The sequence below is a fragment of the Rhodoglobus vestalii genome, assembly GCF_006788895.1.
Lineage (GTDB): Bacteria > Actinomycetota > Actinomycetes > Actinomycetales > Microbacteriaceae > Rhodoglobus > Rhodoglobus vestalii.
The window spans coordinates 1897576-2353947 of record NZ_VFRA01000001.1 but is presented as its reverse complement, the minus strand read 5'-3'; the positions used below and the strand labels follow the sequence as shown (position 1 = coordinate 2353947).

The following is a 456372-nucleotide window of genomic DNA, read 5'->3' as shown; positions in this document are numbered from 1 at the left end:
TTCGCGGATGCCCGCACTCATCAGAGTAGACAGGGGGTAATAGATCATCGGCTTGTCGTAGATGGGCATGAGCTGCTTGGAGATGCCCTTGGTGATGGGCCAGAGGCGCGTTCCGCTGCCGCCAGCCAAAATGATTCCGCGCATCAGTTGCGTTCCTTTCGGTTCGCCTCGTAATACTCCGTGACCGCAGCGTACGACGGCAGCGAGCCATCGGCGAGACGCTCGGCAAGAGTGGGCGCAATTTTGTCTTTAGGTGAAAGCACAAGGTTGCCAAGTTCCGGCGGAAATTCGAGACCGATTTCCGGGTCGAGCACGTTGATGTCGTGCTCAGCGCCAGGCTTATAGACGTCGCTCACCAGATAGGTGAGGGTGGCATCGTCTGTGAGCGCAATGAACGCATGACCGAGACCCTCAGCAACATACACGGCACGACGATCAACGGTGTCAAGGATGACCGAGTCCCACTGACCAAACGTCGGCGAACCCGCACGGATGTCGACCACGAAGTCGATGCCCGCACCGTGCGTAACAGTCACATATTTGCCCTGCCCGGGAGGAACATCCGCATAATGGATGCCCCGCACAACGCCGCGCTGCGAGACCGACGTGTTGGCCTGCCGAAGGTCAAGCGGGTGGCCGATAACCTCTTCGAGCTTGTCGAAGCGGTACCACTCCAAGAAAACGCCTCGATCATCAGCGAATTGTTTGGGGGTGATTTCGTAGGAATCAGGCACCGAGAGTTCACGTATCTGCACACCCGGAATCCTACCCGGCGAGCCGTGGAAGTCAGTCGACGGGCTGCACCACATCGCGCACAGCGTCGAGCGGGCCACGGCTATACCGCCGATAGTTGCCCGCCAGACACGCGCGCGATACAGCGGGAATGCGGCGAAGACGCCCCTCAGGCAGCGAACTGCGCATGAGTTCATGATCGAGCTTTGCGAGTGCGCGCTGCACTTTCTCGTCGCTCACTCGGGAACCGAGCCGCTGGAGTCGGTCGAGAAGCACGCTCATGTTGGCTTCAAGTCGAGCATTGCGGGCCCGCCGCGGTTCGACCATGCGGCGAAATTTGCCCGCAACACTCAACTTGGTGGCCCCGATTTGGTTAGCGCCGTGCTGGCGGTAGTCAATCGTGGGGTGATCAATGAAATCGGTCGAGGCAACCGCGGCCGCAATCAGCCCCAACCATTCGTCGTGCACCCAGCCTGCGGGAAACGGGGCCGCATACTCCACGAGCGACCGGCGAAACACAGTGCAGGCACCGGTAACCAGATTGCGTCGCAACAACACCGAAAAAGCATCACCGGCGTGGATGCTCGCAACCTCCGCCGCACTCACACCGAGTGCCTCAGCAAGCGTGTGACCCAGCGGCCGCCCGTGCGCGTCGACGAGCCGCGCATCACTGTGGATGAGCGAAACCTCTGGCCGCGCAGCAAACTCTGACGCGAACAGCGCAAGCCTCCCCGCATGCCACACATCATCCTGATCGCTCAACGCAATGAGGTCACCAGTGCACGCCCGAATCGCTTGCTCAAAGTTCTTGGTCACACCCAGTGGCGGAATGTTTTCGAGAATCGTGAGTTCAACCGCGGGATAGCGGGCCACGACCTCCCGAACGCGGGCGATCGTGTCATCGCTGGAGGCATCATCCGACACCACAAGCTGCTGCGGCGCTGGCACCTGCTCAAGAATGCTGACGAGTTGTTCGTCAATAAAGGTGGCGCCATTGTGCGTGCACAGGGCGACCGAGATGCTGGGGGTCGACTCAGGCGCGTTCATTGCCCCAGCCTACGGCGGCGAGGGTGCGGCATTGCGCAACGCCAAGCCAACTATCATTGTTGAGTTATGCCAGCCGATTCCACCTCCGGGGTGCTCCCCCGCATCGCAGTGCTGCTCGCGACCCATAACGGCCGCCGCTGGCTTCCCGAACAGCTCGATAGTGTACTCGCGCAGTCCGGTGTTGAAGTTGAGGTGTTCGCGCGCGATGATGCCTCGACAGATGGCACCGCCGAGTGGCTTGCCGAACAGGCCGCGACCGAACCCCGGCTGACCATCATCCCCAGCGACGGTGCATCCGGCAGTGCTGCAGCAAACTTTTACCGACTGGTGCAGCTTGCACCGGCTGACCACGAGTTCTATGCGTTTTGTGATCAGGATGACATTTGGGTTCCCACCAAACTTGCGTCTCATGTGCGATTGAGTGCCGCGCTCGAGGTTGACGGTGTCTCCTCAAATGTGACGTCGTTCACTCCCGACGGCGAGCAGAGCCTCGTGAAAAAGGACTTCCCACAGCGCCGCTTCGATTACCTACTGGAGAGCCCTGGACCCGGCTCCACCTTCCTGATGTCGAATCGACTCATTGCGCTGGCTCGCGACTACCTCAACTCCCCCACCACCACCACCACCACGCCACCGCAGTACCACGACTGGCTACTGTATGTGTTGGCGCGGGCACACGGCTGGAGGTGGCACATCGACGGTGTACCTACCGTCGAGTACCGCCAGCATGACGCCAACGTTATGGGCGCCAATGTTGGTGCTCGTTCCGCGATTTCACGACTGTCGCTGGTTCGCGAACAGTGGCATCGGGGTCAAGCACGACTGCTGACCCGAATCGCCCTCAGTGTTGCCGACGAGGAACATCGACCGGAGCTGCTCCGGATGCAAGACCTCGTCGATCAGCGAAACCTGCGTGCCCGATTTGCTCTTGCTCGTCGCGCATCACAACTCAGGCGACGCCCAAGAGATCAGTGGATAATTGCGCTACTGATTGGCGCTGGTATGTGGTGAATGAACAACCTGTGGTGAATGGACAATCTGTCGTGAACGGACAAGGCAACTCTATGAAGATTCTCGTCGTCGGCGGCAGTGGCTTTATCGGCACTCGACTGCTCGAAACCCTCCACGAGCAGGGTCACCAATTCACCAACTTTGACCGCCAGCTTTCGCCGCGCTTTCCGGATCAGACCGTGAGGGGGGATGTGCGCTCCGCTGACGAGCTCACTGCCGCAAGCGTCGGCCACGACGCCATCATCAACCTCGCGGCCGAACACCGCGACGATGTTTCTCCCCTCAGCCTCTACACCGAGGTCAACGTTGGGGGTGCCCACGCCATCGTCGCTGCAGCCGAAGCTAACGGTATCCAGCGCATCGTGTTCACGAGCACAGTTGCTCTCTACGGACTCGACAAGAACAACGCCGCCGAAGACTCGGTGCCCGAACCCTTTAACGAATATGGCCGCTCGAAGCTCGCCGCCGAAGGTGTTTTCAGTGAGTGGGCGAACGCGGATGTGGCACGCTCGCTAGCCATCGTTCGTCCCTCAGTCGTGTTCGGCGAGGGCAATCGCGGCAATGTGTACAACTTGGCCAAGCAGGTTTCTTCTGGTCGTTTCATCATGGTCGGCAAGGGCGATAATAAGAAGTCGATGGCGTATGTGGGCAACATTGTTGGCTACATTGCGAGCCGACTTGATGCCCCCGTCGGAATCGAGATCCGCAACTTCGCCGACAAGCCCGACCTCTCAACGAAAGATCTCATCTCGATTCTGCGAGACGAAATGAATGTGCACGCGGCGAGCAACCTGCGTCTACCTCTGGGGTTGGGGATAGTCGCGGGCCACATTTTTGATGCTGCAGCTAAAATCACCCGACGGACGTTTCCGATCAGTGCCGTTCGCATCCGCAAGTTTGCTGCCGACACTACGGTGAACACTGACCGTCTTCGCGACTCCGGCTACACCGCCACTTACAGCTTGAACGAGGCTCTCAAGCGCACACTCGCCTCGGAGTTTCCCGCCAGCAGCGCACCAACTTCCGCCGCAGCGCCCACCAACGACAGGAACCCCTCATGAAGATTCTCGTGACCGGCGGTGCCGGATTCATCGGCTCAAATTTCGTTCGACGCACGCTAGAAGATGCTTACCCCGGTGTGGCCGGGGCGGATGTTGTGGTGCTTGATGCGCTTACCTATTCCGGCAACCTGGAAAATTTGGCGCCCGTGGCTGACTCACCCCGCTACACCTTCGTTGAGGGCGATATTCGTGACGCTGCGTTGCTGGATGAACTGCTCGACGATATCGATGCGATCGTGCACTTCGCTGCCGAATCGCATGTCGACCGGTCGGTGCGCGACGCCAGCGCCTTCGTCGAGACCAATGTGCTCGGCACGCAGCGACTGCTCGACGCCGCGCTGCGCGCAAAAACACCGCGGTTTGTCCATGTCTCCACCGATGAGGTCTACGGGTCGATCGCGGAGGGCTCATGGGATGAGCTGCGGCCCCTAGAGCCCAACTCGCCCTACTCCGCATCGAAGGCGGGCAGCGATCTGCTGGCCCGCAGCTACTTCCGCACCCACGGGCTCAACGTCTCGATCACGCGCTGCTCCAACAACTACGGTCCCTACCACTTTCCCGAAAAGCTCATCCCGCTGTTCGTGACCAACCTGATCGATGGCAAGCACGTTCCGCTGTATGGCGACGGCAACAATGTGCGCGACTGGCTGCACGTTGACGATCACTGCCGCGGCATCGCCCTTGTGCTCTCCGGTGGTCGTGCGGGTGAGATCTACAACATTGGTGGCGGCACCGAGCTCACCAACAAAGAACTCACCCAAATGCTCCTCAATCACACCGGCACCGACTGGTCGTCGGTCGACCGCGTCGAAGACCGTTTGGGCCACGACCTGCGCTACAGCGTCGACATCTCCAAGATCAGCGCTGAGCTTGGCTATGCACCGCAGGTTCCCTTCGAGGCGGGACTTGCCGAAGTTGTGCAGTGGTACCGCGATAACCGCCAGTGGTGGGAGCCGCTCAAAGCCAAGGCCGCGCTGTGACCCGAATTGCCGTTGTCGGGGCCGGCGGAATGCTCGGCACCGACCTCATGCAGGCGCTCAGCAACCGCGATGCCACCGCACTGACGCGCACCGAACTCGACATCACCAATCGCGAAGCTGCACTCGACGTTCTCAGCGGCTATGACGTCATCATCAACACCTCCGCCTACACGCGAGTGGATGACGCAGAAACCGACGAAGAGAACGCCCACCTTGTCAACGCGGTTGGCCCCCACAACCTTGCGCTGGCTGCGGCACGGCACGGGTCGCGCCTCGTGCAGCTGTCGACAGATTATGTATTTGACGGAACGGCCACAGAACCGTACGCGGAAGACGCTGCCCGGCATCCAGTGTCGGCCTATGGCCGCACGAAGGCTGCCGGCGAGTTGCTCGCACTTGAGCACAACCCGGGCCGAACCACAATTGTGCGCACCGCCTGGTTGTATGGCCAGCACGGGTCAAGCTTTCCCCGCACCATGCTGAAACTCGCTGCGGACCGCGAAACTCTCGAAGTCGTCAACGACCAGCGTGGACAACCCACCTGGACGGGCGACCTTGCGGCGCAACTCGTCGCGCTCGTCGACTCAGCAATCCCGTCCGGCATCTTTCACGGCACCAACTCGGGGCGTGCAACCTGGTTCGATCTAGCCCAAGCAGTTTTTGTTTGCGCCGGGCTCGACCCTGATAGGGTCAAACCGACCGACAGCTCAGCTTTTCAGCGGCCTGCACCACGACCAAATTTCTCGGTGCTTGGTCATCAAGCGTGGCTTGATGCGGGAATCGAACCCATGCGGGACTGGAAGCAGGCGCTGCACGCCGCCTTTGATTCAGGAGCATTGACTGCAGCATGACCACACTGCGCGTCATCATCGATGAGATGCTCTCACCGACTCGCGGCAGCGTCGCCCGGTACTCAGAAGAGCTAACCCGGGGCCTCATTGCGAGCGCACCACGCAACTGCTTTGTGGAAGGCTTCGTATCGGCATCTGCCGAGGCCGAGTACGCTCTCATTCACGAACGGCTCCCCGATCTGGCCGCACTTCACAAGAGTGCTCTCAGCCGTCGAGAACTGCGCGCATCGTGGCACCACGGGTTCACCAAGGTTCCCGGCAGCGGGATGCTGCACGCCCCCAGCCTGCTTGCCCCGCTTCGCCGCCACGATCGACTCAACCGCGGGGATCAGATCGTGGTCACCGTGCACGACACTGTCGCGTGGACGCGGCCGGAATCGCTCGGCAACCGGCAGGCAGCGTGGAGCCGTGCCATGCTCAACCGCGCGGAAAAATTTGCGGACGCAATCGTTGTGCCGAGCCACACCGTCGCTGAACAGCTCGACGATGTCGCCAACTTTGGTGAGCGTGTGCGGGTGATCAGCGGCGCCGCCAGCACAAGCCTGCGCGTTCCCGATAACGTCGATGAACGCGCCTCGGAACTTGAGTTGCCCCAGCGATTCCTGCTCGCAATTGGCGGGCTAGAGACACATCGCGCGATTGACCACCTCATCCGTGCTCTTCGCGAACTTGACGACGATGTGACGCTGCTGCTGGTTGGGCCAGAACCCGAGGACGATACCGTTGCCGCGTTCGTCGCGGCGGAAGGCCTAACCCCCGAACGTGTTCGCTGCCTGGGAACCCTCAGCGACGAGGATCTTTCGGTGGCCTTCGACCGCGCTGCCGCGTTCGTTTACCCCAACCTTGATGTTGGTTTCGGGATGCCGGTGCTTGAGGCCCTCTCGTTTGGAACCCCCGTTGTGCACTCCGACGCACCCGCACTGCTCGAGCTCGCGGTCGATGCCGGGGTTGTCGTGGAGCGCGAGCCCGCCGAGGGATACAGCGAAGCACTTGCCGACGGAATTTCTCGCGTACTGAATGACGCCGAATTCGCCGAGCGGCTGCTCTATTCCGGACAGGACCGTGCTCGCGCCTTCAACTGGCGCATGTCGGCCGAGAAGGTGTGGCAGCTACACGCTGACCTTTAGTCGCGCCCAAACATCTGCACCGCACCCTGACAACTCGGCGGTGCAGGCTATTCGGCACCGTCGTCGACAACGGTCGGAACTAACGCGGCAGCAACCAGCTCTCGCACGTACTCAAAGTCTGGGTCTTCGGGCACGACATCGTTTGCCGGAATGAGTTCGAGCGAACCAATGGGCAGTGCCCGAGTCTTCGACGCGAGATTCACGAAGTACGGCAGGCTCCCCTGTGGAATGTCGGTCGTGACAACTTTCGAGCCGGCGGCAGCGATGGCCTGAACCTTGGTGAGCACGTTCGACGGGGTGAACTGCTCGATAACGGCCTGTTGAAGTTTGCGTTGACGCTCCATGCGATCGTAGTCGGTGGTGTCGTGTCGTGAGCGGGCATACCACAGCGCATGGTAGCCATCCATGACCTGCACGCCCGGCTGGATCCATTCGGCAACAATCGTAAATTCGGCATCCGCATGAATCGGCACCGCCTCTTCCACATTAATCGTGACACCACCGAGGGAGTCAACCAGGTCCGAGAATCCCTGCATCTCGATGAGGGCGTAATACTGGATGCCGAGGCCGGTTATTCCCTCAACAGCGTCCCGCATCGCTTCGATTCCCGGAGAGCTGCCACTATCAGCAGCGTCAGGATACAGCTCGGGGGTAACGAGTTCTGCCTCGGTGTAAATCGAGTTGAGGAGGCACACGTCGACGTCACAACCGTAGGCACCGTAGCCTTCAGGATACTTGTCGGCGAGGGGCGACCCGGCTACGAAGGGGGCGAGCTCCAGGTTGCGCGGTAGGCCAATGAGCACCGCCTCCCCCGTTTCTGCGTCAATACTGGCGACAGTGATGCTGTCGGGGCGGAGACCATCGCGGTCGGCTCCGGCATCCCCGCCGAGGAGCAGGATGTTGTAGCGGCCGTTGATGGGTTCTTTAGTGGGAGCGGAAATGAAGACATCGCTGAGGAACGAGTTTGCGGTCGTCGCGACGTAAGCGCCGTAGCCCGCAGTGCCGGCAACGACGACGAGAACAACCGCGCTGAATGCTGCGACTACGGTACGACCGGCCGGGGTCGCACGCCCGAGGTTGGCAAGCTGCCAAGCATTCACTGTGAGCACGAGCCATACCACGGCGTAGAACGCCAAAATGAGCGCAATCGCCCACAGCCCGAGCGTGCTGCTGCCAACGGTCAGGAGAACCATTGGTGCCGCAAAACTCAGCACGATAAGGACGACGACGATCAGGATGAACACAAAACTTGCCACAACACCGAAACGGCCGAGCTTGCGGTTTCCGGCAAGAAGTTGCGCCGAGCCGGGAATGAGCACGTTGAGGCCCAGCAGCCACCAGGCGCGTTTGGTCATCGTCTGCGGTGACCGATCGGCCGGCTGACGGAGAGAACTTGCAGCGCTCACAGGCTCGCATTCAGTGCGGCGTTTTTGTCCTCAACGAGCGCTTCGAGCTGCGCGGCGTAGTCGGCAAGTTTCTGAGTAAGTTCGGCGTCGGCCCATCCGAGAATTCGGGCGGCCAAAATTCCTGCATTGCGCGCGCCACCAATCGACACCGTCGCCACCGGAATTCCGGCGGGCATCTGCACAATCGACAGCAGCGAATCCAGGCCGTCGAGGCGTGACAGCGGAACGGGAACTCCGATCACGGGAAGCGTGGTGACCGATGCCAGCATCCCGGGAAGATGAGCTGCCCCACCGGCACCAGCGATGATGACTCGGATGCCGCGGCCCGCAGCCTCCTTGCCGAACGCGATCATCTTCTCCGCACTGCGGTGCGCAGACACCACGGTGACCTCGTGGGCGATCCCGAAATCTTTGAGGGCCGCGGATGCCTCGACCATGACATTCCAGTCAGAGTCTGATCCCATCACTACGGCTACTTGCGGTTGAGTCACGGAACCCATGGTAGGTGTCAATCCTTCAGAATTGCGGCTGCGGCACGCGCGCGGTACACCACGTCGTCGAGATCGTCACCGCTGACAGTGACGTGGCCGACCTTGCGTCCGGGACGCGGCGCTTTGCCATATTCGTGAAATTTGGCGGTAGGTTGGTTGGCGAACGCGATCGGGTAGCGGTCGGCAATGGTTCCGGATGTCGGCCCCCCGAGAACATTGATCATGACCGTCCACGGCGAGCGCGCAGCGGTCGCACCGAGGGGCAGATCAAGCACAGCACGGAGGTGCTGTTCGAATTGGCTGGTGACGGCGCCATCCATTGTCCAGTGTCCGCTGTTGTGGGGGCGCATCGCGAGTTCGTTGATGAGCAGGCGCCCGTCGGAAGTTTCGAAGAGCTCGACGGCGAGCACGCCCGTTACCCCAAATTTTTCGGCGACACTTCGCGCTATCTCGGCTGCGGCATCCGACCGTCCGGCGGTGAGAGCGGGTGCGGGCGCGACCACTTCGGCACACACACCATCCTGTTGAATCGATTCCACGAGCGGCCACAGGGAAATTTCGCCACTCGGGCTACGGGCAGCCAATTGCGCAAGTTCACGCGTGAAGGAGACAAGCTCTTCGGCTAAGAGCGGGTCACCCGCCTCGAACCAGTCAGCCACGTCGCGTGAGGATGACACCAATCGGACACCCTTGCCGTCATAACCACCGCGAGGAGTTTTAACGATCACCCGGCCACCGTTGTCCATCAAAAACGTGTCAAGCTCAGCAGGTGTTGTCACACTCGCCCAGATCGGAACCGGCAGCCCAAGTCGGCTCAGCTCCTGGCGCATCACAATCTTGTCTTGCGCAATTGCCAACGGCGCGGGCCCGGGATGCACGGAGACCCCAGCCTCGATGAGTTGAGCCAGCACATCCTGAGGCACGTGCTCGTGGTCGAAGGTGATCACATCAACGTCGCGAGCGAACGCCAACACAGTGTCGGCATCCCGGTAGTCACCCACCGCTGTGGCAGCCAGCTGGGCTGACATACCGTCGCTCTCGGCGAGCACGCGAAGCTCGATCCCGAGTTCGATTGCGCGCGGGATCATCATTCTGGCCAGCTGGCCCCCGCCAATTACGCCCACGATCGGTGGCACTAGTGACTCCTGCACTGTCGAAGATGATGCCCAGCTTCGGGCCGAACTTTGCGGGTTAGACTTCCAACCGCCCTGCCCATTCTTGTCTACTGCGGAGATCACATGCGAAAGCTGCTCGGCCAATTCTTACGTTTCGGCGTAGTGGGCCTCGGCGGGCTTGTGATCGACATTGCCGTATTCAACCTATTGCGGCTCACAATTCTCTCACCCGACGTTGTTCATGAAGGCCCGATTCTTGCCAAAGTGATCTCCACCACGCTGGCCATTGGTGCCAACTGGATCGGCAATCGTCGCTGGACTTTTGCCACCGCAGGCCGTACCGGCGCCACCCGAGAGGGAGTTGAGTTCGCACTTGTGAGCATCGCGGGGATGGCAATTGGCGTGCTGTGCCTGTGGGTGTCTCACTATGTGCTCGGTTTCACCTCGCTGCTCGCCGACAACATCGCCACCAACGTTGTGGGTCTCGCACTCGGCGCCCTGTTCCGTTTCGCCCTCTACCGCTGGTGGGTTTTTAGCCCCAGCCGGGGAGTGCTTGCAGCCGAAAATGCGGCGGCGGATGCCGTTCTAGGGGCGACCGAGCGCGCGATAGGTCCAGCCGGCCTCACGCCACTGCACCGGATCCAAACAGTTTCTCCCGTCGAGGATCGCACGCACCGCAACGACTGAACCAAACTCGTCGGGGTCAATATCCCGATACTCTCGCCACTCGGTGAGCACCAGCACAACATCGGCATCGCGAGCCGCTTCTTTGGCGGTGGCAACGTAGTCGAGTCCGGGGCGCACCCGTCGCGACGTTTCAATAGCCTGCGGATCGGTAGCTCGAACCCGCCCGCCTAATTCGGCGAGGCGCGCCGCAACGTCAAGTGCGGGCGAATCTCTCACATCGTCAGAGTCTGGCTTGAATGCGAGCCCCAACACCGCAATCCGCGCACCCTCAATGGTTCCGCCGAGCACTTCGCGACACAGGTCAACCATGCGCTCGCGGCGACGCAGGTTGATCGCATCGACCTCACCTAAGAAGTTCAGCGCGTCTCCCGCGCCAAGCTCCGAGGCGCGCGCCATGAATCCACGGATATCTTTGGGCAGACAGCCACCGCCGAAACCGAGACCGGCATTCAAAAACTTGCGGCCAATGCGCTGATCGTAACCGATGGCATCCGCGAGCTGAGTCACATCAGCACCGGTGACCTCCGCCACCTCAGCCATTGCATTAATGAACGAAATCTTGGTGGCCAAGAACGCATTCGCGGCGACCTTGACGAGCTCAGCGGTTGCGAAATCGGTGACCACCCGGGGAATGTCCTGGGCGAGAACGGAGGCATAAACCTCATCAAGTACCGCAACAGCATGGTCATCACCCGGGCGCACCCCATACACCAGACGATCAGGGCTGATGGTGTCTTTCACCGCATAGCCTTCCCGCAAAAACTCGGGATTCCACACCACATGCGCACCGACAGCCTCAATACGTGCGGCAAGTCGCTGGGCCGTTCCCACAGGAACCGTGGACTTTCCCACCACGACATCTCCCGCGGTGAGGTGCGGGATGATGGCATCAAAAGCCGACTCCACCGCACGCAAATCTACTGCGTTTGAGTTCTCCTGCTGGGGGGTGCCCACCGCGATGAAATGAACAACTGCACCGCGAACACGGCTCAGGTCGGTCGTGAATGCGAGCGCACCCGTGGCAAGCGTTTCACCCAGAAGTTCGGGCAGCCCAGGCTCATAAAACGGCGCTTGGGCAGATGCCAGCAGGTCCACTTTCGCCTGATCAATGTCGACGCCGACAACGTCGTGGCCAAGTTTTGCAAGAGAGGAGGCATGAACAGCACCGAGGTAGCCGCATCCAACAACGGAAATCTTCACGCTCGGCACCCTATCCGATGCCCCACGCGGTGGTCTCGTCTGAGGCCCGCGATTCGTCGCGTTGCCTCCTCATCGAAACCACATTCTGATTATTTTCCATGAGGTCGTGCAACGCTGCCTGAGTGATCGTGACCGAGGGAATGTCGCGCAGAACGACCGGATAATCATGGCCAGCGTTAACGACAAGATCACCGCTGCCGAACATGCGCTGCACCCAGTTTTGACGCACCGTGACGTCATAGCCGCGGCTATGCAACAGTTCCTGTCTGACACGAACGAAGACCCCGCTCGAGAGCACAATTCGACGTGTGGTGATGGTGTAGTTTCTGGCGAGCCACCCAAAGAACGGCAAAAACCACGCCACGACGATCAGCAGAATACCCGCCGTAAGAACGGCAAGGTTCTGCCAGTCTTCGGGAAAGCTGCCAAAGAAATAGCCGAGAGCTCCGGCCGCGGCAAGCAGCACGATGCCGGGAAAAATCAGCGCGCGGGCGTGCGAACGAACGCGCGCGACTATCGCCTCGCGTTGAACGCTCACCGTCTCATTTCGCATGACTCATTCATACCGCAGGTGGGTGACGTCCCCGGCCGCGACGTGCTGGAGGCTGCCGTTCGCGTCATCCTTCACGACCAGCTGGCCATGATCATCGACAGTTTCGGCGGTACCAAAGATACGGGCACCCCCGGGAAGCTCAACTCTCACACGACGACCGATCGTTCCACATTCGGTGCGTACGGCATCCGCTATTCCACTGTGCACAGCGTCGAACTCGCCCTCACAATACTGCTCGAACAGGCTCCTCAGTTCTCTCAAATAACTGCTCAGCGCGAGATCGACGCCCGGTTCTGCATCTTCCAACAGCAGGGACGTCGAAACGGATGTTGGCAGCTCATCGCGCTCGATAGTGAGGTTCAGCCCCGCACCAACAACCACCCCCGAACCATCCGCCACCAGTTCGGAGAGCAGCCCTGACACCTTCATCCCCTCGATCTGAACATCATTGGGCCACTTAAGGGTGACTGTGCGATCGTTCACCAAGCCGCGCACGGCCCGCGCCATTGCCAGGCCACCGATGAGCGGCATCCACGACAACGATTCGATGGATGCCTGCGTCGGCGCCAGCAACACCGAGACGGCGAGCGTTTTTCCGGGGGGTGCGATCCACTCTCGGCCCAGTCGGCCGCGACCGGCTGTCTGATTCGTGGTCACCAGCGCAGACAGGTGCTGCGCGTCGCCTCTGGCCGCCCGCGCCAGCAGCTCATGATTGGTCGAGCCAACCGCATCGACGTAATCAAGCAGCGGCACGACAGCGGAACTCAGTGGCAGGTGCATCACTTCAGCGTAGAGGGCGGGGCCCCGTCTCTAGTGTTTCCTCAATGAAACCGACCACAAACTTGTGGGTTCCGCCAACCACACAAGCGGGCGATGGGTGGGTAAAGTGACACAGTGACCGAAGACAATACGACTCCAGACATGTTCACGACCGCCGGCCGGATTGCCGATCTCAAGAACCGCTATCACGAAGCCGTGACCGCCAGCGGTGATGCGGCAATCGAGAAGCAGCACGCTAAGGGCAAAATGACCGCCCGAGAGCGCATCGAACAGTTGCTCGATCACGGATCGTTCGTTGAACTGGATGAGTTTGTTCGCCACCGCACCCACGCCTTTGGCATGGAGAAAAAGCGCCCCTATGGTGATGCCGTCGTCACCGGTGTTGGCACGATCCACGGTCGCCAAGTTGCGGTCTACGCCCAAGACTTCACCATCTTTGGTGGCTCACTCGGCGAGGTCGCCGGCGAGAAGATCATCAAGGTCATGGACCACGCGATGAAGACGGGTGTTCCGATCATCGGAATGCTTGACTCCGGCGGGGCTCGCATTCAGGAGGGCGTTGTGGCTCTCGGCAAGTACGGCGAAATCTTCCGTCGCAACACCCAGGCTTCTGGCGTTATCCCTCAGATCTCAATCATTATGGGTCCGGCCGCCGGTGGAGCCGTCTACTCCCCCGCGCTAACCGACTTCGTCATCATGGTCGACAAAACCAGCCAGATGTTTGTGACCGGCCCCGACGTCATCAAAACCGTCACGGGTGAAGATGTTGGCATGGAGGAGCTGGGGGGCGCGCTCACCCACAACAAGGTTTCCGGTGTCGCGCACTACCTTGCCAGCGACGAAGCGGATGCCCTCGACTACGCCCGCACGCTGGTCGGGTTTCTGCCCGACAATAACCTCTCGGATCCGCCACTCTACGAGAGCGAAGTCGAGTTGGAAATCACGGACGAGGATCGCAAACTCAACACGATCATCCCCGACAGCCCCAATCAGCCCTACGACGTAAAGACGATCATCGAGCACATCGTCGACAACGGTGATTTCTTGGAGACGCAGCCACTGTTCGCCCCCAACATCGTTGTCGGTTTTGGTCGCGTTGAGGGCCGCTCAGTGGGCATCATCGCCAACCAGCCGCAGGCAATGGCCGGAACCCTCAATATCGAGGCCGGTGAGAAAGCGGCGCGGTTTGTGCGGTTCTGTGACGCGTTTAGCATCCCAATTCTGACGCTTGTGGATGTTCCCGGCTACCTCCCCGGCACCGACCAAGAGTGGACCGGTGTTATTCGCCGCGGCGCCAAACTCCTTTATGCCTATGCCGAAGCGACAGTGCCATTGGTGACCGTCATCACCCGCAAGGCCTATGGCGGCGCGTACATCGTGATGGGCTCTAAGCAGTTGGGGGCAGACCTCAACTATGCGTGGCCAACCGCTGAGATCGCAGTGATGGGGGGCCAGGGCGCTGTCAACATTCTGTACCGCGGCGAGATCAAGGCTGCAGAAGCTGCGGGTGAGGATGTCGCAGCAGTGCGCACCCGCCTCGCCAACGAATACACCTACAACGTCGCTAGCCCATTCCTGGCCGCTGAACGTGGCGAGCTCGACGGGGTCATAGAACCTGCGGCGACTCGCGTGCAGGTCGTCAAGGCGCTGCGTGCGCTCCGCACCAAAAGAGCGAGTGTGCCGCCCAAGAAGCACGGAAATATCCCCCTGTGATCGACCCCGATACCGGCGAAAGTCTTCCCGACATCCGAATCGTCTCGACGAACGTTACGCCGGAGGAAGCCGCGGCAGCGACCGCAGTCGTGCGTACAGCGCTTGCCGAGTCTGGAGAGCTAGCCGGGGCGGGCGAACTGGCGCCGGAGTCGACGTGGGCACGCACCCAGCGGCCCATTCGCGCGCCACTATCTCCCGGCCCCGGTGAGTGGAACGCGAGCGCACGGCACTAAGGTTTGTTTCGCTCGAGACTCCGCCGACTGCGAGACCGTACCCCATTTGAATACTCTGGAATCCGTTCAATTCCCAGCAAATTCAGTGTTTTCCGCACTATTAGCTGATTATTGTCCCCCGAGAGTCCCCCAAAGAACCGACTTTGCAGTCCCAATTCTTGGTGCAGAATGTTAAGTGCTAGGTGTCTCTCCACAGGAGTTACACCGCCAAAGATTGGCCAACTAGGGTAAGCGGGCCAATTCTTTGGGGGCGGGTCAGGACGGTATTCGGGTTATCGTCCTGACCCGGGTTCTAGCGAAGGGCCGGAGAAGTGCTTCTGATAGCCACTCCGGTTCTTCTGCCATTAACCCACTCGAGGCTGCCATTAACCCACTCGAGGCTGGCATTACTCCCGCTCGAGGCTGGACTGCAGGGTGCTGACGCGCGGGATCTCCAGCCAGATATCCACCACGTCATCCTCAAGCGAGTCTTGCCCGAGGGCGGTCGACTCACCGTCACCAGCGCTGTGAAGACCAACCACGGTGATAGCTACATCCGAGCCCTCGGGCACGGTGCGAGCAATTATCTTGTCAGCACTGGTGGATTCGATTGCGAGCGCGAGCCTCGTGAGCACTCTGTCGAGATCAGCATCAGACAGATCGTCGATTCCTCCCTCGTCGAGAAGCGTCACGGTTGCCCCACGCCGTCGCGCATTCATGACCTGATCACGCACGGCATCGTTGAGCAGCTTGCGACCACGGATTTCGTCACGAATCGCGCCCTCAAGGTGGAGACACTCCCGGCGTTCCTCCTCCGAAAGGTCGCCGCTTGTTGCCTGGATGCGCTGAAGCATTGTCAACGCCATCGCGCCGGTCTGTTCGAGTCGGAACTGTCGCTCATGCACATGAGCGTCCTGAGCCGCTTGCCAGTCGGTGGCTTCCTGCTCGGCAAGAACGAAGCGCCGTGCATCCTTAGTCGCCTTGGCGAGGCCGCTACTCAGAACGTGCGAGACCGCAACCCACGACGCACTGCCGACGATGCCGAGGCTGAAGAGACCGGCGGGGCCCACTGGCCCGAGGCTGAACGTGTGGGCGACAAGAAATCCGATCCCCAGCCACGCAAACGTGTGGCGTCCTCGCGTGGAGGTAATCGTGAGCAGTGTGCCACTGGCTGCGACGTACCACGTGGCATACCCCGTTCCACCCTCACGACCAAAATCGAGTTCGTTGGCAACGAGGAGAGTAATTGCCACGACGGTGGCAAAATTGAAAGTTGCCATCCAGACGGGCATCCGCAGGGGACCCCACGGCAAGAGGCTAATGATCGTCGCAATAAGGTAGAGCGATGTTGCGATATAAATGGGGATCGGGCGGGCGGCCACCTCAATCGTATAGTTTGCCAAAACCACGTGGTAGGCGGAGAAGAGGGCCGCCAGACCGACTATCAGGTAACGGGGTACTCCGATCTTCACGAGGTGCGCCCGTCGCCGTCATCGTCGCTTGGTGCTCCGTACTTCTCATCACCCAGGGGCCACTGAATGCACACGAGGGTGCCCGTTCCCGGCGCAGACCTGATCATGGTGCGGCCACCGGCGTTGGCAACGCGCTCCACGATCGAGACCCGCACCCCAAAACGCTCGTCAGGGATGCGGTCCAAATCGAATCCTCGACCCGTGTCGATGACCTGAACCTCGATGCCGTTTCCTTCCAGCCCGCGAACGGTCACGTGGCGCTCGACATCTGACCCACCGGCGTGTTGAAGACTGTTCACCATCGCTTGCACGGCAGCTGAGTGGACAGCCTCCGCCGCGATCGCTGGAAACGACCGTGCACCGACGCTGCGCACCGAACAAGTGAAGTTCGAGTCAAGCATCTCCGCGGAGGTCACCACCCGCCCGGCGAGTTCCGTGGCCTGCACGGTGGAACGGTCATCCGGAGACGTCGATGCTGCTTCCTTCAGATGACCAATCGCGTTTCCAGCCATGACAGCGCTCAGGCGTTCCGCCTCGGGGGTGTAGGAACGCGCGGCAGAGATCAGGGTCGTGAGCACGCTGTCGTGAAGGATCGAATCAACCTGAACGCGCTCCACTTCTGTCGCGTGCTGCCGCACTGCGTTGCCATACCGTCCCAGCGCGGTCGCTTGAGCGTTATCGACGGTGGAGGCGGCTTGGCGCAGCATTGTCACGATGATCATGATTGCGCTGCCCAAGATGAGGGCGTAGAAAGATTCCAAAATAGCCAATTCCACCGTTGCCCCTCCGCCCTCGGGAAGACTTCGCACGATGCCGTACACAATCGGGGCGGCAAAAAGATAAATACCCGCGAGAACCGGCCTAAAAGCGATCGTCGCCATTGCAGTGCCGACGGTGATGAGGTAATCGAGCCAGTGAATTCCGTTGAAGACTTCCACTCCAGGAAGCACCGTGAAGGGCCAACTGACGAGCGCCAAAAAATAGATCACCGCGAAAGTGCCATGGGCTTCGCGCACCCAACGATTCGCGAATGACGCAACAACCACGACGATCAATAGGCCGAAGAGCGACGGCACCGTGACAATCAACCACCAGGGCTGCGCTTCATCCAGTTGCGACAAGAGCCACGGGATGGTTTGAACGCCAAAGACAACGCCAATCACCGCGACCGAACGCGAAATGACCCGTTCAACCTGTTTGCGGCTGATCGGGTTTCGCGGCTGCTTCACCGCCGGCGCTTGGCGCGCCACCTCGAGCCTAGCGACCATCAACGCCTTCCGAGTCGAGTCCCGGCAAGATTCCGTCTTCGACGGCACGACGCAAGAGGTCCACCTTCGTCGGCGCTGGCCGGCCAACCTCGACATACTTTACGCGGATGCGGTCAAGATATTCGCGCGCAGTCGAGTAACCAATTCCTAGCTGCTGTGCCGCAAGCTTGAGCGGCAAGCCGGAGGCATAAAGGTGAAGAATTTCGCGTTCGCGACGCCCCAATTGTGCCTTTGCGAAATCGCGATCAGCATCGATCGCGGTCGCCCATTCAAGGTTATTGAGCACCTCGCCGCGCGCAACGGTCGCCGCAGCCGCGAGCACCGTTTTGGTGGCGGATGACTTGGGGATGACCCCTGCTGCCCCGGCCGCGAGAGCCTCGCGAACGCTTGCGACACGATCGGCAATACTGTGCACGAGCACCGCTGATCCGGTGGCCTGAACGTTTTTGACGTTGTCAGTGACGGTGGAGCCATCACCGAGCGAAAGGTCGAGCACAACGACATCTACTTCGCGCCCGTTAAGCCCTTCAACGAGTTCCTTAACGGTCGCCGCGGCCATCACAAAATCGTAGCCCTCATCGATAAAGGCGGCTTTGAGCCCAAGCCGAACCGATTCGTGGTCATCAACGACAGCAACAGTGACTTTGCTCTGCGCGCTCCCACTGGTTAAAGCCGTCCCGGATGGTTCTGTCTCGGCCATGTGGCGTCCTCCTGAGTTTCTGTCCCCCATCGTAGTCACGTTGGTTCCCACTCACGCTCACCTCACGGCCAACACGCGTAGTCAATCTCGAGTAAACGTTCCCACTGCTTCAACGTGATGCGTGTGCGGGAACAGATCGAATGCCCGCACTGCGCGGAGGGTGTATCCCTTTTCGGCGAAGAATGCCACATCGCGGGCGAATGCCACCGGGTCACAGGCCACATAAACCACGTGAGCCGGTGCGGCCGATGCCAGCAATTCGACCACTTCGCGGCCGGCACCAGAACGGGGAGGGTCAAGCACAACGGTGGCGCGTTCAAGTCGAGCACGTTCCGTTGCGCTCGCACCGGTCACCAATTGACGAAGCCACCGATCAACGCGGCCCGTCTCCGCGCGGGCACCCAACCATTCCGAGAGGTTCTGGGCGGCGTGATCAGTAGCCGAAGACTCTGCTTCAACCGTCGTAATTTTGGTTGCCGGACCAAACTTGTCGCCCACAGCTGCGGCGAATAGACCAACGCCACCATAAAGATCCAGATTGGATGCCGCGGGGTCAAACAATTCTGGATCGATCGCGTCTTGCACGGCCGCGGTCAGCACTTCGGCGGCGCCGTGGTGCACTTGCCAGAACCCGGAGTCGAGTAGCGAGAATTCGCGCTCCCCCACCAACTCGGTGATGACCTGCGGCTTTTGTTTACCCATAATCAGCCGCACGCCGCCTGAGCTGGGATTGAGAACGTCAACGCGTTCGAACCCCGCAAAGTTTTGGTCGAGGGGGGCCGCCGCCGAAAGCTCGGGGGTTGCCAGTGGCAGGTCGCGAACCGAGATCACTCGGTGTGAGCGGGCCGCGAATGGGCCCAGGTTTCCTGCGTCGTTGACGTGGAGGCTGACCCGGGTGCGCCATCCGAGTCCATTCCGTTCGTCATCACCGGGAACAACTTCGACGACCGGAGCGTGGGTGACTTTCGCCATGCGCTCGAGCGATTCGCGCAAGATCTGGGCTTTGAGAGTGCGCTGGTGACTGAGCTCAATGTGACCGAATTCGGCACCACCGGCCCGGTTGTCCGGATCGCGGTCGATGCTCGCCGCCGACCACACGTGGTCTTTGCGGTGCTTACTGGCGGTGACCACTTTCACCGTTTCTGCGCGCCAGAACGATTTCTTCTTGTCGTCGGTAATGCGCACGAGCACGCGCTCACCGGGGATTGCGTCAGAAACAAAAACGACACGACCATCGTGACGCGCAACACTGACACCCCCGTGCGCAATGTTGGTAACGTCTACTTCGATCATTTGGCCTAGCCATTCACCCATCCCTTGAGCATAGGATCCTTGTGCGCCTTTATCTTGCCTCCACCTCTCCCGCACGGCTTGCGACCCTGCGTGCGGCCGGTGTTGAGCCGATCCTTCTGGTGTCGGGTGTCGATGAAGAAGCGGTGGCGGCGGCAGCTCCTGGGCCCCTCAACGGCCCCGCCCTTGTTGAGTTATTGGCCCGCGCTAAGGCCGAAGCCGTGACCGATTCGCGCATCAACGGGCATCCCATCGATGGGTTCATTCTTGGGGGCGATTCTGCTTTCGAATTGGATGGCCAATTGTTTGGAAAACCTCATGAGCCAGAAATTGCTACCCAGCGCTGGGCCGCACAGCGGGGCCGCACTGGGGTGTTGCATTCGGGTCATTGGCTTATCGATCACCGCGGCGGTGAAGTCCGTGGGGCGACCGGGGCAGTGTCGAGCGCGAGTGTCACCTTTGCTTCCAACATCAGCGATGCCGAGATCGATGCCTATGTCGCAACGGGTGAACCTCTGAAGGTCGCTGGTGCTTTCACAATTGATAGCTTGGGTGCGGCCTTCATCACACGTATTGAGGGTGATCCACACGCCGTTGTGGGGCTCTCGGTCTCTTTACTGCGTCAACTGCTGCGCGAATTCGATGCCGAGTGGACTGATCTCTGGAATATCGAGCACCCCGGACTGTAGGCATCCACAGTGCTTGGCGCCTATTTTTGTATGCGATATCTCAAGGCTTCGGCCCTTACCCCCTTAGGCTAGGTAACTATGGCTCGAATTACGAAGGTGCTCATCGCCAACCGCGGAGAGATCGCCGTTCGCGTTATCCGCGCCGCTAAAGACAGCGGCATTGCCTCGGTCGCGGTGTATGCAGACCAGGATCGGGATGCCCGGCACGTCAAGCTTGCCGATGAGGCGTACGCCCTCGACGGTACAACCAGCGCCGAAACCTACCTCGTCATCGACAAGATCCTGTCGATTGCTCGCCGTTCGGGTGCTGATGCGATCCACCCGGGATATGGCTTCTTAGCGGAGAACGCAGAATTCGCTCGCGCTGTTATTGACGCGGGCATCATCTGGATCGGTCCATCTCCCGAGGCGATCGAGAAGCTCGGCGATAAGGTTTCTGCCCGCCACATTGCAGAAAAGGTGGGTGCGCCACTGGCTCCTGGAACCCTGAACCCGGTGAGTGGCGCCGCGGAGGTGCTCGACTTTGTTGACCTGCACGGTCTCCCCGTTGCCATCAAAGCGGCATTCGGTGGTGGCGGGCGCGGTCTCAAGGTTGCGCGTACGCGTGAAGAGATCCCCGAACTATTTGATTCTGCAACGCGCGAGGCTGTTGCCGCATTCGGTCGCGGTGAGTGCTTCGTCGAGAAGTACCTCGATCAGCCCCGTCACGTCGAAACGCAGTGTCTTGCGGATGCGCACGGCAACGTTGTTGTGATTTCTACCCGCGACTGTTCGCTGCAGCGTCGCCACCAGAAGCTTGTTGAGGAGGCACCGGCGCCGTTCCTCAGCGATGAGCAGAACAAGGCCCTGTATGAGTCTTCTAAGGCAATCCTGCGCGAAGTCGGCTACCTCGGTGCCGGAACCTGCGAGTTCTTGGTTGCCAAAGACGGCACAGTTTCGTTCCTTGAGGTAAACACGCGCCTGCAGGTTGAACACCCCGTCTCTGAAGAGGTCACCGGTATCGACCTGGTTCGTGAACAGTTCCGCATCGCCGAGGGTGGTGTTCTCGATTACGACGACCCCGCCCCCCGCGGTCACTCTTTTGAGTTCCGCATCAATGGTGAGGATGCCGGACTCAATTTCATGCCCTCCCCCGGCCCGGTGCACGTGTTGCGCATGCCCGGCGGCCCCGGCGTGCGTGTCGACAGCGGTGTCACTACCGGCGATGAGATCAGCGGCGCATTCGACTCGCTTCTGGCGAAGCTCATCGTCACTGGCTCTAGCCGTGAGGATGCCCTTGAGCGTTCACGCCGTGCACTCGACGAGTTTGAGGTTGCCGGCCTTCCCACTGTGCTGCCGTTCCACCGCAAGATCGTTCGCGATCCTGCATTTACGAGTAACCCATTCACGATTTACACCCGCTGGATCGAGACCGAATTCGACAACGACATCGAGCCGTGGACGGGTTCGCTCGCCGATCCGGCCCCTGCCCCGCGACACAACGTTGTAGTGGAGGTTGCGGGTAAGCGCGTCGAAGTGAACCTGCCTTCAAAGCTGACCCCCAGCGCCACAACCGGGGCTATCCTCACCGCCGCCCCCAAGCGTCGCGCGGCCTCCGCCGTGAACACCATCACCGGTGACTCAGTGAAGGCCCCGATGCAGGCGACGGTCGTGAAGGTTGCTGTTGCCGAGGGCGACAAGGTCATCAAAGGAGACCTCATCCTTGTGCTCGAGGCGATGAAGATGGAGCAACCGCTGGTGGCCCACAAAGACGGCGTTGTGGCGTCAGTGAACGCGCGAGTCGGCTTGACGGTGGCGTCAGGCCATCTGCTCATGAACATCGCCGACTAGCTACGGCTACGGCTACGGCTACGGCTACGGCTACGGCTACGGCTACGGCTACGGCTACGGCTACGGCTACGGCTACGGCTACGGAGTGGACCCTAGGAGATTTGAACTCCTGACCTCCTCGATGCGAACGAGGCGCGCTACCAACTGCGCCAAGGGCCCGTGCTGCAGTGACAACGATATCATTCGCCGATCGCCGATCAGAACGTGCCAATGTCGCCCGCCGCATCCCACTTTCGCTAGGGCAGGTGCCCCTGTTTTCGCGCGATTGCTACCGCTGCATAGCGCGAAGATGCGTCGAGTTTTTTCATTGCGCTACTGAGATAGCCCTTGACGGTTTGCTCGGTGAGGTAGAGCAGCGCCGCCGTACGCGCGTTGGTGTAGCCGAGCGCGACGTACGAGAGCACGTCTATCTCTCGCGGAGATAGCAGAACGGCCGCCGCGTTCAGCTGAGTATCATTTGACTCATCTCCTAAAACGTCGGCAAGGCTCCGCCCAATGCTTCGAAGCTTCAGCCGGACGTCGCGGTCAGAGACGTCGGCGGCGAGCTGGCGGATCTGCGCAAATTGTTCCCGCAGGTGCTCCTCAGCTGTGGGAGACAACCTTCCGCCCTGGTGCGACTGTAAGGCCACCAACCGACGTGTCACCTCATCGCGGATAGCAAGCTCTCTGCCCAGTGCGTCTGCGATTGCGACGGCAGGGCGGGCGGCGACAGTGTCTGGCATGAGAAGTGAGTGCGAACCCGCATAGATTAACCCCCGCAGCGTTCCCGAGGCAACAATCGGAATGGCGAGAAGTGACACCACTCCTTCACCGAGAACGGGGGCATCATAATCGTGCGTGATTTGCGGAGAGTGCTCGTAGTCGCGAGTAAAACGCGGGCTTTTCTGAGCCATTGCAAGCCCGCCGAGGCCTCGCTCTTTTCGCACTTGTAACCCATCAAGTCGGCCGGTTCGAGCGCCGCTAAACGCATTGATGGTCAGCTCGGTTCCTGAAATGAGGCCCCCAAACGACAAGCTAAATCCCGTGCTTGCTGCGACCTCTTGAGTGGCTTTCTGGATCAGATCGACGTCACTCGGTTCAGCTGTCTGCGTCATTGCGGATTCCCAACTTTCGGGGGTATTACGTGCCTTAAGCCCCTACGTAGCCTGAGATTAGCACGGGATTTTCACCCCACAAGTGAAATTCCACATCAAGCATTTCAAAGGAGAAATTGATGTCAGATGCCCATTCGCCAGCGCGAACGCCTCCACGGGAACCTATACCTCGCGCGCCCCACCAGAGCGGATCCTTCGCCGAGATTCAGGCCCACGCGACCTCCGCTCCCGACGAATTCTGGTTGCACCAAGCAGAACGCATCGACTGGTTCACCCCACCAACGTGTGCCACTCCGGTGCAAGCAACCGAACCCGGGACCGATCGGGGCTCTTGGTTCGCCGACGGAACGCTCAACATGAGCGTCAACACGCTCGACCGCCATGTGGCCGCCGGACGAGGAGACCAACCAGCGCTCATCTCCGATTCAGCGATGACTGGAGAACAGAGTGTATTGAGCTACGCACAGCTCCTCGAACGCGTCCGCAATTTTGCCGGAGGCCTACACGAACTGGGCGTTGGTGTGGGAGACCGCGTCTTGATCTACCTGCCCATGATCCCCGAAGCGGTTGTGGCCATGCTCGCATGCGCTCGAATCGGGGCCATTCACTCTGTCGTGTTCGGCGGCTTTGCCGCAAGCGAATTAGCGGTGCGGATCAACGACGCCACGCCCTCAGTGATCGTCACCGCAACCGGTGGTCTCGAGCCATCCCGTGCAGTGGAGTACCTCCCAATCCTGCACCAAGCGATCGCTCTGAGTACCGGAAGCGTTCGAAATGTTGTGGTCAAAGACCGGCCTCAACTCGACGGCGACATAACCGAATACGCTAATGGCGCCACAGCCGGAGGCTCGGTCGACGTGACGTGGCGTGATTGGGAGCAGCTCGAGTCTGCCGCACTGCCCGCCGATGCTGTTGAGATGCGCGCCCAAGATCCGCTCTACATTCTCTACACATCAGGCACCACGGGGAGCCCCAAAGGGGTGGTTCGGGACACCGGCGGCTACGCCGTGGCTCTTGAATGGGCCATGAGTCATATCTACGGAATCGACAACCAAGACACCATCTTTACCGCTTCGGATGTTGGCTGGGTCGTTGGCCATTCCTTCATCGTATATGGTCCGTTAATTGCGGGCGCGGCGACAGTTTTGTACGAAGGTAAGCCCGTCGGCACGCCCGATGCTGGCACGTTCTGGCGGCTCATTGAGGATTACAAGGTCGACGTGCTCTACACCGCACCGACGGCGCTGCGCGCTATCCGCCGAGAAGATCCCACGCTCGAAGAACTCGGCAAATACGACACCTCCAGCTTGAAGGCCGTGTACCTCGCTGGCGAGCGACTCGACACTGAGACGTGGCACTGGGCCAACAATGGCATCCACGTTCCCATCATCGATCACTGGTGGCAGACAGAGACCGGATGGCCGATCTGCGCGAACCCTCGTGGTGTGCAGCAACTGCCCTCGAAAGCGGGATCGACCGGCGTGCCGATGCCCGGCTTCCTTCCCCGCATTCTCGACCGCGAGGGCAATGACGTTACTCAGCCAGGCACCGAGGGAAACATCGCAATTCAGTTGCCGCTTCCTCCGGGCACCCTTATCGGCCTGTGGGGCAGCACCGAACGATTCGTGAGCTCATATCTCGCCGAGTTCCCCGGATACTACGCAACGGGTGATGCCGGCTATTTCGACGACGACGGCTACCTCTTCGTGATGGGGCGCACCGACGATGTCATCAACGTGGCCGGGCACCGCCTCTCAACAGGATCACTTGAGGAAGTTCTCTCCCAACATCCTGACGTCGCCGAGTGCGCCGTTCTCGGTCTGCACGACGAGCTAAAGGGCCAACGCGCGGCCGGCTTCATCACCATGAAACACGGTCACACACGGTCAGAAAGCGATCTCGCCATAGAGCTTGTGGCGCTTGTACGCGAGGTCATTGGCCCAGTGGCCGCGTTCCGCGACGTGATGGTTGTCGAGAGGTTGCCAAAGACGCGTTCCGGAAAGATCCTTCGTAAAACCATTCGCCAAATCTTTGACGGCGAGGAAGTGCGTATTCCTCCGACGATTGAAGACATCACGGTACTTGATCCCCTCTTTGTCGCTGCAGGCCGCACCCCCGTTCGCTAGTTTCAAACGATCCACCCCATCTATCAATTTTTGAGGCAAGGAGGCCCCAGATGTCTGATGAAAGCTCCCCCAACAGGGATACAACCGCCCCACCCGCCGATCCTGAAAGCGCGCCACGGGCGCCTGCCGGGCTCGACTACCGCGAAGAAGAGAAAGACCCTGCTTTTGTGGAACTCAAACGGCGACACCGCTCGTTTGTATTCCCGCTCACGATTGTCTTTCTGCTCTGGTATTTCGGCTACGTGATTCTGGCCGCCTATGCGCATGACTTCATGGCAACCCCCGTCTTCGGTGTTATCAATATCGGGCTACTGCTCGGCTTTGGCCAGTTCGTGAGTACTTTCGTGATCACGATGACCTATGTCTCGTTTGCCAACCGCAAACTGGATCCTCTTGCCGCCCAGATCAGAACAGATCTTGAATCGAAGGAGTCCGTCGCATGATCGCCCTCAGCCTGAGCACACTTGCCGCCGCCGCAGACGCGGAGTCCCAGAGCAATCCGGTTCTCAACATTTCGATCTTTCTCGCATTTGTGGCCATCACGCTGTTCATCGTGATCCGTGCCAGCCGCAACAACGCGACGGCCGCGGATTACTATGCCGGAGGTCGCTCGTTCACGGGCCCACAAAACGGGTTCGCGATCACCGGTGACTACCTGTCGGCAGCATCCTTCCTCGGGATCGTTGGAGCAATTGCGATCAACGGGTACGACGGATTCTTGTACTCCATCGGCTTCCTCGTCGCCTGGCTCGTCGCCCTGCTTTTGGTTGCAGAGTTGATGCGCAACACCGGCAAGTTCACGATGGCGGATGTTTTGTCATTCCGTCTGAAGCAACGCCCGGTCAGGATGGCGGCCGCGGCAACAACGCTCGCAGTCTGCTTCTTCTATCTGCTTGCGCAGATGGCCGGAGCCGGTGGCCTGGTCTCGCTGCTCCTCGGTATCAACGACAAGCTCGGTCAATCAGTTGTGGTTGCGGTCGTCGGCGGTCTCATGATCCTGTATGTGCTGATCGGCGGCATGAAGGGCACCACCTGGGTGCAGATTGTGAAAGCGTTCCTGCTGGTGGGGGCCGCGATCGCAATGACCATCTGGGTGCTCATTCTCAATGGATTCGATCTCTCACGTGTGCTGCAGAGTGCCGTGGACAATTCCGTGGCTACACCTGCTGTGGCGATCCTTGCACCCGGGCTCCAATATGGTTCCAATCCGCTCGACTTCATCTCACTATCGATTGCACTCGTGCTCGGTACCGCTGGTTTGCCTCACGTCTTGATGCGCTTCTATACGGTGCCAACGGCAAAAGAGGCACGACGTTCAGTGGTGTGGGCGATCTGGCTCATCGGTGGCTTCTACCTGCTCACGCTCGTGCTCGGCTACGGTGCTGCAGCCCTTGTGGGTTCCGACACCATCCAAAATGCACCGGGCGGCGTGAACTCTGCGGCTCCTTTGCTGGCACTTGAGCTCGGAGGTCCATTGCTCTTGGGCTTCGTCTCGGCGATCGCTTTCGCTACGATCCTCGCGGTCGTTGCCGGGCTCACGATCACAGCGGCGGCATCCTTCGCTCACGACATTTACTCGAACGTGATCAAGAAGGGCAAGGGAGACCCCGACGCTGAGGTCAAGATCGCTCGACGCACCGTCGTGGTGATCGGTGTGCTTGCAGTACTGGGAGGCATCGGTGTTCAAGGCCAAAACATCGCCTTCCTTGTGGCACTCGCATTCGCCGTTGCGGCAAGCGCGAACCTACCCACGATTCTCTACTCCCTGTACTGGAAGCGGTTCAACACCCGAGGTGCCGTGTGGAGCATGGTCGGCGGTCTGGCTGCAGCGGTTCTGCTCATCGTCTTCTCGCCAGTGATGAGCGGCACGCCAACGTCGATGTTGGGCGCGGATGTCAACTTCGCGATTTTCCCCCTGAAGAACCCCGGCATTGTCTCCATTCCGCTCGGGTTCGCACTCGGCTGGCTGGGAACGGTCACCTCTCAGCGGCAGGAGGATCCTGAACTCGCAGCCGAGATGGATGTGCGCTCGCTGACCGGGCACGGTGCGGAGACCGCAACAGAGCACTAGAACGACGGCGAGGCGTGCGGCTTGGACTCACCACCAACCCGCACGCCTCATCGCCGTGCGATCTCGAAAGCTTGCGCAAACATCCGCGCTCGACCTCTAGGAGAGGGTGTCTGCTGACTCTCTGGGTGGTTGCGTTAGCTAGCTGTAGTTCCCTGTGAGGTTGTGGACGCGGTCTGATGGTGTTTGGCCGCCGATGCCGGTGTGGGGTCTGTGGTGATTGTAGCTGTGGAGCCAGGCTGGGTAGGTTGCCGCGCGTGCTTCGTCGCTGAGGTAGGTGTGGGCGTAGGCCCATTCCTCGGCGAGGGTGCGGTTGAAGCGTTCGACTTTCCCGTTGGTTTGCGGGCGGTAGGGGCGGGTGAATTTGTGGTTGATTGCGGGGCCGAGGGCTGTGGTGAAGGCGGCTGACCGGTAGCAGGAACCGTTGTCGGTCATCACGGCGGTCACGGTGATGCCGGCATCGACGAAGAACTGGTTCGCGCGGCGCCAGAACCCGGACGCGGTTTCCTTCTTCTCATCGTCGAGGATCTCTGAATATGCCAGTCGGGAGTGGTCGTCGACGGCGTGATGCAGGAACGAGTATCCGCGGCCGCCTTTCTGGTTGTTGTGGTTGCCGATGGTGCGGCCTAACTTTCGGTGGCCGCCCCCGTTAGGGATACGTCCTTGTTTCTTGATATCAACGTGCACCAGCTCGCCCGGTATCGCTTTCTCATAGCGCACGGGTTTTGATCGTCGGACGAGGAGTCCCGTGCTTTGGTCGAGCCAGGCGAGTTTTGGCATCCGATAGCGGGCTAGTACCCGCTCGACTGTGGAGCGATTGAGGTGCAGGTGGTAACTGATCCGATGTGGTCCCCACCGACGGGTGAATCGCAACGCGATGATGCGTCGCTCAAGGCGGCGCGAGGTGCGCGCCGGTGAACGATTCGGTCGTGAGGAGCGGTCAGTCAGGGGTTGACAAGCGCGAAAACGTGCAGCCCATTTCGATGCTGTTGATGGTGAACATTGGAATCGTTCTGCGGCACGACGAGCGGACCAGCCGCCTTCCACGATCAGACGAGCAAGACGAAGCCGCCCCTCCGGGGCGAACGGGGCGTTAGCGTGAGTCATGAAGACCTTCGGTTGGGGATGTGAGGGTGGTACCCACATCCTGCCGGAGGTCTTCGCTAACTCGCGCGATCACAACGTCCCGGGGAACTACAGCTAGCGCGACGGCGACGAGCGAGCGCGGCATCCAAGTCTGGTGCACCGCCCTCGATATTGACTATGCCCATGCCAGCAAAACGGTTGGGGATCGATGCCGCAGCGGGCGCCGATACCGGTGCCGTTGGCACACGCCCAGCTTCGCGCGCGCGTTCCGTTTCGCGGGTTGCCGCGGCCATTGCAGCGGTGTTCGCACGAAGGGCCTGTTCGGCCGATTCTGCGGCGGCACGCAGCTCACTGTCGATCTCGGCAGCGCGACGTGCGGCGGCCACCGCTGCTGCCGGTGCGTTGCTGCGCGTCAGGTACATGGGTTTGGGCACGGGCACCGGAGTCCAGCTGACCTGCGCGGTCGGCTCCTCAACGAGTGCTTCAGATGAAAGCACAATTCGGCGACGCGGCGCAGCCGTTTGCGCGGTCAGAGCGATGTCTTCGCGTCGAGCACGTGAACGTTCAGCGAGGCGAGAGAGCATCGCGCTTGCGCTGATTCCGGCGATAGCAGCGGTGGCGAGCACAAGCCAGGTGCCCGAAACGAGGGCGGCACCGGCCGTGACAATGAGCGAAAGCTGCACACCGACAACAACGATGCTCGCCAGGAGCACAAGCGCGGTGAATGCGCGCGTTCGGCGAAGGCGTCGCGCCGACAGCGCGAGCATCTGTTGCCGAGTGGGTGGGGTTACCGCTCGCCCCACAGCGACCGGCCCTTGCAGCGCACGAGCTTTTGCAAGCTCAGCCGCTCTGCGCGCCACCGTCTCTGCGCGCACCTCATCGGGAAGCTCTGAAGTCTGCGCGAGCACACGAATCGTCTGCTGCAGGCGAACCGCATTTCGCTCGGTCGCGAGATATTCGCGTTTCTTCAACCAGTTAGGAACCAAGTACACCAACCACAACCCCGCCGCGAGCGCGATCATCACGCCGCCGCCGATGCTGGTCAATTCCATGCCTACACGGTACGAGCATCCACGCAACACAGACCGTCGGCACGCGGGAGTGGACACGAAAGTTCCTGAGAATTGTCCTCCAGCGGGTAGGGCTGCTGGCGGGACGGGACTGCTGGCGGGCGCGGATTCCGCTAGCGGCGCGGAGGGATCAGCGGAGTAGCCGCCAAGGTGCGATCCGCAGTCGGAACCAGAGCATCGCCTTCAGGGGCGGCACCCGCCTGCCAGCGGCGCAGGACCCCCTGCGGAACTTCTTCCACAGTGAGCGCAAAACAGAAGTGGTCACGCCAGTCGCTATCGATATGGATAAAACGACGCCTCAAGCCCTCATAACGAAAGCCGAGCTTCTCCACCACGCGCAAACTGGGCGCATTTTCGGGTCGAATGCAGATTTCCATGCGGTGCAATCCGAGCTGAAAGAAACAGTGGTCGGTAGCGAGAGCCACCGCGGTAGGCGTTATCCCCCTGCCGGCGAAACGCTCCGACACCCAGTAACCGATCGTTGCCGAAGCAAGGGAACCGTAGGTGATCGATGACACATTGAGTTGCCCCGCAACTTCATCCTCGTGCTCAATCACGAAGGGCAGCCCCGAGCCAGCTCGAGACTGCTGAAGGAGCCCGCGGATGCTCGACTTCACGTCAAAGCTGAAAGGCCCGACGGGGCTCGTGGCCTCCCACTGGCGCAGCCACCGCCTGTTATCGCGCAGCTCGTTCTCCAATACGCGCGCATCTCGAACCCGGATCGGGCGAATGCTGATGTTTCCGTCGCGGAGCGTCGGAATGCCATACGCCATCCGCTACTCCAGCGTTGAACTGAACTGCTTGAGCCAGGGGCGCAGGTCGGGGCCCAAATCTTCACGATCAACAGCAAGCTGCACAATCGCCTTAATGTAGTCGAGACGGTCACCAGTGTCATAGCGGCGACCACGGAACACAACCCCATAGACACCACCGGCAACATTTTTTTCGGCCATCTCGAGCAGGGCATCCGTCAACTGGATTTCGCCACCCTTACCAGGATCGGTGCGTTCAAGAATGCCGAAAATTTCGGGACGCAAAACGTAACGGCCAATAATGGCCAGATTGGATGGTGCAGTGCCCTGGGCGGGCTTCTCAACCAGACCCGTAATGCGCACCACATCATCGTCCACAGTGGCCTCAACCGTAGCGATTCCATACATGTGACTCTGAGCTGGATCGACCTCCATCAGGGCAATGACAGTCGCATTGCGCGCCGCCTGCTCCTCAAGCATGCGCGAAAGCAACACATCCCGGGCATCAATGAGATCGTCACCAAGCAGCACCGCGAATGGCTGATCGCCCACATGCATGCGGGCCCGCAACACCGCATGGCCAAGACCCCGCGGGTCACCCTGGCGCACATAGTGCATGTCGGCGAGGTCGTTAGAGAACTCAACCTTGGAGAGACGATCAGTGTCACCCTTCAGTTCAAGAGTTGCCTCAAGTTCGGTCATCCGATCGAAGTGATTCTCGAGCGCATTCTTGTTGCGGCCCGTCACCATCAGCACATCGGTGAGACCCGCAGCAACGGCCTCCTCCACGACATACTGAATTGCAGGCTTATCGACCACCGGCAACATCTCTTTCGGCATAGCCTTTGTTGCCGGCAAAAATCGGGTGCCCAGACCTGCAGCGGGAATGACCGCTTTAGTAATCTTCGATGCCATAGGTACAGGGTAGTGGGCGAGCCTCGTAGAATGAGAACATGACCGACGACGTCAGTCACGACAAACGTGCACTCCGGGCCGAATTACGCGAACGCCGCCGCATCTGCACCGCCAAAGAACGGAACGATTCTGAAGTGGGGATCACCGCAAACCTCATCGAACTTGCCACACGAACCGGCTCAACCTCAGTGGCGGCCTACCTCTCCACAACAGACGAACCCCAAACCCGTGGATTCCTCCACTGGGCCTCAGAACACAACATCACCGTGCTACTGCCCATTTCGCGCGCCGACGGCCTGCTCGACTGGGCACCCTATGACGGCGAAGAAGAAAACAGCGACCTAATCGGTATGCCAGCACCCACCAGTGAGGTTCTTGGCCCGATCGCTATCAACGATGTCGACCTGATTATTGTGCCCGCGGCATCCGTGGATCGCAGCGGAATGCGCATGGGCTGGGGGCGCGGATATTTCGATAAAACACTGGGTTCGATGGAAGCGAAACCACCCGTCTACGCCGTAATTTTTGACAACGAATACGTGGATGTCGTTCCCACCGAAGTTCATGACCAACCAGTCAATGGAATAGTCACCCCCACGGGAATTGTGACCATCACCGAGCACAACTAAGGATCTAGTGCCTACCTACTCTTACCGCTGCACCGAATGCTCCAACGCTTTCGACATTCAGCAGTCATTCACTGATGACTCATTGACCGTCTGCCCCGCCTGCCAGGGCAAACTTCGCAAAATGTTTTCCGCAATCGGTGTCACCTTCAACGGCTCAGGCTTCTATCGCAACGACTCGCGGGCTACCAAGAGTTCAAGCGACTCCGGCTCAAGCGGGTCCGGCTCGTCGTCAGGCTCTTCCTCTGGTGACTCATCGAAGAGCACATCATCAGGCGCTGGATCATCAGGCTCAAGCTCGTCAGGCTCAAGCTCGTCAGGCTCATCTTCTTCGTCGACCTCGTCGACTTCCTCTGCCTCTCCCTCTGCCACAAAACCGTCATAGTTGACTAAACCCTCACCCCGGGTGGTCGAGTCCGAAGCCGGGCCCACCGAGGCCGAGTTGCTCCTTCAGACCAGAGACCTGCTCGCCCAAAAAACCTAACCCCAGTGCGGTGGTTTGTCGCCCTTGAGCCGCTCGTCGTTCTCATTGGCGGGATGCCGCAAGGGTTCAGCGCGAGGATGAGGATCTGACCCCTCAGGCGGTGCTGTCGTAACGCGGCGGCGCTTCTTACCCTTCGCAGGTTGCGCGTCGTCCCTCTCGTCGTGCTCATCGCCGGGGTTCTCATCGTCGGGGTTCTCGTCGTGCTGCTCGCTCGAACGGGAGTTGTCGGTGCCGCCCACGTGTTACTGCTCGGGACGTGTGGCGGGGATGATCGAGACGGGCTCAGTGGTGGGAGCAGGCTCAGCTCCGAGCATCCGCGCCAGCTTGTCCGCCACCTGATCGGGGTCGCCGAACAGCTCAAAGGCATGCACCCGCAGATAATGCCAGCCCAGTCGACGCAACAACTCGGGCCGCAAACGCAACGATTCGCGCAGGCTCGCGCCGTGCACCATCGCATCGGTTTCAATCGTTCCGCAGCGACCGCCTAGCGAAGCAACCAATCCCAGCTTGGCGCGGTGACCGAGGGCGACACGCAACCCGCGCCGCTCGAGACGACGTGCAAGATCAACCAGCATCGGGTCACTATCGTCGGGCACCGGCGCCTCAGAATAACGAGCATCGACTTCGTCGAGTACCTCAGCGAGGGCAACGGCACCGTGCTTCATGCGACCGTCGTCGAGATCTTCAGACCGGAACGAGGTCACGATCTCAAGCGAACGGCGAGCACGCGTCATCGCGACCGCGAGAAGGCGCTCTCCCCCGGGCTCGCCGAGTGAACCGAAGTCAGAGAGCACGCGACCGTGGGGTGTGCGGCCATATCCGATCGAGAAAATGACCCGGTCGCGGCTTTGGGCCACAGCCTGATCGATCGTGGTGACCGTAAACGGTTCGGCACGATCGCCGATGATGACATCGAGGAGTTCGGGGCGACGACGGCTGACAGCATCCAGGACCGACTGCATCACACGCACCGAGTGCAACGGGCTCGCCGTAATCACCATCAGCGACTCTTGTGGGCGCTTAGTGGCATGATCGACAACGAGTTCAACGACACGAGAGACTTCGGCGTCGGGGCTCTCTACCGCTCCCGAGTCGGGGTCGGGCATCCCGACACCATCGGCAACATAGCTCACCGCGAGGCTGCCGTGGCCGAGAAAACTTCCGGCCCAGGGCAGCGACTCGATTTGCCCGCCGTAGAAGCGACGATTCACCAGTTCAGCGAGTTCTTCGCCCCCCGGACGGTAGCTTCGAGTCAGCGTGAGCGTCGGGAGCAGCCCACTCAGTCGAGCGAAGGCCGAATCTTCGACCAGAGCTTCACGCACCTCATTGTCGATGGGTGGTGGGGCATCGGCGGTAGCATCGCGAACCGCAATCTCAAACGGAGTAGGCGACTGGATTACGGGGTCACCAATAGCAACAACCTGCTTCGAGCGGCGGATCGCTCCCGCCGCTTCAGCCACCGTCATCGCTCCGGCGTCAACGAGAAACACCGTATCGAACGGCATCGTGTCGACAACAGAGTCGATCTCATAGGGCGAGGCAAGCCAGACGGGCGCAATGGTGCGCGAGAGGTGGGGTGCCGACGTTTGAACATCGAAGGAGGTGAGCCGATCCTTGGAGAGGGCACGCTTGAGCGCACTCGCTTCGTCGGGCCAGTCAACAAGCCCAACCTTCCAGTTCTCGGCGATTTGCCACGACAATTGTTTCGCATTCGCCGATGCGTGTGCTTCGTCAACAAGGCGGAAATCTGCTTCGAGGCGATCCACCACCGAGGTGTTGGCGTTGAGCAGTGCACGATCCATCTCGAGCATGGAGTCAAGCGCCGATTTCCACCACGACAGTTCGAGCTCGGCGGCAACCTGATCTTCGGGCACGTGCCGCTTGGCCAGATCCTCAATCAGAGGATTGAGTTTGAGGTCACGCATACTGCCCATCAGGGCGGTGCGCTCTTGCAGATTGTTGAGTACGTCGGATTCGGCGGCGAGCGCTGAAATTTTATCGATCAGGAACGGGATCGGCAGACTCGTCAGCGCGACATGCGAATCGGCAATGCCGAGCGGAATATCGAGGGCTGCAAGATCTTCGGACACCTGCTGGTAGGAACGTTGCACTTCGCCGATGCCAACAGGCACAGCGGGGCTTGCCCCTTCGGCGACAAACCGGTGCCACAGAACGCGTTGCTTCTGGATGCGAATGAGCGCAGTGTGCATGTCGGTGACGCGAACGCCGGGGCGCACATATTCGAGCGCAAGCTTCTTGAGGCGGCGACGGTTAGCGCTCGTCATCTCGGGGAAATCACGACGCGGTGCTGTCGCGGCAATGAGTTCAGTGATCGCACGGTCGAAAACGGTAGGCACGAAGCGGTCGAGTGTCTCTCGCAGATCAACCAGCAGTCGCAGGTAGACCCCCAGCTCTTCGATGCTCTGGAACGGTCGCATGCGGGTGTTTGATACCAGCCGGTTGGCGACGCCGAGCAGGTCAGAAAGCTGAAGATTCACGCGCTTGGCAACGTCGTGTGCCTTGAGTGCCTCGTCACCATTGGCGAACTGGGCGCCATACCAGGGCGAGTCGCCGGGGCCATATTTGAATTCGCCGAGCTTTGCTGCGGCGATGATCACGTCGGTGGCGGAGCTGCGATCGTTCGCCAGTTTCTCTACCGCTTCTCGTGACAGGCGTGCGGTGGTTGACGGCGGGTGGGGAAGAAGCGCCAGTCGGCTCAGCTCTGAGACGCAGTCGAGAACGGAGACTCCAAGAACGCCATCCGTTATAGACATTGACCCGCGATAGTCGAGCATGATTTTGCGCAGGCGCAGCAGCGCATCATCCACGTCTTCAATCTGAGGTTGTGAGGCCTTTTCGCTGCGCGAGATGGAACGGATGATGTCGCGACGCAGCGTGCGCGGTGCCACGGCGAGACCCGGTAGCCCAATGTCATCGAAGCGGTCAGCGATTGAGTGGAGCGAGGCGCGACGGGGGGTTACGACCAGCACGCGCTTGTTTTGCGCAACGAGTGCACCGACAGCGTTGACGATTGTTTGCGTTCCGCCCGTGCCGGGAAGGGTGCGAACCACCAGCGAGTTGCCCGCTTCGATCTGAGCGATCACGTTCTCTTGCTCAGCGTCGGCGTCGAGCAGCAAACGGTCAGTCTGCGGTGAGCGTTCATCAGCCGACAGGGCAGGAACCGGCGCGTAACCCTCCGTGATGGTCCACGCCGCGGAGGTGTTGCCGGCCAGTGCATCGAGAATCGGATGCTGCAACTCAGCGGCATCGTCGGCAAGGCCCGGCGCAACATCAGCAAATGATGACACCACTAGTCGGGGGCTGACCGCGAAATCGGTGAGGTGCGAGGTGAGGCCGCGCAAACGGTCGATTACCGGATTCGGTTTGAAGGTGCCATCGGCATCCGTGAGAGCGACGAATGATTCAGCGTCGAGGCGCAAATGGAACTGCTCATCCAGCGCACGAGCAAATTCTGGGTTGAGGTAGGCGGTGCTCCGCAACTTCAACTCAAAGTCACGACCGTGCCGGCGGATGGCGAGGGGCCGCAGCAACACTGGGGCACAGTACTCAACGTGGTCGTGGTTCCAGCGGGCAATGCCAATGCCCAAGTGCACGGAATCAATTCCGCGAGCCGTCGAGAGTTCAAGACCCTTCGCTGCAACAGCACCGGCCGCGACCTTGGCCGAGCGCAAAGCAACATCGTCACGGATCAAACTCGACAGCAGTGTGCGCTTACCGGTGATGAACTGGGCCAAACCGCCCGGATGCGTCGTAGACAGCTCAACGCGCGTGCGGGGCGAATCGACGAAGTGTACGAGCGGCGACTGGCCACCCAGCTCTGACAATTGCGAACGCCAGAGCGTCCACGTGGGCTCTGCAACATTTCCGGCCATGATGTTCGGCTCACCAAAACTCAGCGTATGAGGCGCTGTTACCTGAATGTGGGGATGTGAGTGCTCGTTTTCGGCGTCGTCGACATTCTCGTCAACCGAACCTGGGTCGACCGAGAAGTCATCTGAAACTTTATCTGCACGCCACACACCGCCACCTTAAGCGTCTAACAGCAATAAATGGTGCAACAACCGCGAGTTTCGCGAGACTCAGTCGCCGGCAACACCCCCAGTTCCCGCCCGCTACGGCAGAAGCCGGAACTCGTGTGTGTCACCAGCTGCGAGCACCACTATGTCTTGGGGGGTCCTTACTGTGATGGGGGCCGCCTCGCAAGGCTCGAGAGCGAGCCGCAGGTGCTCCGCGGTCACTTCGACCCGGATGGGCTGGTCTCGGTATACAAGCGTGAAGTGCACGCGGGGCAATTCCGGCGGAAGCACGGGATTGAACCACAGCGCGTCACCGCGAAACTCCAGACCGGTGTAACAGCGGACAACTAGGTCGACCGACCCGGCGAGGGCACCAAGGTGTATTCCCTCTCTCGTGGTGCCGCCCTGAATGTCTGCGAGATCACTGTCGAGTGCCTGAGTGAGAAACTCCCATGAGCGCGACCTGTCCCGCCTCGCCTCCACCCACGAGTGCACGACGTTGCTGAGCGTCGACCCGTGCGTCGATCTCGCGCCGTAGAACTCCACTGTGCTGAGGACCGTCTCAGGCGACAAGCCATAGCCCATGTCCGCCAGGAGTTCGCGCAACTCTTCGGCAGAGAAGAGGTATAACAGCATAAGAACGTCGGCCTGTTTCGACAACCGGTAGTTGTTGGTGCTGTCACCTTCCGAGTGGAGGATGAGATCCATCCGCCCGATGCGCCCGTACTTGGCTCGATACCCTGCCCAGTCAAACTCGGGGAGCTGCTCGTAGCCCTCAAACTGGCTGATCACCCCATCTTTATGGAACGGAACACGCAACCGTCGGCTGATGTGCGCCCAGTTTTCGAGCTCATCAGGGGTGACATGGATGCGTTCCCAAACCGAATGGCTGGCGCGTCCACGTACACGACCCAGCCCATCGATGGTGCGCTTCAGCACCCACGCAGTCATCACGTTCGTATACGCGTTGTTCCGCAGGCCCGGCCGGTCGGCACCAGGGTTTGCGTCATGAAACTCATCCGGGCCCATCACGCCGTCGATGTCATAGCGATCGGAATCGCCGTCGAAACGCGCGAGGCTGGCGAAGAAGCGAGAGACCTCGACGAGCAGCTCGATGCCCTGGTCCAACAGGTAAGCTTCGTCGGCGGTCGTCTCGAAGTACTCCCACACGCCGTAAGCGACGGCGAGCCCGACGTGCCGCTGGTAGCGGGAGTTGTCGGGGATCCAGCGCTCGCTGCGCTTATTGTAGAGTTGAACGGGCGTCTCTTCGCGACCGTCGACGCCGCTCTGCCACGGGAACATCGCCCCGTCGTGTCCGGCCTCGCGCGCGGCTGCCTTGGCTTCCGGCAGTCTACGATAACGGTAGCCGAGGAGCGCCCGGCTGAGGTCGGGGCGACGCATCGTCAGCATGGGGTAGACGAAGATCTCGTCCCAGAAAACATGTCCGCGATAGCCCTCGCCGTGCAGTCCCCGCGCCGGAACGCCAGCGTCGAGATCGGCGTTGGCCGCCGCCACAGTTTGCAGCACATGAAATGTATTCAGGTTGAGCGCGAGCGACTGGCGTGCTGGACCGTCGATCTCAACCGCAAAATCGCGCCACAGGCCCCGCCATGCGCGTTCATGAGCCTCCTCCAGCACGGAAATGTCGGGAAGTCTGCGAATCCAACTGGTCACGGCATACGAAGGTGACGCGATGGCGCGATCTCGAGAACTGCTGACCACGGCCACCTTCTCGACCGTGACCGGGCGTCCCTGGTGCACCTCCAGATCGAACTCCTGCGCCACATATCCTTGCTGCGCCATCAGGTCGCGGGTACTGGACACCAGATCATGCGCTGCGAATACCCGCGTACGTGCGGCCATCGCAATGTGCACGCGTGATTGCGAGGTCACGCATTCGAGCAGGGTCGTCTCGTCGTCGATCGCCGAAACCGCCACGGGGACGAGGTGCGTATCCGCCAGCAGGGTGTACTCGTCGACATTCCGGTTCGCCACCGCACCGTTAATCGCCGAACGCACCGTGACCGTGCCCGACCAGTTCTCGGACACGAACGTCGTCTTCAGACAAGCGACGTGGTGATCTGCCTGCGAAATGAAGCGGCGTGATGTGACGAGCGTGCTGCGGCCCCCCGTGTCACGAATCCGGAGAACCCGAGTGAGGATGCCCACCTTCAGGTCAAGTTCTTGGCTGAAGTCCACGACCTCAGTATTCGACGGGTGGAACCAATCAGCGCCATCGATGCGGAACGAGAGCGGTAGCCAGTTGGGAGCGTTCACGAGATGCTCATCCTCGACCACGCCATCAGCGAGCGGGGTGCGCACGCGGTTGTAGATGCCGGCGAGATACGTCCCGGGATAGTGGACCTCGTCGGCGGTTGCCTCAGGCGAGGCCCCACGAGTGGCCCAGTAGCCGTTGCCCACCGTGCAGAGCGTTTCCCGTTGCCCCTCGGTTGCGGCGTCGAAGGAGTCGTAGCGCAGCACCCACTGGTCGTTCCCCTGATCGCGATGCTCCGACTCATGTGGGCGCCGCCGCGGTGCCCACATGGGGTCGAACCCGTCGAGCGTGCGGACGACGACATCCGCCCCGGCGGCACGCAGCTGGTCCCCGTGCCCGGTTCGTGCCACCCCGACTACCAGACCGAACCCGCCGCGGACAGCAGCTTTGACGCCCGCTTCGGCATCCTCGAGAACAACGGTGCGCTGAGGAGATGCCCCCAAAAGCCGGGCCGCCTCAAGAAACATCGCCGGATCGGGCTTGCCCAGCAGGCCCGCTTCAATTGCGGTTATGCCATCGACCCTCACTGAGAAGTATGAGTCCAGCCCAGCCGCGTCAAGGATGCGTTCGGCGTTGCGGCTTGACGTGACCAGCGCGACCGGAACAGCCCCGACGAGTAGGCGCTCCAGCAACGCCACCGCGTCAGGAAAAGCGGCGACGCCCTCCCGGTCGAGTAGCGCGTCGAAGGCGGCCTGCTTCTGCTCCGATACCGACGCCACCGTCGTCCCGCCATCCGAACTCTCCTCCGGAAGGGTGATGCCGCGGGAGAGCAAGAAACTGCGCACACCGTCTTCGCGGGGGCGACCGTCGACATACCGGCGATAATCAACGTCGGGGTCGAAAGGACGCGTCTCGGTCTCTGGGAACTGCGCAAGTGTGTCGTCGAACACGACTCGCCAAGCCTTGGCATGAAGCGATGCGGTGTCGGTGACGACGCCATCCATGTCAAAGATGACCGCGTCGTACGCCGGTCGGTCACCACCGCTCACACGAGCACCACAGCGTTCTTGCGGCGACCGGACCACCCACGGCAGGACTCCTGCAGGCGCTGCGCCACCGGCACCTGACTCAGGCCACTTGTTGACGTCGAGGACTCCCTCAGGACGTCCTCAGCAACGAGTGAATACCGTGGGGTTGGTTTCCGGCTCCCACCGGCGGCCATCGTCGTATGCATCACGCCAGACTATCGGTGCGCTCACGGCGGCCTCCGGAGGCTTCGCTGCCTGCGTCGGCATCCAGCGATGGGCGGTAGAGTTAATTGTGGTGAGTTGGGAAGTCTGGTCGACATTCTTTCCCTCGACCGATCTAGGGCGTGTCTCCTAATGCCTTAGCCCAGATGATTATGGCCCGGAGGACAACCCCGCCGCGGTAGGTGAGGGCGAGTTTGTCGTAGCGGGTGGCGATGCCACGCCACTGCTTGAAGACCTCGAAACACCGCTCAATGACGTTGCGGCGTTTGTAGGACACCTTGTCAAAAGTGGGAGGGCGACCTCCGGCTTGGCCACGTCGTTTCCGATTGGCGACCTGGTTCGATCGTTCCGGGATCACGGCATGAATGCCACGATCCCGGAGCATTTTCCGATTAGCTTTGGACGAATACGCTTTGTCACCCATCGCTCGATCCGGCGTCGTGCGAGGCCGACCCCCGCCGAGCCGAGGCACTCGCAGGCTCCCCAAGACTTCGGGGAACATCGGTGAGTCACCGCCCTGCCCCGGTCCCAGCAGAATCACCAAGGGACTGCTGAAGGTTTGGTTGATTCTTTGACCTGCCCCATGTTTCAGTTACCTGTTGAGGTGTGGAGTTTCAGGCGGAGATTGATTGGTTTTCGTATGTTAGATCGTACTCGATTGGGGTTCGATAGCCGAGGCCGGAGTGGCGTCGCTGTCGGTTGTAGAAGATCTCGATGTAGTCGAACATTGCGTTCGCGAGCTCGAGCCGGGTTTTCCATTTCTTCCGGTTGAGCATCTCAATCTGCATCGACGACCAGAAGGATTCCATCATCGCGTTGTCGAGTCCATCCCCGACAGAACCGAAGGATGGCATCATGCCGGACGAGCGAATCTTGTTGGTGAAGGCCCAAGAGGTGAACTGGGTGCCGTGATCGGCGTGAACAACACTGCCAGGCTCTGGCCTGCGATTCTTGATCGCCATATCCAGGGCGTTCACCACCAGGTTGGCATCTTGGACAGTATCGATTGACCAGCCGACGATCCTTCGGCTGAACGAGTCCAGCACGCAACAGCAGAAAACCTTCCCCTCTCGCGTGGGATGTTCCGTGATGTCCGTGACCCACAGCTCGTTGGGCGACAGGCGGTGGAACTTGCGATTCACCAGGTCATCGGCCGTGACAATCCCATGCAGTCGTTTCACGCGCGCCGGGCCCGGGAGTCCGTAGATTCCGGCCAAACTCATCAACACCGCGACCAGTCGCTCACTAACCTTGACTCCCATCCCCAGGGTGAGTTCAGCGTGAACGCGACGGGAGCCGTAGGTTCCACGGGAGGCAACGTGGACTTCACGGATCAGGCCGGTGAGCCACTTCCGGCGCATCTGCGTGGGTGAGAGCGGCCGGTTCCGGTAACGGTAGTAGCCGGGGCTGCTGACCCCGAGGACACGACAGCACACCTTCGGAGGTAGCCCGGCGTCGACCAACCTGTCGATCACCGGGTGAACCCTTTTGGGTGAGGCTCATCCTCCGCCAAGAAATGCGATGCTTTCGTCAAAATCTCGACCTCCAACTCCAGCTGACGGATGCGTTTGCGCGCTCGTCTCAGCTCGGCGCTCTCCGACGTCGTGACACCAGGCAGATCACCACGATCTACTTGATCTTGTCGGATCCAGTTATGCAGGCACGACTGGCTCACACCCAGCGCAGCAGCGGTCGTCGCGATTGGTTTCCCGGCACGCATCAACGCGACAGCGCGGGCGCGGAACTCGGCAGGATACGGTCTTGGCATGCTTCACAGCCTTCCAGCAAGGCCCAAAAATCCAAAAGTTACAAGGTAACCAAACTGTGGGGCAGGTCACTTGGACTGCATCGTTTTGCGATGCGGGAGGATGGTAATCATGCCGAAGAATTACACGGATGAGTTCAAGCGCGATGTCGTCGCGGTTGCGAAGCAGGGCGCGGCAACGCAGCGGCAGATCGCGAAGGACTTCGGTGTGTCGAAGTCTGCGTTGTCGACGTGGATGCGCGCGGCCGAGTTGCAGGAGCGTGGCCTCGTCGGACCATCGACCGGAGCCGGAGCTGCTGGTGATGTGGTGGCGTTGCGGGAGGCGCTCAAACGTATCCGCCTGCTCGAGCAGGAAGCCGAGGTGATGCGGCGCGCTGTGGCGTATCTGTCTCAGGCGCAGCTCCCAAAATGATGTTCCCGCTGGTCCGTGACCTTGCCGCGCTGGATGCCCCGATACGGGTTCCCATCACGGTGGCCTGCCGGGTGCTGGGCTTCTCCCCGCAAGCGTTCTATAAATGGGTCAAGAACCCCGTCTCCGCCCGGGACTGGGACGATGCTCATCTTATTAACGCCGCGTTCGATGCGCACGCCGATGACCCGACGTTCGGGTATCGGTTCATCGCTGACGAACTCGCCGAATTGGGCTTCACCGCCAGCGAACGCCGCGTCTGGCGGCTCTGTTCCCAGCAGCGACTATGGAGCGTGTTCGCGAAGAAGAAGGGCCGCAACCGGAAACCAGGCCCACCCGTGCACGACGATCGGGTGCAGCGGGTCTTCACCGCGTCGAGGCCAAATCAGCTGTGGCTCACCGACATCACGGAACACAAAACGAGTCAGGGAAAGCTTTATCTTTGCGCAATCAAAGATGTGTTCTCGAATCGCATCGTTGGCTATTCCATCGATACGAGGATGAAAGCTCGGCTGGCCGTTGACGCGCTCACCATGGCCGTCACCCACCGGGAGCACCCCACGGCAGTGATTGTTCACTCCGACCGAGGATCCCAAGCCAATTTCGGTCACGGAAATTCGTGCGCGCACTCGCCCAGAACGGGCTGCTGGGCTCGATGGGGAAAGTCGCGGCATGCGGTGACAATGCAGCCATGGAATCCTTCTTCGCGTTGCTGCAAAAAAATGTCCTGAATCAACGCTCGTGGGTCACCCGCGACGAGCTCCGACTCGAGATCATCAACTGGATCGAGGGCACCTACCACCGGCGAAGGAGACAACGCCGACTTGGGAGGCTGACACCGATCGAATACGAGACCATAATGAAAAAGACCGTCACACTGGCGGCCTAAGGAACCGAGTCAACCAAAGCTTCAGCAGTCCCCACCATCACTCACAGCGGAGCAATCTTTCGCGTGCTCGCTGGCGCCTTTCGGACGGTGCCCGGTCTAAGGCTCGATCGTTTGCAGCGCCGAGCAGAATACGGTCACGAGCGCACCAGGCCAAAGGACGTGAACGATCGTCCCGAAGTTTCGGGGTGATCGCTGGCCGCTGGCTGCTTCCAGGCGGCCCGCGTCAGAGTCTCTGGTCGAAGTAGTAATGACGCGGTGACGCACAGCATTGCGTCCTGTTCCACTGCCCACGATGAGCGACTGCGAGACAGGTGACCGTCCCGTAGGGGGTTCGGCTAACGGGCACGAAGCTCGGTACCGCGCGCAACGGTGAGTCGGCTCGAAGAGCGTTCGTTCACCGTCTGGCTAAAGGGCGGTGTAGTTGCAGCGCCTCCTGCACCCCGCCTAAATGCCACCAAACGGCCGCTTCTTGTCTCGCATAGGTACTTGTCGAATTCTGCCAAGGACTGCTCGCTCTGGCATTGTTAACGCCAACCGAAAATAGGGCCACTTTCGCCAACTGAAAACAGGGCCACGGTTGTGTGTTTCTACTATGCCGTAGTTGACGGCAGCTGGTGGTTCTTCATCCGATAACTGGCACCCTTGAGACTGATGACATCGGCATGATGAACAATCCGATCGATCATCGCTGATGCCACTGTCGGGCCACCGAAAACATCACCCCACCGGCTAAAAGTCAGATTGCTCGTCAAGATCAGCGACGCCTGTTCATACCGGCTTGAGACGAGTTGAAAGAACAGATTCGCAGCGTCCTGATCGAACGGGATATACCCCACTTCGTCAACGATCAGTGCGCTGTAGCGACGCAGTCGCTTGAGCTCTGCGTCGAGTTTCCCGCGGGAGTGAGCTTCTTGGAGGCGGTTGACCCAACCGACTGCGGTATCAAATAGGACCCGGTGTCCGGCCTGTGCGGCCTTGACGCCCAGACTGATCGCGAGGTGCGTTTTCCCCGTCCCTGGCGGCCCCAACAGGACCACGTTCTTGCCCTCGGTGAGGAAAACCCCGGAACCCAAATGCGCGATCAGGTTCCGGTCGGCGGACGGCTGATGGTCGAAATTGAAGTCCTCCAACGTCTTGAATCCTGGGAACCGTGCAGCCTTGATCCGCAGCGCTGACCCCGACGCTTCCCGCTCCGAGACCTCCCGCGAGAGGACCGCGGCGAGGTATTCCTCGTGGGACCAGCCCGCGTCGCGGGCCTGGTCGCCGAGGCGCCGGAACGCGTCGCTGATCCGCGGCGCCCGGAGCGCCCGGGAGTAGTACTCGATCTGCGAGGCGGTCTCCGACCCACCAACCACTACGCCGCTCATGAGGCGACCGCCACGATGGCCGCTGCGTCGGGTGTGAGGCCGAAAAGGGTGTCGTAATGATCCAGCGACGCGGTCTCCACGACCGTTAACACGGGCATCTTCCGGCCTTGGCTCCGGTGCTGATTCCGCAGCTCACCAGCCCGAGCAACATGAGCGGGATCGATGATGTTTAGCTGCCGCGCCCACTGCCTCGGGTGCGAGCTCACGAGGAGCCCGTCGTGGTGGATATTGACCGTGTCCAAGCCCGCAGTGACGTGGACGAGACGCCCGATCAGGGCCGGGTCGACGGAGTAATCGTTGCTGAAGGCACGGACCATGTAATCCCTTGGTAGGCGCACGATGTTGCGAAACAGCACCTCGGGAGCCACTGGCGGCAGTGCCCGCATCGCTGCCCTGTCGGTGGTGACCAGATCGATCGGGCGGCCTCGGCGGGCACGGGAAAACCGGCTGTTCGCGATCGGTAACCAGTCGGCCATCTGGGCGTTGAAATCCGTTGGAGACGCGAATGTGCGACCGGGCATGAACCTGCCCCGAAAGAACCTGTTCATGCGTTCGACCATGCCCTTGGGCTCCGGGTCGCGGGGCTTCAAAAGTTTGATCTCGCACCCGAGCGTACCGGCGAACGCGGCGGCGGCCTCGGTTAGTTTCCCGCGCCCGATCCCGGACTCGTTGTCCCAGAGCAGCCGCGAGGGAACGGCCTGTGCTTCCTCGAGCAGAGACCACATGCCGCCGAGCAGATCTGATGTCATCCGTGTCGGCAGCATGCGGCTTTGGATGAATCCGGACGCCGCTGACGTCATCACGAGCACGGGTGGCCGGTCAACCTGGTCGTGGCCGAGGGGGATGTCGTCGTGGGGGAACCAGAGGTCGCATTGCATCTGGAAGCCCGGCGGGTGCACGAGCCGGTCAACAGGGTCCGGGACCCGGTAGTCGGGCCGGATCTCAGCGATCTTCGACCGGAACAGCGACTCCGATCCTGACCAGCCGACGCGTTCCGCGATGGCTGCCGCTGGCATAGTTGGCGTGGCCGCCAACAGTGCCCGTGCGGCATGCGCGTACTCGTCGAAACTCGACCCGCTGCCTGCTCGCTGATAGGTCGGGGCCCGGTCCGGGGCCAAGGCCCGGTCGACCGTTCCTCGAGACACGCTGAGTCGTCGTGCTATCTCCCGCTTCGAGATTTTCTCTGTCGAATGCAGGTGGCGAATCTCCGCCCAATCGTCCAATTTGATCACCCTTCATACTGCTGGGTGGTCCTGTTTTCAGTCGGCGTTTTTGGCCCTGTTTTCAGTCGGCGTTTTTGGCCCTGTTTTCAGTCGGCGTTAACAGGCATGCGCTGCACCGTGTGGACGAGCATTCTTTGGCTCCATATCGACGACCAGGTGGCCTTGTGTCGCAGGAGCGGAATGGGTCACGCACGGATTTTCTGTAGACTAAGGGTTATGTTCCTAACTTCCAGTGCGTCCAACGTCGGCTTTCTGCCGACGTCTTGGGTTATGACGCACCCGGGAACTAACGGCTACCTCTCCAGCTGGGGTGCCATTCTTGCGGGTTCCTCTCCCGCGGTCATCGACATTTAACGTCGATCCGAGGTCATCAGGCGCTTAGCGCCGGTGAGCACAGCCCTGCTCGGTTCGACGTACTTCTATGTCGAATTGACTCAAAGGTGGACTGATGCTCATCGGGTGCATCGCACTCATCGCTGCTGCGACCGTGGCAGCTATGGTGCTTGGCCGAACTCTCGGCCGCAATATTGGTTTTGTTCTCGCGCTTCCGCTCTTAGCGGCCGGTGGTCTGCTCGTTGTGGCGTCCGCAGCGGGCCCCAGGGCTGAGGTGTGGCCGTGGATGTCAAGCATCGGTGTCAGCTTCGCGCTGCGACTGGATGGTCTGGGCTTGCTGTTTGGTCTGCTCGTGACCGTAATTGGTGCGGGTGTGCTGTTTTACTCGGCACGCTACCTGGGCCGTGGCGCCCATACCGGCTTCTACGTCTTGATGAGCGTGTTCGCGTTGGCCATGCTTGTGCTCGTCCTGGCGGACGACGTCGTTTTACTGTTTGTGGCGTGGGAGGCGACGACGCTCTGCTCGTTCTTCCTCATCGCCCGCTCCGGGGCGCATGCGCGTGAGCCGGCGATCCGTACCCTCATGGTTACCGCGTTAGGTGGCTTGAGCCTGCTTGGAGCAGCAGCGGCGATGACTGTCGCAGCCGGCACCACCCGTATCAGTGAGATTCTGGAGGCGTCGTTCTGGACGGAGAATTCTTCGGTCACGACCTGGATTGTGGTGCTGCTGGTCGGTGCTGCATTTACAAAATCCGCGCAGTTCCCCTTCCACGCCTGGCTTCCCGACTCGATGGTGGCGATCACCCCCGTAAGTGCTTACCTGCACGCGGCCGCCATGGTCAAAGCGGGCATCTACTTGCTGCTGTTGTTCTCGCCCGTTTTGAACGACAACGCACTTTGGTCGATCTTGCTGATTTACAGCGGCGCCGTCACGGCGCTCCTCGGTGGTATCGCCGCCTTACGACGCACCGACCTAAAGGAGCTGTTGGCGTATTCCACGATCAGTCAGCTGGGCCTGCTGGTTCTGCTGATCGGTGTGGGCACACCGGAGGCCTTGACCGCGGCTGTCGTGCACACCGTGGCCCATGCCCTGTTCAAAGCAGCCCTATTCATGGTGGTGGGGATCCTCGATCACCAGGCAGGCACGCGAAACATCAGGGAGCTCGCGCGGCTGAACGTGCGGATGCCCGTGACCCTCACGATCGCGGCCCTCGCTGCACTATCGATGGCGGGCGTACCGCTGCTGCTGGGCTTCGTGAGTAAAGAGAGCATGTTCGTCGCGCTTCTGTCAGCCCCTGGACCCGAGTGGCTGGCTCCGGTGATCACGAGCGTCGCGGCGCTGACTGCTGTGCTGACCTTTGCCTACGCCGGCCGGTTCGTCATCGGCGCCGCTGGTGGCCGGGCCGGACGGCTGGTCGGTGAAGCCCCGGCGCTCTTCTGGGCGGCACCAGCCGTGTGGGCTGCGGCCGGGCTGACGCTCGGCCTCGTACCGGCACTTCTGGATCCGCTCGTCGGCGCGGCCAGCTCGAACGCGCTCGGAGCGGCGATCACGCCCGAACTGGAGTTATGGCACGGACTGACACCGGCACTCTTCATCTCCATCCTGGTACTGAGCACCGGTACCGCTTTGGTCCTCCTGCGCGCGAAAGTCGACCCGGTCATGTCGCGTGTGCGCTTCCCGTTCCATGCACTCAGCGTCGTCGACAGCATACGGGCCTCGATCATCGGCTTCGGCGCGTCAGTGGCTCGGCTCAGCGCATCCAGCGCCCCCCGACATCACCTGCTAATTCCCGTCCTGTCGCTTCTGGTGATCGCGGGGGTGGGGGTGATTTTCCTCGGAGAGCTGCCGCCGATCGTGGGTGATCCCACCCACCCGCTGGACTGGGTCCTGGTGTCCCTGATCCTCGTCGGAACGGCAGCGACCGTTTTGGCCCGCACCCGGGTGGCTGCCGTCGTCGTCGTGGGCGTGATCGGGTTTGCGATGACGCTGTGGTTCTTCTGGCTCGGTGCCGCCGATGTGGCGCTGACGCAGCTGCTCGTGGAGATCCTCACCATCTGCGTTCTGGTCCTGGTTCTGCGCCGGCTGCCGCGACGATTCCGCCGCGACAGCGTGCGTCGACGGATATCGTCCCTGACGGTCGCCATCGCGGCCGGCGTGGCCACGACCTTGGGAGTGATCGCCTTCACCGGGCGCCGCGAACTGTCCACTGCCGCCGACTACTACCTCCGCAACGCCGAAAACGAAACCGGAGGCGCCAACATTGTCAACACGATTCTGGTCGACTTCCGCGCGCTCGACACGCTGGGCGAGCTGACCGTTCTCGGCGTCGCCGGCGTCGCCGTCGCCGCGCTCCTCTCGGCACGACGCACCATCACCCCGGCCGTTGACGACACAGCAATAGACGAAGACTCCCCACTGGCGAATGCCCGGCACAACTCGGTCTTTGCCCAGTCGCTGACACGATGGGCCGGACCGCTGACAATTCTCCTGTCGCTGCTTCTGCTGTTGCGCGGTCATCAGGATCCCGGCGGTGGCTTCATCGCAGCGCTGGTGGGCGGCGCAGGGTTTGCTCTGGTCTACCTCGCCGCGCCCACCGACGATGCCGCGCGAATCCGCTGGCCCTACATCCTGCTCATCGGCGCCGGCATCGTCGTGGCCACCCTCAGCGGACTGCTCGGCTTCGTCGACGGATCCTTCCTTCGCCCCTTGCACGCCGATGTACTGGGCATGCACCTCACCACCGCGCTGCTCTTCGATGTGGGCGTGTACCTCGCCGTGATCGGTGTCGTCCTGGCCTCCCTGAACCTGCTCGGCCTGGACCGCCGCAGCCGCACAACCCGCACCAGCGGGCCCGCCACCTCCACGACACCCATCCGCACGAAAGAAGGGACCCTCCGATGACTTTGGCCATTTCTGCCGGGTTGCTTGTTTGCGGCGCCGTTTACCTCCTACTCCGCCGCGAACTGCTCCGGGTGATCCTCGGCTTCATCCTCCTCGGGCACGCCGTCAACCTCATCCTGATGGCGTCCGGAGGATCCGCCGGCCGCACCGCGCCCTTCGGCACCTTCAACGACACCTCCGGTGTCGCCGACCCCCTCCCGCAAGCATTCGTGCTCACGGCGATCGTGATCGCTTTCTCCATCACGATCTTCCTCCTCAGCCTCGCCATCACCGGGAAGCACGACGACGACACCGTCGACGAAGACACCACTGACGACGAAACTGTCGACAACGGTGACTCTGACGTGGGTGGCCTCCCACGCACGAGCCTGGTCGGGACCGTCACAGACGAGGAGCGTCTCGCATGACCGCGATGCTGCTTCCCATGTTCGCCGCCGCCCCAATCCTGGTCGCCGGTCTGCTCTTGACCGTGGGCCGGCGCCCGCGACTTCAGGCCGGACTCCTCCTGACCGTGTCGACTGCCTCCATGGTCGCCGGCCTCACATTGATCGGCATCGTCAACACCACCGGTGTGGTGGCGCACGGTGTCGGCGCCTGGCCGTTCGGCATCGCCATCCCCTTGGCAGCCGACATGTTCACGGCGCTGATGCTCACCGCGACGGGACTGCTCACCGCGGTGTGCTCGCTGTTTGCCATCACCTCGGGAACAGCGGACGGCCGCTTCTTCTCACCGCTCGTCCTGGTGCTTCTGGCCGGAGTCAACGGTGCCCTGCTGACGGTCGATCTTTTCAACCTTTTCGTCTTTATTGAAGTGATGCTTCTTCCCTCCTACGCACTTCTCGTGCTTGCCGCCCCCGGCAAGGGACGCCTGCGCCAGGTCACAGGGGCGCGCCTTTACGTGACGGTGAACCTTCTTACCTCCACGGTCTTCCTCGCCGGAGTTGCCTTCATCTATGGAACGGCCGGGACGGTGAACCTCGCCGAGCTCGCCGGTGCCGCACACGAATCTGACGCGGTCGCCCTCGCCGCCGGTATCTGCCTGTTCGCTCTCGCGATTAAGGCGGCGGTCGTACCCGTCCACGGCTGGCTGGCACGCACCTACCCCTCCGCATCGCCCGCCGTGACCGCCCTGTTCTCCGGTCTGCACACCAAGGTCGCCATCTACGCCATCTACCGCATCTACGCGCAGCTCTTTGAGGGCGACGACAGATTCCTCGGCATCGGCATCGCGGTCTTCACCCTCACCATGATTGTCGGTGTCTTCGCCGCCGTCGGCGAGACCACGACACGATCCATCCTCGCATTCCACATGGTCAGCCAAATCGGCTACATCCTGATCGGTATCGCCCTCTTTACCGGCGCCGGATTGGCCGCGGGAATCTTCTATCTGATTCACCACATGATCGTGAAAGCAGCGCTTTTCCTCTCCACCGGCGCTATCGAGGTCCGGTACGGCACGGGTGCGCTGAGCAGGCTCGGCGGGATGGGCCGCCGTGAACCACTCATCGCGGTGGTATTCCTCATCGCCGCATTCTCGATGGCCGGCCTGCCCCCCTTCTCCGGGTTCGTCGCGAAACTGTCCCTGGTCTTGGCGGCCGTGGACGCGGGCCAGATCGTCGTCGTTATCGCGATGCTCGCGGTCAGCCTGGTCACACTGCTGTCTATGCTGAAGATCTGGTCGGGTGTCTTCTGGGGTCACCTTCCCGACGATCATGAGCACGCGTCGCCGCGGGACCATCCTGCATCCGACGGCACCGTCACCGTCCAAGCACCACTACAGGCACGAGTCGGACTTGCCCTCACCGCCCCCGCCATCATCCTCGCCGCGCTCACCATCCTGCTCGGCATCGGCGGAGACGTCCTCCTGCAGTTGGCCGACACCGCAGCGGCAGGCCTGCTGGATACGAGCGCCTACACGGACGCGGTGATCGGCCGATGACCTGGGCAAGCTGGCCCTGGCGTCTCCTGAGCTTCTGCGCCTGGTTCGCCAAAGAACTCGTCGTCGCGAACGGAGCAGTCATCCACGACAACCTCACACCAGGACAACGCTCCACCACGGGCATCGCCCGCTTCCCCACACGCTGCAGCACCGACACGGAAATCACCCTCCTCGCGGCACTGATTACGCTGACCCCCGGCACCCTCACACTCGGCACCACCATCAGCGACGGGATGAACAACGACGAGGCCGATCCAGGAACGCGCGTGCTGTTCGTGCACGGCATGTACCAAGTACACGCCGACGAACTCCGCGACGTACTCGACGACATGGAAACACGACTGCTGAACGCACTACGACGAAAGGGCATCACCGAATGATGATCGGAATCGACATAGGAATCGGCATCATCGTCATCGCCTGCTTCGCCGCAACCTACCGAATACTCGTCGGCCCCACCGAAGCCGACCGAGCAATCGGCGGTGACCTGCTCCTCTTCGGAATGATCGGGCTCCTCGCCCTCTTCGGCGTGCGCATCCAAAGCACAGCGACGTTCGACATCGTCCTCATCGCTTCGCTCGTCGGCTTCCTCAGCGCCCTCTCACTGGCCCGCATCCTCACGAGAGGAAAACGATGAACGCCCTAAGTTTCATCGGCAACATCGTAATCGTCCTAGGCGCACTCATCTTCGCCACCGCAGCACTAGGCATCGTGCGATTCCCCGACGCTTACACCCGCATATCCGCCGTCGGCACGGCCGGCGGCCTCGGCACCGTATTCGTCATCGTCGGCGCACTCCTCCTACAACCCAGCCTCACCGACACCGTGAAAGTGGTGCTCATCATCATCCTGCAACTGGCCACCTCGTCCATCGGCAGCATAGCCATCGCACGATCCGCCTACCTCACCCGAACCAAGCTCAGCCACGTCCGCTTCGACGACCTCGCACCCCCGGAATGACACCCATGGTTATGAACTCGACCACCCTACGCAGATGGCTCCGATGGTCACTCGAGGGACGATACCAATGGGGCTACTCCTCCTCCAGCACCGGACGATACGGAAACCAATCCCTGTACGTCCACATCTATCCGCCCGACACCCCCCGGAAACTCCGACGCTGCGCCCACCTCGCCCGCATCTGGCTGCCGATCTCAGCCGTCAGCACCCTCGGAACAGCCTCGATCGTCGTCACCCTGATCGAAGTCTCCCTCCTCACCGCCAGCATCGGCCCCGCCGTCCTCCTCCTCCTGGCATGGATCGCGCTGGTACAGGTAGCCGCACCCATCAATAGCCGGCTCGCAACCTCGTCAGCCTGGAAGTCCCTGATCAGCCCGAACCTCGACGACGAAATCACTTTCGACCAACTACACACCACCGTCTACCGACTTCAGGAGGCTGAACGGCAGGTAGAGAGAGGCGAAATCTCCCAGCGCGAATACCATCGACGATGGTCCAAAGCCTTCGCAGGGCTCTGAATGCAAGCGAGTCGCGCCTGACCGCCAATTATCCGGGATACCTCGGCGGTCCCTCTACAGTCAGACAACTAGGGCGTGTCTCCTAATGCTGCCGGGCCTGTCTGACAGACTTAATCCATGTCTCGTGCTGCCGTGTTGTCTGACAGTGAGTGGGCTCGCCTTGAGCCGTTGATGCCGTCCTCGAAGAATTGCCCGGGTCGTCCGTTCCAAGACCACCGCCGCATTCTGGAAGGCATCATTTATCGGTATCGGGCGGGGATTCCCTGGCGGGATTTGCCGGAATCTTTTGGTCCGTGGCAGACCGTCTGGAAACGTCACCGGCGTTTCAGTGGCGACGGTACGTGGGACGCCATTATGACCCGGCTGCTTTCGCAGGCTGACGCTGCTGGGTTGATTGATTGGGAGGTGTCCGTGGACTCCACGGTCAACCGCGCCCACCAGCACGGCACCAATCTTCCGCGCACCACAGGGGGAACTTCAGAACTACACGAATCTGCTCACTGAGCCTGCTGACCACGCAATTGGCCGGTCACGCGGCGGATTGACGACGAAGATTCACGCGTTGTGTGACGCGAATCTTCGACCGTTGGTGATTCTGCTGGGACCGGGGCAGGGCGGTGACTCACCGATGTTCCCCGAAGTCTTGGGGAGCCTGCGAGTGCCTCGGCTCGGCGGGGGTCGGCCTCGCACGACGCCGGATCGAGCGATGGGTGACAAAGCGTATTCGTCCAAAGCTAATCGGAAAATGCTCCGGGATCGTGGCATTCATGCCGTGATCCCGGAACGATCGGACCAAGTCGCCAATCGGAAACGACGTGGCCAAGCCGGAGGTCGCCCTCCCACTTTTGACAAGGTGTCCTACAAACGCCGCAACGTCATTGAGCGGTGTTTCGAGGTCTTCAAGCAGTGGCGTGGCATCGCCACCCGCTACGACAAACTCGCCCTCACCTACCGCGGCGGGGTTGTCCTCCGGGCCATAATCATCTGGGCTAAGGCATTAGGAGACACGCCCTAGGAGCCCATCAATGACCCAGCCCGCGCCGAAACCGCCACGACTCCGCAGAGTAGTAGGGCTGTTTCCTGCCCCGGGGAGCTACGCCGAGGCCCTTCGAATCGGCTCGGTTCTGCGCAAGGAGACCGTTGGCGGTGCACTTCTTGTCGCGATGGCCGCGGTCGGGTTGGTATGGGCGAACTCACCCTGGTCGGAAACCTACTTCGCGTTGCGCGACTTCCGAATCGGCTACGAGCCGTGGCATCTGAACCTGAGCCTAGGTGCGTGGGCTGCGGATGGATTGCTGGCGATCGTCTTCTTCCTCGTCGGCCTCGAACTCAAGCGCGAGCTTGTTGCCGGTGATCTTCGCCGCTTCAGCACTGCGATCGTCCCCATCGCCGCCGCTGTCGGTGGTTTAGCTGTTCCGGCGCTGATCTATCTGGCGATCGTCTCGCAGAACCCGGAGTTGAGGAACGGATGGGCGATCCCGACCGCAACCGACATCGCGTTCGCGGTGGCCGTGCTCGCGCTGATCGGTTCACACCTGCCCTCCTCACTGCGCATCTTTCTGCTTACGCTCGCGGTCGTCGATGACCTCCTCGCGATCGGCATCATCGCGATGTTCTACACGGACGCCATCGACCCTGTGCCACTTGCTTTCGCGTTGCTGACGATTGGCATCTACGGTCTCATCGCCCAGCGTTACCGAGGCTTCTTCGGGATTAAACCCGGGGCGGCCTGGCTGATCCTGCTGCCGATCGGGGCGGTCGCGTGGGGGTTTATGCACGCCTCGGGCATTCACGCGACAATCGCCGGTGTGCTGCTCGCCTTCACAGTTCCAGTTCTGCACCGCGATCGCGGGTCGAGTGCCGGGCCGGGTCTCGCTGAGCAGTTTGAGCACCGCTTCCGGCCGCTCTCTGCGGGCTTCGCCGTACCGGTGTTCGCTTTCTTCTCCGCCGGCGTCGCAATCGGCGGTATCGATGGGTTCGTCGGCGCGCTCACCGACCCGCTGACGATCGCGATCATCGCCGCTCTAGTGCTCGGCAAACCGATCGGCATTACAGCGGCAACGTGGTTGGTTACCCGGATCGCGCATGTGCGCCTCGATCCTTCCCTGAAATGGGTTGACCTTGCGGGGGTTGGACTCCTGGCCGGCATCGGCTTCACCGTGTCGCTGCTCATTGCGGAGCTTTCCTTTGTTCCAGAGAGCCCCGCACATGACCACGCCAAAGTCGCGGTCCTTACCGCTTCGGTACTCGCGGCAGCACTCGCCGCGGTAGTGCTCACCGCCAGAAACCGACAGTACCGCAAGATCAGCGAACGCGACTCCGTCGATGCGGACGGCGACGGAGTGCCCGACATCTACCAAAACCGCGAACAAACGAAGAACTGAGCGCCCTAGCCTCGTGGCCCGAAGATGCGCTCGAGCGCACGCTGGGTGATCGCGGGCGGGCGGTGCTAGCGCGAGTACACGCACGCGGGTAGCGCAGGCAGAGCGTCAGCTCATGCTCGAAATGCTGACGCTCTCGCCCGCTACTAGTCAAAGAACTCGGCCGACCGTGCGCCGACGAGCCCGTCTAACCAATTGGGTTATGCCTGACTAGGTCTTGTCGAGTACGGCGAAGTTCACTGCGCCATTCTCGCCGACCTGTGCATCGAGAGTCTTGTCGCTGAGGGCGATCGCTGCGTTCTCTTCAAGAAAAACGCGAGCGCCTTCGGCCTCAATTACGGAGTCGCCAGCCTCTGGCTCTGCAACAACGGCAACGGTGAGGTTGGGGGCACCAGGCTCTCCGTTGATGCGGAGACCCGACGCTTCAGTGTTGGGATCTTGATCAACAATCGTCTTAACGACCGTGGTGGCTGTTTCGGTGAGGGTGAGCATATGTTCGTCCTTCCAAGTTCAGCGAATTGAACACCCCACGATTCCGTACTCAGCGGCTCGCATCAACCGTTAGCGGGGATTGTGAGACAACTCTCATGCGCAGTGGAGCCAGCAGTCAGGGTGCGTATTCGTGCCATTGCCCAACTACCACACGGTAGAATTGTGAGGGGAGTGCCGGGAAGTCTAGTCGGCGATTGCGTCGGTGACCCCCACTGACGAAACTCAATGTCTGGAATTCAGTGACAATATCCACTAAGGAACCGGGCTCCCGTAAGCGACTTCGCCGGTGGGTCGTCATGGAGACCACCAGCGGCGTCCTGCTCATGCTTGCCGCAGTGCTCGCTCTCATCTGGGCAAACTCGCCCTGGCGTGAAGGTTATGCAGCTCTCGCTGAAACAGTCGTAGGCCCTGAGGCCCTGCACCTCGATCTTCCGCTGGCCACGTGGGCTGCTGACGGCCTACTGGCGATCTTCTTCTTCGTCGTAGGTGTTGAACTCAAGCACGAACTGGTTGCCGGCAGCCTGCGCAAGCCACGCGGAGCCGCCGTTCCCGTTTTCGCTGCGATCGGCGGGATGCTCTTCCCCGCGCTACTCTTCGTGATCATTGTGCTCACACTTGGCGACTCGTCAGCATTGCACGGGTGGGCAATTCCGGTGGCAACCGACATCGCATTTGCTCTGGCAGTCCTCGCGATCTTCGGCCGCGGACTGCCACGCGCACTACGCACCTTCCTCCTCACCATGGCCGTCGTCGACGACCTTCTTGCGACCATCATCGCCCTTTTCAATACCGACAGCATTGATCTGATGTCACTTCTCTTCTCACTCATCGCGATTGCCCTGTTTGGTGTTGTTGTTCGCTCACGCAAGCCCTACTGGTGGCTCCTGATTCCCCTAGCGCTGGTCGCCTGGGCCTTCATGCATGACTCGGGAGTGCACGCCACTATCGCGGGTGTGATGCTCGGATTCACGGTTCCGGCCAAACTCGTTCACGGAGAAAAAGAGGTTCGCACCCACGTCTTCGACGATGCAGTTCGCCCCACCTCCTCTGGCATCGCGCTGCCGATCTTTGCGTTCCTCGCCGCAGGCGTCTCGCTGGGCGGCGACGACAACATCGGAGCTGTTCTGGTTCAGCCCGTCGTGCCAGCGATCGTCGTCGGTTTGGTACTCGGAAAGATCATCGGCGTGCTCGGCACGACCGCTCTGATCACCAAGGTGACCAAGTTCCGTCTCGCTGACGCAATCGGAATTCGTGACCTTTTGCCCATTGGTTTCCTCACCGGGATAGGCTTCACCGTCTCCCTCCTCATCTCAGAGCTCTCGTTCCCCGACAGTGTGCATACCACCGGGGCCAAGATCGGCATCCTCATCGGCACCGCCCTCGCAGCGATCCTCGCGGCGATCAGCCTCCGCTGGGATTCACGCCGGGCCCGCAACGCGGACATGAACCAAGACGGCATCCCCGATAAAGACACGGCACTGATCGACGACGAAAACTAGAAGTGGTTCGGGGGGGGGCAACCCCGCCGAACCCGCGAAACCCACCGAACCCGCGAGAGGACACCCTGTGTCAGACCCACTGAGCCAACACACCGACTACGGCCAACTGCCGCTGGGCGACTCTGACGTGCTCGATGATCCAATCGCACAGTTCCGGCTGTGGCTGGCAAACGCCAGCGACGCTTCCGTCTACGAGCCCAACGCAATGGTGCTATCCACAGTGGATGTCGACGGCTCCCCCAGCAGCCGCACCGTACTGTTACGCGCCATCGATGAGACCGGATTCGAGTTCTTCACGAACTACAGCTCAATCAAAGGTCGGGCGCTGATCGCGAACCCCGCGGCGGCGCTGGTGTTCCCCTGGTATTCAATCCACCGGCAAGTGCTCGTGCGGGGTAGCGCTCAGCCCGTTGCCGCAGCCCTGTCTGACCAGTACTTCGCCACGCGACCGCGAGGCAGTCAGATCGCGGCGCACGCCAGCGAACAATCGCAGCCCATCGCATCCCGGGCTCTGCTCGAACAGCGCGTAACTGAACTTGAGCACGAGTTCGACGGACGTGACGTGCCGCGCCCAGATGACTGGGGCGGCTTCGTTGTTGAGCCACACACAATTGAGTTTTGGCAGGGCCGCAGCTCACGCCTGCACGACCGGGTGCGGTTTATGCGCGCGGCGTCAGGTGAATGGGAGCGGATGCGGCTGCAGCCGTAGCATCACACCACACTCCGTACACTCGCGCGAAACGCCGTAGCCGCACGCCAAAAGAGGAACACAACCGCGATAACAGTTGTGCCCCTCCCGAGGTTGTGGGCTCTACTCAGCCGGTACGGTTCCCCGCGCCTGCATTGCATAGCCCGACTCACCGTGGACGGCGAGATCGATACCGGCGATTTCTTCGTCAGAAGTAACGCGGAATCCGATGGTCTTCTGAATGGCGGTTCCGATTAACCACGACATCGCGAAAGAGAAGGTTGCTACCGCGAGAACACTGATCGTCTGAACTGCCAACTGGCCCGCATCTCCACCGACGAACAGGCCGGTGCCGGTCGCGAAGAAGCCGAGGTAGAGCGTACCGATGATGCCAGCGACGAGGTGGAGGCCCACAACATCGAGCGAGTCATCGAAGCCCAGGTTGAACTTGAGCTCGATTGCCAGAGCACACACAGCACCGGCGATCAGACCGAGCAGCAGAGCCCACCCTGGCGTCAGGTTTGCACATGCTGGGGTGATGGCAACGAGTCCAGCAACAACACCCGACACGGCGCCCACTGCAGTGGCTTTTCCGGTGCGAAGCTTCTCAACGATGATCCAACCGAGGATTGCTGCGGCAGGTGCGGCGAGAGTGTTGAACACGATCAGGCCGGCCTCATCGGGGTCGCTCGCGGCTCCAGCGTTGAAACCAAACCAGCCGAACCAGAGCAGTGCTGCACCGATCAAAACCAGCGGAACGTTGTGTGGCTGGGTAATGTTCTTGTTGAAGCCAACCCGCTTGCCAAGAACCAGCGCGAGACCGAGAGCAGCCGCACCCGCGTTAATGTGAACTGCGGTACCACCGGCGTAGTCAATCACTTCGGGAAGTCCACCTAAGATCTCACCAAGATTCTGGATCCATCCACCGCCCCAGACCCAGGCGGCGACCGGAAAGTATACGAGCGTTGCCCAGATGCCGGTGAAGATCATCCAGGGTCCGAAGCGAGCGCGATCTGCGATTGCACCCGAGATTAGTGCTGTAGTGATGATCGCGAAGGTTCCGCCGAAGGCAACAACCAAAAGGTCGGAGCCTGCAACGCCCTCCTGACCGAAGTTACTGAACGGGTTGCCGGAGAATGACCAGACTGAACCGTCGATCGAGCTCATGTTCGCGCCAATGAGGATCCAGAGAACGGCAACAAGGCCGAGCGCTCCGAAGCTCATCATCATCATGCTGACCACTGACTTCTCTTTGACGAGTCCACCGTAAAAGAACGCCAAACCGGGGGTCATAAGCAGAACCATTGCGGTGCTCATGAGTACCCAAACCACTGTGTCCATCTCGACCTCTTTCGCTTTGTGCGCCTGGTGCACACCTAGTGCTGTGGCGGATTTCAGTGAGTGCCGGATTATTCCACTCCCACCAACCCGCACGACACAGCATCCCGTCTCAGCGTTTCGTGAGGCGCACAGTTATGTTTCGGGCGCGTAAAACGTGCCCTACGGGTGTTACCAGTAGGTTTCGGGCAGCCACAGGTATGCGGTTAATCACCTGTCTGGTGCCCGTAGAGTTGGCGCATGGACGAAACCACGCCCGCGGCAGAAACCGAACCAGCGACGCCATCCACACCGCCGTCGGCGGTAAAGAACCGCATCCGCCAGCTCACGACACCATGGTGGCGACTGCTGTGGCTCATCGGCGGAGTCGTTTGGGCTGTGGCATTAAACGTGATCTACGTCACCACCGGTGCCACCCAAGAGTGGCTGGGCATCGCCTCGGTCATCCCTATTGCTGCACTGCTCGTCGATCTCCTGCGCGTTGAGCGCCTCGAACGGGCCGCAGAGCAAAAACGTAAAGCCAAGCTGAAGCTTTAGCGGGACTACTTTCTTGTTTATCTGGGTAGGGTGTCAGCATGCGCCATGATTTGGCCAACAGGGATGACATTGAGACACTCGTGAGAGAGTTCTACACGGAGGCATTTTCTGATCCACTAATCGGGCCCATCTTCACCCAGGTCGCCAAGATGGACCTCGACCATCATTTGCCGATCATGTGCGACTTTTGGGAAACCGTTCTCTTCAATGCGAATCTCTACCATCGCAACGCGCTCCAGATCCACTATGCGCTTCACAAGCGTCACCCTCTCACTCGCGATCACTTTGACCGTTGGCTGGCGCTGTGGATCGCAACGATTGATTCACATTTCATCGGCGAAACGGCAGATCTAGCCAAAAGACAAGCAACCCGGATGGCGGGCTCCATCCACCGCCGAATGCAGGGTCGATCCGGTAGTGATTTTGAGACGGTGCGACACCGCAGCGCAAGTGGAGAGTAGCAGCAGCGGCCGGTCGGCCAGAAACGTACACCGCTCGCAGTAGGCAGGTGTCTCCCCTGAGCTGATTCCGTTGCCGCGTCAGAGCGCGATACTTGATGGTATGGATACCCCGATCATCCGAGTCACGGATGTACACAAGTCTTACGGCCGAGGCCCGAACCGATTCGATGCACTCAAGGGGGTGAGTTTCGACATCTTTGAGGGCGAAAGCATCGCCATCATCGGCAAGAGCGGGTCGGGCAAATCAACCCTGATGCACATTCTCGCGCTCCTTGATGCCCCAACATCGGGAAACGTTGAGCTTGAAGGCGTGGACACAAGCACGCTGAAGGGCACGAACCTCAACCGCGCACGCAACAAGACTTTCGGGTTCGTATTCCAACAGTTCTTCCTCACCGCAAACGCATCCGTTCTCGAAAACGTGATGTTGCCGATGAAAATTGCGGGAATCCGGCGCAGCGAGCGCAAGCAGCGAGCCCTTGCCGCTCTTGAGGAACTCGAAATGGCCGACAAGGCGTCAAGTAAGGCCCTCAACCTGTCTGGTGGTCAAAAGCAGCGCTCTGTGATCGCGCGCGCGCTGGTCAACAACCCACGCATCATCTTCGCTGATGAGCCCACCGGAAATCTCGACACCACCACCGGCGCAGTCGTCGAAGACATCCTGTTCGATCTCAACCGCGATAACGGCATCACTTTGATCGTGGTCACTCACGACGAGGAGCTGGCAGCACGATGCGACCGACGTCTCTACATTCGCGACGGCCTGCTCGTGAACGACACCACGGAGGTGGCCGCATGAAAACCCTCGACCTGATTGGTTCTGCGGCGTCGAACACGTTCCGTTCGAAGACCCGCACCATTCTGACGATTCTCGCGATCTTCGTTGGTGCGTTCACTCTCACCATCACCAACGGCCTCGGTACGGGCATCAATCGGTACATCGATGACACCGTCACCTCGATTGGCGCAGAAGATGTGATGACGGTTTCGGTGACCCAGGACGCAAATGCGGGGTTCGGCGATGCCACTGGGCCGGCCGAATATGACCCTGATGCGGTGGTCAGCGGAGGCTTCAGCCGTCCAGGTTCCACTGTCGTGGCCCTCACTCCCGACGATTTGGATGCGCTCGCCACCATCGCGGGTGTGCTCGATGTTGAGGCGACAAAGTCGATTTCCCCGGACTGGATTCAGTACGGCAACGGAACGCAGTACCTGAGCTCTGTCGGCGCACTCGTAGCCGGCCAGACCGTGCAGCTTGCCGCTGGTGGAGCGCCGGCCGCAGATTCGGATGCCCTCGAACTGAATGTGCCCAGCTCTTATGTGGAGTCGCTCGGGTTCGCTGACGCAGATGCCGCTGTGGGGGAGACCCTCACGATCGCGATCACGGATGCTGAACGCACCCAACACTTTGTTGACGCCACGATCGTGGGTGTTGCCGAGGAGAGCATTGCTGCACCCGGTGCTGGCGGACTTGTTGTGAATACTGCGCTGACCGATGAGCTTTATCAGACCCAGAACGTTGGGATCCCGGCTGATCAGCAGGAGCGTTACGCCCAGGCGAGCATCCGCTTCGACCCGGCAGCAACGGATGCCGAGATCACTGCGCTCAAGGATCGGCTCACGGATGCCGGATTCACAGGCACGACTGTGGCCGACCAGCTCGGCACGTTCAAAACAATCATCGACGCAATCGTGCTCGTGTTAAATGCGTTCGCCATAATCGCCCTGCTGGCTGCAAGCTTCGGAATTGTGAACACCCTGTTCATGTCTGTGCAGGAACGCACCCGCGAAATCGGTCTCATGAAAGCCATGGGTATGGGCAGCGGCAAAGTGTTCGGCCTGTTCAGCCTCGAAGCTGTATTCATCGGCTTCTTGGGCAGCGCGATCGGTGTCGGAATCGGAATGATCGTGGGCACCGCGATCAGTTCGCTACTCTCGGGCGCAATCCTGGCCGACCTACCGGGCCTCACGCTGATCGCCTTCGACCCGATCTCGGTCGCCGTGATCATCCTCGTCGTCATGGCAATCGCCTTCCTAGCCGGCACCCTACCCGCCGCACGCGCTGCCCGCGCCGACCCTGTGGAATCTCTGCGGTACGAGTAAGAGCGGAGGATTCTGGAGCTATTATGCTCTCGTTCGAAAACTTCCGGAAGCCTATCGGTCACGACTTCGAGCCCGCACCGACAGGGTTGACGTTGACTATCGGGAGCGTCGGGCGACAGCGCGCTCAACTGTCTTCCCCACCTCCACAAGCAGGAATATGGCTGCCGATAAACCAAGCACAATGCCCCACTCGCGCAGACCGATCGGGGTGGAATGAAACCAGGTGTTCATTATTGGCGTGTAGACGAATAGCAGCTGGAGCAGGAGCAGGGCGCCCACGGAGATCCACACCATTCGGTTGCCGGTGAGCACGGTGAAACGCAGACTCGTGGAGCGCAGAAACCTGGCATTGAACAGGTAGGCGAGCTGACCAAGAGCGAGCATCGTGACCGCGCTGGTTTGTGCCTGTGCGAAGCTAGCGGAGTTGGCGAGCTCGAAGAAGTAGACCGCGATCGTGGCTCCACTGATGAGAGTGGAGACCAGGACGACACGAGCGAGGAGGTCGCGTGGAAGTATAGACCTCCCGGGTTGGCGCGGCGGGCGGTCCATGATCCCACCCTCTGCCGGTTCGTACGCGAGCGCGAGCGCGAGCGTGACCGCCGTGATGAGATTTATCCAGAGGATCTGGGTGGGCTGAAGCGGTGGGGTGAAGCCAAAGAGGACCGCGATCAAAATGACGAGTGCCTGCGCGAAGCTCGTGGGTAGCAAAAACACGATCGACTTTTGCAGATTGTCGTAGATTCGCCTGCCTTCCTTGACTGCGCGCTCGATGCTCGCAAAGTTATCGTCAGCAAGCACAATCGCCGCTGCCTCCTTGCTCGCCTCCGTACCCTTAATTCCCATCGCCACCCCCACGTCGGCCCTGGTGAGAGCAGGGGCGTCATTCACTCCATCGCCGGTCATAGCGACAACCTCGGCGTGTGCCTGTAACGCCGTCACAATTCGGAGCTTGTGTTCTGGGCTTGTGCGGGCGTACACGTCGATATCGCGGACGACGCTGGCAAGCTGGTCCTGACTCATCGACTCAAGTTCGGCACCGACGGCGACGCGGGCATCCGTGTCCGTAATGATGCCCATCTCCTGCGCGATCGCACGGGCGGTCCCGGCGTGGTCGCCCGTGATCATCTTCACCCTGATGCCGGCGTTATGACACGCCGCGATCGCCGCGACCGCCTCCGGCCGGGGTGGGTCGACAATGCCCACGATGCCCAAGAAAGTGAGTCCGTTAAGATCCTCCGGCTGAAGGGTGCGCTGATCGGCCTGGGGTACGCCGCGCGCAGCGGCAAGGACACGCAACCCCTCCGCGCTGAGGCTGTCCACTTGTTGCTCCCACCATCCGGTGTCGAGTGGCACTGTGGAGCCGTCTGCGGTGAGTTGGGTTGTGCAGAGTTCCAATAGTCGATCAGGGGCTCCCTTGACCAGGATCACATCGGCGCCTGTCGGTGTGCTGCCGAGGGTCGCCATGAACTTGTTCACCGAATCGAACGGCACCGTCGCGAGACGATCGTAGTCGTGCGCCTCGAAGCCTGCCTTCGAAGCGAGGGTACGGAGGGACCCCTCGGTTGGCTCCCCGACAATGTGCCAGTGTCCGTCTTTTTCCGTGAGTGAGGCGTCGTTGCACACCGCCATCACCTCGACAAGTCCGTGCAGCGCCTGATCCGCGCTGAGATTGACTGGTACGTCGTTGACGGTGATGTCACCTGTCGGTGCGTATCCGATGCCGCTGACCTGAGCTTGTGCGTCGGCGGTGACGACGGTACGGGCGGTCATCTCGTTGCGGGTGAGCGTCCCCGTCTTGTCAGTGCAGATGGTGGTGACAGAGCCGAGCGTCTCCACCGCAGTAAGTTTTCGCGTGATGGCGTTACGTTTGGCCATTCGCTGAACACCGATCGCAAGCGTGATCGTGACAAGCGCGGGCAGCCCCTCTGGGATCGCCGCCACCGCGAAACTGATCACTGCAGAAAACAGTTCATTGCCGGACTGGCCGTGCAGGATCCACCCGACAAGGGCCATCATTCCGGCAACGCCAAGGATGATGAGAGAGATTCTCTTGCCGAATGCGTTGAGCTTTCTGGTCAGCGGGGTATCGAGGGTCTCCACCTCGCCAATCATGGTCTGGATGCGGCCGAGTTCCGTTGCTATCCCTGTTGCGGTAACCACTCCGACGCCCAGTCCTGCGGCGACAAGAGTTCCGGAGTAGAGCATGCACTGCCGGTCACCGATCCCGGCGTCGTGCGCGACCGGTTCCGGGTGTTTATCAGAGGGCACTGATTCTCCGGTGAGCGAAGACTCCTCCACCCGCAGCATTGTCGCGTTGAGCAACCGCAGGTCGGCCGGTACGCGGTCACCAGACTTAACCCGCACCACGTCGCCAGGAACGAGACTCTGCGCATCGGTGTCAGTCCACACGCCATCGCGCAGAACCCGGGCTCGCAGAGAGAGCATGGTGCGAAGGCCCTGCATTGCCTTCTCTGCCCTCCCTTCCTGCAAAAATCCGATGAGGGCGTTGATGACGGCGACGGCAAGAATCACCCCCGCGTCGAGCCAGTCACCAAAAACGGCCTTGACTGCCGCCGCCGCGAGCAGTATGTAGATCAGTATGTCGGCGAAGTGGGTGAGAAACCGCAGTAGTGGATGCTTCTTCTTCGGCTCCGGCAGCCGGTTGAGTCCAACTATTGACAGACGCTCAGTGGCCTCACTGCCACTGAGTCCGTCAGGGCCTCCACCGATCACGTCGAGCACTGCGTCGCAACTCAACGCATGGGGTTCCACAACCTGAAAGGTTGATGCTACCCGCGCACCCTGCGGAAGGTCGTGCCCGATGTTAGGTGCTGCGCTCATATCGTGTCATCCCAATTTCTTGCTGCGTGCACAAACGGTGGCCCTGCCCCCGGTTCGTGGACACGGGTCAAGCGGCGAGCCAACCTCCCGCCCGCTCTGATGAGTATCGCATCTCAAATTCCACAGGACTGATATGCCCGTGCGGTGCCGTTATGTTCGCGGACGAGAACGGCACGATATGCAGCCCCACGAACATCCACTCGCAGCTGACCCCAACCGTATAGCGAAACACGGCCACCCAATTATTTGATGTATGTCGAATAGGTGCCGTATCGGGGCCATGCCCACAGCTCTTCCGGCACTGGATGGTGTGTCGCCCATCTGCTGCGCGCCACTGTCATCAACGCCGGACTTTCCCCTGGATGATGCGGTACGTCTCGCCGTGCGCTCGAAGGGGTTGGCTGATCCTGCCCGCCTCCGGCTCGAATGGATTACCACTGATAGTAGTCGACGGTGTCACCGTTGCTACCGGTGCCACAGCATCCACTCAGCGCCTCGAGCTTGGGCTCACCCAGAAGACGGCCGAGAGTTGCTGCGGCAGAACTCGATGTTGCTGAGACAACGATGAAGTTCCTCACAGATCCCCCAGGTTCCTCTTTCTTCACCGGTAAGGGGGCGTCGCGAAGACCTCCTCTCCCCCTGCATTGCTAATAGCCCACGAGCCGATCGGTGAGGCAAAGCTTGCAGCGCTGACCGCGGGTGCTCACCGGCAACTAGGGCATTTCACAACCTCGAACAGTATCGTTAGCGCATGACTTCACTTGCGGGATTATCCATTCTTGTCGTCGGTGCATCGGGCGGCCTTGGCTCCGCGATCGCCCGAATTTTAGCCGAAGAAGGCGCGCTACTGACGCTCCACGGGCGATCAGAGGAGAAAGTGCGCGCCCTCGATTTGCCGGGCACTTTCGTCAATTCCGACCTGCGTGATGCCGGCTCCGACAGTGAACTCGTCAACGCCGCACTCGACGCTCATGGACAACTCGACGGTGTCATCAACGCGGCCGGTGTGGTTGCCTTTGGGCCTGTGGCTGATGTGAACGACGAGACCATGGGCACGCTCTTCGCAGTGAACACGTTCGGCCCGATGCGCCTGCTACGTGCAGCGCGACCCGCCCTGCTCGAATCGGCGGCCGCGAAGCGTGACCCATTCTTTCTCACCCTCACCGGCATCGTCAGCGAGTCCCCCACAGCGAACATGGCCGCCTACTCCGCGTCCAAAGCGGCCCTCGCCGCGTTCGGGCAGGCCGCAGGCCGCGAATTACGCCGCGACGGCATCCGATTCGTTGACGCCCGACCGGGCCACACCGAGACCGGACTCGCCACCAGGCCGGTCGCCGGCACCGCCCCAAACATGCCCACCGGCTTCAACCCCGCCGAGGTGGCCCGCCGCATCGTCGATGGCATCATCAACGGTGAACGCGACCTGCCGAGTGGGGCTTTCTCACCGCAGCCAGCAGCCTAAACTGCTGCGCAGCTCGATCTGCCACGCAACTCACCAGACAGTGCGGGTGCGCTCCTGGTCAACAACTGCCTCGCGATCGCTCAGCCGGCGCAGGCCGGCAAGCGGTTGAGCCATACGATGGTTGTCACGGATTCGGGGCTCCACGCGGTCAAGAAAAGCCCAATACCCTGCCGTGAACGGGCAAGCATCCTCACCGAGCCGCTTCTTCGGGTTGAACGTGCACGAGCCACAAAAGTCGCTCATCTTCGAAATATAGGCGCCACCTGAAACATACGGTTTCGTGGCGACCAGTCCGCCGTCGGCGTGCTGGGACATTCCGACGACGTTAGCGGGCATCACCCACGGTGTGCCATCAACAAACGCATTCGTGAACCAGTCGGTCAACTCGTCGGGCCGGTATCCGCGCTGCAGCGCCCAATTGCCGAGCACCATCAGTCGCTGGATGTGGTGGGCCCAGCCGGTTCGTCCCACCTCGGTGAGCACATGGCTGAGACAGCGCGCCCGCACCGCGCTGCCATCCAGCTCGAGAAACTCGCGGGGTAGTGGTTCGCGGGCGTCAAGGTAGTTGCTGCGCCGCACGTAGTCCTCGCCGAGGTGCCAGTACAGATGCCAGACCCAGTCCCGCCAGCCCATGATCTGCCGCACGACGGCTTCGACGCTCGGCAGCGGGGCGTCACCGCGTTCAAACGCGGCCACGACAGCATCGATAACCTCCTGCGGGTGCAGCAAACCAAGGTTCATGGGCACACTCAAGCGGGAGTGACTCATCTCGCTATCGCCGAGCAGAGAGGCATCCTCGAATGGTCCGAAGTCGCACAGGCGTGTCTCCACAAAGTCGTCGAGCGCAGCAAGAGCCTCGGCGCGGGTTGCTGCGAAACGGCGCGGGCCGTCTTGGCCGAGGAAGTGGGCACGACCGTCGGCTTCCATGGCATCCAGGTCACGACGCACCTTTGCGTCAATTTCGTCCTCCACCGGGCAATACACGTCCGGCAGGCCCAGGCTTGCCGCATTCTTTGGTGGTGGCTGACGGTTATCGTGATCGAAGTTGAAGCGTCCACCCTCCGGCTCCGGCCCGTGCATGAGGGTGCCGGTCGCAGTCCGGCGCGCACGGTAGTAGTGGTCCATCAGGAGTCGTTTCGCCCCGCGTCCCTCCGCCCAGGCCTGAAAATCGGCCTCGGCGGTGACAAACCCCCGGCTGGGTAACACGACCGCACCGAGTTCCTCGACGAGCCAGCGTGACCCCCACGAGGTTGGGTTGATCACCTCAAGCTTGCGTCCGGTGAGCACGTCCCGGTAGTGCTGTGCAGACAGAAACTCGGCCCGATCACCGAGCTCGGCCGCCCGGTGCCGAAGGGCGCTGAGGATGAGGTGCGCCTTCGCCCGGTGGTACGGGCGACGGGTCAGCCCCGCCTCTGCCTCGACGAGAATAATCGGCCCGCCATCGTCGAAGTGCGGTCCGAGCTGGTCGGCGAACAGAAAGCGCGGCAGCGACATGAGCCACAGTCTAGCGAGGCGGATGCTGCGGCCCCGATTAATGTAGGCGTGCGGGAGGATCGATCGCCGTTGCCGGTCTTCGGGTGGAACGTTTGTGGCAAAGGCCAAACCCGCAGCAAACACAACACTGTTCACGTGCTCACCGTGCCACTAATCGCAGTGCGGGTGGGCGTCCGCAACGGTAACTTTCGGGCCTGCGTTTGCGCCAAAACAGCCGAACAGTTCGGCGGCGGCACGGGTGCCGCCGCCGAACCATGTAGCCGGGGTGGTGGACCAGCAAAGAATCCACACCTTCGAGATGTTCTCTTGGCGGGTCGAATGGCTAGGTCAGTAGATATTCTTCCTGACCAACAGGCCACTTGGCATGAAGTCGGGAGCCAGAAAATCAACCCCAGACGCGGAAGGGGTGATCAGGATGCGGGGATCAGAACCGTATCGATCACATGGATTACGCCATTCGACGTGGCGATATCCGCTTGGGTGACCGTCGCATCGTTGACCTTGACACCGGATGAGGTATCAAAAGTCACGTCGGTTCCTTGTACGGTTGTCGCACTGGGGGTACCCGGAAGGTCGGCTGCGTGCACAGACCCGGACACCACGTGGTACGTCAGAATCGCTGTGAGCTTGGGGATATCAGCTAGTAGCGACTCCACTGTTCCTTCAGGGAGCTTCGCGAACGCTGCGTCGGTCGGCGCAAACACGGTGAATGGTCCAGGACCGCTCAATGTGTCCACAAGCCCGGCGGCCTTAACTGCGGCGACGAGCGTAGTGAAGTCACCAGCACTGACGGCTGTTTCGACAATATTAGGCATAATAATCTCTTCCTTATCAACTGTTGGAATTTCCGTCCGCGAGGTTATGCACGTTGCCTGATGTGACCTCCAGGTTTCGAGGCTAAGCCTGGCCCGGTAGCAGCCCGAGTGCCGCGACGGCGGCGCGCTCATCGAGCAGCTCTGCCACTGATCCATCGATGCGTGACCGGGAGAATGCGTTGATCGGCAGATCGGGAACAACCTGCCAGTTTCCACCCGACGAGGTGACGGGAAACGAGCACACCAGCCCAGCCGGAACGCCGTACGAGCCGTGGGAGACGATCCCGGCCGAGGTCCAGTCGCCCGCCTTGGTGCCCCGCATCCAGTCGCGCATGTGATCGATGGCGGCGTTCGCTGCGGAGGCCGCCGACGAGGAACCGCGTGCGTCGATGATCGCCGCCCCGCGCCCGGCCACGGTGGGAATAAACTCCCTCTCGACCCATCCCTGCTCCACCTTGACGGGATCGCCAGTGATCAGCGCCTGGCTCAGATCCGGATACTGCGTAGCCGAGTGGTTGCCCCAGATCGTCATACGTGCGAGGGAGGAGACGGGTGCTCCGGTATGACGGGCAAGCTGTGAGAGAGCGCGGTTGTGGTCGAGGCGGGTCATCGCGTTGAACCGGGCAGCAGGCACATCCGGAGCATGTGCTGCCGCGATCATGGCGTTGGTGTTGGCGGGATTGCCCACCACGAGCACACGAATGTCGGCCGCGGCAGTGTCATTGATCGCACGACCCTGCGGCCCGAAGATGCCGCCGTTGGCGGCCAGCAGGTCGCCCCGCTCCATACCTGCCGTGCGGGGGCGGGAGCCAACCAGCAGTGCCACGCTGGTTCCGTCGAAGGCGCGCGTTGGGTCATCCGAAATATCGACGGATTTCAGCTGCGGGAAGGCGCAATCGTCCAGTTCCATGGCGATGCCCTCGGCGGCACGCATCGCCTGCGGCACTTCAAGCAGGCGCAACTCTATCGGTACGTCCGGCCCGAACATCGCACCGGATGCGATGCGGAAGAGGAGTGCGTAGCCGATCTGTCCGGCTGCGCCGGTTACCGTAATTTTCACACTATGACAGTACCCCGTAGTGCCGTTCCGGCATGATCTCATCCGCTCAGAAGCGCATTCTGGTGGTTTACAGCGCGAAGCGATAAGAGCGCTGGAACCTGGCGTGCCGGCACAACAGGGCGGTGTCAACCCGCAGTCTGCGAGCGGTGGATGCCGCGTGCAGCTTGGCACAGTAACGACAAGGTTCCGTTTCCGCGCTCACAACCTCACTGGGAACTACACCTAGCCCGCGATGAACAATTGCCAGAGGATCGCCAGATAGATCACCATGAAGATCGCCGGAGTAACGAACTTCACGATCGTCGTCCACCACGCGGTCTGAATAATCTGCTGAACGACTCTGGACGGGTTCTCGATCTGGCGCAGATCGGCCACGACTGCCTGCGCTTCGCTGGCGGACGTGTACTGAGCGATGGAACCGAGGATTCCCGAGGCAAGCAAGATTCCCGTCGCCGCGATCCGCACAGCAATCGGGCCGCCGTCACCGCCCCCAAGGGCAAGAGCGGTGATGACCACAGTGAGCAGGAAGGTTGGCGCAAATTGCGCAACCATGATGTGCAGGCGCGCTCCAGACCAGAGGCCGAGCAGATCTTTTTCATTCACACTTCCGACTATACAGAGGCTAAAGCTGTCGATCCGGGCTCCCGAACGCAGCGGAGAACACAGTTCCCCTGGAGGTGTGTGGTTCGAGGACATCTCCCACACTTCGGAGGTGGACGGTGCCCTTCATCCTTTAGACCCTCACAATGACCATGCTGATGCGCTGGTTCGCGCACCCGAGTCGGTGAGGAACCTCACGATCCCGTCGGCCACGTGTGGGTTTTCAGCGGCGGCTGCTTCTTCGCGGCAGCGAGCGCCGAACTGGGCTCGCGCAAAGGTCCGCTACCCAGCGCGGTTGCACAACTCGTGCGCGACTGGCACGAGTTCGTCCGGGGAGCGATCGAGCGCGGTGATCGTGTCCCGCTCGCTAGGCCGTGCGTGAGGCTACGCGCCCGAGTTTCGCTCGGTCGCACCGCGGCGCGCGTTGGATCAGGTGACGGCGGGAGTAGGGTCGCCGCGTGCCCTGCCTACGCTCTCGCGTCATTCTCTTTCTAGCCTTCGCATTCACGATCATGGCTGATCCTGTGTCTTCCGTCGCCTACGCGGTCGAAGCGGCGCTCCGGGCGCTGGATGGTCGGCTCGACCTGCTTGTCGCGACGATGGCGCTAGTGATGTCGATCATCGCGCTCGTTGTTCTGAACTACCGGGCGCTTATCGCCCGGTATCCCGAGGGCGGTGGAGCATCGGCTGCCGTCGGCGAAGCTTTCGGCGACGGCTGGTCGTTTCTGCCAGTCGGCTCGCTCGTGGTCGACTTCGTACTGACCATCGCGATCAGCGTCTCGGCAGCCGCGTCGGCCATCATCGCCTACTTTCCCGTGCTTGCGCCGTGGCGCTTGCTCATTGCCCTCGCGCTTGTGGCCGTTGTTGGCGGGTTGTCCCTGTTCGGAAATCTCGGGCGAATCCTGTTCGCGCTGATGACGGTGAGCTTCGTCGCGGTAGCAGCATCGGTGCTCCTGTTCAGTGTTGTTGCCGCGCCGCTCGACTCGGCAGTCCTCGCCGATTCGGCAGCTGCCGATCCGAACGCGCTTGCGGGCGCTGTCGCCGTCATACTCGCGTTCCCCGTCGCGATGGCACTCGCAACCGGTGTCGAGGCTCCCTCAACTGCGATTGCCCAGCTCGGCGGCCTCGATTCTGATGGTCGCCGCCGGTTCGGGCAACTCACACTGTGGCTCACTTTTGGCATCGTTGGCGTACTCACGCTCACCTTCGCGGTGCAAGCAACACGTCTTGGAGTCAGCATCCCCGACGAAGGGTCGACTCTCATCGCCGACTTTGCCAGACACGTCGCCCCAGCCCCGCTCTTTGGGCTATTTCAGTTGATGACCGCGCTGCTACTCCTCGCCGCAGCAAGTTCGTCTTTTCAGGCGGGCCCTGGCCTGCTGAAAGCGCTCGCAGTTCATCCCTCGGGCACGAATGCCGTGGGTATTCTGCCCGCGGCATTTGGCAGTGTGAATCGGCGCCACACCCCATACTGGGGTCTCCTACTCTTCACCGCCCTCTCGATGGTCGTCCTCGCCGCCACCGGCGCTGACGACCAGCGGCTCGTGCTGTTTTACGCGGTCGCTGTATTTTTGAGCTTTCTGTCGGGCTTGCTAGCGATGGCTCGGTTCACGCATGTGGCCCGTCAGCGCAAACGTTTCGTGCTCAATGTCGTTGGTGCAGCAATTGTGGCGTTCACGCTAATCGTCAACCTTTCCCGCGGATGGCCCCTCGTGAGCCTCGTCGCTGCCGCACTCATCGCGGCCATCCTGTGGGCGATGTGGGTTCGCGCCGGGCGCCCAGAAGGCATCCGATCGATCGAATCGCTTCGCAAACAGGATGAGGACGGTCGCGATACGTTGGCCCCATGACGGTGCCGAGGGGTTCGCATGGGCCTCTGGTTCACCAGAGCTCATCCCTCAAACATCGCACAAACGTGTCACCACCGAGACCCCCAGAAGTGCCACCGATGTCCTGAGACATCACAAAATTCGGGGCAGCGCTTGCGCAAGCTCCGCTGTAGTTAGCCGCGCATCACCTCGACCATTTGAACGGCGTTGGCGGCAAGGTCCCCACGGTGCAGAGCACCACCAACAAGTGCAGCGGTATCTCTACCATAAAAGTCGAGCATCTCCGGCAGTCGCTCAATGGTCATTCCTCCCGCAGGAGATATCCACATCGGTGCAAGAGTACCGAGCGGACGCCGTGCCGCTTTGGCGATACTGCGACACTCATCCTTGGTGAACGCAAAACGGCCCGAGAAGTTCGGGAAGATCGAGATATCGGCACCAGCAAGCCGCATGAGAGTTCCGTACACAACCGAGTGGGCGATCCCTTCATTCTGTGAGACTACGAGTGAGCCCAACATTGACGGGTGACCCATCATCGGTAGTGCGATCGAGTCGTCTTCGGCGATTGTCCGCATGATGTCAAAGCCAGAGATTCCCGGGAGAACCATCAGCGCACCGGCACCGAGACTCTTAGCCTCGCGGGCGGCATCCTGAATCTGGTCAGCAGGCAGGTTCAGGCTCGGTGCGTAAACACAGCGATTCCCTGTCTTCTCATTCGCCTCGCGAACAGCTGCGGAGACAACTTCGACTCGTTCACGCCACATGGACCAGGGCTGGTTTGCCAGTGAGTGGTCATCTTTGATGGTGTCGAAGCCGGCTGTCGCCAAGATCGATGCCATACGCGCGAAGTCCGCAGATGACGACCCCATTGGCTTGAGCGCTGTTCCCACCAGTGCGCGTTTAGGCACATCGAAGAGTTCACGAAGTCCTGCGACACCGAATCTCGGCCCCGAGAATTTCTTGGTGAGCACATCAGGAATAGAAACGTCGATCAGCCGTACTCCGCGAAGCATAGAGACGTTCCCCCAGAGCACGTTCAAGAGTTGGGGAAGTTCGCCGCCCGCGTTTCGGTGGTCGTACGAGATGGTTACACTCGTCGCACCATCGACCTGCTCGCCGATGCTGTCGATCTGCCCGACGACCTCTCGTTGAATCCACGCTTCAGCAAGTTCCGCCGGAAACTCAATCGACTGCTCGACGCTAATTGCCTCCGCGATTTCACGGGCGTCGTTTCCGTAGATCAGGTAATCGACAACAATTCGATCCGTCATGGCTAGAGCCCTTCCGCTTTGGCACTGCTGTGGACATTTACTGTTCGAACCTGAGTCAGTTCGTCATCATTAATTCCCAGTGAGCGACCCACGAGACTTTCAGCGGTCTCAACGAGCGAACGCGCATCCAAACCAAGTTCCGCCATGAGGTACTTCTGCGAGGCACCGTGCGCATAGGTATCGCGAACCCCAATCCGCCTCAGCGGGACCCCTACAGCATGTTCCGCCATCAGTTCAGCGACAGCACTGCCCAGTCCACCAACAGTGATGTGGTTCTCCATCGTAATCACGCCATGGCGAGCGCGGGCGATAGCGCTGATCACACGCGGGTCATCAAACGGCTTCAGGGTGGAGATGTGAAGGTGGGTAATCGAAAGCCCGCGCTCTTGCATCATCGGCACGGCACGCAGCGCCTCTTCGGTCATGATTCCTGACGTGATCAGTGTCAGATCTTCCCCCGTGGAGAGAATTCGAGCGGTGTTGAGCTGAAAAGGCTCGCTTTCCGGAAAGATTCGACTAACTTCGCCCCTGAGCATACGAACATAAACTGGTCCGTCAATTGCGTGAGCTACATCCAAGACGCTTTGAGCCTCTGTGGCGTCGCCAACCTCCAGCACAGTCATGTTGGGAATTGCGCGCATGATGGCAATGTCCTCGATGGCCTGGTGCGTCACTCCACCCGGCGTCATGATGCCCGGCAAGAACGCGATTAGTCGAACCTTGAGCGAGGGATAAGCCACCGACATCTGCAGCTGATCAAGGGGCCGACGGTAGAGGAATACGGCAAAGGTGTGCAGCCAAGGCTCGAAACCCTCGCGCGCAAGACCTGCGGCGTAGCCGAGCATGTTCTGCTCAGCCATCCCCATGGAGAAGAAACGCTCGGGGTACGTGTCGCGCCATTTTCCCACCTCGCACGAGTTGGTGAGGTCGGCAGAGAGCACGAGCACCTCGGGCTTGTCTGCAGCCCAATCAATGAAGTTCTGCTGGTGGGGGCGTGCAACAATGTCGTAGCTCATCGGCTCATCTCCTCGAGAGCAGCCTGGTAACGGGCTTGCTCCTCTTCTCCTGTGAATCGTAAGTAGTGCAAAACGGGGCGGCGCTCCTCCAAGATAGGAAGGCCCCGGACCGGGTCCGTGTAACACAAGATCATGGTCGGCTTATCGTTTTCATCGGCACCGGCCTCGAGTATTGCTTCGATCGAGTGTCCATCAACGGAATGGACGTTCCAGCCAAAGGCCGCGATGCGTTCGGCGAGGGGCTCAATGCCCATCACCGTGTCCATGGGGCCATCGCACTGGCCTCCATTGACGTCGACAATGACCCGAAGCTTGCTGAGTTTGTAGAATGAGGCAGCGTTCAGCGCCTCCCAGGTTTGGCCTTCTTGAAACTCTCCGTCACTCATGAATACCCAGGTTCTGCCCGTCTCGTTCTTGAGCCGGCGAGCTAACGCGATTCCTCCAGCTTGAGAGATTGCTTGGGCAAGTGAACCGGTCGTGGTCTCAAAGCCAGGAGAGTGTTCCGCGCCAATCATCTCGACGGTGCCGCCATCACGGTTGAAGTCGTCTAGAGCGTTCTCGTCAAGCCGACCCGTCTCAATCAGAGCCGCGTAGATGACGAGTGCATAGTGGGCAGGGCTTGAGACCAGTCGGTCTGCCGACGGGCTGGTTGGGCCGTGGAAGTCGGCACCAGAGCGTCGGTTGATTCCGTTGGGTCCCGGAGTCCCCGGGAAAGCTGGCGGGATGAGCGGAGCCGGAAGGGGAGCAAGGTCAACCATGCCCCCGTAGAGGCAGCCCAACAGTTCGGCGGCCGAGCACGCTTGGCTCATGTAGCCACCGTTGTTGGTGAGGGTGTGTTCCAACACCCTTCGACGAATTCCCGCTGCGATTCGCTCTATTTCTGTCGTATCGACTGTGCTGGTATGACTCATATGCACGTTCCTCCTCGTTGGAATGCGCTGAAACCAGCCTCGCTACGCTGCTGGATCGGCTACAGTGAACAATAGTACGTCAATGGCACAAATGTACAGTAAAGGATTAAACACATGACTGACTCCGACTTCAACGCCGCACTAATCGATCAGGTGATCGCAATGGGAGCAGACATCGTCCGCCGCAAGCTGACTCTTGCAAGCGCTGGAAATATCTCCTTTCGGGACCCCGAGAACCCGACCCGGTTCTTCGTCACCGCGGCAGCATCCTGGCTCGACGCACTGACCGAAGAGGACCTGAGCCACATCGACATGCACGGAACCGTGCTGAGCGGGTCAGCCCAACCATCAAGCGAATGGCGCGTGCACGCTGAGGCGTACCTGACACGAACAGACGTAGATGCAGTGGTTCATGCGCACCCGCAGTACTCAGTGCTGCTCGACGCGTTGGGCCATCGCGTCAGGCTGATAACACTCGACCATGTCTCGTATGTGAAGTCAGTCGGAATGACACCCTTCGCGCCCAACGCCTCGACAAGTCTGGCGTCAGGGGTTGCTTCGCAGCTTCACGACCACGACTGCGTAATCATGTCCCATCATGGCTGCGTAGTCGTGGGCGATACGCTTACGATGGCTTACCGGCGTATTCTCAACCTGGAAGAAGCCGCAGAGAACACCTACCGCGCGCTAGCGCTCGGCGACGCCACTACGGCATTCCCTGCGGACCAAGTGCTGTCTGTTCATTCCTAGTAGTGACGCGCTGGGCAACAAATACTAGGAAGAGGTGAGCGATGCTTGGACGCGTTGCTGCCCTGCACTATCTCCATGGCATGAACCACCAAGAGATCGCCGATCTTCTCGGGTTGTCCCGTGTGCAAGTAACGCGCGCGCTTGCCAAGGCGCGGCGCGAAGGCATCGTCGAGATTCGAATCCACAGTGACGAGCCAATCTTCCCCGACCTCCAAGTAGCACTCGCGTCGCGGTACGGAATCGCGAGCACATGGATCGCACCTAGTTTTCCTGAACCCAACGAGACCCTCGCGTCCGTTGGCACTTTAGGGGCTGCCTGCCTGCAGTCGGCCCTGAGGCCGGGGGCAACGGTTGCCGTAGGGCTTTCAACAACCCTCGCATCGATCGCACCCCACTTTGGCCCCGACCAACTTGATGTGACTATTGTTCCCGCAATCGGAAGCCGCCCAGGAGCCCGTCGCTCAGTGAGTCCCCATGAAGTCGCCCGGCAGTTGGCGGATGCCGCCGGAGCGCGTGCATATCATCTCCCGGCACCTTATCTTGCCTCCTCGAAGCTCTCAGCAGCTATGATTCGGTCGGAACCCGATGTCGCTTCAGCTCTCGAGCTAGCGCGACATGCGGACATCGGGCTATTCGGCCTCGGTGGCGTCACGCACGGTAGTGGAACAGTGGTGGACACCACCATGTCTGACGAGAAGGTCTCGCAACTCATAGCTCGCGGTGCGGTTGGAGACATCTCGGGGTCATTTTTCGATCTCGGCGGACGCTTCGTCACTGGCCCGGTGGACGACCGGATGATTGGGCTCACCTACGCTGAGATACTCGCCCTGCCTGTGCGCATCGGTGTGGCCTTCGGCCGCGACAAAGTGCAGGTAATCAAAGCCGCCCTGACCGGAGGCATCATCACGGCCCTCGTCACTGACTACGAAACAGCGAACGCTCTGACGACCTGAATCCCCGGGGGTCTCGTTCCTCTCAAGCATTGGGCGAACGTTACTCACGGGTGATTCGAGTTCAGTAAACCGACGTCAGGCCCGCCCCCGATCATCAGCCGACGCTTGACGTTGACCCGGCGACCACATTTATGCGTTTCTTTGAGAAGGTGAAGCTGAAGAGAAGCGCCACTACAAGCACAACCCCTTTGCCGAGATCCTGGGCGTAGTACGGAAGCCCGATCATCGTGAACCCCGTGGTCATCACGCCGATGAGCACAGCCCCCAGAGCCGTGCCCCACGCGTTCGGTCGACCAAGACCAAGAACCGAAACGCTGACAAGCGCGACAGCGATTGCATCGAGCAGCAGGGAGCCGCCCGCCGAGACGTCGCCCTGACCAATGCGGGCGGCAAGCAGCAGTCCGGCAAGTGAGGCGAGAAGGCTGCATCCAACGTACGCGGCAGTCCGATACAGTTTCACCCGGATACCTGCGAGTCGAGTGGCTTCCGAGTTTGCTCCGATCGCATAGAGAACCCGCCCCCACTTGGTCTTCTCCAGAATGAACCAGAGCACGACCGTGATGACGGCGAAGATAATGACCGGCACCGGCACTGGGCCAACAGTTCCTCGGTCAAGAGCAAGGAAGTCGTCGGTGAAACGCCCCGCGGCTGTCGAACCATCCGCCAGTGACATGTTCGACGAAATTGACTTTCCGTCCACGATCAGCAGCTTGAGTCCGACGACGACGAACATCGTGGCGAGGGTTGCCAGCAGGTCGGGGATCTTGGCAACCAAGATGAGCAGCGCGTTCAGCAGGCCGATCGCGAGGCCGCCAAGCATGACAACCAGAATTGCTACGCCTCCAACTTGGTTGCCGACGACCATCGTCCAAGCCGCGACAGACACGGCAAACCCAGCAGCCGACCCGACCGACAGGTCAATCCCAGTGACGGTGAGAGTGAGCATAACGCCCAGCCCCGCGAGCCCGATCGGAGCGACAAGTCGCAGAACTCCGAAGATCGAATCCGGGGCGAGAAAGTTGGGGTTGATCAGCGTGAAGAAGCCGACCAGAGCGATGGTCACCGCAATGAATCCCCATCGTACGACGATAGCCGACAGCCGTTCTCGCAACGGTCGGGGCGAAAGTCCGGGACCAACGCCACCCCTGTCACGGCTGGCGTTGGCCGGCTCGGTTCCTGTGCTTGTGGTGGTCATGTGATTGTCTCCTGCGTTCCGATATCGCCCAAGAAGGCGTTGATGACGGCGTCTTCGTCCGTCTCATCTATGTATGCGTCGAGTTCGACCGATCCTTGCACCAGCACCACCACGCGATCAGCAACATCGAGTATCTCGTCGACGTCACCCGCGAACACGATCACGCCTCGCCCGGATCCGGTCATTGACCGCAGCTTGTCGCCGATGTCGCGCCGAGCGCCGATATCGACCCCACGGAATGGCTCATCGAGAACGACGAGTTTGGGTTGGCCAGACAACCACCGGCCCACAACGACTTTCTGTTGGTTGCCGCCGGAGAGATCGTCAATGGATGCGTCTGCTCCCGTCGTCACGACTCCAAGGTCATCAATGACCCCGCGGGCACTTTCCAGTTCAGAGCGTCTATGGAGAATTCCGCCACGAGAGAGCCGCTTGAGGAACGGCAACGATACGTTTTGCGCGATCGACCAACCCGGCAGGATACCCTGCTGCTGGCGATCCTCGGGAACCAAGACAACTCCCGCCCTAATCGCATCCGAGGGGCGCCGCGGTGCATAATTCGCTCCCTCGAGCTCGATGCGGCCTGCCAACGGCGCACGGAGACCGGTAAGTGTCTCCGCGAGCTCTGTCTTGCCAGCACCAATCAAACCGAGCACGCCGAGGATCTCCCCTGAACGCACAACGAGGTCGAGTGGTGTCCCCTCGTCAAAGAGCTGCAACCCCGAGATTGAGAGAAGGTCAGCCTTCCCCCTCGACACATCGGTGCGCTCTCGCTTGAGGTCGGCTCGACGACCCAGCATGTCAAACAAAATGGTCGGCCACTCGAACGGTCGTGACATCGTGCTCTGCACAACACCGTCACGAAGGACAGTAACGCGATCGGCGAGAGCATCGATCTCACCGAATCGATGAGACACATAGACAATCGCCAGACCGGTGCCCTTCAGATCGCGGAGCACAGCGAACAACCGCTCAGACTCCGACGCTGTAAGGGCTGACGTCGGCTCGTCGAGGATCAGCATCCGTGGACGGCCCCGCAATGCGCGAGCGAGAACGAGCATCTGCGCATCCGAGATATTCAACCGCCCCGCATCAAGTTGAAGGAAACGATCAGACCAATCAACACCAAGCTTGTGAAACGCTTTCCGAGCCTCCAACAGCATGCGACGGGAATTAAGGATCGGACTTTTCGAGGCGTGAGCGAGGTCATCGAGCAGCACATTTTCGGCGATGCTGAGCCCAGGTACGACGCCGTCCGCCACTTTCTGGTGGACGGTGGAGATACCAAGGGCTTTTGCCTTTGCGGGTGAGCCGAGGCTCACAATCTGCCCATCGATGAGGATCGAGCCCCGATACTGAGGGTTCGAGCCGCTGAGCGCCTTGATGAGCGTCGACTTTCCCGCCCCGTTGGCCCCAAGCAGGGCGGTGATCCGCCCTGCTTGGAACTCGAGGTTGACGTCACGAAGCACCGTGTTCGATCCGTAGGCGACCGATAGGCCAGTCACCGTGACAACAGGTGCGCCCGCCACTAGCCCTCCAGATTCGGCATCGCCCGCCGGAGCGAACACGTTACTCAAGAGATTGCCGGCAGCCAGGCGGCGGTCATGACATCCCGCATAAGCAACTTGGGCTCGGCGGCCAGCAAATCATCCACGTTAGTGATCCCACCTGACCTGAGGGCTTCCTGAGTGATGAGTACCGACGGGAACTCAATCGACATTTCCGAGTTGAGACCGGCGAGGGTCATAGCGGCGGTCCGGACCACGGCAGCACCGACAGCCGACGGGTCAGATGCAGCAGTAGCGATCCAGGGGCTTCCTTCGCCCAGCATGACCTGCATGTCGGCATTCGAGATGTCGATACCGTAGACCTTGATCTGATCCTCCTTGCCTGCCTGAAGCACAGCGGCCACAGCGCCCTTAGTGATCTCGTCGTACGGCGCGAAGATGGCCTCCACATCAGGATTCTGGGCGATCGCCGCGGCAACGAGAGGGATGTTGTCATTGGCCGTCGAGTCGCTGACCTTTCCAGTTGAGAATACGACGTCCCAGTCGTACTCCTCGACGAAGGACTTCCAGACCTCGGCTCGACGGTCGAGCGGAGCGAACCCAGTCGCAGACACGTAACCAACCTTGGCGCCAGCCCCAATGTCTTCCGCCATGAGGTCAAGCACGTTGGAGGCCAACTCTTCGTCAGACTGCGACGTGACGACGACTCCCTCGGCGTCGGTCAACGCGAGGTCGTAGACGACGACAGTGATTCCGGCGGCGACAGCCTCCGAGACGAGAGGCTGCATGGTGTCGGCGAGTCCGTGGCTCACAATGATGGCCGCAGGCTCGCTGTCGATCGCGCGCTGCATGTCACTAGCCATCTGTGCATTGTCGTTGCGTGCATCCGAAATAGTGAGTTCGATGTTGGCGATCTCGGCCTGAGCCTCTGCGCCTGCGCCCCACGCCTGGAAGTAGTCGCCAGCGCCGCTCTGTCGAACGAGAGCAACCTTTACCGGGTCGCCATCGAACGGAGCGGGCCGAGGACCGGTAGCGGTAGCGCCCGGCTCGGGCACTGCGCCAGAAGAACCGGCTGTGCCGGAACTCTGCGCGCAACCTCCAAGCGCGATCGCAGCGCTCAGCGCGAACGCGAGAGCGGCAACACGCATGGTTCGAGAAGATGTAGCCATTTTTTCCTCCAAATAGTCGTCATTGACATGAGCTGTGTGTGCGGGTCCCACTGGGACCCATCGTGGCGAAGCGCTCGAACCCCGTCGCGAAGTTTTTTCAGATATGTGCGACCGGGCCCGTCGACGGGTCCAGAAGAAGCGAGCGGCCTTCGTCAAAGACCGCAACGGATGCGGCCGCACATTCATCGGCTGGAAGCAACTCAAGGTCGGCCGCTCGGGCCACTCCGATCACCCGCCGGATCATCTCCGCCCCCGCGAAACCCCAGGCCTCGCGTTCGACCTGATCCAAGAACTCGGGCGAAGCGGTGTCCTGCCACGCCGCACGGAACGCTTCCCGGCTAGTGTCGACGGCCGAGGCCCGCATAACAGCGAGATCGGTCTGGCCCGCGGCGTCGGCTGCCATCGCCGCGATCCGCATGTTCGCCCAAAAGAGCCCAAGGTCCATACCGATAGGGCCGACAAAGCTGAACTCAGGGTCGAAGACTTTGACGTCTAGGTCATGGCCAACGTTCGGGAGGCGTACCATCACCGAACCAGTGTGGAGATCGCCGTGGAGAAGTCCCTGGGGGGATTCCGTGAATACTTTGGAAACCCTCTCGACAGCTGCTGCGACCGCGCTATCGTTCCAGAGCTGACGAACACGGCCCTCAAGTGCGGGTACCCAATGGTTGTTCGCGACATCGCGGTACGGCTCGCCGAGCACGTACTGGAGAGTGAGGGCGCAGAGGTCAGGATTGCTTGACTCCCGAGTCAACTCCTCGAAAGCACTGCGCCCCAAGGATGTTTCACTGGTACTGAAAGTCAGCTCTCCGATGAACCTGCCAACGACAGAACCGATAGCAGCACAATCGATCTCACTCGTGGCCTCGCCGGCCAGTCGAGCAGTTACTTGGTCGACTAGCCCATCGCGAAGAACCGTCAGCTCGGAGAGATCCTCCATGACCATCACGTACTCGTCGAGGTCCAGGTGAGCGATTGCTGGCACAGTATCGGGGGCCAGCCGGGCGAGCTGCGCATACGCACGAGCCTCGGCGCCGATGCGCGACGGATCCATCGGGGCGCCTTCCCCGATCACATTGATGAATGGCGGCGCCTGCTTGATAGCGAGACTACCCAGCGGCCCCTCGGCAATGAACACCCTATTCATGTTGCCCGCGGTCACTTCACGCACCGTGATGTGATCCGCTTCGTCAGCAAGGGTCGCACTCAAGTGCGCGAACTCCAGATACGCAACGACTCCGTCGCGATCGGTCAGCAGTCCACTGCTCATTTCGTGCCTCCAAAGTAGTCAGCAAGCTGCGCGGGTTCGAACGCTCCACGATCCGTAACAATGCGCGATACGAAACGTGACGGTGTCACATCAAAGGCTGGATACCATGCCTGAGTGACGAGCGGTGACGCCGTGCGGTGTCCGAGTGTGTTCAGGACCTCTTCGGGATCGCGTTCCTCGATCACCACATCCGCCGCAGTCGGAGCTCCGGAATCTGGAGACTGGACGAGCGCGTGGTAGGGGACCCCGAAGGCATTCGCCGCGAGAGCAACACCCAACGTCCCGACCTTATTGATCACGCATCCGTCCATGGTGACTCGGTCAGCCGCGGTAATTGCCGCGTCGATCGGCCCGAGTGTGGACCCGGGGGCCAAAGCCGCCGCCACCATTCCATCACTAATCAGTGTCACCGACTCACCCATCTCGGCAAGCGTGTGGGCGGTAAGACGCGCTCCCTGAAGGAACGGACGCGTCTCTGTCGCCACCCACTCCCACTGACGGTTGAGTCGACGACCGGCACGGACGAGCTCTACCAGGTAGGTGTCCATCCAGCAGTGGGTGAGGATACGTGCGCCATCGGGGACTAGCGCGGCAGCGTGCGTTGCGAGTGCACGACTCCGATTGCGATACCGATCCACGGCTGCTCGCGACGCATCCACGATCATGGTGCGATAATCGTCAGCGTTCGTCGCGTTCTCAGCGTCCGCGAGAATTTGCGCGACCGCTTCCGCCGGGTGGTTGTTCGTCGGGCGAGCAGTCGCGAGCATGATTCCAGCTTCAGCTAGCGCTTCGCGAGTTCGTGCGAGATCGAGCCCGACCGCCTGCGTCGCCGCCAGCTGCATCCCTAGCGCCGCAGCGTAGTAGGGCCCGGAACTCTGAGTCACCATGTCGCGAATCGCGCCAGCGACGGCTGCGGCGGTGCGCGCCTCAACCCATTCAATGCGCTCCGGAAAAATCCGGCGATCCAGGATCCGAACGACACCGTCAATAAACCTCACGGAGTCTTCCAGAGTGGTGATAGGCATACCCATCTCAGTTTCCGTCTGCAGACTCGTCATCGCGACTTCCTTGTCTTCTATTCTTCAGTCGTCTGACAACTGACGACTTTCTTGGGTCGAGAGTACAGTCACAAATATGTTCATGTCAATGGTCAGGTCACAGGGCCATCAGGATCGAGTCGCGGAATGCACCGGAGCCGCGAATGATGCATAGTATCTGAATGACTATCCCTCGCGACGTGCGTCCGCTGCCCCTCGTAGTCGCCGAGGACCTGCGCAATCGAATCCTTGCTGGTGAGTGGTCACCGGGCGAACAACTCCCCTCTGAGTCGGCGCTTGCCGAATCCGCGCGGGTCAGCCGTCCGACGATTCGGGCCGCGATCAAGTCGCTGGTGTCGATCGGCCTCGTTCGAGTGCGGCACGGTTCTGGAACATTCGTAACCGCGCGACCCTCGCATATCGTGTCGGGGCTGCAGGAACTGCGATCGACCTCGGAGACCATCGCATCATCTCGCGGCGCCTCAGAAGTACGCTACCGCCTTCGTGAGCGGCGAGCAGCCACTGAGGACGAGGCGATGCTATTCGAATCGAACCCACCATTCGAAGTGATCGCGCTTGAGCGCTGCTTCGTGGCAGGTGACGAACCGGTCGCCTTCGAGTGGGCTCTCCTGAATGCCGCAATCCTTCCGCCTGATCTTGATCCGACGACCCTTCCCAGCTCCATCTTCTCGGTATTTGCCTCGCTCGATCTGCTCCCGGAGCAGGCCGTGGCGAACGTGCACGCGAGCGCTGAAGTTGTCGACTGGGCTGGCCTGGCAAAACCCGATGCACTATATCTGTGCCTCACACAGCAGTCCTACCTCGCGGACGGCAAGGTCATCACGTGGTCGAAGACCCTATTCGCCGAAAAGGACTTCGAGTTCACGATCGTACGCACGAGATCGCCGTACTAACGACGTCACCTTAGAGTCTCAACGCCGGGGAAGTGCTTTCACAATCTCGGTGTCGAGATTCATCACCGAGCATTCAGCGCAGCCGGCTGGATGCTGCCGGCATTTCGTACTCCTGCCTTGATGGCAAGACCAGGAGCCGAGCCAAAGTCATCGAGCGGTTCAAGAACGTCATGGTGTACCGGCTTGTGGCCAAAGATACCATCGAGGAAAAGGTGCTGCTCTCAACGCGGTCAAAGCCAAGCTCTTTGACAGCGTGACGACGGATGGCGCGGCCATCGGCGCGAAATTCACCGCCGCAGACATTCGCGAGTTGTTGCAGTAAAACCATGCGGAGCCCCTTGACGGATGCGCTCGCCTGTCTGCCGGGCAGGACAACCACCCGGGGTTTGCCCGGGGTGCGAGCCCCAGAACTTCTACCGGGCACTGTTGCTAGGACTGCACCTTCGACCGCTCCTCTTACTGGCGCGGTCGGTGCTGGCGCGGTCGGTGCGGCCGGAAGCTCGTTGCTCCCGAACGAGTCGATGGCGACCGAGCTGGCGTCGGTGGGACTGACAGGGCGGTCATCCGCGACCACTATTATGGGAAGGTGCTCCTTCGACTGGTTCTGATATCGCGACCGGTGTTGTGGGTGAATACGGTCGGCACGACGGCGATCGCCATGTGGCTCGCGGGCGATCTATGGCGGTGGGACGTCGTTCCCCTGTTGTTGTGGGCCACGCTGCCGTTCAACCTCCTGATCTACGGTGTCAATGACATCTTCGATCAGGAGACCGACGCGTTGAATTCGCGGAAGGGTGGCCTCGAAGGTGCCCGGATCGCCGCCCCCGAGTCCCGACGCATCCTCGCCGCTGTCGTGCTGACAAATGTGCCCTTCGTTGTCTACTTCCTCATCGCACTGCCGCTGGACGCAGTTGCCTGGATCCTCGCCTACATCGTTATCTTCGTGCAATACTCGGCACCGCCCCTGCGCTTCAAGGCAAGGTCCTACCTAGACGCGTTGAGCAACGCAGCCTACGCATTCCCGCTCGTGTTCGTGCCCCTCTCCTTCGGGGAGCCTCCGGTCTGGGCTGCCGCGGTCGGGCTGATGGCTTGGAGCGTGGCCAAGCACACCTTCGACGCCGTGCAGGACATCGACGAGGACAAAGCCGCCGGCATCATCACCACGGCAGTGCGCCTGGGGCCGCACCGGGCCGCAGTGTGGAGCGCCGTCTGGTGGGCGGTTTCAACCGTCTGCTTCGCGATCGTCAACATCCCGGTTGCCGTGGTGAACGCGCTGATCGCCGGCTGGCTGCTGCTGCGCCTGCGCCGGGATCCAACCCCGAACGGTGCCCGCCGTCTCTACCGGTATTCGATCGCCTTCCCCTATGCGGCCGGTTCGGTTGCCGGCGTCCAGATCGTGGCTGCGCTGATGCTCGGAGGCTATCCGTGACCGCAATAACACCGCGGCGTATCGTCGTGCTCGGGGCCGGCATCGGCGGGCTCACCGCTGCCGCACTGCTGGCTAAGGCCGGGCACGATGTCACGGTGCTCGAAGGCAACGACTGGGTCGGCGGCAAAAGTCGGCGGATTGAGGTCGGCGGCCAGCGAATCGATACTGGCCCCTCCCTTGTCACGTTCCCGGCGGTGTGGGATGAACTCATGCGCCGCTACAACGCGCTTGGCGCAAGCGGTGCGCCGAGCGGCGCGATCGATGCCGGGGGCGACCCGCCGGCGGGCCAGCTGCAGCTGCGGCGCCTGCCCGAGGTGGGGCGCTACTTCTACGGCGGCCAGGCTGTCACACTGCCGGTCGAGGAGGGGCACCCTTGGCGGGCGGCGTGGGAACGCTTCGATCGTGAGCACGGTGGCCTCGGACCACAGATCACTTCGCTGCTCACCGCCGATCCGATCGACCCGAAGACGCTTCCCGCGGTGGGCGTCCTCGCACGCCGGTACGGCACCCGACTCACGACCAAGCGTTTCCTTGACGCCCTGACCTGGATGCCGGAGGGATTACGCGAGGTGATCGCCATCCACACACTGAACGCGGGGGTGCCGCCCACCCGCAGCCTCTCGCTCTACGCGAGCATGCCCGCGGTGATGGCCAGGGATGGCGTGTGGGTTCCCGAGGGTGGGGTCTACGAGCTCCCGCTTGCCCTCCACCGGCTCGCCCTCCAGGCCGGTGCGCGGGTTCACACCGGCGAGAGTGTCGTGTCGGTTCAGCGATCGCGGGTGCGCACGGTCGCGGCCGAGTACCGGGCTGACCTGGTGGTGAGCGCCCTCGACCCGGGGGTGCTCACCGGGCTCTTGGGCGGCGGGCCGTCCCGGGCGCGAGATCTCACCTGCTCGGGCGTCGCCATCTACGGCGTGCTTGAGAGGCTTCTGCCGGACGCCACGGCGACACACTCCGTGGTGCTGCCGGACGACCCGGCCGCCCTGCACCGCAGCCTCGCGGCGGGGCTCGTACCCCAGCAGACGATGGCCTTCGTGAACTACTACCGTCCGGGCGAGATCTACCCAAACGAGAAGGCTACCGTTGCGTTGCTACTGACCACGCCCGCCGATGGTCGCCGCTACGGCCTCGACGACCCCTTCGTACGACGGGAGGTCGAGCGCATCAGCGAAGTGATGGGACTCGATCGGCCCATCACCCAGATGCTCGGTGAGTACGAGATTCTCGATCCTGAGTACTTCTCCGGCTGGGGTGCTATGGGCGGGGCGCTCTACGGCGCGACCCGTCCGCTCTGGCAGAGCGGCCCGTTCCATGCGCCCGCCTACCGCGATCCTCGACGCCGGTGGCTCTGGCGTGTCGGAGCATCGGTGCACCCCGGTGGCGGAATCCCCGCGGTGCTCGGCGGGGCAATGACCTCCAGCGCCAAGCTGCTTCGAACCCTGCACGGCTGATTCCGCCCCCTGCAGTGCACCATCCCCGCTGTGCGGACTGCACGCCATGCGTCCGTGATTCTCTTTAGCCCACTCCCGAGAACGAATTGAGTATGTGGCCCCACCAAGGCCCGGCAACGAAAAGAGCCCCATTTGTCGGCGGGGCTACAGGGTCGCAGCGGGCCTCGGCGTCGGTGGGGGCGGTTCGACTTTCGGTGTCGCCTCCCATGCCCGCTGCGGGGTGACATAGGCCACCAGCTGACCCAGAACACCGCGTCGGGACGGGTTCAGTGCAGCCCCGTTATCGCTGAGAAGACGCTGCGGAACATCGTGCGCGGTGATGCCTTTCGTCACGACGGCGATCGCGCCTGCCGAGGTTTCCCCCCACGCAACATGGGAGGCGATAGCGAGGCGGGAGTGGTCATCGATGAGTTGGAAGATCACACATTTGCGCCCACCGGTCAGAACATATTCAGTGCCATCGAGCTGCCAGCATGCATTCGGCGCTGGATAAACAAACCGGCGGTAGGAGGCTCGCGGTTTCTTCCTCGGCTCCAACCGGGCAACCCCCGCGTCGCGGAAGATCCGTGCCAACGACGAGACCGCCGGCACTGGCTCCATCCGCAGAAAGCGCATCTTTTCGTGAACGCTGATCGGGCCATGATCCAAACCCGACTGCTCGAGAGCGGCACGAACGCCGACCGCTTGCGCCTTCACCTCATCCGAGATCCGGTTCGGGCTCGCCATCGGCCGACGGGTGCGAGGCTCAAGAGCTGCAGCCTGGCCCTCCAACCGTGCTCGTTTCCGGATCGCATAAAACGTCTTCCGCGCGATCTCATGCTCAAGACAGAACGTCATCACCGACCCCCGCGGCGCATCATCAGGCCACCGGGCGATTGCAAGACGGACACGAGGATCAACAGGCTCAACAGGGCTCATCCCTCAAACATCGATCAGAAGTGTCACCACCAAGACCACCAGAACTGTCACCGGTCTATTGGGGCAGAACTGTTACCTATGTCCTGAGACATAACATCAGGCCGATGCTGCTCAATTGTGGGCAAACACGATTCAAAATTCGCGAGTTTGCGGGAAGATAGCGCCGCTGACCAGAAATTTCACAAAGTGCCCCTGGAGAGATTCGAACTCCCAACCTGCTCTTAGGTATCATCACTTTTGGGAGGGTCTCAGCGGGACGCTCAAGGACAGAGAAAACCCCGGAACTACGCGGGTCCTGGTGGGTGTCGGTCTCCCGCGTGCCCTTCATGTCCCGGCACGTACGGTCCATGCCCCCGAGTAAACGTAGGGTAAACGTGGGGCAAGCCAATCAAACGCCAATACAAAACCTGCAATGGCTCAGGACAGCAAAAAGTCCGGCCCCATTATAGAAGCCGGGCTTACCGGTCGGGTAGATAGTGCAGGTTAGCGAGCTGGACCCCCTCGCGAGTTGTTGCGAGCCGATGCGCGTTGAGCAGCGTACATCAGACGGTCTCCGGCGGTGAGGGCCCGGGTTCTTCGGGTCACCCCACCGACAGAGCTGCGGCCAGCCGGGTAAACATCCTGAGTGGGCAGACGGCGGCAGACAGAAGATTGATACCGGGGGGAATTCGGCTTCTTGCGCCGTCGGCTCGCTCATCAAGACGCCCAATGCGCGGCGTTCTACCCGAGGTGTCACGGAGCCTGCTCCGCGCCGCGTTGCGGCCGTGCGGTGCGACGGGTCAGCACCAAAGTGCCCACCACGCCCACCAGGCAGAGCACCAGCGCCCCAGCAGCCATCACAGCAGCAAATTGGTCGTCGAGACGCTGCTAGGGCCTCACGGGCCCCCTGAGCGCCGACGGTGAGGTTGGGTTCGGCCGCAAGAATCGTGCCACAGACCATGCCAGCAGCCAAAACGGCGGGCCACAACGACTTCGTCACTGTGAAGCCTCCTCAGCGCGACACGGACAGCGACAGCAATAATGTTATCGACAAAGGTGTCTCCTCAGAGCCCAAGCCGCAGCCGCAGCCCAGTGATCAACCAGCTCAGGAAGACGGCCATAGTCAGAGCCGAGTTCACCGGTCGGGTGTAGACGCAACGTCCACTCGCAGGCATCAGCCGTCTGGCGGATGAGGTCCAGTGTCCGCTGCCCAAGACCGAAACCACGCTGGGTGGGCGGGACATTGATCAGATGCACAAAGGGGACATCGTCGGGATCGCGACTGATGTGAACCTGAACACCAGCGGCGCGACGGTCGATGAGTTCGATGAGCTCACGGATATCGCGAGAGGTGACTTGGGCCATGCCAGCCCTATGCGAGCAGGTCAACCTCGGCTGGGGTCAGTCGCTGACTGTCTCGTCTTCGGGCCGGTCCCAGAACGCCCGAACTTCGATACCCGCAGCTTTCGCCTTCGCAACACAACTCCACGTACCAACGCTTTTATGGTCGCGGGCAGGGAACGCCAAGCACACCACGGCACCGGCATCGACCATGCGCTGATTGCGTCGATGGCCTGCTGTGCGATCAAAAGTCCCGTTGGCCTTCGAACCCCAGTCGGTGACAACATGTTGTTCTTCGACCAGACGGCCAGGAAAATCTCGGGCCACAGCCCCCGCGATACTGTCCGCACCGCGAGCAGCACCATGGACAATTATCAGAACCTCACCCGGATGTTCGCGGGCAACCGCGCTGATAGCTCCGGCAACAACAGCCCGCGCAAGAAACTCGCGACTGCCGGTGATGAGCACCCGAACCGTCATCGAGCGTGCACCAACCGGTGGACACGATTGAAAATAATTTGCTTGATGTCAAACTCCGGCAACGAAGCGTCAACGATGAGAAAACGTTGAGGCTCACGGGCAGCGATGTTCAAAAACTCCTGACGGAGCTCAACCCGAAACTCATGGGCTTCACCCTCGATGCGGTCGGGTTTGCCATCGGCCGCAGCGCGCGCCGCAGCGAGTTCAGGTTCCAAATCGAGGAGCACGGTCAGGTCGGGGATGAGGTCTCCGGCAGCCCACAGGCTAAGACCGCGAATCAATTCGGGGTCAAGCGCACGACCAGCACCCTGGTACGCCACCGAAGAATCGAAGTAGCGATCCTGAACAACATGGGTGCCAGTGGCCAGCGCCGGCTCCACCAGAGTCGAGATGTGCTGCGCACGGTCGGCAGCGAACAGCAAAGCTTCAGCCCGAGGTTCCAAAAACCCTTTCGAGCCCAGGACGATCGCACGAATCTCCGCGCCGACGTCGGTGCCGCCGGGCTCGCGGGTGCGAAGTACCTCACCGCCGAGCTCCAACAGATATCCAGCGATGTGGGAAGCCTGAGTGGTTTTGCCCGCACCGTCACCACCTTCGAGGGTGATGAAGAGTCCACGCGACATCAGCGCACCCCCGCGATTGCAATGTGCAGCGCTTCGGCCTCAGCATGAAGCTCAGCCACCGTACCGTCATTGTCGATGACGACATCGAAGTCGCTGCGGCTGATGGAGTTCTCGACAGCATGTTGGCTATTGGTGTCCTCAGCCAACCCCGGTCGAGCAACCCACACCAGTGTGCCGCCAGCCTCCGTGATGACATCCGCCTCGTTGGGGTAACGGACGCCGGAGAGCACGACCGGACGGCCAGCATCACGATGAGCCTTGATGACTCGGGCGGCGATGTCAGCCCAGACGTTGGCGTCAACGACGTCGCGAACACCCGTCCCGACGTTCTGGAGGGTTGAACGCACCTCGGAATGGTTCTTGGCGTCGGTAAAACCCCGACGGGCAACGACATCGTTGTAGCGTTCGAGCTTCCCGAAGAAACCTCGGACACCCGGAGCACGTCCGACGATGGGGTTGATGATGGCGGTGAGTTCGGCAATAGCAGTGGACATGTTTACCTTGGTGAACCCGCTGTTGTCGACGAGTCGGTCCGCTGCGGTGTCTTTGCCGCTGCCGGGCTTGCCGCCGAAACCGATGAGTGCTGGAAGTGTAGTCATGGCTGCTCTATGCAATTGGATCTGAGCCGGGTGTGAAACCTGTTTGGGCATGATGGTCAGAACCAGTTTTCTTCATTCGAGGTGAAGGTAATGAGACTGTTGCGGCGTCTCACAAGCTGGATGAGACGCGGGCCGGAGATCCCACCTTCGTCATCGATTGCGCTCAGGATTTGTCCTGCCGGTGATGACGGTCGGGGCCTGATTCTGTGCGGTCCGCGAAGCAGCGTCCGGATGATGATCGGCGCGACAAATGGGGTGAGGATTTCGCTCTGGCAGAGCCTTGCCAGTGAGGCGGTGAAACGGTTATTGGGGATGGGTGGAACACCCTGATCGTGGAAGGCAATTCTGGCCAAATCGATGTCCATAAAATGGGGCTGGCCGGAGGTCGTGAGAACCCCTGCGGCAGCCTCAATCCATTGGTCGATTACGGAGCCGGAGACAAGGCGATTTTCGGGGTCACCTGAAGCTGGGTTTGGGTGCACAAAATCTCTGTGCGCGGCATCGGGGTACGGATTTGGGCTGTACCGGGTTGCTTTTTCTGTACCAGATTGGGTTTGGTACAGAAGTTCCCAGTGTTTATATAGGATTTTGGGCCCAAAACGGGTCTGTACTCGTGTACCAGGTTTGCACAGTACCCCTATAGAGAGAAAACCTATTGATATATATGGATACCTAGGCCCCTATATATACATACCCTCTGCCTCGTAGTGTATATATCTCTCTTAAGTACAAAGGTACAAGTAGTAGTAGAGGGCCCCCTTCCCAGCAAACAACTGGGCACTTCTGTACCAAACCCAATCTGGTACAAGGAAAGTAGTCGAGTACAGATTTTCGGCAACTTCCGCGTAAATCCGCTGATTTTTATTTGACCTTCGCTTTTTGGCCCAAATTGGTGCTCATCACCAAAAAAGTCAATCGCGCGATTTTTGCTCTCCGGAGCTCTCGAACGTCGATCGGAGGTAACCGAAATCTTCCCCAAACGGTCGACACCGATGCAAGATCTTCCCCAAAAAGGTCGACCGATCGACGAAATCTTCCCCAAAAACACCTCCGAGAGGTCAGTTCCTGCCCCCGAACGGACCGTTCTGGTACAGATATTCGACCCCGAATGCCGAAACCGGGGTACAAGATTTGGTGCTCAGGGCGGCATTTTGGGGGCAGGAATCAGGTGAATTCGGTGCCTGAATGCCCCCACCACAACCCGTCCACACCCTGTCACAGGGGAGCACTTTTCGGCTCTCCTCAACCCCATTTTCCGCACGTCTTTCACTCATCGAAACCACCCTGTTTTCAGACGTCGAAACGGCCTCTGACAGACGCCTTTGCGGCATCACCCACAGGCCACATTTCGCCCTGCGGCAGCATGAATTTCTGGTAGCGGAAACCCGTCCCCGGAGGTGCTGTGCGGGCTGAGTTTGAGCTTGATTGTGTGACGCTCGCAGACCTGCTGTGAGGTCGTTTAGGCGGTGGGTGTCAGCCTCTTATTCTGCGGTGTTTAGCCGGGGTGGTGGGCGAGTAGCGGTGTGGTGAAGCTGCGTGCGAGTTCCCATTCTTGGGGTGGAAGGCCTTGCCCTAGGGGTGTGCTTTCGATCTGGCGCAGTTCGTCTTTGGGGATGAATCTGAGCTCCAACCCCTCTTGTCCGTCGGTGGCATTTTCGCATCCCCACATGTCTTCGCAGCCGTCACAGTTACCACAGGTTTCGATGCGGTTGCGGTAAAACTCGTCAAGGTATTGGTCGATGTTGTTCCGCCCGTTTCCATCAAACATCAGTTCGCAGTCGTCGGGGTCTTCGACCCAGGCATGCGCAATTCTTTCTGCGCCGGAGGTGTCGATGAGGACGCTGATGGTGTCGACGTCAAGGGTATCGGCGAGGGCGACTGCGAGGGCGACACATTGCCCGCCGGTCAGTGCTTCTCGGGCGTGATGGTCGAGGATTCCGGGGGTCAGATTGACTGTGTGACCGCCGGCGAGCTCGACGGGGACACAGTTCAGGGTGGTGTCTGATTCGGCCCGCCGGTGGGCGGCGAACCTCCCAGGGTTGGTGCTGATGCCGCCAAGATGTTTCTCACGCAATGTCTCCATACCCCAGAGGTGTGCGGGGGCGGGTTAGAAGAGTGTGAGGTCGGCGGCGACCGGTACTGCGGGTGGAAGCAGGGCGTTGGGGCGCGTTTGTCGTAGACGTCCGCGGCAGGTGCCGGTCATGTGCCCGCTGTGGGCGTGCAGGGGTCAGTGGGATCCGGTTTCGTCTATCGGTAGGCGGATGCAGCCATCGGTGTCAGCTGCTGAAATCGGTGAACCACTCATAGACGACGCTCTGGATCTGTGGTCGTTCTAGAACTTCGTCTCCCCACTGGCGGATAACCTGGTCGGCAATCCAGTCTCCGTCTCCGAGATCACGGAGCGCGAGCAGGCGACGTTTCCCTTCAACGACAGCAACGGCGATGTCCGGGTTGGCGATGCCACGTTCGAAGACGCCTCTGACCTCTGCACCATCCATCGCAACCATAAGTCGGAAGAGGTCCGAAACGTCCTTCGGCTTGAACCGCTCGGGGTTCCGGGTCAGCTCTGTCGGGTCGATGCGGTCGAAGATCTTGTACACCTTCGCGCAGACTAGCGCGGCAACTCCTGCGACGTAGCCCTCGCCGTTCGGCGTACTGTCGAGCGAGTCGATCTCCATCCACTGGCGGTCGATAAGGCTCAGCTCGGTGCCGGTCGTCTTCGAGACGGAGCGCTTCCCGTGCGGGCCGACTTCGGCGCTGCGGCGGCCGCTTCCTGCGACGGATGCTGGGGCGATCAGGTCGATCGTGAGCCGCTGGCGCAGGTCGAGGTCGCGCTCGGATTTGAGGCCCCAAACACCGGGCCTGCTGTTGCTTGCCGGCTCAAGGCCGGCCGAGTCCATGATGTCGCTGAGCAGCGGCAGGTCTAGGAGGAACTCCGGCGTGACGCCGAGGTCCGCATCGTTCGTCGAGTCCATCGACGGGAGGTCCACGATCGTCTTCGTCTGCTCGAAGACGGCGTGCGCGCCCAGTACGGTGAGGGCTTTGGACTGCTTCTTGAGCAGACCGATCACTTTCAGTAGCAGCTTCCGAGATTCCAAAATCTCGGGGCCGAGCGTCATGTACGAGTTCGTCGCGACCAGTGAGATCTCCGGCGGTGTGGGCCCGGGAGTCGAGCTCATTGCTGGCGTCTTCTCGTGCTGGTTCGATCCGACAGTCCACTTCGGCTCGGCCATCATGCAACCGCCCCGGCCATCCAGCGCGATGCGACAGCGTCGGCAAGGTCGGCCATTCGGCCGGGTCCTGCATAAGAGTCGATGAGGGCCTGTCCGGGGCTGACGAAGGCGATGCCGTCCTCGTCGACAATTCCGGATGCCGCCACCCGGTCGAAACTCATCAGAGTCACCCGCGGCCCCGCAGTCGCCTGGGGGCGAAGCTCAGCGGCCTGGAGTGCTTGTGGCACCGAGTCGACGTAGATCAACGGCCACGCGGCACCGTCACGTGTGCGGGTCAGACTCGTCGCGGTGATGCCCGAGACCGCGTACCGCACCCCGGAGGAGGCCAAGGCCGCGACGATGTTCTGCCACGGCCTGTCGTAGACGACCGACTGCCTCTCGTTCGGGCGGTCGAAGATCCGGGACGCGATCCCAGCCTGTGCGCCAAGCTTTCCGATGTCCCGAACTCTTTCGGTCTCGTCGATGAAGCGGGCCTTCTTCCAGCGTTCGAGCCAGCCGTTGACCCGAGCGTCGTCTAAGCGCGCGTCGATGGTCTCACCCAGCGCGATACGGGCAGCAGCGACCGCGGCGTTGTCTCCGAGGGACGTCAGATCACCGGTCTGACGGTATCCCGCTGAGTCGAGCAGTCGACTCATGATCGACCACGTCGGTTCCAGAGAGCCTCGCTCAATGCGACTGATCGTTGATGCGGCAACACCTGCCAGATTCGCGAGGTCGACCTGCGATAGACCGCCGATGAGGCGCATCGAACGAACGAGCTCTTTGGCTTCCACAACGACTCCAATCTGTGCGTATACGCAATTCTACTATGTTCATGCGCGGCATCGGTGGCAATCAGGCAACGGCACTGTTGCAGATGACTGACGTCGCTGTGCTCGTCACCGTGCTCGTCACCGTGCTCGTCACCGTGCTCGTCGGGATGGGCCTGTTGGAGAAGACCCGGAGTGAAGCGGAGGGGCAGCAACCGCCGTCTCGCGCGCTCACAACCCACACAAGCGCCGTGAGCGCTCGTTTTGAGGGACCAAGCAGTCGATAGAGAATGTGACGCATCCATCGCCTTAACGGGGCACTGAAGGCTTTAGGCGGCGAGGTGGAGGCTCGATCTGTCGTCGAACCCGCCTCGACTTGTCGGGACGTGGGCAGTAATAAATTCCGGTCCGCCGCGTGCTCGCGGGCGGGTGTCTTCGTTCGAGTGCTAAAACCAGTGTTCGTCTTTGGCCACGAAGGTAATGAGGGTGTTGCGGCGCTTCACAAGCTGGATGAGGCGGGCCCGGAGATGAAGCCCCGTCGTCCACCGCCGCGAGAATCTGACCGGCCGGTGACTGAGGTCTGGGCTTGATCCGATGGGCTCCGCGAAGCAGTGTCCGAACGATGATTGGCGCGACGAACGGGGTGCGGATTCCCTGCTCGCAGAGCCCCGGCAGGGGAGGCCGAAAACTGGGTACTGGGGATGTCCGGAACACCATCTTGGCGGAACGCAATTCCTGCCAGATAAATGTCCATAAAAATGGGCCTGTCCGGAGGCCTTGAGAACCCCTGCGGCAGCCTCAATCCATTGGTCGATTATGGCGCCGGGAGCGGTGTCGGGAACGGGGCAATTTCGGGATCGCCTGATGAGGGAATTGGGCGCACGAAAAACCTGTGCGTGGCATCGGGGTACGGATTTGGGCTGTACCAGGTTGCTTTTTCTGTACCAGATTGGGTTTGGTACAGAAGTTCCCAGTGTTTATATAGGATTTTGGGCCCAAAACGGGTCTGTACTCGTGTACCAGGTTTGTACAGTACCCCTATAGAGAGAAAACCTATTGATATATATGGATACCTAGGCCCCTATATATACATACCCTCTGCCTCGTAGTGTATATATCTCTCTTAAGTACAAAGGTACAAGTAGTAGTAGAGGGCCCCCTTCCCAGCAATCAACTGGTCACTTCTGTACCAAACCCAATCTGGTACAAGGAAAGTAGTCTGGTACAGATTTTGGGCAACTCCGCGGAAATCCGCTGATTTTTATTTGACCTGTGATTTTTGGCTCAAATTGGTGCTCATCGCCAAAAACACATTCTGACGATTTTTTGCTCTCCGGAGCTCTCGAACGTCGATCGGAAGTGACCGAAATCTTCCCCAAACGGTCGACGCCGATGCAAGATCTTCCCCAAAAGGTTCGACTGATCGTCGAAATCTTCCCCAAATCGGTCCCGAGAGGGCAGTTTCTGACCCCGAATGGCACCTTCTGGTACAGATTTTCGTCCACAAGGGCGGCAACCGGGGTACAAAAATGCGGGCCAAAAACGTTAGATCGCCCCCGGATGCGGAACAATTATGATGCCCAGAACGCCCCCACCAACACCGACCCACACCCGATCAATAGGGCACACTTTCCGGCCTGATCAACCCTCTGCCCCAGCCCCCTTTTTCCCACCCCGAAACCACCCGGATTCCAGCGTCCGAAACGGCTTCGTCAAGAGCCCTTTTCGCTGTCGTCATACGGCGTCGCCGAGAGCCCTTTTCGCTGTCCCCCAACGGCTTGATTTTCACAATGGCAGGGTGAATTTTGCCATCATTTCGGCTTCGTCCAGAGTCCTTTTCGCCATCTCCAAACGGCTTGATGTTCACCCAATTGCAGGGGTCGGCAACCGGTGTGAAGCTTCGCATCCAGGCGGTTCGCCGAGCTGACCGACCACCCGTGCACGCGAACGGTGCCGTGGAGTCTGCGCTGGCTCAGGTGAGGAACCTGATGGAGCCGCGGATGTACTCGTACAAGAACCGCGCCCGCACCAACCGGGTGTTGGAGCTGGTGCGCCTGTCGATGCCCTGCGCCGATGACTGCGCCGCCTACACCGCAGCCATCAGGCCACCTACAGCGAGAGTACCGCGAGGTCTACGACAAGAGCGGGCTCGACCCGTTTGAGGGCAAGTACAGCCTTTGGTCAACGGCGACACAGAAGACGATGGCGGCGACGCGCGGCGCGTCAAGCGATGCTTACGGCGCGGATGGCAGAGGAGGCTGCCGTACCTAGCTCTTAGCCGTGATACGGGCAGCCGTGCTCGCTGACACGTCGCATGCAGGAACCTTTGCCGTTGGTGCGCGGTTTCCCGCAGCGGCCAGCAGCGGACGTTGCCCCACCGGCGATGGGTGTGCCCGCGGGCACGGGGCGGGTAACGCCTGCCGATCGAATACCGGCGCCGTAGCGCTCCGCGCGCCGCAGTGCCTCTTCGACTATGAGGGTGACCTCTTCTCGGTCTTCGCTCAGCGTCATGTTTCCTTCGCCGAATAGTGAGAAGGCCAGATCCACGAGTTCGTTGGCGTCGGTGATTCCAAGGTCGAGAATCAGGCGGCTTGTGTCGGTGTGGTCCTTCGACCGCGAGGCAGCGATCTTCATTGCGAGGAGCACTCGTTTTGACGCGATCGTCACCTTGTGTCCGCGTAGTTCAACGACAGTCGGTTCACCGTCGTCCTTGGGTGAGAACGACATGTAAGAGAGAAATGATGAGTTGACCCAGTGCGGGTCGAGTCCGTACTCGTCGGCCATCGCGGCTGCTTCAGCGAAGACCTCCGTCTGCGGCGTGAAGATCCCGTCGATGTCGGGAGTTAGTTGCTCGCGACCAAGGTGCAGCGCCATGGCGCGCCACCGACGATATACGCCTCAACCTCGACGCCCCGTGCAGCTTGACGATCCAGCAGCTCTCCGAGCAACTCCCGGATGTCCTCGACCGTGAGCGATCGATAGCTGTCGTCAAAATCGTCACTCAAGCGTTCACCCAATCACGCGGACGCGTGAGGATGTTTCGCTCTAGGAACTCAGATGGCGTTTGGCTGCGAATGAGGCTTTTGTACTGTTCCGACTCGAACCCGTCCCCACCCCAAAGCCACAGTTCCGTCAGCGGTGCGAGTTCTGTCCAACCTGGGGCTTCGAGCTGGCAAATGTTGGCTGCGTAGAGGAAGGCGGCCGCGAGCACTGCGTCGTAGTTCGCATCTCCGGTAGTTTCAGGCTCTGCAAACTCATCGGCGGGGATGTTCTTGCCCTTACTTTCAATCAGCCGCGCAATGGCCTCCGTCAGCTGACGGATCGCTAGGTCACTATTTCCAGCGGAAAGGGCGTCGCGCACGAGCGCAGCGGCCTGCGGAGCTGTTATGAGTTGCGGCGAAGCTGTCATGGCCTCAATCGTACCCAGCGTGGTGTTCATAAATGCTTTATGCGCGGCAGACAACAGAATCCGGCGGGTGCTCCGCGCACTCAACATCGTGGCGACCGCGCTGCCGATCCTGAAAGCTTGAGGGCGGCGTCGGTTTTGCAGGATGGCATCACGGGGGCGCGCCGTGGGCAACTGGGAAGGATTCCTTCCCAGTTGCCGGGGAGTGGGTGGCCTCTTCTCGCCGACACCATAGGGTGCTCCACAGAGCCGGGGCGGCGAGTTCAGAGGACACGAACGCGATGAAGCACAGATCGAGTTGATCTGATCCGCAGCCGGCCGCGGACGTCAGAAATTCGAAGTAATCCGGGTCGATCGGAGTTTCACCGTATTGGACATCGTGAACACTGAGTGTGTGTTACTTGTGCCTCCAAGCGTCCCGCTCGATCTGAGTCCTTCCCAACGCCCCGAGTCCCGTGCTGGTTCGTCCCGGGACCGCCGCCAGATTTGTTCACAGATCGCTAAGTTCGTCGGCGAGAGCATCCTTGACCAAATCCTCGATCGCTTCCGGCGTCAAATTCTGGGCTTCGAGCCCCATTGTCCAAACGACTTCCGAAACAAGTGAGCGCGCACGGATTTCCGCCGCCGCAAACTCCTTCTCCTCAGATGGTGCTTTGACAACCACTGTCACGGACCGCTTGCCGAGAGCGATAAGGGCTCTCTCGCGGGTTGCAAGCTTGATAGTCTCTCGCTCATCGTTGAGTTCAAGCGTTGAGACTGCGCGAACGCCGACCCCAGCATCCACCAGCCGGTGCAAACTGACCCGCATAGAGCGGGTATGGACTCTTCTATTGCACCCCGCATCTACCGTCAAGACGATAACGCCATGATCTACGCTGGCGACTGCCTGGCGGTGCTTCGTCTGCTTCCCGACAACTCGGTTGATTCTGTGGTCACTGATCCACCGTATGGGTTGGCGGATTTGTCTGCGGGGAAGGTTGGCGAAGCTCTGACTCGGTGGGTGTCTGGTGAGCCGGAGTTCATCCCCGCTGATGGGCGCGGGTTTATGGGTGCTGACTGGGACAGATTTGTTCCGCCGCCAGCTCTGTGGTCGGAATGCCTTCGGGTGTTGAAACCGGGCGGATATTTGGTGTCGTTTGCCGGTACTCGCACTCAGGATCTGATGGGTGTGTCTATCCGTCTGGCGGGGTTCCGGATAAAAGATGGTTTGCAGTGGGTGCGCTCGGATGTGTTCCCGAAGACGAAGCAGTCTTTGAAACCCGGGTATGAACCTATTTTGTTGGCTCAGAAACCTCCGGTGGGCACGATTGCACAGAATGTTGAACTCTGGGGTACCAGCAATTTGGATGTTGAGGGTTGTCGTACCGATTTCGTGTCGGATGCTGACCGTGCTGAGTCGTGGGGAAAGAACCAGCATGGTAAGTACGGCACTCTGCATGGCGGAAACGCTGTGTATGGCGACTTCCCGGCCGGTGGTGTCCGTAAGGATTACGCCCCTCCTGGACGGTGGCCAACGAACATCATGTTTGATTCGGGTGCGGCTGCAGAGTTGGATGCTGCGAACCCGGTGTCCCGTTCCCGGAAGGGTAAAGCCCGTTCTGGTCTGGCTGGTCCAGGTCAGGGGGTGACCTCTGGTGGAACTGGGTATGACGGTGAGGGTGGCCCGTCTCGGTTCTTCCCACGTTTGGGCGACGATGTCGAGTTCGAGGATAGGTTGCGTTTCCACTATGCGGGCCGCGCAACGGTCAAGGAACGTCCTGTCGCCGCCGATGGTACGAAGCACAACACAGTGAAGCCATTGTCGGTCATGGAATGGTTGATCAAGCTTGTCACTCCGGCGGGCGGCACTGTGCTGGACCCGTTTGCGGGCTCGGGTACGACTGCTGAGGCTGCGGTGAAGCTGGGTTTCAAGGTCATTGCTGTGGAGGGTAACGAAGCGTATCTGGAACTCATTGACATCCGCCTGGACTGGGTTGAACTCGCCGCACATGTCTAGTTCAACATCACCTAATTCGTGGGGCGGCGGATGCCGCATTCTCGGGCCAGGAGGACGTCGACTGGACCGAGGAGCTCAGCAGTCAACGACATAGCCTAACGTCGCTGTCGCTGTGCGTTATCGACTTTTTGCCAGATAATGACCAGCGTGACCGACATTACTTGCACGGCATCAGAGCGGCAGGCTCACACCGAGTATTAGCCAATTGCTGACTCGAAATTATGCCACCAGATGATAGCTATAGATTCCAATATGGCATATCATGGCACTTATGACTATCAGAAAGGGGTTCCCGTGGTTCAGCGTGGTTCATCCCAGCGGAAGCGAATCCTGAGAGACTTCGGCGCTAACATCCGGCGGTGGCGCAAGGTCAATGGCCTGAGCGCGGTGCAGGTTGCCGAGCGGGCATTCATTACCCGCCAAACGCTTCGGAACATCGAGAATGGCACCGGCACCGCACGTATGGACTCGCTGTTTGCTGTGCTCGCGGTATTGGGGGTTGAGGGCATCATCGTGGATGCGGCAGACCCGTACAACAACAACGCCGGTCGAAGTCGAATCGACGACATTCTCAACGCCGGGGGCACCATATGAAACTGATAGACATCATCGAAGTCGCGATCGGTGGTGGCGACTCGCCGACAATGGTCGGCACCCTTCGTCCATCCTTTCAAGGCGGCCGTTCGCTTGCCAGTTCCTCATTCGAATACACCCCGCGCTACCTACAGTCGCGCAGCGCCGCGCCTTTGTCGCCGGACCTCCCCCTGGTAACAGGCCGCATCTTCACACCAGCAAATAAGACGCTGTTTGGGGTCTTCTCCGACGCCTCCCCAGACGAATGGGGCCAGAAGGTCATAGGGGCCAACCGGGCCATCCTGCGAAAGAAGAACCCCGAGCTCCCCCGAGAGATGGGTGAATTCGACTACCTGATGGGCGTATCCGATGCCACCAGAATGGGCGATGTTCGGCTTCGGTTCCCGAATGGTCGGTGGCAATCTTCCTACGATGGTGTTGCCAACATCCACAATCTGGACAGAATTGTCAGGGTTGCTGCACGTTACGAGAATGACGAGGCGACCGACGAAGAAGTTGCATACCTGAACGACATCGCCACAAGTCCTGGGGGTGCCCGACCCAAGGCCAACGTCATGACGAAGAGGGGGCGCCTGGCCATCGCGAAGCTTCCTCACTCGAAAGATGGTGACCTCGATGTCGAAGCGTGGGAGACGGTCGCGCTGACGATCGCGAAATCCGTGAACATTCAAACTCCGGAGTTTCAGCTCGTTCAGACGCCTGGCGGAAAGTCTGTGTTGGTGCTTGAACGTTTTGACCGTATCGGGTCGGACGACCGGCGCGGTTTCATTTCAGCTGCAACGGCGCTTGGCATTGGCGCTAACGACCTCGGTGCCCGCACATATGAGGACTTCGCTGATGCAATCGGCCGCCTGTCGACAAATCCGGGCGCTGACCTGCGCGAGATGTTTTCGCGAATAGCTCTGACTGTCCTGATGAACAACGTTGATGACCACTGGCGCAACCATGGCTTCCTTCGTGACAAAAAAGGCTGGCGTTTGGCACCAGCATTCGACATCAACCCCAGCCCACACCGCGGATCCATCAACTCGCGGGCCATCAACGCTGACGACGACCCGCGCAAACGAGACATCAGAAATCTGCTGAACAGCTCGCAGACATATGGACTGTCGTCTGAGGAGGCCGCCGAGTCCGTTCTCTCGGTCGCAACCGCTCTTGAGAGGTGGCGTGATGTAGCCACCTCATTGAGATTGCCCGCATCTCAGATCGCTTTGATCGGCGGGGCATTCGACCAAGAGCAGCTAGACATCGCGAAGGCCGTCCGCGTCACAATCCCGCGCACCACAATTCCGCTGTCTCAGCCTCAACCTGGGGCAATTTGGGTGAAGGCCCACAACCGGGGCGGCGCCACCATTGCAGAGCATTGGCGTAAGCCTCCGAGCAAGTAAATGTGATGTTGACCGATTCTCCGAATTAGTCCCACGTCGCTGTGCGCTGGTCATGCCTTCGACTGAAACCACCACGGTCTTAAACGAGAAAAACCCGCGGATATCACCGCCATCATCTAGACAAAGATGTGTCGCAACAGAATGTGCGTTCGACCTAGCTTGATTATGCAGCCATGTGTCCACCTGCGGAAAGCCGCAGGAGAATCCGGTGATGTCGTGCGCTTCACCAAGGTTTTCGACACGGTTCCACGGTTTCGTCAAGCCCGCATGAAGCGGTTGAACGCGGCGACAGCTTCGTCGTCGTCAAAACTTTCGATGAAACCCGCGGGGATGCCGACGACGTTGCTGTGAAACACTCGCTCAGACGCAGCCACACTCTGACGGAAGTAATGTGTCATCTCGTCGTCCGGTATTTGTGTCCGGTACGCGTCTGCTCGGTAGTGGTTTTTCCATGGATCTTGCAGGTGAGCGAGGTTGCGGAATTGGCTTGCAGACCAATCCCTATATTTTGACCACACTTCACCAAGAAACGTCTCGACGTCGAGTGGAAGACGTTCATCAGCTCTGGAAGCAAAGTCAAGTGTCGTCTGTGTGGCAATTATTTGCTGCCCGGGGAACACCTGCCAAGCACGGTGAACAACGGGCCCGTGAGCGTGTGCCTCCACAGGTTCGTCAAATAGCCGCTCGTTTGCAGATGCAAGATAGTTGGCCTGAGCCAAATAGAGAAGCTTCTGGAGCTTCATCGGCGTAACGTCTGGCTCATCACGGAGCGCATCCTGTTGAACGAAGAAATCCGCTACTTGGACGACGTTCAGATGGTGGCTGAACGCGATGTCATCGGAATTTTGCAATTAGATCGCGTCCTTTCCAGTTCGCGTGAGAAACAGTTTGTCTCTTCAGAGGTGCTGACAGTTTGGGGCCAATGGGAACAAAGTTGGCTGAATACCTGAAGTCAACTCGCCCCTAAGCCTCTGACAGAGGCTTAGGGGCGCAAAAATTGTTCTCCAACATTATGTATGCGGCGAAACCGCTTTGGTCGGGTGCCTCAGTCTTACGATTCCGGTGTGATGCGCATTCCCTCGTTTCCATGAGCGGCAAGCTGGCGGGATTTTCGACCGGTTGGCCTTCACGGGTTCAGGTGTGGGCGAGAAGAGGCCACCTATTCCCAGCGAACTGGCAAGGAATCCTTACGAGTTGCCCAAGGCGCGCCCCCGTGATGCCTTCCTGCGAAATCGGCGCCGCAGTGAAGCTTTTATGGTCGGCAGCGCCGTAAGCATCGCTCGATGCGCCGCGCGTCGCCGTTGACCTAATTGGCTGTACTTGTTCTCAAACGGGTCGAGACGCGGTTCTCACAGTTAGGTCATAAAGGAACGTCGGTGGTTTATGAGATAGTTTGCTAAGTCATAATCAACTCCGATATGTTTATGAGGTAGCGAATGATGCGTGAGCCAGCGGGCCGCCCCGGCGGAGGCCAGTTCTCCGCCCGGCGGAACAGTGAGGCAGAAGTGGTCCTGGACGAATCATGGCCCGCGCTTGGGTACGAGAGCCAGACATGGACGGGAATCCCCCAGGCTTTTCTCGGGCCCGAAGCTGAGATGTGGATGGCCAGGCCGCAGGAATACAACTCCGCCGTACCTCCACACATCGCGTCGCTTACGCCTGGTCTCGACCCCGAGACGGTGCAGAAGTCCAACGCTGCCACCATCGAACTGAGCCGGTTCGATGCGGGCCTCGGCGATCGGATGGCGAACTTCGGCCCCGTGCTTCTGCGTTCGGAAGCCGCCTCGTCCTCACAGATCGAGAACCTCACCGCGTCCGCACGGCAGATCCTGACCGCCGAGCTCGGCGCGACAACCAACCGTAACGCTATGCTGATCGCCGCGAACACCACGGCACTGCGAGCGGCAATTGCTCTCGCTGACGAGCCAACCGGCGAGAGTATGCTCCACATGCACGCCGCCCTGATGGAGCACCAGCCACAGCACACGCCCGGCCAGTGGCGAACAGAACCCGTGTGGATCGGCACCAACGCCCGCACCCCTATTGGCGCCACCTTCATCGCGCCACACGAAGACCGCATCCCCGCGCTCATCGCCGACCTCGCCGAGTTCGGCGCCCGCCATGACGTCCCAGCGCTGACGCAGGTCGCGATAGCTCATGCACAGTTCGAGACCATTCACCCGTTCAGTGACGGCAACGGACGCACCGGGCGGGCCTATGCCCAGGCTCTGCTTCGCAAACGCGGAGTCACCCGCAACGTCGCAGTGCCCGTATCTGCGGGCCTGCTAGCTCACGTAGGCGAATACCACGATGCACTCACTGCCTACAGAGATGGCGACCCGAACCCCATCGTCAACCAGTTCGCCGATGCCTCATTCGTCGCCATCGCAAATTCGAGGCGCATGCTCGACGAGATAGACATGGTCACGGCCGACTGGCGCACGGCGATCAAAGTCAGAAGCGACAGCAAAGTCTGGGCCCTGCTGGACGTCATCCAGCGCCGTCCCGTGATCAATGCGACGACCGCGGCCGCCGAGCTCGGAATCCAACAGCCAAACGTGTACCCATTGCTGCACACACTCACCGAACAGGGCATTTTGAAGTCGAAGAACGAGCACCACGCTGGCCAGTTCTGGCGAAGCGACGAGATCCTCAAAACGCTTGACACCTTCGCGGAACGCGCCGGACGCAGGACCTGGTCGTAGCGCTGGGGAGCAACCATCGTTCCGTCAACTCACCCAAGGCGGTCCCAGTGCACCAAATACTGTGCATCAGGTCTCGGCCCTGACTTTCTTGGGTAGCGCGCACGCTCCCGGCTTTAGCCGTGGGGTGCGGAAATTTTCTCGTGATAGACAGCCCCAATGACTGCAGATCCTTCAAATGTTCCCGCTCCAGCAGACTGAGGTAGCGGGAATCGATGACCTGCTCGACCCTGGCCAGAGCAACTCGTTCACCCTGCACCCACGCGGTTCTCGGATTCTTCACGTTAGCCAGCATCTCGGCCGGACGGTAAAGCACGATACGGCCATCGGGGTAGATGCGCCCCTTGGAGAACACCCGAATACCTTTGTCCCAGTCCAGCGCCTGATGCGCCTCGATCCCGAGCCGGCCCGCGGCCTCACGCCGGGATACACCCTCGCGTCGCAACCGGAGGAACTCCTGCCGCTTCGCATCCGAATACGCCGCCATGAAGATCCCGGCCTTATGGGCCCAGACGTAGCAACTCACCCGATTCAAGCCGAGCTCCCGCGCGACCGCCGAGACGTTACCCACTTCCGCTAATCGTTTGAAGAATTCCGCCTTCTCCGCCGCCGTGTATTTACGCTGCGTGCTGCGCGGCGTGGACAACCCCGCCTGCTTCATCCACTGATAGCCGCGATCGGGATGCGCGCCAACTGCTACCGCAGCCGCCCGAACAGAGCCGCCACGATCAATCAAAGTCATGAACTCGAGCCGCTGCTGCTCCGTGTACTTCTTTGCAGGCATATCCGCTCCTCGTCGCTAGTGTTGCGACGATCGCTGGGATTCAAGGCGTGGGATGCTCCGTAATATCGGTGACCCAAAGTTCGTTCAAGTGAGGCGATGGAACTTCCGGTTGACGAGATCATCGTCCGTAGCCACGCCCTTCAGACGTTTCACACGCGTAGGACCGGGAAGACCGCCGATTCCCGCTTTCGTCATCAGCACCGAGACCAGGCGGCTTGAGCATTGGATATCCATGCCGATCGTGAGTTCGGCATGGATACGCCGGTATCCGTAGGTGCCACGGGAGGCGATATGGATCTCCCGGATCAGACCGGTGAGCCAGAGTCTGCGGAGCTGCGTTGAGCTGGTCGGGCGTTTTCGATACCGGTAGTAGCCCTGTCTGGATACTCCGAGAAGTCGGCAGCAAACCTGAACTGGTGCCCCGGCGTCGACAAGTCGATCGATCACCGGGTGCGCCCTTTTGGGTCGACGCCTTCCTCCTCTTCGAGCCATTTCGAGGCTCGTTTCAGAATCTCGAGTTCTTGTTCGAGTTGCCGAATCCGCTGTCGTGCCGCACGAAGTTCAGCAGCTTCCTGGGTGCTATCGCCGGGCCTGCGTCCGTGATCGATGTCGTCTTGACGCAGCCAGGAATGCAGTGTGACCTCGTGGATGCCGAGATCAGTGGCGGTCTGTTTGACCTGCCGACCTTCGCGGACAAGCGCGATCGCGCGCTGACGGAACTCTGGTGGGTACGGGCGGGGCATAGACGTGAGCCTTTCATGAAGGCCATCGGCTAGCTACCCCGAGTGGAAACCAAACCATAGGTCAGGTCAACCGCTGAAAGGCGCGACTCCCGACCACATCAGCAGGCTCTGCCTCAAACGCCTCGCCCAGCGCACCCAGATGCTCGCGGCGGAGATCGTCGATATCGATGCCCAGCTCGGGGATCTCACCCGGCTGAGCAACCCTGCACTACTTTCCGCCCACGGAGTCGGGCCGGTCGTTGGGGCACCCTGTTGGCGACCCTGGGTGACAATCCAGATCGGATCGGCACCAAAGCGCAGTTCGCTGCGCTCTTCGGCGTTGCCCCCGTCCCGGCGTCCTCTGGAGTGCGCCACCGACATCGTCTCTCCCGCGGTGGCGACCGCCACGCCAATGCCGCGCTGCACCGCATCGTCCTCAGCCGGCGCCGCCACAAAGACCCCCGCACAATGGCCTACTTCGATAAACGCCGCACTGAGGGTCTCTCCGATCGCGACATCGTCCGCTGCCTCAAACGACACGTCGCGAACGAGATCTTCGCCCTGCTCACCAACCCAGAGATCAGCACTCCTCAGGGACCACTGCTGCGCCAGCGGCGGCAAACGCTGCAGCTGGCCATGACCGAAGTCGCCCACCAGCTCGGCGTCCCCTACCAGCGCCTGCGGCGCCTGGAACTTGGCGAACGCTCCGATGCGGAACTCCAAAACACCTACGAAACCTGGCTCGACAACCTCGCGCAAGACAAGTCCAATACAAACCAAAAAGCTGCCTGACAACGATAGGAGCATCGACTCAGCGGGACGTGACCACCGGCAGCGATCAGAATTCGTGTCCAAGTCCTTCGGTCCATGCCAAGCGAGATCACCGCATCTGCCAGAAAATCACCGGCTTGCATGCCCGCCCAGAACAATTGCAGTAAATCAGGTCGAACACGAAGAGAATAGGTCGCCACAGCACACCATCCCTCAGGTGTTGCAACCACCGCAAGAACCCAAGGAACCCTCTGCGGGAACGTCTATGGTCCGCCCAGGAGATCCTTGATCTGCAGGTCATCGTTTCGGTTGGAACCGATGATCCGTCCGTCGCGGAGCGGTGATTGGATGGTGAGCACCATCAGGCTGCTGGCAATAAGACCCACCCCAACCCATCCCAGGGTAGGTAGTTGTTCTCCGACGATCACGACGGCGAGTAATGCTGCAACGATGGGCTCGACAAGACTGAGGATGATAGCTGTGCTGGCGCGCACCCGAGCGAGGCCCATGCCGAAGAGAACGTAGCCTGCAAACATCGGGACGACGGCCATGTATATCCCGACGGATGCATTAGACCACGAGGCTAGAAGAGGGGCCCCCGAGGCCAACACGATGGGCATGAGTAATACCCCGGCAACGCCGAAAATGGAGCCCATCGCGGGACGAGTTGGCACGCCAGCCGAGATGACGCGGTGAGCGGCCCATGAATACAGGGCGTAGGTGAACCCAGCGAGCAGGCCAAGACCGATACCCAGCTGAGCGTCGAAGTCTCCGGTTGCTGCGGGGGTCACGAACTCGCTAATGGAGAGCACGGTCGCGCCGCCAATTCCGAGGACGGCTCCGGCCGCCCATCGGCGAGTAAAGCGATACTGGTCGGCTACACGCTCAATGATGGACGCAAAGACTGGTGCGGAGCCGATGGAGACGACCGTTCCCACTGCAACGCCAGCGAGGCTCATGGATGAGTAGAAAGCCAGCGGGTAGACCGTCACGGCGATCGCGCCCAGGGCCAGAATCCTCCACTGTTCTCGCAGACTGTGGCAGTTGACTCGGATTGATCGAAGTGCGATCAGGGCCTGCAACAGTCCTCCGAATCCCATCGCCGCCGCGCCAATAGCGATCGGACTGACTTCGGGGGCAAATGTTGCGGCCGTCCCAGTCGTTCCCCAGAGGATTGACGCAGCCAAGATCAACAGGACGCCCCCGCGGTAACGGTTTGACTGCCTCACAAGGAGCCGATCAGATCTAGAGCGAGCCGTTTGGCGTGCGCAAGTTTGCGTCCATCGCCGGCGAGACCGGCCAATGCCATAGAGCCTTCCAAAAGAAACGACAGATGCGAAGTCAGAGCGTCAACCCGGTCACTATCGACAAGTTCAGACACATGCGAGCGAAGAATGACTTCGACTTCATCCTTGTGACGACGAACAAGTGCGCGCCCAGCATGCCCTGCGGGGAGCTCGGCGGCTGCGTTGAGAAGGCCGCAGCCGCGGAACCCGTTCTCATACGCCAGTTCCGCATGGCCTAGATACGCCTCGAAAACAGCACCAATAAGCCCCTTACTGTCCGTCGCTGATTTCGCGCGGTCGGCGTAGAGCTCCAACCACTCTTCGTGTCGAGCCTGAAGATATGCCTCGACGAGTTCCGCTTTGGAATCAAAGTTGTTGTAAAGACTCATTTTGGCGACACCGGCGTCCGCGGTAAGGGTGTCGATGCCGGTCGCAGCGATTCCGCCCGCGTAGAACCGGCGAGCCGCCGCGTCCAAAAGGCGCTCACGCGCAGAGCCTCGCCGTCGACGTGGCTCTGAATTAGCAATCACCATGCTGCTCCTAAATAGGTTGATCTACCTAAATAAGGTTACCTGATGCTGGGACGAAACCCGCGCGAGACGGTACCCGCAAACGAGACGGCGTACGAACACTTCCGTACCGTGACTGAGGCCTGAGCCGCCGACTGGATTGTGATGTCGCGTATAGCCCGCCCGCGAGGAATTGTCGCTCAGGTACGTCAAATGCAACATTTTGCGGATTCGGCCCGACGGGTTCTGGCGGGCCGCCTATCGTGGGCAAATCGGAGCCGACTCAACGTGCTCCTCTTGAATACACCTGTTCAGATAGATATCGACATCGGGATCCTCGAACCAGGTACCAGCGCGTACAGCATTAGTTATGTGGCTGGGTGGAGGGCGGCCGAAATCTTCCAGGAACTATCATCGAAGAAACCACACCGTGTTGCACTTCGAACTAGAACCCGGGGTGAAATTTCTAAAAATAACGGAACGGTAACTAGACAGCGTTATCTTTCCGTTATACATTCAGAGAGCAGAAGTTGTTTGCTGCAGCAGCGACTGCGGAATGTGATTGCAGGACACTCTTGGTGCAAGGGAGAGGGTCGGTTTCATGTCTTTGAAACCGACCCTCAAACTATCTAACGGGAACCCCCGCGATACCCGTCCGGTCCCGCAAAACTCCAAGTCGACCGGTGGATTCAGGCTAAGTTGAGAGTGCACCGTGACCGCGACAATAGGAGTAGACCGTGACCGCACTCGACCCAGATCTCGAAGAGGTCCACGTTCGCGAGCATCCGTTGCCCGGCGTCGCCCGCTTGTTCGAGTTGGCACTCTCCGGCGGCACAGTGCTCCAGATCTTCACCGAGTCGGATTCGAGCGACAGCCACCTCGCCGTTCTCCCTCCCGACGCCGACACACCCGTCGTGAACCTGCGGCTGAGCAACGCCGAGGCGGTCACCCTCTCGTCCCTCATCTCCGGCGTGAAGTTCGTGATCAGGGCCGCCGACGAAGCGGGGGCGGCGGATGCCGCAAGTCCGTCAACCGTGAAGCTCCGGCCGGCGTCCCCCGCGGTGGGAAAAAGGCTCCACGAGATCGAGGTGCCCGAGCCCGACCAGGCCCAGGTGCTCGCGGTGATTCGCGACGACACTGAGGAGCTCCTCGATGGGGATGTCGAGCGACGATGCCAGGTCGGGGACCGGCTGGTCGTCGTCGGGCGGCCCGACGCGCTGGCGCGCCTCGTCCGATACCTCCACGGATGATGGCGGCCGGGCTGGACACATTCGCCACCATGGCGGCTGTCCTCACCGTCGCGGCCATCATGGCGTTCCTGGCGCACCGCGCGCGGCAACCGCTCATCGTGGCTTTCATTGTGGTGGGAGTCATTGTCGGCCCGTCTCTCTTAGGCTGGGTTGGAGGCGGCGACACCCTCGAGTTGCTGGCGGAGATCGGCATCGCGATCCTGCTCTTCCTCGTGGGGCTCAAGCTCGACATCCACCTGGTCAAGTCGATCGGTCCGGTCGCACTGGTCACCGGACTCGGCCAGGTTCTGTTCACCTCGCTCGTCGGCTTCGGTATCGCGCTTCTCTTCGGAATGCCAGTGGTCATGGCCGTCTACGTGGCTGTGGCACTGACCTTCTCGTCGACGATCATCATCGTGAAGTTGTTGTCGGACAAGGGAGAACTCGACGAACTCCACGGCAGGATCGCCCTGGGCTTTCTGATCGTGCAGGACATCGTCGTGATCTTGGTGATGATCGCCCTCTCCAGCTTCGGCGGTGAGCGCGACGGTTCCCTCTGGGAACAGATCGTGGGCGTGCTGCTCGCGGCAGTCGGGGTCATCGGTGGTCTCGCCGTCGCGATGCGCTGGGTACTCCCCCGCCTCCTCAAGCTCGTCGCGAGTTCGCAGGAGCTGCTGATCGTGTGTTGCGTTGCCTGGGCCGTCGCAGTGGCTGCGCTCACGGATTATTTGGGTTTCTCGGTGGAGGTGGGCGCGTTCCTCGCTGGCTTCGCGATCGCGTCGACACGATTCCGGGAGTCGATCGCGTCGTCTCTGTCGGGCCTGCGGGATTTCCTGCTCCTGTTCTTCTTCATCGGGCTCGGCGCGCAACTCGACTTCTCCTCGATCGGCACCCAGGTGCCAGCAGCCATCGTTTTCTCCGCGTTCATCCTCATCGGCAACCCACTCATCGTTCTCGTGATCATGGGCGTGATGGGGTATCCGAAGCGCGTCTCATTCCTGGCCGGTCTGGCCGTCGCGCAAATCAGCGAGTTCTCTCTGATTCTCGTTGCCCTTGGCCGCGACCTCGGCCACGTCGACAACGACACCGTCGGGCTCGTGACACTCGTCGGGATGATCACGATCGCCGCATCCACCTACATGATCCTGTACTCGAAACAGCTGTTCGCCGTGCTCGAGCCGGTCCTCGGCATCTTCGAGCGGCGCCGCACGATCGACGATGCGCTCCCTGAGCCGAAGAGTTACGACGTCATCGTCTTCGGCCATGGACGGTTCGGGAGGCGCCTGATCGAGGAGTTCGCAAGGGCGGGCTACTCGGTGCTGGTGGTCGACTGGGACCCCTACGCCAAGATCCGCCTGGAGGATGCGACGCTGGCGGATCGCGTGTCGCTCGCCTACGGGGACGCGAGCAACGGCGAGTTTCCCGGAACCCTGCCGCTACGGTCCGCAAAGTGGATCGTCAGCACCATCCCGAACGTCGAGGTCAACAAGGTTCTCGCCACATCGCTCCGTCATCATGGCGCGACCGCCCCCGTCGCGGTGACGGCACACACCGAGGCGGAAGCACGCGAGTTCGGCAGGGAGATCGACGAGAACGTCATCAATCTCGTTCTCGAGCCGTTCGATGACGCTGCCGACGACGCCATCGCCGCGCTCAAAGCGCTGTGAACCTCGTCAGGACAGGATGTCCTTCGTGGCGAGGCGGGGCTGTAGGCGAGCGCACCGAAGACCGCGATGTACGCGGCATGCACGAACGCGTTGGCGCAGAACTCACCGAACGGGCAGCTGCGGGGCGAACATAGACGGCAGCGCCCCTGACACCGTCCGCCGCCAAGCTCCGCGTACTCGAATCTAGGTGTCTCGAGAATCTAATGATTTTCAAGACACTCGAACTGGACGAGTTCCACAGAGTGCGTTCCTTATATATAGGAGGCACTCGACTGTCTCGATAAGTCGTCTCGTAGTCCCGAGTGTCTTGCCGCCTCATTTTGGGGTTTCTGAGGCACAATTGCGTCATGGCACTTCTCGGCTACACCAGAATCAGCACAGTCCATCAAGATGACCAGCTGCAACGCGACGCACTACTCAAAGCAGGGGTGGCCGCGGAACGAATCTTCTCGGACGTGATCTCTGGTTCCAAAGATGCACGCACCCGGCCCGGGATGATGAAGCTGCTTGAGTTCGTGCGCCCGGATGACACCATTGTGGTTTGGCGCATCGACCGGCTCGGTCGCTCTCTTCTGGATGTCATCGCCACCGTTGCCGACTTCCGCACGCGTGGGATCCAGGTCCAGTCGATCTCTGACGGGATCGACCCGTCAACGACCAGCGGCCGGCTCCTGCTGAACATGCTCAGTACCCTGGCCGAGTATGAACGCGAACTCATCGTCGAACGTGTCAACGCGGGCATCGCGGCCGCCCGCACCTCCGGCGCCATCTTCGGCCGGCCACCCTCGGACCCGCAGCTGATCGCACAGAAGCTCCAAGTTGTGCAGGCTGCTCGAGCCGGCGGCAAGAGTGCGGCCGCGGCAGCGCAGCTTGTCGGATGGAGCCGAGCCACCTTCTACCGGCACCAGGCCGGGCTCTCCCCCAGCGAATAGCGCACACGACTACTGCGCGACAGTGTGTTTCGTGGTTAGGGCTCGTGAGCAGAATGCAGCTTCGTGCAGTCCACTCCTGATCGGCCAATAGTCAAGACCCCTCTGCACGACTCAGATACTCTCGCATGACGTGGTCCAGTCAGCTTCTGAAAACGACACCCGCGATGCCTCAAAGAGTCGTATTCACATAGAATCTCGCCTATGATTGTTCGTGAAGCGAAGGGATGAAGTCATGAGTAACGCAGTGTATGACCAACGAGACCCTGCAGTGAAGCTTGACCGCGCCATCACCATGCACGGGTTCGATCGAGCGGAATTTTACGAGTTTGCACTTCGAGCAGTCGAAGATACTCAGCCAACCGCTTTCCCCAGCCACCTCGCCGAGATTATCGCGGCCTCCGGAGGCCCCAGCACTGACGAAATACGCGAGCTGGAGAAAGACGTTGCCAGCGGTTCACTTGTCCGGCGTCGACTTACCTCGCGGGCCCGCATCTATCAACTCACCGCTACGGATGCCGAGATCGGGGACCGGCTTGGCATCAGTGCTTCCGCGGTCCGGCACCGTTACCGCAAGGACCTCCTGGTCGCTCACCACGTTGGCCACAACCGGCTCCTGCCCCTCTGGCAGTTCGATGGCGCGGTAGTGATACCAGCCGTCAAAGCCGTCGCTCAAGCGATTCCAAGCACGGCGTCACCGCTGGCCGTCCATAACTTCATAACCAACCCACACCCGAACCTTGTGATCGGCGGCGAAACCGTTTCGCCGCGCGACTGGCTCTTCGCTGGCGGCGAGCCCCAGAGGGTCATCGAACAGCTCGAGCTCCTCGGAACGCTGTGAGCAGCAACCCCGCCCCACCCACACACCTCACAACACGACCCGAGGACCTCCTCACCCGAACGACACCCCTCTGGCGACTCTTTAAAGCGTCGGGCCCTTTCCCTCAGACCTGGAACGGGCTTCGCCACTTCGGACCGTTACCTGCGCTCCGATTCGAGCCCCACATTCCCCCAGCGCATGACCAACCAGCCGGGGTGATCTATGCCGCCGAGGATTCTCTCACCCCGTTCGCCGAGGCCTACCAGGACTCTCGGACGATCGACCCCGACGAGAACGGTGCATCACTTGTTCTCTGGCAGCCCACGAGACCTCTGCGCTTACTAGACCTCACCGGTGGTTGGTGGTTCACCAACGGCGCCACGCTCGCTGTCGCACACGGGCCAAAGACCACCACCCAGCAGTGGGCGCGTGCGATCTACCAGCAGCACGATGTTGGCAACACAAACCCGCTCAACCTCGACGGTGTGTTCTACAATTCGGCCACGACCGGCAAGAAAGCCATCGCTCTCTTCGAAAGCGCAGCGGACTCGTTCCCACCGGCCCCCGACCTCCACGTTCGCCTCGTCGATTTAGGCGCACAAATATTCATCGAGGCCGCAGCCAAACACCTCGGCCTAGAAGTTGACTAACACCGGCGGCGGCCACGACCAACGTTGAACCGTCTCGGATCAACCATCGACAACGACACCTGCTCAGGGCAAGGATCCGCACGCAACCCCACGCCCCGTCGTACCGGAAGTCATACACGTACGGCCGCTACGTCAGGCTGGGGCGTACCCCAGCTAGGCAGCCTTTTAATATTTCGGAAGTTACCTTTGCGGAATGCCTGACCGCAAGCGCAAGGATCACCGGGTAGCATTTCACCGTGCTCCCCGAGATGGCGAGTGGGCGTCCTCTGTCAGTGTCACGGCGACCACCCAGCCCTGTTGCGCGATGTTTTACGGTCCCTCGCGGTATGTGTCCACCGTGTCCTGTTCGGACAACAGCACAGAGTTAGTCGTTGCACACGACACCAGAGAGCTGTTAGCTCAACGGCGTAGCCGCTCAGGCTCCGTCGAGCGCATCCCCCGCCACTCGTAGGATGGCCGGTTCAGCTTCCGAGCCTCAGGATGATTCTCCGGCAGACCGTGATCCTTGCCCTCTTTCATCAGCTGGATCTGCTTTATTTCCCAACGCTCGTATTCGCTACGAATGAAGTCGAGCCCGTTGTATTCTTTGCAGCCGTGGAGCGGCGTCCCGCGAGAACATTTTTCTCCCACACCAGCATGATGACGTTCGTCGATTGTCCAGACGGCGACCATCGCTCGGTTACGCGTCTTGTATGCCCGGGTGACTTCTTCGCGAAGCTCAAGGACGGCCTCTGCGTGAATGGCCGCGAGTGTCGCCTCCGAGGCATGAGCGAGGTCGCCCCCACTAGCCTTGGCGAGTTCGTCGCGTTCCCCTCTCACCCTGGTCAATCTCGCGTCGATCTGCTCGACCTCGCGGTTTGCGCTCGACAACTTGCCAGCCTGCACGGAAATGAACTCTGCGGTGATCCTTTGGTGATCCGCGAGCAGGTTTTTGATTACGAACTGGTGGCCGCGGCAGAGCGGACACCGATGGTCGGAATTAGATATTCCCAACGCGACCGGAGTGATCCAACAGCATTCGCAATTGATGGTCGTCATGGACATCCTTTCGGGTGGACTTCCTGAAACCGTGCAAGATCAAGGTACCCGCAGCCCCCAACATGTCGATGGACTACCCCGGCGCGTTACCCAGAAACATGTTTGACAAACTGCGGGCAAATCAAGGCGCGAGTTTCGAAAGTTACCGGATAGATTTCGTCGCTAGAATCGAACGGATCCCTCGGGCAGTGGTGGTCGGTCTCGTTGCCTCTTGCTGGACGCGGTCGAATTCCCTAGCTCACCTTAAGCGGAACCTCCGGTGATGCTACGGCCGCAAGCCGATCCCGCTACGGACGCCCGCATAGAAGCCGCGTCAGAAGAGCGCCTCGCTCGAGCGGTCGGCCAAGCGTGCCGCTTCTGATCGTTCAGAAACGCCAGCCCAGTTCCATCGCTCTACTCTTCTTCCATATCGAACAGCTGCGCTCCGTCGTCATCGAGCTGAAAATCGGAAAGTTCGAACCCGCACATGTCAGCCAGCTCGAGTTCTATGTCGCTCTCGTCGACGATCGCTCCCGTCGAGAAGTGCACTCCCCGACCGTTGGCATCCTCATCTGCGGTAGTGGCAACAAACGCACCGTCCGTTACTCCCTCGGACGAACAGGATCCCCCTCGCAGTGTCGACCTACACCTACGAGTCGCTGTCAGGGAAGAAAAAGCGCACTCCCCACCGTGGACCAGCTTGCTATCGCCCTCGACTGGCAAGTCGACAAAGGAACCTGACCTGCATTCGATTGGCCAACAGCCTGTTGGCTAATCGAAACTCTCAGGCGCAAAGATTAGGAGCGGTCCGCGGGCGAACCTCCGACTCTGGTCCGGAGTCAGTGGGCTGTCTCAGAACCGAAGGGCGGCTTCAGAGGGTCGGCGCTGGCACCTCTGCACCGCCGAGGTCTTCCTTCTACGCATGGTCATTTTCACTGGCCACGCTCCTCACCTACACAAAGCCGATTCCGTCTGCTCGCGGTCGCTTTGGTCGGAAGGCCGCTCAGCGGACCCCTTCCCGACCTGGTGGGTCGACCGAACGGGGCGTGATCCGTTAGAGCGACGAGGTGCCCACAAATCTTCGTGATCTTCCAGTGCCTTGCGGCGACGATATTGCATGAACACTAGAACTCTCCCGAGCGCTCGCTCGCGAGCGACCCTGGGGGTTGTGTCGTCGGAAAGGATGCTAAGAAGCACCTCGTCCACCTGACATTGGTGAGCGCGATTGAGCAACTCGGCAAGAGCAGATCTGTGTGCGTCGAATCCGTCGGCAACGATTGCTTCCGCCAACGCGGTGCCTGTTAAAGTGTCCATGACCTGAAACTACGGATTGTGGCCTATTAGCGCTAGCGATGCTTTCTGGCGATAGTAAACAGATAAACTGTTGTTTATGTCGACTGTGAACGAAATCACCCTGAGGCAATTGGCCACCCTTGTGGCGGTTGTCAACGAAGGCACCTACTCTCGAGCCGCTACGCGTGTCGGGTTCACTCAATCTGCCGTGAGCCAGCAGATCGCAGCTCTCGAGAAGTCCCTTAATCTACCGGTCTTCGACCGGCCCAGCGGACCGAAGCCGGTCAAACTCACCCCGGCCGGCCATCTTCTGCTCGACTATGCGCGCGCCACGCTCGAACACGCCACAGACATGGATGAGCAACTCGACCGGCTTCGTCGGGGTATCACAGGCCACCTGGTCATCGGGGCGTTTCAGTCGGTGTCATCGAGACTGCTGCCAAACATCCTCACTCAAATGCACCATGAATCGCCCGACGTGGACCTGCAAGTCACAGAGACCGACAACCAGGAGCGACTAGTCCGTTACGTCATTGACGACAAGATGGACTTCGCCTTCACCATCGACCACCGGCCTGACCCACGCGTCATCATCGACGTTCTTGGTCACGACCCTTACGTCGTAATAGCTCCCACAAGCGATGCGCCCGGCACGGCCGTGTCGCTGAAGGACCTCAGCTCCAAGCGCCTCATCGGTCACCCCCACGACAATACGTGCCAACTAATGCTCGACGAATGCATGAACGCCGCCAGGCTCCGACCCGAATACGCCTACCGGCTAAGTGACAACGCCGCCCTCCAAAGCCTAGTGGGATCCGGAATGGGGTGGGCTGTCATGCCTGCCTTGGCGGTCGACACCAGCGACCCCCGGATTGCCGTTGTGATGATCGATCCTCCAATCGCTCCACGGACGATGCAACTCATCCGGCGGGCAGACCACACACTGCCCCCAGCGGCCGACACCTTCGCGCGCATCACTCATGCCACAGCAGCGGCCGTGCTGGCCGAGGAGACTGAAACCGCAGTCGCATGACTCGGAAATTCGCGCGAAACACCCAACACTCAACCCTGACGGACGCAACGCGGGCTGATGCGGAACCGCAGCGCGGAGTGGTCAAGCTTCGAACGTCGCTCGACCAGTCGAGCCGGCGACGACCACCGCAGTGACCGACGATGCCTAAGGTGTAGCCCACCATGCCCCGTTACTTTCTTTGTAGCCGTTTGAGAGTCATTCTTGGAGGGTGTTGGCCTGCGAGGCCCGGCATGGTTGTTGCCCCCAGTCGTTCATGATCCGGGGGGGTGTTGTCACCGGGTCGGGTTGGCAGCGAGTGACCGCTGATAGGGGCTGGACCCGGCATTTTGTCGAGGCCGTTCGTAACGTGGATGTCGAGACTCGCCGCCGTGGTTTTCAGGCTGACTTGATCGGACGGAGGACACAGTGTGAATCGAAAACTATGAACAGGTCGACGTCTTCATCGGTGTCGATGTCGGCAAAGGTGAGCATCATGCGGTCGCTTTAGACCGCGCCAGAAAACAGCTTTATGACAAGGCTCTGCCCAACGATGAGGGCAAGCTGCGTGAGGTCATCGGGAAACTCAAACAGCATGGCCGAGTGCTTTTCGTCGTGGATCAACCCGCGACGATCGGGGCTCTGCAGATCGCCGTCGCAGAGGCCGAAGGAGTGCTGATCGGCTACCTGCCAGGGTTAGCGATGCGCCGCATCGCGGACCTGCATGCCGGAGAAGCAAAGGCTGACGCCCGGGATGCGGCAATCATTGCTCAGGCTGCCCGGACTTTGCCGCACCCCTTGCGGTCAATCCAGCTCGCTGATGAACAGGTGGCCAAGCTCTCCATGCTCTGCGGCTTCGACGATGATCTTGTGGGTCAAACTACCGCCACCAGCAACCGGATTCGTGGCCTCCTCACCCAGATCCACCCCGCATTAGAGAGGGTTCTGGGGCCGCACCTAGATCACCCCGCAGTGCTGGATCTCCTGCAGAAATACTCAACACCCGCCGCGATGAAAGCAGCTGGAACCACCCGACTGGGCAACCGACTCATCAAACTCGCACCCCGCATGGGGCGCCGCCTCGCCGAGCAAATCACCCGGGCTTTGACCGCGCAGACCGTCGTTGTGGTCGGCACGAACGCCGCATCAATGGTGCTGCCGCGCCTGCATAACAACTGGCCGCTCTGCGCCGCCAGCGGGCAAAGATCACAGTTGAGGTCGAGCGCCTCGCCTCTTACGCCGGGCTCGCACACGTCACCAGACGTTCTGGATCCTCGATCCGCGGCGAGCATCCCTCTCGCCGCGGGAACAAGATTCTGAAACGGGCACTATTCCTATCCGCGTTCGCCGACCTCCGCGACCCTGTCTCACGGGCCTACTACGACCGCAAGATCGCGCAAGGCAAACGCCACAACCAAGTCCTCATCGCTCTCGCACGGCGACGCTGCGAGGTCCTTTACGCGATGCTCCGCGACGGCACCCTCTACCAAACCGAGCACCAGCTCGCCGCTTGACAAACCTGTGAGTCTTAGATTGGCTGGTCCGGGACTGGCTGGCAGAGTTGGTGTTGGTCGCTCCGCCGTGGTCGTGACTCATGACAAAACTGGCCCCTCGCGGGTGCCTTGCCTATGAACTGTCCGGTCGCGGTGGGTGACCGACACCGGCCCGGCCCGCCTCAGTGGCTTAATAAGAAGCATGCCCGACCCGTACGGATCGTGGCTCATCACAGGTATGCCCCGAAGTGATTCCTACCGGATCGGCGCCGGTCGTCAGCGACCGGATCATCGCCCATCTCAAGGAAAGGAACCGGAACGCTATGAGTACGATCGTCTCGCAAACGCATTCGTTCGTTATCGGCGTGGACACTCACGCCAGAACCCACACCTACGCTGTCCTCACGGCGGCAGGTCAGCACCTCGGGACCGAAACGTTCCCGAATACCGCGGCTGGTCGCTCCCGCGCCATCGCCTGGGCCGGGCGCCGCACCGGCGGTGTTGCCGATGCGCTCTGGGTGATCGAGGGAGCCGGCAGCTACGGCGCCCAGTTGGCCGGCAACGTAGCGGACACCGGCTCTCGTGTCGTCGAGGCCGCCCGCATGGGCCGGCGCGGCATTGGAAAGTCCGACCCCCTCGACGCACGTCGGATCGCCGCCGCTGTGCTGTCTTTGCCGGTCAATCAACTCCGCACCCCACGTCAGGATGAGGGCGTGCGGGAAGCAGCGCAGATCCTCCTGACTGCACGCGACGGACTCGCCGGGGAGCGCACCCGCGCGGTGAACGCGCTTACCGCCCTGCTACGCATCATCAACCTCGGCATCGACGCCCGACGTCCCCTCGGAGCACGCAAGATCGCCGAGGTCGCGCGCTTGCACACCCGAGAAGAAGCCCTCGCCGCCACCACCGCGCGCACAGAAGCAATGCGTCAGGCCAAACGCATCCTCGTCTTAGACACCGAGCTCGGCCAGAACATGACGCGTATTAGCGACCTCGTCGCAGCGAGCCCTGCGGCCGAGCTGCCTGACAAGACCGGTATCGGCCCCGTCACCGCAGCCAGAACACTCGTCGCGTGGTCCCACCCTGGTCGAGTCAAGAGCGAAGCCGCTTTCGCCGCGATCGCAGGCGTGAATCCTATTCCCGCATCATCAGGCAACACCACACGGCATCGACTGAACCGTGGCGGAGACCGCCAACTCAACCGTGCGTCGAACATCATCGCGATGGTCCGAATGGTCCACGACCCGGGAACACACGACTATGTCGAACGTCGACGCTCTGAAGGCAAGACCGACCGCGAGATCCGCCGCATCCTCAAACGCTACCTCGCCCGCAGTATCTACCGACACCTCAACACGAAATCAAACACAAAACTGGGGGTTGACGAGATATAGAAGCTTCATAGAAGCATCCCGGGTTTGTAGATGTTGTGCTTGACGGTCATGCGCTGCGCGAGAATGCGGGCCTCCTTCTCTGCGGCCTCAATCGAGCTGTATTCCATCCATCTCGTTCCGCCGTTCCAAGGTTGGCCCTGGTGCAATCCGGATCGTAAGCAGCGGTAATGGGGTGTTCTGAGCTAATACAACTACTACGAAACACGTGAGACGTTAGCGTGAAGTTTCTGCCTGACCTTAAAATCCTCCATTTTCGATGCTGCACGTTGAATCAGTGAACTGCTTTACTCATTCCTTGCGGATTGTAACGGCTCGCCAATGTAAGCGCTGTGGATCGTCTCTCGGTGAGGATCTGCCCGATGCCAGCGGCCGTGATGGCACCAAATCCGAGTATTTGAAGACCTGTAATGGGTGATCCGTAAGCGATAAGGTCGACCACTACCGCAGCTGCTGGATAGATGAACGCGAGGACGCCGATGGTGGCGGTACCGAGGCGTGGATAGGCGGCATAGATGATGAGATACATCAAGGCTGTGTTGACCAGTCCGAGCACGAGCAGGTGAATCCATCCTGAGCTCGTGACCTGATGTGGGCTTAGGACCAAGGCTGGCGAGGTGACGATTGCTCCGGCGATGAGTTGGATCGTGATGATTACTAGTGGGCTTGGCGCTGCTTGGCGTCGCGCTTGTTGATGCCGTACCACGATGATTGATGCCGCATACAAAGTGGCGGCGACGAGAGTGAGGGAGACTCCGATCAGGAGACTGTGGACGTTTTCCCCATTGGCTGCCCACGGCTTAGCTACGAGCACGATCCCGAGGAAACCCAGCCCAAACCACGCCAAGGTGCGTCGATTGAATTTTTCGCGGAGGAATAGAGCCCCCAAGGCGATCAGAATGAAGGGTTCAATGTGAAAGATGACCGTGGAGACACCGATCGACAGGTAGTCGTAAGCGGTGAAGATGAGGATCCAATTTAGTACCAAAAGTGCGCCGCTTCCGGCTATGGCCAAGCCAACACGTGAAGTCACTGCGTGGAGCAGTTCTTTTCGGGTGCTAGACCGGACGGAGATCACAGCCAGTAATCCGGTGGCGCCGATAACGCAACGCCAGAACACAACTACGGCAGGCGGCGCGCCCGATTCGACTACAAAATAGCCGATAGTCCCGGACATAATCATGCCCGCGGTCAGAAGGGTCACTGCGAGGTACACGCCTCGAGTGTGTGTATTGCTTGGAGCCATACATCCATTCTTGTGTTCACGAGGCTTTAGGGAAAGCAAAAGATCTGAAACAGTATCTGTAAGCTGTGCTTTATGTTTGATCGCGATCTTTTACGATCCCTCCGAGCCGTCGTCGAGCTCAAAACGATGACCGCGGCGGCTGAGCATTTGCGCCTTACGCCTTCGGCGGTCTCACAGCAGCTCTCGAGGTTTCAACGCCAGATCGGGGTTGAGCTGCTGGTGCGGCGTGGGCGGTACCTGCACCCTACAGAGGCAGCGAGGGTCTTAGTGCAGGCTGCGATTGAAATGGAAGCCGTCGATGCGTGTGCTCGAGCGCGTTTGGAAGAGCTCCAAAGCACTCCAGCGGGTCGGGTGACTATAGGAGCATTCCCAAGCGCATGTCGCGGTTTGGTTGGACCGATTGCCGCTAGAATCGCCGCACGTTATCCCAAGATCTCCCTTGTAGTGCGCGAAGCGTATCCCGAAGAGGGTGTTGAGAAAGCACTTAACGGCGATGTAGATATTGCCGTAATTCATGAGTGGGAGCAGGTACCCCTCGCTATTCCTGCTGCCCTGTCAACGTACGTGCTGGGAACCGACGATGTTGATCTCATAGTTCCCAGTGGCCATCCCGCTACTAAGCGCGAAAAGGTCACAGTGGCCGATTTGCCTGAAGAACGTTGGATAACTGATACCACTGACATATACGCGCGGTGGCTCCAACAATCTCTCGACGCTGCTCGCATCCCATATCAATTGGTTGGGCTGGTCAACGAACACGAATCACAGATTAGTCTCACCGCCCATGGTCTTGGTCTGAGCCTTGTCCCACGTCTGGGACGATCACCGTTACCTTATGGCGTGGCGGCAGTTACCCTCAGCGAACAAACACCCCGCCGTCGTCTGATGCGCACGGAGCGGAAAGACAGTATCGATCGCCCTGCTCTGAGGATCGTACGACAGATACTCGACGAACAAGCCCGAACCATTCTGGAGGAACTAAAACGCTGACTGGTCACCTGGCTTGGTTCCCACAACCACTTAGCAGTGTCTAACGAGCTATGCCAAATAATTCCCTCGGCATCTAGGTCCACAACTAACGGGTTTTCGCAGTAAGAGTCAGGTCCTGATCGACACCAGGCTTCTCAGTACGCATCTTTGTAGTAGCAGTATAAAAAAACATAGGGGTCTACTCCGCTCAACCGGGCACACCAACTCTGCCAGCCAGTCCTGGACCAGCCACCCCAAGACTGGGTCTGCTGTCGGTTTGGTCCGACACTTCTAGAACTAAGACCGGGAGAAGTTTGCCGTAAGTGTTTTTCCGTGTCGCCCAAGTTTCGCCGGGCTCTGCTGAGTATGTAGACATGGCGCCTTCGTCGAGTTGAACATCAACGTAGACCGAGCCAGCAGGGAGACTTTGACATTTCGCAAATGGGCTGACATATCAAGAGCCTCCTACGCATAGGAACGTCAGAGGTCCGACTCTCCGCCGCAACGGATATCACGCCGGCTGCTTAAGAGCGCCCAACCACGCGCCCCATCCTCGCAAAACCGCTCATGATGCCCTTGCGCATCTTGGCCGCGACAACTCTCCTCACCGTCGGCAGGACCTGCACCGGATGGGTGTGAGTGTGCCACTCCCATCCGCGGGATGCCTCGCACGCCTGGACCAGCCACGGATGAAGACTGCCCTGGGCGTATTCCTCATTCATGTAATAGTTCACGTTGTGGACCGCGTCGGAGTACTTCGCGTCGCTCCACATCTCAGCAACATCTTCCCCGACAACAAACTCCCCATCAATGACCTTGACTTCAGCGTTGGAAATGTAGTGGAGGACAAAAAAGTTGTATGCACCAATCCTTTCGGTACGCGATGCCTGCTTATCGCAATACTCGAAAAGCCGGGCCATGGCCAAGTTTGGGCCGTACTCGGCAAGGACTTCAGCTTCGGACATTGGGGTGAAGCCGTAGCTAGGGGTCAAGGTGGGCATTGGAATCCGTTTCCGGCCGCCTATTTGACGACCACTGTGATCCCTATGCGCGGCAGAATCAATCGGCTGTGTGGGTGCGCTGCATGCAGGGCTGTTGTCAGTTCTCAAGCTAGATGAGACTTCTTGCGTAGTTGAGACAGTCACCGAGATCCGCAGGGAACCGCGGGTTTCACACGCCGTGAGGCACCAACGGTCTCAAGATCGTCGAGAATCCAGTCTCAAGTAACTTGAGAACTGACAGCTGTGCGCGGCATCGGATCGAGGCGGTCTTCACACGCTTGAATTGCCGCGCACAGGTTAAGAGGCGCGGAAAGTCTCGGCGTCGAATGCTGAACGGAGATACACGTATGTCGCTTGAAACCTTACCCATCGAAGGTAATCCCATAGTTCGTATTGGCAAGAGCAGGTCAGAACTGGTTTGGCCCAACGGTTCCCGGCGCAGATTCCACACCCCGGAGATCGAGCAAGCGCAGATGGAACTCAACCGCGTCACGCGTCTCCCGAAGCTTGGCTCAACAGCCTCGCCACAGCAGAAGCAGAATCGCGCCGACAGTGTGTTCGAATCCCGAATGCAGCTCGGCCAAGCAGTGCGTGCATTTATTCGTTCAAGCCGCGAAACCTGAATGCGCTGGCCCTGCAGATAAAGGCAACTGGTCCCTACGCAATCCCTCCGCGAGGAAACTGACGCAGACCGGGAGAGCCGATGTTTGCGTTGCGAGCGCCGCCGTGTGAACTCGGCTCCACCGGTCACAAGTTATGGATGTCACATCCCCCTCGCTTCGGCCCCTGAGATGTTTGTCACCTGCCGGTGCAGCAGGCCCCAACATCCTGATCGCTCATGTCCCTCCAAATGTCCGGGGTCAAGACAACGGACAGTGTCCGCATGTCCATTGTGGTGACACCTGCTGATGGCCACCGACTGACACTAGATGCCCCTCCGGGCCTGCGACAGAATGTCCGTCCGCCAACGTCCGTCACCTACTCGTGATATTCGACCGCTGGATGAACCGTCGGCGATAGCCGGACCTCAACCATGCTCTCGGGGCCGCCCCATGCAAGACCCCGGCGGCGACAGCCGACGGTTGCCCTCGCGGCGGTAGCCGGACACGTGGATATTAGCTGCGCGGGTGTCGGAGCCCATATTAAGAGCTCGGCGCTTCGCGCCTCGCGTGACTTCGTCATGTCTCCCTTTATGCATCGTGATGTCTGCTTGGTTGCTGCGCAACTGTTTCGCAGAGCGGGCCGTCGCGCAACGAGATGTCACCATGGACCGTTGAGGTTCATGGGGGCGTCGTGGTTGTGCGACAGGTTGCGACTTGCATTGGGCTCTCTTCGTTCGCCCGCTTCGCGGCGGTGTGTGGTTCTGTGTGGGGCGTGATGTCTGCTGGGTGCTCGCTGCGCTCGCGACGCTTCGCGTCTGCCACGGTGTGAGGTCCGTTCCGCTTCGGTATGTTCCACTCCACCGGTCTGTGTTCATTTAAGTGGACGGCTGTCTATTTTTGTGGACTCCCCCTGTTCCGTTGCGCAACGGTGCGGAGCCTCTTTGTCGACGTCTAGTTCTGGGTGGGGTTTCCCTGCCGGGGGCAGCCTTCGGCATCGGTGGGGTTGTGTGGGCTACGCAACGAATCGTGGTCGGCACGTTGACGTTTCGTTGACCAGGTAAGGGTGACGTCATGTAGTTCATGTGGGGTTACCAGACCGGTCAGGCAGATGACGGAATGGGTGACGCTGGAGGTAAGCGGTTGAGGTAACCAGACCGGTCAAACCAACACGGGGGCAACACCCAACCACCGGGCGAACAACGTGAGCGCACGCAGTGCCAGTTCCGTAGCGGAGTCGACGAGTGAGCGCAGCGAACCGGAGCGACAACGGAACGAACCGCGCGGAGCGTGGTTCTATGCGGGTACAGCGCGCAACGGTGTCCCGCAGTTTATTGACCAATATGGGCGAAGCCTTGGTTATACGGAGGGAGATCGGAGCGGCGGCGGGTGACGGCTTGGGGGTTTTGCGGGGCTGGGAAATGACCTTCATGGCTCATTTTGCGGCGTATTCCGAGCCCTTTGGGGGAGAAAAATCCGTCGGACTTGGGACGCCTGTGTGTAGGCATTAATGTTCAGGACTGTGTCTGTAATTGCCGACGAAATCAAGCACCCAGAATGCTGCGCATTCGTCGGCAGCTCAACGGCTTTGTGAAGGCAGTGGGCGCGTCAGTTGCGCAAACTGAAATATCCTAGGCGTTTGCTGTGGAATCAGCATTATGTGTCGCACCAAAGCGCGGCTCCGCGTTGTTTCTGAGGACGCTTTTGGTAATCACAAGCTCACCAAGTAGGAAAATGTTTTACAGTTCTTCTGCGGCGAAGCGGGACGCGAGTTTGATGCCCCAGTCGCAGTACCCACTGCGACTGAGTCCGACCTGTTTGAGTGCATGGGCGGTTGAGAAACCAGATTTTTTGAGTGCTCGGACAGCCAGAACTTGTCCGAATCTGAACTGTCGATGCGCCTCCATAGAAGCTCGCCGAGCTTCATTCTTCGTCGCAAGTCGAAGTCGCTCCTTATGGGGGGTCTGCTGCAGGAGTAGGTGACATCTTGACCTGACCTACAGCAGGTCGAGCACTGGTCCTATCGATATTTCCGCGGGGTTGTAGCGGCGCCAATCAAGGCTCATGTCCACAGATACCGTCTCGCCTGCGGGGTTTGTGGCCACGAAGCCGAAGAATGTTGCGTCCCGTTTTCTCGTGCTGATTGTGAATCCATCAGCACGAAGTTTCGTAATAACTGCATCAGCCGCGGAATCGAATCCAGCCGCATTATCGAATGTGCTGAACCAATCGGCGTCGTCGGTTAGGCGAGTTGAGATGCCGTGTTCGATGAGAGCACCTGAGCCTGCCAACGCGAATCCAAAATCACGGGCGGCGTTCAGCCCCGCTTTTGTTACTGCGCGCTGTATGTCGGTTAGCGCCACGAATGACCTTTGAGCTGCACGAACGTCGATTCCCAAGTTTCGATGCAACGCTGCGGGAGGACGAGGCTGTCCCAAATGTCGAGCAACAGGTCCGCGTCAAGCCAAGTCTCCTGATCTTCTCGGGTACCGATTCGAATAACAGCCTGATACATCCGCTGGAGATCAGAATGATCGGTCAAATCAACGTACTGCTCGGGCCCCCAATAGAGAGCGCGAGGAAGCTCGATGATGCCACCGGTCGGGCCACGGAGTGCGTCCAGGCACGACGGGGTGGCATAGGAAACCGAGTTCGCGTATGTCTGCTTCACCGCCATGAGTCCGATCCCTCCCACTGCCATGCTACTTCCATGCGCGGCAGCGGACCCCAGCCAACGGCATTGGGCGGGATGTTGACCAGCCCAGCTCCCAGCCGCGAGCGAGATGAACGGTCCGCCAACCGTGCAGACCATCACACTATTCGACTCAACGGTGATGGCATCCCAGGATTTCCTGGACGTCGATCCGGAATTTGTCAAGTCAAGTGAGACATCTGGTTTCTAGACTGTTTCTGTGATGGCGGTCGTCGCTGGTGTCTCCTTCGCGGGCTCGTTGATCCAGATCTCTGTGCTGATCTGTGGTGGCTGGGGGCGGCGATTGAAGCGCTCCGGATGCTCGATCCACGCACGGTTCAGCGTCGCTTGGCGGTCCTCGTCGATATCGGCATAGGTGCCTTGGTGAACGGACGCGGGTGTGTGCCAGCCGATCCCGGAGTGATGGTGCACGTGGTTGTAATCGGTGAAGAATGCGTCGCAGAATGTTTGCGCTTGGGCAAGGGAATCGAAGTGGTGTGGGAAGTCGGGCACGTACTTCAGTGTCTTGAACTGGGCTTCGGAGAACGGGTTGTCGTTGGAGACCCGCGGCCTGGAGTGTGATCGGGTGATGCCGAGATCAGTCAGGAGCATCGCGACGGTCTTGGAGGTCATCGAGGTGCCCCAGTCGGCGTGGATCGTGTGCGGGCGTGACCCGTTGCGGGCTACGGCCTCGTCGATGAACTCGGCCGCGACGACGGAGTCCTCAAAGGAGCGCACCATCCATCCCGGTGAGTACCTCGAGAAGATATCGATCAGTGCATACAGGTGGTACCAGACGCCTTTGACCGGGCCGCGTAGCTTCGTGATATCCCACGACCACACTTCCGAGGGTCCAGTCGCGAGCAGTTCCGGGATCTTCTTCGCCGGATGCGACGCGAGTCGGCGACGTTCCCGGACCTGGCCTGCGGTCCGGGCGATGCGATACATCGACGACATTGAACAGTAGTACCGGTCCTCGTCCAGCTCCCGCGCCCAGATCTGACAGATCGACAGATCCGCATAGGCGGGCCGGTTGATCACCGCCAGCACTCGCTCTCGCTCGTCCACGGTGAGCGTCGAGGGCGGTTTCGTCCGCTGCGCCTGAGGTACCGGATCAGCCTTCTTCGTCGGAGGGTTCACCCGCCGGTAATGCGTGGCCCGGGACCTGCCGGTGAGCACGCACGCGGCAACGACCGTCAAAGACAGAGCGACCAGCTCGGTGAACGCGGTGTCCATGATCGTCTCGACGCTCATCGGCTCGGTCCTGTCTCGGGCGGACTCTGGGGACTGCGCTCGGAGAGCAGCTCCAAGAGCCCGTGTACTTTTCCCATCACGTCCAACGCGGCCTGGGTCTGCGCCAGCTGCTGTGTCAACCGCTGATTCTCAGCCTCCAACTTCACCGCCTGGACCGCTGTTCCGGGGTCCTTCGAGCGGGACTTGCGCTCACGCTTATATGTCGTCCCGGCCGCCTCGGCGTCCCGAGCCTTGGCCCACTCCGCGACGAGGGTCTGGTAGATCCCCTCGCGGCGCAACACCGCGGACTTCTGCCCGTGCGGGGCCGCCTCGTACTCCGCGAGCACCCTGGCCCGATACTCCGCCGGATACGTCCGACGCACCGGCCGAGCGGCCGGATCCGTGACCGAGTCCTCGGTCGTCGGGGGTCGTGATTCTTCCATGATGGTGATCCGTTCCCCGCCCTCTCAAAGGCTCACCCCACAACCGCGGGGTGTCTCACACCAGCCTGACAGAGAGGGGATCAGCCGGTCGACTGGGTATCACGGGGTTCCTCGTTAACTAGTTTGAGGGCCAGTTTCAGAGGAATGAAACCGACACTCTCCCTTGCACCAAGAGTGTCCTGCAATCACATTCTGCAGTAGCTGTCACAGCAAACAGCTTCTGCCCCATGAATGTATAACGGAAAGATAACGCTGTCTAGTTACCGTTCCGTTATTTTTGGAAATTTTCCAGAAAAGGTTATCTATCCGGCGGTTATGGCCACACAACTAGCGTGACGAGTCGACGAGCTTGAGCCCGACGACACGTCCGATGAGCCCCATGATGAGCAGGACTTTTACCCAAGACACGGATTCGGTGCCGAACACCATTGTGTAGGTCAAGGTGAGCGCAGCACCGATGCCGACCCATACCGCGTAGGAGGTGCCGACGGGCAGTTCGCGCATCATAAAGGCAAGCCCACTCATGCTCGCCATGAGAGCGACGCCAAACACTACGGTCGGCCAGAGCTTCGAGAAGCCCTCGGACTTGCCGAGCGCAGTTGCCCAGACGACTTCGAACACTCCAGAAAAAATCAGAATTAGCCAGTACACAACAGTCTCCTTGGCCAGTCTTGTCGCGTACCCGGTACTGATCCGTCGTCGGGAGCCGTCGGTGCAGCTACATCACCGCGGCATCAAAGCCGCTGCCACTTGGCAGGGCTGCTCTGTGCGACCTGCGTGCGGAAGCCTCACGCGAGCCGGGCACCTGCAAAGATCTACACAACCTGAGGGTTCGCGCGATACTCGTTCTGGGGCGCGCCCGCCGCTGGGTATCCCCGGTCGGCATTGCCCTGATCGCCGTGGTCGGTGTCGTCGCTAATCGGGCCGTCGAACACTCGATGAAGTTCTTCGCGTAGCTGGCGCCCCCGCAAATCTCAGATCCGGTGCGCTTTGGTTGCGCGCGCGCCGATGTACCGCGCGATGACGGTGAGCACCATCACGATCACGAGCAACGACAAGGCTCCACCCCACGCACGCTCAATGCCGGGATCGAAGGGCTGCCCCGCACCGCTGTAGATCTGCAACGGCACCGCGCCGATTGCGACGTTGAAGAACGCCCAGACTATGTTCACGTTGCCGAATGCGGTCAAAATCAGCGGGGCAGTCTCGCCCGTTCCGCGCGCTATGCCGAGCATCACGCTTGTCGTCAGGCCGGGCGCCGCAGCAGGCAGTACGACCTTCGTCGTGGTCTGCCACTTGCGCGCACCGAGGGCGAAGGCCCCTCGACGCAATTCCTGCGACACCGTCTTCAGCACTTCCTCTGATGAGCGCACAATGATCGGAAGCATCACGATTGCGATGGCAACAGCGCCCGTGAACCCCCCAAAGCCGATGACCTGTCCGCTGCCGAGGATGAGGATGGCGTAAACGGCGAGTCCGACAAACACCGACGGGATGCCGGTCATGACGTCGGTGAAGAAGCGGATGATGGTGGCAAAAAAACCCTTTCCATAATCGACAAGGTAGACCGCGGCGGCCAGGCCGATCGGCACCGCCATGCCGATCGCCATGAGCATCATGATGCCGGTGCCAACGAAACCGGCAGCATAGCCGCCCCCCTCGCGTGCCGGCGGGGGCTCACGCTCGGTAAAGAATTCGAGCGAGATCGCTCCCGCTCCCTCACGCACGACCTCGGCGACAATCAATACAAGCGGGATAGCCGCGATAATCATCACCGCTCCGAGCAGGTATTTGGTGAAGACATCGCGGCGGGCCCGGCCAGCCGCGTTCGCCCCACGCACCATAATGCTCACGTGACCGGTCGGCGTGGTCTTTCCCGCCTGCTCCGTGGACTTCTTGTCGATTAGGTCGGTCATAGTGCGTCTCCCGCCGAAGCTGAGCGTGCGAACCGCCAGACGATGAGGCGGGCGATGACATTCACGATCATGGTCACAATAAAGAGCACGACGCCGATGCCCATGAGCGCGGTCAAGGTCTCCGGCGAGGCGTCCTGGAAAGTCGAGGCGATGTGCGATGCCAGCGAGTCACCGGGAAAGAACAGGCGGGTGTCCCACTGTTGGGAGCCGCCCACAAGCATGAGCACCGCGATCGTCTCACCGAGAGCACGTCCCAATCCCAGCATCGTGCCGCCGACGATCCCGCCGAAGCTTCGAGGGATGACAACCCTGCTCAATACCTCGTTCCTTGTGGCTCCCAGCCCGTAGGCCGCCGCGACCTCGTCGGGAGGTGTTGTTGCCATGACCTCGCGCACGATCGCGGTAATGATCGGCAGAATCATGATGCCGAGCACGAACCCAGCGTGGAAGTAGTTGGCGTTGGGCACCGAACCGCCGAAGTAGGGGATCACCTCGCCAAGCGTCGCGTTCACCCATTTGGTGACGGGGTGCAGCACATTGGGCACAAACCAGAGCAGCCCCCAGAGGCCGAAGATGATCGACGGCACGGCTGCCAGGATTTCGACGGAGTACGAGAGCACAGTGCGTGCACGCTTCGGCGCGTAGAAGTTGATGTATAGCGAGACGCCGATGGCGAGTGGAAGTGCCATCACCACCGCGATCACAGCCGTGTAGAGCGTTCCGAAGATGAAAGGCCAGGCGCCGTAAGTGCCGGTGAATTCGGTGCGACTGTATCCCGCCTCCCAATCCTGCCCGAAGAGGAACTCGAAAAAGCCGGTGTACTCGAACACCGGCCACGCGTCGATCAGTGTGCGAATTACCATTGCAGCAAGAACTATCAGCACGCTGCTCCCGGCGAGAACGAGCAGCGCGGAGAATGCGCGATCCGAGTACCGCCCGAGTCCGCGGCTGCGCAGCGCGCTGGCGGGAGTTGGCTTGTCGGTGAGAGTCATGCCGTCCTTCGTAATTTCGGCCGGAGGGCGAGAGAACAGTGGCGGAACCTCGCGGGGTTCCGCCACTGTCAGGCGGAGCTAGTTTTTGCTGTTGATTCGGTCGATCGCCGCCTGCACCTTAGGCTTGAGACCTTCGCCCAGAGGGGCGTAGCCCAGGTCAGTGGCGAGAGCGTTTGCCTCGTCGCTTTGGGTTGCCCAAGTCCAGTAGCTCTTCAGTAGAGCCTCCTGGTTCTCGTCGTAGCCGCACTCCCAGGCGAAGATCCAGTTCGAGCCCGCGATCGGGTAACCGCCGCCGCCAATTCCGAGGATGTTGTACTGGAAGCTCTCCGGAATTTCAAGAACATCGAGCGCCTCGGTGGTTGCCTCAAGCGTTGCCTCCACGGCGTTGCCATCAGCGTTAACAACGGCCGCGGTCGGCAGGTCGTTGATGAGCGCGTAAGCCTGGTTGATGTAACCAAGACCACCGTCGTTCTGCTGTATACCCGCCGTGACGCCCTCATTGCCCTTGCCGCCGATGGTGCCGGAAGGCCACTGAGCCTCTGTGCCGTTGCCCAGTTCCCAGTTGTCAGCTGCATCATCGAGATAGACGGTGAATACCGACGTCGTGCCGGATCCGTCTGAGCGGTGGACCGGGATGATTTCGAGGTCTGGCAGGTCGAAGTCGGGGTTCAGGGCGGCGATGGCCGGGTCGTTGTAGTTCGTGATCTCGCGCTGGAAGATGGCCGCGATGGTCTCGGCCTCAAGAACTAGGCCATCGAACTGGTCATCGCCAAATGCGATCGTCACCGCGCCAAAGAGCACGGGGAACTGGATAGCGTCACAGCCGCGGATCTCGCTTGCCTCGGCAAGCGTCTCGTCGTCTAGAAACTTCTCTGAAGAACCGAAGTCGACTGTCTCAAGCAGGAACTGCTCGATGCCGCCGCCGGAGCCGATGGACTGGTAGTTGATCTGGACGCCGGGCTGAACGTCGCCGCTGTAAGCGAATGCATACTCCTGAAAAACGGGGTCCGGGAAGCTGGCCCCGGCACCCTCAAGATTTCCCGCGAGGGATTCGGTAGGCTCCTCTGCACCGGGCTCGGCGTCGGTGGCGCACGCGGAGACGGTCATCACGAGTGCCGCGGCGAGCGCGACACCCATCATGCTCTTGCTGCGAATAGTCATTCGGATTTTCCTTACCTCAGGCTTAGTGGAAGTGAAGCGAGCTGTTCGCTTCGGAACCAGACTGCGGAGCGCGAGTAAACACCTGCTTGCGCTCAGGTGAACGGCGGGTGGACCGTCAGTCAACGATTGGTTACCCGAACCGGCCGGAGATGTAATCTTCGGTCCGCGGGTCTGAGGCATTCGAGAAGATCATGTCGGTGCGGTCGAACTCGACGAGCGCGCCGGTGCGTTCGCCTTTGTCATCGTCGATATCGACGGTCAGGAAGGCGGTCGAGTCTGACACGCGAGCGGCCTGCTGCATGTTGTGAGTGACGATGACGATCGTGTAGTCGTTCTTCATTTCGCGCATGAGGTCTTCGATTCGAAGAGTCGCGATGGGGTCGAGGGCGGAGCACGGTTCATCCATCAGGATCACTTCCGGGTCGACCGCGATGGCCCGCGCGATGCAGAGGCGCTGCTGCTGGCCACCCGAGAGCGAGAAGCCGCTCTCTTTGAGCTTATCTTTGACCTCGTCCCAGAGAAAGGATTTCCTCAGGGATTCTTCCACCAAGTCATCCATGCTGCCCTTGTAACCGTTCAAGCGCGGGCCGAACGCGACGTTGTCGTAAATCGATTTCGGAAACGGGTTCGGCTTCTGGAAAACCATGCCGATGCGTCGGCGAACCTCGACCGGGTCGACATCAGGGGCGTAAATGTCTTCACCGTTGTAGAGAAACTTGCCCTCGACTTTAGCATTGGGGATCAGGTCGTTCATGCGGTTGAAGGCTCGCAGCAGCGTGGACTTGCCGCATCCACTCGGTCCGATCAGAGCGGTGATCTCGCGACGCGGGATCACCATGTTCACGCCCTTCACCGCGGTGAACGAGCCATACTTGACGGTCGCTTCCTGAAGCTCGAAGACGGTACCGAACATCGCGCGCGGAGAGCGGCCGGCACCTATCTCGACGCGCACGTTGGCTAGGGTGCTCACGGGCGTCTCGACGACCGCAGCTCTGTCTGGCTGCATGATTCCTCCGGAGAAGCGGATGGCGCGGAGAGGGTTTCCAAACCGCATCCCTCTAGTCTGGCTGCCCAAGGTGAACGGCTCGTTAACGACGGTCTACTAATCGGTAAAGGATGGACGGATTTCATTCAACCTCCGTTCACCTTCAGATTCTAATCTGGTATCTGGCACAGATCGCAGGGAGTCCCGATGAAGCATTTGGCGCGCGACGGCGTGGCATGGCCGACCGCGATAGCATCCCGTTGGCCGCCGCGCGTGTCCACCTGCGAGTCGCCAGGCGGCCTCACGTTTGATTCTGCTGACGAATTTCTGGGGCGAGGAATCGAACTCGTCTGCCATGCCACGCCCGCGGAAGCCCTGATCGCCCTCACGAGCGAAAGCCCCAACGTCGTGCTCGTGCCAACCGACATAGTTGGCATGGACCCAATTGCGTTCGTGCGTGCCACCCGCTCATGGGCGGATGTTCCGATCATCATCGGCATGGCCGCCGGACCCAGCGCGGTCGAGACTGGCACGCGGGCGCTCGCCCTGGGCGCAAGCAGGCTCCTCGACCTTCCGTTGAATGCGGGAGCGCTGGCCGCCTCTGTCAAACACCTTGGACTACCCGCGCTCGAGTCCGCCGCAATTCTTCACGTGGGCGACCTGAGCCTCAACCCGCAGTCGCACCAAGCCGCCCGGGGAGGGCGCGTGATCGAACTCTCGCCTCGCGAATTTCTACTACTCAGCTACTTGATGCGGGAATCTCCCCGAGTCGTGAGCGCCGACGAGCTGGCCGAGTACTTAGGGCTTCCCGCAGTATCCGACCCGAAAAGCATCCGCGTGATGGTCGGGCGCATCCGCCGCAAGCTTGAGGACTCGAGCGGCGACTCGCTGCCGCTCGCCACCATTCGGGGATTTGGCTATCGAATTCTAGGCACCTGAGCCTCGGTGCCAGTGATTGCTCGCTCCTGCATCCGTCGAGCAGGCGCGCGTCGTCGGGAGCTTCAGCTCAACGCGGCGCGCGCAGCGGTGTTGTCGCCCGCGAGTTCAGCGACGACCGAGTGTCCTGCTCGTATCCGGTCGCGAGCAGTGTGTTGGCGTCCGAGTGTCCTGACCTCGCCACGGCAACGTACTTTCCCGCGAAGGCGGCGCGGCCTTAGCTCTGCTCATGCCCGACGGGTCGCAGTAACGACCTTTGTGGTTCGCCAGGAGCTTCCGAGTTATGGCACGAACGGCCCCGGAGCTGCACAAACTTCGACTCCCATATCTCTGTGCAAAGTCGCGGAAGTACAAGACTGGCCCAAAGGGCGACCAGTAGGTCTGCGTCAAGCCAAGCTTCTTGGTTCTCCTGTATACCGATGCGCACAACCGCTTGATACATGCGTTGCAGATCGGAATGGTCCGCTAAGTCAACGAGCCGCTCGGGACCTGTTAACGCCGGTCCAAAATAGGGCCAATAGTGCCGGGCGGCAGAACTGGCCCTATTTTCGACCGGCGTTAACAGGACCTCAATAGAGTGAGCGCGGGAGCTCGATAACACCACTGGCTGGGCCTCGAAGTGCTTCCAGGCGCGAGGGGGTGGCATAGAAAACTGTGTTCGCATACGTTTGCTTCGCCGTCATGACCCGAATTCCCTTCCGTCGCTGTTGCAACTCAACAATCTTGGCAGCCAGCTCAGGTGTTGCCGCTGACATCAGTATTCCTGATCCTCGTTGACGAAACCGTGATTAAGGATGGACGCTATCGATAGCCACTGACTGCCTGTCGAGCTTCAAGCCGCGACCTCACTCCACGCGTCCAGCAGGGTCCACTGCACTAACCAACTCACAGCAGACTCTCCAGGCTAAAAACCCGCTCCCCTGCGTCTGGCAGGGCGGACGCCCAACACCGAGCAACCATAACAGCCGCCCCGATTCTGGGGCGTCCCCGGCCTCGGCCGCTACCTGTTGATGATGTAATTTGCGAACGCGCAAGGCATGATGCCAAGATTCCAAGCACATTCCGTTTGCGAGCGGTTGCCAGCCACCATCTCAAACACATTGTGGAAACCTTCGTCCTCGAACGCAATAGCGACCAAGACACCACATTGGGCAAGTCGGGGCTGTACGCCAGCACAGAAGCCATCAATCATCTGGGCCGGCTGGTCCGCAGCTCCCGGCCAAGCCGACTCGAAAGCATCGGCAAGCTGCGTGAGTTGCGCATCCGAATAATCCTGGGCCGTGGTCTTCGTGGTCTTCGTCATTGTTGGTCCTGTCTGTGATGCTTACCGGTAGCGAAAACCTCGCTACCGTTGTCACGCACAGCCCCTATGCGACAGGAAAATGACCGGTGGGAATTATCTGTTTCGCATACGCAGTCACCAGCTAAACGCTGAATGTGCACGCGAGCTAAGGCCGCGCTCGCAGCACTCCTGCCAACGGTATGAAGCCGAGGCAATGTGCGACTTCGAAGGCAACGGCAAGAAGACAAACCAGCCCGCATCAAGAGATCGCCCCGTGTTGCAGCGGACAACATTCGGAGGGCGCATCGTTGGCGGCGAGCGAGCAGCCTGTATCAAACTTTTACGAAAACGCCGCGCTCCAGCACCGTTGTTTGGGGCATTGGTGACGATACATACCTAGATCAGGGTGTGTTCGGGTTCTCAGGGGAGGGCGCGTCACTGCGTCCCAGCTCGCGCAAGTCCAGAACGCCGACTGCTATCAGTGAACTCAGCCATTGCCCCAGCCCAACTGGCCACCGCGCGCGACGGTCGCACGATCGGCATCTCCGACCAGACTCTCGCTGGCACGTGACAACGCTGCACACCGGGCGGCCATACCTGCCGGTGTGCGATCACCGCGCGGCGGAAGTGGCGCGTCGCCGGAGAGGGTTTGGAGCAGCTCCGCATAACCGTGGAAGGCATGGATACGGTCATCTCCGAGGGCGGTGCCCCGGACGATGATCCAGAGTGGATCGCTCGGATGGGGTTTGTCGTATGACTCCGGACGGCCACCGTCTCGGGACTTCGATTGTTCAACCATGGCTCGACTCTGCGCGGCTGATTCTGGGGTGTTTGCGGCCGAAGACGGAAGGGGAGCCACAGCCTCATCCGCGGGTAGGCGACCAACCGGCAAGTCCGCATCGCAGAGCTGGCGCACCAACGCCTTCCACCCTCTAGAGATGCCGTCGCCGCCATGCAAGGCTGCCCCATACGCGGCGATAAGCACAGTGCCTCGCGGGTCCATGACGTGCTCACGATCGCTCCATTCGTTGTCATGTTCCACGCGTTCACAGTGCGCGACAGGGCTTATCCCAGCAGATCCCACCCGGTCCATAACTTGTCGCATAGAGGGTGCAAGCGGCCCTCCACCTTTCGAGGTCGCCCCGGAACGTCCCGCTCGGGCCGGTGCCGCGCATGTAAAGGTGCAGAAGGAGTACATCATGACCACCATCACCGAAGCAGCCACAACAGCGGCACTGCCTGCCCCCGTGTTTTTGAACGAAGAAGGTGCGGCCGCGCGGCTGGTCCTTCGCCCTAAGACTCTCAGGAATTGGCGCGCAGCCGGTATTGACGGTCCCCCGTACCTGAAGCTTGGGTCGGCCGTGCGTTACAACATCCAGGCGTTGGATGCCTGGGCTATGTCGAAGGCGGTCTGATGTGGGACGGCCACCATTGGACATCGGCTCTCACGGCACCATCTCCGTTGCGGGCAGACCAGGCGCATGGACCGCCCGCACGCGGTTCCGCGACAACGACGGGAAAACCAGACCCGTCGAACGCGGTGGTGCGACGAAGGGGCTAGCAAGAGCAGCACTTACAACAGCGCTCAGTGAGCGTGCCACCAGCACCCGCGACGGTGACCTCACCGGTGACAGCACCATCACCGAACTGCTCGACATTTGGTGGGAGGCAAAGCTCACCGAATCGAGCCTCAGTAACGGCACCCGAGTGAACTACACCGACATCATGTCCCGCATCATCAATCCCGGCCTTGGTGCACTACGGCTCAGGGAGGCAACCACCGGCCGAATCGACCACTGGCTCGTCGGAGAGCGCCGCACCCGCCCGGTCCAATCAGAGCTTGCACGCACCATCCTGTCGCAATCGTTTGCGCTCGCTGCCCGCCGTGATGCAGTCATGGGCAACCCGGTCAGCGCCGTCTCGAAAGCGAAGGTCAAAACACCGACCCCGCGGGCGTTGACCGACGAAGAACTGGTGCGATTCCGTGCGGCCGTACGTTCACCCCGAAAGAGGGGCAACGCCTATCTTCCCGCAGTATTCGACGTGCAGCTCGCGCTCGCGCTCAGAATTGGCGAAGTGCTGGCTCTCACCGCCGGCGACTTGGACCTGGATAATCCTGACGGCGCGCGCGTGCACATCAGGGCTACCGTCGACAACTCATCGACGCCCATTGTGCGGCAGACTCATACAAAAGACGGACCCGAGGGGCATCGTACCCTCTTGGCGCCAAACTGGGTTGTGAGCATTCTTCGCGAACGAGCGGCACTGGCGGGAGCGAACAGTTTGCTATTCGCATCCTCGCGCGGCGGGCTCATCAACCAGCGCCACGTCCAGCAGGCGTGGCTGCGACTCAGGGATGCAGCCGACCTGTCGTGGGTGACGCCTCACAGTTTGCGGCGCACCGCCTTGACCCGTATCGCCACGTCACTCGGCGTCGACGCGGCGACCGCCTACGCCAATCACAGCTCAACCGCCATCACAGAGAAGCACTATGTTGAAGCCCAACAGCACCTATCACCCGACGTCAACTCGGCGCTAGAAAGTCTGGCTCCGGTGCCACATCTGGCATTGGTCGAGAAGGCGAGTTGACAGAGTAAACGTTGAGTAAGTGAGGGGCCGGGCGAAAGTCCTGTCCCTTTTGCTACGCCAAGCCTACGGTAAAGTGGCCCTGACCAGCATTTTTATGTGCCCCTGGAGGGATTCGAACCCCCAACCTGCTCCTTAGGACGGAGTTGCTCTTCCGTTGAGCTACAGAGGCTGACGGTTCGAGTGTAGCTGAGTCGCCGACTACTGGCCGGGTGGGTAAAGGAAGGCGTCGACGTCGGCGGCCGCAAGAATGCGCTGACCGTATACGCGGTTCACGTAGTTGTATTCTTCGACCAAAACGCTGCCATCGGCGTTAACCGTCTTCACGTAAGCAATATGGTTCTCCCAACCGAACCAGGCCACAGAACCCACGACCGGTGTTGCGCTGACGGTCCAGCCGTGCGCATCCCACGCGGCTTTCCACTGGGAAGCATTTCCACCGTTCGGGGTGAGGTCAGCCCATGCCCACCGGAACGGAGCTGAGACCGACCCGACATCGCGGTTCAAACGCCACGCAACAAAGTCGGTGCACTGGCGAAGATAGTAGTTGAGAGGTGACAGTGAGTAGCCACCGGTTGCCCACGGGTAGTCATCGCCGAGTTCGCGAGCACCCGATGCCGCATACACGGCGTTCTCCGAAGCGATCGCCGATTGCTGCCGGATAACTTCCAGATCTTCGGGCGAAGTCGCCTCAAATTGATCGCGCTCAAGCTCAGGAAGTGCGAGGTCGGCGCTGACCGTAACGGACTGCGCGCTCACCGTTGACGAATCTGCGACAGCCACGGGCTGAGCGGTGGCTCCGCCCGCGACAAGAAGCTCGCCTTGCCCATGAGCGGGCAATCCAGCAACCGCAAAAAGTCCGCCAATGATTGCCATGGACGCCAGAGCCTTTACAGGATTGCGACGGGCGCGCCTCGTCGAACCGATAGGGCGACGCCGATCGACTGGGCTATCCGCAGGTTGCGAGAAAGCGGGTGGGACCGTTGCACCGCCTAGGGTCGTTGCACCTGCTGACTGCCGAGCTGCACGTGCTTCGCGACGCGAGGCGAAGACAGGAACACCGGCGGAAGCGTCGGTCGCAGGTACACCAAAGACTTCGTTGTTATCTGGTGACAAACGGGACAAACGAAAACCTCACAGTGCAGAACATTCGAGACACATAGGGGGCACATCTCGAATATCGGGAATAATCACAACAGCATAACAGCTATGCGGCTGGAGCCAAATATTCTTCCCAATCTGGGAGTGCTCTTTCAATTCCCCGCACGAGCCACGCGCTAGTGTGAGGCGGGCGTGGCTTCGTCAGCAAGCGCCAGTTCATCTCCGCAGGAGTGCGATTACCCTTCAGGTTGTTGCATCGCAAACAGCAGGCCACTAGGTTTTCCCAGGTGTCTTCGCCGCCACGCGAACGAGGCAACACGTGGTCGATAGTGGTGGCTGATCCCCCGCAATAACCGCACCGATTTGCATCGCGCCGCAGCACCCCCCGGCGAGAGACCGGCAGTCGACGTGTCGACGGGATGCGCACGTAATTTCGCAGGATGATGACCGACGGGCGATCCCAGGATCCGTTAGTCCCATAGACAGGATTCTCCGAATCGGCGGCGATAATCGTCGCTTTCTGATTCAGCACGAGCACAATCGCTCGCTTGAAAGACACGACTGCGAGCGGCTCATAGCCGGCGTTCAGTACCAGTGTGCGCATTATCATCCTCTCGAAAGAGCCTGCACGGCTTGCAGGCAATCGACTTCCTTGAGGCTCTGCGAATGGGAGGCAGAAAACATAAACGCACCGTCGTAAGACGATGCCTAGTGATTCTGCGCGCGAAAACTGCCACGCACAGGACTGCTGTGTCGTATGTAGAAGCGAGCACGCGCATCCACGGTTTGGATGCTGCACCTACCTAACATTCGATTCTCCGGTTCATTCGGGAACTCCAAGGGGTATAGGCTAACCCAATTTTTCAGGCTTTCCGCACGCAGGCGCGCCGCATCGAATGACGAGACGGTAACGGCTCGGTGAACACCAAAATCAGAAACTTAGATGCTGGGCTTCTCTACAAAGATGTGCACAGCCACTTCGTTGGGAAGCTCGAGACCCTCACCGAATCCCTCAACGGTGACCGCAACATAGGAGTCCGCCGCGGAGAAGGTGGCCGTCTTACCGGGTACGACCCCCGCATTAAACAACTGTTGCAACAACTCTGGCTCGAACTGCACAGGCTCACCCAGACGACGGATGCGACCCGAAACGGGCACCAAACTCTCCGAAACCAGCTCCACAATGTTCACCATCCCGGCACTGAACGAGGCTGCGGCAACGCCACCCAACTCTTCCAAACCGGGAATCGGATTGCCGTAGGGCGACTCGGTGGGGTGATCGAGCATCTCGATGAGCTTGCGCTCAACCTGCTCACTCATCACGTGCTCCCACCGGCAGGCCTCATCGTGCACGAGAGCCCAATCGAGCCCAATCACATCGGCAAGCAAGCGCTCAGCAAGCCGGTGCTTTCGCATCACCTGCGTGGCACGGCGGCGACCCTCCTCGGTGAACTCAAGGTGGCGGTCGCCTTCGACGACGACAAGGCCGTCACGTTCCATGCGGCCGATAGTTTGCGAAACGGTTGGCCCAGAGTGGCCGAGGCGTTCGGAGATGCGTGCCCGCAGCGGAACAATATTCTCTTCCTCAAGGTCAAGGATCGTGCGCAGGTACATCTCGGTGGTGTCAACGAGATCGGTCATGCGACAAGACTAGCCCCAACCGGCCAATAGAATCGGACGCATGCCGAGCTTGACAATTCCCACCGACCTCCTTCCAGCCGACGGACGATTCGGATGCGGCCCATCCAAAGTGCGCCCCGAACAGATCGAATACTTGGCGTCTGCAGCGCACACGATCCTGGGCACCTCACACCGTCAAGCGCCCGTTCGTGACCTTGTTGGTCGCGTACGTTCGGGCCTGGGCGAGCTGTTTCAGATTCCTGACGGCTACGAAGTGATCATGGGCAATGGTGGTTCCACCGCATTCTGGGATGCTGCGGCATTCGCCCTCATCGAACGTCGCAGTGCCCACCTCGCCTTTGGCGAGTTCGGTTCTAAGTTCGCGAAAGCCGCCGCAGCGCCCCACCTCACACCCCCTCACGTTGTGACTGCCCCGGGCGGGTCGCGGGCCGAACTCGACGAGCTCCACGGTGCCGACGTGTTTGCCTACCCACAGAATGAGACCTCAACAGGTGTGATGGCTTCTGTGCGACGGGCCGACGGCGACAACGTGCTCACAGTGGTTGACGCGACAAGTGCGGCGGGTGGCATCCAATTCAATGCCAGTCAGGCGGATGTCTACTACTTCGCACCGCAGAAAAACTTTGCCTCGGATGGTGGGCTGTGGATTGCCCTCTTCTCCCCTGCCGCAATCGAGCGTGTCGAGCGCATCGCCGCCTCGGGCCGCTACATCCCCGAATTCTTGTCCCTCAAGAATGCGATCGACAACTCGCGTCTCAACCAGACGCTCAACACTCCAGCACTCAGCACCCTGCTGCTGCTCGAAAACCAGATCGACTGGATCAATGGCAACGGTGGACTCGCTTGGGCGGATGCCCGCACCCGCGAATCCTCGTCAGTGCTGTACGACTGGGCGAACTCCCACAGCCTCGCGACCCCTTTTGTCGCCAACCCAGACCACCGCTCGCAGGTTGTCGTCACCATCGACTTCGATGACTCAATCGACGCGGGAGCCATCGACAAGGCACTGCGCGCAAATGGAATTCTCGACACGAACCCCTACCGCAAACTCGGTCGCAACCAGTTGCGCGTCGCCACTTTCGTCGCAATCGAACCGGGTGACGTACGCAAGTTGGTCTCGTGCTTCGACTACATCATCGCCAATAGCCGCTAGCCTGAGACCGTGCGCATCTGGCTCAAGGACTCCGAACGGCGGCCCGACCCTGAAGTGGTCGAGACCGACGACCGCAAGGCGATGCTCGTGGGCATCGTGTTGTGGGTGCTCGCCCTAGCCGTTTTGCTGCTTTTTATCGAGCCGCTGAACGCTGCCGGCAACCTGTGGTGGCTGTGGACAGCTGTTGCAGGGCTCGCGCTTGGGCTCGTCGGCCTGATGTACACCCATGTCAGGCACGGAAAGCGGTCGGACTAGTCGTCTTCCTCTGAATCGTCATCGTCATCGTCATCGTCGTCTAGCTCGTCATCGTCATCGTCATCATCGTCTAGCTCGTCATCGTCATCGTCATTTAGCTCGTCGTCGTCATCGTCATCTTCTGACTCCGCGTCATCTAGCCCGTCGTCATCGTCGTCTGGCTCATCGAGGTCGTCAACGTTTACGCCGTCGTGGTCGCCCCCACGGAAGATCCCAGAGTCATAATCATCGTCGTCGTCATCGTCATCATGATCGAGGTCGTCGTCGTCATCGTCTTGGCCTGCGGCTTCGTCTGCAGCGGCCTTCTCGACATCCGCTGCTTCAGTTGCCGCCTGAGCAGCTTTGTAGTCCGCCAGTCGTTCAGACCACGGAACCCAGTCGGGCGACAGCAGTGCGCCCTCGGCGGGCATCAGTTCTGCTTCGAGAACCGTCGGCTCGGCACCCTCTACATGGGCGATGCTGACGGTCCAGTTCCAGCCCGGGTAGCCGCGCATCGCCGAGGCGAAGATCACCGAGACGGTGCCGTCACTTTCGACCTGTTCACCAGCAAGCGCACCAATCGACGCCGTATCCGTGATTTCGAGGAGTGCACCCCGTGCGAGCGCGTCGTACCGGCTACTAAGCATCTAGTTCGTCCGCTACCTTTCGCAGCATCGAGGCAATCTTGGCGGCGTGAGCCTTGTCGGGGTAGCGCCCCCGCTTCAGGCCGGAACCAATACCATCCATGAGCTTGACGAGATCTTCAATAATCACGGCCATGTCATCGGCGGGCTTGCGATTGAGTTTGCTCATGCTCGTGGGAGCTTCCATGACGCGCACCGAGAGTGCTTGCGCACCCTTCTTGCCGTCGGCGATACCGAATTCGAGACGGGTACCCGCCTTCACCCCTGTCGTGCCAGCCGGCAGCGCAGAGGCATGCAAGAAGACCTCTTGGCCTTCATCACTCATGATGAAGCCAAAACCCTTCTCGTCATCGTAAAACTTAACCTTGCCGGTAGGCATGGGCATGCTCCTTTGTAATCGTGACTCAAGCTTAGAACGTTTGCGAGCGCGTATCCTTGTGACTGTGACAAATCATTCAACTGAACGCGACCTTCGCATCGAGCGTGTGCTCGCTTACCTCGTCGCCATCTCGATCGCACTCGCCGTACTGAGCTTTGTCGCCGTCGTTGTTGCCACGGCAGCAGGTCAACAAGATTTTGACACCGGTGCGTGGCCCGCAGTGCTCACTATGCCCTACTTTGCTCTGCCGTTGGGTGTTGCGTTCATCATCATCCTTCTGGTGTTCAATGGGCGCCGCCGCCAACGCGAATATAGGAACGGCCACAATTAGCGACGCTGCTCTTCTGCTCGCCGCTCAACTGCGCGCACTAGACGATAGTCAACTTCTCGAGTTGTTGCGCTCGCGCGTTGTGCGCAGCAATTCTGTCAGCGATTTCTTTGACCTCGCGGATGCTCTGCAGCAGACCGCCTCCCTTGAGCGGGTTCTTCGCACTCTTGACCGTCCCACGCTGGCAACTGTGGCTGTTGTTTGCGAGTCGGCGTCGATCACAGCACATGACCTCGCGGGAGTACTGGGCCGGTTCGGCACCGATCCGGTGGCAGTGCAGCAGCGGCTCGATCGACTGGTCGATCACGCCCTGCTCATTGTGCGCGATTCTCTCTACAGTTCCCCGGATGGCGTCATCGATCATCTCAGCCGCTGGCCCGCCGATGGCTTTCCTTCGACCGGCGAACTTCTGCAGACCGCTCCCCCCTCGACCCTCACCTCGGTTGAGCCCACCGAGCGTGCCTCTCTCGACCGCATCGCCGCCGAGAATGCATTCGCAACAACCAACGAAGTCACTGAACTTCTCAACCAGTTGCGCACGACCCCGGTTCGTGACCTCGCCAAGGGCGGGGTCTCGTTACCCGACTCGAAACGTCTCGCCGTAGCGATGGCCGTGCCGCTCGACAAGGTCGCCAGCCTCGTGGACATTGCTGAGCGTGCCGGTCTTGTTGCCGCAACGAATGCCCAATGGATGCCCACCGTCAACGCCACCGAGTGGATGTCGCGCTCCGCAGACCAACGCTGGCTGCACCTCGCCGAGGCTTGGCATCAGGGAGTGCCCGACGACATCCGCACTATCTTGGCTGACCGCACCCAGAGCTTCTGGGGCGATGGCGTCGAAGATTACGTGCGCTGGTTGTTTCCGGCGGGCGTCGACTGGATGCTCGAAAAGTTGCGCCGCTACAGCCGGGATGCACAGTTGCTCGGCGTGACCGCCGAAAGGCTCCCCAGTACCGCCGGGGTGGCACTGCTCACCCGCACCCCCGCCGAAGCCGCTGAGGCGATGGCTGACCTGTTTCCGCAGGAGGTGCACCGAGTGTATGTGCAGCCCGACCTCACGGTGATCTCGCCCGGGCCGTTGGCGGCGCAACTGGATGCTCGCCTGCGCACCATTGCCGATGTTGAAACTCGCGCTCTGGCATCCACCTATCGCATTTCGCGGTCGAGCCTGCACCATGCAATGACGCTCGGTGAAACGCTGGAGGGGATGCGCCAATTTCTGGCAGAGATTTCGCTGACGGGTGTTCCCCAGCCGGTGGAGTACCTGTTGGTGGAAGCGGCGTCGCGTCATGGCCTTGTGCGGGTCGGCGCCCACGGGGCCGCCGGAAGCTATGTCACCTCACCCGACTCTTTGTTGCTTCAGTCAATCTCAGTTGACCCCAACTTTGGCCCATTCGGGTTGCGTCAAGAGCCCGATCGTCTCGTCTCCCGCTTCGGTGTCGAGCAACTGTTTTGGGCCCTGAGCGACGCCCGGTACCCTGTTGCTGCCGAAGATGCCGACGGCACCATTTTGTCCCTGCGTCGTGACCAGATCAGCGATCCCGATGCTACTGAGCCGCAGGATGCCCAGCCGGAGCAGTTGCTAGCGAAGCTTCGTGCAGGCCAGGGCGGCAATACCGGTGATGAGGATCAGGCGTGGCTATCTCGGCAGATCGAGGTCGCCATCCGCAACAAGTTGCTGCTGACAGTCACCGTGACGATGCCCGATGGTCGTGAGGTGGTGTACACCCTCGAGCCGTCGAGCGTGGCCGCGGGGCGGATGCGCGCACTCGACCGGGGGGCAGATATCGAGCGCACCTTGCCGCTGTCAAGCATCATCGCGGTGGAAGCGACCACCGAACGCTAAGCATCCGGGCGTAGGCTAGCTCGGATGAACACTGCACCCGATGGACCTCTGATCGTGCAGTCTGACCGCACGGTTCTGCTTGAGGTCGCGCATCCCCTCGCAGAAGACGCACGTCACGATTTGGCGGTGTTTGCCGAGCTGGAACGCGCCCCAGAACACATCCACACCTACCGCATCACCCGGTTGGGGCTGTGGAATGCTCGGGCTGCCGGTCATGATGCCGACGCAATGTTGGAGACGCTCAAGAAGTATTCGAAGTTTCCCATTCCCCAGAGTGTGAGCGTGGATGTTGCTGAGACTGTTGGCCGCTATGGTCGCCTCGTCATCAACCGTGACGATGATGGCGCGCTCATTCTCACCGCCACCGATCCCGCTGTTCTGCGGGAGATTACTCGTGGCAAGAAGGTGGCGGGTCTGCTGTTCGAGCGCCGCGGTGACCATACGTTTGTGGTGCAGCCGTGGGCGCGCGGTCAGCTCAAACAAGAACTCTTGAAGTTGGGGTGGCCCGCGGAAGACAACGCTGGCTACACGCCAGGGACTCGGCACGAGATGGATTTGGATGCTCAGGGTTGGGGTTTGCGGGAGTACCAGCAGCACGCCATCGACAACTTTTTCCATCACGGCTCCGGTGTTGTTGTGTTGCCCTGTGGTGCGGGCAAAACTCTCGTCGGTCTCGGTGCGATGGCCCAGAGCAAGACCACAACGTTGATTTTGGTGACAAATACGGTGTCGGCGCGTCAGTGGCGTTCCGAGATTCTGAAGCGCACGACCCTCACCGAGGAGGAGGTGGGCGAGTATTCAGGGCAGACGAAGGAGATTCGGCCGGTCACTATTGCGACATACCAAATTCTGACCGCCAAGCGCAAGGGTGAGTACGCGCACCTGTCGCTGTTGGATGCTCTCGACTGGGGTCTTGTTATTTATGACGAGGTCCACTTACTGCCTGCCCCCGTCTTTAAGCTCACCGCAGATCTGCAAGCACGCCGCCGTCTCGGCCTCACCGCCACCCTCGTCCGCGAGGATGGTCGCGAGGGTGACGTGTTTTCGCTCATCGGCCCCAAACGTTTTGATGCCCCGTGGAAAGAGATTGAGGCACAGGGTTTCATCTCCCCCGCAAGCTGCTTCGAGGTGCGCGTTGATCTGCCGGAGAACCAGCGGCTTGAGTATGCGGCATCGGCTGACGATGAACGTTTCCGGCTTGCTGCTACTGCCCCAGCCAAGACCAAGGTTGTGCGCGCACTCGTGCAGAAGCATGCCGGTGAGCGCATACTCGTGATCGGGCAGTACCTCGACCAGATTGATGATCTCGCCGAGCAACTAAATGCCCCAAAGTTGACCGGCGCAACGCCCGTTGTGGAACGTGAGCGGCTGTATCAAGAGTTCCGCGAGGGCATAACGAAGGTGCTGGTGGTCTCAAAGGTCGCCAACTTCTCGGTCGACCTGCCCGAGGCGACCGTCGCCATCCAAGTCAGTGGCTCATTTGGTTCGAGGCAAGAAGAAGCCCAACGCCTAGGCCGTCTGCTGCGCCCCAAAGAGAGCGGCCTGCCCGCCAACTTTTACACGCTTGTGGCGCGTGACACTGTCGACCAGGATTTTGCCCAAAACCGTCAGCGGTTCCTCGCCGAGCAGGGCTACAGCTACACCATTCTGGATGCCGACGACCTGACGTAGGTTGAATTCTCGCGCGTTGTAGCAACCATTTTCGATTCTCGGAATAGAGGGCTGGCCACGCGTGCTCGAGCGCCGCGCGTGTTGGCGCGTCGTGGCCAAAACAGCCTGCGTTGGTTTTTCTGTTGTCCAACTGGGCAGCGTTTGTGGTGTTGGCGTTGGCCTGCCGTGGCTGTGGCCTCAATAGCGTTTACCCAGACCAACCACCCGACACTTTCCACATCTAAGGACCTCCACATGAATGCTGCAACCACCAACCGCCGCTTTACCGCCCGCCGCATCATCCTTCCCCTCGCCGCTCTGCTTGCCGCAGCTGCGGTCGCCGTCGGATCCGGCGCTAGCTTCGTTTCCAGCTCCGTCAACACCGCGAGCTCCTACACGACCGGCACTCTGACCCAATCCAACAGTAAGGCCAACACCGCCATCTTCACCCTCGGCAACCTCAAGCCCGGCGACTCCCTCTCCGGCACGGTCACCATCACCAACAGCGGATCCCTCCCCGCATCGTTCAGGCTCACAGAGACCGGCACCAACGGGTTTGTCAACCCGGACAACCTGACCCTCAAGATCGCTCCCTCCACCGCTCCCACGACCCCGATCTGGTCCGGAACTTTCGGAGCCCTGACCGCTGCAGGCCCCCTCGCCCTGGCTGGAGACTGGGCCGCCGGCGAAGCCCGCACCTACGTCTTCACGGCCACCCTCGCCCAGTCGGCTAACAACACCGAACAGGGCAAGAACGCCAGCGCCAGCTACCAGTGGGACGCCATCCAGACCGCCGCTGTCGCCTACAACCAGTAACCACCAGAGCCCAATGTGCCGGGTCGCCGCAAGGTGGCCCGGCACACTGCTCTTCCTCGATCAGCCGACACCGCAGCCCGTCCTCGAAAGGAACACGCCATGATCGTGACATCCCGCCGCATGGCGCAGCGCCTCACCCGCCTGAGCATCAATCTCGTCGCACTCGCGGCCCTCCTTCTGGCCGCCGGGCTCCTCGTTCCTGGTCTCATGGGCTACGAGCGCTACGTCATCACTGGCGGGTCGATGTCAGGAAGTATCGAGCTCGGCTCGCTCGTGTTCGAGCAAGAGGTACCTGTGAGCTCGCTTGAGGTCGGTGACGTGATCACCTACCTGCCGCCGGCCGACACCGGTCTCACCAACCTCGTCACGCACAGGATCCACTCCATCGAGAGCAGTGAGAGCGGACTGCTCTTCCAGACCAAGGGCGACGCCAACGGCTCCGCCGACCCTTGGACGTTCCTCCTCGACGCGCCCACCCAGCCAAAGGTCGAAGCGGCGGTCCCCGTCGTCGGCCACTTGTTCATCGCCTTGGCGAATCCCCCACAGCGGATGCTCATCATCGGCGTCCCGGCCGCCATCGTCGCCTTCTTGAGTCTGCTTGAGCTCATTCGGGTGCTGCGCACCAACCGGCTCATCAAGCCCGTCACCGACGAGGAAGTCGACCTGGACGGGGCACAAATCCCACGATGGGATGCAGCCGGCGACGAGGCGGAGGAGATCGCCGAAGAATCGGCCACGCACATCCACACCGACCGCCACCTAATCGGAGCATCCGCGCACTAACTGGCGCCGGACCCGGCACTGCCCGCTAGCTAGGTAAGAGGAGCTTCATGAACATCTTCGGCAGCGCCAGTCGGCGCTACCCTCCTGCTCGTCTGGTCGTGTTGCCGCTCGCGGTCCTGATCGCCGCGGCGGCCCTCACTGCCGGCTCCGGGATGGACTTCAGATCCAGCTCGGAAGTCACGACCCAATCGGCGACTTCCGGTGCCCTATCCTCCTCAAATGGCAGGGCCAATTCGGCGATATTCAGCCTCGGCAACCTCAAGCCCGGCGACTCGCTGACCGGATCCGCGGTCATCGCCAATAGCGGATGGCTTGCCGAGAGGGGCACGAACGGCTTAGTGAAGAAGGACAACCTGTCCCTCACTATCGCCGTAGCGACAGCCCCGACAACACCGATCTGGGCCGGCACCTTCGGCGAACTCACTCGGGAGGGCCCTCTGTCGCTGAGGGGCGACGGGACCCCCAGGGAGTACATTTTCACGGTCACCCTTGCCTCCTCAGCCGACAACACCGAGCAGGGCAGCACCGCCAGCGCCAGTTACCAGTGGTTTGGCGCGGACAGCACCGCAGGCCGGAACCAAGCCCCGGCTCGTTGATACACGAGGTTAGGCGGCAACAGCCCGTTCACACATTTGTGGTGATCCTGTGGCCATTCTGTGGCTGGGGCGTTATGCGCCCCCCGATAGCTTCTTACTAGTTGCCATTCTCATCCCCCCGACCGAAGACCGAGTAGGAGCTTGCCCGACATGAAGCGTATCGCCGCACTCCTGGCCATCGTGAGCATCACTGCCACGGTTGCCGCGGTGGGCACGCCGGAATTCTCGTCGGCCTCATTCACATCTTCGACCAAGAACACTGTCTCTACAGTCAGCGCCGCCGCCGACTGGACCCCACCGGTCGTATCAATGATCCAGCCGGCGTCTCCCGTTCGCGACACCGTCCTCGTCACCGCCAACGCCTCGGATTCCGATACGGCCATTGCCAGTGTCACACTCCAGTACCTGCCCGTCGGCGGCTCCAGCTGGGTCACCCTCTGCAGCGCTACCGTTAGCCCTTACTCGTGCTCGTGGGACACCAAGCTCGTCGCCGACGGGTCCTATGACCTGCGCGCGACCGCGACGGATGCCGCCGGCTACTCCACGACGTCCGCCACCGCGCGGACGACGGTCGCGAACTCGGTGCTCGTCGTGCTCACCAACCCGGGCGAGTTCGCCCGTGGCAGCGTGCCGCTCACGACCTCTCTCTACAATGGGGGTACCTCGACCTACACCGTGCGTGTCCAGTACTCTCTCGCCGGGGCCAACGTCTGGAAAGACATCTGCACGAACCTCGCATCTCCCTACACCTGCTCGTGGGTCACCACCGGGTACGCAAACGACTACTACGACCTGCGTTCGGTCGCCGTCTCCGGAAGTTCCACATACGTCTCGGCCACGGTCGCCGACGTCCTCGTCGACAACCTCACTCCGACCGTGACGATGACCGACCCAGGCACTCCGCTAAGTGGCACGAGAACCTTCGCGGCCACGGCCACCGACGCGCACTCCGGCATCGCCCGGGTCGAGATCCAGTACCTGCGGGTCGGGTCCAGCACCTACAGCACCCTCTGCACGGTGACCGCCTTGCCGTACTCGTGCCGAGCCGACACGACGGCACTGCCCGACGGCACCTACAGCTTCCGCGCCATCGCTGACGACACCGCGGGCAACCGCACGACCTCTGCCGTCATCTCCAACAGGGTGCTCGACAACACCGTCTCGTCGGTGTCGATGGAGGACCCGGGCGCGTTCATCACGGGAACTGCCACGCTCAACGCCTCCGCCAGCTCCTCCGCTGGAGTCACCTCGGTGCGCATCCAACGCGCCCCGACTGGCACCCCGACGTGGGCTGATGTCTGCACCGACACCACCTCCCCCTACTCCTGCGTCTGGAACAGCGCGACGGTCGCCGACGGCCTCTACGACTTCCAAGCCATCCTCGTCGACGGCTCCGGCAAGGTGACAACGTCGGCAATCGTGACCGCCCGCCGCGTCGACAACACGCCGCTGCGCGGCACCGACATACAGGCCGCAAACGGCGCGGCCACGGTCGGCAAGATGGAGCCGGGCGACAAGATCACCTTCACCTACAGCGACCTCGTGAACCTCACCTCGATTACCCCCGCCTGGACCGGTGCGGCCCTGCCCGTCACGATCCGGGCACAGGACGGGAACGTCGTGGGACTCAGCAATACCGACGACACCCTCTCGGTCGAGCGAGCCGGCAGCACGATCAACCTGGGCACGGTGAACCTCAAGGGTGACTACGTCAAGAGCGGCAAGACGGTCACATTCGCCTCCGCGATGACGGCGGCAACCATAACGGTGAACGGGGTGCAGGTGACGGCGGTGACCGTGACCTTCGGAACCGCCACCGGCGGCGCAGCCCGCACCAGCAGCACACTCGCCAGCATGGTCTGGACGCCGTCTGCAGCCGTTCGTGACCTCTACGGCAATGCGAACTCCGCCGCACCCGTCACCGAGACAGGCGCATTGGACAGGGAGTTCTGATGCGCATGACCCTCTCGAAATGGGCAGCAGCTGCCGCCGCTGTGCTCGCTGTACTCCAGGGCGGATCGTCCTTGAGCTTCATCGCCAACGAGAACTATTTCGGCGCCGTCCTCGCCGGCATGTGCGCCCTTGGCCTTCTCTCCGCGATCAAGCTCTGGTTCCACAATTGTTTCGAATCACGGCTGATCGTCATCCTGCTCGCGTCGCTCACCTTGCTCAGTCAGTTTCTGGACCTCACCATCGGCCTGCCGGGCGCAGGACCCGGACCCGTGACAATCGAGGGAATCGCACAATCAGGGTTGGCCTTGGCCGTTATCGCGCTCGTCATGCTGAGCCGCACGCCGCCGGTGAGGCCAGCGGTTTCCCAGCTATAATCGACAAAATGGGGCACACAATTCTGCTCGTCGAAGACGACGACGGTATCGCGATTCCACTCCTCCGCACCCTTGAGCGCGAAGGTTACGGTGTCGAGTGGCTGGCCGAAGGACTCCCGGCCATCGCTCGGGCGGCCTCCGGACAGATTGACCTTGTCGTGCTAGACCTCGGCTTGCCCGACATTGACGGGCTCGAAGTTTGTCGGCGAATGCGTGCCGACGGCGTCAGCAGCTCAATCCTGATCCTCACCGCTCGCGGTGGCGAACTGGATCGTGTCGTTGGGCTCGACGTCGGAGCCGATGACTACTTGGCAAAGCCATTTGCCCTCGCGGAACTGCTCGCGAGAACGAGGGCGCTTTTGCGGCGCGGCGCGCCGCGCCCACAAACTGACGCCGCGGAAGAATCGCGGGAGGCCCCTGCGTCCACGCTACGTATCGACGCGGATGCCCGCCGGGTCTGGGAAGCCCAGCGCGAGCTCCAGCTCACCAGCAAGGAATTCGACATTCTCGCCCTCTTGTCTCAGAATCGCGGCGCGGTTGTCACGAGGGAGCGTCTGATGGACGAAGTCTGGGATGAGAACTGGTTCGGCTCGACCAAGACTCTCGACGTGACAATTGGGCGCCTGCGGCAAAAACTAGAGGACAGTGCATCCGCCACTAGGGTCGTGACCGTCCGCGGCGTCGGCTTCCGGCTCGAGGACAACCCTACAGATGCGTGAACGCCTCATCGCTGCCTTCATCGCGCTCACGATCACGGTGGTGGGCCTGTACGGCATCCCACGGGCCTACATTGTTGCCGAGCAGGTGCAGGTGAACGAAGAACGTAAGGTCGAGCGTTCCCTTGCCTTGGTCGCCATTCTGATCGCCGAACGGCAGGGGGAAGCCGCACCAGTCACTGAGGAGCTCCTCACCCGGCTGCTCAACGAGGGCGAGCGGTACACCTATCGGTCTGGTGGTCGTGAGGTGGCCGCGGGACCCGCGTTGACCGGCAACAGTTACGACATCTCGATGAGTCTTCCTGTGGACGGCGGCGGGGAGCTGACGCTTGAACGCTCCGGCGAGCTCATCAGAATCAGGGTGTCCGATGCCGTCATGCCTGTCGTGCTGATTGGACTGGGGTTGATTCTCCTCTCCGCAGGCGCCGCGTTTCTGCTTGCTCAGGGCATGTCGCGTCCGTTCCGAGAGCTTGCCGTGGTCGCGGAACGTCTCGGCACTGGACGCTTCGACGTTACTGTCCCGCACTACAAGGTGCTAGAGGCGGAGGAAATCGCGTTCGCGTTGCGCTCGAGTTCCGCTGCACTGCAGGAGTTGATCCGCCGCGAACAGGAGTTTGCGGCCAACGCCTCGCACCAGTTGCGCACCCCCATCACGGCGCTCCGACTGGAGCTGGAGGACCTAGCGCTCTGGCCAGAGACGCCTGCCCCGGTGACCGCCGAACTCAACCGCGCCCTCAAGGAGCTCGACCGACTCACTACGGCCATCAGTGAACTCCTCGAACTGGCGCGGGGCAAGCGACTGTCGTCAGTAACGGAGATCAACATCGCGGCACTCGCCCGTGATGCCGTCGAGCGGTGGAGCGTCCAAGCAAAGTCGAACGGGCGCCCATTGCAGGTCGCGCCCGGCCCGCTGTCCCTCCCAGCCAAGGTGCCGCCGGGGCCGGTATCCCAGATCCTCGACGTCCTGATCGAGAACGCCCTCAAGTACGGGGTGGGCACCATCATCGTCACGGCAGCCGATTCTGAGACGCACCTGCACCTCTCCGTCTCCGATCAAGGAGTGCGGCCGAAAGACAACTCCATCTTCGGGCGAACCGTTCGAGACTCGACCGCCGCCGGGGAGGGCATCGGACTCGCCGTCGCGTCCGAATTGGCCGAAGCGATTGGTGGCCACCTCGCGTTGGGCAGCTCCCTAGAAACGGCCTTCAACCTCCTGCTGCCTCGGTCGGATGAGCCGGGCGCGGAAATTTCACCCGCCGAAGCGTGAGACCGGGCGCCGCTCAACCTCAATCTCCCGACCGGCGCAGGCTGTGGGTCGTTTTCTGAGGTGAGGGGTTTCGGCGTGCTGGGGTGTTTGAGTGGCGAGGCTCGCTGCTCGACCTAGTTCCACTGGCGTTTCGATTGTGCCGGTCGCGGTCGTGCCCGCCAGCGGCCAGCCCTGTCGTCTCAAAGTCGACTACCGCGAAGCCAGGTCCAGCCATGTGAGTCCCCCATCACTCCAGTGCCGCCCTATCGAGGGGGCTGCGTGGAGCAGTGTGCGCTTCTCTACGCTCTTGCGCGGCTTTTCAGCTGCGCGTCGCGAATCAGCCCAACGCCGGCACACACAACTAACAAGGCAATACTGAGCGCCATCAACGACATGGCGCCGAAGCCGACGCCCAGAGGCCACATCGGAGTCATCCCGTCAACGCTTCCCCCAGGGCGCCGTTCGAGTGCGCACCGTTTGCGATGAGCACCGTTGCAACAAATGACAGCGCCCCAACGCCGAACGCGACCAGTGTTCCCACCATTCGACGTTTCATCACGCGTCTCCCCTCCATCCGAAATACCGATACATCCACTCTATGCTTAAAATTAACAAATACTCAACGAAAGATTGAGAGAGCAACTCGCCGACACTCCCAAGCCCATCAGCCAACGTTCAGGAAACATGCAGATACTAGATGGATGGCTGACGGACCGAAAATTCTTATTGTCGACGACGAACCCAACATTCGCGACCTTCTCACCACGAGCCTGCGCTTCGCAGGATTCGCGGTGCGAGCCGTGGGAAGCGGGGCACAAACGATCTCGGCGGTGCTCGAAGAAGAACCCGACCTCATCATCCTCGATGTCATGCTGCCAGACATGAACGGGTTCGGGGTGACCAAACGCCTGCGGGCATCCGGCTACACCTCCCCCATCCTCTTCCTCACGGCTAAAGATGACACAGAAGACAAGATCATGGGTCTCACCGTTGGTGGTGACGACTACGTCACGAAGCCGTTCAGCCTTGACGAAATTGTTGCCCGCATTAAGGCGATTCTTCGCCGCACAATGGCGGATGACGAAGAAACCATCATTCGCGCTGGCGAGCTCACCATGGATCAAGACACCCACGAGGTGAGCATCGGCAGTGAGCAAATCGAGCTGAGCCCCACCGAGTTCAAGCTTCTGCGCTACCTCATGTTGAATCCCAACCGCGTGCTCTCGAAAGCTCAGATCCTCGACCACGTCTGGGAGTACGACTTCAACGGCGATGCTGGCATTGTTGAGAGCTACATCTCCTACCTTCGTCGCAAGCTCGACATCCACACCGAGGAGCCACTCATTCAGACGAAGCGTGGCTTCGGTTACATGCTGAAGGCAGCAAAGGTCTAACCTGGCAGTGAAGTTGGGGCAACCCTCACCAGCGTTTGCGTTGGCAGCAACTGGTCTCTGATTCCCAGCCACGCACGGTACCGTTCAGTAATGCAGGAGAACATTCCCGACGCGTGGAGCCGCATCTCGCTTCGCACAAAAGTAACCGGGGTGACGGTGCTTTTGCTCACCCTGGGGCTCCTCGTTGCCGGCGTCGGAACCGCCGCAGTTCTGCGCGACTACCTGCTGCAGCAGACCGATGAGAAGATCACGGCTGCAGCCGACGGGCTCGATGGCCGAATCCAATATTCCGGAACTGCCCGCGACCCCCAGTGCAGCGTTTCACGGCTGCCCAACGACCTTTATTTTGCGGTTCTTAATCATGACGGCAGCATGCGCTGCAACAGCCGCGAAGAGGATGCCGCACGCCCGGTTCTTGACGGCATCACGATCGGCGTCGCCAACCAACAGACCAACCCTTTCACCCTTCCCAGTACCTCTATTGGCGGCCAGTGGCGAGTGATCGCGTACCCCGCCATCAGCACCATCGGCCCTGACTTCGTGACGATTGTCATTGCGGTCGACCTCATCGATTCCAACGCCATCGTTGCCCGCTATGCCGCCATCTTCCTCTTCTTCGGTCTTACCGTCGTGATTGTCGGCGGGGCCCTCACCCGACTGCTCGTGACCTCCACCTTCGTTCCCCTGCGCGAAGTTGAAGCAACAGCCGCCCGCTTTGCCGACGGCGACTTCGACCAGCGACTCTCCGGCGCAACGCCCAATACCGAAGTGGGGCGCCTCAACCGTTCCCTCAACTCCATGCTTGGCCGAATCGATCGCGCGTTCGCCGATCGCGCGCGCACGATCGACCAGATGCGCCGCTTTGTTGGTGACGCCAGCCACGAACTGCGCACGCCCCTTGTTACCGTTCGCGGCTACGCCGAGCTGTACCGCATGGGTGCTATCACTAAGCCGGATGATGTGGCCCAGGCCATGGAGCGCATTGAAAAGGAAGCCATCCGAATGGGTGGTCTCGTTGAAGACCTGCTCGAGCTGGCACGTATTGACGAAACTAAACCGCTGCAACTCACCGAAGTCGACCTACTGCCACTGGCACACGATGCTGCGATGGATGCCCTCGCCTCCGCCGGTCGTACCGTGAACGTTATCAACACGCACCCCACCATCGATTCGCACCCTACGCTCCAACCAGAACACAGCACTGACACAATGGCGATTGACCTCCCGGAGAGTTCACGTCCCGACCCGGGAACCCCGTCCCGCGGCGTTGCTGCGTTGGCGACCGGATCGATCGCGGCTGCAAGTGCTCGCCTTTCACGTCTGGCGTCACGCAAGAAGACCAGTGCTGCTGCCAAGGCCGCAGCACGGATTACCCAGGTCGAGGAACCGCCCCCGGTGGATCTCCACGCCGTGGTGTTGGCCGAAGAAAATAAGATTCGCCAGGTGCTCACCAATCTTGTGACGAATGCGTTGCGTTTTGCCTCGCCTGACACCCCGGTCGAGATCGGTGTGGGGGTCGACCGCGAGCGCAAAGTTGCCGTGCTCTCAGTCATCGACCACGGCGAGGGAATCCCCGAACAAATTCGCGACAAAGCCTTTGAACGGTTCTGGCGCGCGGATAGCTCACGCAACCGCGACACCGGTGGCAGTGGTCTTGGGCTCGCAATCGTCGCGGCTATCGTGCATGCCCACAGGGGCACCGTTCAGGCCCTTGAGACACCCGGAGGCGGCGCAACGTTCCGCGTAGAACTTCCTCTCCTCCCCAGCAAGCCAGACGCGCCTGAGGGCACCACAGAGGATTAAAACCGCGGCCACGCAGCTGTCGCGGCCTAACGTCGAGACATGACTCGATACCAAGTTGATAGCGACGCCGTTCTCAGTGCAACCGGAGCGGTACAAAATTCGATTAGCCGCATTCAGGCAGAAGTTGCGGGGTTGCACGGGCAACTCACCAACCTTCAGGGCTCCTGGACCGGTCAAGCAGCGACGGCGTTTTCTACAGTCGTGACCGACTGGAAAGCAACCCAGCAGCGGGTCGAAGAGAACCTTGCCGCCATCAACCACGCCCTCACACAGGCGGGCCAGCAATATGCCGAAATCGAGGCAGCCAACGCGCGCCTCTTCGCTCGCTAGACCGCTCCCCGCTTAACGCCAGAATGGGCGTCTCCCGAAGGAGACGCCCATTCTGTGTACTGTGCTGGACCTGTGTACAGCGGCGGAACTTAGAAGTCCATGCCGCCTGACGGGTCACCCATTGGAGCCGTGTTCTTCTCAGGCTTGTCAGCAACAACAGCCTCGGTTGTGAGGAAGAGTCCAGCGATCGACGATGCGTTGAGCAGCGCCGAGCGGGTTACCTTAACCGGGTCGTTGATACCAGCAGCGAGCATGTCGACGTATTCGCCGGTTGCTGCGTTGAGGCCGTGGCCAACCGGAAGGTTGCGAACCTTGTCAGCAACAACACCAGGCTCGAGACCTGCGTTGAGGGCGATCTGCTTGAGCGGTGCATCGATAGCAACACGAACGATGTTCGCTCCGGTTGCTTCGTCGCCCACCAAGTCAATCATTGCCTGACTCTCGAAGGCGATCTTGCCAGCCTGAATCAGGGCAACGCCACCACCGGCGACGATTCCCTCTTCAACAGCAGCCTTTGCGTTGCGAACTGCGTCCTCAATGCGGTGCTTGCGCTCCTTGAGTTCAACCTCAGTTGCCGCACCTGCTTTGATGACTGCAACACCACCGGCGAGCTTCGCGAGACGCTCTTGGAGCTTCTCACGGTCGTAGTCGCTGTCAGTGTTGTCGATCTCGGCACGGATCTGCTTGACGCGACCGGCGATCGCCTCCTCTTCACCAGCACCTTCGATGATCGTGGTCTCGTCCTTGGTGATGACAACCTTGCGGGCGCGACCAAGAAGTTCGAGAGTTGCGTTCTCAAGCTTCAGGCCGACCTCTTCTGAGATAACCTGTCCACCGGTGAGGATCGCGATGTCTGCGAGTTGAGCCTTGCGACGGTCGCCGAAGCCAGGAGCCTTGACGGCTACCGACTTGAAGATGCCGCGGATCTTGTTCACAACGAGAGTTGCGAGCGCTTCACCGTCAACGTCTTCAGCAATGATGAGTAGCTGCTTGCCACTCTGGATTACCTTGTCGACGATGGGCAGAAGATCCTTGATGTTGGAGATCTTGCCGTTGACGATCAGAACGTAGGGGTCTTCGAAGACTGCTTCTTGACGTTCCTGGTCGGTCACGAAGTATGCCGACAGGAATCCCTTGTCGAAGCGCATACCTTCGGTGAGTTCAAGCTCGGTGCCGAACGTGTTCGACTCCTCAACGGTGACAACACCTTCCTTGCCGACCTTGTCGATCGCCTCAGCGATCAGTGCACCGATCTCAGAGTCACCAGCAGAAATGGATGCGGTAGCCGCGATCTCTTCCTTGGTCTCGATTTCTTTGGCGCTCGCAACGAGTGCCTCAATTACCGAGGTGGTGGCTTTTTCGATGCCGCGCTTGAGGCTGATGGGGTCTGCACCCGCAGCTACGTTTCGGAGGCCCTCGCGAACGAGTGCCTGCGCGAGAACAACAGAAGTCGTCGTACCGTCTCCGGCTACGTCATCCGTCTTCTTTGCTACCTCTTTAACGAGCTCAGCACCGATCTTCTCGAACGGGTCATCAAGCTCGATCTCCTTGGCGATGGATACACCGTCGTTCGTGATGGTGGGAGCGCCCCACTTCTTCTCAAGAACTACGTTGCGACCGCGTGGGCCAAGCGTGACCTTTACGGCGTCGGCGAGAATGTTCAGGCCGCGCTCAAGGCCGCGACGGGCCTCTTCGTTGAAAGCAATGATCTTTGCCATGTGTGTTTCTCGTCCCTCCCGGACGTCGTACAAGCGAATAAATTGGCACTCGATCTATGAGAGTGCCAAGGTCAAAATTAGCACTCGACAGGGGCGAGTGCAAGACAGCACGGCGCACTCGACACGGGTGAGTGCACGACAGCACGGTTGCGGTTTGGTTGCTTATTCGCTGCTGGGGTTGTAGTCGCTTCCGAGCACGATGGTTATTGGTGCGGCGGGGAATATGTCGGGTTCGATGAAGCGGATTTCTCCGAGGCCGAGTGCGCTGACGAGGCCGGAGGCTACGTCTTCGTCTGCGGGGTTGCTGTAGTAGATGTAGGTTTCTTCGATGTCGCGGGCGGAGGCGTTTGTTGCGCTGCCTACGGGCCAGCCTTCGGTGGCTAGTTTGTCGAGTACGACGGTTTGTAGTCCGCTTTCGGCGGTGCCGTTGAATACGTCGATGGTGAGCGCTCGCGCGGGGTCGATTGTTGTGGGGTCGGTGAGGGGGGCGACTGTTTCTTCTGGTTCGGGGGTGATGATGGGTTCTTCGGGTGTTGCGAAGAGGGGAATGCCGAGGTCGTCTCCGAGGTATTGGCTGAGGGCAAAGAGTCCGCCGAGCACGAGTGCTCCGGTGGCGAGTAGTGCCCAGGCGAGGCCGATCCAGCCGCGTCCGCGTCGTTTGGGTCCGCGGTGGGCGCCGACGCGTTCGATGTCGTCCGGTGTTTCGTCGAATCTGTCTTTGGGGTAACTCACCATTGCTTAGTTTGTCGATTCTTCGTTGTGGTGGGCGGCTCTGGGTGGTGTGCGGTTGCGTGTTCGGTTGTTTCGGTTGCGGCGTAGCCGGGCTACCAGCATGGGGTCGTGTTTGATTGCGGCTGGTGCGTCGATTATCGCGTTGAGCATTTGATAGTAGCGTGCGCTTGAGATGTGGAACTGGGTGCTGATGGCGTCTTCTTTGGCGCCAACGTGTCTTGTCCATTCTCTTTCGAAGTTGAGGATTTGGATTGAGCGTTCGGATAGGTCGGTCGTGGTGTGTGGTGCAGATTCGGTTTCAGACACGACGGGACCTCCAATATGCACGTAATTCTAGGGCGTGCTTGCTTTGTGGTTGCCTAGCGACTCGGCTCGGGGTCCGGCTGACGGTCGTTTAGGTTAGGATAGCCTTAGTATTTTTTGTTTTGGATTGGTTTTCATGCGCACACGACTTTTGGCCACTGCTGTGGTGCTGTCTTGTGTTGCGCTTGTGGCCAGTGGATGTTCGGCTCCTGCCATCTCTGAGAATCCGGCTGTCACGGTCACAGCCGATCTCGGCTCTCCTTTAGCGCAGTTGGCGCTTCTTGATGATGCGAAGGATTACAGCGGCCTTGTGCGGGCTGCGCTGCCGTCATCCGGCATTTCTGCCCCGGAGGATGCCCCGGATCAGGTGTTGCCGGTGACGGTGATGTCCCGTGATCTCAGTGGTGATGTGCCGGTGACGGTGTCGTCGACTGACCGGGTGATCGCGATGGATATTTCGGGGTCGATTGCGGCGACGGTTGCGGGTTTGGGGTTATTGGATTCTCTTGTTGCGCGCGATATTTCAACAACTTTCGATGAGGCCGCGGGGTTGCCGCTGATTACGTCTAATGCTCACACAGTGAACAGTGAAGCTATTTTGGCGCTTCGGCCTGATCTGATTGTGACTGATGGGTCGATTGGTCCGATTGATGTGGTGCTGCAGTTGCGGGATGCGGGTATCCCGGTGGTGTTTGTTGATACGGATCCGTCGGTTGCTGGGGTTGCTGAGTTGGCACGCCAGACCGCCGACGCGTTGGGTGTTTCGGCTGCTGGCGTTGGACTTGCAGCGCAGTTGAGTTCTGAGATCGAGGCCAAGGTCGCGGAGATCGCACGTATTGTTCCGAGCGGCGATCGTCTGCGCATGATGTTCCTCTACCTGCGCGGCACGTCGGGTGTTTATTATCTGTTCGGTCAGGAGTCTGGCTCTGATGTGTTGATCGGTGCGCTGGGTGGTGTGGATGTTGCTGCCGAGATCGGTCTTGAGGGTATGCGGCCGATGACGGATGAGGCTATGGTGGCGGCGAACCCTGATCTCATTTTGGTGATGACGGGCGGGCTGGCGAGTGTGGGTGGCGTGAGTGGGCTGCTTGAGGCGCGGCCGGCGGTCGCTCTCACTGAGGCGGGGATGAATCAGCGTGTTGTTGAGATGGATGATGGCGAGATTTTGAGTTTCGGCCCGCGCACGGTCACGGTGCTTGATGCACTGGCCCGCGCAATCTATGCGCCCGGTTCTGGTTCGTAACCGGAGACTGTACGCGAGGACTACTTTTTATGCGGCCCAAGCTTGCTGCCCCGCGACCGGGTGACGAAGTACACGACCCCCGCGCCGATCGTCAGGGCGCTGACAGCGACAACCACGTAGGCGTTTCGCTCGAGGTCAGAGTTGGCTGCTTGGGGTGCTGGCATGCAGTCGCTGGTGGCGCTGAAGGTCACCGTGATGGGGTCGAGTTCTTCGCCCGCCGGGTAGGTGCCGAAGGCGGTGGAGCCCTGCTCGGTGAGGACCGCGGGGGCGAATTCGAGTGTTGCGGTGCCGGCGGCAACGGTGAGGCCCGAGGTGTCGATGTCGGCGAACTCAACCCCGACCTCGTCGACCGGTGTTCCTTCTTGTGTTGTGCCGAAGACGTCGAAGACGAGGTGGGCGGTGGCGGTGGCGTCGAAGACGATCTCTAGTCCGGTGAGGGTGGTGTCGAGAATGCCATCGTGGCCGGTGAAGCGCAGGCTTCCGTCAAAAGCGATGGTGCCGCGGCCCGAGTCGAGTTGGCCGGTTCCCTCGCTCCAACCAAAGTTGGGCGTTTTGTAGCTTGCACCGTCGCTCACCTCCCATTCACCATTTGCGATTGTGCCGCTGATGTACGACCGAAGTGACTCTTTGACACCCCACGTGATCTCGGCATCCGAGACTGGGCAGACGGAGCCTTCGGCGAGGGTTAGGTTAGCGGCACGAGAGGTAGCGTCTGCGGCATCCGGCTCTGCGGCATTGCCGACGAGCGGGGTGAGTGCGATGGCGAGGGCGGTGACGATGAGTGCGGCGGGGCCGAGCACGCACACGCTGAGTCTGCGCATTATTGGCCTGCGCGGTACATGGACTGGTGCATGATGGTGGCTTCTTCGTAGGCGTCCCCGAATGATTCGAATCCGAATTTCAGGTAGAGGGGAACAATGTAGTCCTGCGCGTGCAACAACATGCTTTCGGCCCCGAAGTCGAGAACGATGCGTTTCATGATGATCTGGGCGAGGCCTTCGCCGCGGCGATCTTCGCGAACGACGACGCGGCCAATGACGCGGTGGCCGTCAAGGTATTCGGCGGTTTCGTTGCAGAGAACGCGGATGTAGGCGGCAACTCCGTGCTCGTCGGCGATCCAGTAGTGGCCGGTGGCGTCTTCTTGGTCGCGGTTATCGAGTTCTTCTTCATCAACTTTTTGCTCAACAAAAAATATGTCTGTGCGCAGTTTCATGATCGAGTAGAGCTCGGTTGTTGTTAATTCGCCCCAAGACTTGGCGATCACGGAATCATTCGGCACAACCACGAGTTTAATGTATTGGGCAGCGAAAGCTGACGATTTAAGGAGACCTCAATGACTTACAAGGTGAATAAGACTGAAGAGCAGTGGCGCGAGGAGCTCGGGCTCAGGTATTCGGTTCTGCGCGAGGCGGGCACCGATCGCCCCTGGTCTGGCGCTCTTCTTGACGAGAAGCGTGAGGGCACGTACCGCTGTGGCGGGTGCAGCACTGAACTTTTTAAGAGCGGAACCAAGTTTGATTCTGGTTCAGGATGGCCAAGCTTCTATGAAGCCATCGACCCGGATGCTGTTGAGCTTCGCAAAGATGGCTCGCTGGGCATGATGCGCACCGAGGTTGTGTGTGCAACCTGTGGTTCGCACCTGGGTCACCTCTTCGATGATGCCCCTCAGACCCCCACTGGCGATCGTTTCTGCCTGAACTCCACCTCGCTGGAGTTCGACGAAGCCAACTAGTTCGACCGCAGTTTCTTGGGCGACCGCACTGTCTTGGTCGGTCGTTGGCTCGACAGTGAGGCGATCGCTACGGCGATGAGGGTGAGCACCACACCGATTACGGTCGTGGGTGCCACCCCATCGTTGTCTGTGGGCAAGAAAATTTCGAGCGCGAGCGCACCTATTAGCTGTCCAGCGATTGAGCCGAGGGCGAAGAACAGAACCCCGGTGATGGGCACGAGCACGGCGGCAACGGCGATGAAGATCACACCGATCGCTCCCCCAAGGTAGAGGGTGGGGTCGGTCGGGAACTGGTGTTGCCACCCTCCGACAAAGCCGTAGGCGACCGCTGCGATGGCTAGCACCGTGGTGCCCGCCACAAAGTTGACGTACGTTGCGGTCAGAGGCGAGCGGGTCACTTGACGCACATGACCGTTGATGGCTTGCTGCCATCCGATACCGAATCCTGCCGCTAGTGGCAAGAATACGAGCAAGAATGGGCCGTCGAGTCGTAGGTCGGCGAGCCCTGAGAACAGCACTGCTCCGACAGCCAACACGGATGCCGCGACGCGCAGCGGCGTGACGGGTCGCTTCTGCAGACTGCCGATGCCTACCCGGTCAATCACCGCCGAGCTGATGGTTTGGCTCGTGACGACTGCCACGGTGAAGAGGGCGACGCCGAGGGCGGTCGCGGCGAGCCCCTGGGTGAGCACGAAGAACGCTCCGAACGCGCCGCCGGTGAGGTACCACCAGGGCAGCCGTTTTGCGGTAACTTCGGTGCGGAGGGTGCGCAACCCGGCACGCGCTGTGGGTACGAACGGCACGATGAGGGTGAGGATGACGAGGCCCGATCCGAACGAAATGAGCGCTGCGAGGGTGGAGTCTTCAAGCTCGACCGCAAGCTCCCCATTGATGCGACTTTGAGTTGACACAAGAGCGCCGGCAACGACTGCAGCGAAGATCCCACCCAGTGCACGACGGCGACTTCGAGGGTTGGTTGGGAGCGTAGGCGTAGTCATGTCTAAAATAGGACGTTGGTCCACGCCTCCTTAGCTCAGCTGGCTAGAGCACCGCTCTTGTAAAGCGGGGGTCGTCGGTTCGAATCCGACAGGAGGCCCAGCAAAAATGTCGAGGGCAGTCGGGGTTGTTTCAAACCTAGCTGCCCTCGACATTGCTGTTTGACGGCTGTGCGATTCGTGTGCGCGAATCCTGGCGTGATGTCGAGTGCCGCAGCGATCACAAGATCCGAATATTTTCCCCACCGTGCTCTTCTGCACGCTGTTACACTCAGCGAAAGGAGAGACCTTGGTGCAACATCGCGATGTTCCTGCTTCTCGCACGGCACGGCACGACGCCAACGCTAGCGTCACCGCCCGCGCTCTCTCGGTGTTCGCCGCATTCGAAAATTCTGTCGGCCCACTCTCGGTTGGCCGCATCGCCTCGCGGTCGGGGTTACCACGTTCCACCGCCTACCGTCTCGTGCACGAACTCGAGGAGTGGGGCGGCCTCGACAAAACCATCGACGGCAAATATCAGATTGGAATGCGAATCTGGGAACTCGGTCAGATGGCCGGTCGCCGGCTTCGCGACCGCGCGCATCCGTTCTTGCAAGACCTATTCGACCTCACCCACGAGAACGTGCACCTTGCCGTGCGCGAAGGCACCCAGACCCTCTATGTCGATAAGATCTATGGCTCACGAAAGCTCCCCATGATTTCTCGGGTCGGCGGTCGGCTACCACTGCACAGCACAGCCGTCGGTAGGGTAATGCTGGCGGCACAACCGGAGTGGTTCATCGATGCCTACCTCGAGCGCGAACTCGAGACGCCAACGTCGAAGACCGTGACTGACCCGGCGCAGCTTCGCGAGGCGATTGATGAGGTCCACCGAACCGGACTCTCCATCACAATCGAACAGATGCGCGTCGGCGCCTGCTCTATCGCAATGCCCGTGATGGTAGACGGTGCGGCAATCGCCGCGGCCGGCATAGTTCTCGAATCCAGCAAGATCAGCGAAAGGCGTCGGCTAATCCCGTTACTGCGGGGCACTGTCGACCGCATCGAGGCGGCGATGGGCGCCCGATACGGTGGTGGGGCAAACAGCCGAAGCTTTCGCTGACGGTCACACAGCAGCAGGGCGAACTACCTAAAAACGGCTCGCTGGTCAAACGCTGCGAGTAGCCGGTGCCCCCGTCGTGATAAACATCTCCCCCCGATTCCCACTCAGCGGGACAATCCGAGAACTCGCTCGTATTGATGGCGCACGATGAGGTCATACACGTTCAAGGAGGAACGCCCATGAATGCACCTGGTTGCCCGGTCGATCATCACGGATTCGAACCCTTCGACATGAAGGACCCGTTTCCGGCATACGCCGAGCTGCGACGGGATGAGCCCGTCATGTTCGATGAGCGAATCGGTTACTACGTCGTTTCGCGCTACGACGATGTGAAAGCGACCTTCGACGACTGGCAGTCCTTCTCCTCCGAAAACGCGCAGGCCCCCGTTCGCGCCATGGGAGCTCCAGCAAAAAAGGTCATGGATGATGGGGATTTCACCACATATTCGGGACTCTCCGCCCGCATCCCCCCGGAGCACACTCGCATCCGCGGAGTAGCGACGAAAGCGTTCACCCCGCGCCGCTACAAAGTTCTCGAACCGCTCATTCGGCAGAACGTCATCCTGCAGATTGAGGCAATGCTCGCGAAGGGCGAACCAGGTGACATCCTTCACGACATCGCCTACGATCTGCCAACCATCACCATTCTGACACTGCTCGGCGTGGATACCGCCATGATCCCGCAGGTCAAAGAGTGGTCGAACAGCCGGGCAGCAATGACGTGGGGCGACCTCTCCGATGACGAGCAGGTTCCTCACGCCCACAACCTGGTCGCATACTGGAAATTTTGCCAGCAGCGCGTCGCCGACTCCAAAGAAAACCCTGGTGACGACCTCGTCAACGACCTCGTCACGTTGCAAGCTGCGGGCGAATCGATCTCGGATCATGAGATCGCATCCTTTCTGTACAGCCTCCTGTTCGCGGGTCACGAAACCACCACGACGCTCATCTCGAATGCCATCCGCGTACTGCTGTCGCATCCTCTCGCGTATCAGTCGCTCATCGATGAACCCGACAAGATCCCTGCGGCCATCGACGAGGTTCTCCGCTTCAGCGGCAGTATCGTGGCGTGGCGCCGCAAAGCGACGCGTGACACCGAAATCGCGGGAGTCCCCATCCCCCAAGGTTCAGGGGTGCTGCTTCTTATGGGATCAGCAAACCGCGACGACCACGTGTTCCCCGCTCCAGACAGCTTTGACATCGGGCGCGACAACGCTCGAAGCCACCTTTCGTTCGGCTATGGCATCCACTTCTGTCTCGGAAATCTGCTTGCCAAGCTCCAGGCAAAAGTCGCCCTCGAGGAGATCACCCGTAGGCTCCCCACCTTGCGCATGACACCGGGAGCCGACATCGATTTCGGCAAGAATCTGTCGTTCCGGGTGCCGACTTCGGTACCCGTCGAGTGGGCCGCGTAAGCGCGCTAGCTGGGGAGAATAATGTCAACTTATACCTTTTCTTTCGATAGCTCAGAAGCTCCGGAGCACGACCGTCTCGGCGGAAAGTGCACGAGCCTCGTGATCATGACCAGCGCAGGGATGCCGGTTCCCCCCGGGTTTGCGGTCACCACCGCCGCATTCGACGCGGTGATGAACCAGACCACGCTGCGCGACCACATTCTCAAACACCTGCAGAATCTCGATCCGAACGATGTGGCGGATGTCGATAACCGTGCCGCACACATTCGGGAACTGATCATGACGCAAGAGGTGCCAGCGGATGTGCGGGACGCGACCACTGCCGCTTTCCGCGCTTTGATGGCGTATTGCGGCGGCGAGGACACGCCCGTCGCTGTTCGTTCGAGCGCTACGGCTGAAGACCTTCCAGACGCGAGCTTCGCCGGGCAGCAGGACACGTACCTCTGGGTGATCGGTGAGAGAGACGTTCTCCAGAAGATTCGTGAATGCTGGGCAAGCCTCTACACCGCTCGCGCGATCACGTACCGGATGGCCAACAACATCTCTGACGAAGGACTCTCAATGGCGGTGGCGGTGCAAAAAATGGTCAACGCACGCACCTCCGGTGTTGCAATGACCATCGACCCCACCAATGGCGACCGTTCAAAAATTGTCGTTGACTCAAGCTGGGGCCTCGGCGAGATGGTCGTGTCTGGAGAGGTAACGCCCGACAACTTCGTGATCGACAAAATCATGCTGCACGTCGTTAATCGCATCATCAGCGACAAGCACGAGGAACTCGTGCCATCGGGTCGCGGCACAGTCATTCGCAAAGAGGTCGACGCTGACCGTCGTTACTCCCCCAGCCTGTCAGACCCCGAATTAATTTCGGTCGCCCGGCTCGCCAAAGCCGCCGAAAAACACTACGGCAACGTGCAGGACATCGAGTGGGCAATCGACGCCGACCTGCCACCAGAAAACAACGTTCTGCTACTGCAGAGCCGACCCGAAACAGTGTGGTCACAAAAGAAGCGAGAAATGAAAGTCACATCAGCCGGCTCGGGAATCGAAGCGATCACGCGATCGCTGATGGCCCAAATCGGCGACCGCGCAAAGATTTAACCTTCGCGCGTCACCCACCAACCCGCACTACGGAACCCCTATCCACCCGGCACTACAAAACAACACGTCACCCGACAACACCACTCTCAGCGAGGAGAAAGGCATCACAATGTTCTTCACAAAGGCACAGAAATGACCGCGGCGACCCAGCGTAAGAGTTTCGTTTCGCCGTACGACCTCCCCGCCCCTCAGGGCGCCGAGGGATGGCAAGACCTCTACCCCTACAATCTGGTATTCCAAGAGAACCTGAAAGACGTCGAGAACGGCAAGTTTTGGTTCTGCGACTCCCAGCACTGGCCGAACGTGTTCAAACCGTTCGAGACCATCGGCGTGGAATTCGCCGTGCGGTGCCTCGGTGCCTACAACACACGTCACTATCTTATTCCGCCGGCGAACGGCATCGAATTCCGAATCCACAACGGCTTTTGTTATATGAGCCCGGTCGCGGTGGCGCCCGAACTCATCGCCGACAGGGTTCCTCACTTCATGGAGCGTGCCGGTTTCTACTTTGAGAACTGGGACTCACTGCTCGAGAACTGGAAGAAGAAGGTGCTCGGCACGATCGAGGAAATGGATGCCATCAATTTCGAGGCACTGCCCGAGATGGTCGACATCGAGGTCATCACCAGCGGCGCCGGCATCGACCCGACCGCGAAAATGATGGCCGACTACGATCGACTCATCCAGTTGGCCTACAAGAACTGGGAGCACCACTTCGAGTTCCTCAACCTCGGATACGTCGCCTACCTCGATTTCTTCGGATTCTGCAAGGAGTCGTTCCCCGGCATTCCTGACCTCGCAATAGCGAAGATGGTCACGGGCGTCGACTCAGTGCTGTTCCGCCCGGATGACGAACTCAAGGATCTGGCCGTTCTCGCAGTGAAGCTCAACCTCATCGCCGTATTCGACAAGGGCGACGATGCTGCGACGACACTCGCAGAGCTGGCTGAATCCAGCGACGGCGTAACCTGGATCGCCGCGTGGGAGGCAGCGAAGGAACCGTGGTTCAATTACACCTCCGGCAATGGTTTCTACGGCTCGGACGTGTACTGGCGTGACAACCTCAATTTGCCGATGGGCTACGTACAGGACTACATCGTGCGTGCCGCCAAGGGCGAGGAGCTCCACCGCCCGAAGGACGCACTGATCATAGAGCGTGACCGCATCGCCGGCGAGTATGCAGAAATTCTTTCCGGTGAGGCACTGGACACGTTCAACGGCAAACTTGGCCTTGCCCGCACTGTGTACCCGTACGTCGAGGACCACAACTTCTACATCGAGCACTGGACCATGGGAGTTTTCTGGCGCAAGGTGCGCCAGCTCTCCCGACTGCTGCACGACTACGGCTTCTGGGCCAACCCCGACGACATGCTGTACTTGACGCGAGACGAAGTTCGCCCGGTGCTGTTCGACCTGGCAACCGGATGGGGCGTTGGCGCCGACTGTATCGGCCCGAGCTACTGGCCCGCCGAGATCGAGCGTCGCAAGGGAATCGTGGATGCGCTCAAGACCGCGCGTCCCGAGCCCGCATTCAACGAGCCTCCAACCGAGATCAACGAGCCGTTCACGATCATGCTCTGGGGCATCACCACGGAGCAGGTGCAGCAATGGCTCGGAGCTGAAGACGGCGATCCCAATGTGCTCAAGGGCATGGCGGCATCCGCTGGCATAGTGGAAGGCAAGGCTCGCGTGATCATGGGCCCCGAGGAGCTCGACCAGCTGGAGCAAGGAGAGATCCTTGTTGCGCCGGTCACGGCCCCGAGCTGGGGACCAGTGTTCGGAAAGATCAGTGCGACGGTGACGGACATCGGCGGAATGATGAGCCACGCAGCCATCGTCTGCCGAGAATACGGCCTCCCCGCCGTGACCGGCACCGGCAAGGCATCCACCCTGATCAAGACAGGCATGACCCTTCGAGTCGATGGCTCAAACGGCACAGTCGAAATCATCGGCTAGCCGCCGCTTCAGCAAATAAAGGATAGAAAACGTGTCGTCACACTCCCGCTCACCCATCAATCACCTGGGTCGTGATGTCTCGGGGAACATCCCCGCGTCATCCAGCGTCACCGGACTGATCGAGCTGGGCGAGCGGGACGTGGCGATCTGGAACCTCGCCTCGCAGTTTCTGACCACCCGCGACAACGACGCCCACACGCTGTACGCCTACGGGATCGCTCGGGCGCTGCTTTCGCAGACTCCGACCGCGGACGAAAACATCGTATTGCCGGCAATCCTGCTGCACGACACCGGATGGTCAACGGTCGACGAGAAGGAAAACCTGGAGGCGATCGCCCCCGACCGTGACGGAAGCCGCGAACACCTCGTCGTCAAGCATGAAAAAGAGGGTGCACGGATTGCGCGGGATGTTCTCGAGCGGGTGGGGGTCCCAGACTCAGACATCGAGCAGATCGTGGCGATCATCGACGGACACGATACGCGGCGCACGGCAATGAACATCAACGACGCCCTCGTCAAAGACTCCGACAAGGTCTGGCGCGTCACTCCACACGGGCGCCGAGTGGTGATGGACTGGTTTGGGCTCGATGCCGAGCAGGCCCTTCGCCTGTGCGCCGCCCGCGCCTACGACGAACTCTTCACCGACGAAGCAAAGTCACTGTCAGCAGCCCTTATCGCGCTCGCCTGCATCGACTCAACCGAACAACTGAGCAACACCTACACGCGAGAGGACGCAGAGCAATGAGTGAAGCATCCGCATTCGACGGCAAGGTCGTCATTGTCACCGGCGCCGCCGGCGGTCTCGGGCGTGCATTCGCGCAGGGATTCGCGGCGGAGGGCGCCTCACTCGTTGTTGCAGACATCGACCTCGCCGGTGTCACCGAAACCGCTGCGATACTCACTGCCGCGGGCGCCACCGCGATTGCGGTGCGGATCGACGTGACCAACCGGCAGTCGACGGATGAACTCGCGCAGACTGCGCTTGCTGAATTTGGTCGCATCGACGTGCTCGTCAATAATGCTGCGATTTACGCAACCCTGTCGCGGACACCGTTCACCGACATCGAGTCCGAGGAGTGGGATCGTGTGATGGACGTCAATGTCAAAGGAACATGGTTGTGCTCCGCCTCCGTCTCCCCGGTCATGGCCCAGCCCGGCGGCCGGATCATCAACATCGCGTCGGCCACCGTCTTCAGCGGCTCGCCTCTTTGGATGCACTACGTGGCGTCGAAGGCCGCCGTCATCGGAATGACCCGTGTGATGGCGCGCGAGGTCGGCGGTCAAGGGATCACCGTCAACGCGATTGCCCCAGGATTCACCCTCACCGAAGCGAGCCTCGGGCTCATCGACGATGCCGAGACCTACGGCGTTGACCGAGGCGCCATCAAACGCGCCAGCCAGCCCGACGACATCGTCGGAACGGCCCTCTTTTTGGCAGGCTCCCAGTCCGGATACGTCACGGGGCAGACGATCGTCGTCGACGGTGGCAAGCAGTTCATTTGACCACCGACCATGCTGATAGCCAACGCTTTCGATTTCACCAGTCACAACGCAAGGAGACACCACATGCCTGAAATCACCTACTTTTCCCCCGATGGAACCCAGACCACGCTCGACGCCCGTGACGGTGACTCGGTAATGGAAACCGCCGTCAAGAATGGTGTGAAGGGGATCGTCGCCGAGTGCGGCGGGGCCTGCGCCTGCGCGACCTGCCATGTCTATGTCGACGAGGCGTTCACTGACGCCGTCGGAGAACCAGGAGACCTCGAGGATGACATGCTCGACGGTACAGCCGCAGAGCGACTGCCGAATTCGCGATTATCCTGCCAGCTCAAGATGAACCCCGCACTCAATGGACTGACCGTGCGCATAGCCCCGAAGCAGATCTGACCATGGATGGCCGGATTCTGATCATCGGTGCAGGCCAGGCCGGAATGCAGATCGCCGTCACTCTTCGCGACGAAGGGTTCGCCGGCGAAGTGACCATCGTCGGTGACGAGGCCTACGGCCCCTACCAACGTCCACCGCTGTCGAAGGCGTATCTGGCAGGGAATTCCGACGTGGAGTCCCTCGAATTACGTGCCGAGCACTTCTACACCGACCAGGCCATCGAGATGGTGACGGGCGAGACCATCGTGGATGTACGTCTGGGTGAACCAGGAAGCAGCGATGCGGGCATTGCGACCGCGGCCTCCGGTCGCACCTTTGAGTTCGACAGGCTGGCCATCACTCCGGGCTCAACCCCACGCCGACTACCCATCGAAGGTGCAGATCTCGGCGGTGTGCTCTATTTGCGCAGCCTCGCGGATGCTGATGCACTCAAGAAACGATGGACTGCGGCAGAGAACCTGGTGGTGATCGGTGGCGGATTCATTGGACTTGAGGTCGCGGCCGCCGCACGCACGGCCGGCAAAACGGTCACCGTCATTGAGGTAGCCGACCGCCTCATGGCTAGGGCAGTTTCATCCACAACCAGTGAGTTTTATCACGGTGCACATGAGCGCCGCGGCACCAGAGTTGTGCTCGAGGCGCAACTGGCACGAATCGTCGGCGATGCCGGACAAGTCACCGGCGTGGAGCTGGCGGGAGCCGGGGCTGCCAAGGGAGAATTCATCCCCGCCGACATCGTCATGGTCGGCATCGGAGTCATCGCCCGCGGCGAGCTAGCTGACAAGCTCGGTCTCGACAACATCAACGGTGCCATAGTCGTCAACGAATATGCGGAAACCAGCGACCCGCGCATTGTTGCCGCCGGTGATGCTGTGCTGTTGCCGCATCCGCTCGGCCACGACGGGCAGGTTCGCCTCGAATCAGTGCAGAACGCCGTCGACCAAGCAAAAGTCGCGGCGAAAACCCTCATCGGCATCCGCGAGGTTCACCGAGCGGTGCCCTGGTTCTGGTCGGATCAGGGCGATTTGAAGCTTCAGATCGCCGGCCTCTCGACAGGCTTCGACCAGATCGTTGAGCGCGGGAGCCAAGAGTCAGAAAAGTTCTCCGTTCTCTACTACCGCGACGGGCGACTCTTAGCGATCGACGCCGTCAATGATCCGATCGACTACATCGCGGTGCGACGGGCCTTAGACACGGGAGCCGAGATCCCTGCCGAACTGGCGGCCGACTCATCCGTTGCCCTCAAGACGCTCATCACGAGCCGGGAAGCGTAAATGACCATGGAATACACGCACACCCTCAACTCCATTTCCACGCTCGCGAACGGGGCAAGCCCGCGCGGCGACTGGGACAACGTGGACGCCGTCTGGGTTGCGGTTCGGCCATATCTTCGAACCCGCGCCAACGACATCCACCTGCCGCTGTCGTTCGGATTCGCAGAATTGTTGCTCGACCATCATTCGGAAGCCGACTCGCTCGTCACCCGGCTCGCCATTCTGCTCCACGACACCGGCTGGGCGCGGGTCGACGAGGAACGGATTCTGACAGAAGGCTTTCGGAGCGAAAACTTCATGACCAGCGATGTTCGCGTGCTGCACGAGATTGAGGGGTGCAACATTGCCCGCGAGGTGCTGCCGCCGCTCGGATATAGCGACACGATCGTCGAAGCCGTGTGCACAATCATTGACGGCCACGATACCAACCCTCAGCACGACGGCATCGAAGATGCGATCGTGCGCGATGCCGACCGACTCTGGCGATTCCAACCCACCGGGATGGCCTTCTCGGCGCTCTGGTTCGACAAAACACCCCAGGAGATTCGGCTTCGACTCGAAGACACGATCTACCCACAACTGGTCACCGACGAAGCCCGCGCGATCGCTGAGGTCGAATTGGCACGCACGATCGAGTTGCTCAAGCTCGACGTCATCCAATAGGGAGCTCCATGACTACGCTCGAGGAATATCATTCCGACAACTTCATCGATGGCGGGTGGGTCGCATCGAACTCGACCGACCACATTGACGTCACCGATCCCACATCCGAGGAGATCTGGGGCCAGGTTCCTTCTTCCAATCTCGTCGATATTGATGCGGCGGTCGGGGCTGCATCGCGAGCGTTTCATGGGTCGGGATGGAGCGATATCGGTGCCGCAGGGCGCGCGGTGTACATGGTCAGACTTGCCGACGAGTTGGAAACGCGCGCCGACCGAATGGCCGCCATCATCACAAGCGAGAACGGTACGGCGATTACCGAAACTCTGCTCGCAGCGGGGCATGCCGCCCGAATGCTGCGGTACTACGCCGGTCTTGCTTCTCTCGTCGATCAGGATGATGAACGACCCTTCCCCGGCAACGACGCGCTGTATACCCAGGTGTTGCGTCAACCGCGCGGTGTCGCCGCGCTCATCGCACCGTGGAACTTCCCCGTCGCCCTCGTGATGGTGAAACTCGCACCCGCACTCATCGCGGGATGCACGGTAGTAATCAAACCGGCATCCGAAACCCCCCTCGACCTGCGGGTGCTCATGGAAGCCGCGACCGCTGCGGGCATTCCCCCGGGTGTTATCAACCTCGTCACGTGCGGCAACGATGTTGCCGGCGCACTCGTGGAGCATCCACTCGTCGCGAAGGTTGCCTTCACCGGGTCGACCGAGGTCGGTCGGATGCTCGCCGAAAAGTGCGGACGGCTACTGCGTCCGGTCACGCTGGAACTCGGTGGCAAGTCAGCCAGCATCGTGATGGAGGATGCCAACCTCGACTACTTCGCATCGATGGTCAACCGCACCTGCCTGCGCAACACCGGTCAAACCTGCTACAACAGCACACGCATCCTCGCCCCGCGTTCGATCTACGACGAGGTGGTGGATGCCGTTGTCGGTATCGTTGAGGCGACGCCGATTGGAGACCCTTTTGATCCGGCGACCGTCTACGGCCCCTCGGCATCTGCGAAGCAACGCGACAGGGTCGAGAGCTACATCAAGATCGGCATCGAGGAAGGCGCCCGCGTCGCGGTCGGTGGTGGTGGTCGGCCCGACCACCTCGATCGTGGATATTTCGTGCGGCCGACTGTCTTCGCGGGAGTGTCGAATGAGATGCGCATTGCCCGCGAGGAGATCTTCGGCCCCGTGCTGGTGGTGATTCCCTTCGACGACGCCAATGATGCCATTCGTATCTCGAACGATTCACCGTTCGGGCTTGGCGGGTCGATCTTCACGGAGGATGTCGATGCCGCAGCCGCGATGGCAGCGCGCCTCGAAACGGGGTCGGTCGGCATCAACTTCTACGGGTCGAACCAAGCTGCCCCGTTTGGCGGGTGGAAGGATTCTGGAATCGGCATGGAGTACGGCCCAGAGGCCATCAACGCTTACAGTCGAATGAAATCGATCCATCGCCAGCGCTGATCACCCCTGGCGTTGACGGAAGGGGGCGAGAACCGGTATGGCAGGAACTGACCCAGAATCCCGGTCTGTGGCGGGCCGACTCCTCACTGTGCTCGAAACCTTCGACACCCGGCATCGGCGTCAGTCCCTCGCGGCTATCGCTCGGCGTTCTGAGCTGCCTCTGACGACTGTGCACCGTCTGGTGCACGAACTTGCGCGCCGCGATGCGCTGGTTCGCGGTTTTGACGGCGCGTACGAGATCGGCAGCAAACTGTGGAGACTCGGCATACTGGCATCCGTTCACTCCGATCTTCGCGAGGTCGCACTGCCCTATATGGAAGACATCTACCAGCTGGGAAACGATGCGGTACAGATCGCCGTGCTCGATGGGTTGCGTTGCCTCGTGGTCGATCGCATCGCCGGCTCCGCAACAATGTCGGTACTCAGTAAGCCCGGTGCGCGCCTTCCGCTACACGCGACCGGCGTCGGTAAGGTCCTGCTCGCCTTCGGGAGCGAGGAGCTTCAGGATGCGGTGCTTGACAACCTCGACCGCTTCACGGAACACACAATCACCGACGCCGGTGAACTCAGGAAGCAGCTCCGAACTATCAAGGCACAGGGATTCGCAAAGACGCAGGAAGAACTCGCTTCCGGCGCGACATCGATCGCGGTTCCCATCAGGGCCGGTACCGGCAAGGGAACCGTGATTGCGGCCCTCGGACTGGTTCTGCCTAGCGGAAGCCCGACGATCGCCCGCATGATTCCCGTGATGCAGGTCACAGCGGCCGCACTGTCAGCGAAGCTTGCCGACAGTGCCTAAACGTTGGGGCGAGCGCAGCTCCTTTGCCGTGGATATGCCGTGGCCATTAAACTTTACTTCCGCTGAGCGGAATGTGCTTTGCCGCACATGGGGCGCGTCCAGTTAGCTGATTGAGTGGCAGTTTTGCCTGCTGCGAGCACGTGAATTCAAGGGAGAATTATGCCAAAGGTCGTTCAAGGAACGCCGCGCACCTCGATCGAAATTGTCGATGGGCTTGCCGCGCTGGGATCGGCAACGGTTCACGAGGCCCAAGGACGCATCGGTCTGCTTAACCGGCGGCTTCGTCCGATTTTCCCCGCCATGATCGCGGGCAACGCGCTCACCTGCGAAGTAGCTCCCGGCGATAACTGGATGATCCATGTGGCCGTGGAACAAGCCAAACCCGGCGACATTCTTGTTGTGACCCCGACAAGCCCCTGTGACGACGGGTACCTCGGTGACTTACTCGCCGAGAGCCTGATGGCGCACCGTGTGCGCGGCCTCATCATCGACGCGGGGGTACGCGATGTCACGACTCTCACCGAGATGGGCTTCCCTGTCTGGTCGAAATCGATCAGTTCGCAGGGGACTGTAAAAGAGACCATCGCCAACGTTCAAACCCCCATCCTGATGGCGGACCAGCTCGTGCGCCCAGGTGACGTCATCGTCGCCGACATCGACGGCGTGTGCCTTGTGCGCCGCGAAGATGCCGCCACCGTACTCGTCGAAGCACGAAAGCGCGAAGCGAACGAAGCGGGCAAGCGCACAATTCTTAAGACCGGCGAACTGGGGCTCGACCTTTATTCGATGCGGGAAAAGCTCGCAGCTAAGGGTCTCGAGTACGTCGACTACGCAGGCGAATAAAGATGCTGGAGAACAAGCTGCAGTCAGGTGGCTCGTCATCCCCCGCGTCCCAGACAGCGATCCCCTGCTTCGTCATGCGCGGCGGAACGTCGAAAGGTCTCTACTTTCTGGCGACCGACCTTCCGGCGGACCGTACCGTGCGGGACCAAGTGCTGCTGGCGGCGATGGGCTCGCCAGACCCGCGGGAAATCGATGGCATGGGAGGCGGGCATCCACTCACCTCTAAAGTTGCCGTGGTGAGTAGCTCCGACCGACCCGGTATCGATGTCGAGTACCTATTTTTGCAAGTGTGGCCGGATCGGGCTGAGGTCAGCGACCAACAGAATTGCGGCAACATTCTGGCTGGCGTTGGCCCATTTGCGATCGAGCGTGGTCTGGTGCCGCCCAGTGAAGGCATCACTCCGGTTGCGATCTACATGGTGAACACCGACTCGAAGGCGACAGCACTCGTTGAAACGCCAGGAGGGGTTGTCAACTACGCCGGCGATGCGCGAATCGACGGAGTTCCGGGCACCCATGCACCCATCGCCATCAATTTCGAGGACGTCGCTGGTTCGAGCTGTGGTGCACTGCTGCCCACTGGTCGGGTGGTCGACGAAGTCAACGGCGTCGAGGTCACCTGCATCGACAATGGGATGCCGGTGGTCTGTCTCAATGCATCTGACTTTGGCATCACGGGGTACGAGTCTCCCGCCGAGATCGAGGCGAACACCGAGCTTCGAGCGCGCGTGGAGAGCATCCGCATCGCAGTGGGCCCGATGATGAATCTTGGCGACGTGACAAACAAGACGGTGCCAAAGATGAGTTTGCTGGCCACCGCGCAGAATGGCGGACTGGTCGCCACTCGCACGTTCATCCCGCACCGCGTGCACGAGTCGATCGGCGTTCTCGGCGCTGTCTCCGTGGCGACAGCCTGCATGCTCGAGGGTAGTGTCGCCGCTCAAATCGCGGGAATCGGTGCTGTGGGTTCGAGCCTTGAGGTGGAAGTAGAGCATCCCACCGGATCCTTCACTGTGCAGATGGAACTCGGTAACTCGGGGTCAACCCCGGTCGTGACAAAATCTGCTCTGCTTCGCACCGCCCGCCTATTGATGGCTGGCGACGTCTTTGTGCCACGATCCGCTTGGGAGAGCCAATGATCATCGATATTCACGGTCACTACACGACCGCTCCGGAATTACACAACCAGTGGCGCATCGACCAGCTTGCGGCTTTCGAAGCTGGCCAGCCTACCCCCGCGTATCCGCACATCCCGGATGACATCATCCGAGAGAGCATCGTGGCCAACCAGCTTCGCCTCATTACCGAGCGCGGCTCCGACCTCACGATCTTCTCGCCGCGTGCCTCGGCGATGGGACACCATGAGGGCGACGAGCGCATCAGCCGTGAATGGACGATTGCCTGCAACAACCTCATTAAACGCGTTGTTGACCTGTTTCCCGAGACCTTCATTGGTGTCGCTCAGTTGCCCCAGTCTCCGGGTGCCGACCTCACCGAAACCATCGCAGAACTTGACCGAGCGATTCTCGAACTCGGCTTCATCGGGGTCAATCTCAACCCCGATCCCAGCGGAGGTCTCTGGCAGACCGTGCCACTGACCGACAAGTACTGGTATCCGCTGTACGAGCGGATGGTGGAACTCGACGTTCCCGCAATGATCCACGTTTCGGCCTCGTGCAATCCGAACTTTCACGCCACCGGAGCGCACTACATGAACGCCGACACGACCGCGTTCATGCAGCTGCTGCAAGGAGACCTGTTCGCCGACTTCCCCACGCTTCGTCTCATCATCCCTCATGGAGGCGGCGCGGTTCCGTACCACTGGGGGCGCTATCGCGGACTTGCCGACATGCTCAAGCAGCCGAGCCTAGATACCCACCTGATGGAGAACGTGTTTTTCGATACATGCGTGTACCACCAGCCGGGTATCGACCTGCTCGTTGACGTCATCGACACGAAGAACGTGCTTTTTGGCTCGGAAATGATCGGTGCCGTGCGAGGAATCGATCCACAAACGGGGCAGTACTTCGACGACACCCGGCGGTACATCGATGCGGCAAAGATCACCCCAGCCGATCGTGAGGCTATTTTCGAGGGCAATGCGCGTCGCGTCTTTCCGCTCCTGCACTCGGCATTGGAGGCTCGCGGGCTATGACACCTACCGGATTTGTGAAAGATGCCGACTGGCTCGACTGGGACTCCAACCCCAGCGTGCCGCGCTTTACAGTCCCCGCCGGTGCCGTGGATGCTCACTGCCACGTTTTCGGGCCGGGAGACATCTTTCCGTTCGCGCCAGAACGCAAATACACCCCGTGTGATGCCAGTTGGCAGCAACTCTTCGCGCTGCGGGACATGCTCAGATTTGAGAAGAACGTGGTCGTGCAGGCAACCTGTCACGGGGCCGACAATTCTGCGATGCTCGACGTTCTCGCCCGATCGGACGACAGAGCACGGGGGGTGGCGACGGTGAACCCGGATGTCACACCGGCCGAGCTGGCACGCATGCACGAGCTCGGTGTGCGGGGTGTGCGGTTCAATTATGTAAAGCGACTGGTCGACCCGAAACCGGATGAGTACTACCGCACAATTATCGACAAGATCCGCCCCCTGGGCTGGCATGTCGTGCTCTATTTCGAACCGTCAGATCTTGCCGAGAAATGGCAATTCTTCTCCTCCCTCGGCGTTCCGATCGTCGTTGACCACATGGGGCGCCCCGATGTGTCACGGCCGCTCGACAATTCAGAGTTCGGTCTGTTTCTGCGATTCATGCGCGAGAACGAACAGGTGTGGACCAAGGTCAGCTGCCCCGACCGGCTCAGCATCTCCGGCGCACCGCTCTACGCCGATGTCATTCCTTTCGCAAAAACAATCGTCGAAGAGTTCCCCGACCGTGTGCTCTGGGGAACCGACTGGCCACATCCGAATATGAAGAAGGAGATGCCAGACGACGGCATCCTCGTCGACTATGTGCCATCCATCGCAACCACTGCTGCGCTGCAATCACAACTTCTCGTTCAGAACCCCAACCAGCTGTATTGGAGTAACTAATGAAACCAAACTACGAACAGTTCACGGACATCCCGGGAACCACCATTTTCACGATCGAGTTGGCGCACGTGGGTTTCGAACTGAATCAGTTCTGCATGAGCCTGCGATCAGCCCCGAATCGCGATCGGTTTCGGGCCGATGAGCGCGCCTACCTTGACGAGTGGAAAATGACCGAGGAACAAAAGAGTGCGGTGCTCAATCGTGACTTTCAACGGATGCTCGATGCCGGTGGCAACGTCTATTTTCTGTCGAAGATTTTCGCCTGCGACGGGCTCTCCTATGTGCAAGCGGTGAGCACGATGACCGATATGGATGTGCCGGAATACCAGGCGATGATGCTGGCCGGTGGTCGAAACATCGATGGCTGGCGCTCAAAGAAGGAACGGGGAGAAAAGTAATGGCACGGATAACCGCAGGAATCTCCACCAGTCACGTGCCCGCTGTTGGGGTTGCGGTCGACATGGGGCGCACCGAAGAGGACTACTGGAAGCCGATGTTCGCCGGCTACGACTTCTCGAAGAAGTGGATGGCCGAGAACACCCCGGATGTCGCGATCATCGTCTACAACGATCACGCATCCTATTTCGGCATGGAGATCATGCCAACTTTTGCCATGGGCCTCGCAAACTCGTTCGAAATCTGTGACGAAGGATACGGTCCCCGGCCGATTCCGCCGGTCATGGGGGCACCCGAGCTGGCAACCCATGTCGCCGGATCGCTGATCACCGATGACTTCGACTTAACGATTCTCAACGTGCTCGAGGTCGACCACGGACTCACCGTGCCGCTCTCGCTGATGTTCGGCGCACCCGACAAGTGGCCCACACGAGTGATTCCCCTTGCCGTTAACGTGGTGATGAACCCGCAGCCGTCCGGGGCGCGCTGCTTCGCGCTCGGTAAGGCTATTCGCCGCGCCGTGCAGCAGTTCGATGGCGACCTAGACGTGCAGGTTTGGGGAACCGGAGGCATGAGTCACCAGATTCAGGGCGCACGCGCCGGTCTCATCAACGAGCCGTGGGACCGCAAGTTCATGGATGACCTCATCAACGATCCCGAAGTTTTGCAGTACAAGCCGCACCTCGAGTACATGATCGAGGCCGGTTCCGAAGGCGTTGAGCTCATCATGTGGCTCATCATGCGGGGCGCGCTTGGCCCTGAAGTGGATGAGGTGTATCGCTTCTATCACGTACCAGCTTCCAATACGGCGGTTGGCCACCTTATCCTCACACCGAAGGGTTCAGAATGACTGTCAACATTGCTGTCGTAGGCCTCGGCGCTTTCGGCCAGAAACACCTCGACGCACTCGCTCTCATCGATGATGCGAACATTGCCTATGTTGGGCACAGTCGGATGGCGGTCGCCGAGGAGTTCGCAGAAAAGTATGGGGCGAAAGCAGCTTTCACCGACTACGCCGAACTGCTGGCGCAACCAGACCTCGACGGGGTGATTTTGGCCACTCCCACGCAAATGCATCACGATCAAACCATTCAGGCGCTCCGGGCCGGAATCAACGTGGAGGTTGAAATTCCGATGGCCGACAACCTGGCCGGTGTACAGGAGATCGTTGACGTGCAGCGGGAGACCGGGCTGATTGCGATGGCCGGCCATACCCGCCGGTTCAACCCGTCCCACCAATACATCCACAACAGGGTTGTTGCCGGTGAGTTCGCCCTCCAGCAGTTGGATGTTCAGACCTACTTCTTCCGACGCAGCAACATGAATGCTCTCGGCCAGACCAGGTCGTGGACGGATCATCTGCTGTGGCATCACGCCGCACACACGGTCGATCTCTTTCAGTACCAGACTGGCGAGAAGATCGTAAAAGCCAATGCCGTGCAGGGCCCCAAAAATCGAGAACTCGGCATTGCTATGGATATGTCCATCCAGCTTCAGACGGAAACCGGGAAGATTTGCACTCTCTCACTCTCGTTTAATAACGACGGACCGCTGGGTACCTTCTTCCGGTATATCGGAGACACGGCAACGTATATCGCGCGCTACGACGATCTCTTCACCGGGAAGGATGAAGGCATCGATCTCTCGAACGTCGCGGTTTCCATGAACGGAATCGAGCTTCAGGATCGTGAGTTTGTCGCGGCCATCAGCGAGAACCGAGAACCGAACTCGAGTGTGGCTTCCGTGCTGCCTTGCTACGTGGTGCTCGACGCACTCCAGCAACAACTCGACTACTGACAGAAGCTGGCGGCCGGGCTCACGTCCGTCGGCTCACTTTTCGGGGGTGCTGAATGGCACTTTCACACTGTGGATGACACGGTTATAGGTGAGCTCGATCGCCGGCACAATGGTGCTCAGGTAGCCGCTCTCGTTGAGCATCTCATTCACGTCGATCATTTCGATCTGCCGACGCTTGACGTGTTTGACCGTGCCGCTGAGGTAACGCTGGGCCGTTTCGGCGCTCATCGCATCGAACTCGCGCTGCACCTCTTCGTACGCCCATTCCTGAAGCCCGAGACTCTCGGCAGCCCACAGATAGTCGATCGTCACTGCCGCGATTCCTTTGGCGAGAACGCTCCGGATGAGCTTGCGTGCTGCAGCCTCGCCGGCGACATCAGAGACAAACTCGAGGTTCAGGGCGAACGGCTCCAAAAGGTCGACGAATCTGCGCGCGGCGGTGCCGGATACGCCCATCGGAACCTTCGCGCCGAGTCCAGGTACGGGGCGCATGATGGCAACATCGGCAAAGGCCCCAGAGGCAAACAGCGCGGCGAGTTTCTTCTTGAGTGCCGGAGTACCGGTGTTGAGATCCGCATAAATAACGCCCTCCTTCAGCATTGGGGCGACCTGCTCTGCCACTCTGAACGCTACCGTCGAAGAATTCAGCGATAGCACTATGTCGGCACCTGCGACTGCTTCGTTGACGGACGCCGTGAGCGGTACCGTCGGGTTAGCCGGAGTGGCTGGGTCGAATCCAATGACCACGAGGCCAGCATCCTGAAGACCGCCAGCGATGAGTGACCCAGCTTCCCCGTGACCGATCACAGCAACTTTCAGTGTTGGGCTCATAGGTCCATGTTCGCAGAGGAATCAGCGCCAGTCATCCGCCTCATAATCCCACCCAACATAGCCCTCGGAGAGATAGGCATTTGCGGCGGCTGATTCTGTGACAGACCGCAGCTCGCCGAGCTGACGCTTCTTGTCGAACTCGCTCGCATCCGGTGCCACATGAAGCATGGTCGTCATCCAGTAGGAGAAGTGTTGGGCCTTCCAGATGCGCTTCATCGCGTTCTCTGGGTAAGCATCCATCAACGATTCCGAACCGGAGCGGAAATACTCGCGCAGCGCCTCATTGAGCCACAGCACATCGCTGAACGCGAGATTCATGCCCTTCGCCCCTGTCGGTGGCACCGTGTGGGCAGCATCGCCCATAAGAAACACATGGCCATTGCGTAGCTCTTTGGCGACGAAACTTCGAAAACGCAGCACGTCTTTGCGGAAGATCGGTCCCCGAGTGAGCTCGACGCCAGCGATGCCGGCCTGCAGCTTTCTCCAGATCTCTTCATCGCTGACTGAGGCGGCATCAAGCTCGGGATCGCACTGAAAGTACATGCGCTGAACGTCACGGTCGCGCGTACTGATCAGCACGAAGCCGTCTTCTGAGCGACTGTAAATCAATTCGTCGAAGCTGGGTGGCGCTTTTACTAGAACTCCGTACCAGGCGAATGGATACTCGCGAAAGTAGGAGCTGTTGCGATCTTTGTTCACAAACGACCTGGCAACACTGGACGAGCCGTCGGCGCCCACGACGATATCGGCCGCAATCTCGAAGCCCTCACCGACTGCGTTGGTACCGACGATTCGAGGCTGCGAGGACTCTGCATCGAGGATAGCGGTCGCCGTGTGCGAGAACAGCGGGGTTACGCCGTCTCGAATGCGGGCGGCGATCAGGTCTTTGAGAACTTCGTGCTGAGGGTAAAGGTAAGCCGATTTGCCGGTGTGCTTCTGAAAATCGAAGCGATGCGCGGTTCCATCGAAATGAAATTCGATTCCGTCGTGCTTCATGCCCTCGCTATAGATGCGGTCAGAGACCCCCGACTGCGACAAGACTTCGGCGGCGGGTGATTCGACGATGCCCGCCTTGACGGTGCCTTCGATCTCTTCACGGCTCTTCGTGTCGATCACGACGGAGTCGATGCCAGCCTTGTGAAGCAGATGGGCGAGTAGGAGTCCTGCGGGGCCTGCTCCCAGAATGCCGACTTGCGTGCGAATGTGTTGGGTCATCATTGAACCGTTTCTGGAGGAGTGGATGCGCCTGAAGCCTGGCTTCATCGTATGGATCAACGATGCTGTGCGCGGGCGGTTCAATCAAGCCAAAACTTCCATAGGATGGAAGCCACCGTGGCCACCAACAGCGCATGCTGGTGACCTCGTCCATGTTCTGAATAACGGAGAGTCAGATGAGCCCTGCACGTGCACAAACCGGTGCCCCCACCGCCCTTCTGGAACGAGCGATGAAACTGCTGGGATGTTTCGGTCCTACTCGCCAGGCACTGTCGCTGACCGAACTGGCCGCGATGTCAGAGCTTCCGATCTCGACCTGTCACCGAATCGCCAACACGCTCGTTGACGGCGGGTTTCTCATGCGCGGTGCCGATCGCAAGTACCGTGTTGGCACGAGACTGTGGACGATAGCGCAGCACGCCCCCTTGAGCGAGCGGCTGCGGGAGAGCGCACTGCCGACCCTCGCCAGATTGTATGAAGAGACCGGTGAGAACATCACCTTGGCGGTCTTCGACCGGGGTCAAGCGCTCTATGTCGACCGTCTTGTTGGCGAGCGAAGTGTGCCAACGATTATCCGGGTGGGCGGCCACCTGCCGTTACACACCACCGGCGTTGGCAAAGTCTTACTCGCTTATCAATCACAGTCGGTGATCGATCGTTACCTGTCGGCACAGCTGATTCGGCCGACGCCGCATTCCGTCACTGCACCCGACCTGCTCCGCACAGAACTCGCGCTTGTCAAAGAGCGAGGCTACGCGATCACCCGTGAGGAAATGACTGCGGGAAGCGGCTCCATCGCGGTGCCAATCATCCGAAATGGCACGTGTGTCGCGGCCATCGGGGTGGTCGTGCATCTGGCACGGCTGGATGCGACCCGACTCGTTGCCACCCTCAGGGCGGCCTCGCGGTCTATCTCAGACGAGCTCGCACGGTAGCCGCATAGCTGACAGCGCTGCACAGTTTTCCCATGTTGTGTCTGCGATTGATCGTGGATCCAAACGAAGACAGTCGGGGTTTGGGCGAACCCTAGGTGCTCTCGATGTTGCTGGTTGATGGGCTGCTACGTCGGGTCGACCATCACCTTAAGGGCGGTGCGCTCATCCATGGAGATGTAGCCCTCAGGGGTTTGTTCGAGTTTCACGGTCTGGTCGAAGACGAGACCCGGGTTCACCGTTCCGTCGAGCACCGCGGGCAGCAACTTTTCGATGTAGGCGCGAACCGGGGCCACCCCACCGGTGAGGGTGACGTTCTTGCCGAACAGGCTGCGGCGCCCAACGGGTGCATCTTCATACTGAGGAACACCGACACGGCTAATCACGCCACCGGCACGGACAACACCGAGTGCCTGCTCGTAGGCGGGCATGAAGCCCACCGCTTCGAGAACGGCGTGGCTTCCAGCGCCACCGGTAAGTTCTCGCACCTTCTCGATGCCCTCTTCGCCACGCTCAGCCACGACATCCGTCGCACCAAACGCGCGACCCAAATCGGTGCGCGCTGTGTGGCGACCCATGAGGATGATGCGCTCAGCACCCATCTGCTTGGCCGACAGCACCGCGAGCAGTCCGACGGCACCATCGCCAATCACGGTGACTGTTTGGCCAGCAGTGATTCGCGCCTGATGGGCGGCGTGCCATCCGGTTCCATACACGTCAGAGAGTGACAGCAGCCCAGCATACTGCGACTCATCAACAGTACCGGGAACCTTCACTAGCGTGCCGTCAGCGTAGGGCACTCGCACCGCTTCTGCTTGGCCGCCAGTGACACCACCCCCACCCCAGAAACCGCCGTGAATGCACGACGTCTGCAACCCTTCGACGCAGAAAACGCACGTGCCATCCGAGAACGAGAACGGAGCAATCACAAAGTCGCCGACCGTGAGACTAGTGACGTCGTTGCCGATTTCTTCGACGGTTCCGATGAACTCGTGCCCGATCGGGCGTCCATCCGCATCCGCCTTCATTGAATGGAACGGGTGCAGATCGCTGCCACACACGCATGCACGGGTGATGCGCACAATCGCGTCTGTGCCCTCGACCAGTGTCGGGTCCGGTGCAGTGATCACGCGGACATCGCCGGCACCATAAATGTAAGTAGCTCGCATGGTTTTATTTAGCGCCTGAAAACGTTCAACGAAACCTACGAAGCAGGGGTCGGGGTCGGCGTGGGCGTTGGGGTCGAGCTCTCGGTGAAGTCATCTCCCGCAGCCTGGATAACAAACGCCTGGAAAGCAGCAAGATCATTGACCCCGCCCTCGTACTTGATCCCGTTGACCAGAACCGTGGGGGTCCCGGTAACCTGAGCGATTTCAGAGTTGGGGATCGGGCCCGACAGTGCGCGTGCCGTTGAGTTGCTCACCCACGACCTGAAGGTCTCCTCCTGAATGCACTCGCTGATGGCGGGCACGTTCTCAACTCCGGCAGTGTCAAGCAGCGTGATGAAATCGTCGTTACTCAGACCGCTGGTGTTCTCCTCAGGCTGTACGCCTTCTGACAGCAGCAGGGAGTGAAAGCTGTAGAAGTCGTTCGGCGACAAGTCAGCGACACAGGCAACGGCGTTCACCGCACGCGAGGAGTAACGCTGCCCCTGCGAGAGGCGGTCGAGAATCGTGATGGGGTGCACTTCGAGCGTTGCCGCACCGTTGTCGACAAGGCCCTCAATGTATTCAGCATTCGTCTGCTCGAATACACCACAGATGGGGCAGAGATAGTCGACATAGATTTGGATGTCGAGCACGCCAGATTCCTCATCCGGAACGCTCGGGATGGGGTCAGCATCCGCTTCGATAGCGTCGGTGGGTGTCGCGATGAAGCCCTGGCTCAGTTGAACACCGTCACTGGCGAAGTTCTGAGGGCCGGGGCCTGCTGGTTGGTTCGAGTTGACCAGCACGAGTGCAATGACGGCGACGATCGCAACGAGTGCGAGGCCCACACCACCCTGAAGGAACAGCTTGGTGCGGCGGTCTTTCTTCTTCTGCACATCGCGCTGAACGCGCGCCTTTTCACGCGCCGCTTCTCGTCGCTCATTCTTGCTGAGTTGGCTGCCGCCGGAGTTGCCGTTGCTCAATCGAACCTCTTTTGCCGTGTATGTCGCTGTGTCGGGCACCAGAAATGACGGCGCACCCGTCGAATTCTAGGAGTACTCTCTGGGAATTGCCCAACCGAATCCTGCTCTAGATGCTTCTGAAGGTGATGCCAGTCGGTCATGTGACTGCCAAAAGAGTGCCATAATGACGCAATGCGGTTTCGATCGCAGTCCATTCACTACGGATCGTCCGGCACGTACCTGCCGGTGAAGGAGAAAATACAACAATGGCGTCTGTAACTTTTGACAATGCAACCCGCCTCTACCCGGGATCAACGATCCCCGCTGTAGACAAGCTGAATCTTCACGTTGAAGACGGCGAATTCCTCGTACTTGTCGGCCCTTCAGGTTGCGGTAAGTCAACAAGCCTTCGCATGCTCGCCGGCCTCGAAGAGGTCAACGATGGCAGCATCCTCATCGGAGACCGCGACGTCACTGATGTTCCTCCGAAAGACCGCGACATTGCGATGGTCTTCCAGAACTACGCTCTCTACCCCCACATGTCGGTTGCCGAGAACATGGGCTTCGCGCTCAAAATCGCCGGTGTCAACAAGGAAGAGCGGGCAGCTCGCGTGCTCGAGGCGGCAAAGCTGCTCGACCTCGAGCCTTACCTCGCCCGCAAACCCAAAGCTCTTTCGGGTGGTCAGCGTCAACGTGTTGCCATGGGTCGCGCGATTGTTCGCCAGCCTCAGGTGTTCCTCATGGACGAGCCGCTCTCGAACTTGGACGCCAAGCTTCGTGTTCAGACGCGTACGCAGATTGCTAGCCTTCAGCGTCGACTCGGGGTCACTACGGTCTACGTGACTCACGACCAGACCGAAGCCCTCACCATGGGTGACCGCATCGCAGTTCTCAAGGATGGCCTCCTCCAGCAGGTTGGTACCCCTCGTGACCTGTACGAGGCACCTCAGAACATCTTCGTTGCTGGCTTCATCGGCAGCCCTGCCATGAACCTGTTCAGCGCCGACATTGTCGATGGTGGGTTGCAGTTCGGCGATGCTGTCGTGAACGTCGACCGTGAGACGCTCGGCGAGACTACCGCGAAGACGGTAACCATCGGCATCCGCCCCGAAGACGTCATCGTCTCGACCTCGGGCAGCGGCCTCCCGGTTGACGTTGACCTTGTTGAAGAACTCGGTGCTGACGGCTACCTCTATGGTCACGCCGATATCAACGGCGAGCGTGTCGACATTGTTGCTCGTGTCGATGGCCGTTCACACCCGAACGCTGGCGAGAAGGTATTCCTCACGCCTGAGCCCAACCACGTGCACGTCTTCGACACCGAGTCAGGTCTCCGCCTGACCAAGAAGCGTGTCACCACGAGCTAACTCCCGCTTTACGATCGAGCCCGTCGACATCGAACAGTGTTCGAATACGTCGACGGGCTCGTTTCAGCTTAAGGAAACGCCAATGACTGGTTCTGTCAACATCACCGCTGCCACCGTCGATCCGGCACTGCTGGATCTTCCCTGGGCGCTGCCACTCGAGCTGTGGCCCGACGACGCGATTGCGACTCTCCCCAAGGGCATCTCCCGTCATCTGGTGCGCTTTGCGAACCTCAGTGGCTATGTGGTGGCGATCAAGGAGACCTCAAGCGAGCTCGCCAAGCGAGAGTACGACATGTTACGCACCCTGCAGAAACTTGATGTGCCGTGTGTCGACCCACTCGCAATCGTCACTAACCGTTCCTCGGCAGACGGTGAAGAGCTCAAGTCGGTTCTCGTGACCCGGCACCTGCGGTTCTCGCTGCCGTACCGCGCTGTTTACTCGCAGAGTCTGCGCCCAGAAACAGCTCGTCGACTGGTCGACGCCCTCGCGGTGCTGCTCGTGCGTCTGCACATCGTTGGGTTCTTCTGGGGCGATGTCTCGCTGTCGAATACCCTTTTCCGACGCGACGCCGGTGCGTTTGCCGCCTATCTGGTGGATGCCGAAACCGGTCAACTGTACGACCGTCTCTCCAATGGTCAGCGCGAGAATGATCTCGAAATCGGCCGCGTAAACATTGCGGGCGAGTTGCTCGACCTGCAGGCCGGTGGTCGACTCGAAGAAGACATCGATCCCGTCGAAATCAGCAACGGAATTGTGGCCAGGTACCGCACATTATGGCAAGAACTTACCGGGTCTGAACGCTTCGATCACTCTGAGCGGTGGCGCATCAACCAGCGTGTCGAACGCCTCAACGCTCTCGGGTTCGATATTGAAGAACTTGCCATCACCACCGAAGATTCGGGCACGCGGGTACGCATCCAACCCAAAGTGGTGGATGCCGGACACCACTCCCGACGTCTACTTCGCCTCACCGGGCTTGACGCCCAAGAGAACCAGGCGCGGCGACTGCTCAACGACATGGACTCGTACCGTGCGGCATTCGACAAGCAGGACATGGACGAAGAGATGCTTGCCCACGAATGGGCAGCTCGCGTCTTTGAGCCCGTGATCCGCGCGATTCCCAAAGAACTGCGCGGAAAGCTTGAACCTGCGGAGATCTTTCACCAATTGCTTGACCACCGTCGCCAATTAGCGCAGGACTCCGGTCGCGACATCCCCCTCGCCGAAGCAGTCGGCAGCTACGTCGAAAATGTACTGCAGTTTCGCCGCGACGAAGCCACCATGATTAACCCGCCAACGGACGCATTCACCGCACCGATTACGCTTCCCACCGCCGGAATCGATAGTGATGAGAACAGTGATGAGAACAGTGATGACGACGAAGAAGACTGGCGCCTGAAGGTTTAGTTTCTCTACGACAGCAACTTGCTCTACGACAGTAACTGCTCGAGGCCTCGACCCTTCACGTGCTCGAACACCAGGTTAGTTTCGGTGTGGGAGACCGCCGGGTGACTGGCCAAATAGGTGAGCATGAAGTCGCGGAGCTCTGCCGCGCTTCGGGCCGCAACGTGGAGTAGGTAGTCGTCTCCGCCGCCGGTGTGGAAGAACGCCAACACACCGGGCCAATTGGGTGCAGCACTGCGGAAGGCATCCACCTCTTCGCGCACGTGCTTGACGAGCTTGATGGAGATCAGAGCCTGAACGCTCATCCCGAGCTTGGCGACATCGATATCGGCATGAAATCCGCGCAGGTGGCCGTCGTCATGCAATCGACGGAGTCGCTGCGACACGGTGGATTCGGCGACCCCCGCACGGGCCGCAAGAGCGGAGCCAGAAATGCGAGCATTGGCCGCCAAACTTGCCAGGATCACACGATCAATTGAGTCGATTGCTGGGGTCTTGTGCTCGGTCACGGAGTCCTCCTTGACCGCAGTTTATGCGGAAATCCCAATAATTTGTGAAGATGCTGCACCAGGAGTTGATTTGCGGCGAAGTTTCTGCTGATATCAAGACATGCTGCCTCACAATATCCGACTGGAAACCCTTGCTGTTCACGCAGGAATGGAGGGCGTACTGGAATCTGGCCAGCACGTTCCCTCCATCGATCTCTCGACCACCAACCCATTACCCAGCATTGAAGTCGGCGGGGACTCCTACGAGAATCTCGCCACCGGTAACCCCATCATCGAAGGGCACTCCGCGGTCTACCAGCGTCTGTGGCAGCCGGGAGTGGCTCGTTTCGAAGACGGACTCGCCGCACTAGAAGGTGCGGAAGCTGCCGTGGCCTACGCCAGCGGCATGGCCGCAATGGCGGCGGTACTCATCTCCATCGCATCCGCGGGTCGTCCGCACGTTGTGGGTGTTCGCCCGCTCTACGGCGGAACGGACCACGTGCTCGACAACGGTTTACTTGGCACCACCGTGACGTGGGCCGATGCTGACTCCGTGGCGGATGCCATTCAATCCGACACAGGACTTGTCGTCATTGAGTCCCCCGCCAACCCCACACTCGAACTCGTCGACATCAGAAAAATTGTTTCCGCGGCAGGTGATGTGCCGGTTCTGGTCGACAACACCTTCGCCACCCCAGTGCTGCAGCGCCCCATCGAATTCGGTGCCACAATGGTGCTGCACAGTGCCACCAAGTACCTCGGCGGTCACGGTGATGTTATGGGCGGTGTTATCGCCACCAGTGAAGCGCACGCAAAGACTCTGCGCAACATTCGTGCCCTGACCGGAGGCGTGCTGCACCCCTTCGCCGCCTACCTGCTTCACCGCGGACTGCGTACCCTGCCATTGCGGGTGCGGGGGCAGCAGGAAACTGCGGGAGAGCTTGCGCGGCGCCTTGATGGGCATCCGGCTCTCGCCCGCGTGCTTTATCCCGGACTCCCCGGTCAAGACCCTGCTGGTCTGATCGGCACCCAGTCCGCAGGCGCCGGTTCGCTTATTGCTTTGGATCTGGCGGGCGGCTACGAGGCTGCAGCAAAGTTCACTGAGTCTGTGAAACTGATCACGCACGCGGTGTCTCTGGGCGGAATCGACACCCTCGTGCAGCATCCAGCATCACTCACGCACCGCCCCGTTGCCTCAGAGGCAAAGCCGGGTGCTGGCGTTGTGCGTATTTCGGTTGGTCTTGAGCACGTCGACGACCTCATGAACGACATTACTGCTGCGCTCGACGAAGTGAGCAACGGCTAGGAGACCAACCGGTAGGTGACCAGCGGGCAGGTGCGTGGTTCTGCGCTACTTCTTTTTGCGCGCCGCTGAGCGTAACCGTGAGATTTCGTAGAGCGTGACGCTCGCTGCGATTCCCGCGTTGAGCGACTCAGTTGAGGCGCTAATCGGGATCGAGACGATAGCATCGCAGTTCTCGGTGACCAGTCGCGAGAGCCCCTTACCTTCACTACCAACGACGATCAGCACCGGCTCTTTCGCCAGCGGCAACGACGGCAGTGATACATCGCCGTCGCCATCAAGGCCGAGCACGAACACACCCCGCTTCTTGTATTCCTTGATCATCTGAGTGAGGTTGTTGGCCATTGCTACCGGTGTGCGCGCAGCCGCGCCCGCAGAAGTCTTCCACGCGGATGCCGTCATGCCCACCGAGCGACGCTGCGGAACGATGACTCCCTGGCCACCAAACGCGGCGACCGATCGCACGATGGCGCCGAGGTTGCGCGGGTCCGTAATGCCGTCTAGGGCAACGAGCAGGGGAACTTGGCCGCGCGCCTCAACCTTGTCGAGCAGCTCCATGGGGTGCGCGTACTCATACGGCGGCACCTTGAGGGCGACGCCCTGGTGCACAGAGTCAAAACCGGCAAGGCGGTCGAGTTCTGGACGCATGACCTCAAGCACCGCAATGTTTCGAGCGTTGGCGAGCTTCAGGATTTCCTTAACGCGATCATCGAATTCGATGCGCGCCGCCATATAAAGGGTGTGAGCGGGAATCTTGGCGCGCAGCGCTTCGAGCACAGAGTTGCGGCCGGTGACCATCTCAGACTCATCAGCAGACTTTGCGACCCGCGACTGGGTGGGACGGGTGGAACGCTGTGGTCCGTCGGTGGCCTTTCCGCCGCTGCGGCGACCGCCGGCAGCTTCGTAGCGGTCCGCAGCGGCTTTGCGCTTGCCTGCGGGGTGGTAGGGACGATCCTCAGCTTTGGGGGTGGGCTTGCGACCTTCGAGAGCTTGACGTCCCTGGCCTCCCGAGCCAACCTGGGGGCCTTTGCGGCCCTTGCGTACCGCCCCTGCGCGGGGTTTATTAGCGGGATTTTTCACGAGTGTTGCTCCTGTCGGAAGCGCCGTTTATTCACGGCAAGCTCCAATGCGATCCGGTCGGGTCATCTTCTACAGTGATGCCCGCCGCTGATAGTTCATCACGGATTCGGTCCGCCACAGCAAAGTCCTTTGCTGAGCGGGCTGTGTTGCGATCTTCGATGAGCTTCTCAACCAGTGCAGAAAGTGCAGCAACCGCTGGTTCTGAGGGCTCAGAGTCCCACCTCGAATCGAGTGGGTTGATACCCAAAACTTGTGCCATCGCGACGACTTGCGATCGCGCGGTGGCGACTGCCGCGAGATCCCCATCATCAAGGGCGGCATTGCCTGCACGAATTGTATCGTGAACTACGGCGAGCGCCTGCGGGACCGCAAGGTCGTCATCCATCGCTTCACCAAATGCTTCGGGAACCTCGTTGGTGTTGTCAACATCGAAGCGGGTGTCGCGCAGTCGACGTGCGGCCCGCTCAATGAACACCTCAAGGCGTTCGAATGCCGCCTCCGCCTCGTCGAGCGAACCATCGGTGTAGTCAATAGTGGAACGGTAGTGGGCAGCCCCCAGCAGGTAGCGCACCACGATCGGCCTGGCCGCATCGAGCAGATCGCGCGCGAAGACAGAGTTGCCGAGCGACTTCGACATCTTCTGGCCATTCACATTGACCATGCCGTTGTGTACCCAGTGCTGAGCAAACTCGTCACCGAGAGCACGCGACTGTGCCAGTTCATTTTCGTGGTGCGGGAACCGCAAATCGAGGCCACCGCCGTGGATGTCAAACGCACCACCCAAATAGCGGCGAGACATTGCCGAGCACTCGATGTGCCAGCCGGGACGACCGTTACCCCACGGGGAAGCCCACGACGCTGACTCGGGCTCGGTCGGCTTGCTCCCCTTCCACAGAGCGAAGTCGCGGGGATCGCGCTTGGCGCGGGGGTCAGTATCTGGCGCGGCGACCATGTCGTCACGCTTCTGGTTGGTGAGCTCACCATATGCAGGCCACGACCGGGTGTCGAAGTAGACGTCACCCGATTCATCCGCTGCCGCGTAGGCATGACCGCGCTCGATGAGTTTCGCAATCAGGTCGCGCATCTCAGAAATGTTGGCGGTGGCGCGTGGCTCGTAGGTGGGGGGCAGGATGCCGAGCGCGGTGTAGCCAGCGGTGAACTCGAGTTCACTGCGGTAGGCCAGTGCCCACCACTGTTCGGTGGAACCCGCCGCTCGGGCATCCACTGCCTGGTTCAAAATTTTGTCGTCGATGTCGGTGACATTGCGGATCAAAGTAACTTCGAGCCCGCGGTAGGTCAGCCAACGACGCCAGATGTCGTAGACAAGAGCGGAACGTAGGTGCCCGATGTGCGGCGCGGCCTGCACGGTGGGCCCGCAGACGTACATTCCCACTTTGCCAGGTTCACGGGGTTCGAGGTCGACGAGGCGGGCACTCCGAGTGTCATACAGGCGAATAGTCACGGACAAAGTTTAGCGACCTGCGCATGAACATTTCGTGGAAACTGAGGCGCACGAGTGTGTATGCGACAGTAGAATGAGTGCAAATCAGCAGTGACGCAGACGAGAGGGATGGACCCATACCCAGTCCACGCAATCAAGCCATGCTTGTGAAAGCCGCGACCCTCTATTATCTCGAGGGCAAATCACAGGCTGAGGTCGCCGAAGAAATTGGCGTCTCTCGCTCCAATGTATCCCGCGTTCTTGCTGACGCACGCAAGAACGGCATCGTCGATATTCGCATCAACGATCCCTTCGGTCGTGCACGGGACCTCGAGTCTCAGCTCGTGGCTCGCTACGGGCTGCGGGAATGCCGCGTGGCCCCCAGCACCGGCTCAGACAATCAGCTGTCACGGGTTGGTGCGCTTGGCGCCCAGTGGCTGCTCGACAATCTTCCGCGAGAAGGCGGCGTTGCTCTGTCGTGGGGGTCGAGCGTTCAGGCGGTAGTTGATGAGATTCCGGATGATGCCTCGCACGAGAACATCGAAGTACTTCCGCTTGTTGGCGGGCTTTCCATCGTCGATTCGGCCCGTGATGGCAATGTGCTCGTGCGATTGCTCGCAACCAAGCTCGGTGCGCAGCACCGGCGCCTCTACGCCCCCGCGGTAGTCGAGTCGCGTGAATCGCGTGAAGCATTTCTGGGTGAGTCATCGATCACGGGGGTACTTGACGCGTCTCGGCGCGCCAAGATCGCGATTGTCGGGGTCGGAAACGTGGGCAGGGGCGCCTCGGGCGCCATCATCGAGTCGATGAAACTGAGTCGCTCAGAGCAAGCGGAGTTCACAGCATCCGGAGCCGTTGGTGACTGCTGCACACGCTTCTTTGATCGCAACGGAAAAACGGTCGAATCCACCGTCAACGATCGAGTGATCGCGATCGACCTTGAAGAGCTTGGCAAAATTCCCACCGTGGTGGGAATTGCTGCTGGCGCACACAAAATGGAGGGAACCCACGCGGCCCTCACAGGCGGACTATTCGACGTGCTCGTAGTCGACTCCGACCTTGCGCTCTCATTGCTTAACTAGTCCTGGTACCGAGGCGAGCAGCGACGTCGCGTGCGCGCGTTACCGGCGAGTGGATGCCAGGAGCGCCGTGAATATTGAGGCGAGTTCCTCTGGAGTTGCTGCGGAACTCAACGACTCATGCCAATTATCAAGCTGGAATACCGAGATGAGTTGAGTGAGCATCTCCGTCTGGGCGTGCGGCTCGGTAACCAGAATGAGAACAGCGACCCTGGCGTGCACAAGAGAGCCGGTTCCCCCCATTTCGCCAAACGCGACAGGGTGTGCAAGTGTCGCGATGCCGAGCCCGGATTCGATTACGTGCTCGACGTCTGCGTGGGGAATTGCGACCGGGATGATCGTCGGCAGGCCAGTGGGGAATGCACGTTCACGCTCTAGCAGCGCAGCCTCAAAACTGGGGTGTACCGCGCCCACTGCGAGCGCTTGAGCCGCAAACGCCGACAGCACCTCAGCACTCGTTGACGCCTCAAGTCCGACGAAACTGAGGTCGGCGCGCGGGACGACGGTGTTTGCTTCCTGAATGGGAACCGCCATGATCGTTCATCCTCATCGGTACCCGTTACGGGTGATAGTAAAAAACAAAACTCTTCTACACATTTGTACACCAAAGGTGCATAATTGTGACACAAACATTGCTAGGCGAATACATAGGAGTATCCAAAATGGCCTCACAGCGCATCCTCGTGATCTGCGGCACCGGAGTAGCAACATCGACTGTGGTCGTAACAAAAATTCGCGAGTTTTGTGCCTCCAAAGGCCTCGACGCAACGATCACACAGGGCAAAGTAGCCGACACTCTGCGCGGCAACCTCAACGCAGACTTTATCGTGGCCACCACCCAAGTGCCCGATTCCGTCGGCATCCCCGTCATTGCCGGCCTCCCCTTCCTCACGGGAATGGGCCTCGACAAGGTATACGCCGAAATCGAAAAACAGTTCGAATAAACCAGTAAACAACCGCGATTCACTGAGAGAATTGGACGTTCACCGTTGAACATCATCGAAGACATTCTGACAAATATCACTAGCTACCTCACAGCTCTCGGAGCCGCCGTCACCCTGCCGATCCTCATCACGATTTTCGGCATGATTCTTGGTCAAAAGTTCAGTCAAGCGCTCCGTGCCGGAGTGCTGATCGGTATTGGCTTCATCGGAATCAACCTCGTGATCGGTCTCATGGCCTCCACCGTCGGGCCCGCCGCTCAAGCTCTCGCCGTCAACCTCGGCGTGAATCTCACTATTCTGGATGTCGGGTGGCCAGCGAGCGCGGCAATTGCGTTCGGCTCCACCATCGGGGCGGTGATCATCCCCGTTGGCATTCTCGTGAACATGTTGCTGCTCTGGTCGGGACTCACCCGAACATTCAACATTGACCTCTGGAACTTCTGGCACTTTGCACTCGTCGGAGCACTGGTTGGTGCTGTCACCGAAAACTTCTGGATCGGTATCGGCGCAGCCGCCGTGCACATGGTGATCGTGTTGGCTCTTGCCGACCTCTCCGCACCGTTGATTCAGAAGTACTTCAACTTCCCCGACATCTCGTTCCCCCACGGTACAAGCGCCCCGTACATCCTGTTCGCGATACCTTTCAACTGGGTCTTCGACCGCATCCCCGGTTTCCGCAACCTGAAGGCCGACCCGCAGTCCATCGAGAAACGCTTCGGAGTATTTGGTGAATCGATGATTCTCGGACTCGTGCTGGGTATCATCATCGGCCTCGCCGGCTTCGGTTTCGACGACCCGCGCGGTGACTCCATCGCGATCTTGGTTCTCGCTATCAGCCTCGCGGCCGTGCTGCTGCTGCTGCCGCGCATGGTTTCGATCCTTATGGAAGGCCTTATTCCGATCTCGGATTCAGCCCGTGAGTTCGTGCAGAAGCGCTTCCCCGGCCGCAAGTTCTACATCGGTCTCGACACCGCAATCGCCGTCGGACAGCCTGCAGTGCTTGCTACGTCGCTCGTATTGGTTCCGGTGACCGTTCTGATCGCAATCGCGCTTGCTCCGGTCGGCAACCAGGTGCTGCCACTCGTGGACCTCGCAACTCTGCCGTTCATCGTGGCCATGATGGTTCCGATCTTCCGCGGAAACATCGTGCGCTCCGTCATCGGTGGGGCAATCGTGATCGGCCTCGGCCTGTTCATTGCCACCGCAACGGCACCGCAGTTCACCGCAATCGCCGAAGCATCTGGTTTCACCGACACACAGGGCTCACAGCTCATCTCCTCGCTTGTTGATGGCGCCAACCCGCTCACTGGCTTGTTCTTCGGAGTTGCCAACCTTGGCGGTTGGACCATTGGCGTACTCGCCGTAATGGCTCTCGGCTTCGCCTTCTGGGTGAGTCGCATCGAAAAGAAGCGCGACATTGTGCGGACGCAGGCGGAGAATGGTGCCGCAGTGGAGACCTCTACCGAAGCCGCCCCCGCTGACGTCGCTGAAGTGCAAGCCGTCACCGAAATTGCTGCAGCCGAACGTGCCGCCAACGAAGGAACAACCAAGGCATGACTGCCTGACGTTTAAACCAGAAGCCCCTCTCCCTCTGAATGGAGTGGGGCTTCTGCGGTTTCGCGTTAACGCCCCGCAGTGTGCGCGGTGTTAACGCGATCAGGGGCCGCACGATTCGGACTATTCGACTGTTGCGAGAAGCTCCACGAGTTCATCAAGCACAGCGTCTGCACCCTCGTCGTCTGACGCGAGCGTCACTGATTCGCCCTGGGAGACACCCAAGGAGATGACGGAGAGGATGCTGGCCGCATTGACAGCCTTCTCACCCTTGGCAACCGTGATCGTTAAGCCACTCTTGGCAACCGCCTGCGTGAACAGTGCGGCGGGGCGAGCGTGAAGCCCCGAGGAAGAAACAATTGTTGCTGTGCGTTCTGGCATGGTGTACCTGTTTCGAAACGTGGTGGACAGCGCCCGAGCAGAGCGCGGCTGGCGGAAGAACCCGCAAGCGGGTTGCGGCTCTAAAGCAAACGCTCCGGAGTCGCGACAAGGTTCGTGATGGTCGCAAGCATGCGTGCGGCATCCGCACCATCAGCAACACGATGATCGACGGTTAGGCCGATCGTGCAACTCAACCGCACGCCGAAGGTCCCGTCATCGAACACGCGCATGCGTGGCTTGACGGCACCAGACGACAAAGCGGTTGACTGCGGTGGCGTGAGTAGCGCATTGAATGATTCCACTCCGAATCCTCCCAAGTTCGAGAATACGCTTGTTCCGCCGCCGAGGCGTGCGGGTGGCAGTGTGCCGTTTCGCGTCTCCTCCACAATTGTCGCAATTTCCGCGACGAGGTCAGCCAGTGAGCCCTCGTGCGAGTTGGTCAACACCGGAGCAATGAGCCCCGACGGTGAGTCAATCGCCAACGCGATTCCGATGTGCTCATTGGCGACGACTGAGTCATCCGCCCACGTGCCGTTCAGCGCACCGTTCTCTGCCAGAGCGATCGCCTGGGCCCGCACGAAGAGCGCGGTCCAACTTGCTCCGCCGAGCGTGGTTTTGCGCACGGCAGCCAGAGCTGACAGATCAAGGTCAACGTAGGCAGTGAATTGCGGTATGAGAGCGGATGCCGACATCACCTTGGCAACTTGCTTGCGGGTGCGCAAACGGCGAGCTTCGACCGGGTCCCCCGTCTTGGCTGTGGCCGCTGTGGCAGTTGCAGGGATCGAAGCTGCGGCAGCCTCGGGAGCAGCTTGGGCTGGAACTACGGGCGCTGCAGTAGCGGCGGCCGGAGCCGCAGCGGGTGCGGCTGCGGCGGGTGCGTCCGCCTGTCCCGCTACCGCTGCTTCAACATCCGCGACCCGCACGGTGTTGTCGGGGCCGGTGGGGGTGACCGTGGCGAGGTCAATATTGTGCTGTTCGGCGACAACCCGAGCGGCAGGAACCGCGGGAATCCAGCCGGTCTCGATCGGCGCCGGTGCCGCAATGGGTGCAGCCTCAGCGGCAGGAGCAACCGTTGGCGCTTCCTCGGCAGGCTCATCGAAGAGTCCTCCGAGCAGGTCGTCGGCATCAGTCGTGATGTAGGCGATGGCCTCACCAACGGGGTAGACATCGTCCGGTTGGGCAATGATGCGAGCCAGAACACCGTCGAAGGGCGACTCCACCTCCATGTCGACCTTGTCGGTCGCGACCTCGCAGACTGGCTCGCCTGAGCGAACAGGGTCGCCCACTTGCTTGAGCCAGGCAACCATGGTGCCCTCTTCCATAGTCATGGACATTTTGGGCATTATCAGAGGCAGCTCGGCCATGTCACCACTCCCGAACGAGATCGGTAGCGGCCTTCACAATATCCTCAACCTGAGGGACCGATGCGCGCTCAAGCTTGGGCGCGTACGGGATCGGGATGTCGAGTCCGGCCAGTCGCTTGATTGGCGCACGGAGGTAGCCGAAGGCATCCGATTCAGAGATGATTGCCGAGACTTCAGACATAAAGCCGAGCGTGCGCACCGCCTCCTGTACGAGCAGAACGCGACCCGTCTCCTTAACTGTGCGAAGGATCGTGTCAGTGTCGAGGGGCTTGAGCGTGCGCGGATCAACAACGGTTGCTTCGATGCCATCAGCGGCGAGAATCTCGGCAGCCTCGAGTGCGCGGCTCACTTCAATGCCGGTAGCAATTATCGTGAGATCTTTGCCCTCGCGGGGCACTGCGGCAACTCCCAGAGGGGTGCGAACATCTCCGAGACGAACCTCACCCGTGGTCTTGTAGAGCAACTTGTGTTCGATCACTATGACCGGGTTGGGGTCATCGATGGCCGATAACAGCAGTCCCTTGGCGTCATCCGCCGTTGCCGGCATCACGACCTTGAGACCGGGGATGTGCACAAACCAGGCTTCGAGGCTCTGCGAGTGCTGCGCGGCAGCGCCCGTGCCCGAACCACCAGGAGCGCGAACAACCAGCGGTACGTTCATTGCGCCGCCGAACATGAAATGAATCTTCGCGGCCTGGTTGGCGATCTGGTCCATCGCCTGGGCGGTGAAGTCAGAGAACTGGATTTCGACAATCGGACGCATACCGGTAATCGCGGCCCCTACACCAGCGCCCACGATGCCGAGCTCGCTAATGGTGGTGTCGCGGATACGCTCGGGGCCGATTTCGTTGATTAGCTCGCCGGTGACACCGAAGGCCCCACCGTAGGTTCCCACGTCTTCGCCCATGATGAATACGGCAGGGTCAGCGGCCATTGCGATACGCAGAGCATCTCGAATCGCTTCGGAGTAGGTCATTACTGCGGTTTCTACCGCAGAGGTCTGAGGTGCAGTCGTCTGTGTAGTCATCATTGTTACCTTGCGTAGACGGCGGAAAGGAGGTCGTCGGCGGTGGCATCCGGCGCGGCATTAGCGCGTTGAACGGCGCTACGCAGCTCGGTGCGCACATTCTCTCGAATGGCATCGATGTCGGCCTGGGTCAGGCCACCGGCGGCGATTGCTTGAGCTTCAAACAGCAGAATCGGGTCCTTGGCGCGCCACTCATCGATCTCGTCGCGCGTGCGGTACAGATTCTTGTCTGACTTCGAGTGACCGCGCCAGCGGTACGTCTTGGCCTCGATGAAGGTTGGGCCGCCACCGTTGCGGGCGCGGTCGACTGCCTCTTGCGTAGCGTCGTACACCGCCTGAACATCGTTGCCATCGACTGTGACACCAGGGATGCCGTACCCGCGTGCGCGGTCAGAGAGCTTCTCGAGGTTAAAGGCCTTCTCTGACGACATCGACATGCCGTAGAGGTTGTTTTCGCACAGGAATACCACGGGAAGCTGCCACATGGCTGCGAGCACAACGCCCTCGTGCCAGGCACCCTCACCCAGGGCGCCGTCACCGTGGAAGCTCACCGCAACCTGCTTGGTGCCGCGCATCTTTGCAGACAATGCTGCGCCGGTGGCGATGGGAACACCACCGGCCACGATGGCGTTAGCACCAAGGTTTCCGGTTTCGGTATCCGCAATGTGCATGGAGCCGCCGCGTCCGCGGCAGTAACCGGTCTCCTTGGCAAGAAGCTCGGCCATCATGCGCTCCATTTCAGCGCCCTTGGCGATGCAGTGGCCGTGGCCACGATGCGTCGAGGTGATGTAGTCATCTCTATTGAGCGCAAGACACGCACCGGTCGGCACAGCTTCTTGACCGATCGAGAGGTGCATGGTGCCGTGCATAAGGCCGCGACCATAGAGATCTTCCACAGCTTCTTCGAAGCGGCGAATCTTCCACATCGTGGCGAGACTGGATGCCGCGAGTTCGCGGTTTGCTGCAATTGGCGTCGTGATAGTACTCACCTTTTCTTAGACTGAGAGCAGAGCAGAAAGTGCAGGAACCTGCAACTGACCGTCTGCCAACAGAGCGTCCTGCAGTTTGCGCAAGATCACAATGGTTTTGGTTTCATCGAGTTGAACGTCGTCATAAGTGACAGCAGTGCCTTTCGCTACATCGCGGATGAGCGTGCCCGCCGATGCCAAACCGATGGGCAGTTCGCGACCCGCCTTCGCTTCGGCCGCCGGAACGGCGTCGCCATACACGTGCTCGCCACCAATGCCATCGATTTTCTCGCCGGCTTTGAGGTCTCTCTTGGCCATCGTTGAGACATCTGCATTCCAAGCGATCGGCGCCAGCGATGACTGGCGGTCAATCATCACCTCACCAATCGAAAGTACTGCCTCAACGCTGGCCAGGTGGTACGGGCGATAGAACGCAAAGTAAGGGCCCTCGCCGAGCTTCAGGTAGCTGAGTTCCTCGTGCACAACGGGGTCGGTTGCCTTAGCTACGACGAACACTCCGGGAGCGACCGGACCAGTGGCATAGTCAACAACACCACTGCGCTCGAGAATTCCGCCATCAGCAATGGGCTTGAAGATATCTTGCAGCGTCGGAACTGTTGCCGCAGGCCCGTGCATCGAACGCTTCGTGAGCTGGAGGTCAGCCGCATTTGCGAGCGCTGCCATCTCGATCATCGTTTTGGTTCCGTCGACGAAGCTGCACAGCATCCGCGGGTTCATGCCCTTGGCTTTCGCTTCTGCTTCCAGGGAGCTGGGAGTGGCGGTTTCGTTGAGGGGATTGTTTTTGCCTTTGCCAGCGAGCACCACGTCGAGGCCGATGTCTTCGACGTACTCGACGAGCTTGAGGCACTCTACGGGCTCGTCGCCCCGGCACACGGTGTAGATGTTTCCGGTCTGAGCCGCGATGCGAGAAAGGAGAAGCCCGACGGTCACGTCTGCTTCAACCGTCATGAGAGCGACATCTTTGCCGCCGAGCAGCGATGCGAGGGCGACTTTAGCGGCGATTTCAGGAACGCCAGAGCACTCGATAACCATATCGATGGGTAGCCGGGGAAGGGTGAGCGCATCGTTGACGACAACATGTCCACCGGCTTCGATCGTGGCTGCCAGCGTTTCGAGGTCTGTCGACTGGTCGACGTCGGTGATGCCCGCATTCGCTAGGGCACTGACCGCACGGTCAATTGCGATGTCAGCAACAGCAGTAATGTCTACGCCCTTTTGGCGGGCAATCTGGGCGATGAAGCCTGAGCCCATCTGGCCTGCACCGACGAGGCCGATGCGCACTGGGCGCCCGACTTCGCGCTGACGCGCGAGCAGTTTGTTCGTGTAACCCATGACAACCCCTTGTGAAACCTTTGATTTGCACTTATGTGCACTTCTCGATCAAGTATGTGTATTTAGTATGCCTCGCCAGGAACGCCGATGCAATGTCGGGTGCGAACGCACCCCGGACTCTCAGTTCGCTATTTGCGCGCCGCTGCTGCCGCGTTGTTCTTGTAGGTGACCCAGTACTGCTTGGTGGCGTAGTCGACCGCTTCAGTCATCTTCTTCTCGCTCGTGCGCAGCACGGCAGTGTCAAGATCGCCAAGCAACTCAGGGCGGGGCTTGAAGTACGCAAGTACAGTTCCACCCACCATGGCTTCGGCAGCCACGATCTTGGTAGTCGATGAGTCAACAACCATCAGCACGATTGCGCCCCGCAGGAAGCCTTTGCCGCGACCGGAGACTAAGAAGTGGTCCTTGGCCCCAATGAAACTGGTGCCGAGGCGTTTGGTCGCGCGAGAGTAGGTGCGCTGTTGGAGCAGGCTGAATAGCACGCTCAAGACGAGCGCTGCCATCAGCAGTAGTGCAAAGCCGGTATCCATTGTCATTTACCTTCGATCAGCTCGATAGTGACGCCAGCCGCGGGGAGGCCTAGGGTGCCTGCCGCGTGAATGGCGCCGGGAAGAATCTTTTGACTATCTTCTGGATCGCTGTACACCACGAAGTGGCCCAGCGTGCGGAGGTTATGGGAAGCAATTTCGCCGACCTCCGTAATGATGACCTCAGAGTCCCCCACCCGCAGCAAGTCTCCCGGTTGGGGATCACGCTGCGGGTGGTGGTGCGCGACAGTGTGAACAACACTGACCTCAGCCAGTTCGGCGGGGCAGGGCTCTCCGAAGAAGATCACCACTCCCCCGTCAAACATTTCGGTGGCGTCCGTTCCGATGGACGTGACCTCGCTGCGGTAGTAGGTAGTCATTTTGTCTCGCTTTTCTCTGCGGTTATGTGCGGTGAATAACGGTGGTTAGACCAGTGCGAAGCTTGCGCCCCACGCGATCAACACTGCCAGTGGCGATGTGATCAGGCGAGAGAAGAGCACAGCGGGTACACCCACTGCAACCGTCTCAGGCTTCGCCTCTCCCAAGGCAAGACCCACGGGCACGAAGTCACAGCCAACCTGACCGTTGATGGCGTATAGCGTCGGCAGTGCATACTGCACCGGCAGTGCGCCAGCAGCGATCTGTGTACCCATGAGTACACCGACGACCTGAGCGATAGCTGCTCCCGGGCCGAGGATGGGCGACAGGAACGGCAGCCCCGTGATGACTCCCAGCAGGATCAATCCGACAGGGTTTGAGGCCAATGGCGTCACACCCTGCGCGATGAGATCCGAGAGCCCCGTGTAGGTCACGAAACCGATCAGAAGACTCACGTACGCCATGAATGGCAGGATCGTCTGCAACACAAGCTGAACGGTCTGGCGACCGGACGACAGCAGAGTGTTGATGATGTTTCCCACGACCGAACCGAATCGGGTGGCCATATTCGAGAAGAATCCGACGAAACCACCACCGCTGACCGACTCTGACGTGAAGTGCTGCACGGTGCTCGCGCCGAAGGCTCCCTTGGGGGCGGCATTGCCGATCGCCGCGCTGGAGGCCGATGCCGCTTCAGCTGCATAACTTGCGTAGGCAGGGTCGCCGTCAGCAAGCGCAACATCGCCGGTTCCCACTGCCGAAACGAAGACGTCGTCGGTGATGTACTGCGCCAGAGGGCCTGATGGCTCCCCGGGGAAGACATCGACGGTCATCATGCGCTTCTTGGGGTAGACGCCAATGCGGGCGGTTCCACCACAGTTGATCACGACAGCGACAACGCGCTCTTCGGGAATGCTGTTGGTGAATCCATCGACGGCTTCTGCGCCGGTCAATTCTGCAATTCGTGCGGCGACCGGGTGGATTCCGCCGCCCGTCACCGAGAGAATAACGTTCTTCTCTGCGGTGGGCTCAAGCAGCAAGCCCCTGCCCCATCCGCCGCTGCCGGGCTTCACAAATACGTTGTTGTAGGTGTTCTCGCTCATGATCACACCGCCCCTTCACTAGAAGCTGAGGATCTGGTTTGCTTGCCGGCCTTCGATGCCATGACGCGCTCGGTTGCGCGAGCAAAGTCACGGTCATATTCGTCGAATACCTCGGTGAGACCCTGACGACGGATCAGCAGCTTGGTGATCCACTCCGTCACGATTCCGCGAATGAAGATCACGATGATGCCGGTGCCGAAGTACAGCAGGGCTAGCAGCGGGTACTTCTCGGGAGCATAGGCAAGCACTCCGGCGGAGACTCCCGCCCAGACGAAGATCTCTCCCGCGTTCGCGTGCGGGAAGAATGCGGTGACCGGGTGCACGAATGACACAGCCGAGTCGTAAAACGCTGGCTTCTGCCGCTCGGGTAGGAAGACACCAAAGGAGTACGCCATCGGGTTCGTCAGTACGATGACCGCGATGATCGGCATGATCGTGTAGCGGGTGATCGCCCAGCGAGCGGACCACTGCACAGCGCGAGTCATGCGGTCTTCACCAATCCAGGTGATGAGCGCATACATGAACGTCAGCAGCACGATCAGTGTCGGGAGAATACCCGTCACCAGCCCGACTAGTGCTTCTCCCGAAGCGTTGAACAGACCGATAAAGTTCGTCGCACCCCACGTGAGGGCTTGAATGATCGGATTATCACTGGCCGGCACGGGCGGCTCATCAGCCGCCCAAATTATTGCGTCTAGAACAGATTGCATCTCACACCTTTCTCCAGCCGCAACTTCGTTGTCGGCGCCTGTAGGGCCGATGGCTGTGACGAGAGATGTGTCTCCATCGACCCTATAACTACATTTGCACATTTGTGAGCATTGGGCTCACAGTGGTGTAATAACAGGTATAGCAGTCGAGAGGGAAAAATCCAAAGAATCACCAAAAATGTTTATTGCTCAGGGCTCGCGCGATGCTCGAAAAGGGGCGTCGCTATCAGCGGGTGGGAGAGCGCAGTATCGCTCGCATGCGGGGCTAGTCTTTGCGGTGTGAGGCTTCTGCAGGGGTGCGGGCGTGAACAAGGGCGGTAGCAATTGCTGCCATTCCTTCGCCGCGGCCGGTGAAACCTAGAGCGTCAGAAGTCGTGCCCGCAATGCTCACCGAAGCACCCAGAATTCCGCTGAGAAGCTCCTCTGCCTCAACGCGTCGACGCGAGACCATCGGGTGGTTGCCGATGAGTTGCACGGAGACATTGCCGACCTCAAACCCAGCGTCTCGAATCAGGTAGAGGGTCTCATTGAGAAAGACATCGCCATGCGCGTCTTTAAACCTGGGATCATTCGTTCCGAAGACACTGCCAAGGTCACCAAGCTTCGCGGCCGAAAGCATCGCATCACAAATCGCGTGGGCAACAACGTCGCCATCGCTGTGACCTCGAAGTCCAATCTCATCTGGCCAGTGCAATCCGGCCAACCAGAGTTGCTTCGTGTCGTCATAGGCGTGCACATCTGTGCCAGTGCCCACCCGGATGCCAGAAGCAGCAGACTCGGTAAACAAGTGTTCTGCGCGGCGCAGCTCCCACGCCGTGGTGATCTTGAACGCGAGATGATCTCCGGCAATGATTGACACCGGATAACCCGCGGCCGCCACCAGAGCGGAGTCGTCGGTAAACTCTGCGTTCGCGGCTTCGTGTGCGACGACCAAGTGCTCTCGGGGAAACCCCTGCGGAGTTTGCACGGCCATCAGCACCGAACGGTCAACAGTTTCGACAACTCTGCCGGCATCATCGGTGCGTTTGATGGTGTCTGCCACTGGCAGTCCCGGCACTACGCCTGAGTTGGTACTGCGCACTTCGGCAGCCACTGAATCGAAAACGACGCTCGGTGTGAGCGGCCGTGCCGCATCGTGCACGAGGACGACCTCGACGGTGGGCTCAAGAAATTTGAGAGCGGCCGCAACCGACTTCTGGCGGGTGGAGCCACCGACGATAATCGTCGGCTCCTGATCCCGACCACCGGGAACCGCCAGCGCCAGCTGCCGGGCAATGGGAACGAACGACTGCGGCACCGCGATGATCACTTGGGCGGGTTCGGCCATGCCGAATACCGACTCGAGCGCACGACTGAGAGTCGGGCGCCCGGCAAGATGCACAAAAGCTTTGGGTTCGTTGCGGCCGAGGCGGGTTCCGTTTCCGGCGCCGAGGACAATAACGGCGACACGGGGATCTGTCTGTGAGCTCATATGGGGCGGGTATCTCCAAATCGATGGGCGAGGAAATACTCCTCCACCAAAAAGATGTAGCGAATCACCCTACCGCTGCTTACCAGACAAAACAGCGAGCAAAACGGGTTTAGGAGGCGAGAACCTCATCGAGCACGAGAGAAGCCTTCTCTTCGTCCGTTTTCTCAGCCAGAGCAAGCTCCGAAATCAAAATCTGACGGGCCTTAGCCAGCATCCGCTTTTCTCCAGCAGAGAGCCCGCGGTCTTGGTCTCGACGCCACAGGTCACGAACCACCTCGGACACCTTAATCACATCACCCGATGCCAGCTTCTCAAGGTTGGCCTTGTAACGACGCGACCAGTTAGTGGGCTCTTCGGTAAAGGGTGCGCGCAGCACCTCGAAAACCTGGTCAAGACCCTCGCGACCAATAACGTCGCGCACGCCGACGAGATCGACGTTATCTGCGGGTACTTCGATCGTCAGATCGCCCTGGGTGACGTTGAGCTTGAGATAAACTTTCTCTTCGCCCTTAATGGTGCGCTTCTTCACCTCGGTGATCGTTGCAGCACCGTGATGGGGATAAACGACTGTCTCGCCGACCTCAAACAACATGGATAGTGGTCCTCTCGAAGAAAGCCCAGTTTATCACAGTTGGAACATGGTAAGGGTGGCCTAACTAATCCCTTCAGCGCGGCTATCGATAGTATGGATTTGTGACAGTACTCACTCGCGCAGCACGCGCCGCAGCATCCGCCCTCCTCGCCGGCGCTCTCATTGTGGGCACCGCAGGCTGTTCCTTCATCACGCCAACGGCGACGCTCAATCAGTATGATCCGAGCGACGGAATCAGCACATCGGTCGGCGAGCTTAAGATTCGCAACGCTCTCGCGATCAGTAATGACGACAACAGCGCCGTGAGCCTAATGATCACCATCCTCAACACCAGCACGTCGAGCGGCAGCCTTCGCCTGCAGTACGAATCCGCAGATGGCGAACGAGTGGACATCTCCGAGCCACTCTCGGCAGACGAGATTAAGAGCTTCGGCACCGAAGTCGACGGCGAGAAAATTGTCATTAGCGATGCAGGCCTTGTTGCGGGCCAGCTGTTCCCCATCTACTTTCAGTACGGCAACGAGAGCGGTAAAGAACTGCTCATTCCGGTCATTTCAGGCGACGACGAGATCTATGCCGATCTTGCTCCCGCCAGCGCACTCGACGAGTAAGTAACCCCCACCAGCAGCGCACGCGCGGGGCTAGTCCTCGAAGCGGTAGCCGAGGCCACGCACGGTCACCAGCATGGCCGGCTGCGATGGTACCTTTTCAATCTTTGACCGAATACGTTTGATATGAACATCGAGCGTTTTGGTGTCTCCGAAGTAGTCAGCGCCCCAGACCCGGTCGATGAGCTGCCCGCGGGTCAGCACGCGCCCACAATTGCGCAGCAGCAGTTCAAGTAGTTCGAACTCCTTGAGTGGCATCGCCACCGTGTCGCCGTCGACCGTGACCGTGTGTCGTTCGACATCCATTCGCACGCCGCTGGCCTCCAGCACAGAATCCCCAACGTCAACGTCCTCGATTCGCCGACGAAGCACCGAGCGGATTCGTGCCAACAGTTCACGAGTGGAATACGGCTTGGTCACATAGTCGTCCGCACCCAGCTCAAGACCGACCACAATATCTACTTCGCTATCTTTTGCCGTGAGCATGATGATGGGCACGCTAGAGCGCGTGCGAATCTCGCGGCACACTTCGGTGCCAGGGAGGCCGGGCAACATGAGGTCGAGCAACAGAAGATCGGCACCGTTGCGGTCAAACTCGGCGAGACCGGCGAGACCATCTTCGGCAATGGTCGTCTCGTAACCTTCACGCTCCAACAGGTACGCGAGGGGCTCGCTCAGCGATGATTCATCTTCGACAATCAGAATGCGGGTCATTTCTTATCTCCGGTTGGCTGAGCTACAGCATGGTCGATTTCGGGCAATCGGATCGTGAAGGTCGAGCCGTGGCCGAGTTGCGACCACACACGGATGTCTCCTCCGTGGTTCTGCACGACGTGCTTGGCGATGCTGAGACCTAGTCCGCTACCGCCGGTGTGTCTGCTGCGCGCGGGGTCACTGCGGTAGAAGCGTTCAAACACCCGATCGACTTCATCTTCGGGAATACCCACCCCTTGATCGGTAACTGAAATCTCGACGGCGCCCGCTCGTTGCCGAACTCCAATACCGATCCGAGTGTTCTCGGGTGAATACTGCACGGCGTTAGAGATCAGGTTATCAACCGCCAAGACAAGCAGTGTCTCGTCACCAAAGACCTCGACGTTGCTGACTCCCCCACTCACGAGAGTGACCCTGCTGAGATCGGCCGCCACGCGATTCTGGTCGATCGCAACCGAGACGACGTGGTCAACGTCTACAAGTTCGGCCTGGGCGAGCCCGTCAGCTGACTGCAGCCGCGAGAGTTCAATGATCTCCTGGGTGATGCGGGCGAGCCGTTGGGACTCCTTGGTGAGCCGCTTAGCGAAACGAGTGACCTGCTCGGGCTCGTCAGAGGCACTCACGAGCGCTTCGGCGAGCAATCCCACAGCACCAATGGGTGTTTTGAGTTCATGACTGATGTTCGCGACGAAGTCTCGCCGCACACTCTCGAGCCGATATGACTCGGTGCGATCTTCTGCCAGCAACAGCACATATCGTGAGCCAAGGCGCGCGACACGAACGAAAAGATAAATATTGGCATCGCCAAATGGCCCACGCGACAGATGTACTTCTTGCGCGATCGGCTCTCCAGTGCGACGCACTTGGTCAACAAACTCGACGAGTTCCGGATGAACGAGCGCGTGGTTCCACACCAGTCCATACGTGAGCGCGGCATGCGATGCCTTCATGATGTTGTTCGAAGGATCGAGCACAATTCCCGCGGATTCCAGCGCATCAATGACCTGATCGACGCCATCCGGGACTGCTGAGGACACCACGTGTGCCGCGCGCTGACCGCGCCGCGCCGCCGCATAAATGATGAGGGACATACCACCACCGAGAATTATGCCAAAGGCGAGGGCGGCTGGTACGAGCCACGCAGAGTCCATAGCGACTAGATTAGTTACATCTGAAGCGTTCGCTTGCCGCGAGTTCGCGACGAGTGCTCACTTCAGATAAAGTTCAGGCCGCCAACACCTGCTGTTAACCTAACGCGGGCAGGATGGCCTCAGCCGTGCGGGCTTCGTCATGCCCGTATCGAAGGGACGTAAATAGCGTGCGCGAAGTATTTCAACAGGAACTACGCGAGGTGCAAGACCGCCTCGTAGAAATTGCCAGCCTTGTGGCGGTCTCAATTGAGAACGCAACACAAGCATTTAATGAGTCAGACGTGTCGCTCGCCGAAATGGTGATCGCCGACGACGATGAGATTGATGTCGCGGCGGCCGAACTCGATGAGCTTGCAATTAACATTCTCGCCCGTCAGCAGCCGGTGGCTCGAGACCTGCGAATTGTGGTGAGCGCTCTGCGCATCAGCGCCTCGCTCGAGCGCATGGGCGACATGGCCGAGCACATCGCTCAGCTCGCCCGCTACCGGTTCCCCGACAAAGTGGTACCCAAATCATTGCGCGGCACCTTCGCTGAGCTTGGTGCTCTCGACGTGGCCGTTGCCAAGAAACTCGTCGAACTACTCAAGCATGAAGACGTGCGCATTGCCGAAGAGATTCGCAATGATGACGACAAGATCGATGCACTGCACCTAAGCGTGTTCGACAAGGTGCTTGGCGAGACGTGGAAGGGTGCCGCGGTGAACACCGTGGATGCCACTCTGGCGTCGCGCTACCACGAGCGTTTCGCCGACCACGCGGTCTCCATTGCCAAAAAGGTGCAGTATTTGGCGACCGGTGACTGGGTGCCAACCGACGACTAAGTTCTGCCTCAGCAACGCGCAGAAGCCCCGGTGAGAGCGAATCTCCCCGGGGCTTCTGCCGCGCGTGCGGTCGGGCCGCTACTTCTTGCCCTGTGAGGCCACCGCGGCGGCTCCCGCGGCTGCTGCCTCCGGGTCGAGGTAGTGGGCAGGCTTGATCGGCATGAAGGTGTCGTCGAGCTCATAGACCAACGGAATTCCGGTCGGGATGTTAAGGCTCGCGATGTCATCATCGGAGATGCCATCAAGGTGCTTCACAAGCGCGCGCAGCGAGTTGCCGTGGGCGGTGACGAGCACAGTCTTGCCGACAGCGAGATCCTGAGTGATGTCAGACTCCCAATAGGGCAGCATGCGGTCGATGACGAGCTTGAGGCTCTCGGTGCGGGGAATCTCACCGTCAATACCGACGTAGCGTCGGTCATGAACCTGGCTGTACTCGGCATCATCAGCGAGCGCCGGTGGCGGCACATCAAAGCTGCGACGCCAGGTCATGAATTTCTCTTCGCCGAACTCTCCGAGCGTCTGAGCTTTGTCTTTGCCCTGGAGCTCCCCATAGTGTCGCTCGTTGAGGCGCCAGGAGCGTTTCACTGGCAGCCAGTCGAGGTCGGCCACCTGAAGAGCAATATTTGCCGTGTGGATGGCGCGCTTCAGCAGGGAGGTGTATTGAACGTCGGGCTGTTTCTCGAATGCGGCGATCAGTGCGCCGGCGCGTGCTGCTTCGGCGCGGCCTTGATCGGTGAGCCCAACATCCACCCATCCGGTGAAAAGGTTCTTCTGGTTCCAGTCAGAGTTGCCGTGGCGCAACAAAATAAGAGTGTAAGTCATACCCCAAGCGTACCGAGATCGAACGAGAGTCGGGCGGATGCTGACGCTAGCGCTTGACGGCACCGAGGCGGGGCAGGCGGGGCACGTTGGCTGCGGCTCCGGCGTCTGAGGGAACGATGACTTCTTGCGAAGCGGAGACTTCACCGACGTCGGAGGCAACGGCCAGCGTTTCTGCGGCATCCACCCCGCGTTTGATCGTTGCTAGGGCGATGGGGCCGAGCTCGAAGTGGCGGGCCGCCGCGGAAACAGAGCCGATCACCTTGTCCTCGAGGGTGACTTCTGCGCCCGCGGAGGGCAGTGCACCTTCGGAGCCGTCGAGGTGCAGCATGACGAGTCGGCGCGGGGGGCGCCCGAGGTTGTGCACTTTGGCGACGGTCTCTTGGCCGCGGTAGCAACCCTTGGTGAGGTGGACTGCTGAGCGCATCCAATCGAGTTCGTGCGGAATGGTGCGGTCGTCGACATCGCTGCTGAAGCGGGGGCGCCAGGCGGCGATGCGGAGGGCTTCAAGGGCGAGCGAGCCGGAGGCGGCAAGGTGGCTGAGATCGGCGTCGGGTGCGACCAGTGATTCGCGGTAGTTCCAGGTCGCCCCGGGGTGATGTTCGGTTCGCGAGTACTGATAGCCACCGCGGGTGACGGTGGCCCACGAATCGTTCCAGACCAACGGAACCCCGTTCGACTCTGTCGCCGGAATGGCGAGGTCGCCAAAACTGCCGATGGTGAGAAAGTCTGCGCTGCGATCGGCGATTTCGACGCGAAGCATGAAACGCATGCGGTCGAGCCATTTGGTGAGAGTCTCGCGTTGGGAATCATCGACGAGAAGCCAGGTGGTTTCGGAATCGTCGATAACGCGCATTGCGTGCTCGATGCGCCCGTTCGGGGTCAGCAGCAGTGTCTCTGAACTCTCGCCGGCGGCCAGCGACTTGAGTGCTTGCGAGGTAAGCGAATCGAGCCAGGTGAGTCGATCGGGGCCACTGATCGTGATCACCGCCCGGTCGGCCAGTTCGACAACAGACTCTCCGGCGGCGAGGGCACGCTGTTCGCCGAAGGGGTTGCCGTAGTGCTCGGGTGGGTCACCCACCGCGCCGGGCCGGGAAGTAAAAGTACTATTCGACACGAGCAAGCCGCCCTGACACGTGGTTGCGAAGATCTTGGCCGAGAGCGGCAATATCCCACGCCCGCAGCAGATGAGCATCCACGAGTCCGCACATCCGCGTTGCTGCGGTGTACTCCTTGGCACTCTCGGTGCGCAGAGTTTCAACCTGCTCGGCCCCAGTGAATGGTCGGGCAGCAACCGCGGGCAGTATGCCGGGGCCCGGGTCGCAGGTGTCTAACTCCATCACAGTTTGGCGCGGTTAGCGCTGGCCGCGAAACAGGTTGTAGACGACCACGAGTGAGACGTAGCCAATTGACAGCGTCGCAAGACCGAGAAGGCCAATAAAGAAGAGCTCAAGTGCGAGAAGCATGTGTCAATCCTACCTCGGTGCGGGGTAACCGCGCTAAACGATTGCGAAAAGGGCTGTCGCTGCAGCGACCAGAGCAAGCGACCCCACGATGCTGGCTGTCGCCCGTGCCACAAAGCGCTCTTTGCGCTGAATAGCGATTTGGATAACAAACGTGAGCACGATGGCGCCAGCAAGGGTGATCGCCAGCCAGGTGACGCGCATCTCAGGGGCTGCGGTTACGCCAATAATTAGCGCGCCGGTCAGGCTCAATAGCCACACCGGAACTACGCTCCATTTTAGCCACGTCATACCCCCATCGTATCTAGATTGGCGGGTGAAGCGCCCGTTCATGAGCCCTGCGATCGGCGGGTAGAATACTTTTCACGCAAGTGGGGAGACCATATGGCACACATCTTGATGCTTAGCTCTGCGCCCGACGCTGAGCCACTCCCCGCACTGAGTTTGCTCAGCCACACAATCGAAGTGGTCGTCGCTGCGTCGGCAACCCTCGTTGCAGCCCCCACCACGGACCTGATAATCGTGGATGCCACCACCAACCTCGCCGCGGCCAAGGGGCTCTGCTCAGTGCTGAATTCCAGCGGCCTGTCATGCCCGCTATTCGTTGTCGTCACCGATGGCGGCCTTGCGGCAGTCAACCACCAATGGCACATTGACGACTTCCTCGTTGCTGGCGCCGGACCAGCCGAAGTGGATGCCCGCATCCGCCTGGCGTTAGCGCGTCGTGAGGGCGAAAGTTCGACATCCAAGATTCGGGCATCCGGAATCGTTATTGATGAAGCAAGCTACTCAGCCAAAGCTCGTGATCGTTCGCTTGATCTCACGTTCAAAGAATTTGAACTGCTGCGCTTTCTCGCTTCGCACCCCTCGCACGTATTCACCCGGGAGCAGTTGCTGAGTGAAGTGTGGGGTTACGACTACTTTGGTGGCACCCGAACCGTTGACGTGCACGTGCGTCGCTTGCGCGCAAAGCTTGGCGATCTGGAATCGCTGATTGGCACCGTGCGCAACGTCGGATACTGCTTCAACATTGCCGAAGAACCCGAACAGCCGGCAGTCGCAAAGGAATCGTCCGGCGTCGCCGCCGAGGGTCACGCCGCAGCCAGCGAAGACCGCTCCGTGGCCGTTTAGCACCACTCGGTCTGGCGGCGTGCCTCTCGGTATAGAGCCAAATTTGGCCCGCTGGTCGCTGAGTTCGCCAGTTGTTCACCGCTGGGTGGCAGGATGATCTAATGGATAACGACAGTGCGCTTGCCGACCCTAGCTCTGCTACGGACTCGCTCGACGAGTACGACATCGACGAATCGTCGAGCGTTGATGACGGCACCCTCGTTTATGATCGCTACCTCGATCGCGAGCTGAGCTGGCTCGCGTTCAACCAGCGAGTGCTTGAACTAGCCGAAGACACATCGCTGCCCTTGCTTGAGCGCGCAAACTTCTTGGCAATTTTTGCCAGCAATCTCGATGAGTTTTTCATGGTGCGCGTGGCGGGGCTTAAGCGCCGCATCGATACGGGACTTGCTGTGCCCACCAATACGGGTCGCGCTCCCATCGACGTGCTCGAAGAGTTGAGCACCGCCGCCCACGCTCTGCAGGAACGTCACGCCGCGGAGTTCACCAACAGTGTGAAGCCGGCACTCGACGCTGAGGGCATCCATATTGAAACCTGGGCTGATCTCGGGCCCGCCGACCGCGAGCGCGTTCACGAGATCTTCTCAAGCCAAATTTTTCCGGTGCTGATGCCGCTGGCCGTCGACCCCGCGCATCCATTCCCGTACATCTCAGGGCTCTCACTCAACCTCTCGATTCGGGTACGCAACCCCAAAACGCAGAAGGAAGAGTTTGCGCGACTGAAGGTGCCCAGCGTGCTGCCCCGCTTCATTCAGTTGCCGGATGACGGCAGCGACCAGTTGCGCTACATTCCGCTCGAAGATTTGATCTCCAACCACCTCGACGCGCTGTTTCCGGGCATGGAGATTTTGGCGCACCACGAATTTCGGGTCACTCGCAACGAAGATGTCAATGTTGACGAAGATGAGTCGGAGAACCTCATTAAGTCGTTGGAGAAGCAGATTCTGAACCGACGCTTTGGCCCGCCCATCCGCCTCGAAATCACCGACGATATGGATGAGGTGACGCGTGGGCTTCTGGTGCGCGAGCTGAAGATCAGCGAGCAGGAGGTCTACCGCTTACCTGCCCCGCTGAACCTGAGCGGGCTCTTCCAGCTGACCCGCATCGACCGTCCGGCGCTGAAGTACCCGCGCCACGTGCCGACCACCAGCGAGAGTCTGATGCCGAACGAGGGCAACGAGCGTGCCGATATTTTTCGCGCCATTGCCCACAAAGATGTGTTACTGCACCACCCTTATGAGTCGTTCTCGACGAGCGTTCAGTCCTTCCTTGAGCAGGCTGCGGCCGACCCCCACGTCCTGGCCATCAAACAGACTCTCTACCGCACCAGCGGTGACAGCCCCATTGTCGAAGCGCTAATCGATGCTGCCGAAGCAGGCAAGGCGGTGCTGGCTCTGGTAGAGATCAAGGCCCGCTTTGATGAGACGGCGAATATCTCGTGGGCGCGCAAGTTGGAGAAAGCCGGAGTGCACGTGGTTTATGGGCTCGTCGGGCTCAAGACGCACTGCAAACTCGCACTCGTGGTGCGCGAGGAAGAGGGCGTACTGCGCCATTACGCCCACATCGGCACGGGAAACTACAACCCGAAAACCAGTCGGCTCTATGAAGATCTGGGGCTACTGACCGCCAACGATCAGGTCGGCAAAGATCTCACCCGCCTGTTCAACGAGCTGTCGGGGTATGCCATCGAGAAAAAATTCAAACGCCTCCTGGTGGCTCCGCGCCACTTGCGCAAGGGTCTCATCAAGCACATCAATGCCGAAGCCTCGAACGCTCGTGCTGGGCTGCCGTCGGGCATCCGCATCAAACTGAATTCAATCGTGGATGAGGCGATCATCGATGCACTGTACCGGGCAAGCAATGCGGGGGTTCCGGTCGACCTCGTGGTGCGCGGGATCTGCTCGCTGCGGGCCGGCGTGCCAGGGCTCAGCGAGAACATTCGCGTGCGTTCGGTGTTGGGCCGCTACCTCGAACACTCGCGCGTATTCTCATTTCACAACGATGGCGACCCGCAGGTGTTCATCGGCAGCTCAGACATGATGCACCGCAACCTCGATCGCCGTGTTGAAGCTCTCGTGCGCATCGTTGAGCCGGATCACATTGCCGAACTTGAGCACATGTTCGATCTCGCCGTTGATGAAAATACGGCATCGTGGTGGCTGGATGCTGAGGGCGTGTGGGTACGCCACGGCCATTCAGAAGACGGCGAACCGCTCAACGACCTACAGAATGTTCTTATGAAGCGAATTTCACAGCGCAAACGAGGCGGAGCTCGCCGGTGAGCGCCCCAGGCTCAGCCAGCGCACCGGTCCTTGCCGCCGGCATTGTGTGCTGGCGAGTAGTCGATGGCAAACCGAGAGTGCTGCTGGTGCATCGCACCGCACACAAAGATGTGTCGCTGCCTAAGGGCAAGCAGGATCCGGGCGAAACGCTGCCCGAGACTGCCGTTCGCGAGATTGGGGAAGAGACGGGGCTGCGCGTCGACCTTGGTGCCCCCCTCGGGCACGTTCACTACACTCTGGCCAACGGTCGCAATAAGTTCGTGCACTACTGGTCAGCTGAAGTAAACGACCACGACCTTGAGCGCGCAAAGTTCACCCCCACCGACGAGATCTCGTCGCTAGAGTGGCTATCGCTCTCGAAAGCCCGCAAGAAGGTCAGCTACTCGCATGATGTGGATGTACTCGATCGTTTTGCTGAGCGCTACGAGGCCGGTAATGCCCGCACCTTCGCGATGATCGCAGTTCGCCATGGGAAAGCCGTTCCGGGTGAAACGTGGGACGGGCCCGATGCCACGCGCCCGCTCATGCACCGCGGAACAGATCAGGCCGCAATCATCGCCGGTGGCATCGCCGCGTTTGCGCCCACACGCATCCAGAGCAGCACCGCCGCACGCTGTCTGGCCACAATCGCACCTCTAGCCGAGCGCACCGCACTTGAGGTCAAGTCGACCGCCGACCTCAGCCAAGATGCCTACTCGAGCACTGGCGCGGCGATCAACGCCCTCGTCGACAAGCGACTCAAAAAGCAGCAGTCGACGGTGATGTGCAGTCATGGTCCTGTGCTTCCGCAAATTATCAGCGCGCTGGCCGATGCCTCCCACACGACGCCAACCTCGAAACTGCGCGAAGCAGCAATGCTGCGTACTGGCGACTTTTCGGTGCTTCACTTTGCTCGCAACACCAAGAAGCTTCGACTGGTGGCGGTGGAGACTCACCGCCCCTGACGCTGCACCGTAAATCTTCTTTCAATTCACGAGAGAATGTCCTGCACGCCAGTTTTTTGAAAGGACACCAGTGAAGCTTCCCCGCCTTGGCACCGTCAGCATCATCGCGCTCACCACGGCGCTCACACTTTCCGCGTGTGTGCCCGCACCGGTCGGCGACGGCACGGGGTTGTCGGGAACGATCATTGGCGCGGGGGCGTCTTCTCAGCAGGCGGCACAAGAGGCCTGGGTGCGCGGTTTTCAACTCGCCAACGTGCAAGCGACCATTGAGTACGACCCCATCGGCTCCGGCGGTGGCCGCGACACCTTTATTGGCGGCGGTGCAGTATTCGCTGCCTCCGACCGCGCGTTCAGTGTCGAGGAGATCGCCGAAGAAGACTTCGTTTCGTGTGTTCCCGGCACCGGCATCCTCGAAATCCCCGCCTACATTTCCCCGATCGCAATCATCTTCAACGTTGAGGGCGTCGACGCGCTCAACCTTGACGCTGCCACCATCGCTGGCATATTCACCCGCGAGATTGACCAGTGGGATGACGCAGCCATCGCCGATCAGAATCCGACCGTTGACCTTCCCGATCAACGCATCACCGCAGTGCATCGCGCCGATGACTCCGGAACCACCGCCAACTTCACCGGCTACCTTTCCGACACAGCCCCCCAGGTGTGGGACGCAGGAGCCATCGAAAAATGGCCCCTGGAGTTTGGTGGAGAAGCGGCCCTACAAACATCCGGTGTCGTTGACGCAGTCACCAACGGGACCGGCACGATCGGGTACGCCGACGCGTCCCGCGCGGGACAGCTCGGAACCGTTTCTGTGAAAGTTGGCGACGAGTATGTGCCGTACTCCCCCGAAGCAGCAGCGGCCATCGTCGACGTCTCCCCCTTCGGCGAAGGCCGAGGCCCCACCGACTTTGCGGTAGAAATTGATCGCGATTCGACGGAAGCTGGTGTCTACCCGGTCGTACTCATCAGCTACCTCATCGCCTGCAATGAGTATGTCTCCAAGGATCGAGTGGATGTCATCAGGGGCTACCTGGAGTACGTCATCAGCCCGGAGGGTCAGCAGGCTGCAGCCGCGAGCGCTGGTTCCGCACCCATCTCGCCGAGACTCTTCGATCAAGCCAGCGCTGCCGTCGCCGCAATCCGCTAGCTACGGGGCACTACCTCCTCACGTTGTTTCGCCGTTTACCTTCTGTTTACCTATGGCAGCAATGGTGGTTACCTGCGCTGCCTAACTTGTGTTGCGGGGTCGCACCGGCCCCTCAACCTGTAATCAACATTCCGAAGGGAAAACTGTGAACTTTAAGCGTCTTGGCACCATCGGTGCCATTGCTATCGCAGGCACCATCCTCCTCTCCTCCTGCGCAACTGCTGCAGACAGCGGGGACAGCGGAGAAGAAACCGCGTCAGATCTTACCGGCACCCTCGTTGGTGCTGGGGCATCGTCGCAGCAGGCAGCGCAAGAGGCGTGGGTTGCCGGCTTCCAGACCGCAAACGAGAATGTGACCGTGGAGTACGACCCCATCGGCTCCGGTGGTGGACGCGACACCTTCATCGGTGGCGGAAGCCAGTTCGCCGGCTCCGACCGCGCATTCAGTGTTGAGGAAATCGCCGAAGACAACTTCGCTTCGTGCGTTCCCGGCACCGGCATCCTTGAGATTCCTGCCTACATCTCGCCGATCGCGATTATCTTCAACCTTGACGGCATTGACTCGATCAATCTCGACGCGACAACGATCGCTGGCATCTTTACCGGTGAAATCACCAACTGGAACGACGACGCCATCGTCTCGCAGAATGACGGCGTAGAGCTGCCCGACCTCGGCATCACCGCCGTTCACCGCGCGGATGACTCGGGAACGACCGCAAACTTCACCGACTACCTGTCGGCCGCGGCCCCTGATGCTTGGACCGTCGGACAGATCGAAACCTGGCCCACCGAGTTCGGTGGTGAGGCTGCGCCACAGACCTCAGGTGTGGTTGACGCCGTTACCAACGGAACCGGAACCATCGGATACGCCGACGCATCGCGCGCCGGTGACCTCGGAACCGTTGCTGTCAAGGTCGGCGACGAGTACGTGCCGTATTCTCCCGAGGCAGCAGCAGCAATCGTTGACGCATCGCCCTTCGCCGAAGGTCGCAGCGAAACCGACCTCGCCGTCGACATCGACCGCGCAACGGCCGAGTCGGGTGTCTACCCCGTAGTTCTCATCAGCTACCTCATCGCGTGCAACGAATATGCATCAAGCGAGGGCGTTGATCTGGTCAAGGGCTACCTGAGCTACATCATCAGCGACGAAGGCCAGAGCGCCGCAGCGGACTCCGCGGGTTCAGCTCCGATCTCCTCGTCACTGTTCGAGAAGGCTCAGCCTCTCGTAGACGCAATCAAGTAGCACCCCAAGTCTGCTTCGACCCCGTTGCTACTGGCGGCGGGGTCGGGCAGACTTTCCTCTGGGCCTCGCGCAACTCGCCAGCCCGAGAATCGCACCGCAAGACCATCACAAAACCAAGCACGACGCACTAAATCAAGCCAGGGATAAGGGATACTCGACACATGACCTCGACCGCGGCCCCCCGTATCCGCGCGAAGCAGCGCCCAGGAGACCGCGTTTTTTCAGGCACATCCCTCACCGCCGGTGCGCTTATCCTCGCGATCCTTGCCGCTGTTGCCGCTTTCCTCGTCATTCAGGGAATCCCGGGCATCACTGCCGATCCCGAAGAAACCACCCTCCTTGAGAACACCAACTTCTGGGCGTATGTTGGCCCGCTGGTCTTTGGAACCCTCTGGTCTTCCGCACTCGCTCTCCTGATGGCGGTTCCCATTGCCATCGGAATCGCACTTTTCATCTCCCACTACGCACCCCGACCACTAGCTGCCACCCTCGGGTACATCATTGACCTGCTCGCCGCCGTACCATCCGTCGTATTCGGGCTCTGGGGCGCCAACGTTCTCGCCGTCGGAGTTCAGCCGTTCTACGCCTGGCTCGCCGAAAACTTCAGCTGGATCCCCCTCTTCGCCGGCCCCGCTTCGGGAACCGGCCGCACCATCCTCACCGCGTCTATCGTGCTCGCCGTGATGGTGCTACCGATTATCACCGCCATCTGCCGCGAAGTCTTCCTCCAGACTCCTGTGCTGCACGAAGAAGCCGCGCTCGCTCTCGGCGCCACCCGCTGGGAAATGATTCGAATTGCCGTTCTGCCCTTCGGTCGCGCCGGCATCGTCTCTGGTGCCATGCTCGGTCTCGGCCGTGCCCTGGGCGAGACCATGGCCGTCGCCATGGTGCTCTCCGCATCCAATGTGATCACCTTCGACATCATTAGCTCGACTAACCCGTCAACGATCGCGGCAAACATCGCGCTGAGCTTTCCTGAGGCCTACGGGCTCAACGTCAACGTGCTCATCGCGACCGGCCTCATCCTCTTTGCCATCACCCTGATCGTCAACACAATCGCGCGCTACATCGTCAACCGCCGCAAGGAATTCTCGGGAGCGAACTGATGACCACCACGACGCCAGCGCGCCCCATCGAGAACGCCTACTCAGCAGGTCAGCTGCCCCGCTGGGCACCCCTGGTGATGCTGCTCAGCAGCCTCACCACCGTTGCCATCATCTTCCTGTTCATCCAGGCCGGTCAGGCTGCTGGTGAATTCAATATTGTTGCCTCCGTACTCTTCGGAGTCGTGCTCTATGCGATAGTGCTCACTACCGTGTCCCGACTCGTTGAAGGCCACCGTCGCGCCACGGACCGGCTTGTGACCACACTCGTGACCCTCGCTTTCGTCATCGCGCTACTGCCGCTCATCTCACTGATTTTCACCGTTGTCACTAACGGCGCAGCCCGCTTCGATCTCGATTTCTTTACGCTGTCACTACGCAACGTCGTCGGAAGCGGTGGAGGCGCAGCCCACGCCATTATCGGCACCCTGCAGATGACCTTTGCCGCAAGCCTCATCTCCGTGCCGATCGGCCTGATGGCTTCGATCTACCTTGTTGAGTACGGCCGTGGTCGCCTCGCCCAAGCCATCACCTTCTTCGTGGATGTGATGACCGGAATCCCCTCGATTGTCGCCGGTCTCTTCGCCTACTCCCTCATCGTGCTGTTCTTCGGCCCCGGCGTACGCGTCGGAATCGCCGGAGCCATCGCCCTTTCCGTGCTCATGATCCCCGTGGTTGTGCGTTCGAGCGAAGAAATGCTGCGACTTGTTCCCAACGAACTGCGTGAGGCCGCGTTTGCACTCGGTGTGCCCAAATGGCTAACGATTCTGAAAGTTGTGCTGCCGACATCCATCGCCGGAATCACGACAGGGGTGATGCTCTCGATCGCCCGTGTGATTGGTGAGACGGCACCGCTGCTGGTGGCTGCAGGTTTCACCAACAACTTCAACTACTCGCTCTTTAGCGACCGCATGCAGAGCCTGCCGGTGTTCGTCTACAGCTCATACATTTCGCAGGGCACTGACGCCCAGGCCTACCTTGATCGGGCGTGGGCCGGAGCGCTCACCCTCATCCTGATCGTGATGGCCCTTAACCTACTGGCACGCATCATCGCCAAAATCTTCGCCCCCAAGACCGGTCGATAACCGAAGGAAACCCTAATTCGTGTCAAAGCGCATCGAAGTCAATGATCTCAACGTCTACTACGGTAAATTTCGCGCTGTAGAAGGCGTCTCGCTCACGATGGAGCCCCGCACGGTTACCGCCTTGATCGGCCCCTCCGGTTGCGGCAAGTCCACCTTCCTGCGCACACTAAATCGTATGCACGAGGTTATTCCCGGCGCCTACGTTGAAGGAGAAGTGCTGATCGACGGCAACAACCTCTATGCACCCGGAGTTGACCCGGTGAGTGTGCGTCGCCAGGTGGGCATGGTGTTCCAGCGACCCAACCCGTTCCCCACAATGTCAATTCGCGACAACGTGCTTGCCGGTGTGAAGCTCAACAACACCCGGATCAGCAAGAGTGACGCCGATGACCTCGCCGAAGCCTCACTCATGGGCGCAAATCTCTGGCAAGAAGTCAAGGAGCGGCTCGACAAGCCCGGATCGTCACTTTCTGGTGGACAGCAGCAACGGCTCTGCATCGCGCGCGCTATCGCTGTGAAGCCTGACGTTGTGCTCATGGATGAGCCATGCTCCGCCCTCGACCCCATCTCCACCCTGGCCATTGAAGACCTCATTGAGGAACTCAAGCAGGACTACACGATCGTGATCGTGACCCACAACATGCAACAGGCATCACGCGTCTCCGACCGCACTGGTTTCTTTAACATTGCGGGCACAGGAGCCCCGGGCAAGCTCATTGAGTACGACGACACCACCACAATCTTCTCGAACCCGAGCATCCAAGCAACCGAAGACTACGTCTCGGGCAAGTTCGGGTAGGTAGTGAAACTAGAACAGGGTGTCGCCTATGTAGCTACCTTTCTCGCATCCCGGCGGAACCGCGAACACGGCTGAACCAACCGGAGTAGTCCATGTGTTCACAAGATCAAGCGAATCAAGGGCTCTCTGCACTGGAACAAACTGTAGATCGACATCGGCTTGAAATGTTGCAAACAGCAGACCTGAGTTGGAGACGCTCGGGTCACCACTGAGGACAGCGTCATCGTAGTTGTAGCCGCGGCGATACATTTTTGTTCCACTGGCCCCTTCCCGAGAACGTCGCACATGAGCGAACGCGGGGATAACCGCGAAACCCAGACGATCTTTTGCCTCCAAATCGGGAACATCGGTTTCCACGGTTCCCGTCAGAGGCGCACCGGTATCGAGGGTTCGACCGATTGTCTCTTCGCGCCCCAGCCGGTCAATCTTGTCCCAGCCGTCAAGATCCATCGCAATCCGACGCAACACAAAGCTCGTGCCCCCCAATAACCAGGCAGGAACGTCGGTGCTCCACACCGTCTGATCAAACTCCGCCGTCCCTGGCTTCGGGTTGGAAGAACCATCAAACTGGCCAAAGAGGTTTCGCATAGTGGTTGCAGGATTCTCGGCACCCGCCGCACGACGAAACCCACTCTGCGTCCAGCGCGGCACGGTGAAACTCCGCGCATCTTTCAGCAGCATACGGGCGGCATGCGCGACAGTCAGCGGATCGTTCGCCCCGATCTGAAGGAGAAGGTCACCGCCACAGTAGGCAGAGTCGAGCTTGTCGATACCAAATGCTGGGAGGGGACGCAGCCAACCGGGCATGTCTTTCCCCGCTCGCTCCACAATTCGCGACCCGAACCCGAACGTCACCGTGAGCTGCGCCGGGATGATCGCAAGCTCCGGCTCAGAGTCAGCTAACGCGGGGTGACCGGCAGTAAGTCGTGCCGCATCATCCGTAAGCACGCGCATAAGCCGACGAAGTGCGCCGACGTCAACCTCCGGCCGTAGGTCGAGCGAAATAAACAGCCCATGTGCCTGCGCAGGAGTCGCAATGCCCGCCTGATGTTCGCCGTAGAACGGCACAGCGTCATCGAAGGCCGGTTGCGGGGTGAAGGCGGCGTCAATTGCTCCAGCATCAGGGGTACCTGGTGGTGCTACGGCTGGCGGTGCACCGGTGATTGACGCAATACCCGCCGCTCCGGCAGCGCCGACGCCCGCCGCGGCGGCACCTCCCCAGAGGAGGTGACGCCGCGTGAGCCCGCCGGATTTATCTGGCTCGTGTGGTTCAGACACTTATTCCACCATCCCCATGTCCATGTCGCCGCCCTCATAGTTTTCGTTTGCGCCCGAGTAGTCCTTGGCTGGGGCGGAGAACTCAACGGTGCTGTCGTTGTCGAGGGTGAGGGTAATGGTGACGTTATCGCCCGCGAGGATCGGGGCAGAGACTCCCATGAGCATGATGTGGTTAGCACCCGGCTCCAGCATCAGCGTTCCCCCTGCCGGAATCACGAAACCGCCATCGATTTCACGCATCACCATGTCGCCGGCATCGTTCTCGAGGGTTTCGTGCAGCTCACTCATGTCGGACACCGACGTTGATGCCGAAAGCACGGTGATGTCCTGATCGGTAGGGTTTTCGAGCATTCCGAATGCCGCGGTCATTCCGCCGTCGACCGCTTTCACCCACATATCGCTCGCGGTGATCGTGGTTGCCGCAGGCTCGCCAGCGGAGGTGTCAGCTCTGTCACTCGATGCGGCGGTCGAGCATCCGGTGAGCGCAAGTGCACCCGCCGCAAGCACGGCAACGATGCGGAATTTGTTCAGCGTGTTATTCATTTGTGACTTACTTCTTTCGTTGAATGAAGAACCATCGCGAGGCGATGACTCCGGCAAAAAGGGCGATGCCAACGGCGGCACCAATAAGGGTGGTGACCAGCAGAGGGCTGAGCACAGTTGTGCCTGATCCGTCTGCTGTGGATGATGTGGCGGCATCTGCCTGTTGTGCTGCTGACTCCTCGAGGCCAAAGGTTGCCCCTGGCGTTTCGCGACCAACCGCAAACTCGAAGACACCAGAAATCGGATGCCCGTCACTGGAGACCACCCGCCACCGCACCTGATAGCTGCCCGCGGGCAGTTCAGGTAGCAACGGCTGCGTCGCGGTGCGGCGGTCCACCTGCAGTGGGCCGTTCACCCAGTCGGTGCCATCGGCATCCACCACCATCGCTAGTTGGGTGATGTCCATCAGGTCGCCAGTGAATTCAAGCGTGATCGCGTCGGGGCCAACCTCGACGGTCTCGTCCTCGTTCGGAAACTGCCCAATGATCTGATCATGAGCGGATACCGCCAACGGCGCCCCCATAAGGAGCACAGCGGTAAGCAAAACCGCCCCCACCAATCGCGCGAAGGTACGAAAAATCGTCATCTGAGATATCAGCTTTCTGTGGTCATCGCGGGGTGCCTGACGCGACCGCCAATGACGGCGCACACGCACGACCGCACAGCCGATGACTTTCTGTCACCGAACTGCAGAGAGGGTTAGGAGAAGACCGCTGCCGCGATCGGTGGCCCTCGTCTGCTGACAACAGAACGCAGTGACTGAAGAGTTTCGGCAATCGCGCCCCAGTGAAAGACCAGGGTGGCGGGGGCGCGGCGGATGCTGACAGGCGCAAACCGTGAGACCAGCACGCGCCGAATCTGGCGGCGTGCACTCGCCACAATTGCAGTGAGTGCCGCAATGCCCTGGCATAACGCAACGATAGTGACGATGCCGGCGATCGCATGCCCAACAGTCATGGGCACCGCGCCGTGTGCGCCGTGGTTGATGGCGCCGGTTGCAACAGTGAACGCCACGTCGTGGTGTCCGGTGCCGGAGGCGACGACGTTGCCGGCATTGCCAATAACAGCGAACACGGTGTGGAAGAAGGTTTGGGCGATGGTGACGGCGATTGTTACTCGCGGTAGCGACATCCGTTTGCCAACGAGGGGGATGCTGACGAGCGTGGCGAACGCGAGAGCGAGCGCTAAGGCCACCCAGCTGGGCGCGTTGCCGCCACCGAAGACATGCGCGAGAGCTGCCACGAGCACCGAGAGGGCAGCGATGAACAAGCTACGGAGAACTTGGGTTCCCCTGCTGATCATGATCGCTCCCTGATGTGTGCGATCCTCCGCGATGGAGGCGTGCTCCTAGTTTAGGCGGTCGGCCGGGCGCGCTCCGGAACCCTCGATGTACCACAGCTCATACACCCGGTCTGCGGGGAGCTCTTCGAGACCATCAAAGATCAACGCAGAGGCGCTAAGTTGCCCTGACTATACATGAGTCACTTCTTCAGACTGCGAATGGTCACGCAGGAGACTCTTGACGAGTCCAAAGACCCGGGGAACGCGCTGACATCAGCTTCACGAGACATAACTACCAGCACGACAGGTTCCTCTGCTCCTTCATCGCGGTTTTTATGGTTCAGTAGCGAATTTTCAGGCAGTGGATGCGGGGCCGGTTTTTGGGCGCACCGGTTTTTGGGCGCACCGGTTTTTGGGCGCACCGGTTTTGGGCGCAAAAATGCCGGGCCACAGAAACGCCTCTCGGCGCGAGGCCGCTCGAAGCGGCTAATATTGGAGCCCGGGGTTACTGTGGCCCGGCATCGAAAAGTTTAGCAAAATCCTCCCTGTGTGCGCTCTGAGACTGCACTCCGGTCCGAGGTGTATCAGGGTGCCGCGGGTGCGATCATCGGGGCACCACTGCCCCAGTGAACTGCGATCCCTGCGCTGCGCACCATCGCCGCATCCGTGTTTGTTTCCGCTTTGTGCGGATTTCGTGACAAACAGGTTGCAGTAGCAATGTTTTCAGCACTTTTTAGTGATTTTGCGGCCCATTTGTGCGATTATCAGTCATCCCTGCAGCGTTGCGGGGCTAACCGTGTGAGCGTCGAAAAAGCCAGGAGAGCCCCAGATGAAGTCAAAGCCGCTACCCGCTGACCCCATGATCCGCGAGTTAATCCGCCGCGCGCAGACCGCAACAATGGGTCGCCGCACCCTCCTCGCGGGTGCCGCTGCCGGCGCGACCGGTCTCGCGCTCGCCGCGTGCTCTACCGGCACCGGCGAACTCACCGCCGCTCCCGATACGAGTGCAACCAACAAGACTGTTCGCTGGGACAACTGGGCGCTGTACGTTGATGTCGATGACGCAGGCGGCTACCCCACGATTGACGCTTTCGAGGCTCAGACTGGCATCGCGGTCGAGTACACCGAAGCCGTGGACGACAACAACACCTACTACGCCAAGGTGAAGGACCAACTCTCGCTCGGACAGGACATTGGAACCGATGTTGTCTGCCTCACCGACTGGATGGTTGCTCGCTTAATCCGCTTCGGCTACACCCAGAAGTTCGATCGAGCCAACATGCCCAACGCGGCTAACCTGCTGCCTTCGCTGCAGAACGTCGACTTCGACCCGGGTCGCGAGATGAGCCTCCCTTGGCAGGGCGGGTTCGCTGGCATCGCCTGGAACAAGGAGCAACTGCCCAACGGACTCCGATCCGTTCAGGATCTGTGGAAACCAGAACTCAAGGGCCGCGTCGGTGTGCTCTCTGAGATGCGCGACACGATGGGCCTGATCATGCTCGATCAGGGTGTCGATATCTCCGGAAAGTGGGGCGATGACGAGTTCAACGCCGCGATTGATGAATTCTCGAAGCAGGTGACTGACGGCCAGATTCGCAACATCAAGGGCAACGCCTACAAGGAGGACCTCGTCAACGAGGACACCCTCGCGGCGATCGTGTGGTCGGGTGACATCGTTCAGCTAAATGCCGAGAACGGTGACAAGTGGGACTTTGTCCTTCCCGATGCGGGCGGAACCCTCTGGAACGACAACTTCATGGTGCCGATCGGCAGCCCCGCGAAGTCGAACGTCGAAGAAATGATCAACTATTACTACGATCCCGCTGTCGCTGCTGAGGTAGCCGCTTACGTGAACTACATCACGCCGGTTGCCGGAGCCAAAGAGGCCGCAGCGGCCATCGACCCTGAACTCGCGAACAATCAGCTCATCTTCCCTGATGAGGACACGCTCTCGAAAGCGTTTGTGTTCCGCGGGCTCGACAACTCAGAGGAGCAGAAGTACAACACCGCGTTCCAGAGCATCCTGCTCGGGGCCGCCTAATGGCGACAGGCACTTTTGCCGAGAGTGGAGCCGATCTTGAATTAGTGGGGATTCATAAACGTTTCCCTGGATTCACCGCCATCGAGGAACTCAACCTCACCATCCCCGCAGGGTCGTTCTTCGCCCTGCTGGGGCCGTCTGGTTGCGGCAAGACAACAACTCTGCGGCTCGTGGCCGGTCTCGAGGCTCCCACGGCAGGGCGGATCCTGCTCGGTGGTAATGATGTGACCGACCAGAAGTCGTTCCAACGTCCGGTCAATACTGTATTTCAGAGCTATGCCCTGTTTCCCCACATGACCGTGTTGGAGAACGTTGCTTTCGGGCTGCGCCGCCGCAAGATGGCCGACCCGCTGGAGAAAGCTCACGAGGTTCTGCGCCTCGTGGAGCTTGACCACCTGGGGGGTCGCAGGCCGCAACAGCTTTCGGGTGGGCAGCAGCAGCGGGTGGCGCTGGCTCGTGCCATCGTCAATCGCCCGGCACTACTCCTTCTTGACGAGCCGCTTGGTGCGCTCGATCTCAAACTGCGCCGCCAGATGCAGCTTGAACTCAAAACTATCCAAGAGGATATCGGCCTCACCTTCTTGCACGTGACCCACGATCAAGAGGAGGCCATGACTATGGCTGACACGATCGCGGTGATGAACAAGGGTCGCATCGAGCAGATGGGCGCCCCGCAAGAGCTCTACGAATTGCCGAAAACATCGTTCGTCGCGAACTTTCTTGGCCAGTCGAACTTGTTCACGGGCCCGGTCGTGAACACGACCAGCACGGGGATCTCGGTCGACGTTGCCGGCCAGAAGATCACCGTGCCCATCGACCGCGCGCATCGCACCAGTGGTGAGATCACGATCGGTGTTCGCCCCGAAAAGATAACCCTGCACAGCAGAAAACCCGCCCGGGATGCCGGAGTCAACGTGTTGGGCCCGGGCCAGGTAATCGACGTCTCGTTCAGCGGGGTGAGCACGCAGTACCTGGTTGATGTTCCTGGCGCCGGCAACCTCATCGTTTTCGCGCAGAATATGACGTTTGGGTCGGATGTTCAGGAAGGCGACAAGGTGTGGCTCAGCTGGACGATTGACCACGGTTTCGGTCTCGACGACGACCCGGCGGATGCACCACGGTTCTCCCCTGATCTCGACACTCGCACCATTGCCGCCCAACATTTGTTAGAGGATGCGTAGCGATGGCTTTTGCCGCATTCTCATCGACGACTGCGCCCGCTGCGGCTAACATGGCGCGAAAGAAAAGTCCGGTAGCACTCCTTCTGCTCCTACCGGGCATCCTTTACCTGATTCTTTTCTTTCTCACTCCACTGGTCTCGCTGCTCCTAACCTCGTTCAAAGCGCCGACGGAGTTCGGTGACTTCGGTGAGTTCAACTACGCGTTCCGCTGGGAGAACTACGTTGAGGTCATTACGACCTACTGGCCGCACATTATGCGCTCATTTGGCTATGCCCTCACTGCCACATTCTTCGCTCTCATCATTAGTTATCCGCTGGCCTATTTCATCGGAGTGAAGGCTCGGCGCTGGCCGTTGCTGCAAAGCCTCGCCCTGGTTTTGGTTATCGCACCGTTTTTCATCAGCTTTCTGCTGCGCACGCTGGCGTGGAAGCAAATATTCTCCGACGAATCATTCTTGGTGAGCTCCCTCAAGGCCCTGTCGCTGCTCGCCCCTGACGCGTACGTGACGGGAACCGCGTTCTCGGTGATCTTCGGTCTCACCTACAACTTCATTCCTTTCATGACCTTGCCGCTGTATACGACTTTGGAGCGGCTGGATGTGCGTTACCTCGAAGCGGGGAGTGACCTCTATGGCAGTCCGTTCCACGTATTCCGTAAGGTCACTATTCCGCTTTCAATGCCGGGAATTGTGGCGGGAACGCTGCTGACATTCATCCCAGCGGCAGGTGACTACATTAATGCGAGCCGAGAGTTTCTTGGTGGCACCGGTACCCAGATGATGGGCAACGTCATCGAGGCAAACTTCCTGGTGTTGCAGAATTTTCCCGCCGGCGCCGCTCTCTCGATCATTCTGATGTCAGTCATTCTCGTGATGGTCAGTTTCTATGTGAAAAGGTCTGGAACTGAGGAGCTTCTATGAAACTCTCCCCCGGCAAATGGATCTTGCCCGCCTACAGCGCGCTTGCGCTGCTCATCCTGATGATTCCGATCGGTTACACCTTCGTTTACAGCTTCAACGATTCACTCAAGTCAAACATTGTGTGGCGCGGCTTCACCTTCGACAAGTGGCTCAACGTCTGCAATGTGCAGAACGGTGCTGTCTGTGAGGCCTTCGGCAACAGCATCTTCATCGCGGTGGTGGCGACGGTGGTCGCGACCACGCTCGGCACCATGATCGCGATCGCTATTGTGCGTTACCGGTTCAAGTTTCGCTCGCAACTGAGCCTGTTCCTCTTCCTTCCGATGGCGACTCCGGAGGTCGTACTCGGCGCGGGGCTTGCTGCGCAGTTCTTGTCGGTCGGCGTACCGAAGGACATGCTGACGATCATTCTGGCGCACACCATGTTCTGCATCAGCTTTGTCGTGGTTGCCGTGAAGGCGCGAGTCGCAGGCCTAGACCCGGCCCTTGAGGAGGCCGGTCGAGACCTCTACGGGTCGGCGCTGCAGGTATTTCTGCGAATCACTTTCCCCCTGTTGCTTCCCGGAATTATGGCCGCGGCCCTACTGTCGTTCGCGCTGTCGTTCGATGACTTCATCATCACGAATTTCAACTCTGGCGCTGTGTCGACATTCCCTAAGTACATCTGGATCTCGGCAGCTCGCGGTATTCCCGCTGAGGCCAACGTGCTCGCCTCAGCCGTGTTCATTTTGGCGTTGGTTATTGTGGTGACCGTGCAGGTGACTGGCGCTGCACGCGCCAAGCGTCTCGCAAAGATGAGCTAGGTCGCGCAGGCTAGTCGAGCGTTCCGGCCCGGAACAGTCTGACGCAGGTCGAGAACTCGTCGGCCGTGCGCGAGTAGCGGTCGGCACGGGTGGTGAGTTCGCTCGCACGTTCGGGGTTCAGCGATTCTTGGTCGTCGGCGATACTGCCGGCACCCGACGCTAGGATGCGGCTGAATGAGGCGGCCCGATCAAGGGCCACCCCAAAGTCGCCGCGAAAGACACCGCGCAAGATCTGGTCGGCTAAGTCTTTGATCTCTGCCGGGCCGGTGGGATTGACGGCGCCCGTGACGGCCGCGTCGATGGTGCTGAGAGTGTCGATGCCGCGCTGAAAGAGCAGGCTGGTTCCCAGCGCATCCTGCTGGATGACGGCTCGCAGCAAATAGATGCGCCAGAGGGCACCGGGCAGGCTGCCAGGGCTCGATCTCGACCAGAGCTCAGCGATGGCATCGATGCCGTGTTTGTCGGTGTAGGCGACGATTCGGTCGAGCACGGCAGGGTCATCCGTGTCGCGTGCGTGATCGATGAGTGCGTGGGCGGTATCGTGGGCTGCACGTATGATTTGGGCGGGATCTTGACCGCCCTCAAATGTGTCAAACTTATCTGTCGAGTACTGCGTGGGCTTGTGGAAATTTTCGACCATAAGATCACGGTACGCTTAACATGTGGGGCCTGTAGCTCAGTTGGTAGAGCATCGGACTTTTAATCCGCGGGTCCCGGGTTCGAGTCCCGGCGGGCCCACATTTTTTGATGGAATAATCCGGCGTTGTCGAAGGTATCTTCCAGCCCCAGAGTGGATCCTCGCGCGTATCCCATAAGTTCGGGAGTGTCGCTGAAGCTTTACACCGTGGACTATCGGTATGAAATACATTCCAGTCGAAGGCAACGTCATCCAATTAGACCGACGACGTAATCGGCGGCGATACTTCGCTCGAAACGTAAGACATATGCCGCCCTAGCTCGATCGCATGGTGACACGAACGCGATCACCCTTAGCCCACGAAACTTTGCTCACCAGACCGAGGTCGATTAGCCGCTTAAGCAACGAATCGAGCGCTTTCGAACGCTTGTATATTCGCCAACTGGAGCTGTGTCTAGCAAGAACGGACCATTCTTGGCTCAGACGACCGATCAGCGCCACCACCTCATCGTCGTCAATTTGATCGCCATTGGTTCCCAAGTACTCGATGATCGCTCGATCTGACGCGCCGGCTGCAACAAGAGCATCCAGCTGAGTAGCGCTGAGCAATAGACACCGCTCTATAGAAACTTTAAGCGCAGCGTTCGCCCCGACTGGTGTGGTGATATTTGCTACTAACGCCGGTTCGCGAAGAAGGGCGATTTTGCGTTCTGCTGCAATTTTACGGCTCGAAAGAAGCTGCTCGATATCACCAGATGAGAACTGGAGTTGAGAAACCAAGTCGGCCCAAACTTTCGTATGGGCATACGCGGCTTCTCGCACTTCCCAAGGCCACCGCCCCATGGCAGTGAAAGTGACGATGTCATCGGTAAAAACAGCCTGATCCAAGAGCGCCTTGATTAGTTCTGGGCGTTCGACTCTGAACTTGCGAGCGTCGAGTTTGCCATCCAGCGAAACGGATATTATAACCGAGGCAAGCGTTGGAAGAGCGAGACTCGAAGACAGGAGCGCTTGGATCAGACGCACACCATGCTCGTCGTCAGCATTGACCACACCGTCCAAAACTGGGTGCGCAATAAGGTAGCCACTCAGCGCTTCGTCGACTTGTCCGACCACGTCAAAGTAGGTGAGTACGTTACTGGCTGTCGGCACAAAACTACTAGTTTGCGCCAAGCTCGGAAATGCTGAACGCAATTCTTCGCCAATGTCGTCGCTCGCTTCGGGCAAGTGTTGAATGACAGCTGCCTTGTTCGCGCGCCGCAGAACCTCTTCGACCGCGCGCGGTCCGAAATCAGAAATCGAAATGATTAGGTCGAGCGGGTCTTCCCCCCGGTCAATGCTTAACGTCTCCTCTCCCGTGGAGTCAAGCACCTTGAGATATTCGCTAAGGCGTTTGAGGACTTGCCGGAGAGCGTGCGGAGACTGTCTGCCAATCGAGTCCAAACCGATATTTCCCTTCGCCTGCGCAAGCGAAGCCAGATTCCTTCTGCTCATTACATAAGCACCGATGCCACCAATCGCGTTTCTCGCATCAGCGCTGAGAGCGGTCAAATCCGGTACTTGCGCATGAACGTGACTTAGAAGGCGCGCGACACCCCTAGCTGCACCGCCACCCAAAACAGGGCCGATTCGTTTCAGTGAATCGTGTGCGAGTTCACGGATCAACCGTTCAACATCAGGAGAAAGTTCGTAGTTCAATTCGAACGCCATCGCGCACAAAGCTTCACCGAGGAACTCCAACTTTCTCTGGTTCGATGCGCGGAGATCATCTGCAATGAGGGTCAATATCCAGTTCGCGTTGGGAGCGATCTTTCGCAGTAATGCGAGCTTGTGTTTGCCTCCAGCTAGGTAGGTCAGGACGAACTCGCGCGATCCTTCGATTTCCTGTCGCGCGAGCAAGTCAATGGTCTTATCCAAAGCTCCGCGTTCCAACAAATCGTCGAATATCGATATGTTGAGAACGCTCGGTTCCTCAAGAAATCGGTCGCCAACCTTCGTGCGAATCTCCCTGATGTCAGCTGCGCTCAGTGTTGTAAGCGGCGAACTGCGCCGCCTGCTCACGAACTGTATCCGATAACTTTGCGCAGCTGAGCTAACTAAAGAACCTTGATAGACGCTCGTATAGAGCGCAAAGTTCCCGTCCAAGTACCCGCTGAGCGCCAACTCGAGCGCAAACCCCTCGCCGAGAATGTTCCGAGCACTCGCGAGGAAATCAACTTCGATCGTATGCTTCTTATCATCGATACCGGCGCCTTGGTAACGACCGTCGGTGAGGCGTTCAATAAAGCTTGCGTGCTGAAGGTCCCAACGAGCGCTCCTCAGACGCTCCAATTGCGTTCGATTCGCGTGAGAGGCCTGAGTGATCCACGACTCGGCCGGCAAGTATTGGGCAAGCGCGACATTCAGATCCGACCGCCTAATGCTGAACGTGCGGCCAGATGACCAAGCGATACCGAGGTCTCCTGTTGGATCAGCGTCGAGTTCTCGCCAAAAATCGGGTGTACTCGCTCTGCTTGGTTCTGAGACCACTCCGCCCAAGTCCAACTGTGTCAAGTCGCCTCGGCCGTTACCAGCAAAAAGGCCGATGAGAGCAAGAAGTCTCGCGCCCGCTTCCTTAGACCGCGTCTCCAATCCCGCTTCGCTTGCCAGTTCGTTCTCTTGATTTGTAATCTCAAAATCGAGCCCTCGCAGCCTTTGCGTCACACAGGTGTCCATCGAGTTGACGAGAGCGTCAAGAGCACTCGTACCGAATTGAATCAGCTCGAATTGCTCAGGGTAAGCATGCTTAAAAAGTAGGACTGCGAATAGGTGATTGTGGTCCAAGTCAACTGCGCCGTTCCGTACCAATCGATCAAGATACAGATCGTACTCATTTCGAATACTGAGAATCACGCGCATATCTGGGAAGTAACGTCCGGCCAAGCTCACTAGCTCTCCGGCGGGCTGTTCGTCCTTGACAAGCGAGTTGAGCTCGTCCGATAGAAGGCCGCCAGACACTTCAGTTGACACAAAAGGCACAACGGGAACGATCAAGTCAAAAAATTTTGCGCGATCAGTCGAGGCTGCGGCCACACCTTCAGGCCCAAGAACGCGAACTTTTGGAGTGAAAATACTGTCGCGTATCGCGTAAATAAAGGTCACCGGCTTGTCCACGGCAGCCGAATTATTCAGAAGAACATTCAGCTCGCGCAGTGCGATGAAGATTCCCTTATCTCCAAAGCGATCCAAATCCTCGAAAATGACAAGGCTGGTCTTCGTGCGGGAAAAGAAATAGACAATCTCGTCGAGATATTGATCAAAGTAGTTCTGGACAGGATCGCTCCCAGTGAGCTTGAATTCACCTACCGCGACCTCGCGAATTCGTGCGTGCGAGAATCCCCATTGGGCCAGCAGCAAAGCACCCGCCACAAGCGCGCCATCTAAAATTCGCCCAGCTGGCTCTTGAATATTCATCGGCACCCAGGGGAACGCCGTACCGGACCAATTCTCTACCCATTGCGAAAAAGGGGCGGGCAGCTCGTAGAGCCATGCCAAGCTTCCAATCACGAGACCCCCGAGCACAGCAAGCCCAATAGCTCTCGATATGTTAAGCCCACGAATCCGATTCAGTTGAGACCGCGAGAGCTTCGCTGGCTTTGCGGAGTAAAGAAGTCGCTTGACGATCTCCTTCTGTAGCGCTTCGGTCACAAGCGACATAGAATTCGAGGAAAGTGAGTCACGACTAGCTGTGAACGAAGACGTGTCGTTTTCGATCGTTGCCAGCGCGATCTCGACTACTCCGAATTTCTTCCACCGCCTTCGCACTTCTAGTAAAACGCTACTCTTACCGCTGCCGTAAGCCCCGGACAAAGCGATGTTTCGCGCCGGATTCTTTTTTGCTAGCTCGTTGAGAAGAATCTCGACATAGAGCCCATGTGCTGCATGCAGAAATCTAGGGCGCAACGATCGGACCTCGAGCAGCGCTCTTTTTGGCTCTGCTGCTGTTCGAGCGCGCTCCGCTAATGTTTTGGCACGTGCACGTGCACTATTGAATACCGAGCGTAGACGCCTTCCGGAGTATTCTCTGACGGTCGAGATCATCTATGTTCTCCAAGAGCGCTCTACTAAACTAAACCCAACGGCGAACCGGCTTCCGCATTCGAAGTGCGAAACACGCTTCACTCAAGTCAGTATGCCGCATTGGTCGACGCGACTAGGGCGTGTCTCCTAATGCCTTAGCCCAGATGATTATGGCCCGGAGGACAACCCCGCCGCGGTAGGTGAGGGCGAGTTTGTCGTAGCGGGTGGCGATGCCACGCCACTGCTTGAAGACCTCGAAACACCGCTCAATGACGTTGCGGCGTTTGTAGGACACCTTGTCAAAAGTGGGAGGGCGACCTCCGGCTTGGCCACGTCGTTTCCGATTGGCGACCTGGTCCGATCGTTCCGGGATCACGGCATGAATGCCACGATCCCGGAGCATTTTCCGATTAGCTTTGGACGAATACGCTTTGTCACCCATCGCTCGATCCGGCGTCGTGCGAGGCCGACCCCCGCCGAGCCGAGGCACTCGCAGGCTCCCCAAGACTTCGGGGAACATCGGTGAGTCACCGCCCTGCCCCGGTCCCAGCAGAATCACCAACGGTCGAAGATTCGCGTCACACAACGCGTGAATCTTCGTCGTCAATCCGCCGCGTGACCGGCCAATTGCGTGGTCAGCAGGCTCAGTGAGCAGATTCGTGTAGTTCTGAAGTTCCCCCTGTGGTGCGCGGAAGATTGGTGCCGTGCTGGTGGGCGCGGTTGACCGTGGAGTCCACGGACACCTCCCAATCAATCAACCCAGCAGCGTCAGCCTGCGAAAGCAGCCGGGTCATAATGGCGTCCCACGTACCGTCGCCACTGAAACGCCGGTGACGTTTCCAGACGGTCTGCCACGGACCAAAAGATTCCGGCAAATCCCGCCAGGGAATCCCCGCCCGATACCGATAAATGATGCCTTCCAGAATGCGGCGGTGGTCTTGGAACGGACGACCCGGGCAATTCTTCGAGGACGGCATCAACGGCTCAAGGCGAGCCCACTCACTGTCAGACAACACGGCAGCACGAGACATGGATTAAGTCTGTCAGACAGGCCCGGCAGCATTAGGAGACACGCCCTAGGTGAGGTGAATTTAGCCTGAACCATTTGGCGACCGCCCCAAGGGGTGCGACTGTACGGCTACCAACTCGCTGGCAAGGCTGCGCGCTCTTCTGTTGATCGCACGAAAACAAAGACTCCCAGAAGTGCTCGTGAGTATCGAACCTCGTTCAAATCGGATCTAAACAAGAGCTAGGCGAGTGAATCGTTGCTTCCTAGCTCTCGGTCTAAGGCCCGGGAAATGGATTGCGGCGAGGCCGGGGACGACGTGAGTTTCAATAAGCCCGTGAAGGCCCACAGGTGTTCCAGCAATTCATTCCTAAAAAACAGGCATCACATCTAACTGGGTGCATTCTTTGTTCGCCTAATCACGCCGTTTATCAGGGCAAAAACGTAAGGAGTGCCGACATTCCGGCTGCGTTGTTTGCTAACCTCCTTGCCGACGAGTCGCACTTCGGGACCGAGTGAACAGGACCTTCGGCAGGACTACGCTCGGTGATATTGTCTAGTCCGGTATGCGGGCACATCACAAAAGGAGCCCACCATGACATCCACTCCCCTTCGTATCGCCGTTACGGGCGGCAACGGCAAGCTGGGTCGCGCCACGGTTGCCGGACTTCGTGCTGCCGGTCACACGGTGACGGTGCTCGATATGGCTGGCCCTGATCGCACCCAGTTCACTTACGTTGACCTCACCGATTACGGCCAAGTAGTGGACGCTCTCGCCGGCGTCAATGACCGTCATGAGGGTGTGGATGCCGTTGCCCACCTCGGTGCGATTCCTGCGCCCGGTCTCTGGTCAGATGTGGCGACGTTCCACAACAACATGAATGCCACGTTCAATGTGTTTCAGGCGTGCAAGCGTTTGGGTATCCGCACTATTGCGTATGCGTCGAGTGAGACTGTGCTCGGATTGCCGTTTGAGACTTCCCCGCCGTACATCCCGCTCGATGAGGAGTATGAGACGCGCCCCGAGTCGACCTATTCGATGGTGAAGCACCTTGAGGAGCAGATGGCGCAGAAGTTTGTGCGCTGGGATCCGTCGCTCAGCGTCACTGCGCTGCGCTTCTCGAATGTGATGGACCCGGCCGACTACGCCGAGTTCCCGAGCTTCGATGCGGATGCCCGGCAGCGGTCTTGGAATCTGTGGGGTTACATCGACGCCCGCGACGGCGCCAACGCTATCCGTTTGGCCCTGGAAACCTCCCGCCCCGGCTATGACGTCTTCAACATCTTCGCCGCCGACACCGTCATGTCGCGGTCGAATGCAGAGCTCGTTGCAGAAGTGTTTCCCGGCGTCGAGATTCGCGGCGAGCTCGGCGTAAATCTGTCACTCACGTCGACCGCGAAGGCCGAGCGGTTGCTCGGCTGGGTGGCGCAGCACAGCTGGCGCGACTAGCTAGAGGCTCACCTGGTTCGGTATCGTGCTGCATCAAGCTCCGGTAATTGCAGCGACCAGCACAGACGTCAGCACGGGGATCACATAAACAACCGCCACGAAACCGATACCGATCATCACCGCGAGAGCCCAGAGAACCCTTGCGATTCTTGCGCGATTTACTTCGCGGTTGAGCGCGTGAAAGCGCTCGAGATAGGTGGGGTCGACGGTGAGATCCGGCGCGGCGTGCCAGATTCGCGAGTCCATGGCCGCGTCCGAGATGCGCTGCACCGTTTCAGGGTCGAGGAGAGCTTTACGGCGTTTGAGCCAACGCCGCAGAGAACGAGCATCCATGACACTGACCTCGCTGGGTGACTGCTTCACGGTGAAAGGTGCTGCATCAACGATCGCCACGATGGGGTGCACGTCAACGGGTATGCCCGCCGCTGCGGTGAGACGTTCGGCAGCACGGGCCGCCTCATGGCGAGAGTTGCGCAAGTGGTCGGTCTTGTGACCTCCAACCATCAGCACGTGGTTGCCAACCCAGATTTTTTGTCCCCGATGACGCTTCGTGTTGATCGTGAACACACCTGCCGGGCCGATCGCCACATGGTCGATATCGCTATCGCCCGTGCCCGCCGGAACCGCATGGAGCACCGTCCACTCGGTGCCGAGGCGTGAGAGCAACGCCCCCACCTTCAGCTCGCCGTGGGCGCCGGAGAACCAGCTCGCAGCATCCGCATGCAGGGGACGCACGCCAAAAAAACGCTTCAGAGCAGTGCGCGGCGCGACTTCAGCTTGCAGGCGCAGGAGCTCCGCAATCACAGAATATGCCGCAGGGCGGTCCTCCAGCGTGAACGTCGGTGGCACCTGAGTTCGCTCAGCCCCAGTATTTTCGATCATCCGTCCCCCAAAAATGCTGCTCCGAACGCACTACTTCGAGGCTAACTCGTTTGCGGAATTCTCCACGGCCCCCAAGCGGGGATGCCACTGGGCGCCCAACCAGGCATCCCGAGACCGGTTTCGTTTCCGCCCGTGGCGGACACGCCCCCAAATCGGGTTACGCCACCCCCGGGATTCCGCCCAAAACGGGGCACACGCCGCAACGCGCCGCAGAATGTTCACCGCGCATCCACCTTGAGGTGCTGGACTATCCGTATGACCGGCTACGAGTCGCAATACCCACGACCCGAACACTTTTTGTTGCACCTGAGTGACACACACTTTCTTGCGGGCGAACGAAAGCTGTACAACACCCTTGATAGCGAGGTGAAGCTACAGAAACTGTTCTCCGAACTCGAAGCGTCCGGGTCCCGACCCGAAGCGATCATCTTCACGGGCGACCTTGCCGACAAAGGTGAACCCGACGCCTACCGGTTACTGAAGGCAATCGTGGAACCCGCCGCAGAGCGCCTAGGCGCTGAGGTTGTGTGGGTCATGGGCAACCACGATGACCGCAGCACCTTCGCGACCGTGATGCTTGATGAGCCGGCGAGCGAAGACCCCATCGACCGCGTCATCGACATCAACGGGTTGCGCATCATCACCCTCGACTCCACAGTGCCCGGCCACCACTACGGACACATTTCGGATGCCCAACTGCTGTGGCTACACAACGTGCTCGCCACCCCGGCACCCCACGGCACCATCCTCGCCATGCACCACCCCCCGGTGCCCAGCATGCTCGACCTTGCCGTGACCGTCGAACTGCGGGCGCAACAAGATCTTGCGGCCGTAATTCGCGGCAGCGACATCCGCAGCATCATCGCCGGCCACCTGCACTACTCAACCACCGCAACCTTCGCCGGCATCCCCGTCTCAGTTGCCTCAGCAACCTGCTACACCCAAGATCTCAACGTTGCGGTCGGCGGCAGTCGAAGCCGGGATGGCGCACAATCGTTCAACCTGGTCCACGTGTACGACGAAACCGTGCTGCACTCGGTGGTACCCCTCGGCGAATACGACAGCCTCTCCTACGTGACCCCAGAACAGACTGCGGCAATACTGGCTCAGCACAACATCACGATCGCGCCCGCGACGAACCCGCGCGTTGTCCCCAGCATTGTTCGGGTCTAAAACGACCCGACTACTCCGCTTCGGGCAACTCCCACGGTGCAGCAATCGGATAGTACTCGTCGAGGAACGACCGCAGTGCCGCTGCTCGATCTTCCGCCGAAAGCTCCGGGAAGCTGCCGTCATTGAGGCAGAAAAAGTCGCTTGAGCGTTTACGCAGCAGCGACCGCATCTTTCTCAACCCATCAAGCGACGTCGTGTCAATGTACTTAACCTTGGCATCCGCCTGCACCATCGCCTTACCGCTCAGCAGCGCGTAATAGTGGTACAGCGAGTTGGTCACCGAAATGTCTGTCGCCTGACGGAACGCGCTCGCGCTCGTGCGAGCAAAATCGTCAGGAAACTCGCGCTCAAGTTCTTTCATCACTGACACGCGCAGCGGCGTTACCGCATGCTCCAAGTGGCGGGTGATCGTTGCACCGAACTTTTGCTGCAACAAGCGGCGGTTGACGCGAGCCGCATTCTCAAACCCGGAACGCTCAACGCTGCTCTCCCCCAAACCGATGCGGGTGCGCGCCTCAATGAATTTCGAGACGCCGCCAGGTGTAAAGAAGGCCGCAGCGCTCACCGGGCGACCAAAAAACATGTCATCGTTGGAATACAAGAAGTGTTCGCTCAGCCCCGGAATGTTGTGCAACTGGCTTTCCACAGCATGCGAGTTATGGGTGGGCAGATCGTCGTGGTTAGCGAAGAAGCCCTCACTGCGCACCAACGTGACCCGCGGATGCTCGGCCAACCACGCCGGTCGAGGCGAGTCAGTGGCAATGTAGATATTGCGAATCCAAGGGGCGAACAGATAGACGGAACGCAGGGCGTACTTGAGCTCATCCAACTGCCGAAAGCGGGCAACCGAATCGTCGCCCTCGCCGACCACGTAATTCTCCATCTGGGAGGCCCTAGCCTTTTGCCACTCGAGCTCGGCGCCATCCACCCACGAAAAGACAATGTCGATATCAAACTGGATGTCGCTGGCCAGTGGATCGAACATGCCCTGCAATGTTGGCCACGTCTGATTATGCAACTCAACGGTGGCGGCAATCGCTTCGGAGCGTGGCAACCAACGGCGCATCAGCGCATTGGGGTTGGGAGCCACAACCTCATCCCGCACGTACTCCCACAGCTCCACCCGCACACAAAACGACACATCAAAACGTATGCGACCCGCAGGCTCCACCCGCGGGCGAAACAACACCATGGCTTTCGCCTTAATCGCCGAGGTGAGCACGCCATCCGCAACCAGCACGGGGCTATCGCGAACATCCGACGCGACCGGCTTACCCGTCTCCTTGATGCGCGCAGGCTTCACATAAAACGGCTCATTCTGGCAGGCCGCCACCAACGCAACCGTCAGCGCCTTGCGATCTTTCCAGTCAACAGCCAACACCGCCGCATCGCCCCCACCCCGCACCAGCAAAAACGGGATGTTCGCGTCGTCGAGCACACCGCGAAGAAACAGGAGGTCTGCGGTGGCAGCCTCGCGCGGCGTCAGAGTGTTATTCGTGAGCGCAAGCAGTCCATCGTGCACAACAACATCGTCGCGATTCACCACCGCAGGAGAAGAAACATGATCGATCATGGGGCCCCGTCGTTCGAGCCTGGCTGAGATGCCCGGCCGCCCGATTATCGGCGTGCCGTTAGCTCGTTCCAGCATAACCTTCAGCGCTGAAAACGCACGGATCGGCTGGGCGCGCTCGGCTAGGCGTCGAAGCCGTCCGGAGCGGCACCCAGGAGGTCGTGCGTCACCACGACTCGCGCAAATTCCCCGTGCAGGTTCACCCCGGTGATCGTCGAGAGTTCATCGGCGGCGATCTCTTCGCCGAACGGTCCGACGCGATCAAACGTGTGGGTGGCATCCACAACAAACGTCACGTCATAGCCGAGATTGCCTCCCACCCGCGCGGTGGTTTCGCAGCAGTGGTTCGTTGTGATGCCGCAGATCGCAATGGAGTTGATCCCGGATGCTGTCAGCCACGCACCCAGATCGGGGCTGCCATGAAAACTCGAGTTCACCGTCTTCGACACCAGCAGATCGGGCGTTCCCGAGAGCACATCCCTAAACCGATTGCCGGGAGAGCTCGGGTGAAGCGGCGAAGCGGCATCCGCTGAATCATGTCGAACGTAGACGATCGGCCAACCCTGGCGACGCCAATGCCCGATCAGCATGCCGATGTTGGAGTCGCAGTCGGGATTGTTGCGCTCGCCCCAGTAGTCGGCGTCGTCGAAGCCGAGCTGCACATCCACCACGATCAGTGCTGTTGTCATCGCGACCTCCCCATCATTAATGGCGTCGCAGTGCTAGCCGACACTCACCCCGAATAGTAGCCCGAGCAGGTAGGTGGCCGCGGCGGCACCATAACCGATTGCCAACTGGCGGAGCGCACGCTTCAACGGCGATGCACCCGAAAGCAGACCAACAATTGAGCCGGTGAGAAGTAGTGCAACCCCCACCAGGCCGGCGGCGATGAACACTGCAGTGAGCCCCTCAGCACCGAACAGGTACGGCAACACCGGGATGATCGCGCCCGAGGCAAAGAACACGAAACTTGAGCCCGCCGCTCCGAGAGCTGAGCCGATCGGATTGTGCGCTGGCGCCGTAGCCACCGCTTGAGCGGGTGTGCCCGCCAGCACTTCTGCCGCGTGCACGTCTGCCTCGCGAGTGCTCATCCCGCGAGCACGATACACGAGAGCTAATTCGTTCTCATCGACGTCGAGATTGGTGACCGAGTCCGTCGGGATGGGGCCGTGCGCGGCGGCGTTCTCAAGCTCCAGTTGGGAGCGCACCGACACGTATTCACCGGCGGCCATTGAGAGCGCACCAGCGAGGAGACCGGCAACTCCGGTGAGCAGCACCACCGCGGTGGGCAGGCCTGCCGCGCTCATGCCGAGAACGAGGGCGAGGTTGGAGACGAGCCCATCATTCGCTCCAAACACTGCGGCGCGAAAGGTGCCCGAGAGACGTTGGCGGCCACGAGTGGCGAGAGCACGAACAACCTCCTCGTGCACAGCCTCATCGGCGGCCATCGTATCGGTGGCGTCGGTGTCATCCAGATACGGCGACCGAGACTCTGCTCGCTGGGCGAGCGCAAGCACAAAGACGGAACCAAAACGCCGTGCCAGCAGCCCCAGCAGACTCGTGCGCGGATCAGTTGGCAGCGGTCGCCCAGTCCGATCACCCAGCAGTCTCAACCAGTGATCTTCGTGGCGTTTTTCGGCCGCGGCAAGCGCCAAAAGAATTTCGCGCTCTTCCCCCGTGCGGCGGGATGCCAGGTCACGATAGATCGCCGCCTCAGCCCGTTCTGCGGCAAGGTAGCGTCGCCACCGGCGCACATCGCGTGTTTTCGGTTCTGGACTCATGCGTGGCACCTCATGCGGCGTCCCTCATTCGTAGCACCTCATGCGGAGTATTCCACTCCCCAGCTGGCAGAGAATTCAACGCCCGGTTCGAGCCACAACAAACCACGACCGGTGTTGAAGGCGTTGGGCGCCCCGGTCATGGGTTCAATGGCAACAGCGCGCCCCGGTCCGGTGGGCGTGGGAAAGCTGTCGGTGGTGAAGATTTGGATGAAGTCGAAGTTGTCGTCGACCATCAACCGCAGCTCTCCACCATCCGGTGCGGTCAGCCGAACGGCAACCCCATCGACAACTTCTACGCCACCGAATGCGGTATCCAGTTCTAGCTCACCCACGAGTCGTCCAGCACTGAAATCGAACGGGGTGCCGGGTGCCGCTACTTCGGCGGTCGGAATAAGTCGCTCGTCCACCTCGAAGTGGGTGGCCGCCGTCATCCTGAGGGTGAGCTCCGCGGTGGGAGTGTTGCCAATCCTGAAGAACGGGTGCGTTCCCAGTCCATACGGGGCAGCAGCCTCCGACAGGTTGGTGGCGGTGTGGGTAACGCGCAGCCCTGTCTCGATCAGTTCGTAGCGCACCGTCGTATGCAGGTGGAACGGGTACCCATGCTGGGGAAAAACTGTGGCGCCCAGTGTCACTGAGCTGTCGGTACGCTCGGTGAGTGTGTAACCGGTGTTGCGCAGCAGCCCATGGATGGCAGTGTTTCGGTCGCCCTCAGTGATATCGAGCTGCTGAAGATCGTCATCGAGCATCCATTGGCCATCTTCGACCCGGTTCGGCCACGGCACCAACACGATGCCATCCGCAAAGGGAGGCAGCTTGGTTTCGGCGTATCCCTCAATGAGATCAACACCGCCGATACTGAATGTGCGCAAGGACGCGGCAAGTTCGGTGACGGTCGCCCACGCCTCCCCCGCCGCAGTGGCACGAGTAATGATGTACTGGGTTCCGGTGGGTGCGCTCACCGCAACAGCCTACCGGCGTAAAACTCACAAACCAGAAAGAACCCATGTCAGATATTCGCGACGACGTACTCAACGACTTTGAGGCCGTCTTCGGCCACCCCGCGGCCGGCGTCTGGTCTGCCCCCGGCCGCCTGACACTACTCGGCACCGCCAACAGCCCCGACACGGATGCCGAACTTGCGATTGCCATCAACCGCCGTACCGTGCTGGCCGCCTCCACCCGCAGCGATCGCAGCGTGCGTATTGCCAGTGCGCTGGTTGATGAACTCATCACCGTGGAGCTCGATGAGCTCGACACCAGCGAGATTGCGGGGTGGAGCCGTCTGGCGCTGGCGATTGTGCAGGAGGTGATGGCGGCATCCGCCCACCAGCATGAGCTCAGTGGTGTTGACGTGTTTATCGATACGACGATTCCGGTGGGTGCCGGGCTGGGTTCCTCGTCAGCGCTCGAGGCTGCGCTGGCGCTGGCGCTCACCGACCTGTGGGAGTTGGACGCGCAAACTGCCCAGCTTTCCCACCACCCCGATGCTGCCGCCTGCGTGTTTGCGCTCAACGACCACGCGCTCGTGCGGCTTGAGGGTGAGAGTCGCCCCGAGCCACTGCCACTGGACTGGACGACCGCCGGCCTCGAACTGCTCGTGATCGACACCGATGCCCCGACCGCTGATGCCCTCGAAACGGCGACAGCCGACGACGAGGTGCGCCGAACCCTGCACACGGTCACCGAGAACCAGCGGATACGCGATGCGGTGCTCGCCATCCGTGACGAGACACCCCGGCTGCTTGGCGCCCTACTCGACGCCTCGCACGTGAGCCTGCGTGACGACTACCGGATCTCCACCACCGAAGTTGACCTCGCCGTCGAAACTGCCGTTGCCGCCGGTGCTTTAGGGGCGCGGATGCTCGGCCGCCCCTTCAGCGGAGTAGCCGTCGCCCTCGTCGACACCGACACGGCATCCCGGGTGCGGGTTGCGCTCGATGGCGCATTCGCCGAGCACGCGATGGGGCAACCGACCGTGGAGGAAGTGTCGCCGTCACAGGGTGCCGTGCGCGACCGCTAAGCCACAACCTTGAGCACGAACGCGACGATGAACCCAATCCCAACGACGGTGCCCGTCCACACCCAAAGGCGAGCCCAGGGGAAGCGGCGCTTGCGAGGGGTGCGCATCCCCGGGTAGGCGGGCGGCGTGGTCGGGGGGCGCTTCTTGGTCACTGTGCAAGCCGTTCTGCCGCCTCAACAACGTTCTTGACGAGCATCGCACGGGTCATCGGCCCGACACCGCCGGGCATCGGCGAAAGGTAACCCGCGACCTCCGCAACACCGGGGTCAACGTCTCCGACGAGTCGCCCCTTGCCGGTTGCCTCGTCGACGACACGAGTGATTCCGACATCGAGCACCGCAGCGCCCGGCTTGATCCATTCAGGGCGGATAAGGCCAGCAGAGCCGACAGCCGCAACCACGATATCCGCCTGGCGAACATGCGTTTCGAGCTGGGTGGTGCGGGAATGAGTGAGGGTGACCGTGGCATCCAGTCCCTTGCGAGTGAGCACAAGTCCGAGGGGGCGACCGACCGTGATCCCGCGACCGACAACGACAACGTGCTTACCAGCAATCGGTACGTCATAGCGTTCAAGCATTTCGACGATTCCGGCCGGGGTGCACGGCAACGGCGAATCAAGCGTCGTACCAACACCGAGCACGAGACGGCCAAGGTTGGTGGGGTGCAGACCGTCCGCGTCCTTGGCGGGATCCATGAGTTCGAGCATCGCGTTCTCATCAAGACCGGCGGGCAGCGGCAGCTGAATGATGTATCCGGTGACAGCAGCGTTCTCGTTTAACGCAACAATGGCATCCCGAACTTCGTCAGCGGATGCCGTAGCTGGCAGATCGACGCGGATAGATTCGATGCCCACTTCGGCACAGTCGCGGTGCTTGCCGGTTACGTAGGAACGCGAGCCCGGGTCGTCGCCGACGAGTAGCGTGCCGAGGCCGGGAGTAATTCCACGGGCTTTGAGGACATCCACGCGAACACGCAGTTCGTTCTTTAGCGCGGTTGCGGTGGCGACACCGTCAAGTTTCACTGCGGTCATCGTTTTCCCTTCGAATCGGGCTAATGCGTGTGCAGCTGCCTGCACGACTGCCACGTCTATTAAACGCTAAAGAGCCCGTCACCATGTTTACGCGGCGGCGGGCTCTCTAGCGGGGCTGATTAAGACCAGCTACCGGGGCTTTCGAGTCCTTCATAGAGCGGGAAGGCATCGGCGAGCGCGCGGGCACGAACCTTCAGTGCGGCGAGGTCGGCTCCCGGCTTGAGCGTTTCGGCGATGATGTCGGCCACTTCGGTGAATTCGGCGTCAGCGAATCCGCGGGTGGCGAGCGCGGGTGTTCCGATGCGCAGACCGGAGGTCACCATTGGTGGACGCGGGTCGGCGGGAACCGCGTTGCGGTTGACGGTGATGTCGACGGAGTGCAGCAGGTCTTCGGCTTCTTGACCGTTCAGTTCAGACTTCCGCAGGTCGACGAGCACCAGGTGCACATCGGTGCCTCCCGTGAGCACGTCAACGCCGAGGTCTGTCATGTCTTTCTGAACGAGTCGTTCAGCAAGAATTTGGGCCCCACGAACGGTGCGCTGCTGGCGATCTTTGAACTCATCGGATGCCGCCAGCATGAATGCGGTCGCCTTGGCGGCGATCACGTGCATGAGCGGCCCACCCTGCTGACCGGGGAACACATTGGAGTTGATCTTCTTCGCGATATCGACGTTGTTGGTGAGGATGAAGCCCGCACGCGGACCACCGAGGGTCTTGTGCACGGTCGACGACACAACATCGGCGTAGGGCACCGGTGAGGGGTGCAGTCCGGCGGCCACAAGGCCTGAAATGTGCGCCATGTCTACCCACAGAATCGCCCCAACCTCGTCGGCGATCGCGCGGAACGCCGCGAAGTCGAGCGTGCGCGAATAAGCTGACCAACCGGCGATGAGCACCTTGGGCTGGACCTCGATGGCTTTGGCGCGCACGGTCTCCATTTCGAGAAGACCGGTCTGCTCATTCACACCGTAGGCGTGAGCTTCGTAGAGCTTGCCCGAGAAGTTGAGACGCATACCGTGGGTGAGGTGCCCGCCATGATCGAGGGAGAGGCCGAGGATGCGGTCACCGGGCTGTGCGATGGCCGACATGACGGCGGCGTTGGCGGATGCACCCGAGTGCGGCTGAACGTTGGCGTAGGCGGCACCGAACAGGCTCTTGGCGCGCTCGATGGCGAGGCGCTCTGCGATGTCCACAAATTCACAACCGCCGTAATAGCGGCGTCCCGGGTAGCCCTCCGCGTATTTGTTGGTGAGAACCGAGCCCTGGGCTTCAAGGACAGCACGGGGGACGAAGTTCTCACTCGCGATCATCTCGAGGGTGTTGCGCTGGCGTTCGAGTTCTTGACCGAGAACGGCAGCGATCTCGGGATCTACCTCAGACAGAGGCGAAAGGAAGGTTGACACAGATGGGCTCCTTGAGACTGGGGTGGATACATCAAATCTACCCGGTGCTGGTCAACCTCGCGAGAGCGATCGCAGATCTAAGCTGCGCCTAAGCTGGTAATCGTGAACGACCACATCATCCATTCTGCACAGCTCGTCACAGCCGACGCGATTGTCGTCGACGGTTGGGTGGCGTCCAGCGGCGACACAATTAGCGCGAACGGGGTGGGCGAGGCGTGGAGAGCACACACGAGCGGTGACACCAACGTCACCGACGCAGCAGGTGGGTACCTCACGCCCGGCTTCATCGATATCCACTGTCATGGGGGAAATGGTGCCGCTTTCGATGATGGTGCCGACGCGATCCGACGCGCCCTGAGTGTGCACCGCGCCCACGGCACCACCCGCTCGGTCATCTCTTTGGTTAGCGGCGATCACGCGAGTCTCGTAAAGAACCTTGCGGCAATAGCTGACGTCACAGCAATTGACCCCCTCGTACTCGGCAGTCACCTCGAGGGCCCATTCCTCGACGCGGCATTCAAGGGCGCCCACAGCCCTGAAGTGCTGCGCAACCCGACGCCGCGCGAGATCGATAAACTTCTGGCTGCTGCCGCGGGCACTCTGCGGCAGATCACAATGGCCCCCGAACTCGACGGAGCCGCCGTTGCGATCACCCAACTCACCAAAGCGGGCGTCACGGTAGCTGTTGGCCACACCTCGGCCGACTACGAGCAAACCCTCACCGCGTTCGATGCCGGAGCACGACTGCTCACCCATGCCTTCAACGCCATGAAGGGCATCCACCACCGCGAACCGGGCCCAATCACGGCAGCGATCCGTCGCGAGTCCGTGACACTCGAAGTCATCAATGACGGCGTGCACGTGCATCCGGATGTTGTGAAGATGTTGTTTGCGTTGGCCCCCGGTCGCGTCGCGCTCGTCACCGACGCGATGGCCGCAGCCGGCTCCACCGACGGGCACTACCTACTCGGTTCGCTCGCTGTCACCGTGAACGATGGCGTCGCCCGGTTGAGTGACAGTGGCGCAATTGCCGGTTCAACTTTGACAATGGATGCCGCGGTGCGTCGAGCCATCACCGAGGTCGGCCTGAGCGTTCCGCAGGCTGTTGCGGCCGCCACCGTCGTGCCGGCTCGCGCAATCGGACGCGCTGGCGATCTGGGCTCTCTTGCTGCTGGGTTCGCCGCCGACGCCGTGCTTCTCGACGCCGACTTTAGGGTGCGGGCGGTGTGGGCTGCAGGTCGCGAAGTGCCGCGGCCCGGCCATCCCGACGCCTGAGCAGTTCACCACCGACGATCGCGAACACGACCGCGATACCAAGAATGACGGCGTCGACTGCCGGCAGCGAAAGGATGCCGTACTGGTCGAGCAGGATGCCGCCGAAGAGTGCGCCGCCACCGATCCCGATGTTGAACGACGTCGTAAGATAGGCCGAACCGACATCGCGCATGCGTGGGGATGCGAGCTGCAGGAGGCGCGTCTGAATCATCGCGGGCACGCCGCCGAACGCCATTCCCCAGACGATAATGACGGGGAACATGATCCAGGGTTCGGCGGGGAATAGGCCGAGCAGTGCCGCACAGATTGCCACGAGAGCGACCGTGACCGAGATGATGCTGCGCGGAAAGCGGTCGACGAGAAGCCCCGCGAGCGCAAGGCCGACAGCACCCGCAGCTCCGAATATGAGCAGTATGCCCGCGACCGCACCGGGCTCGATGCCCGCCGGCCCGATGAGGTACGGAACGATGTACGTATAAAAGAGGTTGTGGCCGAGCATCACCAGCGCAACCAGGATGCACACGTAGATCACCCCGGGAACCGAACGGTCTTTGCGCAGCGGGATCGAAATCTCGCCGGTGGAGAGGGTGTGGCGGTGGTCGACCGGGGGCAGTACCCGCACGACCATAATCGTGAGCGCAAGGATGATGATCGCAATCACGACGAAGGCGAGTCGCCACCCGAGAGCGTGACCGAGAGCGGTGCCGACGGGTACGCCAAGCACGAACGCAGCGGTGGCTCCGGCGCTAGTGACGGCAACAGCCCGACCGACTTGGTGGGCCGGCACGAGGTGCGCAGAGTACGCACCAACCACTGCCCAAAAGAGTCCGTGCGACAGGCCGCCAATCACTCGAGCAACAACGAGTACCGCATAGTTGGGTGCCGCCGCGGCCAACAGGTTTCCGACAACAAACACCAGCAGCACGGTGATCACAAGTGACTTGCGCGAATAGTTGCGGGTAAGGGCGGCAAGTGGGGCGGTCGAAATCACAACGGTGGCCGCAAAGATGGTGATAAGCAGCCCGACCTGTGACTCAGAGACCGACAGCTCAGTGGCAATCTCGGGCAACAAGCCGGTCGGCAACCACTCGCTCGTAACCGAGGTAAAAATGAGTGCCGAGAGGGTGAAAAGCCCTGCCCACGGAAAGGCCTGAAACGAAGAATCTGAAGAAATACGTGGCGAACTCATATGGACCTAATCCTACCGCTGGCACCGGTACGCTGAATCTGTGACCACCTCAACACACTGGATCGTGACTCTCACCTGTGACGATAAGCCCGGCATCGTGCACGCCATCAGCGGCGCGATCGTTGAAGCCGGCGGAAACATCACCGAATCGCAGCAGTTCTCCAGTGACGACACCGGTCGCTTCTTCATGCGTTTGCAGGTGGAATCGGATGCTCCGCGCGAGATTTTCGAGCAGGCTCTCGCCCCCGTGACCGAGCGGTACGCGATGGAATCGCAACTCGACGTTGTGGGGCGGCCCCTTCGCACCCTCGTTTTGGCATCCAAGGCCGGGCACTGTGTCAACGATCTGCTCTACCGCCAGCGGGCCGGACAGCTGACGATCGAACTGCCGCTCATCATGAGCAATCACCCCGATCTGGGTTCGCTTGCCAAGTTCTATGAGGTGCCGTTCGAATCACACCCCGTCACGACACCGGGCCAGAAGCTGGCTTTCGAAGATCGCGTCCTCGAGGTCGTCGAGCAGAACGACATTGAGCTGGTAGTGCTGGCCCGCTACATGCAGATCCTCTCGCCCGAACTGTGCGCACAGTTGAGCGGCAAAATCATCAACATCCACCACTCCTTCCTTCCCGGCTTCAAAGGAGCCAACCCCTACAAGCAGGCCCACGCTCGCGGCGTGAAGCTCATCGGTGCCACCGCTCACTTCGTGACGAGCGACCTCGATGAGGGCCCCATCATCGAGCAGAACGTGGTGCGGGTCGATCATGCCAGCACCCCACGAGAGCTGGTGTCGATCGGTCAAGACGAAGAAAGCCGAACCCTCACCCAAGCGGTGAGATGGTTTGCCGAAAATCGGGTACTACTCGACGGCGCCCGCACCATCATCTTCCGCTAAAGGCTGTCGCGGCACCCTCGCGCCGCTAGTGCAGCCGCTCCCAGTCGAGGCGGTTCTCCCACGAATAGCGGTAATAGTCTGCGAACGTGAGCTCGGATGCCGCAGCCTCATCCACAATTACCGTGACAGTTGAGTGCAACTGAATTGCCGATCCCGGCAGGCTCGCCGTCACCGGACCCTCCACAGCACCCGCGAGTGCCGCAGCTTTCGCCTCACCGAACGCGATCAGCACCAGATGCCCGGCACGCTGAATCGTGCCGAGCCCCTGCGTAACACAGTGCGTCGGCACCAGCTCGGGCGAATCAAAGAAGCGCGCATTGTCCAGCCGGGTCTGCTGCGTGAGGGTCTTCACCCGGGTGAGTGACGCAAACGACGACCCCGGCTCATTGAAACCAATATGACCCGTCGAACCAATTCCCAAAATCTGAAGATCAACACCACCCGCCGCAACAATCGCCCGCTCATAGTCAGCCCCCGCCGTCTCCACCGGCCCACTCTCCGCAGGAACCTGCACCAGCGACGGAGTCAACCCGAGCGGCTCAACAACCTCCCGGGTGATCACCGAACGGTAGCTTTCGGGATGCCCAGCAGGCAATCCAACATACTCATCGAGAGCAAACCCCCGCACAGCAGAAAGATCGAGGGCGCGAGCCGCGAGCGCCGCCCACGTCGTTAACGGCGTCGACCCTGTTGCCAGGCCGAGTACGGCATCCGGCCTTCGGCGCACGAGCGCCTCAATGAGGTCAGCGGCAACCTCGCCCGCGGCCTCTTTCGAATCAACGATTACTACTTCTGCCATTAGGCTACTGTCTCATGCGCGGCGCCTAACGTGCAGAGTGGTGTACCCGCAATTGGCCCGCTGAGAATGCTCTAGAAGACGCCGGTCATTCGTCTGCTTCACAGCAGCTCTCCGTCATACTAAAAGCCCGACCACCCCACTGGAGCCCCATGCGTAGCCTCGCCGACAAGAAGACCGCCACCGCCCTCTTTGCCGGAGTGACCCTCGTGGGAGCACTCTCCGCCTGCTCCTCCCCCGCCACCGGCACCGATGGGGCAGCAGCCGACGCGGGCGCCCCCGCTGCCGGCGGCGATTACACCGACGGAACCTACACCGAGACCGGGGATTACACCTCGCCGAACGGTGCCGAAAAAGTGGATGTCACGCTCACCCTCGAAAGCAACGTCGTCACCGATGTCACGGTCAAGGGTTACGGCGAAAGCCCCAACTCCAAGCAATACCAGGGCGAATTTATTAGTGGGATCGCCGCCGAGGTTGTCGGCAAGAACATCGACGACCTGTCCGTCGATAAAGTTGCCGGTTCCTCACTCACCAGCGGCGGCTTCAATAAGGCCGTCGATGCAATCAAGACAGACGCTCTCGCCTAGTCACAGGTTCGATGCCATTGGTGCGCCGTGGCAGATCGACACGGATCAGCCGCTGACTGCTGGGTCAGAGGCTGCCCTGCACGCACGCATCGATGAGTTCGACCGCACCTACTCGCGTTTTCGTGACGACTCCCTCGTCAGCAGCATCGCCCGAACCCGCGGCACCTATCAGTTCCCAGCGGATGCCGCGCCGCTCCTCGAACTGTATCGCCGTCTCTACACCGCAACCAGCGGGGCCATGAGCCCACTAGTCGGCCACGCGCTCGAAGAGCTCGGCTACGACCGCACCTACTCACTGCAGCCCGCCGCCACCCGCAGTCGCGTGCCCGAATGGCAGGAGGCGATCAGTTGGAATGGCAGTGAACTTACCACCCTCACCCCAGCGCTGCTCGACGTCGGAGCCGCGGGCAAGGGCTACCTTGTTGACCTCGTCGCCGAGGTACTGCGCGCGCATCGTGTCACCACCATGACGGTGGACGCGAGCGGAGATATTCTGCACCGCGGCGAAACGCCTCTCCGGGTCGCGCTGGAACATCCGCTCGACACCAGCAAAGCCATCGGCGTGGTGACCGTGCAGAACGAAGCAATTTGCGCCTCAGCCCCCAACCGACGTGCGTGGGCGGGGCTTCACCACATCCTTGATGCCCGCACGGGTCTGCCCACCGATCGCATCATCGCCACGTGGGCGATAGCCGCCACCACGCTAGAGGCAGATGGCCTCGCCACCGCCCTGTTCTTTGCTGAACCAGCCAGCCTTTTAGCGGAGTTCGACTTTCACTGGGTGCGGATGTTTGCGACCGGCCGAGTAGAGTCGTCGCCAAGCCTCAACGGAGAGCTGTTCACGCACAGGACACGCGCATGAAGCGCTGGCTAGATCGAACACTCGGCTCGCTCGCGATGTACAAACTGGTACTGGCGTCGCTTGTGCTTCTTACGGTCCTCGCCATCGTGCTCGCATTCTTCGGCCTAATTTCACCCGATCCGTTGGCTTTGCTCGCCAGCCTGCCCGTGGCTGTCGTCTTCAGCTTCGTCTCGAGCTGGCTTGGGGCCCGCATCGTTCGCCAGCGCGCACACCTCGAATCATCGTTGGTCACCGGCCTGATCGTGTTCTTCATCATGGCTCCGAGCCTCGAGCTGACGGGGCTGCTGGGCATCGCTCTCGCCTCAACCATTGCCGGCGCATCCAAGTTTCTGATCGCATTCCGCGGGCGCCATATCTTCAATCCCGCAGCCATTGGTGCGTACGTTTTCATCTTCGCGCCCCTCGGCTTTCCGACCTGGTGGATCGGCACCCCGTGGCTGCAACCGCTGATCGTCCTTTCGGCCTTCCTCATCCTCTACCGCACGCAACGTCTCGATCTGGGTGTGGTGTTTGTGGTCGTTGCGGCGAGCACACGCATCGCCCTGACAATTGCCGGTGGCGGTTCGCTGACCGAGGCACTCAGTTTCACTTTCGCATCCTCCCCGCTGCTCTTCTTCGTGGGTTTCATGCTGAGCGAGCCCCTGACCCAACCGCCGCGCCGCTGGCAACGACTCAGTATCGCCGTGATCGTCGCGCTTCTGTTTTCCATCCCGTTCTCCATCGGCCCCCTCTACAGCGACCCCCTGCTTGCCCTGCTCATTGGCAACCTGATTGCGTTCTTCTTCACCCAGCGCCGAACCATCCGCATGACGCGCGTCGAGACAACCGAGGTTGCGCCCGGCATCTGGGAGATCACTTTTGCCCCACACCGCCCCATCACGTTCCGGGCGGGACAATACATTGAGCTGTCGCTGCCGCACACGGCGGCAGATTTTCGTGGGGTTCGTCGCCACTTCACCATCTCTTCGGCGCCGGATGCCGGGGCCACCCTCTCGGTGACTGTTTCGGTATCCGAAAAATCGAGCAGTTTCAAGACGGCACTCTTGGCGCTTCCCCGGGGGGCTCAGGTCAATGCCACCGGAATCTGGGGCGATTTTGTGCTGCCGCGCAAGATCTCCGAGCCGGTACTGCTGGTTGCCGGCGGAATTGGTGTCACCCCTTTCGCCAGCCAGGTGGCGCATGCCCAGCGCCACAGCGAGGGTCGCGACATCGTTGTGGTTTATGCGAGCTCGAGCAGCGAACCGCTGCCGTTCACTGACGTGCTCAGCGAAGCGGGCGTTCGTGTAATTGTCTTTGGGCCGCAGCCCGCCGAATCGCTGCCGGCCGGGTGGGAACTCGGTGGCGAGGGGCGGATGAATGGCGACGCACTCTCCGCGCTGGTGCCCGATCTGGCCAGCCGACGCGTTTACCTTTCGGGCCCGCCAGCACTCGTCAACGACCTGAAGTTGGCACTGCGCACGAACGGGGCCCGGCGCATCCACACTGACTACTTCTCGGGGTACTAACTGTTAGGCGTCAGCGAGCGCCCGCACTCAACGGTGACGACGAGTCACTAGCGACCCGCGCCGACCCGGCATTACGGCCAAGATTCAGTGCACGAAGCGCGTTAAGGATCGTCACGAGATCCACGACCTCCTGAAGAGCGGCACCAACGATGGCGGGCATTACCCCGGTCATTGCCACCAGCATGAGCGCGATGCTGATGGCGATACCGATCCAAATGCTCTGCAGCGCAATATAGACGGTGCGCTTGCTGACCGATACGGCATCCACCACACGGTAGAGGTCGTCAACCAGAATGACGATGTCGGCAGATTCGCTTGCCGCGGTTGAGCCTTTTGCGCCCATCGCGATTCCCACATCGGCGGCGGCAAGTACGGGTGCATCGTTGACTCCATCCCCCACCATGACGACCGGCCCCGGTGTGATGGTGTGCACGATGCGCACCTTGTCTTCGGGAAGACACTCGGCGTGCACCTCGCTGAGCTGCAATTCGTCGGCGACTTTCTGTGCGGTCTGTTCGATGTCACCCGTCACCATCAGGGTCTTCTGGATGCCCAGTGCCTGTAGATCGTGCAGCATTCGTTGTGCTTCATCTCGCACCGCATCACGCAGAATGATCACCCCGGCCAATTGGTCATCGACGGCGACATATACGGCTGCTTCCCCGCTGCCGAGATCAACTTGAGCAAGACCGGGCGCCTGTTCGGCGACGAAGGCTGGCTTTCCGACGGTGATAACTTCGGTGCCGATGCGTGCCTGAACTCCGTGCGTCGCGACTTCGCGCGCATCCGTAACGGCCGGCAAGGAGTAGCCGCGGCGGCGAGCTTCTGCCACGAGTGAGGCTGCAAGTACGTGGGAGGAGTATTGTTCTGCGGCGGCGACCAGTGTGAGCACTGCTTCTTCGCTTCGCCCTGACTCGGGCCTGATCGCGACCACTTCGGGGGTTCCGCGCGTCAACGTACCGGTCTTGTCGAAGACGACAGTTTTTGCCCGTGCCAGCACTTCAAGGGTGCCCGCATTTTTGATGACCACACCGTGCGCGGATGCGCTCGACATTCCGGCCATGAATGCGACCGGCGCGGCAATCAACAGCGGGCATGGAGTGGCAACGACCAATACTTCAGCGAACCGTGTGGGGTCTCCCGAGAGCCACCATGCGATCCCCGCCAATGCAACGGAAACAAACGTGAATGGTGCAGCATAGCGATCGGCGAGCCGCACCAGGGCAGGCTTGCTGGCGGCTGCTTCGCTGACCAATTGCACAATCCGCTGATATTGGCTTTCGGATGCTCGTGCAGCGGCCGTCACGGTGACCGCTTCCGGTCCGTTGACGGAACCGCTCAGCAGGAGATCGCCGGCAACCTTGTCAACCGGCATACTTTCGCCGGTAAGGGATGATTCATCTACCGCGGTCGACGCAGAAACAAGCACCGCGTCCACGGGAACAATTTCCGAGGGGCGCACGACAAGGCGCTCGCCAACGGTGACCGCGGTGACCGGAACATCGACGAGCTCGCCGCTGTCGTCAAAAACGTGGGCAATCTGGGGCACGCGGCTTAAAAGCGCTTTCAGCTCACGCTGCGCTCTGCCAGCGGCAAAGTCTTCAAGAGCCTCACCCCCGGTGAGCATCAGCACAATGACGATGCTCGCCCAATACTCGCCAACGAGTACTGTCGCAATGATTGCCGTGACGGCAAGAACATCGAGACCAAACTCTTTGCGGAACAGGCGTCGAATCATCGAGACTGCTTCGCGCGCTGCAACCACAAGGGAATACCCCGACAGCAACCACGGTACGACAGCGGATGCCGGAGTCCAGTTCAGTGCGAGGCCAACCACCCCAACAACCACCGTTAGCGCCACGAGCGGATACCGGCGCACTGCGGCCACGAGAGTTGTCATGCTCTTGTTCTACTCGCAATCGCAGCATCCGGCCAGCAAGTTCAGGCTGCCCTTACTGTCGCAAGGATCAGCAATGAATAAAGTCACTTGCCGTTGCGGCAAAAAACTTATAGTCTTTCCGTTATGGAAAGTGACTTCGATTCTCTGTCCCGCAGCGAAGCCATCAATAAATTGGGCGAGCTGACAGCCGACCGCAATCGGCTAGCAGACAGCATCCGTGTTCCTTGGCCTCTTCTGGCTGGCTTCGGAGCGGTTGCTGCATGGTGGGTCGGCGCGGCTGCCACAACCTCGCCGGGTGAGAACTTTGAACCGCCGGCGACCAGCGGGTTAGCTTTTGCCATCATTTTCGTGATCGCCTACCTGATCCAACGAGAAACCGGCATCCGATTCAAACGGATGGGATCGCGCGCGGTGCTGGCTATGGTCGGGATTCTCTTCGGTTGCTTCACGCTATTCAGCGTTTCTCTCGGGTTGGTATCTTTTGGGATGCAGTGGGCGGTCTCTTTCACCAGCGTTGTCGCGTTTGCCCTAACAACGTGGCTAACCGCAGTCGCCTACCGCTCTGCAGCAGAAACCCTCCGTCGTGGATAAGGTGCGCTTCGACGACGTCATCCATGCACCGCTGCGTCTGCGCATCAGCGGGCTGCTCCGCCCCGTCGACAAACTCGATTTCGCGGTTCTCCGGAATGCACTGGACGTCTCAGACGCCACACTCTCGAAGCATCTGAAAACCCTAATCGGGGCGGGATACGTCGTCTCCGACAAGGCATCGACGTCGGATCGTGGCGATGCTCGACGCATTATGTGGTTGTCGCTGTCGCCCGCCGGAAGAGACGCCTTCGATGCGCACGTTCGAGCGCTTCAGGAGATAGCTGGCGCAGTCACAACGGATATTTGGCGCTCCGCCGATTAAGCCGCCGCCGTTCGCGGCCACCCCTTACGAAACGACAGCCGCTCACCTATGCTGAGACGGTGATGACCACCAACGCCGCGCCAGTGACGTCGCCCCTTCCGGGTGCGTCGTTACGCGTGTCAATGCGACGGTTCTTCTACCGGGCGTTCAGCCTGCGTGGTCGCGCCAGCATAAGCGAATACTGGTGGTGGATGCTCGTGAACGTCCTTGCGCTCATCATCACGCAGCTCGTCATTCCCGCCATCATCTTGGGCCGCAACTTTCAGGCGAACATCACCGTTAGCCCCTTTGGCTCCTGGGCACTCGCTCCGATCGAACTCTTCACTTGGAACAGCCAAGGAGCGGTCGACTCACCGGTCATCGCGGTACTCTCGATCATTGGCGGCGGGTGGGTACTTGCTACCGCAATTCCCGGTTTCACTGTCGCGGTGCGTCGCCTTCACGACTCAAACCTCTCCGGCTGGTGGGTGCTACTGGCGCTCACGCCGCCCGGTCCAATCATCCTATTCTTCCTCGCAGCGCGCCGCTCGCGTATCGAGGGTGTCCGCTTCGATTAGCGATTATCGCGCGGCCGAGTGCACCTAGTTGCTGCGCGCCGGACCCCGCCACATTGTGTTTACTGCTGGCCGACCCGGGGCAACCGGGATGCTGCCGTGCACGCGGAATCCCGCCGATTCGTACCGGTGGTCATTGGCCCCATTGCTCGACTCTAGAAAGGTTCCGATTCCTTGAGCATCGGCCTGCTCCACAACGTGGGCTAGCAACGCCATCCCAATTCCGTGACCGCGTGCCCGATTTCGAGTGCCAAGCATCGAAACATACAGGTGCGGAGTATCGACGGGGCGAGCATGCTCGAATCGTTCAAAGAGCCCGTTAACCGCATCGGCGTGATCTCCGAGAAGATCACCAAGAACGCTCGAGAATCGTTCCGCATCCGCATCCGACATTTCGTTGATTCCGGGCCCAAAAGCGGTGACGACAGCACCGCAACCGGAGGTGAGCCAGACGGCGTCATTGGCGATGGCATGAGTGACGGTCATCCGGAAGACAACAGCGTGCTGTGCTGCGCGCGCCTCCTGGTCAGGAAAGGCCCAACTCCAGACCGGGTCCTGATCGAACGCCTCAACAAGGGTGCCGACCACATCCGCCAAATCTGCCGGGGTGGCTAGCCGCATTGACCGCGCGGCATCGACTCGCACCGGATCCGCACTACCGCCCGTCGCCGTCATGAGTACAGCCTACGATGGCGTTCCCGAGGGCCGGACGGCGCAGATTCCAAACACGTATCGTGAACGAAGAAGCGAAAGCTTTCGCCCGAAATCTGTTCATCACCTACCCCATCCTGCTGGTGATTTTCGCCCTCTAGGGATGACGGATGCCAGTGCCCGCCAGAACGGCCACATACCCTTCCCGGTAGCTGGGGTAAGTGAACTCAAATCCTGATTCTCGCAGCCGGGTGTTGCGGCAACGCTTGCCCTGACCTCTGCTACCACCATCAGCATCTGCTGCAACCGGGGGCACCGGTCGGTCAAGGCTGTGCGCCAGAAACTCGACAATCTCGCGCTGGTCGGTCGGGCAGTCATCCACACCGATATACACGGTCGCTGGCTCTGCATTCATGGTGGTCAGGTGCACGATCGCCGCCGCCGCGTCGTCACGATGGATCAGATTGGTGAAGCGTGGTTTCGGCGACATCGTCTCGATCCCTTCGCGGATGCGGTCCACCTGTCGGGTGCGACCGGGGCCGTAGATTCCAGCCAAGCGCAGAATCGTCGCGGCGGGGATCAACTCAAGTAACAGGTCTTCTGCTTCTCGCAATACGATCGCGGTGGGTGAGGTGGGTTCAGCGATGGTCGACTCATCGACCCAGCTGCCGTCTGTGACGCCGTACACGGCCGTGGATGATACGTATACGACACGCGGCGGCTGAGCGCAATCGCGGTGGATTGCCGTTGCAATGCTGCGAACACTGTCAACATACGCCCTTCGATACCCATCGACGCTGCGTTCATCGGGACTCATCGCAATCATCACGATCGTGGTGTCCGCCGGCAGTAGCGGCAGTCCTGCCGAGAGGTCAACCGACTGGCCTTCGATTTCGGGCGGCAGCTTTTCTGCTGACCGTCGCAGCCCAATCACGCGGTGCTCCAGCGCAGCAAAACGCAGCCCAGTTTCGGTACCCAGATCACCACAGCCGGCAATTACAACGGTCATTTCACTCTCCCCAAATCACACGGCTCATCTCGCCCCCGGGGTGGACCAAGGGCGATACTCGCTTATGCCAGACGCGTCGCGAGGTTCTTGTCGAGGGTATCGAGGAACTCTTCGGTGGTTTCCCACTTCTGATCTGGCCCGACGAGCAGCGCCAGGTCCTTCGTCATGTGGCCAGCTTCAACACTCTTGATGACCACATCTTCGAGGGTTGAGGCAAAGTCGATGAGTTCCTGGTTGCTGTCGAGCACGCCACGGTGAGCGAGTCCACGGGTCCAGGCGTAGATCGACGCGATCGGGTTGGTGGAGGTGGGCTTGCCCTGCTGGTGCTGGCGGTAGTGACGAGTCACAGTGCCGTGGGCTGCCTCCGCTTCAACAACCTGTCCGTCTGGTGTTGCCAGAACGGAGGTCATGAGGCCGAGTGAGCCGAAGCCCTGAGCGACGGTGTCGGACTGCACATCGCCGTCATAGTTTTTGCAGGCCCAGACGTAGCCGCCCTCCCACTTCATGGCGGATGCGACCATGTCATCAATGAGGCGGTGCTCGTAGGTGAGCCCGGCAGCGTCGAACTTGTCCTTGAACTCGTTCTGGAAGATCTCTTCGAAGATGTCTTTAAAACGACCATCGTAGGCCTTGAGGATCGTGTTCTTGGTGGAGAGGTAAACGGGGTAGTTGCGTGTTAGTCCGTAGTTGAGGCTGGCGCGGGCGAAGTCGACGATCGAGTCATCGAGGTTGTACTGAACCTGGGCGATTCCGTCGCCGGGGGCATCGTAAACCTCGAACTTCATCGGCTCTGAACCGTCTTCGGGCGCAAACTCTACGGTCAGCTTGCCCTTGCCCTTGAAGCGGAAGTCGGTGGCGCGGTATTGGTCACCGAAGGCGTGACGGCCGATGATGATCGGCTTGTTCCAGCCCGGAACCAGTCGCGGGATGTTCGAGATGATGATGGGTTCGCGAAAAATTACGCCGCCCAGGATGTTACGGATCGTGCCGTTGGGGCTGCGCCACATCTTCTTGAGACCGAACTCTTCAACGCGGGCTTCGTCGGGCGTGATGGTTGCGCACTTCACGCCAACACCGTGCTTTTGGATGGCGTGAGCGGCATCAACGGTGATCTGGTCGTCGGTTGTGTCGCGGCTTTCAATTCCGAGGTCGTAGTACTCGAGGTTGACGTCGACATAGGGGTGGATCAGTGTTTCTTTGATCCGGTGCCAAATAATGCGCGTCATTTCGTCGCCATCGAGTTCGACGACGGTGCCTTCTACCTTGATCTTGGACAAGCTTTGCTCCTTAGTTGGTGGCCTCGACCAGCTTACTCTTTTTCCCAACTATCTCGACATAGAGATACCTTGGCGCATCTGTCTACCGCGGGTTAGCCTGTATCCATGGGTGAGCTAAGACTTGAAGAATTATCGGCAGGCACGATAGTTGCCGCCAACAACCTCTCACTGCGTCGCGGCCAGGAGCAGTTTGTGACGCCACCCTCCTATGCGATTGCGGATGCGTACATCGACCCGCTCACCTCGTGGCCGCGAGTTGTGCTCGACGGCGACACCGTCGTGGGATTCATCCGCGGCAATTTTGACCCCGATGCATCGCAGGAAGAGTTCCGCAGCTGCATTTGGCGCGTGAGCGTCTCCGGTGATGCCCAGGGCATGGGCGTTGGCCGTTTCGCCGTGAAGGCCCTCGCTGAAGAAGCGCGCAGTCGCGGCTTCGATCACGTGACAGCGATTTGGGAAGAGGGTGATGACGGCCCGGAACAATTCTTCCTCAAGGTTGGCTTCACCGTCGTCGGCGAAACCCAGTACGGCGAGAAGCTCGGCGCGTACACCCTGTAAGGCTGACGCTTCTCACCAAAAGTTTCGACGATCAATCCACGGCAAGGTATGAACGCGAGTACTCCGGTCCCGAACGTAACCGGCAACGATTTTGTGAGTCGCGTGCTGGCCGTCGTCGACTCAATCCCGCCCGGCCTCGCGATGACCTACGGCGATGTCGCGGCAACCATCGGCTCTCGCGCCGCGCGCGCTGTCGGCCAAGTGATGGCCCGCTACGGTTCTGAGGTGGCGTGGTGGCGCGTGATTCGGGCAGGCGGTCATCCGCCCCTCTGCCACGCCGACCAAGCCCTCGAACACTACAAGGCAGAATCAACGCCGCTGAGATGGATGCCCGACGGCAGTTATCGCGTCAACCTCACGGTAGCGCGCGCCCCGATCACGACCGATTGATTGCTGGTTTCGCGCAGCTTTTCGCCTGACTTAGGCGCCCATTTAGGCGCGTGCACGTTTTTGCAACGAGAGTGCAGACGAGTGCGGGCTGGACGTCTCTTTTCGAAGTCAGCGAAGGCGATGAATATCGAGCGACCCATGCGTCACCCACGCTGGCAACAGCACCAAGCTGCACCGCCGTAAAACGACGCTGTGCACGCTCACCCCGTCACAGAATTGAAAACAGCAACGCACGGAACCACGACACCCGCTGAACGCAGAGAATCGCGGGGTTTTCCGCACCGAACTGTCGCCACGGTGCCGTCGCTTCCGTGGTGACATCTCGCCCCACCAGGAGACCACTGCGTGCAGAAGAAAAAGCGACCCTGTTCTCGTTGCCGCAACGAAGAATCGGGCCCAGTGGATGCCTCCCCGCGAAACGTTCCACCGGCTGTGGAGACGCTAAAAGTGCACCAACGTGCAGCCCAAAACCCTGTTGAAATGCCCCAACTGGGGATAGTTTTTCAGTCATCGCGTTATGACTCGAGTGACGTCGCACATCGCGAAAACACCCAACCAAGAAAGGTCAATGTGGACAATCTAGGAGCAGTATTTCTTTCGGAGGTGGTGGGCACCGCCCTGCTAATCCTTCTGGGAACCGGCGTTGTAGCCAACGTTGTACTCGGCAAAAATAAGGGCTTCAACGGTGGATTCCTGATGATTAACATCGGCTGGGGACTCGCCGTCTTCGCCGGTGTGATCGTCGCCTACAACTCGGGCGCGCACATCAACCCTGCGGTCACGCTCGGTCTCGTCGCTAGCGGTGCAACCGAATTCGGGGCGGGAGTCAGCGTGAGCGTCGTTTCGGTGCTCGCTTATATCCTTGCCCAAATGATCGGTGCGATCATCGGTGCCGTCTTCACGTGGCTGGCATACAAGCAGCACTTCGACCAGGAAGTCGATGCCGGCGCCAAGCTCGCCGTGTTTTCAACGGGCCCCGCTATTCGCAGCTACGGCTGGAACCTCATTACCGAAATTATCGGCACATTTGTTCTCGTGTTCGTCGTCATCGGGTTCGGACGTCAAGATGCGGGTGGAGGGCTCGCGTCTCTCGGCGCGCTCCCGGTAGCGCTGCTCGTTATCGTTATCGGTACATCGCTCGGTGGTCCGACCGGCTACGCCATCAACCCCGCACGTGACCTGGGGCCCCGAATCGCTCACGCGCTTCTCCCTATCAAGGGCAAGGGCACCAGCGACTGGAGCTACTCCTGGGTTCCTGTGCTCGGACCGATCATCGGTGGAGTCCTCGCTGGTGCCGCATCGATCCCACTATTGCCCATCCTCACCTAACAGAAACAACCCCTAGGTTGGGGTGGTTTCCTCTTCGTAGTTTTCACGAAATAACAAAGGAGTTTACAAATGAGTAAATATATTTTGGCCATCGATCAAGGAACAACAAGCTCACGTGCCATCATTTTCGATAAATCAGGCTCGGTCATTTCCATGGGACAGCTCGAGCACGAGCAGATCTTCCCGAAGGCCGGCTGGGTCGAGCATGATCCTCAAGAGATTTGGACTCATACCCGCGAGGTAATCGGCAAGGCCCTTTCGACCGCCAACCTCACCCGCCACGACATCGCCGCGGTGGGAATCACCAACCAGCGCGAGACCGCGGTGGTCTGGGATCGCAACACTGGCAAGCCGATCTACAACGCGATCGTCTGGCAAGACACTCGCACTCAGCCGATCGTCGACAGAATTGCCAAAGACGGCGGCGTCGACCGTTTCAAGAGCATTGTTGGCTTGCCACTGGCAACCTACTTTTCGGGAACCAAAATTGCGTGGATCCTTGAGAACGTCGAGGGCGCACGAGAAAAGGCAGATGCCGGCGAGCTCATGTTTGGAACCACCGACACTTGGGTGCTGTGGAACCTTACCGGCGGCGTCAACGGCGGCGTGCACGCAACGGACGTCACCAACGCCAGCCGCACCCTTTTCATGGATCTCGAAACCCTCAAATGGCGTGAGGACATCCTCGACGTCTTCGGGGTTCCCCTGTCGATGCTTCCCGAGATTCGAAGTTCTTCCGAAGTTTACGGAGAGGCAGAACCAAACAGCCTGCTTCGAGAGGTTCCTATTGCTGGAATTCTTGGTGACCAGCAAGCGGCAACATTCGGGCAGGCCGCGTTCGACGCAGGCGAGGCGAAGAACACGTACGGCACCGGCAACTTCTTGATCTTCAACACCGACACCGAGATCGTGCACTCCAAAAACGGGTTGCTCACCACTCTCGGATACAAGCTCGGTGACGAACCTGCTCACTACGCGCTGGAAGGTTCAATCGCCGTCACAGGCTCCCTGGTGCAGTGGCTTCGCGACAACCTCGGAATTATCAAGGATGCCCCGGAGATCGAAACGCTCGCCAAGACAGTCGATGACAATGGTGGGGCGTACTTTGTGCCCGCGTTTTCGGGGCTGTTCGCCCCATACTGGCGCGCTGATGCTCGTGGTGCACTTGTTGGACTCACACGTTTCGTCAACAAGGGCCACATCGCGCGGGCTGCACTTGAGGCCACTGCGTTCCAAACGCGCGAGGTTATTGACGCGGTCAACGCGGACTCAGGTGTTCCCCTTACCGAGCTCAAGGTCGATGGCGGAATGATCGCCAACAATCTCCTCATGCAGTTCCAAGCCGATATCCTCGGTGTGCCCGTCGTTCGCCCCGTGGTCGCCGAAACAACCGCTCTGGGCGCTGCGTATGCCGCCGGGCTGGCCGTGGGCTTCTGGGATGGTCTTGATGACCTGCGCAAGAACTGGCAGGAAGACAGCCGCTGGGAGCCGAAGATGGGTGAAGAAGAGCGCGAACGTCTGCTGCGCAGTTGGAAGAAGGCAGTGACGAAGACCTTCGACTGGGTAGACGAAGACGTCGAATAGCCTGCTTTAGCAAGCAAGAGCCCGGTTGGACAAGCGAATACGCGGCCAGCTGGGCTTTTGCTTGTGCTTCGTACGACCTCGTGATCACGCCACAGTTGCCACGATTGCGGCGCACACCCACAGTTGCTAAACAAGCGAATCGCGCCACGCCGCGTGCAGCTGCGCGAACTTACCACTGCCCGAGATCAACTCCTGCGGGGTGCCGTCTTCGATGATTCGACCGTGTTCCATCACGAGAACGCGGTCAGCAATCGCGACGGTAGACAGGCGGTGCGCAATGATGATTGCGGTGCGGTCGGCGAGCAGCGTTTGAAGACCAGCCTGCACGAGTCGCTCGCTCGGAATGTCGAGCGAAGCGGTAGCCTCATCCAAAATTAAGACGACCGGATCAGCGATAAAGGCGCGCGCAAACGACAGCAGCTGTCGTTGACCGGCACTCACTCGGCCACCGCGCTTATTCACGTTCGTCTCGTAGCCGTTGGGTAGAGCCTCGATAAACTCGTGCGCTCCGACAGCCTTCGCCGCCCTGACAATCTCCTCGCGCGTTGCTTCTGGTTTTCCCAGAGCGATGTTATCGGCAACGTTGCCCGAAAACAGATATGCCTCCTGAGTCACCATGACAATTGCGCGACGCAGGTCTTTGGGGTGCAGCTTGCGCAGATCGACTCCATCGAGCGACACGGTTCCCTTACTGGGATCATAGAACCGCGAAATGAGCTTGGCCAGCGTAGATTTGCCCGCACCGGTCGTACCCACCATGGCCACGGTTTGCCCCGCCGGAAGCTCAAGATCAAACTCTGGCAGGATCACCTTCTCCGAGTTGTAAGCGAACTCAACGCCATCAAACTTCACAGTGCCGCTGGCCTTACGGAGATCGATCGGCGTCGTCGGGTCAGGGACACCCGGACGCTCCTCTAGCACGCCAGAAATCTTCTCAAGCGCTGCCGCAGCAGACTGGTATGAGTTGTAGAACATTGCCATCTCTTGTGCCGGAGCAAAGAATTGACGCGCATAGAGTAGCGCCCCCAGAAGGGCACCGATCGCAAGATCACCCGTGGATACACGAAGCCCACCGACCAGCAGAATCATCGCTAGGGCAACGTTTCCGATGAAAACTAGGCCGGGATCAAAGATTCCGAACAGTTGGATAACGCGGGCGTTAGCATCCCGATAATTCTCAACGAGCCCACCGAATTCACTCCGATTGCGCTCCTCTTTGCGGAACGCCTTGACCGCGCGGATGCCGGTCATGGTCTCGACGAAGTGCACGATCAGCTTGGCTGAAGTTGTGCGAGTTTCACGGAAATGCTGCTGGGAGCGCAGTTGGAACCAGCGCGTGAGGAACGCCAGCGGAATCAGCGAGCAGAACAATACGAGACCACTCACCCAGTCGAGCGAGAACATCGCGATGGCGATGAAGATCATATAGAGCGCGCCCTGCACCAGCTGGTTGATGCCGGAGTCGAGAAGTTCGCGGATCGCATCCAAGTCACTAGTTTGACGCGCGATGATGCGCCCCGAGGTATAGCTCTCGTGAAATTCTAGGCTCAACCGTTGTGTGTGCAGAAAGACACGTTTGCGCAGATCGAACAAGATAGCTTGACTCACCCGCGCGCTCAGTACGGTGTACCAGGCGATCATCGTCGCGCCAGCGATACCGGTCAGCAGGTAAGCGGCAACAGTGAGCAGCAGTGGCAGACTGTTGTCATTGACGAGAGCCGGGAGTGCCCGGTCGATTCCGAACGCAATCAGCGCCGGGCCTGCGACCTGCGCTGCCGTGCTGACCACAACAACAGCCATCGTGAGAGTGACTCGGGCGCGTAGCGGCGAGATCAACGAACCGAGCAGGCGCAGCGAGCGCTGTCTGATCTGGCGGCTCTCATCCTTGGTGTAGTCGTTTCGATCTTCACCAGAGGTTCCCAATACGGTCATGAGGTGACCCCCTGCTCTTCCTCTTCAAGACTGGATATGACGTAGCGGTAGTGACTGCTGGTCGCCAGCAGGTCGGAGTGCTTTCCCACCGCGGTAACTTTGCCGTCTTCCAGCAGGGCGACCCGGTCGGCGAGCATCACCGTCGACGGCCGATGTGCCACAATGAGCGCCGTCGTCGAACTAAGAATTTCGCTTAACGCCGCCTGCACGAGTGCCTCGGTATCAACATCGAGCGCTGAAAGCGGATCATCGAGCACAAGAACCGACGGCTTGGCCGCTACGGCACGAGCGAGGGCGAGTCGCTGCCGTTGGCCGCCCGAGAGACTGAGCCCCTCCTCTCCGACGAGAGTGTCAAGACCGGCAGGCAGATCGAAGACAAAGTTAGCCTGAGCAATAGTGAGCGCCTGACGCAGTTCCTCTTCGGTCGAATCCGGGCGCCCCATGAGCACGTTCTCACGCACACTCGACGAGAAGAGCGTCGCATCCTCAAACGCCATCGCCAGGTGGCGGCGAAGCTCAACGAGCGTGAGGTCGCGAACATCAACACCGTCGATGATGATCGCCCCCTCGGTAACATCGTAGAGCCGCGTGGCGAGAGCAGTGAGCGTCGACTTGCCTGATCCTGTCAATCCCACGAGTGCCATGGTCTCGCCGGGCTCAATCCGCAGATCGATACCATTCACGAGATCGGGCACGTTGGCTGGAGAATCCGGGTAACGAAAGTGCACATTGGAGAACTCAACGAGCCCCCGCGGTTCTTCGATGGTCTTTGGGTGCTCGGGATCGGTGATTAAGTTTTCCGAATCCATGACCTCAAAGAAGCGATCAGCCGCAGTGCGGGTATCGAAGGTCATCGAAAGCAGGAAGCCGATGGACTCCACCGGAAAGCGCAACACGGTTGCGGTCGCAAAGAATGCGACCAAATCACCGGCAGAGATATTGCCCTCAACTACGAGCCAGACTCCTCCGAGCAGCGACAGGGCGAAGGTGACATCCGGCACCAGCAAAAGCCACAACCAGATGCCGGCGATTGCTCGCGCCTTCTCAATCTCGGTGCCGCGCAAACTCTCTGCCCTGGCCGAGAATCCAGCAAGAGCATGAGTGCCCCGCCCGAATGCTTTGAGAACTCGAATGCCATGAACCGACTCCTCGACAGCGGTTGCGAGGTCTCCGGTCTGATCTTGGCTGCGACGCGCCACGACCGAATACTTGCTCTCGAAGACGTACCCGTAAATCCACAACGGAATTGAGCTGACGAGAAAAATAAGCCCGAGGACCCACGAGATATTGATCAAGAAGATGAGACCGACAACGATCGTGAGGATATTGACAACGAGCAGTACTAGGCCAAAAGAGAACCAACGGCGAATCAAATTGAGGTCACTGACCGCACGCGATAGCAGTTGACCGCTCGGCCAGCGATCGTGAAAACTGACGGGAAGGTGTTGGAGCGTCATGTAGAGCGTGTTGCGCATTCGCGCCTCAACGTGGGTTCCGGGGGTGAGCACAAAGTAGCGCCGCAGGGCGATCATGACCGCTTCGGCCACACCGAGGGCCAGCACGATGAAAAATGCGGGCCAAATTTGGGAGGAATCACCTGACTGCAGGGGGCCATCAACGAGCGAACGCAAGACCTGAGGGATCAGCAGCGCAACGACGCCAGCAATTAGCGCAGCACCCATGCCCAAGTAGATGTGCGGCAGCGCCGGCTTTACGTAGGGGTAGAGCCGGCGGATTGCCGCGAAGGTACCGACCGCTTTGGTGCGCTCAGGCTTGACTGACTGTTGTGACAACGTGGTTCCTTGACGAGAAGAGAGCACCATAGTGGGTGATCAAGGCGACTGCGGCTCGCTGAATGCGCGACCGCTAACCGCTGCATCATGTCGAAGTCGACGCTGAGCAGACAGCCTTCTAGACTATGCCTGCTTCTGTGCAATCACAATCGTTATCGGTAAATCCTTTGACAGAGGCTCAATTCACCGGACGCGAACAGAGAGACACGTGACGCAGCCTTCCATTTTCTCAAACTCGGTGACATCAACCGTGACAACGCGATACCCGAGATCTTCGATGAGTGCCGCAGTCTTGGGTGCCGACGATGACATGAGCACCGCATCATCCGACAGCACGACAACAGCGGCACCCTCGGCCTCCGGAACGGCCAAGAAACGGTCGTAAAGATCACCGTTGTCGACGAGGGGGGCGAAGCCGATGACGGTTCCGTCCGGCAGAGCAGTCACACCGCTCTTCAGGTGCAGCACCTTCTCGACAGGAACCGCAATCAGTGAGTATCCGAGCCGAGAAACGATGGCACGCAGTTGCCGGATGCCGTCGGCATTCGTGCGCCCACCCCGACCGACGTAGACAGTAGAACCGACCTTGAGCACGTCGCCCCCATCGAGGGTTCCGGGCTCAGTGATTTCATGAAGTTCGAGACCGAGAGACACAACGCTCGCGCGCACCGCCCCCACCTCGGGCTTGCGACTGGCGGCACCGGGGTTCGTCAGCACCGCGACATCGCCAAAAATGACAACCGTGTCTTCGATGAACACTGCATCGGCAAGCTCGTCGGCCCCAGCGACCTCAATGGTCTCAAACCCGTTTGCGCGCAGGGCTGCCACATAGCCCTCCCACTGTGCGTCGGCAAGGTCAGCATCGACAACAACACGATCGAGGTGGGTGAGCTCACCCTCGCCCAACCGGGCTGACGGTGGGCGCACGAAAGCAACGAGACGTGTGGGCTGAACGGCACCGGCAACCACCGCATTCCAGACGCGGCGGCCCACCGTAACCGCCGCAAGGGTGGTAACGACGACAAAGATCAGATTGGTGCCCAACAGGGTGGCAAGGATAAAGGTGAACGCCTCCGCATTGAGCTCAGCTCCCGTCGCCGCGATTCCGAGCGCAGTGCCTCCGACGGCGGAGATAATGCCCAAGGCAAGGCCAGCGACAGCGGCCGTAAACCAGTAGCGGTGAATCTCGAGGGCAGCAATAAGCGAGTACAGCACAAAGAGCACAGCGCCCATAGGCAAGAAATACTCCGCAATAGCGGGCAGATTCTCGGCTGCCGCACCGTTCGCGGTGAAGAACGCCAACGCTGTTGCGAAGTAGACGGTGCCTGCCACGGCAATTCCAGAAATAAACGCTGCGGCTAAACGCCGACCCATACTAATCATGCCCACAAACCTATCTGTCGAGAGTTTTACGTTTGCCTTGTAGCGGACGGCTTAGTGGAAGAAGTGACGCTCGCCCGTGAAGTACATTGTGACGCCCGCCTCAATTGCGGCAGCAATCACTTCTTCGTCACGAATCGATCCACCGGGCTGCACCACGGCGCGAACGCCGGCATCGAGCAGCAGCTGCAATCCGTCAGCGAACGGGAAGAACGCATCACTAGCCGCCACCGAGCCCGCAGCGCGATCCCCAGCACGCGAAATTGCCAACCGGCACGAATCAACGCGGTTAACCTGGCCCATGCCCACCCCGACGGATGCTCCGCCATTGGCCAACAAAATAGCGTTCGACTTCACGGCGCGCACCGCTCGCCACGCAAACCCAAGATCGGCGAGTGTCTCAGCATTCGCGGCGTCGCCCGCCGCCAACGTCCAGGTCGAGACCGACGCAAACTGATCATCGAGCTGCTGCACGAGTAGTCCCCCGGAGATCTGTCGCAGCTCGCGGCTCTCGCGCACATAGCCCTCCGGCAATTGCAGCAACCGCAGGTTCTTCTTCGCTTGCAAAACCTCCAGCGCCTCCGGCTCAAAACCGGGAGCAACAATAACTTCGGTAAAGATCGGAGCAATCGATTCCGCCGCGGCCTTCGTGATGACGCCGTTCGAGGCAATCACTCCGCCGTACGCTGAGATGGGGTCGCAGGCGTGCGCCGCAGCGTGAGCTTCTGCGATCGTGGCCGCAGTGGCGATTCCGCACGGGTTTGCGTGCTTGATGACCGCAACAGTGGGAGTCTGGTGGTCGTAGGCGGCGCGCAGGGCGGCGTCGGCATCGACGTAGTTGTTGTACGACATCTCTTTTCCGCCCAGCTGGGTGGCCTGAGCGATGCCGCTTGAGTCGGCAACACCATAGAGTCCCGCCTGCTGGTGCGAGTTTTCGCCATAGCGCAGCACCGCAAGCTGGTCTGCTCCAACGTCAATATGCGGGGGAAACGCGGGAGCCGTGGCTGCCGTATTCCCGTCGCCGAGGAGCGCGCCCGTCATGAACCACTGAGACACGGCGGTGTCGTAGGCGGCGGTGTGTGCGAAGGCTTGCGAGGCAAGAGCGTAACGCTGCTCGAAGCTGGTTCCGTCTCCGGTGGCCGCCGCAATGATGTCGGCATAGCTATCGGGGCTCGTAACGATGGCGACATTGGCATGATTTTTGGCGGCGGCTCGCACCATCGCGGGGCCACCAATATCAATTTGTTCAACAATGTCTGCCGGCGCGGCCCCGGATGCGACGGTCGCGACAAACGGGTACAGGTTCACCACAACGAGATCAAACGCGTCAATACCGAGGTCGGCGAGTTGAGCTTCGTGGGACTCAAGGCGAAGGTCGGCGAGAATGCCTGCATGTACTGCCGGGTGCAGAGTCTTCACCCGGCCATCCAGAGATTCCGGAAAGCCGGTGATGCTCGACACCTCGGTGACCTCGTGGCCGGCGGCGGCAATAGTCTTCGCGGTCGACCCCGTTGAGACCAGCTCAACGCCGGCGGCCGCAAGCCCTTCGGCAAGCTCGAGGAGGCCCGACTTGTCACTCACCGAAATAAGGGCACGGCTAATGGGCACAGTGTCGCGTTCGCGAAAGTCAGCAGGGTTGTGGCGTGGGCCGCTCATACGATTCAGAGTTCCTTTAGGTTGATGCGGTTAGTGGCAATGTCTTTGATTGTTTGCACCATCAGTCGACGCTCGACCGGTTTAATGCGGGCGTGCAGGTGCTCCTCGGTATCCCCCGGCTCAATCAGAACGCGCTCCTGCACGATGATGGGGCCACTATCGACACCATTGTCGACTTTGATGACGCTGGCGCCCGTCTCGGTTACCCCCGCCGCAAGCGCATCGCGCACCGCATGGGCGCCCGGAAATTCAGGAAGGTACGCCGGATGCGTGTTGATGATATTGGGAGACAGTGCCTCGACGACGCGCGGCGGCAGCAGCTTCATGAAACCACTCAGCACCACAAGGTCGGCTTTCCACACCTGAATCTGTTCGAGCAGTTCGTCGCCCCACTCATCGCGGTTCACGAAGTTAGACATGGCGACCGAGAATGTGGGGATGCCGTAGTGCTCAGCGTGATCGAAACCTTCGGCGAAACGATCGGCACCGACAGCAATGACGCGGGCAGGAAAGTCGGCGCTTTCGGCTGCTTCAAGAAGGGCAGCGAGGTTAGACCCGCCCCCTGAGATCAAGACAACGAGTGTGAGCACACACTCAGCCTAGCGGCGCGCAAACCCCCCTTCGGCACGGTCAGGGCGTGCAGAAGTGAATAATCCGAGCCCCGCAGCGACCGAGAACTCAACGAAGGCCCACGCGGCGACGATCCACGGCTGAGGGCCAACATCCTGAAGCCGACCTGGGCCAGCAGACCCCGCCGAGACCCACACGAGCAGGCCGACGATAATTGCCGCGATCACACCAATACCCACAGCAACAATGGCGAGCTCACGACGGCGCAACTCTCCCGCGATCCGCGGGCCAAACACCGCCGCCACTATGAACCCCACCACCACGGGTGCCAGCAGGCCCATAAAGCCAAAGGCGAATTCACCATCGGGCAGGGCGCCAAGCACAGGGATCGCCGGAATTGGGCCCAACGAGGTGGCCAACGGAGAAACCGTCGAACCAGTACCAATCGCGAAACCGGGGCCCACCAGCCACGACGCCGTCCACACAATAAGGTTGGGCAGAATCGCGAGCTGACCCAGCGTGATCGCAACGCCACCCAGCACCTCAGTGTGGAGCGATTCATACAAGCGGATAATCTCCGCATACGACGTCACAATCGCCAGCATCGTGGCAATCGATGCGATCGTCAGCAGACCAGCAGCCGAAATTGCCCCGCCCCGCAACGACGTCGCAACAATAGTGCGCACGTGGGTTGGCCAGCCGAGAACCCAGCGGCGAACCGGCCCAATGGCACGACTCTTGGCGGTCACCACTTGGCCACCAATAAGCAACCCGACAGCAAATACGAGCGTCGGCAAAAGCGTGCCCTGCCACAGCGAGGGGTTCGCCAGCGGATGCAGTGCAGAAAAAGTGACCACTAAGGATGCAGCACCAAACGTGGCGAGTGAGGCCAAGGTGCCCAACACCGCGTGGGAGGTCTCCGCAACGCGACGCCCCGCACGAATCCCCAGCAACCCCGTAAGCAGGGCAAAGCCCAGCAGCGCAATCGTGATGGTCACCGGGGTGTTTGCCTCAGCCAACCCCAGAGATGCCGACACTGTCGGATCGAGCACCACCGTGATGTCGGTGCCGTGCCCAACCAACCAAATATCGACAGCCGCGCGCCAAAATACTGTCCAATCAATGGCCAGTCCGTAGTGGATGCCCCACAACAGTGTTAGCGGAACAAGCGGTATTGCGATTCCAATTGCCACCACCAAGAGCGCCTCAAAGGCGGCGAAGAGGAGGGTGAGCTGGCGATTCATATCGAACGTGAGCGTACCCCCACTCTCAGCCGCCACGGCGACGGCCTACCGCAAAAGAGTGATCTGACAGCGAGCAATTACTGCGCCGACGGGGATCTAACTCGCAAGTTCACCGAAGCCCTCAGCAGCCATCGCCACGAGCAGATCAACCGCATCCTTAGCAGCAGCTCCTGTCGCGGAGAACTTCACCACGTGATCCTTGGTTGCGCCGAGCGACATGATGCCGATCAAGCTGTTCGCTGCCACCGGCCCCTTGCCCGACGTGACGTCGGTGATCGTGACCTTCGCCTCAACCTTGGCGAGCGCTTGAACGATTGCTGCCGCTGGTCGCGAGTGCAAACCGTCTGGATTGATGAGAGGTGCCTCTGCGCTGATCTCAGAGAGTGCTGCGGTTGCGGCGTTCGAGCTGGCGGCAGGCACTTCCCCGTGGCCAGCGAGCTGGCTCTGCTTGGCGCCCATCGCTGCTCGAGCCTCACGATCAACCTCGTCAAGCGACGCACCGGCATTGGCCAGTACGACCGCGGCGATCAACCCTTCAACGAAGGGAGCATCTGTGAGCCTGACCTCGTCACTCGTGGTCATGAACTCAGTAGCCATCGTGCCGCTCAGCACCGCAGAGCCGAGATCCATAAAAACAAGCACACCCTCCCCGCTGGCGACCTCATCGATCGCCTCGGCAACCTTCACCGCGTCAGTTCCGATCACGCCTTCACCGGCACCGGCCGCAATCGCAATGGCCGGCGGGGTCTCCCCGACCATCTCCAAGGAGAGATCCACTGCGGCTCGCGCCAAGGCGGGGATGTGACTCACCACAACAATCCCGATCATGCTCAGCTCGTAACGGTGTCGGCGAGCGCCTGGAACAACATAGTGCTCGAGGTTGCGCCGGGGTCGATATGCCCGGCACTGCGCTCACCGAGGTAGCTCGCGCGACCCTTGCGGGCAACGAGAGGCTCGGTCGCATCGCGACCCTTCTCAGCTGCTGCGAGAGCCGCGGATGCTGCAGCAGCAATATCACTGCCGCCAGCGACGGCAGCATCCCAGGCATCCAGCGCAGGATCAATAGCGTCAAACATTGTCTTGTCACCGGCTTCAGCCTTGCCGCGAGCAACAACACCATCGAGACCGGCTCGCAGTGCAGCACCGAAGGCTGCACCGTCGAGTTCGGTGACGGGCCCGGCGCTGACACCCATCCTCAAAAAGAGGGTGCCGTAAAGTGGGCCCGCTGCGCCGCCGACGGAAGTCACGAGAGTCATACCCACTGACTTCAAGAGTTCGTCGACGGCGGTCGAGGGTGCCGCACCGATCTTCTCGATAACCGCGCCCATACCGCGGGTCATATTCGAACCGTGGTCAGCGTCGCCGATGGCCGAATCAAGTTCAGTCAAATAGCTCTTTTTCTCGGTCACGAGATCGCGAAACCGCGAAAGCCAGGCGATCAGTTGGTCGAGAGAGATGGTGCTTGTAGACATTGTTCTTAGACTCCCCAGCGGAGCCCGGCGGTGTTTACCGGGGCATCCCATAGATTTACCATTTCTTCATCAGCCTTGAGAATAGTGACCGAGCATCCGGCCATATCAAGGCTCGTGATGTAGTCGCCGACAAGGTTGCGGGCAACAGTGATACCGGCCGCTTCGAGCAGTTTCGCGACCTCGTTGTACATGATGTACAACTCAATCTGCGGTGTGCCACCCATACCGTTGAGCATCACAATGGCTGCTGAGCCTGTGAAGTCCATGTCGGACAGGATCGGGTCAACCAGTTGCTTGGCGATGGATGCGGCATCCGCAAGCTTCTCGCGGTGACGACCGGGTTCTCCGTGGATACCAACGCCGATTTCCATCATGTCGTCTGGCAGATCGAAGGTGGGCTTCCCTGCTGCGGGGACGGTGCAGCTCGTCAGAGCCATGCCCATCGAGCGGCCGGAGTCATTGACGCGGTGTGCCAGTGCGGTGACCGCGGCGAGGTCTTGCCCCTCTTCTGCTGCTGCGCCGACGATCTTTTCGAGCAATACGGTGAGGCCGACCCCACGGCGTCCTGCTGTGAAGAGCGAGTCCTGCACAGCCACATCGTCGTTGACGACAACCGAGGCAACCTTGACGCCGGTTTCGGCCTCTGCCATCTCGGCCGCCATTTCGAAGTTCATGACGTCGCCGGTGTAGTTCTTGACGATGTGCAGCACGCCGGCGCCAGAATCGGCAACCTTGGTGGCTTCCTGCATCTGGTCGGGGGTGGGCGAGGTGAAGACTTCGCCAGCACACGCGGCATCGAGCATCCCGAAGCCAACGAACCCGCCGTGGAGCGGTTCGTGACCCGAGCCACCGCCGGAGATCAGAGCGACCTTACCGGCACGGGTGGGTTCTGCGCGGTAGATCACGCGGTTGACGTGGTCGACCTTGAGGTGGGGGTGCGCGGCGTCGATGCCGGCGAGTGCGTCGGCAAGTACCGACTCTGGGGTGTTGATCAGTTTCTTCATTACTTTGCCTTCTCTTCCGTCAGTGCCTCGGTGAGGGTGGTGCTATCTGCGCTGGTCTTGGAGATGAATCCGAATGCGAGTGCTGCGAGAACGCCGACGATGGCGAAGGCTCCTGCCGTGGCACCGAGGATCTGTGCAACGAGGTAGCCGGGAACTTCGCGCCAGGGGATTTTGCCGGCGACGGCGAGACCGAGCGTGACTGCTGGGTTGATGTGGTTTCCCGAGATGTACCCAAAGACGTAGACCGTCGCAACGACGATCAGGCCGAACGCGAGGGCGATAATGCCGAGGCTAGCCATGGTGAACGGTGCATCACCGTTCAGGATGAAGGTTGCCGGCACTGAGCCGACACCGACGAATACGAGGAAAGCGGTTCCGAGGAACTCTGCAGCCAGCTTCTGCCACTGCTTGTTCTCATCCATTAGTTCTCCTTTGAACTGGTTTGCGCACGTGCGACCGGGTTTCGCCAACGTTCGGCTGTAGCGGAACGTTATTCGATAATGTCGAATATGCTATGTTCACCATCATCTTGTCAAGCGGAGAGGGTGCGAAAGTAAACAGTCAATGCAGACATAATGAAACCCTGCCCACGAATGAGGGACCGCGTTGATCCAATCCATTGATCGTGCAGCACAAGTGCTGTCATCGCTTCAAGGTGCGCGCCACCTCGGCATCACCGAACTCGCGGGGCTGCTCGGCCTTCCTCCGTCGACAGTCCACGGGATCGTCAAGTCGCTAAAAGCCCACGGACTCGTCGCAAAAGAACCCGGCGGCAACCGCTACATGCTCGGCCCCGCCCTGCTCAAACTCTCCAACGTCTATCTCGACACCCTCGATGTGCGCGCCCGAGCAATGCGCTGGACCCAAGAACTTTCGCGGCGAACCGGGCTCGCCACACGCCTTGGCTCTGAACTTTTTGACGAAGTGATCGTCATCCACCACAACAACCGGCCAGATGGCAGCGAACAAATGCCAGAAACAGGGCTGTCGATACCCGTGCACGCCTCGGCTATGGGAAAAATCTTGCTGACCTACAACGCGGATGCCGCTGACCAACTGTTCGAGAAGCCGCTGCGCAGCCTTACCGGCGACACCATCACCGACCCCGCCAAACTGATTCTTCAGTTTGCCCAAATTGCTGAACGCGGAATCGCGACCGAAGAAGACGAAGCCGTGCTCGGGGAGTCATCGATCGCGGCCCCCATCGCTGATCGAAACGGTAGCGTGATCGCCGCAGTCGCCGTGGTGCTGCCCTCAAGCGAGTGGCCACCAGAAGACAATGTGCTGAACGTATTGAGAGAGACCGCCCGCAACATTTCGCGTGAGCTCGGCTACACCTCCTGGCCGCCGCCAGTAGTTCGTCGCCCCGCCGACGACTGAGTTCGGCTACAGCGACCTGCCCTCAACACCCGAAGCCACGGCCACGCTCGACAGTTAACGCCAACAACGGCCAGCCGCTTGTGGGAGCGACTAGCCGTTGCTGTAGCACTTCGGTTTCTACCGTCTAGAAGACGATGTACACCCAATCGTTGCGACTGGTCGAGCCGGTCACATTGTCGCCAGCCGGGGTGAACTGCGTCTTCACTTGGTGCAGACCGCGCTCGAGTTTCGGTAGCTTCACCGTCACCTTTCCGTTGTCTGCTTCTCCCAGTGTGATGGTGTCGACCTTCTTGCCGTCGACCGTCACCTTTACGGTTCCAGTAGCAGCGTCATCCGCACTCGTGGCGACACGGATAGTCGCACTAACGGTGTTCCACGAAAACGCGACGTGACGACTCACTGACAGGCTCACGCTCGAGCTGTAGTTGATCAGCACCGACTCAGAAACAGCGGTTGCGCTCGGCAGGTCCTTCTTGCTGGTGGTGACCACGACCGTGATCGCCTTGCCCTCATCCGCCTTCGTGACCTTGTACTTGCGCTTGTCAGCACCCGCAACATCGGACCCATCGGCCTGCCATTGATAGCTGAACTTCAGCCCGTCAACATCCCACTCCCCCTGGTTAGCGGTGAGCTTCTTGCCAACGATGGGCTTGCCGGTAATCGACGGCAGCACTGTGTTCACCGGGGTACCCGGCACGACGTCCTCTTGCGTGATGACCTCGATTGCTGTGACCGCACCGGTGTCGCCATAGTTGACGAGCGCCAGATAGCTCGAGAACGGGGCGAGGCCCTCCCACGATGCGGTGTAGGTCACCGCTTCACCCTGCACGCCAGGGAGCACTTCGGGGCTCAGCCCGAGGGGCTCACCACCCGGTGAAACCGCATAGGTCCGCAGGTCGAAGGCCGTTGCCGGATTTGCCGAATAGACCGACACAATAACTTGGTAGCTACCCGCAACCGGATCAACAAGGTTTACTCGCTCATCAGCAGCTCCGGTGGCTGACTGCCACCCCGCGATCGGCGTTCCGGCATCATCCAGCAGATACACGATTAGGTCGAGGTCGGCCGTGTCGTCGATCGAGTCGAGGTCGAAGCGCGCATAACTGGTGCCCTCCGGAACGGTCACGTCGTAGGTGAATTCATCACCGCTGACACCCGAACCAGAATGCTCCGTCTCAGTGCCGGTGGGGTCTTGATGGAAGATTCCCGCGCTGAGTCCGGTGGTTGCCAGTGGGATGTCGCCGCTTCCTCCCGGGGTCACCGTTACGTCAACTGCGCCGTACGTTCCGGTGCCGCTGGCCGAGTCCGGGGCAACGATCGTGACCGGACGCACAGCAATGGGGCTGTGCGCGACCGTGTCAGCGCTGGTCCAGGTGAGGGCTCCGGTGGCGAACTGGTCGAGCGGAGCATCCGTTCGGCTGAGTGTCACCTCAAAGCTCTGAGTTTCTCCCGCAGCGCCGAAGGTCAGCGTTGAGGGCGATACCGTGGCGTCGATTCCGGGGATCGAGATCGAGGAGTCGAACGTGCCAGCCTGAGTGGAGGTCACCGTTCGAGTAATCGTCTCTGGAGCGGTCAATGATCCGATACCGATGGATGCGAGGTTGAGATTGCTGGGATCGATCGCTTCGACCGCGGGGTCGAGCACATCGTAGCCAGCGCCCTCAATGTAGGACAGCCAATCGCCGATGCCGTTCAGGTAGAGCAGGCCCGGTTCAAAGAACTTGGTCGGATCAATGTGACCGGAACCCTGAGTAAACGGATCGGTGACGGGATTGCCGTCACCATCAACCGTGTCGTAGGCGGTGGTCATGAACGCCGACTTGATTTCGGCGGGGGTCGCGTTGGGGCGTTCGCCGAGGTAGAGCGCGGCGAGGCCGGCAACGTGTGGCGACGACATGGAGGTCCCTGACAACAGCTGGAAGGTTGGTGCTGCACCTTCGGCGTTGGCACCGGCGGCGAGAATTCCTACGCCGGGTGCCGATAGGTCTGGCTTGACGATGTCGCTGCCATCAGCCTCAACGGGGCCGCGCGATGAGAAACCAGCAACCTGTGGTGCTGGCGGCTGGTACGCGGTCTCGTTGCCGGGTGTGAAGGTTGCCGTTGCGCCCTCGGTTTTGGCGTACGCCACTAGTTGATCGTAGAAACGCGCATCCAGGTGCACTGTGGGAATCACGTGCGTGTCAAGGTCGGTGGAGCTCGGCGTCACGTTCACGATGACGGCACCAATTCCGCCGGCACGGGCAACCTCAGCCGACTTGTCGACGCGAGCAATTGCACCGCGCTCACAGACCACAATCTTGCCCGCAACGAGAGCCGGGTCGAGGGTATCTGCCAGACACAGGTTGGGGTCGACGGCATCGCCGAGGGCGACATCCTGAGCATTGGCGAGTTCACCCGTCAGCGGCTCGGCGGCCGGATCAAGATCGACCGTGATTGATGCTCCGGCCAACTCTTGACCATCTCCGAGAGTGACGGTCGCTTCATAGTTGGGGATGGTGCTGGCGGCAACCGTGGTGATCCACGGTGCTGCATTGTCGAGCGTCGTTGCGTCGGGGCCGGAGTTGCCGGCCGATGCTGCAACAAAAACGCCTGCGGCGGCGGCCCCGAGAAATGCCTGGTCGGTGGGTGAGACGGTGCTGGTAGCAGCGCCTCCACCGATCGAATAGTTGATCACGTCAACGCCATCGGCAACGGCCTGATCAATTGCGGCCAGCAGGTCGGTGGATGCACAGCCGTCGTCGGTCGTGCCAACCGGATCTGGTCCGCTCCAGCACACCTTGTAGGCCGCGATTTTGGCGGCGGGAGCGACACCGGAGAAGTATCCGAGTGCGTTTCCTCCCACCGTTGCATCAACCGCGAGGTTTCCGGCTGCGGTGCTGGCGGTGTGTGAGCCGTGTCCGTCGCCATCGCGGGGGGAAACAAATTCGCCAACGCTCGCGTCGCCGATGTTGCCGGCACCAAAACCGTCGATGAAGTAGCGCGCCGAGATCACCTTGGTGCTGCAGTCGTCGGCAGCAAACTGCTCGCCCTCAACGCAGACGCCCGTAAAGGTTTGCCCGTCAGCTTTCTCAAAAATGATGGAGTCACCGTCGCGGTAGGGCTGATCGCCCGCGGCGCTACCCAGAGCGTCTCCCGCGAAGGCGGGATTCTCGGGTGCGAAACCGGTGTCGAGCACGCCGACAACAATTCCTTCGCCCGCGGTCTCTGCACCACCGGTGGAAGCCCACACCCCATCGGCACCTTCGAGGCCTAAGAACTCGGTGGAGCGTTGAGCTGCGGTGATCTTCTTCAGCTCATCGGGAACGATTGATGCCACGAGCTTATTCGCGGACAGCTCCACCGCCTGCTCTGCGGTCAGGTCAGCCGAGAAGCCATTGGTGGCCAGCGTGTAGGAATACCCGATGTCGGCTCCAACGGATGCCGCGGCATCCTCTTGCTGCTCGGTGAGGTATTCGGAGTAGTCCTGCACTACTTGACGTCGAGGATTCAGCTGCTCGCCATCGGGCGGTGTCGTGGCGTCGAAACCGCGAACGCCGCCGTCGTAGGTTGCTGCTGCCTGATCCACCATGGTGACGATGTAACGGCCGGGGGTGAATTCAGTTTGGCCGCCGCCACCAATGGATGCTGGTGCGGCTGTGGCACCGAGTACGGCGCCGGTGACCAGAGAGGTTGTGACGAGCGTTGTCGCCGCCACAACCGAGATGATTCTTCGAATACTCACGAATGTTCCTATTCTTCGTTGAATGGGATTGCTGATCTGACCTTGCTAATTGATCCGGCGGTCGGGCACTCGCCACGTGTAACTATACGCGCTGTCTACCCCCCTACAGGGGGTGCCTTGATGGTCATCGTTACCCGAACGTGACATATTGTCCGCTCTTTGGGGGACACCGTTAACGACACAAGCGCCGCCCGTCGTGAAGACGGGCGGCGCTTGTGTGTAGCAAACTGAGCTAGCCAGCAGCGTGCGCTTGCTACAGAGTTTCGAGAATTTCGCGCATCAGCTTGGCGGCTTCAGAAGGCGTCTTGCCGACCTTCACACCGGCAGCTTCGAGGGCTTCCTTCTTGGCCTGAGCGGTTCCAGCAGAACCGGAAACGATCGCGCCGGCGTGACCCATGGTTTTACCCTCGGGAGCCGTAAAGCCGGCAACATAACCGACAACAGGCTTCGTGACGTGAGCTTTGATGTAGTCGGCGGCACGCTCTTCAGCGTCTCCACCGATTTCACCGATCATCACGATTGCCTTGGTCTCGGGGTCAGCCTCGAACGCTTCAAGGGCATCAATGTGCGTGGTGCCGATGATGGGGTCGCCTCCGATGCCGATTGCGGTCGAGAATCCGAGGTCACGCAGTTCGTACATCATTTGGTAGGTGAGTGTTCCCGACTTGGAGACGAGACCGATCGGACCCTTGCCGGTGATATTCGCGGGCGTGATGCCGACGAGGGCTTCACCGGGGGTGATGATTCCGGGGCAGTTCGGACCAATGATGCGGGTCTTGTTGCCCTTCTCCTGCGCGTAAGCCCAAAACTCGGCAGAGTCCCCGACGGGGACACCCTCGGTGATGATGACGAGCAGCGGCATCTCAGCGTCGATCGCTTCGATAACGGCATCCTTGGTGAAGGCAGGGGGAACGAAAGCGATCGAAACATCCGCCCCCGTCTTTTCCATTGCTTCAGCAACAGAACCAAACACGGGGAGCTCTACAGCACCGCCGTCTTTGTCATGATGCATAACGGTAGTGCCAGCCTTGCGGGCGTTGACACCGCCAACGACCTGGGTACCAGCAGCGAGCATGAGGGCGGTGTGCTTGGTGCCCTCACCGCCGGTGATGCCCTGAACGATGACTTTGGAATCCTTGGTGAGGAAAATTGACATGTTCGGTTCCTTACTTCGCGGCGTTGGCGAGTTCGGCAGCCTTGTCGGCGCCCTCGTCCATAGAGGCGGCTAGCGTCACAAGGGGGTGGTTCGCTTCAGCAAGAATCGCGCGACCCTCCTCAACCTTGTTACCGTCGAGACGAACAACGAGCGGCTTGTTGGCGGCGCTGCCGAGTTCTGCGAGCGCACCCACAATTCCCTTAGCGACAGCGTCACACGCGGTGATTCCGCCGAAGACGTTCACGAACACGCTCTTGACCTGTGGGTCGTTGAGAATGACGTCGAGACCGGCAGCCATGATCTCTGCGGATGCTCCGCCACCGATGTCGAGGAAGTTGGCGGGCTTCACGTTGCCGTGGTTTTCACCAGCGTAGGCAACAACATCCAGCGTTGACATGACGAGGCCGGCACCGTTACCGATGACACCAACTTCACCATCAAGCTTGACGTAGTTGAGGTCGTTTGCTTTCGCCTTCGCCTCGAGGGGGTCTGCAGCAGCGGCATCTTCAAGGGCAGCGTGCTTGGGATGACGGAACTCAGCATTCTCATCAAGCGACACCTTGCCGTCGAGGGCCACGATCTGGCCATCTTCGGTGAGCACGAGCGGGTTGACTTCAACGAGGGTTGCGTCTTCGCCCTTGTACACGTCATAGAGCTTCACAAAGACAGGGGCAACCTTCTCAACGAGTTCCGCCGGGAACTTGGCGGCCTTCGCGATCTCGGTGGCCTTCGCAAGATCGATGCCCGTCAGCGGGTTGACCTCAATCTTGGCGAGAGCTTCGGGGCGCTCAACCGCAAGAACCTCAATTTCAACTCCACCTTCAACGCTGCACAGCGACAGGTAGGAGCGGTTGGCTCGGTCGAGCAGCACTGAGAAGTAGAACTCTTGCGCGATGCGGGCACCGGCAGTAACCATTACTCGCTTGACCGTGTGGCCGTTAATGTCGAGGCCGAGGATCTGCTCGGCAGCAGCGTAAGCATCGTCAGCGTTGTGAACAACCTTGACACCACCTGCCTTGCCGCGACCGCCGGTCTTGACTTGCGCCTTAACAACAACGGTTCCGCCGATTTTCTCGGCTGCCGCTTTGGCTTCTTCTGGTGTGTCGGCAATCAGGCCGGCAAGTACTGGTACGCCATAAGACTCAAATACGTCTCTGGCCTGGTACTCATATAGGTCCACGCTGCTCATTCCAATCCGCGCGTTATCGTGAGGGGGAAGACGGCGAGCCGGCACCAAATTGGTCGGCCCCGAATGACGCACGCCAATAAAAAACCCTACCGTGCCTTACGTTGCGAGGATTCCGATAGCGGGCTGTGGGCGGCGAAAGATCAGCAAATCTTGAGACTGAGCGCGCCTAAACTAAGGCGGTGACCGCTAGCAGCCCCCTCAGAATCGTGGATGTCTCGGCCGACGTCGCCCTGTTGGCTGGCGGTGGTGCGGCCATTCTGTTGCAGATCGCACACCCGGCGGTGGGGCAGGCGGTCGCTGAGCACAGTGACTTTGCGGGACGCCCGTTGGATCGCCTCAACGGCACCCTCACCTATCTCTATGTGACGGTGTACGGCACTCCGGCGGAGGCCGCCGAGGTGGCACGGCGGGTGGGTGCCGCGCATCGGCCGGTCCACTCCGACCATTACGACGCACGTGATCCGCGGTTGCAGTTATGGGTTGCCGCGACCCTCTACGACACCGCGATGCGCGTGCGTCAGCTCGTATTCGGGCCGCTGCGCGAAATCGATGCCGAAACTTTGCTCGCTGACTACGCGCTGATCGCGACAGCGCTGGGCGTTCCCCACGTACTCTGGCCAGCAAATCGCGAAGCGTTTGACCGCTACTGGAGCGAGAGCGTGGCCTCCTTGAGCGTCACCGATTCGAGCCGCCGCGTTGCCAGTGAGCTGCTGCATCCCACTGGCGGGCCGTGGTGGCTGCGCGCTGCCATGCCGCTCGCGCGCACACTCACCTCGGGGTTGCTCAGCAACGAGCTTCGCGCCGCCTATGGACTTCCCCACAATCAGAAACGCTTCGACCGGATGATGCGGGTCACGCGCGCAATCTACCCGCGGTTGCCTAGGCGGGTGCGCTTTGCCACCAAGCGTCGATATCTCGCAGCGTTTCGCGCAACACAGGGCACTCGCTAGGCAACAGTGCTCGCCAGTTAGGCGAGCACGAACTCGACAGTTCCCGAAGTGATTTCGGCTGTGACAAGGCGGGCACGAACAGAGTCCCCCGCCGACACTGTGCCGGTGATGCGAGCCGTGATCACAGGATCAGCAATCTGGATGACGCCGCCGCCGTCCCGCTCCGAAACCACGGTGGCCTCAAACTCGTCTCCCACTCGCGCGCTCAACAGTGCGGCCTCAATCGCATTGACCGAGGCACGTTCCAATTGCGAGGCGAGCGAGCTAGTACGCGCCATGATTTTCGGTAGGTCAGGAAGCGCTTCGCGCACCCATTTCGGCACATCACGGCCCGCAAGCATCGCTTCGCACGCAACGAGCACGAAACGATCGACGAGGCGGCGGAGAGGTGCGGTTGCGTGCGCGTAGGGCGCGCCGACAGCAGCTTGGATGATCACAGCGGGATGCTCACCCGCGAAGGCGGTGTATCCGGCTCCACGAAACAGTGACGTTGCGGCATGAATCGCGGCGAGAGAACGGGGGTCAGTGTGGTCGAGGGTGCGCAGATACTCGCCGTAGTTCTGGTTCTCGGGCCACGGGCATCCGAGGCTTGCAACCTGGCGGCGAAATTCGGCAAGAGTGTCGAGGTCGGGAGCGGGCATCGTGCGCAGGATGCCCACATTTCCCTCCAGCATGATGCGCGCAGCTTCCATACCGGTCATGAGCGAGACGTGCGCGGTGCACGCCTCTAAGGGGAAAGGAGCGCGGCGCTCGAGCGCGTAGTTTGCGTCAACGACCACGACCTCTTCATCGGGGCGGTTGAGGCTCGCTCCCCCGCGTTGGCGTTCGAGCTCTGAACGCAACCGGCCGAACTCGGGCAGCAGCGCCAGCGACTCATCGGCGATGCCGTCGTCGATGAGGCCCTGCACCTCAAGGTAGCTGTACTGGCGGCGGCTGCGCACCTGTGCGCGCACCAGCGTTGTAAAAATCGCGGCACCCGTGACATCCAAGTCGAAAGTCCAGACGAATGCGGGTCGCGTGGCTCCCGCCAACAGGGAGGCAGCATCTTCGCTGATGATCGTGGGATGAAGCGGGATTCGGCCATCGGGGGCGTAGAGCGTCTGACCGCGCTTGCGAGCCTCAGCATCGACGGTCGATCCAGCAAAGACGAACGCGGGAACTTCGGCGATTGCGTACATCACCCGAAGGGTCTCGCCGGTCTGTTCCAGATAGAGCGCCTGGTCGAGATCCGTTGCCCCCTCCGGATCGATTGTTGAGAACGGGATGTCCGTGAAATCGAGTTCTGGGGGCTCGAAGGCAGCAACAGCGGCTTCAGCCGCATCCTCAACTTCTGCGCTGAACTCGGTGGGTAGTTCGAGATCTTCGCGAACCTGCACCAGTGCGCGAGCAAGCGCGTTGCTGATGTCGAGTGGTCGCAGCCGAGGGACCACAAGCCGCTCACCGCCGCGCGCTACCGCGCCTGACGGGTCAGGTCCCTCAGCATCAAAGTTTCTCAATAGGAGCAATCTTGATCAGCAGACGCTTCCGTCCGGCGGTATCAAATTGAACATCAGCGATGCTCTTGGGGCCGTTGCCGGTCACCTGATTTACCGTGCCATCACCAAAATCAGTGTGACGGATGCGGTCGCCCGCCGCCAGAGTAAGGTCACCATTGTCGCGAACCGTCGCCGTGATTGCATTGGCCCATTCCGTTTTCGCGCGCGGGGGCGCAGGAGGAAGTCCGCCGGCCGCAGCTTCGCGCAAGGAAGCAGCCCACGAACCGCCGCCGCTGCCTTGACGAGCGTTGAGAGCGCGAGACTGCGTTCCACCCCGCGAGTTCGCCATTCCCGGCGACTGCTTCCACTCAATAAGCTCAACCGGAATCTCTTGCAGGTAACGGCTCGGCATCGCCACATTGACCTCGCCAAACTGTGCGCGAGTCATCGCCAGAGACAGGAAAAGGCGTTTGCGTGCACGCGTGATTCCCACATAAAACAGTCGGCGCTCTTCAGCCGGGCCACCGGGTTCATTCGCTGACATCCGGTGCGGAAGCAAATCTTCTTCAACGCCGGTCAAAAATACTGAATCATATTCGAGGCCCTTCGCAGTGTGCAGTGTCATAAGCGAAACGGTGCCACTGGAGTCATCCAGATCATCCGCTGCTGCCACGAGCGACACCTCGGTGAGAAAGTCGAGAAGAGTGCCCTCAGGGTTATTCTTGCCAAACTCTTTCGTCACCGCAACGAGCTCGTCAACGTTCTCCGCGCGAGCCTCATCCTGGGGATCTTGCGAGGCACGCAGAGCACGAACGTAACCCGAACGATCGAGCAGCTCGGTGAGGATGTCGGCAGGCTTCGCGGTCTCCACCTTCGCCATCACCTCATCAAGCAACCGAGCAAGATCGACTATGGCTTTCGTGACCTTGGGCCCGAGCCCCAGTTCGGTAGCGTTGCGCATGGCGTCGCGCAGGGTCATTTCCCGGGAATCCGCCCACGCCTGCAGGGCCGCCTCAGTGGCGGGGCCGATGCCACGCTTGGGGGTGTTCATGATGCGACGCAGCGCCAGCGGGTCGGCCGGGTTGGCGACCGCGATCAGGTAGCCGAAGGCATCCTTGATTTCGGCGCGCTCATAAAACTTGGTGCCACCGAGAACTCGATACGGAAGAGCTGCGCGGATGAAAATCTCTTCCAGCGCACGCGTCTGCGAGTTAGTGCGATAGAAGACGGCGACGTCTTTATAGGCGACGCCCCCGTCGTGGAGTTTCTGAATCTCATCCGCCACAAACTGCGCCTCATCGTGGCCCGAATAACCGGTAAAGCCAACAATCTTGTCGCCGGCACCGATCGTGGTGAACAGCTTCTTGTCTTTGCGATCAAAGTTGTTCGAGATCACCGCGTTGGCGGCATCCAAAATCGTCTGGGTTGACCGGTAGTTCTGCTCAAGCAAGATAACGGTCGAGCGCGGAAAGTCTCGCTCAAATTCAACAATGTTGCGGATGTCGGCTCCGCGAAACGCATAAATAGATTGGTCGCTGTCACCAACAACGGTCAGCGACGCGGCTTCTGCCTCAGTACTGCTGCCCTGCACGATCATGCCCTGCGCTGCCTCGAATTGTTCGGGAGCCGGCGGCCTCGTCAACTCCCGGATGAGCGAGTACTGTGCGTGATTGGTGTCCTGGTATTCGTCGACCAGGATGTGCTTAAAGCGACGCTGGTAGGTGGCCGCAATCTGCGGGAAGGCGCGAAACAGGTACACCGTTTGGCCGATGAGGTCATCAAAGTCGAAAGCGTTTGCGTCACTGAGCCCACGCGTGTAACGCCGGAAAATTTCGAGAAACTTCTTCTCAGTTGGGTCGCTGAGGTTAGCGTCGCGGGCAAAACCATCAACGTCGGTTAGCTCGTTTTTGAGCTGCGAGATGCGATTGGCCGCTTTGCTGACGGTGAGACCGAACATGTCGGCGTCAAGTTCTTTGAGGATTCGCTTGAGCAAGGCTTTGCTGTCTGCGGAATCATAAATGGTGAAGTTTTTGGAGAAACCGAACGCTTCTACCTCGCGGCGGAGAATGCGCACGCAGGCAGAGTGAAACGTGGAGATCCACATACCCTCGGCAGTGTCGCCCACGATAGCGCCAACACGTTCCCGCATTTCGGCTGCGGCCTTGTTGGTAAAGGTGATGGCCAGAATTTGGCTCGGCCAGGCCTCCCGCGAGCGCAACAGCCCGGCGATACGTCGCGTCAAAACACTCGTTTTACCCGAGCCGGCACCGGCCACAATCAGCAAGGAGGGGCCCCGGTATTCAACAGCCTCGCGCTGACGCGGATTTAGCCCGTCGAGAAGCGGGTCGCGGACGGAATCACCGTCGGCAGAACGGCCAGGGTCGTGGGGGTCAAAAACTGTCGTCATCGCCCCTCGACTCTACCCGCGAGCGGTGACGGCGAGGTCGGGTTGGTCGGTGAAAACTCCGTCGAGCCCAGAATCCATGATCATGCGAAACTCTGCCAACCAATCGCCAAACTGTTCAGGCTGTTTACTGCGGCGCAGGTTCTTCGGCAAGAAGCGGTTTTCTGCTCGCAGCGTCCAACAAAACGCGAGCAACCCGGCCGCGTGTACTCGCGCCACGAGGTCATTGGTTCCGGTGAGATTGCCGGCAAGATCTTTCACCATGAGCATTCTCTTGTCGACGCTGATTCCGTCGACCTCACCCGCCAGTTGCGCAAGACCCTCGGGGGTGAGGTGCTCGGCATAGTTGCGCGCGTAAGCCCCAAAGCGCGCAACAAGATCGGCAGGCGCCCCGCTGGCTTCCAGCAAAAACAGCAGTTTGCCCGGAACGCCGCGATCCCGGATGCGGTGCAAGACACTCTGCTCAAACGCTTCGATGATGAGGTTGTCGGCTGTCGCCCAGCCGCTCACCTCTCGGGCAAACAGCTCGTCCAGCGGCAAGCCGATCGACTCAAAGTAACTCGCATGTTTGATCTCGGCCACAACCTGCAGGGGGCGTCGCTGCGTCGCAGAATGCTGATCCACGATTTCCCACAGTTCGCTCAGTCGCAGAATTGGTTCGCGATCGTTGAACGCCACGTTGCTCGTTCGCAATCCGGGCAGCCGTTCGCGGGCGCGCAGGGTCGACAGCTCAGCCCACGTGAAGTCTTCGGTAAACCAGCCCGTCAGCACCGTGCCATCGATGATCTTCGAGGTATGGCGATCCGCGAATTCGGGATGGTCGGCGACGTTCGTCGTGCCCGAAATCTCGTTCTCGTGGCGAAGCACCAGCACCCCGTCACGGGTCGCCACAATGTCGGGTTCCACCGCATCCGCCCCCAGGGTGAATGCCAACTCGTAGGCGGCGCGGGTGTGCTCAGGGCGGTAGCCGCTCGCTCCGCGGTGCCCGATCACAAGGGGGCTGGTGGTGATGCTCATCCAGTCAAGACTAAGCCGAAGTGCTGCGGCAGCTAATCTTTAGGGATGCCCGAATGTGCGTCGTTACCCGAACCGACCCGGCACCTCGAACCGACTCGACGTCTGCCACTGAAGTGGGGTCGGTACAGCGACCGCTATTTCGTCGGACTCGTACTCATCGTCGCCGGTGGGATCCACCTCCAGGGTGCCAATAACTACACCCTCATCATTTTGCTTATCGGCACGATGACGACGGTGATTGGGTGGTCAATCATGCCCGCCCGGGGGTGGCGACGGATGGTCGTCGTGCTCCCCGCAATCAGCCAGATCTGGCTCATGCTCACCGGACCCCTATCGATGTGGACACTCACTATTCCGCTGTTGTGTTGGCTGCTGGTGCGACACCGACCACTCGTGTCATATCTGGCGCTCGCCCTCCCCCTCGCCAACGGCGTCATCCTTCCCCGGTTCTTTCAGGAGTACTCTTCGATGCCCGAAGCGCTCGCCATTTCAGCGGTCGTGCTTGTGGCAGCGGCCTGGCTTGCCCGCGTGATCGCTCAGAGCACAGCAATACGACACAAAAAGCCGGAATTTCTCAGCAAAATCGGATAGTTTTATGTCGCGTCACTAACGTGTGGCGCCACACTAAACAGAGGAATCATGGCACTCAATAACCCCGCTTTCTCCCGCGATGCTGCATTCAGCTCGCGCGGCGGAACCGCTGTAGCGAACCAGGTCTCCAACCAGCAGCTCAACGACATGTACAACCGTGAGTCAGGACCAGCCACCGGCGACGTCATGACCGTGGAAGACACAATCGCTAAGACCGTAGGCGCGTTCGCGCTCCTCCTCGTCGGCGCTGGCATCAGCTGGGTACTCGCCCCATCAATGCCGTTGCTGTGGATCGGCGCCGGAATCATCGGTTTCGTTCTCGCGCTCGTCAACATCTTCAAGAAGCAGCCATCTGGTGCACTCGTTTTGGCGTACGCCGCCGTTGAGGGTGTCTTTGTTGGTGGCATCTCGCGCTTCTTCGAAAATGCCTACGGTGGCGTTGTCACGCAGGCCGTCATTGCGACCATCGTCGTTGTCGGTGTCACGCTCGCGCTCTTTGCCAGCGGCAAGATCCGGGCCTCCAAGAAAGCCACCAAGGTTTTCCTGATTGCGATGGTCGGCTACGTTGTGTTCTCGCTCGTTAACGTGGGAATGATGGTCTTCGGTGGTAGCGATGCCGCCTTCGGACTCCGCAGCGCAGAGATTCCAATCCTCGGCATCCCATTCGGCGCCGTGCTCGGCGTGCTGGTGGTCATCATGGCCGCGTACTCGCTCGTGCTCGACTTCGACTTCATCCAGAGAGGTGCCGCCAACGGCGCACCCCGCGCCTTCGGGTGGAAGGGTACCTTCGGCATCATGGTGACCGTCATCTGGCTCTACCTCGAACTGTTGCGCTTCTTCGCCATCCTGCGCGACTAGCTAGCCCCGTTCGATAAACGCAGAAAGCCCCCGTCATGCCGGCAATAGCCGGATGGCAGGGGCTTTCTTGTTAGCGGGATAGCGCGGCGGTAGCCGAGGCTCTATTCCCACTCAATGGTTCCCGGTGGCTTCGACGTGACGTCAAGAACAACGCGGTTCACGCCATCCACCTCATTGGTGATGCGGTTCGAAATCTTGGCGAGCACGTCATAGGGCAGACGCGTCCAGTCGGCGGTCATGGCATCCTCGGATGACACCGGCCGCAACACGATCGGGTGGCCATAGGTGCGACCATCGCCCTGCACTCCTACCGAACGCACATCGGCGAGGAGCACCACTGGGCACTGCCAGATGGTGTCATCGAGACCTGCTGCGGTGAGTTCGGCGCGAGCAATCGCATCCGCTTTGCGCAGCAGTTCGAGGCGATCGTGGGTGACTTCACCAATGATGCGGATGCCGAGGCCGGGCCCCGGGAACGGCTGGCGGCCAACAATGACTTCGGGCAATCCCAGCTCGCGACCAATCGCCCGCACCTCATCTTTGAAGAGGGTGCGCAGTGGCTCGACGAGGTCGAACTGGAGGTCTTCGGGGAGCCCGCCAACGTTGTGGTGACTCTTGATGTTGGCGGTGCCGGTTCCTCCGCCACTCTCCACAACATCCGGGTACAGGGTGCCCTGCACCAAAAACTTGACCTTCTCGCCGTCGCCCGCAGCTTCACGCACGAGAGCTTCTGCCGCATTCTCGAAACTGCGAATGAACTCGCGGCCGATGATCTTGCGCTTCGTTTCGGGGTCAGTGACTCCAGCGAGAGCATCCATGAACTGGTCGACCGCATCGACGGTGACCAGGCGCACCCCAGTGGAAGCGACATAGTCTTCTTCAACCTGGCGGCGCTCATCCTGCCGCAGCAGTCCGTGGTCAACAAAGATGCAGACGAGCTGGTCGCCAATAGCCTCGTGCACGATTGCGGCCGCAACGGCCGAATCGACCCCTCCGGAAAGGCCACAGATCACGCGCGCCGAACCGACCTGCTCGCGGATGCGCGCGACCTGCTCAACGATCACATTGCCGCTATTCCAGTCGGCGGGGATGCCCGCAGCATCGTGAAGAAAGTTTTCCAGCACGCGCTGTCCAAACTCGGAGTGCTTCACTTCGGGGTGCCACTGCACTCCATAGAGCCCACGGTGAACGCTCGCAAACGCGGCAACCGGAGTTGCTTCGCTGCTCGCCAGTACGTCAAAACCTTCGGGGGCTTCGGTCACGGCATCGCCGTGACTCATCCACACCGTCTGCGTGCTCGGCTGTTCGCCCAGCAGCGAACCGCCATCACCCTGCACGGTCATATTCGTCGCCCCGTACTCGCGCAGGCCCGTCTGAGAAACGGTGCCGCCAAGCTGACGGGCCATCACCTGAAAGCCGTAGCAAATGCCCAAAACCGGAACACCCAACTGGAGAATTCCGGGGTCGAGATCGGGCGAACCCTCCTCATACACACTGGAAGGCCCGCCGCTCAGCACGATTCCGGCCGGATTCTTGGCGGCGACATCTGCGGCCGAGATCGTGTGCGGAACAATTTCGCTGTACACGTTTGCTTCACGCACGCGACGGGCGATGAGCTGAGCATACTGGGCGCCAAAGTCGACAACGAGGACCGGACGCGCGCTCGTAGCTGCCGACGCGGTCGTGTCTAACGGACCGGTCATGCGGAAGCCTTTTCGGAGTCGGCGCCCGCCGCAGCAGCGGCTGCAGCGGATTCGATGCGGGCAAGTTTTGCCTCAACGAAACGAGGAACCTGACGCTCCAAGAAGAACGAGAGCAGCGGAATGATGCCACCGAGGGCGATGTACAAAAAACGCAAAAATGAGAAACGCGTCAGACGCCACAGCACAAAGTCAGCGGCCACATAGAAAACATAGAGCCAACCGTGCACGATGAGGATGATCGTCGACACGTTGATGCCGGTTATTAGGTCTTTGTTCTGCAGCCCGAGGAAGCCGTCCGGGCCATTCAGCTCAATGTCACCGCCCAGCCCATACCGGAAGAACATCATGAGGCACAGTACGAGCAGAAAGCTGCCGGTGATGACCGACGACACCTTATAAAACGTGACAGTACGCCGGATGCGCGGGAAATCAGAAAGCCGGGGACCGAGAGCCATACCTCTAGTCTACGGCCGCGTCAGGCTGCTGCTCTTCGCGCTCTGCCTCCCACACATCGCGCACCAACCGGTACCAGAGGAAGACGGCGAAGCCAGCGAACACTATCCACTCGACAGCATAGAAAACGTTGAGCAGATTGAGGGAAACTTCTGTTGACGGCGGTGGGGAATCGATCGCCTCAAGGCCCGCCGGTGTGTCAAAACTGACAACGTAGCCGCCGTAGATTCCCGCGTCGACGTTTGGCCACAGGTTCACCAGCTCCGATACGGCAAGAGCGCTTCGCGTTCCGGCCTCAAAATCGGACTGCTGGGGGGACTCGGTCGGCAACAAACGACCCGTGATGGTCGACGACGGCGGCGAAGCTTCAAGTTGAGCGATAGCGGATGCCGCAGCATCCCGTGATTCTGCCCACCCCAACGCGATCGCGATGCTGGCCCCACTGGGCTCACGCCCATGGCCGACAACCCAGTAGCCCAAACCGGCAGTGTTGCGACGCTCGGCGAGGACAACATAATCACCGGGCACAAATTCGGCGGTGAGAGCAACTGTCTGACCTGTCGTGACCGAGGCAAGCGGCTCTTGCGGGGTCGCGACCGACTCGAGCGGCACGACCGTCTCACTCTGCTGCTCGGTGATCTCGCCACCCTCGAGGCTGCGGCTCAACTGCCACTGGCCGAGAGCCGCGAAACTGCCGGCGATAACGAGCGCCAGGATGAGAGCCGCGATCCAGCGTGGTCGATGCGCAATCTGCCACATTGTTGCCGGCGCGCCGGGGGCCGCTGGTGCGTCCGGGGCCGCTGGCGAAGAATCCGTCTTACTCACTCAATAACAATATCTGGTGTCGCGGGCCGCACACGATCAGCAGACGCATCATCCGGCTGCAGCTGGCTCTTAATCTTCGCCCCGATTCCATGCCTCAATCGACATACGAGTGCGGCGAACCAGAACATTATCGACCCGCGCAGCGTAGTAGGTGAGCAATCACGAAGGGCACCTGCCCGCACACTGGGTGCCACCCGCAACATCTGCGAGCGCATGAGGTGACGAGATGGTGCGGAAAACCGTGCAGACGACCGCCCGTGTAACTCAGCAGGCCATAGGGCAACATTCCCACACTGATATATAAGTGTTCGACGATCGGCTTTGTCACCGGATAGAGGAACCGAACGGGCCTCAGCGCGACTGATCTGCACCTGTGAGCTGCGGTGCCTGAGGCTTAGAGCGAGTTGTGGGGAGCAACGACCACGTTGACCCGCTGAAATTCTTTCAGATCGGAGTAACCGGTTGTCGCCATCGATCGACGAAGGGCCCCGATGAGGTTTGATTGCCCGTTCGCATGGGTCGATGGGCCGTTCAGAATTTCGGCGAGTGGTGCAAGCTGACCGACCTCCACCCGGTTGCCGCGAGGCAACTCGTGGTGGTGGGCTTCTTGACCCCAGTGCCAGCCGCCTCCGGGGGCTTCGTTTGCCCGGGCGAGGGTTCCGCCGAGCATGATGGCATCTGCACCAACGGCGATTGCTTTCACAATGTCGCCGCTGGTTCCCAACCCACCGTCAGCGATGACGTGAACGTAGCGGCCACCCGATTCGTCCATGTAATCGCGGCGCGCGCCGGCAACGTCGGCGATGGCGGTCGCCATCGGGGCGTAGATTCCGAGGGTCGAGCGGGTGGTGCTTGAAGCTCCCCCACCAAAGCCCACGAGTACGCCCGCGGCACCGGTGCGCATCAGATGAAGAGCGGCAGTGTAGGTTGCGGCTCCTCCGACAATCACGGGCACATCAAGTTCGTAAATGAATTCTTTGAGGTTGAGGGGTTCGCTGGTTTTGGAAACGTGCTCTGCGCTGACAGTGGTGCCCCGGATGACGAAAAGGTCGACTCCGGCATCCAGAACCGTTTGATGAAGTTCTTTGGTGCGCTGAGGGCTCAGTGCCCCGGCGACGGGAACTCCGGCTTCGCGAATCTCGGCGAGGCGCTGAGTGACGAGCTCGGGCTTGATCGGTTCGGAGTACAGCTGCTGCATGCGTGCCGTTGCCTGATCGTCTGGCAGTCGACGGATTTCTTCGAGCACGGGCTCAGGGTTTTCGTAGCGGGTCCAGAGACCTTCAAGGTCAAGCACACCGAGGCCGCCGAGCTTTCCCATGGCGATTGCGGTCGCGGGCGACACTACAGAATCCATGGGAGCGGCAATCACGGGGATGTCGAAGGTGAACGCGTCAATTGTCCAGCTCACAGACACGTCGCGGGGATCGCGTGTACGGCGCGACGGCACAATAGCAATGTCGTCAAAGGAATAGACGCGGCGAGCGCGCTTGGCTCGGCCAATCTCGAAATCATTCACTGCTCCAGCCTACCCGGCTGGGCATTTGGTGCGACCGTTGACCGCCACTAAACAAACGTTTAGAATATTGAACATGCGTTCAACTAGGGATGATTCCACGCCGCGGGCCCGCATCCGCGACGCTGCGATCCGGCTCATCGGGGAGGGCGGGTTCGCCGCGACGAGCGCACGCGCCGTGGCCGCTGAAGCTGGCGTGAGTGCCGGCCTCGTGATCCACCACTTCGGCACTATGCGAGGCCTCAAGACCGCCTGCGATGAATTCATCATCAGCGAAATTACCCACATCAAAACGGGCATGGACTCCAGTGACATGACCGCGGTTCTCACCGAGTGGTATTCAGATCTCGATAGGTATCAGCCGTGGCTCAACTATCTGAGCCGGCTATTCACCGACGACTCAGACGCCGGTGCCGAACTATTTGATCGCATGCTCACCATGACGGCCAACATCCTCGACGAGGGTGTGGCCGGTCAGCAGATGCGGCCCAGCAGCGATGCTCACGCTCGAGCACTGCTACTCGTCACCCAGAGTCTCGCCACCCTCATCCTGCAGGGGCACATCGCGCGCACCCTCAGCAGTGAGCGCTTCAGTCTCGAAAGCCTGAGCCGCATGGGCAACGCTGCGCTCGAGATGTATACCGAGGGGCTTTACGTCGGTAGCAGCATGCTCGACGCGACCCGCCAAGCAACCAACACCGCACGGCACGCAACCGACACGGCACGCAACCGCGGCTCCTCGAAAGGACAGGGCTACGGCCCCACGCCATGACCTACGCCATAGAAACTCGCGCACTTACCAAGCGGTATGGCCGACACACTGCTCTCGACGGGATGGATCTCGCCGTTGAAACCGGAAGCGTGTTCGGAGTGATCGGCCCCAATGGCGCTGGGAAAACCACAGCGATGCGACTGCTCCTCGACATCATCCGACCCACCTCGGGTGACGCCACCGTGCTTGGCGAGTCCCCGCGAGCCGGTGGCGCAGCACTGCGCCGACGAATCGGCTTCCTTCCAGGCGAGCTGATGCTCGAGGGGCGTGTTACCGGTCGCGCCCTGCTCAAGCATTATGCCGATATCAGCGGTTCGGTACCCGAAGGCCGAATCGATGAGCTAGCCGAACGACTGGGCCTCGATCTCAGCCGGCATGTGCGCACACTATCCAAGGGCAACAAACAGAAACTGGGCCTCGTGCAAGCGTTCATGCACGAACCAGCACTGCTCGTGCTCGACGAACCCACGAGTGGGCTCGACCCGCTCGTGCAGCAAGAATTTCTCTCCATGGTTCGCGAAGCACAGAACAGGGGCCAAACCGTGTTCCTCAGTTCGCACGTACTCAGCGAGATTCAGAGTGCCGCCGATCAGGTTGCCGTGCTCCGCCGGGGACGCGTCGTGAAAGTCGGCGACGTCGCGACCCTGCGGGCCAGTGCCGTGCGCCGCGTCGTCATTGAATTCACGGATGTCTCGGCCGACCGCATCCGCACCGCACTCGGTGCTCTGCCGCAACTTGACCACCTTGCCGTAGTGGACGGTGAGGTCGTTCACGTCACCGGCACCGTCGAGGGCCACATCAACTCTCTGGTGAAGGCAATTGCGCCATTTCACGTCGTCGACCTCCGAGTCGAAGAACAGGACCTCGAATCCTCCGTCATCACCTTTTACTCTTCGGAGGCCGGCGATGAGAACTAGCGTGCTGCCCCTTCTCCGACGCTCCCTTGTTGATTCCTGGCGCGCCACCCTCGGCTGGACGCTTGGCTTCGTCGCGGCGATCGTGCTCTACATTCCGCTGTACTCGTCATTTTCGGGGCCGGATGCCGGGTTTCAGGACATCATCGACTCCCTGCCCGCAGGGTTCTCAACAACCCTTGGGTTCGAAGACCTCTCAAGCGGTGCTGGCTATGTGCAAGCAACGTTTCTTGGTCTCATCGGATTCGTACTTCTGACCATCACCGCGACCCTCTGGAGTTCCGCCGCCATCGCGGGCGACGAAGAGTCGGGCTCCCTTGAGCTCACTCTTGCCCACGGTGTTTCGCGGGTGCAGGTGATGGTTGAGCGCAGCCTGGCCGTCATCCTGAGACTCACCTGGCTCGCTGCGGTCTCGGCACTGCTCATTCTGGCGCTCAATGAGCCTTCGGGAATCAAACTCGCGCCAGTGCACATTGTCGGTGGCTGCCTCGCCCTGCTGGGGCTGGGACTCCTTGCTGCAAGTTTTGGCCTGTCGGTTGGAGCGATCACCGGGCGTCGTTCATACGCGAGTGCTGCCGCTGCCGGAATCGCGCTATTTGGTTATGTGCTCAACTCGCTGGGCAACCAAAGCTCCGACGTGGAATGGCTGCACACCATCTCGCCGTACCACTGGGCCTTCGGCAACTCGCCGCTACGCGAGGGCGCCGATGGGGGCGCGCTCGTTCTCATCTACGGTGCTGCTGCTGCCATTCTTGTCATCGGCGGCACTATCTTCAACCGCCGCGATATCTCTGCCTAGCGGCGGTAGTTGGGGGCTTCGACAACCATCTGGATGTCGTGGGGGTGTGACTCTTTCAGGCCAGCGGCGGTGATCCGCACAAACTTGCCCTTGCGTTGCAACTCGTCGATAGTGCGTGCGCCCGTGTAAAACATGGACTGCCGGAGGCCGCCGAGCAGCTGATACATCACCGTGGAGACAGGGCCGCGATAGGGGACCTGGCCTTCGATTCCTTCAGGGATCAGTTGATCGTCAGAAGGAACATCCGCCTGAAAGTAGCGGTCGCGCGAATAGGAGGTCTTCTTGCCCCGTGTTTGCAGCGCACCGAGCGAGCCCATCCCGCGGTAGCTCTTGAACTGCTTGCCATTGAGAAAAATGAGATCTCCGGGGCTTTCGTCAGTGCCGGCTAGGAGCGAGCCGAGCATGACCGTTTCTGCACCGGCAACGAGCGCTTTGGCGATGTCGCCCGAGTACTGAAGGCCACCATCGGCAATGACCGGGATGCCGGCTTCGCGCGCAGCAAGGGATGACTCGTACACGGCGGTGACTTGGGGCACTCCAACCCCGGCAACAACCCGTGTGGTACAAATCGATCCGGGTCCGACTCCGACCTTGACGGCATCCACCCCGGCATCGATCAGTGCCTGTGCTCCGGAGCGAGTGGCGACGTTGCCCCCGATGATGTCGATTGCGTCAAAGGAGGAGTCTGCTTTGAGGCGTCGGATGATGTCGATCACTCCGGCAGAGTCTCCGTTGGCGGTATCCACCACGAGAATGTCAACGCCAGCATCGCGCAGGCGCTCGGCTCGCTCCCACGCGTCACCGAAGAATCCGATGGCAGCCCCCACGCGAAGTCTGCCTTCGTCATCTTTTGTGGCGTTCGGATACTGATCTGTTTTCTCAAAGTCTTTGACGGTGATGAGCCCCGTGAGCTTGCCGTGGTCATCGACCAGCGGCAGCTTCTCAATTTTGTATTGGTCGAGAAGAGCGATCGCACCCTCGCGCTCAATTCCGACGTGGCCAGTGATCAGCGGCAACGTCGTCATTACATCGCGCACCAGCGTCAAATCCATCTCTGCGGGTTCGATGAATCGCATGTCGCGGTTGGTGACAATTCCGACGAGCGTTCCATCGTCTTCTACGACGGGCACCCCTGAGATTCGAAATTGGCCACAGAGCGCATCTACCTCCGCCAAAGTGGCTCGTTGCGTAGTTGTTACCGGATTGGTAATCATGCCCGATTCACTTCGTTTGACCTTGTCGACATAGGTGGCCTGATCATCGATCGAAAGGTTGCGGTGCAGCACCCCCAGTCCACCGTTTCGAGCCATCGCGATCGCCATTCGTGCCTCGGTGACGGTGTCCATCGCAGACGAAATTAGCGGCGAAGATACCCGGATTCTGCGGGTTAGACGTGAACTGGTGTCAGCATCGCTTGGAATCACATCAGTGTGGCCGGGTAAAAGCATCACGTCGTCGTAGGTGAGCCCAACGAATCCAAAAGGGTCATGCTGTTCCATGTTAAATCTTCCTTGCACCAGGAGTGTGAAACCGGTGATCTTGTGTTAAATCTGCGGTCAATCAATATTAACGGGTTTCGTGGCTGACGAATCCCCCGCATAATAGCTTCACCGCTTTGTACCCGGCGAGCACTTGTGCGTCGGGCGCGATCGGCCGGTGTCGTCAATGCCGTCGACACATCAGAACCCGCGGGATTCTAAATTCCGGCTGGGTCCCTTTCTGGAGGTCCTGTGAACACAGCGGAATATCGCCGCACGCGACGGAAGAATAAACGCGGAGTGCTAATAGCGCTTCTTGTGACGCTTTCGGCCGCTTTCTCTCTCATGTCTATGCCTGCGATGGCTGACGAAGTTAACGTCGATGAGTACGACAACAGCGTCATTGGCAACGTCAAGCTCAATAGCGAGCCGTTGGAAGGTGTAACTCTTACCATTTCTGGCGGCGGCTACGAAGCTGAAGTCCAAACGGATGTCGACGGCCAATGGAAAGTTGGCGTTCCCGATGGTGACGAATTCACCGTCACCCTCGACGAGAACACTCTTCCTGAAGGCATCGCCGTAATCGACGAAGAAGACGATACTCCCAACGTCAAAGAAGCCATGATCGGCCCCAGCGGCTCAACAGTGACGAACTTCTTTATCGGTCGCGGTGAGCGCAACGTCGTCAACTTCTTCGACCAACTCGTAGAGCGACTGGTCAACGGACTCAACTTCGGGCTCATGCTCGGACTTGCCGCCATTGGCATCTCGCTTGTCTACGGAACCACCGGTCTTTCCAACTTCGCCCACGCAGAGATGGTGACATTCGGTGCGGTAATGGCATTGATTGTCTCAGTCGATCTCGGCTGGCCGATATGGCTTGCGATACCGATAGCCGTACTTTTGAGTGCCGGCTTCGGGTGGTCACTCGACGCCGGCTTATGGAAACCACTGCGCAAGAAGGGTGTGGGCATCGTTCAGCTCATGATCGTCTCCATCGGTCTGTCGCTGGCGCTTCGCTACACCTTCCAGTACTTCCGCGGTGGCGGAACCGAGCAGTTGCCCGGTTCTGACTCCCCCAACATCCCACTCTTTGGCTCAGTCTCACTCAGCCAGACCAACATGATCAGCATGGTCGTGAGCACAGTCGTCATCGTGATTTTTGCGTGGTGGCTCGTAAAGACCAAGATCGGTAAGGCGACTCGCGCAGTCTCTGACAACCCATCCCTGGCTGCCGCATCCGGTATCGATGTCGACCAGGTTGTTCGGGTTGTCTGGATTCTTGCTGCAGCAATGGCCGGTCTCGCCGGTGTGTTGTGGGCCTACTTCCGACCGGGAATTCGTTGGGACATGGGTGCGCAGATCCTGCTGCTCGTGTTCGCCGCCGTCACCTTGGGTGGTTTGGGAACCGCGTTCGGTGCTCTGGTTGGCTCGATCATCGTCGGAATCCTCGTTGAGACGTCAAGCCTCTTCATTCCATCCGACCTGAAGTATGTGGGTGCGCTCGTCGTTCTCATCGTCATCTTGTTGTTCAGACCGCAGGGCATCCTCGGTCGCAAAGAGAGAATAGGTTAGGGGCCGCTCATGGATATACTGCAAATTCTCTCCAACACCGCGTCATCGCTGATTGCACCAGCAACGATCGGATACGCCCTCGCGGCGCTCGGTCTTGCGCTGCACTTCGGTTTCACCGGTTTGCTCAACATGGGCATAGCCGCCTTCATGGCGATTGGCGCTTATGGCTATGCGATCTCAATCCTCACCTTCGGTTTCCCGTGGTGGGGTGGCATGCTCGTCGGTGTCGGCGGCTCGCTCGTGTTTGCGCTCATCCTGGGTATTCCTACACTGCGACTGCGCGGTGACTACCTAGCAATCGTGACAATTGCGGCAGCCGAGGTTGTGCGTCTGTTGTTCCTGACGACGACGTTCGACAAATACACCGGCTCTGCCGATGGTCTGAGTGGCTACCACGAGAGCTTCCGTTCATTCAACCCAATTCCGGAGGGAACCTACGGTTTCGGCCCCTGGGTGTACAACGAGAACGGGTGGTGGGTTCGCCTCTTCGGCATCGTGATTCTTGCAATTGCGATGCTCATCCTGTGGTCTGTCATGCGCAGCCCCTGGGGTCGTGTCATCAAGGGAATCCGTGAAGACGAGGATGCCGTTCGTGCCCTCGGAAAGAACGTATTCTCATACAAACTGCAGTCGCTCATGCTCGGTGGTGTATTCGGTGCCCTTGGTGGAATCGTTTATGCACTCCCGGCGTCGGTGAACCCCGGGGTATATGTGACATCACTAACGTTCTTCGTGTACACCGCACTACTGCTGGGTGGTGCTGCCACAATCTTCGGACCCATCATCGGTTCGGTGATCTTCTGGGGCGTTCAAGTGCTGCTAAGCAACCTGCTTCCCGCCCTGGTCAACATCGGCCTACTACCATTCATGACCACGACACAGTCACAGACGGTGCGATTTATCCTTGTAGGTGTGGCGCTGATGTTAATCGTTATCTACCGACCACAGGGCATTCTCGGCAATAAGAAGGAGCTGACCTTTGTCAAATAAAGACACACCGGCTGCACCGGTGCAACGCGCAAAGACGACAGGGCTCCACAAGGGCGATATCGCTCCTGGGGTTGCCAAGGTCGATCCGATCATCATTGCTGATGGAGTTCGTCGCACGTTCGGTGGTCTCACCGCGGTCGACGTTGACCACGTCGAAATCCCCCGCAATGCGATCACCGCACTGATTGGCCCGAACGGTGCCGGTAAGACGACACTCTTCAACCTCCTCACCGGTTTCGACAAACCAGACGAAGGCAAGTGGACGTTCGACGGTCACCCCCTAGCGGGGATGGGCGCACACAGAGTAGCCAGACTCGGTCAAGTGCGCACGTTCCAGCTGACAAAAGCTCTCGGGCTTTTGACCGTTCTTGAGAACATGAAGCTCGGCGCGAAGGACCAGATCGGGGAGAACATCTTCCGCGGCATGATTCCGAAGCTTTGGCGCAAGCAGGAAGCCGAGATTGAGGCACGTGCTGAGGTTCTACTGAAGAAGTTCAAGCTCGATGCCAAATCGTCGGATTTCGCTGCCAGCCTTTCTGGTGGACAGCGCAAGTTGCTCGAAATGGCTCGCGCACTCATGAGCGAACCGACTCTTGTGATGCTGGATGAGCCGATGGCTGGCGTCAACCCGGCGCTCACAGAGTCGCTGCTCGACCACATCCTCGATTTGAAAGAAGAGGGCATGACTGTGCTCTTCGTCGAGCACGACATGCACATGGTTCGCCATATTGCTGACTGGGTGATTGTGATGGCCGAGGGCCGAGTAGTGGCCGAGGGCCCGCCCGACGAGGTCATGAATAATCAGGCTGTGATCGACGCCTACCTAGGTTCGCATCAAGATGTGGACCTCGGTGTTGTCACCGGCCGCATCGAGGGCGAGCTGAACACGGCCGCGATCGATCTGGCCGCCGAGGTTAAAGAGCTCGACTCCACTATCGCTAAGCGCAAGGGGCCCCGCAAGTGAACGCAATTCCTACCGAGAATGCGGTCGTCCATGTCAAGGGTCTGACTGCGGGTTACCTTCCCGGCGTCGATATTCTGAATGACTGCAATCTGGTCGCAAACCCGGGTGAGCTCATCGGAATCATTGGGCCAAACGGTGCGGGAAAGTCGACACTGCTCAAGGCCATCTTCGGCCAAGTGCAGGTGCGCGGCGGTTCGATCACGCTGAACGGCGATGACATCACGGGGCTTAAAGCTAACAAGCTCGTGGCACGCGGTGTCGGTTTTGTGCCGCAGAACAACAACGTGTTCCCGAGCCTGACGATTGAAGAGAACCTGCAGATGGGGCTTTACCAGAACCCCAAGATCTACGACGACAGGCTCGACTTTGTTGTCAGCATTTTCAGCGAACTCAAGTCGCGGCTCAAGCAGCGCGCCGGTTCGTTGTCGGGCGGTGAGCGTCAGATGGTCGCGATGTCGCGTGCACTCATGATGGACCCGCACGTGCTGCTGCTCGACGAGCCATCCGCTGGCCTGTCTCCTGTGAAGCAGGATGAAGCGTTCATTCGTGTTTCGGAGATCAACAAGGCCGGCGTCACCACGATTATGGTTGAGCAGAACGCACGGCGCTGCTTGCAGATCTGTGACCGCGGCTACGTACTCGACCAGGGCAAGGACGCCTACGAGGGCACTGGACGGGAACTCCTGAACGACCCCAAGGTCATCGGGCTGTATCTCGGTACCCTCGGCACCTGATCGATCACACACAAATGCCCCGCTAGAACCCAAGAAGTTCGTTCGGCGGGGCATTCGTGCGTTAACGGCACGGGAGCCGTGCGATCCAATGCCGCCCTGGCGCTCTACGCCGCCCCTCAGCGCCGTCTGGGTCGCGAGACGAGCACACAATCACCACCGTCACGCTCAGTGGCTGAGGCGGCCACCTGACGCCGTTTCACGTTCGTGAGGATGAGCCGACACTCCCTGAAACCGTTTCAGCACCCACCACAGCCTCCAGGACGCACGAGAAAGGCCCCAACCCGTTGGCGGGTTGGGGCCTTTCTCTTAGCGGAACTCAGGCTTATTAGCCCTCGTACGCGCTGTAGGTGTTGTCTTCACCGTACTGGTAAATTCCGATCTCAGCCTCGGTGGGGTCACCGAGTTCGTCGAGCGTAATCGGACCAGAGATACCGTCGTAGTCAGCTACGCCGCCATCGTTGATGATTGCTGCACAGTCGGCGAAGGTGGTGCACTTCTCGCCGTTGCCCGAACCACCCGATACTTCTTGCAGCTTCTCGGCGATTGCTGCGGAGTCGGTTGAACCGGCTGCGAGCGAGGCGAGAGCGAGCAAGACGACCGAGTCGTACGACTCTGCTGCATAGCTGAACTCTTCTAGCTCAGGCTGGCCACTGTCAACGTAGAACTCGTTGAGCGCGGACGTGAAGTCTGCAATCGTGTCAACGGTCAGACCGGGCAAGGTTCCCTTCGCACCGGTGAGGGTGCCAGGAGCCAAGTCAGTACCAAAGTTGGCGAGGTTACCGTCTACGAGGTACAGCTTGTCTGCGGGGAAGGTGCTCACAATGCTCGGAAGCATCGTTGAAACCTCTTCGAAGGTGATCAGTGCGATCGCATCAGGGTCAGAAGCAAGAACTTCTGAGATCTGAGCATCGAACGTGGTGTCACCGGTGTTGTAAGTGGGCTGTGAAACAACTTCACCACCGGCTGCTTCGAACGCTTCCTGCGTGAACTTGGCTAGGCCGGTTCCATAGGAGTCGTTGAGCACGATCATGCCAAGAGTTTCGTTACCATCAGCGGCGATCAGGTTTCCCAGAACCTCACCCTGAAGCACGTCGGAAGGAGCGGTACGGAAGTACAGGCCCTTGTCGTCGTAGTCCGTGAATGCGGCCGAGGTGTTTGCCGGCGAGAACTGGATAACCCCAGCGCCAACAACCTGGTCAATGAACTGAAGCGAAACACCCGAGGATGCTGCACCAAGGATAGCCGAGACGTCTTCACCGAGCAGACGCGGGATCTCAGTCTCGTATGCCTTGTTATCGAGGTCACCGGAGTCACCCTGGATGAGTTCAACCTGGATGCCAGCATCTGCTGCATTGATATCCGAGGCTGCATACTCGGTTCCTGCAATCTCGGGCGGGCCGAGGAATGCGAGGTTACCTGTGACCGGCAGCGCCGTTCCCAGCTTCAGTGCGAGCTCGCCGCCTCCTCCGCCGTCGCCGGAGGGGGTGTCCCCGCCGTCAGCTGCACAGCCAGCCAGTACTAGTGCACTTGCACCGAGAATTGCGAGACCGCTCAACAAGGTCCTCTTGGACCGGGTTGGGGAGGCCGTAGCCTTCGCGAATACGCTCATGTTGCTCCTTGCGTTTCGAATGTGTTCAGGAATCAGATGTGGCACTTCGTTGTCACCACACTGCAAAGCTAAGCCCACCCGAGACGTCCGCACAATACGTCAGTACTACAGCCTTGTAACACTCTTCGAATCGTTACCATTTGTAGACTTTTCGAAGCAGCAGGTGTTACTCAGTCGATCCGGGTGTACACGTTGTCGCTACCGTACTCGTAGACGCCGATTATCGCGCCCTGCGGATCGCCATTGTCACTGAGGGTTATTGGGCCCGAAACACCGTCGTAATCTACCGTGTCGCCCGACAGGATAATGGCGGCAGCATCCGCGAACGTTGTCGCGACTTCACCACTTCCTGCGCCACCAGAAACTTCCTGCAGTTTGCTCGCAATTTCCTTGCCAGTGGTTTTCTGCGAAGCCAAAGCGGCGAGGCTTGCCAGAATCACAGCGTCGTAGCTTTCTGCCGCGTAGCTGAAGTCGGTGAGGCCCGGATTAATCTCAAGTAGTCGATCGGTAAAATCCGAGATCGTTGAAAAGTCGAGACCCGGCTGCGTCACAATCGACCCGGTCAAGCTTCCCGCCGCAAATCCTGAGCCTCGTTCGCCCAACGAGAGACCGCTGAAGAAAAGCTGATCCCCCGAGTACCCGGCGGCAATGAAGGCTTGGGCAATTTTTTCTGCTTTCGCCGTGCCGAGGATAGCCACGGCATCCGGTTCCGCAGCAATCGCCTCAGCAATCTGATCATCTAGGCCCGCGGCCGCCTCGTCTATACGTTCATCGACGATCACATCGCCGCCACCGCGTTGGAAGGCTTCGCTGACCGCACGGGGAAGGGGCGGCCCACAAAGCACATCTTCTGCAAGAATCGCAATAGACCCCTCGACACGGTCAGCCATCTCGTCTCCGAGCACAGTCCCCTGGAGCGCACACGATGGAGACGTGCGCCAGTACAGCATGCTGTCGTCGTAGCTGGAGAAATCGGGCGAATTGTTGGCCGGAGAGATCTCAACTACCCCAGCGGCGGTGATTTTATCGACCACTTTCTTGGAGACACCGTCAGAGAGCCCACCAATAATCACGGTGGCCCGGGCAGCAAGCAACTCGGTTACGGCATCCTCGGCTGTCGTTCCGGTGGAATCTCCCGAGTCGCGCGTTTCTACCGTAACTGTGAGGTTGGCGTCAGCATCGTTGACATCTTGCGCGGCCAACGCTATCGCGGCCGAAACTGCGGGGCCAAACTTTTCGAGCGATCCTGACTCGGGCACGAGAGCGCCAATGGTGAGAGCCAAATCTTGTGGCACCATAGTCTCTTCGGCGGGCTCCGCCGCCGAACATCCACTCAACACCAGTGCCGCCGCGAGCATACCCACGACCGCAGTGGGCCAGCGACGAGTGCGCAGCGACACGCGTGCTCCAACGGGTATGGATGTCATCACAGTCGCTCCTCTCTACCGCCTGAAAGAAAAAGGGGCACTGATACGTTACTGGGCGAACCCCAAAATACGAACCTGACTGGGCGAATTGGTGGCCACAGCCGCGCCCCCAATCCGGGCCGCACGCCCTCCTACCTGCATCAAGTCACTCGGTTCCCAAACACCTAAAGGGCGCCAGGAGCCTCCGCTGCCGAGCCAAGCCGAGTGCGTGACGAATGCCGAAACAGGTCAAAGGTAAGAATTGCCAACGCTACCCACACGATCGCGAAGCCCAGCCAACGCTCCGGCGGCATCGCCTCCTGAAAGACAAAAACCCCAACGATGAGCTGCAAAATTGGTGCTAGGTACTGCGCTAAACCCATGTAGGTCAGCGGCAACCGGCGCGCAGCAGCCGCGAACAAAATCAACGGGATTGCCGTGATGGCACCAAGGAAAAGCGTCAACACGAGGTGATCGGTGCCCGCTGAACCCGCGGTGAGCGAACCATTTAAACTCAACACGAGCAGCACAACGGCCGCAATCGGCGCCAAGAATGCGGTTTCGACGGCGAGGCCACCAACGGCATCCGCTTTGGGCCCCACGCTTTTCTTGACGAGACCATAGAGCCCAAAACTGAAGGCCAGCCCCAGCGCAATCCACGGAAAGCTGCCATAGCCAATAGCAAGTACGAGAACCGCAAATGCACTAATGCCGAGTGCGACCCACTGAAGCGGGCGCAACCGCTCCCGCAGAATGAGTACGCCAAGTAAAACGGTGACGATTGGGTTGGTGAAGTAGCCGAGGGCCGCTTCGACAATGTGCCCATTGACGCTCGCATAGACATAGATCAGCCAGTTGATCACGACGAGGCAACTGGCGAGGCCGAGGCTCCAAAACGTTTTGCGATCACGGATGATGGCCAAGACTCGCAGGTAGCCGCGCGTAACCAGAAGGAGGGCAGCGCAAAAGACCAGCGATAAGACGATTCGCCATGCCACAATCTCGATCGCACCCGACTCTTGGAGGGAGAAAAACACGATCGGCATCATGCCCCACAAAACGTAGGCCGATACAGCGAATCCGAGACCGCTGGGCGAAACGCGGTCAGTCGCGTGAGAAGTCGTAGTCACCTATGAATCCTACGACCGCGGAGCTGGCACACATTACGTCGAAACATCGAAAAACCCCAGACCGAAGTCTGGGGTTTTTCGTTAGCCGAACAGTGACGATCGGCGAGGATTCGAGTGCTTACCTAGCGAACAACCACGGCGAGCACATCGCGAGCCGACAGAACGAGCAGGTCGTCTCCGCCGTACTTCACTTCTGTTCCGCCGTACTTGGAATAGATAACCTTGTCGCCCACGGCGATGTCGAGCGGCACGCGGTTTCCGTTGTCGTCGATGCGACCGGGACCTACGGCGACTACTTCACCCTCCTGGGGCTTCTCTTTCGCAGTGTCAGGAATGACAAGCCCAGACGCGGTGGTCTGTTCTGCATCGACCTGCTTGATAACAATGCGATCCTCGAGCGGCTTAATGGAGACCGACACGTTTGACCTCTTTCTAAAAAGTACTTGGGTTGGCACACTCACTGTAGGAGTGCCAGATCAACTATACGGCTTGGTTGGCACTCGATCAACGTGAGTGCCAATTCGCATGCGGATACGGTTAGAGAATGAATCAGAGCGAATTGCGCGAGCTGCTTTCGTCCGAGGGTCTTCGCCTGTTGGATTCCCTCCCGGCCTGGCGTTCGAGCGACGAAATTGTGCGCACCGTGTCCGAGCTGCGAAAAGCGGGCCACAGCGCGGCACTCGTCGCCGCGGTTCTTAGTCAATCGAAACTGCGAGCAAAAGCCACGAGCAAGTTCGGCCCCTTTGCTGACCGGATGCTCTACACCGAGGCCGGCTTGGAACAAGCAACCCGGCTCTCCGTTGCCTCCCAGCATGCCGGCCGGTTCGCCACCGCTGGAGTGAAATGGGTCGCTGACCTTGGATGCGGCATCGGAGCCGATGCCCTCGCCATTGCTGGGCTCGGTCTTACCGTGACCGCGGTCGAACGCGACGAAACCACTGCCGCCATCGCAAGCTACAACCTCGCTCCGTGGAGCAACGCGCACGTCGTGCATGGCGATGCCGAGTCGACCGACCTCACCGGTATTGATGGTGTCTACCTTGATCCCGCCCGGCGCGATGCACGAGTGCGACTCACCAACCCTGCCGACTGGACGCCCACTCTCGACTTCGCTTTCGAACTCGCCGAACGTTACCCCACGGGCATCAAACTTGGTCCCGGCATCGATCGCGATCTGATCCCCAAACAAGCTGAAGCGCAGTGGGTGTCGGTCGGCCGGGAAGTCGTCGAACTTGGGCTCTGGTTCGGCGCCGTTGCGCGCGAGGGCATTCGCCGTTCCGCCCTCGTGATTGGGGAGCACGGTACTGCCGAGATGACCGCGGCTGCCGACAGCGCGGACGAAGCCGCGGGAGAGCTGGGGCAGTATCTTTTCGAGCCTGACGGCGCAGTCATCCGGGCCCGACTCATCGGCGACCTTGCTCGACAGCTAGAGGGCCGGATGCTCGACACTTCGATCGCGTACTTCAGTGCCGATACGGCGGCGGTCTCACCCTTTGCTACCTGCTTCGAGATCGTCGCTGATTTTCCGCTTGATCGGCGCTCACTGAAACGGGAACTCGCGACGCGCAAAATTGGAACACTGGAAATTAAAAAGCGCGGGGTTGATATCGACCCCGCAACTTTTCGCACATCGCTCTCTCTGAAGGGCGAGAACAGCGCAACGCTCATTCTGACCCGCGTTGCAGGAAAGCGCCGGGCACTGCTTGCGCAGCGCCCGGCGCTTTCCCCAAGCCCAACCGTGTGAACGCTGGCTAGGCGGGAACTGCGGCTAGGCCGCGAACCGATCGCCGAAGGGCGATTCCCGCTAGTAGCCGTAAGTGCTGGCGAGGAAGAGGGGAATGAAGATTGCCGACAGAATAATTAGCCCAAAGATCAGGCTGATTCCAATCGAGACATAACCGGTGATCAGGCCGGTGAGCCAAAACGGACGCGCATACCGCTGCTTCTTCTGAGCAATATGGCCCATTACGACCGCAGCAATTCCCGGCAGCAGCCCGATGGTGAGAAATGAGAGCAACACGCTCACGATTCCCGTAGCCATAGACGCAATCGCCAGCCCCTGTGGCGGACCAGCCGGAACCGGGGTGTATGGTGCCTGACCCGGCGTCGATGCGCCACCATAACCGGGGATGGGGGTACCACGGGGTGCAGCGTAGGGATCAGACGAAGCTGCGGGAGCTGCCGGCGGAGCCGAAGCTGCGGGTGCCGCTGGAGTCATCGGGGGCAACGCTGGGGCCGCGGGGCTCGACGGCGCCGCGACATCACCGCTGGGCGTGACCGGTGCGGCCGCCGCCGGTGCCGGGGCGGGCGGTGCGGTTGCGGGCGGTGCGGTGGCGGGCGATGCGGTTGCGGGCTTGGATGTGGTGGCAGGTTTCTTCGCGGCAGGTTTCTTCGCGGCAGGCTTTTTAGCTGCCGGGGCCGCCTTCGCCTTGGGCGTGCTGGAGGCCGCAGGTTTAGCGGGAGTGGGGATCAACGGGATCGAGTCGTCTGAGTTGTTGGTAGCCATTGACACAGTTTAGCAAGTACACCTCAATAACTACCCTTTAACTGCCGCAGAGCCCGAACGGGTGTGCGGGCTCTGCAGGGTAAGAAACTCGTAGCGGTGCTTAGTAGCCGGTCAGGCCACCCGCAGCGCCAAAGACGAAGAGGGGAATGAATACGAGGAAGATCACGAGGATGAAGCCAAGAAGACCCAAGTATCCGAGCACAAGACCGATGATTGCGAGCACGTTGCCCTGTTCACCAGTTCTCTTGATCTGCTTCATCGCAATGTGACCGGTGATGATACCGACGAGGCTGAGCCACAAGATCGAGGTTACGAGAGAGACGATCGAGAGTACGTTCCACTTGGCAACCGGCGCGCCTGCGGGCGTCGACGCGTAAGGCGTGGGTTCTGACATAGTGAATTGCTCCTTAGCTGGTGGTGCCGAGTGCGGCGCCACTATATTGGCAGTCTGAGCGAAGCCTGTCAACGCGGCCACGCCAAGATTTAAACCGCCGTCACCCCTGAATCTGAGTTACGGGGAGCGTTGAGTCGGCGCTAAAGCCCAGCGTGGATGCGGCTTTACCCGCCATCACCAGTTGCGCCCCCAACGCTGCGATCATGGCCCCATTGTCGGTGCAAAGCGACAGCGGGGGGATCCTTAACTCGATACCAGCAGCAGCACAACGCTGGCGTGCGAGTTCTCGCACTCGAGCGTTGGCGACGACTCCACCACCGAGCAGAAGGCGCGGCACCCCCAAATCTGTGCAGGCCGCGACGGCCTTGGTCAGCAGGATGTCGGCGACCGCTTCGCGAAAGCTTGCTGCAACATCCGCAATTGAGAAGTCTGTTCCGGCATCTTGTTCGCGCTCCACCCAGCGGGCAACGGCGGTCTTCAGGCCGGAAAATGAGAAGTCGTAGCGGTGCCGTTCCACGTCTTTGGGCTTGCTCAGTCCACGGGGGAATCGTATGGCCTTGGGATCTCCCTCAGCGGCGACCCGATCGATGTGGGGGCCACCAGGGTAGGGAAGGCCCAGCAGGCGAGCGACTTTGTCGAAGGCCTCCCCCGCAGCGTCGTCGATTGTTTCGCCGAGAAGCTCAACGTCAGCGACGAGGTCGCGCACGTGCAGCAGCGAAGTGTGGCCGCCCGACACCAGCAGTGCGATTGTGGGGAGGTCTAGTTCGGTTCCATCGTCGCGCAATACATCGGCGCCCACATGCCCAACAAGATGATTGACCGCATACAGCGGTTTGTCGGTCGCGACCGCGAGTGCCTTGGCCGCGGCAATCCCCACCATGAGGGCGCCGGCCAGCCCAGGGCCGCTCGTAACGGCAATCGCATCGAGTTCCGCAAGCTCGACGCCCGCTTCTGTCAGCGCCCGCTCAAGCGCAGGTTGCATCGCCTCCAAATGAGCACGTGCCGCAACCTCGGGAACAACTCCGCCATAGCGCGCATGCTCCTCCATGGATGACGAGATGACGTTGGCGAGCAGACGGCTGCCCCGAACAATGCCGATCCCGGTCTCATCGCAACTGGTTTCGATCCCCAGCACGAGGGGTTCTGTCGTGTTGCTCGGCACGCTGCCACCAGTCGATGTGAGCCGATTCATGCGCCGACCGCCGGAGAGAGCTTCGGCTCGGGAATAGTGAGACGCATCACAACCGCATCCACACCATCCGGCTGATAGTAGTTGGGGCGCACCGCGATGCTCTCGAAGCCGAGAGAGTCATAGAGTCGCTGCGCTGCCGGATTGTCGGCGCGAACCTCCAAGAAAAGTTCGCCAGCTCCGCGGGTGCGCGCCTCGACCATGAGCGCGTTCATGAGCGCACGCCCGACACCGTGGCGTCTCGCGTTCGGCTCAACAGCGATCGTCTGGATGTCTGCCTGAGTCGAACCGGCTGTGGCACGCAACCCTGCATAGGCTGTCACTCGCGTGGGCTCCCCCACCGGGTTGGCGACAACGTAATACCCGTGGCGGTTGCCCAGCTCTGCACTCATCATGTCGCTCGACCAGGCATCGTTGGCAAACTCGCTCGACTCAATCGCCATGATCGCGTCGAGGTCAGCGGGGGTGGCGCGGCGCAATTGCCAGCTCATGCGGTTACTCGTTTCGGTCCGGCCGAGAGGGTGACGTCGGGTGAGCGCAGATAGAGGGCTTCTTCGCCGGCAAACTCGCGACTGTTGGCGCTCAGGAGGTGCGCCAGTTTCGCAAGATTAGCGGCTCGTACGGTGGGCACTTCGCGCAACGAGTAGTGCGCGAAGTTGGGCACGTGGGTGGCGAGTTCGGCGGCGGGAGCCAGCGCCGGGCCGTCATCGCGGATGGGTAAGCCCGCATCATCCGTTCCCCGGTAGGTCGACCAGTAGAGCTCTGTGCGCCGCGCATCAGTGGCGATGAGTACCGGCCCGGTTTCACCGAGCGCGATGGCGTCGTGAGTGACCACCGGATGCAGTGGCAGGCCGGCGCCGAAGGCGAAAGCCCGTGCGGCAACGATTCCCACGCGCAGCCCGGTGAATGGTCCCGGGCCCATCCCGGCAACGACACCAGTGAGGTCGGTTACCGCCAATTCGGTGTCGGTGAGACAACCCGAGATGAAGTCGCCAATCACTTCGGCATGTCGGCGAGTGTCGGCAGAATCGCGTTCCGCGTGCACAACACCCTGCGCATCGACGATCGCAACGCTTGTCCCGGACGAGGTATCAATCGCTAAAAACATCGAGCCACCCCATATTGGCCCATCGAGGACCATTGCCGGTCACCGTCACTGTGCGCGGTTCGTTGAGTTCGTCAGAGAAATCGTCGGCCGGCGGATGCTCGTCGCTGGCGCCAGTCGGCCGAATAATATCTATGTTCAGCCACGATTCACTCACCCCATCAAGGAGGCCAGCACCCCATTCGACGACAACAATGGATGCCGCGAAGTCGAGATCGAGATCATCGAGCTCAATTGCGCTACCCAGGCGGTAGGCGTCCACGTGTACGAGAGGTGCCACGTCGGCAGAATCATCCGCTCGTGGGTGGGTGCGCGCGAGCACAAAGGTGGGGCTCGTTACGGTGCCCCGGATGCCCAAAGTTTCTCCGATCGAGCGCGTGAGGGTAGTTTTTCCTGCCCCCAGCTCGCCGTTGAGAAGCACGAGGTCTCCGGCGCTGAGCTGGGTCGCGATCAACGTTCCCAGCTGGACCATTCGCTCGGGAGAATCAATCGCCAGACGGGTCACGGCGTGTACCTGCGCACGACGCGTTGCCCGATGCGAGTCACAATCTCATAGTTGATGGTTTCGCAGGCCGCGGCCCAGTCGTCGGCACTGGGCACGATAGGGTCCGCTGACGAATCACCGAAGAGCACGGCGCGATCTCCGACCGCTACCGGCGCGTCGCCCATATCAACGACGATTTGATCCATAGCAACCCGGCCCGCAACCTGACCGCGAACACCGTTGATGGTGACGGGGCCGCGGTTTGACGCGTGTCGCGGAACGCCATCACCATAGCCGAGGGGTACGAGAGCGAGGTTCGTGTCTGTCGTGCAGCGAAAATCGAAACCGTACGACACCCCGTCGCCTGCAGAGGCTCGCCTCACCGCTATCACGGGGGCGCTCAGTGTCATCGCCGGAATCAGACCGAGGGCTTGGACATCCACGTCATCGGCGGGAGCAAGACCGTAACTACTGATTCCGACCCGAACTAAGTTGAAGCGGGCGCTCGGGTGTTTGATCGCGCCCTCGGAGGCAGCAAGGTGACGCAATTCGGGCCGAAGGCCGACCGCCTCTGCCATCGCGACCGCGGCAGTGAAGGCCTTGATCTGTTTGGCATCATTTTCTGCACCGGCATTCGCCAGGTGGCTCCAGATGCCGCGCACTCGGATACGGCCCGCCAGCTCGTGGGCCATTGCATCCTCAAAGAACTGCGGCCAGTCGCTGATCGGTGCCCCATTGCGGTGCAGTCCGGTGTCGACTTTGAGGTGCACGCAGGCCACGCCGGATGCCGCAGCAACTTCGGCGAGTTGCCCACTGCTGTTAACGCCGAGGTCGATTTTCGCGCGCACCGCTTCGCTGAACGCTGCCCCTGGTTGGTGCAACCATGCCAACAGTGGAGCGTCGATGCCCGCGGCTCTGAGTGCAAACGCTTCGGTAAGATCGGCGACGCCAAGCCAGGACGCGCCGCCGGTCAGGGCCGCCCGCGCGCTCGCAGTCGCGCCGTGTCCGTAGCCGTTGGCTTTCACAACGGCCATGACTTGTGCCGGCGCTACGAGAGTTCGGAGGGTTTTGATGTTGTGGCTGATAGCTCCGGTACTGATTGTTGCGAGGCGCAGATCAGTCATGGTGTGCCTCCGCGATGACGTAGGCGATCGCGATTCCGGCATCATGGCTCAGTGAGAGATGCACTGAGGTGATTCCGCGGCGATCCGCGATGGATCGCGTAGCGTTGAGCAGTTCGAAGGAGGGATTGCCGCGCGAATCCGTGACAACCCGCATGTCATGCCAGGTGACGCCGGTCGAGTCGCCGAGAGCTTTAATGAGTGCTTCTTTTGCGGCGAACCTGCCCGCGAGTGAACGCAGCGGTCGAGGTGCGCCCTCCTTCAGCTGTTCGCTCTCAGCGAACAGGCGGGCGGTGAGGGTCGGTGTGCGCTGCAACGCACGTTCGAAGCGGGCAATGTCAACGACATCCACACCGATCCCCACAATCACGGTGAGACCTATTCGACGGTGACAGACTTCGCAAGGTTGCGAGGCTGATCGACGTCGAGTCCCTTCGCTGCCGAAAGTTCCATACCAAAAATGTGCAGCGGGATGACAGCAAGCAGAGGCTCGAAGAACGAACCCGCCAGTGGAATCGGGATGACCTCATCCGCAAACGGCAGCACCGCCGCATCACCCTTCTCAGCGATCGCGATCACACGAGCGCCCCGGGCACGGATCTCCTGAATGTTAGAAACAACCTTCTTGTGCAGAGAGTTGGGGTCACGTGGGCTCGGAACAATCACGAAGACGACCTGGCCCGGCTCAATCAGCGCGATCGGGCCGTGCTTCAACTCACCGGCCGCAAAGCCTTCGGCGTGAATGTAGGCGAGCTCCTTGAGCTTAAGGGCACCCTCAAGCGCGATCGGATACCCGACGTGGCGCCCCAGGAACAGCACCGACTGGGTGTCGGTCATCCAGTGCGCCAACTGTTTGATCGACTGCGAGGTCACAAGAACCTCAGAAATCTTGGCAGGAACTGCCTGCAACTCGGCAACATTTTCGCGAATCAGCTCATCGCTGAGAGTGCCACGCACCCCCGCGATGTGAAGACCGATGAGATATAGCGCCGTCACCTGAGCCACAAAAGCCTTAGTGGAGGCCACAGCAACCTCCGGCCCCGCATGCGTGTACACGACAGCGTCTGACTCGCGAGGAATGGTCGCACCGTGCGTGTTGCACACCGAAACAACTTTTGCGCCAGACTCACTCGCAAACTTGACGGCCATCAGCGTGTCCATGGTTTCGCCGGACTGGCTGATCGAGATCACGAGGGTGCGATCGGTAAGAATCGGGTTGCGGTAGCGGAACTCGTGCGCGAGTTCGACATCCACCGGCACTCGCGCCCAGGCCTCAATCGCGTACTTGCCGAGCATTCCCGCATACGCTGCGGTTCCGCAGGCGACAACGACAATTCGGTCAATGTTCGCAATAACATCATCACCGAGCGGCTCAAATTCGGTCAGTCTGACCAGGCCATCCTGAACGCGGCCCAAAATGGTGTTGGCGACAGCATCCGGCTCTTCGCTGATCTCCTTAGCCATGAAGCTTGACCAGCCACCCTTTTCAGACGCCGATGCGTCCCACGCAATATCAAACTCTTCTACGTGAACGGCGTTGCCCTCAAAGTCAGTAACCTCCACGGAGTCGGGCCGGATGGTGACGATCTGATCCTGCCCGATCGCAACAGCGCGGCGCGTGAACTCCACGAATGCGGCTACATCAGAACCCAAGAAGTTCTCTCCATCACCCAAACCAATGACCAGCGGTGAGTTGCGGCGAGCGCCGACAACAACCCCGGGTTCATCTTCGTGCACCGCAAGCAGAGTGAACGCGCCCTCAAGACGGGCGACAACGCCACGTAGTGCCTCAGTGAGATTGCCCGACTTCGCATATTCGCGGCCAACAAGAAGAGCTGCCACCTCAGTGTCAGTCTCGCTGACGAAGGTCTCCCCCTCAGCCAACAGCTCATTCTTGAGTTCAGAGAAGTTCTCGATGATGCCATTGTGAATGAGCGCGAGCTTAGAGTCGCGACTCAGATGCGGGTGCGCATTGACATCGGTCGGCCCCCCGTGGGTCGCCCACCGAGTGTGCCCGATTCCCGTAGCACCGTTGCCGAGCGGGTGCTCGGAAAGATCATCCAGCAGCATCTGCAGCTTGCCGGCCCGCTTACGCGTTTCCAACTTTCCTGCACCATCAATAATCGCGACGCCGGCGGAGTCATAACCCCGATACTCGAGACGCTTAAGACCGCCGAGGAGAACCTCCAGGCTTTTATTGTTACCGACGTAACCCACAATTCCACACATGGAGTCGAGTTTAGTTGCCCAAACCAGCTAGCAGTGCGCAGATATGATGAACCGGATGCAAGAAAATGGATCCGCACACGGTCACATCTCTCCGTTTCTCGAAATTGATCGGAGCGATTGGAGTGAACTCGCGCCCAAAATGGACGTTCCACTCACGCAGGCGGAACTGATCGAACTCCGTGGGCTTGGTGACGAACTCGACCTCACCGAAGTCGCCGAGGTCTACCTTCCGCTCAGTCGTCTCCTTAACCTTTACGCAGAGAACGCCCAACAGCTTCACGGGGCGACGACCCAGTTCCTGGGAGCATCGACCACACGCACGCCATTCGTCATTGGCGTCGCCGGATCGGTCGCCGTGGGTAAATCTACAATCTCCCGGTTGCTGCGCGAACTACTCTCCCGCTGGGATGGCACCCCGCGGGTCGAGCTCATCACCACCGACGGGTTCCTGCACCCCAATTCGGAGCTTGAACGACGCGGGATCCTCGAACGCAAAGGCTTTCCCGAAAGCTACGACCGGCGTTCGCTATTGCGTTTCGTCAGCAAGATCAAATCGGGTGCCGCCGAAGTACGTGCACCGTTTTATTCACACCTGGCCTACGACATTGTTCCCGAGGCAAGCGTGACCGTTAGCAAACCCGATGTCCTGATCGTTGAAGGACTCAACGTCTTACAGCCACCAACTCCGGGAAAAAAGCTCGCCGTCAGCGACCTCTTCGACTTCACCATCTATGTGGATGCCCGCACCAGCGACATTGCACGCTGGTACGAGGAACGCTTCCTTCGCCTCCAGCGCGGGGCGTTCAGCAACCCGCGCTCCTACTTTCACCGCTTTGCGGACCTCAGCGAGAGTGCAGCCCGCGCACGCGCCCAACAGGTGTGGACACTCACCAACGAGCCCAACCTCATCCAGAACGTACTGCCGACGCGGCCACGCGCATCACTCATCTTGCGTAAAGACGCCAACCACTCAGTCTCAAAAGTGCTGCTGCGCAAAACCTAGAATGCAGCGCAGTGTGGCGGCTGCGTTGTAATCGACCGCGGGTCATCAGCGCGAACGCACTGGTTGCGTTAGTTGCCCAACTGGGAACGAACCACTGCAGCAAGGCGTTCAGCCATCTGCTCGGCGGCATCATGGTGCTCAGCCTCCACCATCACACGAACCATGGGTTCAGTGCCCGATGCGCGCAACAGCACGCGACCGGAGTCGCCCAGCTCTGCTTCCACCGCGCCAACGGCATCTGCAATCACCGTGTTAGAGCCCAGCGAGTGATGATCAACACCTCGCACGTTCTCAAGAACCTGCGGGTAGACCGTCATCACCGAAGCCAACTCGGCAAGAGTTTTACCGGTGCGTTTCATTTCGGCGACAAGGTGCAACCCCGTGAGGATGCCATCACCGGTTGTCGCGAATTTGGTCATGATGACGTGCCCAGACTGTTCGCCACCCAGCGATAGGCCGTGCTCACCAAGCGCTTCGAGAACATAGCGGTCGCCCACTTTGGTTTCCAACATCTTTATGTTGTTCTCCGCCATCGCCCGACGAAGCCCGAGGTTGCTCATAACCGTCGCGACGAGTGTACGATCTTGGAGCACACCACGCTGGGCCATCGAAACAGCGAGAATCGCCATGATCTGATCACCGTCAACAACATTGCCCTCTTTGTCGACAGCCAGGCAGCGATCTGCGTCGCCATCATGGGCGATACCGAGGTCTGCGCCGTGGGAGAGCACTGCGGCAGCGAGATTGTCGAGGTGGGTTGATCCGACACCGTCGTTGATATTGATGCCGTCGGGATCGGCACCAATCACCGTGACTTTGGCACCGGCATCGGTAAACACCTGCGGCGAAACTCCGGAGGCCGCACCGTGAGCGCAGTCGAGTAGCACATGGATGCCGCCGAGTTGGTTGGGCAACGTCGACAACAGGTGCACAACGTAGCGGTCTTCAGCATCGGCAAACCGGCGGATACGACCAACCTCGGTGCCTGTGGGCGCAAGACTGGGCGCGGCAAGCGCCGCTTCGATGCGGTCTTCGACCTCATCGGGAAGTTTGGTGCCACCCTGCCCGAAAAACTTGATTCCGTTGTCGGGTGCAGGATTGTGCGACGCCGAGATCATGACCCCGAGGTCGGCTTTGAAATCAGCGACAAGGAAAGCTGCTGCGGGGGTAGGAATTACTCCGGCATCAAAAACGTCTACGCCAGAACTCGCGAGGCCGGCAGATACTGCCGCTGAGATGAACTCACCAGACACACGGGGATCACGAGCGACTACCGCTACAGGCCGGCGCCCTGAAGCGCGACGACCATCGGCAACCCGGCCCTGGCCCAGTACGACTGCTGCCGCCTGAGCCAAGCCGAGTGCAAGCTCGACAGTAAGATCACTGTTCGCGAGGCCACGAACGCCATCGGTACCAAAAAGACGCGCCATGCGTTGCCGCTAGCAGGTGAAGCGCGTTAGCGCTTCGAGAACTGAGGCGCCTTACGTGCCTTCTTGAGTCCAGCCTTCTTACGCTCCTTGACGCGAGCGTCACGGGTGAGGAAGCCGGCCTTTTTGAGGGCAGCGCGGTTGTTCTCTTCGTCGATCTGGTTGAGCGAACGAGCGATACCCAAACGCAGTGCGCCAGCCTGACCCGAAGGGCCACCGCCGGTGATGCGTGCGATTACGTCGTAACCACCGAGCAGATCAAGAATCTTGAACGGGTCGTTGATGAGCTGCTGGTGAAGCTTGTTGGGAAAGTACTCGGCGAGCTCACGGCCGTTGACCGTGATGGTGCCCGAGCCGGGAACAAGGCGTACGCGGGCGATTGCCTGCTTGCGACGCCCGACGGCTGCACCGGGAACGGTGAGTACGGGGCGGGGCGCTGCGGGCGCCTCGGTTGCTGCCGATTCAGTCGTGTACGACTCGGGAGCACCCTCGGTGATTGAATCTTCGATCTTGGCCACTGTAATAAGTCCTTAAGTCTTGGCTACGTAAAGCGCGGGCGCTACTGAGCGACCTGGGTGAGGGTGTACGGGGTGGGCTGCTGGGCAGCGTGCGGGTGCTCTGCACCTGCGTATACCTTCAGCTTGGTCAACTGAGCGCGACCGAGTGAGTTCTTGGGGAGCATTCCACGGATTGCCTTTTCTACGGCACGTGTGGGGTGCTTCTCCAACATCTCGGAGTACGTCGTGGCCGTCAGCCCGCCCGGGTAACCGGAGTGGCGGTAGGCCTTCTTCTGCGCGAGCTTGGAGCCGGTGAGGGCAACCTTCTCAGCGTTGATGATGATGACGAAGTCACCCATGTCCATGTGAGGAGCAAAGGTGGCCTTGTGCTTTCCACGGAGCAAAACTGCTGCATGGCTGGCAAGGCGGCCGAGAACGATATCGGCGGCGTCGATGATGACCCATTCCCGCGTTACGTCGTCGGGCTTGGGCGAATAGGTGCGCGTCACAATAATGCTGCTTTCATTGATCGAGTGAGGTGTTCGTGAATCCCGCTCCGATGGTTGTTTCAGAAGAAACAATTCCGGTTGGAGGGCTCATGATCGGATGCCGCACCCTATAGTGCAGACACCAAGGGTCAACGATAGCTGAAGTTCGGCCCCGCAGCAAACGGTGCTGTGCCTAGTTGAGCGCTGTGCCTAGTCCAGCAGGTCGAGTGGATCGCGGTGGGATCGCGTGAGCTCTGCCCTCGCCGCCAATCCGGCGTCTGGCGGGTAACCCACCTCAACGAGAGTGAGGCCCTTGGCCGGCATCACCTTGAATTCACTCCCCTTTGAACGCTCATCACGAATGTCGACGGGCCGCGAAGCTTCCAGTTTGCCCTGCCCCACAAACACGCCTGCGCCCACGAGTGACCGCACCATGCTGTGACAGAAGGCGTCAGCCCGCACCCCGGCGACGATGACGCCCTCTTCGTTACGTCGCCAGCTAAAGCGTTCCAGTGACCTCACCGTCGAGGCACCCTCGCGAGGTTTGCAGTAGGCCGCCCAATCGTGAAGGCCAAGCAGCTCGCGTGCCGCAGCATTCATCGCATCGAGGTCGAGCGTGGCGGGGTACCACACCGTATGGTTTCGATACCGGGGGTCTCGAGGCGACTCATTGTCTGCGATGCGGTACTCGTATCGGCGCCACAGCGGCGAAAAGCGCGCATCAAAACCGGCGGCCGCAATCGCTGACTGCGACACATGGATGTCAGCCTCAAGACCCGCGATCCCGTTAATCCGGCGCGCCAAAGATGCGGGCCCGTCATAGCGGCGACCGCGAAGATTTCCCCGACGAGGGCGGTCCAGACTGCGCAGCTGGGCATCAGTGAGATCAAGGTGGGCCACTTGACCGCTTGCGTGCACACCGGCATCCGTGCGGCCGGCGACGACGAGGGATGGAATAACGCCGAACCGGCGGAAGATCACGCCCAGGGCGTCTTCGATCGTTCCCTGAACGGTGCGCAGTGCCGGCTGCTTGCCCCAGCCGAAAAAATCGGTACCGTCATACGAAAGATTGAGTCGCAACCGAGTCAGCGACGGCTCACAGTGCTCGCCACTGGGCGCGTGAGAAGTCGGCTGATCCATAATTCAATCCTATTTCTACGAGAAAACCCCGGCCCGCGCGAGGCGGAACCGGGGTGATCTCACACTACGAAAGTTACTTCTTTTCTGCCGTCTCAGCAGCATCATCGGCAGGAGCATCGTCGGCCGAAGCACCTACCGCTACGTCCTCGGTTGCTACCTCTTCAGTAGCAGTCTCATCTGCGACAGGAGCTCCCTCTGCGGCTGTCTCCTCTGCGGCTGGCTCTTCTGCGGCAGCCTTGGGCGCTGTCTTTGCCGAAGCCTTCGACGACTTCTTCTTTGGGGTAACGGGTTCGAGTACGAGCTCCATTTGAACCATCGAAGCGTTATCGCCCTTGCGGAAACCAAGCTTTGTGATGCGGGTGTAGCCGCCCTCACGGAGTTCAACCTGCGGTGCAATTACGGTGAACAGCTCGTGGATAACGGTCTTGTCACCAATAATTCCGAGTGCACGGCGACGGTTGTGCAGGTCGCCCTTCTTCGCAAACGTGATGAGGCGCTCAGCAACGGGACGCAGGCGCTTGGCACGCATTTCCGTTGTCTTGATGCTCTTGTGAGTGAACAGGGCTGCGGCCAAATTGGCGAGCATGTGGCGCTCATGCGCCGGTCCACCGCCGAGACGTGGGCCCTTAGTAGGTGTAGGCATTTTCTAATTCTCCAGTGTCAAAGTTTCGAGCCAGCGGCTCAAGCGTTGGTCTCGTCGTCGGCGTATCCGCCGTAGAAGTGCGCTCCATCAAATCCAGGAACGCTGTCTTTCAGCGACAATCCCATCTCGACGAGCTTGTCGCGAACTTCATCAACCGACTTCTGACCGAAGTTACGGATGTTCATGAGCTGGGTCTCTGACAGAGCCACCAGTTCGCTGACGGTGTTGATTCCCTCGCGCTTGAGGCAGTTGTAGCTGCGCACCGAAAGGTCAAGGTCTTCGATCGGCATGCTGAGCTCGGTCGACAGCACAGCGTCAACGGGTGCAGGACCAATCTCAATACCCTCGGCAGCCGTGTTGAGCTCGCGAGCGAGTCCGAACAGTTCGGTCAGTGTGCGACCGGCTGAAGCCACAGCATCACGCGGGGTGATTGCCGACTTGGTTTCGACATCCACAACTAGGCGGTCGAAGTCAGTGCGCTCACCGGCACGAGTTGCCTCGACGCGGTAGGTGACCTTGAGCACGGGCGAGTAAATCGAGTCGACCGGAATCTGGCCGGCTTCGCTGAATTCGCTGCGGTTCTGAGTTGCCGTGACGTAGCCACGGCCGCGCTCGATTGTGAGCTCAAGTTCGAACTTGGCTTTGTCATTGAGTGTTGCGATGACGAGCTCCGGGTTGTGAATTTCAACACCGGCGGGTGCTGAGATGTCAGCTGCCGTAACCTCCCCGGCACCCTGCTTGCGCAGGTAAGCGGTGATCGGCTCGTCGTGCTCGCTCGAGACAACCAGGTTCTTGATGTTGAGGATGACCTCGGTGACATCTTCTTTAACACCGGCGACGGTGCTGAACTCGTGGAGTACGCCGTCGATGCGGATGCTGGTAACAGCTGCTCCGGGAATCGACGAAAGAAGAGTACGACGCATGGAGTTTCCGAGGGTGTACCCGAAACCAGGTTCAAGTGGCTCGATAACGAACCGTGAACGGAATTCGGAGATGTTCTCCTCAGCAAGGGTGGGACGCTGTGCAATGAGCACTGGTAATTCCTTTCGGCGAAGTGTCCGCTATATGACACTTGTGGGCGACGGGTGGCTGGCCCGACTGTGTATTGAGTTGTGCGCTGGAACTGTGAGCGAGGGCCGCGATTAGCCCCCGCCACGACGCCAGCACTAGCGAGTTGCCTCGCTAGTACGGCGAGAAACTAAACGCGACGACGCTTGGGCGGACGGCAACCGTTGTGCGTCTGCGGTGTTACATCGTTGATCGAACCCACTTCGAGGCCAGCGGCCTGCAGTGAACGAATCGCAGTTTCACGACCCGAACCCGGTCCCTTCACGAATACGTCAACCTTTTTGACACCGTGCTCCTGAGCCTGGCGTGCAGCCGACTCAGCAGACATCTGGGCGGCATACGGGGTTGACTTGCGCGAACCCTTGAAGCCGACGACACCTGATGACGACCAGGCCAGAACTGCGCCGGTGGGATCGGTGATGGTGACGATGGTGTTGTTGAACGTTGACTTGATGTGAGCCTGACCCACTGCAACGTTCTTCTTCTCTTTACGACGCGGCTTACGAGCGGCCGATTTTGGTGCTGCCATTGTTTTCTCCTAAAACTGTGATGGCGACGACGCTGGGAATGAACCCAGGGTCTATCGGGCCTTCTTCTTGCCGGCTACGGTGCGCTTCGGACCCTTGCGAGTGCGAGCGTTGGTCTTGGTGCGCTGTCCATGGACGGGCAGTCCCTTGCGGTGACGGATACCCTGGTAGCTGCCGATTTCAACCTTGCGGCGAATATCTGCGGCGACCTCACGACGGAGGTCACCTTCTACCTGGAAGTTTCCTTCGATGTAGTCACGCAGCACGATGAGCTGGTCATCGGTGAGATCGTGAACGCGAATTTCTCCGCTGATTTGTGTGTCGGCGAGGGTTTTGAGTGCCCTCGTGCGGCCAACACCGTAAATGTAAGTCAGTGCGACCTCTACACGCTTATCGCGTGGGATGTCGACGCCGGCTAGACGTGCCATAGTGGCTTCTCCTGTGAGTGAGTGGAGGTCTGTAACAATACCTGTGCGCCGGCCTCCAACCGGTGGTGTCCCCGTTTCTCGCTTGCGCGAGCTGCGGATCTGGTGCTGCTAGTTCTGTGTATTTAGTTGTGTGCTGCGGTGTGTGACGATTGCTCGGTCCACCTCTGCAACGGTGCGCTCTGCTCGCGAAACCTTAGCCCTGGCGTTGCTTGTGACGCGGGTTTGACTTGCAGATGATCATGACGCGTCCGTTGCGACGAATTACGCGGCAGTTGTCGCACATGGGCTTGACGCTGGGGTTGACCTTCATAATTTTTCCTTGTGAATCGCTGTCTTCGTTCCACTAATCCCGCAAAGGAGAAGTGGACGTTACTTTCCAGCGCCCTCTTACTTATAGCGGTAGGTGATCCGGCCGCGAGTCAGGTCATACGGGCTCAGCTCTACAACCACACGGTCCTCCGGAAGGATTCGAATGTAGTTCTGTCGCATTTTGCCGGAGATGTGTGCGAGCACTACGTGGCCGTTACTCAACTCAACACGAAACATCGCGTTGGGCAGAGCTTCAACTACTGCTCCTTCAATCTCAATGACACCGTCTTTTTTGGCCATAGCCTCTTCGTCGCTATAAGTGGAGTTCGCTGGTCTGCGTGGATTGTGGTGGGTGGCTTTCGAAAAAACCTAGGCACGAAAAAAACGGCCTGAAGCACCAAGGATCAAGCCTACGCTAATCCCGGGCATTTCACCAAGCTGGCGCTAAAATGACGCCTTCACGGCTTGAATGCGTCGGCTGCGACGATGCCGCGGTCAACGAGAGCCCCGGTAATGCGAGCGGTAACCGCATCAATTTCGCCGAGCGCGTCAATCGTGACAACCACGCCTCTCGAGCCGTAGACCTTAATGAGTGGCGCTGTCTGCTCAGCGTAGACCTCAAGGCGGTGACGAACCACTGCTTCGGTGTCATCGCTGCGACCCTGCTCGAGGGCACGCTTGCGGAGCCGAGCAACGACAACCTCGGGGTCTGCTTCAAGCTCCACTACAGCATCGAGGGCAGCACCATGGCTCGCCAAGAATGCGTCGAGCTCGCGAACCTGGTCGGTGGTGCGCGGGTACCCGTCGAGAAGAAACCCTTCTTGCGCATCATCGTCCTCTAGGCGATCACGAATGAGCGCGTTCGTCAGAGAATCGGGAACGTTGTCACCGGCGTCCATAAATGCTTTGGCTTTGGTGCCCAATTCGGTGCCATTTTTCACATTGCTGCGAAAGATGTCACCGGTCGAGATCGCAGGAATTCCGTAGATCTCAGCGAGGTGTACCGCTTGAGTGCCTTTTCCTGCACCGGGTGGGCCGATCAGTAGGAGTCGAGTCACCGTAACAAACCTTCGTAGTGGCGCTGCTGCAGCTGCGCATCGATTTGCTTGACCGTCTCAAGACCAACGCCGACGATAATCAGAATGCTTGCTCCGCCGAATGGGAAGTTCTGGTTGGCCCCAATGACAACGAACGCGATCAGTGGAATCAGTGCCACAACGCCGAGGTACAGCGAGCCGGGCAGTGTGACGCGAGTCAGAACGTAGTCAAGATATTCTGCGGTCGGTCGACCTGCTCGAATACCGGGGATGAAGCCGCCATATTTCTTCATGTTGTCGGCGACTTCCTCGGGGTTGAAGGTAATCGCAACGTAGAAGTAGGTAAAGCCAACGATCAGCAGGAAGTAGCCGATCATGTAGATCGGGCTATCGCCAGAAACGAGGTTGTTCTGAATCCAGACGACCCACGCTGATGGTGTGTCTCCAGCTTGTGGCTGGTTGAAGTTGGCGATCAATGCGGGCAGGTACAACAGCGATGAGGCGAAGATCACGGGGATCACGCCAGCCATGTTGACCTTGATCGGGATGTACGTGTTGTTGCCGCCGTAAGTGCGTCGGCCGACCATCCGCTTCGCGTATTGAACAGGAATGCGTCGCTGCGACTGTTCAACGAAGACCACGGCACCCATAATCAGGATACCCATGAGCAACACGAGAGTGAAGATTTCGAGGCCGCTGCTGAGGTAGATGCCCCAGAGCGCGCTCGGGAAAGTGGCCGCAATCGAGACGAAGATCAGCAACGACATTCCGTTGCCGATACCGCGCTCGGTGACGAGCTCACCCATCCACATGATGAGCCCGGTGCCCGCGGTCATCGTGATGACCATCAAAAGAATGGCGTACCAGGCATCGTTGGTAATGAGTTGGTTACATTCGGGAACGCCGGCTGATTGGAAGAGAGCGCCGCTGCGGGCCACCGTGATCAACGTCGTTGACTGAAGGATTGCCAGAGCGATGGTGAGGTAACGCGTGTACTGCGTTAGTGTCGACTGGCCCGACTGGCCATCCTTGTGAAGAGTTTCGAAGTGCGGGATCACCACGCGGAGTAGTTGCACGATGATCGACGCCGTGATGTACGGCATAATTCCGAGGGCAAATACGGAAAGTTGGAGGAGAGCCCCGCCACTGAACAGGTTGATGAGGTCATACAGCCCACCGCTGGACGAGTTGGCTGCGAGACACAGCTGAACATTGCCGAAGTCAACGAACGGCGCTGGGATGAACGATCCAAGCCTAAACAGCGCGATGATGCCTAGTGTGAACCCGATCTTCCTGCGAAGGTCAGGCGTGCGGACAATCCGCGCGACAGCTTTGAACACAAGGCCTCCGATTTATCTATGTACTGCGGGTGAATGGGGAACCCTTGTGCGGGGCTCCCCACCCATCCTGTCTGCTTTGGTCACCGGTGTGACCAGCGCGACACTAACGTCTCGCGCAGTGACAGTTACTGAACCGAACCGCCGGCCGCAACAATCTTCTGCTCAGCGGATCCGGAGACCTTGTCAACTACAACATTCAGCTTAACCGCAATGTCGCCCTGACCAAGAACCTTGACCTTTTCGTTCTTGCGAACGGCACCCTTTGATACGAGGTCAGCGATGGTTACATCGCCACCCTTGGGGTAAAGTTCCGCGAGTTTTTCAAGGTTTACAACCTGATACTCAACTCGGAACGGGTTCTTGAATCCGCGCAATTTAGGTGCACGCATAACGAAGTTGATGTTTCCACCCTCGAAACCGAGCCGCATGTTGTAGCGCGCCTTGGTTCCCTTTGTTCCACGACCCGCGGTTTTACCCTTGGATCCCTCACCACGACCAACACGCATTCTGTCTTTCTTGGCTCCGGGAGCGGGGCGAAGGTGGTGCATTTTGAGGACCTGCGGGCGGCTTGCCGCAATGTCGCTCGACGCCTTCTTGGCGGTCGATGACTTTGCGGCAGGAGCATTTGCTGCGGGCTTGTCGGCGGCAGCGCTAGCCGTCGTCGACTTGGCAGCCGGAGCAGCCTTCTTCGCAGCGGGAGCCTTAGCGGCAGGAGCCTTGGTTGCAGGCTTGTCAGCCGCAGCCTTAGCCGTCGTCGCCTTTGCCGGCGCTGACTTCTTAGCCGCAGGTGCCTTCGCAGCAGCGTCCTTCTTAGCAGGAGCAGCCTTCTTGGGGGCGGCAGCCTTCTTTGGAGTTTCTTTCTCGTCAGCCATTAGTCAATCTCCTCGACTTTGACAAGGTGAGCGACCGTGTTGACATAACCACGGTTCTGCGAGTTGTCCTCGCGCACAACAACGGAACCGATGCGCTTAAGCCCAAGGCTGCGCAGCGTATCGCGTTGGTTTTGCTTCTCACTAATTTTGGACTTGATCTGGGTTACCTTCAGGCGACCAGCCATCAGACACCTGCCTTAGCTTCAGCCTCGGCGCGCAGCAAGCGTGCCGGGATAACGTGTTCTGCATCGAGGCCACGACGTGCGGCAACCGAGCGAGGCTCTTCGAGCTGCTTGAGTGCTGCGACCGTAGCGTGGACGATGTTGATCGTGTTCGAAGAGCCGAGTGACTTGCTGAGTACGTCATGAATTCCGGCGCACTCAAGTACGGCGCGAACGGGACCACCGGCGATAACACCGGTACCGGCGGATGCGGGACGCAGCAGCACTACGCCTGCAGCAGCCTCGCCCTGAACCGAATGTGGGATCGATGCGGCGACGCGAGGAACGCGGAAGAAGTTCTTCTTCGCCTCTTCAACGCCCTTAGAGATCGCGAGGGGAACTTCGCGGGCCTTGCCGTAACCGACACCAACCATTCCGTTACCGTCACCGACGACGACGAGAGCGGTGAAGCTAAAGCGACGCCCGCCCTTGACTACCTTCGATACACGGTTGATGGTGACGACTCGCTCCAAGAACTGGTTCTTGTCGTTGTCACGGCTGTTGTTTCCGCCACGACCACCACGGTCGGGGCCACGCTCACGGCCGCCACGACGAGCCTCGCGAGGCTCACTGGTTACATCGGTTGCTGGGGCGTCTACGACGACCTCAGGTACGGAGATGGCGCTAGTCGCCTCAGCGGCCACGGCCTGCTCCTTGTTCGTTGTCTTGTTTTCCAGGTTGTCGCTCACAGGTTCAATCCACCCTCTCGCGCTCCGTCGGCGATAGCTGCGACACGACCTGCGTATCGGCTTCCACCACGATCAAATACGACGGCCTCAACACCGGCCTGCTTGGCACGTTCGGCGACCATTTCGCCGATCTTGCGTGCCTTGGCGGTCTTGTCGCCATCAAACGTACGCATGCTCGACTCCATGGTCGACGCTGAGGCTACGGTGACACCCTTGGAGTCATCGACAACCTGAACGAATACGTGACGCGCTGAGCGCGTAACCACGAGACGGGGGCGCACCTCGGTGCCCACAACTTTCTTGCGGAGACGTGCGTGCCTGCGGCCTTTAGCGGCCGACTTGCTCTTACCTCTGGTTCCGAGAGCCATGTCTACTTACCACTCTTTCCGGCCTTGCGACGAACAACTTCGCCGGCGTAGCGCACACCCTTGCCCTTGTAAGGCTCTGGCTTGCGCAATTTACGAATATTGGCTGCTACTTCGCCAACCGCCTGCTTGTCGATGCCGCTGACAACTAGTTTGTTGTTGCCCTCGACCGCGAAGCTAATGCCTGCGGGCGGGTCAACGGTGATCGAGTGCGAGTACCCGAGAGCGAACTCGACTGAGTTGCCCTTTGCCGTTACACGGTAACCAGTACCAACGACCTCGAGGCCCTTGGTGTAACCGTCGGTGACGCCGACAATCTGGTTGGCGATCAACGTGCGGGTCAAGCCGTGAAGTGAACGTGATTCGCGCTCGTCATTGGGACGGGTTACGAGAACCTGACCGTCTTCGAGCGCTACTGCGATCGGCACGCTGACGGTGAGCGCAAGCTCACCCTTCGGGCCCTTAACCGCAACGTTCTGTCCGTCGATGCTGATGGTGACACCGGCGGGGACATCAATAGGAAGTCTTCCGATTCGTGACATTTTGGGTTACCACACGTAAGCGAGGACTTCCCCACCTACGCCCTTCTTAGTCGCCTCTTTGTCGGTCAGCAGACCAGAGGAGGTGGACAAAATGGCCACACCGAGTCCGCCAAGAACCTTGGGGATTTCGGTTGAGCGAGCGTAGACACGAAGGCCAGGCTTCGAGACGCGCTTGATTCCCTTGATGGAACGCTCGCGAGTAGGGCTGTACTTGAGTTCGATCATGAGGGTCTGGCCCACACGAGCATCTTCGGTGCTCCAGCTGAGGATGTATCCCTCGGCTTTCAGCATTTCTGCCAAGCGCGACTTCAGCTTGCTGTTAGGCATTGAAACGCTGTCGTGGTGCGCCGAGTTGGCATTACGCAGTCTGGTCAGCATGTCAGCGACCGGATCTGTCATTGTCATTATGTGTTTCCTGTCTCAACTGGTTTCGGCATCCGTTACACGAAGGCCGACCTGGTCGATTAGTGATGCTTGGTTAGTTAGATGCGTTCTCTGCAGCACGGAACGGGAAGCCGAGTGCCTTCAATAGCGCGCGTCCCTCTTCGTTGTTCTTCGCAGTGGTCACGATTGTGATGTCGAAACCACGAACGCGGTCAATCTTGTCCTGATCGATCTCGTGGAACACTGACTGCTCTGTGAGGCCGAACGTGTAGTTGCCGTTGCCATCGAACTGCTTGTCCGAAAGGCCACGGAAGTCGCGGATGCGGGGAAGCGCAAGCGAGATGAGCCGATCAAGGAATTCCCAGGCACGGTCACCACGGAGGGTAACGTGTGCGCCAATGGGCTGCCCTTCACGAAGCTTGAACTGGGCGATCGACTTGCGAGCGCTGGTTACATAGGGCTTCTGACCGGTGATCGCGGTGAGGTCCTTGACGGCCCCATCGATGATCTTGCCGTCCCGAGCTGCTTCGCCAACACCGGTGTTTACGACGACCTTAACGATCCCCGGAACCTGGTGCACGTTGGTGAACCCAAGATCTTTCGTGAGCTGCGCCGCGATCTCCGTGCGGTACTTCTGCTTGAGGCGCGGCTGGATTTTGCCAGCTGCTGGTGCAGTCGTGGTCATTAGTCTGCGTCCTTCTCGGTTGCTTTCTCGGTTGCCTTGTCGGCATCCTTCGTCGAAGCCGTGGGCTCAGCCTTGGCTGCCTTCGACTTCTTGGTCTCTACGCGGCGCGACTTCTTGAAGACGCGCTCGCGTGTGGTCTTTCCGCGGTCATCGGTGCCGACGGTAAAGCCAACACGTGCCGGGAGCTTGGTCTCGGGGTCAACGAGAGCAATGTTCGACACGTGAATCGGTGCCTCCATTGTCTCGATGCCGCCGGTCTTGGTTCCCCGCTGAGTCTGGCCGACCTTGACGTGCTTGGTGACAAAGTTGACACCCTCCACAACGACGCGGTCCTTTCCTGCGATAACCCTGATAACACGACCCTGCTTGCCACGGCTTCCGCCGCGCTCTTGGGTCTGGCCGCTGATGACCTGTACGAGGTCACCCTTGCGAATCTTTGCCATAACTACAGCACCTCCGGTGCGAGAGAGATGATCTTCATGAACTTCTTGTCACGAAGCTCGCGGCCGACCGGCCCGAAGATGCGAGTACCACGGGGGTCTCCACCATCGGACTTGAGGATTACGGCAGCGTTCTCATCAAACTTGATGTATGAACCGTCGGAACGACGAGTCTGCTTGATGACGCGAACGATGACGGCCTTGACGACCTCACCCTTCTTGACGTTTCCGCCGGGAATCGCGTCTTTGACGGTTGCCACAATGACATCGCCGAGACCTGCGTAACGACGGCCTGAACCGCCGAGAACGCGAATCGTGAGGAGCTCCTTGGCGCCGGTGTTATCGGCAACCTTTACTCGGGATTCCTGCTGAAGCATTACTTAGCCTTTTCGAGGATCTCGACCAGACGCCAGCGCTTCGTGGCGCTGAGCGGACGGGTCTCGCTGATTAGAACTGAGTCACCGACGCCGGCCGTGTTGGCCTCGTCGTGAACCTTCACCTTGGAGTTACGGCGGACAACCTTGCCGTACAGCGGGTGCTTCACGCGGTCTTCGACTATGACGACGATGGTCTTATCCATCTTGTCACTGGTCACAATTCCACGACGGGCCTTGCGGTACCCACGAGCGACCTCGGCGGTCTCCGCGGTCTTCTTGTCTTCAACCTTGGCCATGACTACGCCTCCTTCGTCTCGTCGGTGGCATCTGCTGCAGTCTTATCCGCGGCGTCTGCCTTCTTGGTGCTGCGCTTCTTGGTCTCTTTTGCAGGAGCCTCGATAGCAGCAGGGGTTGCCCGGATGCCCAGCTCGCGTTCACGGATAACCGTGTAGATGCGAGCGATGTCACGCTTAACAGCGCGAATCCGTCCGTGGCTGTCGAGTTGACCCGTTGCGGCCTGGAAGCGGAGGTTGAAAAGTTCTTCCTTCGCTTTCTTCAGCTCGTCAATGAGTCGCTCGTCTTCATAAGTGTCTAGCTCGGTTGGGGCTAGCTCCTTGGATCCGATCGCCATTATGCGTCGCCCTCCTCGCGCTTGATGATGCGTGCCTTGAGGGGCAGCTTGTGAATAGCACGAGTGAGAGCTTCGCGCGCAACAGTCTCGTCCACACCGCTGAGCTCGAAGAGCACGCGACCTGGCTTGACGTTGGCGACCCACCACTCGGGCGAACCCTTACCGGAACCCATGCGGGTTTCAGCGGGCTTTTTGGTGAGCGGGCGGTCGGGGTAGATGTTGATCCACACCTTCCCACCACGCTTGATGTGACGCGTCATAGCGATACGAGCTGCCTCAATCTGGCGGTTCGTTACGTATGCCGGCGTCAGAGCTTGAATGCCGTACTCGCCAAACGACACCGTGGTACCACCGGTAGCGTGACCGCTGCGGCTGGGGTGGTGTTGCTTGCGGAACTTGACCTTACGCGGAATCAACATAGTTAAGCCTCAACTCCTGCTGCAGCCGGTGCTTCTGCCTTTGGGGCGTCAGCCTTGGGTGCTTCAGCCTTGGGTGCTTCAGCCTTGGGCGCGGACGAAGGGCCACCGGTACGACGGCCGCCGCGGTCGCCACCATCGCGACGCTCGGGGCGCGATGACTTCTGGTTGGCCTGCTCGCGAGCGAGCTCCTTGTTGGTGATATCGCCCTTGTAGATCCACACCTTGACACCGATGCGACCGAAAGTGGTCTTGGCCTCATAGAAGCCATAGTCGATGTTTGCGCGAAGCGTGTGCAGCGGTACGCGACCCTCACGGTAGTACTCGGAGCGGCTCATTTCTGCGCCACCCAAACGACCCGATACCTGGATGCGAACACCCTTGGCGCCGGCGCGCTGGGCACCCTGGAGGCCCTTACGCATTGCACGACGGAAGGCAACACGGGCAGCGAGCTGCTCGGCGATTCCCTGTGCAACGAGCTGGGCTTCAGCCTCGGGGTTCTTCACCTCGAGGATGTTGAGCTGAATCTGCTTACCGGAGAGCTTTTCGAGCTCTCCACGAATACGCTCTGCCTCGGCGCCGCGGCGACCGATCACGATGCCCGGACGGGCGGTGTGAATGTCTACGCGGACGCGGTCACGAGTGCGCTCGATTTCAATACGAGCGACACCTGCACGGTCGAGGTTCGACTTGAGCAGATTGCGGATTTTTATATCCTCTGCAACGTAATCGCTGTAACGCTGACCCGGCTTGGTGCTGTCGGAGAACCAGCGCGACACGTGGTCGGTGGTGATTCCCAGACGGAAACCGTAGGGGTTTACCTTCTGTCCCATTACTTCTTTCCTGCCTTGTCGGCCTTGGCTTCAACGACGTGGTCTGGCGTGGCCAGAACAATCGTGATGTGGCTGGTGCGCTTCAGGATCTGGAACGCGCGGCCTTGGGCACGCGGCTGGAAACGCTTCAACGTGGCTCCATCATCGACAAACGCCTTCGAGATGATCAGATCCTGCTCGTCTAAGAAGCTGTTCGTTTTGTCTGCAGTAACTCGCGCATTGGCGATTGCAGACGCAACCAGCTTGTAGACCGGCTCGCTCGCTCCCTGGGGTGCGAACTTCAAAATTGCCAGTGCTTCCTGTGCTTGCTTGCCGCGGATCATGTTGACGACGCGACGAGCCTTCATGGGGGTCACGCGGATGTGACGCACGCGTGCGATCGACTCCACCATTTCTCTACCTCCTTCACCACCGCGTTAGCGGCGGCGACCCTTCTTGTCGTCTTTCACGTGTCCACGGAAGGTACGGGTGGGCGAAAACTCGCCGAGCTTGTGCCCAACCATCGTTTCGGTGATGTACACCGGAATGTGCTTGCGACCATCGTGTACCGCGATCGTGTGGCCCAGCATTGCTGGAACGATCATTGAGCGGCGTGACCAGGTCTTGATTACGTTCTTGCTCTTGGCTTCGTTCGCCTTGACAACCTTTTGCAGGAGGTGGTCGTCGACGAAGGGGCCCTTCTTCAGACTGCGTGGCATCTTCTGACTCTCCTACTACTTGCGCTTCTTGCCGGCATTGCGGCGGCGAACGATGAGCTGGTCACTGGGCAGTTTGCGCTTACGAGTGCGCCCCTCTGCCTGGCCCCAAGGGGAAACGGGGTGACGTCCACCGGACGTCTTACCCTCACCACCACCGTGGGGGTGGTCGACGGGGTTCATGGCGACACCACGCACGGTCGGGCGGACACCCTTCCAGCGCATCCGGCCGGCCTTACCCCAGTTAATGTTCGACTGCTCGGCATTGCCGACCTCGCCGATTGTTGCGCGGCAACGAACGTCAACGTTGCGGATTTCGCCGGAAGGCAAACGCAGCTGCGCGTAAGGGCCCTCTTTTGCAACGAGCCGAACGGATGCACCAGCGGAACGGGCCATCTTGGCGCCGGCACCGGGGCGCAGTTCGATCATGTGAATGACCGTACCGACGGGGATGTTCTTCATCGGCAGGTTGTTGCCAGGCTTGATGTCAGCGCCAGCACCCGACTCGATGATGTCGCCCTGCTTGAGCTTGTTGGGCGCAATGATGTAGCGCTTGCTGCCATCAACAAAGTGCAGCAGTGCGATACGGGCGGTGCGGTTGGGGTCGTACTCGATCTCGGCAACGCGGGCATTTACGCCATCTTTGTCGTTGCGCTTGAAGTCGATGACGCGGTACTGGCGCTTGTGGCCACCACCAACGTGACGGCTCGTGATGCGACCTGCGTTGTTGCGGCCACCAGTCTTGGGCAGAGGGCGCAGAAGCGACTTCTCTGGGGTAGAACGGGTGATCTCAGCAAAGTCTGCAACCGAGGAGCCACGACGACCAGGCGTCGTGGGCTTGTACTTGCGAATAGCCATTAGTTTCTCCTTGGTCCCTAGCCGACAGCGGTGAAGATGTCGATAGAACCGGACTTGAGCGTGACGATGGCGCGCTTGGTGTCTTTGCGCTTGCCCATACCGAACCGGGTGCGACGGGTCTTGCCCGTGCGGTTCAGCGTGTTGACTGAGTCGACCTTGACGTTGAAGATCTTCTCAATTGCGAGCTTGATCTCGGTCTTGTTCGCACGGGGGTCTACCTCGAAGGTGTACTTGCCCATGTCAATGAGGTTGTAGCTCTTCTCGGAAACCACGGGAGCGATGATGATGTCGCGTGGGTCCTTGTACGTGACGGTCATGCGCTGACCTCTTCCTTGTTCGAAGACTTGGTGTTGAAAGCAACAAACGCATCGAAAGCGCCCTTGCTGAACACGATGTCGTCGCTGACGACGACGTCGTAGGCGTTGAGCTGGTCGTAGGACAGAACGTGAACCGTGTCGAGGTTGCGGAGGCTCTTGAGGCTGTTTGCGTCTTCACGCTCAAGCACCACGAGTACGTTCTTGCTCGGTGCGATGCCCGTGAGCAATGCCGAAACAGTCTTTGTCGACGGCTTGTTGTCTACGGACAGTGCATCGATGACGTGAATGCGCTCACCGCGGGCCCGGTCAGACAGCATGCCGCGAAGGGCCGCGGCAATCATCTTCTTGGGGGTGCGCTGTGAGTAGTCACGCGGGTGTGGACCGTGAACGATTCCACCACCCTTCATCTGGGGAGCACGGATCGAACCCTGACGAGCGCGACCGGTTCCCTTCTGCTTGAACGGCTTGCGACCTGAACCCGAAACTTCACCACGACGCAGGGTGTTGTGCGTGCCCTGACGTGCTGCTGCACGCTGGGCGACAACAACCTGGTGGATGAGGGGAACGTTGGTCTGCACGTCGAAGATCTCGGCGGGAAGTTCGACAGAGTCGACCTTCTTGCCCTTGGCGTCGATGACGTCGATGGAGGTAGCCATGTGTACTACGCCCCCTTCACTGCGTTGCGGACGAAGACGATGCGGCCGCGAGCGCCGGGAACGGCGCCCTTGATGAGCACGAGTCCCTTCTCGAGGTCGATCGCGTGGACGGCAAGGTTCATGACCGTTACCCGGTCACCACCCATACGACCGGCCATGCGCATGCCCTTGAAGACACGGCTGGGGGTCGACGAGGCGCCAATGGAACCAGGCTTGCGGTGGTTACGGTGCGAACCGTGGCTCGAAGAAACACCCTTGAAGTTGTGTCGCTTCATAACACCAGCAAAACCTTTACCCTTGCTCGTGCCGACAACGTCGACCTTCGAGCCGGGGGTGAAGATGTCGACAGCGAGCTCCTGGCCAACGGTGTACTCCGCGGCGTCGGGGGTGCGAATCTCGGTGAGATGACGGCGAGGCGTAACACCAGCCTTGTCGAAATGACCGGTGAGCGGCTTGGTGACCTTGCGGGGGTCAATCTGGCCGTATGCAATTTGCACAGCGCTGTATCCATCAACCTCGGGGGTGCGCAATTGCGTGACCACGTTCGGGGTGATTTCGACAACGGTCACCGGAATGAGCTTGTTGTTCTCATCCCAGACCTGCGTCATGCCGAGCTTCTTGCCCAGCAGACCCTTGGTCGTCTTAGTTATAGACATTATTTTCCTTATCGGCTCTGTCGCTCAATAACTGCGCGAGCTAAAGCTTGATCTCGATGTTGACGTCGGCCGGCAGGTCGAGACGCATGAGCGAATCAACAGCCTTCGGCGTCGGATCGATTATGTCGATGAGCCGCTTGTGGGTGCGCTTCTCGAAGTGCTCGCGGCTGTCCTTGTACTTGTGGGGAGAGCGGATGACCGCAATCACGTTCTTTTCTGTGGGCAGCGGCACTGGGCCTACTACCGTGGCACCCGCTCGGGTTACCGTGTCGACGATTTTGCGTGCCGACGAGTCGATGACCTCGTGGTCGTACGACTTAAGTCGAATGCGGATCTTCTGTCCCGCCATGACTGGCTCTCTTCCCTTAGTACTTTGGCTGTACTGCGTTCACCTGCGCTGTTCGTAGGCCAGTGTTGCCACCCGGCGCCGCTCAGCACTTTTGCTTTCGCACCACTATTTATCTGTCAAGTTGTTGCTGTCACTGCTTGTGATACCAACCCGCAGCACTGTCGCTTTCACGACAATGTTCTCTTGCGAGAAGCTGTGGGGAGTTGGTTAAGCTTGGTTCTGCTCCCCGCGGCCTAGCTACTTCACTGTGCAGATCACACGATTTACGCGAGACCTACGATGTGGAACTATGCACTGCCTGGGAGTGATCCGCGCGCGCATGGCGGCGAAATGTTGAACTAGAAGAGTCTGTCACATCCCGGCATTTGCTGCAACCCGGGCGTGTCGGATTTTTTGTGCGCTTTTTCGGCCACTCAACGAGCCTGATTCACTAACTCCTGAATGCCATCCACGAACACGCTCTGCACGAGAGGAACACCGGGCCGGTAGGCCACATGGCGGTAGTGGGGAGCATCCAGAATCTGAGCATTTGCCCGCGCACCCACCTTCAAGTGGCCCACATCGTCACGACGCAATGACTGCGCGCCCCCGAGCGTGGCGGCCGTCACCGCTTCCAGTGTTGTCATTCCCATCTCCCGCACCGCCAGAGCAATACAGAATGGGATGGATGAGGTGAAGCTGGAACCCGGATTGCAGTCGCTGGCCAGCGCCACCGTCACTCCCGCGTCGATGAGTCGCCGTGCATCCACGAACGGGTGTTTCGTAGAAAACTCCACGCCGGGAAGCAGTCCGGCGACCGTGGTGCTGCCGGAGAGAGCATCCACATCGGCATCGCTGAGATAGGTGCAGTGGTCGACGCTGGCGGCTCCCAATTCGACGGCCAGCAGCACCGCGCCAGACTCAGCCAGTTGTGCGCCGTGCAGGCGGGCACCCAGCCCTCGAGCAAGGCCGGCGCCGATAATGTCGCGCGTCTCGTCTTCGGAGAACGCGCCGTTGTCGCAGAACACGTCAATCCAGCGCGAATGGGGAGCACAGGCATCGAGCATCTCCCCCGTGACCAGGCGCACGTACGCTGCACGGTCATCCGCAAATTCGTCGGGCACAACGTGTGCCCCCAAAAAGGTGGTCTCGGAGGTCAGGGTGGAAGCCAGGCGCAGCATGCGTGCTTCGTCAGGCACGCTCAAGCCGTAACCGCTCTTGATTTCGATCGTCGTCGTGCCCTGGCGCCGCATCTCGGCAACCAACGCCGACGCATTCGACAGCAACTGCTCGTCGCTTGCCTCACGCGAGAGCTTCACAGTGGAACGAATCCCGCCAGCCTCGTAACGCTGGCCGGCCATGCGAGCCTCGAACTCATCCGAACGATCGCCCGCAAAAAGCAGGTGGCTGTGGCTGTCGACAAAACCCGGGAGTACACAGCCACCCCTCGCATCAACCCTGGTGTCTGCCGCCGGCGCGTCCAACGAGGCGCCCCACCAGCGCACCCGACCTTCGTCGAACACGATCGCAGCGTCCGAAAGCTCCGGCCGCTCAGCATCATGAGTAAGGAGAGAGCCGATGTTCTCAACGACGGTGCTGGTCATCGCGACGCAACCCCCGAGATCGCCTCGAGAACACAGAGTGCCACCAGTCGAACGGTCCGTTCATCGGCGGAGTCGGCGGCGGCATCCACCTCGACCAGGTCAATCGATGCGACGGCCGGATGCGCGCCGGCGAGACGCGCTGCCGTGCGCAGCTCCAGTGCCGAGATGCCGCCGGGAACCGAAGCGGGGCACCCCGGGGCGATTGCGCGATCACAGACATCGACATCGAGATCAACGTGGATGGGCCCGCCGCCCGCCCCCGCAATTTCTAGCGCCTGTGCCATCACGTCGGCCATCGGGCGGGTCAACAACTCTTCGCGAGTGATCACGGTGATTCCGGCATCCCGGGCACGCTGGGCATAGGCGAGCGAATTGGCGAGCGGTTCGATCCCGATCTGCACCACACGGCGCCCATCGAGCCCCGCCTCAAGCAGCCGACGAACCGGCGAACCATTGGTCGTGCCGTCGCGCAGGTCATAGTGGGCGTCGAGCGTGATCAACCCGGCCTTGGGAAGGTTGCTGCCCCACCGGCCCAACGTCGTTGGCACCGTCGCCGCGTTGTCACCACCCAGGGCGATGACCAGTTCAGCGCGCACGCCTGCAACCGCATCAATCGCCCCCTGCTCGTTGAGGTCAGGCTCACGCACGTTACCGACGTCGACGATGCGAAGATCGGTCAGCGCGGCATATCGCCGCAGTGCCTCCCGCACCGCGGTAGGCGTGGTGTGCGCCTGAGTCGGAGAAAGCGACGTACGCGACGTTGGCATGCCGATCAGTGCGACATCCGCCCACTCATCGTTGACCTGCGAAGGCCAATCCCCCGCGCGCGGCCACAGTGGGTCAGAGCTGAGCATTGTCACCCTCCGTCATCGGGATGCGTACGCCAAGGTTGTCGGCAACGGCGATGGCCTCATCGTAGCCAGCATCCACGTGGCGAATCACCCCCATGCCCGGATCGTTGGTCAAGACACGCTCCAGTTTTTGCGCGGCCAGGTCGGTGCCGTCGGCGACCGTGACCTGCCCGGCGTGGATCGAACGACCAATCCCGACGCCACCACCGTGGTGAATCGACACCCAGGTTGCACCCGACGAGGTATTGACCAGTGCGTTCAGAAGCGGCCAGTCAGCGATGGCATCGGAGCCATCCTTCATCGCTTCCGTCTCGCGGTAGGGAGACGCAACCGAACCGCTATCGAGGTGATCGCGACCAATAGCCAGCGGTGCGGCAAGTTCGCCCGAGGCAACCATGTCGTTGAAGAGCAACCCCGCCTTGTCGCGCTCGCCATAGCCGAGCCAGCAAATGCGCGCGGGAAGACCCTCGAAGTGCACCCGGTCGCCCGCGAGCTTGATCCAGCGTGCCAGCGATTCGTTTTCGGGAAAGAGCGTGAGGATCGCTTGATCCGTCTTATGGATGTCGCTGGCCTCACCACTGAGCGCGGCCCACCGGAAGGGCCCCTTACCCTCGGCGAACAGGGGACGAATGTAGGCCGGAACGAAGCCGGGAAAAGCGAACGCATTTGCATAGCCCGCCGCGAGCGCCTCGGTGCGGAGGTTGTTGCCGTAATCGAAAACTTCGGCTCCCTGCTGCTGAAATCCAACCATGCCCTCAACGTGAACTGCCATCGATTCGCGCGAGCGCTGAGCGAAGCCGGGATCCTTTCTTGCACTCTTCCAATCATCGAAGTTGACGCCAAGCGGAAGGTACGCCAGCGGGTCGTGTGCGCTGGTCTGGTCGGTGACGATGTCAATGGGGGCACCCATCGCGAGAAGCTCGGGAACTGCAGCGGCGGCATTGGCCAGCACACCAATCGAGAGTGGCTTCTTGGCGTCGCGTGCCGCTACCGCCAGTTCGACTGCGTGCGCAAGCGACTTGGCCTCAACATCGAGGTAGCCGTGATCAATGCGGCGAGTGATGCGACTCTGGTCAACATCGATACAGATCGCGACACCATCATTCATGGTTACGGCCAGCGGCTGAGCGCCGCCCATACCTCCGAGGCCAGCCGTGAGAGTAATGGTGCCGGCCAGTGTTCCGCCGAAACGTTTTGCCGCGACCGCAGCGAATGTTTCATAGGTGCCCTGCAGAATGCCCTGAGTGCCGATGTAAATCCACGAGCCCGCCGTCATTTGGCCGTACATGGTGAGACCGAGCTGTTCGAGTCGGCGGAATTCATCCCAGTTGGCCCAGTCGCCCACCAGGTTGGAGTTGGCCAGCAGCACCCGCGGCGCCCACTCATGGGTCTGCATGACGCCCACGGGCTTGCCGGACTGAACGAGCAGGGTCTCGTCATTCTTGAGGGTAGTCAGCGAGCGCACAATCGCGTGATAGCTCGGCCAGTCGCGGGCAGCCTTGCCCGTGCCGCCATAAACCACGAGATCTTCGGGATGTTCAGCAACCTCAGGGTCGAGGTTGTTTTGCAGCATGCGCAGGGCGCCCTCCTGCTGCCAGCCCAGAGTGTTGAGGGTGCTTCCGCGGTGTGCCCTAATCATGATTGCTCCTTGTGAAATTCGTTGACGGGTAAAAGTCGGTTGCTAGTGAAGTTCGGTGACGGTTCTGGCCGCGGCCAACAGGGCACCGGACTGAACGAGTTCGACGGCGGCGGCAATATCCGGTGCGAGGTAGCGGTCGGGGCCGACCCCGGGCACGCGCTCGCGAATTGCCGTGATGACGGCTTCAGAGACGGGTGACTGCCCCTCTCCCCGCATCTCAATCCCGCGAGCCGCCGTCAGAAGCTCGATCGCAACGACGCGCGAAAGTCCATCGACACTTCGACGCAGTTTCAGCCCAGCACTCCAGCCCATCGATACGTGGTCTTCTTGCATGGCACTGGTGGGAATGGAGTCGACGGATGCTGGAGCAGCCAGTCGCTTCAGCTCACTGACGATGCCCGCCTGCGTGTACTGCGCAATCATGTGCCCCGAGTCAACCCCGGGGTCACCGGCGAGGAACGCATTGAGCCCACCGTTGCGGTTGCTGTCAAGAAAGCGGTCGGTGCGGCGCTCGCTCATGCTGGCGACATCCGCACTGACAATGGCCAGAAAGTCGAGCGCATAGCCGACCGGTGCCCCATGGAAGTTGCCGTTCGATTCCAGCCGCCCATCGAGCGTGACGACCGGGTTGTCGATGGCGCTGGCCAGCTCGCGATTGGCCACCAGAATGGTGTGGTCAACGGTGTCGCGAGCGGCGCCGTGAACCTGGGGTGCACAGCGCAGTGAGTACGCATCCTGTACCCGGGTGAAACCGGTAGTGGTGTGGGCCGCGATCGCGCCAGATCCGCGCAGTACCGCGCGCATGTTGGCTGCCGAGTGTGCTTGCCCGGGATGTGGCCGAAGCTGCTGCAGGTCATCAGCGAACACGCGATCGGTGCCGGCTAGGCCCTCAACACTCATCGCGGCGGCGAGGTCGGCGGTGGTGAGCAGTGTCGAGAGGTCGGTGATTGCCAGCGACAGCATCCCGAGCATTCCGTCGGTGCCGTTGATGAGGGCGAGACCTTCTTTTTCGTGCAGCACCACCGGTTCAATGCCCGCTGCCCGTAATGCGGCGGATGCCGACATCAGTTCGCCGGCAACCCGCACGTCTCCTTCGCCCATGGCGGCCAGTGCGCAGTGGGCGAGCGGCGCGAGGTCGCCGGAACAGCCGAGGCTTCCGTATTCGCCGACGATCGGTGTGATGCCCGCATTGAGCAGTGCGGCATAGGTTTCGGCCACAACTGGTCGAACTCCGGTGCGCCCGGTTGCCATTGTGGAGAGGCGAAGCAACATGGTTGCGCGAACGACTTCGGCGTCCATTTCTGCGCCCGAACTCGCTGCGTGACTGCGCACGAGCGAGCGCTGAAGTTGCACACGCTGTTCGGGGGCGATGTGTTTGGTGGCGAGGGCGCCGAAACCGGTGGAGACTCCGTAGTGTGGTCGAACATCGTCGGCCAGTGCCTCGACAACGGCACGGGATGCTGAGATCGCTTCGTACGCTGCGGGGTCAAGGTGCACTGGCGCGCCATACCTCGCTACGGCAACGACGTCATGAATGCTTAGGGGGCCGACGCCGATGGTGACGTTTGCAGCTGGGTCAAAGTTCATGCTCCCAGTGAACGCTCTTCACTCTTCCCCCGCGAGGGGCTTTCGCGATATGGTGTCTGAAATACCAGACAGGAGCGGCGTGACTGAGATCCCGGCGGCCCGCAACACCATGGCGGTGCTTCGACACCTCGCCTCCCGGCCCGGACCCGTGCAGGCATCAAGCCTCGCGCGCGAGCTGACCCTTCCACGGTCATCCGTCTACCAACTGCTGGCGGTGATGATCGATGAAGGTTTTGTCGTGCACTACCCGGAGGATCGTACCTACGGTCTCAGTTCACTCGTCTCTGAGATTGGCTCCTCGGCTGTGCGCAACGAACGCCTGTCGCGGCTGGCCACCACCCTCATGCACAGCCTGGCAAGCCAAGCACCCATCCCGGTGGTGGCCCACCTTGCTGTGCTGAGCGGTGGCGAAGTCAGCTACGCGGCGCGCGTTCAAGGCTCCCGAGCACCGACGACAGTATCCGCCGTCGGAGTGCGATTGCCAGCACACCTCACCGCCACCGGGAGAGCAATGCTCGCCCAACTGACCGCGCCTCAAGTGCGCGCCATCTACCCCACACGAAGTTCGCTCACGCGTCGCCACTCCGCAGGCCCCCAAACACTCCCGGAGCTGAGCCAACTGCTCACCGCCACGCGAGAACGTGGGTGGGCGATGGAGATCGGTGACGTGACCACCGACTACGCCTCCGTGGGGGCGGCATCCTTTGATCGCAACGGTCACCCCTCGGCCGCTATTGGCCTCACCTTTAGGGCGGATGCCGTTGAGAATCTCTGGGATGAGCTCGGTGCCGCGACCGTCGCCGCCGCCCGCGCACTCACGGCCCGGCTCACCGGACGCACCAGCTAGTCAGCCCCGTTAACCGACAGAGGGCCGAGCCTTTCGGCTCGACCCTCTGTCGTAATGAGTGCTGGAGTTACGCCAGAACCTTGGTTACCTTACCGGCACCTACGGTGCGGCCACCCTCACGGATAGCGAAGCCGAGGCCCTCTTCCATGGCGATGGGCTGAATGAGCTCAACGGTCATGTCAGTGGTGTCGCCGGGCATAACCATCTCGGTGCCCTCGGGCAACGTGATGACGCCGGTGACGTCGGTGGTGCGGAAGTAGAACTGCGGACGGTAGTTCGCATAGAACGGGTTGTGACGCCCACCCTCATCCTTGGAAAGGATGTATGCGGTTCCCTCGAAGTTGGTGTGAGGAGTAACGGAACCAGGCTTAACAACAACCTGGCCACGCTCTACATCTTCACGCTTCGTTCCACGAAGCAGCAGACCACAGTTCTCGCCGGCCCACGCCTCGTCGAGCTGCTTGTGGAACATCTCGATACCAGTGACCGTGGTCTTCTGGGTCGGACGGATTCCCACAATCTCGATGTCGGAGTTGATGGCGAGAGTTCCACGCTCGGCGCGACCCGTAACAACGGTTCCACGACCGGTGATCGTGAAGACGTCTTCAACCGGCATCAAGAACGGCTTGTCCTTGTCGCGGATGGGGTCAGGAACGTTCTCGTCAACAGCAACCATGAGGTCAAGGATGGACTGGGTCCACTTCTCGTCGCCCTCAAGAGCCTTGAGTCCAGATACGCGAACAACAGGAACGTTGTCGCCATCGAAGCCCTGGCTGGAGAGGAGTTCGCGAACCTCGAGCTCAACGAGCTCAAGGATCTCTTCGTCGTCAACCATGTCGGACTTGTTGAGTGCTACGAGCAGGTAAGGAACACCAACCTGCTTCGCGAGCAGAACGTGCTCGCGAGTCTGAGCCATCGGTCCGTCGGTCGCAGCAACCACGAGGATTGCACCGTCCATCTGAGCTGCACCGGTGATCATGTTCTTGATGTAGTCGGCGTGGCCCGGAGCGTCTACGTGGGCGTAGTGGCGCTTGGGGGTCTCGTACTCAACGTGCGAGATGTTGATGGTAATACCGCGCTGACGCTCTTCCGGAGCCGAGTCAATCGACGAGAAGTCACGCTGCACGTTAGTCGACGAGGGGAACTTGTCTGCAAGTACCTTCGAGATGGCTGCGGTGAGTGTGGTCTTTCCGTGGTCAACGTGACCGATGGTTCCGATGTTTACGTGCGGCTTGGTCCGCTCGAACTTGGCCTTAGCCACTGTAGGTCCTCCTCAGGACTTAGTTGCTCCGCATCCGGCGACTTGTCACAGCCGAATGTTTCGCAAGTTGGTGTGTATCTATGTTAGTTGCGCGCTGGTAGTGCGGCGATTACTCGCCCTTGTTCTTTTGAATAATCTCATCAGCTACCGCACGGGGAACCTCAGAGTAACTGTCGAACGTCATCGAGTACACCGCGCGACCCGAGGTCTTCGACCTCAAGTCACCGACGTAGCCGAACATTTCCGACAGCGGTACGTGGGCGCGAACGACCTTAACGCCGGTCGCATCCTCCATGGACTGGATCTGCCCGCGGCGACTGTTGAGGTCACCAATGACATCTCCCATGTACTCCTCGGGAGTACGAACCTCGACCGCCATGAGCGGCTCGAGGAGAACGGGGTCGGCCTTGCGCGCGGCCTCTTTGAATGCCATCGTGCCCGCAATCTTGAACGCCATTTCTGACGAATCAACATCGTGAGCGGCACCATCGAGGATGATTCCCTTAACGCCAACCATGGGGAATCCTGCGAGAACTCCGACACCCATCGAAGCCTGAAAACCCTGGTCAATCGAGTTGATGTATTCGCGGGGAATACGCCCACCAGTGACCTTGTTCACGAATTCGTAAACCTTGTCGCCTTCGACTTCCATCGGCTCAAGCGAGATCTGCACCTTAGCGAATTGACCCGATCCACCCGTCTGCTTCTTGTGGGTGTAGTCGTGCTTCTCCACAACGCGACGAAGCGTTTCGCGGTACGCAACCTGCGGCTTACCGACGTTGGCTTCAACGTTGAATTCGCGCTTCATGCGGTCTACGAGGATGTCGAGGTGAAGTTCACCCATTCCCTTGATAACCGTCTGGCCAGTTTCCTGGTTCTGTTCGGTACGGAACGTGGGGTCTTCTTCGGCGAGCTTCTGGATAGCGATACCCAGCTTCTCTTGGTCGGCCTTCGTCTTCGGCTCGATCGCTACCTCGATCACGGGGTCGGGGAACGTCATCGACTCAAGTACGACCTGGTCGTTGAGGTCACACAGGGTGTCACCGGTTGTGGTGTCCTTGAGGCCGATGACGGCGTAGATGTGACCCGCGGTGACGCTGTCGACAGGAATTTCTTTGTTGGCGGCCATCTGGAAGATCTTGCCAATGCGCTCCTTCTTGCCCTTGGTCGAGTTAGCTACAGCCCCACCGGAGTCGAGTCGTCCCGAATACACGCGAATGTACGTGAGGCGACCAAAGAAGGGGTGAACGGCAACCTTGAAGGCGAGAGCCGCGAACGGCTCAGTCGACTCTGGCTTGCGGATGATGATCTTCTCTTCGTCGCGAGGCGAGTGTGCTTCCAGCGGAGGCACGTCGACAGGCGAGGGAAGGTAGTCAATAACGGCGTCAAGCATCGGCTGAACGCCGCGGTTCTTGAACGCTGAACCACACAGCACCGGGTAGATTTCGCTGTTCACGGTGAGCTTACGGATCGCAGCTTTGATCTCGGGAACGGTGATCTCTTCGCCGGCGAAATAGCGTTCCATGATGGCGTCATCGGTCTCAGCAACAACTTCGAGGAGGGCGGTGCGGTATTGAGCAGCCTTCTCCTTGAGGTCTTCTGGGATCTCTTCGATGGCGTACTTAGAGCCCATCTCGACGTCACCCTTGGAGTCTCCACGCCACGTCAGTGCACGCATTTCGACGAGGTCAACAACGCCCTCAAATGCGGACTCGAGCCCGATGGGCAGCTGAAGGACCAGCGGGCGTGCGCCGAGGCGTTTAACGATGGTGTCGACGGTGTAGTAAAAATCTGCACCCATCTTGTCCATCTTGTTGACGAAACAGATGCGGGGTACGTCGTACTTGTCGGCCTGACGCCATACAGTCTCCGACTGCGGCTCCACACCCTCTTTACCGTCGAACACGGCAACGGCACCGTCGAGAACGCGGAGCGAACGCTCCACCTCGACGGTGAAGTCAACGTGGCCGGGGGTGTCAATAATGTTGATCTGGTTTTTGTCCCAGAAACACGTCACAGCGGCAGAGGTGATCGTGATGCCACGCTCTTGCTCTTGCTCCATCCAGTCTGTGGTCGAAGCGCCGTCGTGAGTCTCACCGATCTTGTGGTTTACACCCGTGTAGTACAGGATGCGCTCTGTCGTGGTGGTCTTGCCAGCATCGATGTGAGCCATGATGCCAATGTTGCGGACCTTTTTTAGGTCCGTGAGCACGTCCTGTGCCACAGGTTCCTCCGAAAGTTTGTTGGTGAAGAACGAAACTCAGCAATGAGGCGAGTCAGACAGTGCCTGACTCGCCTCACAACGAGTAGCTACTACCAGCGGTAGTGTGCGAATGCCTTGTTGGATTCGGCCATCTTGTGGGTGTCTTCACGACGCTTTACAGCGGCGCCAAGTCCGTTCGATGCATCCAAGATTTCGTTGGTGAGACGCTCAGTCATCGTCTTTTCACGACGACCCTTGGCGTAGCTCGTGAGCCAACGCAGTGCAAGAGTGTTTGCACGGTGCGACTTGACCTCAACAGGAACCTGGTAGGTCGAGCCACCGACACGACGCGACTTGACCTCTAGGGTCGGGCGCACGTTGTCGAGTGCTTTCTTGAGCGTGACGACGGCGTCTTGGCCGGTCTTCTCGGTTACGCCGGCGAGTGCGCCGTAAACGATGCGCTCTGCGAGGCCCTTTTTGCCATCAAGAAGGATCTTGTTGACGAGCTGGCTGACAATGGGTGCGCCGTAAACCGGATCCGCGACTACGGGACGCTTGGGTGCTGGTCCTTTACGAGGCATTACTTCTTATCCTTCTTCGCGCCGTAGCGGCTACGCGCCTGCTTACGGTTCTTAACGGCCTGAGTGTCGAGCGCTCCGCGAACGATCTTGTAGCGGACACCAGGAAGGTCTTTAACACGTCCGCCACGGATGAGCACCATCGAGTGCTCTTGAAGGTTGTGGCCTTCTCCGGGAATGTATGCGGTGACCTCGGTACCGTTGGAAAGCTTGACACGAGCGACCTTGCGAAGCGCCGAGTTTGGCTTCTTTGGGGTGGTCGTATAAACACGCGTGCAAACGCCGCGCTGCTGCGGGTTGGACTTAAGGGCGGGGGCCTTGGTCTTGACGACCTTTGGCGTGCGTCCCTTACGCACCAACTGCTGAATGGTGGGCACTCAATAACTCCTTGTTTTTGCTGCACGGTGACAGCGTCGTGATGGTTAGCATTCATCTAGACCCACGCTCCACCAGAATTGTTCGGATGGTTTGTGGATATGCCGTGGGGGCCAGCCGGAAGGTTGAACCCTGTGGTGTGGAGTGACTGGCACGTGAGCTCCGCACAGCGGTTTGTGCCAGCGGCAACAATTCACGCGCACGACAAAGCGCACACATCAGAAATAATAACCCCCCGGAGCGGCCGGGGTCAAATGGTCACAGCGCACACGCAGTAAGGAAATACGCCGAGAGGCTCGGCAATCGTGACTAGTGTCGGTCAGCAGATTTCGCTGCGAGCTCAGCTTCCCACTTGGCGCGCGATTCCCGGTTGCGATCGGTAACCTTGCGCCCGCGCTTGGCGACTAGAGCGCCCGTCCACAGCGAGACTTCACGGGCGATCAAACCACCGGCAATTACCCGCGGATCAATGAGCGCCAGAGTGAACAGCAACTGTGCCTGCTCTGGGGTGCTCTGGATGACGCCATTGATGAGCAGGAGCACACCGATGGTGCCGAAGTAGACAATGAGGCCGACAATGAGGCTGGCGAATACGTGTGCGGCCCATCCTGCCCGGTTGACAATCAGCGCGATCACGATCGCGCCCAGGAGGAAGAAGAGGATCGGCACAGAGAACGTGGGAGCCTGCACGAACGCGAGATCGACACGACCGGACTGTGCAGCGTTGAAGATCACCACCGCAATCGCAAAGATGATCGCAAAGACGAGGGTGGCGGCTAGGGCGATGAACACACCAAAACCACGGTTGCCCGAGACCTTTGGTGGCGTGGGTGCCGTCAGATACACCACCCGAGGCTCACCGGATTCGGTGGTGGTAGTAGCGTCGGTGTCAGGCTCGGTCTCAGCGACGATCGCGGGTTCGTACTCGACGACCGGTTCGGCTGTGACCGGAGGCGTTGCCGCCGCCGATGGCTCCACTAGCGGCGCGGAGGTGGTGGGAGTGCTGGAGGTGCCCACGTCGGTGGGCGTCTCGTCGACGACTACGGCATCCTCGATGTTGTCGTGATTCTTAGCGGAGCTATTACGGTCTACAGATGGATCGGTCATGACTGATTTCTCCTTTACCGGCAACTGAAGGTGACAGTCTACCGAGCTACCGAAACTCTAGCGCAAGCGTTACCTTCTATTCTTGCTCCGCGGGCTCTTCCGTTGTCGGGGTGACACCCGAGGGCGGGAGCGCAAAGACTGTGCCGCTGATCACCGCAGAGAAGCCTTCCGGATTCTGTGTGACCGCGAGACCGTCAGCAAGATAGAGGCGCGGGCCGGTCTGAAGTGAGCCAGCAAACGCCATTACCTCGGCGTAGCCGCCGGTCACGACGATCTGAATGGGCGTCTGGTAGAAGGTGGGGCCGGTGGGGGCGGGCGGGGCAGCCGCATCCGTTCCTTCCGCGGCCGCGTCGTCTTCAGCTGGCGGCGCGGTATTGGGGTCAACGGGGGCCACTGGGGCGACGAATACTTCCGCATCTCCCACGGTGACACTCACGAGCGTCACATTATTGGCTGCGCTGTAGGTATTGAGCTGACGGAGCAGGGTCGGGATGCCGAAGTCTTCGGGTATTGAGGTGCGAAGGGCTGCGACCTGGGCCGTGAGCTCGTCAATATTCTCGAACTTCTCTTTGAGCGCGGCGACACGAATCTCGTTGATGTCGTTGAGCGCTTCAACGTTCTCGCGATCGTCGTCGGCCTGAGCCGCTTGGTCGAGAAGCGGCGAAATTCCTTGCAGCCATCCAAGAGCCGGAATAGCAACCATGAGGATCACCAGTGCGATGGTGATTATGCGGTTCATTCGGTCTCCTCCGGCTCAAAGCGCAGTGCGAGCGCTGCTTCGTTGACTAAAAGATCAACCTCGACGGTGTAGCGACCTGTTTCTGGCACCAACACCACGTTTCCGGGTGTCGCGTCGACAAACCCGGGGAGGGTCTTCATTGCGTCGAGCCAGTCAGAAACTGATGCTTGTGGGCTATCAACGGTGAGCCCGATGACAGCGATGTGATCGGTCAGCAGTGGAACCGTTGTTGACACATCGTCGGGTTCTACGAGGCTTGCATCGATCGCGGTGATTGATGTTCCTGCGGGCAGCGTTCCCGAAACGAGTTGGAGGTACGGTGACCATTGGATCTCGCCTGCGGCCGCGAGCTGCTGGGCTGTTTCTAAGTCTCGCTGTTGCGTTTCGAGGGTGGTCACTGAGGCGTATTTTTGTTGTTCGACTCGAATGAGGCCGGTGCGCGCCTCTTCAGATTCCAACTGAATGGTTGCGTTCGTGAGGGCTAATAGTGCGGCACCCGCGCCAAGGATAACTGTGACTGTGATCGCGATGACGCCGAGAATGAGGTTGCTGCGGAGGCGTCGTGATTTGGCGTCGGTCTCGAACGTTGGAGGCAGCAATCGAACGGAGGGAATCCCGCCGAGCACGAGCCCCAGTGTTTTCGCCTTCGACTGTGTCTTCGACTGCGCCGCGCGTTTGGTACCGGTGCCTGCGTCGGCGTCGGCGTCTTTATTCTTGCTCATGCTTGACCCCCCAGGGCGAGTCCGACGGCCACGATGGGTGATGCGTCGGCTCCGAACGATCCGATCGACTTTTCGGCGGATTTGCGAAGGTTGAGTGCGGCAAGCACGTTGGGTGTTGCTACCGGCAGTCGCGTGTATTCGGCGAGGGCGTCATGAAAGCCCCGCAGGCGCGATGCGCCACCTGAGATTGCCAGCCTGCTGACGATGATTGACGGTTGCACGGTTGCGAAATAGTTGAGCGTGTCACGGATGCTCACAATGAGCTGCCCGGTGGCTTCATAGATGGCGGCGGAGGCGAGACGTTCTTCGGCGGTTGAGGCGGCGGCAAGGCCCAATCCGCGTTTGACTCGCTCGGCCGCATCACGATCAATTGCGGTCTTTGACGCGAGGGTGTTGGTGACTTCGTCGCCGCCAATGGGGATGATTCGCACAAAGCTCGGCACCCCGGCGGTGGCAACTACCACGGTGGTGGTCGATGCGCCGACGTCAACAAGGGCGACGGTTTCGTTGCCGGTCTGGTTCCAGAAGTTCACTCGCGAGAGCGCGAACGCGTTGAGGTCAACATTGACCGGTTTGAGGCCTGAGAGTCGGGCCGCTGTCATGTTTTTTGCGACCGTGGTTTCGAGTACGGCAACAAGGAGGCCGCTGACGGTGTTATCTTCGCCGTCGCTTATCGGGTAGAAGTCGAGCACTGCATCTTTGGCGGGAAACGGCAAAACTTCTTGCACGTGAAGGGGCAGCATTTCTCGGATCAGCTTGAGCGGTGCTTTGGGCACGGTGACGTCGCGCGCAATAACTCGAGAGCCCCCCACCCCCATAACGACCTGCTTCGATCCGAAGCCTCCAACCGACCAGAGCTTCTTGAGGGCGGTGGCGACGAGTTCGGGCGCAATAACTTCACCCTTGATTACGGCGCCGGCGGGGAGGGGCACTTCGGCGTAGCGCATCAGCGTTGGTCGTGCGTTGGACGGACCGCTGACTTCTGCACCGCGGATGCCGGTGGCGCCGATATCTACACCGACGATAGTGCTAGCCATCTATTTTCCCCTTTGTTTTTGCCTTGACTAGATCGCCGTGAGCCCGAATAGACCCAGGTAACTCGCCCAGATATTTTGCCCGGCGGAAAGCCCGACCCAGGCACCTGCGAGCATCCATGGCCCAAATGGTATCCCGCTTTTGCGGGTTGCACGGCGGGTGGCGATAAGGATGATCGAAAATATTCCACCGAGAATGAATGCCCCGAATGACCCCACCGCGAGCGCACTCCAGCTGCTGTAGCCGAGGTAGAGCCCGAGTAGGCCGGCGAGCTTGACGTCGCCGAGGCCCATCCCCCCGGGGTAGGCGAGTGCCATCAGGTAGTACGCGGCGGCAAGCGCGACCATTCCCGCGAGTGCCCGCAGTGCCGCTTCGCCATCACCAGACAGGAGGCTGGCTCCGCCGAGTAGGACGATCGCGACGATGTAGCTGGGCAGAACGATCGCGTTGGGCAGGCGGTGCACGTCGATGTCGATTAGTGTCAGGGCGACAGTGACGGCGGCCAGATAGAGGGATGCAATAGTGGCGAGGATGGCCGCCACTGTGGCCGGTGCGCTGACGGCAGCGAAGACTGCGGGCAGGGTGAGCCATGAGACTGCGAAGAAGAAGAGTCCGGTGCCAAGCTCGACTGCCGGATAGCGCCGCGAGATTGGCATGCTGCAGTGTCGGCAGCGGCCGCGCAGCAGTAACCAGGAGAGCACGGGAATGTTGTCTTGCGGGCGGATTTCTGCCGAGCATCCGGGGCACGAACTGGGTGGCGACACCACAGAGCGGCCGAGCGGCACCCGGTAGATGAGTACGTTGAGAAATGAACCGATCAGAAGCCCAAACACGCCCAGCGCGATGGCAACTGCACTCACTCACTCACCTCGCGGAACCCACCAAAATCGGAATCGACATATACCGGTGGAGCATTCCATTTTTGTTCAAGCGAACCGTTGCAGGCGGCTACCCGAATCTTGGAGTACTGGCTGGCGTGAAGACTGGAGGGGTCTGTCACAAGGCAGCGCCCCAGGTAATCGAGAAAGACATAGCTGCTGACATAGTCGCCGGTGTTATAGACACGCTCCCATTTCTGTCGCGCTGATTCGTCGCATCGGCCGAAGGTGGTGTCGGCGCCCGCGCCAGAGATCGGAGCTTGGAAACAATATTCACCGCTGGGGTTGTTGTCGTTGAGGAAGATGCGAATTTCTTGGTTGGCGAGACTGGCCTGACCCGCGGCCGGTTCGTCATAGAACCACTTGTGGTTCCATTTGATGCTCTGGTTCGCCGCGCCTGCTGCCTGCTTACACGGGTAGGAGATCATATAGGCCTTGGTGATGCTCTCATCGGTTACGTCAAGGCAGCGGCCGAATTCTTTATAATTGACGACCTGATTGGTTGCTTTGCTGGCAGCGCCGGCACCAACCTGGGGTGTTGCATCGAACCGTGCCCCACAGCTGTCCTTCTGCACTTGCACTCGCCCACTGGCATAGTTGGGGCTAGGGCCAGCACTAAGGCAATAGTTGCTCAGCCCCCCGGTGATATTCGCTCTTTGACCCTGCCAACTGTTTGTCCAACTCCACAGTTGATTCCAGCGGCTGGGGTCGTTTCCCGGGGCGCACGGCTGAAGGGTGGCGTTCTGAGTTCCTTGCCCATCTACCGCCGGCCCGGTGATGCACAAACCGAGAGCACCGTTGCGTGTGGTGCTTGCGAGCTGGAGACGGTAGTCGGTGGAATAAATCCAGAGTTCTCTATCGGGGTCAGTACATGATCCCGCGGCTTTATACCGAATTGTTGAACCGGCGGTGGCCGACATTGCCTGGAGACAGTGACTGCGACCCGCCGTGTACATCAAACCACCGGCGATGTTTGCGTTATTCACTTTGAACTTGTAGATCGCCGACAAGCTTCGGTTGCCGACCGTCGCGTCCTGGCCTGGGAGAGTCACGCCGACGCCGGTGGAGCGGATGAAGGCGAACCGTGGGCGAATGCTGGAGTCGGCGACGTCCATGACGGGGCCGGCGCCATTGACGCACGAGTGACCATCATTATTGTCCCGCCACGTTGTTCCCTTACCGGTGGGGTCTGTGGTGAAGTACTGCACGGCAACGGCGTAGGACGTGCCCGAGGCGATGCCATCGACACTGCCGGTCATGGTGCACGGAAGCTTTTCTATGTCGCCGACAACCTCATCCACGGGACTTGTATCGTCTGCGGCGGTGCGCATCACGCCAAGGGCTGCTTGCAGCCCCGCCTGAGCGGAGTAAATCGTTTTAGTGCTCTTTTGGGCGGTGAAGCCGGGTGCCGACTGTGACAGTGTGACGCTGAGGAGCACCACTGAGAGCCCGGCAATGATGACCATGAAGAAGATGGCGGTGAGCATTGCCACCCCGCTCTCGGCAGCACCATTGGTGCGGGTTCGATCGCGCAGTGCGGTGAAAAGTTTGGCTAGACGGATCATGCTCTGCTCCCTGCTCGTACGCAGACCGGGGTGTCGCTGACTTGGTCAGCGTTGAAGTCGGCGTTGCTTTCGGAACGAATCGAACTGTTGCGGGCGACGAAGGAGCTCGTGAACTCGACTCCCTCATCCCGGGCTTCATTGCCGGCATGGAGTTTCACGTCAAGTTGTTGAAGTGCTGAGCCGGTGGTCCCGGCGGGCATCAGGCGGAAGGGGTAAGGGTCTGATGCCGTCTGGTCATCAATGACATTGCTGATACGAAGCACCCACGGGGTTGCGGTCGAGCTGGGAGTGTCGTTCCAGGACCGCGAACTAATGGTCGACGCTGTCGGGTCAAACTTCCACTGGGTGCACAGGGGAATGACTTGCGACACCGTGCTCTCCGCCGGGGTTCGAAATTCTACATAACGGTTGCCTGATACCCCGGCGCCGGGATAGTTGATGGCGTCGGAGTAGCGGACTTGACGGTCAAGAGCCCCAAACATGGTGATGGCCGAATTGGTGGACTGGCCAACAAGTTGAGTGCGGGTTGCTCCGTGCGACAGAACCACCACCGTGGAAACCATCATTGCCATGAACAGCGTAAAGACGCCGACGGAGACGATGAGCTCGGTTAGGGTGAAACCGCTGTCGTCTGGGTCCTCCGATTCGGTGCTGTGCTCAACCATTGACTTTCCATTTCAAGTCTTGGTGCACATCGAGCAGGGTGCTGGTTTGGTAGGTGCACGCAGTGACGGCGCACTCCCCGCCCGCAGTCCAACTGACCACCACAACTACGCGAATGAGCTTGCTGTAGCCGGCCGGCTCGGTCACTGGCGGAGTGGCCTCGCCGGTGAGGCGCGCACAGTCTCCCCCGGCATTGGGCTGGTAGCAGGCGCCGATCAGTGTTCGCACACGGTATTCGGTGCCGTTGAGAGTCGGCGGCGGCGTCGGGTCGTTTGTCGGGTTCGCCGTATCAATCGGAATATCTGGTGCCGAAACGGGAAGCACGGAAGAGTCCCAGACAGGGTAGGTCGAGTCGGTTCCCGGAAATCCGGCAAGTGAAGTCCACGCGGCCACCACTGCCGCCTCAGCGCGCCCGTCGTAGATGCGACTCTCGCCGCTGTCGGGGTTAAAGCTGAGAGTGTGCGCGGTCACCGTCTCCATAGCGTTGCTGGCAAGAGCGATCGCAACCTGGCTGCGCTGCTGGGTAGTAATGGAAGCGATGCTCGTGATCGTGAGGGAGATAGCGGCCGTCGCAATGATGCCGATGAGGCTGATGGCGACAACCACCTCGATGAGGGTCATACCGCGGTCGGTGTCGCGATCGCTCGACACAAGGCGGTTAAGGTGCTTCACCGCGGTCCCCTCCGGCTTCCTCGGATGCTATCTAAACAGTTGGGTCGGATAGTACGAATGCGGGACCCGAGTTATCGAGCCCCGCATCCGACGGGTGCGAACCCGTTTTACGAAGTTGCTACGGGGTCACAATAGCCGCGCCGGTGTCCGACCAATCTTGGAGCCCCCCACCATCGCTGTCGTACGTCTGGAATCCAGGCGATACGTTGCCGTTGCTTCCTTCGATGATGTAGTCGTTAGCGTTTGCGGTCACCTTAATTTGGTTGCCGTCCGTAATTTGAATATTCGCAGCGCTCTGATCAAATGACGCGTACGAACCATTGTTGTTTGTGCCGTACGTCTCTACGACGATTGCTGCGTTTTTGAGGTCGTTGGCTACGGATGCCTTCCATGCGCTGGTGCGCTGGTTCAGGAATACGGGAATCGCGATTGCCGCGAGAATTCCGATGATGATGATGACGACGAGCAGCTCAATGAGCGTGAAGCCCTTCTGGTCGTCTTTGCTGCCGTTGCGGTGGTGCGAAACCAACGCCTTGTTGAGTCGAACGAGCATGAGAATGTCCTGTCTGATTGTTGTGAGTGCTATCAGGCTGCCCCGGTGAACTGCCCCCGCCTCTATAGTGTCGGGTTGCGATCAGCCGCGTAATCCCACAAACAGGGCACGTGGACAGCGGCTGTGACCCCTGAACGGGGTGGGCTCGCCTACTGAATCTGCTGCGTAATCGTGAAAATGGGCATATAGAGCGCCACAATCATTCCGCCAATGATCGTGCCGATGACGGCAATCATGAGCGGCTCGATCAGCGACGTCAACGCTTCCGCCGTGGCCTGCACCTCTTCGTCATAGAAATCAGCAACCTTCGTGAGCATCACCTCCAGCGCACCGGAGTCCTCCCCCACCGCAATCATCTGCACCACCATTGACGGGAACACCGGTTCCGTGGCCAATGGCGCCGCAATCGAATTGCCGAGCCGCACAGAGTCCTGAACCTTCACCAAAGCCTGCTCAATAACCCAGTTACCCGAAGTCTCACCCACAATGCTCAGCGACTGCAGAATGGGCACACCCGCACCGATCATCGCCGAGAAGTTGCGGCTAAATCGTGCAATGGCAACCTTCGTGAAGAGCTGACCAAAGACAGGCGCTTTCAACTTGAAAGGATCAACAACGCGGCGCACCGCATCCGTGTGCTTATTTGCCCGCCACCACACGCTGAACGCGATCGTGCCGACCAGAACGACTGGAATGATCCAGATCATATTGGCCGACATGATGACCAAAAATTGAGTTGGCGCCGGCAGTTTGCCGCCCAAGCTGTCGAACATGTCCTCGAAGATAGGCACAATGAACACCAGCATGACAATCACCGCGGCAACCGCCATCAAGAGAACTGCGATCGGGTATGTCATCGCCGACTTAATCGTCGCCCGCAGTTTCACATCCGACTCAAGGCTATCTGCCACCGAAACGAGCGCACCATCGAGAAACCCGCCCGCTTCACCCGCCCGAACCAGATAGATCATCAAACGAGGGAAAATGAGCGGGTGCTTACCCAGGCTCTCGGAAAACGACGACCCACGCTCAACATCCGAACGCACCAGGCCCAATGTTTCGGCAAGCTTCTTGTTCTCCGTCTGACCCTCAAGAATTGTCAAAGTCTTCATCAACGAAAGACCCGCCGCAATCATGGTGGCCATCTGGCGGCTCATAATCGCCAAATCCTTCAGGCCAACATTCTTAGTCGTCAACCCCGGGATATTAATTTCGCGGTTCAACCCTGTAGAGGCGGCAGACTCTTCGATCGAAATCGGAGACAACCCCATCGTGCGCAGCCGCGTCATCGCGGTCGGCTGATTCGCCGCCTCAACCTTTCCCTTAACCAACTTTCCCGCCGAATTGCGCGAAGTATAAGCAAAAGTTTTGACGTCAGCCATTAGTTGCTCCCCATCCGTGTCGAATCCTGAGAAATGGAACTATCCCGGCGAATGAGCTGAGTTAACTCATCACGGTTCTGAGCCTTCTCCATCGCATCCTGCCGCTCAATCTTTCCCGCATTCACCAGATCGGCCAGATGCTGATCCATCGTGTGCATCCCCAACTCGCGACCAGCCTGCATCGCCGACGGCACCTGGTAGGTCTTGCCCTCGCGAATAAGGTTTCCGATAGCGGGAGTAGCAACCATCACCTCAGTGGCCACACACCGGCCCTTGCCATCAGCACTCTTCACCAGCGTCTGACAAACAACACCCTGCAGGGTGGCGGCCAACTGCGCCCGCACCTGACCCTGCTGGTGCGGCGGGAACACATCGATAACCCGGTCAATGGTTTGCGCGGCAGACTGCGTGTGCAGCGTCGCAAACACCAGATGCCCGGTCTCTGCCGCCGTGAGCGCCACCGAAATTGTTTCCAAATCTCGAAGCTCACCGATCAGGATGACATCCGGGTCCTGACGCAGCACATGCTTCAGGGCCGAAGCGAACGAGTGGGTGTCGTTGCCGACCTCGCGCTGGTTGATGAGCGAGCGCTTGTTTTCGTGCAAGAACTCAATCGGATCCTCCACCGTCACAATGTGGTCGGCACGCTCCTGATTGACCAGGTCGATCACCGACGCCAGAGTCGTGGACTTACCCGAACCCGTTGGGCCCGTGACCAGCACAAGACCACGCGAAAGGCGAGCAAAGCGGGCGATCGTATCCGGAACACCCAACTCACTCAGCGGCTTAATATCGGTCGGGATGAGACGGAAAGCCGCACCCATGAAACCGCGCTGCTGGTAGATGTTCACCCGAAAACGGGCATCATCCGACAACGTGTACGCAAAATCGAGCTCAAGCTCTTTCTCAAAGATTTCCCGCTGCTCACCAGTCATGATGCTGTGCAGCGCCGTGCGGGTCTTGTCGCCATCCCACGGAGCAATCCCCGGAAGCGGAGACAGGGAACCGTGCAACCGGATAGACGGAGTCGCATCAACCGTGACATGCAAATCAGAACCGCCGACCGACACAACATGGTCGAGAGCCGCCAGCAGATCGCTATCGCCAGAAAGATCAGAAAAAACCCGAGGCTCAGCCGGAGCGGCATCGGCGCCGCCAGCAGACTCCGCCGCCGCACGCGCCGCACGCTCAGCAAACGACGGCCGCGCCCGCGGAGGATCAGCGGTGAACAGCGGCGACGGTTCCGCTGACGCCCGCTGGGGCGGTGCTTGCTGGGTTGGTGCCTGCTGGGTCGGTGGGGACTGCGGTGCTGGTGCCGTCTCGGGAACGGGATCGGGCTCCGGCGGTGGGTCCAGGAACTTGCCCCAGTCTGGCCCCGGCGATGCCACCGGCGGCGCCGTCGGGAAATCCATCGGCGCTGGAGGTGTCTGGGCCGAACCCGGAGCGGCCATAGTCGGCGGCGGTGATGCCGGTGGCGCAGCCGTCGGGGGCGGCGCGGTGGGAGTTGAGCCGCCCGCCGATGCAGCGGTCGGCGGTGGTGCAGCAGCGAAACCTGCCGTGTCGCGTCGTTGTGATCGGCGCGACGTCTCCTCAAAGGGAGCAAACAGCCCAGAGCCCTCCGCGTCACCAGCCGGAGCCGTTGTGGGCGGCGGCATAGTCGGGGCAGCCGACGGCGGAACCAGAGGCGGTGGCGAGAAATTCACTCCGGGCGACTCGGACGAGAAACCCGGCGACGGTGACGGCGGCACATCTGAATCCAGATCGTAGACGCCTGAATCTGCGTGCCCCGGTTGATCCTGGCTCATATTTTCCCCCATAGTCTCAAGCGCAATCGTGTCGAGCGCAGCATCACGCAACAACCCGAAGAACTTCTTCGATCGACGTGAAACCAAGCTGAACCTTCATCCAGCCATCCTGTCGGAGCGTCAACATTCCCTGCGAAATCGCGACCTTCGAAATTTCGGCGCTCGAAGCGCGCTGAACCGCCAAACGCTCAATCTCCTCCGAGACCAACATGACCTCGTGCACCGCAACCCGACCGCGGTAACCAGTGCCCGAACACGACGAGCATCCCACCGGACGGTGCAGAGTGGGCAAAGCGTGACGCTCAGGATCAAAGCCAACCCGCAAACTGAGCATCTGGCCAACCTCGGCGGTGAACGTCTCCTTGCACCGCTCGCAGAGCCTGCGCGCAAGACGCTGAGCCACAACACAGTCGATTGCTGACCCCACCAAAAAGGGCTCAATATCCATCTCGATCAGACGGGTAATAGCACTGGGGGCATCGTTAGTGTGCAGGGTAGAGAGCACGAGGTGGCCCGTGAGCGACGCTTCGATAGCGATCTGCGCCGTCTCGTGGTCACGGATCTCACCGATCAGCACCACATCCGGGTCGGAACGCAAGATAGAGCGCAGAGCACTAGCAAACGTGAGACCAGCTTTGGGATTCACCTGCACCTGGTTGATTCCCGCCATGCGGTACTCCACCGGGTCTTCAACCGTGATCACATTCAGTTCGGGCTTCGCAACCGTGTGAAGAGTCGAATACAGTGTCGTCGACTTTCCCGAACCCGTCGGGCCCGTGACCAAGATCATGCCGTACGGCTTGGTGTATGCCGAACGGTAGGCATCAAAGTTTCGTTGCAAAAGATTCAGATCATTGAGGCTCATCGACGAACTCGAACTATCAAGAATTCGCATAACAACTTTTTCGCCCCACACCGTCGGCAGCGTCGCCACCCGCAAGTCGATTTTGCGCCCAGAATGGATGACCGAGAGCCGACCATCCTGAGGCTTACGACGCTCAGAAATATCGATGTCGCTCATGATCTTGAGTCGAGAAATGACACCGTTCTGAATTTGTCGCGGCGCCTTCTGCATCTGGTGAAGCACGCCGTCGATGCGGTACCGAACATTCATACCGTCCTCAGCCGGCTCAATGTGGATATCTGATGCGCGGTCCTGGATAGCCTGACTGATGAGAAGGTTCACGAACCGCACAATGGGCGCGTCATCTTCTGCTGCCTCTTGAGCCGGAACAATATCATTTCCCGGGGTCGAAGTCTCCTCTTTGAGCACCGAGCTGAGCTCGCTCAACTCGCCATCGGAGCGGATGACGCGGTTGATTGCATTTCGCAGATCTTGGCGCTCGGCGACAACCGGGCTGATGTGCATCTTCGTCGCCGCCCGCAGGTCATCAAGAGTGACAACGTCGCCGGGGTTAGCCACGGCGACCGTCAGCAGATCGCCAGAAATAGAAATCGGAAGAACCTCGCAGCGCCGACAGAGAGCCGCCGGCACAAGGGCAACCGCCGCCCGATCGATCGGGTAATCCTGCAGCTCAACAAACGGGAGCTCTGCCTGGGCAGCACGAGCGGAAGCGATCTGGCCGTACGTGATCGTGCCCTCTTCTACGAGAGTGAGAAGCTTTGGCTCATCTTCAAGCGGCATCCCGCTGAAAGTATCAAGGGTCTCGATCGGGATAAGCCCGCGAATAATAAGGATTTCAGTTAACGTTGCCACGATCCGTGCCTCCCCGCTCGATCACGATGCTTCTGTTAACACGAGCGGTCCGAGACACGCAGCATCAGAATCTAACGGTAGCCGTCACGGACAGACTCTAGTAGTCCCGCAATAAGGGGGCACCCGCCCGCCGGGAAAGAGCGCTCAAGAATGCAACAGGCTGTCACTAATCCCAGTCACCGTGCGTGACAGCGCTGATGACCAGATCCGCGTTCAGCTCCACATAGACAGCCAATCTGGGCAGCACGCACTCAGTCACCACGTCAATGAGATCCCGCGTGTGATCAGCTGCCGCCGCCGCTACCGTCGACCTAGCGTCGTCGACACAGTGCGAACACGGTGCCCGAGTGTGATTTCCCTGAATGGAACCGTGCTGATCTTCGTGCAGTGAAATCGCCAAGTGCCGTGTCGCCTGCTCGAGGGTGTCAACGAGGCAGTGCACTAGTTCGTGCGGCCACTGCCCGAGGCGGTCGAAGGCGGCGAAATCGGATGCTCGACACTCTATGCACCCCTCAGCGGTGCCACCCGAGGGCCCAGACCACTCGGCTACAGAGCGATACCAGCGCTGGAGGGAGCATCCGATGAGATCAGAAACGGCGTGATTGTTCACAAACCCTCCACCCCGTGATCGATATGACCTAATTGATGCTCGCACCATGCCGGTCTGGGCGGCAGTCGTTACTATGAATGACACCCGTTTGGGGGGCAGACGCGCTGTTCCGGTACGGTAGTCATACATCAGGGGAATCTCTGACGCAAACGCTTGCACCCTGATCCGAGCGGGGACACGATTGACCAATCACGACAACGACCTGCGCATCTATCGCGTGGCCCATGTTGATGACCACGAGACGGTGCAGCTGGGCTTCGCAGCACTGCTCTCGCAGTGTGCAGACATCGCTATCGTGGCCTCAGTGGCGAGCGTTCGTGAGCTAAACGAATTGACAGGCGCGAGCGAACTGAGCGATGCGAGCAATTTGGCCAACCAGCTCGATCTTGTTGTTCTCGATGTTCGACTCTCAGACGGCAGCACCATCGCTGAGAACGTGCTGGCCCTGCGCGAACAGGGAATCAATGTGCTCGTCTTCACCAGCGCTGACAACGCGGCTGAAGTGCGCGCCGCCTCCCGCACCGGCGTGCTGGGAATCGTGCGCAAATCTGAACCCCGCGACGTCATCATCGACGCCGTACGAGAGGCCGCACGGGGCAACCCGGTCGCGACAACTGACTGGGCCGCAGCGCTCGACTCCGACCCCGAGCTGGCGGCCGCAGGCCTGAGCCCGAAAGAACAAGAAGTTCTCGCCCACTATGCCTCCGGCGATAAATCGATCGCGGTCGCTCACCGGGTCGGGCTCTCGTCGAGCACCGTCGCCGAGTACGTTCGCCGAATCCGCTACAAATACGCGATGGTGGGCCGGCCTGCACACACCAAAGTCGACCTCTATAAGCGCGCCGTTGAAGACGGCATCCTTCCCCCACCCTGATGATGAGCGACCCTGCCGCCCAGGTTACCGATGGGCAGAAGTACTTTCGCGCCGAACTCGAGGCGGAGCTTGAGGCGGAGCTGCCCCACTAACGACGAAGGGCCCCTCGTCGCAGTGACGAGGGGCCCTTCGGTGGTATCACCCGAGGGTGACGCCGAGACTACCTAGTTGTAGGTTCCCGGTGTTGAGTCGTTTGAACTGAAACTGTCGAAGTCGACAAAGCTCAAGTCGCTCTCGCTGAGGTTGGCATCATCAGCGAAGATGCGGTTGGGGTAACGTTCGGCTTTCGCCTCTTCCGTTGCCTCGACCGACACATCGCGGTAGCGAGCCAATCCCGTACCAGCCGGGATGAGCTTACCGATGATGACGTTCTCCTTGAGCCCCATGAGCGGGTCAGACTTGCCTTCCATGGCCGCCTGCGTAAGAACGCGGGTGGTCTCCTGGAACGACGCGGCTGACAGCCACGACTCGGTTGCCAGTGACGCCTTGGTGATACCCAAGATTTCCTGACGAGCGGATGCCGTTGCCTTGCCCTCGGTAAGCACCGACCGGTTGAGGTCGTTGTACTTGGAGCGGTCAACGAGCTCACCCGGGAGCAGACCGGTGTCACCGTGGTCAACAACAGTCACCTTGCGGAGCATCTGACGAACGATGACCTCAATGTGCTTGTCGTGAATCGGGACACCCTGCGAGCGGTAGACACCCTGAACACCATCGACGAGGTGCTGCTGAACGGCACGGACACCGCGAACACGAAGAACTTCCTTCGGGTCAACGTTTCCGACATGCAGCTGCTTGCCGAGTTCAACATGCTCGCCATCCTCAATGAGGAGGGTCGCACGACGAAGGATCGGGTAAGCGATGGGCTCGTCACCATTGTCTGGGGTGAGGATCAGCTTCCGACTGCGATCGGTGTCTTCGATCGTGACACGACCCGCTGCTTCGGCGATGGGGCTTGCACCCTTGGGGGTACGAGCTTCGAAGAGTTCCGTCACGCGGGGAAGACCCTGCGTAATGTCATCTGCCGAAGCAACACCACCGGTGTGGAAGGTACGCATGGTCAGCTGGGTACCGGGCTCACCGATCGACTGGGCGGCAATGATTCCGACAGCCTCGCCGATGTCAACGAGCAGTCCCGTTGCCAGTGAGCGGCCGTAACACACCGCACACACGCCGACAGCAGACTCGCACGTCAGAACCGAACGAACCTTGATGCTGTGAACGCCAGCCGTGATCAGCTTCTCGAGCAGAACGTCTCCGACATCAGCACCAGCCGAGGCCATAACGGTGCCCTTATTGTTGGTGGCATCGGCGGCGAGACTGCGCGCATAGACCGAGTTCTCAACGTTGTCGTCGAGAATCCACTTGCCATCCGCGTTTTGGGCTGCGATTGGCATGTCGAGGCCCTTGCCGGTGCCACAGTTGTCTTCACGAATGATGACATCCTGCGACACGTCAACGAGTCGACGCGTGAGGTACCCGGAGTCTGCCGTGCGCAGCGCGGTGTCAGCCAACCCCTTACGAGCACCGTGAGTCGAGATGAAGTACTCGGCTACGGTCAGGCCCTCCTTGTAGGAGTGGACGATCGGGCGAGGGATGATCTCACCCTTCGGGTTCGATACCAGACCACGCATACCGGCGATCTGACGAACCTGCATCCAGTTACCACGAGCACCCGACGACACCATACGGTTGATGTTGTTGTCTGCACGGAAGTTCGACTGCATGGCAGTGGCAACCTCTGAGGTTGCCTTGTTCCAGATCTCGATGAGCTCCTGGCGACGCTCGGCGTCGGTCGTGAGTCCCTTCTCGAACTGGCCCTGAACCTTCGCGGCCAACTTCTCATAGCGTCCGATGATCTCGGGCTTGTTCGGCGGCGTCACAATGTCAGACAGCGCGACGGTTACCCCGGAGCGGGTTGCCCAGTGGAAGCCAGCATCCTTGATCGCGTCAAGAGCTGCAGCAACATCCACCTTCACGTACCGCTCAGCAAGGTCGTTGACGATGGCCGAGATCTGGCCCTTGTCAGCAACTGCCTCAATGTACGGGTAGTCGGCGGGGAGAGCCTCGTTGAAGAGGGCGCGACCCAGGGTCGTCTCCATGAGCTTGGACTGGCCCTGAACGAAGCCCTCAGGGGCATCGTCATCAGAGAGGTACACATTGTCGAGACGGATGCGAACCTTGGCGTTGAGATCGAGCGAGTGCTGGTCAAACGCAAGAATCGCTTCTGCGACCGACGAGAACGCGCGGCCCTCACCAGCAACTTCTTCCTTCAGCGTGGTCAGGTGGTGCAGACCGATGATCATGTCCTGCGTGGGCAGGGTCACCGGGCGACCGTCAGACGGCTTGAGGATGTTGTTGCTTGCGAGCATCAGTACGCGAGCTTCAGCCTGCGCTTCGACCGACAGCGGAAGGTGAACAGCCATCTGGTCACCATCGAAGTCTGCGTTGAAGGCAGCACAGACGAGGGGGTGAAGCTGAATGGCTTTACCCTCAACGAGCTGCGGTTCGAATGCCTGAATACCCAAACGGTGCAGGGTTGGTGCACGGTTCAGCAGCACAGGGCGCTCACGGATGATCTCCTCGAGCACATCCCAGACCTGCGGACGTGCACGCTCAACCATGCGCTTGGCGCTCTTGATGTTCTGGGCGTGGCTGAGGTCGATCAGACGCTTGATAACAAAGGGCTTGAAGAGTTCAAGGGCCATCTGCTTGGGCAAACCACACTGGTGCAGGCGAAGCTGCGGTCCAACGATGATCACTGAACGACCCGAGTAGTCAACGCGCTTTCCGAGCAGGTTCTGACGGAAACGACCCTGCTTACCCTTAAGCATGTCGCTCAGAGACTTGAGGGCACGGTTGCCGGTACCGGTAACGGGACGACCGCGACGACCGTTGTCGAAGAGTGCGTCAACGGCTTCCTGAAGCATGCGCTTCTCGTTGTTGACGATGATCTCGGGAGCACCGAGGTCAAGGAGTCGACGCAGACGGTTGTTGCGGTTGATCACACGACGGTAGAGGTCGTTGAGGTCGGAGGTCGCAAAGCGGCCACCATCCAACTGAACCATCGGGCGCAGCTCCGGAGGAATAACCGGAACAACATCCAGTACCATCGCCGCCGGGGAGTTGCCGGTCTGCAGGAAGGAGTTGACCACGCGCAGTCGCTTGATGGCGCGGATCTTCTTCTGACCCTTGCCGTTGGCGATCTGATCGTGCAGTTCAACACTCTCGAGTGCGAGGTCGAAGGCTTGCAGGCGCTTCTGAATTGCTTCAGCGCCCATGAATGCCTCAAAGTAGCTGCCGAAACGGTCCTGCAGTTCCTGGAAGACGGAATCCTCAGGCTTGAGGTCACCGATCTTGAGGCTGCGGAAGTCGTCCCAGACGCGCTCGAGCTGTGAGATCTGCTCGTCGATGGACTTGCGCAGCTGATTCATCTCTTTCTCAGCTGCATCCTTGACGCGACGCTTCTGGTCGGCCTTGGCACCCTCTTCTTCTAGGGCGGCGAGGTCTTCCTCGAACTTGGTCAAGCGCTCCGCGATGCGGGAATCGCGCTGGCCCTCAAGCGTCTTGATTTCGAGACGGATCTCGTTTTCAAGCGCGGGCAGGTCAGCGTGACGGCCCTCTTCGTCGACCGAAATGATCATGTAAGCGGCGAAATAGATGACCTTTTCGAGGTCTTTCGGTGCCATGTCAAGGAGGTAACCGAGGCGACTCGGAACACCCTTGAAGTACCAGATGTGGGTAACGGGAGCGGCAAGCTCAATGTGACCCATGCGCTCACGGCGCACAGCCGACTTGGTTACTTCAACACCACAGCGCTCACAAACGATGCCCTTGAAGCGCACTCGCTTGTACTTGCCACAGGAGCACTCCCAGTCGCGGGAAGGTCCGAAGATCTGTTCACCGAACAGACCATCTTTCTCCGGCTTGAGTGTGCGGTAGTTGATCGTCTCAGGCTTCTTAACCTCACCGTGTGACCAGCGACGAATGTCGTCGGCGGTAGCGAGACCGATCTTGATTTCATCAAACGCGTGAACGTCGAGCATTTATCTTCTCTCTTCGAAAGTTCTGCAGTCGTAATCGGTCGGGTTAGATCTCGTCAACAGACGAGGATTCGAACCGCGCGGAAATGTTGATGCCCAACTCTTCTGCGGCACGGAACGCTTCATCGTCCGTGTCGCGGAGGTTGACCGTTGAGCCGTCGGCCGAAAGAACTTCGACGTTGAGGCACAGCGACTGCATTTCCTTGATGAGCACCTTGAAGCTCTCGGGGATACCGGGCTCCTGGATGTTCTCGCCCTTGACGATTGCTTCGTATACCTTGACGCGGCCGAGGATGTCATCCGACTTAATCGTCAGAAGCTCCTGCAGTGCGTACGCGGCACCGTAGGCCTCAAGTGCCCACACTTCCATCTCACCGAAACGCTGTCCACCGAACTGCGCCTTACCACCGAGTGGCTGCTGCGTGATCATGGAGTACGGACCGGTTGAGCGAGCGTGAATCTTGTCGTCAACGAGGTGGTGCAGCTTGAGGATGTACATGTAACCGACCGAAACGGGAGCCGGGAATGGCTCACCCGAGCGACCATCGAACAGCCGGGTTTTGCCGGTGGAGTCGATGAGTCGAACACCGTCACGAGTGGGGGTCGTGGAGTCAAGCAGACCCGCGATCTCCTCTTCGTAAGCACCGTCGAATACGGGAGTAGCAACCTTGGTACCGGGTTCGGCTTTGTAAGCCTCTGCCGGCAACGAACGCGCCCACTCAGGGTCACCCTCAACTTCCCAACCCTGCTTCGCAACCCACCCGAGGTGAGTTTCGAGCACCTGGCCGAAGTTCATTCGACCGGGAATACCGAGCGGGTTCAGGATGATGTCAACCGGGGTTCCATCCTCAAGGAACGGCATGTCTTCGACAGGCAGAATCTTGGAGATAACACCCTTGTTGCCGTGACGACCAGCGAGCTTGTCACCTTCGGTGATCTTGCGCTTCTGGGCGATGTACACGACAACACGCTGGTTGACGCCCGAGCCAAGCTCGTCATCGTTGTCGGCGGAGAACTCCTTGACGGCGATGATCGTGCCGGCTTCACCGTGGGGAACCTTCAGTGAGGTGTCGCGAACTTCGCGGCTCTTCTCGTTGAAGATGGCGCGAAGCAGTCGCTCTTCGGCCGACAGCTCGGTTTCACCCTTGGGTGTGACCTTGCCGACGAGGATGTCGCCGGGGCGAACCTCAGCACCGATGCGGATGATGCCACGCTCGTCGAGGTCAGCCAAAAGTTCTGGGCTAACGTTCGGCAGATCGCGCGTGATCTCTTCTTTACCGAGCTTGGTGTCACGAGCATCCACTTCATACTCTTCGATGTGGATGGACGACAGTACGTCGTCTTTCACCAGATTTTGGCTCAGGATGATCGCGTCTTCGAAGTTGTGACCCTCCCACGGCATGAATGCCACGAGCAGGTTCTTTCCGAGTGCAAGCTCACCGTTCTCGGTCGCGGGGCCATCGGCAATAACCTGGCCCTCTTCGACGCGGTCTCCGGCGCTGACGATGACCCGATGGTTGTAGCTCGTACCCTGGTTGGAGCGGTCGAACTTGCGCAGGAAGTATTCCTGGGTTCCGCCCTCATCCAGCTGAACAACAACGACGTCGGCCGAAACCTCGGAAACAACACCGGCCTTGAGCGTGGTGACAACGTCTCCCGCGTCAATGGCGGCAAAGCCTTCCATACCGGTTCCCACGAGCGGGCTCTCGCTGCGCAGCAGCGGAACAGCCTGACGCTGCATGTTGGCGCCCATGAGTGCGCGGTTTGCATCGTCGTGCTCGAGGAAGGGGATGAGCGAGGTGGCTACCGACACCATCTGGCGCGGCGACACATCCATGTAGGCAATGTCTTCGACGGGAACGAGGTCGACCTCGCCACTCTTCTTGCGTGCCAGAACGCGTGGCTCAGCGAACTTCATGTCCTTGGTGAGCGGTGCGTTTGCCTGAGCGACAACGAATTCGTCTTCTTCGCTTGCCGTCAGGTAGTCGATCGTGGTCGAGACCGTGCCATTAATGAGGCGACGGTACGGGGTCTCGATGAACCCGAATGCGTTGATGCGGGCGAACGATGCGAGCGAACCGATCAGCCCAATGTTGGGGCCCTCCGGAGTCTCAATCGGGCACATACGGCCGTAGTGAGAGGGGTGAACGTCTCGAACTTCAACACCGGCGCGCTCACGACTCAAACCACCCGGGCCCAGCGCCGACAGTCGACGCTTGTGGGTCAGTCCCGCGAGCGGGTTGTTCTGATCCATGAACTGCGAAAGCTGCGAAGTGCCGAAGAATTCCTTGATCGCGGCGACGACGGGGCGCACGTTGATCAGTGTTTGCGGGGTGATCGCTTCGATGTCCTGTGTGGTCATGCGCTCACGAACAACACGCTCCATACGGCTGAGGCCGGTGCGAACCTGGTTCTGGATGAGCTCACCGACGGCACGGATGCGGCGGTTGCCGAAGTGGTCAATGTCGTCAATGTCGAGACGAACGTTCACCTTCTTGCCATCGCGCACGCCCTTGACACTGGCCACACCGCTGTCACTGACCGAAACGATGGGAGCCGCGGTGTCGTGCAACGAAACCATGTACTTGATGGTTGCGATGATGTCTTCAACCGTGAGCACCGACTCTTTAATGTCGGTGTCGAGACCGAGCTTGCGGTTGATCTTGTAACGACCAACCTTCGCGAGGTCGTAGCGCTTGGAGTTGAAGTAGAAGTTGTCAAGCAGCGCGCGGGCAGCTTCGGCAGCAACCTGCTCACCGGGGCGAAGCTTGCGGTAGATGTCCTTGAGTGCTTCTTCCTTGGTGAGGATGTTGTCTTTCTCCAAGGTGGCTTCGATCGAGGGGAAACCCTTGAACTCGGCAAGGATCTCTTCGCTGGTGAGGCCGAGGGCCTTCAGGAAAACGGTGACCGACTGCTTGCGCTTGCGGTCGATACGAACGCCGACCTGGTCGCGCTTGTCGATCTCAAACTCAAGCCACGCACCGCGGCTGGGGATGATGCGCGCCGAATAAATGTCTTTGTCGGAGAGCTTCTCGGGCTGGCGGTCAAAGTAGACACCGGGCGAACGCACGAGCTGCGAAACAACGACGCGCTCGGTTCCGTTGATGATGAAGGTACCGCGAGCGGTCATCAGCGGGAAGTCACCCATGAACACGGTCTGAGTCTTGATCTCACCGGTGAGGTGGTTCATGAACTCGGCGTTCACATAAAGGGGCGCAGCAAAAGTCTTGCCGCGCTCCTTGCACTCATCGATGGAGTACTTGGGCTGTTCGAGCTCCGGCTCCGTAAACGACAACTGCATCGTCTCGCCGAGGTCTTCGATCGGCGAAATCTCTTCAAAGATTTCATCGAGACCACTGCGTGACGGCATATCGGTGCGACCGGCAGCTACACCGTCGGTCGTACGCTGAATCCAGTCATCATTTCCGACGAGCCAATCAAAGCTCTCGGTCTGCAGTGCGAGCAGATCGGGAACCGTGAGTGTGTCAGTGATTTTGGCGAAAGAGAGCCGCGAAGCTGAGCGGCCATTTTTCGGGGACTTATTGGTGGACGCATCGCGCGCAGCAGCCAAGGAACAACCTCCGTGAACCCCGTCGGGTTCGTCTGTCAAGATAATTGACGGTCGGTAATGAAATGCTCACCAGAATCACCCCGCCGCTATACTCGGGGCACCCAGCTGTCCGCAATATGACTGCTTAATTTGTCTGGGAGCGCAAGGATCTACTATAAGCCGGTTTGCCGCGCCGTGTCCACCCGATTCTTGACCAATGCGGCGATTTCGACTAGGGGTTTGCTGTGAGTCCCGCCGTACGCTTCTTTGCTGCCATGGCCCCGAATGCTTCCCAGATCAAACGGTGGGCATTGTTGACGGTGATATCGGCGTGGTCATAGGCCGGGGCGACCTCCATGATGTCGAAACCCACGACATCCGTTTCGAGCACAATTTGGCGCACCATCCGCAGCAAATCAATGGGGGCGAAGCCGCCGGGCTCTGGTGTTCCGGTTGCAGGCGCGAAGCCGGGATCGAGCACATCGATGTCGATCGAGATGTACACCTTGGATGCTCGGGCCTTCGCCGCGGCAATGACATCAGGAATAACGGCCTTGACACCGCGTTCCCAAAACTCTTGCATCATGAAGTGCTTGAGACCGTTGTCGCGCATCCACTGTTGGTCTTCTTCCCCCGGCCAGTAACCGCGCAGCCCGACCTGCAAAAAGTTGGGGCCGGGGATCGCGCCCGACTCAATGAGACGCCGCATGGGGGTGCCGTGGCTGGCAAGGTTGCCCTCCAGAATGTTTGCCGTATCGGCGTGCGCATCAAAATGGATCATCACGACATTGCCGAACCCATGATGCTCGGCAACGGCGGTCGCCGCCGGCCAGGTGATGGAATGGTCTCCTCCGATAACAAACGGGATGATGCCGCGACTGGCAACCTCGGAGACGCGCTCGTGAATGGCGGCCTTCGATAGTTCCCACATTCCGTGACTCGTGACGGCATCCCCGTAATCGACAACATCGAGGTGATCAAAAATCTCCACGCCAAGATCAAGGTGATAGGTGCCGGGGTCATACGCACTGGCGCGCAGAGCACGAGGCCCAAAGCGCGCGCCAGGTCGATTGGTGGTGCTGTCATCCCACGGAGCTCCCACGACGGCAACGTCGGGCTTCCACGCGTCGAGTTCTTCGGGCTCGCTCAGCATTGGCCGCATACCAAAAGTGGCGGGGCCCACATAGGACTGCGCATTTAATTGCGCCTGAAGATGGGGCGGGAGCTGACGGTTCGGATTGGGCATGCTTCACCGTAGCGCCCGCCCGCCGGGTCGACGGGTCGAACCGGACTGCCGCACCGCACTGCTGAGCGTTTCGGGAGCCACCACCCCGGCAAGGATTGTGGCAAAGTCAATGTCATGGCCGAGCATCCGACAATCACATTGAAACTCAGCGGCCACCTCGCCGAAATTGCGCCCGATCGGTGGGTGGATGGCGCCTACACCCTCACCGTCGATGGCACGCCGCAGTCGCACGTCAACATGGATGATCCCAGCGAGCTATTTTTCGAATATGTGCATCGCATTGGACACGTCATTGATCAACTCACCGAACCCGGAGCGCCGATCACCGCCGTTCACCTCGGCGGTGGCGCCCTCACCCTCCCCCGCTATGTTGAGGCCACACGCCCAGGGTCCCGCCAACAGGTGGTTGAGCTGGAATCGGATCTGGTGGATTTTGTTCGCACGGAACTTCCGTGGTCGAAGCAGGCATCCATTCGTGTTCGTCACGGTGATGCGCGCGAGGTGCTCGGCAAGTTTCCGCCCGGCTTGCGCGGTGCCGTTGACCTGTTGGTCGTCGACATCTTCAGTGGGGCTCGAACCCCCGCCCATGTGACGAGCCTTGAGTTCTACACCGAAGCGATGACGTTGCTGGCACCGGAGGGCGTGATTGTTGTCAACGTTGCTGACGGACCCGGGCTGGCGTTTGCTCGCAGCCAAGCGGCGACCCTGAAGCACACCGTCGGACACGTGGCGGCTCTGGCCGAGACCCAAATTCTCAAGGGGCGACGATTCGGAAATATCGTGCTGGTGGGGTCACCCTCGGCGCTTCCGCTGCACTGGATGCCACGGCTATTGGCGGGCGGCCCGCACCCGTCGAAAGTGATCGCCGGGGTCGAGTTGCTCGACTTTATTGGCAGTTCACCGGTCGTTACCGACGCCACTGCGGTCAAATCACCGCCTCCAGCGAAAAGTATTTTTCAATTAAAACCTGGGCGTGGATAGACCGTTCCGTCCCTCCACGACGGTTGTACCCCGATTTTTTTGATTCAAACGGGGGACAAACCTGTCCGCCCATTTGCACGTTTGCCGCGAATTCAGCGTAAAACTGGGGTACTTCTCACCGCAGACCATTTTGTCTAGTCCCCCATGAGGCGGACACCGCCTGCCCCCCTATACTGGGGGATGTCCTCCATAGTGTGGACATATAGATTCAATTCAGAAGTTGAACGCGAGCCCCGACGCTTTCGTGAGCACCACAGAGTTGCAGGAACCCGAAACCAGCACCCAGCTTCTTGAATCCCAATACCCCGAACCACAATCATCCCGGCCGCTTTTGCTGCGCCGCGAAAGGAAATCATGAACAAGCTCGTTAAAGGCTCCATCGCAGGCGCAGCAGGAATCGCACTGCTCCTTGGTGGCGCCGGCACCCTCGCCTCGTGGAACGCTTCTGCCGCGGTAGAGGGTGGAAACATCAGCGCCGGCACGCTCAACATCGAGGCCGTCGACGGCGAAGCTGACGGATGGCAGCTCAACGGCACCGGAGCAGTCGAAGACAACGCCTCTGACTTCACGATCGTCCCAGGCAGCGCACTAACCTACACCGCGACTTTCGATGTGACCGCAATTGGTGACACCCTCACCGCGACCGCTGCGCTAGCCGACGAGTCAATTGTTGCAGCAAGCGACTCAAAGGAAGACGTCGCGTTCGCAAAATTCCTTAGCTCTGACGCGACATTCACGATCGATGGAAAGAACGAAACCGCCGTCGTCGCATCTGACGTCAAGCAAACCGTAGTGGTTACTGTGACCATTAATTTCGCCAATGGTGAAGCTGGCGCTGAGAACGAAGCGATGCGCGGCGATGTCAACCTTAAGGACTTCGCTATCACGCTGACTCAGACCACCAACTAGTCCTCCCCCGGCTGGCTAGTCCTCCCCCGGCTGGCTAGTCCTCCCCTGGCTGGGTGTGCGGTCGTCACGACGCGCACCCAGCAATCCCCTTTCCTCCACCAAATTTTTCTTCCCCTGAAGGGCGGTGCATCATGAACTCCTCAACAGTTCACGGGTCGCACCACCCTGACATGGTTAACGGCCGTCATCAGCGGCGAACCGCATCCCCCTTCTCCTGGCTAGTTCGAGGAGTGTTCGGCAGTGTGAAAGCACTGGCTGTTCTGACGATTGCTGTTTCCCTCGGCCTTCTCGGCACCGGTGGAACCTACGCCTATCTCAGTGCCTCAGCCACGGCCGCGCCCGGTTCAACGATCCGCGCGGGCTCTGCCGCACTCACAATAGGCTCAGAAGCGCTCAACTGGTCGGCACTTGCCCCTGGCCACTCAGTGTCCGGAACTTTTTCCATCACCAACACCGGTGACGTTCCTCTCGCGCTTTCGGCGACAATCGCTGCGGCGGTGACGGGTTCATCGAGGACAAACCCATTCACCATTTCGGTGACCAACGGCGCGTGCCCTGCATCTGGAATCCCGTCCGGAACCTTGAACAGCACACTCGCTGCCGGAGCCACCACACAAGCGTGCCTCGGTGTGATTCTCCCAGCAAACGCACCCGCTAACGCGCAGGCGACGAACGTTCACATTGGCGCGACAGTCTCCGGGGTCCAGCCATGAGCCGTCAAGCACCGCACGCAACAGCATCACGCGCATGCCCGAGCATGAAGGCGTGGACCCGCATGTCGATCGTCTCCGGTGTCGTCGTGTTTCTCTCTCTTACGTCCAGCATTGGATTCGCCGCCTGGACTGCGTCATCAACGAAGACGGCAACCGTTTCGGCCGGGACCATTGCGGTGAGCACGGCAACGTCGGACGGAGCGGCGACGATAACGTCGCTAGGCCACACGTACACAACCACAAGCCGAACAATGGTCAAGCCAATAACGATTCGCAACACCGGCAGCGTCGTTGCCACCGTGAGTGGTGTAGCTATCGCCGCGACATCGACCAGCTCTCTTCCGGGCGAACAGATCGCCGTTGAGTTTTGGGCGGGCACTAGTGAAACATGCGCAACGGCGGCACCCACCGTGTTGACCACGCTCGGTGCCGGCAATGTTTCTTTGCGCAACCTCACGATGGTCATTCCTGTCAATGGCTCAGCGCTCCTCTGCACCTCCACGAAGTTCCCGGGGAACATAGCTGCCCAAGCGGGAAAGAAAATTACGGCGTCCTTCGCAATCACCACTACCGCCGGGAGCAACTGGAATGCGACAGATGTGGTTCCGGTCAACAATCGCTCCTTCACGCAAGAAATCTTCGAGAAGCCCGCGCCTAATGCCCCCACAATGCTTGTCTGCGAAGACCAGAAGAGCGATAAGAAGGTCGAGATTTCGTGGACCGCTCCCGCGGGGTTTACCACCCCCAACGACGGTTACAACATCTACTACGATGGCGTGCTCGAAACCAACACTGCGGAAACAACGGTTGAGATTAAGGAAAAGAAACCAGTCCGCATGAACATCACCATCCGTGCGGTGGATGCCAACGGTATCGAGTCGGTGGATTCGAGAATCATCGAGATCGAGCCCAGGAAGACGGACGACGGCGGCAAAGAGAAGGGCATCTCATGCGCAAACTAGGCGCCAGGGCATCCGCAATTTCTCTCGTCATTGCGCTTGGAGTCCTTCTCAGTGTCACCCCTGCAAGTGCCGCGACCGGTGTCGGCGAGATTGAAGTCAGTGACGACGGTGTGACCTTCGCGCGCAGTTACCCGGGAGTGCTTTTTGACCAAATTGCCCGATTGAGCCCGGGTGACGCCCAGTCAAAAACCGTTTATGTACGAAACTCGGGCACCGCACCGGGTTACCTCCGCGTGACGCTCCGCGACGTGCGCTACTCAGACGAGAAGTTTGGCAACGCGCTAACGGTTACGACAAGCGCCCCCAGAGACACCGGCAACGCCACCCCAATCAGCGCAGCCACGCCGTGCCAAGTAACCCACGAAGGCACCCTCATCGCTCCCGGAGAAATTGTGCCCGTTGTTGCCACACTGGCACTGGGCGATTTGGATGGCACTGACGGACAAGCCGCCACAGCAACTCTCGCTCTGCGATTCGCGCTCTCTGATTCAACGCCGGGCTCATTACCTCCAACCACCTGCGGAACCGTGGGCATCACCGTTCCCATCATCCCCAGTGGACCGCAACCGACGGGAGCCGGCACAAGCGAATCATCAACACGCACGGCAACCGGCGCCGTCGTGACCGCAGACTCGACGCCAGCTGTGAAGCCAAATTCCACCGGCGCCGCACAAGCAGATAGCGGCACCGACAACGGTCTCTTGCCTGGAGTGCAGACAGCCTTCGGCCTCGACCCGAATACGTGGCGGCTCTACCAGGAGTACCTTGTGCTCATTCTGCTGCTGGCAATCGCCATCGGTGCGGGCATCTCCTTGTTCGCCTCTCGACACTCACGAAAGGACTCGCACGATGTCTGAGCTCACCGCTCGCGCTGACGCCCGCAACACACAGCGCACCCGTGACGAAAAACCAAAAAGCCTGCTGCACTATCTGGGAGTAGGCATCAGCGCTGGTCTCTTCGGACTCGTCCTCCTTGTTGGCGCGCTCGTGATCGTCATCCCGAACGCGGCCGGAGCAACACCGCTCACCGTGCTCACCAGCTCAATGGAACCCGGTCTTCCCCCCGGAACCCTCATCGTGGTCAAGCCAATCGAAACCAATGACATAGCCATGGGTGATGTCATCACGTACCAAATCGAGTCAGGTAAGGCCGGTGTGGTCACCCACCGCATCACCGGAATCACAAACTCGAGCGACGGAAGCCGCACCTTCACCCTGAAGGGAGACAACAATGACATCGCCGATGAACCCCAAGTGTTGCCCGCACAGATTCAAGGCAAACTCTGGTACAGCGTTCCGTGGATCGGATACGTCAGCAACTTTGTGAACGGCGACAGCAAATCATGGTTTGTGCCGGCAATTGCCATTGCCCTCTTTACTTATGCGGGCTTCATGATCACGAGCGGGATTCTGTCGAGCGCGCGCAAGCGCAAGCGGAAACAAGCTCGTGCTGAGCGTGAAGCCGAGCGCGCCGCATCCATCGAAGCCGTCACAGCCGCAGATACTGTCACTGCCACCGAAGATCGAGTGCTGCAGCACTAGCCCGACGTCGATTAGCCTCAGTAGGTGGCCGATCTTCCCCGAGTGCGTGTGTGGGCTGACGCGCTCATCCGACTGCACCTGACCGACGAGTGGCAATTTGTCTTCGACAACGCCAAAACGCGGGCCGGGCTCTGCAACTACACCCACAAACGCATCTCAGTCTCGAGATATCTAGCTGCACGGTATGAGGATGACGAGATTCATCAGGTGCTGTTGCATGAAGTCGCTCACGCCATGGCCGGGTCTGCGGCCGGTCACGGAGCTCAGTGGAAGGCTGTTGCGCGCGACCTCGGTTACGAAGGCAAACGACTTCACGGCGGAGCGATCGCCGACGAGTTTGCCCCTTGGGTGGGCACCTGCCCCGCCGGCCACCTCCACCACCGGTATCGCAGACCCACCCGCATACTCGCGTGCGGGCTCTGCTCTCGAAAGTTTGCCAGCGCCCACCGCATCGAGTGGGCGCATCGCACGGTATCGCGACCGCGCGGGTAGTGGCGCTTGTGGCGGGGTAGTGGCGCTCGGGCTGTCAGTCGGGACAACCGCAGGGCGTAACCAGCTATATTGGTTAGGTGCAACATCCCGAAACTCCTGCTCGCACCGGCCAATGGTTCACCTCGAGCACCTCACGGCAGTGGTGGTTTGACTCCGGCGCTCGTACCCTCGATTTCGCGTACACCGGTGCCATGGGCACCAATCCTGAGTGGGAGAGGCTGCACAGCCCCGGCGACCTCGCCGCGTGGCTTGAGGGACGATTTAATGAGTCGGATGGCGCCGTCAGCGAGCGCGACCTCACCGACGCTCGAGGCTTGCGAGAAGCGATCGCCTCCATCGCATCCGCACTCAGTGTCAACGGGAGCCCCGACCCTCAACAGGTCGATGTGATCAACCTTTTTGCGGCAACAGCGGATGTTCCGCCGCGGCTAGCGGGAGGTGGGATGAAAGCCGGCCGCACCACCGTTCGCACCGGCCAGGCACTCTCGACGATGGCCCGCGAAGCCGTGTTTCTGTTTGGAGAAGCACAGCACGAACGAATCCGCGAGTGCGCCGCCGACGACTGTGCTCTCGTGTTCTACGACGAATCTCGTTCCAACAATCGCCGCTGGTGCTCGATGCAACGCTGCGGTAATCGCGCAAAAGTGCGCAGCCACCGTGCCCGAAATGCGGCACGCTAACTGCGCACAATTGGTGCACCCTAAGCGTCTGCCAGACGCTCCCGGCACACGGTCAGCCGTCGATTAGTCGACGAACTGAACCTCTTTCCAGAACGTCACATAGTTGGAGAAATCCTTGCCGACGCGCTTCTCGGCACCCGGAAGAATGTTGGGGTAGCTGAAGGCGCGGTCTTGGTACTGCTGGCCGTTAGCGCTGACAGTAAAGTACTGGCAGTCACCCTTCCACGGGCAGTGATACGGCGTGGGGCTCTTCTCGAGGAGTTCGTGGTTCACACTGGTGGGCGGGAAGTACCAGTTGCCCTCAATCTTGATGAGATCTTCCTGGGGTGCCTCTGCGATCACAGTGTCGCCGATTACTGCCTTCATACTTTCCTCCATAGAGTCGGTGGTTGTCCGAGCCAACCAGTCAATCCAACGAGAATGGCGTGCGCGTCATTCCCGAACGATCTCAAATCTGGCTGCGGCATTGCTGACAATGGCGGCATCCAGAGACTCCCGGCCGAAGGCCTGCACGCGCAGCTGACCCGCAACAGACGCCGACAAGAGGTGATCGTGGGCGCTTTTCAGGCCAGTGAAAGCCGCAACCGCGGATGCCGCTTCCGGTGAAATGTAGTCAACCCCGGCATCCGCGAGCGCGTCGATGATCGCTCCCGCCGCCAGCAGACCGTCAACGGTGAAGCCGCCCTCCGAACCGCCCTGCGGGCCGCCCTGCAAGTCACCCTGCGAGCCGCTCTGCAAGTCACCCTGCGAGCCGCTCTGCGAGTCACCCGCCGCAATAACCGCAACGGTAAGACGACGACTACGAGCAACCTGCTGCGCGAGCACCCAGTTGGCGACGGCTGGTGCTGCCCCGGTGCCGGCGGCGAGAATGGAGAAGGTTCCGGGGAGGTCAGCAACGCGCCCAGAGCCGTTGGCGAGAGCATCCGCCCACACCAGCACATCCGCGCCGGGGCTCAGCTCACGCGCCTGCCGAGCACCGAAACCGAATCGCACCTGGTATTGGGGTTGGTTGCGGGGACCGGTCATGATCCGAGGCTAAAGCCAACTCTCTGGGGAAACTCACTGGATTACCGAATGTGACAAGAGGAGACTGGGAAAATGCGCGTATTACTGAAACTTGAGCTTGACTGCCACCCCGACGATGCGTGGCGAGCCATTCGCAGCCCGCAAGTGTTTCAGGATGTCTCCTACCCGCTGACCCAGTTCACTTCGCTAGAAGCGGGCGGGTTTCCCGATCTGTGGGAGCCGGGCGATCATCCCGTGAAGGTGTCTGCATTCGGCAAGTTTGCGATCGGCGAACAGCTGATTGCGGTGTCCTTTGCGAAGGCGCCCGGTGATGTTCGGATTGTGCGGGACCACGGGCGTGGCCTCAGCGGCCCACTGGCGCTCGTCAACCGCTGGGAACATTCCATGGCCATCAGCGCAGCCCCCGGAGGCAAAACTCTCTATCGCGACCAGCTCAGCTTTAGTGCTGGCCTGCTGACCCCGGTGATGTGGCTGATGTATTGGACGTTCTGGCAGTTTCGCGCAGCCGCCCTCAAACGGCTCGCGCCCACGTGGGGTTGGGGAACGACCCGGCGCACCGACGTGAGCCTGTAAACCACACACGCACAGAAGAGCTGGGCGAAAGGAGCCCGCGGTGGTTCGACTGCGGCGAAGCAACACAACGGGGCGCGGCTATCACCGCGCGCGTTCGGGCAGCGGATTCAGTTACCGAGATTTCGCCGGTGAAACGGTGGGCGACCGCGAACTGCGAACCCGATTCGCTTCGCTCGGAATTCCACCCGCGTGGACCGACGTGTGGATTTGCCCGCACGAAAACGGGCACGTGCAAGCGACGGGGGTGGATGATGCGGGCCGCCGCCAATACATTTATCACCCGGCATGGCGCGAACGACAGGATCGCGCCAAGTTTGAGCGTGCACTGCTGCTCGCTGCCGCACTCCCCTCGGCACGCGCCGTCGTCACCCGCACTCTGCGCAGCAACGACGATCCGCACCTTCGCACTCTGGCGGCAGCCTTCCGGATGCTCGACACCGGCTCACTGCGCGTGGGCAGTGAGCGCTATGCCGAAGCACACGGCAGTCACGGACTCTCCACCCTGCTCTGTAGCCATGTGAGTGTGAGCAAGGACCGCATCCAGCTAAATTTTCCGGCCAAGAGCGGCCAACTCTGGGAGAGCGAGATCGAGGATGCGGATCTGGCGGCGTATGTGCGCATCCGCTTGCGTGGAGCCGGCGATACCCCGCTGCTGTCGTGGCGCAACGGCCAAGAATTGCGCGCGCTGACCGCCCCTGAGATTAACGAGTACGTGCGCGAGCGCACCGGTGGCGAGTTCACGGCGAAAGACTTTCGCACCCTCAGCGGCAGCATCGCTGCCGCGACGAGTCTTGCCGTCACCGGGCCAGAAACCAGTCAGCGAGCACAGAGCCGAGCGGTGCGCGTGGCCATGGAGTGTGCGGCCGAGAGACTGGGCAATACTCCGGCGATTGCGCGCAAGAGTTACGTTGATCCTCGCATCATTGACCTGTATGCGGCGGGCGAAACTATCGACGCGCAGAGTGGGGCCTCGGCTGAAGCTGAACTGCGCAAGCTGCTTTCGCGTGGCAGCCCGTTAGCCTGAGATGATGACCGCCCTTGAGGTCGCCGACTGGCGCCGACGAACCTTTGCCCTCTACGCCGCTGTTCGCGAAAATTTGGATGGCGCGAGCGCGCACGCCGCCTGGCGGGCAGGTCGAGATGAGTTGTTTGCCGCGCATCCAGCGTCGCCGCTGTTGCCTGAGGACCGGCGCAAATTTACTGGGCTGCCGGTCAGCGATTACGATCCTGCCTGGCGGTTCGAAGCATCCATTGTTCCTGCTGCAGGTCCTCCGGGCGAAGGGCGCCGCATGAACGTGGAGACGGGAACGGATGGCGTGGTGCCGTTCGACCTGCTCGGCACGGTCATGATTGACCAGGTTGGCACTCTCGAGGTGTGGGGTTGGCGTCGTATGGTGGCGGAATTTTCATCCCCGTGAAAGATGCGCTCTCTCGCGTCGCCGGCGGAACTTACGGTGGTGGCCGCTACCTCATCGACACAGTGAAGGGGGCTGATCTCGGACCGGGCCTTACGCCGGAGTCTCTCGTGCTCGACTTCAACTTTGCGTATAACCCGTCGTGCGCGTATGACCCCGCGTGGGCCTGCCCACTGGCGCAGGCGGGAAACACCCTGGCTGGGCAAGTGCCGGTCGGCGAGCGCTATCGTGCCTCAGCCTGATAGGCTAGGAAAACTTGCGAAACAAATACGTTTTGCTGCGTCGTAGAACGCTTCCCTCTTCTCGTCCACGTTAATCAGAAACGTGTGACTCGTAGATAACTTTCTCCGGCGAACTGGAGTCATCCGCGCCGAACAAAAGTTCGAGATCTGACCTGTGTACCGCATTCGTGCGAAGCACCTGATTGGGTCGGTGTAGATCAGTGTGGGCCTAGTTCATTGCGAACTGTGCCCGTGCTCGATTTTGAACCTGTGCGCCTCCGGTATAACGCCCATTTTTTACTTATGCCTGAAAGGCACCATTACTTTGACTGAACAAACTTTTAGCTCGCTCGGCGTACCCGCCCCGCTCGTTGCGGCCCTCGCCGCCGACGGTAAGACCACGCCGTTCCCCATCCAACTCGATACCCTCCCCGACACTCTCGGCGGTCGCGACGTGCTCGGCCGCGGTAAGACGGGCTCGGGCAAGACCCTCGCCTTCGCACTTCCTATGGTTGCTCGCCTCGGCGGCAAACTTTCCGGTGGCAAGCGTCGCTCGGGTCGTCCGCTGGGCCTCGTGCTTGCACCTACTCGCGAACTCGCTACTCAGATTTCGGCCGTCATCGAGCCCCTTGCGGCCGCCTACGGTCTCAACACCACCACCATCTTCGGTGGCGTAAGCCAGAACCGTCAGGTTGCTGCCCTCAAGGCCGGCGTCGACATCGTGGTGGCCTGCCCCGGTCGCCTCGAAGACCTCATCAAGCAGGGCTTTGTGAGCTTGGATGCCGTTGAAATCACCGTGCTTGACGAGGCGGACCACATGGCCGACCTTGGTTTCTTGCCGGTCGTCACCCGCCTTCTCGACAAGACCCCCAGCAACGGGCAGCGCCTGCTGTTCAGCGCCACTCTCGATAACGGTGTAGACAAGCTGGTTCGCCGCTTCCTCCACAACGAGGTTCTGCATTCGGTTGACGAAGCAACCTCGCATGTCTCGGCGATGACCCACCACGTGTTCGAGGTCGACAGCGTTGAAGCGAAGCGCGTTCTCATTGAGAAGCTCGCCTCGGGCACCGGCCGCCGTCTGCTGTTCATGCGCACCAAGCACCACGCCAAGAAGCTGGCCCGCCAACTCGTCGATGCCGGCATTCCCGCCGCTGACCTCCACGGAAACCTCTCGCAGGTGGCCCGTGACCGCAACCTGGCCGCATTCGCCGCCGGTGACGTAAAAGTGCTTGTTGCTACGGATGTTGCGGCGCGCGGCGTGCACGTGGACAACATTGAGCTGGTCATCCACGTTGATCCGCCCGCCGAGCACAAGGCCTACCTGCACCGCAGTGGCCGCACCGCTCGTGCCGGAGAAGAGGGCGACGTCATCACGATCGTTCTTCCGACCCAGCGCAAAGACACTGCCGCCCTGCTGCGTAAGGCCGCCATCACGGTGACCCCGCAGCATGTGAACGCCAACTCGGATGCCGTGACCGCACTGGTCGGTCAGGTTGCCGAATATGTGAAGCCTGCGCCTCGCGCAGCAGCTCCCGCCCGTGGCCAGTCACAGGGTGGACGCTCGCAGGGTGCAAACGCCCAGCGCAAGCGCTCACGCCGTGATGGTGAGCGTGGCGGATTCCGCGAGGGTTCACGTGAGGGTGGCCGTGACGGCGCTCGTAGCGGCAATGGCGGCAATGGCGGCAATTCTCGTGGCGGTCAGCCGCGCAGCAACCAGCAGGGTTCAGGCCGCAGCGGAGGAGTTGTTGCCGGTGCCGGTGCGGGCGAACAGCGCTCAACCCACCAGCCTCGTCAGCAGCAGTCCGAAGCTCCGTCGCGTCCGCGTGGCGGCAAGGGCCGCGCTCAGGGCGGCGGCGGCCCCATCCGTGTTGGACAGGTAGTTCGACCGAACCGTCGCGCCTCAAGCAGCGGACGCTAAGCCCTAGCTCAACAATTTTAACCGTCTCAGGGCGGCGAGTTGCTCTCAGTGATACTGAGTGGCGATTCGTCGCCTTGTGGCATTTAACGAGGGCGGGTTGCGGCGCTGGCGCGGACCATGCTCGCGCTTACGCTGGATTGGCGTTGGCTCGGCTCGGCTGCGGCTCGGCTGCGGCTCGGCTCGGCTCGGCTCGGCATCACGGAAACTCAGGAGATTCCGTTTCGCCATGTGCGCACCCGCCACGATGCTCCCGGATTTCCGGGCATCCGCGCTCGGCAGCGTCACCGCCCAAAACGGTATTCCTGAATTTCCGGAATTTCCGTAGCCGCGTCACGGGGCCACGCAGCGGGATACGGGTGTCGCTCCCTACACATCACGGAAACTCAGGAGATTGTGTTTCGTCGGATGCTGGACTGCCGCTCGGCCATGGTATTTCCAAGCATCCGCGGCAGACGGCGCTGTCGCGGGAACAGTTTTTCCTGAATTTCCATATGCGGCACGAGGCAGAACGCGTCAGACGGGCGGCGCCGTAACACGACCCCGTAGGGCAAGACGAAGCGACAGGACTACGCGACAAGACGAAGCGACAGGACTACGCGACGGGAGCTACCCGGCGGCGGACGCTAGCGGACGCTAAGGCAGCACGCCGACAGAGGCGAGTGCCGCGCGCAGCAGTGCGCCGCGGCCACCCTCCATGTCGGAGGTGACCGCTTCGGATGCTGCCTCGGCGGGGCTCAACCAGGTCAACTCGAGCGCATCCTGGCGGGGTTCGCACGTGCCAGTCATGGGAACGACATACGCCATTGAGACGGCATGCTGGCGGGAGTCAGTGAACTGGCTTTCGCCGGGCCACGGAAAGTATTCGGCAACCATAAACGGTGTTGGGTTCGCTGGCAGAAGTGGGAAGGCCATCGGGCCCAGATCCTTTTCCAGATGACGGAACAGAGCATCGCGCAACGTCTCGCCATACAGGACACGGCCCGAAACGAGGGTGCGAGTGATCTCTCCATCATTGCCGCGCACCAGAGTGCCGATCTCGGTGACGCGACCCAGCCCATCCACGCGCACCGGAACAGCCTCAACATAGAGGAGGGGAAGCCGCCTGCGGGTCTCCGCAAGTTCTTCCTCTGATAGCCAAGACGAGTTGGGGTCTGGTGTGCCAACGGAGCTCATGCTCCATTGTCACCCATGGGAGGGTTTCTCGTGCGCGGGAACGGGTTTTCGGCACCCATGATGCTCGGTGCTTGCCTTCAACAGTTCCCACACAGGCGCGGATGCCCCTTGAGTTTGAACATCGCTGGCCTCTGAGCCCTTGGCACCTCAGCGATTGACTAGCTTTTCCCACGCAGACGATCGCCCACGAAGCTAAAGGGAACCATGACAGACCAGACACCACACGAGTCGCCACACGAGTCGCCAAACAGCACGAAGTCGAGCCTGCCGCGCTGGGCATTGGCGCTCATCCTCGGGGCAGGGGTTCTGTTCATCGGCGGCATTCTCTCGATCATCGTTGCCGTGACACTCCTTGCGTCAGTGTTCGCCGCCGACAACTGCAGTTCCCCCGAAAGCTGCGGCCAAGAACTGTCACCCACGCCGTCTGCAGAGCGCCCCGGAGTGGCCGGTGCTCCGAGCAGCAGCGTCGACCGAATCCCCCTCGATGGAAGCGCCGATTTCGGTGGCCCACCGGTCTGGAATGTTCTGTTAGATCCGAGCTGGGAAATTCTGAAGTTCGACGAAAACGGGGTCAACATGTTTCAGAATGCAGACAGCGGTTGCCTGCTACTCACGTCGCAGAACGAGCAAGACGTTGCACCCGTTGAAGCGGGGGATCGCGTGGCGTCAGAGCAATTGTTGAGCCAGCAAATTGATACGTTCGCAGCGGTCGACCCCAACGCATCCGTGCTCGATTCTCGTTCCGTAGATATCGCGGTGGGAGCTGCCGGCAGCGGTTCGACCATCGAGTTTTCTAGCGCGACACTTCAGCGCACGCTCTCATCAGGCAATGCGGAAACGATGGAGCTGATTGCACGTTCCCTACCCGCCTCCGGAAGCTTCATGTGGGCTGTGGTCTCCTGTGAAACAGGGATCTACGAGGCCGGAGAATCACCCTTCACTGGCATCACCAAGGTGCTCGCAGTGACCGTAGACTTTTAAACCTTTGGCTCCCGCCGACAGGTTTGCAGGCATGCAGGTTGGCAGGCACGCGGGCACGCCGCGTAGGCTTTGGGCCATGCAGATTGATTCGTCAGCAGTTCTCTGGTCGGCCCCAGAACGCGAGAGGGCCGGGCGACCGTTGCTGGTTCTGCTCCACGGCTATGGCTCGCATGAGGGTGACCTGTTTGCGATGGCGCCGGGGCTTCCGCTCGAACCGGTGATCGCCTCGCTGCGGGCACCCATCCCAGAGAATGGCGGCTTTTCGTGGTTTCCCATCAACCTCAGCGGTGACGGTAGCCACAATCTAGAACTAGTGGATGAATCGGCGCGGGCCGTGCTCACCTGGCTTGATGACCAGCAGTACACGGGTGTGAGCCTCCTCGGTTTCTCGCAGGGTGCGGCGATGACGCTCCAACTTCTGCGGCTCGCCCCGGAGCGCTTCCGCTCTGCCGTAGCACTCTCCGGGTTTGTGGCCAGTGCGGAGCATCCCAATGACGCGCAGCTGGCGAGCATCCGCCCACCCGTATTTTGGGGTCGTGGCACTGATGATGCGGTGATTCCGGCGGCGGCTATCGAGCGCACCGAGAAGTGGCTGGTTGATCACACGCGTGCCGAGTCGCACATTTATGAGGGGCTGGCGCATTCGATTTCGACGGATGAGTTGAACGACTTTGTGAGCTTCTTGAGCACGCACGGGTAGTGAGTGGTGCCGCGGTTGGCGCGCACGTCACGCTGAAGTTCAGGCCGGTGTAGTGCACTGTCAGCGGCAACAACGAAGATAGAACAATGAGCGATGTGCTCGGCAAGTTCTCGCCCGCCACCCGAGAGTGGTTTCAGGGCGCGTTCGATGCTGCCACCCCGGCCCAATTGGGGGCGTGGGATGCAGTGTCGTCGGGGGCGAATGCTCTCGTGGTTGCCCCGACCGGTTCGGGTAAAACCTTGGCGGCTTTTCTGTGGGCCATCGACCAGTTGGCGTCTCTACCGATCCCCGAGAATCCCCAACACCGCACCCGCGTGCTCTACATTTCTCCGCTGAAAGCTCTCGGCGTTGATGTTGAGCGCAACCTGCGCGCCCCCCTCGTGGGCGTAACCCAAACCGCCCGGCGGCTGGGGCTCGGCGAGCCCGACATCACTGTGGGGGTGCGCTCGGGCGACACCACCGCACAAGACCGCCGCCTGCTTGCACGTCTGCCTCCCGACATCCTGATTACGATGCCAGAGTCGCTGTATCTGATGCTCACCTCGGCGGCGCGCGAGACGCTGAAAAACGTCGATACCGTCATCATCGACGAAGTGCACGCGGTGGCGGCGACCAAGCGGGGTGCCCACCTTGCGCTGTCGTTGGAACGGTTGGATGCTCTGCTCGCGAAACCTGTGCAACGCATCGGACTCTCGGCCACCGTGCGCCCCATCGACGAGGTTGCTCGCTTTCTCGGCGGGCGCTCACCGGTGACGATCGTGCACCCGCCATCGGCAAAAACGTTCGAGTTGAGCGTGGTGGTTCCGGTGGCCGATATGACGATCCCGGGCACTGTTGCTGCCGCCCGCGGAAAGAGTGCTGCCGGTTACGGTGGCGGGGCGGGCGCCGCTGGCGGGGCGGGGTCGGGCGCCGGCGGTGGGTCGGGCGCCGGTGACGGTGCCGGTGCCGGGTCGGGCGGTGACGGCTTTGATCCGGAGGCGACTCCCCAATCTGCGGCGTCGCTATGGCCGCACGTTGAAGAACGCATTGTGGATGCGATTCTCGAACACCGCTCCACAATTGTGTTTGCCAATTCTCGGCGGCTTGCCGAGAGACTGACGGCACGTCTGAACGAGATTTTTGACGAGCGGATGAGCAACGGCAGCGTCGACGGTGCCGAAGCCGTGCTGCAATCGCAGGCCAGTGTGGATGCTGCCGCCTACGCCGCACCGCAGCAACCCTGGAAGCCACCGGCCCAGATGATGGCGCAGGGCGGATCCACGATGGGGGCAGCCCCGTTGCTTGCGCGCGCGCACCACGGTTCGGTCAGCAAAGATCAGCGCGCGATCATCGAAGACGACCTCAAGACCGGGGTGCTGCGCTGTGTCGTTGCGACCAGTTCGCTCGAGCTTGGCATCGACATGGGCGCCGTTGATCTCGTGATTCAGGTGGAGTCGCCGCCGTCGGTCGCCAGTGGGCTTCAGCGCATTGGGCGAGCCGGGCATCAGGTCGGGGAAATCTCTAAGGGGGTGCTGTTTCCGAAGCACCGCACCGACCTCATCCACACCTCGGTTGCTGTTGAGCGGATGCTGAGTGGCCAGATTGAGGCACTTGCGGTTCCGACGAACCCGCTCGATGTGCTCGCGCAGCAGACGGTCGCCGCGATTGCCCTCGACGAGCTCGATGTTGAGGAGTGGTTCGATACCGTGCGCCGCAGTGCTCCATTTTCTTCGCTGCCGCGCAGTGCCTTCGACGCCACGCTCGATCTGCTGAGCGGGCTTTATCCGAGTGACGAATTCTCCGAACTACGCCCGCGGGTGGTGTGGGATCGGGTTGCCGGAACCATCAGTGGGCGCCCCGGATCTCAGCGGCTTGCGGTGACCTCGGGCGGCACGATCCCCGACCGCGGGCTCTTCGGTGTATTCATGATCGGCGGCGAGGCCGGCGCCCCCGGCCGTCGGGTCGGTGAACTCGACGAAGAGATGGTCTACGAATCCCGGGTCGGCGACGTGTTTGCCCTCGGCACCACCAGTTGGCGCATCGAAAGCATCACCCACGACCAGGTGCTCGTCTCCCCCGCCTTCGGGCAGCCCGGTCGCGTGCCGTTTTGGAAAGGCGATGGCCTGGGCCGCCCGGCCGAGTTGGGCGAAGCAATCGGCGCGTTCACGAAAGAAATCGCAACATCATCCCTCGAAGCCGCGACCGCTCGTGCCCAATTGATCGGACTCGACGAACATGCGGTCGCGAATCTCTTGGCGCTCGTCGCCGAGCAGAAGGCGGCGACCGGGCACGTTCCGAGCGACACCACCCTCGTGGTTGAACGGTTCCGGGATGAGCTCGGCGACTGGCGAGTGGTCTTACATTCCCCGTATGGCATGCCTGTGCATGCGCCGTGGGCGTTGGCGATTACCGCCCGTATTCGCGAACAGTTGGGGGTGGATGGCGCCGCCATGGCCGGTGACGATGGCATCGTGGTGCGCATCCCCGACACCGATGCCGCCCCACCGGGCGCGGACCTCTTTGTGTTCGACGCTGACGAACTTGAACAGATTGTGACGGAAGAGGTCGGCGGTTCGGCGCTGTTCGCCGCACGTTTCAGGGAGTGTGCGGCCCGTGCGCTGCTGTTGCCGCGCCGCGATCCCGGCAAGCGTTCACCGCTCTGGCAGCAGCGTCAACGTGCTTCGCAGCTGCTCGATGTTGCGCGCAAGTATCCGAGCTTTCCGATCGTGCTGGAGACCGTGCGCGAAGTGCTGCAGGACGTGTACGACCTGCCGGCGCTGACCGCGCTGACGAAGCGGATCGCGAGCCGCGGCATCCGCGTGATGGAGACGGAGACTGAGGTGCCGTCGCCCTTCGCTCGCAGCCTGCTCTTCGGCTATATGGCCGCTTTCGTATACGAGGGTGATTCGCCGCTTGCCGAGCGTCGTGCTGCTGCACTGTCGCTTGACCCGGCGCTGCTCGCCGAGCTGTTGGGTCGGGCTGAGCTGCGTGAACTGCTCGACCCCGGTGTGATTGAGCAGACCGAGCTGGAGCTGCAACGGCTTACGCCCGAACGTCATGCGCGCAACGCCGAAGGGCTCGTCGATTTGTTGCGCGTGCTGGGGCCGCAGACCGTTGCCGAGATTGAAGCGCGATCGTTGGTGACGGGTGCCGCGCTAACCTCCGATCTCGTTGGGCTTGCGAAAGCCAACCGCGTGCTCGAAGTGACGATTGCGGGGGAACGCCGTTGGGCCGGTATCGAGGATGCGGCCCGCCTGCGCGATGCCCTCGGGGTGCCGCTGCCGATTGGCGTGCCGGCGGCGTTCATCGAGCCCGTTGATGATCCAGTTGGCGATCTTGTCAGTCGCTATGCCCGCACCCACGGACCGTTCACGCTTGCGGATGCGGCTGCCCACTTCGGCCTCGGCACCGCCGTTGTGCAGGACACCCTGCGTCGGCTCGCGGCCGATCGTCGAGTCGTCGATGGCGAGTTTCGCCCCGGCGCCTCGGGCACCGAATGGTGTTCCGTGGATGTGTTGCGACGCCTGCGCAGCCGCTCGCTTGCGGCTCTTCGCCAGGAGGTGGAACCCGTGTCGCACGCAACGCTTGGCCGGTTCTTGCCGGCCTGGCAGCATGTGTCTGCCGCCGGTGACTCGCTGCGCGGTATTGATGGGCTCGCACAGGTGATTGACCAACTCGCGGGGTATTCGGCCCCGGCATCCGCGTGGGAGAACTTCATTCTGAGTGCCCGTATTCGGGACTATTCGCCGGCTTGGCTTGATGAGTTGACGACGTCGGGTGAGGTGGTGTGGGCGGGGCAGGGTGCGCTGGCGGGTAGTGATGGCTGGATTAGCCTGCACCCGACAGCGACGGCGGCGCTGACCCTGCCGGAGCCTGATCGTGACGGTGTGAGCGAACTGCAGCAGAGCATTCTGGATGCGTTGGGTGGCGGTGGCGCGTTCTTCTTCCGTCAGTTGTCGAACCAGATTGGCAGCACCGATGACAAGCTGCTGCTGAAGGAGTTGTGGGATCTGGTGTGGCGTTCGCTCATCACCAATGACAGTTTTGCGCCGCTGCGTGCACACTTGGGCGGTGCTGTTCGTGCGACTCGGGCACCTCGTCCGGCGCGCGCGCGTGCCTACCGTGGCCGTGTTTCGACGGTGGCGCAGGCTGGACCGCCGAGCGCTTCGGGGCGCTGGGCGCTCCTCGAGACCGCCGAGGGCGATACGACAGTGCGCGCCAAATCGACGGCCGAACTCATGCTCGAACGGCATGCGGTTGTCACGCGTGGCGCGGTCGTGAGTGAGGGCATCCGTGGTGGTTTCGCCCTCACCTATCGGGTGCTGAGCGGCTTCGAAGAAACCGGTCGCGCTCGACGCGGGTACTTCATTGAGGGGCTCGGTGCCGCCCAGTTTGCGACCGGTGCAACTGTTGACCGGCTGCGCAGCTTCACGCGGGATCCGGATGCCGCACCCGACCTTCGCGCGATCACCCTTGCCGCAACAGACCCCGCGAATCCCTACGGGGCTGCTCTCGGCTGGCCGGGGCTTGGTGGCGGCGCGGGTAGTGCAGGTACGAGCGTCGCGGGTGACGACGGCTCGACTCTGAGTGCCGGCGCCGAAGGATCCGCCAAGTCCAGCGCTGAGGCCCCCAAGAAGCACCGCCCCGGTCGTAAGGCTGGCGCAATTGTGGTGCTCGTCGATGGCCACCTTGCCCTGTATCTGGAGCGTGGCGGCAAGTCTTTGCTCGCCTTCGATACCGAGCCAGCCGTTGTTGATGCGGCAACGCGTTCGCTCACGAGCACTCTCCGCGGCACCCTGCCGAAGCTGCGCATCGAGAAGGTGAATGGTGATTTCGCTGTGGGAACCCCCGTCGGCAAAGCACTCGTGGAGGCCGGGTTTGTGGCGACACCGCAGGGGTTGAGGCTTCGTGCCTGAGGGCGATTCCGTCTACAAAGCCGCTGCGAAACTTCGAGGGGCTCTCGACGGCCAGACTCTCACGAGCACCGATTTTCGGGTGCCCGCGTTCGCGACGGTCGACCTCAGCGGCCAGAGGGTCACGAGTGTGATTCCGCGCGGCAAACATCTCCTCATTCGGGTCGGCGATGACAGTGGCGGTCGCGGCATCCCGACAGGTGGCGTCAGCGAACCCGGCACCGGTACCAGCACCGGTGTCACCATCCACAGCCACCTCAAAATGGAGGGCGTCTGGAAGATTTACGTGCCCGGCGAGCGTTGGCGCAAACCCGCGTACCTTGCTCGCGGTGTGTTGAGCACGGCAACGAAAGTCGCGGTCGGCTTTGAATTGGGCCTGCTCGAGGTGGTGCCGACGGCATCCGAAGACAGCATTGTTGGTCATCTGGGGCCGGACCTTTTGGGCCCCGACTGGGATGCCGACCAAGCGTTAAGCAATCTGCTGTCAGATCCGGCGCGTCCGGTGGCGCTGGCACTCCTCGATCAGCGCAATCTCGCCGGTCTCGGCAATGTGTATGCGAACGAGTTGAGCTTTTTACGCGGTGTTCGCCCCAGCACACCGATCGGTGAGGTGACGGATCCGGCCCGCTTGGTCGCACTGGCTCACAAGGCGATTATGGTGAATCGCGATCGTCCGAGCCGTAATCTGACGGGGTTGCCGCGGGGTAAGCCGCAGTATTGGGTGCATGGCCGGCGTGGGGATGCGTGTTTGCGGTGCGGCACTCGTATTGAGTCGGAGCAGCTTGGTACCGGCCCAACTGACACCCGTTTCGCGTGGTGGTGCCCGAGCTGCCAAAAATAGCGGCCAGCAAATGGCTCGCACGATCCGCTGTCGGAGTGGCTGACGCGTTGATGGACTGCTTTGGGCACAGCAGTATTTGTGTTGTTCTTGAAGCGGAAGAGGTTGTCTAGGCTACGGGGCCGTCTTCACAGACCGGGCCCTCAGCCGACCATCCGTCGTTTCGCCACTAATGGTGGTCTCCACCATCTCCACGATAATCTCGACCTTTGTGCCGTCCTGCCACGGCGTTACCCGTAGAAGGATCGGTCAGTGAGCCTCGGTCGACTTTGCTGAGTCGAGTGACACCAGATACTCGGCATTGCCGCGGATGGCTGGTTTGTATCGGTCAATCTCCTCAGAGTGCACATTCTCGACGAGCAGAGCGAGAAGGCTTCCGAGTGCCGTATTCGCGCGGCCCGCAGCGTGGAGCGTCAAGGACTCGAATACTCCAAGAGCGACGGATTCAGGGAACTGTGCCCGGGCGCGGGCGAACACCAAAATCGACTCGTCGGTGCGTCCCAGGTTTCTTAGAGTGCTTCCGTATTGGAGGGAGCATCGGCGCAGCACATCGCCTTCCAGCCCCTCAGCCATCGCGCGTTCGTAGAACCCGACTGCTGTTGCCTCCTGACCGTCGGTGTCGTACGCGCCACCGACCTCGTAAAGCACTCTCGGATTATGAGGGTACTGGCCATAGAGCGCTTCGAGTACAGCGATGGTGGGCGCCATATGATCCCGATCGCGGGCCGCCACAATACGATCGAGTTCTGCTTCCAGAGCTGTGCCCATCACGTTGACTCCGGCAGTTTCGAAGCGAAACGACCATCGTCCGCTCAGCAACTCTAGTCATCGACTCAAACTCCTCAAACGAGTTCGTAAGCGACATATTTACTGTCGCGTTGATGGATCCGCTTTATGGACCTCGCGTGCGATGATGACGCAGTGACTGATGACGTTGACTCCGCGCTAGTTCCTGAGCTGCTTGTGACTGATCTCGATCGGAGCATCGAGTTCTGGTGCGACGTCTGTGGCTTCCAGCTTCGCTACTCGCGACCAGAAGAGCGGTTCGCGTACATAACTTTCGGCACAGCCCACGTGATGCTCGAACAGGTTGGCACCGGCCGCAACTGGGTGCCCGCCGCATTAGAAACGCCATTTGGTCGTGGCATCAACTTCCAAGTCACCGTTCCCGACACGGCCGTGATTGCCGAAGCACTAGCACTTGCCGGAGTCGGATTATTCATGCAGCCCGAAGAAAAGTGGTACCGCGTCGGCAACGAGGACGCCGGCGTACAGCAGTTCGTCGTCACTGACCCGGACGGCTACCTGATCCGGTTCCAATCGTCGCTCGGGCGGCGTCCCACCGCTCAGTAGCGGATCCCGCGCGGACGCCCTAACGGATTCCGTCTCGCGTTGAAGCGATAGCACCTCAGGGAAGTGGCGAGTGCGTCGGCGGTGGTAAGTAACATTACTTTCATGAGACCAAGTCGGCGCCGAAGCGGAAACAATTCGCGATGCTGCGACCCAAACTTAGCACCTCTCAATTGGATCGATTGTCAAGACGACTCCCACCCGTCTGTCGTGGCTTTATCAACGTGGCTTGCCACGCTGGTGCCGTTTGCGCGCATCGTGGAAGAGGCAGAGATAGAGGAGCTTTTTGCAGCGGCGGCCAATGGGGAACTCTGGGATTCCGGGGATGGGACCACACCGATCAAGCCCATCAGAGAGGATCCAGAGGTCTATGAACTTCGTCGCACAGCACTCTCCAAAAAGCTGCGGTTCTACCATGGCGAGCCTGCAGAACTTCCGACGAAGCTAGTCTTCCTGCACCGTCACATCAAGGTCGATAACGAATCCCAACAGCACGAGATCGAGTATGCAGCGAAGCGCTACCTTGCTGGTCGAGCCAGCGGGTGGGGGTAGGTGCTGAGCCCGACTATTGCACAACCTGCAGGTTGTCGGACTATTATGGCTCCCATGCCAACCACAACTGAACTCTCTTTGTCGACGTCCGAAGTTCGACTCGTGCGGGCACGCGCGAAAGTTCTTGCGCGCGAGGATCGCGCGATGAAGACCGAATTGATCAAGCTTCGGCGTGAGGCCGGACTGACTCAGAAGCAGGTCGCCAAGATCATCGGCGTTAGCCAGCAGGCGATTAATAAGTTGGAGCGCTATGACTCTGACCCAAAGCTCTCGACAATGCGCCGATACGCCAACGCTATCGGTGCACTTGTCGAGCACCATGTCGCTCCTGATGTCGGGCAGTCTATTTGGCTCGCGGCCGCGCCGCGATGGGACGCTTCGTTTACTCTGCCCAATCAAAGCATCCGGGCCACTCGGCCAATTGTCAGTCCGAAAGCTAGCGGCTCTTGGTCGGACTCGAAGCGAACCGACTTCGCTCTCGGCGCTTGAGGTCGTTCGTGCCGTCTCAAATGAATGAAGAAGACCTTTCGGAGGTTAGGGCCATCATCGCGAACTCTACCCTTCGGTCGGTGGACTATTACGAGGTATCCGCGCGTAGAAACGATGGCGCGACGCCAACTGAAGATTCAGATCAAGGACGGCTGACCATTGAGGTCCAGCAACGCGTCGATGACACGAGTTTTGGGATTCGCCTGCAGGCCACAGTTGTTTTGCCGGTCGGTGAAGCGACGGCTTCCGTGGCTGGTGAGTATGACCTGCTGAACGGCGTTGCACCGCGTCGACGCGCCCTTCAGCTGTTCGCCAACGAGGTGGCAGTGATGACTGTACTTCCGTACCTGCGCGAGGCCATCGCGACGATCACCGCGAAAGTGTTCGGTGAGCCAGTGCATTTCCCGATCGCCGAACGCGGCGAGATTGCTCTCGACGTCGACGACGAGTAGGGCGCCCGGTAGAGGATAGTCTGCTGAGATCATCCCTTGGAGGCTGCTCGATGTCTGGTTCCCGCGTCACTCACGGCCCCGGCAGCATTTGGTTTCTTCAAGCGCGGATCACCCCGTGCGGTGGTTCGGGGTGCTGGTTTCTTTTTCGTGCTAGTGGTGGGCATCGTTGCCACCGCTGTCGGCGTGGTCGCGGGCTTTCTCTCTGAGGTCTTCAGCTCCTTTGATGCGGTCGGCGGCCAGGGCGGGCTGATGGGCAGCGTGTTTGCGGGGCGGGTGGAGTTCCGCGTCAATGACCGACCGGAGGATGCGCTGGTTCCGGTGGGCATCGCCGCGTTCGTCGCGATTGTCATCATCGTCAAGTACGCCAAGGAGGCACTGGCGACGGGCCGCGAATCGAGCACTTCGTTCTCGATACCGATTGCTGATGCGTCGTCATCCGGCGTTCTGTTGAACGGTAAACCGCTGGGTGAGGCGGAACCGAAGAAGCGTTTCTGGCAGTAGCCCGCTGATGAGGGTCGCCGACCCATCAGCTTTTCGTCAGGTCTCCGAACTACAAAAGAACTGCTCACCCGAATCTCAGCGCGGCCCACAGGAGGCATCATGGCGATCATTCGCTACACCGGTATCTATAACGCCGACGGTGGCGTGTGGGGCGAAACCCGCTACGTGATAGGGCATCTCCTGGGCACAACTGCCTGCTCGCTGTGCGACATCACTCACTCACCGATTCGTCGTAAGCCGGAATGGGATGCCATGGTCACCCGACTCGGTGTGGCTTTCGATGTGCGCCACCGCAACGAAACCACCGCAGCAGAGACCGAGTTTGCGGCCACCACCGGGCTTCCCGTAGTGCTCGCCCATCACGATGACGGCAGTATCACCGCGATTCTCAGCGATGCTGAGCTTGAGGCTGTTCGTGGGTCGGTCGGTGCGTTTGAGTCGGCACTCCGGGCAGCAGCATCCAGCCCCGAGCGAACTGTCGACTAACTGAAAGAAAGCGCAGTTCGTTCCGCCGTTCTTCCGCCCGGACACCTCTGTCGCCAATAGGCTGATGCGACCAGTACTTCTTAGGGCATCGTGCAACAACTTTTGGCGTTCGCCCGTGGCTCAAGGGGATCGCGCGTGAAGAAACAGATCAGCGTCGTTGGCGCTGTCATTGTGCGCGACGGTCTCATCTTGTGTGCGCAACGCGGTGCCCAGGGAAACCTCCCCGGGATGTGGGAGTTTCCGGGCGGGAAAATAGAACCTGGGGAGACGCCTCGCGACGCCCTCGCGCGGGAAATCTATGAAGAGCTGCACTGCACGGTAGCTGTCGGCGAGCTGGTCGCGACAACCACCCACGAGTATGACTTCGCAATTATTGAGTTGACCACCTTCTATTGCGAGTTGCTCGATGGCACCCCCGTTCTCACCGAACACGAGGCTGTGTGCTGGCTTCCACCCGAGCAGCTCATGATGCTCGAGTGGGCTCTGGCAGACGTGCCCGCTGTTCAGATCATCGAGAAAGCGATGACCTCCTAGTGGCGATGAATCTGAATGACCTAGAGCCCTTTGGCCAAGACATCGATTTCGGCTACGTCGACAGGAAGGTGAACTCCCCGCGAAAGTTTCACCCGCACCTGGTGCTCAACACTAAAACCGACTCAATGCTCCGAGCGCTGCGCCATGAACTGCAGCGCGCCTCGTCATTCACCTTCTCGGTAGCTTTTGTTCCGCCCCGCGCGATCGCCCTCCTAAAGCAAGAGTTGATCGATTTTGTCGGCGTCGGGCGAATCATCACGTCTGACTACCTCGGTTTCAACTCTCCCGGCGCCTTCGCCGAATTGCTCAACCTTGAAAACCTTGGGATCGACGTTCGAATTCATAAGGACACTGCGTTTCATCCGAAAGGTTACGTGTTTCGGCAGCCAGACGGCATCACCGCAATCCTCGGTAGTTCGAACTTGACCGAGAGCGCGCTTGCGAGCAACCACGAATGGAACCTTCGAGTCTCTGCCGCACGCGAAAGTGACCTCGCTGAACAGTTCACAAACTTGCTCGACGAGGAACTCTTCAATTCGATGCCGCTCACGCAAAAGTGGATCGACGACTATGCAGACGGCTATGTTCCTCCCACCCGAAACGCCAGGGTTCCATCGCGCACTGATGCTGCCGAAGACGAACTTCACACCGTGGGAACGATCACCCCGAACGTCATGCAGGTTGACGCGCTGAGTGCAATCGCAACAGTTCGTGCAGCCCAAAAAGATCGCGCTCTCGTTATTTCGGCAACGGGAACGGGAAAGACGATCCTCTCAGCGCTTGACGTTCACGCCGTAAACCCTCAACGCCTGCTCTTCATCGCACACCGAGAGCAAATCCTTGACCGAGCAATAACGGAGTTTCAGAGAGTGCTGGATGCTCCCAGAACAGACTTCGGCAAAATCACGGGAAACAGCCGGGAACCTGATCGGCGCTATGTATTCGCAACGGTGCAAACGCTCTCCCAACAACACGTCCTTGACAGCCTGCACCCCGAGGCTTTCGACTACATACTCATCGACGAAGTTCATCGAGCGGGCGCAGAGAGCTTCACTCGAGTCCTCGACCATTTCCATCCGGAATTCTTGTTGGGGATGACCGCAACACCTGAACGCACGGACGGCCAAAACATCTTTGAGCTCTTCGACTACAACGTGCCCTACGAGATCAGGCTGAACTCAGCGCTCGAGTTGGGCATGCTGGCACCGTTTCACTATTTCGGGGTCGCCGACATCACTTTCACCGAGGGTGTCAGCACCACCGCGGTGACTCCGCTGTCGCAGCTCGTACTCGCGGAGAGAGTCGACCACATCCTCAAGTCGATTGAGACCTACGGCCAGGCAGGAGTGAGTCCTCGCGGGCTGATCTTCTGCAGCCGCAAGGAGGAGGCGCACGCACTCTCCGTGGCCCTTAACCTACGGTCTCTTCGCGGGAGCCCGCTGCGCACTGTGGCACTGACGGGCCAGGACTCTATTGAGACTCGTGAACGGGTTGTCGATCGCCTTGAAGCGGGAGATCTCGACTACGTACTGACCGTCGATATTTTCAACGAGGGTGTCGATATCCCCTCGGTGAACCAAGTCATCATGCTCCGACAAACACAATCCAGCATCGTCTTTGTTCAGCAGTTGGGGCGCGGGCTAAGAAAAGTTGCGGGCAAAGAGTACCTAGTTGTCATTGATTTCATTGGCAACTACGCAAACAATTACCTCATCCCGATCGCGCTGTTCGGCGATGATTCACTCAATAAGGAGTCGCTACGAAAAAATCTCATCGCTGCGGAAGAAAAGGGAGTACTCGCCGGACTTTCCAGCGTGCGGTTTGACCGGATTGCTCAAGAGCGAGTGCTTCGATCGTTGGCTACCGTAAAGCTTGACAGCCTTCAGAACCTTAAAACCGCCATCGAATCGGTGCGGAATCGAGTCGGTCACACTCCGCTGCTCGTCGACTTTTTGCGGTTCGAATCTGTCGATCCCGTGGTTCTCGCCACCAAAGTGGGCAACTATCCGGAGCTGCTCGCCAAGGTCAAGATTGCGGAGAGCGAGCTTTCTTCCCAGCAATCGCGAGCGCTCACTGTTGTCTCCAAAGAATTGCTTACGGCAAAGCGACCGCACGAGTTGCTGCTGCTTCGGCAACTCCTCAGCGACGGCCATCTGAACGCGGCGGAAGCTTCTGCAGTGCTCGCTGGTGCAGGGAGGCCGAGTACTGACGCTCTTGTGCTAGCTGCCATGCGAAGCCTCACACTCAAGTTCAATACGGCATCCGAACTGAAGGCATTCGCCAGCGATGGGCCGGCAATCGAGGATGGGGAAGGGGCTTTCCGACTGAGCCCGGTATTTGCCAATGCCTACGGTCAGTCTCCAGCTTTCCGCACGCATCTCGATGACGTCATCGATACCGGGTTGAGGATCATCGCTGATCGCTACGCGGATGAAGGGCCCTTTACTCCTGGGCGGCAGTACTCGCGCAAAGACGCGAGCCGGCTTCTTAACTGGCGAAGCAACATGTACTCGACCATCTACGGCTACAAGGTTGATTCTGCAACGGCCACGTGCCCAATTTTCGTGACTCTTCACAAGTCAGATGAAGTGTCGGCAAGCACCGCCTATGAGGATGAGCTGCTCGATACCCAGACACTGCTTTGGTACACGCGAAGCAGAACGTCTTTGGCGACAACCGACGTCACCCAAATTGCAGAGAACGCAGTCGACATCCATGTCTTCTCCAAAAAGAGCGACGCTGACGGGCCCGGCCATTATTACCTCGGAAGAGCAACCGCGCGAGATGCGCAAGAAACTACGATGCCCGGTACTGACGGCAAGCCACTCCCGGTCGTTCGAATGCGCTTGCATTTTGATCAGCCAGTTCAGGCTGGACTCTTTGACTACTTCCACACGAATCTGACTGACTAGGAATTGCCCAAGGATCTGTGAGCCCCGTTGGCTGGGAACGTCAGACGCCCCTGTCACACTGACGTGGTGACAGATACCCGCACCGACGCCCTCGCCATCCTCCGCACCCTTGTCGGCAATGACTCCGCCGATTTTCATGAAGGACAGTTCGAGGCGATCGAAACTCTTGTCGATGGGCACCGCCGAGCGCTGGTGGTGCAGCGCACGGGGTGGGGGAAGTCCGCCGTCTACTTCGTTTCGACGCTGTTGATGCGCCGGCGAGGTGCGGGGCCGACGGTGCTCGTGTCACCACTACTGGCGCTGATGCGGGATCAGATTGCCGCGGCATCCCGTGCCGGAGTTCGAGCCGTCGCCATCAACTCCACCAACCCGCACGAATGGGCAGAGGTGCAGCAACAGCTTTCCAACGACGAAGTCGACGTACTGCTCGTCTCCCCCGAAAGGCTCAACAACCCATCGTTTCGCGATAATCAGCTCCCCGCGCTGATCAGCCGCATCGGGATGCTCGTGGTCGACGAAGCGCACTGCATCAGCGACTGGGGCCACGACTTTCGGCCCGACTACCGCCGGCTGCGCGAACTCATCACCGCCATGCCCGCAGGAGTACCCGTGCTCGCAACTACAGCCACCGCCAACTCCCGCGTCGTCGCCGACATCGCCGCGCAACTCGAAAATGTCGACGCTACCGAAGCTATCGACGCTGCCAGCACCGAAGTCGTCACAATCCGCGGGCCCCTCGCACGAGCATCCCTCCGCCTCGGCGTTCTGCAACTACCCGACGCTCGCGCCCGACTCGGCTGGCTGCTCAGCCACCTCGCCGAACTGCCCGGCAGCGGCATCATCTACACCCTCACCGTCTCCGCCGCCGAAGACACCGCACGGCTGTTACGCGAATCCGGGCTCGACGTGCGCGCCTACACCGGCAAAACTGATCCCCAAGAACGCGAAGAGTCCGAACAAGCCCTCAAAGACAACACCGTGAAAGCGCTCGTCGCGACCAGCGCTCTGGGCATGGGCTTCGACAAACCCGACCTCGGCTTCGTCATCCACCTCGGTGCACCCTCCTCCCCCGTCGCCTACTACCAACAAGTCGGGCGTGCCGGGCGTGCCACCGACAACGCCGACGTACTGCTCATGCCCGGCCCCGAAGACGCAGACATTTGGGAATACTTCGCTACCTCCTCCATGCCCGACCAAGAGCGCGCCGAACGCGTCATCGCCGAACTCACTGCCGCCGCAGCATCCGGAGACAAAGCAGTCTCCACCCCAGCACTCGAAGCACGCGTCAACCTGCGTCGCACCCCACTCGAACTACTCCTCAAAGTGCTCGACGTCGACGGAGCCGTCGCCCGCGTCCAAGGCGGCTGGGTCGCCACCGGTCAACCCTGGGTCTACGACGCCGAACGCTACGCCGGAGTAGCCGCCGCCAGACGCACCGAACAACAAAACATGATCGACTACGAACGCCTGCCCGAAGGCCCCGCCGGATGCCGCATGGCATTTCTGCAACGCGCCCTCGACGACAACACCGCAACCCCCTGCGGACGCTGCGACAACTGCGCCGGCATCTGGTACCCCACCGACATAGCCACGGATGCCACCACCCGCGCCACCGCAACCCTCGACCGTGTAGGCGTGCCCATCGAACCCCGCGCCCAATGGCCCACCGGCGCCGACCGCCTCGGCGTGCCCGTGCGCGGACGCATCGCGCCCAACGAACGCGCCTCCGAAGGCCGCGCCCTCGCTCGCCTCACCGACCTCGGCTGGGGTGGAACCCTCCGCACCCTCTTCGCCGCCGGTACCCCCGATGCCCCGGCCACCCCCGAACTCATCGCCGCCTGCGTGCGTGTACTCGCCGACTGGAACTGGGATGCCCGCCCCGTTGCCGTGGTCTCGATGCCGTCACGCAGCCGACCCCAACTGATTGCGTCTATCGCCGAAGGGCTCGCAGCGGCCGGCAAACTTCCCTACCTCGGGCCACTCTCCCTCACAGGCGCAGGACCGCAAGGCGAACCCGGCGGCAACAGCGCCTACCGGCTCGCCAGCGTGTGGGGGCAATTCGAATGGGTCGGTGGCACAGGTCTCGGCACCGATTCTGGCGCAGACGGCGCCACACTAGCCCACGGCCCCATCCTGCTCGTCGACGACCTCGTCGACTCCCGCTGGACACTCACCATCGCAGCCAAGGCACTCCGCGAAGCTGACGCAGAAGCCGTGCTCCCCTTCGCCCTCGCGCTTCGCGGGTAGCTCCCAGCAAATAATCGTGACGGTAGGCCGGCATAAAGCTACTCTGGAAGCTAACGCAAAGCTGCCGTTGCAGTGCGATCGGAGGTCGCCACAGTGTCAGATTCTTACAGGAAGCCCCACAGTTTCGCCCTCGGCGCGTTCCTCTCAGTGCTGGCAATACCGCTCGCCATTGCGGCAGCAGTCATCGTCGGCCTGCTGGGGACCGGGCTCGCGGCCGCAGTCGCCGCAATAGGGATGTTTGCGGCATTTCCACTCTTCGCACTAGGCTCACGCGGCCCCGTCAGTCGCGGCAGCGACTTTCTATTCGCACTCGTCGTTGGCGCCATCGCCACCATCCTCGGAGCAGTCTCCGGACTGCTCGCTGACGCATACACCACCTTCGTTGCCGGCGGCGGCACCAGCGGCATCATCGAGAACATATTTGCCGGACGCGCCGAGCTCCCATTTCCCAGTCGCCCAGAAGAGGTTGTGGTCCCCCTCACCGTCACCGCTGTCCTCGCCGTACTCGCAATCGTCATGAATGCGGCCAAAGCGCTCGCTGTTCACCGCGACAACATCATGGCCAAAGCCAACACTGTTGCCACCTCAGCCACCCGCCGCCTAGAGACTTCGCGAACCGCATTGACATCAACCGCCAAGAATTCAGCGAACACCGCCAACCAATTCGCCAACCACGTCATGACCATCAATTCCTCGTCCCCTGGCATCCTTCTCAACGGCGAACCACTCGAACAACTGCAATCCAAGACACACCTGTGGCGCGACTTGCGCGAGAAAATCTATAAAGCCATCCGCGGATAACCACAGCTCCGAACCACAAGTCACACCCAATACTTCAGCAGGTAGACCCCTGCCGGTTGACTTTCCCGCACGCAAGGCGTGTAATAGGTATACCCCATAGGGGTATACCTTCAGGAGGCGCACCATGGTCGGCTACAACGACAACAAGGAGCAGCTACTCAAACGCCTGCGTCGCGCAGAGGGTCAAGTTCGCGGCATCCACCGCATGATCGAAGAAGACACCTACTGCATCGACGTGCTCACCCAAGTGTCGGCCGCGACCAAAGCTCTCGAAACTGTGGCGCTCGCCCTGCTCGATGATCACCTCAGCCACTGCGTCGCCGAAGCCAGCCGAGAAGGCGGTGCCGTCGCCGACGAAAAGATCCGCGAAGCAAGTGCCGCCATCGCGCGACTCGTGCGTTCCTAACAACAACTTTCGCTCGCGCCTCGCGCCTGCTGCAATCAAAGGAGAACCAATGTCACACACCGCCGATTACCTCGTCGAAGGCATGACCTGCAACCACTGCGTCACCAGCGTCACCGAAGAACTCACCGAAGTGGATGGCGTCACCGCCGTCACCGTCGACCTCGCCTCGGGCCTAGCCTCCACCGTTTCTGTCACCTCCGATTCCCCCCTTGACGACACAACCGTCAGCGCCGCAATCGAGGAGGCCGGCTACACGCTCGTCAAGAGCCTCTGATGACCGACCAGACCGCGGCATCCAGCAGCGTCAACCTTTTGGATGTCGAACTCGACATCACCGGAATGACCTGCGCCTCCTGCGCCAACCGCATCGAGCGCAAACTCAACAAGCTCCCCGGCGTCGAAGCCACCGTCAACTATGCCACCGAGAAAGCTCGCGTTCGGGCACCCGAGGGCGTCGATTCCGATTTGTTCATCGAAACGGTGAAGGCTGCGGGGTATAGCGCTGTCATCCCCGTTCCCCTTCATGAACGCGAAAGCGCTGATACAAGCGCCGACGCCTCGACCACCAACGACGACTGGGCCCAGCAGTTGCTGCGCCGACTCCTGATCTCCACCGCCCTCACGATTCCCGTCGTGCTGATGTCGATGATCCCAGCGCTGCAGTTCACGTACTGGCAGTGGTTAGCCCTCACCCTCGCGGCGCCCGTTGCCGTGTGGGGAGCGTGGCCTTTCCACCGGGCCGCCGCCACCAATGCCCGCCACTTCACCGCGACCATGGACACCCTCATCAGCCTGGGTGTTTTGGCCGCATTCGGTTGGTCGCTCTACGCCCTGTTCTTTGGGGGTGCAGGCGAAACCGGAATGAACATGACGATGACGTTCTTCGGAACGCCCCACGGCGGCGCAAGCGAAATCTATCTTGAGGTCGCCGCCGCCGTCACCGTGTTCATCCTCCTCGGCAAATACATTGAGGCTCGCGCCAGCCGTGAATCGGGGGCCGCCCTGCGCACACTACTGGAACTCGGCGCGAAAGATGCCACCGTTCTCAGGGGCGGCACCGAGCAGCGGATCGCCGTCTCCGCGATAGCCGTCGGAGACCGCATTGTGGTGCGCCCCGGGGAGAAAATCGCCAGCGATGGCCTCGTGATCGAGGGCAACTCCGCCGTCGACGAAAGCATGCTCACCGGCGAATCAGTACCCGTCGAAGTAGGGCCCGACAGTCGCGTCACCGGCGCCACCCTCAACGTTGGCGGACGACTCGTCGTCGAAATTACCCGCATCGGCAGCGACACCGAACTGGCCCGCCTCGGTCGCCTGGTCGAAGATGCCCAAACCGGTAAAGCCAACATCCAACGCCTCGCCGACCGCGTTTCGGCCATCTTTGTACCCGTCGTGCTTGGCCTTGCCATTGTTGCTTTTGTCGGATGGATTATCGCCGGCGGGCCCATCGAACTAGCCTTTACCGCTGCTGTCACCACCCTCGTCATCGCCTGCCCCTGCGCCCTCGGGCTCGCAACCCCCACCGCACTGCTCGTAGGCACCGGCCGCGGATCGCAGCTCGGCATCATCATCAGCGGCCCCCTGGTGCTCGAACAGACCCGCGCCGTCGACACCATCGTGCTCGACAAAACCGGCACCGTCACCACCGGCGAAATGCGCCTCAGCGGCATCGAGGTACTGCCCGGCGAAAACGAGGAGCACGTGCTGGCGTGGGCGGCCACCGTAGAGACTGGCTCCGAGCACCCAGTCGGCCGTGCCGTTGTCACCGCCGCCAAAGAACGCGACCTCGACCTGCCCGCCGCAACAGAATTCACCGCGCACTCCGGCAGCGGAGTGCAGGCCACCATCGACGGAACCGTCGCCTATGTGGGTCGCGCCTCATGGCTCACCAGCGACCAGAATCAGACGGTCTCGGATGCCGCCCTCGCGCTTGTCGAGACAGCGGAAGCAGCCGGATCCACCGCCATGGTCGTCGCGTGGGATGGTCAGGCACGAGGCGTGCTGATTGTCGGCGACACCGTAAAAGCATCCAGCGCGGATGCCATTGCCGAATTCATCCGGCTCGGCCTGCGCCCCGTGCTCCTCACCGGCGACAACGCGGGAGCCGCGGCATCCGTCGCCGCAACCGTCGGTATCGAAGACGTGCACGCCTCCATCACCCCGCAGGGCAAACTCGATGTCATCCGCAGTTTGCAGGCCGAGGGTCGTGTTGTGGCCATGGTCGGTGATGGCGTCAATGACTCCGCCGCCCTCGCAGCCGCCAACCTCGGCATTGCGATGGGTGGGGGAACGGATGCCGCAATCGCCGCCAGCGACATCACCGTCGTCAGCGGTGACCTGATGGTCGTAGCCGATTCCGTTCGACTCGCCAAGCGCACCCTCGGCGTCATCCGCGGCAACCTGTTCTGGGCCTTCGCCTACAACGTTGCGGCCCTCCCGATCGCGATGCTCGGCCTACTCAACCCGCTCGTGGCCGGTGCCGCCATGGCATTCTCGTCAGTATTCGTCGTGATGAACAGCCTGCGACTGCGCGGGTTTAAGGGCAGCGCACGATCCGGTTCGTTCTAGACACTGGGACCTCTCAATACTGGGAACTTTCACGAAGGTGGGGTGGGATAGCTTCATGCGTTTACGCCAGAGCCTTATCGCCCCACTGTTCGTGCTTGCGCTGCTCGCCGGGTGCACTCAGACCACAGAAGTCGCACCACCACGACCGCCAGCGGCAGAGCCGGAAGCTCCCGCCGAGGCGTCCACGTCGGTGACAATCGACACGGACGCTACTCCAACGACGGTGATCTCCGGGCTCGCCGCACCCTGGTCGATGGTGCGCCTAGAGTCTGGCTCGACCCTTATCAGTGAACGAGACACTCGTCTCGTGAAAGAGCTGACGCCGGTCGGTCAGCTGCGAGAAGTCGGTATCGTCGGCGATGCTGCCCCCGGCGGTGAGGGTGGGCTGCTCGGTCTCGCCACCCTTGACGGCACCTCCCTTTATGCCTATCTCACCACCGACACCGACAACCGCATCGTTCGTTTCGACCTTGGCGGCGAGCCGGGCGCGTATTCCCTCGGCGCGAGCACCGAGATCCTCACTGGCCTCACGAAGTCGCGCATTCACAACGGCGGACGCATCGCCTTTGGGCCCGATGGAATGCTCTACGCAACAGTCGGCGATGCTAGTGAACCAGCACTTGCCCAAGACTTAGACAGTCTGAACGGCAAGATTCTGCGGATGAAGCCGAACGGTTCTGTTCCGGCCGATAACCCCTTTGCGGGGTCGCTGATCTACTCGCTCGGGCACCGGAACCCACAAGGCCTCGCCTGGGATGCTGACGGACAACTCTGGGCGGCAGAATTTGGCCAAAACACGTGGGATGAGTTAAATATCATTGACGCTGGCTCCAACTATGGGTGGCCGGAAGTGGAAGGCGATTCCTCGGATTCTCGCTTTGAGTCGCCCGCCCACCAGTGGGCAACCGATGACGCCAGCCCGAGTGGACTCACGTTCGTAGGGGGCACCTTCTTCATGGCCGGGCTCGGCGGCGAGAGGCTCTGGCAAATTAGCGCCGATGATGCGACAGCCGCCCCCGAAGCCGCCTTCGCCGGAACGTTCGGTCGCATCCGCGATGTCACACCAGGGCCCGACGGCAGTCTGTGGGCGCTCACCAACAACACGGACGGTCGAGGCGAACCACGCAAGAACGACGACCGCATCGTGCAGGTGACACTAGTTGCCGCGGGCTAATCTCGACGCGAGCCGGGCCTCGCTGCGGGGCCGGTCTACTTCGCGTCTGACCCGGTGCTGGTATCGCGTTCCCGAATCGCAATTGCCTTAGCCTCATCCGCCGCCAGCCGTTCCGCCAAAATCAAGTTGCGGGCGGTATCGCGCAACGGCAACTGCACGGTGTTCTCGGCGGGGATCCCCGCAAGCAACTGGCGCAGACGCGTGAATTCGGCATCCACCTCAACACCGGCAACAAGGGCCAAATTGCTGATGTACAGCCAGATGAGGAGGGCGAGCGCCCCACCGAGCCACCCATACACACGATCGTAGTTCGCGATAGTGGAGACATAGAAACCGAAAGCTGCGGTGGAAATTCCCCACGCAACAATGGCGAAGACCGCCCCGGGGCTGATCCACCGCAGCCGTTCCTGTCGAAGGTTGGGGGTGTAGTAGTAGAGCACCGCAATGATGACCGTGAGCAGAGCCGCGAGCACCGGCCAGCGCCCGAACGACCACACAGCGACCCAGGGTTCGCCAACGCCTATCGCGTCTCCGATGGCCGTGGCCACATTTGTTGTGGTGAGCAGAAGCACGGTGATGGCGGCGAACGCAGCAAGGAGGAATGCGGAAAGGATCAGCATGGTTCCGCGGAATTTCACGAGTCGCCGCCCCTCCTGAACCTCATACACGCTGTTCGCGGCCCGCCCGAACGCGGTGGCGTAGCTCGACATTGACCACACACTGAGGGCAATCCCAATCGCGAGCGCAATACCGGGGCTACTAATGGAGAAAAGCTGGGTGAGTGGTTCTTTGAGAACATCAACCGTGTCCGGTTGCAGCACTTCCTTTGCAAGGTCGAGCACGGTCTCTGCCGCCTGATCTTTACCCTGCCCTAGCGCGAAAGCGGACACCACGGCCAGCGCCGCGGGGAGAATGGCGAGCGCCGAAAAAAAGGCGAGTGTGGCGGCAGAATCGATACCGCGGTGCCGCATGAACCCGTGAAACGCACGCCGAAACGCGTAACGCCATTCGCTTCGTGCAGTCACCAGGTTGCTCGCGTGCTGCGAGTCGGATGCGGTGCGGACCCGCTCATTTTTTACCGCTCCCGCGTCAGTTGCCATGCGAATATCTTAAGCCGAAGCTCCATAAAAAAATGACGAACCTGGGCCGCCCTGCACGCACCGGCGTTACCGGAACGCAGCGTGATCGGTGAGCGCGCGACCAAGCACCAGCGTATGGATCTCGTCAGTACCTTCGTAGGTGCGCACCGACTCCAAGTTGTTCATGTGGCGCATGACAGGAAAATCGCCGGTGATCCCGTCGCCCCCCAGGATGCTGCGGGCCGTCGACGCGATACGAATTGCTTCGCGAACGTTGTTGAGCTTGCCAACACTGATCTGCTCGGGGGTGAGCGCACCCGCATCCTTTAGCTTCGCCAAATGAAGTGCGAGCAACATCCCTTTCTCATACTCAACGAATGAATCCGCAAGCTTCAGCTGCGTGAGTTGCATCGCGCCGATCGGCTTACCAAACGCCTCTCTGGTCTTCGAACGCTCGATGGCCACATCGAGACAATCGCGCGCCGCCCCCATCACGCCCCAGACGATGCCGTACCGGGCATCGTTCAGGCAGCGGAACGGCGCCGACAGTCCACGCGCTCCCGGCAACTGTGCCGAAGTGGGGAGGCGAACGTCGTCGAAGAAAAGATCACACTGAATTGATGCCCGCAGCGAGAGCTTGCTCTCAATATCCACGGCCCGGAATCCGGGGGTGTCTGTCGGCACCACAAAGCCGCGCACACCCTCATCGGTCTGGGCCCACACGATGGCAACATCAGCAACGCTGCCGAGACCGATCCACCGCTTAGAGCCGTTAAGCACCCAGTCATCGCCCGATCGTGTGGCGCGGGTGAGCATCGCAGCAGGGTCGCTGCCACCGCTGGGTTCGGTGAGGCCGAAGCATCCAATCGAGGCCCCGGATGCCAGCGACCCGAGCCACTGCTCCTTCTGCTCGTCTGAACCAAAGTAGGCCAGCGCACTCATAGCCAACGAACCCTGCACCGACACGAAGGTGCGCCAGGCAGTGTCGGCGGCTTCCAATTCGTAGCAGACGAGGCCGTAGCTGGTGGCGTTCGCGCCGGCCGTTCCATACCCCGTGAGGTGCATTCCGAGCATGCCGAGGGCGCCGAGTTCGGCTACAAACTCGCGTCGGAAGACTGCGTCTTCGAAGTCTTTTTCGATCGTCGGGCTCACCCGGTCCGACGCAAAAGTTCGAGCTTTCGTCTGCCAGCGGCGTTCTTCCTCGGTGAGCAAAGAATCCAACCCAAGCAGGGTCTCTGAAACGGAGTTCGCGGTCATGATGTCCCTTCTGCAGGTAGCCAAGCGGCGCCCTGATGTTGTCCGAGGTCTGGCGGCACCAGCCGATACTGTGTGGGGGTGCGTGACAGAGTGATCGGATTGCTGATCTGTTTACTGGTGCGGCCGGAGCTCGTTATCTCGGTCACCGCTGGGAGCCCGAGACTTTCCGCGAATGCGATCGCCTGACCGACGTCATTGACCGGGCCCGCCGGAATCCCTCCCGCCGTCATGGTATGCACCCAGTGCTGAACGCTCTCGGCAGACAATCGGCTCTCAAGAATGGTTCGCAACTCGCCGCGGTTTGTGACCCTGTTTTCGTTTCGTGCGAAGCGCGGGTCACCTGCCAGTTCCGCCAACCCGAGCAAACCAACAAGCCGCCGGAATTGACCATCGTTGCCGACGGCAATCACGAACGGACCATCCTGAGCGGTGAACGTTTCGTACGGCGCGATGCTCGGGTGAGCGTTGCCCATCCGCTGGGGTGACACTCCGGTGTTGAGCGCCGCCGACGCCTGATTGACCAGCGCAGACAGCAGGGACGAAAGTAGGTTCACCTCGACACGTTGACCAACACCGGTGCGATCGCGAACCCGCAGCGCCGCTTGGATGCCCACCACCGCGTTTTGGCCGGTGATCACGTCGACCAGTGCCACACCAACCTTGGTGGGTTCTGCGTCGGCAGCGCCAGTAACACTCATCACGCCGCCGACCGCCTGAACGAGAAGATCATAACCGGGGAGGTGGGCGCCCTCGCCAGAGCCAAAACCGGTCACCGAACAGTAGACGAGCGATGGGTTCTCGGCCTCAAGATCGTCCCAACCCAGCCCGAACTGTGTCATAGTTCCGGGGCGAAAGTTCTCAATTAACACGTCGGCGCTGAGCGCAAGCTGGCGGGCTTCAGCCGCACCTTCCGGATCCCTCAGATCGCAGATGATTGACCGTTTGTTGCGGTTAACGCTCGAAAAGTATGTGCCCCTGCCCGAGTCATCGACCGGCGGTGTCCACGATCGGGTGTCATCACCGGAGGGCGACTCAATTTTGATCACGTCGGCACCAAGATCGGCCAGCATCATCGACGCGTAAGGCCCGGCCAGCACTCGAGAGAAATCGACGACTCGGATTCCTGCCAACGGCGCGCTCATGTCTGTGCCGGCCGTGGTGCTGCCGCCCGACCAACAACCACATCAAAGATGAGCATCGCTGTGCCCGTTATTGTCAACGAAACCACCACGAGGGTGATCTTGAGCAGTCGGTCGGATAACGTCACCAATCGCGGTTTAGATCTACGCCCAAAGAGGGCGCGGTGCAGGCTCACGGGTGTGAGTGCGAGCACTGTGGCGAGCACTGCTACGGTCACTAAGGCCAGGTAGAGCTCGACCTGATGCTGGTCGAGTTCGGTGAAGCGGGGCTGAAAAGCGAGGGTCAGCAGGAAGCCGGTGAGGATCTGTGTGCCTGTCTGGATGACGCGCAGCTCTGGCAAGATTTCGGTCCAGTTGCGGTCGCTGCGTTCTATTGCAGTCTCATCTCTCCCGTCGCTGTGGGAGTCGGTGTCCGACTTGTTTGCGCTCACCCCCATATCGTAAACAGATACGCCGTGAACGGCGTGCAGAACGTCAACTTCATCAACGCAGTGTCATTGGGGCGAGGATCATTGCAGTCCAGTCCCATGTCCATCAACCATCTGGTGGGGCAGGGGTGGAACTGGCCCACGCGAAAAGTTAGCCCAACAGGGGCAAGAGAGCAGGCCGAGGAATCTTCCCCCTTGTCGGACGATGGCGCTTTCGAGTCCGTCGCTTAGAGTGGCTGCATGCTGATCGATGAAGCGGTACTCGCCGGAGGTCGCTCCTCCCGATTAGGGTCCATTGCCAAAGCATCGCTTCAGGTAGATGGTCACAGCCTTCTTGACCATGCCGGCGCGGCAGTGTTCGTCACGCGCGAGGATCCAGCATTTTCTGGGCCGGCCGCGGCCCTCGCGGCTGAGTGTGAGGCGAACCGGGCCGGTGCACCCCAGCCGGGCACCACGAAATAATGACTGCCTCGCTCAGCTCAGAACGCCTGATTCGCTATTCGCGTCAGCTTGCTAATCCTCATTTCGGTGAGACCTCGCAGCAGCGGCTCAGCACCGCGAAAGTGCTCGTCGTTGGCGCTGGCGGGCTCGGCAGCGCCACTGTTCCTGCGCTGGCGGCAATGGGCGTCGGCACCATTGGTGTGATCGACACTGATGTGGTGGAGCTGTCAAACCTGCATCGCCAACTCGCCCATGGAATTGCGGATGTTGGACGCAGCAAACTTGATTCTGTCACCGAAACAGTGGCCCGAATTGATCCTGACATTAAGATTCACCATCACAGCGTTCACTTGGACTCAACTAATGCGCTCGAATTATTTGCGGGCTACGATCTGGTGCTTGATGGCAGCGACAACTTCGCGACGCGCTATCTGGTGAATGATGCGGCCGCCATCACGGGGATCCCGTTGGTCTGGGGGGCGATCCTCGGTTACGGGGGCCAAGCCGGTGTCGCTTGGGTCGGTCACGGCCCCACCTATCGCGATCTCTTTCCTGTGCCTCCCGCACCAGGCACTGTGCTGTCCTGCGCCGAGGGGGGAGTTTTGCCGTCCGTGTGCGCCCTAATCGGTGCCATCATGTGCTCGGAAACCGTGAAACTCCTCACGGGAATCGGCGAGCCCCTCATTGGCAGGGTGACAACCTACGACGCACTCACTGGCCGATTCCGCGAAGTTGAATACGCCGCAAGCAGTGACGTGAACCCGATCACGGAGCTGATTGACTATGAAGTCTTCTGCGGAGTGGCGAGAGATGCGAGCGACATAGCAGGCTCCAGCGACACCATCGACTCCAGCGAGCTCAGTTCGCTTCTCAACGCTGGCGATCCCCTCCAGGTGATTGATGTTCGAGAGCCGTTCGAACGGATGATCGTGACAATCGAGCCCTCGGAGCTGTTCCCGCTGGGTCAGTTAGAAAGCCACCTCGACGAAATCCGCCGGGACATTCCTGTTGTGCTGTTCTGCCACCACGGCACGCGGAGCGAACACGCCCTCCACCTGCTGCAAAACGCCGGATTCAGCAACGTCCGCCATCTGGTGGGCGGCATCGACGATTACGCCCAGACAATTGATCCTGCGCTGGCGAGGTACTAAAAAATGGACACCAACGAACTCGTGCGTGTGGCGGTCATCACGGAGACTGAGATCGATGAATCCGCGATACGACGCGCGGTCGAATCGCCCGCCTCTGGTGCGGTTGTCTTGTTCTCGGGCGTGGTGCGCAACCACGACGGTGGCGAAAGTGTGCGATCGCTCGAATATCAGGCGCATCCTGAAGCACAGCGAATCTTGGCCGAATGCTGCGCTGCGGTGGCGGTCGAAACGGGGCTGGCAATCGCTGCGGCACATCGCACCGGTCACCTTGAGATTGGTGACGTTGCTCTGGTCGCCGCCGTGGCAGCTGCGCATCGCCGTGAGGCTTTCGACGCGTGCGAACTTCTTGTCGAACGCATCAAATCGACCGTACCCATCTGGAAACGCCAAAGGCTTATCGATGGAACCGCCGAGTGGGTGGGGCTGTAGAAGCGTCGCCCTAACCGCCGGCGAACGGAGGCAGTACGTCGACGCGCGAACCGACCGATTCCGCTGGGTCGCGGCGCACAACACCGTCAATCAGGAATGAGCCCGACTCTACGACGCGCTGCATCAGCTCGCCGTAGCGATCAATGAGCATCACCTTGAGTGTGTTCAAGGTCGCGCCATCCTCAATTGCGAGTTGTTCTTCGTCCCTGCCAGCAGCATCGGCGGCTGCCGCGAAATAGCGTACGTGCAGGGTCATGTCAGCCACCAATGTAGGACATCTCAATCTTCTGGGTACCGTCAGTGGGTCGTTTGGTATTGAGTGACCGTAGCTCTGAGTAGCGGTCGGTTCGGTCGCGCCAGATCTGTGCCATGACAGCCGACAGCTTGTCGTCTGAGCATCCATCACGCATCAGAGCCCGGAGGTCGTGCCCGGAGCTCGCAAACAGACAGGTGTAGAGCTTTCCATCGACCGAGATTCGGGCGCGAGAGCAGGAGTGGCAGAACGACTGGGTGACGCTTGAGATTACGCCGATCTCTCCACCACCGTCACGGTAGCGCCAGCGCTGCGACGTTTCACCGGTGTAGTTGGGCTCAATTTCTTCTAAGGGGAGCTCGGCGTTGATGCGCGCGATGACGTCGGCCGAGGGCACGACCTCGCCCACCTGCCAGCCGTTGGTGGTACCGACATCCATGTATTCAATGAAGCGCAGGATGACCGGGGTGTCTGTGAAGTGGCGCGCCATGGCAACAATGTCCTGATCGTTGTGGCCCTTCTTCACCACCATGTTCACTTTGATGGGCCCGAGCCCCACCTTTTGGGCGACGTCGAGCCCGTGGAGGATGTTCTTCACCGGAAAGTTGACATCGTTCATCGAGCGGAAGGTCGCATCGTCGAGAGAGTCGAGTGACACCGTTACCCGCTTCAGGCCGGCGTCCTTCAGATCCTGCGCCAAGAAGGCGAGGGCCGAACCGTTGGTGGTGACCGCCAAATCGAGCGCTTCACCGGCTGGCGTTCTGAGTTCGGCAAGCATGGCAATGAGGTCGGGCAGCCCTTTGCGCAGGAGGGGTTCGCCACCGGTTAACCGAATTTTTTCGACACCGTGCGCCGCCGCGAGCCGTGCCAGTCGGGTGATTTCTTCAAAGCTCAACAGTTCATCCCGCGGCATGAAAGCGTAGTCCCGCCCGAAAATCTCTTTCGGCATGCAGTAGACACAGCGAAAGTTGCAACGATCCGTGACAGAGAAGCGGATGTCGTGCAGTGGTCGCCCCCGCGCGTCTATCACTCGGTTCTCCGCAGTTCCGCGCCCTGGGCCTGCACCTGCGGCTGCACCTGCTCCGCGCCCAGCACCTGCACCTGATCTCCCAAGTGAATTCGACCCGGATCAAGCGGAGTGAGACGGATGCCGAACCACGTTTTGTTGTCCCGTCTGCGACGCGCCGCCAAAGTTCGAATCGGCTCCGTGCCGCGCACCAGGGTGGACGGCTCAACCGTGGTCATCACACAGCGGTCGCAAATCATCGTGACTCGAAACCGCACATCGCCAATCGTGACGCCCGACCAGCTCTCTTCAACAAAGGGTTCAGCGCCATCAATGACGACATTGCGGCGGAACCTCACCACATCCAACGGTTCAGTTTGCTGCTCTGTCCAGTCATCGAGTTGGCGCAGTGATGACTCCGCGACCAGAAGTAGCGGTGCGGCATCCGCAAGCGATACGACATCGCCCGCCTCGCCGCCATCCTCGCTGGCAATGGATCGCACCGTCGGATCGGGCTGCCACACCAGTCGCACTCCCAGCTCTAGGCGTTCGCTCAACCAGCGATTGATCTCAGCAGGCGCAGCCACCGCTGTGCCCTGACCACTGTGGTTCACGGCGGTGGTCTCCCCGCCGTCCCGCATGTCGACGGTGACCACTCCCCCGTCGCGATCAGAGACCTGCAGCACCGTGTCCCTAAGGGTCTGGGCGGTGAGACCCAGCAGCTGATTGTGCGCGCGGGCCGTGATTGTGTCACCTGCGCTATCGACGAGCGCCCAGCGGCGATCCTGCTCCAGCCCCCACGGATTTACCCTGGCGGAATCGACATCGCTGCCGGCAAAAGATTTCACTGGGTACACTCTGAGCCGTGTCACGCGCATGCGCGAACTCTACCAAACACGCCTCACGGCAGAGCCTTGCCGGGCCCTTTCGGCACCGCCGGGACTTTCGGCACTGCCGGGACTTTCGGTACTGCCGGGACTTTCGGTACTGCCGACTGGCGTGGATAGACCGTGACAGCGGCGGGATCGATGGATGCTGTGACATCGTCACCTGCAGACAGTTGCTGAGCCAGCAGTTGTGTGGGCGGCGCCTCTGCAGCAACCGTGTCATTGCAGAAAGTCAGCCGGATCCCATTGACTCCGGGCTCAAGCAGTTCGAGCGTTGCGCGCCACGAATTGGGCATCGCGGGCGCGGTGGCGCCGGTCGCAGCTCGTACCGAACTCACCGTTACCGCAGACGGCGGGAACACGACAGAAACCTCTGTGCCGACCGGGGGGAGTCGGTTTTCGGGCGAAAATCGGCGGCCGTCTGGTGTGCGCACCAGTTCTGGCGTTTCAACGATTCCCTCGATCAGGTTGAGGCCGACGAGGGTGGCGGCGAACAGGTTTGCCGGTTGGCCCAGTACCCGGGCGACAACACCGATGTCGATGATTCGACCCCGATCAAGAATCGCAACACGGTCTGCGAGCACGAGTGCGTCGACGACGTTGTGCGTGACGACGATGGTGGCGGGCGCAACTGAGCTACGACCGGTGCCGCGCCCCGCAGCGGTGGCGTGGCGGGCCGCATGGCGTTCGGCGAGGCGCTCGCGTAACAGCGTGCGCACCAGCGACGCGTTCTGCACATCTAACGCTGCCATTGGCTCGTCGAACAGCAGCACGTCGGGTTCGGTGGCCAGCACTCGGGCGATAGCGATGCGCTGTTGTTGCCCTCCGGAAAGCTCTGCCGGTCGGCGATCCGCAAACGACGCCAGCCCGACATCCTCAATCCACTGCCGGGCACGTGCCCGCGCCAACGACGCCGTTATCCCCTGCGAGCGCAGCCCAAAAGCGACATTCTCGAGCGCACTGAGATGGGGAAACAGCAGCGGATCTTGGCCGAGCAACCCGATCCGACGCCGGTGAGCGGGCACCTGACTATTGCGCCCCGATGCGTCTGATGCGTCCGATGCGTCTGATACCTGTGTCAGCACCTTCCCGCCGACCACGATCGTGCCGCGATCCGGAGTCAGCAGGCCCGCAATCGCCGCCAACATGGTTGATTTACCCGAGCCGTTGGGGCCCAGCAGTGCGAGAGTCTCTCCCGGCGCGACCGAGACACTCACATCGAGGGTGAAGGGGCCACGGTGCACCAGAAGGTCGACATCCACCATCATCGATCAGAGCTCCGGGGTTGTGCGCCAACTGCGCAGGAGAAACAGGATGACGATGGAGACAACGATGAGCAGAAGCGAGAGTGCGATGGCGGAATCTTGACTCACGCCCGCACCATTAAACGCCGTGTAGATCGCCAGCGGCATGGTGCGGGTGATGCCGGCGGCGTTGCCCGCGAACAGTGCGGTGGCCCCGAATTCTCCGAGCGCCCGCGCGAAGCACAGCACCGTTCCGGCAAGAAGACCGGGCATGATCAACGGGAGTGTCACTCGCCGAAAGACCATCCAGCGCCCAGCGCCCAGCGTTGCGGCCACCGTCTCGAAACGTGTGCCAGCTGTGCGCAGCGCCCCTTCAACGGAAATGACCAAGAACGGCAGCGCCACAAAGGATTGCGCGATCACCACGGCGGCGGTCGTAAACGGTATGCGGATGCCGAACGCCAGCTCTAGGCCACTGCCAACAAGACCGTTGCGCCCCAGAAGGTAGAGCAGCGCGATGCCGCCGACCAGTGGGGGCATGACCAGCGGCAGTGTCGTCAACGCCCGCAGGAGCCCCGCAACACGACTACCGGATCGGGCAATCAGGAGCGCGAGGGGCACTCCGACAATGATGCACAGCACCGTCGACGAGAGCGCCGTCTGCAGGGAAAGGCCGAGAGCAGACTGTGCCTCAGCCGACATTATGGCGGCCGGCACCCGTGGCCAGTCCGCCCGCAGAAACAGCCCCACAATGGGGAGGATCAGCAGCGCAAGACCGACCACCGCCGGGATGTAGAGAAGCCGCGGGATTGCCGCTCCGGTTCTGATCGGAGAGCGTTTGGTTGCGGTTGCGGTCACAGTTTCGGTCGAGGTCACGGTCACAGTTTCGGTCACGGTCACGGTCTCGAGAAGCCGTAGGTGGCGAGAATAGTCTGGCCCTCATCCGAGAGCACAAAGCTCACGAATGCTTCGGCAATGTCCGGCTGTTGCGAGGCAGCCATCGTTGCGATTGGGTAGCTGTTGCGGACCCTCTCGGCGCCAGGGATGGGAACGCCGTCAACTGCTCCCGCAGAATCCTGAACGTCGGTGACATAGACGAGTCCGGCATCCACTTCACCAGCTTTCACCTTGGTGAGCACCGCCTTCACGTTCTGTTCCTCGGTCACCGGCGTCACCGCTACCCCGTGAGCCTTGAGGATCGTGCGGGATGCCACACCGCAGGGCACTTCGGGGGCGCAGAGAGCGAGTTGCAGCTCTGGCCGCGGGAGGTCGGCCAGCCCCGCGATGTCGAGGGGGTTGCCGGGCTGAACGGCAAGCTGCAGCAGGTTGCTGGCAAACAGGACAGGGGTGCTGGCGAGCTCCTCGGCAACCTTTTCCATGGTGGCTTCGTCTGCAGAAGCGAATACGTCGACCGGCGCACCCTCGACGATCTGGGTGGCGAGCGTCGATGATCCGTCGAACGAAATGGGAGCCACGGTCACACCGGGGTTGGCTGCCGTAAAGGCCTCGGCGAGTTCTGTGAATGACGCCGACAGCGAGGCCGCGGCAAAGATGGTGATCTCGCCCTGAAGTTGCTGACCCGACGAATCGGATGCCGCTGGCGAGTCGACCGGGGCGCAGCCCGCAAAGCCGATCGTCGCGGCCAAGGAGAGCGACGCCACGGCGAGAGCTGTCGAGGTGCGGCGATTACGGCGGTGGTGACGGCTTCCGTTGCGACCGCTGCCTCCACGATGCTTCGTGAGAGAGTTCACTGCGTGCGCTCTTTAGGCGACTCAACAATGACCATGGTTGCTTTAATGACAGCAGCGGCAAGCGACCCAACTTCGAGGCCTAAGTCGCGCACGGCTTCTGTCGACATCAGCGAAACAATCCGGTGGGGGCCGCACTGCAACTCAACCTGCGACATCACGGTGTCACTCACAATGCGGGTGACCAGCCCCACCATCCGGTTGCGCGCGCTACTCACCGAGTCAGAACGGCCCTGAGGCTGCTGGGCCTGCTGCGCTCGCTCTTGAGCACGCTGAGCGAGGTCTGCACCGCGCACCACCTGACGCCCGGCATCATCCAGCGACACAGCCAGCCCCTCGGCCGCAATCCATCGCCGAATTGTGTCGTCACTGACCCCAAGAAGTTGGGCGGCTTCGCTAATCCGATACTGCGTCATATTTCGGATCTTATCACCGCAACAGCGTGAGTTTCGGGGGAATTCGACCGGTTCTGCGCCGACGGGGCCTATTCTCGATTGGTTAGGGTAAGAACATGACCCTTGGCGCTCCCACAGCTTCCCCGCCGCTGAGCGTCACTGAACATCTCGACCGCATTCTCGGCAGCGTCACTCGGTTACCCGCCGTCACCATCCCCATCGCTCACGCACTGAACCTTACGCTCGCCGAAGACGTGCACGCCGCCGTCTCTGTGCCAAGCTTCGACAATTCCGCCATGGACGGGTACGCGCTGCGGAGAGTGGATGCCGCCGCCGCAACTGCGGAGACCCCCGTCGCGTTCCGGGTTGTGGCAGATCTCCCGGCCGGCTCAGCTGAGAACCCGCGGCTCGGCTCCGGTGAGGCCGCCCGAATCATGACCGGAGCCGCGGTGCCGGATGACGCGGATTGCATCGTGCCGATCGAGGACACCGATCAGGGCACACAAACCGTGCTTATTTCACGTGCTCCTCAGGCTGCCGCACACATCCGCCGCGAGGGCGCAGACGTGCGAACCGGCGACACCGTGCTGACGGCAGGGCGTGTGCTGGGCCCCCGCGATCTCGCTGCCGCTGCCGCGGTCGGAGTCAGCGATCTGTCGGTCTATCCGGCACCCCGAGTTGGGGTACTGTCAACGGGTTCCGAGCTGCGCGAGCCTGGCACACCGCTCGAACGCGGCCAGATCCATGACTCAAACTCGCTGCTACTCGCGGCAATGATCGCCGAGGGTGGTGGCATCCCGATTCAGCTGGGTTCCGTGCCGGACGACAACAATGCCTTCGAAGAAATTCTGCGAACACACGCCGACCAGGTCGATGCTTTTGTCACCTCCGGAGGAGTGAGCGTTGGCGCCTACGACATTGTGAAGGCCGTTCTTGCGCCCCTGGGGGTGTGGTTTGGTCCGGTTCGGATGCAGCCCGGCAAGCCGCAGGGTTTCGGCCGATTCCCTGTCGCGGGTGAGCCGACGACAGCGGCGACCGGCCCCGCCATTTTTGCTCTGCCCGGAAACCCGGTGAGCGTCTTTGTTTCCTTCGAGGCATTCGTGCGCCCGGCGTTGCTCACGATGGCGGGGCGGTCGCAGATTTTCCGCTATACACAACGTGTCACCACCAGCGTGGGTTGGCGAAGCCCCGCGGGGCGCGCCCAATATATGCCGACGATAGTCGACTGGGATGACGCCGGCACGGCATCCATTCGTCCAGCGACCGCTGGTGGTTCGGGTTCGTACCTCGTGGCGAGTCTCGCAAAAGCAAACGCTCTGGCGCTGGTGCCGGAAGATGTCACCGAAGTGTTCGCGGGCGACGTGCTGACTGTCACACTGGTGTCATGAGCGATCAGCCTTTCACCCACCTTGATTCTGCCGGCCAGGCTCGCATGGTCGATGTCACCGCTAAGACTCCCACCGTGCGCGAGGCGACGGCTGCCGGTTTTGTGCGCTGCTCCCCCGTGATCATTGACGCCCTACGCTCCGGTAGCGCCTCGAAGGGCGATGTTCTTGCTGTTGCCCGGATCGCCGGAATTCAGGCAGCGAAGCGCACCGCCGAGCTGCTACCCCTCGCGCACATCATTGGAGTGCACGGTGTGACGGTCGATCTTGAGGTCACGGATGACGGAGTCGCGGTGGTTTCCATCGTGCGCACCGCAGATCGAACCGGCGTCGAAATGGAAGCCATGACGGCTGTGGCCGTCGCCGCCCTCGCGATTGTCGACATGGTCAAGGGGATGGATAAGTCGGTGCAGATAGAGAATGTGCGCCTGCTCGCGAAGTCGGGCGGACGCTCGGGCGACTGGCACCGCCCCGAATAACGCTCGCGCCGTCAGTGGCGTTGGTGCCGTCAGTGGCGTCGCTGGCGTGACGACGTCTAGTGGTCGCCGCGGTCCTTCTAGTGGTCGCCGCCATCGAGTTGGTCGACAATATGCGGGATCAGGGGCAACAGCACCGCTAAGCCTTCCTCCACCGCCTTCACTGAACCGGGAAGATTGGCAACAAGCGTGCTGTCGCTGATGCCCGCGAGACCCCGGCTCAGAACCGCCGTTTCCGTGTTGCGGGCTCCGTCACGGCGGAGTGCTTCGGCGATTCCAGGAAGTTCGCGGGTGAGCAGCGGGCGAGTTCCCTCGGGGGTGAGATCCCGCGGCGCAATCCCTGTGCCGCCACTGGTGATCACCACACGCGCTCCGGACTCAATGGCGGCGCGAATGGCACCGGTGACGGAGTCGATGCCATCCGGGATCACCGTCAGCGTCGCGCTGTAACCCTGTTCGTTGAGCAACTCCACGGCGCGCGGCCCCGACAGGTCGGCGCGCTCTCCGCGTGAACTCCGATCCGAGACGGTGATCACCGCCACAGAGGTTGAATCACCCAGCATGCTCCGATTGTGAACCATAGCCTCCACCGTAAAGCAGTTGATGAAAGATGGCGCCAATCGCAGTGGCGTCTTGGTGGGCAGTCGAACCGTGTTAACTGCGAGTAAACCCCCACTGCAGCGCAAACCATTGCGCAAACACCGGAAATGTGTTTCAGTAATTCTCGGAGGGGAGTAGTCCCCGCGAGGCTCATCGTCATTACGGTCGTGCAATCACGGCTCGGTGCAGCCAGGGCTCGTTTCGAGCTCGACAAGACCTCCAGAATGAACACTATTCTGGAGGCACTAAAAATGAACGTTCCGCTCTGGGCTTGGCTCACCGTTATCGGTGTGATTCTGGTGATGCTCGCGATTGATTTGATTGCGCACCGCACCGCACATGTCATTGGGGTGCGCGAAGCCGCATCGTGGTCCGTCTTCTGGGTTGCCTCCGGCGTGACCTTTGGTGGAATAGTTTGGTGGCTGTTTGGGGCGGAGTTCGGTCAGCAGTACTTCGCCGGCTTTGTTATCGAGAAGTCACTCGCGGTCGATAACGTGTTCGTCTGGGCGATCATTTTCAGCGCGTTTGCGGTACCGCCACAATTCCAGCACCGAGTGCTATTTCTCGGCGTTCTGGGTGCGCTCGTGTTCCGCGGAATCTTTATCGCGGCCGGCGCAGCCCTGATCAGCAGTTTCGGTTGGGTGCTCTACGTGTTTGGTGCATTCCTGGTGTTCACGGGAATCCAGATGCTTCGTAAGCGCAACGAACATTACAACCCAGAAAAGTCGCGGGTTCTGAAACTGTTCAGGAGCCGCGTGCCCATGACCGATGCGTTCTATGGACAGAAACTTGTGATCCGCAAAGCGGGCGTCTTGCTTGCTACCCCACTCTTGGCAGTTCTGGTGCTGGTCGAAGTGACCGACATCGTCTTTGCGGTCGACTCGATACCGGCAATCTTTGCCGTCACCAGCGAACCTTTTCTGGTGTTCACCGCAAACGCGTTTGCCATCCTCGGCCTGCGAGCAATGTACTTTCTTCTGGCAGACCTCATGCACCGCTTCATCTACCTGAAGGTTGGGCTCGCCATCTTGCTCGTGTGGGTCGGAGTCAAGATGCTGCTCCTTGAGTTGTTCTACATTCCCACCACGGTATCGCTCGGCGTCATCTTCGTTATCCTCGCTACCTCAATTGGCGCGAGCCTCTGGGTAACCCGCGGTCAGCCCCGCCACGTTATTGCGCCCCCAACGGGCGGCGGATTCCGGATGGCGACCGACGAAGAACTCGCCGAAGTCGACCCGCCGCGATCGGCCCGGTCTCGTGCCCGCATCAGGCAGCTCATCAGGTAGCGCTCAGGTCGCGGCGGGGATGATCTGGTGCACGAAACGCGCCTCCGTGATGATGCGCCGTCTCGCGAAAACCCAGCGGCCGTCCTCGCGCACATAGTCGTCGTCGTAGCGAATGAGGAAGTTATGGCTCAGGTCGAACGGCAGCCTGTCGTTCTGATGAAAGTCTTCGTAGATGTGGTGGGCGACGCAATACACCTCGCCCGTGGCCTTGTCGCCATCAAGGAAGACCTGCTGAGTCGTGACGGAGTGCAAGGTCTTCTTGTAGCGCTTCAGCTGGTCTTCCGGAATCCGCACAACATCTTCCAGCCCTCGCGGCGCCGAAGTTCCGCTCTCGAAGACGATCCCCTGGGAGAACAATGCCCGCCACACCTCGACATCGTTCTTGTCGAGCGCCATCGCGTACCGGTGCGACAAATCTCGAATCGCTAGTTCGTCCATAACGTCGTCGATCGAATTCACGGCACCACTCTCTTCTGATTCGAAACTGCTCTTTCTGAAGCGTCGACAGCACACTACCAGCCGCCTGTTTCACCCTGGGCAAACACCGATGCCGGGAGTGAAAAAACCCCCTAACTTCCATCTATTTACTGGGAAGTTGGGGGCTTTTCTTTGGCGGTACCGGTGGGATTTGAACCCTAATTCGGGCCTTTTGACTACGCGGCTACCCCTCTACTTCCCACTGTTTACGGGCTTTTTCAATCACGTCAGCACAACTGAAATAGGGTGATTTTCTGCCAAGTGTTGCCAAATTGTTGCCACGTCGCGGGCATAAGTAATGCCCCCGCTCGGATGGATGCCGTCGAGCGTAACGGCGTGATGGTAGTGCAACACTAAGAACCGGAATGGTCTGGCGATAACCATTTGCGTGCCCGAAAGTTTGGGGTCATACGGACAGATCGTTAGTTCAGGATCGCGTCGGCAGATTCAGTGACCTCACCATTCTTGATGGTGACGAAGCACACCATCGATTTCTTGTGTGTTTTATCGCCTGACTTGTAGGTCACTTCACCGTTTGATGCCCACATTCGGTTGTTGTCGTCTAGCGAACTCGTGCCGCCTGTTTCAAACATTGCCTCTGACAAGTCGAAGGTTTCCACGTCTGAGAAGTCCCAGCTCTTGATGTCTGGCCTTTGTTCTTTTGCGTCACTGATGCACGCTTCGCGTGCTACCGACTCTCCACCCGCGGCGCAGGCGGTGAGCCCCAGCACGGATAGGGCGGTTATCGCTATCGCTAATCGTTTCATGGCGTCACCCTACAACTCCATAGCGATTTTCGCTCATCCCAGATAAGGGGGCTTCCATGGCCGCCGGTCTTGCAAGCCCTAATCTAAATAGGGTTATTTATGCTTGACGATCTACACACACCGAATTGTGAGCGGTGCCTCCTGCGGATGAATGCCATCGAACGTAACGGCGTGGTCGTCTGGCAGTGCCCACAGTGCGGCCTCGTGAGACTGTAACGATGACCTGTAATTACTGCTCGCGGTCGCGGATCGCGTACCACCGGTGAGCGATTCCACTGAACGCGGTGATCTCTTCTTTGCTCAGGCCACGCTCCTTAGCCATCTTGGTCGCCCGATACCAGACTCGACCGTACTCAGCGGCCTCAGCCGTGCTCGCATCGCCAGTAGCGGGAGGGATGGGGTCGTAACGCTCGGGCGGCTTACGCCGACGAACCGGGGCAAGGGTAGGAAGTCCCGCACCCTTGCGAGCCATATCGAGCCACGCGAGAGCGTCAGCCTCTACATCCGCAAACGCTGCGTCGATCTCATCCTGAGTGACTAGCCGAATCACAGACTTAAGCGTCAGCCCGTTGGCGCTCTTCGCGAGACCGACGACTATCGCGTGAGCTGGCTTACCGTCGCCACCGGGCACCAGAACACGCGTTCCGTGAACAGGCACACTTGGCAGATGCCACTCATAGACGTAGGCGAATTTCTCATCAATTGGCCGATCGCTGGTCAATTCTCTGAAGTTCACGTTTATCAAAACCGGCTTGCGCTTGAACCATCCCATAGGGGTGAGAATACCTCTTTGGACACTAGCAAGTTACGACTGCCAGAATTCTGGGTTACGCACATAAACGACAATCGTCGTTTACAGGGTGCAAAACTATTACCGGATTCGGTAATATCAACGCTCCCGCGCTTCCAGCGCCCGTTCTCACGCTTCCTCGCGTCGGACAGCACGAGCGCCGTGCTCATCGCCTGCTGACGACCGGGCGCCGCCAGGGGTGCGCACTGAGCGCGTACCCCTGCGAGTCGGTGCGCTGTTCGACGTGGGGCGTGCACACTGTGGACACCCTCCCGTGATGAGTAATGCCCCCGGCACGATCTCCGAGGGCACTACGTCGACGCTGGTAGGTCATAACCAATGAAAGGGAACCGGCTCGCTACCATCCATCCGCACCGGCGGTGAGGTTCACGCCGATATCCACCCGCTAGGGGCGGAATCCTTCAGGCTCAATCAATTTGAGTTCGCGCATATTCGAGGCGTTCCAACATCGCGCCACCAGACCCACCACCAGGCAGACCGAGTTCGCGCATCCGTGGCAAGTCGAGGCGCTCCAGCTCATGCGGCCCAGAGTGCAACACGATCCCAGCTTCAAGAGCCCACGCATCCGCTGCACACTTCCACCGATTGAACGGGCCAAACTTTACACGATCACCAACGGGCAGGCCGTGAGACTTCAACCATTTTTTAGTCAATGCCACCGACTGCCAGACGCGAGCTTCACGATCCATAAGCTCGGCAGGGATTGCCCCTACAGCCGTCAACGGTGTTTGAGTTGTGCGTAACCGAGGCATTAGAACCCACCCGCCGTCGACCAACGCCGTTTAGCGGTAGCGCTCGCAGATGAGCCACGCGGCGACTTCATGCCTTCGCCAACCTCGGCCCCCTCAATGTTGAGCTGAACCGCTAGGCGAGCATATGCGGCTTGTTGCTGCCGTAATTCAGGCACCGCACTATTCAGAACCCGCTGCCCTTGCGAACCTTCGAGCATGATCCCGTCACGCTTGATAGCCACCGATAGTTGGTCGATCGTGTCGAGCGTCCTGCACACTTCCACGAGCAGATCGGTCTCACGAGCATCGAACTCCAGCTCAGTCTGAACCGTCACCCAAAACGCTTTGCCACGCTTACCGATACCGGCAGGCACCGGGGGAACATTGCTCCTACTTCCAGCCATTATCTAAACCCTTTCAATCAAAAAAACGGAACTCCCTAGCCACAATCTCAAGCCTCCCTATCGCTCGGCATCGAAACACCCTCACCGGCGGGTTGCCGGGAATAGGTCGACCAGAGACCCCTGGGAGGGGTGTTGAGGGGCTCGGTGAGGGGTAGAGGCTCACGGTCGCGGTGACTGTGAGCCTCCACGGTTGTTTAGGTTGCGGAGAGCTTGACGCGGGCGAGACTCTTGGCGTGTGGGTATCCGAAGGCGACTCGTGCGATTCCTCGAACGGCAACTGAGTCGCTGTCGAAGAACACGCTGCGGTCTACCTCTACGCCGACATCTTTTCGGAGCACAACAAACGTTCGTGACTTGTCGATGCCGATGACGGTTCCTACCGCTACCGATGAACTGGTGAACAGGGGCGCGCCGGCGAGCCTGCGGGTGGTTGGGCTTGTCGCGTCGGGCGAGAGTAGCGGCTCGTTTGATCCCGTTTCCTTTTTCAGCTTGGCGAGTAGTTCCGCGTCGACTGGGTTGGCGATGAAGCTGGTCAGGTTCCCGCCGAGCGCTTCGACCTTAAAGATTGCCGAGGTGAACGGGTCGGAGTCTGCCCATGTGGTTGTGCCACTTTCGGTGGTGACGAGTGTTATCGCACCGTCTGCGAATGCCCCGATGCCCTTTGGGGGTACTCCGGTACCGTCTGCGGTTCCAAAGAATGCGGAATCGATCCCAGTGGCGATACTTCGGGCTACGGACTCACCGACCACCCGCGTGGCTTCGGGGCTTGAGTCATCGACGAGTTCAGAGCTGAGCTTCGAGAGACCGGCAATCTTGCGAGGTCGCACTACCTCTTCGCCGGCGGTTGCGTCGGAGAGAGAGATATCGGCGTTTTCTGCATACCAACCTGCGCCAGCTTCGGCGGTAATGGTCGGGATGCGAAACTCGTTATTCGCGGTGATCACGACGGTTGCGACCTGGAGGGCTACCGACATTTGAGAGGCCGTAGCGATGAGAAGATCTCCGAAGTCTGACGGGAGATAACTCTTATTGAATGGGGAAGTTGTAGACGATGCCATGATGTTTTTCCTAACTCTGGCGGGTGCGCGTGATTGCGCTTGAATGAGTGGAAGCGAGAGGATCAACCTCAATCGCTGGTGCCCGCCGGGGGCTAGGTGTTCAGATACGGCACCGGGCCGGGTGAACTGAACAATTCCAATTCTACCCGATCCGGCACCGATTGTCTGGTTTTACTGGGAGAGGAGGTCACTCCACTTTGGTTTGTCCTGTGCTGGTGCTGCCTGTCGTGGGCCTTGATCGCCGGTGCCAGCAAAGCGGGAGATTCCTAGAGTTTCGCGGGTTTCCTTTATTGCGTCGTTCACGGCTTCGGTGTTCACGGTTCCGTCATCGTTGAGTAGGTCGGCGACGGTGTGGCCGGTTGCCCATACTGCCGATGGTTTCATTCCATCGCTGGTGATGTGTCCGTCGATGATTTGTCGGCGGAGAGATTCGACTGTCGCGTTTCCGGTGTCGCGTTCGGATTCGACGGTGCGGAGTCGCTCACGATATTTTGCGGCTTCCTTGCGGGCTTTCGTGACTGCCCCGCCGGTGTTTTCGGTGTCGTTCGTTTCTGTGTTGTTGTCTTCCACCGGGCTATCTGGTGTGGGGGAGTCGGTAGGTGTGGGCTCTGTTTCCGCTTGCCCTGCCGTGTCGGTGTTTTGTGTTGTGTCGGTCATGATTTGGGTTCTTCTTTCTGAGTTGTTGATCTGATGTTTTCGAGGATTTCGTCTATCTCGGTCGTGAGGTTGACGGCAAACTTGCGTAGTTGTTTTAGTGGTTCTTCTGCGGCACTTGCGCGAAGTTCGGCAATGCGGCGTGCTGCGCGTTCTTGGCGGAGTGCATTCAATAGGCGTTCGTTATCTTCGCTCATTCGTTTCCGTCTGCATTCTGCTCTTGTAGGAGTGCTGCGCGGCGCACGTATTCGAGTGCCCCCTCGCGGGTCTCGCCCAGCGTTACGAGTGCACCGGCGGCGTGCCAGACCAGGGCGGCGGCAATATCGAGCAGCAGGGCGTGGTCGTTTAGCTCACCGAGTGCGCTGCGTGGGTCAGCATCATCGTTGGTGAGTGCGTCGGTGACAAGTGCGAACGAGGCTCGGTGAGCTTCGAGCACGCGGGCCGCGATTTCTTCATTCATGTTTCGTTGCTTACCCATTAGTTCGTTTCCTTCTTTTTGAGGTTGTTTGTGCGGTATCGTTTCCCGGCCCATAGCCTGCCTTTGGCCGATCAATCTCCGCGTATTGGGAGCAGAGATCAAACAGTGGGCAGGTGGCGCAGATTGATGCGCACACGTCGACATCGTCGCTTGAGAGGTCGTCGGCGGTGAAGAGATCGAGGCCGGAACATTCCGGTGGGTTGTCGATCATCGCCAGACTTAGACGTTCGTAGGCTGCGCTGGCGCGGGTCATGGTGTCGCCTCCGGGTCGCAGTTCGGATGCCTAGAACTCTCAGAATCTTGACGTTCATTAGCTGGCCTTCCTTTCACGAGCACAACTGCTACAGCGCTTGCCTACCGTCATGCCGTGGCTGCAATAGCCCGGATCACTTACCGGGATCGCAACTACTGGCCACGAGGTCACAGGCATAGGTTCGTCTTCCACTTCCCCTGTCACAGTGTTTATGTTCAGTTCTTTCGTTTCAAGAACTTCCTTATCTCCGCTGCCTTTGCCTTTGCCTTCGCCTTTGCCTTTGCCTACGTGCGGGCGAACGTCACGCGTTACGTCACGCGTTACGTTCTCCGTGAAGGTGGGTTCGCTCATGCCCAGAGCCTTGGCCAGCTTTGAGCGTTCGCGCTCTCGATAGTCGCGTGCACGCTTCAGCCCGTTGGCTTTGTAAGTTGCTACCTGTGAGGCAGTGCTTTGACCTAGTGCGCCGTCCCAGTCGTCGAGGTGGTACCCGTCGTTAGTTGCTGCCCAGAGGCCAGCCACCTCCATTTCGTTGAAAGCGGCTGGCTGTTCTCCATCCGGGTGCAACATGCGAAGGTAGCGCTTTGGGATTACTCCGTCGGTGCCGTTCTCAGCACTCCACATGAGGGCACCGGTGAACACGCGCCACGATTCGTCTGAGAGCGCGTCAAACCTCATGGCGTTAAGCCATTCGCCCTTGATCCTCGCGTCGGCCATCGGGTTACGCCGTTGCTGTGATGAGGTAGTCGGCGCGGTTGAGGCTTCCACCTACTGTGTGCTGGTCGCCGTTGCAGAGTGTTTGCATGTCGAGGTCGTTGGGGCTGGCGGTGTGCCCGATCCAGTCGATGACGGGGCGAACGGCTAGAGTTGATACTGTCTTCATGATTCGTTCCTTACTTAGTCGTTGGGTTTCTGAATCAATGCCGTCAGCGGGATTGCAGTCCTTGCTGGCGGCTTTTTCTTTGCGCTGAGTCATACGGCCTCCAGTGCGGTGCCGAATCGGGCGCTGTTCTCGATCCACTCGATGACTTCCGATTCGACGTAGATAACCGTCTTCGGGGTTGGCTTCCGGTAGCGCGGTCCTTTGCCGGTAAATCTGAGTTGGGCGAGTGCGCCTTTGCTCATGCCAGGGATTAGCTCGACCACTTGATCGGGTGAAAGATACTTGCTCACTTCTCATCTCCATTCGATTACACAAACTTAGACTTTCTGTGTCTACGTTTACTATACACAGAATCGGCTGTAGTGTGTAGCGCATGCCTGAAACTGTCTCTTATAACCCTGGTGAGCGAATCGCCCACTATCGGAAACTCGCAAAGCTGAGTGCTGAAGAGCTGGCGGAGCGCGCTGGTTTCGGACTCACGCGGTCGATAATTGCGAACCTCGAGAACGGGCGGAAAGAAGATTTAACAGTTCGTCAGCTCATAGCTGTAGCTTTCGTGCTTGGCGTGACCCCCGCTGCTCTGGTCTTCGACCTTCTTGACCCTTACGGATACTCAACGCTGATCGAAACTGAAACCGACACGATCCAGACACAGAATTGGTTGGCCTATAACTGGTTCGGTGGAGAGTTCACTCCTTCTGAGCTGGTAGTCAAAACGCTGAGCGAAGACGCGGTCGATGCTCCTGCGCTCGAAGACGACAATTGGACAGTTCACTATCTACTTAAGCAACGCGCGTCTTTGCTTTGGGCGCTTGGTGCTCAGACTTCACTTTTATCGGAGATGGAGACGAATGCAAGAGCGCACGGCTCTTTTTCGCAGTTGCTCGAATTCGCTGAGTACAAGGATGCGAAGGCCAAGATTAGAGACTTTTCAGCCGAGCTGTACTCCATCGACGGTCAGCTTCGGAGTAAGTACAAGGTGCTAATTGATAAGCCCATTACCCACCCACGCTCACCCTTCGACTGATGGGTAGCGTTCACGCTTACGATTCGGCCACTGGCAAACGGTACCGAGTCCTTTATCGCAAGCCAGACCACGGCCAGGGGCAGAAGCGCGGCTTCAAAACTAAGCGGGATGCTGAGCTGTTTCTAGCGTCTGTCGAGGTGTCGAAAGCTAAGGGTGAGTTCGTCGATGCGAGCGCGGCACGGTCCACGGTCGACGCTCTCGGTGTGGAGTGGTTGAAGAATCAGACGCACTTGAAGCCGTCATCGTTTCGGCCTGTCGAGATTGCTTGGCGGCTGTACGTTCGGCCTGAGTGGGGAAAGCGTGCGGTCGGAGATATTCGGCATAGTCAGGTGCAAGCGTGGGTTAGCCAGATCAGTGCCGATAGGGGCGCTACGACGGTTCTACGGGCCTACGGTGTGCTGGCCTCAATTCTTGATGCCGCGCTGGAAGATAGACGCATTAGCGCCAACCCTGCGCGTGGTGTGAACCTGCCAAGGAAGACAGGAAAGAAGCGCGTCTACCTGTCCCATGCTCAGGTGCAAGCTCTTGCGGATAATGCCAAAGATCGCGGCACACTGATTTTCTTTCTGGCTTATACGGGGCTTAGGTGGGGTGAGGCTACCGGGCTTAGGGTGCGTGACCTAGACGCGCTCAGGCGGCGCGTAGTGGTTAACGAGAACGCTGTAAATGTCGGCGGTCGGATCATTGTGGGCACGCCAAAGAGTCACACGGCCAGAAGTGTTCCTTATCCGGCGTTTCTGTCTGAGCCGTTGGCGCGTGAGTGCGAGGGCAAAGACCGCGCTGCATTGTTGTTCGGAAACGGTGTCGATCATGTACGCCTGCCAGACTCCCGGCGCGGATGGTTCGTGGGAGCGGTAGTGAAGTCCCAGACGGCTGACAAAACCTTCGAGCGGGTCACAGTTCACGATCTGCGGCACACTGCTGCGAGCCTGTCGATTAGTGCCGGCGCGAACGTTAAGGCGGTTCAGCGGATGCTCGGTCATGCGTCAGCGGCCATGACTTTGGACACCTACGCGGACCTGTTCGAGGATGACTTAGACGACGTTGCGACAGCGCTGGATCAGGCTAGAACTTCTGCAAGTGTTGCCAATTTGTTGCCAAATGGCGATATCGGGAAGCGGAAAACCCCCTAACTTCCTTATGTTTACTGGGAACTAGGGGGCTTTTCTTTGGCGGTACCGGTGGGATTTGAACCCACGGTGCGCTTTCACACACACAACTTTTCGAGAGTTGCACCTTCGGCCGCTCGGACACGGTACCGGAAAAGAGTTTAGTACAGATACCGGTGGGGCGGGTTCACTGGTTTTTGCGCATCCACGAGACCGTGTGAATTGTCAGTGCGGCGGCGAGACAGAGTGCACCAAGGTTGCTGACGCTGGGAGAAACCACCTGCACCGTAGAAATGAACGCATAGTTTTCAAAAGGCACATTGCCTGTTCCGTAGAGTTGCGAGGATGCCCACAGTTGCGCCGCCAACCCGGCATACAGTGCAGCGACACCCAGTGCCCACAGCACGTAGATCCACGGGTTGCGTGCAAGACTTTTTGTCCGCTTGGGCGGCGAGATCTCGGTGAGCGCACCACCGGCGCCCAGGTAGTGCGCCTGGGGCGAGAGGTCTGGCTCATCTTCCGGCACCACCGCATCCCCCCGAAGGGCGTCGACTGCGCGTGCCGCCCGAATGGAATCTGACTGAGCGCCGCGATCGACCTCTGAGTAGCCGCGTTGAAAAGCAGGATCGAAACGGGGGTCAATGTTTTTGCTGCTTTTTGCCACGAGGCTCCCTTAGTCGTTTTCCATCGTAGGCACTCCACTTCGAAAAGTTGCACATTCTTTTCAGGCGCGGATGGGTAGTGACGTTGGATCATAACTGGCGCCCCATATACCCCATTGGGTATCGTTGAGGCATGTCTACCGCCAACGCCACTCCCGCCCGCCGCCGCATCCTCGTGATCGGCGGAGTTGCCGCCGGAATGTCCTTTGCCACACGGATGCGCCGTCGCGACGAGCACGCCGAAATTATCATCTTTGAGCGCAGCGGTCACGTCTCCTTCGCCAACTGCGGGCTCGCCTACTACCTCGGCGGTGTCATCACCGAACGCGACGATCTGCTCCTACAAACCCCGGCCAGCCTCGGCAGTCGCTTCGGCCTCGACGTGCGCGTCAACCACAACGTCACCGCCATCCACCCCGACGAGCACACCATCACCGTTCACAACCACCTCGACAACACCACCACCATCGAACCCTACGACGAACTCGTCATCGCTACCGGCGCAAGCGCCATCATCCCCCCGATGCCCGGCAGTGAGCGGATGCTCCAGCTGCGCAACATCGAAGACGTCGATGCGCTCGATGCCGCCCTGGGCGCGCTTGACCCCAGCACGGCAAATACCGTCGTTTTGGGGGCCGGGTATATCGGCATCGAGATGGCCGAAAACCTCATCGCTCGCGGCCTCAGCGTCACACTCGTGCAACTCGACCCCAACATCCTCCGCACCTTTGATGTCGAAATGATCACCCCGATCGAAGCACACCTGCGCGCGCACGGCGTAGACCTGCGCATCGGCACGGCAGCCATCGCAGTGCACGACACCACCGTTGAGCTCAGTGACGGCAGCGCCGTGGCCGCCGACGTCGTCATTGCCGCCGTGGGGGTACGACCGGAAAATGCTCTCGCTGTGAATGCTGGGCTCACTGTGGGTGCTGGCGGCGGCATCCGGGTGAATGCCGGCTACGAGACCAGCTCACCCCATATTTATGCCGTCGGTGATGTTGCCGAAAAGATCGGTGCCATCAGCGGTGAGCCAGGACTTGTTGCACTCGCTGGCCCCGCCAATCGGGATGGTCGGTACCTCGCTGACACCATCGCCGGCGATGCGGTGCACTCCCCACCCGCCCTCGGCACCGCCATCGTGGGAGTCTTCGATCTCACCGCCGCGAGCCTCGGCTCAACCGAGCTAGCGTTGCGAGCAGCCGGCCGCAACATCCGCGTCATCCACACTCACCCGGTCTCACACGCCGGCTACTTCCCCGGCGCCGAATCGCTCTCGATCAAACTCATTGTTGACGCCGACACCGACCTCATCCTGGGTGCCCAAGCCGTCGGCCGAGATGGTGTAGATAAGCGAATGGATGTTCTCGCCACCGCCACCAGCGCCGGCCTCACCGCCAGCGCCCTCGCCGACCTCGAGCTCGCCTACGCCCCACAATACGGGTCAGCCAAAGACCCCATCAATCACCTCGGCTATGTTGCCCGAAATCTGCGCGACGGCCTCAGCGCCTCGGTTCAGTGGCACGAAACTGACGCGGAACTTGCGGCAGGCAGCGTTCTGGTGGATGTTCGAACCGCCGCCGAATTCGAGCGCGGCGGAATCCCGCACGCCATCAACATCCCCCTCGATGACCTGCGCGGCCGGCTCAACGAACTCGGCGACCGACGGGTAATTGCCCACTGCCAGGTTGGGCAGCGTGGCCACACTGCCGTGCGCATCCTCAGCCAGAATGGTTTCGACGCCGCCAACCTTGATGGCGGTTACCGCACCTGGATGGCAGCAATGGGCTAAGCCGTCGTCGCCCCGGCCCCACCCGCTCACCCGCTCACACCCGCTCACTCCCGCTCACTCCCGCTCGCCACCGAACACTAACCGCCGCAAGGAATAGACACCATGAACACCATTGACCCCAAAGCCCTCTCCGAACTCACCAACCCCGTCATCATCGACGTGCGCGAACCCGTCGAATACGTGGCCGGGCATGCGCCGACCGCCGCAAGTATTCCCCTCGGCGAACTCATCGCCCGCGTCGAGGAACTCGACCGCGACAACACCGTCTACATGATCTGCGAAAGCGGCGGGCGCAGCGGCCAAGCGGTCGAATGGCTAAACACTCAAGGCTTCGACGCCGTCAATGTTGAGGGCGGAACCTCCGCCTGGCGCAACTCCGGCCTGCAGATCACGAAAGAGAGCTAACTATGACCGCTAGCGCCGCACCCGCCGAGGCCCGCACCGGGCACGATCCCGAAGCAATGCGCAAAGTGATGAATCGGCTCAAACGTGCAGAAGGACAGCTTCGCGCGCTCACCGAATCCATCAACTCCGAATCGAACTGCAAAGACGTCGTAACCCAGCTCGCCGCCGTCAGCAAAGCGCTCGACCGTGCCGGCTACCTGATCATCGCCAACGCCCTCCAATCGTGTGCCATCAATGACGCGGATGGCGAAGGCAGTCACGACGGAATGTCATCAGACGATATCGAGAAACTTTTTCTCAGTCTCGCGTAGCGACGGTGTGGCCGGTTAGCTCACGCTGTCAGTCGCCACACCTAGGGTTGAAGCATGGCCCGAGCTGTAACAAATTTTCGCTGCACCGAGTGCGGCTGGTCGAGCATCAAATGGGTGGGCCGCTGCGGTGAATGTCAGCAGTGGGGCACCGTGATTGATGCCGCCGAGGCCACCGGAATCTCCAAGCGAGTCGCCACCGTCGCCGTTGCCGGCTCGAGTGCAGCCCAAGCCATCACCGACATTGGCGCCGAATCTGTCGCCCACTGGCCGAGCGGCATCAACGAATTCGACCGGGTGCTCGGCGGAGGTGTTGTTCCCGGGGCCGCCATCCTGTTGAGCGGCGAACCCGGCGTCGGTAAATCGACGCTGCTGCTCGAAGTCGCATCGCGGGCTGCGGCATCCGGTCAGCGCGTGCTCTACGTCACGGCCGAAGAATCCGTCAGCCAGGTGCGGCTCCGTGCCGAACGCACCAACGCCCTGCACCCCTCACTCTTTCTCGCAGCCGAAACCGATCTCGGCACCATCCTCGGCCAGATCGATCACGTCAAACCGCAACTTGTTATTGTCGACTCCGTGCAGACCGTCGCTTCCGCCGCCACCGAAGGCATTGCCGGCGGGCCATCCCAGGTGCGCGAAGTAGCCTCCACCCTCATCCGCATCAGCAAAGATCAGAACCTTCCCGTGCTGCTCGTCGGTCACGTCACCAAAGATGGCACCATCGCCGGGCCCCGCCTGCTCGAACACCTCGTGGATGTCGTGCTCCAGTTCGAAGGCGACCGCCAGACAGCGCTGCGCTTCGTGCGCGCGCACAAGAACCGTTTCGGCTCCACCGACGAAGTGGGCTGCTTCGAGATGACCGGCGAAGGCATCGCCGAAGTTGCCGACCCCAGCGGCCTCTTCCTCTCCCACACACGCCGCCCCGTCAGCGGCACCTGCGTCACCATCGCCCTCGAAGGTCGACGAGCCCTCCCGGTTGAGGTGCAAGCCCTCATCGTCAAATCGCAGGCCCCCCAACCGCGTCGCGTCGTCAATGGCGTCGACGCCTCCCGGGTTGCCATGCTGCTGGCGGTGCTTGAGCGGCGAGCGGGAATTCCCCTCTCAGGGTTCGACGTGTACGTCTCTACCGTGGGCGGCATCCGCGTGACAGAGCCGGGGGCTGACCTCGCGATCGCCCTCGCCATTGCCAGTGCTTACAAAGACAAAGCGTTCGCACCAGCGATGGCTGTGGTCGGCGAGATCAGTCTTGCCGGAGAAATTCGGCCAGCGTCATCAGCAAAACAACGGCTTGCCGAGGCCGCCCGACTCGGATTCGGTACCGTACTCGACTCGGAGGCCGGTCACATTCGCGAGGCTCTGCGACTAGCATTCGCCGGCGCCGTCGACGAACGCGTCGAGATCCCCGAGTTTTGAGCAACAAGACAGAGCAACGCGACCGAGCGGTTAGCCGAACAGGGTCCAGAGGCCCCAGTCTTCTACACGCCAGCTAATCCAGCCATTCTCACGCTGCAAGCTCACCAGAATTGAGTCGCGCTGACCGTTGGCGGGCTTCACAGCACGACACGTGAATGTGTCACCGACGAGCAGTGGCGGCGTGGTGGGGCAGTCCAGCTCAATGCCGGCACCCAGTGTTGCCGCCTGCGCCGCTACGGACTGCTCAATCTGATCGCTGAAAGTCTGCGGAATCACTGAGATGATCAGGCCCGGAAGAATAAGCATTCCGATCACCAGCGAAACCACGGCACCAGACCAGGTAGCGATTGGTGCGAGTCCCTTACCGGTTTCACGCATTGTGCGGATGCCGCGAATCACCAAGTAGACCGGTGCGGTCAAGAAAGCCCACACTCCACTGGCGGGACGTTTGTGGCCCCACACCTGCAAGAGCAGATTGTCGTAGGCGGCGAGGCCGAGAACAACAACGTAGGGCGCTATCCACACCACGAGCAGCAGCGGCAAGTTGTCACCAAGGCCCGCGATCGCAATGAGGAACATGCTGGTGAGCAACTGCAGAAGTGGCAGCACCGCAATCAGCCAGACGGCCGGATTGTAGGTGCGGTGTTGGCGAATCTCGCGCTTTGGCGCATCTTCTTCTTCGGCATACGCGCTCAGCGTTGATGCACCCGGCATCGAGTTTGCGTGGCCCGCAGCCGACCGGGGAAGAAGTTGGGGATCATCAGCCTCTTGTGTTGTCTCGATCGGCGCTTCAAGCTCACGAAGCGTCATCGCCAACAGCGGTTGTGCACTCAGTTCGTCGTGGACTGGCGCAGTATCGGGCTCAGGCTCACTACGGGTTTCAGTAATGAGGTAGTCGCTGGATTCGCTGCGTTCTTGATCACGATCGCGCTGATCGCGCTGATCGCGGCGCGAAGGAAGTTCATCTTCTTCGTCATCATCGGCAAAAGCCAACTTGGTCGTCGGCTGCACGATAATAGGGGCACGAGCATCTGAGGTGTGCTCGGTCCAAGCCTGGGCATCCCACCAGCGCAACTGGGGCAAGCCCAGTGGGTCTGGGTACCATCCCGCTGGCACACCGAAACTGTTGTCATCCACGCTGAATAGAGTAACCGGCACAGACACGCTATAGAAAGCCCCTATTAAAACATTGCTGTTCGGTCTTAGCTGGATGTAACCCGAAAGAGTGCCGAAATGGGTCCAAAATCACCAATTTGGGGGCGTTTGCCCCCTGAACTGGGTGGTCTACCCCTGCACCCGCCGAATGAAAATTTATATGGTTGTGACCGCGGTGGGCGAGCAATCACACCAGCGTGAGGGCATCGACGATGTCATCCGGCGATGCTTGCATACTGTGCGGGCCCGCAACGTCAAACCAGACCGACTCTAAAACCCCACGATTGGTCTCGAGGAAACCCAGCAGGTCTTCTGCCCGATAGGCCACCACCTGATGGTCTGTTTCTTCGGGCAGCATTGCAACGTAGGTGTCAACCGATGAAAACAGAAGCAGCATGTACTTATCGGCATCCCCGCGCCGGAATACGCGAACCTGCGCTTCGTCATCGACCCCCTCGCTGAGCATGGGCACAATCACTCGGTCGTTTCGAAGCGCTAGGGCCACCAGAACGGGGTCACCACTTTCCAGTGCCTCCGCAAGCATGGGCGAGCTGAATTCGGCACTCTGTGCCGCTGAGGATGAAGAGTCCATAACCAATCCGGGCTAGTTCAACAGGAACTGTTTGGTGCTCTCTGAGACGATGTCCCCCACCGAGACCTCAAGGTGGTAACTCGCGCCCTCAGCCGTCACCACGGGGCGATCCGACTCGCACGTGTCAGATGCCGAACGGGTGCGATCCCACTCGATCGAACTTGACTGAACGGGCACGCCAGGCTGAAGAACAATGGAGCGGGCTTCTCCCGCCGTCTGGCAGTGCTTCGAGTTCCAGATTTCGTCACTACCGCTAGTGACTACGAACTCTTGGATGTCGCTGCCGGCCTCGATCGTGCACGGCTCTGTCATGGTGCTCTTGAGCGAGAATGACAGCTGCGGCTGCTGGCCCGAGTCGTAGGCTGTGGCGTCCGTGATCGCTTCGAGGGCAAGTTTGGCAGGATCGCAGACCGTTGAGACAGTCGAATCGGTGGCGGCAGGAGCGTTCGACTCTGCGGTGGAAGTTTCGGCCGAACCAGAAGCGTCAGGGTTTGACGATGCTTTGGGACCGAAGACGATCAGCAAAATGATCGCGATCACAGCAACAAGCCCTAGCCCGACAATCAGGCGCCGGCGCCAGTAGACGCTGCTTGACTGCGGGCCAACCGGAGTGCGAAAGCTCGACATACCGTAAGGCTAAGCGTCTATTGCCTCTAAAGGCGCTTCAGCATGCGCGTGTTGCCGAGGGTGTTGGGTTTCACGCGGGAAAGATCGAGGAATTCGGCCACACCCTCGTCGGGCGACAGAGAAAGCTGTGCAAACACGGCAGGGTCAACGAGTTCTTCGTTGACGGGCTCAAAGCCATGGCGCGTGAAGAATGCCGTCTCGAAGGTGAGGCAGAAGAGGCGCTGAAGACCGAGGGTGTGTGCATCCCGCTCGATGTGTTCGAGCAGCACATGACCAACACCCTTACCCAACCATTCGGATGCCACAGCCAACGTTCGCACTTCGGCAAGATCATGCCACATCACGTGCAGGGCGCCGCATCCGATCACTCGACCATCAGGGGCCACCGCTACACGAAACTCTTGCACAGCTTCATAGAAGACGACGAGGTCTTTGCCGAGAAGAATACGTTCGTTGACGAGGGGCTCAACGAGGATCTGGATTGCCCACACGTCGGCTGTTGTGGCGGGGCGCACACGGAATGAGGTCACGAAGTAACGCTAGTGCCCGGCACGCCTGTTAACGACGAAGTGGCTGGGGCACCCTATTTGGTGCGCCCCAGCCACTCATCGTTCAACCGTGAGGTTTAGGCTTCGACCTCGGCGGGTTCCTTTTCGGGGAGCCCAGGCTGGCGGCTGGTCGTGAAGATGAACTCGTTGTTTACGAAGTCCACATGCACGTGGTCACCCGCGTTGAGCTCGCCGTGCAGAATTTTCTCGCTCAGTGCATCTTCGACCTCGTGCTGTACTGCGCGGCGGAGGGGTCGCGCACCGAGGGCGGGGTCGAACCCGATATCGATGAGACGCTCCTTGGCAGGAACAGCGAGCTCGACGGTGAGGTCGCGGTCCATCATGCGCTCAGAGAGACGCTTGATGAACAGGTCGACGATCTGCAGCAGTTCTGCCTTGTTGAGCTGCGGGAACACGATGGTCTCATCCACACGGTTGAGGAACTCAGGCTTGAAGTGCTTCTTGAGTTCTTCAACAACCTTGCCGCGCATGCGGTCATAGCTTGTTGCCGTGTCGCCTTCAACTTGGAAGCCCACGGGGCCCGCGGTGATGTCTTTCGTCCCGAGGTTGGTGGTCATGATGATGACGGTGTTCTTGAAGTCGATGACGCGACCTTGACCGTCGGTCAGGCGGCCCTCTTCGAGGACCTGCAGGAGCGAGTTGAAGATATCCGGGTGAGCTTTTTCGATCTCATCGAACAGCACAACGCTAAACGGCTTGCGGCGCACTTTCTCGGTGAGCTGGCCACCCTCTTCGAATCCTACGAATCCGGGAGGGGCACCAAACAGTCGAGATACGGTGTGCTTTTCGCCATATTCACTCATGTCGAGCGAGATCATGGCCGACTCGTCGTCGAATAGGAACTCGGCGAGCGCCTTAGCCAGCTCCGTTTTACCCACACCGGTCGGGCCGGCGAAGATGAACGAACCACTCGGGCGGTTGGGGTCTTTCAGCCCGGCCCGGGTGCGGCGAATGGTCTTGGAGAGAACCGAGATGGCTTCCTCTTGACCGATGACGCGCATGTGCAGTGCCTTCTCCATGAAGATGAGTCGGCTGGACTCTTCTTCGGTGAGCTTGAACACGGGGATACCGGTGGCAGCCGCCAAGACTTCGGCGATGAGGCCTTCGTCTACGATTCCGCTCGAGCCAACGTCGCCTGACTTCCACTGCTTCTCGAGGCGCAGTCGCTCCCCAAGCAGCTTCTTTTCTTCGTCACGAAGGCTGGCAGCCTTTTCAAAGTCTTGGCCTTCGATTGCGCCCTCTTTTTGGCCACGAACTTCGGCGATCTTCTCGTCGAATTCCCGCAGTTCGGGGGGTGCGGAAAGGATGGAGAGGCGCAAACGTGCGCCCGCTTCATCCAAAAGGTCAATTGCTTTGTCTGGCAGGAACCGGTCGGCGACATAGCGGTCGGCGAGGTTCGCGGCAGCAACGATTGCACCGTCGGTGATGGACACCTTGTGGAAGGACTCGTACTTGTCGCGGAGCCCCTTCAAGATGTTGATAGTGTGCGGCAGGTTGGGTTCGTGCACCTGTACCGACTGGAAGCGACGCTCAAGCGCGGCATCTTTTTCGAAGTGCTTGCGGTACTCGTCGAGAGTGGTCGCACCAATCGTCTGAAGCTCGCCCCGGGCCAGCAGTGGCTTGAGGATGGAGGCGGCGTCGATTGCGCCCTCAGCGGCACCGGCACCCACGAGGGTGTGGATTTCGTCGATGAAGACAATGATGTCGCCGCGAGTGCGGATCTCTTTCGTGACTTTCTTGAGGCGCTCTTCGAAGTCACCACGGTAGCGGCTTCCGGCGATGAGCGAGCCAAGGTCAAGCGAGTAGAGCTGCTTGTCTTTGAGCGTTTCGGGTACGTCACCGTGAATGATAGCGAGCGCGAGTCCTTCAACAACAGCGGTCTTACCCACGCCGGGCTCGCCGATAAGCACAGGGTTGTTCTTGGTGCGACGGGAGAGGATCTGCATAACGCGTTCCATCTCCTTCTCGCGGCCAATTACGGGGTCGAGCTTGCCGTCACGAGCCGCCTGAGTAAGGTTGCGGCCGAACTGGTCAAGTACCTGCGAGCCCTTGTCGGGTGTCGCGTCGTTTCCGCCAACGGCAACCGCTTCTTTGCCTTGGAAGCTGCCGAGGAGCTGGATCACCTGCTGGCGCACCTTGTTGAGGTCGGCGCCGAGCTTGACGAGAACCTGGGCGGCAACACCTTCACCCTCACGGATGAGGCCAAGCAGAATGTGCTCGGTGCCGATGTAGTTGTGGCCGAGTTGCAGCGCTTCACGCAGGCTCAGCTCAAGAACCTTCTTGGCCCGCGGGGTAAAGGGGATGTGGCCGGTCGGCTGCTGCTGACCCTGACCAATAATGTCTTGCACCTGCTCGCGCACAGAGTCGAGTGAAATGCCCAGCGACTCGAGTGCCTTCGCGGCGACTCCCTCGCCCTCATGGATGAGGCCAAGCAGAATGTGCTCCGTGCCGATGTAGTTGTGGTTGAGCATCTTGGCCTCTTCTTGGGCCAACACGACTACCCGACGGGCGCGGTCGGTAAATCTCTCAAACATCTTTTCACTCCTTTGATACCGCTACGAATTCGGTACCTATATAGAGAGAGTAACCAGTGAAATGGTGAAATAGTCCGGTGTTCGCCCTAGGCGTGACTGTCCCTAGCTAGCGCTCAGGGACGCAGGTGCCCGGCCCTGCTCCGGGCAGAAGTTCTGCACCGTGAGCGACGATGGCGTCGAAGAATTTCTGATCGTCGCTCGACTCGTTGACCGTGCCCTCGCACGTGGAGGTGTGCAACTGGAACTGTCGTTCCGGCATCACGTAGCGAAAGCTGAGATCGGGCACACGGGTGGCCAGCGTTCCTGCCGCGATGGCGTTCAGCCAATCGGCGTTTCGATACGCCCTTTGACTAATCATGATTTCTGCGACCACCGGCTGCTCGGGGTTGAGCTCGTTTATCGCCAGCAGCACGCCCTCGGGGTACTCAGTATCGGGCGCGGGGTTTTCGGGAAGCTGCGAGTAGTCAATCAGTGGGATGGTGTCGTGGATGTCGTCGAGAAGCCCCACGAGTTCAGCCGACGGCAGGCTTGGCGACGCTCGCATCCCAGCAAATTGCCACATCGTGGCGTTCTGGGTCTCATCGGGTACGGCTGCGAGCGCCTCGAAGTTGTCGAGGAGGAGTTCGGCAGTCCGCACGGCGTCGCCCTGCCCAGCGTCGCCCTGCCCAGCGTCGCCCTGATCCGGGGCAGTGAATCCACGGTCACAGGCTTCCCCTGTGGCACTCGGTGTGAGTGACATTGAGAGTGGTGCCCCGACCGCAATTTCTCCGGCGCGCCAGTAGGCAAAATCTGCGGCGAACGCGACATCAGCGAGGGCGCCATCCGAGAGGTCGAAACAATTCCTGGTGAGCACCCCGTCTGCGGCGCCGTTGCCCCGCAGCGTGAACAGGGGATTCACCCCCTCCAACTCGGGTGCACCGAAGGCCTCGCGCGTTGTGCTCGAAATTGACCGTGCCTGTTCGGGCGTAGTGCCCGGGCGCACAATCACGTGAAGCTCCGCCTCCGCCCCGGAGAGACCAGCAGCCGTGAAGTTAGACGACGCGGATTCGACACCCTCCAGGAGTTCGAGCGCAGAAACCGCTCGTGCAAGGCTTCGCTGCTTCTCGAAATCCGAGTTGACTATTCCCCACACTTGGCCCGCGTCATCAACGAATGAACAGCCAGCGAGACCCAGAGCGAGGAGTACGGCACCGGCGACTACCGCGGGCAACCGTCGGGTTCTCGTCATGCGTCAAATCTACTGACTTTGCAGGAGCACGGGACCGCCCCAGTGCGGGGCACGGGTCACTTGCCAAGCACAACGATAAGCGTTATGTTACCGACAATCGTTATTATCGATAATCGTTAAGGAGAACCGCATGACGAAGCCACCGAACGCCACACGCCGCTTCGAAGCACTCGACCGGCGCGGGCTCCAAGCGATTACGATCGGCGCGCTGTTCGTCGGGGTGGTGAACCTGATTGTGCTGGTCTTTCGATCGATCCACACCCTGACCGCCAACGTACTGAGCGTCGCGGGCCTCCCCCTCGCCAATGCACAAGCCCCGGAGTTCGCCGACGCAGCGGTCGCCATTAGCGACGCCCGCTACGAATCGGTTGCCCTCATGATCGAAGGGCTGCCCCCCGGCCTTCGCTGGCTGATGGTGTCAGATTTCACACTCAGCGCACTGCTCGGAATCGGACTCAGCGTGATCGTCATCATTCTCGGCACACACCTGCTGAAGAAGCACCCCTTTGCTCGCGCAGCCACCTGGTCCACGTTCGCCGCCGCGGTACTCGTCATGGTGACCGGAATGCTCTCCCCCCTGCTTCACGCCATAGCCGACGCCGAAATTGTGAAATTTCTCGGGGAAGCGATCCTGGCGAACTCCGACACGGGATTCGACCAAGAGGGGCTAATAATCTTTGGGGTAATCGTCGACCTGTCACCGCTCGCGTGGGGCCTAGCCCTTGGCGTCGTGGCGGCAGCATTCGAGTTCGGGCAGCGTTTGCAGCGGGAAACAGACGGTCTCGTCTGATGGCGCCGTTGGACGATGGCGCGCCCACCGGCATCCACTGTCGGCTCGATGAACTTCTTGAGGAACGGGGGATGACGCTCACACGGTTGAGCGAAATGGTGGGGGTGAGCGTCGTGAACCTGTCCATTCTCAAAAACGATCGTGCCCGCGCCATCCGGTTCTCTACGCTCTCTGCCGTGTGTCGAGCACTGGACTGTGAGGTTGGAGACCTGCTTATCTTTGGCCCCGAGTAGGACCACGCGAACCCCCGCAGTTCCGGGGGCGGAGACCCCGCCAAGCAAAACTTAATCATTCCGTAACGTTATGCCTTGGTGCTTTGCCCATAAGGTGTCGTTATGCACGGTGAAGCCGAAAGATCCGCCAATCTCGACGAACTCACTCGCGCGCTCGACCTGCACATGCTGCGCATCCTGGTTGCCATCAACGAAACCGGAAGCGTCTCCGCCGCCGCACGACGCCTCGGATTCAGCCAGCCCGCCATCACCCAGCACCTCAAACGCAGCGAAGCGCGACTGAACATTGCACTCGTCGCCCGCACCCCGCGCGGCATGGAACTCACCGAAAGTGGGGCACTTCTCGCCCACCACACCCCCCGCATCGATGCCGCCATCACCGCAGCAGCAAGCGACCTCACCGCCTACCTCGGCCTCGACCGTGGCTCACTGCGACTAACCGCATTCCCGGCCGCCGTCGCGAGCATCATCGCCCCACTACTCTCGCGCCTCGACCGCGAGTTTCCGGGCATCCAAGTGGAATTTGGCGAAGCAGAACCTGAAGAAGCGCTCACCGCTGTCGCCGACGGACGCTCCGATATTGCCCTCGACTACCGCTACACAAACGACCACACAATCGGAGCAAGCGCCCACACCAGCCCCGAAGGCCTGCGATCACGATTCCTGCTCTCCGAAAACGTGCTCGCGATCGTGCCCCGCACAGTCGCCGAAACACTCGGCTCGACCGCCAGCATCACGGCACTGCTTCCCTTCACCTGGATCGGCGGCCCCGCAACCTGCACCGAACAACTCGTCAGCGTCGCCAGCGCTCAAGGCGAAACGCCAACCCTCCGCCACGATGTCACCAAAACGGATGCGGCCCTTGCGCTAGTGGCATCCGGAATCGGCGTGAGCTTCCTCTCTGAGCTTGCGCTCGCCGCCACCGCCCTCCCCGCTGAAGTCATCGCAATCGAGCTCCAACCCAAACTTCGTCGACGCATCTACGCCACAACCATCGACGGCACAGCCGACACCCCAAGCATTGCGGTCGCCCTGAGGCTGCTCGCCATGCGCGAAGTGGCCCGGAAAACCAGCAGTGACCGCGCGGCACTGCCCCAGCACTCTCAGCTCCAACGCGCGCGATTCTCAACACCACCATTCACCCATCCTGTGACCCTCACCGAAAGGCACGACCTGCGCATGAGAACTTCGAATACAACACTGGCCAAGGGTGCCCGTGCGTCAACGGTTGCCGTTGCCGCCTCCGCTCTGCTCCTCGCCGGGTGCGCAAGCCCCGGCTCCTCCACCGGTGCCGATGGCAATATTGACACCATCACCGTCGCCCTCCCCGGCTCACTGTCGAGCCTTTATGTTGGCGCTGAGAGCGGCATCCTCAACTACTACATCGCCTCCATCACCCAGGAAGGCCTTGTCTCGCTAGATGCCGATGGCGCACTCCAGCCGGGCCTCGCAGAATCGTGGGAGCAGCCGGACGACCTCACCTACGTTTATGAGTTGCGTGACGATGCGATGTTCCAAGACGGCACTCCCGTGACCGCTGACGATGTCGTTTTCAGCCTCGAGCAGGCGCGCGATGAAACCAGCTCACCCGGGCTCTCGTACTACCTCGGAGGCGTCGACACCGTCGAGAAAACCGGCGACAGCGAAGTCACTGTCACCCTCACCGCCCCCGACTCCGCCTTCGCAAAGAACATGAGCACGGGTGGCGCAGCATTTATTACTTCGCAGAAGTTCTGGGAAGAAAATAACGGCGAAGTCGGAACCAGCAGTGCACTGCTACTGGGCTCAGGGCCCTACAAGGTGACCGAGTTCGTGCCCGACTCCCACGTGAACTTCGAACGTGTCGACACCTGGTGGGGCGAACTGCCCGAGGTCAAAAACATTGAGGTCAAGTTCATCCCCGATGAGGGAACCCGACTGCTCGCCGCCCAATCCGGCGACATCGACATCGCCTTCAACGTGCCGCTCGCCCAATCAACCCAGTGGGAAGACCTCGACAGCATGCGCGTCGACTACGTCAACGACCTCTCCTACGTCGGGGTGTACTTCAACACCGCACTCGCCCCCTTCGATGACCCGAAGGTTCGTGAAGCATTCGCGCACAGCGTCGACCGCACCACCATTGTCGACAAACTGCTGCGCGGCCACGGAGAAGTAGCTACCGCCATCGCCACCCCCGAATCGCTCGCAAGCGTCTACAGCGCAGACGACGCCCGTGACCTGCTCGCCAGCATCCCACAGTATGATTTCGATCTCGACGCCGCCGCGAAAGCACTCGCAGCATCCGACCACCCGGATGGTTTCGAAACCGACATGCTGTTCCCCTCGACCGGGCCCCAGCTCGGCTCTGCCGCCCAGTCGCTCGCTGAGAACCTCTCCAAGATCGGCATCACTCTCAACGTGCGTGAAGTTCCGATCGAGGAATGGCTTGCGAGCCTAGAACCCGACAGCAGCTACGGCGTCGGGCTCATGTGGTACTTCTCCACGCTGGGCGACCCCTCTGAAGTCTCGTCGTACATGCTCGGTGAGTTCAACATCTCGAACTACGGGAACCCCGAAGTGCTCTCCCTGTTTGAACGTGTTGGTGCCGAGACCGACCCCGCCGCCCGCATCGACCTTCTCATTGAGGCCGAAGTTCTGCAGGCCGAGGACATCATCAGCGTTCCCCTCTGGTGGGGACAGTCAGCAACCGCATTCTCGAAGAACATCGACATGAGCAACTACAGCTCATTCGCGTTCATCTCCTCGTGGCCCACCATGCTCAGCCCCGCTGGATAATCAATGATCGCTACCCCGATTGCACGCGCATCACGATCACGGCCCCTCGGCCGCATGCTCGTGGTGCGCGTGCTCGGCACCATCGGAATTCTGCTGGTGCTCTCAATCGTCGTGTTCTCGATGCTGCACCTCGCCCCCGGCGACATCGTCAAGAACCTGCTCGGCAACCGGCCATCATCGCCGGATGCTGTAGCCGCGATCCGTGCGCAGTACAACCTCGACCAGCCGCTCTATATGCAATACCTGATCTGGCTCGGAAGCGCACTCACCGGCGACTTCGGACAATCGATTCGCCTGCAGGATTCGGTCTCCAGCGTCATCGGAGCCCGCGTGGGGATTACCGCTTCACTCAGTGGGCTTGCCTTCGCTCTCGCGGTTGTCGTAGCGATCCCGCTCGGCGTACAGAGTGCCGTGCGTTCCGGAAGCTGGATCGACCGCTTCGCGACCGGCTTCGGCATCGTCGGCCTCAGCGCCCCCACCTTCGCCGTCGGCCTGCTCCTTCTCTACGTGTTTGCTTTCTACCTCCCCATCTTTCCGGTCTACGGATCCGGCGACGGAGGGCTCGACACCCTCTGGCACCTTGTACTGCCCGGCATCACCCTGGCGCTCGGCCTCGGTGCCATCATCCTCAAACTCACGCGCACCGCAATGCTGCGCGAACTCGAGACCGACTACGTAACCTTTGGTCGCGCGCGCGGCCTGCCCGACCGCCAAGTGCACATGATCGCCCTGCGCAACGCCGCCATCCCGATCGTCACCGGTGCCAGCCTCGTGCTCACCTTCCTCGTCGGCGGCACCGTGCTTGCCGAAACCACGTTTGCGCTGCCGGGCCTCGGCACGCTGCTGCAAGGGTCCGTGCTATTCAAGGACATCGCCGTAGTGCAAGCGCTCACCCTGCTGGTCGCGGTGACCATCGCAACCATCGCGCTGCTCGCCGACCTGGCCTACATCTTTCTCGACCCCCGCATCCGCGCAAAAGAGACAGCACAGTGACCACCACCGAAGCAATTGCGCTTGCCAAAGTACCCCGCTCGCGTCGCCGTCATCCGGTTGCGGTCTGGGCTTCGCTGGCCCTTCTGGGGATCGCCGCTGTGCTGGTGGTCTTTGGTAACCTCATAGCTCCGGATGCCACAGCCCAGTCGATTCTCGATTCCCTCCTGCCCCCCGGCAGTCCCGGCCACCTTCTCGGCACCGACGAACTCGGCCGTGACGTGCTGGCCCTCACGATCGCTGGTGCGGCATCCGCCCTCGTTGGCCCCCTCTGCGTCGCGCTCGGTTCAATGCTCATCGGCATCGTTCTCGGAACCATCTCCGGCTATCTGCGCGGCCCCATCGACTTCATCATCGGACGCTGGACGGACCTCCTGTTCTCCCTGCCGCTGCTGCTCGCCGCAATCGTCGTTGCGGGCGTGTTCGGTGCGGGCTATTGGATGACCGTGCTGCTGCTAATCCTGTTGTTCTCGCCCTCTGACACCCGCATCGTGCGTGCTGGCGTTATGGAACAGGCCGCGCGACCATTCGTGGAGGCAGCCCAAATGCTGTCACTCTCCCGCACTCGCATCATGTTCACGCAGGTGCTGCCGAACGTGTCGTCGCTCATCATTACCAACGGAATGCTCAACGTGGCGTTCGCGCTGGTCGCTTTCTCGTCCCTGTCGTTCTTGGGTGTCGGGGTTGCACCGGGCACCGCCGATTGGGGTCGCCAACTGACCGACGGCCGCTCGATTATGATCGACAATCCCGCTGCCGTGCTCGTGCCCGCCCTGCTGATCATTGGGGTCGCCTCGGCGGCGAACCTCGTCGGCGACTGGCTCGGCCAAATCTTGACCAGAACGGGGCGCTCATGACGCACGAACAAGTCGCCGTCACGGGCTTGACCATTGATGGCCCGGCCGGTGTCGTCGTCGCGCCCTTCGACTTCTCGATTGCTCCCGGCGAAACTCTTGCGCTCATCGGCGAATCCGGTTCGGGTAAGACACTCTCGGCCAAAGCCATCGCCGGGTTGTTGCCTGCAGGTTTCAGCGCGCGCGGCACCATCGCTCTCGGCAGTGCCACGATCGAACTACCCTCAACGGATGCCGTCTGGCGCGCAACCCGAGGCCGTCGCATCTCGCTGCTGCTGCAAGATCCCTTCACGAGTCTGAGCCCCGTGCACCGCTGCGGCGTGCAGATCGGCATGACAATCGACGCCGCCAGTGAGCGACGCCTCAACCGCAGCGAACGCACCACTCTTATCACCCAGAGTCTCGCCGAGGTAAACCTGCCCGCGGATGTCGCCAAGGCCTACCCCCACGAACTGTCCGGCGGAATGCGCCAACGCGTTGCAATCGCGGCAGCACTCGCCACCGACCCCGAACTGCTCATCGCCGACGAACCCACCACCGCTCTCGACGCCAGCAACCAGGGCGAAATTCTCGACCTCCTGCGCCGCCTCCAGCAAGCGCGCGGCATGGCTGCGCTACTCATCTCACACGACCTCGGGATGGTGCGCGGACGCGCCGAACACGTTCTCGTGATGCGCCACGGCGACATCGTCGAGCGCGGCAACACCAGCGCGGTGCTCAGCGCACCCAGCCACCCGTACACGCGCGCGCTGATCGAAGCCGACCCCTCACTGACCGACCGCTCCGCGGTTGTCGCGCGGTCGGCATCCGCCAGTGACGGCTCCGGCGTCGCCGCCAGCACCTCCGGCACCGGTGTTGACCGCGAGGGCGCCACCGGCGATCTTGTCGTCGCGACCGAACTCACGAAGAGCTTCGGTGACAAAACAGTGCTGCACGGAGTGAGTGTGACGGTGGGCCGAGGCGAAACCGTGGGCATCGTCGGCGAGAGCGGATCAGGTAAGACCACGATTGCACGCTGCATCGCCGGACTCGAACGTGAGACGAGCGGTGTGATCGTTTTCGATGGTGTCGCACTCGCTGCCGGCCGCGCCTCCCGCACACCTAAGCAGATGCAGATCGTGTTCCAAGATCCGTACTCGTCGCTCAACCCGATGATCAATGTGGGGCGGTCGCTCAAGCTGGCACTGTCGGTGGCGGGGCGTGCGGCATCCGATCTCACATCACTGTTGCACCTTGTCGAATTGCCGGCCGACTTTGCCCGCAAACGGCCCGCCGAGCTTTCGGGAGGGGAACGTCAGCGGGTAGCAATCGCTCGCGCTCTCGCCGTGCAACCCCAACTCCTCATCTGCGACGAATCGGTGTCGGCCCTCGACGTGTCCGTGCAGAAACAGATCCTCGACCTGCTCGCCAAGCTTCGGGTGGAACTCGGGCTCTCTATCCTGTTCATTTCGCACGACCTCGCCGTCGTACGTCAACTCGCTGACCGCGTGTATGTGCTGCGCGACGGCGAAGTGATCGAATCTGGCTTGTGCCGCGACGTGCTCAACTCTCCAACGCATCCGTACACCCAATCCCTCGTTGCCGCCTCAATTCACGAAACCGCACCCCACTAATGTCGGCGCCACTAGCGACCGGACTCACTCGAAAGGACCCCGTGGAATCCTCCACTCGCACCGTTGAACACTGCACACCAGCAGAACTGCCCGCCGCGTTGGTGAGCGCCTTAGGTGTCGAGCGCGCTGCATTCTGGCAAAGCAACCGTGAGCCCTACAACCCGCAGGTGTGGATGCTCGACACAGGTCACGGCACCACTGCTGCCCTCACCTCCGGTCGCCCCAACACCCGCTACACGAAAATCGTCGACCTCTGGGCAGAATCCGAAGCCGCCGCCGAGCCGCTGGTGGGCGAAATCATCGCGGCGTCCCAGCAGCGCGGCGATGCCGGCGTCAAGTGGCAACTAGCTTCGGATGCCGAACTGCCCGGCTTCGCTCTCGCCCTCGGGTTCGACGAACTGCGCGAGCCGATCTCGTCGGCTGACGGCACCCGCGGTATGCGCGGTTTTGTGCTGTGGCATAGCGCATGGCCGCACCCGCAGTTGCGCTACTACGGCCAGACCACGCTATTCACCTGCGGGGCTGTTGCCGCGATGACGGCACTGACCCACCTCGGACTCGACCCATTCGACTCGAGCGACGATGCGGATGCTCGCGAGCGCGAGCTCGCTTTCTGGCGAGCAGCGACCAACTTTCCCGCCTGCGAACCTCTCGGGCTGGCGGTGGCTGTGCACGATGCGGTCGCCGATTCTGGTGTTCGACTCGAACTTCACCTCGACACCACCGAAGCTACTCTCCTCGAAGGGTACGAGGCGGAGGAGCGCGCGTTCCGGGAGCAGTTGCAGGCACAGTCACGGGCCGAGGCGGCGAGCCGCGGCATCCAGCAACACACTGAACCATTATCGGTGAGCACGATCGTCGACCGAGTCGCTGGTGGGGAACTTGCCATGCTCCTGATCGAAGAAGAGCCCATGCACGACGCGTCCACCCCGCACTGGGTTGTGGCTCATGCGGTGCAGGGTGACACGGTGCTGCTGAATGACCCGTGGGTCACGGCCGAGCGCGGCGAGACGTGGGTCGATTCGCACGATCTGCCCGTGTCGATTGAGGTTCTCGACCAGTTGGTCGCGTTTGGCAGCCCCGCTTATCGTGGCGTGATTTTTGTGACCCGCAGCACGATCGCTTCGTCGGGGTGCAGCAGCGGCACGTCGATTCCCACCGCATCGAGTACGGCACCGGGCAGCGTAATCTCGCCGTCCACCCACCACGCCGGTGCTGTGCCGGGGTAAGTTTCGGCGGGAGCACCCACATCAACGGGGGCGACCCGATAGCTGAGGTGTGGGTCGAGACCGGGTAGACGGCGGGTGGGCCGCACCGAATCGCTCGGCGTGGCAAGACACGTGATCCAGTAGACAGCATCCGCTGAATCTGCGGCAATTATTCCCGTGACAATCGGGTCATCCTCACCGTCGCCGCGCACCACACGACCCGAATGAATCAGCTTCCGCAGTGAACGATAGGTGCCCGCCCACGTGCGCAAAGCCTCCCGCTCCTCGGCGGACGTTGCGGTCAGATCCCACTCAATTCCCGAGTGGCCCATCAGTGCCGTTGCAAGCCGGAAGCTGAGCGAAAGCGAACGTCCCGAGGTGTGTGCGGGAGAAGAGCCAACGTGCGATCCCAAGTATTCGAACGGCACGAGCAGATTAGTCCAGCGCATGATCGAGAAACGATCGTGCGCGTCGTTGGTGTCTGATGGCCAGACCCGCTGAACACGTTCGAGTACCCCGGCATCCACTCTGGCCCCACCCGAGGCACACGATTCGATTTCCACGTGCGGGAAGCGTTCGCGCAGTTCATCCATCAGCAGGTACGTCGCTTGCACATGCCGAAGTACCGAACCACCGAGCAGGTCACGGTTCATGTCCCACTTGAGGTAGCTGATTGCGTACTCGTCGAGCAGGGCAGCGATCGCGTCGCGCACGTAATGGCGTGCGGCAGGAATGTCGAGGTCAAGCACGTATTGGTTGCGCCACGACTTCGGCAGGGGTCGATCGTCGTCCCGCAGAATCCACTCTGGATGCTCGCGCGCAAGCTCCGAGTCGAGTGACACCATTTCGGGCTCAACCCACAGCCCAAACTGCATCCCTGCTGAGGTCACCTGCTCGACCAGTGGAGTGAGGCCCTGAGGCCAGGTCACTGGATCGACCCTCCAATCGCCGAGTGCCCGCGCATCATCGGAGCGGCCGGTCATCCACCCATCGTCGAGCACGAAACGTTCAACACCGACGTCGGCAGCCAACTCGACTAGCCGCGAGAGCTGCTCAACAGTGTGGTCAAAGTAGACGGCCTCCCACGTATTGAGCGTCAGCGGACGAGGTGTCGTTGGGTGAGCCGGAAGTGCGCGGAACCACGCATGGAATCGTTCGCTGAGGCCATCGAGGCCGGTATTCGACCAGGCGGCGTACGCCCACGGAGTCTCATAACTTTCGTCCGTGGCAAGACGCACCTCGCCGGGCGCAAACAGTTCGGCGGCGCCGAGCGTGGTGATGCCATCCGCGGTGCGGTCGACCCACATGCGGGTGTCGCCACTGGTGCCGAGGTGAATGGCCCAGACCTCACCGTGCCGAAAGCCAAAGTTGGGCGTTCCCGCCACTGTGAGATAGGAATCGTCGTGACCGCGGCGACCGCGGCGCGATTCGCGCAGCCAGGTTCCATAGTCAATTGTGGAACGTTGGGGGGCACGCTCTGCTGCCCAACTTCCGGCAAAATCAAGACGCTCCTGCGCGATAGGCGGGAGCGGAAGTGTCGTGGCAAGCATCGACAGCTCGAGGGCTTGCGGCGCAGCATTAGTGATGCGGGAGCGGCTGCGCAGCACCCCACTCGGCGAGAGCTCAAACTCGACAACAAGGCGTAGTGTCACCACATCCGTCGAACTTGTGGCGTCGTCCGACTGGCTCACCGAGCTGCTGGTGGTGACGTCGACCAACGTGACCACAACGCGGTTGGGCGCTGGTCGATCGATGCTCTCGGTGCGCAGCATCGGCCGACGCACACGCCCACCCTCGGTGTCATGGCGACCTTCGAGGCCCGGGATGCCGGTCCACCCTTCCGCAAGAAGGGGAACAATTCCGAGCCGCAACGGTTCGTCGATTGAACTCGGGCCAATTGCGCGTTCCCGCGAGCGAACCAGGTCGCTCAGTTGCTGTGGCGAGAGTTCTCCGAGGTCGCCACCCCAGTGCGGGATCGACGGCACGCCCGTGCCGCGGGTGTCCAGCACAAGGCTGGTACCCGCGGCACGGAGGTGAATAACGTCGTTCGTGTTATTCGTTGACAGCAATCGCGGCAGCCTTCATGGCGTCAATTGTCTTCTGCTGACCCGACTTCAGGGCATCCATGAGGGTGCCTGAACCAGAGATTGCGGCGGAGAAACCGTCAGCAACATCCGTGTAGGTCTGCGTCATTGTTGGTCCCCACGTGAAGTCAGGGTTGACCTGCGAACCAGCTTCAGCGAACACATCGTAGATGTTCTGTCCGCCATAGAAGTCGAGGCCCTCGGAGAATGCTGGCAGGTCTCCACCGGTCTTAGTCGCCGGGTAGATGTTTGCGGTCTTGTTCATGCTCGACAGCGCCTCGGGGTCAGTGTTGAGCCAGAGTGCGAACTGTGCAGCCTCGTAGGGGTGTTCGCTTCCGTTGAGAACTGCGGTGCTCGATCCGCCCCAGTTGCCTGCAGCAGAGCCGCCAGCTTCCCACTGCGGCATCGGAGCTACAGCCCAGTTGCCGGCAGTGTCAGGCGCGCCACTCGTGATGGTGTTTGCACCCCATACTGCGGAGACCCAGCTCCAGACTTCACCGGAGTTGTAGCCATTGTTCCACTCATCGGTCCACGGCGGAAGGGTTGCTACGAGGTCGTCGTCGAGCAATCCCTGCCAGTATTCGGCGACCTTCGTCGACTCAGGCGAGTCGAGAGTGACGTTCCACGCTTCTCCGTCATTCTCAAACCATTGACCATCGGCCTGCCAGACGAGTCCGGCGAAGGCGTTGATGTCGCTCTGTGAGAAGTTGGTGATGTAGCCACCCTCTGCGCGGATCGCTTTCGCTGCCTCAGCGTATTCGTCCCACGTGGTCGGGATGGCAATGCCAGCCTGCTCGAAGAGGTCGGCGCGGTAGAACAGTGCCTCGGGGCCGGTGTCCTGCGGCACGGCGTAAACAGCGTCTTCTTCACCGAAGGTGACCTGGCTCCAGGTCCAGTCAATGAACTGGTCCTGAGCATCCATGACACCCGCACAGTCGGCGATGTTGACAACACCGTCTTGTACGCGGAAGTTGGGCAGTGCGTCGTACTCGATCTGGCCGAGGTCGGGAGCGTTGCCTGCTTCGATCTGGTTGAAGAAGTTTTTATACGTTCCGCCGTTACCATTCGGACCGGTCTGTACCTCGACTTGGATGTCAGGGTTCTTCTCGTTCCAGATAGCGACAGCATCTTCCATGCCGGGCAGCCAGGTGGTGAAGTTGAGCGTTACGGGCCCGTCTGAGGGAGCACAGGCGCCAGCGGCGTCAGTGCCACCGTCAGTGCTTGCCCCTGATGAGCATGCGGAGAGTGCCAGAGCGGAGACGAGCACGAGTGCCCCTCCCGCTCGAGCTATGCGGTTAGCCATGAGAGTTCCTTCCTAGTGATTCTTGGTGGTGCGGGGATTCCCTCGGGATGAGCCGAGTGGTCGGTGGGGGCGATCATTTGATCGCGCCCGTTCCCAGCCCACTGCGCCAGAAGCGCTGCAGGCCAAGGAAAGCGATAATGAGCGGGATGATCGACAGCAGTGCACCGATAATCACGAGCGCTCGAATTTCTGGTATCTGGCTGACCTGGCTGTTCCAGATGTAGAGGCCCAGGGTTACGGGGAAGAGTTCTTCGTCCCGGAGCATAATCAGCGGCAAGAAGAAGTTGTTCCAAATGGTCACAAACTGGAACAGGAAGATCGTGACCATCGCCGGCATCATTAGCCGGGTCGAGACCGTGAAGAAGGTGCGAACCTCTCCGGAGCCATCAATTCGTGCCGCCTCAACCAGCTCATCGGGCACGCTTGAACTCGCGTAAATGCGGGCAAGGTAGACGCCAAAGGGGCTGACCAGGCTGGGTAGGAATACCGACCAGAACGTGTTGGTGGCTCCCACCTGGCTGAAGACGAGGAACAGCGGCAGCGCAAGCGCAGTAGCCGGAACCAGTACCCCGCCCAGGATGATGTTGAAGATCGTCTCGCGACCGCGGAAAGCATATTTCGCGAGCGCATAGCCCGTCATCGTGGCAAAGAGGGTCGCGATCGCGGCACCAGCACCCGCGTAAAGCACGCTGTTGAGCATCCACTGGAAGAAGAGACCATCCCGGTAGTTTGCGAGCGCGGCAATATTCTCAATGAGGTTGAAGTCAGCAAACCACAGCGGAGCGGATGAGGTGAAGTCGCTACGGTCTTTCGTTGCCGCAACGAAGAGCCACCAGATCGGCACCAGAAAGTAGAAGGTGCAGATGGCCATGACGAGCATGGCGCCAGCCCGCGAGAAAAGGCTTTCGCGCGGTCCGCGAACACGCTTTGTTGCTGAAGCAGGCTTCGCCGCTGAAGTGCGCTTCGCCGCTGAAGTAGTTGGGGCACCCATCAGTCAGCCTTTCGTTGAGTGAGTTTGAGCACGGTGAACGACAGGGCAAAGGTCAGCAGCGCAAGCACGACCGCGAACGCTGCCGCCAAGTTCACGTTGGGTACCGAGGCGGTTGAGTAGATGAGCAGGTTGGGGGTGTAGGTGCTGGTGACGGCCGACGTGAAACTCTTGAACACCTGCGGTTCGGCAAGCAGTTGCAGGGTGCCAATGATCGAGAAGATCGACGTCAGGGTGATCGCCGGTGCGACCAACGGAATCTTGATCGACCAGGCAATTCGAGCCTGCGACGCCCCATCGAGGCGAGCCGCTTCGTACAGCTCACTGGGGATCGCCAACAGTGCCGAGTAGATGATGATCATGTTGTAGCCGATGAACACCCAGGTCACGACGTTCGCGATCGACCACAGCACCAGATCGGCACCCAGGAAGTTGATCTCACTCGTGATCGCGGTGAAGGGTGACAGGTTGGGCGAGTAAAGGAAGCCCCACATGACGGCTGCGATAACACCCGGAACTGCGTAGGGGGCAAAGAACGCGAGTCTGAAGAAACGTTTACCCTTCACGAGCGGCGAGTCCAGAAGCAGTGCGAGCAGCAGGGCAACACCGAGCATGATCGGAACCTGAACAACACCGAAGCCCGCGACCCGAAGAATGGATTGCCAGAATGCGTCATCCTGGAACACTCGCGCGTACTGCACGAGACCACCAAACACCTCCGTCGGCTTACCGAAGGTGCCCTCACGCTCAACCGTGAGCAGCGACTGGTAGATCGCTGCGATGATCGGAATGATGTAAAACAGGCTGAATAGCACCGCGAACGGCGTGATGAAAAAGATCACCGCACCGCGGTTCTTGGTCACCGCTCGCTTCTTTACCTTCTTTGTGGGCGCGGTGGGTCGAGCAACAGTGGTCGTCATCGCATAGCTCCTTCTTCAACAGTCAGGCGGATGACGCGAACGCCTCCGGCCGGAACGGTCACCGAGCCTGTGACCGCGGTTCCTGTCAACAATTCTGCGCCGTCGGCAGGGAAAGCGATTTGGTGAGCGCCGTGATTGATGACAAACCGGTAGCGGTCAGAATCGTTCGAGCGCGTGACCACCTCAACACCAGCTGGCAGGTCTAAGCGCTCAACACCGGCCTCATCGAGCGCGCGGCCCATCAGGTCAGCAAATGTTGGCTCGTCGAGCGCGGTCGCCACATACCAGGCAGCTCCCGAACCGAAACGATTGCGCGTGATGGCCGGTCCCCCCAGGGTGGGGCCGCTGGCGAACTCGGCGACGACATCCGCACTGGTGGGGCGCACGTGTTCTGCCCAAGTGTGAGCGATTCCGCCGTCGTCGAGCACGAGCTCGGTCTGCGGCAGGACGGGGAAAAATTGTTCGGTCCACCCGCCGAGAAGATCGTGGAATGCTCCGGGAGGCGTTTCACCGGTGGGGTCGAGGCGGATGCCATCTGTCTCATCAACGATGCCCGAGAAGAAGGTGACAACAGCGACGCCACCGCGCTCAACGAACTCGGTGATGATGTCGACGCTGTGGTCGTCGACAAGGTAGAGGCTGGGAACGACAACGAGCTCGTATTCGTCGAGCGCAGCACCGGGAGCCACAACATCAACGGTGACCCCGTTGGCGCGCAGTGCTTCGTAGGCGGCGTGCACCTGCTCGAGGTAGCGAACATCCTGCGATGGTTGAGCGTCACCCTCGGCGGCCCACCACGCTTCCCAGCTGAAAATTAGTGCGACGGATGACTCGACCCGGGTGCCCGCGAGAGACTCGAGCGCGTGGAGTTTCGCACCCAGGTCGAGGGTCTCACGCCATTGAGATGTGTCAGTGCCGGCGTGAGGAAGAAGCGCCGAATGAAACTTTTCGGCACCGTGTCGCGACGCACGCCACTGAAAGAAGCAGACAGTGTCTGCTCCCCGGGCAACGTGAGTCAACGTATTGCGCATCATCTCACCGGGTTGCTTGGCGAGGTTGTGCGGCTGCCAGCTCACTGCGCTGCTGGCCTGTTCCATGAGCATCCACGGCTTGCCCTGAGCGAGGCCGCGGGTGAGGTCGGCCGCGAACGACAGTTCACTGATCGGATGCGGCAGCCGATGATCGAGGTAGTGATCGTTGGCGATGACATCCATTTCGCTCGCCCACTGCCAGTAATTTTGGCTGCGGATGTGAGCGGTGACCATGAAGTTGGTGGTGACGGGGATGGTGCTGTGCCCGCGCAGCAGCTCTGCTTCCGCACGGTAGTAGTCGAGCAGTTCGTCTGAGCTGAAGCGTGAGAAGTCGAGGCGCTGAGCGGGGTTCGCCGAAGAAAGGGTCGTGCGGGGTGGCTGAATCTGGTTCCAGTCGCTGTACCGCTGGCTCCAAAACGCGGTGCCCCAGGCTTCGTTGAGCGCGTCGATGGTGGAGTAGCGAGCGCGAAGCCAGTGGCGGAACGCGGCCGCCGAGGTGTTGCAGTAGCAGAGCGCGTTGTGGCAGCCGAGTTCATTGGAGACGTGCCAGAGGGCAAGGCCCGGGTGTGAGCTGTAGCGTTCGGCGACTTTCTGCACCAGCCCGAGTGCTGCAGTGCGGAACTCGGGTGAGCTGGGGCACCAGGCTTGGCGGCCACCGTGCGAGCTGCGGGTTCCGTCGGCTGCGGTGGGCAGGATCTCGGGGTGGAGGGTGGTGAGCCAGGCGGGCGGTGATGAGGTGCCGGTGCCCAGATTGACGCGGATGCCAGCAGAGTGCAGCAGGTCCATGATCGCGTCGAGGCGGGTGAAGTCGTATTCGCCCGGGCCCGGTTCAATCTCGGCCCAGCCGAAAATGTTAATCGCAACGAGGGTGATCCCGGCCTCGTTCATGAGGGCGACGTCGTGCTTCCACACGCTTTCGGGCCACTGTTCGGGGTTGTAGTCGCAGCCGAGGACTACGGAGTCGGGTGACCAGCTCACGGCGCGACCTGCGCGGGGTGTGGTCACACGTGCCTCCTTTGGCATCTGACTCGGGTGCGATTGCCTGAGCCCCTACTCTGCGGACGTTTCTCTGTGAACGTGCACAGAACGTGCCCCGAAGTTATCTAGAAAACTTTCTGGGAGCGTGCACAGACTATGCGAGCGCCAATCCAGATGTCAAGCATTCGGCGTGTCTGTGAGCGTGAACAGTCGCGCAAACTGGGGGAACTCATGCACCCGGGTGGG

The 456372-nt window shown here is 60.4% G+C and carries 453 protein-coding genes, 5 tRNA genes, 12 pseudogenes and 1 riboswitch (1 of these 471 only partly in view); of the genes and pseudogenes, 202 read left to right on the top strand and 268 right to left on the bottom strand.

Annotated elements, in window-relative coordinates:
• The 3 genes in view from rfbA to FB472_RS11590 are tightly spaced (at most 31 nt apart) and all read right to left on the bottom strand, a layout consistent with a single transcriptional unit that may run on beyond the window.
• Window positions 1–144 carry the beginning of a glucose-1-phosphate thymidylyltransferase RfbA gene (gene rfbA, locus FB472_RS11600; protein ID WP_141991021.1) on the bottom strand. The gene continues 726 nt to the left of window position 1, outside the view, so 144 of the gene's 870 nt are visible here — the first part of the coding sequence; its start codon is at window positions 142–144; its stop codon lies beyond the left edge, outside the window.
• Complete coding sequence (locus FB472_RS11595) at window positions 144–755, bottom strand: dTDP-4-dehydrorhamnose 3,5-epimerase family protein (RefSeq protein WP_141991020.1); 612 nt, start codon at window positions 753–755, stop codon at window positions 144–146. Before FB472_RS11595 ends, rfbA begins: the two co-directional genes overlap by 1 nt.
• 31 nt (window positions 756–786) lie before the next feature.
• A complete protein-coding gene (locus FB472_RS11590; RefSeq protein ID WP_141991019.1) occupies window positions 787–1779 on the bottom strand; it encodes a glycosyltransferase family 2 protein in 993 nt (330 codons plus the stop codon).
• A 66-nt stretch (window positions 1780–1845) separates the two neighbouring features.
• On the opposite strand from FB472_RS11590, the gene FB472_RS11585 reads away from it, so the two are divergent.
• Genes FB472_RS11585 through FB472_RS11565 form a run of 5 tightly spaced genes read left to right on the top strand, consistent with a single transcriptional unit; the run spans window position 1846 to window position 6809 of the window.
• On the top strand, window positions 1846–2790 hold the full coding sequence (locus FB472_RS11585; RefSeq protein WP_141991018.1) for a glycosyltransferase family 2 protein: 945 nt from the start codon (window positions 1846–1848) through the stop codon (window positions 2788–2790).
• A 53-nt stretch (window positions 2791–2843) separates the two neighbouring features.
• The gene (locus tag FB472_RS11580; protein WP_141991017.1) at window positions 2844–3851 is read left to right on the top strand and encodes an NAD-dependent epimerase/dehydratase family protein; all 1008 of its coding nucleotides are present in this window, start codon (window positions 2844–2846) and stop codon (window positions 3849–3851) included.
• Window positions 3848–4831, top strand: coding sequence for a dTDP-glucose 4,6-dehydratase (gene rfbB / locus FB472_RS11575; protein WP_141991016.1), 984 nt, complete (start codon window positions 3848–3850; stop codon window positions 4829–4831). The genes FB472_RS11580 and rfbB overlap by 4 nt, the downstream gene beginning before the upstream one ends.
• Window positions 4828–5682, top strand: coding sequence for a dTDP-4-dehydrorhamnose reductase (gene rfbD, locus FB472_RS11570; protein WP_141991015.1), 855 nt, complete (start codon window positions 4828–4830; stop codon window positions 5680–5682). Before rfbB ends, rfbD begins: the two co-directional genes overlap by 4 nt.
• Entirely contained in the window at window positions 5679–6809 is a 1131-nt protein-coding gene (locus FB472_RS11565; RefSeq protein WP_141991014.1) for a glycosyltransferase family 4 protein, read from the top strand. Before rfbD ends, FB472_RS11565 begins: the two co-directional genes overlap by 4 nt.
• A gap of 47 nt (window positions 6810–6856) precedes the next feature.
• Here the strand turns inward: FB472_RS11565 and FB472_RS11560 are convergent, their stop codons facing one another.
• Genes FB472_RS11560 through FB472_RS11550 form a run of 3 tightly spaced genes read right to left on the bottom strand, consistent with a single transcriptional unit; the run spans window position 6857 to window position 9857 of the window.
• The gene (locus tag FB472_RS11560) at window positions 6857–8164 is read right to left on the bottom strand and encodes an LCP family protein (RefSeq protein WP_215730442.1); all 1308 of its coding nucleotides are present in this window, start codon (window positions 8162–8164) and stop codon (window positions 6857–6859) included.
• 47 nt (window positions 8165–8211) lie between these two features.
• Window positions 8212–8715: a 5-(carboxyamino)imidazole ribonucleotide mutase gene (gene purE / locus FB472_RS11555; RefSeq protein WP_141991012.1), complete on the bottom strand. Its 504-nt coding sequence runs from the start codon at window positions 8713–8715 to the stop codon at window positions 8212–8214.
• 8 nt (window positions 8716–8723) lie between these two features.
• Window positions 8724–9857 (bottom strand): 5-(carboxyamino)imidazole ribonucleotide synthase, encoded by a 1134-nt coding sequence (locus tag FB472_RS11550; RefSeq protein WP_141991011.1) that lies wholly within the window; start codon window positions 9855–9857, stop codon window positions 8724–8726.
• 87 nt (window positions 9858–9944) lie between these two features.
• On the opposite strand from FB472_RS11550, the gene FB472_RS11545 reads away from it, so the two are divergent.
• Window positions 9945–10508 (top strand): GtrA family protein, encoded by a 564-nt coding sequence (locus FB472_RS11545; protein WP_141991010.1) that lies wholly within the window; start codon window positions 9945–9947, stop codon window positions 10506–10508.
• Here the strand turns inward: FB472_RS11545 and FB472_RS11540 are convergent.
• Genes FB472_RS11540 through FB472_RS11530 form a run of 3 tightly spaced genes read right to left on the bottom strand, consistent with a single transcriptional unit; the run spans window position 10407 to window position 13041 of the window.
• Entirely contained in the window at window positions 10407–11708 is a 1302-nt protein-coding gene (locus FB472_RS11540) for a UDP-glucose dehydrogenase family protein (protein WP_141991009.1), read from the bottom strand. The genes FB472_RS11545 and FB472_RS11540 overlap by 102 nt on opposite strands.
• A 10-nt stretch (window positions 11709–11718) precedes the next feature.
• Window positions 11719–12261 carry a PH domain-containing protein gene (locus FB472_RS11535; protein WP_141991008.1) on the bottom strand — a complete coding sequence of 181 codons (543 nt, stop codon included), beginning with the start codon at window positions 12259–12261 and terminating at the stop codon, window positions 11719–11721.
• A gap of 3 nt (window positions 12262–12264) precedes the next feature.
• Entirely contained in the window at window positions 12265–13041 is a 777-nt protein-coding gene (locus tag FB472_RS11530) for a biotin--[acetyl-CoA-carboxylase] ligase (RefSeq protein ID WP_141991007.1), read from the bottom strand.
• 141 nt (window positions 13042–13182) lie between these two features.
• Between FB472_RS11530 and FB472_RS11525 the strand changes: the two genes are divergently transcribed.
• Entirely contained in the window at window positions 13183–14754 is a 1572-nt protein-coding gene (locus FB472_RS11525; protein WP_141991567.1) for an acyl-CoA carboxylase subunit beta, read from the top strand.
• Window positions 14751–14987, top strand: a complete 237-nt coding sequence (locus FB472_RS11520; RefSeq protein WP_141991006.1) for an acyl-CoA carboxylase epsilon subunit — start codon at window positions 14751–14753, stop codon at window positions 14985–14987. The genes FB472_RS11525 and FB472_RS11520 overlap by 4 nt, the downstream gene beginning before the upstream one ends.
• Window positions 14988–15373: 386 nt before the next feature.
• Here FB472_RS11520 and FB472_RS11515 read toward each other — a convergent pair whose 3' ends face one another.
• The 4 genes from FB472_RS11515 to FB472_RS11500 all read right to left on the bottom strand — a co-directional run bounded on the left by FB472_RS11515 (window position 15374) and on the right by FB472_RS11500 (window position 19720).
• Complete coding sequence (locus FB472_RS11515; RefSeq protein WP_141991005.1) at window positions 15374–16438, bottom strand: hypothetical protein; 1065 nt, start codon at window positions 16436–16438, stop codon at window positions 15374–15376.
• Window positions 16435–17706, bottom strand: a complete 1272-nt coding sequence (locus FB472_RS11510; RefSeq protein ID WP_141991004.1) for a sensor histidine kinase — start codon at window positions 17704–17706, stop codon at window positions 16435–16437. Before FB472_RS11510 ends, FB472_RS11515 begins: the two co-directional genes overlap by 4 nt.
• Window positions 17696–18406 carry a response regulator transcription factor gene (locus FB472_RS11505; RefSeq protein ID WP_141991003.1) on the bottom strand — a complete coding sequence of 237 codons (711 nt, stop codon included), beginning with the start codon at window positions 18404–18406 and terminating at the stop codon, window positions 17696–17698. Before FB472_RS11505 ends, FB472_RS11510 begins: the two co-directional genes overlap by 11 nt.
• Window positions 18407–18487: 81 nt before the next feature.
• Window positions 18488–19720 (bottom strand): class I SAM-dependent RNA methyltransferase, encoded by a 1233-nt coding sequence (locus FB472_RS11500; RefSeq protein WP_141991002.1) that lies wholly within the window; start codon window positions 19718–19720, stop codon window positions 18488–18490.
• A gap of 20 nt (window positions 19721–19740) precedes the next feature.
• Here FB472_RS11500 and FB472_RS11495 point away from each other — a divergent pair, with 20 nt between their 5' ends.
• Window positions 19741–20385: a Maf family protein gene (locus FB472_RS11495; RefSeq protein ID WP_215730441.1), complete on the top strand. Its 645-nt coding sequence runs from the start codon at window positions 19741–19743 to the stop codon at window positions 20383–20385.
• Between the two features lie 78 nt (window positions 20386–20463).
• Window positions 20464–22215, top strand: a complete 1752-nt coding sequence (locus FB472_RS11490; protein ID WP_141991000.1) for an acetyl/propionyl/methylcrotonyl-CoA carboxylase subunit alpha — start codon at window positions 20464–20466, stop codon at window positions 22213–22215.
• A gap of 86 nt (window positions 22216–22301) precedes the next feature.
• Here FB472_RS11490 and FB472_RS11480 read toward each other — a convergent pair.
• Window positions 22302–22374 (bottom strand) — tRNA-Ala (locus tag FB472_RS11480).
• 77 nt (window positions 22375–22451) lie between these two features.
• Window positions 22452–23309: a LuxR C-terminal-related transcriptional regulator gene (locus FB472_RS11475; protein WP_141990999.1), complete on the bottom strand. Its 858-nt coding sequence runs from the start codon at window positions 23307–23309 to the stop codon at window positions 22452–22454.
• A 119-nt stretch (window positions 23310–23428) separates the two neighbouring features.
• Here FB472_RS11475 and FB472_RS11470 point away from each other — a divergent pair, with 119 nt between their 5' ends.
• From FB472_RS11470 to FB472_RS11460, 3 genes are read left to right on the top strand one after another with little or no spacing between them, the layout of a single operon-like run.
• Complete coding sequence (locus tag FB472_RS11470; protein ID WP_141990998.1) at window positions 23429–25435, top strand: AMP-binding protein; 2007 nt, start codon at window positions 23429–23431, stop codon at window positions 25433–25435.
• A gap of 50 nt (window positions 25436–25485) precedes the next feature.
• On the top strand, window positions 25486–25878 hold the full coding sequence (locus FB472_RS11465) for a DUF485 domain-containing protein (RefSeq protein WP_141990997.1): 393 nt from the start codon (window positions 25486–25488) through the stop codon (window positions 25876–25878).
• On the top strand, window positions 25875–27506 hold the full coding sequence (locus FB472_RS11460) for a solute symporter family protein (RefSeq protein ID WP_141990996.1): 1632 nt from the start codon (window positions 25875–25877) through the stop codon (window positions 27504–27506). Before FB472_RS11465 ends, FB472_RS11460 begins: the two co-directional genes overlap by 4 nt.
• A 138-nt stretch (window positions 27507–27644) precedes the next feature.
• On the opposite strand, the gene FB472_RS11455 is transcribed toward FB472_RS11460, so the two are convergent.
• From FB472_RS11455 to galU, 4 genes are all read right to left on the bottom strand, one after another.
• Window positions 27645–28610 carry an IS481 family transposase gene (locus FB472_RS11455; protein ID WP_141989580.1) on the bottom strand — a complete coding sequence of 322 codons (966 nt, stop codon included), beginning with the start codon at window positions 28608–28610 and terminating at the stop codon, window positions 27645–27647.
• A 56-nt stretch (window positions 28611–28666) separates the two neighbouring features.
• The gene (locus FB472_RS11450) at window positions 28667–29641 is read right to left on the bottom strand and encodes a hypothetical protein (RefSeq protein WP_141990995.1); all 975 of its coding nucleotides are present in this window, start codon (window positions 29639–29641) and stop codon (window positions 28667–28669) included.
• 131 nt (window positions 29642–29772) lie between these two features.
• Entirely contained in the window at window positions 29773–30432 is a 660-nt protein-coding gene (locus FB472_RS11445; protein WP_141990994.1) for a GNAT family N-acetyltransferase, read from the bottom strand.
• A 3-nt stretch (window positions 30433–30435) separates the two neighbouring features.
• Window positions 30436–31326 (bottom strand): UTP--glucose-1-phosphate uridylyltransferase GalU, encoded by an 891-nt coding sequence (gene galU / locus FB472_RS11440; RefSeq protein ID WP_141990993.1) that lies wholly within the window; start codon window positions 31324–31326, stop codon window positions 30436–30438.
• Window positions 31327–31364: 38 nt separating this feature from the next.
• Between galU and FB472_RS11435 the strand changes: the two genes are divergently transcribed.
• Complete coding sequence (locus FB472_RS11435) at window positions 31365–31955, top strand: 5-formyltetrahydrofolate cyclo-ligase (protein ID WP_141990992.1); 591 nt, start codon at window positions 31365–31367, stop codon at window positions 31953–31955.
• A 7-nt stretch (window positions 31956–31962) separates the two neighbouring features.
• Window positions 31963–32103, top strand: a pseudogene (locus tag FB472_RS14720) (FmdB family zinc ribbon protein); the annotation flags it as partial.
• 14 nt (window positions 32104–32117) lie between these two features.
• Here the strand turns inward: FB472_RS14720 and FB472_RS14715 are convergent.
• From FB472_RS14715 to FB472_RS11400, 6 genes and pseudogenes are all read right to left on the bottom strand, one after another.
• Complete coding sequence (locus FB472_RS14715) at window positions 32118–32384, bottom strand: hypothetical protein (RefSeq protein ID WP_425467234.1); 267 nt, start codon at window positions 32382–32384, stop codon at window positions 32118–32120.
• Between the two features lie 48 nt (window positions 32385–32432).
• Window positions 32433–32675, bottom strand: a complete 243-nt coding sequence (locus FB472_RS11420; RefSeq protein ID WP_141990990.1) for a hypothetical protein — start codon at window positions 32673–32675, stop codon at window positions 32433–32435.
• Window positions 32676–32678: 3 nt separating this feature from the next.
• The gene (locus tag FB472_RS11415) at window positions 32679–36476 is read right to left on the bottom strand and encodes a DEAD/DEAH box helicase (protein WP_141990989.1); all 3798 of its coding nucleotides are present in this window, start codon (window positions 36474–36476) and stop codon (window positions 32679–32681) included.
• Between the two features lie 93 nt (window positions 36477–36569).
• Complete coding sequence (locus FB472_RS11410) at window positions 36570–39773, bottom strand: beta-phosphoglucomutase family hydrolase (RefSeq protein ID WP_246078194.1); 3204 nt, start codon at window positions 39771–39773, stop codon at window positions 36570–36572.
• A gap of 280 nt (window positions 39774–40053) precedes the next feature.
• Window positions 40054–40485 (bottom strand): annotated as a pseudogene (locus FB472_RS11405) (transposase); the annotation flags it as partial.
• Window positions 40486–40552: 67 nt separating this feature from the next.
• Window positions 40553–41706 (bottom strand): annotated as a pseudogene (locus FB472_RS11400) (IS3 family transposase).
• A gap of 109 nt (window positions 41707–41815) precedes the next feature.
• Here FB472_RS11400 and FB472_RS11395 point away from each other — a divergent pair.
• Window positions 41816–43001: pseudogene (locus FB472_RS11395) on the top strand (IS3 family transposase).
• Window positions 43002–43591: 590 nt separating this feature from the next.
• On the opposite strand, the gene istB reads toward FB472_RS11395, so the two are convergent.
• Both istB and istA read right to left on the bottom strand, forming a co-directional pair.
• Entirely contained in the window at window positions 43592–44368 is a 777-nt protein-coding gene (gene istB / locus FB472_RS11390) for an IS21-like element helper ATPase IstB (RefSeq protein WP_141990987.1), read from the bottom strand.
• Window positions 44365–45600: an IS21 family transposase gene (istA, locus tag FB472_RS11385; RefSeq protein WP_141990986.1), complete on the bottom strand. Its 1236-nt coding sequence runs from the start codon at window positions 45598–45600 to the stop codon at window positions 44365–44367. The genes istB and istA overlap by 4 nt, the downstream gene beginning before the upstream one ends.
• Window positions 45601–45807: 207 nt before the next feature.
• On the opposite strand from istA, the gene FB472_RS14080 reads away from it, so the two are divergent.
• The 10 genes from FB472_RS14080 (at window position 45808) to nhaA (FB472_RS11340) (ending at window position 54627) form a co-directional block, all read left to right on the top strand.
• Complete coding sequence (locus FB472_RS14080; RefSeq protein WP_170192089.1) at window positions 45808–45945, top strand: hypothetical protein; 138 nt, start codon at window positions 45808–45810, stop codon at window positions 45943–45945.
• Between the two features lie 94 nt (window positions 45946–46039).
• Entirely contained in the window at window positions 46040–48826 is a 2787-nt protein-coding gene (locus FB472_RS11380; protein ID WP_141990985.1) for a DUF4040 family protein, read from the top strand.
• Entirely contained in the window at window positions 48823–49233 is a 411-nt protein-coding gene (locus tag FB472_RS11375) for a sodium:proton antiporter (RefSeq protein ID WP_141990984.1), read from the top strand. Before FB472_RS11380 ends, FB472_RS11375 begins: the two co-directional genes overlap by 4 nt.
• Window positions 49230–50765 carry a monovalent cation/H+ antiporter subunit D family protein gene (locus FB472_RS11370; RefSeq protein ID WP_141990983.1) on the top strand — a complete coding sequence of 512 codons (1536 nt, stop codon included), beginning with the start codon at window positions 49230–49232 and terminating at the stop codon, window positions 50763–50765. The genes FB472_RS11375 and FB472_RS11370 overlap by 4 nt, the downstream gene beginning before the upstream one ends.
• On the top strand, window positions 50762–51145 hold the full coding sequence (locus tag FB472_RS11365) for a Na+/H+ antiporter subunit E (RefSeq protein WP_141990982.1): 384 nt from the start codon (window positions 50762–50764) through the stop codon (window positions 51143–51145). The genes FB472_RS11370 and FB472_RS11365 overlap by 4 nt, the downstream gene beginning before the upstream one ends.
• Window positions 51142–51402, top strand: a complete 261-nt coding sequence (locus FB472_RS11360; protein WP_342775553.1) for an MrpF/PhaF family protein — start codon at window positions 51142–51144, stop codon at window positions 51400–51402. The genes FB472_RS11365 and FB472_RS11360 overlap by 4 nt, the downstream gene beginning before the upstream one ends.
• The gene (locus tag FB472_RS11355; RefSeq protein ID WP_141990981.1) at window positions 51399–51725 is read left to right on the top strand and encodes a cation:proton antiporter; all 327 of its coding nucleotides are present in this window, start codon (window positions 51399–51401) and stop codon (window positions 51723–51725) included. The genes FB472_RS11360 and FB472_RS11355 overlap by 4 nt, the downstream gene beginning before the upstream one ends.
• 11 nt (window positions 51726–51736) lie before the next feature.
• Window positions 51737–52243: a DUF6611 family protein gene (locus FB472_RS11350; protein WP_141990980.1), complete on the top strand. Its 507-nt coding sequence runs from the start codon at window positions 51737–51739 to the stop codon at window positions 52241–52243.
• A 117-nt stretch (window positions 52244–52360) separates the two neighbouring features.
• Window positions 52361–53258 (top strand): IS5 family transposase gene (locus FB472_RS11345; protein WP_141990566.1). Its coding sequence is split into 2 segments (ribosomal slippage): window positions 52361–52723 and window positions 52725–53258, totalling 897 coding nucleotides; the frame shifts between segments, so codons are not numbered across the junction.
• Between the two features lie 10 nt (window positions 53259–53268).
• A complete protein-coding gene (nhaA, locus tag FB472_RS11340; protein WP_141990979.1) occupies window positions 53269–54627 on the top strand; it encodes a Na+/H+ antiporter NhaA in 1359 nt (452 codons plus the stop codon).
• Window positions 54628–54834: 207 nt separating this feature from the next.
• On the opposite strand, the gene FB472_RS11335 is transcribed toward nhaA (FB472_RS11340), so the two are convergent.
• A complete protein-coding gene (locus FB472_RS11335; RefSeq protein ID WP_141990978.1) occupies window positions 54835–55116 on the bottom strand; it encodes an iron-sulfur cluster assembly accessory protein in 282 nt (93 codons plus the stop codon).
• Window positions 55117–55355: 239 nt separating this feature from the next.
• On the opposite strand from FB472_RS11335, the gene nhaA (FB472_RS11330) reads away from it, so the two are divergent.
• Both nhaA (FB472_RS11330) and pdxH read left to right on the top strand, forming a co-directional pair.
• On the top strand, window positions 55356–56615 hold the full coding sequence (nhaA, locus tag FB472_RS11330) for a Na+/H+ antiporter NhaA (protein WP_246078193.1): 1260 nt from the start codon (window positions 55356–55358) through the stop codon (window positions 56613–56615).
• Between the two features lie 67 nt (window positions 56616–56682).
• On the top strand, window positions 56683–57324 hold the full coding sequence (gene pdxH, locus FB472_RS11325; protein WP_141990977.1) for a pyridoxamine 5'-phosphate oxidase: 642 nt from the start codon (window positions 56683–56685) through the stop codon (window positions 57322–57324).
• A gap of 102 nt (window positions 57325–57426) precedes the next feature.
• On the opposite strand, the gene FB472_RS11320 is transcribed toward pdxH, so the two are convergent.
• Window positions 57427–58644 (bottom strand): ammonium transporter, encoded by a 1218-nt coding sequence (locus FB472_RS11320; protein WP_141990976.1) that lies wholly within the window; start codon window positions 58642–58644, stop codon window positions 57427–57429.
• Window positions 58645–58881: 237 nt separating this feature from the next.
• Between FB472_RS11320 and FB472_RS11315 the strand changes: the two genes are divergently transcribed.
• From FB472_RS11315 to FB472_RS11300, 4 genes are all read left to right on the top strand, one after another.
• Window positions 58882–59178: a hypothetical protein gene (locus FB472_RS11315; RefSeq protein ID WP_141990975.1), complete on the top strand. Its 297-nt coding sequence runs from the start codon at window positions 58882–58884 to the stop codon at window positions 59176–59178.
• Window positions 59179–59216: 38 nt separating this feature from the next.
• Window positions 59217–59639, top strand: coding sequence for a group III truncated hemoglobin (locus FB472_RS11310; protein ID WP_141990974.1), 423 nt, complete (start codon window positions 59217–59219; stop codon window positions 59637–59639).
• Between the two features lie 100 nt (window positions 59640–59739).
• Window positions 59740–60438, top strand: a complete 699-nt coding sequence (locus FB472_RS11305) for an ABC transporter ATP-binding protein (RefSeq protein WP_141990973.1) — start codon at window positions 59740–59742, stop codon at window positions 60436–60438.
• Entirely contained in the window at window positions 60435–61742 is a 1308-nt protein-coding gene (locus tag FB472_RS11300) for an ABC transporter permease (protein WP_141990972.1), read from the top strand. Before FB472_RS11305 ends, FB472_RS11300 begins: the two co-directional genes overlap by 4 nt.
• 96 nt (window positions 61743–61838) lie before the next feature.
• On the opposite strand, the gene FB472_RS11295 is transcribed toward FB472_RS11300, so the two are convergent.
• Together FB472_RS11295 and FB472_RS14075 are read right to left on the bottom strand one after the other, a co-directional pair.
• Entirely contained in the window at window positions 61839–64583 is a 2745-nt protein-coding gene (locus FB472_RS11295; RefSeq protein ID WP_141990971.1) for a cation-translocating P-type ATPase, read from the bottom strand.
• Between the two features lie 431 nt (window positions 64584–65014).
• Window positions 65015–65161: a hypothetical protein gene (locus FB472_RS14075; RefSeq protein WP_170192088.1), complete on the bottom strand. Its 147-nt coding sequence runs from the start codon at window positions 65159–65161 to the stop codon at window positions 65015–65017.
• A 173-nt stretch (window positions 65162–65334) separates the two neighbouring features.
• Between FB472_RS14075 and FB472_RS11290 the strand changes: the two genes are divergently transcribed.
• The gene (locus FB472_RS11290) at window positions 65335–66045 is read left to right on the top strand and encodes an SDR family NAD(P)-dependent oxidoreductase (RefSeq protein WP_141990970.1); all 711 of its coding nucleotides are present in this window, start codon (window positions 65335–65337) and stop codon (window positions 66043–66045) included.
• A gap of 30 nt (window positions 66046–66075) precedes the next feature.
• Here FB472_RS11290 and FB472_RS11285 read toward each other — a convergent pair whose 3' ends face one another.
• The 4 genes from FB472_RS11285 to FB472_RS11270 all read right to left on the bottom strand — a co-directional run bounded on the left by FB472_RS11285 (window position 66076) and on the right by FB472_RS11270 (window position 70017).
• Entirely contained in the window at window positions 66076–67674 is a 1599-nt protein-coding gene (locus FB472_RS11285) for a cryptochrome/photolyase family protein (RefSeq protein WP_246078192.1), read from the bottom strand.
• 275 nt (window positions 67675–67949) lie between these two features.
• The gene (locus FB472_RS11280) at window positions 67950–68354 is read right to left on the bottom strand and encodes a fasciclin domain-containing protein (RefSeq protein ID WP_035897369.1); all 405 of its coding nucleotides are present in this window, start codon (window positions 68352–68354) and stop codon (window positions 67950–67952) included.
• A gap of 82 nt (window positions 68355–68436) precedes the next feature.
• Complete coding sequence (locus FB472_RS11275; RefSeq protein ID WP_425467221.1) at window positions 68437–69414, bottom strand: malate dehydrogenase; 978 nt, start codon at window positions 69412–69414, stop codon at window positions 68437–68439.
• A gap of 222 nt (window positions 69415–69636) precedes the next feature.
• Window positions 69637–70017 carry a hypothetical protein gene (locus FB472_RS11270; RefSeq protein ID WP_141990968.1) on the bottom strand — a complete coding sequence of 127 codons (381 nt, stop codon included), beginning with the start codon at window positions 70015–70017 and terminating at the stop codon, window positions 69637–69639.
• Window positions 70018–70227: 210 nt separating this feature from the next.
• Here FB472_RS11270 and FB472_RS14710 point away from each other — a divergent pair, with 210 nt between their 5' ends.
• Both FB472_RS14710 and FB472_RS11265 read left to right on the top strand, forming a co-directional pair.
• Complete coding sequence (locus FB472_RS14710; RefSeq protein WP_425467220.1) at window positions 70228–70509, top strand: TetR family transcriptional regulator C-terminal domain-containing protein; 282 nt, start codon at window positions 70228–70230, stop codon at window positions 70507–70509.
• The gene (locus tag FB472_RS11265; RefSeq protein WP_281283297.1) at window positions 70473–71864 is read left to right on the top strand and encodes an APC family permease; all 1392 of its coding nucleotides are present in this window, start codon (window positions 70473–70475) and stop codon (window positions 71862–71864) included. The genes FB472_RS14710 and FB472_RS11265 overlap by 37 nt, the downstream gene beginning before the upstream one ends.
• 152 nt (window positions 71865–72016) lie before the next feature.
• On the opposite strand, the gene FB472_RS11260 is transcribed toward FB472_RS11265, so the two are convergent.
• The 3 genes from FB472_RS11260 to FB472_RS11250 are packed head-to-tail and all read right to left on the bottom strand — an operon-like array spanning window position 72017 to window position 75041.
• Window positions 72017–73114, bottom strand: a complete 1098-nt coding sequence (locus FB472_RS11260) for a RuBisCO large subunit C-terminal-like domain-containing protein (RefSeq protein ID WP_141990967.1) — start codon at window positions 73112–73114, stop codon at window positions 72017–72019.
• 2 nt (window positions 73115–73116) lie between these two features.
• A complete protein-coding gene (locus FB472_RS11255; RefSeq protein WP_141990966.1) occupies window positions 73117–74130 on the bottom strand; it encodes a transketolase family protein in 1014 nt (337 codons plus the stop codon).
• Entirely contained in the window at window positions 74127–75041 is a 915-nt protein-coding gene (locus tag FB472_RS11250) for a transketolase (protein WP_141990965.1), read from the bottom strand. Before FB472_RS11250 ends, FB472_RS11255 begins: the two co-directional genes overlap by 4 nt.
• Window positions 75042–75155: 114 nt before the next feature.
• On the opposite strand from FB472_RS11250, the gene FB472_RS11245 reads away from it, so the two are divergent.
• The gene (locus FB472_RS11245; protein ID WP_141990964.1) at window positions 75156–75791 is read left to right on the top strand and encodes a class II aldolase/adducin family protein; all 636 of its coding nucleotides are present in this window, start codon (window positions 75156–75158) and stop codon (window positions 75789–75791) included.
• Between the two features lie 41 nt (window positions 75792–75832).
• A complete protein-coding gene (locus FB472_RS11240) occupies window positions 75833–76744 on the top strand; it encodes a sugar-binding transcriptional regulator (protein WP_141990963.1) in 912 nt (303 codons plus the stop codon).
• A 94-nt stretch (window positions 76745–76838) separates the two neighbouring features.
• Here the strand turns inward: FB472_RS11240 and FB472_RS11235 are convergent, their stop codons facing one another.
• The 5 genes from FB472_RS11235 to FB472_RS11215 all read right to left on the bottom strand — a co-directional run bounded on the left by FB472_RS11235 (window position 76839) and on the right by FB472_RS11215 (window position 82944).
• On the bottom strand, window positions 76839–77939 hold the full coding sequence (locus tag FB472_RS11235; protein WP_141990962.1) for an ABC transporter permease: 1101 nt from the start codon (window positions 77937–77939) through the stop codon (window positions 76839–76841).
• Window positions 77936–79468, bottom strand: coding sequence for a sugar ABC transporter ATP-binding protein (locus tag FB472_RS11230; RefSeq protein ID WP_141990961.1), 1533 nt, complete (start codon window positions 79466–79468; stop codon window positions 77936–77938). Before FB472_RS11230 ends, FB472_RS11235 begins: the two co-directional genes overlap by 4 nt.
• 44 nt (window positions 79469–79512) lie before the next feature.
• Window positions 79513–80616 (bottom strand): substrate-binding domain-containing protein, encoded by a 1104-nt coding sequence (locus tag FB472_RS11225; protein WP_215730439.1) that lies wholly within the window; start codon window positions 80614–80616, stop codon window positions 79513–79515.
• A gap of 97 nt (window positions 80617–80713) precedes the next feature.
• A complete protein-coding gene (locus FB472_RS11220) occupies window positions 80714–81886 on the bottom strand; it encodes a phosphotransferase (protein ID WP_141990960.1) in 1173 nt (390 codons plus the stop codon).
• Window positions 81883–82944: a translation initiation factor eIF-2B alpha/beta/delta subunit family protein gene (locus FB472_RS11215; RefSeq protein WP_215730438.1), complete on the bottom strand. Its 1062-nt coding sequence runs from the start codon at window positions 82942–82944 to the stop codon at window positions 81883–81885. The genes FB472_RS11220 and FB472_RS11215 overlap by 4 nt, the downstream gene beginning before the upstream one ends.
• Window positions 82945–83105: 161 nt before the next feature.
• Between FB472_RS11215 and FB472_RS11210 the strand changes: the two genes are divergently transcribed.
• A complete protein-coding gene (locus FB472_RS11210) occupies window positions 83106–83837 on the top strand; it encodes a GntR family transcriptional regulator (RefSeq protein ID WP_141990959.1) in 732 nt (243 codons plus the stop codon).
• 73 nt (window positions 83838–83910) lie between these two features.
• Here the strand turns inward: FB472_RS11210 and FB472_RS14070 are convergent, their stop codons facing one another.
• A complete protein-coding gene (locus FB472_RS14070; RefSeq protein WP_170192087.1) occupies window positions 83911–84165 on the bottom strand; it encodes a hypothetical protein in 255 nt (84 codons plus the stop codon).
• A 258-nt stretch (window positions 84166–84423) separates the two neighbouring features.
• On the opposite strand from FB472_RS14070, the gene FB472_RS11200 reads away from it, so the two are divergent.
• Window positions 84424–85266 (top strand): UbiA family prenyltransferase, encoded by an 843-nt coding sequence (locus tag FB472_RS11200; RefSeq protein ID WP_141990958.1) that lies wholly within the window; start codon window positions 84424–84426, stop codon window positions 85264–85266.
• Complete coding sequence (locus FB472_RS11195; protein WP_246078191.1) at window positions 85263–86717, top strand: phytoene desaturase family protein; 1455 nt, start codon at window positions 85263–85265, stop codon at window positions 86715–86717. The genes FB472_RS11200 and FB472_RS11195 overlap by 4 nt, the downstream gene beginning before the upstream one ends.
• Window positions 86718–86942: 225 nt before the next feature.
• Here the strand turns inward: FB472_RS11195 and FB472_RS11190 are convergent.
• The 9 genes and pseudogenes from FB472_RS11190 to FB472_RS11150 form a co-directional block, all read right to left on the bottom strand.
• Window positions 86943–87635 (bottom strand): annotated as a pseudogene (locus FB472_RS11190) (DDE-type integrase/transposase/recombinase); the annotation flags it as partial.
• 1023 nt (window positions 87636–88658) lie between these two features.
• A complete protein-coding gene (locus tag FB472_RS11185; protein WP_141990957.1) occupies window positions 88659–88979 on the bottom strand; it encodes a hypothetical protein in 321 nt (106 codons plus the stop codon).
• Between the two features lie 36 nt (window positions 88980–89015).
• Window positions 89016–89435 (bottom strand): SLOG family protein, encoded by a 420-nt coding sequence (locus tag FB472_RS11180; protein ID WP_141990956.1) that lies wholly within the window; start codon window positions 89433–89435, stop codon window positions 89016–89018.
• Window positions 89432–90058 carry a dTMP kinase gene (gene tmk, locus FB472_RS11175; protein ID WP_141990955.1) on the bottom strand — a complete coding sequence of 209 codons (627 nt, stop codon included), beginning with the start codon at window positions 90056–90058 and terminating at the stop codon, window positions 89432–89434. The genes FB472_RS11180 and tmk overlap by 4 nt, the downstream gene beginning before the upstream one ends.
• Window positions 90058–90657 (bottom strand): deoxynucleotide monophosphate kinase family protein, encoded by a 600-nt coding sequence (locus FB472_RS11170; RefSeq protein ID WP_141990954.1) that lies wholly within the window; start codon window positions 90655–90657, stop codon window positions 90058–90060. Before FB472_RS11170 ends, tmk begins: the two co-directional genes overlap by 1 nt.
• 56 nt (window positions 90658–90713) lie before the next feature.
• On the bottom strand, window positions 90714–91139 hold the full coding sequence (locus FB472_RS11165) for a hypothetical protein (protein WP_141990953.1): 426 nt from the start codon (window positions 91137–91139) through the stop codon (window positions 90714–90716).
• 1013 nt (window positions 91140–92152) lie between these two features.
• Window positions 92153–92740, bottom strand: coding sequence for a hypothetical protein (locus tag FB472_RS11160; protein WP_141990952.1), 588 nt, complete (start codon window positions 92738–92740; stop codon window positions 92153–92155).
• Between the two features lie 193 nt (window positions 92741–92933).
• A complete protein-coding gene (locus FB472_RS11155) occupies window positions 92934–93836 on the bottom strand; it encodes a hypothetical protein (RefSeq protein ID WP_141990951.1) in 903 nt (300 codons plus the stop codon).
• 53 nt (window positions 93837–93889) lie between these two features.
• Window positions 93890–94663 (bottom strand): helix-turn-helix domain-containing protein, encoded by a 774-nt coding sequence (locus tag FB472_RS11150; RefSeq protein ID WP_141990950.1) that lies wholly within the window; start codon window positions 94661–94663, stop codon window positions 93890–93892.
• A 41-nt stretch (window positions 94664–94704) separates the two neighbouring features.
• Here FB472_RS11150 and FB472_RS11145 point away from each other — a divergent pair, with 41 nt between their 5' ends.
• Both FB472_RS11145 and FB472_RS11140 read left to right on the top strand, forming a co-directional pair.
• Complete coding sequence (locus FB472_RS11145) at window positions 94705–94926, top strand: hypothetical protein (RefSeq protein WP_141990949.1); 222 nt, start codon at window positions 94705–94707, stop codon at window positions 94924–94926.
• A gap of 1786 nt (window positions 94927–96712) precedes the next feature.
• Entirely contained in the window at window positions 96713–96910 is a 198-nt protein-coding gene (locus FB472_RS11140; protein ID WP_141990948.1) for a hypothetical protein, read from the top strand.
• A 3-nt stretch (window positions 96911–96913) separates the two neighbouring features.
• Here FB472_RS11140 and FB472_RS11135 read toward each other — a convergent pair whose 3' ends face one another.
• The 4 genes from FB472_RS11135 to FB472_RS11125 all read right to left on the bottom strand — a co-directional run bounded on the left by FB472_RS11135 (window position 96914) and on the right by FB472_RS11125 (window position 98853).
• Window positions 96914–97513, bottom strand: a complete 600-nt coding sequence (locus tag FB472_RS11135; RefSeq protein ID WP_141990947.1) for a hypothetical protein — start codon at window positions 97511–97513, stop codon at window positions 96914–96916.
• On the bottom strand, window positions 97483–97644 hold the full coding sequence (locus tag FB472_RS14065; RefSeq protein WP_170192086.1) for a hypothetical protein: 162 nt from the start codon (window positions 97642–97644) through the stop codon (window positions 97483–97485). The genes FB472_RS11135 and FB472_RS14065 overlap by 31 nt, the downstream gene beginning before the upstream one ends.
• Complete coding sequence (locus tag FB472_RS11130) at window positions 97641–98078, bottom strand: hypothetical protein (RefSeq protein ID WP_141990946.1); 438 nt, start codon at window positions 98076–98078, stop codon at window positions 97641–97643. Before FB472_RS11130 ends, FB472_RS14065 begins: the two co-directional genes overlap by 4 nt.
• A gap of 457 nt (window positions 98079–98535) precedes the next feature.
• Window positions 98536–98853, bottom strand: a complete 318-nt coding sequence (locus tag FB472_RS11125; RefSeq protein WP_141990945.1) for a hypothetical protein — start codon at window positions 98851–98853, stop codon at window positions 98536–98538.
• A 9-nt stretch (window positions 98854–98862) separates the two neighbouring features.
• On the opposite strand from FB472_RS11125, the gene FB472_RS11120 reads away from it, so the two are divergent.
• From FB472_RS11120 to FB472_RS11110, 3 genes are all read left to right on the top strand, one after another.
• On the top strand, window positions 98863–100041 hold the full coding sequence (locus FB472_RS11120; RefSeq protein WP_141990944.1) for a DNA-methyltransferase: 1179 nt from the start codon (window positions 98863–98865) through the stop codon (window positions 100039–100041).
• Window positions 100042–100335: 294 nt separating this feature from the next.
• Window positions 100336–100635 carry a helix-turn-helix domain-containing protein gene (locus tag FB472_RS11115; protein WP_246078190.1) on the top strand — a complete coding sequence of 100 codons (300 nt, stop codon included), beginning with the start codon at window positions 100336–100338 and terminating at the stop codon, window positions 100633–100635.
• Window positions 100632–102023: a type II toxin-antitoxin system HipA family toxin gene (locus FB472_RS11110; RefSeq protein WP_141990942.1), complete on the top strand. Its 1392-nt coding sequence runs from the start codon at window positions 100632–100634 to the stop codon at window positions 102021–102023. The genes FB472_RS11115 and FB472_RS11110 overlap by 4 nt, the downstream gene beginning before the upstream one ends.
• A 257-nt stretch (window positions 102024–102280) precedes the next feature.
• On the opposite strand, the gene FB472_RS11105 is transcribed toward FB472_RS11110, so the two are convergent.
• Window positions 102281–102874 carry a Panacea domain-containing protein gene (locus tag FB472_RS11105; protein ID WP_141990941.1) on the bottom strand — a complete coding sequence of 198 codons (594 nt, stop codon included), beginning with the start codon at window positions 102872–102874 and terminating at the stop codon, window positions 102281–102283.
• 588 nt (window positions 102875–103462) lie between these two features.
• Between FB472_RS11105 and FB472_RS14510 the strand changes: the two genes are divergently transcribed.
• Window positions 103463–104728: a Fic family protein gene (locus tag FB472_RS14510; RefSeq protein ID WP_141991558.1), complete on the top strand. Its 1266-nt coding sequence runs from the start codon at window positions 103463–103465 to the stop codon at window positions 104726–104728.
• A gap of 159 nt (window positions 104729–104887) precedes the next feature.
• On the opposite strand, the pseudogene FB472_RS14705 reads toward FB472_RS14510, so the two are convergent.
• Both FB472_RS14705 and FB472_RS11090 read right to left on the bottom strand, forming a co-directional pair.
• Window positions 104888–105212: pseudogene (locus FB472_RS14705) on the bottom strand (hypothetical protein); the annotation flags it as partial.
• Between the two features lie 343 nt (window positions 105213–105555).
• Window positions 105556–106252, bottom strand: a pseudogene (locus FB472_RS11090) (transposase); the annotation flags it as partial.
• 252 nt (window positions 106253–106504) lie between these two features.
• Between FB472_RS11090 and FB472_RS11085 the strand changes: the two are divergent.
• Window positions 106505–107023: a transposase gene (locus tag FB472_RS11085; RefSeq protein ID WP_170192085.1), complete on the top strand. Its 519-nt coding sequence runs from the start codon at window positions 106505–106507 to the stop codon at window positions 107021–107023.
• Window positions 107024–107265: 242 nt separating this feature from the next.
• Here the strand turns inward: FB472_RS11085 and FB472_RS11080 are convergent, their stop codons facing one another.
• The gene (locus FB472_RS11080; protein ID WP_281283296.1) at window positions 107266–108231 is read right to left on the bottom strand and encodes a DMT family transporter; all 966 of its coding nucleotides are present in this window, start codon (window positions 108229–108231) and stop codon (window positions 107266–107268) included.
• Complete coding sequence (locus FB472_RS11075; RefSeq protein WP_141990938.1) at window positions 108228–108821, bottom strand: TetR/AcrR family transcriptional regulator; 594 nt, start codon at window positions 108819–108821, stop codon at window positions 108228–108230. Before FB472_RS11075 ends, FB472_RS11080 begins: the two co-directional genes overlap by 4 nt.
• A gap of 713 nt (window positions 108822–109534) precedes the next feature.
• Between FB472_RS11075 and FB472_RS11070 the strand changes: the two genes are divergently transcribed.
• The 5 genes from FB472_RS11070 to FB472_RS11050 all read left to right on the top strand — a co-directional run bounded on the left by FB472_RS11070 (window position 109535) and on the right by FB472_RS11050 (window position 114092).
• Window positions 109535–110047, top strand: a complete 513-nt coding sequence (locus tag FB472_RS11070; RefSeq protein ID WP_141990937.1) for a cation:proton antiporter regulatory subunit — start codon at window positions 109535–109537, stop codon at window positions 110045–110047.
• Window positions 110047–111693, top strand: coding sequence for a cation:proton antiporter (locus tag FB472_RS11065; protein ID WP_141990936.1), 1647 nt, complete (start codon window positions 110047–110049; stop codon window positions 111691–111693). The genes FB472_RS11070 and FB472_RS11065 overlap by 1 nt, the downstream gene beginning before the upstream one ends.
• 347 nt (window positions 111694–112040) lie before the next feature.
• The gene (locus FB472_RS11060) at window positions 112041–112625 is read left to right on the top strand and encodes a recombinase family protein (RefSeq protein WP_141990935.1); all 585 of its coding nucleotides are present in this window, start codon (window positions 112041–112043) and stop codon (window positions 112623–112625) included.
• Between the two features lie 232 nt (window positions 112626–112857).
• Window positions 112858–113463, top strand: a complete 606-nt coding sequence (locus tag FB472_RS11055) for a hypothetical protein (RefSeq protein WP_141990934.1) — start codon at window positions 112858–112860, stop codon at window positions 113461–113463.
• The gene (locus FB472_RS11050; RefSeq protein ID WP_170192084.1) at window positions 113460–114092 is read left to right on the top strand and encodes an RES family NAD+ phosphorylase; all 633 of its coding nucleotides are present in this window, start codon (window positions 113460–113462) and stop codon (window positions 114090–114092) included. Before FB472_RS11055 ends, FB472_RS11050 begins: the two co-directional genes overlap by 4 nt.
• Window positions 114093–114491: 399 nt before the next feature.
• Here the strand turns inward: FB472_RS11050 and FB472_RS11045 are convergent, their stop codons facing one another.
• Complete coding sequence (locus FB472_RS11045; RefSeq protein WP_141990932.1) at window positions 114492–115130, bottom strand: hypothetical protein; 639 nt, start codon at window positions 115128–115130, stop codon at window positions 114492–114494.
• Window positions 115131–115478: 348 nt separating this feature from the next.
• Here FB472_RS11045 and FB472_RS11040 point away from each other — a divergent pair, with 348 nt between their 5' ends.
• The 4 genes and pseudogenes from FB472_RS11040 (at window position 115479) to FB472_RS11025 (ending at window position 120298) form a co-directional block, all read left to right on the top strand.
• The gene (locus FB472_RS11040; RefSeq protein WP_141990931.1) at window positions 115479–115850 is read left to right on the top strand and encodes a PDDEXK nuclease domain-containing protein; all 372 of its coding nucleotides are present in this window, start codon (window positions 115479–115481) and stop codon (window positions 115848–115850) included.
• Between the two features lie 649 nt (window positions 115851–116499).
• The gene (locus FB472_RS11035; protein WP_141990930.1) at window positions 116500–117435 is read left to right on the top strand and encodes a LysR family transcriptional regulator; all 936 of its coding nucleotides are present in this window, start codon (window positions 116500–116502) and stop codon (window positions 117433–117435) included.
• 441 nt (window positions 117436–117876) lie between these two features.
• Window positions 117877–118925: pseudogene (locus FB472_RS11030) on the top strand (IS110 family transposase).
• A 302-nt stretch (window positions 118926–119227) separates the two neighbouring features.
• A complete protein-coding gene (locus FB472_RS11025) occupies window positions 119228–120298 on the top strand; it encodes an IS110 family RNA-guided transposase (protein ID WP_141990929.1) in 1071 nt (356 codons plus the stop codon).
• 271 nt (window positions 120299–120569) lie between these two features.
• On the opposite strand, the gene FB472_RS11020 is transcribed toward FB472_RS11025, so the two are convergent.
• Window positions 120570–121541 (bottom strand): DMT family transporter, encoded by a 972-nt coding sequence (locus FB472_RS11020; protein WP_141990928.1) that lies wholly within the window; start codon window positions 121539–121541, stop codon window positions 120570–120572.
• A 72-nt stretch (window positions 121542–121613) separates the two neighbouring features.
• Between FB472_RS11020 and FB472_RS11015 the strand changes: the two genes are divergently transcribed.
• A complete protein-coding gene (locus FB472_RS11015) occupies window positions 121614–122531 on the top strand; it encodes a LysR substrate-binding domain-containing protein (protein ID WP_141990927.1) in 918 nt (305 codons plus the stop codon).
• A 503-nt stretch (window positions 122532–123034) separates the two neighbouring features.
• Here FB472_RS11015 and FB472_RS11010 read toward each other — a convergent pair.
• Window positions 123035–123511, bottom strand: coding sequence for a hypothetical protein (locus FB472_RS11010; RefSeq protein ID WP_141990926.1), 477 nt, complete (start codon window positions 123509–123511; stop codon window positions 123035–123037).
• Window positions 123512–123858: 347 nt separating this feature from the next.
• Between FB472_RS11010 and FB472_RS11005 the strand changes: the two genes are divergently transcribed.
• Entirely contained in the window at window positions 123859–124134 is a 276-nt protein-coding gene (locus FB472_RS11005; protein ID WP_141990925.1) for a hypothetical protein, read from the top strand.
• Window positions 124135–126107: 1973 nt separating this feature from the next.
• On the opposite strand, the gene FB472_RS11000 is transcribed toward FB472_RS11005, so the two are convergent.
• The 9 genes from FB472_RS11000 to pstB (FB472_RS10960) form a co-directional block, all read right to left on the bottom strand.
• The gene (locus FB472_RS11000) at window positions 126108–126473 is read right to left on the bottom strand and encodes a hypothetical protein (protein WP_141990924.1); all 366 of its coding nucleotides are present in this window, start codon (window positions 126471–126473) and stop codon (window positions 126108–126110) included.
• Window positions 126464–126811, bottom strand: coding sequence for a hypothetical protein (locus tag FB472_RS10995; RefSeq protein ID WP_141990923.1), 348 nt, complete (start codon window positions 126809–126811; stop codon window positions 126464–126466). The genes FB472_RS11000 and FB472_RS10995 overlap by 10 nt, the downstream gene beginning before the upstream one ends.
• 198 nt (window positions 126812–127009) lie before the next feature.
• Entirely contained in the window at window positions 127010–128056 is a 1047-nt protein-coding gene (locus FB472_RS10990) for a DDE-type integrase/transposase/recombinase (protein WP_141990922.1), read from the bottom strand.
• Entirely contained in the window at window positions 128053–128478 is a 426-nt protein-coding gene (locus FB472_RS14235; RefSeq protein WP_215730437.1) for a hypothetical protein, read from the bottom strand. The genes FB472_RS10990 and FB472_RS14235 overlap by 4 nt, the downstream gene beginning before the upstream one ends.
• A 327-nt stretch (window positions 128479–128805) precedes the next feature.
• A complete protein-coding gene (locus FB472_RS10980) occupies window positions 128806–129129 on the bottom strand; it encodes a DMT family transporter (RefSeq protein WP_141990921.1) in 324 nt (107 codons plus the stop codon).
• Between the two features lie 9 nt (window positions 129130–129138).
• Window positions 129139–129203, bottom strand: a riboswitch (guanidine-III (ykkC-III) riboswitch).
• 249 nt (window positions 129204–129452) lie between these two features.
• A complete protein-coding gene (pstA, locus tag FB472_RS10975; RefSeq protein WP_215730436.1) occupies window positions 129453–130394 on the bottom strand; it encodes a phosphate ABC transporter permease PstA in 942 nt (313 codons plus the stop codon).
• A complete protein-coding gene (gene pstC / locus FB472_RS10970) occupies window positions 130391–131386 on the bottom strand; it encodes a phosphate ABC transporter permease subunit PstC (RefSeq protein ID WP_141990920.1) in 996 nt (331 codons plus the stop codon). Before pstC (FB472_RS10970) ends, pstA (FB472_RS10975) begins: the two co-directional genes overlap by 4 nt.
• A 78-nt stretch (window positions 131387–131464) precedes the next feature.
• Window positions 131465–132547, bottom strand: a complete 1083-nt coding sequence (gene pstS, locus FB472_RS10965; RefSeq protein WP_215730435.1) for a phosphate ABC transporter substrate-binding protein PstS — start codon at window positions 132545–132547, stop codon at window positions 131465–131467.
• 130 nt (window positions 132548–132677) lie between these two features.
• Entirely contained in the window at window positions 132678–133460 is a 783-nt protein-coding gene (pstB, locus tag FB472_RS10960; RefSeq protein ID WP_215730496.1) for a phosphate ABC transporter ATP-binding protein PstB, read from the bottom strand.
• A 279-nt stretch (window positions 133461–133739) separates the two neighbouring features.
• Here pstB (FB472_RS10960) and FB472_RS10955 point away from each other — a divergent pair, with 279 nt between their 5' ends.
• Window positions 133740–134471, top strand: coding sequence for a winged helix-turn-helix transcriptional regulator (locus tag FB472_RS10955; protein ID WP_141990919.1), 732 nt, complete (start codon window positions 133740–133742; stop codon window positions 134469–134471).
• A 566-nt stretch (window positions 134472–135037) separates the two neighbouring features.
• On the opposite strand, the gene FB472_RS10950 is transcribed toward FB472_RS10955, so the two are convergent.
• The 3 genes from FB472_RS10950 to FB472_RS10940 all read right to left on the bottom strand — a co-directional run bounded on the left by FB472_RS10950 (window position 135038) and on the right by FB472_RS10940 (window position 136792).
• Window positions 135038–135223, bottom strand: a complete 186-nt coding sequence (locus tag FB472_RS10950) for a hypothetical protein (RefSeq protein WP_141990918.1) — start codon at window positions 135221–135223, stop codon at window positions 135038–135040.
• Window positions 135224–135468: 245 nt separating this feature from the next.
• The gene (locus FB472_RS10945; RefSeq protein ID WP_141990917.1) at window positions 135469–135771 is read right to left on the bottom strand and encodes a hypothetical protein; all 303 of its coding nucleotides are present in this window, start codon (window positions 135769–135771) and stop codon (window positions 135469–135471) included.
• Window positions 135772–136237: 466 nt separating this feature from the next.
• Window positions 136238–136792, bottom strand: coding sequence for a hypothetical protein (locus tag FB472_RS10940; protein WP_141990916.1), 555 nt, complete (start codon window positions 136790–136792; stop codon window positions 136238–136240).
• A gap of 157 nt (window positions 136793–136949) precedes the next feature.
• Between FB472_RS10940 and FB472_RS10935 the strand changes: the two genes are divergently transcribed.
• Together FB472_RS10935 and FB472_RS10930 are read left to right on the top strand one after the other, a co-directional pair.
• A complete protein-coding gene (locus FB472_RS10935; protein ID WP_215730434.1) occupies window positions 136950–137165 on the top strand; it encodes a DNA-binding protein in 216 nt (71 codons plus the stop codon).
• Between the two features lies 1 nt (window position 137166).
• Complete coding sequence (locus FB472_RS10930; RefSeq protein WP_170192083.1) at window positions 137167–138339, top strand: tyrosine-type recombinase/integrase; 1173 nt, start codon at window positions 137167–137169, stop codon at window positions 138337–138339.
• A 97-nt stretch (window positions 138340–138436) separates the two neighbouring features.
• Here the strand turns inward: FB472_RS10930 and FB472_RS10925 are convergent.
• The 4 genes from FB472_RS10925 to FB472_RS10910 all read right to left on the bottom strand — a co-directional run bounded on the left by FB472_RS10925 (window position 138437) and on the right by FB472_RS10910 (window position 141078).
• Window positions 138437–138508: transfer RNA gene (locus FB472_RS10925), tRNA-Arg, on the bottom strand.
• Between the two features lie 29 nt (window positions 138509–138537).
• Complete coding sequence (locus tag FB472_RS10920) at window positions 138538–139212, bottom strand: CHAP domain-containing protein (RefSeq protein WP_246078189.1); 675 nt, start codon at window positions 139210–139212, stop codon at window positions 138538–138540.
• Between the two features lie 331 nt (window positions 139213–139543).
• Entirely contained in the window at window positions 139544–140041 is a 498-nt protein-coding gene (locus FB472_RS10915; protein WP_141990913.1) for an HNH endonuclease, read from the bottom strand.
• 335 nt (window positions 140042–140376) lie between these two features.
• Window positions 140377–141078: an iron-dependent transcriptional repressor DtxR gene (locus FB472_RS10910; protein ID WP_141990912.1), complete on the bottom strand. Its 702-nt coding sequence runs from the start codon at window positions 141076–141078 to the stop codon at window positions 140377–140379.
• Between the two features lie 40 nt (window positions 141079–141118).
• On the opposite strand from FB472_RS10910, the gene serC reads away from it, so the two are divergent.
• Both serC and FB472_RS10900 read left to right on the top strand, forming a co-directional pair.
• Window positions 141119–142231, top strand: coding sequence for a phosphoserine transaminase (serC, locus tag FB472_RS10905; RefSeq protein ID WP_141990911.1), 1113 nt, complete (start codon window positions 141119–141121; stop codon window positions 142229–142231).
• Between the two features lie 9 nt (window positions 142232–142240).
• Window positions 142241–142486 (top strand): DUF2530 domain-containing protein, encoded by a 246-nt coding sequence (locus FB472_RS10900; protein ID WP_141990910.1) that lies wholly within the window; start codon window positions 142241–142243, stop codon window positions 142484–142486.
• Here the strand turns inward: FB472_RS10900 and FB472_RS10895 are convergent.
• Window positions 142483–143112 carry a DUF3027 domain-containing protein gene (locus FB472_RS10895; RefSeq protein ID WP_141990909.1) on the bottom strand — a complete coding sequence of 210 codons (630 nt, stop codon included), beginning with the start codon at window positions 143110–143112 and terminating at the stop codon, window positions 142483–142485. The genes FB472_RS10900 and FB472_RS10895 overlap by 4 nt on opposite strands.
• Complete coding sequence (locus tag FB472_RS10890; RefSeq protein ID WP_141990908.1) at window positions 143105–143488, bottom strand: cold-shock protein; 384 nt, start codon at window positions 143486–143488, stop codon at window positions 143105–143107. Before FB472_RS10890 ends, FB472_RS10895 begins: the two co-directional genes overlap by 8 nt.
• Before the next feature lie 64 nt (window positions 143489–143552).
• Between FB472_RS10890 and FB472_RS10885 the strand changes: the two genes are divergently transcribed.
• From FB472_RS10885 to FB472_RS10840, 10 genes are all read left to right on the top strand, one after another.
• Window positions 143553–143819 (top strand): hypothetical protein, encoded by a 267-nt coding sequence (locus FB472_RS10885; RefSeq protein ID WP_021809441.1) that lies wholly within the window; start codon window positions 143553–143555, stop codon window positions 143817–143819.
• Window positions 143776–145662: a helicase-associated domain-containing protein gene (locus FB472_RS10880; protein WP_141990906.1), complete on the top strand. Its 1887-nt coding sequence runs from the start codon at window positions 143776–143778 to the stop codon at window positions 145660–145662. Before FB472_RS10885 ends, FB472_RS10880 begins: the two co-directional genes overlap by 44 nt.
• A 24-nt stretch (window positions 145663–145686) precedes the next feature.
• A complete protein-coding gene (locus FB472_RS10875; protein ID WP_141990905.1) occupies window positions 145687–147333 on the top strand; it encodes a DNA repair helicase XPB in 1647 nt (548 codons plus the stop codon).
• Window positions 147334–147567: 234 nt separating this feature from the next.
• A complete protein-coding gene (locus FB472_RS10870; RefSeq protein ID WP_141990904.1) occupies window positions 147568–148128 on the top strand; it encodes a TasA family protein in 561 nt (186 codons plus the stop codon).
• A 99-nt stretch (window positions 148129–148227) separates the two neighbouring features.
• Entirely contained in the window at window positions 148228–148911 is a 684-nt protein-coding gene (locus tag FB472_RS10865; RefSeq protein WP_246078188.1) for a signal peptidase I, read from the top strand.
• A gap of 47 nt (window positions 148912–148958) precedes the next feature.
• The gene (locus FB472_RS10860) at window positions 148959–149507 is read left to right on the top strand and encodes a M73 family metallopeptidase (protein WP_141990903.1); all 549 of its coding nucleotides are present in this window, start codon (window positions 148959–148961) and stop codon (window positions 149505–149507) included.
• Window positions 149508–149657: 150 nt separating this feature from the next.
• Window positions 149658–151460 (top strand): Ig-like domain-containing protein, encoded by a 1803-nt coding sequence (locus FB472_RS10855; RefSeq protein ID WP_141990902.1) that lies wholly within the window; start codon window positions 149658–149660, stop codon window positions 151458–151460.
• A gap of 5 nt (window positions 151461–151465) precedes the next feature.
• Complete coding sequence (locus tag FB472_RS10850) at window positions 151466–151834, top strand: hypothetical protein (protein WP_141990901.1); 369 nt, start codon at window positions 151466–151468, stop codon at window positions 151832–151834.
• An 8-nt stretch (window positions 151835–151842) separates the two neighbouring features.
• Window positions 151843–152553, top strand: coding sequence for a response regulator transcription factor (locus FB472_RS10845; protein ID WP_141990900.1), 711 nt, complete (start codon window positions 151843–151845; stop codon window positions 152551–152553).
• Complete coding sequence (locus FB472_RS10840) at window positions 152546–153817, top strand: HAMP domain-containing sensor histidine kinase (protein ID WP_141990899.1); 1272 nt, start codon at window positions 152546–152548, stop codon at window positions 153815–153817. Before FB472_RS10845 ends, FB472_RS10840 begins: the two co-directional genes overlap by 8 nt.
• A 409-nt stretch (window positions 153818–154226) precedes the next feature.
• On the opposite strand, the gene FB472_RS14505 is transcribed toward FB472_RS10840, so the two are convergent.
• A complete protein-coding gene (locus FB472_RS14505; RefSeq protein ID WP_281283294.1) occupies window positions 154227–154355 on the bottom strand; it encodes a hypothetical protein in 129 nt (42 codons plus the stop codon).
• Window positions 154356–154497: 142 nt separating this feature from the next.
• Here FB472_RS14505 and FB472_RS10830 point away from each other — a divergent pair, with 142 nt between their 5' ends.
• From FB472_RS10830 to FB472_RS10820, 3 genes are all read left to right on the top strand, one after another.
• Entirely contained in the window at window positions 154498–155190 is a 693-nt protein-coding gene (locus FB472_RS10830) for a response regulator transcription factor (RefSeq protein ID WP_021809437.1), read from the top strand.
• A gap of 90 nt (window positions 155191–155280) precedes the next feature.
• Entirely contained in the window at window positions 155281–156993 is a 1713-nt protein-coding gene (locus tag FB472_RS10825) for a sensor histidine kinase (RefSeq protein ID WP_141990898.1), read from the top strand.
• 39 nt (window positions 156994–157032) lie between these two features.
• The gene (locus FB472_RS10820; RefSeq protein ID WP_021809435.1) at window positions 157033–157323 is read left to right on the top strand and encodes a WXG100 family type VII secretion target; all 291 of its coding nucleotides are present in this window, start codon (window positions 157033–157035) and stop codon (window positions 157321–157323) included.
• A gap of 89 nt (window positions 157324–157412) precedes the next feature.
• On the opposite strand, the gene groL is transcribed toward FB472_RS10820, so the two are convergent.
• From groL to FB472_RS10805, 3 genes are all read right to left on the bottom strand, one after another.
• Window positions 157413–159041: a chaperonin GroEL gene (groL, locus tag FB472_RS10815; protein WP_021809434.1), complete on the bottom strand. Its 1629-nt coding sequence runs from the start codon at window positions 159039–159041 to the stop codon at window positions 157413–157415.
• A gap of 162 nt (window positions 159042–159203) precedes the next feature.
• Window positions 159204–159776: a LytR C-terminal domain-containing protein gene (locus FB472_RS10810; protein WP_021809433.1), complete on the bottom strand. Its 573-nt coding sequence runs from the start codon at window positions 159774–159776 to the stop codon at window positions 159204–159206.
• A 3-nt stretch (window positions 159777–159779) separates the two neighbouring features.
• Window positions 159780–160079 carry a DUF3263 domain-containing protein gene (locus tag FB472_RS10805; RefSeq protein WP_141990897.1) on the bottom strand — a complete coding sequence of 100 codons (300 nt, stop codon included), beginning with the start codon at window positions 160077–160079 and terminating at the stop codon, window positions 159780–159782.
• Between the two features lie 133 nt (window positions 160080–160212).
• Between FB472_RS10805 and FB472_RS10800 the strand changes: the two genes are divergently transcribed.
• On the top strand, window positions 160213–161319 hold the full coding sequence (locus FB472_RS10800; RefSeq protein WP_141990896.1) for a heme/hemin ABC transporter substrate-binding protein: 1107 nt from the start codon (window positions 160213–160215) through the stop codon (window positions 161317–161319).
• A 20-nt stretch (window positions 161320–161339) separates the two neighbouring features.
• Here the strand turns inward: FB472_RS10800 and FB472_RS10795 are convergent, their stop codons facing one another.
• Window positions 161340–162140 carry an HtaA domain-containing protein gene (locus FB472_RS10795; protein WP_141990895.1) on the bottom strand — a complete coding sequence of 267 codons (801 nt, stop codon included), beginning with the start codon at window positions 162138–162140 and terminating at the stop codon, window positions 161340–161342.
• A complete protein-coding gene (locus FB472_RS10790) occupies window positions 162140–162598 on the bottom strand; it encodes a GNAT family N-acetyltransferase (protein ID WP_246078186.1) in 459 nt (152 codons plus the stop codon). Before FB472_RS10790 ends, FB472_RS10795 begins: the two co-directional genes overlap by 1 nt.
• A gap of 54 nt (window positions 162599–162652) precedes the next feature.
• Between FB472_RS10790 and msrB the strand changes: the two genes are divergently transcribed.
• On the top strand, window positions 162653–163051 hold the full coding sequence (msrB, locus tag FB472_RS10785; protein ID WP_141990894.1) for a peptide-methionine (R)-S-oxide reductase MsrB: 399 nt from the start codon (window positions 162653–162655) through the stop codon (window positions 163049–163051).
• Here msrB and FB472_RS10780 read toward each other — a convergent pair.
• Window positions 163048–164049, bottom strand: a complete 1002-nt coding sequence (locus FB472_RS10780; RefSeq protein WP_141990893.1) for a DMT family transporter — start codon at window positions 164047–164049, stop codon at window positions 163048–163050. The two genes, msrB and FB472_RS10780, sit on opposite strands and share 4 nt — an antisense overlap.
• Before the next feature lie 24 nt (window positions 164050–164073).
• Between FB472_RS10780 and FB472_RS10775 the strand changes: the two genes are divergently transcribed.
• The 19 genes from FB472_RS10775 (at window position 164074) to FB472_RS10685 (ending at window position 181796) form a co-directional block, all read left to right on the top strand.
• Window positions 164074–164147, top strand: a tRNA-Thr gene (locus tag FB472_RS10775).
• 191 nt (window positions 164148–164338) lie between these two features.
• Complete coding sequence (locus tag FB472_RS10770) at window positions 164339–165148, top strand: IclR family transcriptional regulator (RefSeq protein WP_141990892.1); 810 nt, start codon at window positions 164339–164341, stop codon at window positions 165146–165148.
• Between the two features lie 179 nt (window positions 165149–165327).
• The gene (locus FB472_RS10765; protein ID WP_215730433.1) at window positions 165328–166563 is read left to right on the top strand and encodes a cytochrome P450; all 1236 of its coding nucleotides are present in this window, start codon (window positions 165328–165330) and stop codon (window positions 166561–166563) included.
• 21 nt (window positions 166564–166584) lie between these two features.
• Window positions 166585–167664, top strand: a complete 1080-nt coding sequence (locus FB472_RS10760; protein WP_141990890.1) for a PEP/pyruvate-binding domain-containing protein — start codon at window positions 166585–166587, stop codon at window positions 167662–167664.
• 132 nt (window positions 167665–167796) lie between these two features.
• Window positions 167797–169620, top strand: a complete 1824-nt coding sequence (locus tag FB472_RS10755) for a PEP-utilizing enzyme (protein ID WP_141990889.1) — start codon at window positions 167797–167799, stop codon at window positions 169618–169620.
• Between the two features lie 31 nt (window positions 169621–169651).
• Complete coding sequence (locus FB472_RS10750) at window positions 169652–170365, top strand: HD domain-containing protein (protein ID WP_141990888.1); 714 nt, start codon at window positions 169652–169654, stop codon at window positions 170363–170365.
• Complete coding sequence (locus FB472_RS10745; RefSeq protein WP_141990887.1) at window positions 170362–171123, top strand: SDR family NAD(P)-dependent oxidoreductase; 762 nt, start codon at window positions 170362–170364, stop codon at window positions 171121–171123. Before FB472_RS10750 ends, FB472_RS10745 begins: the two co-directional genes overlap by 4 nt.
• A gap of 63 nt (window positions 171124–171186) precedes the next feature.
• The gene (locus FB472_RS10740; RefSeq protein WP_141990886.1) at window positions 171187–171510 is read left to right on the top strand and encodes a 2Fe-2S iron-sulfur cluster-binding protein; all 324 of its coding nucleotides are present in this window, start codon (window positions 171187–171189) and stop codon (window positions 171508–171510) included.
• Window positions 171511–171512: 2 nt separating this feature from the next.
• Complete coding sequence (locus tag FB472_RS10735; protein ID WP_141990885.1) at window positions 171513–172784, top strand: NAD(P)/FAD-dependent oxidoreductase; 1272 nt, start codon at window positions 171513–171515, stop codon at window positions 172782–172784.
• On the top strand, window positions 172785–173447 hold the full coding sequence (locus tag FB472_RS10730; protein ID WP_141990884.1) for an HD domain-containing protein: 663 nt from the start codon (window positions 172785–172787) through the stop codon (window positions 173445–173447).
• 8 nt (window positions 173448–173455) lie between these two features.
• Window positions 173456–174913, top strand: coding sequence for an aldehyde dehydrogenase family protein (locus tag FB472_RS10725; protein ID WP_141990883.1), 1458 nt, complete (start codon window positions 173456–173458; stop codon window positions 174911–174913).
• Window positions 174914–174950: 37 nt separating this feature from the next.
• Window positions 174951–175712: an IclR family transcriptional regulator gene (locus FB472_RS10720; protein WP_141990882.1), complete on the top strand. Its 762-nt coding sequence runs from the start codon at window positions 174951–174953 to the stop codon at window positions 175710–175712.
• A gap of 159 nt (window positions 175713–175871) precedes the next feature.
• Window positions 175872–176555 (top strand): 4-carboxy-4-hydroxy-2-oxoadipate aldolase/oxaloacetate decarboxylase, encoded by a 684-nt coding sequence (locus FB472_RS10715; RefSeq protein ID WP_141990881.1) that lies wholly within the window; start codon window positions 175872–175874, stop codon window positions 176553–176555.
• 2 nt (window positions 176556–176557) lie between these two features.
• Window positions 176558–177694 (top strand): 4-oxalomesaconate tautomerase, encoded by a 1137-nt coding sequence (locus FB472_RS10710; protein ID WP_141990880.1) that lies wholly within the window; start codon window positions 176558–176560, stop codon window positions 177692–177694.
• The gene (locus FB472_RS10705) at window positions 177691–178710 is read left to right on the top strand and encodes an amidohydrolase family protein (RefSeq protein WP_141990879.1); all 1020 of its coding nucleotides are present in this window, start codon (window positions 177691–177693) and stop codon (window positions 178708–178710) included. Before FB472_RS10710 ends, FB472_RS10705 begins: the two co-directional genes overlap by 4 nt.
• A complete protein-coding gene (locus FB472_RS10700) occupies window positions 178707–179603 on the top strand; it encodes an amidohydrolase family protein (RefSeq protein ID WP_141990878.1) in 897 nt (298 codons plus the stop codon). Before FB472_RS10705 ends, FB472_RS10700 begins: the two co-directional genes overlap by 4 nt.
• A complete protein-coding gene (ligA, locus tag FB472_RS10695; RefSeq protein ID WP_141990877.1) occupies window positions 179603–180001 on the top strand; it encodes a protocatechuate 4,5-dioxygenase subunit alpha in 399 nt (132 codons plus the stop codon). The genes FB472_RS10700 and ligA overlap by 1 nt, the downstream gene beginning before the upstream one ends.
• Window positions 180001–180849 carry a class III extradiol dioxygenase subunit beta gene (locus FB472_RS10690; RefSeq protein ID WP_141990876.1) on the top strand — a complete coding sequence of 283 codons (849 nt, stop codon included), beginning with the start codon at window positions 180001–180003 and terminating at the stop codon, window positions 180847–180849. The genes ligA and FB472_RS10690 overlap by 1 nt, the downstream gene beginning before the upstream one ends.
• Window positions 180846–181796 (top strand): Gfo/Idh/MocA family oxidoreductase, encoded by a 951-nt coding sequence (locus tag FB472_RS10685; RefSeq protein ID WP_141990875.1) that lies wholly within the window; start codon window positions 180846–180848, stop codon window positions 181794–181796. Before FB472_RS10690 ends, FB472_RS10685 begins: the two co-directional genes overlap by 4 nt.
• A 33-nt stretch (window positions 181797–181829) precedes the next feature.
• Here FB472_RS10685 and FB472_RS10680 read toward each other — a convergent pair whose 3' ends face one another.
• Entirely contained in the window at window positions 181830–182627 is a 798-nt protein-coding gene (locus FB472_RS10680; protein WP_141990874.1) for a DUF1932 domain-containing protein, read from the bottom strand.
• A 21-nt stretch (window positions 182628–182648) separates the two neighbouring features.
• Complete coding sequence (locus FB472_RS10675) at window positions 182649–183842, bottom strand: 4-hydroxybenzoate 3-monooxygenase (RefSeq protein WP_141991550.1); 1194 nt, start codon at window positions 183840–183842, stop codon at window positions 182649–182651.
• A gap of 176 nt (window positions 183843–184018) precedes the next feature.
• On the opposite strand from FB472_RS10675, the gene FB472_RS10670 reads away from it, so the two are divergent.
• On the top strand, window positions 184019–184777 hold the full coding sequence (locus FB472_RS10670) for an IclR family transcriptional regulator (RefSeq protein ID WP_141990873.1): 759 nt from the start codon (window positions 184019–184021) through the stop codon (window positions 184775–184777).
• 125 nt (window positions 184778–184902) lie between these two features.
• Here FB472_RS10670 and FB472_RS10665 read toward each other — a convergent pair whose 3' ends face one another.
• On the bottom strand, window positions 184903–185943 hold the full coding sequence (locus tag FB472_RS10665; protein ID WP_141990872.1) for a zinc-binding dehydrogenase: 1041 nt from the start codon (window positions 185941–185943) through the stop codon (window positions 184903–184905).
• 35 nt (window positions 185944–185978) lie between these two features.
• On the bottom strand, window positions 185979–186905 hold the full coding sequence (locus FB472_RS10660) for a DsbA family protein (RefSeq protein ID WP_246078185.1): 927 nt from the start codon (window positions 186903–186905) through the stop codon (window positions 185979–185981).
• A 245-nt stretch (window positions 186906–187150) separates the two neighbouring features.
• On the opposite strand from FB472_RS10660, the gene FB472_RS10655 reads away from it, so the two are divergent.
• Window positions 187151–188251 (top strand): ABC transporter ATP-binding protein, encoded by a 1101-nt coding sequence (locus FB472_RS10655; RefSeq protein WP_141990870.1) that lies wholly within the window; start codon window positions 187151–187153, stop codon window positions 188249–188251.
• 82 nt (window positions 188252–188333) lie between these two features.
• Window positions 188334–189659 carry a DUF4032 domain-containing protein gene (locus FB472_RS10650; protein WP_141990869.1) on the top strand — a complete coding sequence of 442 codons (1326 nt, stop codon included), beginning with the start codon at window positions 188334–188336 and terminating at the stop codon, window positions 189657–189659.
• Between the two features lie 23 nt (window positions 189660–189682).
• Here the strand turns inward: FB472_RS10650 and FB472_RS10645 are convergent, their stop codons facing one another.
• A complete protein-coding gene (locus FB472_RS10645; protein ID WP_141990868.1) occupies window positions 189683–190165 on the bottom strand; it encodes an Lrp/AsnC family transcriptional regulator in 483 nt (160 codons plus the stop codon).
• A gap of 100 nt (window positions 190166–190265) precedes the next feature.
• Between FB472_RS10645 and FB472_RS10640 the strand changes: the two genes are divergently transcribed.
• Complete coding sequence (locus FB472_RS10640; RefSeq protein ID WP_141990867.1) at window positions 190266–191450, top strand: trans-sulfuration enzyme family protein; 1185 nt, start codon at window positions 190266–190268, stop codon at window positions 191448–191450.
• A gap of 45 nt (window positions 191451–191495) precedes the next feature.
• Here the strand turns inward: FB472_RS10640 and rlmB are convergent, their stop codons facing one another.
• Both rlmB and cysS read right to left on the bottom strand, forming a co-directional pair.
• Window positions 191496–192527, bottom strand: a complete 1032-nt coding sequence (gene rlmB / locus FB472_RS10635; protein WP_141990866.1) for a 23S rRNA (guanosine(2251)-2'-O)-methyltransferase RlmB — start codon at window positions 192525–192527, stop codon at window positions 191496–191498.
• Between the two features lie 31 nt (window positions 192528–192558).
• The gene (gene cysS, locus FB472_RS10630; protein WP_141990865.1) at window positions 192559–193989 is read right to left on the bottom strand and encodes a cysteine--tRNA ligase; all 1431 of its coding nucleotides are present in this window, start codon (window positions 193987–193989) and stop codon (window positions 192559–192561) included.
• Window positions 193990–194129: 140 nt separating this feature from the next.
• Between cysS and FB472_RS10625 the strand changes: the two genes are divergently transcribed.
• Window positions 194130–195050, top strand: a complete 921-nt coding sequence (locus FB472_RS10625) for a sugar-binding transcriptional regulator (RefSeq protein WP_141990864.1) — start codon at window positions 194130–194132, stop codon at window positions 195048–195050.
• 39 nt (window positions 195051–195089) lie between these two features.
• On the opposite strand, the gene FB472_RS10620 is transcribed toward FB472_RS10625, so the two are convergent.
• Window positions 195090–195581, bottom strand: a complete 492-nt coding sequence (locus tag FB472_RS10620; RefSeq protein WP_141990863.1) for a PTS sugar transporter subunit IIA — start codon at window positions 195579–195581, stop codon at window positions 195090–195092.
• A 128-nt stretch (window positions 195582–195709) separates the two neighbouring features.
• Here FB472_RS10620 and FB472_RS10615 point away from each other — a divergent pair, with 128 nt between their 5' ends.
• The gene (locus FB472_RS10615) at window positions 195710–195991 is read left to right on the top strand and encodes a PTS sugar transporter subunit IIB (RefSeq protein WP_141990862.1); all 282 of its coding nucleotides are present in this window, start codon (window positions 195710–195712) and stop codon (window positions 195989–195991) included.
• 45 nt (window positions 195992–196036) lie between these two features.
• Complete coding sequence (locus FB472_RS10610; RefSeq protein ID WP_215730432.1) at window positions 196037–197548, top strand: PTS galactitol transporter subunit IIC; 1512 nt, start codon at window positions 196037–196039, stop codon at window positions 197546–197548.
• Window positions 197549–197668: 120 nt separating this feature from the next.
• Here the strand turns inward: FB472_RS10610 and FB472_RS10605 are convergent, their stop codons facing one another.
• The 11 genes from FB472_RS10605 to FB472_RS10555 form a co-directional block, all read right to left on the bottom strand.
• Window positions 197669–197926, bottom strand: a complete 258-nt coding sequence (locus FB472_RS10605) for an HPr family phosphocarrier protein (RefSeq protein WP_141990861.1) — start codon at window positions 197924–197926, stop codon at window positions 197669–197671.
• Between the two features lie 80 nt (window positions 197927–198006).
• The gene (locus FB472_RS10600) at window positions 198007–199260 is read right to left on the bottom strand and encodes a dihydrolipoamide acetyltransferase family protein (protein WP_281283291.1); all 1254 of its coding nucleotides are present in this window, start codon (window positions 199258–199260) and stop codon (window positions 198007–198009) included.
• A 31-nt stretch (window positions 199261–199291) separates the two neighbouring features.
• Entirely contained in the window at window positions 199292–200317 is a 1026-nt protein-coding gene (locus FB472_RS10595; protein WP_141990859.1) for an alpha-ketoacid dehydrogenase subunit beta, read from the bottom strand.
• 5 nt (window positions 200318–200322) lie between these two features.
• Window positions 200323–201306, bottom strand: a complete 984-nt coding sequence (locus FB472_RS10590) for a thiamine pyrophosphate-dependent dehydrogenase E1 component subunit alpha (RefSeq protein WP_215730430.1) — start codon at window positions 201304–201306, stop codon at window positions 200323–200325.
• Window positions 201307–201312: 6 nt separating this feature from the next.
• Entirely contained in the window at window positions 201313–202638 is a 1326-nt protein-coding gene (locus tag FB472_RS10585) for an NAD(P)H-dependent oxidoreductase (RefSeq protein WP_141990858.1), read from the bottom strand.
• A gap of 128 nt (window positions 202639–202766) precedes the next feature.
• Window positions 202767–203168: a transcriptional regulator GutM gene (locus tag FB472_RS10580; RefSeq protein WP_170192082.1), complete on the bottom strand. Its 402-nt coding sequence runs from the start codon at window positions 203166–203168 to the stop codon at window positions 202767–202769.
• A gap of 2 nt (window positions 203169–203170) precedes the next feature.
• Window positions 203171–203545, bottom strand: a complete 375-nt coding sequence (locus FB472_RS10575) for a PTS glucitol/sorbitol transporter subunit IIA (protein ID WP_021809547.1) — start codon at window positions 203543–203545, stop codon at window positions 203171–203173.
• A gap of 45 nt (window positions 203546–203590) precedes the next feature.
• Window positions 203591–204646: a PTS glucitol/sorbitol transporter subunit IIB gene (gene srlE / locus FB472_RS10570; protein ID WP_035897636.1), complete on the bottom strand. Its 1056-nt coding sequence runs from the start codon at window positions 204644–204646 to the stop codon at window positions 203591–203593.
• Window positions 204647–204648: 2 nt separating this feature from the next.
• Window positions 204649–205356: a PTS glucitol/sorbitol transporter subunit IIC gene (gene srlA, locus FB472_RS10565; protein ID WP_021809545.1), complete on the bottom strand. Its 708-nt coding sequence runs from the start codon at window positions 205354–205356 to the stop codon at window positions 204649–204651.
• Window positions 205357–205621: 265 nt separating this feature from the next.
• Window positions 205622–206827 carry a 2-C-methyl-D-erythritol 4-phosphate cytidylyltransferase gene (ispD, locus tag FB472_RS10560; RefSeq protein WP_141990856.1) on the bottom strand — a complete coding sequence of 402 codons (1206 nt, stop codon included), beginning with the start codon at window positions 206825–206827 and terminating at the stop codon, window positions 205622–205624.
• A 109-nt stretch (window positions 206828–206936) separates the two neighbouring features.
• The gene (locus FB472_RS10555; RefSeq protein ID WP_021809543.1) at window positions 206937–207419 is read right to left on the bottom strand and encodes a CarD family transcriptional regulator; all 483 of its coding nucleotides are present in this window, start codon (window positions 207417–207419) and stop codon (window positions 206937–206939) included.
• A gap of 101 nt (window positions 207420–207520) precedes the next feature.
• Between FB472_RS10555 and FB472_RS10550 the strand changes: the two genes are divergently transcribed.
• On the top strand, window positions 207521–208030 hold the full coding sequence (locus FB472_RS10550; RefSeq protein WP_141990855.1) for a hypothetical protein: 510 nt from the start codon (window positions 207521–207523) through the stop codon (window positions 208028–208030).
• 30 nt (window positions 208031–208060) lie between these two features.
• On the opposite strand, the gene FB472_RS10545 is transcribed toward FB472_RS10550, so the two are convergent.
• Together FB472_RS10545 and FB472_RS10540 are read right to left on the bottom strand one after the other, a co-directional pair.
• The gene (locus FB472_RS10545) at window positions 208061–208741 is read right to left on the bottom strand and encodes a response regulator transcription factor (RefSeq protein WP_141990854.1); all 681 of its coding nucleotides are present in this window, start codon (window positions 208739–208741) and stop codon (window positions 208061–208063) included.
• The gene (locus FB472_RS10540; RefSeq protein ID WP_141990853.1) at window positions 208738–209892 is read right to left on the bottom strand and encodes a sensor histidine kinase; all 1155 of its coding nucleotides are present in this window, start codon (window positions 209890–209892) and stop codon (window positions 208738–208740) included. Before FB472_RS10540 ends, FB472_RS10545 begins: the two co-directional genes overlap by 4 nt.
• Before the next feature lie 167 nt (window positions 209893–210059).
• Between FB472_RS10540 and phoU the strand changes: the two genes are divergently transcribed.
• A complete protein-coding gene (phoU, locus tag FB472_RS10535; protein WP_141990852.1) occupies window positions 210060–210713 on the top strand; it encodes a phosphate signaling complex protein PhoU in 654 nt (217 codons plus the stop codon).
• Between the two features lie 78 nt (window positions 210714–210791).
• Here the strand turns inward: phoU and FB472_RS10530 are convergent, their stop codons facing one another.
• The 4 genes and pseudogenes from FB472_RS10530 to FB472_RS10515 all read right to left on the bottom strand — a co-directional run bounded on the left by FB472_RS10530 (window position 210792) and on the right by FB472_RS10515 (window position 213286).
• Window positions 210792–211535, bottom strand: a complete 744-nt coding sequence (locus FB472_RS10530; protein ID WP_141990851.1) for a phosphoglyceromutase — start codon at window positions 211533–211535, stop codon at window positions 210792–210794.
• Between the two features lie 46 nt (window positions 211536–211581).
• A complete protein-coding gene (ygfZ, locus tag FB472_RS10525; protein ID WP_246078184.1) occupies window positions 211582–212649 on the bottom strand; it encodes a CAF17-like 4Fe-4S cluster assembly/insertion protein YgfZ in 1068 nt (355 codons plus the stop codon).
• A pseudogene (locus FB472_RS10520) lies at window positions 212639–212854 on the bottom strand (heme-binding beta-barrel domain-containing protein); the annotation flags it as partial. The gene ygfZ and the pseudogene FB472_RS10520, both read right to left, overlap by 11 nt.
• Before the next feature lie 177 nt (window positions 212855–213031).
• The gene (locus FB472_RS10515) at window positions 213032–213286 is read right to left on the bottom strand and encodes a hypothetical protein (RefSeq protein ID WP_141990849.1); all 255 of its coding nucleotides are present in this window, start codon (window positions 213284–213286) and stop codon (window positions 213032–213034) included.
• 93 nt (window positions 213287–213379) lie between these two features.
• Here FB472_RS10515 and FB472_RS10510 point away from each other — a divergent pair, with 93 nt between their 5' ends.
• The 8 genes from FB472_RS10510 to pstB (FB472_RS10475) all read left to right on the top strand — a co-directional run bounded on the left by FB472_RS10510 (window position 213380) and on the right by pstB (FB472_RS10475) (window position 222732).
• Window positions 213380–214126, top strand: a complete 747-nt coding sequence (locus tag FB472_RS10510) for a winged helix-turn-helix transcriptional regulator (RefSeq protein ID WP_141990848.1) — start codon at window positions 213380–213382, stop codon at window positions 214124–214126.
• Window positions 214127–214227: 101 nt separating this feature from the next.
• Window positions 214228–216408: an RNA degradosome polyphosphate kinase gene (locus FB472_RS10505; RefSeq protein ID WP_141990847.1), complete on the top strand. Its 2181-nt coding sequence runs from the start codon at window positions 214228–214230 to the stop codon at window positions 216406–216408.
• A complete protein-coding gene (locus FB472_RS10500; RefSeq protein WP_141990846.1) occupies window positions 216405–217352 on the top strand; it encodes an NUDIX hydrolase in 948 nt (315 codons plus the stop codon). Before FB472_RS10505 ends, FB472_RS10500 begins: the two co-directional genes overlap by 4 nt.
• A 70-nt stretch (window positions 217353–217422) precedes the next feature.
• Complete coding sequence (locus FB472_RS10495) at window positions 217423–218502, top strand: phosphate ABC transporter substrate-binding protein PstS (RefSeq protein WP_141990845.1); 1080 nt, start codon at window positions 217423–217425, stop codon at window positions 218500–218502.
• A 145-nt stretch (window positions 218503–218647) separates the two neighbouring features.
• Window positions 218648–219745, top strand: a complete 1098-nt coding sequence (locus tag FB472_RS10490) for a phosphate ABC transporter substrate-binding protein PstS (protein WP_141990844.1) — start codon at window positions 218648–218650, stop codon at window positions 219743–219745.
• A 161-nt stretch (window positions 219746–219906) separates the two neighbouring features.
• Complete coding sequence (gene pstC / locus FB472_RS10485) at window positions 219907–220851, top strand: phosphate ABC transporter permease subunit PstC (protein WP_141990843.1); 945 nt, start codon at window positions 219907–219909, stop codon at window positions 220849–220851.
• Window positions 220851–221933 (top strand): phosphate ABC transporter permease PstA, encoded by a 1083-nt coding sequence (gene pstA, locus FB472_RS10480; protein ID WP_141990842.1) that lies wholly within the window; start codon window positions 220851–220853, stop codon window positions 221931–221933. Before pstC (FB472_RS10485) ends, pstA (FB472_RS10480) begins: the two co-directional genes overlap by 1 nt.
• A gap of 19 nt (window positions 221934–221952) precedes the next feature.
• The gene (gene pstB / locus FB472_RS10475) at window positions 221953–222732 is read left to right on the top strand and encodes a phosphate ABC transporter ATP-binding protein PstB (protein ID WP_141990841.1); all 780 of its coding nucleotides are present in this window, start codon (window positions 221953–221955) and stop codon (window positions 222730–222732) included.
• A 9-nt stretch (window positions 222733–222741) separates the two neighbouring features.
• On the opposite strand, the gene FB472_RS10470 is transcribed toward pstB (FB472_RS10475), so the two are convergent.
• From FB472_RS10470 to FB472_RS10455, 4 genes are all read right to left on the bottom strand, one after another.
• Window positions 222742–224010, bottom strand: coding sequence for a Dyp-type peroxidase (locus FB472_RS10470; protein ID WP_141990840.1), 1269 nt, complete (start codon window positions 224008–224010; stop codon window positions 222742–222744).
• Window positions 224011–224553, bottom strand: a complete 543-nt coding sequence (locus FB472_RS10465; protein ID WP_141990839.1) for a copper chaperone PCu(A)C — start codon at window positions 224551–224553, stop codon at window positions 224011–224013.
• A 7-nt stretch (window positions 224554–224560) separates the two neighbouring features.
• On the bottom strand, window positions 224561–225139 hold the full coding sequence (locus FB472_RS10460) for a copper resistance CopC family protein (protein ID WP_141990838.1): 579 nt from the start codon (window positions 225137–225139) through the stop codon (window positions 224561–224563).
• A 113-nt stretch (window positions 225140–225252) separates the two neighbouring features.
• Entirely contained in the window at window positions 225253–225855 is a 603-nt protein-coding gene (locus tag FB472_RS10455; protein WP_141990837.1) for a hypothetical protein, read from the bottom strand.
• A gap of 808 nt (window positions 225856–226663) precedes the next feature.
• Here FB472_RS10455 and FB472_RS10445 point away from each other — a divergent pair.
• From FB472_RS10445 to FB472_RS10430, 4 genes are read left to right on the top strand one after another with little or no spacing between them, the layout of a single operon-like run.
• On the top strand, window positions 226664–227875 hold the full coding sequence (locus tag FB472_RS10445) for an ABC transporter substrate-binding protein (protein ID WP_141990836.1): 1212 nt from the start codon (window positions 226664–226666) through the stop codon (window positions 227873–227875).
• Window positions 227875–229056: an ABC transporter ATP-binding protein gene (locus tag FB472_RS10440; protein WP_141990835.1), complete on the top strand. Its 1182-nt coding sequence runs from the start codon at window positions 227875–227877 to the stop codon at window positions 229054–229056. Before FB472_RS10445 ends, FB472_RS10440 begins: the two co-directional genes overlap by 1 nt.
• 2 nt (window positions 229057–229058) lie before the next feature.
• Window positions 229059–229976, top strand: coding sequence for an ABC transporter permease (locus FB472_RS10435; RefSeq protein WP_141990834.1), 918 nt, complete (start codon window positions 229059–229061; stop codon window positions 229974–229976).
• Complete coding sequence (locus FB472_RS10430) at window positions 229973–230779, top strand: ABC transporter permease (RefSeq protein WP_141990833.1); 807 nt, start codon at window positions 229973–229975, stop codon at window positions 230777–230779. Before FB472_RS10435 ends, FB472_RS10430 begins: the two co-directional genes overlap by 4 nt.
• 10 nt (window positions 230780–230789) lie before the next feature.
• Here FB472_RS10430 and FB472_RS10425 read toward each other — a convergent pair whose 3' ends face one another.
• Entirely contained in the window at window positions 230790–231419 is a 630-nt protein-coding gene (locus FB472_RS10425) for a DNA-directed RNA polymerase subunit beta (RefSeq protein WP_141990832.1), read from the bottom strand.
• A 25-nt stretch (window positions 231420–231444) separates the two neighbouring features.
• On the opposite strand from FB472_RS10425, the gene FB472_RS10420 reads away from it, so the two are divergent.
• A tRNA-Lys gene (locus tag FB472_RS10420) sits at window positions 231445–231517 on the top strand.
• 214 nt (window positions 231518–231731) lie between these two features.
• Here FB472_RS10420 and FB472_RS10415 read toward each other — a convergent pair.
• A complete protein-coding gene (locus FB472_RS10415) occupies window positions 231732–235496 on the bottom strand; it encodes a YobI family P-loop NTPase (protein ID WP_342775552.1) in 3765 nt (1254 codons plus the stop codon).
• Window positions 235497–235608: 112 nt separating this feature from the next.
• Window positions 235609–236506 (bottom strand): IS5 family transposase gene (locus tag FB472_RS10410; RefSeq protein WP_141990566.1). Its coding sequence is split into 2 segments (ribosomal slippage): window positions 235609–236142 and window positions 236144–236506, totalling 897 coding nucleotides; the frame shifts between segments, so codons are not numbered across the junction.
• 570 nt (window positions 236507–237076) lie between these two features.
• On the opposite strand from FB472_RS10410, the gene FB472_RS10405 reads away from it, so the two are divergent.
• On the top strand, window positions 237077–237931 hold the full coding sequence (locus FB472_RS10405; protein WP_141990830.1) for an NAD-dependent epimerase/dehydratase family protein: 855 nt from the start codon (window positions 237077–237079) through the stop codon (window positions 237929–237931).
• Window positions 237932–237964: 33 nt separating this feature from the next.
• Here FB472_RS10405 and FB472_RS10400 read toward each other — a convergent pair whose 3' ends face one another.
• A complete protein-coding gene (locus FB472_RS10400) occupies window positions 237965–238813 on the bottom strand; it encodes a nuclease-related domain-containing protein (protein WP_141990829.1) in 849 nt (282 codons plus the stop codon).
• A 255-nt stretch (window positions 238814–239068) separates the two neighbouring features.
• On the opposite strand from FB472_RS10400, the gene FB472_RS10395 reads away from it, so the two are divergent.
• On the top strand, window positions 239069–239986 hold the full coding sequence (locus FB472_RS10395; protein ID WP_141990828.1) for a phosphodiesterase: 918 nt from the start codon (window positions 239069–239071) through the stop codon (window positions 239984–239986).
• 10 nt (window positions 239987–239996) lie between these two features.
• Here FB472_RS10395 and FB472_RS10390 read toward each other — a convergent pair whose 3' ends face one another.
• From FB472_RS10390 to FB472_RS10375, 4 genes are all read right to left on the bottom strand, one after another.
• Window positions 239997–241559, bottom strand: a complete 1563-nt coding sequence (locus FB472_RS10390; RefSeq protein ID WP_141990827.1) for a stealth family protein — start codon at window positions 241557–241559, stop codon at window positions 239997–239999.
• Window positions 241560–241678: 119 nt separating this feature from the next.
• Window positions 241679–242245 carry a cysteine hydrolase family protein gene (locus FB472_RS10385; protein WP_141990826.1) on the bottom strand — a complete coding sequence of 189 codons (567 nt, stop codon included), beginning with the start codon at window positions 242243–242245 and terminating at the stop codon, window positions 241679–241681.
• 33 nt (window positions 242246–242278) lie between these two features.
• Window positions 242279–243337, bottom strand: coding sequence for a VIT1/CCC1 transporter family protein (locus tag FB472_RS10380; protein ID WP_141990825.1), 1059 nt, complete (start codon window positions 243335–243337; stop codon window positions 242279–242281).
• Window positions 243338–243375: 38 nt separating this feature from the next.
• Entirely contained in the window at window positions 243376–244296 is a 921-nt protein-coding gene (locus FB472_RS10375) for an aldose 1-epimerase family protein (protein WP_246078182.1), read from the bottom strand.
• Between the two features lie 44 nt (window positions 244297–244340).
• On the opposite strand from FB472_RS10375, the gene FB472_RS10370 reads away from it, so the two are divergent.
• Window positions 244341–245357, top strand: a complete 1017-nt coding sequence (locus tag FB472_RS10370; RefSeq protein ID WP_141990824.1) for a galactokinase — start codon at window positions 244341–244343, stop codon at window positions 245355–245357.
• On the opposite strand, the gene FB472_RS14060 is transcribed toward FB472_RS10370, so the two are convergent.
• The 3 genes from FB472_RS14060 to glyA form a co-directional block, all read right to left on the bottom strand.
• Complete coding sequence (locus FB472_RS14060) at window positions 245354–245509, bottom strand: hypothetical protein (protein ID WP_170192081.1); 156 nt, start codon at window positions 245507–245509, stop codon at window positions 245354–245356. The two genes, FB472_RS10370 and FB472_RS14060, sit on opposite strands and share 4 nt — an antisense overlap.
• Window positions 245506–246387, bottom strand: coding sequence for a bifunctional methylenetetrahydrofolate dehydrogenase/methenyltetrahydrofolate cyclohydrolase (locus FB472_RS10365; RefSeq protein ID WP_141990823.1), 882 nt, complete (start codon window positions 246385–246387; stop codon window positions 245506–245508). The genes FB472_RS14060 and FB472_RS10365 overlap by 4 nt, the downstream gene beginning before the upstream one ends.
• A 119-nt stretch (window positions 246388–246506) precedes the next feature.
• Window positions 246507–247790, bottom strand: a complete 1284-nt coding sequence (gene glyA, locus FB472_RS10360; RefSeq protein ID WP_141990822.1) for a serine hydroxymethyltransferase — start codon at window positions 247788–247790, stop codon at window positions 246507–246509.
• A 102-nt stretch (window positions 247791–247892) separates the two neighbouring features.
• Between glyA and nagA the strand changes: the two genes are divergently transcribed.
• Window positions 247893–249065 (top strand): N-acetylglucosamine-6-phosphate deacetylase, encoded by a 1173-nt coding sequence (gene nagA, locus FB472_RS10355; protein ID WP_141990821.1) that lies wholly within the window; start codon window positions 247893–247895, stop codon window positions 249063–249065.
• Here nagA and FB472_RS10350 read toward each other — a convergent pair.
• Complete coding sequence (locus tag FB472_RS10350) at window positions 249001–250254, bottom strand: MFS transporter (protein WP_141990820.1); 1254 nt, start codon at window positions 250252–250254, stop codon at window positions 249001–249003. The two genes, nagA and FB472_RS10350, sit on opposite strands and share 65 nt — an antisense overlap.
• 40 nt (window positions 250255–250294) lie before the next feature.
• On the opposite strand from FB472_RS10350, the gene purU reads away from it, so the two are divergent.
• Window positions 250295–251149, top strand: coding sequence for a formyltetrahydrofolate deformylase (purU, locus tag FB472_RS10345; protein WP_141990819.1), 855 nt, complete (start codon window positions 250295–250297; stop codon window positions 251147–251149).
• Window positions 251150–251174: 25 nt separating this feature from the next.
• Here purU and FB472_RS10340 read toward each other — a convergent pair whose 3' ends face one another.
• Window positions 251175–251948: a glucosamine-6-phosphate deaminase gene (locus tag FB472_RS10340; RefSeq protein ID WP_141990818.1), complete on the bottom strand. Its 774-nt coding sequence runs from the start codon at window positions 251946–251948 to the stop codon at window positions 251175–251177.
• A gap of 149 nt (window positions 251949–252097) precedes the next feature.
• On the opposite strand from FB472_RS10340, the gene FB472_RS10335 reads away from it, so the two are divergent.
• From FB472_RS10335 to FB472_RS10325, 3 genes are read left to right on the top strand one after another with little or no spacing between them, the layout of a single operon-like run.
• Entirely contained in the window at window positions 252098–252535 is a 438-nt protein-coding gene (locus FB472_RS10335) for an FMN-binding protein (RefSeq protein ID WP_141990817.1), read from the top strand.
• A complete protein-coding gene (locus FB472_RS10330) occupies window positions 252507–253397 on the top strand; it encodes an FAD:protein FMN transferase (RefSeq protein ID WP_141990816.1) in 891 nt (296 codons plus the stop codon). The genes FB472_RS10335 and FB472_RS10330 overlap by 29 nt, the downstream gene beginning before the upstream one ends.
• Window positions 253394–254902: an FAD-dependent oxidoreductase gene (locus FB472_RS10325; protein WP_141990815.1), complete on the top strand. Its 1509-nt coding sequence runs from the start codon at window positions 253394–253396 to the stop codon at window positions 254900–254902. The genes FB472_RS10330 and FB472_RS10325 overlap by 4 nt, the downstream gene beginning before the upstream one ends.
• Before the next feature lie 10 nt (window positions 254903–254912).
• Here the strand turns inward: FB472_RS10325 and FB472_RS10320 are convergent, their stop codons facing one another.
• Window positions 254913–256802, bottom strand: coding sequence for a heavy metal translocating P-type ATPase (locus FB472_RS10320; RefSeq protein WP_141990814.1), 1890 nt, complete (start codon window positions 256800–256802; stop codon window positions 254913–254915).
• A gap of 123 nt (window positions 256803–256925) precedes the next feature.
• On the opposite strand from FB472_RS10320, the gene FB472_RS10315 reads away from it, so the two are divergent.
• From FB472_RS10315 to FB472_RS10305, 3 genes are all read left to right on the top strand, one after another.
• On the top strand, window positions 256926–257393 hold the full coding sequence (locus tag FB472_RS10315; RefSeq protein WP_141990813.1) for a hypothetical protein: 468 nt from the start codon (window positions 256926–256928) through the stop codon (window positions 257391–257393).
• On the top strand, window positions 257386–257715 hold the full coding sequence (locus FB472_RS10310; RefSeq protein WP_141990812.1) for a transcriptional regulator: 330 nt from the start codon (window positions 257386–257388) through the stop codon (window positions 257713–257715). Before FB472_RS10315 ends, FB472_RS10310 begins: the two co-directional genes overlap by 8 nt.
• A 62-nt stretch (window positions 257716–257777) precedes the next feature.
• A complete protein-coding gene (locus FB472_RS10305; RefSeq protein WP_246078292.1) occupies window positions 257778–258272 on the top strand; it encodes a DUF805 domain-containing protein in 495 nt (164 codons plus the stop codon).
• Between the two features lie 24 nt (window positions 258273–258296).
• Here the strand turns inward: FB472_RS10305 and FB472_RS10300 are convergent, their stop codons facing one another.
• The 3 genes from FB472_RS10300 to FB472_RS10290 form a co-directional block, all read right to left on the bottom strand.
• Window positions 258297–258944 (bottom strand): GNAT family N-acetyltransferase, encoded by a 648-nt coding sequence (locus FB472_RS10300; protein ID WP_141990810.1) that lies wholly within the window; start codon window positions 258942–258944, stop codon window positions 258297–258299.
• Window positions 258945–259077: 133 nt separating this feature from the next.
• Window positions 259078–259929: an NAD-dependent epimerase/dehydratase family protein gene (locus FB472_RS10295; RefSeq protein ID WP_141990809.1), complete on the bottom strand. Its 852-nt coding sequence runs from the start codon at window positions 259927–259929 to the stop codon at window positions 259078–259080.
• A gap of 62 nt (window positions 259930–259991) precedes the next feature.
• A complete protein-coding gene (locus tag FB472_RS10290) occupies window positions 259992–261206 on the bottom strand; it encodes an NADP-dependent isocitrate dehydrogenase (protein ID WP_141990808.1) in 1215 nt (404 codons plus the stop codon).
• Window positions 261207–261311: 105 nt separating this feature from the next.
• On the opposite strand from FB472_RS10290, the gene FB472_RS10285 reads away from it, so the two are divergent.
• The 4 genes from FB472_RS10285 (at window position 261312) to glpK (ending at window position 265067) form a co-directional block, all read left to right on the top strand.
• Window positions 261312–261764 (top strand): GNAT family N-acetyltransferase, encoded by a 453-nt coding sequence (locus tag FB472_RS10285; protein ID WP_141990807.1) that lies wholly within the window; start codon window positions 261312–261314, stop codon window positions 261762–261764.
• Between the two features lie 48 nt (window positions 261765–261812).
• Window positions 261813–262154, top strand: a complete 342-nt coding sequence (locus tag FB472_RS10280; protein ID WP_141990806.1) for an MGMT family protein — start codon at window positions 261813–261815, stop codon at window positions 262152–262154.
• Window positions 262155–262724: 570 nt separating this feature from the next.
• Complete coding sequence (locus FB472_RS10275) at window positions 262725–263483, top strand: MIP/aquaporin family protein (protein WP_246078180.1); 759 nt, start codon at window positions 262725–262727, stop codon at window positions 263481–263483.
• A 69-nt stretch (window positions 263484–263552) separates the two neighbouring features.
• Window positions 263553–265067: a glycerol kinase GlpK gene (gene glpK / locus FB472_RS10270; RefSeq protein WP_141990804.1), complete on the top strand. Its 1515-nt coding sequence runs from the start codon at window positions 263553–263555 to the stop codon at window positions 265065–265067.
• A gap of 126 nt (window positions 265068–265193) precedes the next feature.
• Here glpK and FB472_RS10265 read toward each other — a convergent pair whose 3' ends face one another.
• The 10 genes from FB472_RS10265 to FB472_RS10220 all read right to left on the bottom strand — a co-directional run bounded on the left by FB472_RS10265 (window position 265194) and on the right by FB472_RS10220 (window position 276540).
• Window positions 265194–266999: an ABC transporter ATP-binding protein gene (locus tag FB472_RS10265; RefSeq protein WP_141990803.1), complete on the bottom strand. Its 1806-nt coding sequence runs from the start codon at window positions 266997–266999 to the stop codon at window positions 265194–265196.
• Window positions 266996–268822 (bottom strand): ABC transporter ATP-binding protein, encoded by a 1827-nt coding sequence (locus tag FB472_RS10260; RefSeq protein ID WP_425467219.1) that lies wholly within the window; start codon window positions 268820–268822, stop codon window positions 266996–266998. The genes FB472_RS10265 and FB472_RS10260 overlap by 4 nt, the downstream gene beginning before the upstream one ends.
• 153 nt (window positions 268823–268975) lie before the next feature.
• Complete coding sequence (gene ddaH / locus FB472_RS10255; protein ID WP_141990801.1) at window positions 268976–270175, bottom strand: dimethylargininase; 1200 nt, start codon at window positions 270173–270175, stop codon at window positions 268976–268978.
• Between the two features lie 51 nt (window positions 270176–270226).
• Window positions 270227–271828: a bifunctional phosphoribosylaminoimidazolecarboxamide formyltransferase/IMP cyclohydrolase gene (gene purH, locus FB472_RS10250; protein WP_141990800.1), complete on the bottom strand. Its 1602-nt coding sequence runs from the start codon at window positions 271826–271828 to the stop codon at window positions 270227–270229.
• 5 nt (window positions 271829–271833) lie between these two features.
• Window positions 271834–272418 (bottom strand): phosphoribosylglycinamide formyltransferase, encoded by a 585-nt coding sequence (gene purN, locus FB472_RS10245; protein ID WP_141990799.1) that lies wholly within the window; start codon window positions 272416–272418, stop codon window positions 271834–271836.
• A 9-nt stretch (window positions 272419–272427) separates the two neighbouring features.
• Window positions 272428–273642: a cell division protein PerM gene (locus FB472_RS10240; protein ID WP_141991547.1), complete on the bottom strand. Its 1215-nt coding sequence runs from the start codon at window positions 273640–273642 to the stop codon at window positions 272428–272430.
• A gap of 96 nt (window positions 273643–273738) precedes the next feature.
• Entirely contained in the window at window positions 273739–274470 is a 732-nt protein-coding gene (dhaM, locus tag FB472_RS10235) for a dihydroxyacetone kinase phosphoryl donor subunit DhaM (RefSeq protein WP_141990798.1), read from the bottom strand.
• Window positions 274471–274472: 2 nt separating this feature from the next.
• Window positions 274473–275114: a dihydroxyacetone kinase subunit DhaL gene (gene dhaL / locus FB472_RS10230; RefSeq protein ID WP_141990797.1), complete on the bottom strand. Its 642-nt coding sequence runs from the start codon at window positions 275112–275114 to the stop codon at window positions 274473–274475.
• A gap of 5 nt (window positions 275115–275119) precedes the next feature.
• Complete coding sequence (gene dhaK / locus FB472_RS10225; protein ID WP_141990796.1) at window positions 275120–276118, bottom strand: dihydroxyacetone kinase subunit DhaK; 999 nt, start codon at window positions 276116–276118, stop codon at window positions 275120–275122.
• Window positions 276118–276540 (bottom strand): MIP/aquaporin family protein, encoded by a 423-nt coding sequence (locus FB472_RS10220; protein ID WP_141990795.1) that lies wholly within the window; start codon window positions 276538–276540, stop codon window positions 276118–276120. The genes dhaK and FB472_RS10220 overlap by 1 nt, the downstream gene beginning before the upstream one ends.
• Before the next feature lie 184 nt (window positions 276541–276724).
• Between FB472_RS10220 and FB472_RS10215 the strand changes: the two genes are divergently transcribed.
• On the top strand, window positions 276725–277498 hold the full coding sequence (locus FB472_RS10215; protein ID WP_141990794.1) for an IclR family transcriptional regulator: 774 nt from the start codon (window positions 276725–276727) through the stop codon (window positions 277496–277498).
• 124 nt (window positions 277499–277622) lie between these two features.
• On the opposite strand, the gene FB472_RS10210 is transcribed toward FB472_RS10215, so the two are convergent.
• From FB472_RS10210 to sucC, 3 genes are all read right to left on the bottom strand, one after another.
• Window positions 277623–281219 (bottom strand): S8 family serine peptidase, encoded by a 3597-nt coding sequence (locus FB472_RS10210; protein ID WP_246078179.1) that lies wholly within the window; start codon window positions 281217–281219, stop codon window positions 277623–277625.
• Window positions 281220–281472: 253 nt separating this feature from the next.
• A complete protein-coding gene (gene sucD, locus FB472_RS10205) occupies window positions 281473–282375 on the bottom strand; it encodes a succinate--CoA ligase subunit alpha (protein ID WP_141990793.1) in 903 nt (300 codons plus the stop codon).
• A gap of 10 nt (window positions 282376–282385) precedes the next feature.
• On the bottom strand, window positions 282386–283555 hold the full coding sequence (sucC, locus tag FB472_RS10200) for an ADP-forming succinate--CoA ligase subunit beta (RefSeq protein ID WP_141991545.1): 1170 nt from the start codon (window positions 283553–283555) through the stop codon (window positions 282386–282388).
• A 188-nt stretch (window positions 283556–283743) separates the two neighbouring features.
• Here sucC and FB472_RS10195 point away from each other — a divergent pair, with 188 nt between their 5' ends.
• A complete protein-coding gene (locus tag FB472_RS10195) occupies window positions 283744–284514 on the top strand; it encodes an oxygenase MpaB family protein (RefSeq protein ID WP_141990792.1) in 771 nt (256 codons plus the stop codon).
• Window positions 284515–284531: 17 nt separating this feature from the next.
• Here the strand turns inward: FB472_RS10195 and FB472_RS10190 are convergent, their stop codons facing one another.
• The 3 genes from FB472_RS10190 to FB472_RS10180 are packed head-to-tail and all read right to left on the bottom strand — an operon-like array spanning window position 284532 to window position 289410.
• Complete coding sequence (locus FB472_RS10190) at window positions 284532–286010, bottom strand: RNB domain-containing ribonuclease (protein ID WP_141990791.1); 1479 nt, start codon at window positions 286008–286010, stop codon at window positions 284532–284534.
• Window positions 285997–288396, bottom strand: a complete 2400-nt coding sequence (locus FB472_RS10185; RefSeq protein ID WP_141990790.1) for an ATP-dependent helicase — start codon at window positions 288394–288396, stop codon at window positions 285997–285999. The genes FB472_RS10190 and FB472_RS10185 overlap by 14 nt, the downstream gene beginning before the upstream one ends.
• Before the next feature lie 12 nt (window positions 288397–288408).
• Window positions 288409–289410 (bottom strand): glycerophosphodiester phosphodiesterase family protein, encoded by a 1002-nt coding sequence (locus FB472_RS10180; protein ID WP_141990789.1) that lies wholly within the window; start codon window positions 289408–289410, stop codon window positions 288409–288411.
• Window positions 289411–289455: 45 nt separating this feature from the next.
• Between FB472_RS10180 and FB472_RS10175 the strand changes: the two genes are divergently transcribed.
• Together FB472_RS10175 and FB472_RS10170 are read left to right on the top strand one after the other, a co-directional pair.
• On the top strand, window positions 289456–290001 hold the full coding sequence (locus FB472_RS10175; protein WP_141990788.1) for a hypothetical protein: 546 nt from the start codon (window positions 289456–289458) through the stop codon (window positions 289999–290001).
• A 48-nt stretch (window positions 290002–290049) separates the two neighbouring features.
• Window positions 290050–290859 (top strand): Bax inhibitor-1/YccA family protein, encoded by an 810-nt coding sequence (locus FB472_RS10170; RefSeq protein ID WP_141990787.1) that lies wholly within the window; start codon window positions 290050–290052, stop codon window positions 290857–290859.
• Window positions 290860–290960: 101 nt separating this feature from the next.
• On the opposite strand, the gene guaA is transcribed toward FB472_RS10170, so the two are convergent.
• The 4 genes from guaA to FB472_RS10145 all read right to left on the bottom strand — a co-directional run bounded on the left by guaA (window position 290961) and on the right by FB472_RS10145 (window position 295356).
• Window positions 290961–292562, bottom strand: a complete 1602-nt coding sequence (gene guaA, locus FB472_RS10165) for a glutamine-hydrolyzing GMP synthase (RefSeq protein ID WP_141990786.1) — start codon at window positions 292560–292562, stop codon at window positions 290961–290963.
• Window positions 292559–293017: a DUF3817 domain-containing protein gene (locus tag FB472_RS10160; RefSeq protein WP_141990785.1), complete on the bottom strand. Its 459-nt coding sequence runs from the start codon at window positions 293015–293017 to the stop codon at window positions 292559–292561. The genes guaA and FB472_RS10160 overlap by 4 nt, the downstream gene beginning before the upstream one ends.
• Before the next feature lie 4 nt (window positions 293018–293021).
• A complete protein-coding gene (locus FB472_RS10155) occupies window positions 293022–293840 on the bottom strand; it encodes an SURF1 family protein (RefSeq protein ID WP_246078177.1) in 819 nt (272 codons plus the stop codon).
• A 394-nt stretch (window positions 293841–294234) separates the two neighbouring features.
• Window positions 294235–295356, bottom strand: a complete 1122-nt coding sequence (locus tag FB472_RS10145) for a GuaB3 family IMP dehydrogenase-related protein (protein WP_141990784.1) — start codon at window positions 295354–295356, stop codon at window positions 294235–294237.
• A gap of 73 nt (window positions 295357–295429) precedes the next feature.
• Between FB472_RS10145 and FB472_RS10140 the strand changes: the two genes are divergently transcribed.
• The 3 genes from FB472_RS10140 to FB472_RS10130 are packed head-to-tail and all read left to right on the top strand — an operon-like array spanning window position 295430 to window position 297838.
• On the top strand, window positions 295430–296125 hold the full coding sequence (locus FB472_RS10140) for a TetR/AcrR family transcriptional regulator (protein ID WP_141990783.1): 696 nt from the start codon (window positions 295430–295432) through the stop codon (window positions 296123–296125).
• Window positions 296122–297042: an ABC transporter ATP-binding protein gene (locus tag FB472_RS10135; protein ID WP_141990782.1), complete on the top strand. Its 921-nt coding sequence runs from the start codon at window positions 296122–296124 to the stop codon at window positions 297040–297042. Before FB472_RS10140 ends, FB472_RS10135 begins: the two co-directional genes overlap by 4 nt.
• Window positions 297032–297838: an ABC transporter permease subunit gene (locus tag FB472_RS10130; protein ID WP_141990781.1), complete on the top strand. Its 807-nt coding sequence runs from the start codon at window positions 297032–297034 to the stop codon at window positions 297836–297838. Before FB472_RS10135 ends, FB472_RS10130 begins: the two co-directional genes overlap by 11 nt.
• On the opposite strand, the gene guaB is transcribed toward FB472_RS10130, so the two are convergent.
• Entirely contained in the window at window positions 297835–299337 is a 1503-nt protein-coding gene (gene guaB / locus FB472_RS10125; RefSeq protein WP_141990780.1) for an IMP dehydrogenase, read from the bottom strand. The genes FB472_RS10130 and guaB overlap by 4 nt on opposite strands.
• A gap of 279 nt (window positions 299338–299616) precedes the next feature.
• Between guaB and FB472_RS10120 the strand changes: the two genes are divergently transcribed.
• From FB472_RS10120 to FB472_RS10105, 4 genes are read left to right on the top strand one after another with little or no spacing between them, the layout of a single operon-like run.
• Complete coding sequence (locus FB472_RS10120) at window positions 299617–300891, top strand: branched-chain amino acid ABC transporter permease (RefSeq protein WP_141991543.1); 1275 nt, start codon at window positions 299617–299619, stop codon at window positions 300889–300891.
• 9 nt (window positions 300892–300900) lie between these two features.
• Complete coding sequence (locus FB472_RS10115) at window positions 300901–301881, top strand: branched-chain amino acid ABC transporter permease (protein ID WP_141990779.1); 981 nt, start codon at window positions 300901–300903, stop codon at window positions 301879–301881.
• The gene (locus FB472_RS10110) at window positions 301871–302845 is read left to right on the top strand and encodes an ABC transporter ATP-binding protein (RefSeq protein WP_425467218.1); all 975 of its coding nucleotides are present in this window, start codon (window positions 301871–301873) and stop codon (window positions 302843–302845) included. The genes FB472_RS10115 and FB472_RS10110 overlap by 11 nt, the downstream gene beginning before the upstream one ends.
• Window positions 302842–303579 carry an ABC transporter ATP-binding protein gene (locus FB472_RS10105; RefSeq protein WP_021809379.1) on the top strand — a complete coding sequence of 246 codons (738 nt, stop codon included), beginning with the start codon at window positions 302842–302844 and terminating at the stop codon, window positions 303577–303579. Before FB472_RS10110 ends, FB472_RS10105 begins: the two co-directional genes overlap by 4 nt.
• 325 nt (window positions 303580–303904) lie before the next feature.
• Here the strand turns inward: FB472_RS10105 and FB472_RS10100 are convergent, their stop codons facing one another.
• From FB472_RS10100 to groES, 4 genes are all read right to left on the bottom strand, one after another.
• On the bottom strand, window positions 303905–305188 hold the full coding sequence (locus FB472_RS10100; RefSeq protein ID WP_141990778.1) for an ABC transporter substrate-binding protein: 1284 nt from the start codon (window positions 305186–305188) through the stop codon (window positions 303905–303907).
• Window positions 305189–305358: 170 nt separating this feature from the next.
• Window positions 305359–306615: an ABC transporter substrate-binding protein gene (locus FB472_RS10095; RefSeq protein WP_141990777.1), complete on the bottom strand. Its 1257-nt coding sequence runs from the start codon at window positions 306613–306615 to the stop codon at window positions 305359–305361.
• A gap of 164 nt (window positions 306616–306779) precedes the next feature.
• Entirely contained in the window at window positions 306780–307724 is a 945-nt protein-coding gene (gene rarD / locus FB472_RS10090; protein WP_141990776.1) for an EamA family transporter RarD, read from the bottom strand.
• A gap of 122 nt (window positions 307725–307846) precedes the next feature.
• Window positions 307847–308143, bottom strand: a complete 297-nt coding sequence (gene groES / locus FB472_RS10085; protein WP_021809375.1) for a co-chaperone GroES — start codon at window positions 308141–308143, stop codon at window positions 307847–307849.
• A gap of 125 nt (window positions 308144–308268) precedes the next feature.
• Between groES and FB472_RS10080 the strand changes: the two genes are divergently transcribed.
• On the top strand, window positions 308269–309468 hold the full coding sequence (locus tag FB472_RS10080) for a class I SAM-dependent methyltransferase (RefSeq protein ID WP_141990775.1): 1200 nt from the start codon (window positions 308269–308271) through the stop codon (window positions 309466–309468).
• Between the two features lie 60 nt (window positions 309469–309528).
• On the opposite strand, the gene FB472_RS14435 is transcribed toward FB472_RS10080, so the two are convergent.
• The 9 genes from FB472_RS14435 to glmS all read right to left on the bottom strand — a co-directional run bounded on the left by FB472_RS14435 (window position 309529) and on the right by glmS (window position 316752).
• Window positions 309529–310230 carry a DUF4190 domain-containing protein gene (locus FB472_RS14435; protein ID WP_170192080.1) on the bottom strand — a complete coding sequence of 234 codons (702 nt, stop codon included), beginning with the start codon at window positions 310228–310230 and terminating at the stop codon, window positions 309529–309531.
• 100 nt (window positions 310231–310330) lie between these two features.
• Complete coding sequence (locus tag FB472_RS10070) at window positions 310331–310624, bottom strand: DUF4190 domain-containing protein (RefSeq protein WP_141990774.1); 294 nt, start codon at window positions 310622–310624, stop codon at window positions 310331–310333.
• Between the two features lie 100 nt (window positions 310625–310724).
• Window positions 310725–311816, bottom strand: coding sequence for a tRNA (adenosine(37)-N6)-threonylcarbamoyltransferase complex transferase subunit TsaD (tsaD, locus tag FB472_RS10065; RefSeq protein ID WP_141990773.1), 1092 nt, complete (start codon window positions 311814–311816; stop codon window positions 310725–310727).
• Window positions 311813–312304, bottom strand: a complete 492-nt coding sequence (rimI, locus tag FB472_RS10060; RefSeq protein WP_141990772.1) for a ribosomal protein S18-alanine N-acetyltransferase — start codon at window positions 312302–312304, stop codon at window positions 311813–311815. The genes tsaD and rimI overlap by 4 nt, the downstream gene beginning before the upstream one ends.
• Window positions 312301–312921, bottom strand: a complete 621-nt coding sequence (gene tsaB / locus FB472_RS10055; RefSeq protein WP_141990771.1) for a tRNA (adenosine(37)-N6)-threonylcarbamoyltransferase complex dimerization subunit type 1 TsaB — start codon at window positions 312919–312921, stop codon at window positions 312301–312303. Before tsaB ends, rimI begins: the two co-directional genes overlap by 4 nt.
• Window positions 312905–313423: a tRNA (adenosine(37)-N6)-threonylcarbamoyltransferase complex ATPase subunit type 1 TsaE gene (gene tsaE, locus FB472_RS10050; protein WP_246078175.1), complete on the bottom strand. Its 519-nt coding sequence runs from the start codon at window positions 313421–313423 to the stop codon at window positions 312905–312907. The genes tsaB and tsaE overlap by 17 nt, the downstream gene beginning before the upstream one ends.
• Window positions 313420–314526, bottom strand: a complete 1107-nt coding sequence (gene alr, locus FB472_RS10045) for an alanine racemase (RefSeq protein ID WP_141990770.1) — start codon at window positions 314524–314526, stop codon at window positions 313420–313422. The genes tsaE and alr overlap by 4 nt, the downstream gene beginning before the upstream one ends.
• Entirely contained in the window at window positions 314519–314893 is a 375-nt protein-coding gene (locus tag FB472_RS10040; protein WP_021809365.1) for a holo-ACP synthase, read from the bottom strand. Before FB472_RS10040 ends, alr begins: the two co-directional genes overlap by 8 nt.
• 8 nt (window positions 314894–314901) lie before the next feature.
• Complete coding sequence (glmS, locus tag FB472_RS10035) at window positions 314902–316752, bottom strand: glutamine--fructose-6-phosphate transaminase (isomerizing) (RefSeq protein WP_141990769.1); 1851 nt, start codon at window positions 316750–316752, stop codon at window positions 314902–314904.
• Between the two features lie 55 nt (window positions 316753–316807).
• Between glmS and coaA the strand changes: the two genes are divergently transcribed.
• The gene (gene coaA, locus FB472_RS10030; protein WP_170192079.1) at window positions 316808–317755 is read left to right on the top strand and encodes a type I pantothenate kinase; all 948 of its coding nucleotides are present in this window, start codon (window positions 316808–316810) and stop codon (window positions 317753–317755) included.
• A gap of 68 nt (window positions 317756–317823) precedes the next feature.
• Here the strand turns inward: coaA and glmM are convergent, their stop codons facing one another.
• From glmM to hutH, 36 genes and pseudogenes are all read right to left on the bottom strand, one after another.
• Window positions 317824–319185, bottom strand: coding sequence for a phosphoglucosamine mutase (gene glmM, locus FB472_RS10025; protein ID WP_141990767.1), 1362 nt, complete (start codon window positions 319183–319185; stop codon window positions 317824–317826).
• Window positions 319186–319211: 26 nt separating this feature from the next.
• The gene (gene rpsI, locus FB472_RS10020) at window positions 319212–319700 is read right to left on the bottom strand and encodes a 30S ribosomal protein S9 (protein WP_021809361.1); all 489 of its coding nucleotides are present in this window, start codon (window positions 319698–319700) and stop codon (window positions 319212–319214) included.
• Window positions 319701–319741: 41 nt separating this feature from the next.
• Window positions 319742–320188 carry a 50S ribosomal protein L13 gene (gene rplM, locus FB472_RS10015; RefSeq protein WP_021809360.1) on the bottom strand — a complete coding sequence of 149 codons (447 nt, stop codon included), beginning with the start codon at window positions 320186–320188 and terminating at the stop codon, window positions 319742–319744.
• 189 nt (window positions 320189–320377) lie between these two features.
• Complete coding sequence (locus FB472_RS10010; protein WP_141990766.1) at window positions 320378–321307, bottom strand: tRNA pseudouridine synthase A; 930 nt, start codon at window positions 321305–321307, stop codon at window positions 320378–320380.
• Between the two features lie 73 nt (window positions 321308–321380).
• Window positions 321381–321950 (bottom strand): 50S ribosomal protein L17, encoded by a 570-nt coding sequence (gene rplQ, locus FB472_RS10005; RefSeq protein ID WP_141990765.1) that lies wholly within the window; start codon window positions 321948–321950, stop codon window positions 321381–321383.
• A gap of 38 nt (window positions 321951–321988) precedes the next feature.
• Complete coding sequence (locus FB472_RS10000; RefSeq protein ID WP_021809357.1) at window positions 321989–322984, bottom strand: DNA-directed RNA polymerase subunit alpha; 996 nt, start codon at window positions 322982–322984, stop codon at window positions 321989–321991.
• 164 nt (window positions 322985–323148) lie between these two features.
• A complete protein-coding gene (rpsK, locus tag FB472_RS09995) occupies window positions 323149–323547 on the bottom strand; it encodes a 30S ribosomal protein S11 (RefSeq protein ID WP_009773100.1) in 399 nt (132 codons plus the stop codon).
• A gap of 51 nt (window positions 323548–323598) precedes the next feature.
• Entirely contained in the window at window positions 323599–323973 is a 375-nt protein-coding gene (rpsM, locus tag FB472_RS09990) for a 30S ribosomal protein S13 (protein WP_141990764.1), read from the bottom strand.
• A 193-nt stretch (window positions 323974–324166) separates the two neighbouring features.
• Window positions 324167–324283, bottom strand: a complete 117-nt coding sequence (rpmJ, locus tag FB472_RS09985; RefSeq protein WP_021809356.1) for a 50S ribosomal protein L36 — start codon at window positions 324281–324283, stop codon at window positions 324167–324169.
• 77 nt (window positions 324284–324360) lie between these two features.
• Window positions 324361–324582 carry a translation initiation factor IF-1 gene (gene infA, locus FB472_RS09980; RefSeq protein ID WP_009773103.1) on the bottom strand — a complete coding sequence of 74 codons (222 nt, stop codon included), beginning with the start codon at window positions 324580–324582 and terminating at the stop codon, window positions 324361–324363.
• A 158-nt stretch (window positions 324583–324740) separates the two neighbouring features.
• Window positions 324741–325340 (bottom strand): adenylate kinase, encoded by a 600-nt coding sequence (locus FB472_RS09975; RefSeq protein ID WP_141990763.1) that lies wholly within the window; start codon window positions 325338–325340, stop codon window positions 324741–324743.
• Window positions 325337–326659 (bottom strand): preprotein translocase subunit SecY, encoded by a 1323-nt coding sequence (secY, locus tag FB472_RS09970; protein WP_141990762.1) that lies wholly within the window; start codon window positions 326657–326659, stop codon window positions 325337–325339. Before secY ends, FB472_RS09975 begins: the two co-directional genes overlap by 4 nt.
• A gap of 125 nt (window positions 326660–326784) precedes the next feature.
• Window positions 326785–327531 carry a 50S ribosomal protein L15 gene (gene rplO / locus FB472_RS09965; protein ID WP_141990761.1) on the bottom strand — a complete coding sequence of 249 codons (747 nt, stop codon included), beginning with the start codon at window positions 327529–327531 and terminating at the stop codon, window positions 326785–326787.
• On the bottom strand, window positions 327531–327716 hold the full coding sequence (gene rpmD / locus FB472_RS09960) for a 50S ribosomal protein L30 (RefSeq protein WP_009773114.1): 186 nt from the start codon (window positions 327714–327716) through the stop codon (window positions 327531–327533). The genes rplO and rpmD overlap by 1 nt, the downstream gene beginning before the upstream one ends.
• Window positions 327716–328441 carry a 30S ribosomal protein S5 gene (gene rpsE, locus FB472_RS09955; protein ID WP_021809352.1) on the bottom strand — a complete coding sequence of 242 codons (726 nt, stop codon included), beginning with the start codon at window positions 328439–328441 and terminating at the stop codon, window positions 327716–327718. The genes rpmD and rpsE overlap by 1 nt, the downstream gene beginning before the upstream one ends.
• On the bottom strand, window positions 328438–328809 hold the full coding sequence (gene rplR, locus FB472_RS09950) for a 50S ribosomal protein L18 (RefSeq protein ID WP_035897489.1): 372 nt from the start codon (window positions 328807–328809) through the stop codon (window positions 328438–328440). Before rplR ends, rpsE begins: the two co-directional genes overlap by 4 nt.
• Before the next feature lie 2 nt (window positions 328810–328811).
• Entirely contained in the window at window positions 328812–329348 is a 537-nt protein-coding gene (gene rplF, locus FB472_RS09945; RefSeq protein ID WP_021809350.1) for a 50S ribosomal protein L6, read from the bottom strand.
• Window positions 329349–329354: 6 nt separating this feature from the next.
• On the bottom strand, window positions 329355–329753 hold the full coding sequence (gene rpsH, locus FB472_RS09940; protein ID WP_021809349.1) for a 30S ribosomal protein S8: 399 nt from the start codon (window positions 329751–329753) through the stop codon (window positions 329355–329357).
• A gap of 73 nt (window positions 329754–329826) precedes the next feature.
• Complete coding sequence (rplE, locus tag FB472_RS09935) at window positions 329827–330417, bottom strand: 50S ribosomal protein L5 (RefSeq protein ID WP_021809348.1); 591 nt, start codon at window positions 330415–330417, stop codon at window positions 329827–329829.
• Between the two features lie 107 nt (window positions 330418–330524).
• Window positions 330525–330860: pseudogene (gene rplX, locus FB472_RS09930) on the bottom strand (50S ribosomal protein L24); the annotation flags it as partial.
• A gap of 2 nt (window positions 330861–330862) precedes the next feature.
• Window positions 330863–331234: a 50S ribosomal protein L14 gene (rplN, locus tag FB472_RS09925; RefSeq protein WP_010203824.1), complete on the bottom strand. Its 372-nt coding sequence runs from the start codon at window positions 331232–331234 to the stop codon at window positions 330863–330865.
• Window positions 331234–331530 carry a 30S ribosomal protein S17 gene (rpsQ, locus tag FB472_RS09920; protein ID WP_021809346.1) on the bottom strand — a complete coding sequence of 99 codons (297 nt, stop codon included), beginning with the start codon at window positions 331528–331530 and terminating at the stop codon, window positions 331234–331236. Before rpsQ ends, rplN begins: the two co-directional genes overlap by 1 nt.
• 2 nt (window positions 331531–331532) lie before the next feature.
• Window positions 331533–331865, bottom strand: coding sequence for a 50S ribosomal protein L29 (gene rpmC, locus FB472_RS14500; protein ID WP_021809345.1), 333 nt, complete (start codon window positions 331863–331865; stop codon window positions 331533–331535).
• Window positions 331865–332284 (bottom strand): 50S ribosomal protein L16, encoded by a 420-nt coding sequence (rplP, locus tag FB472_RS09910; RefSeq protein WP_021809344.1) that lies wholly within the window; start codon window positions 332282–332284, stop codon window positions 331865–331867. The genes rpmC and rplP overlap by 1 nt, the downstream gene beginning before the upstream one ends.
• A 2-nt stretch (window positions 332285–332286) precedes the next feature.
• Window positions 332287–333114, bottom strand: coding sequence for a 30S ribosomal protein S3 (gene rpsC / locus FB472_RS09905; RefSeq protein WP_141990759.1), 828 nt, complete (start codon window positions 333112–333114; stop codon window positions 332287–332289).
• Window positions 333114–333506 carry a 50S ribosomal protein L22 gene (gene rplV, locus FB472_RS09900; RefSeq protein WP_021809342.1) on the bottom strand — a complete coding sequence of 131 codons (393 nt, stop codon included), beginning with the start codon at window positions 333504–333506 and terminating at the stop codon, window positions 333114–333116. The genes rpsC and rplV overlap by 1 nt, the downstream gene beginning before the upstream one ends.
• A gap of 24 nt (window positions 333507–333530) precedes the next feature.
• Window positions 333531–333812: a 30S ribosomal protein S19 gene (gene rpsS, locus FB472_RS09895; RefSeq protein WP_141990758.1), complete on the bottom strand. Its 282-nt coding sequence runs from the start codon at window positions 333810–333812 to the stop codon at window positions 333531–333533.
• A gap of 15 nt (window positions 333813–333827) precedes the next feature.
• Window positions 333828–334667: a 50S ribosomal protein L2 gene (gene rplB / locus FB472_RS09890; protein WP_021809340.1), complete on the bottom strand. Its 840-nt coding sequence runs from the start codon at window positions 334665–334667 to the stop codon at window positions 333828–333830.
• 17 nt (window positions 334668–334684) lie between these two features.
• Window positions 334685–334984 (bottom strand): 50S ribosomal protein L23, encoded by a 300-nt coding sequence (gene rplW, locus FB472_RS09885; RefSeq protein WP_009773129.1) that lies wholly within the window; start codon window positions 334982–334984, stop codon window positions 334685–334687.
• Complete coding sequence (gene rplD / locus FB472_RS09880) at window positions 334981–335640, bottom strand: 50S ribosomal protein L4 (RefSeq protein WP_021809339.1); 660 nt, start codon at window positions 335638–335640, stop codon at window positions 334981–334983. Before rplD ends, rplW begins: the two co-directional genes overlap by 4 nt.
• Before the next feature lie 5 nt (window positions 335641–335645).
• A complete protein-coding gene (gene rplC, locus FB472_RS09875) occupies window positions 335646–336296 on the bottom strand; it encodes a 50S ribosomal protein L3 (RefSeq protein WP_021809338.1) in 651 nt (216 codons plus the stop codon).
• Between the two features lie 40 nt (window positions 336297–336336).
• Window positions 336337–336645 carry a 30S ribosomal protein S10 gene (rpsJ, locus tag FB472_RS09870; RefSeq protein WP_009773132.1) on the bottom strand — a complete coding sequence of 103 codons (309 nt, stop codon included), beginning with the start codon at window positions 336643–336645 and terminating at the stop codon, window positions 336337–336339.
• 413 nt (window positions 336646–337058) lie between these two features.
• Complete coding sequence (gene hutI / locus FB472_RS09865) at window positions 337059–338228, bottom strand: imidazolonepropionase (protein WP_141990757.1); 1170 nt, start codon at window positions 338226–338228, stop codon at window positions 337059–337061.
• Complete coding sequence (locus FB472_RS09860) at window positions 338225–339082, bottom strand: agmatinase family protein (RefSeq protein WP_141990756.1); 858 nt, start codon at window positions 339080–339082, stop codon at window positions 338225–338227. Before FB472_RS09860 ends, hutI begins: the two co-directional genes overlap by 4 nt.
• Window positions 339069–340718, bottom strand: a complete 1650-nt coding sequence (gene hutU, locus FB472_RS09855; protein ID WP_141990755.1) for a urocanate hydratase — start codon at window positions 340716–340718, stop codon at window positions 339069–339071. Before hutU ends, FB472_RS09860 begins: the two co-directional genes overlap by 14 nt.
• Window positions 340719–340760: 42 nt before the next feature.
• Window positions 340761–342305, bottom strand: coding sequence for a histidine ammonia-lyase (gene hutH / locus FB472_RS09850; RefSeq protein ID WP_141990754.1), 1545 nt, complete (start codon window positions 342303–342305; stop codon window positions 340761–340763).
• 79 nt (window positions 342306–342384) lie between these two features.
• Between hutH and FB472_RS09845 the strand changes: the two genes are divergently transcribed.
• A complete protein-coding gene (locus tag FB472_RS09845; RefSeq protein ID WP_141990753.1) occupies window positions 342385–343152 on the top strand; it encodes an IclR family transcriptional regulator in 768 nt (255 codons plus the stop codon).
• 67 nt (window positions 343153–343219) lie between these two features.
• Here the strand turns inward: FB472_RS09845 and tuf are convergent, their stop codons facing one another.
• The 15 genes from tuf to FB472_RS09770 form a co-directional block, all read right to left on the bottom strand.
• A complete protein-coding gene (gene tuf, locus FB472_RS09840; protein WP_021809332.1) occupies window positions 343220–344413 on the bottom strand; it encodes an elongation factor Tu in 1194 nt (397 codons plus the stop codon).
• Between the two features lie 109 nt (window positions 344414–344522).
• Window positions 344523–346637 (bottom strand): elongation factor G, encoded by a 2115-nt coding sequence (gene fusA / locus FB472_RS09835; protein WP_141990752.1) that lies wholly within the window; start codon window positions 346635–346637, stop codon window positions 344523–344525.
• Between the two features lie 89 nt (window positions 346638–346726).
• On the bottom strand, window positions 346727–347197 hold the full coding sequence (gene rpsG / locus FB472_RS09830; protein WP_010203848.1) for a 30S ribosomal protein S7: 471 nt from the start codon (window positions 347195–347197) through the stop codon (window positions 346727–346729).
• A complete protein-coding gene (rpsL, locus tag FB472_RS09825) occupies window positions 347197–347571 on the bottom strand; it encodes a 30S ribosomal protein S12 (RefSeq protein WP_009773141.1) in 375 nt (124 codons plus the stop codon). Before rpsL ends, rpsG begins: the two co-directional genes overlap by 1 nt.
• A gap of 307 nt (window positions 347572–347878) precedes the next feature.
• On the bottom strand, window positions 347879–348676 hold the full coding sequence (locus FB472_RS09820) for a ribonuclease E domain-containing protein (RefSeq protein WP_141990751.1): 798 nt from the start codon (window positions 348674–348676) through the stop codon (window positions 347879–347881).
• 76 nt (window positions 348677–348752) lie between these two features.
• Window positions 348753–349415: a hypothetical protein gene (locus FB472_RS09815; protein ID WP_141990750.1), complete on the bottom strand. Its 663-nt coding sequence runs from the start codon at window positions 349413–349415 to the stop codon at window positions 348753–348755.
• Window positions 349412–350137: a hypothetical protein gene (locus FB472_RS09810; protein WP_141990749.1), complete on the bottom strand. Its 726-nt coding sequence runs from the start codon at window positions 350135–350137 to the stop codon at window positions 349412–349414. Before FB472_RS09810 ends, FB472_RS09815 begins: the two co-directional genes overlap by 4 nt.
• A complete protein-coding gene (pilM, locus tag FB472_RS09805; RefSeq protein ID WP_141990748.1) occupies window positions 350134–351174 on the bottom strand; it encodes a type IV pilus assembly protein PilM in 1041 nt (346 codons plus the stop codon). Before pilM ends, FB472_RS09810 begins: the two co-directional genes overlap by 4 nt.
• Window positions 351175–351201: 27 nt before the next feature.
• The gene (locus FB472_RS09800; protein ID WP_141990747.1) at window positions 351202–352032 is read right to left on the bottom strand and encodes a prepilin peptidase; all 831 of its coding nucleotides are present in this window, start codon (window positions 352030–352032) and stop codon (window positions 351202–351204) included.
• Entirely contained in the window at window positions 352029–353615 is a 1587-nt protein-coding gene (locus FB472_RS09795; RefSeq protein WP_141990746.1) for an RICIN domain-containing protein, read from the bottom strand. The genes FB472_RS09800 and FB472_RS09795 overlap by 4 nt, the downstream gene beginning before the upstream one ends.
• Window positions 353612–354280 (bottom strand): PulJ/GspJ family protein, encoded by a 669-nt coding sequence (locus FB472_RS09790; RefSeq protein WP_141990745.1) that lies wholly within the window; start codon window positions 354278–354280, stop codon window positions 353612–353614. Before FB472_RS09790 ends, FB472_RS09795 begins: the two co-directional genes overlap by 4 nt.
• Complete coding sequence (locus tag FB472_RS09785; protein ID WP_141990744.1) at window positions 354273–354950, bottom strand: type IV pilus modification PilV family protein; 678 nt, start codon at window positions 354948–354950, stop codon at window positions 354273–354275. Before FB472_RS09785 ends, FB472_RS09790 begins: the two co-directional genes overlap by 8 nt.
• A gap of 118 nt (window positions 354951–355068) precedes the next feature.
• Window positions 355069–355503: a prepilin-type N-terminal cleavage/methylation domain-containing protein gene (locus FB472_RS14575; RefSeq protein WP_141990743.1), complete on the bottom strand. Its 435-nt coding sequence runs from the start codon at window positions 355501–355503 to the stop codon at window positions 355069–355071.
• Window positions 355504–355652: 149 nt separating this feature from the next.
• Window positions 355653–356885 (bottom strand): type II secretion system F family protein, encoded by a 1233-nt coding sequence (locus FB472_RS09775; protein ID WP_141990742.1) that lies wholly within the window; start codon window positions 356883–356885, stop codon window positions 355653–355655.
• Entirely contained in the window at window positions 356885–358273 is a 1389-nt protein-coding gene (locus tag FB472_RS09770) for a type IV pilus twitching motility protein PilT (RefSeq protein WP_246078174.1), read from the bottom strand. The genes FB472_RS09775 and FB472_RS09770 overlap by 1 nt, the downstream gene beginning before the upstream one ends.
• Here FB472_RS09770 and FB472_RS14050 point away from each other — a divergent pair.
• The gene (locus FB472_RS14050) at window positions 358245–358652 is read left to right on the top strand and encodes a hypothetical protein (RefSeq protein ID WP_170192000.1); all 408 of its coding nucleotides are present in this window, start codon (window positions 358245–358247) and stop codon (window positions 358650–358652) included. The two genes, FB472_RS09770 and FB472_RS14050, sit on opposite strands and share 29 nt — an antisense overlap.
• Window positions 358653–358733: 81 nt before the next feature.
• On the opposite strand, the gene FB472_RS09765 is transcribed toward FB472_RS14050, so the two are convergent.
• Both FB472_RS09765 and FB472_RS09760 read right to left on the bottom strand, forming a co-directional pair.
• Window positions 358734–360407 carry a GspE/PulE family protein gene (locus tag FB472_RS09765; protein WP_141990741.1) on the bottom strand — a complete coding sequence of 558 codons (1674 nt, stop codon included), beginning with the start codon at window positions 360405–360407 and terminating at the stop codon, window positions 358734–358736.
• A 166-nt stretch (window positions 360408–360573) separates the two neighbouring features.
• Window positions 360574–361017 (bottom strand): hypothetical protein, encoded by a 444-nt coding sequence (locus FB472_RS09760; RefSeq protein ID WP_141990740.1) that lies wholly within the window; start codon window positions 361015–361017, stop codon window positions 360574–360576.
• A gap of 181 nt (window positions 361018–361198) precedes the next feature.
• Between FB472_RS09760 and FB472_RS09755 the strand changes: the two genes are divergently transcribed.
• Window positions 361199–361891, top strand: a complete 693-nt coding sequence (locus tag FB472_RS09755; protein ID WP_170192078.1) for a response regulator transcription factor — start codon at window positions 361199–361201, stop codon at window positions 361889–361891.
• 164 nt (window positions 361892–362055) lie between these two features.
• Here FB472_RS09755 and FB472_RS09750 read toward each other — a convergent pair whose 3' ends face one another.
• The 3 genes from FB472_RS09750 to speB all read right to left on the bottom strand — a co-directional run bounded on the left by FB472_RS09750 (window position 362056) and on the right by speB (window position 370730).
• Window positions 362056–365937, bottom strand: a complete 3882-nt coding sequence (locus FB472_RS09750; RefSeq protein WP_141990739.1) for a DNA-directed RNA polymerase subunit beta' — start codon at window positions 365935–365937, stop codon at window positions 362056–362058.
• Window positions 365938–365980: 43 nt separating this feature from the next.
• A complete protein-coding gene (gene rpoB, locus FB472_RS09745; protein ID WP_141990738.1) occupies window positions 365981–369505 on the bottom strand; it encodes a DNA-directed RNA polymerase subunit beta in 3525 nt (1174 codons plus the stop codon).
• 211 nt (window positions 369506–369716) lie between these two features.
• Window positions 369717–370730: an agmatinase gene (gene speB, locus FB472_RS09740; protein WP_141990737.1), complete on the bottom strand. Its 1014-nt coding sequence runs from the start codon at window positions 370728–370730 to the stop codon at window positions 369717–369719.
• Between the two features lie 114 nt (window positions 370731–370844).
• Between speB and FB472_RS09735 the strand changes: the two genes are divergently transcribed.
• The 8 genes from FB472_RS09735 to FB472_RS09700 all read left to right on the top strand — a co-directional run bounded on the left by FB472_RS09735 (window position 370845) and on the right by FB472_RS09700 (window position 377009).
• The gene (locus tag FB472_RS09735; protein WP_141990736.1) at window positions 370845–371711 is read left to right on the top strand and encodes a spermidine synthase; all 867 of its coding nucleotides are present in this window, start codon (window positions 370845–370847) and stop codon (window positions 371709–371711) included.
• Window positions 371712–372065: 354 nt separating this feature from the next.
• Window positions 372066–372620, top strand: a complete 555-nt coding sequence (locus FB472_RS09730) for an alternate-type signal peptide domain-containing protein (RefSeq protein WP_141990735.1) — start codon at window positions 372066–372068, stop codon at window positions 372618–372620.
• Between the two features lie 131 nt (window positions 372621–372751).
• Window positions 372752–373333: a TasA family protein gene (locus tag FB472_RS09725; protein ID WP_141990734.1), complete on the top strand. Its 582-nt coding sequence runs from the start codon at window positions 372752–372754 to the stop codon at window positions 373331–373333.
• Window positions 373330–374295 carry a fibronectin type III domain-containing protein gene (locus tag FB472_RS09720; RefSeq protein WP_215730429.1) on the top strand — a complete coding sequence of 322 codons (966 nt, stop codon included), beginning with the start codon at window positions 373330–373332 and terminating at the stop codon, window positions 374293–374295. Before FB472_RS09725 ends, FB472_RS09720 begins: the two co-directional genes overlap by 4 nt.
• Window positions 374283–375152 (top strand): hypothetical protein, encoded by an 870-nt coding sequence (locus FB472_RS09715; protein WP_141990733.1) that lies wholly within the window; start codon window positions 374283–374285, stop codon window positions 375150–375152. The genes FB472_RS09720 and FB472_RS09715 overlap by 13 nt, the downstream gene beginning before the upstream one ends.
• Window positions 375145–375837: a signal peptidase I gene (locus FB472_RS09710; protein ID WP_141990732.1), complete on the top strand. Its 693-nt coding sequence runs from the start codon at window positions 375145–375147 to the stop codon at window positions 375835–375837. Before FB472_RS09715 ends, FB472_RS09710 begins: the two co-directional genes overlap by 8 nt.
• A 24-nt stretch (window positions 375838–375861) precedes the next feature.
• Complete coding sequence (locus FB472_RS09705; RefSeq protein WP_141990731.1) at window positions 375862–376329, top strand: SprT-like domain-containing protein; 468 nt, start codon at window positions 375862–375864, stop codon at window positions 376327–376329.
• Window positions 376330–376406: 77 nt separating this feature from the next.
• Window positions 376407–377009 (top strand): CGNR zinc finger domain-containing protein, encoded by a 603-nt coding sequence (locus FB472_RS09700; RefSeq protein ID WP_141990730.1) that lies wholly within the window; start codon window positions 376407–376409, stop codon window positions 377007–377009.
• A gap of 63 nt (window positions 377010–377072) precedes the next feature.
• Here the strand turns inward: FB472_RS09700 and FB472_RS09695 are convergent, their stop codons facing one another.
• Window positions 377073–377375 carry a DUF427 domain-containing protein gene (locus tag FB472_RS09695; RefSeq protein WP_021809299.1) on the bottom strand — a complete coding sequence of 101 codons (303 nt, stop codon included), beginning with the start codon at window positions 377373–377375 and terminating at the stop codon, window positions 377073–377075.
• Between the two features lie 66 nt (window positions 377376–377441).
• Complete coding sequence (locus tag FB472_RS09690; protein ID WP_141990729.1) at window positions 377442–378035, bottom strand: hypothetical protein; 594 nt, start codon at window positions 378033–378035, stop codon at window positions 377442–377444.
• Between the two features lie 72 nt (window positions 378036–378107).
• Here FB472_RS09690 and FB472_RS09685 point away from each other — a divergent pair, with 72 nt between their 5' ends.
• From FB472_RS09685 to FB472_RS09665, 5 genes and pseudogenes are all read left to right on the top strand, one after another.
• A complete protein-coding gene (locus FB472_RS09685) occupies window positions 378108–378608 on the top strand; it encodes a hypothetical protein (protein ID WP_021809297.1) in 501 nt (166 codons plus the stop codon).
• A 40-nt stretch (window positions 378609–378648) separates the two neighbouring features.
• A complete protein-coding gene (locus FB472_RS09680) occupies window positions 378649–379632 on the top strand; it encodes a DNA topoisomerase IB (RefSeq protein ID WP_141990728.1) in 984 nt (327 codons plus the stop codon).
• Window positions 379633–379636: 4 nt separating this feature from the next.
• A pseudogene (locus FB472_RS09675) lies at window positions 379637–380265 on the top strand (DUF1684 domain-containing protein).
• A 304-nt stretch (window positions 380266–380569) separates the two neighbouring features.
• On the top strand, window positions 380570–382162 hold the full coding sequence (locus FB472_RS09670) for a DEAD/DEAH box helicase (RefSeq protein ID WP_141990727.1): 1593 nt from the start codon (window positions 380570–380572) through the stop codon (window positions 382160–382162).
• A gap of 117 nt (window positions 382163–382279) precedes the next feature.
• On the top strand, window positions 382280–382468 hold the full coding sequence (locus FB472_RS09665; protein ID WP_141990726.1) for a hypothetical protein: 189 nt from the start codon (window positions 382280–382282) through the stop codon (window positions 382466–382468).
• 327 nt (window positions 382469–382795) lie between these two features.
• Here FB472_RS09665 and FB472_RS09660 read toward each other — a convergent pair whose 3' ends face one another.
• Entirely contained in the window at window positions 382796–383335 is a 540-nt protein-coding gene (locus tag FB472_RS09660; protein WP_021809292.1) for an NUDIX hydrolase family protein, read from the bottom strand.
• A gap of 204 nt (window positions 383336–383539) precedes the next feature.
• On the opposite strand from FB472_RS09660, the gene FB472_RS09655 reads away from it, so the two are divergent.
• From FB472_RS09655 to FB472_RS09640, 4 genes are all read left to right on the top strand, one after another.
• Window positions 383540–384316 (top strand): hypothetical protein, encoded by a 777-nt coding sequence (locus FB472_RS09655; protein ID WP_141990725.1) that lies wholly within the window; start codon window positions 383540–383542, stop codon window positions 384314–384316.
• Between the two features lie 76 nt (window positions 384317–384392).
• On the top strand, window positions 384393–385016 hold the full coding sequence (locus tag FB472_RS09650) for an alpha/beta hydrolase (protein ID WP_141990724.1): 624 nt from the start codon (window positions 384393–384395) through the stop codon (window positions 385014–385016).
• Between the two features lie 86 nt (window positions 385017–385102).
• A complete protein-coding gene (locus tag FB472_RS09645; RefSeq protein WP_141990723.1) occupies window positions 385103–389911 on the top strand; it encodes an Lhr family ATP-dependent helicase in 4809 nt (1602 codons plus the stop codon).
• Window positions 389904–390749, top strand: a complete 846-nt coding sequence (locus FB472_RS09640) for a DNA-formamidopyrimidine glycosylase family protein (protein WP_141990722.1) — start codon at window positions 389904–389906, stop codon at window positions 390747–390749. The genes FB472_RS09645 and FB472_RS09640 overlap by 8 nt, the downstream gene beginning before the upstream one ends.
• Window positions 390750–390995: 246 nt before the next feature.
• Here FB472_RS09640 and FB472_RS09635 read toward each other — a convergent pair whose 3' ends face one another.
• Window positions 390996–391514 carry a tetratricopeptide repeat protein gene (locus FB472_RS09635; protein ID WP_141990721.1) on the bottom strand — a complete coding sequence of 173 codons (519 nt, stop codon included), beginning with the start codon at window positions 391512–391514 and terminating at the stop codon, window positions 390996–390998.
• Between the two features lie 153 nt (window positions 391515–391667).
• On the opposite strand from FB472_RS09635, the gene FB472_RS09630 reads away from it, so the two are divergent.
• The 14 genes from FB472_RS09630 to FB472_RS09565 all read left to right on the top strand — a co-directional run bounded on the left by FB472_RS09630 (window position 391668) and on the right by FB472_RS09565 (window position 405218).
• Complete coding sequence (locus tag FB472_RS09630; protein ID WP_215730428.1) at window positions 391668–392099, top strand: bleomycin resistance protein; 432 nt, start codon at window positions 391668–391670, stop codon at window positions 392097–392099.
• 207 nt (window positions 392100–392306) lie between these two features.
• The gene (locus FB472_RS09625; protein WP_246078173.1) at window positions 392307–392648 is read left to right on the top strand and encodes a hypothetical protein; all 342 of its coding nucleotides are present in this window, start codon (window positions 392307–392309) and stop codon (window positions 392646–392648) included.
• 54 nt (window positions 392649–392702) lie between these two features.
• Entirely contained in the window at window positions 392703–393137 is a 435-nt protein-coding gene (locus tag FB472_RS09620) for a helix-turn-helix transcriptional regulator (RefSeq protein WP_141990718.1), read from the top strand.
• Between the two features lie 20 nt (window positions 393138–393157).
• Window positions 393158–393589, top strand: coding sequence for a hypothetical protein (locus FB472_RS09615; RefSeq protein ID WP_141990717.1), 432 nt, complete (start codon window positions 393158–393160; stop codon window positions 393587–393589).
• Window positions 393590–393625: 36 nt separating this feature from the next.
• Window positions 393626–394090 (top strand): hypothetical protein, encoded by a 465-nt coding sequence (locus FB472_RS09610; protein ID WP_141990716.1) that lies wholly within the window; start codon window positions 393626–393628, stop codon window positions 394088–394090.
• A 99-nt stretch (window positions 394091–394189) separates the two neighbouring features.
• Window positions 394190–394576 carry a hypothetical protein gene (locus tag FB472_RS09605; protein WP_141990715.1) on the top strand — a complete coding sequence of 129 codons (387 nt, stop codon included), beginning with the start codon at window positions 394190–394192 and terminating at the stop codon, window positions 394574–394576.
• A 135-nt stretch (window positions 394577–394711) separates the two neighbouring features.
• Window positions 394712–395110, top strand: coding sequence for a (deoxy)nucleoside triphosphate pyrophosphohydrolase (locus FB472_RS09600; RefSeq protein ID WP_141990714.1), 399 nt, complete (start codon window positions 394712–394714; stop codon window positions 395108–395110).
• A 5-nt stretch (window positions 395111–395115) separates the two neighbouring features.
• On the top strand, window positions 395116–398022 hold the full coding sequence (locus FB472_RS09595; protein WP_141991537.1) for a DUF3427 domain-containing protein: 2907 nt from the start codon (window positions 395116–395118) through the stop codon (window positions 398020–398022).
• Between the two features lie 66 nt (window positions 398023–398088).
• Complete coding sequence (locus FB472_RS09590) at window positions 398089–400269, top strand: RecQ family ATP-dependent DNA helicase (protein ID WP_141990713.1); 2181 nt, start codon at window positions 398089–398091, stop codon at window positions 400267–400269.
• Window positions 400270–400362: 93 nt separating this feature from the next.
• On the top strand, window positions 400363–401070 hold the full coding sequence (locus FB472_RS09585; RefSeq protein WP_215730427.1) for a hypothetical protein: 708 nt from the start codon (window positions 400363–400365) through the stop codon (window positions 401068–401070).
• Window positions 401071–401194: 124 nt separating this feature from the next.
• Window positions 401195–401476, top strand: coding sequence for a metal-sensitive transcriptional regulator (locus tag FB472_RS09580; protein WP_021809144.1), 282 nt, complete (start codon window positions 401195–401197; stop codon window positions 401474–401476).
• Window positions 401477–401525: 49 nt separating this feature from the next.
• A complete protein-coding gene (locus tag FB472_RS09575; protein WP_141990711.1) occupies window positions 401526–401750 on the top strand; it encodes a heavy-metal-associated domain-containing protein in 225 nt (74 codons plus the stop codon).
• Complete coding sequence (locus tag FB472_RS09570) at window positions 401750–404044, top strand: heavy metal translocating P-type ATPase (protein WP_141990710.1); 2295 nt, start codon at window positions 401750–401752, stop codon at window positions 404042–404044. The genes FB472_RS09575 and FB472_RS09570 overlap by 1 nt, the downstream gene beginning before the upstream one ends.
• Before the next feature lie 55 nt (window positions 404045–404099).
• The gene (locus FB472_RS09565) at window positions 404100–405218 is read left to right on the top strand and encodes a PQQ-dependent sugar dehydrogenase (RefSeq protein WP_141990709.1); all 1119 of its coding nucleotides are present in this window, start codon (window positions 404100–404102) and stop codon (window positions 405216–405218) included.
• Window positions 405219–405253: 35 nt separating this feature from the next.
• Here FB472_RS09565 and FB472_RS09560 read toward each other — a convergent pair whose 3' ends face one another.
• The 4 genes from FB472_RS09560 to FB472_RS09545 all read right to left on the bottom strand — a co-directional run bounded on the left by FB472_RS09560 (window position 405254) and on the right by FB472_RS09545 (window position 409124).
• Window positions 405254–406318, bottom strand: a complete 1065-nt coding sequence (locus FB472_RS09560; protein WP_141990708.1) for a YihY/virulence factor BrkB family protein — start codon at window positions 406316–406318, stop codon at window positions 405254–405256.
• A 66-nt stretch (window positions 406319–406384) separates the two neighbouring features.
• Entirely contained in the window at window positions 406385–407554 is a 1170-nt protein-coding gene (locus FB472_RS09555; protein ID WP_141990707.1) for an acyl-CoA dehydrogenase family protein, read from the bottom strand.
• Window positions 407551–408696 carry a CaiB/BaiF CoA transferase family protein gene (locus FB472_RS09550; RefSeq protein WP_141990706.1) on the bottom strand — a complete coding sequence of 382 codons (1146 nt, stop codon included), beginning with the start codon at window positions 408694–408696 and terminating at the stop codon, window positions 407551–407553. The genes FB472_RS09555 and FB472_RS09550 overlap by 4 nt, the downstream gene beginning before the upstream one ends.
• Complete coding sequence (locus FB472_RS09545; RefSeq protein ID WP_215730426.1) at window positions 408693–409124, bottom strand: DUF6328 family protein; 432 nt, start codon at window positions 409122–409124, stop codon at window positions 408693–408695. Before FB472_RS09545 ends, FB472_RS09550 begins: the two co-directional genes overlap by 4 nt.
• Window positions 409125–409361: 237 nt before the next feature.
• Here FB472_RS09545 and FB472_RS09540 point away from each other — a divergent pair, with 237 nt between their 5' ends.
• From FB472_RS09540 to FB472_RS09530, 3 genes are read left to right on the top strand one after another with little or no spacing between them, the layout of a single operon-like run.
• On the top strand, window positions 409362–409583 hold the full coding sequence (locus FB472_RS09540) for an NTP transferase domain-containing protein (RefSeq protein ID WP_141990705.1): 222 nt from the start codon (window positions 409362–409364) through the stop codon (window positions 409581–409583).
• Window positions 409583–410713 carry a ThiF family adenylyltransferase gene (locus FB472_RS09535; protein WP_141990704.1) on the top strand — a complete coding sequence of 377 codons (1131 nt, stop codon included), beginning with the start codon at window positions 409583–409585 and terminating at the stop codon, window positions 410711–410713. The genes FB472_RS09540 and FB472_RS09535 overlap by 1 nt, the downstream gene beginning before the upstream one ends.
• 3 nt (window positions 410714–410716) lie before the next feature.
• A complete protein-coding gene (locus FB472_RS09530) occupies window positions 410717–411142 on the top strand; it encodes a molybdenum cofactor biosynthesis protein MoaE (RefSeq protein ID WP_141990703.1) in 426 nt (141 codons plus the stop codon).
• Window positions 411143–411152: 10 nt separating this feature from the next.
• Here FB472_RS09530 and FB472_RS09525 read toward each other — a convergent pair whose 3' ends face one another.
• Genes FB472_RS09525 through FB472_RS09515 form a run of 3 tightly spaced genes read right to left on the bottom strand, consistent with a single transcriptional unit; the run spans window position 411153 to window position 413279 of the window.
• A complete protein-coding gene (locus FB472_RS09525; RefSeq protein WP_342775551.1) occupies window positions 411153–411398 on the bottom strand; it encodes a MoaD/ThiS family protein in 246 nt (81 codons plus the stop codon).
• A 1-nt stretch (window position 411399) separates the two neighbouring features.
• Entirely contained in the window at window positions 411400–412425 is a 1026-nt protein-coding gene (moaA, locus tag FB472_RS09520; RefSeq protein ID WP_141990701.1) for a GTP 3',8-cyclase MoaA, read from the bottom strand.
• Complete coding sequence (locus FB472_RS09515; protein WP_141990700.1) at window positions 412422–413279, bottom strand: MOSC domain-containing protein; 858 nt, start codon at window positions 413277–413279, stop codon at window positions 412422–412424. Before FB472_RS09515 ends, moaA begins: the two co-directional genes overlap by 4 nt.
• Here FB472_RS09515 and FB472_RS14700 point away from each other — a divergent pair.
• The gene (locus FB472_RS14700; RefSeq protein WP_141991536.1) at window positions 413163–413408 is read left to right on the top strand and encodes a thiocillin family RiPP; all 246 of its coding nucleotides are present in this window, start codon (window positions 413163–413165) and stop codon (window positions 413406–413408) included. The genes FB472_RS09515 and FB472_RS14700 overlap by 117 nt on opposite strands.
• Here FB472_RS14700 and FB472_RS09505 read toward each other — a convergent pair.
• Genes FB472_RS09505 through FB472_RS09490 form a run of 4 tightly spaced genes read right to left on the bottom strand, consistent with a single transcriptional unit; the run spans window position 413303 to window position 416696 of the window.
• Window positions 413303–414550, bottom strand: a complete 1248-nt coding sequence (locus FB472_RS09505; RefSeq protein WP_170192077.1) for an ABC transporter ATP-binding protein — start codon at window positions 414548–414550, stop codon at window positions 413303–413305. The two genes, FB472_RS14700 and FB472_RS09505, sit on opposite strands and share 106 nt — an antisense overlap.
• A gap of 9 nt (window positions 414551–414559) precedes the next feature.
• A complete protein-coding gene (locus FB472_RS09500) occupies window positions 414560–415408 on the bottom strand; it encodes an ABC transporter permease (protein WP_425467217.1) in 849 nt (282 codons plus the stop codon).
• 20 nt (window positions 415409–415428) lie between these two features.
• Complete coding sequence (modA, locus tag FB472_RS09495; protein ID WP_246078170.1) at window positions 415429–416283, bottom strand: molybdate ABC transporter substrate-binding protein; 855 nt, start codon at window positions 416281–416283, stop codon at window positions 415429–415431.
• Window positions 416280–416696: a TOBE domain-containing protein gene (locus tag FB472_RS09490; RefSeq protein WP_141990698.1), complete on the bottom strand. Its 417-nt coding sequence runs from the start codon at window positions 416694–416696 to the stop codon at window positions 416280–416282. The genes modA and FB472_RS09490 overlap by 4 nt, the downstream gene beginning before the upstream one ends.
• 95 nt (window positions 416697–416791) lie before the next feature.
• Here FB472_RS09490 and FB472_RS09485 point away from each other — a divergent pair, with 95 nt between their 5' ends.
• Complete coding sequence (locus tag FB472_RS09485) at window positions 416792–418063, top strand: molybdopterin molybdotransferase MoeA (protein WP_141990697.1); 1272 nt, start codon at window positions 416792–416794, stop codon at window positions 418061–418063.
• Window positions 418060–418539, top strand: a complete 480-nt coding sequence (moaC, locus tag FB472_RS09480) for a cyclic pyranopterin monophosphate synthase MoaC (protein ID WP_141990696.1) — start codon at window positions 418060–418062, stop codon at window positions 418537–418539. The genes FB472_RS09485 and moaC overlap by 4 nt, the downstream gene beginning before the upstream one ends.
• 77 nt (window positions 418540–418616) lie before the next feature.
• Here the strand turns inward: moaC and FB472_RS09475 are convergent, their stop codons facing one another.
• Window positions 418617–419099: a MogA/MoaB family molybdenum cofactor biosynthesis protein gene (locus FB472_RS09475; protein WP_141990695.1), complete on the bottom strand. Its 483-nt coding sequence runs from the start codon at window positions 419097–419099 to the stop codon at window positions 418617–418619.
• Between the two features lie 288 nt (window positions 419100–419387).
• Between FB472_RS09475 and FB472_RS09470 the strand changes: the two genes are divergently transcribed.
• Window positions 419388–420422, top strand: a complete 1035-nt coding sequence (locus FB472_RS09470; protein WP_141991533.1) for a TerC family protein — start codon at window positions 419388–419390, stop codon at window positions 420420–420422.
• A 3-nt stretch (window positions 420423–420425) separates the two neighbouring features.
• Here FB472_RS09470 and FB472_RS09465 read toward each other — a convergent pair whose 3' ends face one another.
• Together FB472_RS09465 and FB472_RS09460 are read right to left on the bottom strand one after the other, a co-directional pair.
• Window positions 420426–420881, bottom strand: coding sequence for a nuclear transport factor 2 family protein (locus FB472_RS09465; protein WP_141990694.1), 456 nt, complete (start codon window positions 420879–420881; stop codon window positions 420426–420428).
• A 440-nt stretch (window positions 420882–421321) separates the two neighbouring features.
• Entirely contained in the window at window positions 421322–421666 is a 345-nt protein-coding gene (locus FB472_RS09460) for a hypothetical protein (RefSeq protein ID WP_141990693.1), read from the bottom strand.
• A 99-nt stretch (window positions 421667–421765) separates the two neighbouring features.
• Between FB472_RS09460 and FB472_RS14695 the strand changes: the two genes are divergently transcribed.
• Window positions 421766–421882: a zf-TFIIB domain-containing protein gene (locus tag FB472_RS14695; RefSeq protein WP_141990692.1), complete on the top strand. Its 117-nt coding sequence runs from the start codon at window positions 421766–421768 to the stop codon at window positions 421880–421882.
• A gap of 13 nt (window positions 421883–421895) precedes the next feature.
• Here FB472_RS14695 and FB472_RS09450 read toward each other — a convergent pair whose 3' ends face one another.
• From FB472_RS09450 to FB472_RS09400, 11 genes are all read right to left on the bottom strand, one after another.
• On the bottom strand, window positions 421896–422438 hold the full coding sequence (locus tag FB472_RS09450) for a hypothetical protein (RefSeq protein ID WP_141990691.1): 543 nt from the start codon (window positions 422436–422438) through the stop codon (window positions 421896–421898).
• Window positions 422439–422884: 446 nt separating this feature from the next.
• Entirely contained in the window at window positions 422885–423229 is a 345-nt protein-coding gene (locus tag FB472_RS09440) for a hypothetical protein (protein WP_141990689.1), read from the bottom strand.
• The gene (locus FB472_RS09435) at window positions 423229–423612 is read right to left on the bottom strand and encodes a hypothetical protein (RefSeq protein WP_141990688.1); all 384 of its coding nucleotides are present in this window, start codon (window positions 423610–423612) and stop codon (window positions 423229–423231) included. Before FB472_RS09435 ends, FB472_RS09440 begins: the two co-directional genes overlap by 1 nt.
• Window positions 423613–423806: 194 nt before the next feature.
• The gene (locus FB472_RS09430; protein ID WP_141990687.1) at window positions 423807–424670 is read right to left on the bottom strand and encodes a phage major capsid protein; all 864 of its coding nucleotides are present in this window, start codon (window positions 424668–424670) and stop codon (window positions 423807–423809) included.
• Window positions 424671–424841: 171 nt separating this feature from the next.
• Complete coding sequence (locus FB472_RS09425) at window positions 424842–425327, bottom strand: hypothetical protein (RefSeq protein WP_141990686.1); 486 nt, start codon at window positions 425325–425327, stop codon at window positions 424842–424844.
• A complete protein-coding gene (locus tag FB472_RS09420) occupies window positions 425324–425521 on the bottom strand; it encodes a hypothetical protein (protein ID WP_141990685.1) in 198 nt (65 codons plus the stop codon). The genes FB472_RS09425 and FB472_RS09420 overlap by 4 nt, the downstream gene beginning before the upstream one ends.
• Window positions 425518–425802: a hypothetical protein gene (locus FB472_RS09415; RefSeq protein WP_141990684.1), complete on the bottom strand. Its 285-nt coding sequence runs from the start codon at window positions 425800–425802 to the stop codon at window positions 425518–425520. Before FB472_RS09415 ends, FB472_RS09420 begins: the two co-directional genes overlap by 4 nt.
• Window positions 425795–426055, bottom strand: a complete 261-nt coding sequence (locus tag FB472_RS09410) for a hypothetical protein (protein WP_141990683.1) — start codon at window positions 426053–426055, stop codon at window positions 425795–425797. Before FB472_RS09410 ends, FB472_RS09415 begins: the two co-directional genes overlap by 8 nt.
• Before the next feature lie 57 nt (window positions 426056–426112).
• Window positions 426113–426769, bottom strand: coding sequence for a hypothetical protein (locus tag FB472_RS09405; RefSeq protein WP_141990682.1), 657 nt, complete (start codon window positions 426767–426769; stop codon window positions 426113–426115).
• Window positions 426770–426773: 4 nt separating this feature from the next.
• The gene (locus tag FB472_RS14045; protein WP_170192076.1) at window positions 426774–426935 is read right to left on the bottom strand and encodes a hypothetical protein; all 162 of its coding nucleotides are present in this window, start codon (window positions 426933–426935) and stop codon (window positions 426774–426776) included.
• Between the two features lie 89 nt (window positions 426936–427024).
• Entirely contained in the window at window positions 427025–427225 is a 201-nt protein-coding gene (locus FB472_RS09400) for a helix-turn-helix transcriptional regulator (protein ID WP_141990681.1), read from the bottom strand.
• An 83-nt stretch (window positions 427226–427308) separates the two neighbouring features.
• Between FB472_RS09400 and FB472_RS09395 the strand changes: the two genes are divergently transcribed.
• On the top strand, window positions 427309–427962 hold the full coding sequence (locus FB472_RS09395) for a helix-turn-helix domain-containing protein (RefSeq protein WP_141990680.1): 654 nt from the start codon (window positions 427309–427311) through the stop codon (window positions 427960–427962).
• Entirely contained in the window at window positions 427962–429095 is a 1134-nt protein-coding gene (locus FB472_RS09390; protein ID WP_141990679.1) for a tyrosine-type recombinase/integrase, read from the top strand. The genes FB472_RS09395 and FB472_RS09390 overlap by 1 nt, the downstream gene beginning before the upstream one ends.
• Window positions 429096–429132: 37 nt before the next feature.
• On the opposite strand, the gene FB472_RS09385 is transcribed toward FB472_RS09390, so the two are convergent.
• Window positions 429133–429222, bottom strand: a tRNA-Ser gene (locus FB472_RS09385).
• 36 nt (window positions 429223–429258) lie between these two features.
• On the bottom strand, window positions 429259–429735 hold the full coding sequence (locus FB472_RS09380; RefSeq protein ID WP_141990678.1) for a hypothetical protein: 477 nt from the start codon (window positions 429733–429735) through the stop codon (window positions 429259–429261).
• Between the two features lie 131 nt (window positions 429736–429866).
• On the opposite strand from FB472_RS09380, the gene FB472_RS09375 reads away from it, so the two are divergent.
• From FB472_RS09375 to radA, 4 genes are all read left to right on the top strand, one after another.
• Window positions 429867–431525: an FAD-dependent oxidoreductase gene (locus tag FB472_RS09375; RefSeq protein WP_141990677.1), complete on the top strand. Its 1659-nt coding sequence runs from the start codon at window positions 429867–429869 to the stop codon at window positions 431523–431525.
• Between the two features lie 102 nt (window positions 431526–431627).
• A complete protein-coding gene (locus tag FB472_RS09370; RefSeq protein WP_141990676.1) occupies window positions 431628–431930 on the top strand; it encodes a rhodanese-like domain-containing protein in 303 nt (100 codons plus the stop codon).
• Window positions 431931–431932: 2 nt separating this feature from the next.
• A complete protein-coding gene (locus FB472_RS09365) occupies window positions 431933–432241 on the top strand; it encodes a metal-sensitive transcriptional regulator (protein ID WP_141990675.1) in 309 nt (102 codons plus the stop codon).
• Between the two features lie 54 nt (window positions 432242–432295).
• Complete coding sequence (gene radA / locus FB472_RS09360; protein ID WP_141990674.1) at window positions 432296–433651, top strand: DNA repair protein RadA; 1356 nt, start codon at window positions 432296–432298, stop codon at window positions 433649–433651.
• Between the two features lie 30 nt (window positions 433652–433681).
• Here the strand turns inward: radA and FB472_RS09355 are convergent, their stop codons facing one another.
• From FB472_RS09355 to FB472_RS09330, 6 genes are all read right to left on the bottom strand, one after another.
• A complete protein-coding gene (locus tag FB472_RS09355; protein WP_215730425.1) occupies window positions 433682–434788 on the bottom strand; it encodes a DUF2510 domain-containing protein in 1107 nt (368 codons plus the stop codon).
• Between the two features lie 205 nt (window positions 434789–434993).
• Window positions 434994–435398, bottom strand: a complete 405-nt coding sequence (locus tag FB472_RS09350; protein WP_021810639.1) for an SseB family protein — start codon at window positions 435396–435398, stop codon at window positions 434994–434996.
• 12 nt (window positions 435399–435410) lie between these two features.
• Window positions 435411–436025, bottom strand: coding sequence for a hypothetical protein (locus tag FB472_RS09345; protein WP_021810638.1), 615 nt, complete (start codon window positions 436023–436025; stop codon window positions 435411–435413).
• 26 nt (window positions 436026–436051) lie between these two features.
• Entirely contained in the window at window positions 436052–436555 is a 504-nt protein-coding gene (locus FB472_RS09340; protein WP_141990672.1) for an amino-acid N-acetyltransferase, read from the bottom strand.
• Between the two features lie 95 nt (window positions 436556–436650).
• A complete protein-coding gene (locus tag FB472_RS09335) occupies window positions 436651–439128 on the bottom strand; it encodes an ATP-dependent Clp protease ATP-binding subunit (protein ID WP_021810636.1) in 2478 nt (825 codons plus the stop codon).
• Between the two features lie 106 nt (window positions 439129–439234).
• Window positions 439235–440356, bottom strand: coding sequence for a hypothetical protein (locus FB472_RS09330; RefSeq protein WP_141990671.1), 1122 nt, complete (start codon window positions 440354–440356; stop codon window positions 439235–439237).
• Between the two features lie 130 nt (window positions 440357–440486).
• Here FB472_RS09330 and FB472_RS09325 point away from each other — a divergent pair, with 130 nt between their 5' ends.
• The 7 genes and pseudogenes from FB472_RS09325 to FB472_RS14570 form a co-directional block, all read left to right on the top strand.
• A complete protein-coding gene (locus FB472_RS09325) occupies window positions 440487–441146 on the top strand; it encodes a hypothetical protein (protein ID WP_141990670.1) in 660 nt (219 codons plus the stop codon).
• Window positions 441146–441379: a helix-turn-helix domain-containing protein gene (locus FB472_RS09320; protein WP_141990669.1), complete on the top strand. Its 234-nt coding sequence runs from the start codon at window positions 441146–441148 to the stop codon at window positions 441377–441379. Before FB472_RS09325 ends, FB472_RS09320 begins: the two co-directional genes overlap by 1 nt.
• Window positions 441380–441481: 102 nt before the next feature.
• Complete coding sequence (locus FB472_RS09315; protein WP_141990668.1) at window positions 441482–444157, top strand: ABC transporter substrate-binding protein; 2676 nt, start codon at window positions 441482–441484, stop codon at window positions 444155–444157.
• Between the two features lie 3 nt (window positions 444158–444160).
• A complete protein-coding gene (locus FB472_RS09310; protein ID WP_141990667.1) occupies window positions 444161–445150 on the top strand; it encodes an ABC transporter permease in 990 nt (329 codons plus the stop codon).
• Window positions 445147–446004, top strand: a complete 858-nt coding sequence (locus FB472_RS09305) for an ABC transporter permease (RefSeq protein WP_141990666.1) — start codon at window positions 445147–445149, stop codon at window positions 446002–446004. Before FB472_RS09310 ends, FB472_RS09305 begins: the two co-directional genes overlap by 4 nt.
• A complete protein-coding gene (locus FB472_RS09300) occupies window positions 446001–447614 on the top strand; it encodes an ATP-binding cassette domain-containing protein (protein WP_141990665.1) in 1614 nt (537 codons plus the stop codon). The genes FB472_RS09305 and FB472_RS09300 overlap by 4 nt, the downstream gene beginning before the upstream one ends.
• A pseudogene (locus tag FB472_RS14570) lies at window positions 447614–448660 on the top strand (peptidase C39 family protein); the annotation flags it as partial. The gene FB472_RS09300 and the pseudogene FB472_RS14570, both read left to right, overlap by 1 nt.
• Before the next feature lie 38 nt (window positions 448661–448698).
• On the opposite strand, the gene FB472_RS09290 reads toward FB472_RS14570, so the two are convergent.
• From FB472_RS09290 to FB472_RS09270, 5 genes are all read right to left on the bottom strand, one after another.
• Entirely contained in the window at window positions 448699–450891 is a 2193-nt protein-coding gene (locus FB472_RS09290) for an alpha-galactosidase (protein WP_141990663.1), read from the bottom strand.
• A complete protein-coding gene (locus tag FB472_RS09285; RefSeq protein ID WP_141990662.1) occupies window positions 450875–452209 on the bottom strand; it encodes an ABC transporter substrate-binding protein in 1335 nt (444 codons plus the stop codon). The genes FB472_RS09290 and FB472_RS09285 overlap by 17 nt, the downstream gene beginning before the upstream one ends.
• A 73-nt stretch (window positions 452210–452282) precedes the next feature.
• A complete protein-coding gene (locus FB472_RS09280) occupies window positions 452283–453200 on the bottom strand; it encodes a carbohydrate ABC transporter permease (RefSeq protein WP_141990661.1) in 918 nt (305 codons plus the stop codon).
• Window positions 453200–454117: a carbohydrate ABC transporter permease gene (locus tag FB472_RS09275; RefSeq protein ID WP_021810619.1), complete on the bottom strand. Its 918-nt coding sequence runs from the start codon at window positions 454115–454117 to the stop codon at window positions 453200–453202. Before FB472_RS09275 ends, FB472_RS09280 begins: the two co-directional genes overlap by 1 nt.
• On the bottom strand, window positions 454114–456171 hold the full coding sequence (locus FB472_RS09270) for a beta-galactosidase (protein ID WP_170192075.1): 2058 nt from the start codon (window positions 456169–456171) through the stop codon (window positions 454114–454116). The genes FB472_RS09275 and FB472_RS09270 overlap by 4 nt, the downstream gene beginning before the upstream one ends.
• Window positions 456172–456372 lie beyond the last annotated feature (201 nt).

What these genes read in the sequence shown, in the direction of transcription:
- FB472_RS11590 (WP_141991019.1), bottom strand. Translation starts at nt 1,779, where the DNA reads ATGAACGCGCCTGAGTCGACCCCCAGCATCTCGGTCGCCCTGTGCACG.
- FB472_RS11585 (WP_141991018.1), top strand. Translation starts at nt 1,846, where the DNA reads ATGCCAGCCGATTCCACCTCCGGGGTGCTCCCCCGCATCGCAGTGCTG.
- FB472_RS11580 (WP_141991017.1), top strand. Translation starts at nt 2,844, where the DNA reads ATGAAGATTCTCGTCGTCGGCGGCAGTGGCTTTATCGGCACTCGACTG.
- rfbB (WP_141991016.1), top strand. Translation starts at nt 3,848, where the DNA reads ATGAAGATTCTCGTGACCGGCGGTGCCGGATTCATCGGCTCAAATTTC.
- FB472_RS11565 (WP_141991014.1), top strand. Translation starts at nt 5,679, where the DNA reads ATGACCACACTGCGCGTCATCATCGATGAGATGCTCTCACCGACTCGC.
- FB472_RS11560 (WP_215730442.1), bottom strand. Translation starts at nt 8,164, where the DNA reads ATGACCAAACGCGCCTGGTGGCTGCTGGGCCTCAACGTGCTCATTCCC.
- purE (WP_141991012.1), bottom strand. Translation starts at nt 8,715, where the DNA reads ATGGGTTCCGTGACTCAACCGCAAGTAGCCGTAGTGATGGGATCAGAC.
- FB472_RS11545 (WP_141991010.1), top strand. Translation starts at nt 9,945, where the DNA reads ATGCGAAAGCTGCTCGGCCAATTCTTACGTTTCGGCGTAGTGGGCCTC.
- FB472_RS11535 (WP_141991008.1), bottom strand. Translation starts at nt 12,261, where the DNA reads ATGCGAAATGAGACGGTGAGCGTTCAACGCGAGGCGATAGTCGCGCGC.
- FB472_RS11530 (WP_141991007.1), bottom strand. Translation starts at nt 13,041, where the DNA reads ATGCACCTGCCACTGAGTTCCGCTGTCGTGCCGCTGCTTGATTACGTC.
- FB472_RS11525 (WP_141991567.1), top strand. Translation starts at nt 13,183, where the DNA reads ATGTTCACGACCGCCGGCCGGATTGCCGATCTCAAGAACCGCTATCAC.
- FB472_RS11510 (WP_141991004.1), bottom strand. Translation starts at nt 17,706, where the DNA reads ATGGTCGCTAGGCTCGAGGTGGCGCGCCAAGCGCCGGCGGTGAAGCAG.
- FB472_RS11505 (WP_141991003.1), bottom strand. Translation starts at nt 18,406, where the DNA reads ATGGCCGAGACAGAACCATCCGGGACGGCTTTAACCAGTGGGAGCGCG.
- FB472_RS11500 (WP_141991002.1), bottom strand. Translation starts at nt 19,720, where the DNA reads ATGGGTGAATGGCTAGGCCAAATGATCGAAGTAGACGTTACCAACATT.
- FB472_RS11490 (WP_141991000.1), top strand. Translation starts at nt 20,464, where the DNA reads ATGGCTCGAATTACGAAGGTGCTCATCGCCAACCGCGGAGAGATCGCC.
- FB472_RS11475 (WP_141990999.1), bottom strand. Translation starts at nt 23,309, where the DNA reads ATGACGCAGACAGCTGAACCGAGTGACGTCGATCTGATCCAGAAAGCC.
- FB472_RS11470 (WP_141990998.1), top strand. Translation starts at nt 23,429, where the DNA reads ATGTCAGATGCCCATTCGCCAGCGCGAACGCCTCCACGGGAACCTATA.
- FB472_RS11465 (WP_141990997.1), top strand. Translation starts at nt 25,486, where the DNA reads ATGTCTGATGAAAGCTCCCCCAACAGGGATACAACCGCCCCACCCGCC.
- FB472_RS11460 (WP_141990996.1), top strand. Translation starts at nt 25,875, where the DNA reads ATGATCGCCCTCAGCCTGAGCACACTTGCCGCCGCCGCAGACGCGGAG.
- FB472_RS11455 (WP_141989580.1), bottom strand. Translation starts at nt 28,610, where the DNA reads ATGACTCACGCTAACGCCCCGTTCGCCCCGGAGGGGCGGCTTCGTCTT.
- FB472_RS11450 (WP_141990995.1), bottom strand. Translation starts at nt 29,641, where the DNA reads ATGGAATTGACCAGCATCGGCGGCGGCGTGATGATCGCGCTCGCGGCG.
- FB472_RS11445 (WP_141990994.1), bottom strand. Translation starts at nt 30,432, where the DNA reads ATGGCGTATGGCATTCCGACGCTCCGCGACGGAAACATCAGCATTCGC.
- galU (WP_141990993.1), bottom strand. Translation starts at nt 31,326, where the DNA reads ATGGCATCGAAGATTACTAAAGCGGTCATTCCCGCTGCAGGTCTGGGC.
- FB472_RS11435 (WP_141990992.1), top strand. Translation starts at nt 31,365, where the DNA reads ATGACCGACGACGTCAGTCACGACAAACGTGCACTCCGGGCCGAATTA.
- istB (WP_141990987.1), bottom strand. Translation starts at nt 44,368, where the DNA reads ATGAGCGGCGTAGTGGTTGGTGGGTCGGAGACCGCCTCGCAGATCGAG.
- FB472_RS14080 (WP_170192089.1), top strand. Translation starts at nt 45,808, where the DNA reads ATGTTCCTAACTTCCAGTGCGTCCAACGTCGGCTTTCTGCCGACGTCT.
- FB472_RS11380 (WP_141990985.1), top strand. Translation starts at nt 46,040, where the DNA reads ATGCTCATCGGGTGCATCGCACTCATCGCTGCTGCGACCGTGGCAGCT.
- FB472_RS11375 (WP_141990984.1), top strand. Translation starts at nt 48,823, where the DNA reads ATGACTTTGGCCATTTCTGCCGGGTTGCTTGTTTGCGGCGCCGTTTAC.
- FB472_RS11370 (WP_141990983.1), top strand. Translation starts at nt 49,230, where the DNA reads ATGACCGCGATGCTGCTTCCCATGTTCGCCGCCGCCCCAATCCTGGTC.
- FB472_RS11365 (WP_141990982.1), top strand. Translation starts at nt 50,762, where the DNA reads ATGACCTGGGCAAGCTGGCCCTGGCGTCTCCTGAGCTTCTGCGCCTGG.
- FB472_RS11360 (WP_342775553.1), top strand. Translation starts at nt 51,142, where the DNA reads ATGATGATCGGAATCGACATAGGAATCGGCATCATCGTCATCGCCTGC.
- FB472_RS11355 (WP_141990981.1), top strand. Translation starts at nt 51,399, where the DNA reads ATGAACGCCCTAAGTTTCATCGGCAACATCGTAATCGTCCTAGGCGCA.
- FB472_RS11350 (WP_141990980.1), top strand. Translation starts at nt 51,737, where the DNA reads ATGAACTCGACCACCCTACGCAGATGGCTCCGATGGTCACTCGAGGGA.
- nhaA (WP_141990979.1), top strand. Translation starts at nt 53,269, where the DNA reads ATGACCCAGCCCGCGCCGAAACCGCCACGACTCCGCAGAGTAGTAGGG.
- FB472_RS11335 (WP_141990978.1), bottom strand. Translation starts at nt 55,116, where the DNA reads ATGCTCACCCTCACCGAAACAGCCACCACGGTCGTTAAGACGATTGTT.
- FB472_RS11320 (WP_141990976.1), bottom strand. Translation starts at nt 58,644, where the DNA reads ATGGACACAGTGGTTTGGGTACTCATGAGCACCGCAATGGTTCTGCTT.
- FB472_RS11315 (WP_141990975.1), top strand. Translation starts at nt 58,882, where the DNA reads ATGGACGAAACCACGCCCGCGGCAGAAACCGAACCAGCGACGCCATCC.
- FB472_RS11310 (WP_141990974.1), top strand. Translation starts at nt 59,217, where the DNA reads ATGCGCCATGATTTGGCCAACAGGGATGACATTGAGACACTCGTGAGA.
- FB472_RS11305 (WP_141990973.1), top strand. Translation starts at nt 59,740, where the DNA reads ATGGATACCCCGATCATCCGAGTCACGGATGTACACAAGTCTTACGGC.
- FB472_RS11300 (WP_141990972.1), top strand. Translation starts at nt 60,435, where the DNA reads ATGAAAACCCTCGACCTGATTGGTTCTGCGGCGTCGAACACGTTCCGT.
- FB472_RS11295 (WP_141990971.1), bottom strand. Translation starts at nt 64,583, where the DNA reads ATGAGCGCAGCACCTAACATCGGGCACGACCTTCCGCAGGGTGCGCGG.
- FB472_RS11290 (WP_141990970.1), top strand. Translation starts at nt 65,335, where the DNA reads ATGACTTCACTTGCGGGATTATCCATTCTTGTCGTCGGTGCATCGGGC.
- FB472_RS11280 (WP_035897369.1), bottom strand. Translation starts at nt 68,354, where the DNA reads ATGCCTAATATTGTCGAAACAGCCGTCAGTGCTGGTGACTTCACTACG.
- FB472_RS11260 (WP_141990967.1), bottom strand. Translation starts at nt 73,114, where the DNA reads ATGACGGATCGAATTGTTGTCGATTACCTGATCTACGGAAACGACGCC.
- FB472_RS11255 (WP_141990966.1), bottom strand. Translation starts at nt 74,130, where the DNA reads ATGAGCTACGACATTGTTGCACGCCCCCACCAGCAGAACTTCATTGAT.
- FB472_RS11250 (WP_141990965.1), bottom strand. Translation starts at nt 75,041, where the DNA reads ATGAGTCATACCAGCACAGTCGATACGACAGAAATAGAGCGAATCGCA.
- FB472_RS11245 (WP_141990964.1), top strand. Translation starts at nt 75,156, where the DNA reads ATGACTGACTCCGACTTCAACGCCGCACTAATCGATCAGGTGATCGCA.
- FB472_RS11240 (WP_141990963.1), top strand. Translation starts at nt 75,833, where the DNA reads ATGCTTGGACGCGTTGCTGCCCTGCACTATCTCCATGGCATGAACCAC.
- FB472_RS11235 (WP_141990962.1), bottom strand. Translation starts at nt 77,939, where the DNA reads ATGACCACCACAAGCACAGGAACCGAGCCGGCCAACGCCAGCCGTGAC.
- FB472_RS11225 (WP_215730439.1), bottom strand. Translation starts at nt 80,616, where the DNA reads ATGGCTACATCTTCTCGAACCATGCGTGTTGCCGCTCTCGCGTTCGCG.
- FB472_RS11220 (WP_141990960.1), bottom strand. Translation starts at nt 81,886, where the DNA reads ATGAGCAGTGGACTGCTGACCGATCGCGACGGAGTCGTTGCGTATCTG.
- FB472_RS11215 (WP_215730438.1), bottom strand. Translation starts at nt 82,944, where the DNA reads ATGACGAGTCTGCAGACGGAAACTGAGATGGGTATGCCTATCACCACT.
- FB472_RS11210 (WP_141990959.1), top strand. Translation starts at nt 83,106, where the DNA reads ATGACTATCCCTCGCGACGTGCGTCCGCTGCCCCTCGTAGTCGCCGAG.
- FB472_RS14070 (WP_170192087.1), bottom strand. Translation starts at nt 84,165, where the DNA reads ATGGTTTTACTGCAACAACTCGCGAATGTCTGCGGCGGTGAATTTCGC.
- FB472_RS11185 (WP_141990957.1), bottom strand. Translation starts at nt 88,979, where the DNA reads ATGGCCCAAGTCACCTCTCGCGATATCCGTGAGCTCATCGAACTCATC.
- FB472_RS11180 (WP_141990956.1), bottom strand. Translation starts at nt 89,435, where the DNA reads ATGACGGTTCGGGTGCTCATCACCGGCAGTCGCGAGTTTCTTGCGCGG.
- tmk (WP_141990955.1), bottom strand. Translation starts at nt 90,058, where the DNA reads ATGTCGCGTGGACTCTTCATCACCCTCGAAGGTGGTGACGGTGCGGGC.
- FB472_RS11170 (WP_141990954.1), bottom strand. Translation starts at nt 90,657, where the DNA reads ATGACTACACTTCCAGCACTCATCGGTTTCGGCGGCAAGCCCGGCAGC.
- FB472_RS11160 (WP_141990952.1), bottom strand. Translation starts at nt 92,740, where the DNA reads ATGGAGACATTGCGTGAGAAACATCTTGGCGGCATCAGCACCAACCCT.
- FB472_RS11155 (WP_141990951.1), bottom strand. Translation starts at nt 93,836, where the DNA reads ATGAGCTCGACTCCCGGGCCCACACCGCCGGAGATCTCACTGGTCGCG.
- FB472_RS11145 (WP_141990949.1), top strand. Translation starts at nt 94,705, where the DNA reads ATGCGCGGCATCGGTGGCAATCAGGCAACGGCACTGTTGCAGATGACT.
- FB472_RS11140 (WP_141990948.1), top strand. Translation starts at nt 96,713, where the DNA reads ATGACTGCGCCGCCTACACCGCAGCCATCAGGCCACCTACAGCGAGAG.
- FB472_RS11135 (WP_141990947.1), bottom strand. Translation starts at nt 97,513, where the DNA reads ATGGCGCTGCACCTTGGTCGCGAGCAACTAACTCCCGACATCGACGGG.
- FB472_RS11130 (WP_141990946.1), bottom strand. Translation starts at nt 98,078, where the DNA reads ATGAACACCACGCTGGGTACGATTGAGGCCATGACAGCTTCGCCGCAA.
- FB472_RS11125 (WP_141990945.1), bottom strand. Translation starts at nt 98,853, where the DNA reads ATGCGGGTCAGTTTGCACCGGCTGGTGGATGCTGGGGTCGGCGTTCGC.
- FB472_RS11120 (WP_141990944.1), top strand. Translation starts at nt 98,863, where the DNA reads ATGGACTCTTCTATTGCACCCCGCATCTACCGTCAAGACGATAACGCC.
- FB472_RS11110 (WP_141990942.1), top strand. Translation starts at nt 100,632, where the DNA reads ATGAAACTGATAGACATCATCGAAGTCGCGATCGGTGGTGGCGACTCG.
- FB472_RS14510 (WP_141991558.1), top strand. Translation starts at nt 103,463, where the DNA reads ATGCGTGAGCCAGCGGGCCGCCCCGGCGGAGGCCAGTTCTCCGCCCGG.
- FB472_RS11075 (WP_141990938.1), bottom strand. Translation starts at nt 108,821, where the DNA reads ATGGTGATTGCTAATTCAGAGCCACGTCGACGGCGAGGCTCTGCGCGT.
- FB472_RS11065 (WP_141990936.1), top strand. Translation starts at nt 110,047, where the DNA reads ATGGCGGCCGGGCTGGACACATTCGCCACCATGGCGGCTGTCCTCACC.
- FB472_RS11060 (WP_141990935.1), top strand. Translation starts at nt 112,041, where the DNA reads ATGGCACTTCTCGGCTACACCAGAATCAGCACAGTCCATCAAGATGAC.
- FB472_RS11055 (WP_141990934.1), top strand. Translation starts at nt 112,858, where the DNA reads ATGAGTAACGCAGTGTATGACCAACGAGACCCTGCAGTGAAGCTTGAC.
- FB472_RS11045 (WP_141990932.1), bottom strand. Translation starts at nt 115,130, where the DNA reads ATGACGACCATCAATTGCGAATGCTGTTGGATCACTCCGGTCGCGTTG.
- FB472_RS11035 (WP_141990930.1), top strand. Translation starts at nt 116,500, where the DNA reads ATGTCGACTGTGAACGAAATCACCCTGAGGCAATTGGCCACCCTTGTG.
- FB472_RS11025 (WP_141990929.1), top strand. Translation starts at nt 119,228, where the DNA reads ATGAGTACGATCGTCTCGCAAACGCATTCGTTCGTTATCGGCGTGGAC.
- FB472_RS11020 (WP_141990928.1), bottom strand. Translation starts at nt 121,541, where the DNA reads ATGGCTCCAAGCAATACACACACTCGAGGCGTGTACCTCGCAGTGACC.
- FB472_RS11015 (WP_141990927.1), top strand. Translation starts at nt 121,614, where the DNA reads ATGTTTGATCGCGATCTTTTACGATCCCTCCGAGCCGTCGTCGAGCTC.
- FB472_RS11010 (WP_141990926.1), bottom strand. Translation starts at nt 123,511, where the DNA reads ATGCCCACCTTGACCCCTAGCTACGGCTTCACCCCAATGTCCGAAGCT.
- FB472_RS11005 (WP_141990925.1), top strand. Translation starts at nt 123,859, where the DNA reads ATGTCGCTTGAAACCTTACCCATCGAAGGTAATCCCATAGTTCGTATT.
- FB472_RS10995 (WP_141990923.1), bottom strand. Translation starts at nt 126,811, where the DNA reads ATGGCAGTGGGAGGGATCGGACTCATGGCGGTGAAGCAGACATACGCG.
- FB472_RS10990 (WP_141990922.1), bottom strand. Translation starts at nt 128,056, where the DNA reads ATGAGCGTCGAGACGATCATGGACACCGCGTTCACCGAGCTGGTCGCT.
- FB472_RS14235 (WP_215730437.1), bottom strand. Translation starts at nt 128,478, where the DNA reads ATGGAAGAATCACGACCCCCGACGACCGAGGACTCGGTCACGGATCCG.
- pstA (WP_215730436.1), bottom strand. Translation starts at nt 130,394, where the DNA reads ATGACCGACCTAATCGACAAGAAGTCCACGGAGCAGGCGGGAAAGACC.
- pstC (WP_141990920.1), bottom strand. Translation starts at nt 131,386, where the DNA reads ATGACTCTCACCGACAAGCCAACTCCCGCCAGCGCGCTGCGCAGCCGC.
- pstS (WP_215730435.1), bottom strand. Translation starts at nt 132,547, where the DNA reads ATGACTATTCGCAGCAAGAGCATGATGGGTGTCGCGCTCGCCGCGGCA.
- pstB (WP_215730496.1), bottom strand. Translation starts at nt 133,460, where the DNA reads ATGTTCGGTACCGTCTTCGAGCTTCAGGAAGCGACCGTCAAGTATGGC.
- FB472_RS10955 (WP_141990919.1), top strand. Translation starts at nt 133,740, where the DNA reads ATGAAGCATTTGGCGCGCGACGGCGTGGCATGGCCGACCGCGATAGCA.
- FB472_RS10950 (WP_141990918.1), bottom strand. Translation starts at nt 135,223, where the DNA reads ATGTCAGCGGCAACACCTGAGCTGGCTGCCAAGATTGTTGAGTTGCAA.
- FB472_RS10945 (WP_141990917.1), bottom strand. Translation starts at nt 135,771, where the DNA reads ATGACGAAGACCACGAAGACCACGGCCCAGGATTATTCGGATGCGCAA.
- FB472_RS10935 (WP_215730434.1), top strand. Translation starts at nt 136,950, where the DNA reads ATGACCACCATCACCGAAGCAGCCACAACAGCGGCACTGCCTGCCCCC.
- FB472_RS10920 (WP_246078189.1), bottom strand. Translation starts at nt 139,212, where the DNA reads ATGGCAATCATTGGCGGACTTTTTGCGGTTGCTGGATTGCCCGCTCAT.
- FB472_RS10915 (WP_141990913.1), bottom strand. Translation starts at nt 140,041, where the DNA reads ATGCGCACACTGGTACTGAACGCCGGCTATGAGCCGCTCGCAGTCGTG.
- FB472_RS10910 (WP_141990912.1), bottom strand. Translation starts at nt 141,078, where the DNA reads ATGACCGATCTCGTTGACACCACCGAGATGTACCTGCGCACGATCCTT.
- serC (WP_141990911.1), top strand. Translation starts at nt 141,119, where the DNA reads ATGCCGAGCTTGACAATTCCCACCGACCTCCTTCCAGCCGACGGACGA.
- FB472_RS10895 (WP_141990909.1), bottom strand. Translation starts at nt 143,112, where the DNA reads ATGCTTAGTAGCCGGTACGACGCGCTCGCACGGGGTGCACTCCTCGAA.
- FB472_RS10890 (WP_141990908.1), bottom strand. Translation starts at nt 143,488, where the DNA reads ATGCCTACCGGCAAGGTTAAGTTTTACGATGACGAGAAGGGTTTTGGC.
- FB472_RS10880 (WP_141990906.1), top strand. Translation starts at nt 143,776, where the DNA reads ATGGGCGCCGCCGCCAACGCGAATATAGGAACGGCCACAATTAGCGAC.
- FB472_RS10875 (WP_141990905.1), top strand. Translation starts at nt 145,687, where the DNA reads ATGAACACTGCACCCGATGGACCTCTGATCGTGCAGTCTGACCGCACG.
- FB472_RS10870 (WP_141990904.1), top strand. Translation starts at nt 147,568, where the DNA reads ATGAATGCTGCAACCACCAACCGCCGCTTTACCGCCCGCCGCATCATC.
- FB472_RS10865 (WP_246078188.1), top strand. Translation starts at nt 148,228, where the DNA reads ATGATCGTGACATCCCGCCGCATGGCGCAGCGCCTCACCCGCCTGAGC.
- FB472_RS10860 (WP_141990903.1), top strand. Translation starts at nt 148,959, where the DNA reads ATGAACATCTTCGGCAGCGCCAGTCGGCGCTACCCTCCTGCTCGTCTG.
- FB472_RS10855 (WP_141990902.1), top strand. Translation starts at nt 149,658, where the DNA reads ATGAAGCGTATCGCCGCACTCCTGGCCATCGTGAGCATCACTGCCACG.
- FB472_RS10850 (WP_141990901.1), top strand. Translation starts at nt 151,466, where the DNA reads ATGACCCTCTCGAAATGGGCAGCAGCTGCCGCCGCTGTGCTCGCTGTA.
- FB472_RS10845 (WP_141990900.1), top strand. Translation starts at nt 151,843, where the DNA reads ATGGGGCACACAATTCTGCTCGTCGAAGACGACGACGGTATCGCGATT.
- FB472_RS10840 (WP_141990899.1), top strand. Translation starts at nt 152,546, where the DNA reads ATGCGTGAACGCCTCATCGCTGCCTTCATCGCGCTCACGATCACGGTG.
- FB472_RS10830 (WP_021809437.1), top strand. Translation starts at nt 154,498, where the DNA reads ATGGCTGACGGACCGAAAATTCTTATTGTCGACGACGAACCCAACATT.
- FB472_RS10825 (WP_141990898.1), top strand. Translation starts at nt 155,281, where the DNA reads ATGCAGGAGAACATTCCCGACGCGTGGAGCCGCATCTCGCTTCGCACA.
- FB472_RS10820 (WP_021809435.1), top strand. Translation starts at nt 157,033, where the DNA reads ATGACTCGATACCAAGTTGATAGCGACGCCGTTCTCAGTGCAACCGGA.
- groL (WP_021809434.1), bottom strand. Translation starts at nt 159,041, where the DNA reads ATGGCAAAGATCATTGCTTTCAACGAAGAGGCCCGTCGCGGCCTTGAG.
- FB472_RS10810 (WP_021809433.1), bottom strand. Translation starts at nt 159,776, where the DNA reads ATGGTGAGTTACCCCAAAGACAGATTCGACGAAACACCGGACGACATC.
- FB472_RS10800 (WP_141990896.1), top strand. Translation starts at nt 160,213, where the DNA reads ATGCGCACACGACTTTTGGCCACTGCTGTGGTGCTGTCTTGTGTTGCG.
- FB472_RS10795 (WP_141990895.1), bottom strand. Translation starts at nt 162,140, where the DNA reads ATGCGCAGACTCAGCGTGTGCGTGCTCGGCCCCGCCGCACTCATCGTC.
- msrB (WP_141990894.1), top strand. Translation starts at nt 162,653, where the DNA reads ATGACTTACAAGGTGAATAAGACTGAAGAGCAGTGGCGCGAGGAGCTC.
- FB472_RS10780 (WP_141990893.1), bottom strand. Translation starts at nt 164,049, where the DNA reads ATGACTACGCCTACGCTCCCAACCAACCCTCGAAGTCGCCGTCGTGCA.
- FB472_RS10765 (WP_215730433.1), top strand. Translation starts at nt 165,328, where the DNA reads ATGAATGCACCTGGTTGCCCGGTCGATCATCACGGATTCGAACCCTTC.
- FB472_RS10760 (WP_141990890.1), top strand. Translation starts at nt 166,585, where the DNA reads ATGTCAACTTATACCTTTTCTTTCGATAGCTCAGAAGCTCCGGAGCAC.
- FB472_RS10755 (WP_141990889.1), top strand. Translation starts at nt 167,797, where the DNA reads ATGACCGCGGCGACCCAGCGTAAGAGTTTCGTTTCGCCGTACGACCTC.
- FB472_RS10745 (WP_141990887.1), top strand. Translation starts at nt 170,362, where the DNA reads ATGAGTGAAGCATCCGCATTCGACGGCAAGGTCGTCATTGTCACCGGC.
- FB472_RS10740 (WP_141990886.1), top strand. Translation starts at nt 171,187, where the DNA reads ATGCCTGAAATCACCTACTTTTCCCCCGATGGAACCCAGACCACGCTC.
- FB472_RS10735 (WP_141990885.1), top strand. Translation starts at nt 171,513, where the DNA reads ATGGATGGCCGGATTCTGATCATCGGTGCAGGCCAGGCCGGAATGCAG.
- FB472_RS10730 (WP_141990884.1), top strand. Translation starts at nt 172,785, where the DNA reads ATGACCATGGAATACACGCACACCCTCAACTCCATTTCCACGCTCGCG.
- FB472_RS10725 (WP_141990883.1), top strand. Translation starts at nt 173,456, where the DNA reads ATGACTACGCTCGAGGAATATCATTCCGACAACTTCATCGATGGCGGG.
- FB472_RS10720 (WP_141990882.1), top strand. Translation starts at nt 174,951, where the DNA reads ATGGCAGGAACTGACCCAGAATCCCGGTCTGTGGCGGGCCGACTCCTC.
- FB472_RS10715 (WP_141990881.1), top strand. Translation starts at nt 175,872, where the DNA reads ATGCCAAAGGTCGTTCAAGGAACGCCGCGCACCTCGATCGAAATTGTC.
- FB472_RS10710 (WP_141990880.1), top strand. Translation starts at nt 176,558, where the DNA reads ATGCTGGAGAACAAGCTGCAGTCAGGTGGCTCGTCATCCCCCGCGTCC.
- FB472_RS10705 (WP_141990879.1), top strand. Translation starts at nt 177,691, where the DNA reads ATGATCATCGATATTCACGGTCACTACACGACCGCTCCGGAATTACAC.
- FB472_RS10700 (WP_141990878.1), top strand. Translation starts at nt 178,707, where the DNA reads ATGACACCTACCGGATTTGTGAAAGATGCCGACTGGCTCGACTGGGAC.
- ligA (WP_141990877.1), top strand. Translation starts at nt 179,603, where the DNA reads ATGAAACCAAACTACGAACAGTTCACGGACATCCCGGGAACCACCATT.
- FB472_RS10690 (WP_141990876.1), top strand. Translation starts at nt 180,001, where the DNA reads ATGGCACGGATAACCGCAGGAATCTCCACCAGTCACGTGCCCGCTGTT.
- FB472_RS10685 (WP_141990875.1), top strand. Translation starts at nt 180,846, where the DNA reads ATGACTGTCAACATTGCTGTCGTAGGCCTCGGCGCTTTCGGCCAGAAA.
- FB472_RS10680 (WP_141990874.1), bottom strand. Translation starts at nt 182,627, where the DNA reads ATGAGCCCAACACTGAAAGTTGCTGTGATCGGTCACGGGGAAGCTGGG.
- FB472_RS10675 (WP_141991550.1), bottom strand. Translation starts at nt 183,842, where the DNA reads ATGACCCAACACATTCGCACGCAAGTCGGCATTCTGGGAGCAGGCCCC.
- FB472_RS10670 (WP_141990873.1), top strand. Translation starts at nt 184,019, where the DNA reads ATGAGCCCTGCACGTGCACAAACCGGTGCCCCCACCGCCCTTCTGGAA.
- FB472_RS10665 (WP_141990872.1), bottom strand. Translation starts at nt 185,943, where the DNA reads ATGCGAGCTACTTACATTTATGGTGCCGGCGATGTCCGCGTGATCACT.
- FB472_RS10655 (WP_141990870.1), top strand. Translation starts at nt 187,151, where the DNA reads ATGGCGTCTGTAACTTTTGACAATGCAACCCGCCTCTACCCGGGATCA.
- FB472_RS10650 (WP_141990869.1), top strand. Translation starts at nt 188,334, where the DNA reads ATGACTGGTTCTGTCAACATCACCGCTGCCACCGTCGATCCGGCACTG.
- FB472_RS10640 (WP_141990867.1), top strand. Translation starts at nt 190,266, where the DNA reads ATGCTGCCTCACAATATCCGACTGGAAACCCTTGCTGTTCACGCAGGA.
- FB472_RS10625 (WP_141990864.1), top strand. Translation starts at nt 194,130, where the DNA reads ATGCTTGTGAAAGCCGCGACCCTCTATTATCTCGAGGGCAAATCACAG.
- FB472_RS10620 (WP_141990863.1), bottom strand. Translation starts at nt 195,581, where the DNA reads ATGGCGGTTCCCATTCAGGAAGCAAACACCGTCGTCCCGCGCGCCGAC.
- FB472_RS10615 (WP_141990862.1), top strand. Translation starts at nt 195,710, where the DNA reads ATGGCCTCACAGCGCATCCTCGTGATCTGCGGCACCGGAGTAGCAACA.
- FB472_RS10605 (WP_141990861.1), bottom strand. Translation starts at nt 197,926, where the DNA reads ATGCCAGAACGCACAGCAACAATTGTTTCTTCCTCGGGGCTTCACGCT.
- FB472_RS10600 (WP_281283291.1), bottom strand. Translation starts at nt 199,260, where the DNA reads ATGTCCATGACTATGGAAGAGGGCACCATGGTTGCCTGGCTCAAGCAA.
- FB472_RS10595 (WP_141990859.1), bottom strand. Translation starts at nt 200,317, where the DNA reads ATGACTACACAGACGACTGCACCTCAGACCTCTGCGGTAGAAACCGCA.
- FB472_RS10585 (WP_141990858.1), bottom strand. Translation starts at nt 202,638, where the DNA reads ATGGGTTACACGAACAAACTGCTCGCGCGTCAGCGCGAAGTCGGGCGC.
- FB472_RS10580 (WP_170192082.1), bottom strand. Translation starts at nt 203,168, where the DNA reads ATGGATACCGGCTTTGCACTACTGCTGATGGCAGCGCTCGTCTTGAGC.
- FB472_RS10575 (WP_021809547.1), bottom strand. Translation starts at nt 203,545, where the DNA reads ATGACTACCTACTACCGCAGCGAGGTCACGTCCATCGGAACGGACGCC.
- srlE (WP_035897636.1), bottom strand. Translation starts at nt 204,646, where the DNA reads ATGAGCGAGAACACCTACAACAACGTATTTGTGAAGCCCGGCAGCGGC.
- srlA (WP_021809545.1), bottom strand. Translation starts at nt 205,356, where the DNA reads ATGCAATCTGTTCTAGACGCAATAATTTGGGCGGCTGATGAGCCGCCC.
- ispD (WP_141990856.1), bottom strand. Translation starts at nt 206,827, where the DNA reads ATGAGCTCACAGACAGATCCCCGTGTCGCCGTTATTGTCCTCGGCGCC.
- FB472_RS10555 (WP_021809543.1), bottom strand. Translation starts at nt 207,419, where the DNA reads ATGTTGTTTGAGGTCGGCGAGACAGTCGTTTATCCCCATCACGGTGCT.
- FB472_RS10545 (WP_141990854.1), bottom strand. Translation starts at nt 208,741, where the DNA reads ATGACCCGCATTCTGATTGTCGAAGATGAATCATCGCTGAGCGAGCCC.
- FB472_RS10540 (WP_141990853.1), bottom strand. Translation starts at nt 209,892, where the DNA reads ATGGACTCTGCGTGGCTCGTACCAGCCGCCCTCGCCTTTGGCATAATT.
- FB472_RS10530 (WP_141990851.1), bottom strand. Translation starts at nt 211,535, where the DNA reads ATGACTTACACTCTTATTTTGTTGCGCCACGGCAACTCTGACTGGAAC.
- FB472_RS10515 (WP_141990849.1), bottom strand. Translation starts at nt 213,286, where the DNA reads ATGACGTGGCTAAAATGGAGCGTAGTTCCGGTGTGGCTATTGAGCCTG.
- FB472_RS10510 (WP_141990848.1), top strand. Translation starts at nt 213,380, where the DNA reads ATGGCACACATCTTGATGCTTAGCTCTGCGCCCGACGCTGAGCCACTC.
- FB472_RS10505 (WP_141990847.1), top strand. Translation starts at nt 214,228, where the DNA reads ATGGATAACGACAGTGCGCTTGCCGACCCTAGCTCTGCTACGGACTCG.
- pstC (WP_141990843.1), top strand. Translation starts at nt 219,907, where the DNA reads ATGACCTCGACCGCGGCCCCCCGTATCCGCGCGAAGCAGCGCCCAGGA.
- pstA (WP_141990842.1), top strand. Translation starts at nt 220,851, where the DNA reads ATGACCACCACGACGCCAGCGCGCCCCATCGAGAACGCCTACTCAGCA.
- FB472_RS10465 (WP_141990839.1), bottom strand. Translation starts at nt 224,553, where the DNA reads ATGAATAACACGCTGAACAAATTCCGCATCGTTGCCGTGCTTGCGGCG.
- FB472_RS10460 (WP_141990838.1), bottom strand. Translation starts at nt 225,139, where the DNA reads ATGACGATTTTTCGTACCTTCGCGCGATTGGTGGGGGCGGTTTTGCTT.
- FB472_RS10455 (WP_141990837.1), bottom strand. Translation starts at nt 225,855, where the DNA reads ATGATCAGCAGGGGAACCCAAGTTCTCCGTAGCTTGTTCATCGCTGCC.
- FB472_RS10445 (WP_141990836.1), top strand. Translation starts at nt 226,664, where the DNA reads ATGAAGTCAAAGCCGCTACCCGCTGACCCCATGATCCGCGAGTTAATC.
- FB472_RS10440 (WP_141990835.1), top strand. Translation starts at nt 227,875, where the DNA reads ATGGCGACAGGCACTTTTGCCGAGAGTGGAGCCGATCTTGAATTAGTG.
- FB472_RS10435 (WP_141990834.1), top strand. Translation starts at nt 229,059, where the DNA reads ATGGCTTTTGCCGCATTCTCATCGACGACTGCGCCCGCTGCGGCTAAC.
- FB472_RS10430 (WP_141990833.1), top strand. Translation starts at nt 229,973, where the DNA reads ATGAAACTCTCCCCCGGCAAATGGATCTTGCCCGCCTACAGCGCGCTT.
- FB472_RS10425 (WP_141990832.1), bottom strand. Translation starts at nt 231,419, where the DNA reads ATGGTCGAAAATTTCCACAAGCCCACGCAGTACTCGACAGATAAGTTT.
- FB472_RS10415 (WP_342775552.1), bottom strand. Translation starts at nt 235,496, where the DNA reads ATGATCTCGACCGTCAGAGAATACTCCGGAAGGCGTCTACGCTCGGTA.
- FB472_RS10405 (WP_141990830.1), top strand. Translation starts at nt 237,077, where the DNA reads ATGACATCCACTCCCCTTCGTATCGCCGTTACGGGCGGCAACGGCAAG.
- FB472_RS10400 (WP_141990829.1), bottom strand. Translation starts at nt 238,813, where the DNA reads ATGATCGAAAATACTGGGGCTGAGCGAACTCAGGTGCCACCGACGTTC.
- FB472_RS10395 (WP_141990828.1), top strand. Translation starts at nt 239,069, where the DNA reads ATGACCGGCTACGAGTCGCAATACCCACGACCCGAACACTTTTTGTTG.
- FB472_RS10390 (WP_141990827.1), bottom strand. Translation starts at nt 241,559, where the DNA reads ATGATCGATCATGTTTCTTCTCCTGCGGTGGTGAATCGCGACGATGTT.
- FB472_RS10385 (WP_141990826.1), bottom strand. Translation starts at nt 242,245, where the DNA reads ATGACAACAGCACTGATCGTGGTGGATGTGCAGCTCGGCTTCGACGAC.
- FB472_RS10380 (WP_141990825.1), bottom strand. Translation starts at nt 243,337, where the DNA reads ATGAGTCCAGAACCGAAAACACGCGATGTGCGCCGGTGGCGACGCTAC.
- FB472_RS10370 (WP_141990824.1), top strand. Translation starts at nt 244,341, where the DNA reads ATGTCAGATATTCGCGACGACGTACTCAACGACTTTGAGGCCGTCTTC.
- FB472_RS10365 (WP_141990823.1), bottom strand. Translation starts at nt 246,387, where the DNA reads ATGACCGCAGTGAAACTTGACGGTGTCGCCACCGCAACCGCGCTAAAG.
- FB472_RS10350 (WP_141990820.1), bottom strand. Translation starts at nt 250,254, where the DNA reads ATGAGTTCGCCACGTATTTCTTCAGATTCTTCGTTTCAGGCCTTTCCG.
- FB472_RS10340 (WP_141990818.1), bottom strand. Translation starts at nt 251,948, where the DNA reads ATGGCAGAAGTAGTAATCGTTGATTCGAAAGAGGCCGCGGGCGAGGTT.
- FB472_RS10335 (WP_141990817.1), top strand. Translation starts at nt 252,098, where the DNA reads ATGCGTAGCCTCGCCGACAAGAAGACCGCCACCGCCCTCTTTGCCGGA.
- FB472_RS10330 (WP_141990816.1), top strand. Translation starts at nt 252,507, where the DNA reads ATGCAATCAAGACAGACGCTCTCGCCTAGTCACAGGTTCGATGCCATT.
- FB472_RS10325 (WP_141990815.1), top strand. Translation starts at nt 253,394, where the DNA reads ATGAAGCGCTGGCTAGATCGAACACTCGGCTCGCTCGCGATGTACAAA.
- FB472_RS10320 (WP_141990814.1), bottom strand. Translation starts at nt 256,802, where the DNA reads ATGACAACTCTCGTGGCCGCAGTGCGCCGGTATCCGCTCGTGGCGCTA.
- FB472_RS10315 (WP_141990813.1), top strand. Translation starts at nt 256,926, where the DNA reads ATGGAAAGTGACTTCGATTCTCTGTCCCGCAGCGAAGCCATCAATAAA.
- FB472_RS10305 (WP_246078292.1), top strand. Translation starts at nt 257,778, where the DNA reads ATGACCACCAACGCCGCGCCAGTGACGTCGCCCCTTCCGGGTGCGTCG.
- FB472_RS10300 (WP_141990810.1), bottom strand. Translation starts at nt 258,944, where the DNA reads ATGACGGCGACGGGCGGTAGTGCGGATCCGGTGCGAGTCGATGCCGCG.
- FB472_RS10295 (WP_141990809.1), bottom strand. Translation starts at nt 259,929, where the DNA reads ATGACCGTTGTAATTGCCGGCTGTGGTGATCTGGGTACCGAAACTGGG.
- FB472_RS10285 (WP_141990807.1), top strand. Translation starts at nt 261,312, where the DNA reads ATGGGTGAGCTAAGACTTGAAGAATTATCGGCAGGCACGATAGTTGCC.
- FB472_RS10280 (WP_141990806.1), top strand. Translation starts at nt 261,813, where the DNA reads ATGAACGCGAGTACTCCGGTCCCGAACGTAACCGGCAACGATTTTGTG.
- glpK (WP_141990804.1), top strand. Translation starts at nt 263,553, where the DNA reads ATGAGTAAATATATTTTGGCCATCGATCAAGGAACAACAAGCTCACGT.
- FB472_RS10265 (WP_141990803.1), bottom strand. Translation starts at nt 266,999, where the DNA reads ATGACCGTATTGGGAACCTCTGGTGAAGATCGAAACGACTACACCAAG.
- FB472_RS10260 (WP_425467219.1), bottom strand. Translation starts at nt 268,822, where the DNA reads ATGGTGCTCTCTTCTCGTCAAGGAACCACGTTGTCACAACAGTCAGTC.
- ddaH (WP_141990801.1), bottom strand. Translation starts at nt 270,175, where the DNA reads ATGATTAGTATGGGTCGGCGTTTAGCCGCAGCGTTTATTTCTGGAATT.
- purH (WP_141990800.1), bottom strand. Translation starts at nt 271,828, where the DNA reads ATGAGCGGCCCACGCCACAACCCTGCTGACTTTCGCGAACGCGACACT.
- FB472_RS10240 (WP_141991547.1), bottom strand. Translation starts at nt 273,642, where the DNA reads ATGAATCGCCAGCTCACCCTCCTCTTCGCCGCCTTTGAGGCGCTCTTG.
- dhaM (WP_141990798.1), bottom strand. Translation starts at nt 274,470, where the DNA reads ATGATCGGGATTGTTGTGGTGAGTCACATCCCCGCCTTGGCGCGAGCC.
- dhaL (WP_141990797.1), bottom strand. Translation starts at nt 275,114, where the DNA reads ATGTCTACAAGCACCATCTCTCTCGACCAACTGATCGCCTGGCTTTCG.
- dhaK (WP_141990796.1), bottom strand. Translation starts at nt 276,118, where the DNA reads ATGAAGAAACTGATCAACACCCCAGAGTCGGTACTTGCCGACGCACTC.
- FB472_RS10220 (WP_141990795.1), bottom strand. Translation starts at nt 276,540, where the DNA reads ATGGATGAGAACAAGCAGTGGCAGAAGCTGGCTGCAGAGTTCCTCGGA.
- sucD (WP_141990793.1), bottom strand. Translation starts at nt 282,375, where the DNA reads ATGTCAATTTTCCTCACCAAGGATTCCAAAGTCATCGTTCAGGGCATC.
- FB472_RS10185 (WP_141990790.1), bottom strand. Translation starts at nt 288,396, where the DNA reads ATGACGACAGTTTTTGACCCCCACGACCCTGGCCGTTCTGCCGACGGT.
- FB472_RS10180 (WP_141990789.1), bottom strand. Translation starts at nt 289,410, where the DNA reads ATGAGCATCACCACCAGCCCCCTTGTGATCGGGCACCGCGGAGCGAGC.
- FB472_RS10175 (WP_141990788.1), top strand. Translation starts at nt 289,456, where the DNA reads ATGCCCGAATGTGCGTCGTTACCCGAACCGACCCGGCACCTCGAACCG.
- FB472_RS10170 (WP_141990787.1), top strand. Translation starts at nt 290,050, where the DNA reads ATGGCACTCAATAACCCCGCTTTCTCCCGCGATGCTGCATTCAGCTCG.
- guaA (WP_141990786.1), bottom strand. Translation starts at nt 292,562, where the DNA reads ATGACCGGTCCGTTAGACACGACCGCGTCGGCAGCTACGAGCGCGCGT.
- FB472_RS10160 (WP_141990785.1), bottom strand. Translation starts at nt 293,017, where the DNA reads ATGGCTCTCGGTCCCCGGCTTTCTGATTTCCCGCGCATCCGGCGTACT.
- FB472_RS10140 (WP_141990783.1), top strand. Translation starts at nt 295,430, where the DNA reads ATGCGTTCAACTAGGGATGATTCCACGCCGCGGGCCCGCATCCGCGAC.
- FB472_RS10135 (WP_141990782.1), top strand. Translation starts at nt 296,122, where the DNA reads ATGACCTACGCCATAGAAACTCGCGCACTTACCAAGCGGTATGGCCGA.
- FB472_RS10130 (WP_141990781.1), top strand. Translation starts at nt 297,032, where the DNA reads ATGAGAACTAGCGTGCTGCCCCTTCTCCGACGCTCCCTTGTTGATTCC.
- guaB (WP_141990780.1), bottom strand. Translation starts at nt 299,337, where the DNA reads ATGGAACAGCATGACCCTTTTGGATTCGTTGGGCTCACCTACGACGAC.
- FB472_RS10115 (WP_141990779.1), top strand. Translation starts at nt 300,901, where the DNA reads ATGGATATACTGCAAATTCTCTCCAACACCGCGTCATCGCTGATTGCA.
- FB472_RS10100 (WP_141990778.1), bottom strand. Translation starts at nt 305,188, where the DNA reads ATGAGCGTATTCGCGAAGGCTACGGCCTCCCCAACCCGGTCCAAGAGG.
- FB472_RS10095 (WP_141990777.1), bottom strand. Translation starts at nt 306,615, where the DNA reads ATGACATCCATACCCGTTGGAGCACGCGTGTCGCTGCGCACTCGTCGC.
- FB472_RS10080 (WP_141990775.1), top strand. Translation starts at nt 308,269, where the DNA reads ATGAATCAGAGCGAATTGCGCGAGCTGCTTTCGTCCGAGGGTCTTCGC.
- FB472_RS14435 (WP_170192080.1), bottom strand. Translation starts at nt 310,230, where the DNA reads ATGGCTACCAACAACTCAGACGACTCGATCCCGTTGATCCCCACTCCC.
- FB472_RS10070 (WP_141990774.1), bottom strand. Translation starts at nt 310,624, where the DNA reads ATGTCAGAACCCACGCCTTACGCGTCGACGCCCGCAGGCGCGCCGGTT.
- tsaD (WP_141990773.1), bottom strand. Translation starts at nt 311,816, where the DNA reads ATGAATCGGCTCACATCGACTGGTGGCAGCGTGCCGAGCAACACGACA.
- rimI (WP_141990772.1), bottom strand. Translation starts at nt 312,304, where the DNA reads ATGAGCTGGCAATTGCGCCGCGCCACCCCCGCTGACCTCGACGCGATC.
- tsaB (WP_141990771.1), bottom strand. Translation starts at nt 312,921, where the DNA reads ATGTTTTTAGCGATTGATACCTCGTCCGGGACAAGCGTTGCGATCGTC.
- alr (WP_141990770.1), bottom strand. Translation starts at nt 314,526, where the DNA reads ATGACTGATCTGCGCCTCGCAACAATCAGTACCGGAGCTATCAGCCAC.
- glmS (WP_141990769.1), bottom strand. Translation starts at nt 316,752, where the DNA reads ATGTGTGGAATTGTGGGTTACGTCGGTAACAATAAAAGCCTGGAGGTT.
- coaA (WP_170192079.1), top strand. Translation starts at nt 316,808, where the DNA reads ATGCAAGAAAATGGATCCGCACACGGTCACATCTCTCCGTTTCTCGAA.
- glmM (WP_141990767.1), bottom strand. Translation starts at nt 319,185, where the DNA reads ATGGCGCGTCTTTTTGGTACCGATGGCGTTCGTGGCCTCGCGAACAGT.
- FB472_RS10010 (WP_141990766.1), bottom strand. Translation starts at nt 321,307, where the DNA reads ATGGATCAGCCGACTTCTCACGCGCCCAGTGGCGAGCACTGTGAGCCG.
- rplQ (WP_141990765.1), bottom strand. Translation starts at nt 321,950, where the DNA reads ATGCCTACACCTACTAAGGGCCCACGTCTCGGCGGTGGACCGGCGCAT.
- rpsK (WP_009773100.1), bottom strand. Translation starts at nt 323,547, where the DNA reads ATGGCAGCACCAAAATCGGCCGCTCGTAAGCCGCGTCGTAAAGAGAAG.
- rpsM (WP_141990764.1), bottom strand. Translation starts at nt 323,973, where the DNA reads ATGGCACGTCTAGCCGGCGTCGACATCCCACGCGATAAGCGTGTAGAG.
- rpmJ (WP_021809356.1), bottom strand. Translation starts at nt 324,283, where the DNA reads ATGAAGGTCAACCCCAGCGTCAAGCCCATGTGCGACAACTGCCGCGTA.
- infA (WP_009773103.1), bottom strand. Translation starts at nt 324,582, where the DNA reads ATGGCCAAAAAAGACGGTGTCATTGAGATTGAAGGAGCAGTAGTTGAA.
- rplO (WP_141990761.1), bottom strand. Translation starts at nt 327,531, where the DNA reads ATGGCTGACGAGAAAGAAACTCCAAAGAAGGCTGCCGCCCCCAAGAAG.
- rpmD (WP_009773114.1), bottom strand. Translation starts at nt 327,716, where the DNA reads ATGGCTGGTCGCCTGAAGGTAACCCAGATCAAGTCCAAAATTAGTGAG.
- rplR (WP_035897489.1), bottom strand. Translation starts at nt 328,809, where the DNA reads ATGGCTCTCGGAACCAGAGGTAAGAGCAAGTCGGCCGCTAAAGGCCGC.
- rplF (WP_021809350.1), bottom strand. Translation starts at nt 329,348, where the DNA reads ATGTCACGAATCGGAAGACTTCCTATTGATGTCCCCGCCGGTGTCACC.
- rpsH (WP_021809349.1), bottom strand. Translation starts at nt 329,753, where the DNA reads ATGACAATGACAGATCCGGTCGCTGACATGCTGACCAGACTGCGTAAT.
- rplE (WP_021809348.1), bottom strand. Translation starts at nt 330,417, where the DNA reads ATGACCACGACTGCACCAGCAGCTGGCAAAATCCAGCCGCGCCTCAAG.
- rplN (WP_010203824.1), bottom strand. Translation starts at nt 331,234, where the DNA reads ATGCTTCAGCAGGAATCCCGAGTAAAGGTTGCCGATAACACCGGCGCC.
- rpsQ (WP_021809346.1), bottom strand. Translation starts at nt 331,530, where the DNA reads ATGGCCAAGGTTGAAGACAAGAAGACCGCGGAGACCGCCGAGGTCGCT.
- rpmC (WP_021809345.1), bottom strand. Translation starts at nt 331,865, where the DNA reads ATGGCGATCGGATCCAAGGAGCTAGCCCCAACCGAGCTAGACACTTAT.
- rplP (WP_021809344.1), bottom strand. Translation starts at nt 332,284, where the DNA reads ATGTTGATTCCGCGTAAGGTCAAGTTCCGCAAGCAACACCACCCCAGC.
- rpsC (WP_141990759.1), bottom strand. Translation starts at nt 333,114, where the DNA reads ATGGGACAGAAGGTAAACCCCTACGGTTTCCGTCTGGGAATCACCACC.
- rplV (WP_021809342.1), bottom strand. Translation starts at nt 333,506, where the DNA reads ATGGTGGAGTCGATCGCACGCGTGCGTCACATCCGCGTGACCCCCATG.
- rpsS (WP_141990758.1), bottom strand. Translation starts at nt 333,812, where the DNA reads ATGCCACGCAGTCTGAAGAAGGGCCCCTTCGTCGACGACCACCTCCTG.
- rplB (WP_021809340.1), bottom strand. Translation starts at nt 334,667, where the DNA reads ATGGCTATTCGCAAGTACAAGCCCACGACGCCTGGTCGTCGTGGCTCC.
- rplW (WP_009773129.1), bottom strand. Translation starts at nt 334,984, where the DNA reads ATGACCGTCACGTACAAGGACCCACGCGACATCATCATCGCTCCCGTG.
- rplD (WP_021809339.1), bottom strand. Translation starts at nt 335,640, where the DNA reads ATGGCTACCTCCATCGACGTCATCGACGCCAAGGGCAAGAAGGTCGAC.
- rplC (WP_021809338.1), bottom strand. Translation starts at nt 336,296, where the DNA reads ATGTCTATAACTAAGACGACCAAGGGTCTGCTGGGCAAGAAGCTCGGC.
- rpsJ (WP_009773132.1), bottom strand. Translation starts at nt 336,645, where the DNA reads ATGGCGGGACAGAAGATCCGCATTCGACTTAAGTCGTACGACCACGAG.
- hutI (WP_141990757.1), bottom strand. Translation starts at nt 338,228, where the DNA reads ATGACCAGCACCGTCGTTGAGAACATCGGCTCTCTCCTTACTCATGAT.
- FB472_RS09860 (WP_141990756.1), bottom strand. Translation starts at nt 339,082, where the DNA reads ATGCTCAGCTCTGACCCACTGTGGCCGCGCGCGGGGGATTGGCCTTCG.
- hutU (WP_141990755.1), bottom strand. Translation starts at nt 340,718, where the DNA reads ATGATTAGGGCACACCGCGGAAGCACCCTCAACACTCTGGGCTGGCAG.
- hutH (WP_141990754.1), bottom strand. Translation starts at nt 342,305, where the DNA reads ATGAACTTTGACCCAGCTGCAAACGTCACCATCGGCGTCGGCCCCCTA.
- rpsG (WP_010203848.1), bottom strand. Translation starts at nt 347,197, where the DNA reads ATGCCTCGTAAAGGACCAGCACCCAAGCGTCCCGTAGTCGCGGATCCG.
- FB472_RS09820 (WP_141990751.1), bottom strand. Translation starts at nt 348,676, where the DNA reads ATGACCGATCCATCTGTAGACCGTAATAGCTCCGCTAAGAATCACGAC.
- FB472_RS09815 (WP_141990750.1), bottom strand. Translation starts at nt 349,415, where the DNA reads ATGAACCGCATAATCACCATCGCACTGGTGATCCTCATGGTTGCTATT.
- FB472_RS09810 (WP_141990749.1), bottom strand. Translation starts at nt 350,137, where the DNA reads ATGAGCAAGAATAAAGACGCCGACGCCGACGCAGGCACCGGTACCAAA.
- pilM (WP_141990748.1), bottom strand. Translation starts at nt 351,174, where the DNA reads ATGGCTAGCACTATCGTCGGTGTAGATATCGGCGCCACCGGCATCCGC.
- FB472_RS09795 (WP_141990746.1), bottom strand. Translation starts at nt 353,615, where the DNA reads ATGATCCGTCTAGCCAAACTTTTCACCGCACTGCGCGATCGAACCCGC.
- FB472_RS09790 (WP_141990745.1), bottom strand. Translation starts at nt 354,280, where the DNA reads ATGGTTGAGCACAGCACCGAATCGGAGGACCCAGACGACAGCGGTTTC.
- FB472_RS14575 (WP_141990743.1), bottom strand. Translation starts at nt 355,503, where the DNA reads ATGCTCGTTCGACTCAACAAGGCGTTGGTTTCGCACCACCGCAACGGC.
- FB472_RS09775 (WP_141990742.1), bottom strand. Translation starts at nt 356,885, where the DNA reads ATGGCTGACGTCAAAACTTTTGCTTATACTTCGCGCAATTCGGCGGGA.
- FB472_RS09750 (WP_141990739.1), bottom strand. Translation starts at nt 365,937, where the DNA reads ATGCTCGACGTTCACGCGTTTGATGAAATCAAGATCGGTCTCGCTACC.
- speB (WP_141990737.1), bottom strand. Translation starts at nt 370,730, where the DNA reads ATGCCCAATCCGAACCGTCAGCTCCCGCCCCATCTTCAGGCGCAATTA.
- FB472_RS09735 (WP_141990736.1), top strand. Translation starts at nt 370,845, where the DNA reads ATGGCCGAGCATCCGACAATCACATTGAAACTCAGCGGCCACCTCGCC.
- FB472_RS09730 (WP_141990735.1), top strand. Translation starts at nt 372,066, where the DNA reads ATGAACAAGCTCGTTAAAGGCTCCATCGCAGGCGCAGCAGGAATCGCA.
- FB472_RS09725 (WP_141990734.1), top strand. Translation starts at nt 372,752, where the DNA reads ATGAACTCCTCAACAGTTCACGGGTCGCACCACCCTGACATGGTTAAC.
- FB472_RS09720 (WP_215730429.1), top strand. Translation starts at nt 373,330, where the DNA reads ATGAGCCGTCAAGCACCGCACGCAACAGCATCACGCGCATGCCCGAGC.
- FB472_RS09715 (WP_141990733.1), top strand. Translation starts at nt 374,283, where the DNA reads ATGCGCAAACTAGGCGCCAGGGCATCCGCAATTTCTCTCGTCATTGCG.
- FB472_RS09710 (WP_141990732.1), top strand. Translation starts at nt 375,145, where the DNA reads ATGTCTGAGCTCACCGCTCGCGCTGACGCCCGCAACACACAGCGCACC.
- FB472_RS09695 (WP_021809299.1), bottom strand. Translation starts at nt 377,375, where the DNA reads ATGAAGGCAGTAATCGGCGACACTGTGATCGCAGAGGCACCCCAGGAA.
- FB472_RS09690 (WP_141990729.1), bottom strand. Translation starts at nt 378,035, where the DNA reads ATGACCGGTCCCCGCAACCAACCCCAATACCAGGTGCGATTCGGTTTC.
- FB472_RS09685 (WP_021809297.1), top strand. Translation starts at nt 378,108, where the DNA reads ATGCGCGTATTACTGAAACTTGAGCTTGACTGCCACCCCGACGATGCG.
- FB472_RS09665 (WP_141990726.1), top strand. Translation starts at nt 382,280, where the DNA reads ATGCTCGCGCTTACGCTGGATTGGCGTTGGCTCGGCTCGGCTGCGGCT.
- FB472_RS09660 (WP_021809292.1), bottom strand. Translation starts at nt 383,335, where the DNA reads ATGAGCTCCGTTGGCACACCAGACCCCAACTCGTCTTGGCTATCAGAG.
- FB472_RS09655 (WP_141990725.1), top strand. Translation starts at nt 383,540, where the DNA reads ATGACAGACCAGACACCACACGAGTCGCCACACGAGTCGCCAAACAGC.
- FB472_RS09650 (WP_141990724.1), top strand. Translation starts at nt 384,393, where the DNA reads ATGCAGATTGATTCGTCAGCAGTTCTCTGGTCGGCCCCAGAACGCGAG.
- FB472_RS09645 (WP_141990723.1), top strand. Translation starts at nt 385,103, where the DNA reads ATGAGCGATGTGCTCGGCAAGTTCTCGCCCGCCACCCGAGAGTGGTTT.
- FB472_RS09635 (WP_141990721.1), bottom strand. Translation starts at nt 391,514, where the DNA reads ATGGGCACAGCTCTGGAAGCAGAACTCGATCGTATTGTGGCGGCCCGC.
- FB472_RS09620 (WP_141990718.1), top strand. Translation starts at nt 392,703, where the DNA reads ATGCCAACCACAACTGAACTCTCTTTGTCGACGTCCGAAGTTCGACTC.
- FB472_RS09615 (WP_141990717.1), top strand. Translation starts at nt 393,158, where the DNA reads ATGAATGAAGAAGACCTTTCGGAGGTTAGGGCCATCATCGCGAACTCT.
- FB472_RS09605 (WP_141990715.1), top strand. Translation starts at nt 394,190, where the DNA reads ATGGCGATCATTCGCTACACCGGTATCTATAACGCCGACGGTGGCGTG.
- FB472_RS09595 (WP_141991537.1), top strand. Translation starts at nt 395,116, where the DNA reads ATGAATCTGAATGACCTAGAGCCCTTTGGCCAAGACATCGATTTCGGC.
- FB472_RS09580 (WP_021809144.1), top strand. Translation starts at nt 401,195, where the DNA reads ATGGTCGGCTACAACGACAACAAGGAGCAGCTACTCAAACGCCTGCGT.
- FB472_RS09575 (WP_141990711.1), top strand. Translation starts at nt 401,526, where the DNA reads ATGTCACACACCGCCGATTACCTCGTCGAAGGCATGACCTGCAACCAC.
- FB472_RS09570 (WP_141990710.1), top strand. Translation starts at nt 401,750, where the DNA reads ATGACCGACCAGACCGCGGCATCCAGCAGCGTCAACCTTTTGGATGTC.
- FB472_RS09565 (WP_141990709.1), top strand. Translation starts at nt 404,100, where the DNA reads ATGCGTTTACGCCAGAGCCTTATCGCCCCACTGTTCGTGCTTGCGCTG.
- FB472_RS09560 (WP_141990708.1), bottom strand. Translation starts at nt 406,318, where the DNA reads ATGGCAACTGACGCGGGAGCGGTAAAAAATGAGCGGGTCCGCACCGCA.
- FB472_RS09555 (WP_141990707.1), bottom strand. Translation starts at nt 407,554, where the DNA reads ATGACCGCGAACTCCGTTTCAGAGACCCTGCTTGGGTTGGATTCTTTG.
- FB472_RS09550 (WP_141990706.1), bottom strand. Translation starts at nt 408,696, where the DNA reads ATGAGCGCGCCGTTGGCAGGAATCCGAGTCGTCGATTTCTCTCGAGTG.
- FB472_RS09540 (WP_141990705.1), top strand. Translation starts at nt 409,362, where the DNA reads ATGCTGATCGATGAAGCGGTACTCGCCGGAGGTCGCTCCTCCCGATTA.
- FB472_RS09535 (WP_141990704.1), top strand. Translation starts at nt 409,583, where the DNA reads ATGACTGCCTCGCTCAGCTCAGAACGCCTGATTCGCTATTCGCGTCAG.
- FB472_RS09530 (WP_141990703.1), top strand. Translation starts at nt 410,717, where the DNA reads ATGGACACCAACGAACTCGTGCGTGTGGCGGTCATCACGGAGACTGAG.
- FB472_RS09525 (WP_342775551.1), bottom strand. Translation starts at nt 411,398, where the DNA reads ATGACCCTGCACGTACGCTATTTCGCGGCAGCCGCCGATGCTGCTGGC.
- FB472_RS09515 (WP_141990700.1), bottom strand. Translation starts at nt 413,279, where the DNA reads ATGCGCGTGACACGGCTCAGAGTGTACCCAGTGAAATCTTTTGCCGGC.
- FB472_RS09490 (WP_141990698.1), bottom strand. Translation starts at nt 416,696, where the DNA reads ATGACGCAGTATCGGATTAGCGAAGCCGCCCAACTTCTTGGGGTCAGT.
- FB472_RS09485 (WP_141990697.1), top strand. Translation starts at nt 416,792, where the DNA reads ATGACCCTTGGCGCTCCCACAGCTTCCCCGCCGCTGAGCGTCACTGAA.
- moaC (WP_141990696.1), top strand. Translation starts at nt 418,060, where the DNA reads ATGAGCGATCAGCCTTTCACCCACCTTGATTCTGCCGGCCAGGCTCGC.
- FB472_RS09475 (WP_141990695.1), bottom strand. Translation starts at nt 419,099, where the DNA reads ATGCTGGGTGATTCAACCTCTGTGGCGGTGATCACCGTCTCGGATCGG.
- FB472_RS09470 (WP_141991533.1), top strand. Translation starts at nt 419,388, where the DNA reads ATGAACGTTCCGCTCTGGGCTTGGCTCACCGTTATCGGTGTGATTCTG.
- FB472_RS09460 (WP_141990693.1), bottom strand. Translation starts at nt 421,666, where the DNA reads ATGAAACGATTAGCGATAGCGATAACCGCCCTATCCGTGCTGGGGCTC.
- FB472_RS14695 (WP_141990692.1), top strand. Translation starts at nt 421,766, where the DNA reads ATGCTTGACGATCTACACACACCGAATTGTGAGCGGTGCCTCCTGCGG.
- FB472_RS09450 (WP_141990691.1), bottom strand. Translation starts at nt 422,438, where the DNA reads ATGGGATGGTTCAAGCGCAAGCCGGTTTTGATAAACGTGAACTTCAGA.
- FB472_RS09440 (WP_141990689.1), bottom strand. Translation starts at nt 423,229, where the DNA reads ATGCCTCGGTTACGCACAACTCAAACACCGTTGACGGCTGTAGGGGCA.
- FB472_RS09435 (WP_141990688.1), bottom strand. Translation starts at nt 423,612, where the DNA reads ATGGCTGGAAGTAGGAGCAATGTTCCCCCGGTGCCTGCCGGTATCGGT.
- FB472_RS09430 (WP_141990687.1), bottom strand. Translation starts at nt 424,670, where the DNA reads ATGGCATCGTCTACAACTTCCCCATTCAATAAGAGTTATCTCCCGTCA.
- FB472_RS09425 (WP_141990686.1), bottom strand. Translation starts at nt 425,327, where the DNA reads ATGACCGACACAACACAAAACACCGACACGGCAGGGCAAGCGGAAACA.
- FB472_RS09420 (WP_141990685.1), bottom strand. Translation starts at nt 425,521, where the DNA reads ATGAGCGAAGATAACGAACGCCTATTGAATGCACTCCGCCAAGAACGC.
- FB472_RS09415 (WP_141990684.1), bottom strand. Translation starts at nt 425,802, where the DNA reads ATGGGTAAGCAACGAAACATGAATGAAGAAATCGCGGCCCGCGTGCTC.
- FB472_RS09410 (WP_141990683.1), bottom strand. Translation starts at nt 426,055, where the DNA reads ATGACCCGCGCCAGCGCAGCCTACGAACGTCTAAGTCTGGCGATGATC.
- FB472_RS09405 (WP_141990682.1), bottom strand. Translation starts at nt 426,769, where the DNA reads ATGGCCGACGCGAGGATCAAGGGCGAATGGCTTAACGCCATGAGGTTT.
- FB472_RS14045 (WP_170192076.1), bottom strand. Translation starts at nt 426,935, where the DNA reads ATGAAGACAGTATCAACTCTAGCCGTTCGCCCCGTCATCGACTGGATC.
- FB472_RS09395 (WP_141990680.1), top strand. Translation starts at nt 427,309, where the DNA reads ATGCCTGAAACTGTCTCTTATAACCCTGGTGAGCGAATCGCCCACTAT.
- FB472_RS09390 (WP_141990679.1), top strand. Translation starts at nt 427,962, where the DNA reads ATGGGTAGCGTTCACGCTTACGATTCGGCCACTGGCAAACGGTACCGA.
- FB472_RS09375 (WP_141990677.1), top strand. Translation starts at nt 429,867, where the DNA reads ATGTCTACCGCCAACGCCACTCCCGCCCGCCGCCGCATCCTCGTGATC.
- FB472_RS09370 (WP_141990676.1), top strand. Translation starts at nt 431,628, where the DNA reads ATGAACACCATTGACCCCAAAGCCCTCTCCGAACTCACCAACCCCGTC.
- FB472_RS09365 (WP_141990675.1), top strand. Translation starts at nt 431,933, where the DNA reads ATGACCGCTAGCGCCGCACCCGCCGAGGCCCGCACCGGGCACGATCCC.
- radA (WP_141990674.1), top strand. Translation starts at nt 432,296, where the DNA reads ATGGCCCGAGCTGTAACAAATTTTCGCTGCACCGAGTGCGGCTGGTCG.
- FB472_RS09350 (WP_021810639.1), bottom strand. Translation starts at nt 435,398, where the DNA reads ATGGACTCTTCATCCTCAGCGGCACAGAGTGCCGAATTCAGCTCGCCC.
- FB472_RS09345 (WP_021810638.1), bottom strand. Translation starts at nt 436,025, where the DNA reads ATGTCGAGCTTTCGCACTCCGGTTGGCCCGCAGTCAAGCAGCGTCTAC.
- FB472_RS09335 (WP_021810636.1), bottom strand. Translation starts at nt 439,128, where the DNA reads ATGTTTGAGAGATTTACCGACCGCGCCCGTCGGGTAGTCGTGTTGGCC.
- FB472_RS09330 (WP_141990671.1), bottom strand. Translation starts at nt 440,356, where the DNA reads ATGACGAGAACCCGACGGTTGCCCGCGGTAGTCGCCGGTGCCGTACTC.
- FB472_RS09325 (WP_141990670.1), top strand. Translation starts at nt 440,487, where the DNA reads ATGACGAAGCCACCGAACGCCACACGCCGCTTCGAAGCACTCGACCGG.
- FB472_RS09320 (WP_141990669.1), top strand. Translation starts at nt 441,146, where the DNA reads ATGGCGCCGTTGGACGATGGCGCGCCCACCGGCATCCACTGTCGGCTC.
- FB472_RS09315 (WP_141990668.1), top strand. Translation starts at nt 441,482, where the DNA reads ATGCACGGTGAAGCCGAAAGATCCGCCAATCTCGACGAACTCACTCGC.
- FB472_RS09310 (WP_141990667.1), top strand. Translation starts at nt 444,161, where the DNA reads ATGATCGCTACCCCGATTGCACGCGCATCACGATCACGGCCCCTCGGC.
- FB472_RS09300 (WP_141990665.1), top strand. Translation starts at nt 446,001, where the DNA reads ATGACGCACGAACAAGTCGCCGTCACGGGCTTGACCATTGATGGCCCG.
- FB472_RS09285 (WP_141990662.1), bottom strand. Translation starts at nt 452,209, where the DNA reads ATGGCTAACCGCATAGCTCGAGCGGGAGGGGCACTCGTGCTCGTCTCC.
- FB472_RS09280 (WP_141990661.1), bottom strand. Translation starts at nt 453,200, where the DNA reads ATGGGTGCCCCAACTACTTCAGCGGCGAAGCGCACTTCAGCGGCGAAG.
- FB472_RS09275 (WP_021810619.1), bottom strand. Translation starts at nt 454,117, where the DNA reads ATGACGACCACTGTTGCTCGACCCACCGCGCCCACAAAGAAGGTAAAG.
- FB472_RS09270 (WP_170192075.1), bottom strand. Translation starts at nt 456,171, where the DNA reads ATGCCAAAGGAGGCACGTGTGACCACACCCCGCGCAGGTCGCGCCGTG.